Genomic DNA, 397,245 nt, shown 5'->3' with positions numbered 1-397,245 from the left:
CAGATGTGGAAGCCCGGTAACGGGTGGAGCTGACTGGTACTAATAGGCCGAGGGCTTGTCCTCAGTTGCTCGCGTCCACTGTGTTAGTTCTGAAGTAACGAACTCGCCTTGTCGGCTGGAGTTCAACTTCATAGTGTTTCGGTGGTCATAGCGTTAGGGAAACGCCCGGTTACATTCCGAACCCGGAAGCTAAGCCTTTCAGCGCCGATGGTACTGCAGGGGGGACCCTGTGGGAGAGTAGGACGCCGCCGAACAACCCGCCCTTTTAGCTCAGTCGGTAGAGCGTCTCCATGGTAAGGAGAAGGTCAACGGTTCGATTCCGTTAAAGGGCTCAGAGAAGAAGGCCCCCGCCATTGGCGGGGGCCTTTTTTGTTTTGTGCGTACGGGAGGGTGGCCGGTACGGCGAGAGTTCCGGGCCCCGCTGCCGGGGGCCCGGAACACGGACCGGCTAGTCGCCCGTACGCGGTTCCGGGACGCGGAAGGCGAGGATGGCCATGTCGTCCGAGGCCGGCTCCGCGGCGAAGCGTTCCACCGCACGCAGGACCCGCGAGGCGACCGCACCGGCCGTAAGGCCCGTACACGTGGACAGGACGTCGCTGAGACCGTCGTCGCCCAGCATGCGGGAGCCCTCGCGCCGTTCCGTCACGCCGTCCGTGACGCACAGCAGGACGTCGCCCGGGTCGAGGGTCAGGGTCTGCTCGTACAGGTCGAGGTCGTCGATCACGCCCAGCAGGGGCTGGGGATCCGCGGCCGGCAGGACCTGCCCGTCGGGGCGGAGCCGCAGCGGCAGCGGATGGCCCGCGCAGACCACCTTCATGAGGGCACCGCCCTCCGGCTGCGGATGCAGCTCGCCATAGAGGAGCGTCAGGAAGCGGCTGCGGGCGCCCTCGTCGAGGATCGCCGCGTTCAGCCGCTCCAGGACCGCGGGGCCGCCCAGGCCCTCCCGGGCCAGCAGGCGCAGCGCGTGGCGGGCCAGGCCGGTGACGGCCGCGGCCTCCGGGCCCGTACCGCAGACGTCGCCGATGGCGAAGCCGTAGGCGCCGTCACGGATCGGGAAGACGTCGTAGAAGTCGCCGCCCACCTCGTTGCCCTCGCCGGCGGCACGGTAGATGACCTCGACCTCCATGCCGGGGATGGCCGGGGAGCCGGGCGGCAGCAGGCTGCGCTGCAAGGAACGGCTGATGGCCGTGCGCTCCGAGTACAGGCGGGCGTTGTCCAGGGCCAGGGCGGCACGGCGGGAGAGGTCCTCGGCGAGTTCGAGGATCTCCTGGCGGAAGTGGTCCTGGTGGGGCTTGCCCAGGGTGAGCAGGCCGATGACGCGGTTCCGGGCGAGGAGCGGCAGGACCACGGTCTCGGCGTGGACCGCCGAGGCGGCGGCCTGCCAGGGACGGGCGCCGGTCTCGGTGACCGGGTCCGGGGGCTCCACCCGGGACAGCAGGGCCTTGAGGTCGTCGATGCGGTCCTCGTCCTCGTGGAGCACGTACGAGAGGTACGGCTCGGAGGCGGTGTCGGTGATGGTGTAGACGGCGCACCAGGTGGCCAGGGTAGGGACGGTCATCTGCGCCATCAGGGCCAGGGTCTGGTCCCGGTCCAGGGTGCCGGCCAGCAGGTCGGAAGCCTCCACGAGGAAGGACAGGGAGCCGCGGCGCAGCCGCTCCAGCTCGCCGAGCCGGGCCGACTCCACCGCGAGGGCGATCCGGTCGGCCGCGAACTGAAGGCGCAGGGCGTCGTCGTTCGCGTAGCGGCCGGGGATCTCGGCGGCGATGCCGAGGGAGCCCGTGAGGCGGCCCTCGACCTTCAGGGGGACGGTGACGACCGAGCGCATGCCGGTGGCGTCCAGCAGCGGCACCGCACCGGGGGTGGTGGTGATGTCGTCGTGTACGGCGGGCATGCGGGCGGAGCCGAAGCGGTTGGTGCCGGCCTCGACGGGGACCCGGGCGAAGCGCTGACGGGTGGAGGGAAGGCCGGTCGTGGCCCTGACCTCCAGTTCCGTCTCGTCGTCCGTGGCCAGGAGCAGGAAGGCGGAGTCGGCGTCGAGCATGTCGCGGGCGCGTTCCACGGTGCGCTGGAGCAGGCCGTCGAGGTCGTCGGGGGCCGGGGAGCCGATGAAGACCTCGAAGGGGTCGGCGGCGCGGGGCTCGGTGAAGCGGGCGTCGTCGGCGGGGACGCGGGTGGGGCTCTGCAGGATGGCGCGCTCGTCGTCGTGGACCAGGAGGCAGACGGTGGAGGGCTCGCCCTGTGCGTCGCGGACGCGCAGGTGGGAGGCGTAGACGGGGACGACCCGGCCGTCGGCGGCGCGGATGCCGTAGCTGCCCTCCCAGCGGGAGAGGCGGAGGGCTTCGGCGACGCCGGTGCCGGTGCCGGGGGTCTGGGGCCAGGCGGCGAGCTCGGACAGGGGGCGGCCGAGGGCCTTCTCCGCGGGGTAGCCGAAGACGGCCTCGGCGTCCTCGTTCCAGGAGGTGACGGCGCCGGCGGCGTCGAGCTGGAGGACGGCGACGCGGACCCGGGTGTCGGCGAGGGGCAGCAGCTGGTCGGGGACCACGGGCCCCGCGGAGCGGGTACCGACCGGCCGGTCCGGAAGGTCCAGGCGGAACCAGACGTGTTTGCGGGCGGCCGTGTACTCGACGCCCCAGCGGGTGGCGAGGGCGGCGCACAGCATCAGGCCGCGGCCGCTCTCGCGGTCCGGGTCGGCGTACAGCCGGGCGGGAGGGGTGAGGGGGAGCGCGCGGTCCGGGTACTGGTCGGCGACCTCGACCCGTACGCCGTCCTCGGAGCGCAGGCAGAGGACCTCGGCGCGGGTGCCGGCGTGGACCACGGCGTTGGTGACCAGTTCGCTGGTGAGGACCACGGCGTCGTCGACGATGTCGGCGAAGCCCCAGCCCTGCAGGGTGTCGCGGACGAACGTGCGGGCAGCCGCGACCGAGCGCCCTACGGGATCGAAGCTGGCAGCCGCCCTGGCCGTGATCACGGGACTCCTCTGACGCGGATGGACAGTCGGACGCCAGGTTACTTACCCCGCCCCGGGTGCGGGCGCCGTCGTACGGGATTCCACCCGCAGGATGCGGGCGGTGTGCGATGGTGCCGGAATGTTATGGCCGGGTTCGGCCAGGGTGAAACACTGGGAAGGCTTGAGGGGCCGGACACGTCCGGCGAGCAGAGGTCGACCCTTTCGGGAGGGACACGGTGGAGGCTGGCGTAGCGGCGCGACGGACGGGTTCGCGGCCGAAGGGCGGTCGGGCCCGGCGGGGCGGCACGACGGAAGTCGACACCGCCGCGCTGAACCGGCTGCTCGTCGCACTGGTCGCGATGCGGGACGGTAACTTCCGCAGGCGGCTGACGGTGTCCGGCGACGGGGTGATGGCGGAGATCGCCGCCGTCTACAACGAGGTGGCGGACCGCAACCTCCACCTCAGTGGTGAGCTGTCCCGGGTCCGGCGGATGGTCGGGCGCGAGGGGAAGCTGAGCGAGCGGCTGGAAACGGGTGCCTGTGAGGGTGCCTGGGCCGCCGCCATCGACGCGTCCAACCAGCTCGTGGAGGACCTCGCGCGGCCGGTGTCGGAGGTCGGGCGGGTGCTGTCGGCGGTGGCCGAGGGCGACCTGCAGCAGCGGATGGACCTGCGGACGCTGTCGCCGGACGGGGTGACCCACCCGCTGCGCGGGGAGTTCCTGAAGGTCGGGCGGACGGTCAACAACCTGGTCGACCAGCTGTCGGCGTTCACCGACGAGGTGACGCGGGTGGCGCTGGAGGTCGGTACCGAGGGCAAGCTGGGCGGGCAGGCCCAGGTGCGGGGGATGTCGGGTTCGTGGAAGGACCTGACCGACTCCGTCAACACCATGGCGTACCGGCTCACCGCTCAGGTGCGTGACATCGCGCTGGTGACGACGGCGGTGGCCAAGGGCGACCTGTCGCGCAAGGTCACGGTGCACGTGGCCGGTGAGATGCTCCAGCTGAAGAACACCGTGAACACGATGGTGGACCAGCTGTCGTCGTTCTCCTCCGAGGTGACCCGGGTGGCCCGGGAGGTCGGTACGGAGGGCGAGCTGGGTGGTCAGGCCGTGGTGCCCGGGGTGGCCGGGGTGTGGAAGGACCTGACCGACTCGGTCAACACCATGGCGGGGAACCTGACCGCGCAGGTGCGGGGGATCGCGCAGGTCACCACGGCGGTGGCGAACGGCGATCTGACGCAGAAGGTGACGGTGAGCGCGCGCGGTGAGGTCGCGCAGCTGGCCGAGACGATCAACCAGATGACGGACACGCTGCGGACCTTCGCCGACGAGGTGACGCGGGTGGCCAGCGAGGTCGGCGCGGAGGGCCTGCTGGGCGGTCAGGCGCAGGTGCCGGGTGCGGCGGGTACGTGGAAGGACCTGACCGACTCGGTGAACACGGTCTTCCGGAACCTGACCACGCAGGTGCGGGACATCGCGCAGGTGACGACTGCGGTGGCGAACGGTGACCTGTCGCAGAAGGTCACGGTGGACGTGGCCGGCGAGATGCTGGAGCTGAAGAACACCGTCAACACGATGGTGGACCAGCTGTCGGCGTTCGGTGCCGAGGTGACCCGGGTGGCCCGGGAGATCGGTGCCGAGGGCGAGCTGGGCGGGCAGGCGCACGTGCCGGGTGCGGCGGGCACGTGGAAGGACCTGACCGACTCGGTGAACACGGCGTTCCGGAACCTGACCGGTCAGGTGCGCAACATCGCGCAGGTGACGACGGCGGTGGCGAACGGTGACCTGTCGCAGAAGGTCACGGTGGACGTCTCCGGCGAGATGCTCCAGCTGAAGAACACCGTGAACACGATGGTGGACCAGCTGTCGTCGTTCGCCGACCAGGTGACCCGGATGGCCCGCGACGTGGGCACGGAGGGCCGGCTGGGCGGTCAGGCGCGGGTGGAGGGCGTGTCGGGGACCTGGAAGGAGCTCACCGACTCGGTGAACTTCATGGCCGGGAACCTGACCTCGCAGGTGCGGCAGATCGCGCAGGTGACCACGGCGGTGGCGCGGGGTGACCTGTCGCAGAAGATCGACGTGGACGCGCGCGGCGAGATCCTGGAGCTGAAGAACACCATCAACACGATGGTCGACCAGCTGTCGGCGTTCGCCGAGCAGGTGACGCGGGTGGCCCGGGACGTGGGTACGGAGGGCCGGCTGGGCGGTCAGGCGCAGGTGCCGGGGGTGTCGGGGACGTGGAAGGACCTCACCGACTCGGTGAACTTCATGGCGTCCAACCTCACCGGTCAGGTCCGCAACATCGCGCAGGTGGCGACGGCGGTGGCGCGGGGTGACCTGTCGCAGAAGATCGACGTGGACGCGCGCGGCGAGATCCTGGAGCTGAAGAACACCCTGAACACGATGGTCGACCAGCTCTCGAACTTCGCGGAGCAGGTGACGCGGGTGGCGCGCGAGGTGGGTACCGAGGGCATCCTCGGCGGGCAGGCGGAGGTGAAGGGTGTCTCCGGCACCTGGAAGGACCTCACCCAGTCCGTGAACTTCATGGCGAACAACCTGACCTCGCAGGTCCGCAACATCGCCGAGGTGACGACGGCGGTCGCGATGGGCGATCTGTCGAAGAAGATCACGGTGGATGCCAAGGGCGAGATCCTGGAGCTGGTCACCACGGTGAACACGATGGTGGACCAGCTGTCCTCGTTCGCGGACGAGGTGACGCGGGTGGCCCGTGAGGTGGGTTCGGAGGGCATCCTCGGCGGTCAGGCCCGGGTGCGGGGTGTCACCGGTACCTGGAAGGACCTGACCGACAACGTCAACACGATGGCCGGGAACCTGACGGCGCAGGTGCGGGGGATCGCGCAGGTGTCGGCGGCGGTCGCGGGCGGTGATCTGACGAAGAAGGTCACCGTCGAGGCGAAGGGCGAGGTCGCGGAGCTCGCCGACACGGTGAACACGATGGTGAAGACCCTGTCCTCGTTCGCGGACGAGGTGACGCGGGTGGCCCGTGAGGTGGGCACGGAGGGGATCCTGGGCGGTCAGGCGCACGTTCCGGGGGTGTCGGGGACGTGGAAGGACCTCACCGACTCGGTGAACTTCATGGCGTCCAACCTCACCGGTCAGGTGCGTCAGATCGCCATGGTCACGACCGCCATCGCCAAGGGCGACATGACCAAGAAGATCGACATCGACGCGCGCGGGGAGATCCTGGAGCTGAAGACCACCATCAACACGATGGTGGACCAGCTGTCGTCGTTCGCCGACCAGGTGACGCGGGTGGCCCGTGAGGTGGGTACCGAGGGCATCCTGGGCGGTCAGGCGCGGGTGCGGGACATCGACGGCACCTGGCGGGACCTGACCGAGTCGGTGAACGAGATGGCCGGGAACCTGACGCGGCAGGTGCGGGCGATCGCGGCGGTGGCGACCGCGGTGACCCGCGGTGACCTGAACCTGAAGATCGACGTGGATGCGGCCGGGGAGATCCAGGTCCTGCAGGACAACATCAACACGATGATCGCGAACCTGCGGGACACGACGCTGGCCAACAAGGAGCAGGACTGGCTCAAGGGCAACCTGGCGCGCATCTCCGGTCTGATGCAGGGGCGGCGGGACCTCGACGACGTGGCTTCGCTGATCATGAGCGAGCTGACGCCGGTGGTGTCGGCGCAGCACGGGGCGTTCTTCCTCGCGGTGCCGTCCGGAGGCAGTGCCAACGAGATCGGGGTGGGCGCCGACGGCTCGTACGAGCTGCGGATGCGCGGGAGCTACGCGTACGCGGGCGGTCAGATGCCGCAGTCGTTCCGGCCGGGCGAGGGGCTGATCGGGACCGTCGCCGAGGAGAAGCGGACGATGCTGGTGGAGAACACTCCGCCGGGCTACCTGAAGATCGCTTCGGGGCTGGGGGAGGCGCCGCCGGCGCACGTGATCGTGCTGCCGGTGCTGTTCGAGGGGAAGGTGCTGGGCGTGATCGAGCTGGCCTCGTTCCAGCCGTTCACGCAGATCCAGAAGGACTTCCTCAGCCAGATCGCCGAGATGATCGGTACGAGCGTCAACACGATCAGCGTGAACTCGCGGACCGAGGTGCTGCTGAAGCAGTCGCAGGAGATGACGGAGCAACTGCGCGAGCGGTCCGACGAGCTGGAGAACCGGCAGAAGGCCCTGCAGGCGGCCAACGCGGAACTGGAGGAGAAGGCCGAGCTGCTGGCCCAGCAGAACCGCGACATCGAGGTGAAGAACACCGAGATCGAGGAGGCCCGGCAGGTCCTGGAGGAGCGGGCCGAGCAACTCGCGGTGTCGATGCGGTACAAGTCCGAGTTCCTGGCGAACATGTCGCACGAGCTGCGGACGCCGCTGAACTCGCTGCTGATCCTGGCCAAGCTGCTGGCGGACAACGCGGACGGCAACCTGTCGCCGAAGCAGGTGGAGTTCGCCGAGACCATCCACGGCGCCGGCTCCGACCTGCTCCAGCTGATCAACGACATCCTGGACCTGTCGAAGGTCGAGGCGGGCAAGATGGACGTCTCGCCGACCCGGATCGCGCTGGTGCAGCTGGTGGACTACGTGGAGGCCACGTTCCGGCCGCTGACCGCGGAGAAGGGGCTGGACTTCTCGGTCCGGGTCTCGCCGGAGCTGCCGGCTACCCTGCACACCGACGAGCAGCGGCTGCTGCAGGTGCTGCGGAACCTTCTGTCGAACGCGGTGAAGTTCACCGACAACGGTGCGGTCGAGCTGGTGATCAGGCCGGCCGGGTCGGACGTGCCGCAGGCCATCCGGGAGCAGCTGCTGGAGGCCGGTTCGCTGCGGGAGGCGGACGGCGACCTGATCGCGTTCTCGGTCACCGACACCGGGATCGGCATCGCGGCCAGCAAGATGCTGGTGATCTTCGAGGCGTTCAAGCAGGCGGACGGGACGACGAGCCGGAAGTACGGCGGCACGGGTCTGGGCCTGTCGATCAGCCGGGAGATCGCCCGGCTGCTGGGCGGTGAGATCCACGCGGCCAGCGAGCCCGGCCGGGGTTCGACGTTCACGCTGTACCTGCCGCTGCACCCGAGCGAGCTGCCGCCGCAGGGGTACGCGCCGCCCGCGCCGGGTGGCCGCGGCGACGCGTACCGCCGGCAGGCGGACGAGCCGGCGCCGCTGCCGGCGGCGAGCCCGGTGCAGCCCGCGGCGCCGGTGGCGGCTCCGAGGGCGCTGCCCGCGGTGTCGGCGGGGCAGGAGCGGCCGGAGCGGGCCGGGGCGCAGGGGCAGGGCTCCTCGGCGCTGTTCCGGCGGCGCCGGAAGGCGGCGCTGGGGGAGGAGCGGATGCGTGGCGAGGTGCCCGGTCAGCCCACGGGCGAGGACTGGGAGGCCGGGGAGCTGCCGCCGGTCCCGCGGACGTACGACTTCCACGGCGAGAAGGTGCTGATCGTCGACGACGACGTCCGGAACGTGTTCGCGCTGACGTCGGTGCTGGAGCAGCACGGGCTGAACGTGCTGTACGCGGAGAACGGTCGCGAGGGCATCGAGGTGCTGGAGCAGCACGACGACGTGACGGTCGTGCTGATGGACATCATGATGCCGGAGATGGACGGGTACGCGACGACGGCGGCGATCCGGCGGATGCCGCAGTTCGAGGGACTCCCGATCATCGCCCTGACGGCGAAGGCGATGAAGGGGGACCGGGAGAAGGCGATCGACTCCGGGGCTTCCGACTACGTGACCAAGCCGGTGGACCCGGACTATCTGCTGTCGGTGATGGAACAGCACATGCGGGCCGGGTGAGGGCGGCCGGCCGGCGGCCGCGGGAGTCCGGGGAAACCCGGTCCCCGGCGGTCGCCGGAGCGGGAACTCCGGCTGCTCTCCTCACGTTTTCGCTACGTGCACAGTGACATCCTGGTGACAGGGTGTGGCGATCTCGGGACTGGGGCTACGATGACCGGCACAAGGACGGGCCGGGGAGGCCCCATGCCGGGGCGAGGAGGGCAGGGCATGGTGCAGAAGGCCAAGATCCTCCTGGTCGACGACCGGCCGGAGAATCTGCTGGCGCTGGAGGCCATCCTCTCCGCGCTCGATCAGACACTGGTCCGGGCGTCGTCGGGGGAGGAAGCGCTCAAGGCGCTGCTGACGGACGATTTCGCGGTCATCCTGCTGGACGTGCAGATGCCCGGGATGGACGGGTTCGAGACGGCCGCGCACATCAAGCGGCGGGAGCGGACCAGGGACATCCCGATCATCTTCCTGACCGCGATCAACCACGGTCCGCACCACACCTTCCGCGGCTACGCGGCGGGAGCGGTGGACTACATCTCCAAGCCCTTCGACCCGTGGGTGCTGCGGGCCAAGGTCTCGGTGTTCGTGGACCTCTACACGAAGAACTGCCAGCTGCGCGAGCAGGCCGGGTTGCTGCGCCTCCAGCTGGACGGCGGCACCCCGAACGGCTCGGACAGCAAGGAGGCGGCGGGCCTGCTCGCAGAGCTCTCCGCCCGGCTGGCCGCGGTCGAGGAGCAGGCCGAGGCGCTCACCAAGCAGCTCGGTGAGGAGTCGGCGGACGCCTCGGTGGTGGCGACCGCCGCCCATCTGGAACGCAAACTGACCGGCCTGCGGCGGGCGCTGGACGCGCTGGAGCCGGGCGCGGGCGGTACCGCGCCGGTTCTGCCGGTCCAGACCTGACCGTACGGGCGCGCCCCCGCCGGGGGTGCGCCCGGCCTGGCGGTACGTCAAAACGCGTACGCGCGGCCCGACACGAACGGGTGAAGGGGTGGGCACGCGTGTCCACCGGCGCGCTCACCGGTAACCTCGCCCCCATGGCCTCACGTACGTCCGGCAAGGGTTCCCAGAGCACAGCGGGCACCGCGAAGGCCCGCACCGGCCGTACGACGGCGCCGGCCAAGAAGGCTGCGCCCGCGCGCAAGCCCCCCGCCAAGAAGGCGGCGCCCGCCAGGCGCGCGCCGGCGAAGAAGACCGCCAAGGCGGCGCCCCCGCCGTCGGGCGGTGTGGTGCGGCTGGTGCGGGCGCTGTGGCTCGGTGTCGCCCACGCGGTAGGCGCGGTGTTCCGCGGCATGGGCCGGGGTGCGCGGAACCTGGACCCGGCGCACCGCAAGGACGGCGTCGCGCTGCTCCTGCTGGCCCTGGCGCTGATCGTGGCCGCGGGCACCTGGTCCAACCTCCAGGGGCCCGTCGGCACGCTGGTCAGGATGCTGGTCACCGGCGCCTTCGGGCGGCTGGACCTGCTCGTCCCGGTCCTCCTGGGGATCATGGCGGTACGTTTCATCCGCCACCCCGAGGAGGTCGACGCCAACGGCCGCATCGGCGTCGGGCTGTCCGCCCTGGTGGTGGGCGTGCTCGGGCAGGTGCACATCGCCTGCGGGGCCCCCGGCCGCGGCGAGGGCGAGGCCGCCATGCGGGACGCGGGCGGGCTGATCGGCTGGGCGGCCTCCAAGCCGCTGATCTTCACCATGGGCGCGCCGCTGGCGGTGCCCATGCTGGTGCTGCTGACCCTGTTCGGGCTGCTGGTGGTCACCGCCACCCCGGTCAACGCCATCCCGCAGCGGCTGCGGCGGCTCGGCATCCGGCTGGGTGTGATCCAGCCCGGGGAGTACGACGAACAGCCCGGCGAGGACGGGGCCGCGGGCCGGCACGACCCGGAGCGCTGGCGGGCCCGGAGCGGAGGCGGCCGGCCCGCCGGGGGCGGCCCGGCGGATCCGGGCGGTGCCGCCGAGGAGGAGGCCCTCGCCAAGCGGCGGCGCAGGCGGCGCGACCCGGTGCAGCCGCCGCTGGACCGCGAGATGGACGCCGTGGACGTGGCCGCGGCGGCCGCCGCCGCGCTCGACGGGGCGGTGCTGGGCGGCCTGCCTCCGTCCCCGCTGGTCGCGGACCTGACCCAGGGCATCTCAGGCGGCCGGGCCGGCTCCGCCGCCGGTACCGCCGCAGGTACCGAGCCGACGACGCCGGTGCCGGCGGCGCCGGTCCCGGCCCGCGAGGAGGAGCCCGCCGCACCGGGCGGTCCCGGCCGGCCGGGCGCGGCGACGTCCGGGGGTGCCGGCCCGTTCACGGTGCCCGACCTGACCAAGGCGCCGCCGGAGGCGGGCGAGCCGCTGCCGCCGCGGGCCGAACAGCTCCAGCTGCGCGGGGACATCACGTACGCGCTGCCCTCCCTCGACCTGCTGGAGCGGGGAGGTCCGGGCAAGACCCGCAGCGCCGCCAACGACGCCATCGTCCACTCGCTGCGCAACGTCTTCTCCGAGTTCAAGGTGGACGCCGACGTCACCGGGTTCACCCGGGGGCCGACGGTCACCCGCTACGAGGTGACGCTCGGCGCGGCGGTCAAGGTCGAGCGGATCACCGCGCTGACCAAGAACATCGCGTACGCGGTGGCCAGCCCCGACGTCCGGATCATCAGTCCGATCCCGGGGAAGTCGGCGGTCGGCATCGAGATCCCGAACACCGACCGCGAGATGGTGAACCTGGGCGACGTGCTGCGGCTGGCGGACTCCGCCGAGGACGACCACCCGATGCTGGTGGCGCTCGGCAAGGACGTCGAGGGCGGCTACGTCATGGCCAACCTGGCGAAGATGCCGCACGTGCTGGTGGCCGGCGCCACCGGTTCGGGCAAGTCGTCGTGCATCAACTGCCTGATCACCTCGATCATGGTCCGGGCCACCCCGGAGGACGTCCGGATGGTGCTGGTCGACCCCAAGCGGGTCGAGCTCACCGCGTACGAGGGCATCCCGCACCTGATCACGCCGATCATCACCAACCCCAAGCGGGCCGCCGAGGCGCTGCAGTGGGTGGTGCGGGAGATGGACCTCCGCTACGACGACCTGGCCGCGTTCGGGTACCGGCACATCGACGACTTCAACCAGGCCATCAGGGAGGGCAAGATCAAGCTGCCCGCGGGCAGCGAGCGCGAGCTCAACCCGTACCCCTACCTGCTGGTGATCGTGGACGAGCTGGCCGACCTGATGATGGTCGCGCCGCGGGACGTGGAGGACTCCATCGTCCGCATCACCCAGTTGGCCCGCGCCGCCGGCATCCACCTGGTGCTCGCCACCCAGCGGCCGTCGGTGGACGTGGTCACCGGTCTCATCAAGGCGAACGTGCCCTCGCGGCTGGCCTTCGCCACCTCCTCGCTCGCCGACAGCCGGGTCATCCTCGACCAGCCCGGTGCCGAGAAGCTCATCGGCAAGGGCGACGGGCTGTTCCTGCCGATGGGGGCCAACAAGCCGGTCCGCCTGCAGGGCGCCTTCGTCACGGAGGAGGAGGTCGGCAAGGTCGTCCAGCACTGCAAGGACCAGATGGCCCCGGTCTTCCGGGACGACGTGACGGTCGGCCAGAAGCAGAAGAAGGAGATCGACGAGGAGATCGGCGACGACCTCGACCTGCTGTGCCAGGCCGCCGAGCTGGTGGTCTCGACCCAGTTCGGGTCCACCTCGATGCTCCAGCGCAAGCTCCGGGTGGGCTTCGCCAAGGCCGGGCGGCTCATGGACCTGATGGAGTCCAGGGGCGTGGTCGGCCCGAGCGAGGGCTCGAAGGCGAGGGACGTTCTGGTGAAACCGGACGAGCTGGACGGCGTGCTCGCCGTCATCCGGGGGGAGTCTCACCCGTAAGGGGCAAGGGGGCAACCGTTTCCCCTCGCCGCGCGTCGAGTTGAGGGAGGAGGGGGGAGAACCGGCCGCCATACTGATGGCGTACGGAGACCCGCCCTCCGGTTGCTCCACCCTTTCGTCACCCCCCTAGACTGGACGTCCAGCAGGTGGCTACACGCTCGAAAGGCGCCCTCGTGTCCATCGGCAAATCCAACTCCCCCGAAGACGACCAGCCTTCGACCGCTGAAGAGCGGCCGGAAGCCGGCCCGTCCATCGGCCGGATTCTCCAGCAGGCCCGGATCGCCGCCGGGCTCACCGTCGACGAGGTCAGTTCCATCACCCGCGTGCGCAGCCCCATCGTGCACGGGATCGAGCAGGACGACTTCACCCGCTGCGGCGGCGATGTCTACGCCCGCGGCCACATCCGTACGATCGCCCGCGCGGTCGGCGCCGATCCCGATCCGCTGGTCGACAGCTATGACGCCGCGCACGGCGGCCGCCCGGCCCCGACCCCCGCCGCACCCCTGTTCGACGCGGAGCGGATCAGGCCCGAGCGGCAGCGTCCCAACTGGACCGCGGCCATGGTCGCGGCCATCGTCGCCGTGATCGGGTTCGTCGGCTTCACCGCCTTCGGCGGTGGCGGCGACGAGGGCAAGCGGCCCGTGGCGGAAGGTTCCGCCTCGCCGGGGGCCGTGCCCAAGCAGACCGGCAAGGTGATCACCCCGACCGCGCCGGCCCCGCTGGCCCCCAAGCCGCAGCGGCCGTCGAAGCCGGTCAGCCCGGAGCCCTCGGACAGCGCCATCGCGGCGGTGCCGAAGGACGTGGTGACGGTGGTCCTCACCGCCAACGACGGCGAGAGCTGGATCTCGGCGAAGGACTCCACCGGCCGGACGCTCTTCGACGGCATGGTCGAGATGGGCGACTCCAAGACCTTCACCGCGAAGGAGTCCATCGACCTGGTGCTCGGTGACGCCGGGGCCGTCCAGCTGTTCGTGAACGGCAAGGAGATCAAGGACGATTTCCAGCCGGGACAGGTCGAACGTCTCACCTACACCAAGGACGATCAGCGCCAGGATCAGCCGCAGGCGGGCTGAACAGGTCATTCCGGTTCCCCGGGGCGCGGCGCCACACATGCCGCCGACCTCGGGGATCTTGGTTTACCGGGCCTTGGGGCGGGGGGCGCCGTTCGGACAAAGTAGTCTTGAGTCCATGCCCGAACGCCGTACCGTCGCCCTTGTCACTCTTGGCTGCGCCCGTAACGAGGTGGACTCGGAGGAGCTCGCAGGCCGCTTGGCGGCGGATGGCTGGGAGCTCGTCGAGGACGCCGCCGAAGCGGACGTCGCCGTCGTCAACACCTGTGGCTTCGTCGAAGCCGCCAAGAAGGACTCCGTGGACGCCCTCCTTGAGGCGAACGACCTCAAGACCGCGGCTCGTGAGGGGGGCGGCCGCACGCAGGCCGTCGTCGCCGTCGGCTGCATGGCCGAGCGCTACGGCAAGGAGCTCGCCGAGGCCCTCCCGGAGGCCGACGGCGTCCTCGGCTTCGACGACTACGCCGACATCTCCAACCGGCTCCAGACCATCCTCAGCGGCGGCAGCGTGGAGGCCCACACCCCGCGCGACCGGCGCAAGCTGCTGCCGATCAGCCCCGCCGAGCGGCAGAACGCCGAGGTGGCCCTGCCCGGCCACGCCCAGGAGCCCGTTCCGGCCCCCGCCGACCTCCCCGAGGGCCTCGCGCCCGCCTCCGGCCCGCGCGCGCCGCTGCGCCGCCGCCTGGACACCAGCCCGGTCGCGTCCGTGAAGCTGGCCTCCGGCTGCGACCGCCGCTGCTCCTTCTGCGCCATCCCGTCCTTCCGCGGCTCCTTCATCTCCCGCCGTCCCTCCGACGTGCTGGGCGAGACCCGCTGGCTGGCCGAGCAGGGCGTCAAGGAGGTCATGCTGGTCTCCGAGAACAACACCTCGTACGGCAAGGACCTCGGTGACATCCGGCTGCTGGAGACCCTGCTGCCCGAGCTCGCCGCGGTCGACGGGATCGAGCGGGTCCGGGTCAGCTACCTCCAGCCGGCCGAGATGCGGCCCGGGCTGATCGACGTGCTGACCTCCACCCCCAAGGTGGTGCCGTACTTCGACCTGTCCTTCCAGCACTCCGCGCCGGACGTGCTGCGCGCCATGCGCCGCTTCGGCGACACCGACCGCTTCCTGGAGCTGCTGGACACCATCCGCTCCAAGGCCCCGCAGGCGGGTGTGCGGTCCAACTTCATCGTGGGCTTCCCCGGCGAGACCGAGTCCGACTTCGCCGAGCTGGAGCGTTTCCTCAACCACGCCCGCCTCGACGCCATCGGCGTGTTCGGCTACTCCGACGAGGAGGGCACCGAGGCCGTCACCTACGAGAACAAGCTCGACGACGACGTGATCGCCGAGCGGCTTGCCCACCTGCAGCGGCTGGCCGAGGAGCTCACCTCGCAGCGGGCCGAGGAGCGCGTCGGCGAGACCGTCGAGGTGCTCGTCGAATCGGTCGAGGCGGTGGACGAGGACGAGACCGGCGCCTACGGGCGCGCCGCTCACCAGGCGCCCGAGACCGACGGCCAGGTGGTCTTCACCGACAGCACCGGCCTGGTCCCCGGACGTATCGTCGTGGCGAAGGTGGTCGGAACGCTGGGCGTGGACCTGGTTGCCGAACCGCTGGAGCGGGTGGAGCGCGAGGAGGCGGCCGGATGACCGGAGTCCCGGCATCAGCGGCGGGCGGGACCAACCGCCGGCCCGGTTCGGCACCCGGCGGGAAGCTGGGCGCTGCGGCCGTGAACCAGGCCAGCCTGTGGAACATCGCCAACATCCTGACGATGGTCCGGCTGGTGCTGGTGCCGGGATTCGTGCTGCTCCTGCTGGCCGACGGCGGGTACGACCCGGTCTGGCGGGCCTGGGCATGGGCGGCCTTCGCCGTCGCCATGATCACCGACGTGTTCGACGGGCACCTGGCCCGGACGTACAACCTGGTCACGGACTTCGGGAAGATCGCCGACCCGATCGCCGACAAGGCGATCATGGGATCCGCGCTGGTCTGCCTGTCCTGGCTCGGTGAACTGCCCTGGTGGGTGACCGGGGTGATCCTCGGGCGGGAGCTCGGGATCACGCTGCTGCGCTTTTGGGTGATCCGCTACGGGGTGATCCCGGCCAGCCGCGGCGGCAAGCTGAAGACCCTGGCCCAGGGCACCGCCGTCGGCATGTACGTGCTGGCCCTGACCGGGCCGCTGGCCACCCTGCGGTTCTGGATGATGGCCGTCGCCGTCCTGCTGACGGTGATCACCGGTCTGGACTACGTACGTCAGGCCGTGGTGCTGCGCCGCCGGGGTATGACGGCGGAGCGGGCCGAGAGGTGACACATCCGGCGGGGGAGTCCACCGGCGCCGCGGGGGTGGCGGCGGAGGTGCTGCGGGCGCTCGCGGAGAGTGACGGAACCCTCGCGGTCGCGGAGTCGTTGACCGGGGGGATGGTGGCCGCCGAGCTCACCGCCGTCCCGGGAGCCTCCCGGAGTTTCCGCGGGTCGGTCACCGCGTACGCCACCGAGCTGAAGCACACCCTGCTCGGGGTGGACGCGGCGCTGCTCGCCGCGCACGGCGCGGTGAACGCCCAGGTGGCCGAGGAGATGGCCGCGGGGGTGCGGCGCGCGCTGGGTGCTTCGTGGGGGATCGCGACCACCGGAGTGGCCGGTCCGGACCCTCAGGACGGGCAGCCGGTGGGGACGGTCTTCGTGGCCGTGGCCGGCCCGTGGGCCCGGAAATCCGTCCGACTGCGGTTGAACGGCTCCCGTACGGAAATCCGTAGGGAGAGTGTACGGACAGTGCTCGAACTGCTATCAAGCGAACTCCGTGACAATGCGCGGAGGCAGGATACGGAACAGAACGGGGGGATTTGATGTTTGCAGCCCTGAGTGAACACGACATCGCTCCCCGCACGGCCGCGGCGCGAGGCGGTACGGTGGGGCGTGAAGGATGCGGCTACACGGTCAGAGGAGGGAGCCACCGATGATTCTGCTCCGTCGCCTGCTGGGTGACGTGCTGCGTCGGCAGCGCCAGCGCCAGGGCCGTACTCTGCGCGAAGTCTCCTCGTCCGCCCGAGTTTCGCTCGGCTATCTCTCCGAGGTGGAGCGGGGGCAGAAGGAGGCGTCCTCCGAGCTGCTCTCCGCGATCTGCGACGCGCTGGACGTACGGATGTCCGAGCTGATGCGCGAGGTCAGCGACGAGCTCTCGCTCGCCGAACTGGCGCAGTCGGCTGCGGCGAGCGACCCGGTGCCGGCGCCGGTTCGCCCGATGCTCGGCTCGGTGTCCGTGACCTCGGTCGCGGGCGGCCCGCCGGAGCGGGTGACCATCAAGGCACCCTCGGAAGCGGTGAACGTCGTAGCCGCGTGAGTGCGTGAGTGTGGCCGGGCCCCGGCCGGCACGGGCAGCGTCCGTGCCGGCCGGGGCTCCGTGCTGTCCGGGGACGTACGCGGCGTACGGTCCGCGCGGTGTGCCCGGCTCGTCTCGGCGTCTCTCGGCGCGTTCCGGGGGTGGGTGCGATCCGCAGGGCCGGGCCGCTGCGTTCTGGGTGCGCGGCAGACGGGCGTACGGGACGATGGGCGGGTCGGGTCACGCGCCCTGGGAGGCCCCCGTGCGGCTCTTGCTCATACCCCTGGCCCTGGCGGCCGGGGCGCTGTGGTGGTGGGCCGTGGTCCGGCTCACCCTGACTCCCGGCACTTCGGGGCCGGTGGAGGGCGCGGTGGCGGTCGGCGGCTGGGGCCTGAGCCTGCTGCCGGTCCACTGTGCCCGGCGGGCGCGCCCGGAAGGCGGCCGTGGTCCTCGCGGCCCGGGCAGCAGGATCACCAGGGCATCACGACGCCGCCGTTCGGCCGCAGGATCTGGCCCGTCATGAACGACGAGGCGTCCGAGGCGAGGTAGAGCACGGCCTGGGCGATGTCCTCGGCCTCACCGACCCGGCGCAGCGGGGCCATCCTCGTCATCACGGCCTCCGTCTGCTCCTGGACCTCGGGGGAGTGGCGGCCGGTCATGGGGGTGCGGACCCAGCCCGGGGCGACCGCGTTGACCCGGATGCCGTGCGGGCCGGCCTCGGCGGCCAGGGTCTTGGTCAGCTGGACCACGGCGGCCTTGGCGGCGCTGTAGCAGAGCAGGCCCGGGCCTGCGGTGTCCACGGCTCCCGAGGCCATGGTGATGATGGAGCCGGGGGTCCGGGCGGCGAGCATGGCCCGCGCCGACTCCTGGCAGGCGTAGAGCACCCCCTTGAAGTTCACCTCCATCACCCGGTCGAGGTCCTCGTCGAGGGTGTCCACCACGCTGCTGGTGTGCATGATCCCGGCGATGGCGGCGGTGATGTCGAGCCGGCCGGCGGCGGCCACGGCGGCCCTGACCGCGCCCCGGTCGGTGACGTCCAGGGGGTGCGCGTGGCCGGTCCCGCCCGCCTCGGTGATCAGGGCCACGGTCTCGGCGAGGCCCCGCTCGTCGCGGTCGGCGCAGTGCACCACGGCCCCGGCTTCGGCGAGGAGCCGGGCGGAGGCCCGGCCGATGCCGCTGGCGGCGCCCGTGATCAGCGCGGTGCGGCCGGTGAGGTCGTACGAGGCGATGGGCATGACCGGGACGGTACGACCGGACCTGACGGGGCGTCAACACTCGGGGAGGGTGGACACGGGAGGGGGACGGGGGTCAGGGGTTCGGGGGCGCGGCGGGGTCCCCGTACACGTGCCAGCGGGTCACCTTGCCGTCCCGGACGGTGGCGCTCCAGCGGGCGGGGCCCGCGAGCCGCGGGTCGGAGCACTCCGAACGCCCGGCGGCGGACACCACCCCGTGCTCGGCGGTGACGGAGTCGAAGACGTTGCGGTAGTCGGGGAAGGCGGTGAAGAAGCCGCGCCAGGCGTCGAGACAGGCCCGGCGGCCCGCCACGACGGTGCCGGCCGGGTCGACGAAGGTGTGGTCCTCGGACATGAGGGCGCCCAGCCCGGCGAGGTCGCGGGCCCCGATCATGGTGTTGAAGCGGCGCACCACGGCCGCCGGGTCCTCGCCGACGGGCCCGGCCTGGCAGTGGGGGCACCAGTACGTGGGGCGGTCGTCCTGGGGGGCCTCGCGGACCGGGGTCCGGCAGCGCAGGCAGGGCCGGCCGGCGCGCCCGTACACGAAGAGCCTGGGGCGGCCGGGGCGGTGCGGGCCGGTGGTGGTGCGGTGGCCGGCGGGGCCGGCGTTCGCGCGCAGCAGGCGGTGGGCCGCGCCGGGAAGACGGTCGAGGACGGAGTCGGGGAGCGCGCCGACGGTGGTCCAGGGCGTCACCCCGGCCATGAAGCACAGCTCGCACTTGTAGACGTTGCCGATGCCGGCCAGCTTGCGCTGGTCGAGCAGCGCCTCGCCGAGGGGGCGGTCCGGGTCGGCCCGGAGGTTGGCGGCGGCCCGTTCCTCGTCCCAGTCCGGACCGAGCAGGTCGGGGCCGAGGTGGCCGACGGCCCCGCCCTCGTCGGCGGTGCGGATCAGCTCCAGGACGGGCAGCCGGTAGCCGACGGCCGTGCGCGCGCCGGTGCCGAGGACGGCGCGGACCTCGTGGTCGGGGCCGCCTCGCCAGCGTTCACCGGCCGCGTAGACCTTCCAGGCGCCGTCCATCCGCATGTGACTGTGCACGGTGAGGCCGCCCTCGACCCGGGCGAGCAGGTGCTTGCCGCGCGGGACGACCTCCAGGACCGTCCGCCCGGTGAGGTCCGCCGCCGCGAACCGGGGCACCCGCAACTCCGCGCGGGTCAGCCGTTCACCGGCCAGGGCCGCGTGCAGCCGTGCGGCGGCTCGCCAGACGCTGTCTCCCTCGGGCATGCGTCCATTGTGGGCGGCGCGCGCCCGGAAGGGGGAGTGAAGGGGGCACCGGGGGGCGCGGGGGTGTGTGCTGGGAGTCACCCGGGCCACGACGGGAAGCGATCCGGGCCGGAACACTCGAAAGGACACCCATGAGCACCACCGCCAAGCGCCACATCTTCACCATGCTGGACGCGGACGGCGACGGGGTCATCTCCCGCAGCGAGTACCTCGCGCGGCCGGAACGCGCGGCGGCCGAGCTGGGGCGGGTCAGTGAGGACCCGCTCGTCTCCGTCGCCCGTTCGGCCCACGAGCAGGTCTTCGCGTCGATGGACGCGGACGGCGACGGAGCGGTGACCTTCGAGGAGTACGCGGCGTGGGCGGGTGCCGAGGCCTTCGACGAGGTCTGCCGGCAGGCGCTCGGGTCCCTGTTCGACCTGGCCGACGCCGACGCGGACGGCGCGCTGGACAAGGCCGAGTTCACCCGGCTGCGGGCGGCGCTCGGCAACCCCGCGGGCAACGCGGGCACGGCGTTCGACGTACTGGACACCGACGGCGACGGCCGCGTGGGCCGGGATGCCTACCTGGGCTCGATCCGCGCGTACGTCACCGGGGGCTCCTCGCCCATGGCGGACGCCCTGCACGCCCGTCGCGGGCCCGCCTGACCAGCCGATCGCGCGGCCGGCCGCCGGGACCGGGTCCGGGTACCCCCGGGCCGGTCCCGGCGGCCGGCCTTCGGCCACTCCGGCGATCCGGTCCCGGTGGTTCGCACCGCACCGGCGGGTCCGGCCCGCTTCACCGGCCGGGGTGGTCAGGCTCCTCCTGGGGTGGGGGAAGCAGCCGCAGGGGGAACGTGAGGAGACAGCCATGACGACCGCACAGCCCCCCACCCCCATGAGGATCGCCGTGCTCGGCACGGGATCCGGAGGCCGCGCGCATGCCGCGCGACTGCTCCAGCTCGGCCACCGGGTCGTCGTCGGCACCCGCGACTCCCAGGTCACCCTCGGCCGGACCGAACCCGACTTCATGGGAATCGAACCGTTCGGACAGTGGCTCGCCGACTACCCCGGCATCGAGCTCATGACCTTCGGGGAGGCCGCGGCCGAGGCCGACCTCGCCATCAACGGCATCGACGGCGCCAACGCCGTACGGGTGCTCGGCGGCATCGCCGACCAGCTGGCCGGCAAGACCCTCATGGACTACGCCGTCCCCTTCGTCTACAACCCCGAGCGGGCACACCCCTGGCCCACCCCGTGGGGGGTGATGCCCGCACTGGACCCCGTGGACTCCGACAGCCTGGGCGAACGCATCCAGCGGGCCCTCCCGGACACCAAGGTGGTCAAGGCCTGCGTCACCCAGGAGCAGGAGACCGCCGTGGACCCGGGCAGCGTCGGCGGCGGCGACCACACGATCTTCATCGCGGGGGAACACGCCGACGCCAAGGCACAGGTCACCGCCCTGCTGCGGTCCTACGGCTGGCGGGACGTCCTCGACCTCGGCCCGCTGGTCTCCTCCCGGGGCATGGAGATGTACACCCATATGCACAGCGCCATCCAGTTCGCGCTCGGCGGCGCCCGCTTCGGGATCAAGGTGGTCCGCTGAGGCCGGCCTCACCCCCTCAGGCGCAGGCCCCGCGGGGTGGCGTGGAAGCCCGCCGCCTCAAGGGCCGCCCCCAGCGGCGAGGTCAGTGCCGCGCCCGTGTTGATCCGCTCCACAGTCAGCGCGGGCAGCGTGCCCGCCCGGGAGGCGGTGACCAGCGCCCCCGTCGCCGCCTCCAGACGCGGATCGCCCGCCGGCGGCCAGGCCAGCAGGGTCCGGCCGCCCCGCTCCAGGTACAGCACCAGCTCACCGTCGACCAGCACCACCAGCGAACCCGCCTTCCGGCCCGGCTTGTGGGTGACCCCGCCCGGCGGCTCCGGCCAGGGCAGGGCCGCCCCGTACGCGTTCGCCGGATCGGCGGCCGCCAGCACCACCGCGGCCAGCGGCGGAGGGGTACGCTCCGCCGCCCGCAGCCGGTCCACCGCCCCGTCCATCGCGAACTGGGCCGCGCCCAGCCCCTCCACCACGTAGCCGCGGCGGGCCTGCCCGCTGTCCTCGAACGCCGACAGCACCCGGTAGACCGCGCTGAAACCGCCCTCCACGCCCTCGGCCTGGACCGCGCCGCGCGTCACCACCCCGTGCCGGTCCAGCAGGGTCCGGGCCAGCGCGTGCGCCCGGTGGGTGGGGTCGGGGGCGTGGAGGGGCAGCAGCGACCAGCGGCCGGCCACCGTGGGCGGGCCCGGCCGGGACGCCGACGCGCTCAGCGTGCCGTACCGGCCGCGCGGCACCGTCCGCTTCGCCCGGTGCGCCGTGGCACCGGCCGTACGGCCCGAGCCCAGCAGCGAACGCAGCGGGGCCAGCGTGTCGTTGGTCAGCCGCCCCGACCAGGCCAGCTCCCAGATCGCGTCCGACAGCTGCACGTCCGTGGCCTCCGGCCACTGCTGCCGCACGCTCTGCGCGATCTGCCGGAAGAACAGGCCGTACCCGCCCACGAGGGCGTCCAGCACCGCCTGGTGCAGCGGACCGGCCTCCAGCGGATGCGCGGGCGGCAGCAACAGCGGGGCCGCGTCGGCCAGGTACAGCGACACCCAGCCGTCCTTCCCCGGCAGCGAGCCCGCCCCCGCCCACACCACCTCGCCGGTGGTGGTCAGCTCGTCCAGCATGCCCGGCGCGTAACCCGCCACCCGTGAGGGCAGCACGATGCGCTCCAGCGCCGACGCCGGCACCGGGGCGCCCTGCAGCTGCTCGACCGCCCGGGCCAGGCCGTCGATCCCGCGCAGCGACCCGCCCAGGTGCTGCCACTGCGGCAGGAAGGTGGCCAGGGCCGTCGGCGGAACCGGCTCCAGCTCCTGGCGCAGCGCGGCCAGCGAGCGCCGCCGCAGCCGGCGCAGCACCGTCGCGTCGCACCACTCCTGGCCGATGCCCGCCGGATGGAACTCGCCCTGCACCACCCGGCCGGCCGCCGCCAGCCGGTGCAGCGCCCCGTCGGTGACGGCGGCGCCGAGACCGAACCGGGCGGCCGCCCCGGCCGTCGTGAACGGACCGTGCGTACGGGCGTACCGGGCCAGCAGGTCACCCAGCGGATCCTTGACCGGCTCGGTGAACGCTTCCGGAACCCCCACCGGCAGCGCCGTGCCCAGGGCGTCCCGCAGCCGGCCGGCGTCCTCGACCGCCGCCCAGTGGTCCGCCCCCGCGATCCGCACCCGGATCGCGCGGCGGGCCGCGGCCAGCTCCGCCGCCCAGCCCGGCTCCGCTCCACGCTCGGCCAGCTCCGCCTCCGTCAGCGGGCCGAGCAGCCGCAGCAGATCGGCCACCGACTCCGGGTCCTTGGCCCGCCGGTCCTCGGTCAGCCACTGCAGCTCCCGCTCCAGCTCCGCCAGCACCTCCGGGTCCAGCAGCTCCCGCAGCTCGGCCTGCCCCAGCAGCTCCGCGAGCAGCCGGGAGTCCAGCGACAGCGCCGCCGCCCGCCGCTCCGCCAGCGGCGAGTCCCCCTCGTACAGGAACTGGGCCACGTAACCGAACAGCAGGGAACGGGCGAACGGGGACGGCTCCGGGGTGGTCACCTCCACCAGGCGGACCCGGCGGGCCTCGATGTCGCCCATCAGCTCGGTCAGCCCCGGCACGTCGAACACGTCCTGCAGGCACTCCCGCACGGCCTCCAGCACGATCGGGAAGGACCCGAACTCGGAAGCCACCTGGAGCAGTTGCGCCGCCCGCTGCCGCTGCTGCCACAGCGGCGTCCGCTTGCCGGGATCGCGGCGCGGCAGCAGCAGGGCGCGGGCCGCGCACTCACGGAACCGGGAGGCGAACAGCGCCGATCCGCCCACCTGCTCGGTGACGATCCGGTCGACCTCCCCCTTGTCGAAGGCCACGTCGGCCGCGCCCAGCGGCGCCTGCTCGCCGTCGAACTCGAACGCCGGCGGCGCGGCCGGATCGAGGTCCAGCAGATCGGCCCCCGCGCCGAACCCCATCAGGTCCGCGTCGGGCAGCCGCAGCACGATCCCGTCGTCCGCGTGCATCACCTGCGCGTCCATGCCGAACCGCTCGGTGAGGCGGGCGCCGAGCGCCAGCGCCCACGGGGCGTGCACCTGCGCACCGAACGGGGAGTGCACCACCACCCGCCAGTCGCCCAGCTCGTCGCGGAACCGCTCGACCACGATGGTCCGGTCGTCCGGCACGTGCCCGCAGGCCTCGCGCTGCTCGGCCAGGTAGGACAACACGTTGTCCGCGGCCCAGGCGTCCAGGCCGGCCGCCACCAGCCGCAGCCGGGCGTCCTCCGCGGACAGGCCGCCCACCTCGCGCAGGAACGCGCCCAGCGCGCGCCCCAGTTCCAGCGGGCGGCCCAGCTGGTCGCCCTTCCAGAACGGCAGCCGGCCCGGCACGCCCGGCGCCGGCGACACCAGCACCCGGTCCCGCGTGATGTCCTCGATCCGCCACGAGGTGGTCCCCAGGGTGAACACGTCGCCCACCCGCGACTCGTACACCATCTCCTCGTCGAGCTCCCCGACCCGGCCGCCGCCCTTCTTCGGGTCGGCTCCGGCCAGGAACACCCCGAACAGGCCCCGGTCGGGGATGGTGCCGCCCGAGGTGACCGCGAGGCGCTGTGCCCCCGGCCGGCCCGTGACCGTACCCGCCACCCGGTCCCACACCACCCGGGGCCGCAACTCGGCGAAGGCGTCCGACGGGTAGCGCCCCGCCAGCATGTCCAGCACGGCGGTGAACGCCGACTCGGGCAGCGCGGCGAACGGCGCCGCCCGCCGGACCAGCGCGATCAGCTCGTCCACCTGCCAGGTGTCCATCGCCGTCATCGCCACCAGCTGCTGCGCCAGCACGTCCAGGGGGTTCGACGGGATGCGCAGGGACTCGATCGACCCGCTGCGCATCCGCTCGGTGACCACCGCCGCCTGCACCAGGTCCCCCCGGTACTTGGGGAACACCACCCCGGTCGACACCGCGCCGACCTGGTGCCCGGCCCGGCCCACCCGCTGGAGTCCGGACGCCACCGAGGGCGGCGACTCCACCTGCACCACCAGGTCCACCGCGCCCATGTCGATGCCCAGCTCCAGGCTGGACGTGGCCACCACGGCCGGCAGCCGCCCCGCCTTCAGGTCCTCCTCGACCAGCGCCCGCTGCTCCTTGGACACCGAGCCGTGGTGCGCCCGCGCGAGCAGTGGCGGAGCGCCCCCGGCGGCCCCCGACTGGGCCATGATCTCGGCCGGCGGCGGCGCCCCCTGCCCCAACTGCTCGCCGGTGGCCCGCTCGTACGCGATCTCGTTGAGCCGGTTGCACAGCCGCTCGGCCAGCCGCCGCGAGTTCGCGAACACGATCGTGGACCGGTGCGCCTGCACCAGGTCCGCGATCCGCTCCTCCACCTGCGGCCAGATCGACGGCTTGTCCCCGCCGTCCTGCCCCTCGGACGCGGGCGAACCGCCCAACTCGCCCATGTCTTGCACCGGGACGACCACCGACAGGTCGAACTCCTTGTCCGACGGCGGCTGGACGATCTCCACCTTGCCGCGCGGCGAGAGGTAGCGGGCCACCTCCTCCACCGGCCGCACCGTCGCCGACAGCCCGATCCGGCGGGCCGGACGCGGCAGCAGCTCGTCCAACCGCTCCAGCGACAGCGCCAGGTGCGCCCCCCGCTTGGTGCCCGCTACGGCGTGCACCTCGTCCAGGATCACCGTCTCCACCCCGGACAGCGCCTCCCGGGTGGCCGAGGTCAGCATCAGGAACAGGGACTCCGGGGTGGTGATCAGGATGTCCGGCGGACGGTTCGCCAGCGCCCGCCGCTCCGCCGCGGGGGTGTCCCCGGACCGGATGCCCACCCGGATCTCCGGCTCGGGCAGGCCCAGCCGCACCGACTCCTGCCGGATCCCCGTCAGCGGACTGCGCAGGTTCCGCTCCACGTCCACCGCCAGGGCCTTCAGCGGCGACACGTACAGCACCCGGCAGCGCCTGCGCGGCTCGGCGGGCGGCGGGGTGGACGCCAGCGAGTCCAGCGCGGCGAGGAACGCCGCCAGCGTCTTGCCCGACCCGGTCGGCGCCACCACCAGCACGTCCGAGCCCGCGCCGATCGCCCGCCAGGCGCCCTCCTGCGCCGAGGTGGGCGCCGGAAACGCCCCCGTGAACCAGGAGCGGGTCGCGGGGGAGAACGCATCGAGCGCGGTACCGGCCATGCCCCCATCGTGCACCGCCCCACCGACAACCGGCCGCCACCTGCGCGGACGCGTCCACCGGCGGCAGCGCAGAATGGGGGAATGGGGAAGGGCGACCGGAACGACCGGACCGACGGGGAGTGGGCGCGGCACTGGCAGTACCCCGAGCTGCCCGGCCTCGACCTGCTGCGCGCCCACTACGTCCGGCACACCTTCCCCCGGCACGCCCACGACGGCTACGTCATCGCCGCCGTCACCGGCGGCATCGAGGAGGTCGGGCTGCCCGGCGGCACCGAGCGGGCCGGCCCCGGCAGCGTGGTCCTGATCAACCCGGAGGTCGCGCACACCGCCCGGGCCGGCGTCCCCGAGGGATGGGCCTACGCCACCCTCTACCCGGCCCGCGACCTGGTCGCCGAGGTCGCCGCCGAGATCGCCACCCTGCGAGGCACCCCCGGGTTCGACACACCGATGACCATGGACGCGGAAGGCGCCCGCCTGGTCACCGAGGTCCACCGGGCCGCCGAACAGGGCAACGCCCTGGCCGCCGACAGCCTGCTGCGCACGGTGGTCGCCCGGATGCTCCGCCGGCACGGCGGTCCACTGCCCCGCAGGGCCGGGCGCGGCGCCGGCCGGGACACCGCCGAGCGGGCCCGCGCCCTGCTGGAGGACCGCCTCGCCGAGCCGCCGTCCCTGGAACAGCTCGCCGCCGAACTGGGCACCAGCCCCTTCGCCCTGCTCCGCGCCTTCCGCGACCGCTACGGCATGCCCCCGCACACCTGGCTCACCGACGCCCGGGTCCGCCGGGCCCGGCTGCTGCTGGAGACGGGCACCCCGCCCGCCGAGGCGGCGACAGCGGTGGGATTCACCGACCAGCCGCACCTGAACCGGCACTTCACCCGGATCGTGGGCGTCCCGCCCGGTGCGTACCGGCGGGAGCGGGCCACGGGCTGAACGCGCGGCCCGCAAGAACGTACAAGACCGGAGCGGGCGCCGCCGCATAGCGTCACCCGTGTGAACGAGCAGCAGACCGTGGACCCACGGAAGACACCGGACGCGGAGGGCACGACGGCACCGGCGGCCGCACCCGGCTCCGCCCCCGCCGACCCCACGACCACCGGCGCCGCCGCCAGGGACGGGCGGCGCGCGGTCCTGCGCGACTCCCTCGGGGTCGGCGTGGCCGTGGGACTGTCCGGCTTCGCGTTCGGCGTGACGGCCGCGGGGGCCGGGATCAGCGTGGCGCAGGCCTGCGTCCTGAGCCTGCTCGTGTTCACCGGCGCCTCCCAGTTCGCGCTGGTGGGCGCCCTCGCCGCGGGCGGCAACCCGTTCACCGCCGCCGCCGGCGCCTTCTTCCTCGGCACCCGCAACGCCTTCTACGGGCTCCGGCTCTCCCAGCTCCTCGCCCTGCCCCGCCCGGTCAGGCCGCTCGCCGCGCACTGGGTCATCGACGAGACCGCCGCCGTCGCCCTGGCCCAGAAGGACCGCACCGCCGCCCGGCTCGGCTTCACCGTCACCGGTCTCACCCTGTTCGTGCTGTGGAACCTCACCACGCTGCTCGGCGCCCTCGGCGCCGAGGCCATCGGCGACACGCGCGCCTGGGGCCTGGACGCCGCCGGCCCCGCCGTGTTCCTCGCCCTCCTCGCGCCCATGCTGCGCACCGGCACGGAGCGGGCGGTGGCCGCGCTGGCCCTCGTCCTCGGCCTGGGCTTCCTGCCGGTGCTGCCGGCCGGCGTCCCGGTCCTCGTCGCGGCCCTGGCCGCACCCGCCGTCCTCTTCCTGAAGGGGCGCAGCCCGAAGGGAGACCGTCCGTGAACGTCTGGATCGCCATCGGCGCCACCGTCGCCGGCTGCTACCTGCTCAAGCTCGCCGGGCTGCTCGTCCCCGCCGGAACCCTGGAGCGGCCGCTGGTGCAGCGGCTCGCCGCCCTGCTGCCGGTCGCCCTGCTGGCGGCGCTCACCGCCCAGCAGACCTTCAGCACGGGCTCCGCGCTGGTCGTCGACGCCCGGGCCGCGGGCCTGGCCGCCGCCGGGCTGGCGCTCGTGCTGCGCGCCCCGTTCCTCGTGGTGGTCGGCGCGGCCGTGGCGGTCACCGCCGGGGTGCGGGCACTGGGCGGCTGACGCCCCCGCCCGTACCGCCGACGGGCCGGCCGTACGCGCGCAGGGTCAGCAGCGCCTCCACCGTGGCGACCGGCCGCTGCTCCAGCGTGCTGCCCGGCGCCCAGGCCCGCCGGGGCACCGGCCAGCCGCCGTCGTCCTCCTGCCGGGACGCCAGGAAGTCCAGCGAACGGGACAGTTCCTCGGCGGTGAACCAGCCGCGCGCCAGCGACTCCGGGCGCCGCGCGAAGTCGTGCGGGAACAGCTGCTCGCCGGGCGCGACCCCGGGTGACACCGGGTGGTCCGCGTACCGCCCGGGGTCGAGCACGGCGAGGCCGTGGGCCCGCACCAGCCGCCCCAGCCGGTCGGCGGCCGCCGCCGCCCGGGGCCGGTCCGGGACGCCGTCCAGGAACGCCACCGCGGCCTGGACCTCGTACGGACGGGGTACGCGCATGGTCTCCACCCGCTCCCAGCAGAACTCGGTGGCCCGGAACAGCCACGCGTGCCAGACCTGGTTGCGGTGCAGCAGCCCGACCACCGGGCCGGTGGCCAGCAGCTCGCCCGGCGGATCGTCCGGCACCGGGTGGTACGGGGCCGACGGGTGGTCGCGCGGCGCCGGGACCACCACCGGAAGCGCTCCGTCCGGGGTCGAGACCCGGCTCAGCTGGCCGCACAGCCGCTCGACGCGCTGCCCGGAGCACCGGCCCAGGGAGTCCAGGATCCGCAGGGCGTAGCCGGCGTGCAGCGGCTGGCTGACCGGGCCGCGCAGGTCGGGGTCGAGGGCGAAGCCGAAGCCGCCGTCCTCGTTGAGGTACGGGCCGAGCGCCGCGTCCACCGGGTCGGCGCCTCCGCCGAGGAAGTGGAACGCGAAGCGCCGCTGCTCCAGCACGCGGGCGGTGAGCCAGACGAAGCGTTCGGCGCGGGCGAGCGGTGAACCGCCCGCACCCGCCGTGGCCCCCGTCTCCGGTGTCACCGGTGCGCCTGCTGTGTCCGCTGGGTCTGTGGTTCCGGCCATGGCCGCACCGTAGGTCGGCGCCCGGCCCCGGGTGACCCGAACCGCCGGGGTGCACTCTCCGGGGCGGGATACTGGTCCCATGCGGTTGACGATTTTCTGGGAACGGATGGCGGAGCACTTCGGCCCCGCCTACGCGGACTCCTTCGCGCGTGACCACGTGATGACGGAACTGGGCGGGCGGACGATCCACCAGGCGCTCGATGCCGGCTGGGAGACCAAGGACGTCTGGCGCGCGGTGTGCGCCGCCGTGGACATCCCCGCCCACCTGCGCTGAACCGACGCCCCGGCCGGGGCCGTACGCCGCCGGCCCGGCAGAACGCCGCACCGGTTTGGGAGACTGGCCCGGTGGCAGCCACAGACGAGACCACCCGACCGCCCGACCGGACCCCGGCCGAGCCCGGCGCCGCCGTACCGCCCCGGCCGCGTCCCGGCGACGACCGGGAACCACAGGCAACCGACCGGCAGGGCGGGGACCCGAGAACCACCGAACCCGCCGGTTCGGGCCGGGGCGGCCCCGGCCCGCGCGGGCGCACCGCGGTGGACCCCGGGGCGCGGATGCCGCGCTGGCTGCCCCGCGCCGTGGTGCTCGTCCTGGCCCTCTACGCCTGCTTCCAGCTGGGCAGCTGGGCCTTCCACCAGCTCATCGGTCTGATCGTCAACGTCCTGATCGCCTTCTTCCTCGCACTCGCGATCGAACCGGCCGTCTCCCGGATGTCTGCCCGGGGCATGCGCCGCGGACTGGCCACCTTCCTCGTCTTCCTCGCCGTCCTCGCCTTCGCCGTGGGCTTCGTGGTGCTGCTCGGGTCGATGCTGGCCGGGCAGATCATCCAGATCATCGAGGACTTCCCGCGGTACCTCGACGACGTGATCGGCTCGATCAACCGCACCTTCGACACCGAGCTGTCCCGGCTGGCGATCCAGGACAGCCTGCTGCGCTCCGACTGGCTCCAGAAGTACGTCCAGAACAGCGCGAGCGGGGTGCTCGACGTGTCCGCCACCGTGCTCGGCGGGCTGTTCAAACTGCTCACGATCGGCCTGTTCGCCTTCTACTTCGCGGCCGACGGACCGCGGCTGCGCCGCGCGCTGTGCTCCGTCCTGCCGCCCGCCAAGCAGTCGGAGGTCCTGCGGGCCTGGGAGATCGCGGTCACCAAGACCGGCGGCTACCTCTACTCCCGCGGGCTGATGGCGCTGATCTCCGGCATCGCCCACTACGTCCTCTTCGTGAGCCTGGACATGGACTACGCGCCCGCCCTGGCCGTGTGGGTGGGTCTGGTCTCGCAGTTCATCCCCACGATCGGCACCTATCTGGCCGGTGCGCTGCCGATGCTGATCGCCTTCACCGTCAACCCCTGGTACGCGCTCTACGTGCTGGGTTTCGTGGTGGTGTACCAGCAGTTCGAGAACTACATGCTCCAGCCGAAGCTGACGTCGAAGACGGTGGACATCCATCCGGCGGTGGCCTTCGGGTCCGTCATCGCGGGCACCGCCCTGCTCGGTGCCGTGGGCGCGCTGATCGCGATCCCGGCCGTGGCCACCCTGCAGGCCTTCCTAGGTGCCTACGTCAGGCGCTACGAGGTGACCGAGGAGGCTACGGGCGGGGGCCGGTCGTCCCGTCGCTCCCGTCTCCGAGGATGGAGGCCAGGGCCTCGGTGACGGCCGTCTCGGCCCGCGACTTGTCGGCGCCGAGCCCGCTGAGCACGCCTTCGCCGTGCTCCTGCTCCAGCAGGGCGAGCAGTATGTGCTCGGTGCCCACGTAGCCGTGGCCCAGTCTCAGGGCCTCGCGGAAGGTCAGTTCCAGGGCCTTCTTGGCGCCGGCGTCGAACGGGACCAGGTCGGGCACCTCCTCGACCGGGTCGGGCAGCCCGGCCGTCGCCGCGGCCCGTACGGCGTCCGCCTCGACGCCCTGGCCGCGCAGGACCGTGGCGGCCAGGCCCTCGGGCTCGGCGAGCAGGCCGAGCAGCAGGTGTTCGGTGCGGATCTCGGTGTTGCCGGCGGCCCGGGCCTCGTTCTGCGCGGTCACGACGACGTTGCGGGCGCGGGGGGTGAACTTGGCGAAGCCCTGCGCCATGTCGGTCTCGCCGTCCGGCTTGGGGACGAAGCGCTTCTGGGCGGCCTGGCGCGTCACGCCCATGCTGCGGCCGATGTCGGTCCAGGAGGCGCCGGAGCGGCGGGCCTGGTCGACGAAGTGGCCGATGAGGTGGTCGGCGATCTCCCCGAGGGCTTCGGCGGCGACGACGGCACCGCTGAGCTGCTGGAGGGCGTCGGGGGTGGTGTTCTTGATGGCCTCGATGAGCTCGTCGAGGCGTACCGGGTTGGTCATCCGTACGGGTTCCACGACAGGATTCGTCATGAGGCAACCCTAGGTTGACACCTGCGGGGGCGTCAACCTCGGGTTGTCACTTCTTTCGGGTGGTTCGACGGCCGGCGGAGACCAGGGCGCCGCCCGCGGTCAGGACCGGCGACGGGGCTTGCCCCGGCGGGCCGGCTTGGCGGCGGCGGCGGAACCGCCGCGCTGGCCGCGCGCGACGGGCTTGCCCGCGACGGACTTCTTGGCGGCGGTCTTCTTCGCCGCGGGCTTCTTCTGGGCGCGCTTCTGCTGCGCGGCGGCGTCCTGCCCGGCCGCCTCCGTCGACTGGCGGCCGCGGGAGCTGTTCACCGTCCGCCCGCGCACGATCCCGATGAAGTCCTCCACCATGCCGGTGGTCCGCTCCTCCGGCCAGGACAGTGCCACCTGGGACTGCGGCGCGTCCGTCACGGGCCGGTAGGTCAGGTCCCGGCGGTGGTGCAGACGGGCCAGCGACTGCGGCACGACGAGCACCCCGACACCCGCCGCGACCAGCTCGATCGCGTCCGCGGTGGTGGCCGGCCGCTCGATCGCGGGCCGCCCGGGGAGCTCCTCCCAGTCGAGGGTGTCGTCGAGCGGGTGGAACACGATCTCGTCGGCGAGGTCGCCGGTGGTCACCTCGTCCACGGCGGCCACCAGGTGGTCCTTGGGCACCACGACGACGGTCGTCTCGGTGTAGAGGGGGATCGCGCTGAAGTACGTCCGGTCGACCGGCAGGCGTACGAACCCGGCGTCGGCCTCCGAGTCGCGCAGCAGCCCGTCCGCCTCGGTGGCGGACACCTGGAGCAGGGTCAGCGGGATGTCGGGCATGCGCTCGTTCCAGATCCGCGCCCACTTGGCCGGGGTCACCCCCGGCACGTAGGCGAGCCGGAAAACAGCGGGGGGTACCTCCGAGCCAGTCACCCGGCCAGGTTACCGGGCGTGGTCGGGACCCGCGCACATGCTCGATACCCTTGACCCATGACGTCGCACCAGAACGCCCAGACCATGAAGCCCGCCACCGCGGCGAAGAAGCTGGGTGTGTACCTCGAGGCCACCCCCGCGGAGTTCCAGGAGGGTGTCGTCTCCCGCGACGAGCTGAACAAGCTCCAGTCGGACCCGCCGGAGTGGCTGCGCGAGCTGCGCCTCAACGGCCCGCACCCCCGCCCGGTGGTCGCGGCCAAGCTGGGCGTGTCGATCTCCGGCCTCGCCCGCGGCGGGATCACCGAGGCGCTCACCACCGAGCAGATCGAGGCGCTGAAGCAGGAGAGCCCGGAGTGGCTGCAGAAGGAGCGGGCGACGCAGGCGGAGGTCCGCAAGGAGGCCGCCCGCGTCAAGGAGAAGCGCGCCGAGCAGGCTGAGCGCGCGGCCGGCGCCCCGGACGCGCGTTCCTGACACCGGCACCGAGCCGACATCCGGCGGTGGTGGTGGAGGTCATGCCTCCGCCGCCACCGCCGTCATCGTTCCGAGAGCTCCGACGGGGCCTCCTGCACCACCCAGCCGTTGCCGTCCGGGTCCTCGAACGTCATGAACGCGTTCCAGGTGGCGCCCCTGCCCTCCTCCCACCCGGCCGCGCCGAGGTGCCGGACCGGGGAGACCTCCACGCCCCGCGCCAGCAGTTCCGCCCGGGCCTCCTCGATGTCCGTGACGCAGAGCTGGAGGCCCTGCAGGGCGCCCGGCGCCATCGTCCGCGTCCCCGGCGCCGGGGGCATGCCCTGCAGCAGGGCGATCGAGCACCTCGACCCGGGCGGTGTGAGCTGGATGACGCGCACGCCGGGGGCGACCTGGTCGTCGACGTCGACACCGAAGCCGGCCTTGCCGGCGTAGAACTCCTTCGCCCGGTCCAGGTCGGTGACGGGGACGGGGACGACTTCGAGCGTCCAGTTCATGGGCGGTCTCCTCGTGAACGCCGGCGGCTCCGGCCTGACGGACTCCCACCGTGGCCCACCAGGCCGTTCCGGCGCACGCCGAAACGCCCGCGCGTGGCGCGCTTGACAGGAAAATCGAACACGTATTCTGATGCTTGTCCACAGCCGAACCGGGCGTGCGGCGCGTTGTCAGTGGCAGGCGTTAGCGTCTTTGGCGTGAAGCGATCGACTCAAGCAAACCGGGTGGAACCCATGGCAGGCACCGACCGCGAGAAGGCGCTCGACGCCGCGCTCGCACAGATTGAACGGCAATTCGGCAAGGGCGCCGTGATGCGCCTCGGAGACCGGCCGAACGACCCCATCGAGGTCATCCCCACCGGGTCGACCGCTCTGGACATCGCCCTCGGCGTCGGCGGTCTGCCGCGCGGCCGTGTGGTCGAGATCTACGGCCCGGAGTCCTCGGGTAAGACGACCCTGACCCTGCACGCGGTGGCCAACGCGCAGAAGGCCGGCGGCACCGTCGCGTTCGTGGACGCCGAGCACGCGCTCGACCCCGAGTACGCCAAGGCCCTGGGCGTCGACACGGACAACCTCATCCTGTCCCAGCCGGACACCGGCGAGCAGGCGCTGGAGATCGTGGACATGCTGGTCCGCTCCGGTGCGCTCGACCTCATCGTCATCGACTCCGTCGCCGCGCTCGTGCCGCGTGCCGAGATCGAGGGCGAGATGGGCGACTCGCACGTCGGTCTCCAGGCCCGTCTGATGAGCCAGGCGCTCCGGAAGATCACCAGCGCGCTGAACCAGTCCAAGACCACCGCGATCTTCATCAACCAGCTCCGCGAGAAGATCGGCGTGATGTTCGGCTCCCCGGAGACCACGACCGGTGGCCGGGCCCTGAAGTTCTACGCCTCGGTGCGCATCGACATCCGCCGCATCGAGACCCTCAAGGACGGCACCGAGGCGGTCGGCAACCGCACCCGCTGCAAGGTCGTCAAGAACAAGGTCGCGCCGCCCTTCAAGCAGGCCGAGTTCGACATCCTCTACGGCCAGGGCATCAGCCGCGAGGGCGGCCTGATCGACATGGGCGTGGAGCACGGCTTCATCCGCAAGGCCGGCGCCTGGTACACGTACGAGGGCGACCAGCTCGGCCAGGGCAAGGAGAACGCCCGCAACTTCCTGAAGGACAACCCCGACCTCGCCAACGAGATCGAGCGGAAGATCAAGGAGAAGCTGGGCGTGGGGGTCCGCAAGGACGCCAAGACCGCCCAGCCCGCGGACGCCGCGGCCGCGGAGGGGGCCGCCGAGGACGCGGCCAAGGCCGTGCCCGCCCCGGCGTCGGCGTCGAAGGCCAAGACGGTCAAGGCCGCCGCGGCCAAGAGCTGACCGGTGCGGGAGTACGACGGGGACGGCGCCGACCGCTCGTCGAGGGCCGAGCGGGAGCTGCCGCCCCAGAGTCCCGAGGAGCAGGCGCGGGCGATCTGCCTGCGCCTGCTCACCGGGAGCCCGCGCACCCGCAGACAGCTCGCCGACGCCCTGCACAAGCGGGGGATCCCCGACGAGGTGTCGGAGGAGGTCCTCTCCCGCTTCGAGGAGGTCGGCCTGATCGACGACGCGGCGTTCGCCGGCGCCTGGGTCGAGTCCCGGCACCGGGGACGCGGCCTCGCGCGCCGGGCACTCGCCCGCGAGCTCCGCACCAAGGGCGTCGACGGAAGCCTGGTCGCCGAGGCCCTGGAACTGCTCGACTCCGACCAGGAGGAGGAGACCGCCCGCGAGCTGGTGGCCCGCAAGCTCCGCGGCACCCGCGGCCTCGACCGCGACAAACGCGTACGCCGCCTCGCCGGCATGCTCGCCCGGAAGGGGTATCCCGAGGGCATGGCCCTGCGGGTGGTCCGCCGCGCCCTGGAGGAAGAGGGCGAGGAAACCGAGGACCTGCCCTACGACCTGTGACCCGGCCCGTGGCCTCCACGGGCGGGCCGGGCGCGGCCGGCGGATCCCCTCCCACCGACCGCACCCCCGGGCGGCTGGACCACGGGCAGCCCGGCCGCCTTCCACGCCTGGAACCCGCCCACCAGATCGGTGGCCCGGTGCAGGCCGAGCTGGTGCAGGGACGCCGCCGCGAGGCTGGAGGCGTACCCCTCGTCGCACACCACCACCCAGCGCAGGTCGTGACCGGTCGCGGCGGGCGTGCGGTGGCTGCCCCAGGGGTCCAGCCGCCACTCCAGCTCGTTCCGCTCCACCACCAGGGCACCCGGGATCAGCCCGTCCCGTTCGCGCAGCGCCTGGTAGCGGATGTCGACCAGCAGGGCCTCGCCGGCCCCGGCCGCCGCGAACGCCTCCCTCGCCCCGATCCGCCGGTAGCCGCCGCGGATCCGTTCCAGGTGCGCGTCGATGCCGGTCGGGGCCGGCTGCTGCGCCGCGGTCACTGCCAGTCCGCCGGGCGCTCGACGTGCTCCAGGGTGAGCACGGGGCCGGTCCGCCCGTAGCGGCGGATCAGCGGCAGCGGCGGGTAGTAGGCGTGCACCGAGACGGCGTGCTCGGTCGTGGACTCGTTGAGCACCTCGTGGACGTGGTACTCGCCGAACGCCCGCCCCCTGCCCGGCTCCAGCGTGCGGCTGCGGTCGTGCCCCTCCGCCAGCACCAGGCTCTGCCAGCCCTCCGAGGGGAGCCGGACCGCGAGGGAGTGCTCGGTCAGCCGGCCGCGCGCGGTGGCGAAGGCGCCGCGGGACTCGGCGTGGTCGTGCCAGCCGGTGCCGGTGCCCGGCGGCCAGCCGATCAGCCAGGCCTCGCTGCCGCCCGGCCCGTCCAGCCGCACCCAGGTGCGGCCCTCCGGATCCAGCGGGAGCGAGGCGACCACCGCGGGGTCGGCGGCGGTGCGCAGGGCGAAGTCGAGGAGTTCGGCGGCGGTGGGGCCGGCGGCGTGCGCCAGGCGGGCAGGGGCGTACAAGGGTGCGGACATGGGGTGTGACCGTCCTGTGGGTTCGCGGAAGCGCGCGCCGGGGCGCGCGGGAAGTGAGGTGGGGGCGAATCAACAGGAGGGGCGACAGACGCAGCCCGCGTAGCGGAGCAGGTCCATGTGGACCCTCCGCCAGAGGAGTACGTCGGTGCCGGTCATGTCGGCGAGTGAACCACGGCCGGCGGCGGAGGGTCAATCGATCACTGGTTCGGCGCGGCCGGTTCGTCGGACGCCCGGGCGGCCGCCGCCGCGGCCGGAGCCGGGGCCCCGACCGGATCGCCGGCCGCAACCAGGGCCCCGGAAGCCCCGGAAGCCCCGGAAGATCCGGAAGATCCGGAAGATCCGGAAGTCCCCGAGCTCCCGGGCGCCCCGGCCCGTACCGCGTCGGCGGCCGCGTACAGTTCGGCGGGCCGGACCCCGGCGAAGGTCGCCGCCAGGTGCCCGTCCGGACGGACCATCAGCACAGTGTGCGCCGGCGCCCCCGGATACCCGTCCGCGACCAGCAGGTCGGCGCGCACCGGCAGTGCCGCCACCGCCGCGGCCAGCCGCGGCATCAGCCCTGCCTTCAGCCAGTGCTTGCGGTCCCACACCCCGGTGCCCGGGGCCACCAGCACGACCAGCAGCCGTCCCCTCCCCAGCAGGTCCCGCAGCGGTACGGTCGCCCCGTCCGGCGCGGTCACCGGCACGTTCGCCGCCGGGCCGCCCGGCTCCGTGGCCGTCGGCACCTCGCGCACCGCCACCGGCGGGCCGTACGAGGGGGCCGCGCCCAGCGGCCCGCCGCCCAGGTGCCCCTCGGCCAGCAGGAGTTCGTGGCTGCGCCCGGACCCGGGCAGGTAGCCGCGCAGGCCCCCGCCGCCGCGCAGCACGGCCATCGCCTGGTCGGCGGCCCGCAGCCGGGCGGCGACGGCGGTGCGCCGCTCGGCCGCGTAGCTGTCGAGCAGCTCCTCGGAACTGCCGTGGTGCCAGGCCAGGGCCAGCTTCCAGGCCAGGTTCTCGGCGTCCCGCAGCCCCTCCTCCACGCCCTGGGTGCCGAGGGCACCCAGCAGGTGGGCGGCGTCACCGGCCAGGAACACCCGGCCGTCCCGCCAGCGCTGCGCGAGCCGGTGGTGCAGGGTGTGCACGCCGGTGTCGATCAGGTCGTACGGGGGAGTGGTGCCCCCGCACCAGCCGGCCAGGGTGTCCCGGATCAGCTCGATCAGCACGTCCGGGGTGACCAGTTCGCCCCGCGGCGGCAGCAGCCAGTCCAGCCGCCACACCCCGTCGGGCAGCGGCCGCGCCGTCACCTCGGCCGCGGCCGCCGGGGGCGCGCGGTGCAGCAGCGCCTCGCCGGGCCAGGGCAGTTCCGTGCGCAGCGCCGCCACCGCGTGGCGTTCCACGGCGGTACGGCCGGGGAAGCGGACGCCGAGCAGCTTGCGCACGGTGGACCGGGCGCCGTCGCAGCCGACCAGGTGGCTGCCGCGCCACCAGGTGGTCTCGGCGCCCCGGGTGTGGACGGTGACCCCGTGCGCCTCCTGTTCCAGCGAGTCCACCCTGACGTCGGTGACCGTCGTGATCAGGGGGTGGGCGAGGGCGGCGGCGCGCAGACCGCGCACGAGGGCGTGCTGGGGCACGTGCAGAGGGGCCGGCCGGTCCTCGAAGGTCACCCGCCGGGTCTCCTGGCGGCGCCGCAGCGTCCGCCAGGCCGCGAAGTGCGCGCCCTCGTCGCGCGGGGTGCCGCAGCCCAGCCGGTGCACCATCGCGGCGGTGTCCTCGTGCAGCACGACCGTACGGGCCGGACGGGACTCCTCCTTGCCGGGGCCCTCGTCGAGCACGACGGAGGGTACGCCCGAGCCGGCCAGGGCCAGGGACAGGGAGAGTCCGACGGGCCCCGCGCCGACGACGATCACCGGGTCCATGGCGCGGCTCCCGATGTCCGGTATGTGATCACAGACCGTATGCAACCCACTGGAGGTGCGTGCGTCAAGTGACACCGGTACCGACGCGGGTGCGCGGTGCGCCGGAGCTGATCCGGCGCACCGCGCACGTGAGGTGATGCGGGGTCAGGAGCGACGCGGGGCGGGCGTCACTCCTTGGCGACCGCGTCCGCGCCGTCGCCCTGGGCGGGGATGAGGGGCGCTCCGGCGACGGCACCGTCCCCACCGGGCACGGTGGCGGCGCTCACGGCGGCCGCGTTCCCGCCGCCGCCCTTCTTGGCGCGGCGCAGGCGGCCCTCCAGCCACGAGGCGAAGCCGGTGAGGGCGAAGTTCAGCGCTACGTACAGCAGGCCGATCACGATCAGGGTCGGGATGGTGTTGCTGTAGTTGGCGGAGATCTGCCGGCTCGTGGAGAGCAGCTCGGCGAAGCCCAGGATGGCGCCCGCGATGGCGGTGTCCTTGAGGATGACGACGAGCTGGCTGATCAGGGCGGGCAGCATGGCCGTGACGGCCTGCGGGATCAGCACGTACGTCATGATCTGCGACTTGCGCATGCCGAGGGCCTTGGCGGCCTCGCCCTGCCCCTTGGGCAGCGAGAGGATGCCGGCCCGGACGATCTCGGCGATCACCGAGGCGTTGTAGAGCACCAGGCCGGTGATGCAGGCGTACAGCGGCCGGACCTCGGAGTCGATGTCGGTGAACCGCACGAACAGGGCGGACCCGAAGACCATCAGGATCAGCACCGGGATCGCGCGGAAGAACTCGACGACCGTGCCGACCGGAACACGTACCCAGGCGTGGTCGGAGAGCCGGCCGATGCCGAACAGCGCGCCCAGGGGCAGGGCGATCACCATGGCGATCAGGCCCGCCTTGAGGGTCTCGCCGAGGCCGGGCAGGAGGAAAGTCGTCCAGACCTCGCCCGTCAGGAACGGCGTCCACTTGTCGGCGTCGAGCTGCTTCTTGTCGGCCAGGGTGCCTATGACCCACCAGCCGGCCAGTGCCATCAGCACCAGGAAGACCACGGTGTAGACGACGTTGCGCGCCCTGGCCTTGGGGCCGGGGGTGTCGTACAGCACGGAGCTCATCGCTTCACCGCCACTCGCTTGGCCACCCAGCCCAGCAGCAGACCGGTCGGCAGGGTGAGCAGGACGAAGCCCATGGCGATGACGCCGAACACGGCGAACAGCGCCTGTGCTTCGTTCTCCATCATTTCCTTCATCAGCAGGGCCGCCTCGGCGACGCCGATGGCCGCCGCCACCGTGGTGTTCTTGGTGAGGGCGATAAGGACGTTGGCGAGCGGCGCGATGACCGCCCGGAAGGCCTGGGGGAGCACGATGAGCCGCAGCACCTGGGTGAAGCTCAGGCCCAGTGCGCGGGCCGCCTCGGCCTGGCCGACCGGCACGGTGTTGATGCCGGAACGCAGCGCTTCGCACACGAAGGTGCCGGTGTAGGCGGCGAAGCCGAGGACCGCCAGCCGGAAGCCGATGTCCTCGAAGCGCTCGGCGCCCATGGAGAACCCGAGCGTCTGGTTGAGCCCCAGCGAGCAGGCCACGATCAGCACGGTGAGCGGGGTGTTGCGTACGACGTTCACGTACGCGGTGCCGAAGGCCCGCATCAGCGGGACGGGGCTGACCCGCATCCCGGCGAGCAGGGTGCCCCAGACCAGGGACCCGATCGCCGAGTAGAGGGTGAGCTGGACCGTCACCCAGAAGGCGCCGAGCAGGTCGTACTGCCCGGACTCAAGAAAATCGAACACGATGTCCTGCGCTCTCCCCAGGATGGCCGGTGGGGCGCGCCGCCGCCCGAGGCAGGCGGGCGGCGACGCGCCTCACCGAGGAATCAGCTGCCTTCGGTGATCTGCGGCGCGGGCTCGTTCTTGTAGTTCGCCGGGCCGAAGTTGGCCGTCACGAACTTCTCCCAGGAGCCGTCCTGGACCATCTTCTTCAGCGCGGCGTTGATCTTGGTCTGGAGGTCCTTGTCGCCCTTCTTCAGACCGATGCCGTAGTTCTCGTTGCTCAGGCTCAGGCCGGCCAGCTTGAACTTGCCCTGGTTCTTCTCCTGCGCGGCGTAGCCGGCCAGGATGGAGTTGTCCGTGGTCAGGGCGTCGACGGCCTTGTTCTCCAGGCCCGTGAGGCACTCGGAGTAGCCGCCCATCTGCTGCAGGTTGGCCTTCGGGGCCAGCTTCTCCTTGACGTTCTGCGCCGAGGTGGAGCCGGTGACCGAGCAGAGCTTCTTGTCGTTCAGGTCCTCGGCCTTGGTGATGCCGGACTCGTCCGCGCGGACCAGCAGGTCCTGGTGGGCCAGGAAGTACGGGCCGGCGAAGTCGACCTTGGCCTTGCGCTTGTCGGTGATCGAGTAGCTGGCGACGACGAACTTCACGTCGCCGTTCTGGATCAGGTTCTCGCGCTCGGCGGAGACGGCCTGCTTGAACTCGATCTGGTCGGCGCTGTAGCCCAGCTCCTTGGCCACGTAGGTGGCCACGTCCACGTCGAAACCGGTGAACTTGCCGTCCGGGGTCTTCAGGCCCAGGCCGGGCTGGTCGTACTTGATGCCGACGACGATCTTGTCCTTCTTGTCGCCGGAGCCCGAAGAGCCCTTGTCGTTGCTGCCGCCGCCGCACGCGGTGGCGGTCAGGGCGAGAGTGACGGCGAGCGCCGCGGCCGCACCGGTCTTGAAGAGCTTCATAGTGAACTTCCCTCGGATGAGACGTTGTTGGACTACCACCGGATCAGTACCAGACCGGACGAGTCAGTGGTGCAGGATCTTCGACAGGAAGTCCTTGGCGCGGTCGCTGCGCGGATTGCTGAAGAACTGCTCGGGTGCGGCCTCTTCGACGATCTTGCCGTCGGCCATGAAGACGACCCGGTTCGCGGCGGAGCGGGCGAAGCCCATCTCGTGCGTGACCACGACCATCGTCATGCCGTCCGAGGCCAGCTGCTGCATGACCTCCAGCACCTCGTTGATCATCTCGGGGTCCAGCGCCGAGGTGGGCTCGTCGAAGAGCATCACCTTCGGCTCCATCGCCAGCGCGCGGGCGATGGCCACGCGCTGCTGCTGGCCGCCGGACAGCTGCGCCGGGTACTTGTCCGCCTGCGAGCCGACGCCCACCCGGTCCAGCAGCTCGCGGGCCTTCTTCTCGGCCGCCGGGTACGGGGTCTTGCGGACCTTCAGCTGGCCCAGCGTCACGTTCTCCAGCACCGTCTTGTGCGCGAAGAGGTTGAAGGACTGGAACACCATGCCGACGTCGGCCCGCAGCCGCGCCAACTCCTTGCCCTCGGAGGGAAGTTCCTTCCCGTCCAGCGTGATGGTGCCGGAATCGATGGTCTCCAGCCGGTTGATGGTCCGGCAGAGCGTGGACTTGCCCGACCCCGAAGGGCCGATCACCACGACGACCTCGCCGCGGGCGATGCTCAGGTTGATGTCCTGCAGCACGTGCAGTGCGCCGAAGTGCTTGTTGACGTTACTCAGTACGACCAGGTCGCCGCTCATCGGCTCTCCACGCTCCGTCCTCCTCGGTTGGGAGGACAGTAGGGGGACCGTGTGCACACCGTCATCACATCTGAGCGAGAATTGAGCATAACGATACGGCCTCCGCCCGATACGCTCCGTAGGCGTCCCCCGCCGTACGCGTACCGGGTGCATAACGGAAGACGCGCCGGGCGGGAACCCCCTTGACGTGGGAGTCTTCATCGGCGTGGATGCATGGTGGCCACACGACGGCCATACGCCCGACATACCGATCCGGAAGGGGGACGCATGAGACTGCTGCTCGTCGAGGACGACGACCACGTCGCCGCCGCCCTGTCCGCGATCCTCGCCCGGCACGGCTTCCAGGTCACCCACGCCCGCAACGGCGAGGAAGCCCTGCAGGCCCTGCTGCCGGCCGGGGCCCCGCCCTTCGGCGTGGTCCTGCTCGACCTCGGCCTGCCCGACCAGGACGGCTACGAGGTCTGCGGCAAGATCCGCAAGCGCACCACCACGCCCGTGATCATGGTGACCGCCCGCGGTGACGTGCGCTCCCGCATCCACGGCCTCAACATGGGAGCCGACGACTACGTCGTCAAGCCCTACGACACCGGCGAGCTCCTGGCCCGGATCCACGCCGTCGCCCGGCGCACCAGCACCGGCACCGGCTCCGGCGGCGGGACGGCCGGAGCGGACGACAAGGCCCGGACCGGCTCCGGCGGCGCCCCCGAGGTCGTCCGCCTCGGCCCGGTCGCCATCGAGCTGCCCACCCGCCGGGTCACCGTGGGCGGCACCGACGTACCGCTCACCCGCAAGGAGTTCGACCTGCTCGCGCTGCTCGCCCAGCGGCCCGGCGTGGTCTTCCGGCGCGAACAGATCATCAGCGAGGTGTGGCGCACCAGCTGGGAGGGCACCGGCCGCACCCTGGAAGTGCACGTCGCCTCGCTGCGCTCCAAACTGCGGATGCCCGCCCTGATCGAGACGGTCCGCGGCGTGGGCTACCGCCTCGTCGCCCCGCCGGCCACCGGAACGAACGGGCCCGCCGGCGGCCCCGCCGGCTCCACCGGGCCGGCCGGCCGGTAGCGGGCGGACCGTGCGCGCCCGGCTCCTCCCCCTGCTCTTCGTCCTGATGGCGGGCGTCCTGCTCGCGCTCGGCTTCCCGCTCGCCGTGAGCCTGGCCGCCGGGCAGCAGCAGCGGGTCGTCGTCGACCGCATCGACGACAGCGCCCGCTTCGCCGCCCTGGCCCAGTTCGTCGTGGACTCCGAGGGCTCCGGGGACAGGGGCGCCGACGAGCGCCGGGAGATCCTCCAGCTGGAACTCGCCCGCTACCAGGAGGTCTACGGGGTCCGGGTCGGCATCTTCTACCGCGACGGCCAGTCGATGGCCCGCGCCCCCGGCTGGTGGCAGCTGCCCGACACCGAAGACGGCCGGCGCGCGTTCAACGAGGCCCTGGCCGGGCGCCGCAGCCACGACCCCGCCCAGGTCTGGCCCTGGCAGACCGAGGGCAAACTGCTCGTCGCCTCCCCGGTGGTCCTCGACGGCGACGTGGTCGCCGTCGTCGTGACCGAGTCGCCCACCGACCAGATGCGTGCCGGCACCCTGCGCGGCTGGCTGCTGATCATCGGCGGTCTGTCCGCCGCCATGCTGGTCGCCTTCGGCGCGGCCCTCCGCCTCACGAGCTGGGTCCTCAAACCCGTCCGCACCCTGGACGCGGCCGCCCACGGCATCGCCACGGGCCGGATGAACTCCCGGGTCGCCGCCGCCGGCGGCCCGCCGGAACTCCGGCGGCTGGCCCGTTCGTTCAACGAGATGGCCGACAACGTGGAGGAGGTCCTGGAGCAGCAGCGGGCGTTCGTCGCAGACGCCTCCCACCAGCTGCGCAACCCGCTCGCCGCCCTGCTCCTGCGCATCGAGCTGCTCGCCCTCGAACTGCCCGAGGGCAACGAGGAGATCGCCTCGGTGCGGACCGAGGGCAAGCGCCTGGCCCAGGTCCTCGACGACCTGCTGGACCTGGCGCTGGCCGAGCACGCCTCCGCCGAGATCAGCCTGACCGACATCGGCGAGCTCACCGCCGAGCGGGTCGCCGCCTGGCGCCCGCTCGCCGAGGAGAAGGGCGTCGGCCTCACCCTGGCCGGCCGCTCCGCCGTCACCGGCTGGGCCGACCCCATCGCCCTGTCCAGCGCCCTCGACGCCGTCATCGACAACGCCCTGAAGTTCACGCCGGCCGGGGAGACCGTCGAGGTCGAGGCCGGCACCGCCGAGGACGGGCGGTCCGCCGTGATCGTGGTCGCCGACCACGGACCCGGCCTCACGGAGGAGGAGCTCGCCCGGATCGGCGACCGGTTCTGGCGCAGCGGCCGGCACCAGAACGTCAAGGGCTCCGGCCTCGGCCTGTCCATCTCCCGCGCCCTGCTGGCCGCGGGCGGCGGCTCCCTGTCGTACGAGACGAACCAGCCGCACGGCCTCCGCGTCACGGTCTCCGTCCCCCGCACCGCCCCCCACCCCGGGGAGTAGACCCCCGGCCCGCCGGGCACCAGGCGGGCTACCAGACGTACGCCGTACGCGCCGGGGCCGAGGCCGCGTACAGCTCGTCGACCGCCCTGACCTCCAGCGCCGCCGCCCGTTCCCGCCCGGCCCGCTCCAGGGCCGGTACGTACAGCGCCGTCCCGCAGGTACCGCCCAGGAAACGGCGCCCGCCGCCCGGCAGCACCCGGAACAGCTCGTAGTGCCGTACCGGCCCGGGCGCGGCCCGCCACGACAGCCGCAGCGCCGCCGCGCCCGCCTCCCCGCGGGCCGAGGCGTCCACCCGCAGCCCGCCCGGCGCGGCGGGCCCGGCCGGCTCCCCGTCGTACACCGCGACCGCGCCCAGCCGCCACCGCACCGGCGTACGCCCGAGCCCGGTCAGCCGGACCGCCAGCCCGTGCCCGGTCCTCCCGGCGAGCGGGAACAGCCGGATCCGGGAACGGCACCAGCCCCGCCCGGCCGCGGCCGTCACCGTGCCCAGCCACACGTACGGCACCGGCTCGCCGGGCGCGGCCGCCTCCCCGGTGGCCACCCCCGCCTCCACCACGACCGGACCCGCCTCGGAGCGGTGCACCAGCTCCAGCACGGTGGCCCGCGACAGCGGCAGCCGGGCGGCGTGCAGCCCGACCTCGACGGGGGCGGCCGGCCGGCCCTCGACCAGCAGACTGGACCCGCCGCGCCAGGCCGCCGAGAAGTCGAGGCCCACCGACGGCCGCTCACCCCGGGTCCGCACCACCCAGCGGCGGCCGGGCAGCCGGTCCTGCAGCCCCAGGTGGTTCCACGGCGCCCCGGAGACGGCCTCCCCGTCCTCGAACCAGTCCAGCCCGTGCCCGGTGTTGAACGCGCAGGCGAACGGCAGCGCGGTCACGGTGGACCGGTCCGCGACGGCCGTGGCCGGCGCCCGCCAGGTGCCGTCCGCCCCGGGGCGCGACGGGTCCAGCGAGGCACCGGTCCAGAACCGGTCGTCGGCGGCGTGGAAGGCGCCGGGGGAGCGGTCGGCGAGGTGGTTCCTGGTCCATTCCGGCCGGTACAGACCACAACTGACGACGTGCCGGGAGCCGTGGGGGAGGAGCTCGTCCCAGGGCACGGCCGTGTCCCAGCCGGCCGACTCCACGTCCACCCCGGCCCACAGCTCGTAGCGGCTGCGGCCGAGGCCGTCCGCCCGGTCTCCGGAGGGCCCAAGCCCCTCCGCCCCCGAACGCCACCGGAAGTCGACGAACACGCAGTCCGCGACCCGCCCCGCCCCGTCCTCGAAGAACTCCTGGTTGAGGTCGTTGAGCGCGCCCTGCCAGCCCACCGCGCCGGTGGAGTTCATGGCGTCGTACCAGGTGACGCGGAGCCCCCGGGCCGCGCCTGCGGTACGCAGCGCGCGCAGGAACTCCCGCATCCGCCCGGCGAGCCGGCTGTCCCCGCCGTCCGTCTCGGCGTTCACGAACCAGCCGTCGAACCCGTACGCGGCGGCCACCTCGGCCAGCCGCGCGGCCAGCGGGAAGCGGCCCGCGGCGTCCTGCTGGACCAGCTCCCGCGTCCAGTCCAGGTCACCGCCGTACGCCACCGGCGGCAGGAACACGTTGCCCAGGACCCGCACCCCGTTGCGGTGCGCGGCGTCCGTCACCGGCGCCGCCGGCGCGAGCACGACGCCCTCGCCGGCGGAACCGCCCCAGAACACCAGCTCGTCGACGTACGCCCAGTGGGTCGGCGCGTAGTGGTCGGCGGTCGGCGAACCCTGCGCGGGATGGCCGGCGGTGCTGCCGAAGGACACCAGGGCGGCGATCCGGGCCTGGCCGGCGCGGGCGGTGGCGTTGGCCGGCACGGGCGTGAACCGGTCCGCGAGCGGCACGGTGGAGGTGTTGTACGGCAGGTCGGGGTCGGAGGCCGCCGTCCACCGCTTGAGCGAGCGCCAGGTCACTCCCGGCGCCGGTGTGCCGGCCGGCAGCGAATCGGGGAACCAGTAGGAGGCGTACGGGGCGATGTCCGGCGGCGCGGATTCCACGGGGGCGGGGCGGACGGGCCGTGACACGGGGTCTCCTCTCGCTCAGCCGGCGTCGCCGACGCCGACCAGTTCCGTGATGCCGCGCGCGGCGAGGTGCGCGCGGTCGTCCGCGAGCTCCGCGAGGACCACCGCCGGGCGGACCCCGGCCCCCGCCAGCCGGAACCACGCCTCGAAGTAGGCGCCGCCCGGCGCGCACACCGAGCGGCGCCCGGCCGCCTCCGTCCCGCCCGCGTCCAGTACCAGACCGGTGGTGCGCGGCGCCGGGCGTACGGTCCGGCCCCGCCACGCGGCCGCGGCCTCCGCGACCGCGGCACCGGCCGGCTTGACCCGCCGGTCGTTGCCGAGCAGCCCCAGCCCGTACTCCAGCTCCGGGAAGTCGGCCAGCCCGCGGGAGACGTCGTGCGAACACCACCAGGTCACCCCCCACAGGTCCGCGCAGTCCAGCGCGTTCGCCAGGGTCGCAGCCGCGAACTCCGCGGCGTGCTCCGGCGGGATCAGCGGGGCCGGGGCGCCCACCTCCTGGAGCCAGACCGGGCGGCGCGGGTCCACGGCGTAGGCCTTGGACAGCTCGATGAGGTACGCCGCGTGGTACACGGTCGCCGTGCCGGAGCGGCCGTGCCGCTGGGCGGTGCCGTCGAACACCCAGGAGTGCACGACGGTCGCGGCGCCGAGCCGGGCCGCCTGCGCCACCGTGAACGGATGCCCGTCCCGGTACCAGGCCGCGTCGTACTCCCCGTGCACGTGGAACCGCCCCGGGGCGCCCGCCTCGCAGGCCGCCAGCATCCGCTCCAGCCACTGGCCGGCCTGCTCACGGGTGATCCGGTCCGGGTCGGGGTGCGGGTCGTCCGCGAACTGGTTGACCTCGTTCCCGACGGTCATCCCCAGGAAGTTCGGCCGGTCGGCGAGCGCGGACGCCAGGGTCCGCAGGTACTCCTCCTGCCCGGCGACGACCTCGGGGTCGGTGAAGAGGTTCCGCCGGTGCCAGGTCCGCGTCCACGCCGGCAGGAAGTCGAAGCCCGACAGGTGCCCCTGCAGGCCGTCCACGGCGACGTCCAGCCCGCGCCCGGCCGCCGCGTCCGCCACCGCCACCAGCTGTTCGACGGCGCGCGGCCGGATCAGGGTGCGGTTGGGCTGGAACAGCGGCCACAGCGGGAACACCCGTACGTGGTCCAGGCCCAGCGCGGCGATCGAGTCGAGGTCGGCCCCGACCTCACCGGGGTCGAAGTCCAGCCAGTGGTGGAACCAGCCCCGCGTGGGGGTGTAGTTGGCGCCGAACCGCGGCGGCCGGGGTACGGGATGATCGCCGTCCATGCGAAGTCCTGGGGTTCGGGGAACGCCCGGGGGTGACCCGGGCGCCGCGGGGATCCGCCGGTGCCCCAACCTGACGGGCGCCCGGGCGGACGGTCAACCCGGCCCGCGGCGACCGCGGCCGCCCGGTGCCCGGCCCGGCCGCGCGCCGACCTGCGGCGACTCCGGGCCACGGGGCGCACACCCGCGGTACGGCAGTTGGCCTGATGCCGTCCTGGGGCGGCCGGACCCGTACGGTCCGCTCCGGCCGGCCGCGGCCCCGTCGGCGGAGCGGCGCCGGCGGGGCCCATACTGAGCTCCGACCATCCCAGGAGGGCCACCGTGACCACCCCCGCCCCCGCTCCGGCCTCCGGCGTGCCGGCACCGCGCGACGACTCGGCCGGGCCCGCCGGCCTGACCGCCGCGATCGACATCGGCGGCACCAAGATCGCCGGCGCGCTGGTCCACCCCGACGGGACGATGACCGGCACCACCCGCCGGCCCACCCCCCGCGGAGTGGACGGCGACGGGGTCATGGCGGCCGTGGCCGAGGTCGTGGCGGACCTGGCCCGGGACCCGGCCTGGCCCGCGGTCCGCCGGTGCGGGATCGGCAGCGCCGGCCCGGTGGACGCCGTACGGGGCACGGTCAGCCCGGTGAACATCGCCGCCTGGCGGGACTACCCCGTACTGGCCCGCACCCGCGCCGCGCTGGCCGCCCACGGCGCCCCGGTCCCGGCCGTGCTGGTCGGCGACGGGGTGGCGATGACCGCGGCCGAGCACTGGCTGGGCGCCGCCCGGAACCACGCCGACGCCCTGTGCATGGTCGTGTCGACCGGCGTCGGCGGCGGGCTGGTCCTCGGCGGCCGCCTGCACCCGGGCCCCACCGGCAACGCCGGGCACATCGGCCACATCAGCGTGGACTTCGACGGCACGGAGTGCGTGTGCGGCGGCCGGGGCTGCGTGGAGGCCGTGGCCTCCGGAACCGCCATCGCCCGCTGGGCGCTCGCCCAGGGCTGGGACGGCCCCGACCGCACGGCGGCGGGCGTCGCGGCGGCCGCCCGGACCGGGGACCCCGTCGCCCTGGCCGCCTTCGACCGGGCGGGCCGGGCCCTGGCCGCGGCCATCGCCGCCACCGCGACCCTGGTCGAGACCGACATCGCGGTGATCGGCGGCGGCGTGGCCGCCGCGGGGGACACCCTCTTCGGCCCGGTCCGGGCCCACCTCGGGACGTACGCGACCCTGGGCTTCGTCGGCGGGCTCACGGTCGTCCCGGCGGCCCTGGGCAACGACGCCGGACTGATCGGCGCGGCCGCGGCGGCCGCGGAGCTGCTCGCGGGTTCCTGAGACCGCGGCCCGGAACCACGGCCCGCGGCCGGCCGGGACCCGCGGCTACGGCTTGACCGACCGGTAGTACCGGCGGGCACCCTCGTGCAGGTCCAGGGGGTCCGTGTAGATCGCCGTCCGCAGGTCCACCCGCTGGGCCGCGTGGACCTCCCGCCCGACGTCGTCCCGGCTGGAGATGACCGTCCGCGTGAACCGCTCGGTCAGGTCCGGGTCGGTCCGCTCCGTCGTCACCAGCAGGTTCGGGACCGCCACCGTCTCCACCGCCGTGCTGTTGCGCGACCGCCGGTACGCGTCCGGGGACATCACCGCCGCCCGGTAGTACCGCAGCCCCGGCGTGCCGCCGCCCTGGAGTTCCGGCAGCAGGTCGCCCAGCGGCACCAGCCGGATGTCGAACCGCTCCGACAGTTCCCGCACCGCGTTCGTGGGCAGGCCACCGGACCAGAAGAACGCGTCGATCCGGCCCGCCTCCAGCTCGGCCGGCATGGTGTCGATGCCGATCGACACCGGTGTGACGTCCCGCTGCGGGTCCAGCTTCGCCGCCGCCAGCAGCCGTTCCGAGATCAGCCGCACCCCGGACCCCGGCTGTCCCACCGCGACCTTCTTGCCGCGCAGGTCACGCGCGGACTGCACCGGCGAGTCCGCCGGCACCACCAGCTGCACGTAGTCGTCGTACAGCCGGGCCACTCCGCGCAGACCCTCCGCCCCCGGCTTGCCGTCCGCCCGGTACTTGGCCACCGCGTCCGCCGTGGCCACCGTGAAGTCCGCCTCGCCCGAGGCCACCCGCGCCAGGTTCTGCTGCGAACCCTCGCTCGGCAGCAGCCGCACGTCCACCCCGGGCAGGTCCCGGGCCAGCGCCTGCTCGAGCAGCTCGCCGTAGCGGTGGTACACGCCCGTACGGACGCCCGTGCTGAACGTGAGCGAGCCCTTCGGGTCCGAGGCGCCGAACGGCCACAGCCACCACAGCAGCAGACCCAGCACCACCACCCCGGCCGCCAGCCCGCGCAGCACGCGGCGGCGCCGGTGCGGCGACATCCGGGAGGCGAAGGGTGGTGCGGGGGGCATGCGCGCGATCCTGCCAGCCCCCGGCCTTCCTGTCACGGCCGGTCCGGGCGAGCACCCTCCCGGCACCACCTACCCTTGATGCATGACCAGCAGCGACCGGAGCCAGGCAGTGGGCGTGAACAAGAGTTATGAGATCCGCACCTACGGGTGTCAGATGAACGTGCACGACTCCGAGCGGCTCTCCGGTCTGCTGGAGGAAGCCGGCTACGTCCGCGCCCCCGAGGGCTCGAACGGTGACGCCGACGTGGTCGTCTTCAACACCTGCGCGGTCCGCGAGAACGCCGACAACAAGCTGTACGGCAACCTCGGCCGGCTCGCCCCGATGAAGACCAGGCGCCCCGGCATGCAGATCGCCGTCGGCGGCTGCCTCGCCCAGAAGGACCGGGACACCATCGTCACGAAGGCCCCCTGGGTCGACGTGGTCTTCGGCACGCACAACATCGGCAAGCTGCCGGTGCTGCTGGAGCGCGCCCGCGTCCAGGAGGAGGCGCAGGTCGAGATCGCCGAGTCGCTGGAGGCGTTCCCGTCCACCCTGCCGACCCGCCGCGAGTCCGCGTACGCCGCCTGGGTCTCCATCTCCGTCGGCTGCAACAACACCTGCACCTTCTGCATCGTCCCGGCGCTGCGCGGCAAGGAGGAGGACCGCCGTCCCGGCGACATCCTCGCCGAGGTCGAGGCCCTGGTCGCTGAGGGCGTCTCCGAGATCACCCTGCTCGGCCAGAACGTCAACGCCTACGGTTCCGACCTGGGCGACCGCGAGGCGTTCAGCAAGCTGCTGCGGGCCTGCGGCGAGATCGAGGGCCTGGAGCGGGTCCGCTTCACCTCCCCGCACCCGCGCGACTTCACCGACGACGTGATCGCGGCGATGGCCGAGACCCCGAACGTGATGCCGCAGCTGCACATGCCCCTGCAGTCCGGCTCCGACCCGGTCCTCAAGGCGATGCGCCGCTCGTACCGGCAGGAGCGCTTCCTCGGGATCATCGAGAAGGTGCGCGCCGCCATCCCGCACGCGGCCATCTCCACCGACATCATCGTGGGCTTCCCCGGCGAGACCGAGGAGGACTTCCAGCAGACCATGCACGTCGTGCGGGAGGCCCGGTTCGCCAACGCCTTCACCTTCCAGTACTCCAAGCGCCCCGGCACCCCGGCGGCCACCATGGAGGGGCAGGTGCCCAAGGAAGTCGTGCAGGACCGCTACATGCGCCTGGTCGCCCTCCAGGAGGAGATCTCCTGGGAGGAGAACAAGAAGCAGGTCGGCCGCACCCTGGAGGTCATGGTCGCGGAGGGCGAGGGCCGCAAGGACGGCGCCACCCACCGCCTCTCCGGCCGCGCGCCCGACAACCGCCTCGTGCACTTCACCAAGCCGGAGGCCGAGGTCCGGCCCGGCGACGTGGTCACGGTCGAGATCACCTACGCGGCCCCGCACCACCTGCTCGCCGAGGGCACCGTCCCCGCCGGCGCGGTGCGCCGCACCCGCGCCGGCGACGCCTGGGAGAAGCGCAACGCCGCCCCGGCCCAGCCGCAGGGCGTGATGCTGGGCATCCCGACCCTCGGCGCCCCGGCGCCCCTCCCCGCCGTCACCACCGGCTGCGGCACCTCCACGGCGGGCTGCTCGACCCCTGCCTGAGGCGTGGGTCCGGCTTGAGGCTGGCCCCGCTTGAGGCGTGGGCCACGCCTGAGCCGGGGCCGCGCCAGGCCCGGCCCGGCCCCGGCCCCGCCGCGCCGGGAACGCTACGCTGCGGATCATGCTCGTAGCCGCCGCCGTATGCCCCGCCCCGCCGCTGCTCGTCCCCGCCGTCGCCGCAGGCGCCGCCGAGGAGCTCGCGGACGCCCGTACCGCCTGCTCCGACGCCCTCGCCGTGCTCGCCGCCTCCCGGCCCGACCTGCTCGTCGTGGTCGGGGCGGCCGAGCGGGGCGGTGGCTACGACGAGGGCACCCCCGGGTCCTTCGCCGCGTTCGGGGTCGACCTCGACGTCACCCTGGGCAGCGCCACCGCCGAACGCACCGGGGAGGCCACCGGCGACACCCTCCCCGCCTCGCTCGCCGTCGGCGCCTGGCTGCTGGAGAAGGCCCGCTGGGCGGCCGCCCCCATCGCCGGAGTGGCCGTCGCCGACCGGCTCGAACCGCGGGCCTGCGCCGCGCTCGGCGCCGACCTCGGCGGCTCCGCCGACCGCGTCGCGATGCTGGTCCTCGGCGACGGAAGCGCCTGCCGCACCCTCAAGGCCCCCGGCTACCTCGACGAGCGGGCCGAGGCCTTCGACGCCGCCGCCGCCCGCGCCCTGGGCGCCGCCGACACCGCCGCCCTCGCCGACCTGGACGCCGGCCTGGCGCACGAACTCAAGGCCGCGGGCCGCGCCCCCTGGCAGGTGCTGGCAGGCGCCGCTGCCGGCGCGGGCCTCGCCGGACGGCTGCTCTTCGAGGCCGCCCCGTACGGCGTGGGCTACTTCGTCGCCGCCTGGTCCTGACCGCACCCGGCTCCCGACCCGCCACGGGGCCTCATTCACGGCACGCACGAAGGGGGCGCGGGGCCCGTTGCCCCGCGCCCCCTTCTCGTGGAACGCGTCAGGAGCCGGCGGGAGGGGTGGGGCCGCCTCCTTGGGCGTCCTTGTGGGCGATCTTCCCCAGGGCGTCCTTCGCCTTGCTCGTGCCCGTCTCGATCTTGTCCGCGTACTTGCCCTTGGTCTTGGAGTCCACGGCCTTGGCGACCTTGTCCAGTCCCTGACCGATCCGGCCTTCGTGCTGCTGCGCGAGGCCCCCCACCTTGTCCTTGGCCGGTGCGAGCTTGGCCTTGAGATTGTCCAGCAGGCCCATGGGTCACCTTCTCCTGGCGGTAGCTACGTACGGGCGCCCTCGCCGGCTCCGTTGTCCGCCGCCACCTCCGCGGACTGCTGCTTCGGGATCTCCGCAGCCTCCGCGGCGGGCGGCGCGGCCGCCGCCTCGGCGGGGGTCCCGGCCTCCGGCCCGGTCCCCGCATCCTCGGTCGGCGCTCCGTCCGCGACCTGCTCGGCCCCGTCCGTCGGGACCTCGCTCTTGCGGCGGAAGAACCGGTCAAAAACGCCCATGTCTACTCCCCTAACGTTACTCGTGCGGGTGAAGTTCCGCGCTGGTCGGACGGGTCGCGGCGACCCCGCGAGGCGACGCGTACCGGCCGGAACCACGCCAGGGCAACGACCGCCCGCACCGCACGTCACGTAACTCGTTCGGGTAGCCGTCTTCCGTGTTTGCGAGACTGTTCAGGTGAGAAGTGCAGCCCCCGCCCCGCGGGTCATCGCCGTCGTCGGACCCACCGCGGCCGGAAAGTCCGATCTGGGCGTCGCCCTGGCCCGCCATTTCGACGGTGAGGTCGTCAACGCCGACTCCATGCAGCTCTACCGGGGGATGGACATCGGCACCGCCAAACTGACGACCGAGGAGCGCGGTGGCGTCCCCCACCACCTGCTCGACATCTGGGACGTCACCGAGACCGCCAGCGTCGCCGAGTACCAGCGCCTCGCCCGCGCCGAGATCGACCGGCTGCTCGCCGAGGGCCGCACCCCCGTCCTGGTCGGCGGTTCCGGCCTGTACGTGCGCGGCGCCCTCGACGCCATGGAGTTCCCCGGCACCGACCCGGGGGTCCGCGCCCGCCTCGAGGAGGAGGCCGAACGGCTCGGCTCCGGCGCCCTGCACGCCCGCCTGGCCGCCGCCGACCCGGCCGCGGCCGCCGCGATCCTGCCCAGCAACGCCCGGCGCATCGTCCGCGCGCTGGAGGTCATCGAGATCACCGGCAAGCCGTTCACCGCCAACCTGCCCGGGCACGAGTCGGTCTACGACTGCGTGCAGATCGGCGTGGACGTCGGCCGCCCCGAGCTGGACGAACGCATCGCCCTGCGGGTGGACCGCATGTGGGAGGCCGGCCTGGTCGACGAGGTCCGCGCGCTGGAGGCGCAGGGGCTCCGCGAGGGCATCACCGCCTCCCGGGCGCTGGGCTACCAGCAGGTGCTGGCCGCCCTGGCGGGGGAGTGCACCGAGGAGGAGGCGCGCGCCGAAACCGTGCGCGCCACCAAACGCTTCGCGCGCCGGCAGGACTCCTGGTTCCGCCGTGACCCCCGGGTCCACTGGCTCAGCGGGGCCGCCGCGGACCGCGGGGAACTCGCCGGACTCGCCCGGTCGTTGGTCGAACGAGCGGTTACAGCCTGATCACGTGATGGCATCGGGACGCCCCGTGCGCCCGTCGCGGGGCCCGGGCCGTGCCATCATCAAATTCCGCCGGTGTAATCACCGGCGGTGGTGAACGGCGGCTTACAAGTCCGAGTGGGGAGGGCGCGTGGCGATGGAGGCCGGCCCTCGCGACACCGGGCGGGACGACACCCGGCGGGAAGCGGACCCGATGCTCCAGGACGGACTCGGCCTGCCCGCGGAACCCGCACGGCTGTCCCCGGACGGCCCGGACCCCGCCGAGGCCGAGGAGGCCGCCGGGCCCGCCGTCGAGGTCGAGATCCGCCCGCAGCGCCGGCTGCGCATCTGGCAGATCGCCCCGATCGTGATGCTGGCCGCAGCCGGTTCCCTGATGTTCGCCTTCCCGCTCGCCTTCGAGTTCGGGGACGGCGGCGCGGTCGTCGCCATGCTCGGCCTGCTGATCAGCTCCTGCGCCGGCGGCTGGGGCATGATGGCCGCCCGCCGGGTCGGCTACACCTGGCCGGGGCTGCCCGCCCGCGGGTCCGGGGTCCGCTCCGACTGGCGCGTGATCGCCCTCTACACCCTGGTCGCCCTGGCCGTGGTCGCGCTGGCCGTCTGGCGCGTCGCCCGGCTGCGCTGACCCGGCCGTCCGGACGGGGCCGCCGGGGCCGGTGGGGCCCGTGCGGCCGCGGGGGAGGCGCCCGTACCATGGGCCCGTGACCAGCCTCGCCTTCCTCAAGGGCCACGGGACCGAGAACGACTTCGTGATCCTCCCCGACCCGGACAACGCCCTCGACCTGTCGGCCGCCGCCGTCGCCAGGCTCTGCGACCGCCGCGCCGGTCTCGGCGGGGACGGCGTCCTGCACGTCGTGCGGTCCGCGGCGCACCCCGAGGCGAGGTCCATGGCGGACGAGGCCGAGTGGTTCATGGACTACCGCAACAGCGACGGCTCGATCGCCGAGATGTGCGGCAACGGCGTCCGCGTCTTCGCCCGCTACCTCCAGTACGCCGGCCACGTCGAGGCCGGTGACCTCGCCGTCGCCACCCGCGGCGGCGTCAAGCGGGTCCACCTGCACAAGACCGGGGACGTCACCGTCTCCATGGGCCGCGCCGTGCTCCCCGAGGAGCAGGCCACCGTCACCGTCGGCGCCCACAGCTGGCCCGCCCGCAACGTGAACATGGGCAACCCGCACGCGGTGGCCTTCGTCGACAGCCTCGACGACGCCGGCGACCTGCTCGCACCCCCGCCCTTCGCGCCCGCCGGGGTCTACCCCGACGGGGTCAACGTCGAGTTCGTCGTCGACCGCGGCCCCCGCCACGTCGCCATGCGCGTCCACGAGCGCGGCTCCGGCGAGACCCGCTCCTGCGGCACCGGCGCCTGCGCCGTGGCCGTCGCCGCCATCCGGCGCGACGGCGCCGACCCCTCCGTCACCGGCGAGCCGGTCGCGTACACCGTCGACCTGCCCGGCGGGACCCTGGTCATCACCGAGCTCCCCGACGGCACGGTGGAGATGACCGGACCGGCCGTCATCGTCGCCGCCGGAGAGTTCGACCCCGCCTGGATCACCGAAACGGCTTTCGCCTGAAGATTCCCTCTCATGGGTGATCCGTTTCACGCTCAGCGAGAGCCGGACTCCGCCACGTGGTGGGGTCGGTAGCATCAGGCACCGGCCCTGAGGGCTCACCCCACGCCCACCACCGCCGGTCGAAGCAGCCGGAGGTGCCCCATGAGTGCAGAGGCCACGAACCCCGACGCCCGCCCCGAGCTCGCCAGACGCGGCCGGACCAGGCTCGATCTGCGCAGGCTCGGGCGTGCCGCACTGCTCGGACCGGCCCCCCGCGACCGGCTCCCGGACGCCATCAGCCACGTCGCGGAGGCGCACCGCGCCCACCATCCGGACGCCGACCTGTCCGTCCTCCGCCGCGCCTACGTGCTCGCCGAGTCCTCCCACCGCGGGCAGATGCGCAAGAGCGGCGAGCCCTACATCACCCACCCCCTGGCCGTCACCCTGATCCTCGCCGAGCTCGGCGCCGAGACCACCACCCTGACGGCCTCCCTGCTGCACGACACCGTCGAGGACACCGACGTCACCCTCGACCAGGTGCGCGCCGAGTTCGGCGCCGAGGTCTGCTTCATCGTCGACGGCGTCACCAAGCTGGAGAAGGTCGACTACGGGGCCGCCGCCGAACCCGAGACCTTCCGCAAGATGCTCGTCGCCACCGGCAACGACGTCCGGGTCATGTCGATCAAACTCGCCGACCGCCTGCACAACATGCGCACCCTCGGCGTGATGCGCCCGGAGAAACAGGTCCGGATCGCCAAGGTCACCCGCGACGTGCTGATCCCGCTCGCCGAGCGCCTCGGCGTCCAGGCGCTCAAGACCGAACTCGAAGACCTCGTCTTCGCGATCCTCCACCCCGAGGAGTACGAGCGCACCCGCGCGCTCATCGCCGCCCACGCCGGCGAGAACGACCCGCTGCCCGCCATCGCCGAGTCCGTACGGACGGTCCTGCGCGAGGCGGGCATCGCCGCCGAGGTCGTGGTCCGGCCCCGCCACTTCGTCTCCGTCCACCGCATGAGCCTCAAACGCGGCGGACTGCGCGGCTCCGACTACGGCCGGCTGCTCGTCCTCGTCGCCGAGAACGCCGACTGCTACGGGGCGCTCGGGGAACTCCACACCTGCTTCACCCCGGTGGTCTCCGAGTTCAAGGACTTCATCGCGGTACCCAAGTTCAACCTGTACCAGTCCCTGCACACCGCCGTCGCCACGCCCGACGGCCAGGTCGCCGAGGTCATCGTCCGCACCCGCCAGATGCACCGGGTCGCCGAGGCCGGAGTCGTCGCCCTCGGCAACCCCTACGCCCTGCCCGAGACGGGCGCCGCCGGGGAGTCCGACGAGGAGCGGACCGACCCGACCCGGCCCGGCTGGCTGTCCCGGCTGCTCGACTGGCAGCAGTCCGCCCCCGACGCCGACACCTTCTGGACCTCCCTGCGCGCCGAACTCGCCCAGGACCGCGAGATCACCGTCTGCTGCGAGGAGACCGGCGGGGTCTCCCGCACCATCAGCCTCCCGGCCGGCGCCACCTGCGTGGACGCCGCCTACGCCCGGCACGGCGAAGCCGCCCACGGCTGCGTCGGCGCCCGCGTCAACGGACGGCTCACCTCCCTCGGCAGCCGGCTGGCCGACGGCGACACCGTCCAGCTGCTGCTCGCCCAGGACGCCTCCTCCGGACCCGCCCCCGACTGGCTCGACCACGCCCGTACCCCCGCCGCCCGGATCGCCATCAGCCGCTGGCTGGAAGCCCACCCCGACGGGGCGCGGACCGTCCCGGCGGCGCCGAGGGCCCCGCTCTCCGTGGTCGGCGCCCGCGGCGGCGGCGGCAACGCGGTCGCCGACCTGCCGGACGCGCCGGTCCGGCTCGCCGGGTGCTGTACCCCGGTGCCGCCCGACGCGATCGCCGGATTCGTGGTCCGGGGCGGCGCCGTCACCGTGCACCGCGTCCACTGTCCCGCCGTCGACCAGATGCGCTCCCTGGGCCGTACCTCAGTCGCCGTGAGGTGGCGCGCCACCGCCGACTGCCGGGTCACCCTGCGCGCCGAATCGTTCGGCCGCCCCCACCTGCTGGCCGACCTCACCGAAGCCATCTCCCGCGAGGGCGCCGACATCGTCTCCGCCACCGTGGACCCGCCGAACGAGCAGCGCGTCCGCCACATCTACACCCTCCAGCTGCCCGACGCGACCGTGCTCCCCGCCCTGATGCGCGCCATGCGCGACGTCCCCGGCGTCTACGACGTCCGCCGCGCCTGACGGCGGCCGTCCCGCGCGCCGGCCGCGCACCGGGAGCGGGGTCGCGGGCGGAGCCGACCCGTTCGGGTGGGCCCGCGGCCGCGGCCGCCGCGCCGCCCCGGCCCGCCGCGCCGCCCCTGGTATCGCGTAGGGGATGCGCCTCACCTCCCCCCGCCTGCGTGCCGTCCTGCTCGCCGCGGCCTCGCTCGGCCTCGTCGCCGCCGTACTGCCCCCGCCCCAGCCCCTCGGCATCGGCGACCGGCTCTTCCCCGAGCTGGGCAACCCCGGGTACGACGTGCTCACGTACGACCTGTCCTTCGCGTACCGGGACAACCGCACCCCGCTCGACGCGGTCACCGTCATCGAGGCCCGCACCGACCGCCCCCTCGACCGGGTCAACCTCGACTTCACCCACGGAACGGTCGCCTCCGCCCAGGTCAACGGCGCACCCGCACGGTTCGAGGCCGCCGGCGAGGACCTGGTCCTCACCCCCGCCCGGCCCCTCCCCGCCCACTCCCGCCTGCACATCACCGTCCGGCACACCAGCGACCCGCGCGGCCGCGGCGACGGCGGCTGGGTGCCCACCCGGGACGGCCTGGCCATGGCCAACCAGGCCGACGCCGCCCACCGCGTCTTCCCCTGCAACGACCACCCCGCCGACAAGGCCCTCTTCACCTTCCGGATCACCGCCCCGAACGGCACGACCGCCGTCGCCAACGGCCTCCCCGTCGCCCCGCCACGCCGGTCCGGCGTGGCCGTCACCACCTGGACGTACCGCACCGCCCACCCCATGGCCACCGAGCTCGCCCAGGTCTCCATCGGCGACTCCGCCGTGGTCCGCCGGACCGGCCCGCACGGCCTGCCGCTGCGCGACGTCGTGCCCGCCGCCGACCGCGAACGGCTCGAACCCTGGCTGCGGAAGACCCCCGAGCAGATGCGGTGGCTGGAGGAGCGCCTCGGCCGCTACCCCTTCGAGACGTACGGCGTCCTCGTCGCCCACGCGACCACCGGCTTCGAGCTGGAGACCCAAACCCTCTCCCTCTTCGAACGGGGCCTGTTCACGGGCGCCTCCTACCCCGCCTGGTACGTCGAGTCCGTCATGGTCCACGAACTCGCCCACCAGTGGTTCGGCGACAGCGTGACCCCCCGCACCTGGTCCGACCTGTGGCTCAACGAGGGCCACGCCACCTGGTACGAGGCCCTGTACGCCGACGGCCTCGGCAAGTACTCCCTGGAGCGCCGGATGCGCGAGGCCTACCAGCGCTCCGACCAGTGGCGGGCCGCCGGCGGGCCCCCCGCGGCCCCCAAGGGCCCCGAGCCGGGCAAGAAGATCAGCCTCTTCCGGCCCGTGGTGTACGACGGCTCCGCGCTGGTCCTCTACGCGCTGCGCCAGGAGATCGGCGCCCCCGCCTTCGAGCGCGTGCAGCGCCGCTGGGTCACCGAGTACGCGGACTCCGTGGCCGGCACCGAGGAGTTCGTACGGCTCGCCTCCGAGGAGGCGGGACGGGACCTGACCGCGTGGCTGCGGCCCTGGCTGTACGGGACGACCACCCCGCCGATGCCCGGGCATCCGGAATGGAGTGCCCCGAAAAGCGTGTGACGGCCGGGGAACGGGCATGCCACCATCGACGGGTACCCGCGGCCAGAGGGTCGACGGCACGGAAGACCTCCGGTGCCGGGAATCCCCCGGCGGTGTGACACGTTGTACCCGTAGCACATGCGTATCAGCATCCGTTTCGACGTAAGGATCCAATGACCTCCTCTTCTTCCCCTTCCCAGGACGCACAGAGCTTTACCGAGAGCCTTCGGGCCGATGCCCTGATGGAGGAGGACGTCGCCTGGAGCCATGAGATCGACGGGGAGCGGGACGGCGACCAGTTCGACCGCTCCGAGCGCGCGGCCCTGCGCCGCGTGGCAGGCCTCTCCACCGAGCTCGAGGACGTCACCGAGGTCGAGTACCGCCAGCTGCGCCTGGAGCGCGTCGTGCTGGTGGGCGTCTGGACCTCCGGGACCTCGCAGGACGCGGAGAACTCCCTGGCGGAACTCGCGGCACTCGCCGAGACGGCGGGTGCGCTCGTGCTCGACGGCGTGATCCAGCGCCGCGACAAGCCCGACCCGGCCACCTTCATCGGCTCCGGCAAGGCGCGGGAGCTGCGCGACATCGTCGTGGAGACCGGTGCGGACACCGTGGTCTGCGACGGCGAGCTCAGCCCCGGCCAGCTCATCGCCCTCGAAGACGTCGTCAAGGTCAAGGTGATCGACCGGACCGCCCTGATCCTCGACATCTTCGCCCAGCACGCGAAGTCCCGAGAGGGCAAGGCCCAGGTCGCCCTCGCGCAGATGCAGTACATGCTGCCGCGCCTGCGCGGCTGGGGTCAGTCGCTGTCCCGGCAGATGGGCGGCGGCAAGGGCGGCGGTCTCGCCACCCGAGGCCCCGGTGAGACCAAGATCGAGACCGACCGGCGACGGATCCGCGAGAAGATGGCGAAGATGCGCCGGGAGATCGCGGAGATGAAGACCGGCCGCGACCTCAAGCGACAGGAACGCAAGCGCAACAAGGTGCCGTCGGTGGCCATCGCCGGCTACACCAACGCCGGCAAGTCCTCCCTGCTCAACCGGCTCACGGGCGCGGGCGTGCTGGTCGAGAACGCGCTGTTCGCGACCCTCGACCCGACCGTGCGCCGGGCCGAGACCCCGACCGGCCGGGTCTACACCCTCGCCGACACCGTGGGCTTCGTCCGGCACCTGCCGCACCACCTCGTCGAGGCCTTCCGCTCCACCATGGAGGAGGTCGGCGACTCCGACCTCATCCTGCACATCGTGGACGGTTCGCACCCGGCCCCGGAGGAGCAGCTGGCCGCCGTGCGCGAGGTGATCCGTGACGTCGGCGCGGTCGACGTGCCGGAGATCGTCGTGATCAACAAGGCCGACGCGGCGGACCCGCTGGTCCTCCAGCGGCTGCTGCGGATCGAGAAGCACTCGATCGCGGTCTCGGCCCGCACCGGGCAGGGCATCGGCGAGCTCCTGGCGCTCATCGACGCCGAGCTGCCGCGGCCCGAGGTCGAGGTGGAGGCGCTCGTCCCGTACACCCGGGGCGCGCTCGTGGCGCGGGCGCACGCCGAGGGCGAGGTCCTCTCCGAGGAGCACACCCCGGAGGGCACCCTGCTCAAGGCGCGGGTCCACCAGGAACTGGCGGCGGAGCTCGCTCCGTACGTGCCGGTGGCCCACTGACGCGAAAGCCGCCGGGCCGGGTGGTTCCCGGACCGGCATGACAAGGGCCGTGGCCCCCCGCGAGTCGGGGGACCACGGCCCTTCGTCCTGTCGTCTCCGGTCTACCGGCGGTCGAACTTCTTGCTCACGGCGTCGAAGACGCCCTTCGCCTCCGGACCCAGACGGGGACCCGCCAGCCACGACGCCTTGGCCGGGCCGATCGAGGTGTTCGACACCAGGGCCGGCTTGCCGTCGGCGCCCGCGGCGACCCAGCCGCCGCCCGAGGAACCACCGGTCATGGTGCAGCCGATGCGGTACATCACCGGCTCGCCCTGGTTCAGCGAGAGCCGGCCCGGCCGGTCATTGCACTGGTAGGCCTTCTGGCCGTCGAACGGCGCCCCGGCCGGGTACCCGGTGGCGGTCATCTTGGAGATCTTCGGCACGGCCGGGGCGCTGAACTCCACCGGGAGCGCCGAACCGACCGTCTCCTCCAGCGACTTGCCCGTGCCCTTCTCCGGCGTCACGTGCAGCACCGCGAAGTCGTACGCGGCGCCGGCACCGCCCGTGGGACCACCGGTGGCGATCCACTGGTCCGAGGTCTGCGCCCAGTCGCTCCACCACACCCCGTACGGGGCGACCTGCTCCCGGCTCGCGCCCTTGAGCTGCGCCTGCGACTTGCCCGCGTTGTTGTAGGAGGGCACGAAGGCGATGTTGCGGTACCAGCCGCCCTTGGCGCCGGCGTGCACGCAGTGGCCCGCCGTCCACACCAGGTTGGACTTGCCCGGGTTCGCCGGATCCTTCACCACGGTGGCCGAGCAGACCATGGAACCCTCGGGCCCGTCGAAGAAGACCTTGCCGGCCTCGGGAACGCTCCGGTGGTACGGGGCGGCGACCGCCTTGGCCTGGACCGGCGCCGGTGCCGGGTCGGTGACCCCCTGGTCCTTGCCCAGGTCGGGGTCCACGACGGGCCGCTCCGGCTTGGGCCGGGCGTCACGCATGCGGTCCGGGTCCCAGAGGTCCTCGATGATCGGGTTGACGTAGTCCTCGGCCTCGCGCAGCCAGTCCTCCTTCTTCCAGTTCTTCCAGGCACCCCCCTTCCACTTGTCCAGGTCGATCCCGCGCTCCTTGAGCCTTTCCTTCCAGTCTTCCGGGATCTTGATGCCGTCCGGTCCGGACGGGCTGCTGGCCGCGACGGTCGGCTTGGCGTCGACGCCGGCCTCCTCGTCGCCCGGCCCGCAGGCCGCCGCGGTCAGCGCCAGGGCTGCCGCGCACAGTACGGCGGTGACCGGTCGCATCGGTCGCATGTCGTGAATCCCCCATGGTGGTTCGAGACGTTCGGGACGTGGAGTGCAACCCCCCACTATGCCGATGCCGTTGGGGACGGCACAGGGCGGGTCCGCGGTTCCGCCAAGGATCTTGTAACCACCCGTGATCCTGCGCGGACACCGTCGTTGGTACGTACGGGGGATGCGGGGACAGCGTTCTTGTTCGATGCGCAACCCATGCGCGAGCGATCCGTGCGGAGGACCGACAGACGTGGCCGCCTTGACCGAGCACGCCGCCAGCGGGGCATCCGGGCCCCCCGCCGCCGAGCCCGACCCGCCGAGGGTGCCGGAGCAGTCAGGGGCGGCCCGTGCCATCCTCCGGCGCCAGTCGGTGCGTGAATCAGCCGCCCGTACCTACGCCCGCTCGCTGCCGATCGTGCCGGTGCGGGCCCGGGGCCTGACCATCGAGGGCGCCGACGGGCGCCGTTACCTCGACTGTCTCTCCGGAGCCGGCACCCTCGCGCTCGGCCACAACCACCCCGTGGTGCTCGAAGCCATCCGCAGCGTGCTCGACTCCGGCGCCCCGCTGCACGTCCTGGACCTCGCCACCCCGGTCAAGGACGCCTTCACCACCGAACTCTTCGCCAACCTGCCTCCCGCCCTGGCCGAGCACGGCAGGGTGCAGTTCTGCGGGCCCGCCGGCACGGACGCGGTCGAGGCCGCCCTCAAGCTGGTCCGGACCGCGACCGGGCGCACCGGACTCCTCGCCTTCACCGGCGCCTACCACGGCATGACCGACGGGGCGCTCGCCGCCTCGGGCGGAGCCCGCGACAGCCGGGTGACCCGCCTGCCCTACCCGCAGGACTACCGCTGCCCCTTCGGAGTCGGCGGCCCCGAAGGCGCCCGCCTCGCCGCCGCCTGGACCGAGTCCCTCCTCGACGACCCGAAGGGCGGGATCCCGGCCCCCGCGGGGATGATCCTCGAAACGGTCCAGGGGGAGGGCGGAGTCCTCCCCGCCCCCGACGACTGGCTGCGCCGGATGCGGGAGATCACCGAGGCCCGCGGCATCCCGCTGATCGCCGACGAGGTCCAGACCGGCGTCGGCCGGACCGGCGCCTTCTGGGGCGTCGACCACGCCGGCGTGGTGCCCGACGTGATGGTGCTGTCCAAGGCGATCGGCGGCAGCCTCCCCCTCGCCGTCGTCGTCTACCGGGACGGCCTGGACGTGTGGGAACCGGGCGCGCACGCCGGCACCTTCCGCGGCAACCAGCTCGCCATGGCGGCCGGCGCCGCGACCCTGGCGTACGTCCGGCAGAACCGTCTCGCCGAACGCGCTGCCGAACTCGGCGAGCGCATGCTCGCGGCCCTGCACGGCCTCGCCACCGCCCACCCCTGCGTCGGCGACGTCCGCGGCCGCGGACTGATGATCGGCATCGAGCTCGTCGACCCCGAGAGCACGGACCGCACCGCCGATCCCGCCCTCGCCGCGGCGGTCCGTCAGGAGTGCCTGGAACGCGGCCTGATCGTCGAGCTCGGCGGCCGCCACTCCGCCGTCGTACGCCTCCTCCCCCCACTCACCCTGACCGACGAGCAGGCCTGTGCCGTCCTGGACCGGCTCGCCGACGCCGTAGCGGCCGCCGAACGCGCCCGGCGCCCCTGACCCAGCCCCCGAGGAACCTCTGGTGACATCCACACCCGACCCGAACAGGCCCGCCGGCACCCCCGAACCCCAGCCCTCCCCGGCGGCGACCGTCCCACGCCAGAAGGCCGCCGCAGCCGGTGCCCCGCCCGGCCCTGCCCCGGCGTCCCGCGGCACGGCCGACCCGCTGGACCACCCGGACCCCGCCGCCGCCGCGGAAGCGGCCTCGGTGGAGAACCTCCTGCGGTGCTGGGTGCGGGAGACCGGCCTGTCCCGGCCCCACGGCGACACCCTCCGCATCCCCCTGCCGGCGTCCGGATGCGCCCTGGCCGCGCCCGTCCGCCACTGGTCGCCCACGGGCTGGCACCGTTTCGGACCGGCCCGGATCGAAGGCACCCCCGCCACCGCCCCGGACGTGGACGCCGTCACCGCCGCCGCCCTCCTCGCCCGCGAAGCCGGACCCCGCACCGATGCCGTCGGCCGGGTCGCCGACTCCGTCCGCCACCTCACCTCCTTCGTCGCCGACCGCCGACGCCGCCCCGAACCCCCGGAGCCCGTGGCCGGCAACCTCTTCCTCACCGCCGAACAGTCCCTCCTGCTCGGCCACCCCCTCCAGCCCGACCCGAAGAGCCGCGAAGGACTCTCCGACGCCGAAGCCCGGCGCTACTCACCCGAACTCCACGGCTCCTTCCCCCTGCACTGGACCGCCGTCGACCCCGCCGTGCTCGCCACCGAATCCGCCTGGACCGAACGCGGCCGCCCCGTCACCGCGGCCCAGCTCCTCACCCGGCTCGCCCCGGGCCTCCCCCTCCCGGCCGGCACCACCCCCCTTCCCCTGCACCCCTGGCAGGCACGCGACCTCTTCCAGCGCCCCGCTGTCGCCGCCCTGCTCAACGCCGGCCTCCTGCACGACCTCGGCCCCCACGGGGACTCCTGGTACCCCACCTCCTCCGTACGGACGGTCCTGCGGCCCGGCGCACCCGCGATGCTCAAGCTCTCGCTGGCCCTGCGCATCACCAACTCCCGCCGCGAGAACCTGCGCAAGGAACTGCACCGCGGAGTCGAGGTCCACCGCCTGCTCCGCACCGGCCTCGCCGAGGAATGGCAGGCCTCGCACCCCTGCTTCGACATCGTCCGCGACCCCGCCTGGGTGGCCGTCGACGCCCCGGACGGCACCCCCGTCCCCGGCCTCGACGCCCTCCTCCGCCACAACCCCTTCCGCTCCGCCGACGACGCCCTCTGCGTCGCCGCGCTCGTCTCACCCCGGCCCTGGCCGGGCCGCACCACCATGCGCTCCCGGCTCGCCGACCTGGTCTCCCGGCTCGCCGCCCGCACCGGACGACCCACCGGTGCCGTCTCCGCCGAGTGGTTCCTCCGCTACCTCGACCACGTCGTCCTGCCCGTGCTGGCCTTCGACGCGATCGCCGGCATCGCCCTGGAAGCCCACCAGCAGAACACCCTGGTCCTGCTCGACCGCGACGGCTGGCCCGTCGGCGGCCGCTTCCGCGACAACCAGGGCTACTACTTCCGCGAATCCCACCGGGCCGCCCTCGATCGCCGACTCCCCGGCATCGGTACCGCCAGCGACACCTTCGTCTCCGACGCCGTCACCGACGAACGCTTCGCCTACTACCTGGGCATCAACAACGTCCTCGGCCTCATCGGCGCCTTCGGCTCCCAGGGCCTGGCCGACGAACGCCTCCTGATCGCCGCCTTCCGCCGCTTCCTGGGGAAGGCCGCCGACCTCGGCCCGCTCCCCGGCCGGCTGCTCGACTCGCCCACCCTGCGCTGCAAGGGCAACCTCCTCACCCGCCTCGGCGGCCTCGACGAGCTCGTCGGCCCGGTCGACACCCAGTCCGTCTACGTCACCATCGACAACCCCCTCCACACCAACTGACCCCACACGCCGGAAGAAGAGCGCCATGCCAACGATCGACGCCCGCCCGGCCGCGGGCGGTACCGTCCGCCTCCCGCTCAGCCCGGGACTGCTGCCCCGGCTCGCCGAGGCCGACCTGCTCGACAGCCCCGTCTCATGGGGCGAGGCCGGCACCCGGTTCGGCCGGTTCAGGCTCGAACCCGTGCGCCTGGAGAGGGACCTGGAGCTACTCACCCGGTGGATGAACGACCCGGCGGTGGACGCCTTCTGGGACCTCAGCGGACCCGACACCGTCACCGCCGCGCACCTGCGCCCACAACTGGACGGCGACAGCCGCAGCATCCCCTGTCTCGGCCTGCTCGACGGCACTCCCATGAGCTACTGGGAGATCTACCAGGCCGACCTCGACCCGCTCGCCCGGTACTACCCGGCACGCCCCCACGACACGGGTATCCACGTGCTCCTCGGAGACGCGGCGGACCGAGGCCGCGGCCTCGGCACCACGCTGCTGCGCGCGGTGGCCGACCTGGTGCTGGACAACCGTCCCCGCTGCACCCGTGTCGTCGCCGAACCGGACATCCGCAACACCCCCTCCGTCACTGCCTTCCTGAACTCCGGTTTCCGCCTGGCCGCGGAAATCGACCTGCCCGACAAGCGAGCCGCGCTGATGCTCAGGGAAAGGGCCCTCCGGACCCTTCTCTGAATCCCGGCCCCGCCGCTCGACCCGGCCCCGTCGACCAGAAGAACGCCGTGCAGTTCCGGCGAGTTCCCCATCACCGAGAAAGCCGTGAGGAATTCCGTGACGCCTGCCACTCCACCCGAACTCAACGGCACCACCTGGGAATCCGCCGAGCGCCGGCTACTCGCCAAAATGCTCGGCGAATTCGCATACGAAGAGATCATCACCCCAGTGCCGGCCCACGCCGCGGAGGGCGACGCCTGGAGCCTCACCCTGGACGACGGCAGCAGCCTCGGCTTCCGCGCCCGACGCCGCTCCTACGGCAGCTGGCAGGTCGACCCCACCACCCTCACCCTCACACCGCCCGGCACCGCACCCCACGCGCACCCCTCCGCCTTCACCGACCCCTTCGAGTTCCTCGTCCGCTCCCGCGGCCTCCTCGGTCTCGACGGCACCACGCTGGGCCACCTGGTCCGCGAGCTCAGCGCCACCCTGACCGCTGACGCCCGCATCGACCACACCGCACTCACAGCCGACCTGCTCGCCGACCTCGACTACGCCGCCCTCGAAGGCCACCAGACCGGACACCCCTGGCTGGTCCTGAACAAGGGCCGCCTCGGCCTCTCCGCCTCGGACACCGCCGCCTGGGCCCCCGAGGCGCGCGTCCGCCAGCGGCTGCCCTGGCTCGCCGCCCACACCTCCCTGGCCTCCTACCGCGGCACCGCCGCCCTGGACCACCCGGCCACCCTGTACGCCGCCGAGCTTGACCCCGCCACCCGCGCCCGCTTCGACCAGACGCTCCGGGACCGCGGCCTCGACCCCCGGGGATACCTCTACCTGCCCGTGCACCCCTGGCAGTGGGACGAGGTCGTGCTGCCGCTGTTCGCCCCCGCCCTCGCCTCGGGCGCCCTCGTACCGCTCCCCGAGGACCCCGACGTACGCATCCCGCAGCAGTCCATCCGGACCTTCCTCAACCTGACCCGCCCCGAGCGGCACAGCGTCAAACTGCCGCTGTCGGTCTTCAACACCCTCGTCTGGCGCGGCCTCCCCGAAGAGCTGGCCCTCGCCGCACCCGCCGTCACCTCCTGGATCCACTCCCTCCGCGACAACGACCCCTTCCTCCGCGACGAATGCCGGGTGATCCTCCTGGGCGAGGTGGCCTCCGTCACCGTCCGCCACCCCGTCTACACACGGCTCCCCGAGGTCCCCTACCAGTACAAGGAACTCCTCGGGGCGATCTGGCGGGAGCCGCTGACCGGCCGTCTCGACCCCGGCGAGCGTGCCCGCACCCTCGCCTGCCTGCTCCACACCGACCCGCGCGGCCGCTCCTTCACCGCCGAGCTGATCGCCCGGTCCGGTCTGACCCCCACCGACTGGCTGCGCCGGCTCTTCGCCGCCCTGCTGCCCCCGCTGCTCCACTTCCTCTACCGGTACGGCACCGTCTTCTCACCGCACGGCGAGAACGCCGTCGTGATCTTCGACGAGCAGGACGTGCCGGTCCGGCTCGCCCTCAAGGACTTCGTCGACGACGTCAACATCAGCGACGAACCGCTGCCCGAGCTCGCGGCCATGCCGGAGGAGGTCCGCGCCGTGCTGCTCACCGAGGCCGCCGACTTCCTTCCCCAGTTCATCCACTCCGGCCTCTTCGTCGGCGTCTTCCGATACCTGGCGGCCATCTGCGCGGACCGGCTCGACGTCCCGGAGAGCACCTTCTGGTCCCTCGTACGGGCGGAGATCCTCCGCCACCAGACCCGCTTCCCGGAGCTCAAGGAGCGCTACGAGCTGTTCGACCTGCTCACCGAGCGCATCGACCGGCTCTGCCTGAACCGGAACCGCCTCTACGAGGACGGCTACCGCGACCGGCCACACCGCCCGCACGCCGTCCGGCACGGCACCGTCCCCAATCCGCTGCACCAACTGTGAACCCGGCTGTCGGCGCGGCCGCGTAGGGTTGGGAGTGCTATGACGAAGCCCTCCCTCCCCGACCTGCTGCACGCCGCCGTCACCGCCGTCGGCGGTACGGAGCGCCCCGGCCAGGTCGCCATGGCCGAAGCGGTCGCCGAAGCCATCGACGACACCTCCCACCGGCTCATCCAGGCCGGCACCGGCACCGGAAAGTCACTCGGCTACCTGGTGCCGGCCCTCGCGCACGGTGAGCGGGTGGTGGTGGCCACGGCCACGCTCGCCCTCCAGCGCCAGCTGGTCGAGCGTGACCTGCCCCGCACGGTCGAGGCGCTGCACCCGCTGCTCCGCCGCCGGCCGCAGTTCGCCATGCTCAAGGGACGCTCGAACTACCTGTGCCTGCACCGGCTGCACGAGGGCGCGCCGCAGGACGAGGAGGAGGGCCTCTTCGACCAGTTCGAGGCGGCCGCCCCCACCAGCAAGCTGGGCAAGGACCTGCTCCGGCTGCGTGACTGGGCCGACGAGACCGAGACGGGGGACCGCGACGACCTCACGCCGGGCGTCTCCGACAAGGCCTGGTCCCAGGTGTCCGTGTCCTCCCGTGAGTGCCTGGGCGCCACCAAGTGCGCGTACGGCGCCGAGTGCTTCGCCGAGGCCGCCCGCGAGCGGGCCAAGCTGGCCGACGTGGTGGTCACCAACCACGCGCTGCTGGCCATCGACGCCATCGAGGGCGCCCCCGTCCTGCCGCAGCACGAGGTGCTGATCGTGGACGAGGCCCACGAGCTGGTCTCCCGGGTGACCGGCGTGGCCACCGGGGAGCTCACACCGGGCCAGGTCAACCGGGCCGTGAAGCGCTCGGCCAAGCTCGTCGACGAGAAGATCGCGGATAGCCTGCAGACTGCCGCCGAGGGCTTCGAACGGATCATGGAGCTGGCGCTGCCAGGCCGCCTGGAGGTGGTCCCCGAGGACCTGGGCTACGCCCTGCTCGCGCTCCGCGACGCCGCACGCAACGTGATCTCCGCGCTCGGTTCCACCCGCGACAAGTCGGTCCACGACGAGGACGCGGTCCGCAAGCAGGCCCTCGCCGCGGTGGAGAACATCCACGCGGTGGCCGAGCGGATCACCCTCGGCTCGGAGTTCGACGTGGTCTGGTTCGAGCGGCACGACCGCTTCGGCGCCACCCTGCGGGTCGCTCCGCTCTCGGTCTCCGGGCTCCTACGCGAGAAGCTCTTCGAGGACAGGTCCGTGGTGCTGACCTCGGCCACCCTGAAGCTCGGCGGCGACTTCAACGGGGTCGCGGGCTCGCTGGGGCTGTCACCGGAAGGGGTCGAGGGCGAGGACGCACCCGCATGGAAGGGCCTGGACGTCGGCTCGCCCTTCGACTACCCGAAGCAGGGCATCCTCTACGTGGCCCGCCACCTGGCCACGCCGGGCCGGGAGGGCACCCGGGGCGACATGATGGACGAGCTGGCCGAGCTGATCGAGGCGGCCGGCGGCCGTACGCTCGGGCTGTTCTCGTCCATGCGCGGGGCCAAGGCGGCCGCCGAGGAGCTGCGCGGCCGGCTGGACAACCCGATCCTGCTCCAGGGCGAGGAGACCCTCGGCGAGCTGATCAAGAACTTCGCGGCGGATCCGAGAACCTGCCTGTTCGGGACGCTGTCGCTGTGGCAGGGCGTGGACGTGCCGGGGCCGAGCTGCCAGCTGGTGGTCATGGACCGGATCCCGTTCCCCCGTCCTGACGACCCGCTGATGAGCGCCCGGCAGAAGTCGGTGGAGGAGCACGGGGGCAACGGCTTCATGGCCGTCGCCGCCACCCATGCCGCCCTGCTGATGGCGCAGGGCGCCGGCCGGCTGGTCCGCGCCTCCGGGGACCGTGGTGTGGTGGCGGTGCTGGACCCGCGGCTGGCCACGGCACGCTACGGCAGCTTCCTGAAGGCTTCGCTGCCGGACTTCTGGTACACCACGGACCGCAACCAGGTCCGCCGCTCCCTGGCCGCGATCGACGCCGCCGCCAAGGCGGACGGGAAGTAGCGCGGGCGCCGGTTCCGGCGGGCACGAGAGAACCCCGGGACCGGCGCAGTGGGTCCCGGGGTTCGTCTGGGGCAGCGGATCAGATCCGCCGCAGTACGGCGACCACCTTGCCGAGGATGGTGGCCTCGTCGCCGGGGATGGGCTGGTACGCGGCGTTGTGCGGCAGCAGCCAGACGTGGCCGTCCTCGCGCTTGAAGCGCTTGACGGTGGCTTCGCCGTCCAGCATGGCCGCGACGATGTCGCCGTTCTCCGCGACCGGCTGACGGCGGACGGTGACCCAGTCCCCGTCGCAGATCGCGGCTTCGATCATGGAGTCGCCGACGACCTTCAGGACGAAGAGCTCGCCGTCACCGACGAGCTGGCGGGGGAGCGGGAAGACGTCCTCGACGGACTCCTCCGCGAGGATGGGGCCGCCGGCGGCGATCCGGCCGACCAGCGGCACGTACGAGGCGGCGGGCTTGCCGGTGGTGTCCGTGGGCTGCGAGCTGGGCTGGTCCGAGCCGCGCACCTCGTAGGCGCGCGGGCGGTGCGGGTCGCGCCGCAGGAAGCCCTTCCGTTCGAGGGCCATCAGCTGGTGGGCGACCGAGGAGGTGCTGGAGAGTCCGACGGCCTGGCCGATCTCGCGCATCGACGGGGGGTAGCCGCGGCGCTGCACGGAGTCCCGGATGACCTCGATGACCCTCCGCTGCCGGTCCGTGAGGCCGGAGCTGTCGGCGCGGATGCCTGGGGGCCGGCCTGGCAGCGACCGAGCGGGGCGAACCGCGTCACCGTCGGGATTCAGGCTTGCGTCATTCATGGCATGCACCGGCTCGACTCGGCTCTGGGAGCGGTTCTGGGCAGTGATGGTTGCACTGTCTGCGGTGGTGGTCACGTCGGCGGCCCCTCTCGAACGGATTGTTCTCCCCTGGCTGGACAACGGTAGTTGCTTTCGAAAGGTTGCGCCAAACACACGTTCGAGTGAAAAAACGCAGATTGCTCTGCGTGATGGGAGTAGGAGGTGTATAGGCCGCGTATTCGGATGCCCGTCGGCCGCGGCGCCGAACGCGGGTTCGGGCCGGCGTCGCACGCCTACGGTACCCTTCCCGGTCGGACGGGAGCCTTCCGGGGTCGCTGCCCAGTCTGGCAGCCGGACGTCCGGAATCCGGTCACCGGACCCCGCGACACGCGGTAGGGACCCGTGTCCTGCGAAACACAAGATCTAGTGGTTGGATGGGCGAAGTCACCCAGCAGTTGTGCTCCCCGTGGCTTCTGAGGCTCACGGGATCGCATATGCTGGTGGCTGCTTCAGGAGCCCCCACGACAGCCCCGCGCTGTCCGGTCGGGATGCCCTGGGCCATCTAGTCGTGCCATGAGGGAGGGTGGAGTAAGCGTGCATTGCCCCTTCTGCAGGCACCCCGACAGCCGCGTCGTCGACAGCCGCACCACGGATGACGGCACGTCGATCCGCCGTCGCCGACAGTGTCCGGACTGTTCCCGCCGTTTCACGACGGTGGAGACCGCGTCACTGATGGTGATCAAGCGCAGCGGTGTCACGGAACCCTTCAGCCGTACCAAGGTCATCTCCGGCGTGCGCAAGGCGTGCCAGGGACGGCCCGTCACGGAGGACGCCCTCGCCAAGCTCGGCCAGCGGGTCGAGGAGGCGGTGCGTGCCACCGGTAGCGCCGAGCTGACCACCCACGACGTGGGCCTGGCCATCCTCGGTCCCCTGCAGGAGCTCGACCTCGTCGCGTACCTGCGCTTCGCGTCCGTCTACAGAGCATTCGACACGCTGGAAGACTTCGAGGCCGCCATCGCCGAACTGCGGCAGCGGCCTCCCCACGGAGAGTGTGGCCCCGCCGGGACCGGACCGGTTCCCGCGCCCGCCTCCGCCGCCGACTGACCGGGCGGCCCAAAGCGGCCGGTCAGTCCGCGCACAGAGCTACAGAAGATCAAGTCAGACCGTGCCACGAAATATTGCTGGCACATTAGGGCGTTTTTGCCCGCATATGGGAGGCGGCATGACAGAGACGGCGAGCGGCCCGGCACGTGGTTCCCGCGCCAAGGGAACCAAGGCGGCGGGCAAGGGCCTGCGCATCGAGCGCGTCCACACCACCCCCGGCGTGCACCCGTACGACGAGGTGACGTGGGAGCGCCGTGACGTCGTCATGACCAACTGGCGCGACGGCTCGGTCAACTTCGAGCAGCGCGGCGTGGAGTTCCCCGACTTCTGGTCGGTGAACGCGGTCAACATCGTCACCAGCAAGTACTTCCGCGGTGCGGTCGGCACCCCGCAGCGCGAAACCGGTCTCAAGCAGCTCATCGACCGCATCGTGAAGACCTACACGAAGGCGGGCGAGGACCACGGCTACTTCGCCTCCCCGGCCGACGCCGAGATCTTCGAGCACGAGCTGACCTACGCCCTGCTGCACCAGATCTTCAGCTTCAACTCCCCGGTCTGGTTCAACGTCGGCACGCCGCAGCCGCAGCAGGTCTCCGCCTGCTTCATCCTGTCCGTCGACGACTCCATGGAGTCGATCCTCGACTGGTACAAGGAAGAGGGCATGATCTTCAAGGGCGGCTCCGGCGCCGGCCTGAACCTCTCCCGCATCCGCTCCTCCAAGGAGCTCCTCTCCTCCGGCGGCAACGCCTCCGGTCCGGTCTCCTTCATGCGCGGCGCCGACGCGTCCGCAGGAACGATCAAGTCGGGCGGCGCCACCCGCCGTGCGGCCAAGATGGTCGTGCTCGACGTGGACCACCCGGACGTCGAGGACTTCATCGCCACCAAGGTGAAGGAGGAGGAGAAGATCCGCGCCCTGCGCGACGCGGGCTTCGACATGGACCTGGGCGGCGACGACATCACGTCCGTCCAGTACCAGAACGCCAACAACTCGGTCCGTGTGAACGACGAGTTCATGACGGCCGTCGAGAACGGCACCAAGTTCGGCCTGCGCGCCCGCATGACCGGTGAGGTCATCGAGGAGGTCGACGCCAAGGCGCTGTTCCGCAAGCTCGCCGAGGCCGCGTGGGCCTGCGCCGACCCGGGCATCCAGTACGACGGTGTGATCAACAACTGGCACACCTGCCCCGAGTCCGGCCGGATCACCGCGTCGAACCCGTGCAGCGAGTACATGCACCTGGACAACACGTCCTGCAACCTCGCCTCGCTGAACCTGATGAAGTTCCTCGACGACGACGGCAAGGGCAACCAGTCCTTCGACGTCGAGCGCTTCGCCAAGGTCGTCGAGCTCGTGATCACCGCGATGGACATCTCCATCTGCTTCGCGGACTTCCCGACCCAGAAGATCGGCGAGAACACCCGCGCCTTCCGCCAGCTGGGCATCGGCTACGCCAACCTCGGCGCCCTGCTGATGGCCACCGGCCACGCGTACGACTCCGACGGCGGCCGCGCCCTCGCCGCGTCCATCACCTCGCTGATGACCGGTACCGCGTACAAGCGCTCCGCCGAGCTGGCCGCCGTCGTCGGCCCGTACGACGGCTACGCCCGCAACGCCGAGCCGCACAAGCGCGTCATGAAGCAGCACGCCGACGCCAACGCCGTCGCCCCGCGCATGGACGACCTGGACACCCCGGTCTGGGCCGCGGCCACCGAGGCCTGGCAGGACGTCCTGCGCCTCGGCGAGAAGAACGGCTTCCGCAACTCCCAGGCCTCCGTCCTCGCCCCGACCGGCACCATCGGTCTGGCGATGTCCTGCGACACCACCGGTGTCGAGCCGGACCTGGCCCTGGTCAAGTTCAAGAAGCTCGTCGGCGGCGGCTCGATGCAGATCGTCAACGGCACCGTCCCGCAGGCCCTGCGCCGCCTGGGTTACCAGGAGGAGCAGATCGAGGCGATCGTCGCCCACATCGCCGAGCACGGCAACGTGATCGACGCGCCCGGCCTGAAGACCGAGCACTACGAGGTCTTCGACTGCGCGATGGGCGAGCGCTCCATCTCTCCGATGGGCCACGTCCGCATGATGGCCGCGATCCAGCCGTGGATCTCCGGCGCCATCTCCAAGACGGTCAACATGCCGGAGTCGGCGACCGTCGAGGAGGTCGAGGAGATCTACTTCGAGGCCTGGAAGCTCGGCGTCAAGGCCCTCGCGATCTACCGCGACAACTGCAAGGTCGGCCAGCCGCTCTCCGCGAAGAAGAAGGAGGCCGAGAAGGCCGAGGTCACCGCCAAGACGGAGGAGACCATCCGCGCGGCGGTGGAGAAGGTCATCGAGTACCGCCCGGTCCGCAAGCGCCTGCCGAAGGGCCGTCCGGGCATCACCACCTCCTTCACGGTCGGTGGCGCCGAGGGCTACATGACCGCCAACTCCTACCCGGACGACGGCCTGGGCGAGGTGTTCCTGAAGATGTCCAAGCAGGGTTCGACCCTCGCGGGCATGATGGACGCCTTCTCGATCGCCGTCTCGGTCGGCCTGCAGTACGGCGTGCCGCTGGAGACCTACGTCTCGAAGTTCACCAACATGCGCTTCGAGCCGGCCGGCATGACGGACGACCCGGACGTGCGGATGGCGCAGTCGATCGTCGACTACATCTTCCGCCGGCTGGCCCTGGACTTCCTCCCGTTCGAGACCCGCTCGGCACTCGGCATCCACACCGCCGAGGAGCGCCAGCGCCACCTGGAGACCGGCTCCTACGAGCCGCTCGACGAGGAGATCGACACCGAGTCCCTGGCCCAGTCGGCCCCGCTGGCGGCGGTGCCGGCCCCGGCCGCTCCGGTCACTCCGGTCGCCCCGGCTCCGAAGCAGGTGGCCCACACCAACGCGGAACTGGTGGAGATGCAGCTCGGTGTCTCCGCGGACGCCCCGCTCTGCTTCTCCTGCGGCACGAAGATGCAGCGCGCCGGCTCCTGCTACATCTGCGAGGGCTGCGGCTCGACCAGCGGCTGCAGCTGACCCGGGCGGAACGGCGGCGGGCGCGACGGCGCCCGGCGTAGTCCGCACCGGTGGCTGAGGCAGCTGAGGTAACCGGGCAGCGGCTCACGAAGGGGACCGACCGAGGTCGGTCCCCTTCGTCGTGCGCGGGGGCCGGCGGGCAGCCACGCCGGATCCCCCCGGCCGCGTCACGGCTCGTGCACCCGGGCCGCCCCCCGTGCTCCGGCCGGACCGCGCCAAGGGCTGACCGGCGCGGGTCCGGGCGCCGTACCATGGCGCGGTGCTGGTCAAGTGGATTCGCTGCACGGTGACGGATCGACGCGGGTTCGAACGCGGGCAGCGGAAATGGGCGGGGCTTCCCGGCGAACCGGGGTTCAGGGGGCAGGGCGGTGGCTGGAGCCGGGGAAGGCAGGGGGTCGCGCACGTCTTCGCGTTCTGGGAGAGCCGCGCGTTCTACGACTCCTTCATGGCCCGTTCGCACGACCGTCTGGCGGCCGCCCAGAACGGCACGTACACCGACGTCCGGGCCACCCTGTTCGATCACCGCTTCGACGTGAAGACCGGGTTCGAGCCGCGCTTCACCGACGCCGACGTGGTGCGGGTCGCGCACACCAGGGTGCGCGAGGGACGGGTCGACCACTTCGCGCTCATGCAGGAGAAGGTGTGGAACCCGGCCATGGCCGGCTCCCCGGGCATGCTGCGCGGGCTGTTCGGCGAGGCGCCGGGACGGGAGTTCCTCGTCCTGTCGATGTGGCGGTCGGCCGCCGAGCACGGCAAGTACCGGGAGGAGCGGGTCGAGCGGCTCTCGCTGCGCGCCCAGACCGAGGCCGACGTCGAGGCGCTCACCGGCGACGTCGTCGACCTGGAGCCTTCCTGGACGGTGTGAGGTGTGACGGGGCGAGGGATGTGATGATCATCCCGGCGTGCTGCGGTCGTCCGCCGACCGCGCCCGAACTAGTGTCGGAGCATGGTCCGACCACGACGCATCGTCCTTGTCCGGCACGGCGAGTCCGAGGGCAACCTCGACGACACGGTGTACGAGCGGGAGCCCGATCACGCCCTGCGGATGACCCCGGCCGGCCACCGGCAGGCGGTGGAAGCGGGGGAGCGGCTGCGCGAGCTCTTCGGCGACGAGCGGATCAGTGCCTACGTGTCCCCGTACCGCCGCACCCTGCAGACCTTCCGCGACCTCCGGCTCGACCCCACCCGGGTACGGATGCGGGAGGAGCCGCGGCTGCGCGAGCAGGACTGGGGGAACTGGCAGGAACGCGACGACGTGCGCATGCAGAAGGCCTACCGCGACGCCTACGGGCACTTCTTCTACCGCTTCGCACAGGGCGAGTCCGGCGCCGACGTCTACGACCGGGTCGGCTCCTTCCTGGAGAGCCTGCACCGCAGCTTCGAGGCCCCCGACCACCCGCCCAACGTGCTGCTGGTCACCCACGGCCTGACCATGCGGCTGTTCTGCATGCGCTGGTTCCACTGGTCGGTCGCAGAGTTCGAGTCCCTCTCCAACCCCGGGAACGGCGAGTTCCGGGTACTGGAGCTGGGGAAGGACGGACGCTACCGGCTGGACCGCCCGTTTGAGCGGTGGACCACACCCGAGCCTTATGACCTCGACGGCTAAAGTGGGCCGCGATGACCCCTCACTCCTCTCCCGACCGGCGCTACGAACGCGCCTTGGCCAGCCTGCGCGGACTGGCGGTGGGTGACGCCCTCGGCTCCCAGTTCTTCGTCCCCGCCAACTACCCCATGCTCAAGCGGCAGGAGCTCCCGCCCGGCCCCTGGCAGTGGACCGACGACACGGAGATGGCCTGCTCCGTGGTCGCCGTGCTCGCCGCGCACGGACGGATCGACCAGGACGCCCTCGCCGCCTCCTTCGCCGAACACCACGACTTCGACCGCGGCTACGGGCCCGCGGTCAACCGGATGCTGCGCCTGATCCGGGAGGGCGAGGACTGGCGCACCCTGGCCGCCGAGCTGTTCAACGGGCAGGGCTCCTGGGGGAACGGGGCCGCGATGCGGATCGCCCCGCTCGGCGCGTGGTACGCCGACGACCCCGAGCAGGCGACGCACCAGGCGGAGATCTCCGCCTACACCACGCACCAGCACCGGGAGGCGGTGTGCGGAGCGATGGCCGTGGCGGCCGCCGCCGCGCTGGCCGCGGATCCGGCCGGCCCGCCGACCCCGGAGGCGCTACTGGACGGGGTCGTCGCCCTGGTCCCGCGGAGCGCGGTGGGTGCCGGCCTGCGGAGGGCCCGGGACATGCTGGACTACGGCGACGCGACGACGGTGGCGGCCGTGCTCGGCTGCGGGCGCCGCACCAGCGCGCACGACACGGTGCCCTTCGCTCTGTGGTCCGCGGCACGCTCGCTGCGGGACTTCGAGGGCGCGTTCTGGACCACCGCCGGGGTGGGCGGGGACGTCGACACCACCTGCGCGATCGTCGGCGGGGTGCTGGGCGCGCGGACCGACGGCGGGGCTCCGGCCACCTGGCTGGCGCAGACGGAGGCGCTGCCGGCCTGGCTGCCCGAGCCCCGGGAGAAGTGACACTCGTGTGAGGTGACACGCTGGGTCCCGGGCGGGCACTCCGGCCACTCCTTCACGAATGCGACAACAGGGGTGCCGTCCGGCGAATCGGAACCTTCTCTTCCGCGGGTGGAGGGTCTCGCGACCCCCGCGATCGGAGGCCCCCGACCAGCATAATCACGGGAAGTGGCGGCGGGAGAAGGCTGTGCGAACGGCGGATGTGGCCGTCTCCACTGCCCTCCGGCACCCCCGGTGGGCGGTGTGCGGTCGCGAAGTCGGGAACATCGGCCGGTGAGCCGACGGCGAGCGGGGAGGGTCCGCGAAGCCCCGTGGGTGAGACGGAGCCGGGGCGGGGTGTCGCGGGGGGTCCCCAGCGGCGTAACCTTGCTGGCGCCATGCCGTACGAAGCACCCACCCACACCGTCGAACGCTCCCTCCGCGCAACCACCGGCGCCAAGGTCGTCGCCGGGGTCGACGAAGTCGGACGAGGGGCCTGGGCCGGCCCCGTGACCGTGTGCGCGGCGATCACCGGACTCCGCCGCCCGCCCGAGGGGCTCACCGACTCCAAGCTCCTCACCGCCAAGCGGCGGGACGAGCTGGCCGCAGTGCTGGAGGGCTGGGTCACCGCCCACGCGCTGGGCCACGCCTCCCCCGAGGAGATCGACGAACTCGGCATGACCGCCGCCCTCCGGCTGGCCGCCGGGCGCGCCCTGGACGCCCTCCCGGTCCGTCCGGACGCGGTGATCCTCGACGGCAAGCACGACTACCTCGGCGGGCCGTGGCGGGTCCGCACGGTGATCAAGGGCGACCAGTCCTGCATCGCGGTCGCCGCGGCCTCGGTCCTCGCAAAGGTCCGGCGCGACCGGATGATGGCCGAACTCGGCGAACCCGACGGCGACATCACCCCGTTCGCCTTCGCGGCGAACGCCGGATACCCGTCGCCCGTGCACCGGGCGGCACTTGAACAACTGGGGCCCACCGCGTACCACCGGCTCTCCTGGTCGTACATGGATGCGCTGCCCCAGTGGCGGCACCTCAAGAAGACCCGGCGCAGCGAGGAATCGCTGGATCTGGAAAACGGAGGCCAGCTCGGCTTCGATTTCTGATCGCGCCCACGTGCCACCCGCCGGTACGTTTCGTACCGGTGTTTGATAGACATCAACCCATGCCTCTCATCCCCGAGGAGCCTCAGATTCACGAGAGTGCCCAGGGTCCCCGCGTCACGCCGGCCGCGAGCCGCACCGCGCAGACCCCCCGTCCCGTACCTGGTCCGCGTCCCGCAGCCGTACCCCGGCCCGGGCGCCCCGGTCCCGCCCGGCCCGCGCCGCCCGTGCAGCGCGACACCACCGGACCCGTTCCCGCAGCCCCCTCGGTCTCCGCGGCGGTGCCGCAGATCCAGCTGATCCCGGCCTCGGCCGAGGGCGCCCTGGATGCCGCCGAGGAGGCGGTGGACCTCCTGCTCGACACCGGCCGCGCGCCGGGCGACATCCTGGTCCTGACCACCGGCGACCCGCACCCGTGGGCCGCGCACGAGCTGTCCTTCGGTGAGGCCGCGTACTGGGCGCAGCACGACGCCCGGGACGACGTCTTCTACGCCGACGCGACGCAGGCGGGACGGGCCCAGGCGCGTCCGGTCGTGGTCTTCGCGATCAACGGCGGTGCGCCGGAAGCCACCACCGAGTCCCTGCCGGTCGCGGTCCAGCGCGCCGGTGCGCTGCTGGTGGTGTGCGGCGAACCGCAGCAGATCAACTCCGTGCTGGGCGCGGGCGTCTGACGCCCCGTACCCGCGCGAGGGTGCGAGGGCGAGGGGCGGGGCGGGCCTACGGCCGGCCCCGCTGAAGCCCGCCCGCCTCCCGGCGGACGCCCCTCAGCGGGCGGCGGTACGGCGCAGCATCTCGGTCGCTCCGCCCCCCGTGCGCAGGGGCAGCGGAACCGGGTCCTTGGCGGTGTCGCCGAGCGGGAGCGGACGGGAGTCCGAAGCGGGGCTGCGGCCGCCGCGGCCCTCTCCGATCACCTGCCAGCCGTCCCGGGTGAGCGTGATGTACGCGCCGCAGCGCAGGCCGTGCAGGGTGCAGGCGTCACGCAGGCCCCACATCCAGGCGCCGTCCTCATCGGTCCACCGCCCGTCCCCCTCACGGCAGTAGAGCAGGATGGCGGTCCGGACCGGTGTGCGGCGGCGCAGGTCGTGCGGCAGCACCCGGCGCAACCGGGCCAGCAGGGCGTTCCGGTACTCCCAGCCGTCCGCCGAGGCCGTTCTCTGGGTGAAGGACGCGCTGGCCACGAGTCGGTCCTCGGGCCCGAGCACGGCTATCACCGCCACTCCGGGCACCGGGGCGTGCCGGGAGTGCAGCCCGCTGACCATCTCGCGTGGATTGCGGAGCAAGGGGACGTCGGCGGCGGTCCAGTCGGCCGGCTCCAGCAGTCGGCCGTGCCGGCTGGCCGAACCTCCGGCGGCTGCCAGAGACGGGTGCGCGGTCGGGGCGAATCCGAAGGCCACGGTCCTCCCTTCGGGTACACGCCCGCGAGCGGGCACGGCTGGGTGAAGGCGCGCCGCGGCGCGGCCGTGGAGAGTGCCGACGAGCCGAGCGGGAGCCCTCCAATTCTCGCGTGGCCCATCAGCGCGCGGCAACGAGCAATTGACGCAGCCGACCGGAATTGGACGGTATGCCGTTCATATCCTTGCCCTGCCGCGCCCTGGTTGACGCATTCGGCTAGGGCTGGACCGCGAGTACCAGCGGAAACACCTCCCGCGCGCCCGCTCGGCGAAGCTGACGGGCCGCCACGGCGAGGGTCCAGCCGCTCTCCGAACGGTCGTCGACGAGCAACACCGGACCCTGCGCCTCCGTCAGCTTCGCCGCCAATTCCGGTGGGACGGTCAAGGCCTGATGGAGTGCCCGGACCCGCTGTGCGCTGTTGGACGACGGAAGTCCGAAATCCGGGGCCTGGTCCGTGTAGGCGAGCGTGCCGAGCAGTGGCAGACGGCCGACCTCCGCGATCCGCGCGGCCAGGGTGCCGATCAACTGAGGCCTGCTTCGCGAGGGCAGTGCCACCACGCCCGCCGGCCGGGCCGGCGCGTCGGGCGCTCCGGAGGCCCAACCGCCCGGTCCCCTGGCCCAGTCGGCCAGCACGGACACCACCGCCTGCGCCACGTCGTCCGGGATCGGCTGGTCCGGTGCCTGGTCCGCCAGCATCGGGCGGAGCCGGTTGCCCCAGCCGATGTCCGACAGCCGCCCCAACGCGCGCCCGGTGGACGCCTGCTCGCCGGCCGGGATCCGGCCCTTGAGGTCGACGCCCACCGCGGCCAGACCCGTGGGCCACATGCGGCGCGGTTCCAGTTCCACGCCCGGCCGGGAAAGCTCCCCGCGGGCCGTGTCCAGCGCCGTCGTGGAGACGTCCGCCGTGAACCGGGCGCCCGCGCAGTTGTCGCAACGCCCGCAGGGAGCGGCGGACTCGTCGTCCAGCCTGCGCCGCAGGAACTCCATCCGGCATTCCGTGGTCGCCGCGTAGTCCCGCATCGCCTGCTGTTCCGCGGCCCGCTGGCGGCCCACCCAGGCGTACCGCTCGGTGTCGTACACCCACGGCTCGCCGGTCGCCGTCCAGCCGCCCTTCACCCGGTGGACCGCGCCGTCGACGTCGAGGACCTTGAGCATCGTCTCCAGGCGGGTCCGCCTGAGGTCGACCAGCGGCTCCAGGGCCGGCAGCGACAGCGGGCGGCCCGCCTGCGCGAGCACGTCCAGGGTCCGGCGGACCTGCTCCTCGGGCGGGAAGGCCACCGACGCGAAGTACTGCCAGATCGCCTCGTCCTCCCTGCCGGGCAGCAGCAGCACCTCGGCGTGCTTCACACCACGACCCGCCCGTCCCACCTGCTGGTAGTAGGCGATCGGTGAGGACGGCGACCCCAGGTGCACCACGAAGCCCAGGTCCGGCTTGTCGAAGCCCATGCCCAGCGCGGAGGTCGCCACCAGCGCCTTGACTCGGTTGGCCTGCAGGTCCTCCTCGGCCTGCAGCCGGTCCGCGTTCTCCGTCTTCCCGGTGTAAGAGGCCACCGTGTGCCCGCGGTGGCGCAGGTAGGCGGTGACCTCCTCGGCGGCGGCCACCGTCAGTGTGTAGATGATCCCCGAACCGGGGAGCTCACCCAGGTGGTCGGCGAGCCAGGCCAGCCGGTGGGCGGCGTCCGGCAGCGTCAGCACGGACAGGCTGAGGCTCTCCCGGTCCAGCGAGCCGCGCAGCACCAGGGCGTCACTGCCCGCCCCCGTGCCCAGCTGCTCGGCGACGTCCGCCGTCACCCGGGCGTTGGCGGTGGCGGTGGTCGCCAGCACCGGCACGCCGGGCGGAAGGTCCGCGAGCATGGTGCGCAGCCGCCGGTAGTCCGGGCGGAAGTCGTGGCCCCAGTCGGAGATGCAGTGTGCCTCGTCCACCACGAGCAGGCCCGTGGCGGCTGCCAGCTTCGGCAGCACCTGGTCGCGGAAGTCGGGGTTGTTCAGCCGTTCGGGGCTCACCAGCAGCACGTCGACCTCGCCGGCCGCCACCTCCGCCTGGATGGTCTCCCACTCCTCGGGGTTGGCCGAGTTGATGGTCCGGGCGTGGATCCCGGCCCTGGCGGCGGCTTCGACCTGGTTGCGCATGAGGGCCAGCAGGGGCGACACGATCACGGTCGGTCCGGATCCGGCGGCCCGGAGCAGGGAGGTGGCCACGAAGTACACGGCCGACTTGCCCCAGCCGGTCCGCTGCACCACCAGGGCCCGCCGCTTGTGGGCGACGAGCGCCTCGATGGCGAGCCACTGGTCCTCGCGCAGGCGGGCGGCGCCCGTCGCATCGCCCACGAGACGGGCGAGGACGGAATCGGCCGACGACCTCAGGTCTGCGTTCATGCCCCCATGCAACCCGATGCCGCCGACAACGCGCGAACGGCCGACGGCCTCTGTGGATGTTGAATGTCTAACTAATGCGCCGGGGAATGCGGGGACGCCCGGGTTATCCACAGGCGTTGCGAGTGGTCGGGGGCAGGCACGACCTTCGAGCCATGACGAAGAAGAACGAACCCATCAGCTCCCCCGCACCCGACTCGGGCGAGCAGATCACCCTGCGCAGCCCGGCCGAACTGGCCGACGCGCTGCCCTACATGGTCGGGTTCCACCCGACCGACTCCCTCGTGATGATCGCCGTCCACGGCGAGGCGGGCCGGTTCGGCGGCCGGCTCAGGCTGGGCATCCCCACGGCCCCCGACGAGTGGGAGGACACGGCCAGGGACGTGGCCGAGTGCCTCGTCCGCGGCAGCGAGCGGCGCGGCGCCAAGCCCGACGGCATTGTCCTGTTCCTCTGCCAGGACCCCGAGCCGGGGGAGAGCGCACAGCGGGTGATGACCCGGCTGCGGCCGCTGGCCCAGCGGATCAGGCTGGCCTGCGGCGCCCTCGACGTGCCGGTCATGGAAGCCCTGTGCATCTCCGACGGGCGGTACTGGAGCTACGTCTGCCCGGACAGCCGCTGCTGCCCGCCGGAGGGCAACCCCCTGGCCGCTCCCGGCACCTCGGTGATGGCAGCCGCCGCCACCTACGCGGGCCTCCACGTCAGGGGCACCCTCAGGGGCCTCCAGCGGCGTCTGGAACCACTGCGCGGACCGGCAGCCGAGGAACAGCTGGCCGCCCTCGACCGGGCCGCCGCAGCGCTGGTCCCCAGGATCCTCGAGGGCACCTCCCGGCAGGAGGTCGGCGCGGAGACCCTGGCCCTGGCCGGCACGCTCCTGCGCCGGATGGCCGGAGCCCCGCCCGCCGCGGGCGGAACCCCGGCCGACGAGTGGGACGACGCCCTGCTCGGGCACGACGAGGCGGCGGCGGTCATCCTCGGCCTGCAGGACCGGGAGGTCAGGGACATCGCCGCGGAATGGATGGAGGGCGAGGAGGCACCCCCGGCCCTGCGGCTGTGGCGGGCCCTGGCCCGCCGCTGCGTCGGCGCCTACCGGGAACACTCCGCGGCCCCGCTCACCCTGGCCGGCTGGGTGTCCTGGTCCACCGGAGACGAACCCACCGCCAGGATCGCCCTGACCCTGGCCCTCGACGTGGATCCCGAGTACCGCTTCGCCCAGCTGCTGCACCGCGCCTGCAACGAGGGCATCGACCCCGAAGGCCTGCGGGAGTGCCTGCGCGCCGAACGCCGCCGGCGCGAACCGCGCCGCAAGCGCGGCGCGCTGACCCGGCCGCCCGGCCGCCGAAAGCGCACGCCCCGGCCGGCCGGGCGGCACACCGCGGGGAGCGAGAAGTGAGGCGGGCCGCCGGCCCCCTCCGTCCCGCCCACGGGGTCCGCCCCGGGGCGGGACGGACCGACCCGCGCGGCGCACGTCATGGCACCCGCGGCCGGCGGCCGGAACCGCGTCGCGTGACCCGGGCGGGGGCGTTCGCGTTCAGCTGTGGGGCGGCGGACCGCGCAGCCCGGCCCGCGCACCGCACCCGCGTAGCCCACCGGAGCTCCCCCGAGGACGCAGGCACAGACAAGGCAGCCCGACACATGGCCCAACCCGCACCTCCCCCCCGCCGGCCCGAACTGCCGCCGGCGCACGCCGCCCTCATCTGTGTCGCCGCCCCCTGCCTGGTCATCTCCCCGGAACACGGCCAGCTGACCGGCCACGGCCTGGACGGGATCTACCGCTCGGGACGCCGGCTGCTGTCCCGGTGCCTGCTCCGCGTGGCGGGGCGCGACCCCGTGGCCGTCCAGGGCCGAAGCCTCGGCTCCGACCGGGCCGGATTCACCGCCACGGTGCGCACCGGCGCCGAGGCCGGCCCCGACCCGGACGTCGGCGTGGAACGTGTGCGGCACGCCGATGGCACCGAGCGGATCACCCTGCGCAACTTCACCGCCCGGACGCACCACCTGCCCGTCGAGGTGGCGCTGGGCACCGACCTGGCGGACCTGGCCGCCGTCGCCGCGGGCACGCCCGGCCCCGAACTGCCCGCCGGGGTGCACACCGCGGGGCTCCGCTGGACCGACGGCACCGCCCAGGCGGTGACCACCGCCGAGCCGGCCCCGGACGACGCGCTCGCCTCGGCGGGACTGCTGCGCTGGCAGCTGGAGCTGCCGCCGGGGGAGTCCCGCACCATCGAACTGCGCACGGTGCAGGAACGCACGTCGCGGGCCCCCGTCGGGCAGGTGGCCAATCCTCTGGGCGAGGCCCGGGCGGAGGGGGACGACCCCCGCACCGACAGCTGGTTCCGCACCAGCGTCCAGGACCTCGGCGCCCTGCTGCTGCGGGACCCCGCCACGCCCTCGGACGCCTTCGCGGCGGCCGGTGCGCCCTGGCGCCTGGGCCTCGCCCCGGCCGACTCCCTGTGGGCCGCAAGGATGGCCCTGCCGCTCGGCACGGGGCTGGCCGCGGCCACCTTGCGCATCCTCGCCCGGAGCCAGGAGGGCGGGCGCGGCCCGGAGGCGGGCCGGATCCCCGGCCCGTTGCGCGGGGCCGGACCACAGCTGCCGCCGGGCTGCACCGGCACCGAGGCGACCCTGGCGTTTCCCGTGGTCCTCGCCGAGGCCCGCCGCTGGGGACTCGGCGAACGGGAGGTCGCGGAGCTCCTGCCGGCGGCCGAGCGGTGTCTCGGCTGGCTCCGCTCCGCTGTGGGGAAGGACGGGTTCCTGGCCGACCCCGATCCCGGCCCCCGGCGGTGCGAAACCCAGGCCCACGCCCACCGGGCGGCACTGCTCGGCGCCGACCTGCTCTCGGAATGCGGCCGCCCCGGCGCCGATGAGTGGCGGGACTGGGCCGCGGAGCTGCGCGACCGGTTCCGGGAACGCTTCTGGACCGACGCCGACGGGCCGTCCGGCGGCCGCCCCGCCGCGGCCCTGCATCCCGACGGACGGCCGCTGCCCCGGCTCACCTCCAGCGCGGTGCACCTGCTCGACACCGGGCTGCTCGGTGGCGGCCGGCTCGCCCCCGGACTGCTCGACACCGTCCGTACCGAGCAGCTCGCCAGACTGCTCGGGGCGCCGGCGATGGACTCCGGATGGGGGCTGCGCAGCATGGCCCTGCGCGAGCCGGGCCACAACCCCTTCGGCCACCGCGCCGGGGCGATCAGGCCCCAGGAGACCGCCGTGGCGATCTCGGGCCTGGCCGCGGCCGGGTTCGAGAAGGAGGCCGCCGGCCTGCTCCGCGGACTGCTCGACGCCGCCCAGCACTTCGCGTACCGGCTGCCCGAGATGTACGCGGCCGAGCAGCGCACCGCGGGCAGCGCCCCGCTCCCGCACCCGGCCGCCTGCCGGCCCGCCGCGGTGGCGGCAGCGGCCGGGATCCAGGCCTTGACCGCGCTGGCCGGAATCAGGCCGGACGCCCCGGCGGGCACGGTCGCCCTGGCCCCCTTCGGCAGCGCCCCGCTCGGGGCGCTGCGCCTCTCCGGGCTCCGCGTGGGAGGCGAGCCGTTCGCGGTGCGCGTGAGCCGGCTCGGGCTGGGCATGGTGGAGGAGGCCGCCGATGCGCTGCAACTGGCCACGTAGGTGGAGGGTCATCGGCCTCCGGATCACCAAAGCGCTGTTTATCGTCAAGCAGACGACTATGATCGCGGCATGTCGCCCTACGACCCGTCGGCCTATCCGCCCTTCGCCGTCACCGTCGACCTGGTCGTGCTCACCGTACGCGGCCCCGCGCTCTGTGCGCTGGTGGTCAAACGAGGGGAGCAGCCGTTCCAGGGCCGGTGGGCGCTGCCCGGCGGTTTCGTGCGGGGCGACGAGGACCTGGCGGCGGCGGCAGCCCGGGAACTCTCCGAGGAGACCGGTCTGTGCGCCCACGACCCGGCCCACCCCGATGCCGGCAACGGGGCGCACTTGGAACAACTGGCCACGTACGGGGACCCGCAGCGGGACCCGCGGATGCGGGTCGTCAGCGTCGCGCACCTCGTCCTCGCCCCCGACCTGCCGGCACCGCGGGCCGGTGGTGACGCCAACAGCGCCCGCTGGGCCCCGGTCGACGAGCTCCTCGCGCCCGCTCCCGACGTGCTTCCGCTCGCCTTCGACCACGCGAAGATCCTCGCCGACGGTGTCGAACGGGCCCGCTCCAAGATCGAGTACTCCTCGCTCGCCACCGCGTTCTGCCCGCCCGAGTTCACCGTCGGCGAGCTCCGCAGGGTCTACGAGGCGGTCTGGGGCGTGGCGCTCGACCCGCGCAACTTCCACCGGAAGGTCACCGGCACCCCCGGCTTCCTGGTTCCGGCCGGCGGTACCACCACCCGTCAGGGCGGGCGGCCGGCCCAGCTGTTCAGGGCGGGCGGCGCGACCCTGCTGAACCCGCCGATGCTCCGACCGGAAGTCTGACGATCCGACACCGAACCGGACCGGTTGCGTAGTAAATCGGACATATCGCGTTATCTTGCTTGCGGTACTCACCCTGCCGCAGAGCGGTCTCACCCCCCGCGAGAGAAGCGATGCTCCAGGCCATCGGACTCACCAGTGCACCCCGCCGGGACCTTCCGCCCCGTGTGGACGACCTGACCTTCGAAGCCCATGCAGGTCGGGTGACAGCCCTCCTGGGCGAACCCGGCTCGGGCAAGACCACGACCATCCGCCTCATGCTCGAACTCGAGCCCGGACGCGGGGTCACCTACTTCCGCGGCCGCCCACTGCACCGGATCCCCCATCCGGGACGCGAAGTGGGAGTACTGCTCGGAGACGTCCCCGGACATCCCGCACGCACCGTCCGCAACCAGCTCCGGATGCTCTGCGCAGCCGCCGGGGTGCCCGCCTCCCGGGCGGACACCATGCTGGACATCGTCGGCATCGCAGGCCTGCGCGACCAGCGCCTCGGCTCCCTCTCGCTGGGCATGGACCGCCGGGTCGGGCTCGCGGCGGCCCTGCTCGCCGACCCGTGCACCCTGCTCCTCGACGAGCCGGCGGCCGGGCTCTCCCCCCGGGAACAGGCGTGGATGCACGGTTTGTTGCGCAACCACGCCGCACTCGGCGGAGCGGTGCTCTTCACCACGGACGACTCCAAGGAGGCCGCCCGCACCGCCGACCGGGTCGTCACCATCGCGGCCGGGCGGATGGTCGCCGACCAGGACGGGGCCGAATTCGCCCGGACCAGGCTGCGCCCCAGAGTGGCCGTGCGCAGCCCGCACGCGGCCCGGCTCGCCGACGTGCTCGGCCGTGAGGCGCGGGCCGCGCAGCGGCCGGTGGAGATCGTCGAGGAGAGCGGCAGCCGGCTCTCCGTGTACGGCAGCAGCTGCGCGGAGATCGGAGAGACGGCCTTCCGGAACGGTGTGCTCGTCCACCAGCTCGCCGACGAGACCGGGGACGCCGGCGCCCCCGTGCCCCCGCCACGGGCCCGGGCCGGCGAGGAGGGCGCGGCCCGGCAGGGGCCGGCCGTCCGACCCGGGCGGGCGGACTCGGGCCGGGCGCCCTCCCCCGTCCGCCGGGTGGGCGGTCCCCTCAGGCCGCTGCGATACGAGCTGCGGCGCGTCTTCGGCACCGCCACCCCGGCCCTGACCGCGGCCGTGGTGGTGGCGGTGTCGGTGCTGGTCGCCGTGCTGCTCGCCCGGGCCGGCGGGACCTCGCAGAACCGGCTGCTCGCCGCCTGGCCGCAGCTGCTGCCGCTGCCACCGGCCGCCCTGGGGGCCGGGCTGCTCGGAGCCCTCGCCTTCGGCGAGGAGTACCGCTATCCCGCGCTCGCCGCGGACCGCGGCACCGTGCCCCGCCGGCTAGGGCTGCTGGTGGCGAAGCTCGGGGTGTGCTCCGCCCTCGCCCTGCTCCTCGGCGGACTGGCGGTCACCGCCGACGCGGCCGTCCTCAAACTGGTCTTCGACCACGGTCCGCTGCGGGCCCCGGCGGAGTGGATCGTCCCGGCCGCGAGCTGGGCCGGGCTGCTCGTCGGCTGTGCCTGGGCCGGGGTGCTCGCCTCGGGGGTGTTCCGCTCGGCGTCGGCCGGGCTGGCCGCCGTGCTGGCGGTACCCGTGCTCGTCGTACCGCTGGTCCGCAAGGCGCTGGACGGGCCCTCGGCCTATCCCGTGACCGGGCTCGCCGCCCGGCTGCGGGGGCTGAGCTGGGCGCACTGGCCCCCCGAGGCGGACCGGCTGGTGCTCGGGGCGCTGCGGGTGATGGCCCAACCCGTCGGCACGGCCCTGCTGCTCTCGCTGACGGCGCTGCTCTGCGCCTACGCATGCACCGGACTGCGCGGGAGAGTCCGCTGGTGATCGGTTCCTTACGATAAGTCGTCAATTGCGCAGGGGGCGCTGATCACCCTTTCGTGTGCTTTTCACCAAAGACCTCAAGGGTCTTCCGAGCACGGCCGACAAAGGATTCGTGAGTACCCTTGCGCACGCCATGATGACCGCCGCCCGCCATGCCGACTCCGGCCTCGCCGGCCCGGGCGAACTCGACCGCTACCCCTACGCGGAGGCCCCAGGGACCGACCGCGTCGGCGCCCCCCACTGGGACGGGGCCGACGTCGAGCTGGGCCGCGTCGGCCGCCGTGCCGCGGGCAGCCGCGGCCGCGGCCTGCACGGCCAACTCGTCCAGCAGCTCGGACAGATGATCGTCTCCGGCGACCTGGGCGCGGACCGCCCGCTGGTCCCCGAGGAGATCGGCCAGCGTTTCGAGGTCTCCCGCACGGTGGTCCGCGAATCGCTGCGGGTCCTGGAGGCCAAGGGCCTCGTCAGCGCCCGCCCCAACGTCGGCACCCGGGTCCGCCCGGTCAGCGACTGGAACCTGCTCGACCCCGACATCATCGAGTGGCGGGCCTTCGGCCCCCAGCGCGAGGACCAGCGCCGCGAGCTCAACGAACTCCGCTGGACCATCGAACCGCTGGCCGCCCGGCTCGCCGCCGGCCACGGACGCCAGGACATCCAGCAGCGCCTCTCCGACATGGTCGAGATCATGGGCCACGCCCTCGCCCAGGGCGACGCGATCACCTTCGCCCGCGCCGACAACGAGTTCCACGCGCTGCTCATCCAGGTCGCCGGCAACCGCATGCTCGAGCACCTCTCGGGCATCGTGTCCTCCGCCCTCCAGGTCTCGGGCAGCGCGGTCACAGCGTGTGACCGTCCGAGCGAGACCTGCGTCTCCCACCACGCCCGGATCGTCGAGGCCCTCGCCTCGGGGGACGCGGTCGGAGCCGAGAACGCGATGCGCCAGCTGCTGACGGTGCATCCGGAGGTCGAGCGCGTCGTCCCCGCACCGCGCGAGCACTGACGGGAGGCGCGCTCATGTGCGCGGGGATAGGGCGGACCACCCCGTCGCCGGGCCCCGCGGGCCCGGCGACAGGACCGCCGGAACCCTCCCCTCCGCGGGGCGTGTGATTCGGGCCACGAATATTTGCGCGTAACACTCTGCGAGGTCGTGCGATGACCTAAGAGGTGATGGCCGACGGAAGGAAGACAGCAGCCGTTCCGGGTGCTGTGCAGCTCCCAGGCCCTGCCGCGCCGCCGGCCCATCCCCCGTCGGTGGTCGTCGGCTCCGGTCGAGCACCAGGCCGGGGTCGGAAGCCGTTTCCATCGTTCCGAGAGGTTGTTCGTGTCGGCCAGCACATCCCGTACGCTCCCGCCGGAGATCGCCGAGTCCGAGTCTGTGATGGCGCTCATCGAGCGGGGCAAGGCCGAGGGGCAGATCGCCGGCGATGACGTGCGTCGGGCCTTCGAGGCTGACCAGATTCCGCAAACCCAGTGGAAGAATGTTCTGCGCAGCCTCAACCAGATCCTTGAGGAAGAGGGTGTGACGCTGATGGTCAGTGCCTCGGAGTCACCCAAGCGCACCCGGAAGACCACCGCGGCGAAGGCGCCGGCCAAGCGCGCGGCCACGAAGACAGCCACGACCAGGACGACGGCGGGCAAGGCGGCAGCAGCCCCCGAGGACCGCCCCGCGGAGCCCGACACCGCCGACGCCGTCGAGGACGAACCAGGAACGGAGCCCGCGGCCGTCAAGAAGACCGCGGCGAAGAAGACGGCGGCCAAGAAGACAGCGACCGCGAAGAAGACCGCCGCCAAGAAGACGGCGGCGAAGAAGACCGCCGCGAAGACCCCCGACGAGCCGGCCGAGGAAGAACCCCTGGAAGAGGGTCCCGGCAAGGCCGAGGAGGAGGAGAGCGGCGAGGCCAAGGGATTCGTCCTGTCGGACGATGACGAGGACGACGCCCCCGCCCAGCAGGTCGCCGTCGCCGGCGCGACAGCCGACCCGGTCAAGGACTACCTCAAGCAGATCGGCAAGGTCCCGCTCCTCAACGCCGAGCAGGAGGTCGAGCTCGCCAAGCGCATCGAGGCGGGCCTGTTCGCCGAGGACAAGCTGGCCAACTCCGACAAGCTCGCGCCCAAGCTCAAGCGCGAGCTGGAGATCATCGCCGAGGACGGCCGCCGGGCCAAGAACCACCTGCTGGAGGCCAACCTCCGCCTCGTGGTCTCCCTCGCCAAGCGCTACACCGGCCGCGGCATGCTCTTCCTGGACCTCATCCAGGAGGGCAACCTGGGTCTGATCCGCGCCGTGGAGAAGTTCGACTACACCAAGGGCTACAAGTTCTCCACCTACGCGACCTGGTGGATCCGGCAGGCGATCACCCGCGCCATGGCCGACCAGGCCCGCACCATCCGCATCCCGGTGCACATGGTGGAAGTGATCAACAAGCTGGCGCGCGTCCAGCGCCAGATGCTCCAGGACCTCGGCCGCGAGCCCACCCCGGAGGAGCTGGCCAAGGAACTCGACATGACCCCCGAGAAGGTCATCGAGGTCCAGAAGTACGGCCGCGAGCCGATCTCCCTCCACACCCCGCTGGGAGAGGACGGCGACAGCGAGTTCGGTGACCTCATCGAGGACTCCGAGGCGGTCGTGCCGGCCGACGCGGTTTCCTTCACCCTCCTCCAGGAACAGCTGCACTCGGTGCTCGACACCCTCAGCGAGCGGGAGGCCGGTGTGGTCTCCATGCGCTTCGGGCTCACCGACGGCCAGCCTAAGACCCTGGACGAGATCGGCAAGGTCTACGGGGTCACCCGCGAGCGGATCCGTCAGATCGAGTCCAAGACCATGTCGAAGCTGCGCCACCCGTCGCGTTCCCAGGTGCTGCGCGACTACCTGGACTGACAGCGGACGGTGGCCGCGCGGGTGCGCGCGGCCACCCGGCATCCCACTCTGGGGTTAGTCACACACCCGGAGTCAGGAGGCCTGATGCGTCGTCCCTTCGCCCGCGTGCTGGCGGGCGCACTCACCCTGGCGGCAGGAGCCGCCGCCATACCTCTGGCCCAAGCCCCGTGGGCGGCCGCGGACGGAGTGGTGATCGGGGGGAAGCCGGTGAAGGTCACCGAGAGTCCGTGGGTGGTGGCCCTGTCCAGCCGTGACCGGTTCGGGCGTACGCGCGCGGGTCAGTTCTGCGGCGGTGTGATCGTCGGACCGACCACTGTGGTCACGGCGGCGCACTGTCTGGGCCGCCAGGTGCTCGGCGGCCCGGTGGAGTCCGTGCCCGACCTCCGGGTGATCACCGGCCGGACCGAGCTGAGGGCCGCCGAGGGCCGTGAGATAGCCGTACGCGCGGCCCGTGTGAACCCGGCGTACGATCCGGCGACCAATGCGGGCGACCTCGCCGTGCTGGAACTGCGGGAGGCGGTGCCGGCCCGGAACGTCCTGCCCCTGGCCGGGGAAGGGGACGCGGCCTACGAGCCCGGTACCGAGGCGACCGTGTACGGCTGGGGGGACACCAGCGGATTCGGTGACTACGCGTACGGCCTGCGTGCCGCCGGAGTGACCATCCTGCCGGACGAGACCTGCAAGGCGGCGTACCCGGGCGACGCCGACGGGCGCTTCGTCGCGGGGTCCATGGTGTGCGCCGGCCACCACGAGGGCGGCAAGGACGCCTGTCAGGGCGACAGCGGGGGGCCGCTGGTGGCCCGGGGCAAGCTCATCGGGGTCGTGTCCTGGGGCCGTGGCTGTGGCCGGGCGGACAGCCCCGGCGTCTACACGCGGATCGCCCCGCTGGCGGTTTTCGTCACCTCCGGGCGATGAACGAGGACGGGCGGCACTCCTGGGTTGCAGGGGTGCCGCCCGTCGACCGGCCTGGCCGGTCGTGGCTCGTCAAGATGCGAGGGTCAGCGGTCCTCGGATTCGGCGCTGGCCGGGGTGGCCGTCAGCCTGTCGGTCTCATCCTGTATTTCCGCGGCGATCTTCTTGAGTTCCGGCTCGAACTTGCGACCGTGGTGGGCGCAGAAGAGCAGTTCACCGCCGCTCATCAGGACGACGCGCAGATACGCCTGGGCGCCGCAACGGTCGCATCGGTCAGCGGCCGTCAGCGGGGTCGCGGGGGTCAGAACAGTAGTCACGTCGCCTCTTCTCTAGCTCGACGAGCTGTCGTACCAGGGTCAACATCCAACCAGGCCGAAAACGTTCCCGCTCGCGGCTTTTCCTCGAAACTTCCTTCCGAAGCTGGCCGGCTGCTGCCGGTTGGCGGCGAAGGAGCCGTATTGCGTTGCTTTACGGTTTCGCGGTGTTTGTCGTGCTCGTTACAGGTTGCAATCCTCCCGGCTGGTGTGCCGGTTGTTCATGAGGACGTGCCCGAACCCTAAATGGTTCATGCGCGGAAGGGAACGTGATGTTTGCTTCACCCCATCGGGGGATCGAACACCCGTGCGGTTCTGTACTAGGCTGATGAACCGCGAGGGTGGCGTTGCATCGGCTCTACCAGGCCTCGGTACCCTCTGACGGGCAACCGACCCACCCCCCGGTCCGACCGGACCGGAAAAGAAATTCAGCGAGGAGCGAACTGCGTGACCGCCGACACGTCCGTGCCTTCCAGCGCGCTGCTGACCGGAGCAGACCGGGACGGCTCCAACTACACCGCGCGGCACCTCCTCGTCCTCGAAGGCCTGGAAGCCGTCCGCAAGCGCCCCGGCATGTATATCGGGTCCACCGACAGCCGTGGCCTGATGCACTGCCTCTGGGAGATCATCGACAATTCCGTCGACGAGGCCCTGGGCGGCTTCTGCGACCACATCGAGGTCGTCCTCCACGACGACGGCTCGGTCGAGGTCCGGGACAACGGCCGCGGCATCCCGGTCGACGTGGAGCCGAAGACCGGCCTGTCCGGCGTCGAGGTCGTCATGACCAAGCTGCACGCCGGCGGCAAGTTCGGCGGCGGCTCGTACGCCGCCTCCGGCGGTCTGCACGGAGTCGGCGCTTCCGTGGTCAACGCCCTCTCCGCCCGCCTGGACGTCGAGGTCGACCGCAACAGCTCCACCCACGCCATCAGCTTCCGCCGCGGCGTCCCCGGGATCTTCACCGAGCAGGGGGCGGAAAGCCCCTTCGACCCCGGCAACGGCCTCCGCAAGGTCAAGCGGATCCCCAAGGGCCGGACCGGCACCAGGGTCCGCTACTGGGCCGACCGGCAGATCTTCCTCAAGGACGCCAAGCTCTCCCTGGAGACCCTCTACCAGCGCGCCCGGCAGACGGCCTTCCTCGTCCCCGGCCTGACGATCGTGGTCCGCGACGAGCGCGGCATCGACGGCGCCGGCAAGACCGAGGAGACGTTCCGCTTCGACGGCGGAATCAGCGAGTTCTGCGACTACCTGGCCCAGGACAAGGCCGTCTGCGACGTGCTCCGGCTGACCGGCCAGGGCACCTTCAAGGAGACCGTCCCGGTCCTGGACGACCGCGGCCACATGACCCCCACCGAGGTCACGCGCGAGCTCGGCGTGGACATCGCCCTGCGCTGGGGCACCGGGTACGAGACCGCGGTCAAGTCCTTCGTGAACATCATCGCCACCCCCAAGGGCGGCACCCACGTGTCCGGATTCGAGCGCTCGGTCACCAGGACGGTGAACGAGGTCCTCCGCTCCGCCAAGCTGCTGCGCGTCGCCGAGGACGACGTCGTCAAGGACGACGCCATGGAGGGCATGACCGCCGTCGTGACCGTCCGCCTGGCCGAGCCGCAGTTCGAGGGCCAGACCAAGGAGGTGCTCGGCACCTCGGCCGCCACCCGCATCGTCGGACAGGTGGTGGCCAAGGAGCTGAAGGCCTTCCTGACCTCCACCAAGCGGGACGACAAGCAGCAGGCCCGTGCCGTGATGGAGAAGATCGTCGCGGCCGCCCGGACGCGCATCGCCGCCCGCCAGCACAAGGAGGCGCAGCGCCGGAAGACCGCGCTGGAGTCCTCCTCGCTGCCGGCCAAACTGGCCGACTGCCGCAGCGACGACGTGGACCGCAGCGAGCTCTTCATCGTCGAGGGCGACTCCGCCCTGGGCACCGCCAAGCTCGCCCGCAACTCGGAGTTCCAGGCCCTGCTGCCCATCCGGGGCAAGATCCTCAACGTCCAGAAGTCCTCCGTCTCGGACATGCTGAAGAACACCGAGTGCGGTGCGATCATCCAGGTCATAGGGGCGGGCTCGGGCCGTACCTTCGACATCGACCAGGCCCGCTACGGCAAGGTCATCATGATGACCGACGCCGACGTCGACGGCTCCCACATCCGCACGCTGCTGCTCACCCTCTTCCAGCGGTACATGCGGCCGATGGTCGAGGCGGGCCGGGTCTTCGCCGCCGTGCCGCCGCTGCACCGGATCGAGCTGGTCCAGCCCAAGAAGGGCCAGGACAAGTACGTCTACACGTACTCGGACAACGAGCTGCGCCAGACCCTGCTGGAGTACCAGCGCAAGGGAATCCGCTACAAGGACTCGATCCAGCGCTACAAGGGCCTCGGCGAGATGGACGCCGACCAGCTCGCGGAGACCACCATGGACCCGCGTCACCGCACCCTGCGCCGGATCAACATCGGTGACCTGGAGGCCGCTGAGCAGGTGTTCGACCTGCTCATGGGCAATGAGGTGGCTCCGCGCAAGGAGTTCATCACCAGCTCGGCGGCCACCCTGGACCGCTCGCGCATCGACGCCTGACGGCTGCCGCGAGGCCGCTTCACCCCATCACCTGATGGGGTGAAGCGCACCGGTACACCAGTCCGGAAACCGTCCTTCCGCACATCCTTGGGGCACGCGGCCACTGCGGTCGCGGACAAGGAGAGTTCGGTGGACAAGCACGATCGTCGCGAAGCCGGAACGATCCGGTTCGACGACCCCTGGTACGACGCGCTGGCCGCCGGCTGGGGCGAGGGCGCGGCCGAGGAAGCGGAACGCCCAGATCCGACGCGCCCGGTCCCCGACGCGGCCGAGATCTACCGGGAGGTGCAGCGCAGCGCCGCCTTCCAGGAGGTCCGGGGTCGCTACCGCCGCTTCGTGGTCCCCGCCACCCTGGCCTTCCTGCTCTGGTACGTCGCCTACGTGGTCGCGGCCACCGCCGCACCGGAGCTGATGGCCCGGCCCGTGGTGGGCGCGGTCAACGTGGCCCTGCTGGCCGGGCTGGGACAGTTCCTGAGCACGTTCCTGCTGACCTGGGCCTACACCCGGCACGCCCGGCTGCGCCGGGACCGGGTCGCCCTCGACCTGCGCTGGACGGTCTTCGACCGGGAACGCAGCCGGGAGGCCGGCCGGTGACCACCGAGCACCAGACCCTCGCGCTGGTCCTGTTCAGCGCCTTCATCGCGGTCACCCTGGGCATCACCACCTGGGTCAGCCGCAACCGGCACGGCTCGCCGGAGGAGTTCTACGCCGGGGGAAGGCTGTTCTCCCCCATGGAGAACGGTTTCGCCATCGCGGGTGACTACATGTCCGCCGCCTCCTTCCTCGGCATCTCCGGGCTGATCGCCCTCTTCGGCTACGACGGGATGCTCTACTCCGTCGGCTTCCTGGTGGCCTGGCTGGTGGTGCTCTTCCTCGTGGCCGAACTGGTCCGCAACTGCGGCCGCTTCACCCTCGCCGACGTGGTCGCCGCCCGGATGCGCGAGCGCCCCGTGCGGATCGCCGCCGGAACCGCCTCCGTCACCGTCTCCGTGCTCTACCTGATCGCCCAGATGGTGGGCGCGGGCAGCCTGGTCGGTCTGCTCCTGGGGAGCGGCAGCGCGACCGCCCGCACCTGGACGGTGATCGGGGTGGGAGCGCTGATGGTGGTGTACGTGTCCTTCGGCGGGATGCGGGCCACCACCTGGATCCAGATCGTCAAGGCCGTGCTGCTGATGGGCGGCGCGATCACGCTGACCGTGCTGGTACTGCTGCGCTTCCACGGGGACTTCGACCAGCTGCTGCGCAGCGCCGCCGCGCGCAGCGGGCACGGCGCGGACTTCCTCGGCCCGGGCCTCCGGTACGGGGCGGACTGGACCTCGCGGTTCGACTTCATCAGCCTCGGCCTCGCCCTGGTCCTGGGTACCGCGGGCCTGCCGCACATCCTGTCCCGCTTCTACACCGTCCCCACCGCCCGCGCCGCCCGCCGCTCGGTGGTGTGGGCCATCGGGCTGATCGGCGGCTTCTACCTGATGACCATCGTGCTCGGGTTCGGTGCGGCCGCCCTGGTCGGGCCCGAGGCGGTACGTGCCTCCAACGCCTCCGGGAACACCGCCGTTCCCCTGCTCGCCGCCTTCCTGGGGGGCGGGGCCGACTCCACCGGCGGAGCGGTGCTGTTCGCCGTGGTGGCGGCCGTGGCCTTCGCGACCATCCTGGCGGTGGTCGCGGGGATCACCCTGGCCTCCTCCGCCTCCGTCGCGCACGACCTCTACGCCTCCTTCCGGCGCAGGGGCGCGAAACAGCGCAGCGAGGTGGCGGTGGCCCGGGCGGCGGCGGTGGGCATCGGCGCCGTGGCCATCGCCCTCGGGCTGCTCGCACAGGACCTCAACGTCGCCTTCCTGGTGGGCCTGGCCTTTGCCGTCGCGGCCTCCGCCAACCTTCCGGTGCTGATGTACTCGCTGTTCTGGCGCGGGTTCACCACCCGGGGGGCGGTGTGGTCGGTGTACGGCGGACTGGTTCCGGCGGTGCTGCTCGTGGTGTTCTCCCCGGTGGTCTCGGGGAGTCCCGAAGCCCTTTTCCCGGGGGTCGACTTCGCGCTGTTCCCGCTGCAGAACCCGGGCATCGTGTCGATCCCCCTCGGATTCCTGGCCGGCTGGCTGGGCACCGCCACCTCGGGCGAACGCGCCGACGAAGCCGCGTACGCCGAGACCGAGGTCCGCTCGCTGACCGGCGCCGGGGCGGTGTGAGTCCGCTTCCCGACCGGGCGGCGGTCAGACCGCCGGGCCGGCGGGGATCCAGGCGTAGCGGTGTTCCGGGCGGCCGGTCTCGCCGTAGCGCAGGGTGAGACGGACGCGGCCCGCCCGGTCGAGGAGTTTCAGGTACCGCTGGGCGGTCTGCCGGCTGATGCCGGCGCGGTCGGCGATCTCCTGGGTGGAGAGCGGACCGTCGGCGGAACGCAGTACCTGCCGGACCAGTTCGGCGGTGGTGGGGGAGTGGCCCTTGGGCAGGTGCACCTGGGTCGCCGCGCCGGCCAGGGCCCCGAAGATCCGGTCCACCTCGGCCTGTTCGGCCTCGCCACCCACGTCCAAGGTGCGGCGCAGGGCGCCGTACGCCTCCAGCTTGGCGCGCAGTCCGGCGAAGGTGAACGGTTTCACCAGGTACTGGAGGGCGCCGAGCCGCATGGCCGACTGGACGGTGGCCAGGTCACGGGCCGCCGTGACCATGATCACGTCGGTCTGGCGGCCGAGCTGGCGGAGCCGCCGCACCAGGTCCAGGCCGTTCCCGTCGGGCAGGTAGTGGTCCAGGAGCAGCAGGTCCACCGGGCGGCCGGACTCGACGAAGGCCAGTGCCCCGGCGGCGGAATGGGCCTGGGAAACCACTTCGAATCCGGGAACCTTCGCTACGTACGCCGCGTTGATCCTGGCAACACGCACGTCGTCGTCGACGACCAATACGTGGATCGGGGTCACGGCCGCGGGGGCCGTGCCCGCCGTCCCGGTCATCGCAGGGCCTCGGGAAGTACGACGGAGAACTCCGCCCCTCCGTCCGCTGCTTCACCGGCCCGGGCGCTGCCTCCCTGCCGCTCGGCGAGGCGGCGGACCAGCGCCAGACCGAGGCCGCGTTCGCGGTGCGCCCGGGGCTGCTTGGTGGACCAGCCCTCGGTGAAGATCTCCTCGTGCCGGCCGGCGGGCACACCGGGACCGCTGTCCCGCACCCGCAGAACGGCGGTGCGGCCCTCGGCACGCAACTCGACCTCCACGCGGGCTCCCGGGGAACCGGCCGAGGCGTCCAGGGCGTTGTCGACCAGGTTGCCGAGGATGGTGACCAGCCCTCCGGGGTCGACGAGGCGGTCGGGCAGCAGCGTGTCGGGGGCCAGCCGCAGCGAGACGCCCCGCTCGGCGGCCACCGTGGCCTTGCCGACGAGCAGGGCCGCCAGGAGGGGATCGCGCACCCTCTCGGTGACCTGTTCGGCAGTGGTGCGATGTACACCGGCCACTTCGGTGACGAACTCCACCGCGTCCTCGTACAGGCCGAGTTCCAGCAGACCGAGGAGAGTGTGGAGACGGTTGGCGTGCTCGTGGTCCTGGGCGCGCAGGGCGTCGATCAGGCCCCGGGTGGAGTCGAGTTCCCGGCCGAGGCGCTCCACCTCGGTACGGTCGCGGAGGGTGGCGACCGCACCGCCGTCCGCGGTGGGCATCCGGTTGGCCACCAGTACCCGGGGGCCCTGGACGGTGAGCAGGTCGTTCCCGGTGACCCGGCCGGCCAGGACGTCGGTGGTGCGGCCGGCCCCGAGCACCTCGTCCAGGGGGCGGCCGGCCAGCGAGGTCGGGTCGAGGCCGAGGAGGCGGGCCGCCTCGTCGTTGACCAGCCGGATCCGGTCGTGACGGTCGAGGGCGACCACGCCCTCGCGAATGGAGTGGAGCATGGCCTCGCGTTCGGCGAGCAGGCCCGCGATGTCGGAGAAGGCCAGGTCGCGGGTCTGCCGCTGGATCCGGCGGGAGATCGCGTAGGCGGCCAGTGCGCCGACCGCCAGGGCCCCGCCGGCATAGGCGAGCAGGCTGGGGATGGCGTCCAGGAGGCGGGCGCGGACGCTGTCGTACTCGATGCCGACGGAGACGGCACCGACGGGTTCGCCGTCCGCCGCGAGCAGGGGGACCTTGCCGCGCGCGGAGCGGCCGAGGGTTCCCTCGTCGATCTCCATCACCTCGTGGCCGGCCAGGACGTCGGTGGGGTCGGTGGAGACGTGCCGGCCGATCCGGTCGGGGCTGGGGTGGGAGCGCCGGATGCCGTCCCGGTCGAGCACCACCACGTACTCGGCGCCGGTGGCGCGCCGGATGCGTTCGGCGGCGGCCTGCACCGGGCTGTCGGGGGCGGGACGGGTGGCGAGCAGGCCCGCGGCCACGGAGGGGTCGGCGGCGGTGCTCTGGGCGATGGCGAGGGCGCGTCGCATCGCCTGGTCGTCGAGCTGGGCGCTGAGCGGTGCGAGGAACAGCCCGGTGGCCAGCACGGCGACCCCGGCCGCTATGGCCAGCTGGGTCAGCAGGATCTGGGAGACCGCCCGCCGGGGCAGTCGCAGGGCGCGCCGGGTGCTCATGTCCGGAAACGGTACGGGGCCGGTCGCCGGGTGGGAACCGGGGGCGTCGCCGGGGGGAGGGAGGGCCGGGAGCGTCGGCTTCACCGGCGATCGCGCCGCTGCCGCACGTGCGGGCCGTCGTAGGGGAGGCGCTGCCCGGGCGGGCCCCGGCCTGCGCCCGGTCCGGCCGGCTCGCCGGGCGGCGCGCGGCGCTCCCCGTGCTAGGGCGCCGCTGGATTCCGCCCCCCGTCTGCGGCATCGGCGCCGACCGGTGGGCGGTCGATGCGCTTACCACCCGTGCCGCCGTCCCCGTCCCGCTCACCGCACTCCGCCGGCGAACCGGGTCGCGGCCGGGCGCGCCCTGCAGCGCTGGTTGATCTCCGCCATCGACCACGCTTCGACGCCTCCACCGGCGCCGACGTCGCGGCCCTGCGGCAGCCGAGCGGGCTGGCTACGATCGACCGGGTGAACAGGCAGCCCATCCCCGTCGTCGTACTGGCCGGCTTTCTCGGCTCCGGCAAGACCACTCTCCTCAACCACCTGCTGAGGACCAGCAGGGGCACCCGGATCGGGGTGGTGGTCAACGACTTCGGCTCCATCGAGATCGACGCGATGAAGGTCGCCGGGCAGGTCGGCGACTCGATGGTCTCCCTCGGCGGAGGCTGCCTGTGCTGCGCCGTCGACGGCAGCGAGCTCGACACCTACCTGGACAAGCTCGCCCAGCCCCAGCACCGGATCGACGTGATCGTGATCGAGGCGAGCGGCCTGGCCGAGCCCCAGGAGATGATCCGCATGCTCGTCGCCAACGAGAACCCCGGCATCACCTACGGCGGCCTGGTGGAGGTCGTGGACGCGGCCGAGTTCGACTCCACCCGGACCCGGCACCCGGAGACGGACCGGCACCTCGCCGCGGCCGACCTGGTGGTCCTCAACAAGACCGACCGCGTCGACACCGCGGAGCGGTCCCGCATCGAAGGGCTGCTGGCGGAGCTGTGCCCGGGCCGGCCGGTCGTCGCGGCGGACCACGGCCGGATCGACCCGGAGCTGCTCTTCGACCGCAGGCCGTGGACCGAGACCAGGGGCCAGCTCTCCTTCGAGGACCTCCTCTCCGAGGCCGAGGCCGGAGCCGAAGCCGAAGGTGAAGCGGCCTGCGGGCACGTGCACGCGGCCTACCAGAGCACCGAGTTCGTCTCCGACCAGGCACTGAGCCCGCGCCGGTTCATCGACTTCCTCGACGCCCGTCCGCCCGGCCTCTACCGGATCAAGGGCTACGTCCACTTCGGGGTGCCCGGCCACCAGGAGAAGTACGAGATCCACGCCGTGGGACGGTTCCTGCGGTTCACCCCGCTCGGCTGGGAACGGTCCGAGCCGCGCCTGACCCGGCTGGTCCTGATCGGGTCCGGTACGGACACCCCGGCCCTGCTCGCCGGGCTCGACGCCTGCCGGGAGCCGGCCCCGCAGAACACCCCGCCCGAGGCCATGTGGGGCGTGCTCCGGTACGTCTGGCGGCCCGAGGCGGAATCCGGGCCCGAGGACCACGCCGAGCCCGGGGCGGAGCCCGTGCTCTGAGGCGGGTCCCGCGTCCGCTCAGGCCACCTCGACCCCGAAGTCGCCGAGCAGCTCCGCCAGGCCGCCCCGGTATCCCCTGCCGCCGATCACGAAGTTCCAGTCGCCGCCCGCCCGCCGCCGGAACGAGCCCAGCACCAGGGCCGTCTCGCCGGGCCGGCCGTCGGACACCTCGAGCCGGTCGAGCTCCCCGCCCGACGCGTCGAGCAGCCGGATCGCGGCGTCGGTGAAGCCCGCCAGGTCCGCGCCCGGGTCGGCCTCCGGGTCCACCGCGGCCACCAGCACCAGCCGGTCGGCGGCGGCCGGCAAGGCGCCGAAGTCCACTTCCAGGGCGGCCTTGTCGGGCGCCGGCCGCGGGCGGGTACGGACCGAGCCGTCGGGCGTCCGCGGGTTGTTGAAGAACACGAAGTGGTCCTCGTCCAGGACCCGGCCGCCCTCGCAGACCAGCGCGCACACGTCGAGGACGACCCGGCCGGCCCAGTTCATGCCCAGCACGTTGTGCGCGCCGGCAGGCCCCCGCTCCCCATTCCGCTCCCGCTCCGGCTCGCGCCGCGCGGGCCGCTGCCGCGGCACCGGCGCGCCCAGCCGGCCTCGCAGGCCGTGCCGGTGCAGCAGTTCGACCAGTTCGGGCCCGGACACCAGCTCCAGCGGCTTGCCCTCCGCGAAGGACCGCGACCCGGGGCCGAACGACGAGGTGGTGACCAGGACGCCCTTGTTGGCGCCGGCGTCCTGCACCGTCCCGTAGAGGTCCCGCACCGCCGTCGGCGGCACCGTGTTCCGGTACCGCTTGACCTGCACCACGATGCGCCCGCCCCGGATCGGCGCCGGGTCCACCGCCTCCACGTCCACGCCGCCGTCGCCGGACCGCCGCGTGGTCACCGCGTCCATGCCCATGGCCCGGAACAGTTCGGCGACCAGGCCCTCGAAGGCGAGCGGGTCCATCGTGAACAGGTCGGGCTCGTCCGCCCCGGGTTCCGGGACCTCCCCGATGACCAGGCCGTCCCCGTGGGTGACCACCTCGCCGCCCACGTCCGCCGGCGCCCGCTCGGGGCGCACGGAGGCCTGCTGGTCCGGCCGCGCCGACAGCCGGCCGCCGAGTCCCTCGACCAGGCAGTCCACCGGACTGACCTGCTCCAGCCGCAGCCCCGTGAAGGCCGCCCGGGCGGCCGTGACCGCGGCCAGCACGATGTCGGTCCGACGGCCCGTCACCGGGTCGTGGCCGTCGGTGAAACCGTTGACGACCACCGAGTCCAGCACACCGAACTCGTCGGCCGCGTACACCTCCCGCAGCACCAGCAGCACGCACTGCGCCAGTACCTCCCGGTAGAGCGCGCGGCGCTGCGTGACCGGCCGGGCCGTCTCCCGGTCCTCGTCGGCGGTGGCGACGTACCGTACGGCCTTGACCGCGGGCACCACGTCCACGCCCGGCAGCTCCCACTCCAGCACCAGCTGCCGCGCCATGCGGTCGTAGGCCGCGGACACCCGGCGGGGCAGTTCGCCGGGCCAGGCCGGCGAGGCGTACAGGGCGGCGGAGAAGTACTCGACGACGGTCTCCGGGTCGCCCGCGCGCAACGCTCCGGCGGTGTCCTGAGGCCGGCCTCCCGGCCCGCCGTGCCCGCCCTGCCTGCCGCGCCCGCCGGCCCGGGCGGTCGCCGGCCGTGCCACCAGCTCGCGCTGCCGCTCGGCCTCGGCGGCGCGGGCGGCCTGCCAGGCGCGCGTGTAGCGGGCGTGCGCCGCACGCTCCGACTCGCCGGGGCGGGGCCGGAAGTCCTCGATGCGCGGCAGCGGAACCGGCTGCCCGGGACCACCCGCGGGGAACGGGCCGGACGGACCGGCGCCCGGCACGGTGCTCAGCCGGAACGCCGGCGTACGGCAGCCCGCCGCCAGCAGCCCCCGCAGCGCGGCGACCCGCGCCTCCAGCTCCTCGGTCCGCCGCCGCGCCTCGCCCTCGCGGTACTGCCGGTACGCGGCCTGCTGCTCGCGCCGGCCGCGGGCCAGCTCCCGCTCGTGCTCCCGCTGCCGGCGCTCCGCCTCGCGCTCACGGGCCAGCCGCTCCCGCTGCTGACGGCGCTGCGCCTCGGCCCAGGCCCCGATCAGCCCGTTCGCCCGACGGCTGCTCATCAGTCGTTCTCCCCCCACCGGCGCCTACGGGAAAACCCTAGTCGGGCCGGCGGGGCACGCCGGTCAGAGCACCGGGCCCGCCACCACCGCCACCGGCTTCGGCAGGGCCGTGCCCGAGCCGTCGCGGCGCGGGTCCGGGTCCGGGAGGTCCACCGGGGTGCCGTTGGCGGCCGCCGCGCGGGCCGGGGTGCCGCCCGCCCAGGCCAGGGTGAGCACGTCCTCGCCCTTGAGGAAGCGCTGGCAGCGGACGCCGCCGGTGGCGCGGCCCTTGCGCGGGAACTGGTCGAACGGGGTGAGCTTGGCGGTGGCCACCGAATCGTCCAGGGTGCCGTGGGACCCGGCCACCGTGAAGACCACGGCCTCCCGGGACGGGTCCACCGCCGAGAAGTGGATCACCTTGGCGCCCTCGGACAGCTTGATGCCCGCCATGCCGCCCGCCGGGCGGCCCTGCGGACGGACCTGCCCCGCCGGATAGCGCAGCAGCTGGGCGTCGTCCGTGATGAAGACCAGGTCCTCCTCGCCGGTGCGCAGCTCCACCGCGCCGACGATCCGGTCGCCCTCCTTGAGGGTGATGACCTCCAACTCCTCCTTGTTGGCCGGGTAGTCGGGCACCACCCGCTTGACCACGCCCTGTTCGGTGCCCAGCGCCAGACCCTGCGAGTTGGCCTCGTCCAGCGAGGTCAGGCAGACCACCTTCTCGTCCGGGTGGAGGGAGGAGAGGAACTCGGTGATCGGGGCGCCGCCGGCCAGGTTGGGGGCGGCCGCCGTGTCCGGGAGCTGCGGCAGGTCGATGACGGACAGGCGCAGCAGCCGGCCGGCCGAGGTCACCGCGCCGACCTCGGCGCGGGCCGTGGCCAGCACCGAGGACACCAGGACGTCGTGCCGGGCGCGCTTGCCGTCGCCCTCCGGCAGCGGCTCGCCCGTCACCGTACGGGCCAGCAGGCCGGTCGAGGACAGCAGGACCCGGCACGGGTCGTCCGCGACCTCCAGCGGAACCGCCGCCACCGGCGCGCCCGCCGACTCCAGCAGCACCGTGCGCCGCTCGGTGCCGAACTTCTTCGCCACCGCGGCCAGCTCCGCGGAGACCAGCTTGCGGAGCTCGCCGTCGGACTCCAGGATCTTCGTCAGCTCGTCGATCTCGGCGTTCAGCCGGTCCTGCTCGGACTCCAGCTCCAGCCGGTCGAACTTGGTGAGCCGGCGCAGCGGGGTGTCCAGGATGTACTGCGTCTGGACCTCGCTCAGGGAGAAGCGCTCCATGAGCCGCGCCTTGGCCTGCGCCGAGTTCTCGCTCTCCCGGATCAGCGCGATGACCTCGTCGATGTCGACGAGCGCCACCAGGAGGCCCTCGACCAGGTGCAGGCGGTCGCGCCGCTTGCCCCGGCGGAACTCGCTGCGCCGGCGGACCACCTCGAAGCGGTGGTCGAGGTAGACCTCCAGCAGCTCCTTCAGGCCCAGCGTCAGCGGCTGGCCGTCGACCAGCGCCACGTTGTTGATGCCGAAGGACTCCTCCATCGGCGTCAGCTTGTACAGCTGCTCCAGCACGGCCTCCGGGTGGAAGCCGTTCTTGACCTCGATGACCAGGCGCAGGCCGTGCGCCCGGTCGGTGAGGTCCTTCACGTCCGCGACGCCCTGCAGCTTCTTCGCGCCGACCAGGTCCTTGATCTTCGCGATGACCTTCTCCGGACCCACCGTGAAGGGCAGTTCGGTGACCACCAGGCCCTTGCGGCGGGCGGTGACGTTCTCCACCGCCACGGTGGCCCGGATCTTGAAGGTGCCGCGACCGGTCGCGTAGGCGTCCTTGATCCCGGACAGGCCCACGATCCGGCCGCCGGTCGGCAGGTCCGGGCCCGGCACGAAGCGCATCAGCGCCTCGAGGTCGGCCTGCGGGTGGCGGATCAGGTGCCGGGCCGCGGCGATGACCTCGCCCAGGTTGTGCGGCGGCATGTTGGTCGCCATGCCCACCGCGATCCCGGAGGCGCCGTTGACCAGCAGGTTCGGGTACGCGGCGGGGAGCGCGACCGGCTCCCGCTCCTGGCCGTCGTAGTTCGGGGCGAAGTCGACGGTGTCCTCGTCGATCGACTCCGTCATCAGCGAGGTCGCGTCCGCCATCCGGCACTCGGTGTACCGCATCGCGGCGGGCGGGTCGTCGTTGCCCAGCGAACCGAAGTTGCCGTGGCCGTCGACCAGCGGCAGGCGCATCGAGAACGGCTGCGCCATGCGCACCAGGGCGTCGTAGATCGAGCTGTCGCCGTGCGGGTGCAGCTTGCCCATGACCTCGCCGACGACGCGGGCGCACTTGACATAGCCCCGGTCGGGCCGCAGCCCCATCTCGTTCATCTGGTAGACGATGCGACGGTGGACCGGCTTCATGCCGTCCCGGGCGTCGGGCAGCGCCCGGGAGTAGATCACCGAGTACGCGTACTCAAGGAAGGAGCCCTGCATTTCGTCGACGACGTCGATGTCGAGGATCTTCTCCTCGAACTCCTCCGGCGGCGGGGTCTTCGTGCTGCGGCGGGCCATCGCTGCGGCGCTCCTTACCAAGGTTCGGGCTGGGGCTGACGCGGACCATTGTGGCCCGGCGCTCTGACAACGCCGACCCCGACCCAGGACACCCAGGAGTGACCCGGGAACTTCCACGGGGCCCGACGCGCTTGCATACAGTGACAGGTCTGACGGAAATCCCAGCATCGCGATCGAAGGGACCACATGCCCATGGGTCACACGGCCACCGAGCAGACCGCCTCCGGCGGCCTGACAGCGACCGAGCACCGGCTGGCCAACGGCCTGCGCGTGGTGCTCTCCGAGGACCACCTGACCCCGGTGGCCGCGGTCTGCCTCTGGTACGACGTCGGTTCGCGCCACGAGGTCAAGGGGCGTACCGGCCTGGCTCACCTCTTCGAGCACCTGATGTTCCAGGGCTCGGCGAGCGTCCCCGGCAACGGGCACTTCGAGCTGGTCCAGGGCGCCGGCGGCTCCCTCAACGGCACCACCAGCTTCGAGCGCACCAACTACTTCGAGACCATGCCGGCCCACCAGCTGGAGCTCGCGCTCTGGCTGGAGGCCGACCGGATGGGCTCCCTGCTGGCCGCCCTGGACGAGGAGTCCATGGAGAACCAGCGCGACGTGGTCAAGAACGAGCGCCGCCAGCGCTACGACAACGTGCCGTACGGCACCGCCTTCGAGAAGCTGACCGCGCTGGCCTACCCCGACGGCCACCCGTACCACCACACCCCGATCGGCTCCATGGCCGACCTGGACGCGGCCTCGCTGGAGGACGCCCGCGCGTTCTTCCGCACGTACTACGCGCCCAACAACGCGGTCCTGTCGGTCGTCGGCGACATCGACCCCGAGCAGACCCTCGCCTGGATCGAGAAGTACTTCGGTTCGATCCCGGCCCACGACGGCAAGCAGCCGCCGCGCGACGGCACCCTGCCGGACGTCATCGGCGAGCAGCTGCGCGAGGAGATCGTGGAGGAGGTCCCGGCGCGCGCGCTGATGGCCGCCTACCGCCTGCCGCACGACGGCACCCGCGAGTGCGACGCCGCCGACGTGGCGCTGACCGTCCTCGGCGGCGGCGAGTCCTCCCGGCTGCACAACCGCCTGGTGCGCCGCGACCAGACGGCCGTCGCGGCCGGTTTCGGCCTGCTGCGGCTGGCCGGCGCCCCCTCCCTGGGCTGGCTGGACGTGAAGACCTCGGCCGGGGTCGAGGTGCCGGACATCGAGGCCGCGGTGGACGAGGAGCTGGCCCGGTTCGCGGCCGAGGGCCCGACGGCCGAGGAGATGGAGCGCGCCCAGGCACAGCTGGAGCGCGAGTGGCTGGACCGGCTGGGCACCGTGGCCGGCCGTGCCGACGAACTGTGCCGGTACGCGGTCCTGTTCGGGGACCCGCAGCTGGCGCTGACCGCCGTCGAGCGGGTGCTCGACGTCACCGCCGAGGAGGTGCAGGCCGTGGCCGCCGCCCGGCTGCGCCCCGACAACCGCGCGGTGCTGGTGTACGAGCCGCTGAACGCCGCCGGGAACGACGAGAACGAGAACGAGGGGGCGGAGCAGTGAGCGAGACCGCAGCCGTCACGATGACCTTCCACCCGCAGCCCCAGGCCGGCCAGGCCAAGCCGTGGGCCTTCCCGGCCCCGGAGCGCGGCACGCTGGCCAACGGCCTGACCGTGCTGCGGTGCCACCGTCCCGGCCAGCAGGTGGTGGCGGTCGAGATCGTCCTCGACGCCCCGCTGGACGCCGAGCCCGAGGGTCTGGACGGCGTGGCCACGATCATGGCGCGGGCGCTCTCCGAGGGCACCGACAAGCACTCGGCGGAGGAGTTCGCCGCCGAGCTGGAGCGTTGTGGGGCCACCCTCGACGCGCACGCCGACCACCCGGGCGTCCGGGTCTCCCTGGAGGTCCCGGCGTCCCGGCTGCCGAAGGCCCTCGGCCTGCTCGCCGAGGCCCTGCGGGCCCCCGCCTTCGCCGACAGCGAGGTGGACCGGCTGGTCCGCAACCGGCTCGACGAGATCCCGCACGAGCTGGCCAACCCGCAGCGCCGGGCCGCGAAGCAGCTGTCCAAGGAGCTGTTCCCGGCCGCCCTGCGGATGTCCCGGCCCCGCCAGGGCACCGAGGAGACCGTCGCCCGGATCGACTCCGCCGCCGTCCGCGCCTTCTACGAGGCCCACGTACGGCCCGCCACGGCGACCGCCGTGGTCGTCGGCGACTACACCGGGACCGACCTGGACGCGGTCCTCGCGGACACCCTGGGGACCTGGACCGGCGGTGCGGCCGCACCGCGCCCGGTTCCGCCCGTCACCGCCGACGACACCGGGCGCGTGGTCATCGTGGACCGGCCGGGCGCCGTCCAGACGCAGCTGCTGATCGGCCGGATCGGCCCGGACCGGCACGACCGGGTGTGGGCCGCCCAGGTGCTGGGCACCTACTGCCTCGGCGGCACCCTCACCTCGCGCCTGGACAAGGTGCTGCGCGAGGAGAAGGGCTACACCTACGGGGTGCGCGCCTTCGGGCAGGTCCTGCGCTCCACCGAGGAGGGCACCGGCGCCGCCATGCTGGCCATCAGCGGCTCGGTGGACACCCCGAACACCGGCCCGGCGCTGGAGGACCTCTGGAAGGTCCTCCGTACCCTCGCCGAGGGCGGACTCACCGACGCCGAACGGGACGTGGCGGTGCAGAACCTGGTGGGCGTGGCTCCGCTGAAGTTCGAGACGGCGGCCTCCGTCGCGGGCACCCTCGCCGACCAGGTCGAGCAGCGGCTCCCGGACGACTACCAGGCCCGGTTGTACGCGCGGCTGGCCGAAACCGGCACGGTGGAGGCCACTTCGGCGGTGGTCAGCGCCTTCCCCGTGGACCGGCTGGTCACGGTCCTGGTGGGTGACGCCTCACAGATCGAGGAGCCGGTCCGGGCGCTCGGCATCGGAGAGGTGACCGTGGTCGCCAACTGACCCCGGCGCAGCGCGTTTTGACGAAGGGCCCCGGTGGTTCGTCCACCGGGGCCGCTTTGTGCCGTCAATGTCCGCTTTGCTGGAGAGGTTTCCTGTATGCGGTGTGGCGTGGGTAACAAAAAGGCCTCTCTGTTTGGTGATTGACTGATGATCCGCCTAGCGTCGGTCCCGCTGTCCGTCAGCTGCAACAGCCGCACCCGCGGCACCGGACAGCGATCGCCGAGTCCCCGTCAGGCGCGAGCCTGGGGAGCCGGGGACCCACACAGTCCCTGGGGTGAATCGGACCGCCTCGCAAGAGGGGGCCCGTAGGAGACCTTCCTGCTCCGAACCCGTCAGCTAACCCGGTAGGCGAGAGGGAAGGAAAGGATCAGCCTCTCCATGGCGTTTGGCAGTCGTGCCGCCGGTAAGCACCGTGGCTCCAGCCGTCTGAGCAAGAAGACCGCCGGCATCGCCGGTATCGCCGCCCTGGCCACCACGGGCGTCGTCGGTTCCTTCGCCGCTCCGGCCTTCGCCGCCGACAACAACGACAACTCGGCCCAGGACACCGGCCTGAACGCCGTCGTCGTCGCGGACGACGTCGCCGGCGACATCGAGGACCAGGCCCAGGCCCAGCAGCACGCCGCCGACGCGGCCGCGGCCAAGGCCGCCGCCGAGGCCGAGGCGAAGCAGCGGGCCGCCGAGGCCAAGCGCATGGCCGAGGCCCGCGCCAAGGCCGAGCGCGAGGCCGCCGAGCGCGCCGCCCGCGAGGCCGAGCGCAAGCGCATGAACACCTTCGTCTCCCCGCTGGCCGACTCGTACGTCTCCACCTCGTACAAGGCCGGCGGCAGCATGTGGTCCTCCGGCAGCCACACCGGCATCGACTTCCACGCCGCCTCCGGCACCGTGGTCCGCGCCGTCGGCATGGGCACCGTCGTCGAGGCCGGCTACGGCGGCGCCTACGGCAACAACGTGGTCATCAAGCACGCGGACGGCACGTACACCCAGTACGCCCACATGTCCTCGCTGAGCGTCCGCGCCGGCCAGCAGGTCAGCGCCGGGCAGCAGATCGGGCTCTCCGGCTCCACCGGCAACTCCAGCGGCCCGCACCTCCACTTCGAGGCCCGCAGCGGCTCGGAGTACGGCTCGGACATCGACCCGATCGCCTACCTCCGCTCGCACGGCGTCACCGTCTGACCCGAGGCGACCCCCGCGCTCACGGGAAGACCCCGGCCCGGTTCCCACCGGCCGGGGTCTTCCCGTTCCCGCTCCCGTTCCTGCTCCCGTTCCCGCTCCCGGCCGATTCCCGACTCCGCTCGGAAATTGCGGCATTCTGCAATAGAGTCGGGACAATGGCACCGGTCATGAGGCGGAGGTCTGTCTTGCGTATTCCAGCGCGTGCGGTGTGCTCGGCAATCCGCGACGACATCGTGGGCGGGGTATTCCAGCCCGGCGCGAGACTCACCGAAGAAGTGCTGGCCCGGCGATACGGAGTTTCCCGCGTCCCGGTGCGCGAGGCGCTGCGCACGCTGGAGTCCGAGGGCTTCGTCACCACCCGGCGCCACGCCGGGGCGTGCGTGGCCGAGCCGACCGAGCAGGAGGCGGCCGACCTGCTGGAGCTGCGGGCGCTGCTCGAGCCGCTGGCGGCCTCCCGGGCGGCCCGGCGGCGTACGGACGGGCACCTGAAGGTACTGCGCGGCCTGGTCCGGCTGGGCCAGGGGCGGGCGCGGCAGGGGCAGGTCGAGGACCTGCGGGCCCTGGGCGGCTGGTTCCACGAGACGCTGGCCCAGGCCTCGGGCAGCCCCGGGCTGATCGCCCTGCTCGCCCAGCTCCGGCACAAGGTCGCCTGGATGTACACGGTGCAGGCGCCGGCCCGGCCGGTGGAGTCCTGGGCGGACCACGCGGCGATCGTGGACGCGCTGGCGCGCCGGGACGCCGAGCGGGCCCGGGCGCTGGCCGCGGCCCACGCGGAACGCGCGCTGGGGGCCCACCGGATCCGGGTGTGGCCGTCCGTGGCGGTGAGGGAACCGCAACGTGCCGTAAACACGGCGAGCGGCCGGCATTAACACGAGCCGTATACAAAGACCGGGGGAACCGCCCCGCGTTTCGAATTCGCGCGTTCGCGCGGCGGCGGGAAATGCGGAGCGCCTGTCCGGAATTCACCCCTGACCAATTCGGTCTGCTCGCGGGGCCGGGCCATTACGGAATTCGGCCAGCCGGGAGATTCACCCGGGACGGGCGGCGCGACGGAGCACCCGTGAAAACGACGGAAGCCGCGGCCCTGAAGGGGAGCCGCGGCTTCGCGTGCGTACCGGCGCCGAACCCGAAGGGGTCAGACGGTCTCGGGGAGCTCTTCGAGACCCTCGGCGACCAGCTTCGCCAGACGGTCGAGAGCGGCCTCCGCGCCCTCGGCCTCCGACGCGAGCACGATCTCCTCGCCACCCTGGGCACCCAGGCCCAGCACCGCGAGCATCGAACCCGCGTTGACCGGGTCCCCGCCCGCCTTGGCGATGGTCACCGGGACGCCGGAAGCGGTGGCCGCACGGACGAAGATCGAGGCGGGACGAGCGTGCAGGCCCTCGGCCCAGCCGACGTTGACGCGGCGCTCTGCCATGGTGATGCCCTTCAGGTTCTTACGGTTGTCTAGACCAGTCTCTCACGGCGTCCGGAATGCTCGGACCGACCTGCGCCCGGGATTCCCGGGCCGTTCGGCCTTTCATAGCTTGCACCGGTTTGTCCATGCCTGCCTAACGCGCCGCGCGCTCCCGCGACGGCGCGTTCCGGTCGTAAGATCACCCCATGACCCTCGCGTCGGACCCTTCGTACCCGGCCCACTGGGAGGCCGACGTCGTCCTCCGCGACGGCGGCACCGCCCGGATCCGGCCCATCACCCCCGAGGACGCCGGCCGCCTGGTCAGCTTCTACGAGCAGGTCTCGGACCAGTCGAAGTACTACCGGTTCTTCGCCCCCTACCCCCGGCTCTCCGACCGCGACGTCCACCGCTTCACGCACCACGACTACGTCGACCGCGTCGGCCTCGCCGCCACCGTCGGCGGGGAGTTCATCGCCACCGTCCGCTACGACCGCATCGGCCCCGACGGCCGCCCCGCGACCGGCCCCGCCGACCAGGCCGAGGTCGCCTTCCTCGTCCAGGACGCCCACCAGGGCCGTGGCGTGGCCTCGGCGCTCCTCGAACACATCGGCGCGGTCGCCCGCGAGCGCGGCATCCGCCGGTTCGTCGCCGAAGTGCTGCCCGCCAACACCAAGATGATCAAAGTGTTCAAGGACGTCGGCTACCAGCAGACCCGCAGCTTCGAGGACGGCTCCGTCCGCCTCACCCTCGACCTCGAACCCACCGCCGAGTCCCTCGCCGTGCAGCGAGCCCGGGAACAGCGAGCCGAGGCCCGCTCCGTGCAGCGGCTGCTCGCCCCCGGCTCGGTCGCGGTGATCGGAGTCAGCCGTTCCGGGGCCGGCGTGGGCTCCGCGGCCCTGCGCAACCTCCGTGACAGCGGCTTCCGCGGCCACCTCTACGCCGTCAACGAGGCCCTGCCGCCCGGCATCGCGGGCGACCTGCTGGAAGGCGTCCGCGCCTACCGCACCCTCGCCGAGATCGGCGCCCCCGTCGACCTCGCCGTCGTCGCGGTGCCCGCCGAACGCGTCCCCGACGTGGTCGCCGCCTGCGGCGAGCACGGCGTCCAGGGCCTGGTGGTGCTGTCCGCCGGCTACGGCGAGAGCGGCCCCGAAGGCCTGGAGCGCCAGCGCGAACTCGTCCGCCAGGCCCGCTCCTACGGCATGCGCATCATCGGCCCCAACGCCTACGGCGTGATCAACACCGCGCCCGGGGTCAGCCTCAACGCCTCCCTGACCCCCGCACCGGCCCCCGCCCGGGGCCGCATCGGCCTGTTCAGCCAGTCCGGGGCCATCGGGATCTCGCTGCTGTCCGGACTGCTGCGGCGCGGCGAAGGACTCTCCTCCTTCGTCTCCGCCGGCAACCGCGCCGACGTCTCCGGCAACGACATCCTCCAGTACTGGTACGAGGACCCCGACACCGACGTCGCGCTCATGTACCTCGAAACCCTCGGCAACCCGCGGAAGTTCACCCGGCTCGCCCGCCGCACCGCCGCCGTCAAGCCCGTCGTCGTCGCCCGGGGCGGCCGGCACAGCGGAGCCAGCCCCGCCGGACACGCCGTCCCCGGCACCCGGCTGCCCGACGCCACCGTCTCCGCGCTGCTCCGCCAGGCCGGGGTGATCCGCGTCGACACCGTCACCGAACTCGTCGACGCCGGGCTGCTGCTGGCGTCACAGCCGCTGCCCGCCGGCCCCCGGGTCGCCATCCTCGGCAACTCCGAGTCCCTCGGCGTCCTCACGTACGACGCCTGCCTCTGGGAGCGGCTGCGCCCGCACGCCCCGGTCGACCTCACCACGGAGGCCACCCCCGACGACTTCCGCGAGGCGCTCTCCCACGCCCTGGCCGACGACTCCAGCGACGCGGTCGTCGTCACCGCCATCCCCTCGGTCGAGGAGCCCGGCCTCGCCGACGAGCTGGCCGAAGCCCTCCGCGCGGCCGTCGCCGCAGTCCCCGCCGGCCGGCCCGCCAAACCCGTCCTCGTGGTCCACGTCGAGCTCGGAGAGCTGCCCCGGGCCCTCTCCGACGCCAACCCGGGCGCCACCCCCGGTACCGCGCCCGGGGACGAGCCCCGCACCGCGCCCGACCCGGCTCCCGGCACCGCGCCCGACCCGGCCACCGCCCGCGAGGCCGCCGCCCCGGCCACCGCCCGCGAGGCCGCCGCCCCGGGCCCCGGCACCGCCGCCGCCCGCCCCGCCCCGGTGCACCCCGTACGCATCCCCGCCTACCCCGCGGCCGAACGCGCCGCCCGCGCCCTCGGCCAGGCCACCCGCTACGCCCAGTGGCGCCGGGCCAACGCCGACGCCGGCCAGGTCCCCGAGTACGAGGACATCGACGAGACCGGCGCCGCCGCCCAGCTGGCCCGGCTCCTCGACACCGTCGAACCCGGCGGCGTCCGTGCCCTGCCGGACCCCGAGGCCCGCGCCCTGCTGGCCCGCTACGGCATCACCGTGCTGCCCACGCTGCCCGCCCCCACCCCCGACGAGGCCGCCGCGGCCGCCCGCCGCCTCGGCTATCCCGTCGCCCTCAAGACCACCGCCCCGCACCTGCGCCACCGCGCCGACCTGGGCGGCGTACGGCTCGACCTCGCGACCGAGGCCGACCTGCGGCGCTCCTACGACGAGCTCACCGAGTCCCTCGGCAAGCCCGCGGAGCTCCAGCCCGTGGTGCAGGCGATGGTCCCCCGCGGGGTCGACACCGTCGTCCGCTCCGTGATCGACCCCGCCGCCGGAGCCGTCCTCTCCTTCGGGCTCGCCGGGGTCGCCTCCGAACTGCTCGGGGACACCGCCCACCGGCTGGTCCCCAGCACCGCCCGGGACGTCGCCGAGCTGATCCGCAGCATCCGGACCGCGCCGCTCCTCTTCGGCTGGCGCGGCAGCGACCCGGTCGACACCCCCGCCCTGGAGGAGCTGCTGCTCCGGCTCTCCCGGCTGGTCGACGACCACCCCGAGGTCGTGGGCGTGGACCTGGAGCCGGTCGTGGTCGCCACCGAGGGGCTCTCCGTCCTGAGCGCCTCCGTCCGCATCGCCCACCCGCCGGCCCGCACCGACCTCGGCCCGCGCACCCTCCCCAGCTACTGAAGCGGCCCTCCGCGGGAACCGGACCGGCCGCCGACCGGCCCCCGACCGGCCCCCGGCCGGACCCGGACCGGACCCGCCCCGGCACAGACCGGGGGAGTCCGTACGGGCCGTAGGATGGACCCCATGGCGAAATCCGGTACGACGACCCAGGGGCTGCGCGCGGCGATCGAGCGCAGCGGCTACTACCCGGCCCTCGTGGCCGAGGCCGTGGAGGCCGCGGTGGGCGGTGAGCCGATCTCGTCGTACCTGGTGCACCAGGAGACCACCTTCGACTCCAACGAGGTGCGCCGCCACGTCACCGTGCTGGTCCTCACCGGCAACCGGTTCATCGTCAGCCACACCGACGAGCAGGCCGCCGACGCCGGCTCCCCGTCCCCGTACGCGACCACCTCCACCGAGTCGGTCAAGATCGGCGCGATCTCCTCGGTGGTGCTCAGCCGGGTCGTCGCCAACCCCGAGTCGTACACCCCGGGCACCCTGCCCCGCGAGGTCGTCCTCACCATCGGCTGGGGCGCGGTCTCCCGCATCGACCTGGAGCCCGCCGCCTGCGGCGACCCCAACTGCGACTCCGACCACGGCTACACCGGCAACTCCACCGCCGACGACCTCAGCCTGCGGGTCAGCGAGGCCGGCGACGGCCCCGAGGCCGTCCGCCAGACCCTCTCCTTCGCCCAGGCGCTCTCCGAGGCGACGGCCGCGGCCGGATCCGCCGGCGCACGCTGATGCCGTACTCCTCGCCGCAGGACAACTGGTACGAGCCGGAGCCGCTGGACCTGGCGGGCGCCCCCGTACCCGAGTACGGCCGCGGCTCCCTGGCCGACCTGCTCCCCACCCTCGCCGCCGGGCAGGGCGTCCCCGGCCTGGAGGCCACCCTTACCGAACTCGCCCCGGCCGACCGGAACTGCGTCTTCCTGATCGACGGCCTCGGCTGGCAGCAGATCCTCGACCACCCGGCCGAAGCGCCCTTCCTCACCTCCCTGCTCGGCAGTTCGCGCGGCGGCACCGGCCGCCCCATCACCGCCGGCTTCCCCTCCACCACCGCCACCTCGCTGGCCTCCGTCGGCACCGGCCTGCCGCCCGCCCGGCACGGCCTGCCCGGCTACGCGGTCCGCGACCCGGCCACCGGCCGGCTGATGAACCAGCTCCGCTGGCAGCCCTGGACCCGGCCCGAGGCCTGGCAGCCGTACCCGACCGTCTTCCAGCTCGCGGACGCCGCCGGAGTGGCCACCGCCCAGGTGTCCGCCCCCGCCTTCCAGACCACCCCGCTCACCAAGATCGCCCTCAGTGGCGGCACCTTCCACGGCCGGATGACCGGCGAGGAGCGGATGGACCTGGCCGCCGACCGGCTCGCCGCCGGGGACCGCTCGCTGGTCTACACGTACTACAGCGAGCTCGACGGCGCCGGACACCGCAACGGCGTGGATTCCGACGCCTGGCGCGGCCAGCTGATGTACGTGGACCGGCTGGTCCAGCGGCTCGCCGGACAGCTCCCGCCGCGCACCGCCCTGTACGTCACCGCCGACCACGGCATGGTCGACATCCCGTTCGACGAGGAGTCGCGGATCGACTTCGACGAGGACTGGGAGCTCGGCGCGGGCGTCGCCCTGCTGGGCGGCGAGGGCCGGGCCCGCCACGTGTACGCCGTCCCGGGCGCCGAGGCCGACGTGCTGACCGTCTGGCGCGAGGTGCTGGGCGACCGCTTCTGGGTCGCGAGCCGCGAAGAGGCGCTGGAGCGCGGCTGGTTCGGCACGCCCGGAACCTGCGACGAGCGGGTTCTGGGCCGGATCGGCGACGTGATCGCCGCCGCGCACGCCGACGTCGCCATCACCGCGTCCGTCAACGAGCCCAACGAGTCGGCGCTGACCGGCATGCACGGCTCGCTGACCCCGGCGGAGCAGCTGGTTCCGCTGCTCGAGATCCGTTCCTCCTGACCACCCCGGCCCCGCCGCGCCGCCCCTCCCCGCCCGAATGACCCGAAAGGTCCTGTACCTCCCATGCCCGAGCTGGTGTTCTTCTCCGGAACGATGGACTGCGGAAAGAGCACCCTCGCTCTGCAGATCACGCACAACCGGTCCGCGAGGGGCCTGCAGGGCGTGATCTTCACCCGCCAGGACCGGGCGGGCGAGGGCAAGCTCTCCTCCCGGCTCGGGCTCGTCACGGACGCCGTCGAGGTCACCGACGCCATGGACGTCTACGCCTACCTGGTCGGCGAGTTGTCCCGGGGCGGCAAGGCGGACTACGTGATCGTCGACGAGGCCCAGTTCCTGGCCCCCGAGCAGATCGACCAGCTCGCGCGGATCGTGGACGACCTCGGCATGGACGTCTTCGCGTTCGGCATCACCACCGACTTCCGCACCAAGCTCTTCCCCGGCTCGCAGCGGCTGATCGAGCTGGCCGACCGGATCGAGCAGCTCCAGGTCGAGGCCCTCTGCTGGTGCGGTGCCCGTGCCACCCACAACGCCCGCACGGTGGGCGGCGAGATGGTGGTCGAGGGCGAGCAGGTCGTCGTCGGCGACGTGAACCGCCCCGCGGAGGAGGTCGGCTACGAGGTCCTCTGCCGCCGCCACCACCGCCGCCGGATGACCTCCGCCGCCGCCCACGCCGGCGCGCTCTCCCCGGACGTCCTGCCCGTCAACCACGCCTGATTGCGCCGACCCGGCGGACCGGCGCCGCGCACCGCGTGGCCCCGCGGGCCGGGCGGCGCCCCCGGGCTACCGTCGGCGGATGGACGGTGACCGACGGGGGTGGCTCAGGTGCCTGCTCGCCGGGGCCGTGTTCGCCGTGTGCATGGCGGGCACCACCCTGCCGACCCCGCTCTACCCCCTCTACCAGCAGGAGTTCGGCTTCTCCGAACTGACCGTGACGGTGGTCTACGCCGTCTACGCGTTCGGCGTCATCGGGGTCCTGCTGCTGGCCGGCAACGCCTCCGACACGGTGGGCCGCAGGCCCGTACTGCTGGCCGGCCTCGCGTTCGCCGCGCTGAGCGCCGTCTGCTTCCTGATCGCGACCGGCCTGGGCTGGCTCTACGCCGGGCGCCTGCTGTCGGGGCTCTCCGCCGGCCTGTTCACCGGCGCCGCGACGGTGTACGTGCTGGAACTCGCCCCGCCCGGCGGCAGCGCCCGGGCCACCTTCGTGGCGACGGCCGCCAACATGGGCGGCCTGGGTTGCGGCCCGCTGCTCGCCGGCCTGCTCGCCGAGTACGCCCCCTGGCCGCTGCTCCTGCCGTTCGCCGTGCACCTCGCCCTGGTGGCCGCGGCCGCCGCCGTGGTGCTGTGGCTGCCCGAGACCGTACGGGAGCGCCGTCCGGTGACCGCCGTACGCCCGCGCCGGCCCGCGCTGCCCGCCCCGGTCCGGGCGGTGTTCGCGCCGGCGGCGACCGCCTCGTTCGCCGGCTTCGCGCTGTTCGGGGTGTTCACCTCGGTCAGCCCGGCGTTCCTCGCCCGGTCGCTGGACGTGGAGAACCACGCGGTCAGCGGGCTGGTCGTCGCCCTGGCCTTCTTCGCCTCCACCGCCGGTCAGCTCGCCGTCGACCGCGTCGGCCCCGAAAGGTCCCTGCCGCTGGGCTGCGCCGGTCTCCTCGCCGGTCTCGCGCTGCTCGCCGGCGCCCTGCTGTGGGACGAGCTGGCCCTGGTCGTCCTCAGCGCGCTGGTCGGCGGGGCCGGGCAGGGGCTGTCCTTCCGCGGGGCGCTCGCCTCGGTCGCCGGGGCGTCTCCGCCCGACCATCGCGCCGCGGTGGTCTCGGCCCTGTTCGTGGTGGCCTACACGGGCATCTCCGTGCCGGTGATCGGCGTGGGCCTGCTGGCCGATCCGATCGGCCTGGAGGGCGCCGGGCTGGTCTTCATCGCCTGTATGACCGTGCTGGTGCTGCTCGCCGCCGGGTACCTGCTGCGCCGCCCGGCTCCGCGCCGCTGACCTGCAGCGCCGCTGACCTGCTGCGATGCGGTCAGGCGTGCGGACGGGTGATCGTGAAGACCGCTCCCTCCGGGTCCCGGACCACGGCGGTCCGGGCGTGCGGTTCGTCGCGGGGCGGGCGGAGCACCGTACCGCCGAGATCGGCGACCAGGGCGGCGGCCCGGTCGGTGTCCGCGACCTGGAAGTGGGTCATCCAGTGCGCGCCCCGGTCCTTCGGGAGGTCGCGGCCCACCCCGTGGACCGCGGCGACCGGGCGGCCGGACAGGTGCAGGGTGAGGCGGTCGACGCCGGTGGAGTCCCCCCGAGCCTCCGCCCGGTGCCCGAAGACCGTCTGGTAGAACTTCTCGACCAGCGAGGTCTCCCGGGTGAACAGCTCGTTCCACACGGGGGTGCCGGGGACGCCGGTCAGCCGGGTGCCGATGTGGGACCCGGCCTGCCAGATGCCGAAGACCGCGCCGCCGGGGTCCGCGCAGATGGCCAGCCGTCCGGCGTCGGCGGCGTCCAGGGGTCCCACCGCCAGCGTGCCGCCGCACGACCGTACGGCCTCGGCCGTCTCGTCGGCGTCGTCGGTGGCGAGGTACGTGGTCCAGGTGACGGGAAGGTGGCGGTCCGGCGGCAGCTGCCCGATGCCGGCCACCTCCAGCCCGTCGACCAGCGCCCGGACGTACGGGCCGAGGGCCCCGGGCCCGGGTGCGTACTCCCAGCCGAACAGGGCGCCGTAGAACTCCTCGGTCGTACCGAGGCCGTGCACCATCAGGCTCACCCAGCACGGCGTGCCGGGGGCGCGCCGTGTCGCTGCCTCGGTCATGACGGGATCTCCTCCGCGGGCGCAGGTGGTGGGGCTGAGGCAGATGCTTCCACTCCGCGCGGCTTCCCGCGCCCCGACCGGCCGCCCTTTCACCGGGCACGGGAGAGATGGCCGAATCACTGCTGCCCGCCGGTGACGTCCGTGTTACGCGCGGGACGGCGGCGGGTGGAGGATGGCCACATGACTGCGATCGTTTCCGCCCCCGAACTGATGGCCGAGCTGGCCGGGCCCCGCCCGCCGGTGCTCCTGGACGTCCGCTGGCAGCTGGCCGGGCCCGGCCTGCGTCCCGAGTACGAGGCCGGGCACCTGCCCGGCGCGGTGTACGTCGACCTCGACCGGGAGCTCGCCGGCCCGCCGGGGGCGGGCGGCCGGCACCCGCTGCCCGACCCGGAGGCCTTCGGGGCCGTCATGCGCCGGGCCGGGGTCTCCTCGGCGGGCCCGGTGGTCGTGTACGACGGCGGTCTGGGCTGGGCGGCTGCCCGGGCGTGGTGGCTGCTGCGCTGGACGGGGCACGGGGACGTACGGGTGCTGGACGGCGGGCTCGCCGCGTGGGTCGCGGCGGGCGGGGGAGTGACGGTCGAGGAACCGCCGGTGGAGGAGGGTGATTTCAAGCCAAGCCCGGGGGCGATGGGGCTGCTGGACGCGGACGGGGCCGCCGCTCTGGCCCGCTCGGGGCTGCTGCTGGACGCGCGGGCGGGGGAGCGGTACCGGGGCGAGGTGGAGCCGATCGACCGGGTCGGCGGACACGTCCCGGGTGCGGTGTCGGCGCCGACGACGGGGAACGTGGGGCCGGACGGCCGGCTGCTGCCGGCGGCGGAGCTGCGGGCGCGCTTCGCCGGGCTCGGCGCGGACGGCGGCACGGAGGTCGGCGTGTACTGCGGGTCCGGGGTCTCCGGCGCGCAGCAGGTGCTGGCGCTGGAGGTGGCGGGGATCCCCGCCGCGCTGTACGCGGGCAGCTGGTCGGAGTGGTCGTCGGACCCCGCCCGGCCGGTGGCCACGGGCCCGGACCCGCAGTAGGCCTGCCCGGTGTCCGCCGTGCCGGCCCGCGTGGCGTTCGGGCGGCGCTGCGGGGGCGGGGCCGGGCCCGGGCGCAGGTGTGTCCTGCGCGGCCGGTGTGCGCCCCCGCACCGGTGTGCCCCTCCCGGATTCGCTCCGGGGCCCCATCCGCCCGGCAGCCGGGATCGCCGCGCGGCGGGTGCCCGGCCGAACGGTGGCCGTGGGCCGTGGGCCGTGGGCCGTGGGCCGTGGGCCGTGGGCCGCGGGCGGGGTGGTTACTCCTGCTTCTTGCGGCGGGTGCCGAAGACGATCTCGTCCCAGCTCGGGACCGCCGCGCGCCGGCCCGGCCGGACGCCGTCGGCCTCGGCCTGCCGGTCGGTGGTGCCGGTCAGTCGTTCGCGGTGGCCGGCGACCGTCCGCGGCATGAGGACGTCCGCGTACGCCGAGCCGGCCCCCGCCGACGCGGCGGGGGGAGCTGCGGCCTCCTCGGTCTCCTCCGGCTCGGACTCCACGCTGGCGGGGGTCCGGTCGGGGACGACGAGGTCGCCGCGGAAGCTCGGCACCGCCTCCAGCAGGCTGGTCAGCGAGTCCCGTTCCTCCTCCGGCTCGCCCGAGGCGGAGGCAGAGGCGGAGGCCGGGCCCGAAGCCGAGGCCACCGCCGGCAACTGGCGGTCCAGGGCGCGGTCCAGCGGCCGGTCGCGGGGCAGCCTGGCGATCCGCGGCACGAACGGGAACGTGGGCTCCGGGGCGGCCGGGAGGTCGTCCGACTCGCCGATCAGCGAGCGCGCCTCGTCGTCCACCGCCACGACCAGCCGGCGCGGCGGGTCGTACGTCCAGCTCGCCGAGTGCGGTTCGCCCGCCACCCGGTAGACCAGCAGCACCTCCCAGGTGCCGTCGTCGCGGCGCCAGGAGTCCCACTGCACGGTGTCCTTCTCGACCCCGCGGATCAGCAGCCGTTCCTGCACGGCCTCGCCGAGCTGCGGTCCGGTGTTCTCGCCGGGGCGGCGTACGGGGGTCTTCCGGGCTCGTTCGGCCATGAAGGCGCGCTCGGCCAGGACGGGTCCCTCGAAGCGGCGCACCCGGTCCACCGGGATGCCGGCGAGCTGCGCGACCTCCTCCGCGGAGGCACCGGCACGTATCCGCGCCTGGATGTCGCGGGGGCGGAGGTGGCTCTCCACCTCGATCTCGATCTGGTTCAGCCTGGCGCGGTCGTTGCGGACGGCCGCCCGCAGCCGCTCGTCGATCGGAAGCGTGTACTCCGTGCTGTCCGCAGCCTTGAGCACCAGTCGTGTGCCGTCATTCGAGACGGCCACGACACGCAGTTCGGGCATGGGGACCTCCCGGGTGGTGCCTGCCGACGTCACGTGCGTCGCTGCTTCCGCTAGTCGAGTGTGGCCTGCCCGGGTGCAGCCTGCCACAACCTTGCCGAGTTAAACCGGCGTGTCGGGCATGCGCCCTTGATCGACGTTATGGCACGGTTACCTGTTGGGCACGCACAGTGACGTCTCGGTCACTCTGCGCAGCAGGAGCCCGTGCGATAGCGCGGTTTCGCCGGTGTCGAGTGCCGCTTCTCCATCAACCGGCCCCCTCTCCCGGGGGCCGGACATCCGTGAGGGCGTACGGTCCCAGGGCTCGCCACAGTACTCCATTCGGGCCACCTGGGTGGACCGCCGCGCCGCCGAACTTGTCCGGCGCCAGGGGAGTTGGCTGCCCCGGTGCCCGTACGCCCCTTGGTGGGCGGGCGGTTCGGGGTGTCTTGGTTCACAGAATCCGCAGAAGTGGAACTATCCGTTTCGCCCATCTGTCAGTAACTGCTGTAAGCGGTGAAGCAGGGGTTGAGGATGGGTCAGCAGACATCGCGCGGAACGCGGTCGCAGCAGACGGACGGGAAGGACGGCAAGGACGGCAAGGACGGGCGGGACGCCGGAAAGCTCGACCTGAGCGTCGCCCAGGTGGCCGGCAGCTCCCTGGCCACCGTCGCCGCCGCACTGCTCGCCTCGAAGCTCGGCGTGTACGGGACGATCCTCGGCGCCGGCGTCGTCAGCGTCGTCGCCACCGCCGGGGGCCCGGTCATCCAGCACCTGTTCCGCCGCACCGGCGACAAGGTGCGGGAGACCGCCCGCCCCAGGGCCCGCCGGGTCCCGGCCGGCCCCGAACCGGCGGACCGGACCATGACGCTCCGGCACCAGACCCCGTCGGGGGCGGAGTACGGCACCGCCACCACCCACGGGACCCGGCTGCGGACCCGCCGGCGTACGGCGGTGGGCGCGGCCGTCGCCTTCGCCGTGGCCGTCGGCGGGATCGGCACGTACGAGGCGGTCGCGGGGACCGCAGTCAGCCGGGACGGCGGCACGATCTTCTCCGGCGGCACCCGCAAGGCGGACCGCGAGCGCCCCGCGCCCGAGCGGCCGGAGCCGGCCCCCGGCGGGGCCGGGCGGTCCGGCGGCGCCCCGCGGTCCCACCCCGCCCCGGATCCGTCCCGGTCCGCCGGGGACCGCGACCCCCGCGGCGACCGCGGCCCCTCGGAGTCCCCCGGGACCGGCGGCACCGGCGGGACGGGCTCTCCCGGCGGGACCGGCCCGGGCCCGACCCCGCCGACCACCTCGCCGACCGCGACCACTCCGCCCGCGCCGCCCGCCACGTCCACCCCGCCCGGCTCGGGCACCCCCGACCCGCGGCGCTCGCCGCAGGGCGGCGGGGGCACCGGAGCCGGGCCGGGCCCGTCGGCGGGCGCCGCCTCCTGAGCCGGACTCAGTCGCCCAGGACCCGCCGCAGGTAGTCGTTGGCGAAGAGCCGGTCCGGGTCCAGCCGGTCGCGGAGCGCGGTGAACTCGCCGAACCTCGGGTAGACCCCGGCGAGGTACTCGGCGTCCCGGGTGTGCACCTTGCCCCAGTGCGGCCGGCCCTCGTACGCGGTGAAGATGCGCTCGGCGGCGGTGAAGTAGGCCTGGTACGGCGTACCCCGGTACATGTGCACCGCGACGTAGGCGGTGTCCCGCCCGGACGCGGTCGACAGGACGATGTCGTCGGCCGGGGCGGTGCGGACCTCCACGGGGAAGCTGATCCGCAGGCCGGATCGGTCCACCACGGCCTTCAGCTCGCGCAGCGCCGGGACCACCCGCTCGCGCGGGAGGGCGTACTCCATCTCCACGAACCGCACCCGGCGGGGGCTGGTGAACACCTTGTACGGGATGTCCGTGTAGGTCCGGGCCGACAGGGCGCGGCTGGCGACCCGGGCGATGGCGGGTATGGCCGAGGGGACGGCCCGGCCCAGCGAGTTGACGGCCTGGAAGACGCCGTTGGACAGCAGCTCGTCCTCGACCCAGGCGCTGACCGGGCCGGGCGGGGCGGCCGGCCCGGCGCTGCGGTTGTTGCGCTTGGTGTTGCAGTTGCCGGTGTGCGGGAACCAGTAGAACTCGAAGTGCTCGTTCTCCGCGAAGTGCTCCTCGAACTCGGCGGTCACCCGGTCGAAGCGCATGGGCTCCTCACGGGCGGTCAGGAAGAACAGCGGTTCCACGGCGAAGGTGATCGAGGTGACCACGCCCAGCGCGCCGATCCCGATCCGCGCGGCCGCGAAGGCCGCGCGTTCCTCTTCGGTCCCCTCCGCCGAGCAGTTCAGCAGCCGGCCGTCCGCCGTGACCAGCTCCAGGGCGCGGATCTGGGCGGCGATCGAGGCGGAGTCGCGGCCGGTGCCGTGGGTGCCGGTGCCGGTGGCGCCGGAGACCGTCTGCTCCATGATGTCGCCCATGTTGGTGAGCGAGAGGCCCTGGGCGGCGAGGGCCCGGTTGAGGTCCTTCAGGACGGTGCCGGCGGCCACCTTCACGGTGCCCGCGGCCCGGTCGAGCTCCAGGATCCCGGCCAGCGCCTGCGGGCGGACCAGCACCCCGTCGGTGGCCGCGGCCGAGGTGAAGGAGTGGCCGGTGCCGACCGCCTTCACCCGCAGCCCCTCCTCGGCGGCCCGGCGGACCGCCTCCTGCAGTTCCCCCACCGTGGCCGGGGTGACCACCCTGGCCGGTGTGGCGGTGACGTTCCCCGCCCAGTTACGCCACGTGCTCCCGTACGTCGTTGCTGTCGCCGTTCCCATCGGTGGCCCGCTCCTCCCCTTGCGCCGGCCCGTTCAGCCGGCGGTAACCCGCGAACCCGACGACCGCCGCGGCGGTCCCCGCCGAGATGGAGACCACGTACCCGGCGCTCGCACCGGAGGCGTCGACCACCCAGCCGGTCACGGAGGAGCCCGCGGCGATGCCGACCGCGAGGCCGGTGCTGATCCACGTCATGCCCTCGGTCAGCTTCGCCGGTGGTACGTGCGCCTCGATCAGGGCCATCGTGGTGATCATCGTGGGAGCGATGGCGAGGCCCGAGACGAAGAGCGCCACGGCCAGAAACGGAAGGTTCCCGGCCAGTAGGAGGGGGATCATACTCACGGCCATCGCACAGATGCCCACCAACCAGCGGAGCTCGGCCTTCCCCTTGAAGTGCAGCAGGCCGAACACGACGCCGGCGAGGCAGGACCCGAAGGCCCAGAGGGCCAGCAGCAGGCCGCCGGTGGACTTGGAGCCCTGCTCCGCGGCGAAGGCCAGGGTGGCGACGTCGGTGGAGCCGAAGATGGCGCCGGTCGCCACGAAGGTGGCCACCAGGACCTGCAGGCCGGGGGAGGTCAGGGCCGAGGAGGTGTCCGTGTCCTTGTCGCGCGGGTGCGGCTCGGGCTCGGTGGACCGCAGGGCGGTCAGCCAGTACACGCCCACCAGCAGGCAGCCGGCCGCGACCAGCGGGCCGGCCTCCGGGAACCAGGCCGCGGAGAGGGTGGCGGCGGCCGGCGGGCCGAGGATGAAGCAGACCTCGTCCATCACGGACTCGAAGGAGTACGCGGTGTGCAGCTTGCGGGAGTCGTCCCGGAACAGGGCGGTCCACCGCGCGCGGACCATCGAGCCGACGCTGGGCACGCAGCCGATGACCACGGCGAACGGGAACAGGGTCCAGTCCGGCCAGCCGCCCGCCGCGGCGAGCAGCAGGCCGGCCACGGCGGCCACGGAGACCAGCGTGGCCGGACGCAGCACCCGGCGCTGGCCGTACTGGTCGACCAGCCGGGAGATCTGCGGGCCGACGGCGGCGGCCGAGAGGGCGATGGTGGCGGTGAGGCCGCCGCCCAGGGCGTAGCTGCCGCCGAGCTCGGTGACCATGGTCAGCACGCCGATGGCGACCATCGCGAGTGGCAGGCGGCCGATGAGGCCGGCCGCGCTGAAGCTCTTGGTGCCGGGGGCCGCGAATATCGCGCCGTAGGGACTGGGCAACTGGCCCTCCGTAAGGGACGTCTTAGGCCCATACAGGTTACGACCGTGGTGAAGGCCCCCGCACGGGAAAAACGGATCGAAAAAGTAAGGGTCACCTTATCTGTGGCCGGGTTAACGGGGGACGGCGGTGGGTGGCAGGATTCGAGACATGTCAGACCAGCTCGCGAACAGCCCGGCCGCCGGAGCCGCCCCGTACGACGCCCTGCTGCTGCTGTCCTTCGGCGGCCCCGAGGGACCCGACGACGTCGTGCCCTTCCTGGAGAACGTCACCCGCGGCCGCGGCATCCCGCGCGAGCGGCTGAAGGAGGTCGGCCGGCACTACTTCGGGTTCGGCGGCGTCAGCCCCATCAACGCGCAGAACCGCGAACTGCTCGACGCGCTCCGCAAGGACTTCGCCGAGCACGGTCTGGACCTGCCGGTGTACTGGGGCAACCGGAACTGGGCGCCGTACCTGGACGACGTGATGCGCGAGATGGCGGCCGACGGGCGCCGCCGCATCGCGGTCCTCGCGACCAGCGCCTACGCCTCGTACTCGGGCTGCCGCCAGTACCGCGAGAACCTGGCCGACGCGCTGGCCCTGCTGGAGGCCGAGGGCTTCGACCTGCCCCGGGTGGACAAGCTGCGGCACTACTTCAACCACCCCGGCTTCGTCGAGCCGATGACCGACGGCGTGCTCGCCTCGCTGGAGTCGCTTCCGGAGGACGTCCGCGACGGCGCCCGGCTGGTCTTCACCACCCATTCGATCCCGACCGCCGCCGCCGACACCTCCGGCCCGGTCGAGGACCACACGGAGGACGGCTTCGGCGGCGCCTACGTCAAGCAGCACCTGGACGTGGCGCAGGTCATCGTGGCCGAGGTCGCCCGGATCACCGGCGTCGACCGGCCCTGGGAGCTGGTCTACCAGTCCCGCAGCGGGGCCCCGCACGTCCCGTGGCTGGAGCCGGACATCTGCGACCGGCTGGAGGACCTGCACGAGGCCGGCGCCCCGGCCGTCGTGATGGTCCCGATCGGCTTCGTCTCGGACCACATGGAGGTCCTGTACGACCTGGACACGGAGGCCACCGCCAAGGCCGCCGAGCTGGGCCTGCCGATCCGGCGCTCGGCGACCGTCGGCGCGGACCCGCGGTTCGCGGCGGCGGTGCGCGACCTGCTCCTGGAGCGGGCCGCGGTCGAGCGCGGCGAGCCGGCGGAGCGGTGCTGGGTGGGCGCGCTGGGCGCCTCCCACGACGTGTGCGCGGTGGGCTGCTGCCCGGCGCGCGCGCCCCGGCCGGCCGCCGCCGGCGCGGACAGTCCCTACGCGTGAGGAGCGTTGCCCGGATGGCACTGACGGAGGCGTTGAAGGCGGAGCTGCTGGAGGTGGCCCTGGAGGCCGCCCGGCGGGCCGGCGAGCTGCTGCGGGACGGGCGGCCGTCGGACCTGTCGGTGGCGGCCACCAAGAGCAGTGCCGTCGACGTGGTGACCGAGATGGACATCGCGGCCGAGAAGCTGATCGCCGGGTTCCTCGCCGAGCGCCGGCCCGGCGACGGCCTGCTGGGCGAGGAGGGCGCCGAGACCGAGGGCACCACCGGCGTCCGCTGGGTCGTGGACCCGCTCGACGGCACCGTGAACTACCTCTACGGCCTACCCGCCTGGGCGGTGTCCATCGCGGCCGAGTACCGGGGCGAGACCGTCGTCGGCGTGGTGGAGGCCCCGCTGCGCCGCGAGACGTACCACGCGGTGCTCGGCCAGGGCGCCTGGCTGGGCGGCGCACGGCTGGCCTGCCGGGCCGCCGCGCCCCTGGACCAGGCGCTGGTGGCCACCGGCTTCGGGTACCTCCAGGCCAGGCGGGCGCACCAGGCGGAGGTCGCGGCGCGGGTCATCCCGCTGGTCCGGGACGTCCGGCGGGGCGGCTCGGCGGCGGTGGACCTGTGCGACGTGGCCTGCGGCCGGCTGGACGGGTACTACGAGCGGGGGCTCAACCCGTGGGACCTGGCCGCGGGGGAGCTGATCGCCCGCGAGGCCGGCGCCGTCACCGGCGGGCGGCCGGGCGAGCCCGCGTCGGGCGAGCTGACGATCGCCGCGACGCCCGCGGTCTTCGGCGCGCTGCAGCCGCTGCTGGAGGAGGCCGGGGCCTGGCACGACGGCACCGCCTGACGCGCGCACCAGGGCGCCCGCGCGTACGGCGTCCGGCCCGGCCGGACCGGGCCTGCGAAACACCGGGCCCCGCCCGCGCCCTTCCGGGGCGGGCGGGGCCCGGTCGTCGTGCCCGGCGGGGCCGGGTCAGGCGGCGTTGACCCGGACGCCGTGCTCCGCCGCGAGGCGGTGCAGGTCGTCCAGCTCGGCCTGTTCGACCTCGGCGAGGAAGTCGTCGCCCGTTGCCCGGGCCCGGCTCAGGTCCGACTGCGTGGTGTGGATGCGGTGGAGCAGGCCCGCGGTGAATGCGTCCATGGTGTTTGCGCCCCCTCTTCGTGGCACGGAGGTGTCCGGGAGGTAGGTGATCGGGATGGGATGTGCTGACGTCCTCCCCGCCACCCAGGGCGCAGAAACCTCCCGAGCCCTGGGAATCCCCGATTCCACGGTCCCGGGCCCCCGTACGTCGACTTACAGCCGGTTTACCGCCGAAACAGGCAGGATGGTTGGCGTAAACGACTCTGCCCGCCCGGGCACCTTGGGAAGGAAAAGACGTGCGCGTACTCGTCGTCGAGGACGAGCAGCTGCTCGCCGATGCGGTGGCCACCGGACTGCGCCGGGAGGCCATGGCCGTCGACGTCGTGTACGACGGCGCGGCCGCCCTGGAGCGCGTCGGCGTCAACGACTACGACGTGGTCGTCCTGGACCGCGACCTCCCGCTGGTCCACGGCGACGACGTCTGCCGGAAGATCGTCGAGCTGGGCATGCCCACCCGCGTGCTGATGCTGACCGCCTCCGGCGACGTGAGCGACCGGGTGGAGGGCCTGGAGCTCGGCGCGGACGACTACCTGCCAAAGCCCTTCGCCTTCACCGAGCTGACCGCCCGGGTGCGCGCGCTCGGCCGGCGCACCACCGTCGCGCTGCCGCCCGTGCTGGAACGGGCCGGCATCAAGCTGGACCCCAACCGCCGCGAGGTCTTCCGGGAGGGCCGGGAGGTGCAGCTGGCGCCCAAGGAGTTCGCGGTGCTGGAGGTGCTGATGCGCAGTGAGGGCACTGTGGTCTCCGCCGAGCAGCTGCTGGAGAAGGCGTGGGACGAGAACACCGACCCGTTCACCAACGTGGTGCGGGTGACCGTGATGACGCTGCGGCGCAAGCTGGGCGAACCGCCGGTCATCGTGACCGTCCCGGGCTCCGGATACCGGATCTGACGCGGATGGCCACGACTCCGGTGCCACCCGAGGCGCCGCCGAAACCGACCTGGGACCCCGGCCAGCCCGAGGGTCCCTTCCCTTGGCTGAGACCGACCATCCGGATAAGGCTCACGCTGCTCTACGGCGGCATGTTCCTGATCGCCGGGATCCTGCTGCTGTCGATCATCTACCTGCTGGCCGCTCAGACGATGCGGGTCGGCAGCCCGCCGCCGTTCAAGATCGTCGGCGGTCAGGACGTGACCGTCACCAGCAGCACCTGCCCGGCCGTCGACCTGGTCAAGACCGTCCGGGAGCTCAACGAGGCCGTCGCCGCCTGCATGGACGTCCAGCGCAGGCACGCCCTGGACGACCTGCTCAGCCGGTCCCTGATGGCCCTGCTCGGCCTGTCGATCATCGCCTTCGCCTTCGGTTACGCGATGGCCGGCCGGGTGCTCTCCCCGCTCGGGAAGATCACCCGGACCGCCCGCCGGGTGGTCGGCTCGGACCTGACCCGGCGGATCGAGCTGGACGGCCCGGACGACGAGCTCAAGGAGCTCGCCGACACCTTCGACGAGATGCTGGACCGGCTGGAGCGCGCCTTCACCGCCCAGCAGCGGTTCGTGGCCAACGCCTCGCACGAGCTGCGGACCCCGCTGGCGATCAACCGCACCCTGCTGGAGGTGCACCTGTCCGATCCCGGTGCGCCGGTGGAGCTCCAGCAGCTGGGCAAGACCCTGCTCGCCACCAACGAGCGCAGCGAACAGCTGGTCGAAGGCCTGCTGCTGCTCGCCCGCAGCGAGAACCAGATCGTCGAGCGCAAGCCGGTGGACCTGGCGGAGGTGGCCTCGCGCGCCATCGACCAGGCGCGGGGCGAGGCCGAGGCGAAGGGCGTGGAGATCCGCGGCGAGCGGGCGCCGGCGGTGGTCCAGGGCAACGGCGTGCTGCTGGAACGGATCGCCCTCAACCTGGTCCAGAACGCCGTGCGCTACAACGTGCCGGAGGACGGCTGGGTGGAGGTGACCACCGAGGTCGCGCACGGCCAGGCGGTGCTGATGGTCTCGAACACCGGGCCGGTGGTTCCCGCGTACGAGATCGACAACCTCTTCGAGCCCTTCAGACGCCTGCGTACGGAGCGGACGGGCAGTGACAAGGGTGTCGGCCTGGGGCTGTCCATCGCGCGCTCCGTGGCGCGCGCACACGGCGGCCGGATCCACGCCGAGCCGCGCGAGGGGGGTGGCCTGGTGATGCGCGTCACCCTGCCGATCTGATGGAGCCCCCTTGTTCGCTCCCGGCTGAAACGGGGCGCCCCAGTGGTGGCTGGAAGCTGTGTGATCGATCACATTTGCGAGTGCCCACCCCTGTACGTTCCGTCACCCCCGAGGTCCCGAAAGCCCGGGAAAGTCCGGGTTTCCGGGGCCCCGAACGGCGGAAAATAGACGGGGTGGCGCTTGTGCACTCCGGCACGCCGACCGTGTACGGTCCCGCTCGACATATCGGCCCATCGCTCCTTCAGGCGTGCGGCTGGGTGTCGATTGAGTAACAGACCTTGATGTGAGGCAAAATCTCCGCCTCAGGTCGGGCACAAGTCCGGCCTCTCGCGCGTTACGTGCGCTGAGACACCGCTAACACCCAGAGGGGGAGAGCGACAAATGGCAACGGACTACGACACCCCACGCAAGACCGACGACGATGTCGACAACGACAGCATCGAAGAGCTGAAGGCGCGCCGGAACGAGAAGTCGTCCTCGGCCGTGGACGTCGACGACTTCGACGCCGTCGAGGGCCTGGAGCTGCCGGGTGCGGACCTCTCCAACGAGGAGCTGGCCGTCCGGGTGCTGCCCAAGCAGGCCGACGAGTTCACCTGCATGAGCTGCTTCCTGGTGCACCACCGCAGCCAGCTGGCCCGCGAGAAGAACGGCCAGCCGATCTGCCGCGACTGCGACTGAGGCTGCAGGCCGTGACAGGCGCGACGCCGCCCCGCAAGCGGTTCTTCCGCAAGAAGGGTGACCAGGCGGAGACGTACGCGGAAGCCACGGGCCCGGCAACGGGCCACGGGTCCCCGACCGTGCCCGCCCTCCCGGACGGCAGCACGGCGGAGGTTCCGCACGACCCCGCGCTGCCCGAGGACCCGGAGGCCCGGCGGAAGCCGGCCGGGCGCCGGATCGAAGCCGTCCGGGCCGGCGTGCGCAAGGGTGGTGAGGGTGCCAGAGCCGTCGCCCTCTACATCACCGACCGCGTCATCGAGAACGCCCCGCGCGTTCCCGTACGGGACCTGGCGACGCTGCGCGCCCAGTTCCCGGGACTCGGCCCCGATCAGCTGGCCGACAAGCTGATCGCCGGCGCCGCAAACAGCAGCTCCACCGTGGGCGCGGGCATCGGCGCGGCCGCGATGCTCCCCGTACCGCCCGCCCTGCCCGCGGAGCTGGCGGCCGAGATCACCGGGGTCGCCGCGATCGAGCTCAAACTGATCGCCGAACTCCACGAGGTCTACGGCCTGCGCCCGCCCGGCAACCTCAAGGAGCGCAGCTTCGCCTACCTGACGGCGTGGACGGAGGAGCGGGGCGTCGACCTCACCAAGCCCACCACGCTCAACGCCGCCCTCGGCGGCCAGATGAAGCGGGAACTGCGCCAGCAGATCACCAAGCGGATGTTCCGGAACCTGCCGAACCTGATGCCGTTCATGGTGGGTGCGGCCGTGGGCGCGGTGATGAACCGCCGCGACACCAGGAAGCTCGCCGAGAAGATCCGCACCGACCTGCGCCGCCGCGCCGTGCCCTGGGACGCCCTGGAGGCCCTGCCGCCCCTGGAGCAGCCCGCCGACCCGCTCATCGCCCCGCGGCCGCCCAAGGGCCTGGAAGGGCCCGCCTGACCGGCGACCCCCAACCCCTGACCCCCAAGCCCCCGGCCCGCGACACGCGGCACGCCCCGGCGGCGGTCAGGCCGTGGCCGCCTGCTCCTTCGCCGCGCGCAGCGCCGCGGCCAGCGCCTCCGGCTCCCGCGAGGACAGGTACACGTACGGGGTCGGGTCGGCCGGGTCGGTGACCTCCACCCGCACCGCCGTCGGCACGTAGCTCCGCATCACCATGAACGCCCGGCTGTCCGCCTTGTACGTGCGCCAGGCGCGCGCCTCCTCCGCGTCCAGCACCTCGGGTTCGCCCAGCGCCGACACCGGGATCCGGGCGTCGCCGGCTGCCAGCGCACCGTTCACCACCCGCACCCGCGCGGACCCGTACGAGCTGACCAGCAGACCGGCCAGGGCCGTCCCGCCGACCAGTCCGGCCAGCAGCGGGAGGGTCCCGAGCGGCAGCATCATCAGGGCGCACGCCAGGCCGAGCAGTACGGAGATGCCCCACCAGGCGCGGGGGGCGGTCAGGCGTTCGTCGTGGTGCGCGGGGGAGAGCTGCATGACCACAAGCTTGGCACGGGGCGACCGGCGGGTAGCCGCGCGGGTAAGGTCTGCGCCTGTGAGTGGACGAATTCCAAGCCTGACGCCGCCGGCCGACGCCACGGCACCGGTCCGGCACCCCGACGCCCCGGCCCCCGGGGAGCTCCTCGGGGCGCACTACGACCACTGTTTCGGCTGCGGCGGCGGGCAGCCCCACGGGCTGCACCTGGAGGCCCGGGCCGGCGAGGGTGTCAGCGTCACCGCCGAGTTCACCGTCAGGCCCGCCCACCAGGGTGCCCCCGGCCTCGCCCACGGCGGCGTGCTGGCCACCGCCCTCGACGAGACCCTCGGCTCGCTGAACTGGCTGCTGCGGGTCATCGCGGTCACCGGACGGCTGGAGACCGACTACCTGCGGCCGGTCCCGGTCGACACCGTGCTGCACCTCTCCGCCGAGGTCACCGCCGTGGCCGGCCGGAAGATCTACTGCTCCGCCGTGGGCCGCATCGGTGGCCCGGACGGCCCCGTCGCCGTGCGCGCCGAGGCCCTCTTCATAGAGGTCAAGGTCGACCACTTCATCGACAACGGCCGGCCCGAGGAGATCCGGGCGGCCATGGCCGACCCGGACCAGGTCCGGCGCGCCCGCGCCTTCGAGGTGAACCCCTGATGTCCGTGAACCACGCCCCCGTCGACGTACTCATCCGCCGGATCGACCCGGAGGTGCCGATTCCGGCGTACGGTCATCCCGGCGACGCCGGCTGCGACCTGGTCACCACCGAGGCCGCGGAGCTCGCCCCCGGCGAGCGGACCGTGCTGCCCACCGGGATCTCCATCGCCCTGCCCGACGGCTACGCGGCCTTCGTGCACCCGCGTTCGGGGCTCGCTGCCCGGTGCGGGCTCGCGCTCGTGAATGCCCCGGGGACGGTGGATGCCGGGTACCGTGGGGAGATCAAGGTGATCGTGGTCAATCTCGACCCGCGCGACAGCGTCCGGTTCGAGCGCTTCGACCGCATTGCCCAGCTGGTTGTCCAGCGGGTCGAGAAGGTTCGCTTCCACGAGGTCGCGGAACTTCCCGGCTCGGCACGGGCCGAGGGGGGTTTCGGCTCCACCGGCGGTCATGCGGCTGTGGCCGGAAACGGCGCTGGTCAGCAGGGTGGGAATGGCTACGCTTCGGTCGTATCCGACCGGGAAGGACAGTGACGTGTTCGGACGTCGCAAGAAGAACAGCTCCGTCAAGGACGGTGGCGCGGCCGAGCGGGTCGCGGGCGGCGCCGGGGCGGAGGAGCGTGAGTACACCGAGGCCGACGAGCTCGCCACCACTGGCGGGCAGCGCCGGGTGAACCTGCCGCCGGCCCCCCGGCCGGACGGCCCGTGGGACGTCTCCGAGGTGCCCGGCGACCCGGCCGAGGGCCGCGTCGACCTCGGCGGCATCTTCGTACCGGGCGTCGAGGGCATGGAACTGCGGGTGGAGGTCGCCGGGGACGCGATCGTCGCCGCGACCGTCGTCCTGCGGGACAGCGCCGTGCAGCTCCAGGCCTTCGCCGCGCCCAAGAAGGAAGGCATCTGGGGTGAGGTCCGCGAGGAGATCGCCTCGGGCATCACCCAGCAGGGCGGCCTCATCGACGAGGTGGAGGGCCCGCTGGGCTGGGAGCTGCGCGCGCAGGTCCCGGTCCCGCTGCCGGACGGCAGCCGGGGCGCCCAGCTGGTGCGCTTCGTGGGCGTCGACGGTCCCCGCTGGTTCCTCCGCGGGGTGATCTCGGGTCAGGGCGCCGTGCAGCCGGAGTCGGCGGGCCTGCTGGAGGCGATCTTCCGCGACACCGTGGTCGTCCGTGGTGACGGCCCGATGGCCCCCCGCGACCCGATCGTCCTGAAGCTGCCGAACGACGCCCAGATGGTGCCGGACGGCGTGCAGACCGAGGACCAGGAGGGCTCCCGCTTCTCCGGCGGCATGGGCCAGCTGGAGCGCGGCCCGGAGATCACCGAGGTCCGCTGAGGCAGGGCGAGGCACGGCCGGGCCGCACTCCGATATGCCCGGAGTGCGGCCCGTCGGCACGCATGTACGAGAATGAGCGCATGCGACGCGGCAGCCTTCGGATCTATCTCGGTGCGGCGCCGGGGGTGGGCAAGACCTACGCGATGCTCGGCGAGGCCCACCGGAGAGTGGAGCGGGGCGCCGACGTCGTCGTCGGCTTCGTGGAGCACCACGGCCGGCCGCGGACCGAGGTGATGCTCCACGGGCTGGAGACGGTGCCCCGGCGGGAGCTCGAGTACCGGGGAGCCGCGTTCGCCGAGATGGACGTGGACGCCGTCCTCGCCCGCGGGCCGGCCGTGGCGCTGGTGGACGAGCTGGCCCACACCAACGTGCCCGGCTCCCGGAACGCCAAGCGGTGGCAGGACGTCGAGGAGCTGCTGCGGGCCGGCATCGACGTGATCTCCACCGTCAACATCCAGCACCTCGAGTCCCTCGGGGACGTGGTGGAGTCGATCACCGGAGTCCGGCAGCGGGAGACCGTCCCGGACGAGGTGGTGCGGCGGGCCGACCAGATCGAGCTGGTCGACATGTCGCCACAGGCGCTGCGGCGGCGGATGGCGCACGGCAACGTGTACACGGCGGACCGGGTGGACGCGGCCCTGTCCAACTACTTCCGCCCCGGCAACCTCACCGCCCTGCGGGAGCTGGCGCTGCTGTGGACGGCCGACCGGGCCGACGAGTACCTGCGCGAGTACCGGGGCGAGCACGGCATCCGCTCCACCTGGCAGGCACGGGAGCGGATCGTGGTGGGCCTCACCGGGGGCCCGGAGGGCCGGACCCTGATCCGGCGGGCCGCGCGGCTCGCGGAGAAGGGCGCCGGCGGCGAGGTCCTGGCCGTCTACGTGGCCGGCAGCGACGGACTGACCGCTGCCTCGCCCAAGGAGCTGGCCGTCCAGCGGACCCTGGTCGAGGACCTCGGCGGAACGTTTCACCATGTGATCGGGGACGACGTCCCCAGCGCCCTGCTGGAGTTCGCCCGCGGGGTCAACGCCACCCAGATCGTGCTCGGCTCCAGCCGCCGCAAGGCCTGGCAGTACGTCTTCGGGCCCGGCGTCGGCGCGACCGTCGCCCGGGAGTCCGGCCCCGACCTGGACGTGCACATCGTCACCCACGAGGAGGCCGCCCGCGGTCGGCGGCGCGGACTGCCGATGCTCCGCCCGGGCGCCCCGCTGGGCCGCGGCCGGACCCTCGCCGGCTGGGCGGTCGGCGTGGTCTGCCCCCTGCTGCTCGCCGTGCTCCTCGCCCACGTGGACGCCGACCCCGGCCTCGCCAACGAGATGCTGCTGTTCCTGGCGCTGACCGTGGCCGCCGCCCTGCTGGGCGGGCTGCTCCCGGCGCTGGCGTCGGCCTCGCTGGGCTCGCTGCTGCTGAACTACTACTTCGCCCCGCCGCTGTACCGGCTCACCATCTCCGACCCGAAGAACCTCGTGGCGATCGTGGTGTTCTTCTCCGTCGCCGTGTCCGTCGCCTCGGTCGTGGACCTGGCCGCCCGCCGCACCCACCAGGCCGCCCGGCTGCGCGCCGAGTCCGAGATCCTCTCCTTCCTCGCCGGCAGCGTCCTGCGCGGCGAGGACACCCCCGACGCCCTCCTCGAACGCGTCCGCGAAACCTTCACCATGGATTCCGCCGCGCTCCTGGAACGCGCCGGCGAACACGCGCCGTGGACCACGGCGGCCGCCGTCGGCCGGCCCGTCACCCGCCCCGAGGAGGCCGACGTCGACATGCCCGTCGGCGAGAACATGACCCTGGCCCTGTCCGGGCGGGTCCTGCCCGCCGAAGACCGCCGCGTGCTCGGCGCCTTCGCCGCCCAGGCGGCCGCCGCGCTCGACCGCCGGCGCCTCCTCGGCGAGGCCGAGGAAGCCCGCCGGCTCGCCGAGGGCAACCGCATCCGCACCGCCCTGCTGGCCGCCGTCAGCCACGACCTGCGCACCCCGCTCGCCGGGATCAAGGCCTCCGTCACCTCGCTGCGCTCGGAGGACGTCGAGTGGTCGGACGACGACCGGGCCGAGCTGCTGGCCGGCATCGAGGAGGGCGCCGACCGGCTGGCCGCGCTGATCGGCAACCTGCTGGACATGTCCCGCCTCAACACCGGCACCGTCGTGCCCCTGATCCGGGAGACCGACCTGGACGAGGTGGTGCCGATGGCGCTGGGCGGCGTACCGGAGGACAGCGTCCGGCTCGACATCCCGGAGACCCTCCCCATGGTCGCCGTCGACCGCGGCCTGCTGGAGCGGGCCGTCGCCAACATCGTCGAGAACGCCGTCAAGTACAGCCCCGGAGCCCGGCCCGTCCTCGTCACCGCCAGCGCCCACCACGACCGCGTCGAACTCCGCGTCGTCGACCGCGGCCCCGGAGTCCCCGACGAGGCCAAGGAACGCATATTCGAGCCGTTCCAGCGGCACGGCGACGCCCCGCGCGGCACCGGCGTGGGCCTCGGCCTCGCCGTCGCCCGCGGCTTCACCGAGGCCGTCGGCGGCACCCTCGCCGCCGAGGACACCCCCGGCGGGGGCCTCACCATGGTGTTCAGCCTGCGCGCCGCGGCCGTCGCGGCCGCTCCCGACATCCGAGAGAAAGCAGGACCCCGATGACCCGGGTGCTCGTGGTCGAGGACGAGCCGCAGATCGTCCGCGCCCTCGTGATCAACCTCAAGGCGCGCAGGTACGAGGTCGACGCGGCGCCCGACGGCGCGACCGCCCTGGAGATGGCGGCCGCCCGCCACCCCGACGTGGTCGTCCTCGACCTCGGCCTGCCCGACATGGACGGCGTCGAGGTGATCAGGGGCCTGCGGGGCTGGACCCGGGTCCCGATCGTGGTGCTCTCCGCCCGCCACAGCTCCGACGAGAAGGTCGAAGCCCTGGACGCCGGCGCCGACGACTACGTCACCAAACCCTTCGGCATGGACGAGCTCCTCGCGCGGCTGCGTGCCGCGGTGCGCCGCGCCGAGCCCGTCGGCAGCAGCGCAGGGGAGGAGGAGGTCCAGGTCCGGACCGCCGCGTTCACCGTCGACCTGGCCGCGAAGAAGGCCGTACGGGACGGCCGCGACGTACGCCTGACCCCGACCGAATGGCACCTGCTGGAGGTGCTGGTCCGCAACGGCGGCAAGCTGGTCAGCCAGAGGCAGCTGCTGCGCGAGGTGTGGGGCCCCTCGTACGGCACCGAGACCAACTACCTGCGGGTGTACATGGCGCAGCTGCGGCGCAAGCTGGAGACCGACCCCTCGCACCCCGTGCACTTCATCACGGAACCGGGCATGGGCTACCGCTTCGAGCGTTAGGAGCGCGCCGGTACGCTTCCTGTATGAGTGCTGAACCGCGTCCCGAGAAGCTCGCGAAACCGGCCCGGCCGGCGGGCCGGTTCCGCCGGATGATCGAGCGGCTGTCCTCCTCCCAGGAGGAGCTGCATTCGGCGGAGCTGCAGGAGGACGCAGAAGCCGCGGGATGCACGCGGATCTGCGACTGCCACGACCGGCAGATAGTCAAGGTGACCGGTACGCTGCGCACCGTCACCCTCCGGCCGCGCGCGGGAGTCCCCGCTCTGGAGGCCGAGCTGTTCGACGGCTCGGCCGCGCTGGACGTCGTCTGGCTCGGACGTCGCTCGATCGTGGGAATCGAACCCGGCCGCCGCATGATCGCCTCCGGGCGGATCTCGATGAGCCACGGCCGCCGCGTCCTCTTCAACCCCAGGTACGAACTCCGACCGCTCGGACAGGAGCACTAGCCGGTGAGCTCAGTGGACAGGCCGACCCCGCCCACCCCCGCGGCCGGGACCGAGGCCGACCAGAAGGCCGTCACGCAGGCGGCGCTGTTCGACGCCTTCGGCGGCGTGCGCGGCACCCTGGAGACGATGCTCCCCGGGCTGCTGTTCGTGATGATCTACACGGTCAACAAGGACGTGAAGATGTCCGCCATCGCGGCGGGCGCGGTCGCGGTGCTGCTGGTGATCGTGCGCCTGCTGCGCAGGGACACGGTCAAGCATGCCTTCAGCGGGGTCTTCGGCGTGGGCGTCGGCGTCGCCTTCGCCCTCTTCACCGGCAGCGCCAAGGGCTTCTACCTGCCCGGCATGATCTACGGCGCCTGCCTGGGCGCCGCCTTCACGATCTCCGCGCTGGCCGGGTTCCCGCTGCTCGGCGTGATCCTCGGCCCGGTGTTCAAGGAGAACCTCTCCTGGCGCACCCGCAACCCCGGCCGCAAGAAGGCCTACACCAAGGCCAGCCTGGCCTGGGGCATCATCTTCCTCGCCAAGTACGCGATCCTCTTCCCGCTGTACTGGTGGGGCGACGCCACCCAGCTGGGCTGGCTCCTCGTCGCGCTGAAGCTCCCGCCGATGGTGCTGGCGGTGTACTTCACCTGGGTGTTCCTGGCGAAGGCCCCGCCGCCGATCGACGTCTTCGCCGAGATGGAGGCGGAGGAGGAAGCGGAACGGGCCCGCAAGGCGGCCGCCGCGCAGAACCGCGAGGGCTGACCGCCCGGGTCACGCGGGGCTCGACGCCCGCACTCGCCCCTCGACGCCGCGACGCCGACGGGGGCCGGACAGCCGGCCCCCGTCGGCGTGACGCGTGTCAGCGGCGGGCCTGGAGGAGGTCCTCCAGCTGCTCCTCGCGGGCCTGGGCGGCCACGAACAGCAGCTCGTCGCCGGCCTCCAGGGTCTCCTCCGGGCTGGGCGTGAGCACCCGGTTGCCCCGGATGATCGTGACCAGCGAGGTGTCCTGGGGCCACTGGATGTCGCTGATCTGCGTACCCACCACCGAGGACTCGGGCGGCAGGGTCAGCTCGACCAGGTTGGCGTCGCCGTGGCTGAAGCGCAGCAGCCGGACCAGGTCGCCGACGCTCACCGCCTCCTCCACCAGCGCCGACATCAGGCGCGGCGTGGACACCGCCACGTCCACGCCCCAGGACTCGTTGAAGAGCCACTCGTTCTTCGGGTTGTTGACCCGGGCCACGACCCGGGGCACCCCGTACTCGGTCTTCGCGAGCAGCGAGACGACCAGGTTCACCTTGTCGTCGCCGGTGGCCGCGATGACCACGTTGCAGCGCTGCAGCGCCGCCTCGTCCAGCGAGGTGATCTCACAGGCGTCGGCCAGCAGCCACTCGGCCTGCGGCACGCGCTCCACCGAGATGGCGGTCGGCGCCTTGTCCACGAGCAGCACCTCGTGGCCGTTCTCCAGGAGCTCGCCCGCGATGGAGCGGCCCACCGCGCCGGCCCCGGCGATCGCGACCCTCATGCGTGTGCCTCCTCGGGACCGGCGGCGAACGCCGCCTCGACCTTCTCGATCTCGTCGACGCGCATCATCACGTGGACGAGGTCGCCCTCCTGCAGCACGGTCTGGGAGGTCGGCAGCATCGCCTCGCCCAGCCGGGTGAGGAACGCCACGCGGACGCCGGTCTCCTCCTGGAGCCGGCTGATCTTGTGCCCGATCCACGCCGGGGAGGTGTGCACCTCGGCGAGCTGCACCCCGCCGCTCGGGTCCCGCCACAGCGGCTCCGCACCGCTGGGCAGCAGCCGGCGCAGCATCTGGTCGGCGGTCCACCGCACGGTGGCCACGGTCGGGATGCCCAGGCGCTGGTAGACCTCGGCGCGCTTGGGGTCGTAGATGCGGGCGGCGACGTTCTCGACACCGAACATCTCACGGGCCACCCGCGCCGCGATGATGTTGGAATTGTCACCACTGGAGACGGCGGCGAACGCGCCCGCCTCCTCGATTCCGGCCTCCCGGAGGGTGTCCTGGTCGAAGCCGACACCGGTGACCCGGCGTCCGCCGAATCCCGCTCCCAGCCGCCGGAACGAGGTGGGGTCCTGGTCGATCACCGCGACCGTATGCCCCTGCTGCTCCAAGGTCTGCGCGAGGGCGGAGCCCACTCTTCCGCAGCCCATAATGACGATGTGCACGGCCGTCCTTCCGGCTGTCAGCGGCTGTTGATGGTTTCCAGCCTCACTCATGCTCAGGCTTCAGGGTCTCAGACCGGTCCCCACGCTACACACGGGCGGTCCCCGATGTTGCTCCCGCGACGCGCGAGGACGCGACCGGATGCGGCGGGACGCCGCACGATGCGGAATTGCGGTGGAGGTCGAGTGGCGATCGGCAGGTGGTTGGGCGGCGGTCTTTTCGAACGCTTACCATCCTCTCCGTGTCCAAACTGACCGACGTGCCCAAACGGATCCTGATCGGCCGGGCGCTGCGCAGCGACCGACTCGGGGAAACACTCCTCCCCAAGCGGATCGCCCTACCCGTCTTCGCCTCCGACCCCCTCTCCTCCGTCGCCTACGCACCGGGAGAGGTGCTGCTGGTCCTCTCGATCGCGGGCGTGTCGGCGTACCAGTTCAGCCCGTGGATCGCGGCCGCGGTCGTGGTGCTCATGTTCACCGTGGTCGCCTCCTACCGGCAGAACGTCCACGCGTACCCCAGCGGCGGCGGCGACTACGAGGTCGCCAACACCAACCTCGGGCCCAAGGCCGGTCTGACCGTCGCCAGCGCCCTGCTGGTCGACTACGTACTGACCGTCGCCGTGTCGATCTCCTCGGGCGTCGAGAACCTCGGCTCCGCCGTGCATTTCGTGATCGAGCACAAGGTGCTCAGCGCGGTGGTCATGATTCTCCTGCTCACACTGATGAACCTGCGCGGTGTGAAGGAATCGGGAAAGCTCTTCGCGATTCCGACCTACGTATTCGTCGTGGGCGTCTTCCTCATGATCGCGTGGGGGGCCTGGCGGGGAATCGTCCTCGACGAGAGCATGCCCGCCCCCACCGCCGATCTGGAGATCAAACCGGAACACGAGGGCATCGCCGGCATCGCGCTGGTGTTCCTGCTGCTCCGGGCCTTCTCCTCCGGCTGTGCCGCCCTCACCGGCGTCGAGGCCATCAGCAACGGCGTGCCCGCCTTCCGGAAGCCCAAGAGCCGCAACGCGGCGTCCACGCTGCTGCTCATGGGCGCCCTCGCCGTCACCATGTTCTGCGGCATCATCGGCCTGGCCATGGCCACCGACGTGCGGATGGCCGAGAACCCGGCCACCGACCTGCTGCGCGACGGCACCCCCGTCGGCCCCGACTACGTCCAGGACCCGGTCATCTCGCAGGTCGCCGAGGCCGTCTTCGGCCACGGCAGCATCCTGTTCATGGTGCTCGCCGCGGCCACCGCGCTCGTCCTGTTCCTCGCGGCCAACACCGCGTACAACGGCTTCCCGCTGCTCGGCTCGATCCTCGCGCAGGACCGCTACCTGCCGCGCCAGCTGCACACCCGCGGTGACCGGCTGGCCTTCTCCAACGGCATCGTGCTGCTGGCCGGCGCGGCCATCCTGCTGGTCTGGCTGTACGACGCCGACTCCACCAAGCTGATCCAGTTGTACATCGTCGGCGTGTTCGTCTCCTTCACGCTCAGCCAGATCGGCATGGTCCGGCACTGGAACCGCCATCTGAGGACCGAGCGGGACACGGCCGCGCGCCGCCGCATGATCCGCTCCCGGGCCATCAACGCCTTCGGCGCGACCTTCACCGGCCTGGTGCTCGTGGTCGTCCTCGCCACCAAGTTCACGCACGGCGCCTGGGTCGCCCTGCTCGGCATGGTGATCTTCTACGGGATCATGACGGCCATCCGGAAGCACTACGACCGCGTCTCCGCGGAGATCGCGGCCGCCGAGGGCCCCTCCGACGACAGCGTCCGGCCCTCCCGCGTCCACTCCATCGTCCTGGTCTCCAAGGTCCACAAGCCCACCCTGCGGGCCCTGGCCTTCGCCAAGCTCACCCGCTCGGACACCCTCGAAGCGCTCAGCATCAGCGTGGACCCCGCCGAGACGAAGGCCCTGCGGGCCGAGTGGGACCGGCGAGGGATCAACGTCCCGCTGAAGATCCTCGACTCCCCGTACCGCGAGATCACCCGCCCCGTCGTCGAGTACGTCAAGGGGCTGCGCAGCGAGAACCCGCGGGACGCCGTCAGCGTGTACATCCCCGAGTACGTCGTCGGCCGCTGGTACGAACACCTGCTGCACAACCAGAGCGCACTGCGCCTGAAGGGCAGGCTGCTGTTCACCCCGGGTGTGATGGTCACCTCGGTGCCCTACCAGCTGCAGTCCTCCGAGCTCGCCAAGAAGCGGGCGAAGAAGCGGCAGGACTGGAACGCGCCGGGCGCCGTCCGCCGCGGCCCGGTGGACACCCGCCAGCGGGAGAACAGCAAGTCGTAAGCGGCCCGCCCGGGCACGTAGACTGGTGGGTCGGTCCTCTACCGACCCACCAGTCACTTTTTCCGACTCCCCGGGAGCCTCCCCACCATGACCACGCAGCACGACGAGAAGCAGTCACTGGTCGGGGAGGAGTACGAGGTCGAGGTCGGCCCCGTCGCGCACGGCGGCCACTGCATCGCGCGCACCGCCGACGGGCGCGTGCTGTTCGTCCGCCACACCCTGCCCGGCGAGAAGGTCGTCGCCCGCGTCACCGAGGGCGAGTCGGACTCCCGCTTCCTGCGCGCCGACGCCGTACGGGTGCTGGACGCCTCCAAGGACCGCGTCGAGGCTCCCTGCCCCTACGCCGGTCCCGGCAAGTGCGGCGGCTGCGACTGGCAGCACGCCAAGCCCGGCGCCCAGCGCCGGCTCAAGGGCGAGGTCGTCGCCGAGCAGCTGATGCGGCTGGCGGGGCTCACCCCCGAGGAGGCCGGCTGGGACGGCACCGTCATGCCCGCCGAGGGCGACAAGCTGCCGGCCGGCCAGGTCCCGCAGTGGCGCACCCGGGTCCAGTACGCGGTCGACGAGGAGGGCCGCGCGGGCCTGCGCAAGCACCGCTCCCACGAGGTGCAGGTCATCGACCACTGCATGATCGCGGCCGAGGGCGTCTCGGAACTCGGCATCGAGAAGCGCGAGTGGCCGCAGATGGCCTCGGTCGAGGCCATCGCCGCGAGCGGCTCCCAGGACCGCCAGGTCGTCCTCACCCCGCGCCCCGGCGGCCGCCTCCCGCTCGTCGAGCTCGACAAGCCCGTCTCGGTCCTCCGCGTCGAGGAGAAGGACGGCGGCGTCCACCGCGTCCACGGCCGCCCCTTCGTCCGCGAGCGCTCCGACGGCCGCACGTACCGCGTCGGCATGGGCGGCTTCTGGCAGGTCCACCCGCAGGCCGCGGACACCCTGGTCAAGGCCGTCATGCAGGGCCTGATGCCGCGCAAGGGCGAGATGGCCCTCGACCTCTACTGCGGCGTCGGCATCTTCGCCGGCGCCCTCGCCGAACGCCTCGGCGAGACCGGCGCCGTCCTCGGCATCGAATCGGGCAAGCGCGCGGTGGAGGACGCCCGGCACAACCTGGCCGACTTCCCCCGGGTCCGCATCGAGCAGGGCAAGGTCGAGCAGGTCCTGCCCCGCACCCGCATCTCGGAATGCGACCTGATCGTCCTCGACCCCCCGCGCGCCGGCGCCGGCAAGGCCACGGTCCGCCACCTGGCCTCCCTCGCGGCCCGCCGCATCGCCTACGTGGCCTGCGACCCGGCCGCCCTGGCCCGCGACCTGGCCTACTTCCGCGAGGCGGGCTACAAGCCCCGCACCCTCCGTGCCTTCGACCTCTTCCCGATGACGCACCACGTCGAATGCGTCGCGATCCTGGAGCCGGTGAAGTAGGTATTCTGAGGGCGTTACCGGCAGCATCTTGATGCCCCCAGCTGCGGGGCGGAGGCCGCAGAAGCGCTGGTCGCCGACGGCACCTGGGACCGGATCCGGCGCGCGGTCTGGAGCTGCTGCCGGCCACTGGCCCTTCTGATCACACCGGGACAGTGGGGCGACGCACCCGAGTCACCGAAGCCCTCGCCCGGGTCGACGCCCCGCGTCCCGGCGGCGGACGCGGCAGAGTACGGGGCGGGACCGTGGTCCCCGGCCGCTCACACCCACTTCGGGCCTCATCCATGCACTTCGGCCTCGTACCCTCCGGGAAGGTGCGCAGCCAGATCATGCTAGCCGTCGACGGGGACTCGGGGAATCAGTGAGCGGAGCTTCATGCGGGTCTCCGGGTCCGTCGAGTAGACGACCGTTCCGATCATGCCGCGGGTCAGAAGCACCTTGTAGGTGTTGCGGATCAGCCGGTCGACGTCCTCGTCCGGCGTCGCCTTGGTGAAGGAGGGGTCCTTCGAGGCGGTGCGGTCGACCACCCAGCGGTCCGTCCGCCAGACCAGGTCAGGGCCCATGATCACGCCCGACCAGTCGTACTCGAAGCCCTGAGCGGTGTAGACACAGCCGACCTGGCCGAAGCCTGCGGGGTCAGTGGCCCACAGCGGAGCCGGCGGCGCGCCCAGAACGGATCGGTCGCCGTACAGGTTCCACGGCTTCGACCAGTCACCGATGGCCACGTCCGGGGGCAGCGTCGTCATCGACGGACTGATCTTCGTTGTCCACCTCCAGCAATATCCGGCGGTGAGCCGGGCGCCGTACCCCAGGGCACGTCTGTCGCCGAGGAAGCCCTCTAGTTCCTGCGGGCTGTCCACGGTCAGTAGTTGGACCTTGCCATCAGGCTCCCAGACGGCCGGCCCCTCGCCTTCGAGGCCCAGGAGACCGGTCACCCAACGCAGGTAGGCCTCGCTGCCTCCGCACCGGAACTGGCTGTCCAGCTCCACCAGCGTGAAGTCCACCTCCTGTTCGGCCGCGGCCTGCCTGATCTGCTGGACCGTTCCCATCTCGCCAGGACGCACCACCTGGTGCTGGTCGAGCAGGAACACCGGCACCCGGGCCGCGTCGATCAGTTCCGCCACCTGCGGACGTCCGGTACGCAGGGCGGCCTTGGTGTAGCGGTTGGCGGAGGTCTTGCGGAGCCGGTGGGCCTCGTCGCAGACGAGCACGTCGATGTCGTTGGGCTCGGCCTCCATGAAGCTGTTGAAGTAGCGGAACAGGCGCTGGACCTCGGGCTTGCGGGCGCCCGCTACCTTGCGCATGGTCTTCGTGAACGACTGCGATCCGGTGGCGTGGAGGGCGGGCACGCCGCGCCGGTACAGATCGCCGAGTACGGACAGGGCGATCACGCTCTTGCCGGATCCGGGCCCGCCGGTCACGACGACCACCTGCTTGCGGTTGGAGCGGTGGGCCTTGCGGACCGCCGCCATCACCGTCTCGTAGGCGAGTCGCTGCTCGTCCAGCAGCACGAACTGCTCCCGGTCACGGACTTCTTCGGCTGCCACGGACATCAGTTGCCTGGACGGTCGGACCCTGGCCTGCAGGAGGTCGTCGGCGGCGGCGGCGCCCGGCTTCGCGGCCAGCCGCGAGCGGAGGTAGTCGAGGAACGCACCGCGCTGGTCGGCGGTGTACATGCGACCGCGGTGGTCCTCTTCTACTTCGCGCAGTCCGGCGACCCTGACCTCGACCGCATTGTGCAGGAAGGCCACTCCGGTGACGGAGTCGGGGTTCCGCTCGAGGGCCCCGTTGAACGAGACGAGGTAGTCGCAGTAGCTCCGCACCTGCTCGATGGGGTTCAGCACGGGCTCGCCGTAGGAGGGCACGCTGCACCGGAACGGATCGTCGTCCACGGGTTGGGCCTCGGTCCACTGCTTGAGCTCGACGACGACGTAGGACGGCTCGCCGGAGACCGGATGCACCCCCGCCAGTACCACGTCCGCGCGCTTGCTCGTCAGCGGCAGCCCGTACTCCAGCAGCATCTCGACCTGACCGAGGCCGGCTTCGACCAGAGCGTGGGTGAGCGCGGGAATGCTCCGCTCCCAGGAGCGAACCTCCGCAGCGTGCGGCTTGTGGCCGTGCCTGTGCAGGAAGTTCTCGCTCAGCAGTTCCGCCAGCCGGCCTTCGAGGCGCGTGCGGTTGGCCAAGGACGCCGCGGACTCACGGAACAGCAAGAAATCGCCCCCAGGCAGCACGGAGTAGCTCGTGCGGGTGGGGGCATGTCCTTCAGTTCCACCTCAGGTGGAGCGGAAGCCCGGCGGGCCGCTGAGATTGTCCTTCACATCTTATGACAGTGCGTGATCAAGCAACCAGGGCGGAAAATCACGATCCGTATCGAGCCCCCAAGGTGGCTCACGGCATTCCGGAAGGGCGACGCAGTGGATCAGGCACGTCCGTGGCGGGTCGGCAGATGGCCGGATTAGCGCTCTTTCCCGGTGCGTGACGACTGCTCACGCTGGAGTCGAGGGGTAGGTCGAGGTCAGCGCCGAAGGGGGAGCCACCGTGACCGGATTGCTTTACGTTCCCGTCCTGCCCACCCGGCCGCATGCGGTGGACGCGTACTCCCGGCTCCGGCCGGAAGCGCAGAACGCATCGGCGCCCGTCTGGAACCTGCCGCCACGCCCCGGTCTCGCCCCGGCCGAACTCGCCGCGCAGGTCCGGAAGGACCTTGCGGCGGTATCCAGGGTACAGCGGTACCGTCCTGCATGGCTGGACGCACCGTTCGCGGGCGAGGACGAAACGTCCGTACTCGCCGAGCTGATGCCGGAGGCGAGCGCGTTCGCACTGCTGCGCCCGGTAACCGGGCCCGGAAGGCCTGAGGCGCAGCAGGCCGTGGCACTGGCGACCGCCCGGACCGCCGGTGACGGACTCGGCGTTCGCGTTCAGGTCCCGGGTGAGTGGGACGGTCGTACCAGCGGCGAGGTGCGCCACATCCTCGAGCGGTCCGACCCGGCGGTTCGGGTGGACCTCCTCCTCGACTTGGGCGCCGTACGCGCCGACAGGCCCGACGCGGGCAAGGAGGCCCTGCGAGCCCTGGACTCGCTCGTCCCCCTGGCGCCCTGGCGAACCGTCGCCGTGCTCAGTGGCGGATTTCCCCTCGTCACCGCCGACGACCTCGACGGCGGAATGTGCGAAGTGCCGCGGGCGGAAGGGCATGTGTGGCAAGAGATAGCTGCCGGAGCTCGCGCGTACCGAGGGATGCTCAGCTACGGTGACTACGGAATACAGCCTGCTGAAGCCATCGGCCTGCCCCCTCGCTCTGGTGGAGGTGGACCGTCCTGGGGCCTCCTGCGCTACACGCTCGACGGAGCGTTCGTGATCGGCCGGATGCTGGCGTCGGGCCATGACCGGGACGCACACAATCGTGCGATCGCCCGAGAGCTCCTTGCGCATCCGGGCTTCCGCGGCCCGGCTGCCAGCAGTGGGGAGAGCTGGCTGCGGGACTGCGCGCATGGGATCGGCAGAGGAGGAACGGGCAACTTCGGTACGTGGCTGTGGGTCGGAAACGTGCAGCACATGACCTACGCCGTGTGGCAGCGGTGACGTCGAGGATCCCTCTCTGCGGCGGGCGGCTGCGCGCGCAGCGCGTCCGATGCCCTCCCGCTCGGTCCCGTTCCGCACCCGGCCAGGGCTGCCGTGGGCAGGCGCTGCTGTTCTGCTCGCTGGAGTCGGTGCGCGAAGGCGTCTGATCAGGTGTGCCTGGCGTTCTCAGGCGGGCCGGGGGCTGATGGTGGGGTAAAGCCGACCATCAGGTCTCTACCTGGGCGTCATGACCTCGGGGGGTGGGCGCCGGTGGAATGGCGGGGTGTTGATTCATCGGGTTGTGGCTCATCGCTCCGTGTACCGGCGGCCGTTGTGGACGGCCGGCTGGGTCGTCGCCGCTGTGTGGGCGGCGGGGTTTCCGGTCGTGTCCACCCTGGAGACCCACCGGGTCTGGGGGGCCTGTGCCGCGTTCGGGTACCTGGTGGCGGCCGCCGTCGTCGGGCTGGGGCCGGACCGGGAGCGGACGCGGGCCGTCGCCGTGGGTGCGGCGGTGGCCGGGGCGGTCGTCGTGCCGCTGGGGTACCTGCTGGTGACCGGGCACGCGCAGAGCGAGGTCGAGGTCATCGAGCGCGCCGGGCGGCTGCTGGTGGAGCGGGCCACGCCCTACCTCGACGAGCCGCGGTCCGTCACCGAGGTCACGCCCTACCTCCCCGGCATGGCGCTGCTCGGGATACCCCGGGCCCTGCTCGGGGCGGACGATCCCGTCGTGCGGGTGCTCGGTGACGCCCGGCTGTGGTGTGCGGCGGTGCTGGTGGGGTGCCTGTGGGCCGGGCGCCGGGTCTTCGGGGCGGTGGGCGGTGCGGCCGGGCGGCTGCCTCACCGCACCGCCGCCGGCGCGCTGGTCGCCTCCCCGGTGGTCGCCCTGCCGCTCGCGGTGAGCGGCGTGGACCTGCCGCTCGCCGGTCTGCTGTGCCTCGCCCTCGTCCTCGCCGCCCGGCACCGCCCGGTGGCCGCCGGGCTCGCCCTGGCCGCGGCGTGCTCCCTGAAGTGGACCGCGTGGCCCGCCGTACCGGTCGCCATGGCCCTGCTCGCCCACCGGGACGGGCTCCGGGCGGCCGTCCGTGCCGGTCTCGTCGCGCTCGCCGGTACGGCCCTGGCCGTGCTGCCCGGCGTGCTCCTGTCCCCGCGGGCCATGGCCGAGCAGGTGCTCGCCTTCCCCACCGGGCGCGGTGAGTTCACCACTCCGGCGAGCAGCCCGATGCCCGGCCGGCTGCTCGCCGAGCTGGGGCCCGCGGGCTGGTACGCGGCGGTGGGGCTGCTCCTCGCCGGCGGGCTCGCGGTGGCGGTCTCCCTCGTCGTACGGCCGCCCCGCGACCTGGTCGCGGCCGCCGACCGGCTGGCCCTCGGCCTCTCCCTCGCCTTCCTGCTCGCCCCCGCCGGCCGCTTCGGCTACCTCGCCCTGCCCGTCCTGCTGGTGGTGTGGTCGCGGCTGGTACGGGCCGGAGCGCGCGGCCGCCCCGCCCCGGAGCGGCCGGACGGGCCGCCCGCGGTCCCGGCGCTGCCCGTGCCGGCCGGCGGTGTCCGGTGACGGCCCGCTCCGGAGGCGGGCGCCGCGGCGGGGTCCGGTCCGCCGCCGTCGCCGCCGCGCTGCGCTGGGGCGCCACCCGGCTGCCGTTCGTGGAGGACGAAGTCGCCGGACTGGCACCGCTGGTGAGGCCCGGCACCGTGTGCGTGGACGTCGGCGCCGAGTACGGGCTCTACACCTTGGGGCTGGCCGGCCTGACCGGCCCCTCCGGGCACGTCCACACCGTCCACCGGACCGCGCTGGGCGCCAGGCCCGGGCGGGGCGTCCTGAGCCTGCCGCGCCGCCGCGGCCTCCCCGTGCACGGCCGCGCGTACCTGACCGAGGGGGTCCGGGGGCCCGGCCCCAACGCGGAGTTCCGCACCGCCCGGCCGGTACCGGTGCCGGTCCGCACCCTGGACCAGCTCGCCGAGGCGGCCGGAGGAGGGGCCCCCATCGGCTTCGTCAAGGCGGACGTCGAGGGCGCCGAACTCGCCGTGCTGCGCGGCGGGGCGCGGACGCTGGCGCGCCACCGCCCCGCCCTGCTGCTGGAGGTGGAGGACCGCCACCTGGGCAAGTACGGAGCCCGGTCGGACGAGTTGCTGGAGCACCTCGCCGGCTACGGCTACCGGGCCCACGGCTGGCGGGGCGACCACTGGACCGAGGTCGACCGGATCACCCCGGAACGCCGCAACCACCTGTTCAGCAGCACCGTGCCGCATCCCCGCCGCCCCGCCGGCCACGACCGAGGACCCGCCGAATGACCACCCTGATCGTCACCAACGACTTCCCGCCCCGCCAGGGCGGCATCGAGACGTTCGTGCACGCCATGGCCACCCGGATGCCCGGCGACGACGTCGTGGTGTACACCTCCCACGAGCCCGGCGCGGCGGAGTACGACGCCACCCTGCCCTTCCGCGTCGTACGCGATCCGGCGCGGATGCTGCTGCCCACCCGGCGCGTCACCCGCCGCGCCCTGGGCATGGCGCGGGAACACGGCGCCGACCGGGTGTGGTTCGGGGCCGCGGCCCCCCTCGCCGCCATGGCCCCCGACCTGCGGCGCGGCGGGATCCGCCGCATGGTGGCCACCACCCACGGGCACGAGATCTGGTGGGCCCGCACACCGGGGGCCTCCCGGCTGCTGCGCCGGATCGGCGACCACGTCGACGTGGTCACGTACCTGGGCGAGTACACCCGGGCCCGGATCGCGCCCGCCCTCGGCCCGCGGGCCCGGCTGGAACGGCTGGTGCCGGGCGTCGACGCGGCGGCCTTCCGGCCCGCCGACGGCGGATCGGAGGCGGCCCGCCGGGTGCGCGAAAGGCACCGGCTGACCGGGCGCCGGGTGATCCTCTGCGTGTCCCGGCTGGTGCGGCGCAAGGGGCAGGACGTACTGGTCAAGGCGATGCCGGCGGTCCTGCGGAGCGTCCCCGACGCGGTGCTGGTGATCGTCGGGCAGGGCCCTGACGCGGCCCGGCTGCGCCGCCTCGCCGCCCGGTACGCCCCCGGCCGGGTGGTGTTCACCGGCGGGCTCGACCACGCCGCGACCGCCCCGTACTACGCGGCCGCCGACGTGTTCGCGATGCCGTGCCGGACCCGCAAGGCCGGGCTGGAGGCGGAGGGCCTGGGGATCGTGTTCCTGGAGGCGGCCGCCAGCGGCCTGCCGGTGGTCGCCGGCGACTCCGGCGGAGCCCCCGACACCGTCCTGGACGGGGTCACCGGCACCGTGGTCGACGGGCGTTCCCCCGCCGCGGTGGCCGAGGCCCTGACCGCGACCCTGACCTCGCCCGGGGAGCGGACCCTGCGCGGCGAGGCCGGCCGGCGCCGGGTGGAGCGCCACTGGTCCTGGGACGGATCGGCCGACCGGCTCAACGCCCTCCTGGACCCGGACCTGCCCCTGTCCGACGCCGGCCGGCAGCCGGCGGCCCGGACCTCCGACCCCGGCCGGGGCCCCCGCCCCGGCCGGGGGTGACGGACGGCCGGGGCGGGACCGTACCGCCCCGTTCCCCCCGGGGGCAGTGCACCCGCCCCGGCCGAACCGCCCCACCCGACCGAGCCGTTGGACCCGATTCGTCGTGTCCCGTCCAGCCGCGTCCCGTCCCCCCGGCCTGACACGGGGGCCGGTCCGTTACGCCTGTTGCCCCCGCAGGTGGGCCAGGACCGCCAGCACCCGCCGGTTGCCCTCGGCCGGGTCGAGGTCCAGCTTCATGAAGATGTTGCCGGCGTGCTTGACCACGGACGCCTCGGTGACCGTCAACCGCCTCGCGATCGACTGGTTGTTGAGGCCCTCCGCCATCAGCGCGAGCACCTCGCGCTCGCGCGGGGTGAGCCGGAGCAGCGGCTTGTCCGCGGCCTGGAGGAGCACCCGGATCACCTCCGGGTCGATCACGGTCTGCCCGCCGGCCACCCGGTCCAGCGCGTCCAGGAACTCGGACACCTCCCCGACCCGGTCCTTGAGCAGGTAGCCCAGGCCGCCGCCGTCCGACTGGCCGCCGCCGAACAGCTGGTTGGCGTAGGCCGTGGCGACGTACTGGGAGAGCACGAGGACCGGCAGCCCGGGATGCCGGGCCCGCAGTTCCAGCGCGGCGCGCAGCCCCTCGTCCCGGAACCCGGGCGGCATCCGCACGTCCGTGATGACCACGTCGGGGCGGTCCGCGTCCACGGCGCGGGCCAGCTCCCCGGCGTCGCCGACGGCGGCCACCACCTCGTGGCCCACCCGGGAGAGGAGTTCCACCAGTCCGGCGCGCAGCAGCACGGCGTCCTCGGCGAGCACTACGCGGAGCACGGCACCTCCACCCGCAGCTGGGTCGGTCCGCCGACGGGACTGATCACGATGAGCCTGCCTTTAAGAATCGCCACGCGGTCGGCCAATCCTTGCAAACCGGACCCGGCGGTCGGATCGGCCCCGCCCCGTCCGTCGTCGCTCACGACCAGGACGAGCTGCTCGCCCTCCAGCCGGCCGTGCACCACGACCTCGTCGGCGCCGCTGTACTTGGCCGCGTTGGCGAGCGCCTCCGTCACGGCGAAGTACGCCATGTTCTCCACCGGAGCGGGCAGCCGCGGGAGTTCGATGTCGACGGTGACCGGGATCGGGTTGCGCAGAGCGAGTTCGCTGACCGCTGCGGCCAGACCGTGGTCGGTGAGCACCTGCGGATGGATGCCCCGGACCAGGCTGCGCAGCTGCTCCAGCGCCTGCTTGGCCTCGCCCCGGGCCCGTGCGATCAGCGGCAGGGCGGGGGAGTCCTGTCCGCGCAGTTCCAGTTCGGCCAGACCCAGCGTCATGGTCAGTGCCACCAGTTCCTGTTGGGCGCCGTCGTGCAGGTCCCGTTCGATGCGCCGCCGCTCCGCCTCGAACGCGTCGACCAGCCGGGCCCGCGACCTGGTGAGCTCGATGACCCGGCTGCCGAGGTCCTCCTCGCGGGCGGAGAGCAGGAACTGCGCGGCCCGCACCTGGGCACCGGCCAGCAGCGCGCCGGCGTACGCGGCGAGCACCAGCCCCACCAGCCCCGCCAGGGTGCCCGGCAGCGCGGCGACCGGGTCGGAGATCGGCTGCCCGGGGACGAGCATCACCGTGTCGGGGGCGATGGCCCACACGATGACCGGTGTCACCAGCAGGATCGCGGACATGGAGAGCAGGGCGGTGAAGCCGATCCCGACCGCCGTGAACACCACGGCGAACAGCAGCGCGTACGCCAGCTCCCGCCAGGTGGCGCGTTCCCTGAGCCGGGTCCGCAGCCACGGCACGGCCCCGGTCCCCGGCAGCGACCCGTGCGGGTCGACCAGGGGGACGGGCTCCACCAGCCGCAGCCGGCGCCGCTCCAGGGCCGCGACGGGGATGCCGGTCACCGCCACCCCGGCCAGCACCACCAGCCCGATCCCGACCACCGACAGGCCGATCCCCGCGAACAGCAGCACGGACAGCACGGCGAACAGCAGCGCGCCCAGGACGGTGCCGCTGAGCAGGAAGGCCCAGGCGCGGAGCGGCCAGGGGGAGAGCAGGAAACGGACGGGACGCCGCCGTACGGCCGCCCAGACGGCGACGTTCATGACGGGGATTCCTCCAGGGGTCGACGGTGCCGCGGCGCCCGGCTGCCGGCCGGACCCGCAGGCACCGGACGGGCTCCGTCCCCCGACTCTAACCCCGGGCGGTAGGGAAGATCCCCGGTCCAGGAGGCGTTGGCCCAGGTGGGGCTCGCCGACCGGGCCGCCCGCCGCCCGGCCCAGCTGTCCGGCGACCAGCAGCAGCGGGTGGCGATCGCCCGCACCCTGGTGGCGGAGCCCGAGGTGGTGTTCGCCGACGGGCCGACCGGCTCCCTGGACCGGCAGACCGGCCGTCAGTCGTCTGCCTCGCGACCGCACCCTTCTGACCGCGCCGGGGCCCGCCGGGTCAGAGCCGGGATGCCTCGCTTCGCAGGATGCGCAGGCGGCGGTTCTCTTGACCTGTCTTGTGCAGGCCTGCTTCTCGATGACCCGCCACGTCGAGTGCGTGGGACCTGGAGCCGGTCGAGAAGGGCCGCTGACCGGCTGTTCCTCCGAGCGCAAGGGAGGCGCGGTTGACGCACGAGCGGCACCGTTGACGACTGTGTGTCACGCGCCATGGGCGGCTGCCGGACGAAGCCCGGCTGCTTGGTGGCGGGCCCCTCGAAGGGGTGGGAGTCCGGCTGCCGGGCAGCAGGCGGGGGGCGGTCACGGTGACGGCGTTCTCCGTGTCCTCGCCCGCCCGCTGTTCCCCGGCACCGACCCTTCACCGCCGGCCCTCTGCCGCAGCCGTCAGCGGGGCGAGCCCCCGCGGATCGACCTCGTCCGCAGCCGCCCCCCCCGGCGGTCGCCCCCCGTGTGCAGCACGGCCCCGCAGGATCGGCGCCGGGCACATTACGCCGTCACAATCCTTTCTCGCGACGCACGACGACAGCGGCACGGCGCGTGATCGACAACCGGTACTCCATGTCAATCTGGGCGGGCACACAGTGGCTTGGAGCCGGAGGTACGCCGCTCATGGCGGGGAACAACAACCCCACCGTCGCAGGACGACGGTTAGGAGCGGAGCTGCGCAGGCTCCGTGAGGACAGCGGCATGACCGGCACGCAGGTGGCGGCGCGGCTGTTGATCTCCCAGGCCAAGGTCAGTCACATGGAGACGGGCCGCCGTGCGGTCAGCCCGCGCGACGTGCGCGACCTCTGCATGCTCTACGGCGTCACCGACCAGAACACCGTCGACTCCTTGACGGCGCTCGCCAGGGAATCGAGCCGGCAGGGCTGGTGGCACTCCTACGGCGACATTCCGCACAGCGTCTACCTCGACCTGGAGGCGGTCGCCGACTCCGTCCGCGCCTACGCATGCATGGTGATCCCCGGTCTGCTGCAGACCCCCGCCTACGCCGCCACCGTGATCGAGGAAACGATCCCTCTCGTCACGGTCGGCCAGGCCGCCGCGCGACTGAAGGTGTGCCTTCGCCGTCAGCACCGGATCTACGACCCCGGCCGCCGGTTGCATCTGTGGGTCGTCCTCGACGAATCAGCCCTGAGGCGTGTCGTCGGCAGCCGGGAGGTCATGCGGGAACAACTGGAGCATCTGCACGCGCTCAGCGCCGAGCCGCACATCGCCGTGCAGGTCCTCCCTCACGGCGCGGGCGCTCACCCGGGCCTGACGGGGCAGTTCTCCATCCTGGAGTTCTCCGACAGCCTCGAGGCGGTGGTGTACCTGGAGCGGTTCACCAGCGGCCTCTGCCTGGCGAAGGCATCCGACGTCCGGCAGTACGGCATGTCGCACGCCCGGCTACGGGAGCTCGCCCTCGCCCCGGAGCAGAGCCGGCAATTCATCACCGACGTCATCAAGCTCTACGCATCCTGAGCCCCGAGGGCGACCCGCGGGGCGTACGGACGCCTCGGCACCGGCCCCGGGCCCGCTCGGGCCCGCTCACGGCCGGCTCGGCGGAGGTCACCGCTGGTGCTGCGCCCCGGGGCTTTTCGTCCCGGGCGACGCGCCCATGCCGCGGCGTTCTCGATTCGACCCGGTCGGCGTACGCCCGAGTCCCCATCGGGTCGGTTGCACGGACAGACGTGCGATGCCGCTTCGCGCGGACCGGCCGAAAATCCCCTATCCGGTGATGTTCCGGATGGCCTGAGGGCTAAGTCCGCATATTTTCATCACAGCCGGGAGCATGGAATTCTTTTATGCCCATCTCCTCTTCCGGGCCTTTTCCTGGGGCGGGTGCGCAAATTTTCCTGCGTAATATGCGGCCCTATCTGGAAGGCGTACCCGGTGATCGGTAGGTCCGGGACGCCACGGCCCCCGACAGGAAATGGCCTCTTGATGAAGCTGAGAACCCAAGCGGCTCGCCGCGCCCTGTCCGGCTGGCTGGCCTCGGGCGCCGCGGTAACGGCCGCCGCTGTGCTGGTCGCCGGACTGCCGACGCAGGCACTGGCCATCGCGACGCCCGTGCCTCTGGCCACAGCCGCCGCCTTTTCCGTTCTGGCCGGGCAGGGCGTCACCAACACCGGACCCTCCGTGATCGGTGACGACCTCGGGACGCACCCGAACGCGGCCATTTCGGGATTCCCGCCGGGCTTGGTGCTCGGCGCCGTGCACGCCGCGGACGCCGTAGCCCTTCAGGCGAAGGCCGACCTGGTGCAGGCGTACAACAACGCTGCGGGCCAGGCCACGGACTTCGCGCTGCCCGCGGGAATCGGCGGCGGTCAGACGCTGCTTCCGGGCGTCCACACCGCTGTCGCCGGTGTGGGACTCACGGGCGACCTGGTGCTGGACGCCGGTGGAGACCCCAACGCCGTCTGGGTCTTCCAGATCCCCGAAGCCCTGACGACGGCTTCCAACAGCCGGGTGCTCCTCACGAACGGCGCTTCTGCCTGCAACGTGTACTGGCAGATCGGGAGTTCGGCCACCCTCGGCACCAGCTCCACCTTCGTGGGCACCATCATGGCTCTGACCTCGATCAGCGTGACCACGGGGACGAACATCGAGGGCCGGGCACTGGCTCGTAACGGTGCCGTGACGCTCGACACCAACAGGATCTTCCTCGGCGGGTGCGCCACCGGGGGCACCACGACGGGCACCACGACGGGCACGACCACGGGCACGACCACGGGTACGACGACGACCGGCACGACCACCGGCACGACGACGGGTACGACTCTGGGCCTGATCGGCGGCGCCCTCATCGGCGGGCCCAGCGTCAACCTGGTGGGCGGCGGCACCTCGGGGAACATCGCGGGCAACACCGCCGGGAACACCGTGGGCAACACCGCCGGCAACACCACCGGTGGTCACACGTCGGGCAACACGGCCGGCAACACGACCGGGGGAGCCATCACCGGAGGGAACATCACCGGCGGCGGCAAGCCGGACCACGGCCGCCCGGATCACGGCCGCCCGGATCACGGCCGCCCGGATCACGGCCGCCCGGACCACGGCCGACCCGACCACGGCCGCCCGGACCACGGACACCACGACGGGCCCGGGAAGCCGGACCACGGCCGGCCGGATCACGGGCACCACGGCGAGCACGCTGACGAGCACTACGGCTACGCCGACAAGCCCGCGGGCCACGAGGACTGAGCAGCAGGCCACATCAAGACCGTTCACCGGATGACGGCGCGCGGCGGAGTGCTCAGCGAACCCGTCGTGCGCCGCCGGTGAAGAAGCAGAGATCCCAGGCGCCAGCAGCGCGTACGAGAAGGACAGGGTGGGCGGTGTCGATCGGAACCGAATCAGCGGCCTTGACGGAACCCCAGCAGTCCGGGTCCGCTCCGCCCCCCGTGCCGTCACCGCCTGACCGGGCGACCCCGCCAGACAGACGGACCGCGGGGGCTCGGGCACTGGGAGCAGGGCTGCAAACGGCTGTGGCGCTCTGCCTGGTGACCACGCTGGTCCACGTCGTCATGGTGTTCCTTCACGTGGCCCCGCCCAACCCCGTGTCGAAGCGGTACAACCCGCAGATCAACGGATGGGTGTACCCCTTCTTCGAACAGAACTGGCGGCTTTTCGCCCCGGACCCCGATTCCTTCAACCGGCAGATCCTGGCGAGAACCGCACGAACGGCCCCCGACGGATCGGTGAGAGTGAGCCCCTGGTTCGACCTGGCCGCCGTGGACAATTCGGCGGTCGAGCACAACGTGTTTCCGAGCCACACGGCTCAGAACCTTTTGCGCCGTGCCTGGAGCTCCTATGTCGAGACACACGGAGCAACCGACACGGCGCGTTCGGAAAGGGCCGTGATGCTGCAGAAGTATCTGCGTAATATCGCTGCGGACCGCTTTGCCGCCCGCCACGGGGGCGGCACGTTCGACTTCGTCCAGCTCCGGGTCGTCACGACGCCCATCGCTGCTCCCGGCACCCCTGCCGGGAACCGCCCGCCGGCACCCACGGAGAACCGGCTCCTGCCCTGGTGGAAGGTGACTCCCCATGGGAAATGAGCAGTGCCCCCCGCGTTCCCCCGCGGCTGCCGCACCCCCACTCCCGCCGCCGGGCCAGGGGAGTTCCTCCGTGGGTACCGTCCACCAGTGGGTCCTCTGCCGGCTGGTCGCCGCGTGGGCCCTCCTCACCTGCCGACCGGTGTCCCTGTACGCAGCCTCGGTGCTGCGCATCGGTTACGGGCTGCTCTACCTCGCTTTCCTGCTCCGCGAGTTCCCGCACCGTGGCGAGATCTGGGGCCCCGACTCCCCCTGGACGCCTGCGCTGGCGCACCAGCTCTTCGAGCAGACGGGCTGGAACAGCGTCCTCGCCCTGTCCGACAGCCCTGCCTACTTCGAGTTCTGTTACGCGACGGCCGTCGTCACGTCCGTCCTGTTCATCCTGGGGTGGCGGACCCGTGTCATGTCCGTCCTCTTCGCCGTCGTGGTGATCTCGTTCCATGCGCGAGCGATCTTCATGACGGACGGCGGCGACAACCTGATGCTGCTGATGGCCGTGTACCTCGCCTTCACCGCGTGTGGCCGGCGCTGGTCCCTGGACGCACGCCGCGACCGCCTCCAGTCGGCCCGTGCGGGCCACGCGCCGGAGCCGGTGCGGGGCTCCTGCGCGCAGCAACTCCGCGATGCCCGCACCACCTTGACCACGGTGGTGCACAACTGCGCCCTCATGGTCATCGCCGTGCAGGTCTGCTTCCTCTACGGGTCGGCAGGCCTGTACAAGATCCAGGGTTCCACCTGGGGCGGCGGCACCGCTCTCCACTACGCGCTGAACCTCGAACTGTTCCAGCCCTGGCCCACGCTCTCCCACCTCGTGGACCGTTTCCCGATGGTGATCGCCATGGCCGGCTACGTCACGGTGCTCGTACAGGTCGCCTTCCCGTTCGTGCTCTTCGGCCGGCTGAAGTACCCCGTTCTGGCCGTGCTGCTCGGGATGCACCTGGGTATCGCCGTACTCATGGGGCTGCCGCTCTTCTCCGGCGCGATGATCGTCGCGGACGCCGTGTTCCTGCCCGACCGCTTCTACACCTTCCTTCCCCGACTGTGGCGACGCGCGGCACGACGGACCGGCAGGCGGCGGGCGGCGCCCGACCGAGCGACAGTGCCGGCATCCGTACCCGCGCAGGGAAGGCCGAAGGCGCCCGTGCCGGAGCACGGGGTCGTCCGGGGAGCCGGGTAGAACGGCTCCGTTCGACGTGACGGTCGGGTGACGGACCTCCCGGAGCCGCCCCCAGGGCGCGCTCCGGGTGCGCGTCGTGCTCGGCCACAGGCGCGGCCGCGCGACCAGGCACGAGCCCGACCCCGACCGCCGGCCGGGCATCCACGTCGGCGGCTGAGGCAGGCGAAGACGGCGTGGCGCCGGAGCAGGTCGACGCTGCCGGCCGGCATCCAGCGGCGCCGGCTGCCTCGCCGCCCGCCATGAACGCGCCCGCTCGCCCGAACGGACCGTGGTGCTCGTCGCCGCCGACACCGGCCACCGCTACGTCGACACCGTCCACGCCCGGCACCGCGAGGCCCGGGCGATCGGCGACCTCGCCCCCCGCGGGGTCGCGGACCGGAGCGGGCAGGCGCTGCCGTGGTCCCGGATGCGCTGGGACCGCGCCGGGGCCCCGGCCCCGGCCCCGGCGGTGCCCTGACCCGGCGGCACGCCGCCCCGGCGCCGACCCGCTGCCGGGACGGGCGGGCGACGGCGCGGCCAACGGCGCCCGGGCCGCCCGCCCGCCCCGCCGTTGCGCGGACCTCCGCCCCCAGGGCGTACGAACCCGCCCTCCACCTGCCGTACCCCTGCCGGCCGGGTGCCGGGCCCTCCTCGGACCGCGCCGGGGACGCCCGCAAAGGGGGGGCGGATGCGCGCCCGGACGGGCCCGGGACGACCATGGGGGAGAGGGGTCGTATCCGGGCCGGCCGGTCCGGGCGGCGGTGGCGTGGGGTGGGGCCGCCCGGCTAAGGTTCCCCGGGCTGGCCGTCGGGTGGCAGGGCGGCACGGCAAGAGCGCAGGTGGGAGTGGTTGCGGAGATGGCGCGGCGAGGACACGCGGACGGGGGACGGGCCGACGTCTGGGACGAGGCAGAGGTCCCCGGTGCCGATCTGGCCCTCGCGGCCGAGAACGGGCTCACGGCCGCCTCCGGGTGGCTGCTGCGCGGCCGCGACGGAAGGCTGACCGCGTACGCGGGCTGCCCCGAGGGCCTGGTGCGCTGGACGGAGCCGGTCCCCGGCGCCGACGTCTGGGACGGGCCGGTGCTCTTCCCCGTGGACGGGGGCTGGACCGGGCGCTTCACGCTCACCCAGGACTTCCACGGCTTCGTCACCTTCGCCGGCACCCGGCTGAGGGAGGACGGCCGCCGCGAGTACGTCGTCGCCAGCCAGTACCAGACCGGCCGGCCGCTCAGCTCGTGGCGCGCGATCGGCTACCCGTTCCGCATGCCCACCGAGCCGGCCCCGCCCGAGGACCCCGTGGTCTTCTGCGACGGTGCGGGCATCCTGCACGTGGTCGCCGCCCGGTTCGGTGCGGGCGCCCGGCAGCGGACCCGGCGGGCCGACGGCAACTGGACCGCCTGGACGTCGTACCAGGGCAACTGGTCGCGCGGCTCCGTGGTCCCGATGGTCGCCTCGGACGGGCGCGCCGAGATGCTGGTCCCGTTCAAGGGCGGTGCCGTGCACTGGGGACAGCCCGAGCCCGGCGGCGCGCTGCGCTGGCGCGGCAAGCTGGAGGGCGAGGCGGTCGAGGGGACGTACAGCGGCTGCGAGACGGGCCCCGGGAGCATCACGTACTACTGGCGCCACCCCGCCGACGGCAGCGTCGTGGCCCACCGGCCGCTCCCCGCGTCGGCCGGCCGGGCCAACCCCCTGCTGCCCCTGGGCGGCGCCGGCGGCGTCGGCCCGGCGGCCGTGACCCGCACCCGAATAAACGGCTACGACTGCACCGTCCTGCTCCAGCGCGGCGCCGACGGCTGCCCCGAGGTCGCCGCCTACCCCACGGAGGGCGAGCAGTACGGCGCCTGGTGGGCCCCGGTGGGGGAGAGGTGCGCGGGCCTGCCGGCGATGACCCTGGACCACCTCGGCGCAGTGACGATCGCCATGCTCGACACGGAGGGCGGGCTGCTGATCGCCCGCCAGGACCTGGCGGACCCCGGACTGTCCTTCCACCCGTGGCGCCGCGCGGGGTGATGTTCTTCACCGTGCGGGCCGGGCGGCCCGCGCGGTTCGTGGCGGTTCGGTGGCTTTCGGCCCCCCCGGCCGCCGGGAGCCGGGAGGATTCGGCCCGCGCGCACGCTGGGCGGACGCTCCCTTTATCACAGACCCAATCTGTCCGCTTGGGTGGCGGTATACCGATTAGTTGCCTGCCATTGACCGACGATCTACTCTGCTCTGACCATGTGAAGGCCGAATAAGCCTGTGCTGTGGCTCGGCGGGGGTCGACACCGGCCGATGGTTGAGCGGATGATCGAGGAGTGTCGCGAGTGGCAGGTAGGCCCCGCCTGAGCGTCGTTGTGCCCTTTCAGGACGTCGAGATCTACCTCGAAGAGTGCCTGGAGTCCATAGCCAGGCAGACGTTCAAGGAGCTCGAGGTCATCCTGGTCGATGACGGCTCGACCGACTCCTCGACCGCGATCGCGGCCAAGTTCTGTCAGCGGGACCTGCGGTTCCGGCTCATACGCCAGCAGTCCATGGGACCCGGACATGCCCGGAATGTCGGGATCCGCGCCGCTCATCCCGAAGCGGAGTTCCTCGCATTCGTCGACGGTGACGACGTCATTCCGGAATACGCCTACGAGTTGCTGGTCCGCACGCTGGAAGACACCGGATCGGACTTCGTCTCCGGCAACGTGCAGATGATGAACTCCACCAAGAAGTGGCAGTCCCCCCTCCACAAGACGCCCATGGCGAAGAACCGGCGCGGCACCCACATCACCCGGTTCCCGGCCCTCATTTACGACCGGACCGTATGGAACAAGCTGTTCCGCCGGAGCTTCTGGGATTACCACTTCATCCAGTTCCCCGAGGGAGTCATGTATGAGGACTCCTGGGTCAACATGTTCGCGCACTTCCGCGCGGCCAAGGTGGACACCCTCACCGACATCGTCTACTTCTGGCGCCGGCGCGAGGGCGGTGCCGCCCCCTCCATCACCCAGCGGCACACCGAGTTCAGCAACCTCCAGGACCGCGTCGCCGCCGTGCGCTCGGTCAGCCAGTTCCTCGCCGGCCACCGCTCGAAGTCCTATTCCGACCACAAGCGGCAGTACGACCTCGCCTGCCTGAAGTCCGACCTGATGCTGCACCTGAAGGTGCTCCCGGACGCCGACGCCGAATACCACGACGCCTTCATGCAGTGGGCGAACGAATTCCTCGACGAGGCCGACGAGGACATCATCGACGAGCTCCCCGCCGACGCCCGGGTGAAGTGGCTCCTGGTCCGCGAGGGCCGGCTCAAGGAGCTCCTCGACGTCCTGGAGTTCGAGCGCAAGGGCGGCCCCATCCCCGTCCAGCGGCGCCTGCACCGCTACCTGAACTACCCCTACCTCGGCGACCGCTCGGTGGGTCTGGACAAGAGCGCCTTCCGGCTGGACAAGGAACTGTCCCTGCACGGCTCGCTCAGCGACGCGTACTGGGAGTCGGACACCACGCTGACCCTGGAGGGCTCCGCGTACGTCCGCTTCATCAACGTGCACAAACGGCACATGTCCATCAAGGCCCTCGCCATCCGGAACAAGAAGCAGAACCGGACGCTGGTCCAGAAGGCGAAGACCACCTACTACCCGCAGGCCACCGAGCACTCCCAGCAGAACCGCTACTGCTACGACTGGGCCGGCTTCCAGGTCCAGTTCGACGTGACCCGGCTCAAGCGCAAGGGCGAGTGGACCGAGGGCACCTGGGACGTGGCGGCCGGCGTGCTCAGCCGCGGCCTCTTCCGCTACAAGGGCATCGTCCGCGGCAGCGCCGGCAACGCGGCGAACCCGCCGTACCAGTATGTGGAGAAGAACACCCGCGTGGTGCCCCTCTTCCTCGACGGCAAGCTCAAGCTGCGCGTCGAGCGGGTCCGCTGCCGCATCACCTCCCACAAGGTGGTCGGCGACAACCTGGAGATCCGCGGCGTCTACCTCGGCCCGAAGATGCCCGAATGGGGCAAGTTCCGGGTCGCCAGCATGGGCGGCGCCGGCCGCCACGACTCCTGGGTCCACTTCCAGGAGGGCGGCGAGGGCTGGTACACCTTCGTCACCAAGGTCCCGCTCAAGGCCTTCGTCCCCGGCCACCGCATGGCCTCCGACGACGGCGTGCCGCTGACCTGGAACACCGGCAGCAACGGCTGGAAGACCACCTTCCACGTCGAGGGCCGCAAGGCGCCGATCTACCCCGTCCTCGCCGAGGACGCCCCGGACGGCCACTACCGCCTGCCCGCCTCCCTGCAGACCGAACGGGCCGACCGCGAGGTCTTCCTGCACCGCAACGGCTCCGGCTACGTCGTGCTGTTCGAGCGGGACACCCTCCCCATGGCCAGCTCCGCCACCTGGCGCGAGGACGGCTCGCTGGCCATCGTGGCCCGCTACACGGCCGAGGACACCCTCAACACCGCCGAGCTGGCCGCGGCCCACGTCGTCGTGCGCTCCCGCGCCCACGGCGCCGAGCGGGTCCTGCCCATCACCTGGCGCGGCGAGGAGTTCGGCTTCCTCCTCAAGCCCGCCGCCATGCGCACCCTCGCCGGCGAGATCCCGCTGGCGTCCGGCCGCTGGGACTTCTTCCTGCGGCGCCAGGACCCCTCCGCGGTCCCCGCCGAGGAGCGCGCCCCCGACCTCATGATCAAGATGCGTCAGGACATGATCCCGACGCTGCCCACCGACATGTGGCACGAGGAGCGCCGCTACGAGCTCCAGGCCGAGGCCTACGACCGGCTGTCGCTGCTCGTCCACTCGGCCATGCCGGACGAGGCCCGCGGCCCCTACCGGCAGAAGCTGCTGCGCACCGTCGCCTACCCGGCCGCGCGCCGCCGCCCGGTACGCCAGGCCGTGCTCTTCGACGCCTTCAAGGGCAGCCAGTACTCCGACAACCCGCGCGCGGTCCACGAGGAGATGGTCCGCCGGGGCGTGGACCTGGAACACCTGTGGGTGGTCAAGGACGACCAGGTGCAGGTCCCGCCGACCGCCCGCGCCGTCCGCATGTGGTCCCCCGAGTGGTACGACGCGCTCGCCCGGGCGAAGTACGTCGTCGCCAACAACCACCTCCCCGACTGGTTCCAGAAGCGCGAGGGCCAGATCGTCGTGCAGACCTGGCACGGCACCCCGCTCAAGCGCATCGGCCACGACATCGAGGCCGTGCACTTCGCCGACAAGCGCTACATGGAGCGGCTGGAGAAGGAGGTGCAGAACTGGGACATGCTGGTGTCCCCGAACAGCTTCAGCACCCCGATCCTCCAGCGGGCCTTCCAGTTCCCCAACGAGATGGTCGAGTGCGGCTACCCGCGCAACGACATCCTGCGCCAGGCCAACACCGGCCGGCGGGCGGAGGAGGTCCGGCGCCGGATCGGCCTGCCGCCGGGCAAGCGCGTCATCCTGTACGCGCCGACCTGGCGCGACGACCAGTACTACGCCCCGGGCAAGTACAAGCTCGACTTCCGCATCGACCTGGCCGCGGCCAAGGCGCAGCTGGGCCACGACCACGTCCTGCTGGTCCGCCGGCACCCCAACGTCGTCGACCCGGTGCCCGGCGCCGGCGACCGGTTCGTCTACGACGTGTCGGACTACCCCGACATGGCGGACCTCTCGCTCATCACCGACGTGATGATCACGGACTACTCCTCCCTGATGTTCGACTTCGTCAACACGGGGCGGCCCATCCTCTTCTTCACGTACGACCTGGACCACTACCGCGACACCCTGCGCGGCTTCTACTTCGACTTCGAGAAGTCCGCGCCGGGGCCGCTGCTGTACACCTCCGAAGACCTGGTCCACGCGATCCGGAACATCGACTACGTCCAGCACGGCTACGCCGCCCGGTACCGCTGGTTCCAGCAGGAGTTCTGCGACCTGGACGACGGCCTCGCCTCGGCGCGGCTCTCGGACCGCATCCTCATCGCGGGCGGCGACATGGACCCCTCCCAGGCCGTGGTGAGGCAGGCGCCGGCACGGACCGCCACGATCCAGGTCCCGGGACAGCCGGTGAGAGGAATGAACTCCGCTCATGTCTAAGCAGCCCCGAGCCGTCACCGGCGGCGTGGACACCTCCGGGCCGGTGCCGGTCGAGTACCGCTTCTCGCACGCGAAGAACGGCAACCGGCACCTGGTCGTGGTGTTCGCCAACCTGCACGCCCCCGAGGAGTGGGGCTGGCAGACCGGCATCCTCGACCCGCTGCGGAGCAACATCCTCTGGATCCGCGACAAGTTCGACGGCGCGAACAGCTACTACCTGTGCAAGGGAATGGACTTCTCCCTGGAGCAGGCGGTGGCCGGGGTGATCCACCGGGTCATGAACTCGCTGGGCCTCACCCCCGACCAGGTCACGATGTTCGGCAGCTCCAAGGGCGGCACCGCCGCGCTGTTCTACGGCCTGAGGTACGGCTTCCGGAACATCGTGTGCAGCGTCCCGCAGTTCCGCATCGGCACCTTCGTGCAGCGGGCCATGCCGGCCGCCGCCCGGATGATGATGGGCCAGGTGACCGAGGCCAACGTGCGGGTGCTCGACTCCGTCATGCCCGACATCGTCCGGTCCGCCGCGAACCGCTCCGCCCACATCTACCTGCTCACCTCGCCGCGCGACGAGCAGTACGGCGAACAGCTGGAGCCGTTCCTGCCGCTGTTCCAGGGCTACGAGAACTTCAACTTCGTCTACAACGAGTCCCCGCTGATCTCCGGCCACGCCAAGGTGACCCTGCGCAACGCGCCGATGATGCTGGGCCTGCTCAACCTGCTCGTCGAGGGCGTGGCCCCGCGGCTCGGGTCGGTGCGCACCGTTCCCGAGGCCCCGGAGCACGACACCTCCGGCATCGACGCCTACCTCCGGCAGACCGGCGGGACCGGGGCCGCCGGTCCCGCCCGGGCCGCGCGGCCCGCGGCGGGCGCGCAGACGGCGGGCGCACCGGCGGCGGGCGACGGCCCCCCGCCCGCCCCGCCGACCGTGACGGCGCCGGCCCCGGAGGCCCTCGTACCGGCCACCGGCATGCGCGTCACCGGGTTCGCCCCGGGCGCGGTGCGGGTCTCGTTCTGGGAGCGGGGCAAGTACCTCGGCTCCCCGCGGGTCGCCGCGGACGGCAGCTGGGCCTGGGAGCCGGACCGCCCGTGGACCCCGGGCCGGCACGTGGTCAAGTACCTCGCGGTCGACGCCGCCAACCGCTTCTCGGAGCGCAGCGAGCTGGCCTTCACGGTGGTGGAGCAGGGCGCCCACCAGCAGCAGGCCGCCCAGGCACCGGCCGCGCAGCAGTACGCGGCCGCGCCGGCCGGGCAGCAGTACGCGGCCGCGCCGGCCGGGCAGCAGTACCGGTCCGAGCCCGCCCCGCGGCTCCAGCACGTCCCGGCGGGGCCGCAGCTCCACCACGTGCCGCCCGGCCACCAGCCGCCGCAGCCGCCCGGCCACCACGTACAGCCCGGGGCCGGGTATCCGGCCGCAGCGGAGCCGGGCGCCCACCCGCAGGTGCCGACCAGGTGGTGAGCCGTGTCGTCTCCCGTCTGCCCATGCCCGGGAAGCGGGCGAGAGGAATGAAGTCCGCACATGTCCAAGCCCACTAAGAAGAGCGCGCGTCCCACGGTCACCGGCGTCGACACGTCCGGCCCGGTGCCCATCGAGTACCGGTTCTCGCACGCCAAGAACGGCAACCGGCACCTCGTCGTGGTCTTCGCCAACTTCAACGCCCCGGACGAGTACGGCTGGTCCAACGGCGTCCTCGACCAGCTGCGCGCCAACGTGCTGTGGATCCGCGACCTGTTCGACGGGGCGCAGAGCTACTACCTGTGCAAGGGGATGGACTTCTCCCTGGAGCAGTCGGTGGCCGGGGTGATCCACCGGGTCATGGCCTCCCTGGGCAGCACGCCGGACGACTGCACCATGCTGGGCAGCTCCAAGGGCGGCACGGCGGCGCTGTTCTTCGGCCTGAAGTACGGCTTCCGCAACATCGTCAGCAGCGTGCCCCAGTTCCACGTGGGCACGTACGTCAGCAGGCTGCCCAGGGCGCGCAAGCTGATGATGGGCGAGGTGACGCCGGACAAGATCCGGATCCTCGACCAGGTCGTACCGGACGTGGTGCGCGCCGGTAACCGGTCCGCCAACGTCTACCTGATCACCTCGCCCAGCGACGAGCAGTACAAGGAGCAGGTCGAACCCTTCGTCGGCCTGTTCCAGGGGTACGAGAACTTCAACTTCCTGTACAGCGTCTCGCCGCTGATCAAGAAGCACCCCGAGGTGACCCCGCGCTGCCTGCCGTTCATGATGGGCCTGCTCCAGCAGCTGGCCGAGGGGCTGGTGCCGCGGTTCGGCATGGTGAGCACCATCCCGGAGCGTCCGGAGGCGGACCGGTCCGGCATCGAGAGCTACCTGAAGCAGACCTCGAAGGTCACCCAGGAACTTCGCACGCCGACCGTGACCTACCCGGCGCCGGAGTCCCAGGTCCCGCCCCGGCTGCGGTTCACCGGCTTCGCGCCGGGCGCGGCCCGGGTCTCCTTCTGGGAGAAGGGCAAGTACGTGGGCTCCCCGACGCTCGCGGCGGACGGCAGCTGGACCTGGGATCCGGACCGCCAGTGGACCCCGGGCCGGCACGTGCTGCGGTACTTCTCCGCCGACTCGGCGGGCCGGTACTCGGAGCGCGGCGAGCTGGCGTTCACCGTGGTCGAGAACGCCTACCCGCCTCAGCAGCAGGCCGGGCCGCCGGCCCAGCCCGTGCCCGCCCAGCACGTACCGGCGCAGGGACAGTACGTGCCCGCGGGCCAGTACGTGCCGGCCGGCCAGTACGTCCCGCCGGGTCAGCACGTGCCGCCGGCCGGCCCGTACGCCCCGGCCGGCCCGGGGTACCCGGCGGACCATGGGTACCCGCCCGACCCGGGTTACCCGGCGGACCCGGGATACCCGGCGGACCCGGGATACCCGGCGGACCCGGGATACCCGGCGGACCCGGGTTACCCGGCCCCCGAGCCGGGTTACCCCTCCGACCCCGGTTACCCCTCCGACCCGGGCTACCCGCCGTACCGGGGGGCCGGAGGCCAGCAGCAGGTCCCGGCCCAGTGGTGAACCCCGTCATCTCCCTCCCCATGCCCGCGCAGCGGGCGAGAGGAACGAGCTCCGCAGATGTCCAAGCCCACTAAGAAGAGCAACCGCCCCACCGTCACCGGCATAGACAGCTCGGGACCGGTGCCGGTCGAGTACCGGTTCGCCCACGCGCGGAACGACAACCGGCACCTGGTGGTGGTCTTCGCGAACTACACGGCGCCGCAGGAGTACGGCTGGTCCACCGGCACCCTGGACCAGGTGCGCGCCAACATCCTGTGGATCCGCGACCTCTTCGACGGTGCGAACAGCTACTACCTGTGCAAGGGGATGGACTTCTCCCTGGAGCAGTCGGTGGCCGCGGTGATCCACCGCGTGATGAACTCGCTGGGGCTCACCCCCGAGCAGGTCACCATGTTCGGCAGCTCCAAGGGCGGCACCGCCGCGATGTTCTTCGGCCTGAAGTACGGCTTCGGGAACGTCGTCAGCAGCGTGCCCATGCTCCGCGTCGGCACCTCGGCCCGGGCCCGCGTGCCCGCCGCCGCCAAGCTGATGATGGGCGAGGTCAACGACGAGAACACGGCGATCATCGACCGGGTCCTGCCCGACACGATCCGCAACGGCAACCGGTCCACCAACATCTACCTGCTCTCCTCGCCCAACGACGAGCACTTCGCCGAGCAGCTGGAGCCGTACCTGCCGCTCTTCCAGGGCTACCCGAACTTCAACTTCATCTACAACGTCTCGCCGCTGATCACCCGTCACCCCGAGGTGACGCTGCGCTGCCTGCCGTTCATGGTCGGCCTGCTGCACCAGCTGGTCGAGGGCGTCACCCCCCGCTTCGGCTCGGCCACCACCCGGCCGGAGGAGCCCGGCCGGGACAAGTCGGGCATCGAGGGCTACCTCAAGCAGACCTCGCTGATCAACGACTCCGTCCCGCAGCCCATGGTGACCTACCCCGAGGCCAACGCCCGCGTCCCCGCCGCCGGCCTGGTGCTGTCCGGCGTCGCCCCGGGCGCGGTCCGGGTCAGCCTCTGGGAGAACGGCAAGCACATCGGCTCCGCGCCGGTGGCCGGCGACGGCACCTGGCGGTGGCAGCCGGAACGGCAGATGAGCATCGGCCGGCACGCCATCAGGCTGTTCTCCGCGGACGGCGCGAACCGCCAGTCCACGCGCGCGGAGGTGGTGTTCACCGCCATGAAGGAGGTCTTCGAGACGGTGACCCAGCCCGGCCAGGCGGCGGGGCAGCAGCTCACCCTGACGGTCACCACGCCCGGCCCGCACCAGCAGCTCCCCGGCCCCGTCGTGAACTTCGTCGGCTTCGCGCCCGGCGCCGTGCGCGTCGACTTCCAGGAGGCCGGGGTGGGGCTGGGCTCCTGCGCGGTGCGTCCGGACGGCTCGTGGATCTGGGAGCCCGGCTGGGCCTGGCACGACGGCCCGCACTCCGTGGAGGCCATCGCCGTCGACGCGGTGGGCAACTACTCGGCCTGGGTGTCCGTCCCCTTCACCACCCTGGGACCGCCCGCCGGCCCGCAGGGCGGCGGCCACGCCCCCTCCCACGGCTACGGGGTGCCCGCGCAGAACGGCGGCTTCTTCGACGCCCGGATGTGATCGCAGAACAGGACGGACGGCGCGAGGGGGACGGGGGCGGAGGGCTGGGGTGTCCGGGACGTAAAGCGTGATTTGCGGCGCGACCCCGTCCCACCGCCAAGCTCCTCGCGGGCGCCGTGAATCATGCAGTCCCGGACACCCCTGCCCGGAGCCCCCCGCCCCCCCCCCCCCCCCCCCCCCCCCCCCCCCCCCCCCCCCCCGCGCCCCCCCCCCCCCCCCGGCCCCCGCCCCCCGACCGGCCCCGCCCCCGGCGCCCGCCCCCGGGCCTCGACGCGACGGGCGTCAGCGCCCCCCGGCCGTGGAGATCTGCATCACCAGCGGCTGGTGATCCGAGTACCGGGTCTCGAAGGTGTCGCACCCGAGCCGCGGCATCGCCGTGAAGAGGTAGTCCAGCTTCACGCCGCCCTTGTGGGTGGGCCTGCCGGTCCGCTTCTCGCCCAGCTGGTCGCACTCCTGGTACACCGTGTACGCCTCGGCCGGCCAGATCCAGGCCGTGCTGCGGTCCACCGGCGGCTTGGAGTTGAAGTCGCCGCCGAACACCGTCCGCTTGTCGGAGGCCTCGACCAGCGTGCGCAGCTGGGAGCCGCGCATCTCCTGCTCCGGGCGGGCCGCGTTGGCGGGCAGCATCACGTGCGCGTTGCAGGCGCGGATCGCCAGCGCGGGCAGGTCGGCGCACATGAACGCGCGCTGGATGCCGGTGGCCGGCTGCTGGACGTCGATGACCTGCACGTTCTCCAGCGGGGAGGCGGCCAGCAGACCGATGCCCGCCTCGCCGCTGCCCTGCCCCTCGCACCGGACCGGGTTCCGCTCACCGCTCGTGGCCGCCTGGATGTACGGCTCGAAGGTGCTGTGCCAGTCCGGGCCCATGCGCTTCGCCGTGGCCCGCAGGTCGTCCGAGCACACCTCCTGGAGCAGCATCACGCGCACGCCGCGGTCCTCGGCCAGCTTGCGCAGCTGACGCGCCTTGTCCGTCGGGCTGCCGGTGCCCGGGCAGCCGCCCCAGCGGTCCGGTCCGCAGATGTTCCACGTGGCGACGGTCACACGTCCGGGCTCCTCACCGCGAGGGACCATGGCGGCGGGCTTGTCGCCGGAAGCGGACGTGCAGGCGGCCAGGGGCAGCAGTGCGAACACCGCCACCGCGCGGGCGAGCCGCCCGCGCACCCGCCGCTTCGTGGTTTCTCTCGGATAGCGCATTGGGACATCATTGAGCATGACGCGCCGCTTCCCCGCATCACGGTCCGTCAGCTCACCGCCGGTACCAGGATCGCCGTTCGCCGCCGCTCGTCGCCGTTCGTCGCAGGTCTGCCTTGCGGTAGGCGGGATTCGAGCGTATAGGCTGCCGTCGAAGCCTTGATCGACCGCAGCGGGGGACGCGCCGGATGCTGACGTACCAGGAAGTCATGACGACCGACTTCGCGGGCCTTCTGACCGCGGCGGACAAGTGGCAGTCCATGGCCGACGAGATACGCAAGGTCGAGGAACGCTACCGGGACAGCGTGCAGAAGATCCACATGGGCGGCACCTGGACCGGCGTCAGCGCCTCGGTCTCCGTGACGAACTTCGCCGCCACCCGGTACGAGTACCAGGCCGCGCAGACCCAGGCGAAGGCCACCGCCACCCTGCTGCGCAACGGCCACCAGCAGTTCTCCGAGCTGAAGAAGACGCTGGAGAACGCCAAGGCGGACGCCGTGAAGGCGGGCATGAAGGTCTCGGACGCGGGCGTCGTCACCTTCGACACGGAGAAGCTGAGCGCCGCCGAGAAGAACGCCATGCGGCACGACCCGGACTACATGGCCAGCGTCCGCAAGTCCGAGCAGTCCTGGAACGACTACATCAAGGAATGCGTCAAGGCGATCGACGAGGCCGACCAGGACCTGAAGAAGGACCTGGAGGCCGTGGTCGTCGACGGGCTGGGCGGCAAGGGTGACGGAACCCTCGGCACAGGCTTCAACGGCAACGCCGGCGCGGTCGCCGACGCCGACAACGCCCAGAAGCAGGACCGGATGGACCTCGCCTGGGCGAAGAAGCGGGACAACGAGACCCTCGACGACTGGCTGGAGCGCCTCCAGAAGGAGGGCATCACCCGGCTCTCGGGCAACGCCAAGCTCGCCGACCTGATCATGCAGGTCCAGAAGGGCACGATCACGGCCGGCATGTTCGCCACGGCGCTCACCGCCGTCGGCATGAACTCCTACAAGCTGCACAAGTACTTCAAGGACCTCAAGCTCGGCAACTTCCCGGCGCAGTTCAACTCGCCCAGCACCCTGGTGCCGCGCACCGTCAACTCCCGCCTGGCCGGGGCCGCGCCCGGCGGCCTGCTCAGCAAGCTGCCGCCCAACGTGGTGGGCGCCCTGACCGGCTCCGACGAGGCGGCCATGTGGGGCGGCAAGATGAAGCACGGCAAGTTCTTCATCCCGGTCGCCTCCGAGGCCAACCTGATCACCGTCGCCAAGCAGGGCGGCATGGGCAACGCGCTGAAGGCGGCCGGCTGGCTGCGCGGCGCGGGCGTGGTCGGCGGCGTGGCCGGTACCGCGTACGGCATCGCCAACCTCGCCACCTACGACACCGACATGATCAAGGCGAAGCCGGAGAAGTTCGCCAGCGACCTGACCGGCACGCTGTTCAGCGGTTCCATGACCGCCATGATGGTCGCGCCGAACCCGGTCACCGCCGGTCTGGCCGTCGGCACCGGCATCGCCTACGGCGCCTCCCTGGCCTGGGAGCACCGCGAGGCCATCGGCAACGCCTTCGAGAAGGCCGGGGACGGCCTCGTCAGCGGCGCGAAGAAGCTCGGCAGCGCGCTGAACCCGTTCGACTAGAGGCAGCAGAGTAGGCAGGCAGCAGATGCACATCCAGACCGCTCCGTTCACCCTGAACGCCTGGCAGGGCGGCGGGAAGGGCGAGCCCGCACGGCACGGCTTCCGCGGCACCTCGCCCGAGTGGGGCGAGATCACCGTCTCCTCGCTGCCGAGCCCCGCCGAGGACGTGTGCGCCGTACAGGTCCTCGGCGGCCACCTGCCGGAAGCCGTGTACGAGTCGCGCGGCATCCAGGTGGTGATCGCCGAACGCCCCACCCTCAACGGGGCCACCCTGCGCGTCGGCGGCGCCCACGCCTACCTGAAGCGGAACCGGTGGGCGGCCACCCACCGCGGCCGCGCCCTGCACCTGAAGCACGCCGGCGACCGCTACCGGCTGTGGGCCGTCAACCGGCGCTCCTACGTCCTGCACCGCGCCGCGGACAACGAGGACCGCGGGGTGACCGTCACCGTCCGCGAGGCCGGGTTCGGCAAGCGCAAGCGGGCCGAGGTGACGGTGGCGGGCCGCGCGGTGGGCGCCGACATCGCGCTCGCGGTGCTCTTCACCGGGGTCGACCGGTCCGCGCTCACCCGGCGCGGAGCGGTCCGTTCCGGCATCTCGCGGGTGTTCCACGTCGCCGCCGACAGCGCCCTCACCTGACCACCACCCGACCGACCACGAACCGAGCGAGTGACCGCATGCCTTCCTATGACCTTTCCCGGGGCCGTTTCCGCCTGAGCGACGAGCACATGATGGTGCTCATCGCGGAGGCGGCGGGCCAACCCGCCCCCGCCGAGCTGCTGCAGGCCCGCGAGCAGCTGCGGACCTGTGGTCTGATCACCGAGGAAGGGCTCCTCGCGCACGTCCTCCAGCCGGTGCTGGAGACGGTGATGGAGCCCTCGGTCGTCGTGTCGCTGGAGACCGCCGGGCGGCAGGGGAACCTGCACCACGGCCTGTTCATCGGCCGGGAGGGCGCCGTCTCCCACCACGCCTGGCCGGACACCGACGAGTCCGAGTACGCCATGGTCGAGCCCCGGACCGCCGTCTTCGTGCTGGCCGACCTCGTCAACCTCCAGCAGTCCCGGCCCGTGGAAGGGGCAGGCGGGGTGGTCGAGACCCGGCTGGGCACCGTCGAGGCCGGGGTCAACGCCCTCGTCGGCGTACCGTTCGCCGAGCTGGTGGACAACGAGCGCGCGTACATCCGCAAGGCCCTCGACGGCGCGGACGCCACCCTCGGCGACGAGCAGGCCGCCCTGCTCACCGAGCTGATCGCCGAGGTCCGGGCCAGCTGGCGGATGACCGCCGCCTGGCAGGCGCACGAGGACGGCCAGGACGGCGTCGCCGGCCGCGGCATCGCCGTCTGGGACTGCGGCCCGCTGGGCTACTGGCACCGCGAGCTGCCGGAGGAGCCGGTGGGCGAAGGCGACATCGGCCCGGACACCCCGACCCGGCTGGTGCGCATTCCCGCGAAGCGGGTGTGGGAGCTGATCGCCGGCCTGCTGCCCGAGGAGCACGAGCTCCGCGGGGCCTGACGACCGGCGGCCTCCCGGAGGGCTCAGCCCACCGGGAGGCCGGTGGGCTCCTTGATGCGCTTCATGATGATCTGCGAGTTCACCTCGGTCACCCCCGACAGCGCGGTGAGCTGTTCGATCCACAGCCGCTCGTACGCGCGCAGGTCGGCGACCGCGATCCGCAGCAGGCAGCCGGGGCTGCCGAACAGCCGGTAGGCCTCGATGACGTCCGGGATCTCCGTCAGCGCCGCCTCGAAGGCCTCGACCGACTCCCGGTCGCGGCGCACCTCCACCGACACCAGCACCTCGAAGCCGCGCCCGACGGCCTCCGGGTCGATCACCGCGCGGTAGCCCTGGATCACCCCGTCCTGCTCCAGCTGCCGCACACGGCGCATGCAGGGGGAGGGCGTCAGCCCCACCCGCTGGGCCAGCTCCTGGTTGCTGAGCCGCCCGTCCTTCTGGAGCTCACGCAAGATTTCGCGATCGATTGCGTCCATGACGCAATCATCCCCTACGCTCCCGGCGCCGACCTGCCGGAACTCGCAAGCACATTGCGCGCATAACTCCCTACCATGGCGCGTTGGGAAAGATTCGCGTGTACGTGCGAGGGGAAGGGCGGGACCAGGCGTGGGACGCATCGTCGTCATCAGTACCGGCGGCACCATAGCGAGCCGCTGGCAGGGATCGGGTTTCGCCGCGGACGCCGACGGCCGGGAGGTCGTGGCCACCGCGCCGCTGCCGGAGGACGTCACCGTCGAGGTCGTCGACCTGTTCAGCGTGAACAGCCCCCGGCTGACCACCGCCCACCAGCTCACCCTGCTCCGCACCGTCCACGAGGTGCTCGCCGACCCCGGTGTCCAGGGCGTCGTGGTCACCCACGGCACCGACACCCTGGAGGAGTCGGCCTTCCTCGTCGACCTGCACCACCACGACGAGCGCAGCGTCGTCTTCACCGGCGCCCAGCTGCCGATGGGCATCGAGGACGGCGACGGCCCCGGCAACCTCTACGACGCCCTGCTCGTCGCCGCCACCACCCGCGGCCTCGGCGTCCTGGTCTCCTTCGCCGGCCGGGTGCACGCCGCGCGCGGCACGGTCAAGACCCAGACGCTGGTCGCCGACGCGTTCGCCGACCCGTCGGGGGAGTGGGTCGGCAAGACCGGCTTCGGCAAGGTCACCGTGCTGCGGCAGCCGCAGCGCCCGCGGCCCCTCGCCCTGCCGGGCATGCCGGAAGCCCTGCCCCGCGTGGACATGGTCATGCACCACGCCGACGCCGACCCGCTGCTGTTCCGCGCGGCCGTCGACGCCGGCGCCCGGGGCATGGTGCTGGTCGCCACCGGCGCCGGCAACGCCACCCCGGAGTTCGTGGAGGCGGTCGCCGAAGCCACCGCCCGCGGGGTCCTGGTCGCCCTCACCACGCGGGTGCAGTCCGGCCCCGTCACCGAGATCTACACCCACGGCGGCGCGGTCGACCTGGTCGCCGCCGGCGCCGTCCCGACCGGCACCCTGCGCGCCGGCCAGTCCCGCATCGCCGTGCTCTCCGCCCTCCTCGCCTCCGACGACCGGGCGGAACAGGAGCGGATGCTCCGGCTGGCCCTCGGCGCGGGGGAGTCGAAACCGCTGGTCGGCGCGTAACTCCGGGCGGGGGAAGCGGCGTTCGGCACGTAGGATCGTCCCCGGGGCATCGGCTCGAAGCTCGCGGGGGGCGCGTACATGGAACCGGGGACCATCGGCATCAGGCTGGCGTCGAGCGTGCTCGGCCCACTGGTCCGGAAGCTCTTCGTCACCGAGGGCCCGGGCGCGGGCGTCGTCGACAAGCCGGTCCGGATCTCCGGGTACGTCTCCTTCCGGGGCGAGAAGCGGAGCCTGACCGAGGCGGACGTGCGCGGCCTCGCCGGGAAGATCGTCAAGCACGCCCTGCGGACCGGTGGCGAGCGGCCGATCGCCGGCGACGAGGAGCAGGCGGTCACCGACGCGCTGGCCACCACGCTGCACGCACTCGGCGACCTCAAGATCACCGACCTGGACGCGGTCCGGCTGGGCGCGCACGACTTCGCCCGCGCCCTGCGCCGCGCCGCCGAGGCGGCGACCGGCGACCCGACCCGCGAACTGAGCGCCGACGCCACGTACTTCCACGCGCGGCTGCTCGACTCGGCCTGCCTGCACATCCTCCACTTCTTCACCCAGCGCTCCACCTTCGTGGCCCACACCCTGGTCGAACAGACCCGCGCGGTCGCCGACCTCACGGCGAAGGTCGACGAACTGATCCGCCGCAACCCGCTGCCGGGGGCGGAGGACGCCGCGTTCGAACAGGAGTACCTGCGGCACGTCGCGAAGCGGCACGGCCGGCTGACGATCTACGGCATCGACCTCAACCGCAGCCCGGCCCGGTGGCCGCTGGACGTGGCGTACCTGAGCCTGGAGGCCACCTCGACGTCCCCGCCGTGGCCGCACTACGACGACCCGTGCGTACACCTGCCGGCATACGACGGGCCCCCCGACGCCGAGCCCGAGCCCGAGCCCGAGCCCGACGAGCAGCCCGCAGCTATGCCGGACGAGGTCGCCGAGCAGTTCTACGCCCCGGAACGCATCGAGGAGGAGCTGGAGCACCAGGAGTACCACCGCAGGCTCGACGAGTACTGGCAGCGGAACCGTCACTCACAACCCGCGGACGAGGTGCTCGCCGGCAGCCGCCGCGTGCTGCTGCGGGGTGAGGCCGGATCGGGCAAGACCACGCTGGTGCAGTGGCTGGCCGTGGGCACCACCGGGCAGGGCCCGGCCCCGGCCATGGCGTACCTGCACGACCGGATCCCGTTCGTGCTGACCCTCCGCACGATCATCCGCAACGGCGGCCGGCTGCCCGCGCCTAGGGACTTCCTCGCCGCCGTCGACTCCCCGCTCGCCGGTTCCCAGCCGGACGGCTGGGAGCGGCGCGTCCTCGCGGCCGGCCGCGGCCTGGTACTCATCGACGGCATCGACGAGGTCCCCGAGCGGGAGCGCGAGCGGACCCGCCGCTGGCTGCGGGACCTGATGGAGGCGTACGACGGGGACAACCGCTGGCTGGTGACCTCCCGCCCGTCCGCCGTGGGCGAGCGGTGGCTGGCGGAGGAGGGGTTCGACGAGCTCACCCTGTCCGCCATGGGTCCCGCCGAGGTCGCCACGTTCATCCGGCGCTGGCACACGGCCGCCCGGCCGGACGCCGAGGACCGGGCGGAGCTCGACGCGTACGAGCAGCAGCTGCTCACCGCCGTGCGGACCAAGCCCGACCTCGGCCGGCTGGCCACCAACCCGCTGATGTGCGGGCTGATCTGCGCCCTGCACCGGGACCGGCGCGGCTACCTGCCGCACGGCCGCAAGGACCTCTACGAGGCCGCGCTGTCCATGCTGCTGAGCCGCCGCGACCGTGAGCGCGACATCGAGGTCCCCGAACTCGGCGAGGACGCCCAGCTCGACCTGCTCCAGCGGCTCGCCTACTGGCTGATCAAGAACGGCCGTACCGAGCTGGACCGTTCACGGGCCGAGGACATCATCGGCCGGGCCCTTCCCGCCGTGCCCGAGCTGGCCGCCCTCGGCGACGCCACCGCCGTCTACGACCACTTCCTGTTGCGCAGCGGACTGCTGCGCGAACCCGCCCCGGACGCGGTCGACTTCGTCCACAAGACCTTCCAGGACTTCCTGGGGGCGCGCGCGGCAGTGGAGGAGGGCGACTTCGGCCTGCTGATCGGCCACGCGGCCGACGACCAGTGGGAGGACGTCATCCGCATGGCCGTCGCCCTCGCGAAGCCGCGTGAGCGGGCCGAGATCCTCCGCGGGCTGCTGGCCGCGGGGGACAAGTCCGCCGACCGGCGGACCCGGTCCCGGGTATACCTGCTGGCCGCGGCCTGCCTGGAGCAGGCCAGCGTGCTCGAACCGGCCGTGCGGGAAGCCGTGGAGCGCCGCACCGCCAGGCTCGTCCCGCCCAAGGACGAGGACGAGGCACGCGCCCTGGCCGAGGCCGGCCCGCTGGTCCTCGGGCTGCTGCCGGGCCCGAAGGGACTCGGCGACCACGACGCCTACCTGGTGACCGTCGCCGCCTCCCACGTGACGTCCGACGCCGCCCTGCCGTTCCTGGCGCAGTACGCCCGGCACCCCTTCCGCCCGGTCCGCTCCCAGCTCGTGTGGGCGTGGCCGCGCTTCGACCTCGCCGCCTACGCCGACGAGGTCATCGCCCGGCTGGACCCCGACGCGCTCCTGTACACCGTCCGGTCGGCGGAGCAGCTGGAACTCCTCCGGCGGCTTCCGGAGCGGCCCGCCCGCCTGGACGTCCGCGCCGGGGTCCCGCTCGAACGCCTCGCCTCCTACGCCGGCGAGACCGCGCTGAGCGACCTGATGCTCGCCCACCCCGAGGTCACCGACCTCGGGTTCCTGGCCTCACAGGGGACCCTGACGGAACTGGACGCACAGGACTGCCCCGGGCTCACGGACCTCTCGGCGATCGGAGGGCTGCCGATCGAGTTCCTGGCCATCGGCGGCACCCCCGACCTCCGCCGGCATCCGGTCGCGATGCTTCCGGCCCTGCGTTATCTCGCGGTCGCCTTCGCCTGGGGTGCGGACTGGGACGTCGAGGCGCTGCCCTCCGGCCCCCTGCTGCAGAACCTGCACCTGGAGTGCCCGGACCGGCCCCTGCGCGGGCTGGCCGGTCTGAGCGCCTTCCGAGAGCTCGAAGCCCTGCACCTCAGCCCCGGAGTCGGACCCTCCTCGGCGGAGGACTGGTCGGAGGTCGCCGCCCTGCCCCTGCTGAACCACCTGACCGTGACCGCGCACTCCTTCCTGAGCCTTCCCGCGGGAACGGTCCTGCCCTCGGTCTCCACCGTCGAGCTCCGGGGCCGCGGTTCCTACGACGCCCAGCTGACCCTGGACCGGGTGCGGGACTCCTGCCCCCGGCTTCAGAGGTTTGCCATGGCCGGGGCCCCGGGAGCCGTGGGCGATCTGGACCTGGCGGGGCTGGCGGAGGTGTCCGGGCTGCGGTCCCTCGTCCTGCCGGTGCCGCCGGAGCGCGTCCGCAACGCCGACGCCCTCCCGGCCGGGGTGCGGGTGCGCTACCCCTGACCGGGGGCCGGGCCGTGGTACGGGTGCGCTACGCCTGACCCGGGGCCGGGGCCGGGGCCTGACCCGGGGCCGGGCACGGTTCCCCGAACGCCGCCAGGATGCGGTCCGCCGCCGACGTCGCCGTGAGGCGGCCCGCCCGGACGTCCGCCTCCAGCTCCGGGGCGAGGCCCCGTACGCCCGGGTGGGCGTGCAGGCGTTCCAGCAGGGAGTCGCGGACCATCGACCACGTCCACTCCACCTGCTGGGCCGCCCGCTTCGCCGCCAGGCGCCCCGTGCCGGACAGCAGTTCGCGGTGGGCCTCCACGCGGGACCAGACCTCGGCCAGGCCGGTGGACTCGCGGGCGCTGCACGTCAGCACCGGCGGGGTCCAGGCCGCGTCGGCCGGGTGCATCAGCCGCAGGGCACCCGCGAGCTCCCGGGCCGCCGCCTTAGCGTCGCGTTCGTGCGGGCCGTCCGCCTTGTTGATCGCGAGGACGTCCGCCAGTTCCAGGACGCCCTTCTTGATGCCCTGGAGCTGGTCGCCGGTACGGGCCAGCGACAGCAGCAGGAAGGTGTCGACCATGCCGGCGACGGCCGTCTCCGACTGCCCCACCCCGACCGTCTCCACCAGGATCACGTCGTAGCCCGCCGCCTCCATCACGATCATGGATTCGCGGGTGGCCCGGGCGACCCCGCCCAGGGTGCCCGCCGACGGGGACGGGCGGACGAAGGCCGCCGGGTCGACGGCCAGCCGCTCCATCCTGGTCTTGTCGCCCAGGATGGAGCCGCCCGTACGGGTCGAGGACGGGTCCACGGCCAGCACCGCCACCCGGTGCCCCAGACCCGTCAGCATCGTGCCGAACGCGTCGATGAACGTGGACTTGCCCACGCCCGGGACCCCGCTGATCCCGATCCGGCGAGCGGCCCCCGCGTGCGGCAGCAGCTCCGTCAGCAGGCGCTGGGCGAGCGACCGGTGGTCGGCCCGGGTGGACTCGACGAGGGTGATGGCGCGCGCGATCTGCGCGCGCTTCCCGCCGAGCACGCCCTTGGCGTAGGCCTCGATGTCGATGCGAGGGGGCATGGACCGGTGCCGCCCGCCTACAGCTCGTGGCCGAGGTCCGCGGCGAGCCGCGTCACCAGGTCGTGCGCCGCGTCCGGGATGACCGTGCCCGGCGGGAACACCGCCGTCGCGCCCATCTCCAGGAGCGTCGGGACGTCGGCCGGCGGGATGACACCGCCCACCACGATCATGATGTCCTCGCGGCCCTCCTCCGCGAGCTGCTCCCGCAGCGCCGGGACGAGGGTCAGGTGGCCGGCCGCCAGCGACGACACGCCCACCACGTGGACGTCCGCCTCGACGGCCTGGCGGGCCACCTCCGCCGGGGTCTGGAACAGCGGGCCGACGTCGACGTCGAAGCCGAGGTCGGCGAAGGCGGTGGCGATCACCTTCTGGCCCCGGTCATGGCCGTCCTGGCCCATCTTGGCGACCAGGATGCGCGGACGGCGGCCCTCCGCCTCCTCGAACCGGTCCACCAGCGCGCGGGTGCGGTCCACCGACGGCGACTCCCCTGCCTCGTTGCGGTACACGCCGGAGATCGTACGGATCTGGCCGGCGTGCCGGCCGTACACCTTCTCCAGGGCGTCCGAGATCTCCCCGACCGTGGCCTTCGCCCGGGCCGCGACCACCGCCAGCGCCAGCAGGTTGCCGTCGCCCCGGTCGGCGGCGTTCGTCAGGGCGCGCAGCGCGTCCTGGGTGACCGCCTCGTCGCGCTCCTCGCGCAGCCGCCGCAGCTTGGCGATCTGCTGCGCCCGCACCGACGAGTTGTCGACCTTCAGGACCTCGATCGCCTCGTCGTTCTCCACGCGGTACTTGTTCACGCCGATCACCGGCTGCCGGCCGGAGTCGATCCGCGCCTGCGTACGGGCCGCGGCCTCCTCCACCCGCAGCTTGGGGATGCCCGCGTCGATGGCCTGCGCCATGCCGCCGGCCGCCTCGACCTCCTGGATGTGCTGCCAGGCCCGGCGCGCCAGGTCGTACGTCAGCTTCTCCACGTACGCGCTGCCGCCCCACGGGTCGATCACCCGGCAGGTGCCCGACTCCTGCTGGAGCAGCAGCTGGGTGTTGCGGGCGATGCGGGCGGAGAAGTCCGTCGGCAGGGCGAGCGCCTCGTCGAGGGCGTTGGTGTGCAGCGACTGCGTGTGGCCCTGCGTCGCCGCCATCGCCTCGATGCACGTGCGGGTGACGTTGTTGAAGACGTCCTGCGCGGTCAGCGACCAGCCCGAGGTCTGCGAATGGGTGCGCAGCGACAGCGACTTGGCGTTCTTCGGGTCGAACTGCCTCACCAGCTTCGCCCACAGCAGGCGGGCGGCGCGCAGCTTCGCGACCTCCATGAAGAAGTTCATGCCGATCGCCCAGAAGAACGACAGGCGCGGCGCGAACGCGTCCACGTCCAGCCCGGCGCCCCGTCCGGCCCGCAGGTACTCCACACCGTCCGCCAGGGTGTACGCCAGCTCCAGGTCGGCCGTCGCCCCCGCCTCCTGGATGTGGTACCCGGAGATGGAGATCGAGTTGTAGCGCGGCATGTGCTGCGAGGTGAAGGCGAAGATGTCGGAGATGATCCGCATCGACGGCTTCGGCGGGTAGATGTAGGTGTTGCGGACCATGAACTCCTTGAGGATGTCGTTCTGGATGGTCCCGGCGAGCTTGTCGGGGGAGACGCCCTGCTCCTCCGCCGCCACGATGTAGAGGGCGAGGACCGGCAGCACCGCGCCGTTCATCGTCATCGACACCGACATCCGGTCCAGCGGGATGCCGTCGAACAGCTGCCGCATGTCGTAGATGGAGTCGATGGCCACGCCCGCCATGCCGACGTCGCCCGTCACCCGCGGGTGGTCGCTGTCGTAGCCGCGGTGCGTGGGCAGGTCGAAGGCGACCGACAGGCCCTTCTGGCCGGCCGCAAGGTTGCGCCGGTAGAAGGCGTTGGACTCCTCGGCGGTGGAGAAGCCCGCGTACTGCCGGATCGTCCACGGCTGGTTGACGTACATCGTCGGGTACGGGCCGCGCAGGTACGGCGCCACGCCCGGGTACGTCGCCAGGAAGTCCAGGCCCTCCAGGTCCCGCCCGGTGTACAGCGGCTTCACGCCGATGCCCTCGGGGGTCTCCCACACCAGGTCGGAGGCGTCCGTGCCGGTGGCCTCCTTGACGGCCGCGCGCCACTGGTCCTCGGTCGCCCCGGCCGGAGCGGCCGGCCCGAGCGGCAGCTCGGAGAAATCGGGGATCTTCGTCGAGCTCACCGGGCGACTCCCATCCGGTCGAGTACGGAGGACAGCACGGCGACCGCGTCGCAGCCCGCGAAGACGTACTCGTCAACGGCGCCGTCGGCGGAGCCGGGACGCCCGGCCAGGAACACGGTCGTGGCGCCCGCGGCGCGCAGCGCCTCCGCGACGGGAGCGGCCTGCTCCGCGTACAGGGCGTCGCTGGAGCACAGCACGGCCATGGCCGCCCCGGAGGCGGCGAAGGCCGCGCCGGCCGTGTCCGGGTCCACCGACACCGGGTCGTGCACCGCTTCGATGCCGCCCGCCTGGAAGAGGTTCGCGGCGAAGGTGGCGCGGGCGGTGTGCGCGGCGGCCGGGCCCAGCGCGGCCAGGAAGATCCGCGGCCGGCTGCCGGTGGCGGCCAGGTGCGCGTCGGAGCGGGCGCGCAGCGCCTCGTACGCCTCGTCGCGGCGGACCCGCGGCAGCCCGCCCGAGGGAGCGGCCGGGGCCGGCTCCCGCTCGGGGAGCCGCTCGCCGAGGTTGGGGAACTCGCTGACCCCGGTGACCGGTTCGCGGCGCTTGGCCAGCGCCTTCGTGCGTTCGGCCCAGGTCGCGGCGAGGCGTTCGGCCACCTGGCCGGAGCGCAGGGCGGCCGGAAGACCGCCGGCCCGCTCCACGGTCTGGAAGAACTCCCAGGCGGCGTGCGCGAGTTCGTCGGTCAGTCGCTCCACGTACCAGGAGCCGCCGGCCGGGTCGACCACCCGGGCCAGGTGCGACTCCTCCAGCAGCACGGTGGAGGTGTTGCGGGCGATGCGGCGCGCGAAGGCGTCGGGCAGGCCCAGCTCGTGGTCGAAGGGCAGCACGGTGACCGAGTCCGCCCCGCCGACGCCGGCGGCCATGCAGGCCACGGTGGTGCGGAGCATGTTCACCCACGGGTCGCGCCGGGTCATCATCACCGGCGAGGTCACCGCGTGCTGCCGCTGCGCGCCCGCCTCCGGGGCCCCCGAGGCCTCGGCGATCCGGGCCCACAGCCGGCGTGCGGCGCGCAGCTTGGCGATGCTCAGGAACTGGTCGGCGGTGGCCGCGTAGCGGAACTCCAGCCGGCCCAGCGCCGCCTCGACGCCCAGCCCGCCGTCGGTGAGCGCACGCAGGTAGGCCACTCCGGTGGCCAGTGACAGGCCGAGCTCCTCGGCCGCCGAGCCGCCAGCCTCGTGGTAGGGCAGGGCGTCCACGGCGAGGGCCCGCAGCCCCGGCCAGCCGGCCGCGGTCTCCCGGGCCAGGTCCACCGCGGCGGCGAGGTCCAGCGCCTCACCCGTACGGGCCTCGTGCCCCAGCGGGTCGGCGCCCAGGCTGCCCCGCGCGTCCTGCGGGGCCACGCCGCGCTCGGCGTACAGGCGCAGCAGCTCGCGGGCGGCGCCGGCGTAATCGGCGCCGGCGTCGAGGGCGACGGGAGCCAGGTCCAGGTACACCCCGTCCAGGGCGCGGGCGAGGCCGGACACGGGGATGCCGCCGGGGCCCACGGCCAGCCAGAGCGAGGTGACCCCGTTCTCCAGGTCGGCGAGCGCGGCCGTGTTGAGCGCCGCGGGGTCGGTGTGCACGAGCCGCTGCCGTACGTCCCACCCGGTCGCGGAGTTCCCCGCGGCCCGGCTGCCCCGCACGTAGGGGGCGAAGCCGGGGAGACCGGTGTCGGGCGCGGCGGAGGTGGCCGCGGTGTACAGGGGGCGGGTGCGGAGCCCGTCCTGGAGCTGGGTGGACAACGCGTCTTCCGCGGCCGAGCCGACAGCTTCCTTGCCCGACTTGCGCAGTACGCCCTCTACCAGGCGCTGCCACTGCTCATGCGTCGCGTCAGGGAACTCGGCGGCCAGGGAGAGCCCGTCGTCAGGCAGGACCGTCATGGCTCGAATGCTAGGGGGGTCGCTCATGCGAGACCATAAGCACCGGATGTGATCTCCCCCTCTACGAAGTGAACGACCGCTCACCCCGAAGCCCCCGCTGCACCCCGTCCCACGCGCCCGTCCGGCCGCGCCGGCGTTCGAGGCGCGGGGCGGGGGAGGGGTGCTGGGCGGGGGTGGCTGGTTCTCGTATGTACGGGGCGTGGCGGAGCGTGGCCGCCGCGTTGCGCCGCCGTGAACTCCACCGGCCCCAAAGCCCCCCGCCGGGGCATCGCGGCCGCCCCGGCACCGGCGAGGAACCGCAGGTCAGCGCCCGTACGACCGGCCCGGTGCGAGCCGGTCAGGCCGCCGTCGGCGGGGCCGGCGCCGCCCTTGACCGGCCCAAGGGCCACTGACACGCTCCTGGCCATGTCCGCAACCGAGCGATTCGACCTGCGGCTCCACACCTCCGGCGGCACCCCCACCGTGCCGGCCGCGTGTCCGGGCCGCTGTCCGGCCCTTCCCCGCTCCGTCTGAGCGTTCCCCCGCACGGCCCCCTCACGGCCCCCGCACGGCCCGCCCGCTCACCCCGGGCGCGACCGGCGCCGCACCGCATGCCTCCGTCGAGGAATCCCGGCCCCCCATCCCGCCGCCGCCCGCGGCCGGAGCCGGGTTCCTCCGCCAGCCCACCCCTCCCCGAGGAGTCACCATGGCCACGGCCACCCAGCCCACCACCGACCCCACGACCACCCCCGTCACCGTGACCCGGATCGGCGGCCGGATCGGCGCCCTGATCGAGGGCGTCCGGCTCGGCGGGGACCTCGACGCCCCGACCGTCGGCCGGATCCGCGCCGCCCTGCTCGCCCACAAGGTCGTCTTCTTCCGCGGCCAGGACCACCTCGACGAGACCTCCCACGAGGCCTTCGCCGAGCTCCTCGGCGCACCCGTGGCCCACCCCACCGTGCCGTCCGCCGACGGCCGTTACGCCCTCGGCATCGACTCGGAGCACGGCGCCCGCGCCAACCAGTGGCACACCGACGTCACCTTCGTCCCGGCCTACCCCGCCTTCTCCATCCTGCGTGCCGTCACCGTCCCGGCGTACGGCGGCGACACGCTGTGGGCCAACACGGCCACCGCCTACGCCGAGCTGCCCGAGCCGCTCCGGGCGCTCGCCGACGGCCTGCGCGCCGTCCACTCCAACGAGTACGACTACGCGGCCCTCCGCCCCGACGCCCTGCCCGAGGCACTCGCCCAGTACCGCGAGGTCTTCACCTCCACCACGTTCCTGACCGAGCACCCGGTCGTCCGCATCCACCCCGAGACGGGTGAACCCGCCCTGCTGCTCGGCAGCTTCGTCCAGCGTCTGGCCGGCCTGACCGGCCGCGACAGCCGCGCCCTGGTCGACCTCTTCCAGCAGCACGTCGAGCGCCCCGAGAACACCGTCCGCTGGCAGTGGCAGCCGGGCGACGTGGCGATCTGGGACAACCGCGCCACCCAGCACTACGGCGTCGACGACTCCGGTGACCAGGAGCGCGTCCTGCGCCGGGTCACCGTCGACGGCGACGTCCCGGTGGGCGCCGACGGCCGTACGTCGGTCCTGCTCAGCCCGGCGGAGGTCCCCGCCCCCGGCTTCGGCATCGCCTCCGGCGCCTCCACGTCCTCCACCGCCAGCACCGCCGACGCCGCGCCCCCGACGGCCTGAGCACCCCCACCCCCGCCCGCCCGCCCCACCCCCCCGGAAAGGGAAACCGTGTCCCGCGTCCTCGCCCTCACCGGCAGCCCCTCCCTCCACTCCCGTACCGACGTCGTAGCCGACCACGCCCTCCGCCGCCTCGCCCACGCGGGCTTCGGCACGGGGCACCTCGCCGTGCGCGAACTGCCCGCCGCCGACCTGCTCGCCGCCCGCACCGGGCAGCCCGAGGTGCGCCGGGCCCTGGCCGCCGTGGCCGAGGCGGACGGGCTGGTCGTCGCCACCCCCGTCTACAAGGCCTCGTACACGGGCCTGCTCAAGGCCTTCCTGGACCTGCTCCCGCAGGACGGCCTGGCCGGCAAGACCGTGCTGCCGCTGGCCACCGGCGGGAGCCTCGCCCACGTCCTGACCCTGGACTACGCCCTGCGGCCGGTGCTGGCCGCGCTCGGCGCCCGGCACGTCACCGCGGGCCGGTTCGTCCTGGACTCCTTCGTGGAGCGCGGCGGCGGCCCCGACCGGCTCCGGCCCGAGGCCGAACTCGACCTGTACCAGGCGGTCGACGAGTTCGCCGGGGCCCTCCGGCAGGGCCCCGCCCCGGTCGTCGTCACGGCCGCCGCCCCCACCGTCGCCACGACCACCCCCTGACCCGTCCGCCGCCCCACCGCACGAACCGAGGGAACGACCACCATGCCCGCAGCACCCATCCTCCCCGGCACCACCCGGCGACAGTTCCTCACCCTGCTCGGCCTCTCGGCGGCCGCGGTGAGCTGCGGCACCGCCACCGCCGGCGGCGCCCGCCCGCCCGCCGACCAGGTGAAGACCCTCAAGTACCAGGGCTGGGTGGGCCAGGTCACCCTGCCCGAGCTCGCCGCCGACCTCGGCTACCTCGGCGACGTCCGGCTGGAGTGGGTCGGCAACACCATCAGCGGCCCGCAGGACATCCAGTCCGCCGCCACCGGACAGATCCACTTCGGCGGCGCCTTCAACGGCGCGGTCGTCAAACTCGCCGCCGGAAACGCCCCGATCAAGGCGGTCATCTCCTACTACGGCAGCGACCGCAACACGTTCAGCGGCTACTACGTCCTCCAGGACAGCCCGATCCGCTCGGCCCGCGACCTGATCGGCAAGAAGGTCGGCATGAACACCCTGGGGGCCCACTCCCAGGCCATGCTGGACATCTACCTCGGCCGCAACGGCCTGTCGAAGGCGGACGCCGCCAAGGTCGAGGCGCTGGTCGTCCCGCCGGTCAACACCGAACAGGCGCTGCGGCAGAAGCAGATCGACGTGGCGGTGCTGGGCGGCGTCCTGCGCGACAAGGCCCTGGCGAACGGCGGGATCCGCCCGCTGTTCAGCGACTTCGAGCTGCTGGGCGCGTTCAGCGCCGGCACGTACGTGTTCACCGACCGCTTCATCGAGGAGAACCCGGACACCGTCCGGACGTTCACCACCGGCGTGGCCAAGGCCATCGAGTGGTCCCGCACCACCCCGCGCGAGCAGGTCATCGCCCGGCATACCGAGATCGTCCGGAAGCGCGGGCGCAACGAGGACACCTCCACCCTCCGGTTCTGGCGCTCCTACGGCGTCGCCGAGACCGGGGGCCGGATCTCCGACAAGGAGTTCCAGCTGTGGATCGACTGGCTGGGCGACCGCGGCGAGGTCAGGAAGGACCGCCTCAAGGCGTCGGACCTCTACACCAACGAGTTCAACGCACACGGAAAGGCCTGACCCGCCATGGCGAAGATCGTCTTCGAGGGAGTGCGCAAGACCTTCCCGCACAAGGACCGGGGCGCCTTCACCGCGCTCGACGGCGTCGACCTGGAGATCGGCTCCGGTGAGTTCCTGGTGGTGGTCGGACCCAGCGGCTGCGGCAAGTCCACCCTGCTGGACCTGCTCGGCGGCCTGACCCGGCCCACCGAAGGGCGGATCCTGCTGGACGGCGATCCGGTCACCGGGCCGGGCCTGGACCGGGGCACCGTCTTCCAGCAGTACGCGCTGCTGCCCTGGCGGACCGCACAGGGCAACGTGGAGTTCGGCCTGGAGGCCACCGGCGTCCCGCGCCGGCGACGAGCCGCCCGGGCCCGGGAGTTCCTGGAGCTGGTGGGCCTCGCCGGTTTCGAGGACCGGCACCCCCACGAGCTGTCCGGCGGCATGCGGCAGCGGGTGGCCATCGCCCGCGCGCTGGCCTACGACCCCGACGTCCTCCTCATGGACGAGCCGTTCGCGGCGCTGGACGCGCAGACCCGCGAGGCCCTCCAGGGCGAGCTGCGCCGCATCTGGGAGACCACCGGCAAGACGGTCGTCTTCATCACGCACGGCATCGAGGAGGCCGTCTACCTGGGACAGCGGGTGGCCGTGATGACCTCCCGGCCGGGCCGGATCAAGGAAGTGGTGCCGGTCGCGCTCGACGGGCACACCGGAGACGTCCGCTCCAGCCCCGAGTTCGCCCGCTACCGGCACGAGATCTGGGACCTCCTCCACGACGAGGTGGCCCGCGCCCAGCAACTGGAGAAGGAGGCGGTCACGGCATGAGCACCGGAACCGACATCACCGCGATCGCGGCGGCCGGCGCCCCGGCGCCGCCGCAGGACCCCGCCCCAGCCGCCCCAGCCGCACCGGCCGCACCGGCCGCACCGGCCGCACCGGCCGCACCGGCCGCACCGGCCGCACCGGCCGCCCCGGCCGCCCCGGCCGCCCCGGCCGGGCCCGCCGCCGTACGCCCGCCGGCCCGGCCGCAGCCTCCGCGGCCCGCCGCGGTGCCGACCGCGTCCGCCGCACCCGCGCAGGCCGGCACGACCCCACCCGCACGGCCCACCCGCACCCCGGACGCCGCGGAGACCCCGGAGACCCGGGAGACCCCGGAGGCCGCGGGAGCCGCCCGGGGGCCGGTGCCGCGCGTGTTCCGGGCCGTCGCCCGCGCGGCCAGGGCCACCGCCCTGCGCACCGTGGCCGTCCTCGCCCTGCTCGCGCTCTGGGAGGCCGCGCCCCGGGCCGGCCTCGCCGACCCGACCTTCCTGCCGCCCTTCAGCGAGGTGCTCACCGCCTGGTGGGAGCTGCTCGCCGGCGGGCAGCTCGGCGAGCACGTACGGGCCAGCCTCACCCGTTCCTTCGGCGGCTTCGGCATCGCCGTCCTCGTCGCCGTCCCGCTCGGCCTGCTCATCGGCTGGTACCGGCCGGTCGCGGACCTGCTCGGGCCCCTGCTGGAGGTGTTCCGCAACACCGCGGCCCTCGCGCTGCTGCCCGTGTTCGTCCTGCTGCTGGGCATCGGCGAGACCTCGAAGGTGTCCATCGTGGTCTACGCCTGCGTCTGGCCGGTCCTGCTCAACACCATCAGCGCGGTCCGCAACGCCGACCCGACCCTGGTCCGGCTGGCCCGCTCGATGGACCTGTCCACGCCCCGGCTGTTCCAGAAGGTCATCCTCCCGGCGTCCGTCCCGGCCGTCTTCACGGGCGTCCGGCTGGCCGGTGCGGTCTCCATCCTGGTCCTGGTCGCCGCCGAGATGATCGGCGCCAAGGCCGGCCTCGGCTACCTGATCAACGCCTCGCAGTACAACTTCGCCATCCCGCAGATGTACGCGGGCATCATCACGATCTCCGCCATCGGCGTCGCCTTCAACCAGCTGCTCGTCACCGTCGAACGCCGCCTCAGCCTGTGGCGCGTCCCCGCCTCCGCCTAGGGAAAACCATGACCACGCAGACGCCCCGCACCCTGCGCCTCAACGCGTTCCTGATGAACGCCGGCCACCACGACGCCGCCTGGCGGCACCCCCGCAGCACCCCCGAGCGGATCACCGACCTGTCGTACTTCCAGGAGCTCGCCCGCATCGCCGAACGCGGGCGACTCGACTCGATCTTCTTCGCGGACGGCGTCGCCCTGTGGGGCAAGGCCCGCCACAACGCGCTCGGCGGATTCGAACCGCTCACCCTGCTCTCGGCGATCGCCGCGGTCACCGAGCACATCGGACTGATCGCGACCGTCTCGACCACCTTCAACGAGCCGTACAACCTGGCCCGCAAGTTCGCCTCGCTCGACCACATCAGCGGCGGGCGGGCCGGCTGGAACATCGTCACCTCCGGCACCGTCGACGAGGCCCGCAACTTCAACCGGGACGAGCACCTGGAGCACGCCGTCCGCTACGAGCGGGCCCGCGAGTTCGTCGACGTCGCCGTCAAGCTGTGGGACAGCTGGGAGGACGACGCGATCGTCCTGGACAGGGAAGCCGGCGTCTACGCCGACACCGGCAAGCTCCACCCCGTGGCCCACCGGGGCGCACACTTCAAGGTGGCCGGCCCGCTCAACGTGCCCCGCTCCCCGCAGGGCCGCCCGCTGCTGGTGCAGGCCGGCTCCTCCGAGGACGGCAAGGAGTTCGCCGCGCAGTACGCGGAGGCCGTGTTCACCGCGCAGCAGACCCTCGCCGACGGCCAGACCTTCTACAAGGACCTCAAGTCCCGGCTCGCCCGGTACGGCCGCGCCGAGGACGACCTGCTCGTCCTGCCCGGCATCGCCCCGGTCATCGGCTCCACCGAGGCCGAGGCCAGGCGGCTGGAGCAGGAGCTGACCGACCTCCAGGTACCCGAGTACGGGCTCGCCCAGCTGTCCGGCATGCTCGGCGTCGACCTGACCGGACTCCCGCTCGACGGCCCGCTGCCCGACCTCCCCGAGGAGCGGGACATCAACGGCAACAAGAGCCGCTTCACCCTCGTCGCCGAACTCGCCCGGCGCGAGGAACTCACCCTGCGCGAGCTGGTCGCCCGCCTCGGCGCGGGCCGCGGCCACCGCGTCTTCGCCGGCACCCCCGAGCAGATCGCCGACCAGCTCCAGGAGTGGTTCGAGCACGGCGCCGCCGACGGCTTCAACGTCATGGCGCCGGTCCTGCCCGGCGGCCTCGCCGACTTCGTCGACCAGGTCGTCCCGATCCTCCAGGCCCGCGGCCTGTTCCGCACCGAGTACTCCGGCCGCACCCTGCGCGAGCACTACGGGCTGCCCCGCCCGGCCAACCGGTGGGCCCGGCAACGGGAGACGGCGTGACGGGGCGGGCCCGGAGCCGGGCCACCGGCACGCACCCGCACGCCGACCTGCACGCCGACGTGCTCGTCGCCGGCGGGGGCCCGGCCGGGGCCTGGGCCGCCCTCATGGCCGCCCGGGCCGGGGCATCGGTGGTCCTCGCCGACAAGGGCTACTGCGGCACCAGCGGGGCGACGGCCGCCGCCGGCACCGGGGTCTGGTACGTACCGCCCGAGCCCGCCGCCCGCGAGGCCGCCATGGCCAGTCGCGAGGGCCTCGGCGGCTACCTGGCCGACCGGCGGTGGATGGCCCGGGTCCTGGACGAGACGCACGCCCGCATCGACGAACTGGCCACCCACGGCGGCTACCCCTTCCCCACCGGCCCCGACGGCAGGCCCCTCCGCAACGGCCTCCAGGGCCCCGAGTACATGCGGCGGATGCGGATCCTGATCCGCCGCGCCGGGGTCCGCGTCCTCGACCACAGTCCGGTCACCGAGCTGCTCACCGACACCGACGGGCACGTCGCCGGAGCGGCCGGCTACCGTCGCCAGGCCCACGAGTCCTACCGGGTGCGGGCGGGTGCGGTGGTCCTCGCCACCGGCGGCTGCGCCTTCCTCAGCGGCGCCCTGGGCACGAACACCGACACCGGCGACGGGGCGCTGTTCGCGGCCGAGGCCGGTGCCGAGCTCTCCGGCATGGAGTTCTCCAACGCGTACGGCATCGCCCCGGAGGGCACCTCGGTCACCAAGACCGCCTTCTACTCCTACGCCACCTTCTACCGGGAGGACGGGGAGGTCCTCCCGGGCGCCGCCAGTCAGGGTGGCCGGTCGGCCATCGCGCGGGAACTCCTCACCGGCGCCCGCGTCCTCGCCCGCCTCGACCGCGCCGACGAGCCGGCCCGGACCGCCATGAGGCGGGCCCAGCCCAACTTCTTCCTCACCTTCGACCGGCTCGGCATCGACCCGTTCGCCGAGCGGTTCGCCGTCACCCTGATCGCCGAGGGCACGGTGCGCGGCACCGGCGGCATCCGGATCGTGTCCGACGACTGCGCCACCGGCGTGCCCGGCCTGTACGCCGCCGGGGACGCGGCCACCCGGGAGGAGATCTGCGGCGGCTTCACCGGAGGCGGCAGCCACAACGCCGCCTGGGCCATCTCCTCGGGCAGCTGGGCGGGCCGCGGCGCGGCCCGGCACGCGCTGGCCCTCGCCTCCGGCCGGGCCGCGCACCGCAGGGTGGCCGGTGCCGGCGGGGCCGGGATCAGGCCGGCCGGCCGGCCCGGCAGGCCCGACGGGTACCGCGAGGCGGTCGCCCGGGTCCAGGCGCAGGTGCTGCCGTACGACCGCAACTACCTGCGCCACGGCGCGGTGCTGACCGGGGCGCTGCGCGAACTCGACGCGCTGTGGGGCGACGTGCGGGAGTCCCTGTACGCCGAGGGCGCCGACCTGGTCCGGGCCCGGCAGGCGGCGGCCATGACCGCCCACGCGCGCTGGATGTACGCGGCGGCGCTGGCCCGCCCCGAGACCAGGGGGATGGCGAAGCGGCTCGACCACCCGGAGCAGGACCCGCGCCTGCACCACCGCATCACGGTGGGCGGCCTGGACCGGGTCTGGACCCGCCCGGAGGCGGCCCGTGGGGAGGCTGCCCGCGGCGAGGCGGCCCGCGCGGAGGTGCCGGCGTGATCGAACTGGTTTCGGCGGAGCGCTGCATCGCCTGCGACAAGTGCGTCGAGGTCTGCCCGACGGACGTGTTCGAGCGCGGCCCGGACGGCATCCCCGTGCTCGCCCGGCAGGACGACTGCCAGACCTGCTTCCAGTGCGAGGCCAACTGTCCGGTGGACGCCCTCTTCGTGGCCCCGCAGACCCGGCCGCTGCCCGAGGACCCGGCCGTCCGGGACGAGCGGGCGCTGGCCCGCGCCGGCCTGCTGGGCGGCTACCGGCGGGAGATCGGCTGGGGTCACGGCCGGACGCCCGGTGCGCTGCGCGCGGTCGGGCCGCCGATGGGGCCGGCCGGGCAGCCCCTCACCTCTTGAACGGCGGGTGCCGCCGGAAGCCGGAACGCCCGGCCCCGGCGGCACCCGCACCCGTTCCGGGGCGGTCAGACGGTGAGGACGATCTTGCCGCGGGTCCGGCCGGAGGCGCTGAGCTCCCAGGCCTTCGCCGCCTCGGCGAGCGGCAGCGCGTGCGCGAGCTCGACGGTCAGCCGGCCGGTGTCGGCCAGGCCGGCGAGGAAGGTCAGGTCGGCGGTGTCGGCCCGTACCCACAGCTGGTGCGCGCCCTTGGCGCCCGCCTCGCGGTCGGCGATGGAGACGACCCGGTCGCGCCGCTTCACCAGCGACTGGAGGAGGTCGACGCCGTCGCCGTAGAAGTCGAGGCCGGCGTCGACGCCGTCGGGGGCGAGCGCGCGCAGCCGGTCGGCCAGGCCCTCGCCGTAGAGGACGGGTTCGGCGCCGAGCGAGCGGAGCCAGTCGTGGTTGTGCGCGCCGGCGGTACCGATGACCCGGGCGCCGAGGGCGACGGCGATCTGCACGCCCAGGGAGCCGGTGCCGCCCGCCGCCGAGTGGATCACCACGGTCTCGCCCTCCCGCACGCCCGCCCGCTTGAGCGACTGGTACGCCGTGAGGCCGGCCAGCGGGATGCCCGCGGCCTGCTCGAAGCTCAGGCTGCGGGGCTTGCGGGCGAGGGTGCGGACGGGTGCGGAGACCAGTTCGGCGTAGGTGCCGAGCTGGACCCACTCCTTGCGGACGTATCCGTAGACCTCGTCGCCGACGGCGTAGTCGAAGGTGTCCTCGCCGACCGCCTCGACCACGCCGGCCACGTCCCAGCCGGGTATGACCGGGTGGCGGACCTCCAGGATCGGATCGAGGTAGCCGGCGGCGAGCTTCCAGTCGACGGGGTTGACCCCGGCGGCCCTGACCCGGACGAGGACCTCGTCCGGGCCGACCTTGGGAGTCGGTGCGTCGTCAACCAGGCGGAGGGAGGCGGGAGTTCCGTATGCGTCGTACGTGATGGCCTTCATGGTGACGCTCAACCGGCGCCCGCGGCGGGCTATTCCGCCGTCAGGCGGGCAGGGTGTTGGGGTGCGACAGCCGGCGGGCGGCGCTGAGCAGGGCCTGGATGCGGGCGCCGGACTGGTCGACGTCGTCCAGGGGCGTGGGGAAGGCGAGCCGGACGTCCCGGTGGCCCTGGTGGTGCTCCAGCCGCAGGGTGATGCCGTAGCGGTCCATGGCGACGGGCAGGGCGCGGCGGACGGTGCCGGCGGTCGGTTGGGGCACGAGGCGCAGCAGCAGGGGGACGAGTTCGGGGTGGTCGTCGACGAGGTGGGTCAGCATGCCCGCCTCGTAGGGGGCGAGCGGGTCGGGCCATGCCTGGTCGAGTTCGTCGAGGCCGATGTACGAACGGCCCCGGTCGGTCTCCAGTACGGCGTGGGCGTACTCGACGCAGGTGCTCTCGGCGAGGTCCGCGGCGTAGGGGGTGAGGAGCCGGCCGCTGACGGTGACCCGGGCGCGGACCCGGTCCCGCACCGGGGTGGGCGCGATGTCGGTGAACTCCAGGCGGATGGCGGGGCGTCCGTCCGCGACGGGTTCGGGGCCGGCGGGGGCGGGGTGGAGGTGGAAGCGGCCGAGGACGTCGGAGCCGTCCATCTGGCGCACCTCGGTGCGCAGTCCGCCGGTGACCACGGTCATGGAATGGGCGGCCGCCAGGACCGACCGGACCCGCTCGGCGTCGGTGGGCCGTGCGGGGGTGCTGGCGGCAGGGGCGCCGGACATGCGCATGCGGATCTCTCCATCGTCCCGGAGGGGCTGGGGCTGGTTAGGTATGCCTAACCTAACTCATTCCCCTCCCGCTGAGAACAGCGCTCCTCCTTTCGTGTCGCTGTTGGGCTGAACGAGTGAAACGCGAGAGGATGGCCCGATGCACAAGAAGCGTGGGGTCGAGGTGGGCCGGTGAGCAGGTACGACGTCACCGACGAACAGTGGGAGGGGCTCGCGCAGGTCGTGCCCCTGCGCAGCCGCAACGAGTGGCCGTCGCGGGTGGACCACCGGACCATCCCCGCGGCGCAGGACCAGGCCGCGGCCGCGCAGCGCCGTTTCGTCGTGATCCGGGTCCAGGTCTTCGCGGACGCGCGCGAGGTCGCCGAGTACCTCATCGCGCAGATCCCCGTGCTGCTCGACCTGACCGGCGCGGACGGCGAAGTGGCCAAGCGGATCCTGGACTTCAGCAGCGGCGTGGTCTTCGGCCTGGGCAGCGGCATGCACCGGGTCGACCGCAACGTCTTCCTGCTCGCCCCGGTGGGCACCGAGGTGGAGGGCATCGCCGCGGCGGCCGTCCCCCGATCGTAGGAAGCCCCCGCCGACGTAACGGTTCACCGTGTCCGGGCCCGGCCCGCCGGGCCGTACCGTCCGCGGCATGGAAACCATCCAGGACCCGCGCACCCGCGACTGGCACACCACCCGGTTACCGTCCGCGCGCCCGGCCCCCGGGACCGGGCGCGCCCGCCTGCGGCCCGCCGTCACCGAGCTCCGGCTCTCCGCGTACGGACCGCACCGCGGCACGGTGCTCCCGCTGGGGCCGGTGACCGTGCTCGCCGGCCCCAGCGGGAGCGGCAAGTCCCGGGCCCTTCAGGCCTGCGCGGCGCTGGCCCGGCTCGGCGCCGGCGAGCCGCTGGACGAGGTGTTCGGCGACCCGGCCGCCTGCGTCCCCGACGGGGCGCGCCCCGACGCGCAGGCCCGCCGCGGGTTCCGGATCGGCGTCACCGTCGACGGCCCGCTCGGACCGGTCCGCCTCGACCTCGCCGTACAGGTCGAACCCCGCCTCCGCATCGCCGGCGAACGGCTCGCCCTGCGCGGCGAGGCACTGCTGACCACGGCCCTGCGCGACCCGGAGCGCAGCACCCTCCAGGCCGCCTGGTTCACCGGCGGCACCGAGGGCGTCGTCCGCGCCCCGCTGCCCGACGACCGACTCGGCACCGCCCTGCTGCCGCTGCGGGTGGCCGGCCGCACCGACGGCCAGCGGCAGGTCCTCGCCGCCGCCGAACAGGTGGTGGTCGCCCTGCGCGCGGTGTACCCCTGCGACCCGCACCCGGCCGGCATGCGCGAGCCCGCCGTCCCCGGCGCCGGCCGGCTGGCGGCCGACTACGCCAACCTGGCCGACGTACTGCGCCGGACCCGGCGCGAATGCGGCACCCGGCACGGCCTGCTCGTCGCCGCGGCCGTCGCCGGCTGCGCCGGACCGGTCACCGGCCTCACCACCCGGACCCGAACCGACGGGCGGGTCGTCGCCGAGCTCGTCCGGGCGGCCGGCGCGGCCACCCCGCTCGGCCGGCTCGGCGACGGGGAACTCCGCTTCCTCGCCCTCGCGCTGGTCCTGCTCACCGGCCCCGGCGTGCTCGCCGTCGACCCGGCCGCCGAACTGCCCGCCGCCCGGCAGACCCTGACGGTCCTCGTCGACGGCTTCGACCGGGCCGTGGACCGCCGGCAGACCGCGGAACTGCTGCGCCTGGCCGGGCTCTCCGGGGAACGCGGCCACCTGCGCCTGCTCGCGGCGGCCGGGGAGGCGGCGGCCGGCGCCCGCGGGCTGCCCGGGGTCACGGTGGTAGACCTGGGGGCATGAACGAGGAACAGGGACCGGGTCCCGGACGGCAACGGGAACGGGAACGGGAACAGGGACGGGGACGGGGCGGGGAAGAGCGGCTCGACCGGCTCCAGCGCAGGCTCGCCGAGTTCGCGGCGGTCCGCGGCTGGCAGCCCTACCACACGCCCAAGAACCTGGCGGTGGCGCTGAGCGTGGAGGCCGCCGAACTGGTGGAGATCTTCCAGTGGCTGACGCCGGAACAGTCGGCGCGGGTGATGGAGGCCCCGGAGACGGCGCACCGGGTGGCCGACGAGGTGGCCGACGTACTGGCGTACCTGCTGCAGTTCTGCGAGGTCCTCGGGGTGGACGTGCTCGACGCGCTGGCCGCGAAGATCGAGCGCAACGAGCTCCGCTTCCCGGTACCGGGCACTGAGCCGCCACATCGTCACTCTTCGGAGTGATGGCCTCCTCCACAACCGTCTTTCCTGTCCACATTTTCCGAATACCCCTGGCTTTACTGGCCCGTTGCCTTCACTCTGGGTAGTGATGGGAACGGGATGTCGTGCGGACGGGGGACGACATATGGATGCGGTACGGCTCATCGCGGCCGGCCGGCACGCGCTGGCACGGAGCGGGGCGGCGATGGACATCGTCGGCGAGGCCTGGCAGGCCCAGGCGCTCGCCCAGGGAATCGGCGGATGGCTGGCGGTCACGGGCCCGCCTGAGCTGAGAGCGGAGGCACGGGGGCTCGGCGAAGCGGGCGGCAGAGGCTGCGCCGTGCTCGACCGGGCGGCGGCGCGCGGCGAGGGCACGGTGCCGGACCAGCCGCCCAGAGCGGCCCGGCTGACGGAGGTGGCGGACCTGCGGCAGGCCCTGCTGGGGCTCCAGGCGCTGCTGGGCGAGGTCGGCATAGCCCTCGTCGGCGTGGCCTGCGCCACCGAGGACGACGGGCTGTACTGGCCCTGCATAGAGGCGATCGACGCGGCGGACGAGTCCAGCGACCGGGTCCGCGCCCTCCTGCGCCGGCTCGCGGTCCGCGACCGCGGCTCCGCCTCCGGAGTCGCCTGACGGACCGGTCCCGCCGCGCGGGGGCGGACGGGACCGGCGGGTCAGAAGCCGCGCAGGGGGGAGGGGGGCAGCTCCCCTTCGGGGCCGCCGGCGCCGGGCAGCACCTGCGGGCCGGCCGGGGCGGCGGGGGCCCGTTCCGCGGCGGAGGACTGGAGGTCGGCGTCGAGCTGGGAGAGGTCGGCGTTGAGCGCCGCCATGAGCTCCTCCATCTGCTGGAGGAGACCCTTCGGCGCGCCGGTGGACGTCGGTACCGCGGACTCCTGGCCGGTGTGCTCGGGCACGAAATCCTGGGACATGGCGGCGGCCTCCTCGGCCCGGGCCCTTCCGAGGGGGAAGGGAACGGTGGACGCACCGGCGAGAGGGCCGCCGGCGCGCGGGCCGGGCGGTCCGGCTCCGTCCGAGCCAACGATCCCCATCGTCCCTGGTCACTGGCGCGGACGCACCGGAGGCCCGACGTTGACGGAGATTCACCCGGGCGGGGCGGGCGGGGCAGGATGGAGGGCATGGATCTCCGCATCTTCACCGAGCCGCAGCAGGGCGCGAGCTACGAGACCCTGCTGGCGGTGGCCAAGGCCACCGAGGACCTCGGCTTCGACGCCTTCTTCCGCTCCGACCACTACCTCAAGATGGGCTCCGTGGACGGCCTGCCCGGCCCCACGGACGCCTGGATCACCCTCGCCGGACTGGCCCGCGAGACCGAGCGCATCCGCCTGGGCACCCTGATGACCGCCGGCACCTTCCGCCTCCCGGGCGTCCTCGCCATCCAGGTGGCGCAGGTCGACCAGATGTCCGGCGGCCGGATCGAACTCGGCATCGGCGCCGGCTGGTTCGAGGAGGAGCACAAGGCGTACGGGATCCCCTTCCCGGCCGAGCGGCTCGCCCGGCTGGAGGAACAGCTGGCCGTGATCACCGGCCTGTGGTCCACCGAACCCGGCCGCACCTTCGACTACCGGGGCGCCTACTACCGGCTGGAGGACTCACCCGCGCTGCCCAAGCCCGCCCAGGCCAGGATCCCGGTCCTGATCGGCGGGCACGGCGCGAAGCGCACCCCGCGGCTGGCCGCCCGGTACGCGGACGAGTTCAACATGCCGTTCGCCTCCGTCGCCGACACCGAGCGCCAGTTCGGCCGGGTCCGCGCGGCCGCCGAGGAGGCCGGCCGCGCCCCCGGGGACCTCGTCTACTCCAACGCCCTGGTCGTCTGCGTCGGCAAGGACGACGCGGAGGTGGCCCGCCGGGCCGCCGCCATCGGCCGCGACGTCGACGAGCTCAAGGCCAACGGACTGGCCGGCTCGCCCGCCGAGGTGGTCGAGAAGATCGGCGAGTACGCGGCCGTCGGGTCCTCCCGGATCTACCTCCAGGTGCTGGACCTCCACGACCTTGACCACCTGGACCTGATCTCCTCCCAGGTCATGTCCCAGCTCGGCTGAGGAGGCAAGGACCGATGACGCGCGCTCCCGGCCCGCTCGCCGCCGCCCTGGCCCGCCGCACCGTCCTGCTGGACGGCGGGCTCAGCAACCAGCTCGCCGACCAGGGCTGCGACCTGTCGGGCGGACTGTGGACGGGCCGGGTGCTCGCCGAGCACCCCGGCGAGGTCGAGGCCGCCCACACCGCCTACGCCCGGGCCGGCGCGGAGGTACTGACCACGGCGACGTACCAGCTGAACTACGAGGCGTGCGCCGCCCGCGGCCTCGACCGGGCCGCCACCGACGCCCTGCTGGCCCGCGGCGTGGAACTGGCCGCGCGGGCCGCCGGGGCCGCCGCCCACGAGGTGTGGGTGGCCGCCTCGGTCGGCCCGTACGGCGCGGCCCTCGCCGACGGCTCCGAATACCGCGGCCGGTACGGGCTCACCACGGCCGCGCTGACCGCCTGGCACCGCCCCCGGATCGAGGCGCTGGCGGCCGCCGGGCCCGACGTGCTCGCCCTGGAGACCCTCCCGGACACCGACGAGGCCGAGGCCCTGCTGGCCCTGCTCCCGGGAACCGGGACGCCCGCCTGGCTGTCCTACACCGTCGAGGGCGGCCGGACCCGGGCCGGCCAGCCCCTGGACGAGGCCTTCGCGCTGGCCGCCGAAGCGCCCGGCGTCGTCGCGGTCGGGGTGAACTGCTGCGACCCGGCGGACGTCCTGCCCGCCCTCGAGGCCGCTGCCCGCGTCACCGGCAAGCCCCTGCTCGCCTACCCCAACGACGGCTCCGTCTGGCAGGCCGCCGCCCAGACCTGGGAGCGCCCCGCCCGGCCGGTCCCCTGGCCCGTGGACTCCTGGCGCCGCGCCGGCGCCCGCCTCGTCGGCGGCTGCTGCCGGATCGGCCCGGCCCGTATCGCCGGACTCGCGGCGCGGTTCTGAAATCAGGTGACCCAGGGCGCGCGGGATCGTTCTTCCAGGGCAGCGGTGTGTACGTGAACCTCGGAAGGACGGAACGTCAGATATGAAGATGACCGCGCGCGGAAGCATTGCGGCGCTCATGACCTGTGTGGCCGCGGGGGCGGCGATCGGCCCGGCGGCGGCCGAGTCGGTCCCGGTGGGGGTGCCGCTGGACGCGGTGGAGACCGCGCTGGGGGTGGACGCCCCGCGCATGGGCACGGCCGTACCGGTCCCGCTCGTCGGCGCGCCCGAGGCCCCCGTGCACCACAAGGGCGACCTGCTGCCCACCCCGCTGCTGCCGGTCGTCCCGGTCGGCGCCGACCTGGGCCGGACCCTGGTCACCACGCCGGTGCCCAACCTGCTGGGCTCGGAGAAGACCGACGGCGAGGGCTCGGTGGAGTCCGCGACCACCCTGCTGGCCAAGGGCCCCGGTGCGGCCGTCGGCGCCCCGCTGACCATGCCGGACGGCTCCAACTTCGGCATCCCCAACGTGGTAGCGCCCGAGCTGGGCCTGATCACGCCGGAGCTGACGGGCGCTCCCTCGACGCTGCTGGGCCTGGCCACCCCGCGCTGACCGCGCACTTCGATAGCCGGTCGGAAGGCCGTCCGGTCTGCGACCGTGTACGGCATGGGATTCCATGTCGACTCCGAGACCGGGCGGCTCCGCCGCGTCATACTCCACCGGCCCGACCTGGAGCTGAAGCGGCTCACCCCGAGCAACAAGGACGCGTTGCTCTTCGACGACGTGCTGTGGGTGCGGCGCGCGCGCCAGGAACACGACGGGTTCGCCGACGTGCTCCGCGACCGGGGGGTCGCGGTCCACCTCTTCGGCGACCTGCTGCGCGAGACCCTGGACGTGCCGGAGGCCAGACACCTCGTCCTGGACCGGGTCTTCGACGAGAAGGAGTACGGCCCGCTCGCCACCGACCACCTCCGGTCCGTCTTCGAGCACCTGCCCTCGGCGGACCTGGCCGAGGCGCTCATCGGCGGCATGACCAAGCGGGAGTACCTGGAGCGGCACGCCGAGCCGGTCTCGGTGCTCTTCCACGCCCTGGAGCTGGACGGCTTCCTGCTCGGCCCGCTGCCCAACCACCTGTTCACCCGGGACACCTCCGCCTGGATCTACGACGGGGTCTCCATCAACGCCATGCGCTGGCCGGCCCGGCAGCGCGAGACCGTCCACTTCGAGGCGATCTACAAGCACCACCCGCTGTTCACCTCCTCCGGCGCCTTCCACTACTGGTCGCAGGGCCAGGCCGACTACCCGTCCACCATCGAGGGCGGCGACGTGCTGGTCATCGGCAACGGCGCGGTGCTGATCGGGATGAGCGAACGGACCACCCCGCAGGCGGTGGAGATGCTGGCGCGGGGCCTCTTCGCGGCCGGCTCGGCCCGGACCATCGTGGCGCTGGACATGCCCAAGCGGCGTGCCTTCATGCACCTGGACACCGTGATGACCATGGTGGACGGCGACACCTTCACCCAGTACGCGGGCCTGGGCATGCTCCGCTCCTACACCATCGAGCCCGGCGACGGCGGCCAGGAGCTGAAGGTGACCGACCATCCGCCGGAGCACATGCACCGGGCGATCGCGGCCGCCCTCGGCCTCGACTCCCTCCGGGTGCTGACGGCGACCCAGGACGTGCACTCGGCGGAGCGCGAGCAGTGGGACGACGGGTGCAACGTGCTGGCGGTCGAGCCCGGGGTGGTCATCGCCTACGAGCGCAACGTCACCACCAACACGCATCTGCGCAAGGAGGGGATAGAGGTGATCGAGATCCCCGGCAGCGAGCTGGGACGGGGACGCGGCGGTCCGCGCTGCATGAGCTGCCCGGTGGAACGGGACCCGGTCTGAGGGGTCCGGTCCGGGCGGGGCGTCGGGCGGGGCCGACCGGGTCCGGGTCACGGGGGTTCGAACCCGGGGGAACAGACTGAATAGCGATGCAGTGCATCGTATAGACTTCCAGCATCCCTGTCCGCGCGACCCAGGAGCGCCCCCATGGCCACCGACCTCGTCGGCCGCAGTTTCCTCAAGGAGCTCGACTTCACCGCCGCCGAGTTCCGCGGCCTGATCGACCTGGCCGCCGAGCTGAAGGCGGCCAAGAAGGCCGGCTCCGAGGTGCAGCGGCTGCGCGGCCGCAACATCGCGCTGATCTTCGAGAAGACCTCCACCCGCACCCGCTGCGCCTTCGAGGTCGCCGCCGCCGACCAGGGCGCCCACACCACCTACCTCGACCCCTCCGGCTCCCAGATGGGCCACAAGGAGTCGGTCAAGGACACCGCCCGGGTGCTCGGCCGGATGTTCGACGCCATCGAGTACCGCGGTGACAGCCAGGAGGCCGTGGAGGAGCTCGCCACCCACGCCGGCGTGCCCGTCTACAACGGCTTGACCGACGACTGGCACCCCACCCAGATGCTCGCCGACGTGCTCACCATGACCGAGCACTGCGACAAGCCGCTGGAGCGGATCTCCTTCGCCTACCTGGGCGACGCCCGCTTCAACATGGGCAACTCGTACCTGGTCACCGGCGCCCTGCTCGGGATGGACGTACGGATCGTGGCCCCCAAGGCCTACTGGCCGGCCGAGGCGGTGGTGGCCCGGGCCCGCGCCCTCGCCCTGGCGAGCGGGGCCCGGATCACCCTCACCGAGGAGGTCGCCGAAGGCGTCGCGGGGGCCGACTTCGTCGCCACCGACGTGTGGGTGTCCATGGGCGAGCCCAAGGAGGTCTGGGACGAGCGGATCGCCGCCCTGGCCGGATACGCCGTCACCATGGACGTACTGCGCGCCACCGGCAACCCGGACGTGCGCTTCCTGCACTGCCTGCCGGCCTTCCACGACCTGGGCACGGCCGTCGGCCGGGAGATCCACCAGCGGCACGGTCTGGACTGCCTGGAGGTCACGGACGAGGTCTTCGAGTCCGAGCACTCCGTGGTCTTCGACGAGGCGGAGAACCGGCTGCACACCATCAAGGCCGTGCTGGTCGCCACCCTCGCATAGTCATACGGCCGCCCGCGCGGCGAGGCTGAACCAGACGGCCTTCCCGCGGGCGGTGGGCCGGTGTCCGCAGGCGGAACTCAACGCGCGGATCAGCAGCAGCCCGCGCCCGTGCTCCTGCCAGGGGTCCGGGCAGGTCCGGGCCGTGCTCAGGTCGGGCGGCACCGGGTCGCCGTCGTGCACCTCGACCTGGCAGCCGTGCGCTCCCAGTTCCACCACCAGCTCGATGGGCACCTCCCGCGAGGTGTGCTCCACGGCGTTGGCGACGAGCTCCGCGGTGAGCAGCTCCGCCGTGTCGCTGTCGGCGGACGGCCCGTCGCTCTCGGCGAGGGCGGTGCGGACCAGGGCGCGGGCCATGGGCACCGCGACGGTGGCGTGCGGAAGGGTGACGCGCCATGCGGGGGCGGGATCGGGCACGGCGTGCGTCCTTTCCGTTCGGGGGGCGAGTGGTGGGGTGCGCGGAGCCGGAACTCCCGCTTTCAACCATACGGAGGGGGTACGGCGGGCCGTAGGGCACCCCGGCGTAACGGCGCGGGACCACGGGCTCCGGCCGCCGGGACGTTCGGACACATCCGGCTCCGGGCCGCCACCCGCCCATCGCGTGTTCGTGACGGCAGTCACCATTCGGTGATACGGTCCTCGGTGTGAGCCCCTTCACCGGTTCCGCCTCCGGCACGCAGCGGTGGCGCCACCTCCGGGTCACCCGGCAGGACGGCGTCGCCACCGTCACCCTCGACCGCCCCGAGAAGCTGAACGCGCTCACCTTCGGCGCCTACGCCGACCTGCGCGATCTGCTCGCCGAACTCTCCCGCGAACGCTCCGTGCGCGCCCTCGTCCTCGGGGGCGAGGGCCGCGGCTTCTGCTCCGGCGGAGACGTGGACGAGATCATCGGCGCCACCCTCGCCATGGACACCGCCCAGATCCTCGACTTCAACCGCATGACCGGCCAGGTCGTGCGCGCCCTGCGGGAATGCCCCTTCCCCGTCGTCGCCGCCGTCCACGGCGTCGCCGCGGGCGCCGGCGCGGTCCTCGCGCTCGCCGCCGACTTCCGCGTCGCCGACCCCACCGCCCGGTTCTCCTTCCTCTTCACCCGGGTCGGCCTCTCCGGCGGCGACATGGGCGCCGCCTACCTCCTGCCCCGCGTCGTCGGCCTCGGCCACGCCACCCGGCTGCTGATGCTCGGCGACCCCGTCCACGCCGCCGAAGCCGAACGGATCGGACTGGTCAGCGAGCTCGCCGAGGAGGGCAAGGCGCACGCCCGCGCCGCCGAACTCGCCGCCCGCCTCGCGGCCGGCCCCGCCCTCGCCCACGCCCAGACCAAGGCCCTGCTCACCGCCGAGCTGGACATGCCCCTGGCCGCCGCCGTGGAGATGGACGCGGCCACCCAGGCCCTGCTGATGCACGGCGAGGACTACGCCGAGTTCCACGCGGCCTTCACCGCGAAGCGCCCGCCCGACTGGCGGGGCAGGTAGCCGTGCGGGCCGCCGTCACCGGCGGGGGACCGGGCGGGCTGTACGCGGCCGCGCTCCTCGCCCGCCGCGGCCACGAGGTCACCCTGTGGGAACGCAACGCCCCCCACGACACCTTCGGCTTCGGCGTCGTCCTCTCCGACGAGACCCTCGGCGGCATCGAGAACGCCGACCCCGAGGTGTACGCCGCCCTGTCCGCCGAGTTCGTCCGCTGGGACGACATCGACGTCGTCCACCGCGGCCGGCTGCTCACCTCGGGGGGTCACGGCTTCGCCGCCCTCGGCCGGCGCCGCCTGCTGGAGGTCCTGCACGAACGCTGCGCCGGCCTCGGCGTGGACCTGCGACCGCGCCGCGAGGCCCCCGGCCCGGCCGCGCTGGCCGCCTCGTACGACCTGGTGGTGGCCGCCGACGGGGTGCACAGCGCCACCCGCGAGGCCCTCGCCGGACACTTCCGCCCCACCGTCACCACCGGCCGCTGCCGCTACATCTGGCTGGCCGCCGACTTCGCCTTCGACGCCTTCCGCTTCGAGATCGCCGAGACCGAGCACGGCGTCATGCAGCTCCACGCCTACCCCTACTCGGCCGACTCCTCCACCGTCATCGTGGAGATGCGCGAGGAGGTGTGGCGCGCCGCCGGGTTCGACCTGTGCGACGAGGCCGAGTCCGCCCACCGCTGCGCCAAGGTCTTCGGCGAGGCACTGCGCGGGCGCGCCCTGCGCGGCAACCGCTCGGCCTGGACCGCGTTCCGCACCGTCGTCAACGAACGCTGGTCCCACGGCAACACCGTGCTGATCGGCGACGCGGCGCACACCGCGCACTTCTCCATCGGTTCCGGCACCAAGCTGGCCGTCGAGGACGCCCTCGCGCTCGCGGACGCCGTCACCGCCGCCCCCGACGTGCCCACCGCCCTCGCCGCGTACGAGGAGGCCCGCCGGCCCGCCGTCGCCTCCACCCAGCGGGCCGCGGCGGCCAGCATGCGCTGGTTCGAGGAGATCGCCGGCTACACGGGCCAGCCGGCCCGGCAGTTCGCCTTCAACCTGCTCACCCGCAGCCGCCGGGTCACCCACGACAACCTGCGCCTGCGCGACCCCCGCTTCACCCGCACCGTCGAACGGGACTTCGGCTGCCCGGACGAGGCCACCCCGCCGATGTTCACCCCGTACCGGCTGCGCGGGCTGACCCTGCGCAACCGGGTCGTGGTCTCCCCGATGGACATGTACTCCGCCACCGACGGGGTGCCCGGCGACTTCCACCTCGTCCACCTCGGCGCACGCGCCCTCGGCGGGGCCGGCCTGGTCATGACCGAGATGGTCTGCGTCTCCGCCGAGGGCCGCATCACCCCCGGCTGCGCCGGCCTCTACACCGACGGACAGGCCGCCGCCTGGACCCGGATCGCGGACTTCGTCCACGCCTCCGCCCCCGGCACCGCGCTCGGCGTCCAGCTCGGCCACTCCGGCCGCAAGGGCTCCACCAAGGTCATGTGGGAGGGCATCGACGAACCCCTGCCGGAAGGAAACTGGCCGGTGGTGGCCGCCTCCCCCCTGCCCTACCGGGCCGGCGTCAACCAGACCCCGCACGCCCTCACGCGCCCCGGACTGGACCTCATCCGGGACCAGTTCACCGAGGCGGCTGCCCGGGCCGCGGCCTGCGGCTTCGACCTGCTCGAACTGCACTGCGCGCACGGCTACCTGCTCTCCGGCTTCCTGTCCCCCCTCACCAACCACCGCACGGACGCCTACGGGGGCACCCTGGAGGGCCGGCTCCGGTTCCCCCTGGAGGTGTTCGACGCGGTACGCGCGGTCTGGCCGGAGGACCGGCCGATGACGGTCCGCATCTCCGCGACGGATTGGGCCGAGGGCGGCACCAGCGGGGAGGACTCGGTGACGATCGCCGCCGCCTTCGCCGCGCACGGCGCCGACGCCATCGACGTCTCCACCGGCCAGGTCGTCCCCGACGAACGCCCCGAGTACGGCCGCTCGTACCAGACCCCGTACGCCGACCGGATCCGCAACGCCCTGGGCGTGCCCGTGATCGCGGTCGGCGCGATCTCCTCCTGGGACGACGTCAACTCACTGCTGCTGGCCGGCCGGGCCGACCTGTGCGCGCTGGCCCGGCCCCACCTGTACGACCCGCACTGGACCCTGCACGCGGCCGCCGACCAGGGCTACGAGGGTCCCGCGGCCCCCTGGCCGCCCCCGTACCGTGCGGGCAGCCGCAAGCCCCCGACCGGCAAGGGCTGACCCAGGCCCCCGCTCACGCCGTAACCACCACCGCCCGGTCCTCCACCGGGCGGTAGCCCAGCCGCTGGTACACGCCGTTGCTGGTGGGGTTGGCCAGGTCGGTGAAGAGCAGCACCTCCGCGGCGCCCGCCGCGCGCACCGCCCGGGTCGCGGCGGCCGTCACGCCTGCCGCGTAGCCGCGGCCGCGGAGCGCCGGCGGGGTGTACACCGGGTAGATCCGGGCGGTGCCGGCCAGGGGGCGCGAGAAGCCGGCCATCGCGACGGGGCGGCCGCCGTCCTCCCAGAGCAGCAGCCCGCCGTACGACACGCGGTCCAGGAGCGCGGCGTCGGGCGGTGGTGCGAGCTCGTCCGTCTCCGCGGCGAAGGCGGCGGACCACGTCCGCAGGAGCGGCAGGTCCGCGGTCGCGGCGGGGCGGGGCCGCCCCGCCGGGGCGGGCTCCGGCGGCACGAGCCCGTCCAGCCGGTACAGCCGCAGCTCCTCCTCGACCCGGGTCGGCCGCCCCCAGGCCGCGGCCAGCGCCGCCGCGTCCGCCCGCCGGGCGTTGAACCCGCCGACCGGGCCGGGCAGCGCCGCGACGTCCAGCGCGGCCACGGCTTCCGTGGGGAGCTCGCCCAGCAGGAGCGGGTGCGGCGGGGTGCACAACAGGGCCCCCGAGGCCGCCCCGTCCGCGTCCGTCCACCATCCGTAGAACGGCTCGCCGTCCCCGAAGGCGTGCGGTCCGCGGCGGCGCAGGGCGTCCGTGACGGTCAGCAGCAGGGTGTTGGTGACGGGCCGGGCCGCGAGGGCGGGCCCGGCGGCGCGCAGGTACGCGCCCAGATCACGCGTGAAGCTCCAGGTCATGCCCCACCCTCCCAACCCCCGGTCCCGACCCGCACCCCGTTTCCGCCGCGCCTCAATCGCCGGCGGGGCCGGGGTCCGCCCCGGGGTCGGGCCGGCACGGGGGTCACCAGTGGACGTGTTCGGCGCCGCGGGCGTGGAGGCGGTGGTGGAGTTCGCGGAACGCCGCCGCCGAGCGGTCGCCGGGCCAGTCGGAGGGGAGCAGGTCCCGGGGGAGGCCCGGGTCGGCGTAGGGGAGGCGGCGCCAGCTGTCCAGCGCGCGCAGGTAGGCGCCGTACGCCGCCTCCGGGGAGGGCTCCGGGCCCGCCCGGAGCTCCCGCAGCACCGGCCCGTGCAGGTCCAGGAAGGCCTCGTGCTGCTTGGCCAGCGAGGCCAGGTCCCACCACCGGGCCACCGCCTCCGCCGTCGCGGCGAAGCCCAGGTGGGTGCCGCGGAACAGCTCCACGTACGGGGTCAGCTGGAGCCGGTCCAGGGTGTGCCGGGTCTCCGTCTCCAGGTCGGCCGGGGCGATCCACACGCCCGGCGCGACCGTGCCGAAGCCGAGCCGGGCCAGCCGGGAGCGCAGCAGGTGCCGCTTGTGCCGCTCCTGCTCCGGCACGGAGAACGCGGCCAGCAGCCACGCCGGCTCCGTGCCCCCGGCCGGCGGGGCGGCGTAGATGCGGCGGTCGCCGTCCTCCAGGAGCTGCCGGGCCTCGTCGGACAGGTCGTACCCCGCCGAGCCGTCGGCCGCCCTCGCCGGCAGCAGGAAGCCGCGGCGTTTCAGCCGGGACACCGACGACCGCACCGACGGGGCGTCCACCCCGGCCGCCCCCAGCAGGCGGACCAGCGCGGACACCGGGACGGGGCCCTCGGCGGCGCGTCCGTAGGCGCCGTAGAAGGTGACGATCAGGGATCGCGGAGTGTGCTGCTCGGCCACGTGGTCACTCTAGATCGCGCAGGCGGAACCGCTGAAGTTTGCCGGTCGCCGTCCGGGGCAACGCGGGCAGGAAGACGAAGGTCCGCGGGCACTTGTGCGGGGCCAGTTCCGCCTTCATGAAGGCGCGCAGGGCCTCCTCGGTGACGGTAGCGCCCTCCCGGGTGACCGCGTACGCCACCACGACCTGGCCGCGGTGCTCGTCCGGCCGGCCCACCACCGCCGCCTCCAGGACGTCGGGGTGGCGCAGCAGCGCCTCCTCCACCTCCGGGCCCGCGATGTTGTACCCCGCCGAGATGATCATGTCGTCGGCGCGGGCGACGTAGCGGAAGTAGCCGTCGGCCTCCCGCACGTACGTGTCACCGGTGACGTTCCAGCCCCCGCGTACGTACTCGCCCTGCCGCGGGTCGGCCAGGTAGCGGCAGCCGACCGGCCCGCGGACCGCCAGCAGCCCGGGCTCGCCGTCCGGGACCGGGCGGCCGCCGGGGTCCACGACCCGGGCCTGCCAGCCCGGCACCTCGCGGCCGGTGGTGCCGGGGCGGATGTCCCCGTCGGCGGCCGAGATGAAGATGTGCAGCAGTTCGGTGGCGCCGATGCCGTTGATGATCCGCAGGCCGGTCCGCTCGTACCAGGCCCGCCAGGTCGCCGCCGGGAGGTTCTCGCCGGCCGAGACGCAGCGCCGCAGCGCGCCCAGGTCCGCGGCGGCCGGCCCGCCCGGCCCGTCGAGCGCGTCCAGCATGGCCCGGTAGGCGGTGGGGGCGGTGAACAGGACGGTCACGCGGTGCTCGGCCAGCGCGGGCAGCAGCTGCCGCGGGCCGGCCTGCTCCATCAGCAGCGCCGAGGCCCCGGCGCGCAGCGGGAAGACGACCAGCCCGCCGAGCCCGAACGTGAAGCCGAGCGGCGGGCTGCCGGCGAAGACGTCGTCCGGGCGGGGGCGCAGCACGTGGCGGGAGAAGGTGTCGGCGATGGCGAGGACGTCCCGGTGGAAGTGCATGCAGCCCTTGGGGCGCCCGGTGGTGCCCGAGGTGAAGGCGATCAGGGCCACGTCGTCGGCGGAGGTCCGCACCGGCTCGAAGCCGAGCCCGCGGTGCTTGTCCGCCAGCCGCAGCAGGTCGTCGGGCCCGTCGCCGCCGTACGGGGTGATGCGCAGGCCCGGCACCGCGGCGCGGGCCAGGTCCTCGAGGGCGCCGGCGTGGCACACGGCGTGCTGGACGCGGGCCAGCTCGCAGACGGTGGCCAGCTCGTGGGCGCGCTGCCGGTCGAGCACGGTCACGGCCACCGCGCCCGCCTTCATCACCGCCAGCCAGCAGGCGGCGAGCCAGGGCCCCGTGGGGCCCCGCAGCAGGACCCGGTTGCCGGGGACCACGCCCAGTTCGGCGGTGAGGGCGCGGGCGAGGGAGTCGACCCGCTCGCCGAGCTCGCCGTACGTCCAGACCTCGCCGTCGGCGGTACGGAAGGCCGGGCGGTCGGGGCCGAACCGGGCGGTGGTGGCGTCCAGCAGCTCGGCGCCGCAGTTCAGCCGGTCCGGATAGGCCAGTTCGGGCAACGGGAACACCAGCTCCGGCCATTCGTGCGGGGGTGGCAGGTGGTCGCGCGCGAAGGTGTCGACATGAGCGGAAGGCTGGAGCTCCAAGGCGGGTTCGCCCCCTTGCGGCGGTCCGGGCCCCGTTGTCCGGGACCGAGTGGGTGGAGCCGGCCGTGCGGTCGTGAAAGGAGCGTATCGTCTTGGTGACGGCAGTCAACTGGACGCGATAGACCGGGTCGACGATTGGGGCATCCGGATGGGTGGATTCGCGCTGGAGCCGGACCAGGAGAAGTGGTGCGAGCGGCTGCGGGCCCTGGCCGCGGACCGGCTCAGGCCGCTGGCGGAGGCGGGGGACCCGGGCCGGGTCAACCGGCCGCTCCTGGCCGAGCTCGGAGAACTGGGCCTGCTCGAGAAGGTGTTCGACGCCGGCGCGCTGGAGCTGTGCCTTCTGCGGGAGTCCCTGGCGTACGGCTGCACGGAGGCCGAGACGGCCCTCGCGCTCCAGGGGCTGGGCGCGCACCCGGTGCTGCGCGCCGGTACCCCGGCCCAGCGGGAGCGCTGGCTGCCGGCCGTACGGGCGGGCCGGGCGGTGGCGGCGTTCGCGCTGAGCGAGCCGGGGGCGGGGTCGGACGCGGCCGCGCTGGCGCTGCGGGCCGAGCCGGAGGGCGGCGGCTGGCGGCTGCACGGGGAGAAGCGGTGGATCTCCAACGCCCCGGAGGCCGACTTCTACACCGTCTTCGCCCGGACGGGGGAGGGCCCGGGATCGCGGGGGGTCACCGCCTTCCTGGTGCCGGCCGACCGCCCGGGGCTGTCCGGGGAGCCGCTGGAGATGCTCTCGCCGCACCCCATCGGCGCGCTGGCCTTCGAGGGGGTGCCGGTCGGCCCCGGGGACCTGCTGGGGGAGCCCGGCCGGGGCTTCCGGGTGGCGATGGACACCCTGAACCTGTTCCGGCCGAGCGTGGGCGCCTTCGCGGTGGGCATGGCGCGGGCCGCGCTGGACGCCACGCTGGCGCACACGGCGCGCCGGGAGGCCTTCGGCGGGGTGTTGGGCGACCTCCAGGCGGTGGCGCACCGGGTGGCCGACATGGCCACCCGTACCGAGGCCGCCCGCCTGCTGGTGTACGCGGCGGCCGGCGCGTACGACGGCGGCTCCGACGGGGTCCCGCGCCGGGCGGCGATGGCCAAGCTGCTGGCCACCGAGACGGCCCAGTACGTGGTGGACCAGGCCGTGCAGCTGCACGGCGCGGTCGCGCTGCGGCGCGGGCACCTGCTGGAGCACCTGTACCGGGAGGTCCGGGCCCCGCGCATCTACGAGGGTGCGAGCGAGGTCCAGCGCACGGTCATCGCCGGGGAGTTGTACCGGACGGGAGGGGTCGGATGAGCCTGGAGCGGATCAACCCGGAGGAGCTGTCGCCCCCCACGGGCTTCTCGCACGCCGTGGTGGCCTCCGGGTCGCGGCTGGTGGCCCTGGCCGGCCAGACCGCTCTGGACGGCGAGGGGGAGCTGGTGGGGACGACCCTGGTCGAGCAGTTCGAACAGGCTCTCGGCAACCTACTGGGGGCGCTCGCGGCGGCGGGCGGCACGCCGGACCGCCTGGTCCGGGTCACCGTCTATGCCGTGGACGTCGCGGACTACCGCCGGCACGCCGCCGAACTGGGTCGCGTGTGGCGGAAGTTGGCGGGCCGCGACTATCCGGCGATGGCCGTGCTGGGAATCGTCCGGCTGTGGGACGCCCAGGCGTTGGTGGAGCTCGACGGACTCGCCGTACTCGACTGAATGTTCGACCGGTTTTGACAGTCGACCGGCTCGGGGGGACGGTGGAAATGCCCCCTTAGGCACGAATCCGCCAACTATGTTCGGAGGTGCATGAACATGCGCCGTAGGATCGGTGCGGCAATCCTGGCAGGGGCCGCCGGGGTCACCCTCGGCCTCATGCCCATGAGCGGAGCTTCCGCCGCCGCGACCCCGCAGACCGTCCCGCAGACCCTCACCGGCGACGACTGGTGCGACCGCGGCTACGGCGGCGGCTGCGGTGGCCACGACCATGGCCGCTGGTACAACGACTGGGTCGGCTACGGAGGCTACAACCCGTACTGGAACGGGTACGGCGGCGGTGACGGCCACGGCCACGGCCACGGCCACGACCACGACGACGACTGGGGCGGCTACGGCGGCAACGGTCACTGGAAGGACTGGGGCCGCGGCGGTCACGGCGGCGGCGACCACGACGACGACTGGGGCGGCCGCGGCGGCCACGGTGGTCACGACGACGACTGGGGTGGCCACGGAGGCCACGGCCACTGGTGACGGACACCGGTCCTGACCGGCCACCGGCCGGCGGACCGCGCTCCTCGGGTGGTGGTCACCGGTCGCCCCTGGGCCACCGGCGACCACCGCCCGTCCGCGCGGAGGGCGGTCAGCCCTCCAGCAGAGCCCCCATCCACTCCTCGATCCCCGCCACCGTGCGGGGCAGGGCGCCCGACATCAGCCGGGCGCCTTCCGCCGTGATGACGAGGTCGTCCTCGATCCGGACGCCGATGCCCCGCAGTTCGGCGGGCAGGGTGAGGTCGTCCGGCTGGAGGTAGAGCCCGGGTTCCACGGTGAGGACCTGGCCCTCCTCCAGCACCCCGTCCAGGTAGGTCTCGGCGCGCGCCTTCGCGCAGTCGTGGACGTCCAGGCCGAGCATGTGGCCGCTGCTGCAGAGGGTGTAGCGGCGGTGCAGGTCGCCCTCGGCGTCCTTGAGCACCCCCCACTCGGCCAGGCCCTCGGCGATCACCCGCATGCCGGCCCGGTGGAAGTCCCGGAAGCTGGCCCCCGGGCGCAGCGCGGCGATCCCCGCCTCCTGCGCGGCCAGCACGAGTTCGTACACCTGGCGCTGCACGGCGGAGAAGCGGCCGGACAGCGGGAGGGTCCGGGTGATGTCGGCCGTGTAGAGGCTGTCGGTCTCCACGCCCGCGTCCAGCAGCAGCAGGTCGTCGCGGTCCAGCCTGCCGTCGTTGCGGATCCAGTGCAGCACGCAGGCGTGCGCGCCCGAGGCCGCGATGGTCTCGTAGCCGGTGCCGTTGCCCTCCGCGCGGGCGCGCAGCCCGAACACGCCCTCGATCCACCGCTCCCCGCGCGGGTGTTCCAGGGCGCGCGGCAGGGCCCGTACGACGTCCTCGAAGCCGGCCGTGGTGTGGTCCACGGCCAGTTGCAGCTGCTCCACCTCCCAGGCGTCCTTGACCAGGCGCAGTTCGGCGAGGGCGGCGGCGAGTTCCGTGTCCGTGGCGGCGTTCCGGCCGCCGGCAGCGCCCGGGTGTTCGCCCGGCCGGCCGCCCAGGTCGTCCAGGTGCGCGCAGCGGATGCCGGTGAGCCGCTCCGCCTCGGCGAGGTCCGGGCGGCGTCCGACCCAGAACTCCCCGTAGCGGCGGTCCCGGTAGAACTCCTCGTTGCCGTCGGCGCGCGGGGAGCGGGGCCGCAGGTAGAGCACGGCCTCGTGGCCGTGCGGCCCGGACGGCTCCAGCACGAGCACGTGCCCCACCTGGTCCTCGCCGGTCAGACCGGTGAGCCAGGCGTACGCGCTGTGCGGGCGGAAGCGGTGGTCGCAGTCGTTGGAGCGGACCTTCAGCTCCCCGGCCGGGACGATCAGCCGCTCACCGGGGAAGCGGGCCGAGAGGCGGGCGCGGCGGGCCGGGGTCGCGTCGTACGCGCCGGTCCGCGCGGAGGCGGGGAGCGGGGAGGGCGCCCAGCCGCCCGCCATGAAACGGGACAACTCGGCTGACACCGGCAGGTCGTGGCTGCCGATGTTGAGCTGGGAGGGACGGTCGGTCACAGGGGCTCCCCAAGAAGATGCGAACTGGTGGGCGCACAGGTCTTGTCAGTGCAATTTCACATTACTATGTTACAGCTCACACCGCGGCTCGTTAACTCCCGTCAAATGCCGTGTGAAGCAAGGCAGTTCACCACCCCCACCCCTCCCAACAGGAGTTCTTGGTGTCCATGCACAGAGCTGTCCGCTCTTCCTTCCTGGCCGGCGCCGTCGCCGTCACCCTCGTCGCCTCCGCCGGGCAGAGCGTGACCCAGGCCGCCGGTCCCGCCCCGGCGGTCCCCGCCACCTTCGCCTCCGGGGCGGAGGCCGCCCGCACGGCGGACGCCGGGCACGACGAGCGCGACGAGGTCCGCCGGCTCGCCACCGCCCCCGACGCGGGGCCCGCCCCGGCCCCCGCCCCCGGCGGCACCGGGGCCGGCGCCAAGGTGCCCGGCCCGGCCGAGAAGGCGCCCGGCACCGCCCAGCGCGCTCTCGCCCAGGCCGCGCCCGGCACCACCGCGGCGGGAGTCCCCTGCACCCTCGACGGGATCACGCGCCTGACCCCCGAGCAGTTCGCCGACTTCCTCGCCGACCCGGCCGTCCTCGCCGACGGCTGTCTGCGCGACCTCGTCTGGACGTGGGACGCGCGCCTGGTCCCGGTGATGTCGGACGGCCACGTCCAGGCCGTGTCCCGGCGGATATCCGGCCTGGCCGCGCAGCACGACGGCCGCAACTCCTCCCACCTCGAGGAGATGTTCACCTACCTGCACGCGGTGGCCTACCACGACTTCTCCCGCTCCGAGATCGACGTGACCGACGCGCCGACCGTCGACGCCATGCGCCGGGCCGTCGCCGACTTCGGCTCGGCCGCCCGCACCTTCGACGTCACCCCCTCCAACGCCCGGACGCTGCGCGAGGCCCTCTACGCCGCCAGCGCGCCCGGCCTGCGCCAGCACCAGCTCGGCCTGATCAAGAACGTACTGGCCACCATGGGCCCGGACCGGCCCGCCACCCACCGCGACCCGGTCTGGGCGGGCGCCGCCCTCGCCGGCCTCTCCGTCAACTACCTCGGCGTCTACCCCGGCAACCAGGACTCCGCCTACCACGCGGCCGTCGCCGCCGACCCGGCCTACCGTGCCGCCTTCAAGGCCTTCGCCGGCTGGACGCACCTGAAGGACTCCGCCAACGACTGGGTCGCCCGCGACGCGCTCTCCGAGTACGGGCGGTTCGGCCAGGTCCAGGGCCTGCGCGACGGCGTCGTCGCCGACATCGGCGGCATGCTCGCCCGGGTGAAGACCGACTGGGGCGCCGGCAGCCGGCCCTGGGCCGCCCTGGTGGGCTGGCTCAACTACTACGAGGCCTGCGCCCCGTACGGGGTCTGCAAGGAGGACATCGAGCGCGAGATCTTCCCGTACACGTACACCTACGACAACGGCGCCATCAAGGTCCGCACGGGCCTGCCCAAGGCCACCGTCGACAAGCTGTACTACGCGAGCAAGCAGGTCAAGGCCCAGTACTTCCGGGTGCTCGGCACCGACCAGCCGCTCGCCGGGGACCCCAACACCTCGCTCAACATCGTCCTGTACGCCTCGCGCGCCGACTACGAGAACTACCACCCGGTCCTGACCGGCATGGACACGAACAACGGCGGCATCTACATCGAGCGCGGGGCCACCTTCTACACCTACGAGCGGCGGGTGCCGCAGGACTCCTCCCTGACCCTGGAGGAGCTGTTCCGCCACGAGTACACCCACTACCTCAACGGCCGTTACGCCGTGCACGGCTTCTTCGGCGACGGCCCCTGGTACGAGGGCGACCGCACCACCGCCATGGACGAGGGCACCGCCGAGTTCTTCGACGGCGCCACCCGCGACAACGGCATCGCCGTACGCAAGTCCCTGGTCCGCAGCATCATCAACGACACCGCCGGCGGCGGACCGCGGATGAGCGTCGAGCAGATCATGAACGCCACCTACGACGGCGACGGCTTCCGCTTCTACTCCTACGCCGGCACCTTCTTCGAGTTCCTGTGGACCGAGAAGCCCTCGCTGCTCCGCGAGATGTACACGCACCTGCGCAACAACGACGTGGCGGCGTACGACGCCTGGCGCCACCGCACGGGTGCGGACACCTACCTCCAGCGGGCCTACGACCGCTTCCTGGACGCCCAGATCGCCAAGGTCGACCAGCTGTACGTGCCCAACACCACGTTCACCCCCGTCGACCAGCTGCGCGACTCGGCGCTGGCGTCGGTCAAGTCGAGCTTCGCGGCGGCCACGTACAACACGCCGGACTGCGTGGAGAACGGCGAACCGGGCAAGCGCCGGTTCACCTGTACCGGCCGGATCACCGCGAACCTGAAGAACTGGCGGAGCGAGGACCAGGTCTTCAAGGACATGTCCGAGACGGTCGACTACTTCATCCTCGACCGGGCGGGCGCGGCCTCGAACAACCTGGCCGACATGAACTGCTCCTTCGGGCCGGTGGAGATCTGGTCGAACAAGGTGGCCGGCAGCTCCTCGTACAGCTGCGAGGGCCCGCTGCGCGGGTGAGTCCGGGCCGGGTGGTGCCCGGGCCCCGGAGCGGGGTCTGGGCACCCTCAGAAGAATGTGACATATTACTGACGTGGACGTCGTGATCATCGGTGCGGGCGTGGTCGGAGCCGCCTGCGCCTACTACGCGAGCCGGGCCGGGCTTTCGGTCGCCGTGGTCGACCGCGGGCCGGTGGCCGGCGGCACCACCGGCGCGGGCGAGGGCAACCTGCTCGTCTCCGACAAGCAGGCCGGGCCGGAGCTCGACCTGGCCCTGCTGTCCGCCGGCCTCTGGCACGACCTGGCCGGCGTGCTCGACGAGGGCGTCGAGTACGAGCCCAAGGGCGGCCTCGTCGTAGCCCCCGACGAGCGCGCGCTCAAGGCCTTGCGCCAGTTCGCCGAAGGGCAGCGGGCGGCGGGCGTCGAGGCGCGGGAGGTCCCCGCGGACGCCCTGCCCGGCCTGGAGCCCCACCTGGCCCCCGGCCTGGCCGGCGGCTTCCACTACCCGCAGGACGCGCAGGTCCAGCCCGCCCAGGCGGCGGCACGGCTGCTCGCCGCGTCCGGCGCCGCGCGGTACCTCGGCGAGGAGGTCACCGGGATCCTCCGCGCACCCTCCGGCGCCGTACGCGGCGTGCGGACCACCCGCCGCGAACTGCCCGCGCCCGCCGTGGTCAACGCGGCGGGCACCTGGGGCGGCGCCGTCGCCGCCCTCGCGGGGACGGAGCTGCCGGTGATGCCCCGCCGCGGCTTCGTCCTGGTGACCGAACCCCTGCCGCGGGTGGTCCGGCACAAGGTCTACGCCGCCGACTACATCGCCGACGTGGCCAGCGGCTCCGCCGCGCTGCAGTCCTCGGCGGTGGTCGAGGGCACCCCGTCCGGCCCGGTGCTGATCGGTGCCACCCGCGAACGGGTCGGCTTCGACCGCTCCCTGTCCACCGAGGCGCTGCGCCGCCTCGCCGCGCAGGCGGCCGCGCTCTTCCCGGTCCTGGCCGGCGTACGGGTGCTGCGCGCCTACCACGGCTTCCGGCCGTACCTCCCCGACCACCTGCCGGCGATCGGCCCCGATCCCCGGGTTCCTGGACTGCTGCACGCCTGTGGGCACGAGGGCGCCGGGATCGGTCTCGCCCCCGCCACCGGCGCCCTGGTCGCGGCCGCCCTGACCGGCACCCGGCCGCCGCTGGACCCGGCGCCGTTCGACCCCGGACGGGACTTCGGCCGGGCCGCGGAAGGCGCCTGATGGGCCGCCGCGGCAGGGGCCCGACGGCCAGGCGCGGGCGGGGCCCGACGGCCCGCCGCCCGTACCGCCACCGGTACCGCCGCCCGCACCGCCACCCGCACGCGCACCGCCCGGAGGAGGGCCGCCGATGAACACCCCGCAGATCCCGTCGCACCGGGCCGCGCGCACACCGCGCGCACTGGTGGGCGGGACGCCCGAAGCCTCGTACGCCATCCGCTTCGACGGGCGGGAGATCCCGGCGGAGTCCGGCCAGAGCATCGCCGCCGCCCTGTGGGGGGCCGGGATCCTGGCCTGGCGCACCACCCGCGACGGGGGCGCCCCGCGCGGGGCGTTCTGCGGGATCGGCAGCTGCTACGACTGCCTCGTCACCGTCAACGGCAGCCCCAACCAGCGGGCCTGCCTGGTCCCGGCGAGGCCCGGGGACGACGTCACCACCCAGGAGGGAACCGGCCGTGCCGAACTCGCCGTCTGATCCGTCCCGTCACGACCTCGCGGTCATCGGCGCGGGACCGGCCGGGCTCGCGGCCGCCGTCACCGCCGCCGACCTCGGGCTGACCGTCGCCCTGCTGGACGCCGGCGACCGCCCGGGCGGGCAGTACTACCGCCACCCCGCGCCCGGCCTGGGCGCGGCCCGCCCCGAGGCCCTCCACCACGGCTGGCCGGCCTTCGCGGCGCGCGAGGCGCGGCTGCGGGCGCACGAGGGGGCGGGCCGGGTCGCGTACCTCCCCGGCCACCACGTCTGGACGGTCGTCCCGGCCACCGGCGGCGGCTGGACGCTGCACGCGGCCGTCGGCCCCGAGGAGACCCGCGGCACGGTCACGGCCACGGCGGTGCTGCTCGCCACCGGCGCCTACGAACGCCAACTGCCCTTCCCGGGCTGGACCCTTCCCGGGGTGGTGGGGGCCGGAGGGGCGCAGGCCATGCTCAAGGCCGGGCTGGTGCTGCCCGGCCGGCGGGTGGTGGTCGCCGGCAGCGGGCCGCTGCTCCTGGCCGTGGCGGGATCGCTGGCCGCGGCCGGGGCGCGGGTCCCGGCGGTGGTCGAGGCCGCGTCGTACCTCGCCTACGCGGGCCGGGTCCCGGCGCTGCTCCGCAACCCGGGCAAGCTGGCCGAGGGTGCGGTCTTCGGCGGGGCGTTGCTCCGGCACCAGGTCCGGCTGCTCACCCGGCACGCGGTCGTGGAGGCCCACGGCGACGACCGCGTCGAGGCCGTCACCGTGGCCCGGCTGGACCGCGACTGGCGGCCCGTCCCGGGCACCGGGCGCCGGATCCCGTGCGACGCACTGGCGGTGGGCCACGGCCTGGTCCCCCAGCTGGAGCTGGCCACCGGCCTGGGCTGCGAGACCCGCCTGGCGGCGGACGGGACGGTGGCGCTGGTCCTGGACGGCGAACAGCGGACGTCGGTGGCGGGGGTCTGGGCGGCGGGGGAGACGGGTGGCGTGGGCGGCGCGCAACTCGCCCTGACGGAGGGCGAACTGGCGGCCCGCTCCATCGCGACGGAGCTGGCGGCCCGCCCGCCGCAGGGGACACCGCGCAGCGGCGGCACCGTCCGCCTGGTGCGGCGGCGGGACCGGCTGCGGGCCTTCGCCGAAGCCATGGGCGCCGCCCACCGGCCCGGCCCCGGCTGGACCGGGTGGGTGACGGACGGCACCGACGTCTGCCGGTGCGAGGAGGTGCCCGCCGGACGGATCCGGGAGGCGGTCACCGCGCTCGGCGCCCAGGACCCCCGCACCGTGAAGCTGCTCACCCGCGCCGGCATGGGCTGGTGCCAGGGCCGCATGTGCGGCCAGGCCGTGGCCGCGCTGGCCGGCGCCGACCCGCAGCCCGAGCGGCGCCCGCTCTCCTGCCCCGTCCCGCTGGGCCGGCTGGCCGAACTTCCCCCGGCCGAGGGCTGATCCGGTCGGGCGGGGGCCTTGTGGCCCCCGCATGCCAGTCAGTAAAATGTCACACACCACACAAGGGAGTCACCTCATGCAACACGAACCCGCCCGCCGCCCCTGGCACGGCATCATGGTCGCCACCACCCTCCCCCTCCGCCCCGACCTCTCCGTCGACTTCGACGCCTACGCCGAGCACGTGGCCTGGCTCCTCGCCAACGGCTGCGACGGCGTCGTCCCCAACGGCTCCCTCGGCGAGTACCAGACCCTCACCGACGAGGAGCGCGCCCGCGTCGTCCGCACCGCCGTCGAGGCGGCCGGCGACGGAGCCCGGGTCATGCCGGGCGTCGCCGCCTACGGCAGCGCCGAGTCCCGCCGCTGGGCCGAGCAGGCCGCCGAGGCCGGCGCCGGCTCCGTCCTGCTGCTCCCGCCCAACGCCTTCCGGGCCGACGAGGCCGCCGTACGGGCCCACTACACCGAGGTCGCCGCCGCCGGCGTACCCGTCGTCGCGTACAACAACCCGTACGACACCCGGGTCGACCTCACCCCCGAACTGCTCGCCCGGCTCCACGCCGACGGCAGCATCGTCGCCGTCAAGGAGTTCAGCGGCGACGTCCGCCGGGCCTACGAGATCGCCGAGCTGGCCCCCGGCCTCGACCTGCTCATCGGCGCCGACGACGTCCTCCTGGAACTGGCCCTGGCCGGCGCCGTCGGCTGGATCGCCGGCTACCCCAACGCCCTGCCCGCCTCCTGCGCCACCCTCTACCGCGCGGCCGTCGACGGCGACCTCGCCACCGCGCTCCCGCTCTACAAGTCGCTGCACAGCCTGCTGCGCTGGGACTCAAAGACCGAGTTCGTCCAGGCCATCAAGCTCTCCATGGACCTGGCCGGCCGTCCCGGCGGCGCCACCCGCCCGCCCCGCTTCCCGCTCACCGGCGAGGTCGAGGCCGCCGTGCGCGCCGCCACCGAGAAGGCCCTCGCCGAGGGCCACCACTAGCAACCGGGGGGACCCCATGCGTACCCGTCACATCTTCCACGCGGTGGACTCGCACACCGAGGGCATGCCCACCCGGGTCATCACCGGGGGCGTCGGGGTGATCCCCGGCGCCACGATGGCCGACAAGCGGCTCCACTTCATCGAGCACATGGACCACCTGCGCACCCTGCTCATGTACGAGCCGCGCGGCCACTCGGCGATGAGCGGCGCCATCCTCCAGCCGCCCACCCGCCCCGACGCCGACTACGGCGTGCTCTACATCGAGGTCTCGGGCCTGCTTCCGATGTGCGGGCACGGGACCATCGGGGTCGCCACCGTCCTCGTCGAGACGGGCATGGTGCCGGCCGTCGAGCCGGTCACCACCGTCCGCCTCGACACCCCGGCCGGCCTGGTGAGCGTCGACGTCAAGGTCGAAGGCGGCGCGGCGGAGTCCGTCACGCTCACCAACGTCCCCGCCTTCTGCGTCGGCCTCGACCTCAAGGCCGAGGTCCCCGGCCACGGCACCGTCACCTACGACCTCGCCTACGGCGGCAACTTCTACGCCTTCGTCGAACTCGACTCCCTCGGCCTGCCCTTCGACCGGGCCCGCAAGGACGACCTGATCGCCGCCGGCCTCGCCGTCATGGACGCGATCAACGCCGGCCCGGACCGTCCCGTGCACCCCGAGGACCCGGCCATCTCCGGGGTCAAGCACGTCTACCTCGCCGCACCCGGCTCCGACGCCGTGCGCTCCCGGCACGCCATGGCCATCCACCCCGGCTGGTTCGACCGCTCGCCCTGCGGCACCGGCACCTCCGCCCGGATGGCCCAGCTGCACGCCCGCGGACTCCTGCCCCTGGACACCGACTTCGTCAACGAGTCGTTCATCGGCACCGAGTTCACCGGCCGGCTCGTCGGGGAGACCACCGTCGGCCAACTGCCCGCCGTGGTGCCGACCGTCACCGGCCGGGCCTGGATCACCGGCACCGCCCAGTACTTCCTCGACCCGTCCGACCCCTTCCCCGCCGGGTTCCTCCTGTGAGCCAGGCCCCGCTCCCGGCCTCCGTGCCGACCACCGACTACCACACCGCCGGCGAACCCTTCCGCATCGTCGACGTCACCGCCGCCGGGCTGCCGCCCGTCCCCGGCGACAGCGTCGCGGCGCGCTGCGCGACCGCCGTCGGCCCCGGCGGCTCCGGGACCGCGCCACGGCGAAGCGCCCTTGACGACGTACGGCGCCTGCTGGTCCAGGAGCCGCGCGGGCACGCCGGGATGTACGGCGGGTTCGTGGTCCCGCCCGACGACGACGGTGCCCACTTCGGGGTGCTGTTCTGGCACAAGGACGGGTACTCCACCGCCTGCGGCCACGGCACCATGGCGCTCGGCGCCTGGGCCGTGGACACCGGCCGGGTCCCCGCTCCCGACGACGGCGAGGCCCGGGTCCGCATCGACGTGCCGTCCGGGCGGGTCACCGCCACCGTGCACCGGGCCGGCGGCCGCACCACCGGGATCACCTTCCGCAACGTCCCGGCCCGGGTGGCCGCCCGGAAGGTGCCCGTCGCCACCTCGTCGGGGATCGCCGAGGTCGACATCGCCCACGCCGGCGCCTGCTACGCGTCGGTCCGGGCCCGCGACCTCGGGCTGTCGGTGGACCGGGCCGGGCTGGCCGCGCTGACCCGCGCCGGGCAGGAGGTCCGTACCGCCCTCGCCGACCACCCCGCCACCTGGCACCCGGACGGGCCGCTGCTGTCCGGCGTCTACGGGGTGGTCCTGTACGAGGAGCTTCCCGACACCCCCCTCGGCCCGCACCAGCGCAACGTCACCGTCTTCGCCGACGGCCAGATCGACCGCTCGCCCTGCGGATCGGGCACCTCCGCGCGGCTCGCCCTGCTCGCCGAGGACGGCCGGCTCGCGGCGGGCGAGGACCTGCTGCACGAGTCCGTCACCGGCACGGTCTTCACCGGCCGGATCCTGCCGGGCGGGGTCACCGAGGTCACCGGCACCGCCCACCGTACGGGCGAGCACCGCTTCGTGCTGGACCCCCACGACGCCCTGGGCACGGGGTTCCGCCTGTGACCGCCGCCGTACCCGGACCCGTACCCGTACCCGGACCTGGACCTGGACCCGGTACGCGGCCGGTGGTGCACGTCGGCGCGGAGGAGATCACCCGGCTCCTCCCGCCGGCGGCCGCCGCCGACGCGCTGGCCGCCGTCCTGCGCGAGGGGCTCGACCCCGAGCAATGCCCGCCGCGCACCGGGGTGGCGGTGCCCGGCGGCGAGCTGCTGCTGATGCCGGCCGCCTCGGAGGCGTACGCCGGGGTGAAGATCGCCGGTGTGGCCCCGGGCAACGCGGCCCGCGGCCTGCCCCGGATCACCGGCTCGTACCTGCTGCTCGACGGGCCCACCCTGCGGCCGCTGGCGCTGCTCGACGGGGCCGCCCTCACCGCCCTGCGGACCCCGGCCGTCTCCGCGCTCGCCGTACGGCACCTGACGCCGCATCACCGGCCGCTGCGGCTCGTCCTCTTCGGCACGGGCCCGCAGGCCTACGGCCACCTCGACGCGGTGCTCGCCGAACGGCGGGCGGCGGGGGCCGTGGTGGTGGGACGGGACCCGGGCCGGGCCGAGCGACTGGTGGCGTACGCCCGGGCGCGCGGGGTGCCGGCCCGTACGGGCGCGCCCGCGGACGTGGCCGGGGCCGACCTGGTGCTCTGCTGCACCACCGCCCGCCAACCCCTGTTCGACGGGCGGCTGGTGGCGAAGGGGGCCACGGTGGTGGCGGTCGGCTCGCACGAGCCGGACGCCCGGGAGACCGACACCGCACTGGTGCGCCGGTCGGCCGTGTACGTCGAATCCCGCGCGGCGGCCCTGCGGGAGGCGGGGGACCTGCTGGTGCCCGAGTCCGAAGGAGCCATCGGACCGGGGCACATCACGGGCACCCTGGCCGAACTCGTGCGGGAACCGGGGCCGGTCCGCCCGGCGCCGGGTTGTCCACAGCTCTTCAAGAGCGTGGGCATGGCCTGGGAAGATCTCGCCGTGGCGGTGGCCGTGTACCGCGCCACCGGGGCGGACAGCGAAACGTGACATTGTACGCTGTTCCTCTGCGATATCTCGGAGGAATGCGATGGGTGACCTGAAGCAGCACAGTCTCATCAAGGCGCAGGAGCGGCTTCGCGATCAGGTGGGTCACGCTCTCCGTGCCGCCCTGATAGCGGGCCAGCTGGAGCCCGGCCGGGTGTACTCGGCGCCCACCCTCGCCGCGGACCTCGGCGTCTCCGCCACCCCGGTGCGCGAGGCCATGCTGGACCTGGCCCGCGAGGGGCTGGTGGAGCCGGTGCGCAACAAGGGCTTCAGGATCACCGAGGTCAGTGAGCGCGACCTCGACCAGTACACCGAGCTGCGCACCCTGATCGAGGTGCCGACCATCGGCGTCGTCGCGCAGATCGCCCCGAGGGAGAAGCTGGAGGAACTGCGGCCCATCGCCGAGGAGATCGTCACCCAGGCCCGGGAGCACAACCTGATCGGCTACCTGGAGGCGGACCGCCGGTTCCACCTCACCCTGCTGGGCCTGGCCGGGAACGAACGGCTGGTGGAGACGGTGGGGGACCTGCGCAAGCGTTCCCGGCTGTACGGCCTGACCAGCCTGGACAAGGCCGGCCTGCTGGTGTCCTCGGCCGAGGAGCACCTGGAGCTGCTCGACCTGATGCTGGAGCGGGACACCCCGGGTGCGGAGGCGTGCATGCGCCGCCACCTGGGGCACGTCCGGTCGCTCTGGGCGCACTGACCTGCGGAGTCGGGGCCCGGACCTCGTGGGTCCGGGCCCCGACTCCTTTTCCCGGCAAGGGATTTGGACACGGCTGGATAACAACGTGACCACTCTCTTGTCAGTGCAATTTCACATTACTATGTTACCGGTCACATCGCAGAACGCGTCCTCACTGGAGTGACCCATGACCAAGCGCACCCAACTCGCCCTCGCCACCGCCCTGGTGGCCGCTCTCGCCGTCGGGGCCGCGGGTTGCTCCGGCAGCACCGGCACCGGCAAGGGCGGCCAGGGCGGCGGCGCCTCGAACCCGGCCGCCGCCAACGACGGCAAGGTCCTCGGCGGCACCCCGGTGAAGGGCGGAACCCTGACGATCCTGTCCAACCAGGACTTCTCCCACCTGGACCCGGCCCGCAACTGGACGATGCCGGCCATGGACTTCGGCACCCGGCTGCTCTACCGCACCCTGGTCACCTTCAAGGCCGAGCCCGGCAAGGCCGGCAGCGAACTGGTCCCCGACCTGGCCACCGACCTCGGCACCCCCTCCAACGGCGGCCGCACCTGGACCTTCACCCTCAAGGAGGGCCTGAAGTACGAGGACGGCACGCCCATCCGCGCCCAGGACGTCAAGTACAACGTCGAGCGCTCCTTCGCCCCCGACCTCACCGGCGGCCCCGACTACGCCGCCCAGTACCTGGCCGGCGCCGAGGGCTACAAGGGCCCCCTCCAGGGCAAGCACCTCGACTCGATCAAGACCCCCGACGACCGCACCATCGTCTTCGAACTCAAGCGCCCCGTCGCCGAGTTCTCCGCCACCGCCACCCTCCCCACCTTCGCCCCCGTCCCGCAGTCCCAGGAGAAGGGCACCCAGTACGACGCCCGCCCGTTCTCCTCCGGCCCCTACAAGATCGAGTCCTACGACCGGGACAAGAAGCTGGTCCTGGTGCGCAACGAGCACTGGGACGCCGGGACCGACCCCGTCCGCAAGGCCTACCCGGACCGGTTCGTCGTCGTCATGGGCCTCAAGGGCGGCCAGATCGACGACCGGCTCATCGCCAGCGAGGGCGCCGACGCCTCCGCCGTCGAGTACTCCGACATGCGGCCGGAGAGCGCCCCCAAGGTGCTGCCCAAGCCCGAGGTCAAGCAGCGGCTGCTCGCCGAGTCCCAGGGCTGCACCACCATGCTCCACCTCAACAACTCCCGCGCCCCGTTCGACGACGTCAAGGTCCGCCAGGCCGTCCAGTACGCCGTCGACAAGGAGGCCGTGGTCACCGCCGGCGGCGGCCCGGCCCTCAACGAGGTCGCCACCGCCTACCTCCCGCCCGCCCTCACCGGCGGCAAGCAGACCGACACCCTGAAGATCCCCGCGGCCGGCGACCCCGCCAAGGCCAAGGAACTCCTCAAGGCGGCCGGCAAGGAGAAGCTCAAGGTCTCCCTCGCCGTCTCCACCGGCGACAAGGGCGCCGCCGAGGCCATCCAGCAGGGCCTCGGCCGGGCCGGCATCGAGGTCGTCATCGACACCGTCGACCCCGGCGCCTACTACGACGTCATCGGCGACCTGTCCACCACCCCCGACATGACCTTCACCGGCTGGTGCCCCGACTACCCCTCCGGCTCCACCTGGATCCCGTTCGTCTTCGACGGCCGGACCGTCAAGGAGAAGGGCAACCAGGGCAACTACGCCCAGTTCAAGGACGAGGCCACCATCAAGCGGATCGACGAGATCAACGCGATGGCCGACGCCAAGCAGGCCAACCAGGCCTGGATCGACCTCGACGCCGAGATCATGAAGAAGGCCCCGTCCGTCCCGGTGCTCCTGGAGCGCAAGCCGCTGCTCGTCGGCACCAACATCGCCGGCGCCTTCGGACACCCCGTCTGGACCGGCCAGATCGACTACGCCACCGTCGGCCTCAAGGACCCGGCGAAGAGCCAGGGCTGAGCCGGAAGACGACCGGACCCCGACCCATGACCGCCACCGTTCCGGCCGCCGACCAGGCGGCCCCCGACGGCGCCCCGGCCACCGGCCTCCCGCCGGGCAGCAGCCCCTGGCAGCTCGCCCGGCGGGAGCTGGGCCGCCGCCCCGCCGTCCGCGTCAGCCTCGCCGTCGTCACCCTCTTCGTCCTGATGGCCCTCACCGCCCCCTGGCTGGGCGCGCTCGGCGGCTGGGCCCCCGACGAGTTCGACAAGACCGCCGTCGACCCCTACCTCGGCGGCCTCCCCATCGGCTCCTTCGGCGGCATCAGCGCCGACCACTGGCTCGGCGTCGAACCCGTCACCGGCCGCGACCTGTTCGCCCGCGTGGTGCACGGCGCCCAGGTCTCCCTCCTCATCGCCTTCGCCGCCACCGCCATCGTGGTCCTCGCCGGGACCGCCGCCGGGATCGCCGCCGGCTACTTCGGCGGCCGCACCGACGCCGTGCTCTCCCGCCTGATGGACCTCACCATGTCCTTCCCCTCGCTGATCTTCATGATCGCGATGCTGTCGGTGGCCAAGGACGTCAACCGGATCGTGCTGATGACCGCCGTCATCGGCCTGTTCGGCTGGCCCGGCGTCGCCCGCGTGGTCCGCGGCCAGACCCTCTCCCTCAAACACCGCGAGTACGTCGACGCCGCCCGCGTCGGCGGCTCCGGCCCCTGGCGGATCCTCACCCGCGAGGTGCTCCCGGGCGTCATGGGCCCGGTCATCGCCTACACCACCCTCCTCGTCCCCGGCATGATCAGCACCGAGGCCGCCCTCAGCTACCTCGGCGTGGGCGTCCGCCCGCCCACCCCCTCCTGGGGGCAGATGATCGCCGAGTCCGTGGCCTTCTACGAGACCGACCCCATGTACTTCGTGATCCCGAGCGCCTTCCTGTTCCTCGCCGTCCTCGCCTTCACCCTGCTCGGCGACGCCCTCCGCGACATCCTCGACCCCAGGGGCGGCCGCACATGATCCTCTACCTGGTCCGCAGGCTGCTCGCCCTGGCCGGCGTCCTGCTCGCCATCGCCGCCGTCACCTTCCTCATCTTCTACGTCCTGCCCGCCGACCCGGCGGCCGCCGCCTGCGGCAAGACCTGCACCCCCGAGCGGATCGCCGACGTCCGCGCCTACCTCGGCCTCGACCTGCCGCTGTGGCGCCAGTTCGCCGACTTCCTCACCGGCATCTTCACCGGCCGCACCCTCGGCACCGGCCAGTACGCCGTCCGCTGCGACTTCCCCTGCCTGGGCTACTCCTACGAGAACTCCCTGCCCGTCTGGGACCTGCTGATGGACCGCCTCCCGGTCTCCGCCTCCCTCGCCGTCGGCGCCGCCGCCCTCTGGCTGCTCCTCGGCCTCGGCGCCGGCGTCACCGCCGCCCTGCGCAAGGACACCGTCACCGACAAGGCCCTGATGGTCGGAGCCGTCGCCGCCGCCTCCCTCCCCGTCTACTTCACCTCCGTGATGCTCATCTACGGCGTCATCCGCATCGCGGGCCTGCTGCCCTACCCCACCTACCAGGCCTTCTCCGACGGCCCGATCGGCTGGGCCTCGAACCTGCTGCTGCCCTGGACCGCCCTCGCCCTGCTGTACGCGGCCATGTACGCCCGGCAGAGCCGCGGCTCCATGATCGAGGCGATGGCGGAGCCGTACATCCGCACCGCCCGCGCCAAGGGCATGCCCGAACGCACCGTCGTCGTCAAACACGGCCTGCGCTCCGGCATGACCCCGATCCTCACCATCTTCGGCATGGACCTCGGGGGCCTCCTCGCCGGAGCCGTCATCACCGAGTCCATCTTCGGACTCCCCGGCGTCGGCCGGCTGTTCTACGGCGCCCTCGTCAGCGCCGACCAGCCCGTGGTCCTCGGCGTCACCCTGCTCGCCGCCTTCTTCATCGTCGTCGCGAACCTCGCGGTCGACCTCCTGTACGCCGTCGTCGACCCGAGGGTGAGGTACTGATGGCACGGCTCCTCGAAGTACGCGACCTGGCCGTCACGTTCACCACCCCGCGCGGCAGCGTGCGCGCCGTCGACCGGATCGGCTTCACCGTCGAGGCGGGCCGCACCCTCGGAATCGTCGGCGAGTCCGGCTCCGGCAAGTCCGTCACCTCGCTCGCCGTGATGGGACTGCACCGGACCGGCGCCGAGGTCACCGGCTCCGTCACCCTGGACGGCCGCGAACTCACCGGCCTGCCGGAAAGGGAACTGTCCCGCCTCCGCGGCCGCCGCATGGCCATGATCTTCCAGGACCCGCTCTCCAGCCTGCACCCCTACTACACCGTGGGCGAGCAGATCGCCGAGCACTTCCGGGTCCACTTCAAGGCCGGCCGGGCCGCCGCCCGCAAACGGGCCGTCGACATGCTCGGCGAGGTCGGCATCCCCGAACCCGCCCGCCGCGCCGGGGAGTACCCGCACCAGTTCTCCGGCGGCATGCGCCAGCGCGCCATGATCGCCATGGCCCTGGCCTGCGAACCCGACCTGCTGATCGCCGACGAACCCACCACCGCCCTCGACGTCACCGTCCAGGCCCAGATCCTCGACCTCATCGCCCGACTCCAGCAGGAACGCGGCCTCGGCGTCGTCCTGATCACCCACGACCTCGGCGTGGTCGCCCGCGTCGCCCACGAGGTGCTCGTCATGTACGGCGGCCGTGCCGCCGAACAGGCCCCCGTCGACGACCTGTTCGCCGACCCGGCGCACCCCTACACCCGGGGCCTGCTGGACTCCCTGCCCCGCCTCGACGACCCCGACGACGGGCCGCTGCCCTCCATCCCCGGCTCCCCGCCCTCCCTGCGGGAACCCGCCCCCGGCTGCGCCTTCGCCCCGCGCTGCGCGGCGGCCGCCGCGGGCACCGAGACCGAACGGGCCCGCTGCACCGGGGAGCGGCCGGAACTCCGCCCCTACGGAACCGGCCCCCGATCCGCCGCCTGCCACTTCGCGGGCGGCCTCGACCGCGCGGAGGCCGCCCGGTGAACACCCTGCTCTCCGTACGCGACCTGACCATGACCTTCCCCGGCAGGCGGTCGGTGACCGGCCGGCGCGGCGCCCCCGTACGGGCCGTCGACGGGGTCTCCTTCGACCTCGCCGAGGGCCGCACGCTGGGCCTGGTCGGCGAGTCCGGCTGCGGCAAGTCCACCACCGGCCGCATGCTGGTCCGGCTCCTGGAACCCACCGCCGGCACCGTCACCTTCGACGGGCTGGACATCAGCCGGCTCCCGCAGAGCCGGCTGCGGCCGGTGCGCAAGGACATCCAGATGGTCTTCCAGGACCCGCACTCCTCGCTCAACCCCCGCCAGACCGTGGCCCGGATCATCTCCGACCCGCTGCTGGTCCAGGGCCACGGCGCAGCGGACGCCCGCCGCCGCGCCGCCGAGCTGATGGACCTGGTCGGGCTGATCCCCGAGCACATCGACCGCTACCCGCACGAGTTCTCCGGCGGCCAGGCCCAGCGCATCGGCATCGCCCGGGCGCTGGCGTGCAGCCCCCGGCTGATCGTGGCCGACGAACCGGTCTCCGCCCTCGACGTCTCGGTGCAGGCGCAGATCGTCAACCTCATGGAGCGGCTGCGCACCGAACTGGGCCTGGCCTACGTGTTCATCGCGCACGACCTGTCGGTGGTGAAGCGGGTCAGCGACCGGGTCGCCGTCATGTACCTCGGCCGGATCGTCGAGATCGGCGAGAAGAACGCCCTGTACGACGACCCCCAGCACCCCTACACCCGGGCCCTGCTGTCCGCGGTGCCGCTCCCCGACCCGGCCGCCGAGCGCCGCCGGGAGCGGATCACCCTGCTCGGCGACCCGCCCAGCCCGGCGGCGCCGCCGCCCGGCTGCACCTTCCACCCGCGCTGCCCCAAGGCCCAGGAGGTGTGCCGCACGGAGCGGCCGCTGCTCCAGGTGGTCCGGGGCCGCGAGGTGGCCTGCCACTTCCCCGGGGACTGACGGGGCCCCGCGGGAGAGCGGCGGGGGCCCCGGGGACGATGGCGTCCCCGGGGCCCTTCGCCGTACGTGCCGCCGGCGGCCCGGCGGCCCGGCGGCACGTACGGCCCGGCGGCCGGTGGTCATCGGCCGACCGTCAGCTCTCGGCGGTCAGCCGGGCAGGACCTCGCGGAGGAAGGCCAGCTCCTGCGCGGCGATCTTCTCGTGGACGCCGTCCGGGGTCATGTGGGTGACGCCGGGCAGCGCCAGAACCCGGTGCGGCCGGCCCGCGTCGGTCAGCGCCCGGGACAGCCGCAGGGTGTGCGAGGGGTGCACGTTGTCATCGGCCAGGCCGTGGATCAGCAGCAGGGGACGGCTCAGCCGCGGCGCGTCCGCGATCAGCGACTCGCGCGCGTAGACCTCGGGCTCCTCCGACGGAAGGCCGAGGTAGCGCTCGGTGTAGGCGGTGTCGTAGTGCCGGAAGTCGGTGGGCGGGGCGCCGGCGACCGCCGCGTGGAAGACGTCGGGGCGCCGCAGTACGGCCGCGGCGGCCAGGTAGCCGCCGTACGACCAGCCCTTGACGGCGACCCTGCCGAGGTCGAGTTCGGGGTGGCGGTCGCCGAGCTCCCGCAGGGCCGCCACCTGGTCGTGCAGGGTGACCGCGGAGAAGTCGCGGTACATGGCGTGGGTGAAGGCGGGCGAGACGTGAGGGGTGCCCCGGTTGTCCACGGTGACCACCGCGAAGCCCTGGTCGGCCCACCACTGGCGGTGCTGCCAGCGGCGCGGCTCGGCGGACACGTCCTGGTGGCCGGGCCCGCCGTACACGTGCAGCAGTACGGGCAGCCTGCGGCCGGGCACGTGCCCGCGGGGCAGCACCACCGCGCTGGGCAGCCGGTGTTCGGTGACCCGGGCCAGCAGCGGCCGCACCCGGTGGGGCAGCGGCTCGGACAGGTCCGCCGGGGCGTGCTCGCGGCCGTCGGCGGTGCGCAGGACGCGGCGGACGCCGTCCTCCCCGGCGGAGGTGAGCAGCAGGCTGCCACCGCCGGCCAGGACCGAGTGCACCCCGGGCCCGTCGGCCAGCGGGGTGGCCTTCCCGGTGTCCGGGTCCAGCAGCAGCACCTGCTGCTCGGAGGGGTCCCGCAGCCCCGCCTCGACCAGGAGCCCGCCCGCGTGCTCCCCGGCGACCCGGCGCACCTGCATGTCGTCGCCGGTCAGCGGGGTTCCGTCCAGGGCGAGGCCGCGGGCGCGTCCGCCGGGGGTGTCGACGGCGGTGAGCATCCGGCCGTCGGCCAGCCGCGCGGGGGTGCCGGGCAGCTGGTCGACCCAGTGGGGGTGGCTGGTGCGGGACAGTTCGCGGGTGGCGCCGGTGGCCGGGTCGGCGGAGAGCAGCAGCACGTTCCGCTGGAGCCGGTCCTGGACGGTCAGCAGGATCTCGCCGGGCCGCTCCCAGGCGGCGTCGGAGACGTAGGGGAACTCCGCGGCGTCCCACTCCAGCCGGACGCGGCCGGCGCCGGGCCCGAGGACCCACAGCTGGACGTCCGCGTTGGGGCCCCCGGCCTCGGGGTAGGCGAAGTCCTCGGCGGGCCGCTCGGGGTGCGCGGGGTCGGCGAACCAGCGGCGCTGCAGCCCCTCCTCGTCGACCCGGGCGGCCAGCAGCGCCTGCCCGTCGGGGGACCACCAGTGGCCGCGGGAGCGGCCGAGCTCCTCGGCGGCGGCGAACTCGGCGAGGCCCCAGCGGGCGCCGTCGGCGGGGGAGACCCTGCCGCCGGGAGTCACGTACAGGGCGTCGTCGGCCACGTAGGCGGTGCGGGTGCCGTCGGCGTCGGGGCGGGGGTCGACGGCGGGGCCGGCGGCCGGGAGCTCGCGGGGGGCCGTGCCGCCGTCGGCGTCGACCGCGTACAGCCGCCCGTGGAGGGCGAAGGCGGCGCGGCGGCCGTCGCCGGAGAGGGCGTACGAGCCGATGCCGGCGGCGGTCAGCCGGATCCGCTCGCGCAGCCGGCGCTCGGCGACGGGCAGTTCGCCGGGTTCGGGGCTCAGCAGGCGGGGGTCGGCGAGCAGGCGTTCGCCGCCGGTGGCGGTGTCGAGCACCCAGAGGCCGTCGAGGGGGTCGGTGGGGCCGGTGGAGCGCAGGAACCAGAGCAGCCGGCCGTCGTCACCGAAGGCGAAGGCGCGCGGGGCGCCGTAGGTGAACCGGCCGGTACGGGCGGACAGGGCGAGGAAGGGGTCGTCCTGGGCAGGGAGGGAGTCATCCATGGGCGTAGTGTGACATGTGAAATTTCACAGTGGAACGGGAGGGCGCCCGGCCAGGCGCCCGGTTCCCGGCGCCGCCCCCGCCCGGGTGGTGGCCCCCGAACGGGGGGTCTAGCGTCGGAGAGATGGACCGGAACCGGAACCGGAACGCGCGCCCGCCCACCGCGACGGCCGACGGGAAGACCGCCGACGGCGGAACGACCGGCAGCGGTGCGGCGGGCAGCGGTCCGGCGGCCGACGGCAGTCCGGCGGGCAGCGGTGCGGCCGGCGGGACGGCACCGCAGCGCGACGGCCTGCTGGCCCTGTGCGCCATCGCCTCGTGCCAGCTGATGGTCGTCCTGGACATCACCATCGTCAACATCGCCCTGCCCGACATCCAGCGGTCCCTGGGCTTCTCGACGCAGAGCCTGTCCTGGGTGGTCAACGCCTACACCCTCACCTTCGGCGGCCTGCTGCTCCTCGGCGGGCGTGCCGGCGACATCCTCGGCCGGCGGCGGGTGTTCGTCTTCGGCGTGCTCCTCTTCGGACTGGCCTCGCTGCTCGGCGGGTTCGCCCAGAACGCCGGCCAGCTGCTGGGCGCCCGCGCCCTCCAGGGCGTCGGCGGCGCCATCGCCTCACCTACCGCGCTCGCGCTGATCACCACCAACTTCCCCGAAGGGCCCGCCCGCAACCGGGCCTTCGGCGTGTTCGCGGCCGTATCCTCCGGCGGCGGGGCGATCGGCCTGCTGGCCGGCGGCATGCTCGTGGAATGGCTCGACTGGCGCTGGGTCCTGTTCGTCAACGTCCCGATCGCCGCGGCCATCGCACTCATGGCGGGCCGGGTGATCCGCGAGTCCGAACGCCACCCCGGCCACTTCGACCTCGCCGGCGCGCTCACCGGAACCCTCGGCATGGTGGCCCTGGTGTACGGGTTCATCCGGGCCTCCCAGGAGGGCTGGCGCGACCCGGTCACCCTGGGCTCCTTCACCGCCGCGGCCGCGCTGCTCGCCGTCTTCCTGCTCGTCGAGCGCCGCTCGCCGCAGCCGATCACGCCGCTGCGCATGTTCGCCGACCGCAACCGGGCCGGCACCTACCTGATCATGCTCTTCCTCGCCTGTGCGATCTTCGGCATGTTCTTCTTCCTCACGCTGTACGTGCAGGACGTGCTCGACTTCAGCCCGATCCAGGCCGGCCTGGCCTTCCTGCCGGTCAGCGTGGTCATCGCGGCCGCGGCCCAGGTCGTGTCCCGGCTGGTGCCGCGGACCGGTCCCAAGCCGCTCGCGGTGGTCGGCGCGCTGTGCGCCGCCGCGGGGCTGAGCTGGCTCACCCTGACCGACGTCCACTCCACCTACCTGGGCAGCATCCTGGGCCCGATGCTGCTCTTCGCCACCGGCATGGGCATGCAGTTCGTCTCCCTCACCCTGATGGCGCTGTCGAACGTCCCGGAACGCGAGTCGGGGGCCGCCTCCGGTCTGCTGAACACCACCCAGCAGGTGGGCGGTTCGCTCGGCCTGTCCATCCTCGTCACCACGTACGGCGCGGCCGTCCGAGACGAGGCGGCGCGGCAGGTCCCGGCCTTCCTCGCCACCGCCGGCCCCGAGCAGCGCGCCCTGTTCCTCCGCACCCGCCGGCTGCCCGACCCGTGGGCCGACCGGGTCCTCACCGCGGGGGTCACCACCGCCTTCGTGGTCGCCGCGGCCTTCACCCTGGCCGGCGCCCTGATCGCGGTGTTCGTCCTGCGGACCCGGCCGTCCGACCTGGCGCGCCTCCAGGGCGAAGCGGCGGACGCCCGCCCCTGACGAGCGAGCCGGCGGGGCCTCCGCCCCGCGCCCCGATCGCCGGCGAGGCCGAAGGCGCCGGGCCACAGCGCGAAGCGGGGGCCGCGCTTTCAGCCCGAGCGGCGTTTGAGCGGGCCCGGCGGGGGCTCCGCCCGGGCTCGTGGGGCGCTGCCCCACACCCCGCGCCTCAATCGCCGGCGAGGCTGATAGTGCCGGGCCACAGCGCGAAGCCGGGGCCGCACTCCAGCCCGAGCGGAGGCTGGCAGTGCCGGTCACGGCCCAAAGCTGGGCCGCGCTTCCAGCCCGAGCGGCGTTTGAGCGGGCCCGGCGGGGGCTCCGCCCGGCCACGTGGGGCGCTGCCCCACACCCCGCGCCTCAATCGCCGGCGAGGCTGAAGGTGCCGGGCCACAGCGCGAAGCCGGGGCCGCACTCCAGCCCGAGCGGCGTTTGAGCGGGCCGAACCGGGGCTCCGCCCGGGCACTGGGGCTCCGCCCCGCACCCCGCGAATCAAGCGCCGGCGAGGCTGAAGGTGCCGGGCCACCGCACGAGGCCGAGCCGCCCGGCCGGGAGTGTGGCCCGGACCGGGCCGTCGGGGCGCTGCAACGGCGGGAGCGGGCGGCACCGGGCCGTCGGGGTGCTACTTCGGCGGGAGCAGGCGGCAGCGGGCCGGGCCCGCCGCGCGGAGGGTGATGCCGGTGCTCACGGGCACCTCCCGGTCGACCGGCTCCAGGGAGTACTCCCGGAGCACCATCGCCAGCGCGATCACCGACTCCAGCATCGAGAAGTGCTGCCCGATGCAGGCGCGCGGGCCGCCCCCGAACGGGAACCAGGCGTAGCGCGGCCGCCCGGCCTCCGCCTCCGGCGTGAACCGCTCCGGGTCGAAACGGTCCGGGTCCGGCCAGTACCGGGGGTGCCGGTGCGTCACCCAGGGCGCGACGATCACGTCCGCGCCCGCCGGGACCAGGTGCCCGTCGACCGTGGTCGCGGCCACCGCCCGCCGCCCGATCACCGGCGCCGCCGGGTACAGCCGCATCGCCTCCTTCAGCACCTGCGTCAGGTACGGCAGCCGCTCCAGGTCCTCGGCCCCGGGCGTACGGTCGCCCACCACCCGGCGCACCTCCTCCCGCGCCCGCTCCTGCTCGGCGGGGTGCAGGGCCAGCAGGTGCAGGGCGAACGCCAGAGAGGTCGCCGTGGTCTCGTGCCCGGCCAGCAGGAAGATCAGCACCTGGTCGCGGAGCTCGCCGGCGTCGAAGGCCGGGTCCTCGCCGCCGCCCGCGGCCGCGAGCAGCCCCAGCAGGTCCTCGCCGGCTCCGCCCTCCCCGCCGCCCTCGTCCTTCCTCCGGCGGATGATCTCGTCGCACACCCCGTACAGCTCGTCCATGGCGGCCGCCGCCCGCCGGTTGCCCGGGGTCGGCCACGTGCGCGGGACGTTGGCGGGGGAGTAGCCGCGCCGCAGCACGTACTCGGTGATGACCGGGAAGCACCGGTCGACGACCTCGATGGTCGCCTCGACGTCCGTCCCGAACAGGATCCGGGCCACCGCGCGCAGCGCCAGCCCCATCATCTCCTCGGCCACGTCCACCACCCCGCCGGGCGCCGACCGCCACGCGTCGAGGGAGGCCTGCGTCTCGGCGGCCACCGCGCTCGCGTACGAGTCCACCCGGCGCCGGGTGAACAACGGCTGCACCAGCCGCCGCTGCCGCAGGTAGTCCTCGTCCTGGCTGGTCAGCAGCCCGTTGCCGAAGGAGTCCCGCACCTCCTGGTAGAAGGCGTTGTCCTTGCGGAAGTTCGCCGACTCCGAGGCGAGGACCTGCTGCGCCCCCTCCGCGGAGAACGCGCAGTACAGCTCGGCCCGCAAGCCGGGCGGGCCGGCGGTGATCCGTACGACGTCGCCCTCCTCGCGCCGGGCCCGGAGGAACGTCCCGAGCGAGTCGCCCTTCAGGTCGAGCATCGACCCGATCAGCGGCGCCCCCGACAGCTCCGGGGCCCTCGTGCCCGTGCCGCCGCCCCCGCCCACACCGGTTCCCGAACCCTGTGCAACCGCCACGACTTCCCCCTCATCCACGGTCCGTTACCGCGATTGTGCCGGTCAGCGGCGTTCGGGGCGAGTAAGCGACCGGCCGATCCGGCGGGGCCCCGGCCGGCTAACTGTCGCAGGCGATACCGTCGTTGTCCCGGTCCAGGTGCCGGCCGTAGCCGGGTTCCCCGCGGCGGATCGGCGCGGCTCCCGCGGCCCTGGCGTCGGCGCAGGTCCGGTAGTACTCGGCGCCCCCGGCCGGCGGTTCGGTGCTCGGCCGGGCCGGCGGCCGCACCGGCGGCTTCGCGGTGGGCTGCACCGGCGGCTTCACCGAGGGCTTGGCCGGCACCGGAGCCGGCACCCGGTCGGGCGTGGGCGTGGGCGTGGGCGTGGCCGTGGGCTGCGACAGCGCGCCCTGCCGCGCGGGACAGCCGGCTCCCGGCGCGACCAGCGCCAGTTCGGCGGCGGCACCGGCCGTGACGGCCTCGTCGGCGGCGGGCCGCTGGAAGCACACCAGCCAGGTCCCGTGCTCCGGCGGCAGCGTCACGTCCGCGTACGCGCTGCTCGCCGTGACCGGCCCGCCGGCGGTCGCCGCCCGTACGGCCGTCCCGGCCGCGGAGAAGTCCTGCCCCACCACGTCGGGCATCCGGGCCGGCGCGGCGGGCGGCGGTGCCACCGTCGCCGCGGCCGGCTTGCCCGACCCCGCCTCGGCCGGCCCGCCGCACCCGGCCACCAGCACCGCCACGGCCCCCGCCGCGACCGCCACGGCCGCCCTCTCACGCTGGAACACGACTCCGCCCCCTGCTTCACGCTCCGCCAGGACCGCCGACCCTATGCGCAATCACCGGCGCGGGGGACCCGTTCGCGTGAACGCGGCACACGCGGCAGGGGGTTCACCCCTCCCAGGTCTCGGGCCCCCCGCCCTCCCACCGGAACAGCCCCGGGTCCTCGATGTCGATCTCGTCCCATCCGGGCAGCTCGATGCGGCGCAGGAACTCGCGCAGGTCGCGCTCGCTGTGCGCCATGCCGAGGATCTCGCCGTCGACGTGCACCCGCCGACCGCCCTGCTCGTCGGGAGCATGAATCACGATGCGCGCGTCCATGCCCCCACCCTGCCCGCCCCACCGGCACCCCGCCCCCGCACGGGGCCGGCCGAGTGACGGCGGGCCGCCCGCCGGGCGCGAGGACTCAGCGGTGGAAGGTGATGTAGCCGTTGCCGTCGGCGTCGTCGGCGCTCTTGCTGTAGGCGTGGGTGTCGGCGTAGGCGCCGCCCGGCTTGAGCAGCTTCACGGTGTCCCTGTCGTTGTTCCAGATGAAGTTGCAGTTGTTGCGGTAGGCGACGTTGCCGGCGTCCGACTCGCTGCCGCGGCCGCCGCGCAGCCGCACGAAGTCGCCGGGCTCCAGGTAGTGGTTGGCGGTGAAGGTGTATCCGTTCCCCACGGCGTCCCGGACGGTGTAGCCCCGCAGATTGACGGTGCTGCCCGAGTAGTTCGCGATGACGACGTACTCGGCGCTGGTGTTGCCACTGGTGCAGCTGTTGTAGTCACGGCCGGGCGCGTCGTACTGGACACCGCTGATCTTCAGCGCGGAGGAGTACTCGGTGGCGTGCGCCGGAGCGGCGGCGACGGCTATCGCGGCGGCCGCGACGGCGAGGGCGGCGGTGTTCTTCTTCATACGGGTTCCCCCTGATCGGGTGTGCTGGGCGGGGCGAGTGCGCGGAATACCGCCGCGACGCGGTCCTGCGTACCGGCCGGCGAGGAGTCCGGCCCGGCGCGGTGGGGCTCAGTAGCCGTGGCGACGGTTGAGACTGCTCACGCTGCCGATGCCCGCCGTGAAGGAACAGCAGGACGCCGGCATACCGGGCTGCGGCTGGTACTGCTGCGCCTGCAACTGCTGCTGCTGGTCGTACGGTTGCCGAGGACTGGTCATCGATTGCCTTTCCGGCAAGGCGTGTCACTTCGTGGCGCGGCGCTCAAGATACACAGACTGTTGAGATCCGCCACCGAGCGGTACGCATGCTGAGACGGCACCGCGCAGTGCCGGCCACGGTCAGGCGACACCCCGACGGCGAGTGCGCCTGCCTCATGCACGAAGCCCCCGCGGGCCGGTGGTTCACCGGGGCGGGGGCTTCGGGGTGTGGTGCCGCGGGGCTAGATGTCGCGGAAGATCTCGATCTGGGCGCCGACCGAGTTGAGGCGTTCGGCGAGTTCCTCGTAGCCGCGGTTGATGACGTAGACGTTGCGGAGGACGGAGGTGCCCTCCGCGGCCATCATCGCCAGCAGGACCACCACGGCCGGGCGGAGGGCCGGCGGGCACATCATCTCGGCCGCGCGCCAGCGGGTGGGGCCTTCGACCAGGACGCGGTGGGGGTCCAGGAGCTGGAGGCGGCCACCGAGGCGGTTGAGGTCGGTGAGGTAGATCGCGCGGTTGTCGTAGACCCAGTCGTGGATCAGGGTCTGGCCCTGGGCCACGGCCGCGATGGCCGCGAAGAACGGGACGTTGTCGATGTTGAGCCCCGGGAACGGCATCGGGTGGATCTTGTCGATCGGGGCTTCGAGCTTGGACGGGCGGACCGTCAGGTCGACCAGGCGGGTACGGCCGTTGTCGGCGGTGTACTCGGCGGAGCGGTCGTGGTCCAGGCCCATCTCCTCCAGGACCGCGAGCTCGATCTCCATGAACTCGATCGGCACGCGGCGGATGGTGAGTTCGGACTCCGTGACCACCGCGGCGGCCAGCAGGCTCATGGCCTCGACCGGGTCCTCGGAGGGGGAGTAGTCCACGTCCACGTCGATGACCGGGACGCCGTGCACGGTGAGGGTGGTGGTGCCGATGCCCTCCACCTTCACGCCGAGGGCCTCCAGGAAGAAGCACAGGTCCTGGACCATGTAGTTGGAGGAGGCGTTGCGGATGACGGTGACGCCGTCGTGGCGGGCGGCGGCCAGCAGCGCGTTCTCGGTGACGGTGTCCCCGCGCTCGGTCAGCACGATGGGCCGGCCGGGGGACACCCCGGCGGCGACCTTGGCGTGGTAGAGGCCCTCGGTGGCGGTGATGTCCAGGCCGAAGCGGCGCAGGGCGATCATGTGGGGCTCGATGGTGCGGGTGCCGAGGTCGCAGCCGCCCGCGTACGGGAGACGGAAGTTGTCCATCCGGTGCAGCAGCGGGCCCAGGAACATGATGATGCTGCGGGTGCGGCGGGCGGCCTCGGCGTCGATGGCGTCCATGTCGAGCTCGGCCGGCGGCACGAGCTCCAGGTCCACGCCTTCGTTGATCCAGCGGGCGCGGACGCCGATGGAGCTCAGCACCTCCAGGAGGCGGTAGACCTCCTCGATCCGGGCGACCCGGCGCAGCACGGTGCGGCCCTTGTTGAGCAGCGTGGCGCACAGCAGTGCGACGCACGCGTTCTTGCTCGTCTTGACGTCGATGGCGCCGGACAGACGGCGGCCGCCGACCACCCTCAGGTGCATCGGTCCGGAATAGCCGAGAGCGACGATCTCGCTGTCGAGCGCTTCGCCGATCCGCGCGATCATCTCAAGGCTGATGTTCTGGTTGCCGCGCTCGATGCGGTTCACGGCGCTCTGGCTGGTGCCGAGGGCCTCGGCGAGTTGGCTCTGCGTCCAGCCGCGGTGTTGCCGGGCGTCACGGATGAGCCTACCGATGCGTACGAGGTAGTCGTCTGCCATGGATGCACCGTATCTCAGATATGAGATGGAGATCGCGTCGGGTGGGGCGGGCGGGTGTCACGCGGCGTCAACTGCACCAGGATGCGGAGTAAGTCGTTCCTGTCTTTATATTCCGCTGTGGGTGATTTGCTCAGAATTGGCGTGTGATTCCCCTGGTGTTCGAGAACGTTCCCTCGTTCGGGTGTTCCTGCGCGGCGGCGCGGGGCACCCCCGCCGGTTTCCGCGTTGTCCGGTCGGGCTCCGCCGGGCACTTCCCGTTCCCGGACGAACCGGAGCGAACCGAATCAATCCGACGAAACGAAACAGCGCAGAGGTGAGGCCCGATGACGCCCGAGGCACGGCCGGCCCGTCGGCGGCGGGTGAGGATCGCCACTCGCTGCCGCACGATCGTCCAGGACCCCGCCTTCGGACTCGCGGTGTTCCTGCTGATCCTGGCCAACGCCGCCGTCCTGGGCGTGGAGACGTACCGTGGTGTCGCCCTCGCCTACCGGCAGGAGCTCCTGGTGGTGGAACAGCTGTTCCTCGCGCTGTTCACCCTCGAGCTCCTCCTGCGCGCCGGCGCCTGCGCGGACCGGCCGAAGGAGTTCCTGAGGGACCCCTGGCACCTGTTCGACCTGGCCGTGCTGGTCTCCGCGTTCGTCCCGCTGGTGTGGGACGACAGCACCGTGCTGCGGCTGCTGCGGCTCGCCCGCGTGCTGCGCACGGCCCGGTTCCTGCCGCAGTTGCAGGTGATGCTGGTCGCCATGGGGCGCAGCCTGCCCGGGACGCTGAGCTTCGCCTTCATCGGCGGGCTGGTGCTGTACGTGTACGCCATGGTCGGCTGGATCTGCTTCTCCGAGGCCGACCCGGAGAAGTACGGCTCGCTCGGCCGGGCCGGGCTCACGCTGCTCCTGCTGACCACGCTCGACGGTCTGAGCGACGCCGTCCGCGAAGGGCTCGCCTTCTCCCGGTTCACCCTCCTCTACTACGCCTCGTACGCCCTCATCGCCTCCTTCCTCCTCGTCAACATGCTGATCGGGGTGGTCATCGGCTCGTTCGAGGAGGCGCGCGAGATCGAACGCGAGGAGCGGCGGAAGGCCAAGCAGAGCGGACCGCCGCCGGGCTTCCCGCAGGGGCCGGTCCCGGCCGGCCCGCCCGGAGCGGCGGACGCCTCCGCGGACGAGACCCGTGAACGGATCGCCCGCGCCCGGCGGGCCCTGGACGAACTGGAAGCCGTGCTCGACGGCGACCGCCTGGTCCCGGCGGGCCGCGGCGCGGAACGCTGACCGCCGGCGAAGTTCGGCGGCGGTCCCCCGCCCCCGCCCGGCCCGCCGGCCCCCGAGCCCGTCCCGGCCGGCCGTGCCGGCCCCCGACGCCCGGCACCGGACGCCACGCCGCGGGCCCGGCACGGCCCGAGGGAACCGGACCTAGTGCGAGGCGCAGCCGCAGGCCCGGTGGCGGCCGCCGTGGACCGCCGCGTACGTGGCGGGCCGCGGGCCCGCGGCCGCCCGGTCGAGCCGGCCGGCGGCCGCCCGGCCGGCCGCCGAGGCCGCGTCGTGGACCACCCGTCCGCCGACCAGGGTGAGCTCCACCCGGGTGCCGCTGACGTCCGCCAGCGGACAGCGGGTCACGTCCCGGTCCAGCAGCACCAGGTCGGCCGCCTTGCCCCGCTCCACCGTGCCGGTCGTCCCGTCCTGGCGCAGCTGCCACGCCGTGCCCACGGTGTGCATCCGCAGGGCCGAGGCCCGGCCGAGCCCCTCCAGTTCGCGGTAGAGCTCGCCCTCGCCGTGCGCGCCCTGCCGGTCCACCGCGGTCCGCACCTGGTTCCACACCTGCAGCGCGTCCACCGGCCAGTCCGAGCCGCCCGACAGCCGGGCCCCGGCCCGCTCCAGGCTGCGCGCGGGGTACATCCACCGGTGCCGGCGCGGGCCGATGTACGGGAGCAGCGCCTCCATCGTCCAGGTGTCCCGGGCCGCCCACTGCAACTGCATGCAGGCCGCCACCCCCAGCTCGGCGAAGCGCCGCAGGTCCGCCGGGTCGACCAGCTGGAGGTGGGCGACGGCGTTGCGCGCGTCGCGCTGCCCGGTGACCCGCCGGGCGTACGCGTACCCGTCCAGGGCGGTACGGACCGCCCGGTCGCCCAGCCCGTGCGCGTGCATCTGCCAGCCCGCCGCGTTGAACGCGGCGGTCAGCCGGCCGTACTCGGCGGCCGAGGCGTACAGCTCGCCCCGGTTCCCCGTCGGCCTGCCGGTGGCGCCGTCCAGGTACGGCTCCAGCAGCGCGGCCGTCTGCGCCGGGTACTCGATGACCCCGTCCAGGAACACCTTGACCATCCCGAGCCGGAGCCCCGGCACCCGCCCGAACTCCCGCCGCAGCCCCCGCGCGTACGCCAGTGCCGCGGCCGGGTCGCGGGTCTGCTCCACCTCCAGCCGCAGCGCCGGAACGATCCGCTGCGGCAGCCGGCCGGCCGCGGCGAGGTCCCGGTACAGCTCCAGCTCGTGCCGGCCGGTCAGCGCGTCCATCATCGTGGTGACGCCCGAGGCGGCCGCCTGCTCCAGCACCTTCGCGCAGGCCTCGACCAGCTCCGCGCGGGTCGGTGCCGGGACGTGGCGCCGGACCAGGTCCTGCGCGTCGTCCTTGAGGACGCCGGTGGGCTCGCCGTCCGGGCCCTTCACCACCTTGCCGCCCGGCGGGTCGGGGGTGGTGGCGGTGACTCCCGCGACGTCGAGGGCGCGCCGGTTGGCCCACAGGTTGTGCCCGTCGGCGCCGACCAGGACCACCGGACGGCGGGTCGGCAGGGCGTCCAGCATGGAGTGGTGCGGCACCGTGCCGGTGGGCAGCAGCCCGATCGGGTTCCAGTCCTCCACCACCAGCCAGCCGTCCGGCTCGGCACCGGCCCCGCCGGTGCCGGCGAGGAAGCCGCGCAGGATCTCCTGGAGTTCGGGCAGGGTGGTCTCCGCGCCCTCCAGCGAAGGCCGCAGGGACCGGTCGCCCGCGCCGAGCGGGTGCACGTGCCCGTCGTGGATGCCGCTCATCACCGTGTTGCCGCGCGCGTCGACCACCTCGGTGTCCCGCCCGACGTACCGGCGCAGCGCCGCGCCGCGGCCGGTGTCCAGGACGGTGCCGTCCCGGCCGACGGCCACCGCGTCGAGGGGGGGTCCGCCGTGCGTTCCGGTGAACACCCGGGCGTTGTGCAGCACCAGCGCGGCGGAACCCCGCCTCGCACCACTGCGCGCGGCACCCGCGGCGTCCGCGGCACGTGCCGTACCGGCGGCCGGGCCGCCGGCCAGACCGGCCGCGCCGACGGCGCCGGCCGCGGCGAGCAGGCCCCGCCGGGACAGGCGGGACAAGGGGGAGGAAGAGGTCATGAGCCACTCCAGGAGGACGAACCCGATGGGCGCCAGGGACCGTTGGCCGCCGCCGGCTGTGGCCAGGACGATCGGTGATTAACCCGTTAACCGGTACCCGCCGCCGGCCACGGATTCCGCAGCGCGCGGCCTGCCCACCGGCCCCCGCGGCTCCGTACGATGACCCGCGTGCCCGGACCGACCATCGCCGACGTCGCCCGCGCGGCCGAGGTGTCCACCGCCACCGTCTCGCACGCCCTCAACGGCACCGGACGGGTGGCCGAGGCCACCCGCCGCCGGGTCCGCGCCGTCGCGACCGCCCTCGGCTACGGCGGCGCCCCGGGCACCGGCCCGCGCACCCGCCCCCGGACCCGCACCCTGGGCCTGGCGGTCACCACCTTCGCCGGTTCCCCCTGGGACTACGTCGCCGTCCACTACTTCTCCCGCTGGCTGACGGCCGCCACGGCCGCCGCGCACGCCCGCGGGTACGCCCTCACCACCCTGCCCGCCGACCGCGGCGCGGAGGCCCTGTGGCACACCCTCGCGGTGGACGGGATGCTCCTGCTGGACAGCCCGGCCGGCGACCCGGTCCTGCGCGCCCTGCGCGCCCGCGGCATCCCCGTGGTCTTCGACGGCCGCCCCGCCGCGCCCCGCCCGGAGGACACCTGGGTGGACAACGACCACGCCGCGACCACCCGCGAGGTGCTGGACCACCTGGCCGCCTCCGGCGCCCGCCGCGTCGCACTGCACGGCGGCTACGGCGGCGAGCACTACACCCGGGCGGTGACCGAGGCGTACGAGGGCTGGTGCGCGGAACGCGGCCGCCCGCCCCTCCCCGTCCGCTTCGACCCGGACGACACCGGCGGGCACGCCTTCGACGCCCTGTTCTCCGGGTCCGCCGGGCCCTCCGGCGGCGCGGCGGCTGACGCCGTCTACTCCCTCTACGAACCGGGCGGCCGCCAGGCCCTGGCCGCCGCGGCCCGCCACGGGCTCCGGGTGCCGGAGGACCTGCTGCTGGTCTGCGCGAGCGAGGACCCGTGGTACGGGTCGGCGCCGGTCCCCGTGTCGACGGTGACGCTGCGCCCCGAGCCGGCCGCCCGGGCCGCGGTGGCCGCGCTGCTCGCCGTAGTGGAGGAGCCGCGGGCCGCGGTGCCGGGCCAGCGCACCGTACCGGCCGGCCTGCTGGTCCGGGCCTCGTCCCGCCGGCCGGGCTGACGGCGGTACGCCCGCGCGCATGGTGACGAACATCCACGCCCGTGCATGACCTTCGCGCGGCCATGTACTAGAGTTATCTCGACATCGAGATATCTGCCGAAGGCGAACCGCAGCCGCCCCGCTGGTAAGGGTTACCTAACTTAGCCCTACCTTAGCGGATTGGCCAGAGTGCCACGCGGCAGGATGCGGTAGAACGCGCGAATTCATGCATGAAGGAGACTGTCGTGTCGGCGAACAGCTTCGACGCCCGTAGCACGCTGCAGGTGGGCGACGAGTCGTACGAGATCTTCCGGCTGGACAAGGTGGAGGGCTCCGCCCGTCTGCCCTACAGCCTGAAGGTGCTGCTGGAGAACCTGCTCCGCACCGAGGACGGCGCCAACATCACCGCCGACCACATCCGTGCCCTCGGCGACTGGGACTCGCAGGCCCAGCCGAGCCAGGAGATCCAGTTCACGCCCGCCCGCGTGATCATGCAGGACTTCACCGGCGTCCCCTGCGTCGTGGACCTCGCCACCATGCGCGAGGCCGTGAAGGAGCTCGGCGGCGACCCGTCGAAGATCAACCCGCTGGCCCCGGCCGAGCTGGTCATCGACCACTCCGTCATCGCCGACAAGTTCGGCACCAAGGACGCCTTCACCCAGAACGTGGAGCTGGAGTACGGCCGCAACAAGGAGCGCTACCAGTTCCTGCGCTGGGGCCAGACCGCCTTCGACGAGTTCAAGGTCGTCCCGCCCGGCACCGGCATCGTCCACCAGGTGAACATCGAGCACCTGGCCCGCACGGTCATGGTCCGGAACGGCGTCGCCTACCCCGACACCCTGGTCGGCACCGACTCGCACACCACCATGGTCAACGGCCTCGGCGTCCTGGGCTGGGGCGTCGGCGGCATCGAGGCCGAGGCCGCCATGCTCGGCCAGCCGGTCTCCATGCTGATCCCGCGCGTCGTCGGCTTCAAGCTGACCGGCGAGCTGCCCACCGGCACCACCGCCACCGACCTGGTGCTGACCATCACCGAGATGCTGCGCAAGCACGGCGTCGTCGGCAAGTTCGTCGAGTTCTACGGTGAGGGCGTCGCCGCCACCTCCCTCGCGAACCGCGCCACCATCGGCAACATGTCGCCCGAGTTCGGCTCCACCGCCGCGATCTTCCCGATCGACGGCGAGACCCTGAACTACCTCAAGCTCACCGGCCGCTCCGCGCAGCAGGTCGCGCTCGTCGAGGCGTACGCCAAGGAGCAGGGCCTCTGGCTGGACCCGGCCGCCGAGCCGGACTTCTCCGAGAAGCTGGAGCTCGACCTCTCCACGGTCGTCCCGTCCATCGCCGGCCCGAAGCGCCCGCAGGACCGCATCGTCCTCGCCAACGCCGCCGAGCAGTTCGCCCAGGACGTCCGCAACTACGTGGACGACGTGGACGAGGCGGGCAAGGAGTCCTTCCCGGCCTCCGACGCCCCGGCGAACCACCCGAACGGCGCCCCGTCGAAGCCCACCCTGGTCACCATGGCCGACGGCTCCTCCTTCGAGATCGACCACGGCGCCGTCACCGTCGCCGCGATCACCTCCTGCACCAACACCTCGAACCCGTACGTCATGGTCGCCGCCGCCCTGGTGGCCAAGAAGGCGGTCGAGAAGGGCCTGACCCGCAAGCCGTGGGTCAAGACCACCCTGGCCCCGGGCTCCAAGGTCGTCACCGACTACTTCGACAAGGCCGGCCTGACGCCGTACCTGGACAAGATCGGCTTCAACCTGGTCGGCTACGGCTGCACCACCTGCATCGGCAACTCCGGTCCGCTGGACGAGGAGATCTCGAAGGCGATCAACGAGCACGACCTCGCGGTCACCTCGGTGCTCTCCGGCAACCGCAACTTCGAGGGCCGGATCAACCCCGACGTCAAGATGAACTACCTGGCCTCCCCGCCGCTGGTCGTCGCGTACGCCATCGCGGGCTCCATGAAGGTGGACATCACCAAGGACGCCATCGGCACCGACACCGAGGGCAACCCGGTCTTCCTGAAGGACATCTGGCCGACCGAGGCCGAGGTCAACGACGTCGTCGCCAACGCCATCGGCGAGGACATGTTCAACAAGTCCTACCAGGACGTCTTCGCGGGCGACGCCCAGTGGCAGGCGCTGCCGATCCCGACCGGCAACACCTTCGAGTGGGACCCGCAGTCCACCTACGTCCGCAAGCCCCCGTACTTCGAGGGCATGACCATGGAGACCACCCCGGTCTCCGACATCGCCGGCGCCCGCGTGCTGGCGAAGCTGGGCGACTCGGTCACCACCGACCACATCTCCCCGGCCGGTGCGATCAAGGCCGACACCCCGGCCGGCAAGTACCTCACCGAGCACGGCGTCGAGCGCCGCGACTTCAACTCGTACGGTTCCCGCCGCGGCAACCACGAGGTCATGATCCGCGGTACGTTCGCCAACATCCGCCTGCGCAACCAGATCGCGCCGGGCACCGAGGGCGGCTTCACCCGCGACTTCACCGTCGAGGGCGCCCCGGTCTCCTTCATCTACGACGCCTCCCAGAACTACCAGGCCGCCGGCATCCCGCTGGTCATCCTGGCGGGCAAGGAGTACGGCTCCGGCTCCTCCCGCGACTGGGCGGCCAAGGGCACCGCGCTGCTCGGCGTCAAGGCCGTCATCGCCGAGTCCTACGAGCGCATCCACCGCTCGAACCTGATCGGCATGGGCGTGCTCCCGCTGCAGTTCCCGGAGGGCGCCTCGGCCGCCTCCCTGGGCCTGACCGGCGAGGAGACCTTCTCCATCACCGGCGTGGAGGAGCTCAACGACGGCACCACCCCGCGGACCGTCAAGGTGACCACCGACTCCGGCGTGGAGTTCGACGCGGTCGTCCGCATCGACACCCCCGGCGAGGCGGACTACTACCGCAACGGCGGCATCATGCAGTACGTGCTGCGGAACCTCATCCGCGGCTGACACTGCCGACACTGCTGACGCGGCTTGCCGCGGCAGCGCGCCCAGCGGCACCAAAGGGCCGCATCCCCGTTAAGGGGGTGCGGCCCTTCCGCTTTTCGCGGCGGCGGTGCCGGATGACGGACAGGTCTCAACTCGGAAAAGCCCTCGGCCATTCTTGTGCCCGATCTTGCTGCCCCGAGCGGAAGTGGACTATACCTGTGCGCGTCCGGGTCACCGCACCACGAGCGGCCCCGGGCCGGGGGACGGCGGGGACCTGCGGGGATGCCCGCGGCGCGGCAACTGCCGTGGATTTCCTGCCTCCTTCACACTTCTGACGAAGGCGAGGACATGAGCATGGGATCCACTGGTGAGGGCCTCGGCCGTCGCGATCTGATCAAGCGCTCGGCGGCACTCGGACTGATCACGGTACCGACGATGAGCTTCCTGTCCGCCTGCGCCTCCGGCGGCGAGGACACCTCCACGAAGGGCCCGGACAAGGCCGCGGTCACCAAGGAGAACCCCTTCGGCGTGGCCAAGGGCGGCAAGCTGGACGTCGTCGTCTTCAAGGGCGGTTTCGGGGACGACTACGCCAAGGCGTGGGAGGCCGCCTTCGACAAGAAGTGGGGCACCTCCAGCTCCCACCTGGGCACCCAGGAGATCACCGGGAAGCTCCAGACCCGGTTCAACGGCGGCAACCCGCCGGACGTGGTCGACAACTCCGGCGCCCAGAAGATCAAGCTCGACGTGCTCTTCAAGGCCGGCCAGCTGGCCGACCTGACGCCGGTGCTGGAGGCGCCCTCGCTGGACGACCCCTCGAAGAAGGTCCGGGACATGCTGATCCCCGGCACCGTCGAACAGGGCATGCAGGGCGGCAAGTTCGTCGCCCTCAACTACGTCTACACGGTGTTCGGCTTCTGGTACTCCGGGAAGCTGTTCAAGGAGAAGGGCTGGACCCCGCCCAAGACCTGGGACGAGTTCCTGGCCGTCTGCGGCAAGGCCAAGGAGGCCGGTATCGGGGGACTGGCGCACCAGGGCAAGTACCCGTACTACATCAACGTCGTGATCATGGACCTGATCGCCAAGAAGGGCGGTCTGGAGGCCATGAAGGCGATCGACAACCTCCAGCCGAACGCCTTCGAGAACAACCCGGCCGCCCTGGAGGCCGTCGAGGCGGTGTACGAGGTGGTCGAGCGGGGCCTGCTGATGCCCGGCACCAACGGACTCACCCACACGGAGTCACAGACGGCCTGGAACCAGTACAAGGCGGCGTTCATCCCCTCCGGCTCCTGGCTGGAGAACGAGCAGCTGAAGCAGACCCCGGACGACTTCGACATGAAGTTCCTGCCGGTCCCGGTGCTGGCGGGCAGCAAGCTGCCCTTCGAGGCCATCCGCGCCGGCGCCGGCGAGCCCTTCATCGTGCCGGAGAAGGCCGCCAACAAGCCGGGCGGTCTGGAGTTCGTCCGTTCGATGCTGTCCCGCGAATGGTCGACCGTCTTCGCCCAGCAGGCGAACTCGCTCACGGTGGTCAAGGACGGCGTGGACCCGGGCGTCAAGCTGCGGCCCGGCACCCAGTCGGCGGTGGAGGCCGTCAAGGCGGCCGGAACCGGCACGTTCAACTACCTGTACCCCGACTGGTACAGCGAGATGGACACGGCGATCCAGGACGCGTCCAATGAGCTGATGGCCAAGCGCATCCAGCCCAAGGAGTGGATCAAGCGGTGCCAGGCCGCGGTGAACAAGGCGGCCCAGGACCCGAACGCCAAGAACAACCGCCGCAGCTGACACCGGCAGGGACGGACACCATGAGCCAAGTAGCCCAGAGCAGGGGACGCGCCGGATTCATCGCCGGATTCCTCTTCGCGCCCCTCGCGCTGTACCTGACCTTCGTCATCTGGCCCTACGTACAGACGTTCGGTTATTCGTTCACCGACTGGAGCGGCCAGTCGCCCGTCTTCGACTTCGTCGGAGTGGACAACTACACCGCCCTGATGAACGACGAGGTCTTCCGCGGCGCCCTCTGGAACAACCTGCTGCTCCTGGTGTTCGTCCCGGCCATCACCATCCTGCTGGCCCTGTTCTTCGCCTTCATGGTGAACGCGGGCGGCCGCGGCGGCGCCGGCGGCGTCCAGGGCGTACGCGGCTCCGGCTTCTACAAGATCGTCTACTTCTTCCCCCAGGTCCTGTCGCTGGCCATCCTCGCCGTGCTGTTCGGCGCCATCTACCGCAGCGACCAGGGCGGCCTGCTCAACGGTTTCCTCGTCCGCATCGGGCTGGTCGACCCCCAGCGGCCGGTCGAATGGCTCAACGAACCGAACCTGGTCCTGTGGTGCCTGCTGCTGGTCGTCGTCTGGCACGGCGTCGGCTTCTACCTGGTGCTGTTCTCCGCCGCCATGCAGTCCATCCCCAAGGACGTCTACGAGGCGGCCCTGCTCGACGGCGCGAAGCGCGGCCAGACCTTCTTCAAGGTCACCCTGCCCCTGCTGTGGGACTCCGTGCAGACCTCCGCGGTCTACCTGGGCATCGCCGCCATGGACATGTTCGTCCTCGTCTCCACGATGACCTCGGGCCAGTTCGGCGGCGGCCCGGACCACCACAGCGAGGTCATGGCCACCGTCCTGATGCGCAACTTCCTGTACTTCGGCAAGAGCGGCTACGCCTGCGCCATGGGCGTGGTCATGCTCGTCCTGACCATGATCCTCTCGATGATCACGCTGCGCGCCACCCGCCGCGAGCGCATCGAGTTCTGACAGCCCAGAGCGAGCGAGAGCGGGAGACGACCCACCATGACCACAGTCATCAAGGCTCCGGGCGAGGCCGCCGCCGAACGGGCGGGCGGCCGCCGCGGCCCCGGGGACGCGGAGGACCGCCGCTCCGAGGGCACGGTCCTGAACGTGTTCTCCCACGGCTTCCTGGCCGTGTGGGCCCTGCTGATCGTCCTGCCGCTGGTCTGGCTGGCGCTCGGCTCCTTCAAGACGGACGCCCAGATCGGCGGCTCCGCCCTCAGCTGGCCCTCGAACTGGAACCTCGACGCCTTCGGCCGCGCCTGGGACAAGGGCATCGGGGACTACTTCGCCAACACGGTCGCCGTGATGGCCTTCTCCGTCCCGCTCACCATGCTGCTCGGCTCGATGGCGGCGTACGTACTGGCCCGCTACCCCTTCCCGGGGAACCGGTTCCTCTACTACTTCTTCGTCAGCGGGGCGATGTTCCCGGTGTTCCTGGCCCTGGTGCCGCTGTTCTTCATGGTCAAGCGGTTCGACATGCTGAACACCTACCACGGCCTGATCCTGGTGTACGTCGCCTACTCGATGCCGTTCACCGTCTTCTTCATGCACGCCTTCTTCCGCACCCTGCCGACGGCGGTGCACGAGGCGGCGGTGATCGACGGGGCCTCCGACACCCGGATCTTCTTCCAGGTGATGCTCCCGATGGCCAAGCCCGGCCTGATCAGCGTCGGGATCTTCAACACGCTCGGCCAGTGGAACCAGTACATCCTGCCCTCGGTGCTGATGCAGCCGCAGACCGGATCGGACCCCGAGCGCTACCTGCTCACCCAGGGCCTGATCCAGCTCCAGCAGCAGCAGGGGTACGCGACCGACCTGCCGGTGCTGTTCGCCGGCGTGACGATCGCGATGATCCCCATGCTGGTGGTCTACCTCTCCTTCCAGCGGCAGATCCAGGCCGGCCTGACCTCGGCCACCCTCAAGTAGCCGCCGCCCGCCTACAGCCAGGTGCCGAAGCGGCGGACGTACCAGGTCTTCACGGCCTGCGTCAGGGCGCAGTACGCGAGGAGCACGCCGGCCAGCCACGGGAAATACGAGACCGGCAGCGGCACGAAGCCGAGGGCGGCCGCCAGCGGCGAGAACGGCAGCCACAGCCCGGTGAGCACGGCCGCCACCGTCGCCGCCATCACCGGCCAGGAGGCCCGGGACCCGATGAACGGCACCTTCCGCGTGCGGATCATGTGCACGACCAGGGTCTGGGAGAGCAGGCCCTCGACGAACCAGCCGGTCTGGAAGAGCGACTGCTCGGCGACGGTGTTCGCGGCGAACACGTGCCACATGATCACGAACATGGCGATGTCGAAGAGCGAGCTGATCGGCCCGATCGTCACCATGAACCGGCCGATGCCCCGGGCGTCCCAGTTCCGCGGCTCGCGCAGGTACTCCTCGTCCATCCGGTCCCACGGGGTGGCCAGCTGGGCGATGTCGTAGACCAGGTTCTGCACCAGCAGCATGATCGCGAGCATCGGCTGGAACGGGATGAACGCGCTCGCCACCAGCACCGAGAACACGTTGCCGAAGTTCGACGACGCGGTCATCTTCAGGTACTTGATCGTGTTGCCGAAGGTGGTCCGGCCCTGCACCACGCCCTGCTCCAGGACGGTCAGGTCCTTCTCCAGCAGGATGATGTCCGCGGACTCCTTGGCGATGTCCACCGCGGTGTCCACCGAGATGCCCACGTCGGCGTCCCGGAGCGCGGCGGCGTCGTTGATCCCGTCACCCAGGAAGCCCACCGTGTGCCCGCCGGCCCGGAGGGCCCGCACGATCCGTGCCTTCTGCACCGGGTTGACCTTGGCGAACACCGTCGTGCGGACGGCCAGCGCGCGCAGCTCCGCCTCGTCCAGCGCGTCCGTCTCGGGGCCGAGCACGACCTGCCCGACCTCGATGCCGACGTCCTGGCAGACCCGCGCCGCGACCAGGTCGTTGTCGCCGGTGACCACCTTGACCGCGATGCCCTTGGCGGCCAGGCCGCGCAGCGCGGCCGCCGCGGAGGCCTTCGGCGGGTCGAGGAAGGCCAGGAAGCCGACCAGGGTCAGGCGCTCCTCGTCCTCGACGGTGTACGTCCCGCGCGGCTCCTCCATGGTGCGGGTGGCGACGGCGAGTACCCGCAGGCCCTGCCGGCTGTGCTGCACGGCGGTCAGCGTGGCCCTCAGGCGCGCCGACTCGGTCAGCTCGACCCTGCGGCCGCCGTCGACCACGTGGGTGCACTGGTCGAGCACCTCCTCGACCGCCCCCTTGGTGATCATGACGTGCTCGGGGCGGCCGTCCCCGCCGTCCACGCCGTCGAGGTGGTTGCGGTTCAGGACCACGGACATCCGCCGCCGGACGAAGTCGAAGGGGATCTCGTCGACCATCGTGAACCGTGCGTCGACGACAACCTCCTCGGCCTCGTTCACGCGGTCGATGACCGCCTGGTCCATCAGGTTGCGCAGGCCGGTCTGGAAGTGCGCGTTGAGGTAGCCGTACTCCAGCACCTCGCCGTCGTCGTCTCCGCGCACGTCCAGGTAGCGGTCGAGGACGATGCGGTCCTCGGTGAGGGTGCCGGTCTTGTCGGTGCACAGGACGTCCATCGCGCCCAGGTTCTGGATGGCGTCGAGCCGCTTGACGACCACCTTGCGCCTGGACATGGCCACCGCGCCGCGGGCGAGGTTGGCCGAGACGACCATCGGCAGCATCTCCGGGGTCAGGCCCACCGCCACGGCGACGCCGAACAGGAACGCCTCGTCCCAGTCGCCCTTGGTCATGCCGTTGACGAGGAACACCACCGGCACCATCACCAGCATGAAGCGGATCAGCAGGAAGCTGACCCGGCGCACGCCGGTGTCGAAGTTGGTCTGCGGGCGCTCGCCCACCAGGGAGCCGGCCATGGAGCCGAAGTAGGTGTCCCCGCCGGTGGCGACGACCACTCCGGTGGCGGTGCCGGAGGTCACCGAGGTGCCCGTCAGCGCCAGGTTGCCGGCCTCCACGGGGTCGGTGGTCGCGCGCTGCCCCCCGTCGTCGGGCCCGGTGGTCCCTCCGGTGGGGCGAGGGGGAGTGTCGGCCTTGGCTACCGGCAGGGACTCGCCCGACAGTGCCGCCTGGCTGACCATCAGGTCCTTGGCGGTGAGCAGCCGCAGGTCGGCCGGGATCAGGTCGCCCGCCGCGAGCCTGACCACGTCGCCCGGCACCACCTGGGACATCGGCACCTCGGACGTTGCGGGCGCGGCGCCGGTCGTGGCGCGCCGCTGGACCGCGCAGGTGGTGGTGACGAGCTCCTTCAGGGCTTCGGCGGCCCGGCCGGAACGGTGTTCCTGCCAGAAGCGGAGCAGGCCGCTGACGGCCACCATGGTGGACAGGATGACCACACCCGGGTCGGCCGGGTCCTGCGCGTACATGACGGCGGCCAGGAAGACCAGGACCGCGATGAAGGGGTTGCAGAAGGCCTTGGCCAGCTGGACGGACCAGTGCGGGGTCCGCTCGCGGGCGACGGCGTTCGGGCCGTGCGCCTCCAGGCGGCGCGCGGCCTCGGCGTCGGTCAGGCCGTGCGGGGAGGTGTCGTGGTCCTGGAGGACCTTGACGGTGGGGCTCGCGCTGATGCCGGCGAGCCGCCCGGCGACGGCGCGGGTGCGGGCCTGGAGTTCGGCGGCCCGGCGCTCGCGCCGGGAGCGGCCCGGCGGTGCGAGCGGAGTGGGCGTACGGGGGGTGAGCATGGTCATGACGTGAACCTCCCTCTGGCGCGTCCGGGCAGCACGGAGCCGCGCGGTCACGCAGAGTGATCATGGATGCGCCGGGGCGGCCCGTTACGGTCGGCTCCCGCGGATCGGCATGGCTGTGTCGCAGGCCCGCGGGCATGCCGGAGCGCGTCCGGCCGCGTCAGGGCGTGCGGAAGGAAGGGAAAGGTGGAGCGGACGGCGTGCGGTCAGGATCGGCCGGCGGAGGCGCGGCGGGAACTTCGGTCGGGACTCATCCCGAACACCTCCTCGCGTCGCGCTGCCGTCTGGGGCGCCCGTCCGGCCGGGAAGGCCTCAGAAGGACGGCGCCTCAGCGACCGTAACACGAACCCGGACATTCCATCTCTCGTACTTCTGGCTGCTTCCTCTTGACGTCGGACATGGCAAACGCTCGACTTAGGGTTCACAAGTTGGAGAGATGGCAGGAGTGAGCAGTGGTCGAGACTCCGGGTTCGCAGTCGTCGTTGCACCGCGCGAACCTCGAACGGGTCGTACGGGCGGTACGGCTCGCCGGTTCGCTGACACAGGCGGAGATCGCCCGGACCACCGGACTCTCGGCGGCCACGGTCTCCAATATCGTCCGGGAGCTGAAGGACGGCGGGACCGTGGAGGTCACCCCGACCTCGGCCGGCGGGCGGCGGGCGAGGTCCGTCTCGCTCAGCGGGGACGCGGGCATCGTGATCGGCGTGGACTTCGGCCACACCCACCTGCGGGTGGCGGTCGGCAACCTGGCCCACCGGGTGCTGGCCGAGGAGGCCGAGCCGCTGGACGTGGACGCCTCCTGGACGGACGGGTTCGACCGGGCGGAAGTGCTGGTCGGGCGCCTGGTCGAGGAGATAGGCGTGGGCCGGGACAAGATCATCGGCGTGGGCCTGGGCGTGCCGGGCCCGATCGACGTGGAGTCCGGCACGCTGGGCTCGACCGCGATCCTGCCGGGCTGGGCCGGGATCAACCCGCGTGACGAGCTGTCCCGGCGCCTGGGCGTTCCGGTGTACGTGGACAACGACGCCAACCTCGGCGCCCTGGGCGAGCTGGTCTGGGGGAGCGGCCGCGGGGTCAAGGACCTGGCGTACATCAAGGTGGCCAGCGGCGTCGGCGCCGGCCTGGTCATCAACGGGCAGATCTACCGGGGCCCGGGTGGCACCGCGGGCGAGATCGGGCACATCACGCTGGACGAGTCCGGCCCGGTGTGCCGCTGCGGCAACCGCGGCTGCCTGGAGACCTTCGCCGCGGCCCGCTACGTGCTGCCGCTGCTCCAGGGCAGCCATGGCCCGGAGTTGACGATGGAACGGGTGGTCGAGCTGGCCCGGGACGGGGACCCCGGCTGCCGGCGCGTCATCACCGACGTGGGGCGGCACGTGGGCAGCGGCGTGGCCAGCCTGTGCAACCTCCTGAACCCGAGCCGGGTGGTGCTGGGCGGTTCCCTGGCCGAGGCGGGTGAACTCGTGCTGGCTCCCATCCGTGAATCCGTCGGGAGGTACGCGATCCCCAGCGCGGCCCGGCAGTTGTCCGTGCTGACGGGGTCGCTGGGCGGGCGGGCCGAGGTGCTGGGCGCGCTGGCCCTCGTCCTGAGCGAGATGGGTGATTCGACGCTTTTGCTCGGCCAGTTGGGCGCCGAGAGGGCTCCATCCGTGTTGTCTTCAGTTAGATAACGGATGGCACCGTTGTCATCTCGTTAAGGATTCACTCCTTGACGACAAACTTGCGGCCGGGGTTGACTCACATCCACCTCGGCCGCAGTGTTGCGGCCTCGTCAGGGAGGTTCAACCAATGAACTCGCGTATGCGTAGAGCCGCCGTAGCCGTCGCCGCCACCGCAATGGCCGCCTCGCTCGCCGCCTGTGGCAGCGCCAAGGAGGCCGGCGAGAAGCCGAAGGACTCCACGGCCGCCGCCGGAGACGCGATCAAGATCGGTCTGCTGCTTCCGGAGAACCAGACCGCGCGTTACGAGAAGTTCGACAAGCCGCTGATCGAGAAGAAGGTCGCCGAGCTCACCGGCGGCAAGGGCGAGGTCGTCTACGCCAACGCCAAGCAGGACGCCACGGCCCAGAACTCCCAGGTCGACACGATGATCACCAACAAGGTGAACGTCATCATCCTGGACGCGGTGGACGCCAAGGCCGTCGCCGGCGCCGTCAAGCGGGCCAAGGACGCCGGTATCCCGGTCGTCGCCTACGACCGCCTCGCCGAGGGCCCGATCGACGCCTACACCTCCTTCGACAACGAGGAGGTCGGCAAGGTCCAGGGCAAGGCCCTGCTGGAGGCGCTCGGCGACAAGGCCTCCTCCGGCCAGGTCGTCATGATGAACGGTTCGGTCACCGACCCGAACGCCGCGCTCTTCAAGAAGGGCGCGCACTCCGTGCTCGACGGCAAGGTGCAGGTCGGCAAGGAGTACGACACCGTCGAGTGGAAGCCCGAGAACGCCAACACCAACATGGCGGCGGCCATCTCGGCCCTCGGCAAGGACAAGATCGTCGGCGTGTACTCCGCCAACGACGGCATGGCCGGCGGCATCATCACCGCCCTCAAGGCCGCCGGCGTCTCCCCGCTGCCCCCCGTCACCGGCCAGGACGCCGAACTCGCGGGCGTGCAGCGCATCGTCGCCGGCGAGCAGTACATGAGCGTCTACAAGCCGTACGCGCCGGAGGCCGAGGCCGCCGCGAAGATGGCCGTCGCCCTCGCCAAGGGCGAGAAGCTCGACTCCGTCGCCACCTCCAAGGTGGACAGCGCCACCGCCAAGGGCGTCCCGTCCGTCCTGATCCCGGTCGTCTCGCTCACCAAGGCCAACATCAAGGACACCGTCGTCAAGGACGGCGTCTACACGGTCGACGAGATCTGCGCCGACAAGTACGCGGCCGCCTGCGCCGCCGCCGGCCTCAAGTAGCACGTCCGACCCGCCGCGGGCCCCCAGGGGCCCGCGCCCCCCTCGGCCGGCGCCCCGCCCCTCATACTCCCGCCATCCGCGGGGCGCCGGTGCAGAATCGTTAATGCAAGGCATCCCCGCCGGTCAGGCGGCGAAGGAGATGATTCACGTGTCCGCTGCGCCCGTGCTGGCGTTGCGAGGGGTCTCGAAGCGGTTCGGTGCCGTCCAGGCCCTCACCGACGTAGAACTCGAGATCCACTCAGGCGAGGTGGTCGCCCTCGTCGGCGACAACGGCGCCGGCAAGTCCACGCTGGTCAAGACGATCGCCGGCGTCCACCCCATCGATGACGGCGTCATCGAGTGGGAGGGCCGCCCGGTCTCGATCGGCAAGCCCCACGACGCCCAGAACCTCGGCATCGCCACCGTCTACCAGGACCTGGCGCTCTGCGACAACATCGATGTCGTCGGCAACCTCTTCCTGGGCCGCGAGCTCAAGCGCCGCGGCGTCCTCGACGAGGTGGAGATGGAGCGCCGCGCCCGCGAGCTGCTCACCACCCTCTCCATCCGCATCCCCAGCGTGCGGATCCCCATCGCCTCGCTCTCCGGCGGCCAGCGCCAGACCGTGGCGATCGCCCGCTCGATGCTCGGCGAGCCCAAGCTCGTCATCCTCGACGAGCCCACCGCCGCCCTCGGCGTGGAGCAGACCGCCCAGGTCCTCGACCTGGTCGAACGGCTGCGCGAGCGTGGCCACGCGGTCATCCTCATCAGCCACAACATGGCCGACGTCAAGGCCGTCGCCGACCGCGTCGCCGTCCTGCGGCTCGGCCGCAACAACGGCGTCTTCAAGGTCGCCGACACCTCGCAGGAAGAGATCATCTCCGCCATCACGGGCGCCACGGACAACGCCGTGACCCGCCGGGCGGCGCGCACCGGGGAGGCTCGCAAGTGAGCACCGAACACACGCCCGTCGGCTCCGAGGTGCCCGGTCCGGCCACCGTCGCGGACGAGATCCCCGTCGCCGCCGTACCCGCCGTCGACCCGCGGCTCCTGGTCCGCGAGGAGGGCCTGGCCGGCTACCTGCACGAGTTCAAGCGCAAGATGCGCGCCGGCGACCTGGGCTCCCTCCCGGTCGTCATCGGCCTGGCCGTCATCTGCGTGATCTTCCAGAGCCTGAACGCGAACTTCCTGTCCGCCGAGAACATCAACAACATCGCGGTCACGATGGTCGCCACCGGCATGATGGCCGTCGGCATCATCTTCGTGCTCCTGCTCGGCGAGATCGACCTGTCCGTCGGATCGGTGAGCGGCGTCTCCGGCGCGATCGTCGCCGTCCTCGCCGTCACCCACGGCATGAACGAATGGCTCGCCGTCCTCGTCGCCCTCGTCAGCGGCGCGCTGATCGGAGCCCTCCACGGCTTCTTCTTCGCCAAGATCGGCGCACCGGCCTTCGCCGTCACCCTTTCGGGCCTGCTGTTCTGGTCCGGTTTCATGCTCCAGCTGCTCGGCAGCAGCGGCACGATCAACCTCGACTCCGACGGGGTCGTCGGCAAGCTCACCACGTACTACTTCAGCGACGTGGCCGCGGCCTACGGGCTGGCCGTGGTCGCCGTGGGCGCGTACTTCGCGGGCTCCTTCCTGGACGCCAGGCGCCGCAGCGCCGCCGGGGTGCCCTCCCGGCCGCTGAGCGAGATCCTGCTGCGCAGCGGGCTGCTGGCCGTGATCGCCTTCGGCGCGGCCGCCGTCTTCAACCAGTACAAGGGCCTGCCGCTGGCGGTGCTGCTCTTCCTGGTCGTCCTGGTCGGTACCGACTTCCTGCTGCGCCGCACCGGCTTCGGCCGCAAGGTCTTCGCGCTCGGCGGCAGCGTCGAGGCCTCCCGCCGCGCGGGCATCAACGTGGCCGGCATCCGCATCGCGGTCTTCGCCATCGCCGGCACCTTCGCGGCCGTCGGCGGCCTGTTCTGGGCCTCCAAGATCGCGGCGGCGAACCAGAGCGCCGGCGCCGGCGACCTGCTGATGAACGTGATCGCGGCGGCCGTGATCGGCGGCACCAGCCTCTTCGGCGGCCGCGGCCGCACCTGGAACGCCCTCCTCGGTGTCATGGTCATCACGTCCATCCAGTACGGTCTCGCCCTGCAGGGCATCGCCACCCCGATCCAGTACATGATCACGGGCGCGGTCCTGCTGGCCACCGTGGTGATCGACTCGGTCACGCGCAAGACGCAGAAGACCGCGGGCCGCGCCTGACGCCCGGCCCTCCCGGTCCCATGTGCCCGGCTCCGCCACCCGGCGGGGCCGGGCACGTCCGTGCGGACGACCACCCGGACGAGGCGTGTGGACGGCCGGCCGGGGGCGCAGTCATGACAGGGACGTCACACACTCGGGACCGCCCGATGACGCACCGCTCCGGCGGAACATTAGACTCGGACGACCAGCAAGCAACTGCAAGGAGGCACGGGTGCTGCTGACCCGCATCAAGGGACCGCGCGATCTGGACCGGCTCAGCCCGGACCAGCTGAACCAGCTGGCGACGGAGATCAGGTCCTTCCTCGTCGACGCGGTCTCCAAGACCGGCGGGCACCTCGGCCCCAACCTCGGCGTCGTCGAACTGACCATCGCCCTGCACCGGGTCTTCGAGTCCCCGAAGGACAAGATCCTCTTCGACACCGGGCACCAGGCCTACGTGCACAAGCTGCTCACCGGCCGCCAGGACTTCACCGGCCTGCGCACCAAGGGCGGCCTCTCCGGCTACCCCTCGCGCGCCGAGTCCGACCACGATGTCATCGAGAACTCGCACGCCTCCACCGTGCTGGGCTGGGCCGACGGCTTCGCCAAGGCCAACCAGGTGCTCCGCCGCGAGGACCACCACGTCGCCGCCGTCATCGGCGACGGCGCCCTCACCGGCGGCATGGCCTGGGAGGCCCTCAACAACATCGCCGCCGCCAAGGACCGCCCGCTGGTCATCGTCGTCAACGACAACGAGCGCTCCTACGGGCCGACCATCGGCGGCCTCGCCGACCACCTGGCCACCCTGCGCACCACCGACGGCTACGAGCGCTTCCTGGCCCGCGGCAAGGACATCCTGGAGCGCACCCCGGTCGTCGGGAAGCCGCTGTACGAGACCCTGCACGGCGCCAAGAAGGGCCTGAAGGACTTCATCGCCCCCCAAGGCATGTTCGAGGACCTGGGCCTGAAGTACATCGGCCCCATCGACGGCCACGACATCGAGGCCCTGGAGTCCGCCCTCACCCGCGCCAAGCGGTTCAGCGGCCCGGTCATCGTCCACTGCCTCACCCAGAAGGGCCGCGGCTACACCCCGGCCCTGGAGCACGAGGCCGACCGCTTCCACGCCGTCGGCGTGATCCACCCGGACACCGGCCTGCCGGTCAAGACCGCCGCCGCCAGCTGGACCTCCGTCTTCGCCGACGAGATGGTCAGGATCGGCCACGAGCGCCCGGACGTCGTCGGCATCACCGCCGCCATGCTCCACCCGGTCGGCCTCAACAAGTTCGCCGAGGCCTTCCCGGACCGGATCTACGACGTCGGCATCGCCGAGCAGCACGGCGCCACCTCCGCCGCCGGCCTGGCCAGCGGCGGAGTCCACCCGGTCTTCGCCGTGTACGCCACCTTCCTCAACCGCGCCTTCGACCAGGTCCTCATGGACGTCGCCCTGCACAAGTGCGGGGTCACCTTCGTGCTCGACCGCGCGGGCGTCACCGGTGACGACGGCGCCTCCCACAACGGCATGTGGGACATGTCCATCCTCCAGGTGGTCCCGGGCCTGCGGCTCGCCGCCCCGCGCGACGCCGAGCAGCTCCGCGCCCAGCTGCGGGAGGCCGTCGAGGTCAAGGACGCCCCGACCGTGGTCCGCTTCTCCAAGGGCGTCGTCGGCCCGGCCGTCCCGGCCGTCGGCCGCATCGGCGGCATGGACCTGCTGCGCGAGCCCTCCCCCGAGGTCGACCGCCCCGACGTGCTCGTCGTCTCGGTCGGCGCGTTCGCCCCGATGTGCCTGGAGGTCGCCGACCTCCTCGACAAGCAGGGCATCTCCTCCACCGTGGTCGACCCGCGCTGGGTGAAGCCCGTGGACGAGGCGCTGGCCCCGCTCGCCGAGCGGCACCGCGTGGTCATCACCGTCGAGGACAACGGCCGCGCCGGCGGTGTCGGATCCGCCGTCTCGCAGGCCCTGCGGGACGCGGGCGTGGACGTGCCGCTGCGCGACTTCGGCATCCCGCAGAGGTTCCTCGACCACGCCCTCCGCAAGGAGATCCTGGCGGAGATCGGGCTGACCGCCCCGGACATCGCGCGGCAGGTCACGGGCCTGGTGGCGAAGCTGGACGGCCGCTACGAGGACGAGCCGGCGGCCACCGTGGACTGAGTCGCGGGCGCCGGCCGGAAGGCCGTCCTGTTGCAGGCTCCGGGCCGGGAGGATCATCCTTGAGTGGGTGATCCGCCCGGCCCGTTCGCGTGCCGGCGCCCCCTCACCGAGTGGGGGCCCCGTTCGGAGGTGTGCCCGTGCGTACGAGTCTGAACAGTCCCTTCCGTACGAAGTCGGTGGAGCAGTCCATCCGCGATACGGAAGAGCCCGAACACCAGTTGCGGAAGTCCCTGTCCGCCTGGGACCTCACGATCTTCGGCGTCGGCGTCATCATCGGCACCGGCATCTTCGTCCTCACGGGCATCGCGGCCCGCAACAACGCGGGACCCGCCACCGCCCTGTCCTTCGTGGCGGCGGGCGTGGTGTGCGCCCTCGCTGCCCTCTGCTACGCCGAGTTCGCGTCGACCGTCCCGGTCGCCGGGTCGGCCTACACCTTCAGCTACGCCTCCATCGGCGAGCTGCCCGCCTGGATCATCGGCTGGGACCTGGTGCTGGAGTTCGCCCTCGGCACCGCGGTGGTGGCGGTCGGCTGGTCCGGCTACGTGCGCCACCTGATGGAGACCAACCTGGGCTGGGAGATGCCCGTCGCGCTGTCCGGACCGGACGCCGGCGGCAGCTTCGACCTGCTGGCTTTCCTGCTGGTCCTGGCGCTGACCGCGGTGCTGGTCGTCGGCACCAAGCTCTCGGCCCGGATCACCGCGATCGTCGTCGCCATCAAGGTGACCGTGGTGCTCCTGGTGATCGTCGCGGGCCTGTTCTTCATCAAGGCCGACAACTACTCGCCGTTCGTCCCGCCGGCCCAGCCGCAGGCGGAGACGGTCAGCGGCTGGCACGCGCCGCTGGTCCAGCTGATGTTCGGCTACGAGCCCACCAACTTCGGTGTCATGGGCATCTTCACCGCGGCCGCGCTGGTGTTCTTCGCCTTCATCGGCTTCGACGTCGTGGCGACGGCCGCCGAGGAGACCAAGAACCCCCAGCGGGACATGCCGCGCGGCATCCTGGGCTCGCTGCTCATCTGCACCGTGCTCTACGTCGCGGTGACCCTGGTGGTCACCGGCATGCAGCACTACACGCAGATGTCGCCGACGGCCCCGCTCGCCGAGGCCTTCAAGTCGGTGGGCCAGCCGTTCTTCGCCGGCGCCATCAGTCTGGGTGCCGCCGTCGGCCTGATCACCGTCTCGATGATCCTGCTGCTCGGCCAGACCCGGGTGTTCTTCGCGATGAGCCGCGACGGCCTGCTGCCGCGCGTCTTCTCCGTCACCCACCCGAAGTACCGCACCCCGTACCGGGCGACCATCCTGCTCGGCGTGGCCATCGCCTTCCTGGCGGGGTTCACCAGCCTGGAGAAGCTCGCCGAACTGGTCAACATCGGCACCCTGTTCGCGTTCGTGGTGGTCGCGCTCGGCGTGATCATCCTGCGGCGCACCCGCCCGGACCTGCACCGCTCGTTCCGCACTCCGTGGGTGCCGGTGCTGCCGATCGTCTCGATCCTGGCCTCGCTGTGGCTGATGCTCAACCTGCCGGCCGACACCTGGCTCCGGTTCGGCATCTGGATGGCGATCGGGTTCGTCGTCTACTTCCTCTACAGCCGAGGGCACAGCCGGCTGGGCAAGGGCCTGGAACGGACGGAGGCCGGAGTGCCGAAGGCCCCGCCCCAGCCGCCCGCTCCGGGCGTCTGAGGCAGGGCCTTGGCGAAGGATCCGCACGTCCGACCGGCGCGGTCGCCGGCCGGGGGAGCTCCCGTCAGGAGCCGCCCTTGGCCGGCGACTTCTTCGCCGAGGCCGGGATCGCGGTGTCGTTGCGCAGCGCCTCCCAGAGCTGGGTGGACTGCGGCTCGGCGGCCACCACCCGGTTCGGGTCGGTCTTGTCGTACGCCACGGGGAGCATGATGGTCTCCATCGTCGCCGGGTCCACGCCCTTCATGCTCTGCGCGAAGTCCGCGAGCGAGGTGAGGGAGGCCAGCTCGGAGTCGGTGGTGAGGGACTTGGTGCCGGCGTCGGCCAGCTTGTACAGGCGGGCCGGGTTGCCGAAGGCGTCCTGCTTCTTGATCTCGGAGAGCATGGCCATCATGAACTGCTGCTGGAGACCGATGCGTCCGAGGTCGCTGCCGTCGCCGTAGCCGTAGCGGGTCCGGACGAACTTCAGCGAGTCCTCGCCGTTCAGGCGGTGCTCGCCGGCGTCCAGCTGGAGGCCGCCCTTGGAACCGTTGATCGGCTGGTCCAGCTTGACGGTGACCCCGCCGAGCGCGTCGACCAGGCCCTTGAAGCCGGCGAAGTCGACCTGGACGAAGTGGTCGACGCGGACGCCGGACAGCTTCTCCACGGTCTTGACCACGCAGGCCGGGCCGCCGACGCCGAGAACGCCGTTGATCATGGCGCGCTTCTGGCCGGGGACGGTCTTGCCGTCACCGTCCTTGCAGTCGGGCCGGGTGATGAGCGTGTCGCGCGGGATGCTGACCGCGGTGGCCTTGGCCCGGCCCTCGGGTATGTGCACCAGCATGGTGGTGTCGGAGCGGGCGCCGCTCACGTTGCCGTGGTCGAGGTCGCCGTTGGCGCCGGCCCGTGAGTCGGAGCCGATGACCAGGACGTTCCGGGCGCCGGTGGCCACCTTCTCCGGGCGGTCGTCGCCGATCGCCTGGTCCAGGTCGACGCTGTCGATGTTGCCGTTGAGGTGGCTGTACATCCACCAGCCGGCGCCGGCGCCGCCGAGCACGAGCAGGGCGACCACCAGACCGAAGATCTTCAGAGCGCGACGGCCGCGGGACCTGGTCCGGCGTACCCCCCGCCCTCCGGTCTTCCGACGGCTGCGTACGGCGGTCTCTTGGGTCATACTGCTCGAATCCTCGGGGCCCTGGGTCGGATGGCAGCCGGCACGACCGGCCGAATGCCGCTGAACTATAGGCAGATTTTCGCCTCGAACGGGAGATCGGCCGTCTCGCCGGGTGGTCAACGTCACACGCCGCAAAGGCGCGTGGCCGGTGCCGCACCACCCACGGGGGCGGTGCGGCACCGGCCTTCACGGCTGCGGAGCCGTCCGGATCAGACCGGGACGCTCGCCAGACCGGGGGCGAGGAACTTCTTGCCGTTCACCCGCTCCGAGACGCCCTCACGGTCCAGGTACGGGGTGATGCCGCCCAGGTGGAACGGCCAGCCCGCGCCGGTGATGAGGCAGAGGTCGATGTCCTGGGCCTCGGCCACGACACCCTCCTCCAGCATCAGACCGATCTCCTGCGCCACCGCGTCCAGGACGCGGGCCCGCACCTGCTCCTCGGTCAGGACGGTGTCGCCCTGCTTCAGGAGGGCGGCGACCTCCGGGTCCAGCTCCGGCTTGCCGGAGTCGTAGACGTAGAAGCCGCGCTTGCCGGCCTCGACGACCGCCTTCAGGTTGGGGGAGACCGTGAAGCGCTCCGGGAAGGCGCGGTTCAGGGTCTCGGAGACGTGCAGACCGATGGCCGGGCCGACCAGCTCCAGCAGCACCAGCGGGGACATCGGCAGGCCGAGCGGCTCGATCGCCTTCTCCGCCGTGACCACCGGGGTGCCCTCGTCGATGACGTTCTGGATCTCGCCCATGAAGCGGGTCAGGATGCGGTTCACGACGAACGCCGGGGCGTCCTTGGTGAGGACCGCGGTCTTCTTCAGCTTCTTGGCGACACCGAACGCGGTGGCCAGCGAGGCGTCGTCGGTCTTCTCGCCGCGGACGATCTCCAGCAGCGGGAGGATCGCGACCGGGTTGAAGAAGTGGAAGCCGACCACGCGCTCCGGGTGCTGGAGCTTGGAGGCCATCTCCGACACCGACAGCGAGGAGGTGTTGGTGGCGAGGATCGCGTGCGCCGGGGCGACCGCCTCGACCTCCGCGAACACCTTCTGCTTGACCGACATCTCCTCGAACACGGCCTCGATGATGAAGTCCGCGTCCGCGAAGCCCTCGGCCTTGTCCAGGACGCCGGTCACCAGGGCCTTGAGGCGGTTGGCCTTGTCCTGGTTGATCCGGCCCTTGCCGAGCAGCTTCTCGATCTCGGCGTGGACGTAGCCCACGCCCTTGTCCACGCGCTCCTGGTCGATGTCGGTGAGGACCACCGGCACCTCCAGGCGGCGCAGGAACAGCAGCGCCAGCTGCGAGGCCATCAGGCCCGCGCCGACCACGCCGACCTTGGTGACCGGGCGCGCCAGGTTCTTGTCCGGGGCGCCGGCCGGGCGCTTGGCGCGCTTCTGGACCAGGTTGAACGCGTAGATGCCGGAGCGCAGTTCGCCGCCCATGATGAGGTCGGCCAGGGCCTGGTCCTCGGCGTCGAAGCCGGCCTGCAGGTCACCGTCCTTGGCGGCGGCGATGATGTCCAGGGCGCGGTAGGCGGCCGGGGCCGCGCCGTGCACCTTGGAGTCGGCGACGAACCGGCCCTTGGCGACGGCCGCGTCCCAGGCCTCGCCGCGGTCGACCTCCGCGCGGACGACCTCGGTCTCGCCCTTGAGGACCTTGGCGGTCCACAGCAGGGACTGCTCCAGGAAGTCGGCGCCCTCGAAGATCGCGTCGGCGATGCCGAGCTCGAAGACCTGCTTGCCGCGCAGCTGCTTGTTCTGGTTGAGCGAGTTCTCGATGATCACCGAGACCGCGCGCTCGGCGCCGATCAGGTTCGGCAGGATGGCGCAGCCGCCCCAGCCGGGGACCAGGCCGAGGAAGACCTCGGGCAGCGAGAACGCCGGGATGGCCTTGGAGACGGTGCGGTAGGTGCAGTGCAGACCGACCTCGACACCGCCGCCCATCGCCGCGCCGTTGTAGTACGCGAAGGTCGGCACGGCCAGCGCGGACAGGCGCTTGAAGACGTCGTGGCCGCCCTTGCCGATGGCCAGGGCCTCCTCGTGCTTCTTCAGCAGCTCGACGCCCTTGAGGTCGGCGCCGACCGCGAAGATGAACGGCTTGCCGGTCAGGCCGACGCCGACGATCGAGCCGTCCGCGGCCTCCTGCTCGACCTGGTCGATCGCCGCGTTCAGGTTGGCGAGGGACTGCGGGCCGAAGGTGGTCGGCTTGGTGTGGTCGAAGCCGTTGTCCAGCGTGATCAGCGCGAAGCGCCCGGCGCCGAACGGCAGGTCGAGGTGGCGCACGTGCGCCTGGGTCACGACCTCGTCGGGGAACAGCTCGGCCGCGCCCTTGAGAAGCTCAGCGGTGGTGCTCACTTGTCGCCTCCGGCGTCCTTGTGGTGCGGGTTCTCCCAGATGACCGTGGCGCCCATGCCGAAGCCGACGCACATGGTGGTCAGGCCGTAACGGACGTGCGGCTGCTCCTCGAACTGGCGGGCCAGCTGCGTCATCAGGCGGACGCCGGAGGAGGCCAGCGGGTGGCCGAACGCGATGGCGCCGCCGTACTGGTTGACGCGGGCGTCGTCGTCGGCGATGCCGTAGTGCTCCAGGAAGGCGAGGACCTGGACGGCGAAGGCCTCGTTGATCTCGAACAGGCCGATGTCCTCGATGGACAGGCCGGCCTGGGCGAGGGCCTTCTCGGTGGCCGGGATCGGGCCGTAGCCCATCACCTCGGGCTCGACGCCGGCGAAGGCGTACGAGACCAGGCGCATCTTGACCGGCAGGCCGTTCTCGCGGGCGAAGTCCTCGGACGCGATCAGCGCGGCGGTGGCGCCGTCGTTGAGGCCCGCGGCGTTGCCGGCGGTGACGCGGCCGTGGACGCGGAAGGGCGTCTTCAGGCCGGTCAGGTTCTCGATCGTGGTCCCCGGACGCATCGGCTCGTCGGCGGTGACCAGGCCCCAGCCGGTCTCGCCGGCGTCCGGGTTGGTGCGGCGGACGGAGATCGGCACCAGGTCGGGCTGGATCTTGTTGTCCGCGTACGCCTTGGCGGCCTTCTCCTGCGAGCGCACGGCGTACTCGTCGGCGCGCTGCTTGGTGATGGCCGGGTAGCGGTCGTGCAGGTTCTCGGCGGTCATGCCCATGAAGAGGGCGGACTCGTCGACGAGCTTCTCGCTCACGAACCGCGGGTTCGGGTCCACGCCCTCGCCCATGGGGTGGCGGCCCATGTGCTCGACACCGCCGGCGACGGCGACGTCGTACGCACCGAAGGCCACGCCGCCGGCGACGGCGGTGACGGCGGTCAGCGCGCCCGCGCACATGCGGTCGATGGAGTAGCCGGGCACGGACTGCGGCAGCCCGGCCAGGATGCCCGCCGTCCGGCCCAGGGTCAGGCCCTGGTCGCCGATCTGCGTGGTGGCGGCGATCGCGACCTCGTCGATCTTCTTCGGGTCGAGGTCCGGGTTGCGGCGCAGCAGCTCCCGGATCGCCTTCACGACGAGGTCGTCGGCGCGGGTCTCGTGGTAGATGCCCTTCGGGCCCGCCTTGCCGAACGGGGTGCGGACGCCGTCGACGAAGACGACGTCCCTGACGGTACGAGGCACGTTGGCTCTCCTCCAGGTGCGGGATGGCACTGCTGCGCGGCGAGGCGGCCCAGACTCCTGAGCGCTCGCTCACCCGTCATGCTACTTGCGGGTAACTGATGTGCACACCCCCGGCCCGAACAGCGGCGAAGGTCACACCGCCGGCGCCCCCGTGGAGCCGGCTCGCGGGGTCGGACCCGGCCGGGCCGAGCCGGCCCGAGCGGCGTTTGAGGGGGCGGGGGTGCCGTGGGGCGCATGGCGAGCCGGGGGCGGGCTCGCAGCCCGAGCGGCGTTCGAGCGGGGTCGGGCGGAGCCGTTGCCGCGCGGGTAGCGCTTCGCTGGGGCATACGGGGCTCTGCCCCGTTCCCCGCGCCTCAATCGCCGGCGGGGCTGGGTGTGCCCCGCGGAGCCGGCTCGCGGGGCGGGACCCGGCCGGGCTGATCCGGCTCGAGCGGCGTTGCCCCGGCGTGCATGGCGGAGCCGGGGCCGGACCCGGCCCGGGGTCGGGTGGGGCCCCGGGGTCGGGGTCAGGTGGGGTTCGTGAGGGCGGTCAGGAGGGTGGGGGTGGCCTGTTCGATCTGCCAGGGGCGGGCGCCGTGCGCCGCCAGGGCCGCGGCGACCGAGTCCCCGGAGAGCACCGCCGGCGGCTCCCAGCACAGCCGCCGCACCGTGTCCGGCGTGACCAGGTTCTCCTGCGGCAGGTTCAGCCGCTCCGCCAGCGCGGACACGGCGGTGCGCGCCGCCGCGAGGCGGGCCGCGGCGGCCGGGTCCTTGTCGGCCCAGGACCGCGGCGGCGGCGGCCCCGAAGGCGCCGCCCCCGGCTGCGGCAGCTCCGCCTCCGGCAGGGCCCGCGCCCGGTCCACCGCGGCCATCCACTGCTCCAGCTGCCGCCGCCCCATCCGGGGCCCGTACCCCGGCAGCGCCGACAGCGCGTGCACGTTCGCCGGGACGGCCAGCGCCGCCTCGACGATCGCCGCGTCGCTCAGCACCTTGCCGGGCGAGACGTCCCGCCGCTGGGCGATCCGGTCCCGCGTCTCCCACAGCTCGCGCACGACCGCCATCTGGCGGCGCCGCCGCACCTTGTGCATGCCCGAGGTCCGCCGCCACGGGTCCTTGCGCGGCGCGGCCGGCGGCGCCGCGGCGATGGCCTCGAACTCCTGCCGGGCCCACTCCAGCTTGCCCTGCCGGTCCAGCTCCTTCTCCAGCGCGTCGCGCAGGTCGACCAGCAGCTCCACGTCCAGCGCGGCGTAGCGCAGCCACGGCTCCGGCAGCGGGCGGGTGGACCAGTCGACCGCCGAGTGCCCCTTCTCCAGGGCGTAGCCGAGCACGCTCTCGACCATGGCGCCCAGCCCCACCCGGGGGAACCCGGCCAGCCGGCCGGCCAGCTCGGTGTCGAAGAGGGTGGTGGGGACCATGCCTATTTCCCGCAGGCAGGGCAGGTCCTGGGTGGCGGCGTGGAGGATCCACTCGGTGCCGGACAGCGCCTCGCCGAGCCCGGACAGGTCCGGGCAGCCGACGGGGTCGATCAGCGCGGACCCGGCCCCCTCCCGGCGGAGCTGGACCAGGTAGGCGCGCTGGCCGTACCGGTAGCCGGAGGCGCGTTCGGCGTCGACGGCCACCGGCCCGGTGCCCGCGGCGAAGGCCGCGACGACCCGGGCGAGGGCCTCGTCGTCCGCGACCACCGGAGGGATCCCGTCGCGGGGTTCGAGCAAGGGGATCGGCAGCCCATCGGACGGAACAACGACGTCGTCCGGGGGGCCGCCCCCGGTGGTGGTGCGCAGGTGTGCTGCGGTCTCTTGGGCGTCGGTCACCGGTCAAGGGTATCCGTGTATGCGGCGCGCCCGTCGCCGGAACGTTCCGTCGACGGGCGCGCCACGTACACGGGGTGGAAACCCGCGCGACCCCCGGGTGTGCTTCCCGGGGGTCGCCCGGGGAGGTAACCGGGGGCCGCGGGCCGGCCCCGCCGGGGTCAGTGGATGATCCCGGTCCGGAGGGCCACCGCGACCATGCCGGCGCGGTCGCCGGTGCCCAGCTTGCGGGCGATCCGGGCCAGGTGGGACTTGACGGTCAGGGCGGACAGGCCCATCGAGACGCCGATGGCCTTGTTGGACTGGCCCTCGGCGACGAGGCGCAGGACCTCGACCTCGCGGCCGGAGAGCTCGCGGTAGCCGCCCGGGTGGCTCGGGGCACCCGGGGGGCGGCGGTGCATCCGGGCGGCGGCCGACCCGATGGGGGCGGCGCCGGGCCGGGTGGGCAGCCCGATGTTGGTACGCGTACCGGTGACGACGTAACCCTTCACACCGCCCGCGAGGGCGTTGCGGACCGCGCCGATGTCGTCGGCGGCCGACAGGGCCAGGCCGTTCGGCCAGCCTGCCGCCCGGGTCTCGGAGAGCAGGGTGAGACCGGAACCGTCGGGCAGGTGGACGTCGGCCACGCAGATGTCGCGCGGGCTGCCGACGCGGGGACGGGCCTCCGCGATGGACGACGCCTCGATCACGTCGCGCACACCGAGCGCCCACAGGTGGCGGGTCACGGTGGAACGCACACGGGGGTCGGCCACGACGACCATGGCGGTCGGCTTGTTCGGGCGGTAGGCGACCAGGCTTGCAGGCTGCTCAAGAAGAACGGACACCAGGCCTCCTGGGGGAGTGGTGGGACGGCCGGCTGGGGAAGAAGCCGGTGCGCACCGTGCGGATGGTCATTGACTCCTTCGGCACGTCACCCGCCCGGCTTTAGGGAATGATCACGATTTGGTGAGTAACAATTCGGGCAATTCGGACGCGCGATCGATCAGAGGGCGATCAGAAGCCCGCAAGGGCTGCCCCGTTTTGACACCTCGTCACCGGTTTGCGCCCCCTCGAACGGCCCTGCCGCGGGCCGCCGCGGGCCACCGCGACGCCCGCCGGTGCGGCCGTCCGGCCGCACCTCACGGGTGGTGCGGCCCGCGCCGCTGTGGCAGGGAGACCACGCCCGGATCCTGTGGCGCCACCGGCTCCAGTCCGGCGATCTGGCACAGCAGCTCGCACCAGGCCGACAGGTGCGCCGCCGTGTCCGGAGCCCCGCCCACCCCCTCCCGGGGCGTCCACGAGGCCCTGATCTCGATCTGCGTGGCCGGGCGCCGCTCCGCCAGCCCCCCGAAGTAGTGCGAGCTCGCCCGGGTCACCGTGCCGCTCGCCTCTCCGTACGACAGTCCCCGCGCCTCCAGCGCGCCGGTCAGCCAGGACCAGCACACCTCCGGCAGGAGCGGGTCCGCGGCCATCTCCGGCTCCAGCTCCGCCCGTACCAGCGTCACCAGCCGGAACGTCCCGTGCCAGGCCTCGTGCCCGGCCGGGTCGTGGAGCAGGATCAGCCGCCCGTCGGCGAGGTCCTCGTCCCCCGCGACGACCGCCGCCTCCAGCGCGTACGCGTACGGCGCGAGCCGCTGCGGCGGCCTGACCGGGTCGATCTCGATCCCCGGGCGCAGCCGCGCCTTCTTCAAGCCGTCGACCGCCCGCCGGAACGGGATCGGGACGGAGGTCTCCTTCGCGCTGTCCGTACCCTCGGCGCCATCTGAAAATCGTCCCTGAGCCGCAGCCATGCGGGGAAGACTAGGCGGAACGAGGCCCCGTTCAGCGCAGGGACACCCGGCACGGGTCGGCCACTTCTCCGTACGTGCGAAGATTTGGGTCGTGAGCACCGACGACCGCCCGACGGGCCAGCCGAGCCAGACGTACGATTCCGCCTTCCTGAAGGCGTGCCGGCGGGAGCCGGTCCCGCACACGCCGGTGTGGTTCATGCGGCAGGCCGGGCGCTCCCTCCCCGAGTACCGCAAGGTGCGCGAGGGCACCGCCATGCTGGAGTCCTGCATGCGGCCCGACCTGGTCACGGAGATCACGCTGCAGCCGGTGCGCCGCCACAAGGTGGACGCGGCGATCTTCTTCAGCGACATCGTGGTCCCGCTGAAGGCCATCGGCATCGACCTGGACATCAAGCCGGGCATCGGCCCGGTCGTCGCCCAGCCGATCCGCCGCCGCGAGGACCTCGCACAGCTGCGCGACCTGACTCCCGAGGACGTCCCGTACGTCACCGAGGCGATCGGCATGCTCACGGGTGAACTCGGCGGCACCCCGTTGATCGGCTTCGCCGGTGCGCCGTTCACCCTCGCGAGCTACCTGGTCGAGGGCGGTCCGTCCCGCAACCACGAGCACACCAAGGCGCTCATGTACGGCGACCCGCAGCTGTGGGCCGACCTGCTCGACCGCCTCGCCGAGATCACCTCGGCCTTCCTGAAGGTCCAGATCGAGGCCGGCGCCTCCGCGGTCCAGCTCTTCGACTCCTGGGTCGGCGCCCTCGCCCCGGCGGACTACCGCCGCTCGGTCATGCCCGCCTCCACCAAGGTCTTCGACTCCGTCGCCTCCTACGGCGTGCCGCGGATCCACTTCGGCGTGGGCACCGGCGAGCTGCTGGGCCTGATGGGCGAGGCCGGCGCGGACGTCGTGGGCGTCGACTGGCGGGTTCCGCTGGACGAGGCGGCGCGCCGGGTCGGCCCCGGCAAGGCGCTCCAGGGCAACCTGGACCCGGCGGTGCTCTTCTCCACCGAGGAGGCCGTCCGCGCCAAGACCGACGAGGTCCTCGCCGCGGCCTCCGGCCTGCCGGGACACGTCTTCAACCTGGGCCACGGCGTCCTGCCGACCACCGACCCGGACGCCCTGACCCGCCTGGTCGACTACGTCCACACCAGGACCGCGAAGGGCTGACCGCCCCCCACGTCGCGGCCGGCCGCTGTCCGCGGCCGGCCGCCGCCGAGGTTCCTAGATGCCCGCCGAGCGCAGGGCCGTGACCGCCTTGCGCGCCGCGACCAGGACCGGGTCCCAGACGGGTGAGAACGGCGGCGCGTACCCCAGGTCCAGGGCGACGAGCTGGTCCACGGTCATGCCGGCGGTCAGCGCCACGGCCGCCACGTCCACCCGCTTCGCGGAGCCCGCCCCGCCCACGATCTGCACCCCCAGCAGCCGCCCGGTGCGCCGCTCCGCCAGCATCTTCACCGTCATCTCCGCGGCGTCGGGGTAGTAGCCCGCCGTCTGCGTGGAGCGGATGGTGGCCGTCACGAACCGCAGGCCCACCGCCCGCGCGTCCTTCTCCCGCAGCCCGGTCCGCGCGATCTCCAGGTCGCAGACCTTGCTGACGGCCGTGCCCACCACCCCCGGGAACGTCGCGTAGCCGCCGCCCACCCCCGACCCGATCACCTGGCCGTGCTTGTTGGCGTGGGTGCCCAGCGGAACGTACCTGGTGCGGCCCGACACCAGGTCGAGCACCTCCACGCAGTCCCCGCCCGCCCAGACGTTCTCGTGGCCGCGCACCCGCATCGACAGGTCGGTCAGCAGCCCGCCCGAGTCGCCCAGCGGCAGCCCGGCGTCCCGGGCGAGTCCGGTGCGCGGCTCCACCCCGATGCCGAGGACCACCACGTCCGCCTCGTACTCCTCGCCCGACGAGGTGGTCACGGCCCGGGCCCGCCCGTCCGCGTCCGTCAGGACCGCGTCGACCTCCGCGCCGGCCACCGTACGGATGCCCATCGCGTTCATCGCGCCGTGCACGAGCCCGCCCATGTCCGGGTCGAGCGTCGACATCGGCTGCGCGCCCCGGTGCAGCACGGTCACCTCGAACCCGCGCAGCTTGAGGGCCTCCGCCATCTCCACGCCGATGTACCCGGCGCCCACCACCACCGCCCGGCGGCCCTCCACCCGTTCCAGGGTGTCCATCAGGCGCCGGCCGTCGTCGAGGGTCTGCACCCCGTGCACGCCCCGCGCGCCGATCCCGGGCAGTTTCGGCCGGACCGGCCGGGCCCCGGTGGCCAGCACCAGGTGGTCGAAGCCGGTCCAGGACTCCGTGCCGGTCTCCAGGTCCCGGGCCCGGACCCGCTGCCCCGCCAGGTCCAGCGCGGTCACCTCGGTGCGCATCCGCAGGTCGATGCCCCGGGCCCGGTGCTCCTCCGGGGTCCGGGCGACCAGCGCGTCCCGCTCGGCGACCAGCCCGCCGACCCAGTACGGGATGCCGCACGCCGAGTACGAGGTGAACCGGGAGCGCTCGAAGGCCGTGATCTCCAGCTGGTCGGGCCCCTTCAGCCGCCGCGCCTGCGACGCGGCGGACATGCCCGCCGCGTCGCCGCCCACCACGACCACTCGTTCCGCCGCCATCGTCCGTACCGCCCTCCGCCGCCTGCCTCGCCGTCAGCGGAACACGCTACGCACGAACGGCCGTTCAGCCGGTGATCCGGGACGCGGTGTCCGTCACCTCCGCCGGGTCCGCCCCCGCCGGGGAAGCCGCGGGCGCCTCCGGGGCCGGTCCGGCCGGACCGCGGCGCAGCCGCCGCACCACCCGCCACACCAGCACCAGCAGCGCGGCCGTCACGGCGAACGGCAGTACCGCGCCCACGGCCAGCGCCAACCAGCCCAGCGCGCCGGTGAACGCGTCCCAGCCGCCCCTCAGGGCGTCCAGGAAGCCGGGGTCCTCCTCCTGCCGCGAGCCCTCGCCCGGCTCCGACACCTCCAGCTCGATGGTGGCCAGGGAGGTCCGGTCCTTCAGCGCGGACTGCTGGGCCAGCAGGGACTCCAGCTCGGACTGCCGCTTGCTCAGCTCCCCTTCGAGCATGACCACGTCGCTCAGGGCGGTGGCCTTCTCCATCATGTCCCGCACCCGCGCCACGCTCGCCTGCTGCGACCGGACCCGGCTGTCGACGTCGACCACCCGCTCGGTCACGTCCTCCGCCCCGACCTTCCGGTGGAGCAGCTTCCCGCCGCCCTCCAGCTCGCCCAGCACCGCGTCGAACCGCTCGCCGGGCACCCGCAGCGTCACCGTCGAGGTGACCCGCCCGTCCCGGGAGCGGCGGGTGGACTCGCTGCCGACGTGACCGCCCGCCCCCTCGGCGGCCTTGCGGGCCGCCGCCAGCGCCCGCTGCGGGTCCTCCGCCTCGACGGAGAGCGTGGCCGTGCGGATGACGTGCTGCCGCAGCTGCACCGGCTGCCCGCTCGCCCCGGCGGCCGGGGCGGGCGCCGCCGCCTCCCCGGCGCCCGGAGCCCCCGCCTGGTCGCCGGCCCCCTGCCCGGCCGCGAACCCGCGCTCCGCGCTCATGGACTTGCCGTCGCCGCTGTCGCCGCTGCCGGAGCAGCCGGCCAGCAGCAGTGCCCCGCCGGCGGCGAGCGCCGCCGCGGCCAGGGGCCAACGGCTCCCGAACGCGGGCCTTCCGGTTCCGCGGGCGGCGGCTCCCCCGCCGGTGCCGTGCGCGTGCGTCCGCTCGTTCGTGTGCGTCATGTGGTTGTGACCCCCCGGGCCTCGGCCGACATCTCGCCGTTTCGACGTGACGTCCCCCTCCGCGGGTTTCACCGCCACGGTCCCGAGCCGGTCCCGAACCGGTCACGGTCCGGCATCGCCGAGCGGTCTGAGACGATGTGTCCATGCACGAAGCGGACATCAGTGCGGCCCCGGGCACCGGAGCGCCGGAGCCCCGCCACGTCGTCGTGGTCGGCGGCGGCATCGCCGGCCTCGCCGCGGCCCACCGGCTGCTCGAGGCCGGCGCCCGCGTGACCGTCCTGGAGGCCGGTCCCCGCCCGGGCGGCAAGCTGTACGCCGGCGAGCTCGCCGGACTCCCCGTCGACCTCGGCGCCGAGTCCCTGCTCGCCCGCCGCCCCGAGGCCGTCGGCCTCGCCCGCGCCGTCGGCCTCGGCGACGACCTCCAGGCACCCGCCACCGCCACCGCCCACCTGTGGACCCGCGGCGCCCTGCGGCCCATGCCGCGCGGCCACCTCATGGGCGTACCGGGGGACCTCGCCCCGCTCGCCGCCTCCGGCGTGCTCAGTGCGGCCGGCCTGGCCCGCATCGAGGCCGAGGCCCAGCTGCCGCCCACCGGCATCGGCGAGGACACCGAGGACCTCGCCGTGGGCGAGTTCGTCGCCGGACGCCTCGGCCGCGAGGTCGTCGACCGGCTGGTCGAACCCCTCCTCGGCGGCGTGTACGCGGGCGACGCCTACCGGATCTCCCTGCGCGCGGCCGTCCCCGCCCTGTACGACGCCCTGCGCGCCCACCCCTCGCTCACCGAGGCGGTCCGCTCCGTCCAGCGCGAGGCCGCCGAACGCACCCACACGATCGGCGCGGCCGCCGCCGGCCCGGTGTTCGCCGGGATCGCCGGCGGCATCGGCCGCCTCCCGCTCGCCGTCGCCCAAGCCTGCCGGGCCGCCGGCGCCCGCGTCCTCACCGGCACCCCGGTCCGCGAGCTGGTCCGCACCCCCGGCGGCTGGCGGGTCGCCACCGCCGACGGCGGCGCGTTCGACGCCGAAGCCGTGGTCCTCGCCACCCCCGCCGGGCCGGCCGCCGCCCTGCTGGCCCGTCACGCTCCCGCGGCCGCCGCCGAACTGGCCGGCGTGGAGTACGCCTCCATGGCGCTGGTCACCATGGCCTTCCGGCGGTCCGAGCTGCCCGCTGCCGTCGCCTCCGGCGGGGCCAGCGGGTTCCTCGTACCGTCCGTGGACGGCCGCACGATCAAGGCCTCTACCTTCTCCAGCAACAAGTGGGCCTGGGCCGGTGCCGACCCCGACCTGTTCCTGCTGCGCACCTCGGTGGGCCGGCACGGCGACGAGAAGGACCTGGAGCGCGAGGACGCCGAACTCGTCGACGTCTCCCTGCGCGACCTCGGCGCGGCCGTCGGCCTGACCGCCCGCCCCGTCGCCTCCACCGTCACCCGCTGGGACGGCGGACTCCCCCAGTACCCGGTCGGCCACCTGACCCGGGTGGCCCGCATCCGCGCCGCCGTCGCCGCCGTCCCCGGCCTCGCCGTGTGCGGGGCGCTGTACGACGGCGTGGGCGTCCCCGCCTGCGTGGCCAGCGCCCGCACCGCGGCCGACGCCGTGATCGGCACCCCTGGCGCGGAGCACCGATCCGGACACGGGACAATGGGCGCATGACTGCACCAGAGAAGATCCCCAACGCGGGGAAGAAGGCCAAGGACCTCAACGAGGTCATTCGCTACACCCTGTGGTCCGTCTTCAAGCTCAAGGACGTCCTCCCCGAAGACCGTGCCGGCTACGCCGACGAGGTGCAGGAGCTGTTCGACCAGCTGGCCGCCAAGGACATCACCGTCCGCGGCACGTACGACGTCTCCGGCCTGCGCGCCGACGCGGACGTCATGATCTGGTGGCACGCCGAGACCGCGGACGAGCTCCAGACCGCCTACAACCTGTTCCGCCGCACCAGGCTGGGCCGCGCCCTGGAGCCGGTGTGGTCGAACATGGCGCTGCACCGCCCCGCCGAGTTCAACAAGTCGCACATCCCGGCCTTCCTGGCCGACGAGGTCGCCCGCGACTACGTCAGCGTCTACCCGTTCGTGCGCTCCTACGACTGGTACCTGCTGCCGGACGAGGACCGCCGCCGCATGCTCGCCGACCACGGCAAGATGGCCCGCGGCTTCCCGGACGTCCGCGCCAACACCGTCGCCTCCTTCTCGCTCGGCGACTACGAGTGGCTGCTCGCCTTCGAGGCCGACGAGCTGTACCGGATCGTCGACCTGATGCGCCACCTGCGCGCCTCCGAGGCCCGCATGCACGTCCGTGAAGAGGTCCCCTTCTTCACCGGACGCCGCAAGTCCGTCGCCGACCTGGTGGCCGGACTCGCCTGATACCTCCCTGAGGGGGAAGGACCGGAGGAAGAGCGCCGCCGCGCGCCGCCTCCGGTGGATCGGGAGGCCCTGCCCCCGAAACGACGCAGCCGGAGACCCCGCCACCGGAAGTTCAGACAGCCGCAGCGACGGCTAGTCCAGCGACACCGGTGCGGGCTCCGGATGCGGCGCGCACTCCGCCCGCGGCCCGGGGGTCCGGCCGGTGAGCAGGTACCGCTCCACGTGCCGGTCCACGCAGGCGTTGCGGCCGCCCACCACCCCGTGCGCGCCCGAGCCCCGCTCCGTGACCAGAGCGGCCCTCGGGCCGAGCCGCCGCTGGAGCTCCAGGGCCCCCCGGTACGGGGTGGCCGCGTCCCGTTCCGCCGCGGCGATCAGGGTGGGCGGCAGGCCGCCCGCGCGGGGGCCGACGTCCACCGGGGTCTGCCGGTCCGTCACCGGCCAGTACGCGCAGGGCAGGTTGAGCCAGCCGTTCGCCCAGGTCGCGAACGGGGCCCTGCGGTCCAGCTCGGTGTGGTCCCGGTCCCAGACGCCGAAATCCGCCGGCCAGGGCGCGTCGTTGCACAGCACCGTGGTGTAGACGGCGACGGCGTTCTCCCGTTCGGCCGCCGCCTCCGGGTCCGGTGCGGCCAGCGCCACCAGGGGGGCCGGGTCCCCGTCCAGGAAGGCGGTCAGCGCCGCCGCGCGCTCCGGCCACACCTCGTCGTAGTACGCCGCCCGCAGGTACGCCGAGTGCAGCTCCGCGGTGCCCACCCGGCCGGCGGCCGGCCGTCGGGACACCTCGTGGCGGACCTCGTCCCAACGGGCCTGCACGGCGGCCGGGGTCGCGCCCAGCCGGTAGGTGGAGTGGTGCCGGGCCACCCAGGCGCGGAAGTCGTACCAGCGCCGCTCGAACGCCTCGGACTGGGCGAGGTTGGCCCCGTACCAGATCCGCGCGGGATCGGGGTCGACGGCCGAGTCGAACACCATGCGGCGGACGTGCCGCGGGTAGAGGGTGGCGTACACCGCGCCGAAGTAGGTGCCGTACGAGGCGCCGAAGAAGTTCAGCCGCGGCTCGCCGAGCGCGGCGCGCAGCACGTACAGGTCCCGGGCGTTGTTCGGGGTCGTGTAGTACGGCAGGGCGGGCCCGGCGCGGCGGGCGCAGCCCGCGGCGTAGGCGCGGGCTGCGGCGATCCGCTGCCGCTTGTGCGCGGCGGAGGGCCCGTCCGGCGGCAGTCCCGGGACCTCCGGGCCGGCGGTCGCCGGCCCGGCGCAGGACAGCGGGGCGGACCGGCCCACGCCGCGCGGGGCGTAGCCGACGAGGTCGTAGGCGGCGGCGACGCGCCGCCACTCGGGGAGCTCGGCGACCAGCGGGAAGTACATGCCGGAGGCGCCCGGCCCGCCCGGGTTGTGCACCAGGGCGCCCTGGCGGCGGCCGGTGGCGGGCACGCGGCTCACGGTCAGGGTGATCTGGGGGCCGTCCGGCCGGGCGTAGTCGAGGGGGACGCGGAGCAGGGCGCAGCGCACGGGCGCGGGCAGGCGTTCGACGGCCGGACAGGCGCGGAACTCCAACCCCCGCGCCCAGGCCCGCGCCGCCACCACCTCAGCCCCCCGAGCCTCCGGCACCCGCCGCGCAACCCGGGCCCCGGTTCCGGCCTCCGGCCCGGCCTCGGTCCCCGGCCCGGGCCCCGGCCCGGACGCCGCCGCGGGGGTCGGGCCGCCGCCCAGGGCCAGGGTGAGGGTCACCGCGGCGGCTGCGCGGGAGACGAGCGGCAACCGCATGCGGGCGGCCCCTTTCCCAGGGATGCGGTCGGTTCGTCAGATGAACCGACCGGGATGGTCGCACCGATCACACGGCGCGCGGCGCCCCATGTACAGCACCCGACCGGGGTGTCGCCCCCGATGCCCCCGTTCCGCCGCGCCCTCCAGCCCCGGTCGGCAGCCCACGCGGAGCCTCGGCCGGCCCCGCCGCTCGGGCTCGGGGTGCGGCCGGCGGCGGGTCCCGCGGGTCAGGAGCTGCTGCTGCACGAGGAGCTGGAGGAGCTGCTGCAGCTCGACGAGGAGCCGCAGCTCGAGGACGAGGCACAGCTCGACGAGGAGCCGCAGCTCGAGGACGAGGCACAGCTCGACGAGGAGCCGCAGCTCGAGGACGAGGCACAGCTCGACGACGAGCCGCCGGAGGCGCCGCCGCACCACACCGCCACCGCCTCCGCGTCGCCCCCGCCGTGCCGGGTGGTGCGGCCGGCGCCCGGTGTGGTGGCGCGCAGCAGCTGGGTGCGGAGCAGCGGGTCCGGGACCGCCCGGGCGCCGTCGAGGGACACGGCGACCCGCGGGTCACCGAGGTGCCCGTACGCCGCCCGGTACGCCTCCAGGGCCCGCCGACCCGCCCGGCAGGCCCGCCCGGACGTCAGCCCGACCAGGACCGCCGCCCAGCCGAGCCCAAGTACCAGCGCGGGCAGGGCGGCCAGCGCGGGCGCCGGGTCCACCGTGGCCAGGACAGCGGCCGGCGGCAGCGCCAGCAGGCACAGCAGCGCCTGGACACCGGCCCGGGCCCGGACGCGGGACAGCGCCACCGGGTCGGCCAGCAGGCCCCGCGCGAGCAGGCCCTCGCCGGTCTCCCGTACGGCGGGATGGGTCAGCAGGGCCGTCCGCAGCGGGGCCAGCGCGCTCGCGGGAGCGGCCGCGAACACCTCCAGCACCGCGCGTTCCACCGGGTCCGTGCCCCGGGCTCCGGTCCGGACCTGGACCACCCCGGGCCCGCCGATCATCATCCGCCCGTCGTAGCAGAGCGCGACCAGCGCGGCGTCCACGACCCGGCGGGGGCCGCCGGTCAGGAACGCCACCTCGGCGCCGTCGAGCACGGCCGGGCCGGCCGGCCCCGCCGCCCCGGCCGATCCTCGGGCGCGGGCCAGCGAACGCTGCAGGGCGAGGCCGGAGCCGACCACCGCGAGCCAGACGAGGACGGTGTAGACGATCATGCCGCCGCCCTCCCGAGAACCGGGCCGAACCGGCGCACCCAGCGCGCCAGCACCCCGGGCGCCGGGCCGCCGCCCCGTTCCCGCCACCAGCGGGTGAGGCGCCGCCGGGCGGCCGGGTCCTCGGGCAGGTCCCGCACGAGCAGGTGCTCGGCGAAGTCCAGGGCGTCGCGCCGGTAGCCGGCGGTCATCGGCCGGTGCCGGGCGTACCGCAGGAACGCCGTACGGTACGCCTCCCCGCCGCCCAGGATCCCGACCAGCTCCGGAGCCAGCCTCCGCACGACCGCGGCCCGCTTCGCGGTCAGCGCGCGCGCCTGCACCGCGACCCGCCGGCGGTCGAAGCCCTCCGGCACGGGCGTGCCGGCCACCAGCGCCGACAGCAGGGCGGTCTGCGCCACCCCGACCCGCCCCCGCGCCGCCGCGGTGTCCGCCGCCGGCTCCGGGCCGTCGCCGGCGCGTCGTACCGGCACCGCGGTGGCCGCCCGGCGCGGCCCGGGCCCGTCCAGCACCCCGCGTACCGCGTCGAGTTCGGCGGACAGCTCCGCCTCCGGCGGGAAGTCGTCGTCCCGTTCCAGCAGCACGCCGGGCGGGTCCACCCGCTCGCGCAGCGCCGCCAGTACGCCGAGGACCGCCTCCGGCACCGGGTGGGCGTGCGTGTCGTGCCACACGCCGTCCCGCAGCACACCGCCGGCCACGTGCACGTACGCCAGGGCCTCCAGCGGCAGCGCGTCCAGCACCTTGGCCGCGTCCTCGCCGCGGTTGACCTGGTTGGTGTGGAGGTTGGCCACGTCGACCAGCAGCCGCACCCCGGTGCGCTCCACCAGCTCCGACAGGAACTGCCCCTCCGTCAGCTCCTCGCCGGGCCAGCCCAGCAGCGCCGCGATGTTCTCCAGCGCCAGCGGCACGGGCAGCGACTCCTGGGCGATGCGGACGTTCTCGCACAGCACGTCCAGGGCGTCCCGGGTGCGCGGCACCGGCAGCAGGTGCCCGGCCTCCAGGGCCGGCGAGGAGCTGCGCACGAAGGCGATGTGCTCGGTGACCAGGGGCGCGCCCAGGGCCAGCGCCCGCTCGCCGAGCGCGGCGAGGCGGTCCGGGTCCGGGCGGTCGGCGCCGCCCAGCCCGAGGCCGACGCCGTGCGGGACCACGGTGACTCCCCGGGCGCGCAGTCGCAGCAGGGACTCGGGCAGGTGACCGGGGCAGACGTTCTCGGCGACCACCTCCACCCAGTCGAGCCCCGGCAGCCGCTCGACCGCCTCCGCGATCTCCGGCCGCCAGCCGATGCCCACCCCCAGGCGTGCCACGGGCTCCTCGCTCATGCCCCGTCCCCCTTTATGTGCGTCTTACAGGTCTGTGGGGGTCATGGCCCCGCCGGAGCGGCGCCAACCCCACGGGGACGCGGTTCAGAGCAACATTTGAGCTTCGCGGAGCGTTTCCGCAGGGCGGCGGTCCGGCAGCCGGGAGCCCGGCGGCCCGGCCCCGCCCGCCCCGCGGCGAGGTACTGCGACGCGAGGCAGCCGCCGGCCGCGGCGAGTTCCCCTCGGCGTGGAACGGCGCGTCCAGGACGGTCACGCCACGGGCGCCGCCGTGGGTGGCCTAGCCGAGGAGCCGGGCGCGCAGGGCCGGGTGGTCGGCGACCACCGTGCAGGAGCCGGGCGCGATCTCCGTGAAGCCGGCGTCGCGGACCACCGGCAGCCCGCTGCCGGTCAGCGCGGCCCACTCCTCCCGGCCGGCCGTACGCACGGCCATCCGGAAGCCGGAGTCCCGCCAGGCGGCCCGCTCCCCGGCCGACAGCTCCCACCAGGCGAGCTGGGCGCCGTGCCCGGCCTGGGCCATGGCCTTGCCCGCGGACATGTCCAGCTCCGGGCTCATCCACAGCACCGGCAGCCCCGGCCCGGGCGGCCCGGCCGGTTCCGGGTCGGACAGTTCGGTGCCCGACACCTGGAGCTTGGCCAGCTCCTTGGGCCAGCCGTCCAGCGGCACCGGCGGGAACACCCGCACCTCGGTGCCCTCGCCCTCCACCGTGATCCCGGGCAGGGCGGCCGCCTTGCGCCACTCCGCGCCGCGGGCCCGCCGCACCACCTTGCGGATCCGCGCGTCCTGCCAGTCCCGTACGGCCCGGGCCCACTCGCCCTCGCCCTCGGCGCGTTCGTCGGAGAGCAGCACCAGCACCGCCCGCGCGGCGGTCTCCAGCGCGTCGGTCCTGGCCGGCGGTCCGGCCTTCTCGATGCGGACCACGAGGGGGAGGACGAACTGCGGCGCTTCGTCGCGCGGGACCCGCTGCTGCTCGAACGGGCGGTTGTCGGTGTCGTAGCTGCTCACCGGCACAAGCATGCCAGGGTCGGATCCGGGACCGGTGCGGGCTCCGACCTCAGGAGGATGCCCCGGGCGCGGACGGAACGGGAGGATCGGGGCATGAAGAGCGACCTGTTTGCCGCCGACCACCTCGTCCGCCCCGCCACCGCACCCGGCATGACCCTGCAGAACGCCAAGTCCGTCCGGTACGTCGTGGACGGGGAGGTGCTGGCCCGCCAGGGATCGATGATCGCCTTCCGCGGTGAGCTCCGGTTCGAACGCAAGGGCCAGGGCATCGGCGGCATGCTCAAGCGGGCCGTCACCGGCGAGGGCCTGCCGCTGATGTCGGTGCGCGGCCGCGGCGAGGCCTGGTTCGCCCACCGGGCCGGCAACTGCTTCATCGTCGACCTCGAGGCGGGGGACGCCTTCACCGTGAACGGCCGCAACGTCCTGTGCTTCGACCCGACCCTGTCCTACGAGATCAGGACGGTGAAGGGCGCCGGCATGACCGGCGGCGGCCTCTTCAACAGCGTCTTCACCGGCACGGGCAAGCTCGCGCTGGTCTGCGACGGCGTCCCGGTCGTCATCCCGGTCACCCCGCAGGCACCGGTGTACGTGGACACCGACGCGGTGGTCGGCTGGAGCGCCCACCTGGAGACGGGCCTGAACCGTTCGCAGTCCGTGGGTTCCATGATGCGCGGCGGTTCCGGCGAGGCCGTGCAGCTGTGCCTCCGCGGCGAGGGCTTCGTCATCGTCCGCCCCAGCGAACTGACGGAAGCCCCGGCCGCCTGACCCGCCCTGCCGGGCTAGGTCCCGACCAGTTCGGAGACCTTGACGAAGCGGTAGCCCCGGGCGCGGAGTTCCGGGACGATCCTGCGGACGGCCTGTTCGGTGACCGGGGCGGCGCTGCGCGTGCAGTGCATGACCACCACCGAGCCGGGCCTGACTCCGGCCAGGACCTGTTCGGCCACCGTGTCCGGGTCCTTGGCGAAGGCGTCGCCGCTGACCACGTCCCACTGGACGGCGGTGATGCCCGACGTGGACAGGGCGCGCAGGGCGCGGTCGTCGTAGCAGCCGCCGGGGAAGCGGAAGTAGGGGACGGTGTTCACGGCGCCGGCCTTGCGGAAGGCGGCGAAGGCACGGTCCACGTCGGCCCGGGCGGCGGCGGGGTCCAGCGCGGGGAGCCCGTAGCAGGGGGAGGCGAAGGCGTGGTGGCTGTACGAGTGGTTCGCGATCTCGAACATCGGGTCGGTGCCGATGGCCTTCGCCTGGTCCGGGTACTCCTCGGCCCAGCGCCCGGTCATGAACACGGTGGAGGGCACCTTGAGCGTGCGCAGGGCGGTGATCAGCGAGGGGTTGTCGAAACGTTCCCCCTGGGCCGCGCGGGGCCCCTGATCGGCTGTCATGTCGGCGTCGAAGGTGAGCGCGACGGTCTTGTCGGTGCGCTGCCGGGCGCGCTCGAACACGGCGGTGAGGCCGCCGGGACCGGGGGCGATGGTCGGGGGCCTGGCGGGACCGGGCGCGGGGGCGGGGGTGCCCGCCGGGGAGACGGCGGGGGTGCCCGCGGGGCTCGCGGGGTTCGTACGGAGGGCCGCCCGGCCGCCGTCGGACGGGGCTGAGCCGCCCGCGCATCCCGCGAGGACGGCGCCGAGCACGGCGAGCGCCGCGGCGAGGCGTACGGAACGTACAGAGTTCGTCACGTACGCAAAATATATGACTATCGGGCAATCAGACGGGCGCGGCACTCCTCCACGTCGAAGTCACCCTCCGGGTAGCGGGGCGCCATGTCCTCCAGATGCCCCAGCAGCAGCCTGGCGACGGCCCAGTTGCGGTACCACTTCCGGTCCGCCGGCACCACGTACCACGGCGCGGCGTCCGTGGAACACCGCTCCAGGGCCAACTCGTACGCCTTCCGGTAGGCGGCCCACCTGGCCCGCTCCGCGAGGTCGGCCGGGCTGAACTTCCAGTGCTTGTCCGGGTCGTCCAGACGGGCCAGCAGACGGGCCCGCTGCTCCTCCCGGCCGATGTGGAGGAAGACCTTCACCACCGTCGTCCCCTCGTCCGCGAGGGTCCTCTCGAACCGGTTGATCTCCTCGTAGCGCCCGTCCAGCACGGGGCGCGGCACCAGGTCGTGCACCCGGGGAACGAGCACGTCCTCGTAGTGCGAGCGGTCGAAGATGCCGATCTCGCCGGGCAGCGGCAGCGCCCGGGCGACCCGCCACAGGAAGGGGTGGGCCTGCTCCCGCACGGTGGGTGCCCGGAAGGCCTTCACCCGGCAGCCGGCGGGGTTGAACGCGCCGGCCACGTGCTTGACCGTGCCGCCCTTGCCGCTGGTGTCCATGCCCTGGAGCACCAGGAGCAGGGAGCGGCGGTCCCCGCGGGTGCTGGCCGCGTACAGCCGCTCCTGCAGCCCGGCCAGCGTCGCCGCCAGCCGCGCGGTCCCGGCCAGGGCGGCCGCCTTGCCGCCCGGCCCGCCGGGGGTCGCCCCGGGGTCGTGGCGGCCGAGGTCCACCGGCTCCCCGGGCGGCACCCGCAGCAGCTCGCGCAGGTCCGTTCCGTTCGTCGGCTCCGGCACTGGGGTCCCCTTTCCCTCGGCTCCGGTCCGATCCTCCGCCGTTCGGGCCGGAACCGCGACCGGGGCCGGTGGCTCAACCGCCGGCGGGGCTGGTTCGCGCCGGGCGGAGCCGCGGTCGTGGGGGCCGGCTTCGGCGTCAGTGCCAGGGGCCGGTCACGGCGAACGTGGTGCCCGGGGCGTACGCGTTGACGAACATCGTCCGGCCGTCGGGGGAGAAGCACACCCCCGCGAACTCCCCCCACTCCGGGGCCGCCGCCGTCCCGGTGTCCTGCGCGTTCCGCGCCACCGGGTAGACCTCGCCGGTCCGGGCCACGCCGAACACGTACTGCTCACCGCCGCCGTCCTCGCACACCATCAGCCCGCCCCCGGGCGCCAGGCAGATGTTGTCCGGGGACTCGCCCGGCAGCCGGGAGTCGGTGGCCGGGCCGAAGACCACGGACAGGGTGAGCCGGTCGCGCCGCGGGTCGAGGAACCACACCTGGCCGAAGTGGTCCGCCGCCGCCCCCTCCCGGGCACGGGCGAAGCTGGACACGAAGTACACGCCCGTGCCGCTCCAGTAGCAGCCCTCCAGCTTCTGCGCGTGGGTGATCCCGCCGCGCCCGAAGTCCTGCTCCCGGACCGGGGTGCCGGCCGCCGAGGGGTCGGGCACGGGCACCCACTCCACCCCGAACGCGGCCCCCGGCTCGGTCACCGCCGCCAGGTCCGGCACGCCCGGCACCCGCATCGCCTCCAGCCGCCCGCCGGCCCGCAGCGAGCCGGTGCCGCCCAGCGGCCGGTGCGGCAGGAAGCGGTAGAACAGCCCGAAGGGCTTCACGAAGGCGTCCTCGGTCTCGTAGACGACCCCGAGGTACGGGTCCACCGCGACGGCCTCGTGGGCGAACCGGCCCAGCGCGGTCAGCGGTACCGCACCGGTGCGCCGCGGATCGCCCGGGTCCACCTCGAAGACGAAGCCGTGGTCCTCGGCGTAGCCGTTGGTGCCCGCCCTGTCCTCGGTCTCCTCACAGGTCAGCCAGGTCCCCCAAGGGGTGTGGCCGCCCGCGCAGTTGACGGCCGTCCCGGCGATGCCGACCCGTTCACCGGTCACCCCGCCCCGCGCGTCCAGGGAGAGCACCGTGCAGCCGCCCCGGGCGGCCGGGTCGTACGTGAGGCCCGGTACGGCGGGCACGGCGAGCGGCGCGGTGTGCCGGTTCTCGTGGTTGCGGACCAGCCGCAGCCGGCCCCCGCCCGCGTCCAGCACCCCCATGCCGTCGCAGTTGGCCGGAACCGTGCCCTCGCCGGAGCGCAGCGGCTCCCCGGCCCGGGACAGCACCCGGTAGCCGAAGCCCTCGGGGAGGTCCAGCAGGCCGTCCGGGTCGGGGCGCAGCAGCCCGTAACCGGCGCGGGCGGGAACGCGGTGGCCGGGCACGCCGGTCCCGCCGGTCCCCGCTCCGGCCACGGCCCCGCCGGGACCGAGGGGAGTCCCCGGGAACAGGGCGCCGAGCGCACCCGAGAAGGCCACCGAGGCCACCGCGGCACCCCGGGCCAGGATCTGACGTCGCGTCGCGGACATGCGCCCTGTCGTACCACGCGGCGGCACGGGCACCCCGTACCGCCGCGCTCGGCGCGAACCCGCGGGTCAGGCCAGCTTGGCGCTCAGGGTGATCGTCGTACCGGTCAGGGCCTGGCTGACCGGGCAGTTCTTCTTCGCGTCCTCGGCGGCGGCGACGAAGGCGTCGTTGTCCAGGCCCGGAACATCGCCCTCCACCGTCAGGTGGATGCCGGTGATGCCCTTGCCCGGCACGAAGGTCACGTCGGCACGGGTGTTCAGGCGGGTCGGCGGGTTGCCCGCCTTGGCCAGGCCGTTGGAGAAGGCCATGTTGAAGCAGCTGGAGTGCGCGGCGGCGATCAGCTCCTCCGGGCTGGTCCGCCCGTTGGCCTCTTCGTCGGTCCGGGCCGGCCAGGAGACCGCGAACTTCCCGAGGCCCGAGGAGTCGAGCGTGACCTCGCCCTTGCCCTCGAACAGATCGCCTTCCCAGACAGCGTGTGCATGACGCGTGGCGGCCATGATGGATCCCTTCGCATGGGTGGAATCGACCGGACGGCGGTCTCGGACGACCGCTCCGGCGCCCCAAACCTACTGCGAGACGAGGCCCTTCGCGTCCCGCGCCAGCGCGGTGAGCCGGGAGATGGCGCGGAAGTACTTCTTTCGGTAGCCGCCCGCCAGCATCTCCTCGCCGAACAGGCGGTCGAAGGGGACTCCGGAGGCGAGCACGGGTATCTCGCGGTCGTACAGACGGTCGGCGAGGACCACCAGCCGCAGCGCGGTGGACTGGTCCGGCACCGGCATCACGTCGGTGAGGCAGACCGCCGTCACGCCTTCGGTGAGCGCGCCGTAACGGCTGGGGTGCACCCGCGCCAGGTGGTCGAGCAGCCCGGGGAAGTCGTCGAGGCTGGCCCCGGGCGTGGCGTACGCGGCCTTCGTGACCTGCTCGTCGGAGTACGGGGGCGGGGCCTCGGGCAGGCCGCGGTGCCGGTAGTCCTCGCCGTCGATCCGCAGCGGGCGGAAGTGCGCGGACAGGCCCTGTATCTCGCGCAGGAAGTCCACCGCGGCGAACCGGCCCTCGCCGAGCTTGCCGGGCAGCGTGTTGGAGGTGGCGGCCAGCGCCACGCCCTGCTCCACCAGCTTGCCGAGCAGGGAGGAGACGAGGACGGTGTCGCCGGGGTCGTCCAGCTCGAACTCGTCGATGCACAGCAGCCGGTGCCCGCTCAGGGTCCGCACGGTCTGCTGGAAACCGAGGGCGCCGACCAGGTTCGTCAGCTCCACGAAGGTGCCGAACGCCTTCAGCGCGGGCTCGGCCGGAGTGGCGTGCCACAGGGACGCCAGCAGGTGCGTCTTGCCGACGCCGTAGCCGCCGTCGAGGTAGATCCCGCGGGGGCCTGCCTCCGGCTTCGGCGCCCGGGAGAACCAGCGCCGCTTGCCGGCTCCGGAGGCGTGCGCACCGCCGAGGCCCCCCGCGAAGCCGCTCAGCGCCTTGACCGCGGCGATCTGGCTGGGCTGGTTCGGGTCCGGGTTGTACGTGTCGAAACGCACCGAGTCGAACCGCGGGGGCGGCACCATCTCGGCCACCAGCCGCTCCGCCGGGACGTGGGGCTCGCGGGCGCAGAGCGCGAGCGGGCCCGTGCCGAGGAGGCCCGTCCCTCCGGGGACGGCTCCGGCTATGTGGCTCGCTCCGGCCGCGCCGCCGGACTGGCTGAGAGATGCAGACACAGCATTCAACTCTACGGCGTGGAAGACTGCCCCCCATGCGCCGCCTGTTCCCTGTGACCGATCAGACACCGCACGAGACCGACCACGAGTGGTCGCTCGACGACATCGCGGATGCGTACGCCTACCCTCCGCTGACCGGCGGCGCGCACTGGCTGCGCGCCAACATGGTCTCCACCCTGGACGGGGCCGCCCAGCACGAGGGCCGCTCCCAGCCCATCTCGGGCGAGACCGACATGCGGATCTTCGGCACCCTGCGGGCCCTGGCCGACGTGGTGGTGGTCGGGGCGGAAACGGTTCGCCAGGAGGGGTACCGCCCGGCCCGGGCCCGCGAGGCCTTCGCGGAGCGCCGCACGGCCGCCGGACAGGGCCCCGCCCCCGCCGTCGCGGTGGTCTCGGCCGGGCTGGACCTCGACTTCTCGCTGCCCCTGTTCAGCGCTCCGCTGGTACCGACCCTGCTGCTCACCGGGGCCGGCGCGCCCGCGGACCGGGTGGCCGAGGCCGCCGCGGCGGGCGTGCGGGTCGTCGTCGCGGGCGAGGGCGCCGGGGTGGACCCGCAGCGGGCGGTGCGCGAGCTGGCCGGCCTGGGCCTGGTGCGCCAGCTCACCGAGGGCGGGCCCCGGCTGCTCGGCCAGTTCGTGGCCGCCGGCGTCCTGGACGAGCTGTGCCTGACCGTGTCGCCGATGCTCACCGCGGGCACCGCGCAGCGGATCGCCGGGGGCCCCGGGATCAAGGTGCCGGAACGCCTGGAGCTGGCGTCGCTGCTGGAGGAGGCCGGGTTCCTGTTCAGCCGCTACCGTCGGTTCTGAGAGGCTGCGGAATTTATCGTTCCGCTTAGCTCCCGCTGGGCACTATTACCAGCGCGAGCCCCGTGCCACAGCGGGGCAGGATGGTTTCCGCAGGGGCCGCCGCGGCCCATGAAGGAGAGGGCGTCCGTGTTCACGAGCGTATTGATGATCGAGAAGCCTCTGACATCCGTAGACGTGGACTTCGTCACCACCCTGCACGGAGACGACCCGGTCTCCTTCTTCGTCCTCATGCAGCCCCGGGGCCGGCAGGACCGGCTGCTCCGCGCCATCGACGACGTGGCGCTCGGCGAGATCCCGGAGGCGATCCGGGAGGCCGACGAACCCGAGGGCACGGCGGCCCTGCCGCCCGCCGAGCAGGCCCTGGAGCACTCGCTGGCGGCCCTGCGCAAGCGGGGCGGACGGGCCGTGGGCCAGCTCGTCGAGGACCATCCCCTCGACAAGCTGAAGGCGGTGGTGGAGGAGACCGGCGCCGACGAGGTCATCGTCCTGACCGCCCCGCACTTCGTCGAGGAGTTCTTCCACCGCGACTGGGCCTCCCGCGCCCGCCACAAGGTGGGGGTACCCGTCCTCAAGCTCTTCGCCCACAACGAATAGCGGACCGCCGGCCCGCGCCGCCGGGATGTCACGGGCCCGGCACGGCCCGGGCACACCCCCGGTACGACCGGCGGCGCACCCCCGCGGAGCGCCGCCGGACGGCGCCCGAGCCACTAGGCTGGCGCCAGCCACAGCACGCCCTCGATCCTGGAGCAACCCGAATGACCTCGCCCGGCCTGCCGACCGCCATGGACCGACCCCACTTCATCGGTATCGGCGGGGCCGGCATGTCCGGGATCGCGAAGATCCTCGCCCAGCGCGGCGCCGAGGTCGCCGGCAGCGACGCCAAGGACTCCGCCACCGCCGAGGCCCTGCGGGCGCACGGCGCCCAGGTCCACATCGGCCACGCCGCCGGCCACCTCGCGGACGACGCCACCTGCGTGGTCGTCTCCAGCGCCATCCGCGCCGACAACCCGGAGCTGTCCCGCGCCGCCGAGCTCGGCGTGCCCGTGGTCCACCGCTCCGACGCCCTCGCGGCGCTGATGGACGGTCTTCGCCCGATCGCCGTCGCCGGCACCCACGGCAAGACCACCACCACCTCCATGCTGGCGGTGTCCCTCTCCGCGCTGGGCCTCGACCCCTCGTACGCCATCGGCGGCGACCTCGACGCGCCCGGCTCCAACGCCCACCACGGCGAGGGCGACATCTTCGTCGCCGAGGCGGACGAGAGCGACCGCAGCTTCCACAAGTACGCCCCGCAGGTCGCGATCGTGCTCAACGCCGAGCTCGACCACCACGCCAACTACGCGTCGATGGAGGAGATCCACGACTCCTTCGTGACCTTCGCGGGCCGCGTCGTGGCCGGCGGCACCCTCGTCGTCTCCGCCGACCAGGAGGGCGCGGTCGAGCTGACCCGCCGGGTCCGCGCCGCCCACCCCGGGCTCGCCGTGGTCACGTACGGCGAGTCCGAGCAGGCCGACGTACGCATCACCGACATCACCCCCCGCGGCCTGACCAGCGAGGTCACCGTGGTGCTGGACGGCAGCCCGCTGACCTTCGGCGTCTGTGTCCCCGGCCGCCACTACGCCCACAACGCGGTCGCCGCCCTCGCCGCCGGTGCCGCCCTGGGCATCCCGGCCCATGAGCTGGCCCCGGCCCTCGGCAAGTACACCGGCGTCAAGCGCCGTCTCCAGCTCAAGGGCGAGGCCGGCGGCGTGCAGGTCATCGACTCCTACGCCCACCACCCCACCGAGATGACCGCCGACCTGGAGGCCATCCGCGGCGCCGCCGGGGAGTCCCGGATCCTGGTCCTCTTCCAGCCCCACCTCTTCTCCCGCACCCAGGAGCTCGGCACCGAGATGGGCCAGGCCCTCGCCCTCGCCGACGCCTCCGTGGTCCTGGACATCTACCCGGCCCGCGAGGACCCGGTCCCCGGCGTCACCAGCGAGATCATCATCGCGGCCGCCCGCGCCGCCGGCGCCGACGTCACCGCCGCCCACGACAAGGCGGCGGCCCCGGCCCTGATCGCGGGAATGGCCAAGCCGGGCGACCTGGTTCTCACCATGGGCGCGGGCGACGTGACGGACCTGGGCCCGGAGATCCTGGCCAGCCTGTCGAACTGAGGAATCCCGCCATGGCGTACGAAGTCGAGAAGCCCGACGAGCAGTGGCAGGCGGAGCTCACGCCGTCCGAGTACCAGGTCCTGCGCCTGGCCGGCACCGAGCCCGCCTTCCGCGGCGAATACACCGAGACCAAGACGGTGGGCACCTACTCCTGCCGCGCCTGCGGAGCCGAACTCTTCCGCTCGGAGACCAAGTTCGACTCCCACTGCGGCTGGCCGTCCTTCTACGACCCCAAGGACACCGACGCGGTCGAGCTCCTCGCGGACACCTCGCACGGAATGGTCCGCACCGAGGTCCGCTGCGCCCGCTGCGGCTCCCACCTGGGCCACGTCTTCGAGGGCGAGGGCTACCCCACCCCCACCGACCAGCGTTACTGCATCAACTCCATCTCCCTTCGCCTGACCCCGGACGGCGAAGCCGGCTGATCCGGCCCGGCGGAACCCGGCTCCGGCCGGGCCCGGGGGAGGGACGCGTGCCCCCCGGGCCGCCGGACGCCGGGCCGCCTGGGCCGGGTCAGACCGGGGTGGGGGCCGGGCGCGGCAGGGCGGCGCGGTGTTCGGCCAGCATGTGGAGGAAGCCGCGGACGCGGGCGATGGCCCCCGGGTCGAGGTCGGCCGTCAGGACCTGCTCGCGGGCCGGCGTCGCGGCGCGGGCCAGCGGGGTGGAGTCCGGTGCGAACACCAGGCTGCCGCCCGCGCAGGGCCGGTCGGCCGGGCCGCCGACCGGGTTGACGAACACGCTGTAGACCGTGTTCTCCAGGGCGCGGGCCGCGAGGTACACCGCCGCCCGGTGCTCGTTGCCGGCGGCGTAGGCGCTCGGGCAGAGGTAGGCGTGGGCCCCCGCGAGCGCCGCCGACCTGGCGTGCTCCGGGAAGGACATGTCGTAGCAGACGCCCAGGCCGAGCCGCCAGCCGCCGACCTCGACCGCGGCCCCGCCGCGGCCCGGGGTGAACAGCCGGGCCTCGTCGGCGTGCCAGAGGTGCTGCTTGTCGTAGCGGACCAGGAGGGTGCCCGCGGGGTCTGCCACCAGCACCGAGTTGGTCAGCGCGCCGTCGGGGCGGCGCACGGCCGCGCCGGTGATCACGTGGATCCCGTCCCGGACGGCCGCGTCCCGCAGCGCGTCCAGCCGCGGGTCGTCCACGATCCCGGCCGCGTCGGCGGCGACCTCGCCGGCCCCCGCCGCGAGCGCGGCCAGGTCGTACCCGCCGACCTGGAGTTCCGGCAGTACGGCGACCCGCGCGCCCGCCGCGGCGGCCCGTCCCACCAGGCCCGCCGCGTGGACGGCGTTGCCCGCCACGTCACCCGGTACGGACTCGGCCTGGACCGCGGCCAGCCGCAGCGGGGTCGCGGGCAGGTGCGGGTCAGGGGACGGGTCACGGGCCGGGGACGGGGCCGGGGCCGGGGTCAGGGCGCTCACCGGCCGGCCCGGCGCAGCAGCCGCGCGTAGCCGGGCTTGGCACCGTCGCGGTCCACCCGCAGCCGGGCGCCCTCGGGAAGTGCCGCGGGGAGGGGCAGGTCGACCAGGAAGTCCCCGTACTCGCCGGACGGGTGCGCGCCCAGGTCCACCGAGGTGCCGTCGGGCGCCTCGAGGCTGAGCCGCCACAGGTCCTCGCCCTCGGCGGCGGGCCCGGTCGCCGCCACCCGCAGGGTGCCGTCGTCCTGGACCTCGGCGGCCGCCACCACCGCGGACCGCCGCACCGGCGCGCCCAGCGAGTGCATCGGGCCGTGCTTCACCAGGGGCCGGTGGCCGGAGCCGGCCTCGTGCACGGCGACCACCTCGCCGACGTACATCCGGTGCACGGGGAGGTCCAGGGTGTGGCGCAGCGCGCACTCCATGGAGACCAGCCCGCCCGACACCCACGGGGTGCCGGTGGCGGCCGGCTCGCCGAACGCCACGAGCTCGCTGCTCGTCTTGTCGATCTCCGAGAGGGAGAAGCTGCCGGCGAAATCGGCGAGCTCGGCCTGTTCCTCGGCGCACAGGGTCACCGAGAACTCCCCGGATTCCGCGAGGAGCGCACGCGAGTCCGAGCGCCCGGAGAGGACCACGGCGACATAAAGCGGCTCCTTGTTGACAAAGTAAGTCCACTCGGCCGACATGACGTTCACTCCGTGCGCATGGCGCACGGAGACCAGTCCGATCGTGCTGGTGAGATGCTTCCACAGCTGGGCGGGAATTTGTTGCGACATGACATACCTCTTTCTTTCCGACGGTTGACGTCGAGTTTTCATCTTGACCCCTGGCATTCCCGCCCGCTGAGTGATCTGAATCACAGGGGTGAATGCTTGCGTCTCCGGCCTTCCCGGCTCGTATGGTTATGCCACCGAGGCGGGGACGACCCGCCCAGCGGAAAGGGAAGTGGAGGTGACAGTCATGAAGAAGCCGGTCCGCCGCAACGTGCGAGTCAACAAGTGACCCTGAGGTCGCTTGGATACCCCGCGAAATGACGGGGCTGGAGGCCGGCCGGGACATCGTCTCAGGCCGGCCTCCCCATACCCTGAATTCGATATCGGCGACGAAGGAATGTGTGTGGAACTGACCGACCGCATCATGCGAATCATCTACGTCGAGGGTGCTGGGCTTCTCGCGTCGGACTCCTTCGGCCGCGTGCACCTGCTCGACGACGACCTGAACGTGATCCGCTCCTCCCCGCGGGTCCCCTCGGGGCGCCCCCTGTACGGCCTCACCGTGGCCGGCGGCTGGGTGATCGGCAAGGACCGGATGGGTGCCGTGCTCCGCTGGTCCCTGGACACGCTTGACCTGGTCAACCGCTTGGACCCGGCCACGGTGTGCGATCCGTCGACCCTCATCGAGGGCGAGGAACCCTCTCCGGTCAGTGCCCGCGGCATCGGCGTGTGGAACGGCCGGGTGTACGTCACCTCCGGCTACCACCACCAGATGCTCGTCCTGGACCTGGAGACCTTCGAGGTCCTCGACATCATTCCCAACCTGTGCGGCAGCAGCCCCATGGAATGGGCGAGCACCGACCACCCCACGCGCCACGCGATCTCCGACAAGGAAGGCAACCTGCGATTCGGCAGCTTCGACACCCTTGAATTCCCGGACCACGTCAAACTCGACGAAGGAAACATCCACAGGGTCCGCTACGATGCCCGACACGAACGTTTCTGGTGCACCCAGGACTTCGGTGAGGGTGAATCCGCCGACATCGCCAACGGTGTGGTCGTCGTCTCCATGTCCGGGGAGAAGGAGGGCGAGGTCCTCTTTGCCCGCGACGACGTCGAGTTCGTCATCTTCTCGCCGGAATACGACCGCGCCTATTCGGGCGGCTTCGACGGCGAACTGCATATCTTCGACAATTCCGAGCGCGAGCTGCGAATCGAGCGCACGGTCACCGGTTTCCCGCACCAGCTCAGCGACATCACGATCGCCCCGAACGGCGAGGTCTTCGTCCTCTGCCAGGACGGGGAAATCGTGAAGCTCGCGCCCGACGGCACGTTCCTGCGCGGCCTCGGATTCCGCCGCCAGGCCGTCTGGGACATCCAGTTCTCACTGGAGGACCCGGCCGTCCTCTACTGCGCCACCGATTCCGGAGTCGCCGTCGCCGAAGTACGCGAAGGCGCTGCCGGACCGGCGCTGCACATCACCGCCGACCACGTGAGCGGACACGGATTCACCCGCCGCGTCGCCCCCGTCGCCGGCGGCTGGATCGGCATCACCCGGGACGGGCACGTCTTCCGGCAGGCGTCGGACGGCGCCGTCGCCTGGAAGCGCACCCTGCCCTCCCTCCTGCACACCGTCTCCGTCTCGCCCGACGGCGCACGCGCCCTGGTCGCCACCAACGCCGGCGCGTACGAGCTCGACGCCCGCACCGGCGAGGAGCTCGGCGTCCTCGGCATCGAGGGGCTGCCGGTCTGGGGCTGTACCCACACCCCCGCCGGCGACCGCGTCATCGGCACTCGCAACGGCGTCCTCGCCGTCTTCCCGCCCGGCTCGGACCAGCCCTCCTGGCGCCTGGACCAGGGCGAGTACCCCAAGCGGATGTGGTACCAGGACGGCCTGCTGTACTACGCCGGCGAAGGCGGAGTCAAGGAGATCGAGATCGGCTCCGGAGTACGCCGCCGCTGGTACGAACTGCTCTCCAACACCTGCGAGAACGCGACCGTCGCCGACGGCCTGGTCTGCGCGAGCTCCTACGGCATGCAGGTCGCCGCCTATTCCTACGAGGGCGACGAGTTCCTCGGCTTCATGGAGGACCTGCCCGACTACCCCAAGGCCCTGACCACCATCCGCGACTCCCAGGGCCGCCCCCACCTCCTCGTCGGCTGCCGCACCGGTCTGCTCTCCCTCTACCGGCTCGACAAGCCCGCCGAGGAAGGCACCTTCGCCAAACTCCAGGACCGCTGGCTCCCCCGTCACCCCGCCCGCTACACGATCAGCACCGAACCGCGATGACCACCACAGCCACGGCGACCGCACCCGCCCCCTGGCGGGACCCACGGTTCCGGATCTTCGCCGCCGGCAACTTCGCCAACAACCTGGGCGAAGCGGCGTACAAGGTCGCGCTGCCGCTGTACGTCTACCACCTGACCGGCTCGCTGACCGCGATGTCGCTCATGGCCGCCCTCGCCCCGGCGATGCTGCTGCTGAGCCCCTGGCTGGGGGCGGCCTGCGACCGCTGGGGCCCCCGGGCCTTCGTGGTCCCCGGCCTGCTCGTGCAGCTCACCGGGGCGGTGGCGCTCAACCTGTACGCGCTGTCCGCCGAAGCGGGACAGGTCTCCACGGCCGTCCTCTTCCCCTTCGCCGCCCTGGTCCAACTGGGCGGCGAGATGTACCGGACGGGCTGGATCACCGGAGTGCCCGCGATGTTCCCGGAGAACGCCGCCCGCTCCCGGGCGGTGCTCTCCAGCCTCTTCGTCACCTCGAACATCGCCGGTCCGGTGCTGGTGGCCGCCGGCCTCGGACTCGTCGGCTACCTCGGCCTGCTCTGGTTCAACGCGGTGACCTTCCTGGCCCCCATCGCCGTCTGGCTCCTCGGCGTCCACCCGCCGCCGGTGGCCCGCGACGCGAAGTCCCCGGCCGGCCCGGGTTCCCGCCCGCACCTCGGCCGCGACATCGCCGACGGCTGGCGGATCATCAAGGCCGAACGACGCGTCCTGTACGTGCAGCTCACCGCCCTGCCGCTGCACTTCGTCAGCGGCATCGGGGTCCTGTCCTTCATGGTCTGGTACCTGCGCGACGAGTCCGGCATGTCCGCCGGCGCGGTCAGCACCGCGCAGGCGGTGGCCAACGTCGGCGCCCTCGCCGGCAGCGTCTACATCGCCGCCCGCGCCCAGGTCCAGCCCCGCACCATCCTCGCCCTGTCGGCCGCCGTCATGACGGCCGCCCTGTTCGCCATGGCGGTGTCACCCGGCGTCCTCTTCGTCGCCTGCATGGTGGCCTTCTTCACCATGCGCTCGGCGATGACCTCGGTCTCCGCCATGATCATCGTCAAGTACCTGCCGCCCACCGTCACCGGCCGGGCCGAGGGCCTCTTCAACCTCATCAGCGGGGCACCCCTGCTGGTCGCCCCCCTCGTCATCCCCCTCGTCCAGAACGGGTTCGGCAGCACCGCCGTCCTGCTCTTCCTCGCCGCCGTCGCCTGCCTGTCCCTGCTCTGCCTGGCCCGCTTCTGGCCGCACTGGAACACCGGCGACCCCGACCACGCCCACCACTCCGACGACCCCACCACCCCCACCGCAGGAAGCACCGACCAGACAGCACAAGGAGCGCAGCATGCGCACGATTGACCTGCCGTCCAATCCATCGGGCCACGCGGCGCCCCTCACCCACGTCTCCCTGAGCCCCGACGCCGGCCGCCTCGCGACCAGCTCGTACGACGGCACCGTGTGCATCTGGGACCTCGCCGACCCCACGGCCCCCGTCCTGACGGAGCGGCTCCGGCACCGCCGGCTGGTGAACGCCTCCGCCTGGAACCCGGCCGCCCCCAAGCTGCTCGCCACCGCCTCCGCCGACAAGACCGTCGCGGTCTGGCGCATCCGCGACGACGGCCCCGCCGACCTGATCAACGTGCTCGCACGGCACACCGACGACATCAACTCCGTGGCCTGGATGCCCGACGGCGAACGCCTCATCTGCGTCTCCGAGGACGGCCGCGCCACCCTGTGGGACGCCATGACCGGCGCCTTCCTCGGTGAGGTCGGCTCGCACGCCGCCCACTGCATGATGGTGTCCGTCAGCCCCGACGGGCTGGTCGCCACCGTCGGCGAGGACGGCATGGTCGCCGTCAGCGAGCCCGGCTCCGGCGAACCCCCGCGGGTACGGCACTACGAGGCCTCCGTCGAGGGCTGCGCCTGGTCCCACTCGGGACTGGTCCTGGCCGTCGCCCGGGACGACGGCACCGTCGTCCTGCTGGACCGCGAACTCGGCGAGATCCGGTCCGTCCCCGTCTCCCGGTCCGCCGCCCGGGCCGTGGCCTGGGCGGACGACGACGCCTCCTTCGTCGTCGGCGCGTACGACGGCTCGCTGCACTTCCTCGCGGCCGACGGCACCCTGCTGCACGAGGTCCGCGACCGCAGGGTGTGGCCCCGCTCGGTGTCGGTGGCCGGCCCGCTCGTCGCGGCGGGCAGCTTCTGGAGCGGCCCGCACCTGTTCGACCTGGCCACCGCCGTACCGGTCTCCGAACCCGCCACCCCCAACCACGGCCCGAACGCCCTGGCCGTCCAGGGCGAGGACCTGCTGGTGGGCTGCGACTCCGGCACCGTCCTCGCCGTCCGTCTCCACCCCGGCCACGGCCACGGGTCCGGCGGACGTCAGGTCGAGGAACTGCACCTCACCGACGGCCCGGTGCTCGCCCTCGCCGTCCTCGGCGACGCCGTCTACGCCGGCACCTACTCCGGTCACGTCCTGCGCTACGACCGGGGCGGCGGCCCCGGCCAGGGCACCGCCTCCAGCCTCCAGCTCGGCGCCCCCGTCCCCTCCCTCTGCGTGGACGGAGGCCGGCTCGTCGCCGGCACCTACGGCGGCGAGCTCATCGTCCTCGACCCAGTATCCCTGCGCGTGGTCGAAAGGCACGGGGCACACGACGGATCGGTCAAGTCCCTCGCCCCGCTGGGCAGCCGGGGCTTCCTCTCCGCCGCGACCGACCGCACCATCGCGGTGGGCGCCGGCCCCACCGGCCGGAGCACGCTCTGGGAGCACGGCAACCTGGTCAACGCCGTCGCCGCGCTCGGCGACGGGGTCGCGGCGAGCGCCTCCCGCGACCACACCGTCAAGGCCGGCCGGTTCCGCCCCGACGGCGACACCTGGCGCCTCACCGACGTGCAGACCCTGCTCGGGCCGGACGAGTCCGTCAAGTGCGTGGCCCTGCTCGGCGGTCCCGACGCCCCCGTCGTCCTGGCGGGCTCGTACGACTTCGGGCTCTACACCTGGACGGTGGACTGGGAGGACGGCGCGGGCACCCTCGCCTCCGGGCGGGTGCTCGCCGAGTTCGGCCAGGGCATGTCCTGCATGACCCCGCTGGACGGCGGGACCCGCGTCGCCGCGGCCAGCTGGGACGGCAGCATCGTCGTGGTGGGCCTGGACCCCGCGGACGGCACCGCCCGGATCGAGCAGACCATGCACGTCACCGAACTGGCGCCCGTCCGTTCCGGCGAGCCGGTGGCCGCGTCATGACCCGCACGACCGCCACCGCCACCGCCCCCGTCACCGTCGTGACCCCCGGCCCCGCGCCGGCCGGGGCCGTCACCGCACTCCCCGCCGCGCCCGCCCCGGCAGCCGCGTCCGCCCCGGCCGCCCCGGCCGCGGTCCGGGCCCGGGTAGGCGTCACGCTCTCCCGGGCCGGCGGCCGCCGCGCCGAAGTCGTCACCTTCGACGGACTGCTGGACGGCGGCGAACACCTCGCCGTCGTCGTACCACCGCCCGCCGACGGCCCGGCGCCGGCCCCGAGGCAATCCCGGTCCGCCGCCCCGCCCCTCGTCCGCCTCCACAGCGAGTGCATGACCGGGGACATCTTCGGATCCGCGCGCTGCGACTGCGGACCCCAGCTCGACGAGTCGCTGGACCGCATGTCCCGCGAGGGCGGCGTCCTGCTCTACCTCCGCCAGGAGGGGCGCGGCATCGGCCTGTACAACAAGCTCGACACGTACGTCCTCCAGGACGCCGGCAACGACACCTTCGCGGCCAACCGGCTCATCGGCCGCGACGAGGACGAACGCGACTACGCCTCCGCCGCCGCGATGCTCCACACCCTCGGCGTGCAGCGGATCCGCCTGCTCACCAACAACCCCGAGAAGGTACGGCAGTTGCGGGAGCACGGCATCGAGGTGGCGGCGGTCGTCCCCACCGGCGTCTACCCGACCTCGGAGAACGCCCGCTATCTGGAGGCCAAGGTCCGCCTCGGCGGACACAGCATCGGCATCGAGCAGCGGAGGCAGGCATGAAGCTGGACGAGGTGGCGCAGTCGCCGCACTTCCGCGAGCAGGCCCGGCTGGCGGAACCGCGGGACGTGCGCCCCGCGCCGCCGGACCTCCGGGACCTGCCGCTGCAGGACCCGGCCGCACTGGCCGCCGTGGTCGAGGACCCCGCCCGTCCGCTGCCGCTGCGGCTGGCGGCGGGCGGGGTGCTCGCCCTGACCGGCGACCCCCGGATCACCCCGGACGCGCCCGCCACCTGCCACGTCCCCGCGGCCACCCTGCGGATGGGACTGCCCGCGGACGCTGTGGCGGACGTCGTCGACGCCTGGCGGCACGTCGGCGTGGAGGAGTCCTGGATCGCCAAGGAGACCCCGGCGCGGCCGGTGGCGGTGGCGGAGTTCTGGATCGCCACCTATCCCGTCACCAACGGCGAGTACCGGGAGTTCCTGGCCGCGACGGGCCATCCGGAGCGGCCCTCCACGTGGTACCTCGGCGCGTACCCGTACGACCGCTCCAACCACCCCGTGGCCGGGGTCGCCCCTGAGTCCGCCGACGCGTACGCCGCCTGGCTGGCCGCCCGCACCGGCCACCCGTGGCGGCTGCCGTCCGAGGCGGAGTGGGAGCTGGCCGCCGCCGGCACCGACGGCCGGGAGTTCCCGTGGGGCGAGCACTTCGCCGCGGAGCTGGCCAACACGCGGGAGACGGGGGTCCACACGACCACGCCGGTGGGCGCGTTCCCGGGCGGCCGGTCGCCGTACGGGGTGCTGGACATGGCCGGCAACGTGGAGGAGTTCGTCGCCGACGACTACCAGCCGTACCCGGGCGGCCCGTTCGTGGCCGACCACCTCGTGGAGACGATGGGGGGCTACCGGGTGGCGCGCGGCGGGAGCTTCTCCCGGTTCGGCGACCTCACGCGTACGCGCCGCCGCCACGGGGCCTTCCCCGGCCCCCTCTACCCAGTCGGCTTCCGCCTCGCCACCTCCACCCCACCGCCCGCCTGACGCCGGGCGGGGCTCCGCCGCGGACCGGGGGCGCCGGCGCGGTCAGCCGGTGGTGACCGCGTCGTCGCAGGCGGGGCAGGCCAGGCCGGCGTAGCGCTCCGGGTACCAGGCCTCTCCCGGGGTGGTGGAGGGGCGGTGCGGGGAGGGCGTCATGGCGAAGGTGTCCTTCCCGCACAGGGTGCGCGGGCCCGGGCGGTCGGTGGTGCCCGGGGCGGCGGGCGCGGCGTGCACCCGCACCACCGCGGCCCCACCACCCGCGGAGGCGTGTGTCGGCTCGGGTTCGTACACCACGACGAGGGCGCTCATGCACCCCGAGGGTAGGGCCCGCCCCCGCTCCGCGGCGCGCGCACACGCGGGGCGGCCGCGGACCCCCGCTCCTTCCTCGCCCGCCCCGGGGAACGCGTAGGGTGTGGCCACGAACCACCGGGGAAGGGTGCGTGACCGGCAGTCAGCCGCGGGCGTCACCGGCGCTGCCGCAGTACCGCGACGACGGAGTGACCAGGCAGCTGTGTGCGGCGGTCCACCTGGACCAGGCCTTCGCGCGCGAGGTCGACCGGGAGCTGACCGGGGACGGGCTCGACGCCACCGGGCTGTCCCTCGGGGTGAACCTCGTCGCGCTGGTGCGCCACGCCCGCGCCGCCAACCTCCGCACCGACCGCCGCGACCGCCGGCTGGCCGCCCTGGTCCCGGCCTTCGCGGCCGCCGCGTCCCTCCTCGTGTACGGCGCGCTGAACGGCCCGCCCGGGCTGCCCGCGGCCGCCGCGGCCGTCCTGTTCGCCGTGCCGGCCGCGGTACCTCAGCCTGGTCCGGGCCGGCGAGGGCGGCCGGGTGGTCGTCTCCATGCACCTGCGGGCCCGACTGCACCACCCCAGCCTCACCTGGGAGGTCGCCGCCTACGCCATCCCGCCGGTCGCGGCCCGGTACGCCGCCGCCGTCTCCACCCTCCCCCTGGACGGGCCGGGCTGCTGGTGGAGCCTGGCCCGGTACGCCGGAGGCAACCTGTTCGACGGCCTGTTCGGCGCCCCCGGCCGGCTCCGCCGGCGGTCCCGGGACCGCCGCCGGCGGGCCCGCGCCCTGGAGCGGACCCGCCGCGAGATCGACCGCCGCCACCTGATGTACGACTACGGCGCCCGCGACAGCATCCGGGAACGGGTCTCCGACTGGCGGGAGCTCGGCCACTCCGAGCGCACCGACTCGCAGGACTTCCTCCAGCGGCTCCAGTCCGGGGTGCTGGCCGCCACCGAGCGGTTCCTCAAGGACCACAACGTCGACACCGGCTCCTACGACCAGGCCCAGCAGGTGATCAACAGCATCGCCTACACCTTCGGTGACGTGCACGGCCCGGCCGTCTTCGGCGACCACGGCCAGATCACCCAGCACGGCCCGGCCGGCGCCCCGGCCAGATCGAGGCCGCCGACACCCTCCGTGCCGAACTGGAACGGGCCGGCCGGGAACAGCGCCCCGCCGAACCCGGCCTGGTCCGCCGCTCCCTGGAGACCGTCACCCTCGGCCTGACCGCCGGCAGCGGCGGCCTCGCCCTGGCCCAGGAGATCGCCCGCCTGCTGGGCGGTTGAACCCCGCGCCCGCCGGGCGCCCCCCTTCAGCCGGCCCGTACGACGGCCTCCGCGCCGCTGCCGAAGTCCAGCCGCAGCCCGGCGCGCAGGGGCACCGTCTGGCCCGGTTCGATCCGCTGGGTCCCGCCGTCCGAGCGCGTGCCCGTCCACGCCGTCGCGGACCGGTTCGCCAGCCCGAACCGCCCCGGCCGCTGCGGGTGTTCGGCCAGCGCCGCCACCACCGTGCCGTCGCCGTAGTCGTGCCTCGTCGGCTCCGGTGCCAGGTGGTGCTCCTGCACCCGGGCCGTCCGGTGCAGCAGGATGTGCCGCTCGGTCCGCGGCGGGGGAGTGGTCAGCACCAGCCGCGGCGGCAGCACCAGCGCCCCGGCGCAGCCCCAGCAGGAGCCGGGCGTGCCGGTGCGCGGCTCGGTCATGTTCTGCCGGCCGCACCGGGCGCACTCCACCACCGAGTCGAGCACCGCCCGCAGCGCGTCCTGCCACTCGCCCTCCCGGACCCGGGCCGCGGGGTCCCGCAGCCCCTCCGTGAAGTTGCGGGTGAACAGCCGGTGCAGCAGCGGCGGGGTCGCGGCCCAGGTCGCCAGCACGGTGGAGTGTTCCACCGGGTCCGGCGCGTTCGACGCGTCCTCCGGGTCGAACACGAACAGCGGCCGCTTGCCGTACAGGGACCGCTCCGCCGCCTCGTCCAGGCAGTGGATCGCCAACTCCCGCTTCCCCTTGAGGGGGTGGTGGTTCATCAGGAACATGAACAGCAGCACCGACAGGGAGTGCAGGTCGCTCTGCGTCCCCGGGGACCGCCCGGGATCGCCGCGCACCAGCTCCGGCGCCATGAACTCCATGGTCCCCGAGATGCCGGCGCTGTCGCCCTCCACCACCGCGTTGTCGTTGTCGCAGACCAGCACGTCCCCGGTGTCCGGGTCGAAGAAGACGTTGCCCCAGGAGATGTCCCGGTAGGCGATGCCCTGCGAGTGCAGCGCCCGGTACGCCTCCACCGTGTACAGGCAGGCCGTCAGCAGTGCCCGTGGCGTGGTCCGCAGCCGGCGCCGGAACAGCATCGGCAGCCCCTTGAACCGGTCCGGCCGGATGTCCATCAGGTACCCGAACCCGCCCCGCCCGTCCGCCACGAAGTCCCGCGGCCACAGGAACCGGTCGTCGTCGAAGGCCCGCCCCACCAGCTGCCGGACGATGGCCTCCTGCTCCTCGGTCGCGCACTGCGGGTAGTACCACTTCAGCGCCCGCTCGCCGGCCGGTGTCCGTACCCGGTACACCTCGCCCTGCCCGCCGGCCCCCAGCAGCCCGCCGACCTCCACCCGGGCCCCGCCGTCCGCCGACAGCACGGCCCCGTTCTCCAGCATCCCGCTCATCATCACTCCGTCGGTTTCGTGTCCGCCGAGCCGCGGTACGGCGGGTTCCGCCGCGCGGCCACCAGCGTGGTGTCGTCCCCGGAGTGGCGGGAGGCCTCCGCCAGCCACTCCGGCAGCGCCGCCCGGACCTCCGCCGCCCCGGACTCCGCCAGCCGCTGGTCGAGGCCGGTGACGAAGGCGCTGAAGCCCTCGCCGGCGGCGAAGCTCTTCGACAGGCCGTCCGTGGACAGCGTGATCAGCCGCGGCGTACGGGACGGATCGGTGATCGGCGCCCAGTACGTGCGGACCAGCTGCCAGGCCTGCTGGGTGCTGCACAGGGACTCCGTCTCGTCGCCCAGCTCGGCCTCGCCGGGCGCCAGCGGCAGCCACAGCGCCCCGTCCTCCTCCACCACCGCCAGCTCCCCGTCACCGAGCTGCCAGGCGGCGAACAGCTCCGGGGTCAGCACCGCCCCGACCAGCGTGCTGCCGTACAGCCGCAGCTTCTCCGCGTCCGGCCGGGAGGCGTCACCGCACGGGAACCGCTCCCAGTGCCGCAGCGCCTTCCGCTGCCAGGCGCCGACCAGCCGCCGGGGCAGCGAGTCCTGCGCGTAGTGCATCAGCCAGCCCAGGCTGGGCCGTACCTCCCCGTCCCCCGCCGCCCGGGCGAGCCGGCCGAACTCGCGCGCCTTCTCGGCGAACACCTCCACCGCGTACTGGGCCCCGACGTGGCTGCGGGCGTGCGCGGCCGAGCCGTGCCCGTCCGCCACCGCCAGGACCAGCGGGTCCCCGGCCGTGCCCGTACCGGCGACCCGGCAGCGGTCCTGGTTGAGGGCCTTGTTCACGCCCCGCCGGGTGGCCTGCAGGGTGTCCCAGAGCGGACCCGCGGGCCCGTTCGCGTCACGCACCTCGCTCGCTCCGCTCACCACACGTCGTCATCGTCGTCGTCCATCACCGGCGGCGCGTACGGCGGCTGCTTGTGCAGCGTGTCCTGGTCGGAGGGCCCGGCCACCGGCCGCGAAGCCGCCTTCACCGCCGCCGTGGACGCCCACCGGATCGCCGCCGCCAGCTGCTTGGGGCTGTTCGCGTCCAGCGGCTTAAGCTCCGGGTTGCCGAGGAACTCCTGGAGCACGCCCCGGTCGGCGTCGCCGCCGACCGCGATGGCCACCCGTACGGCCTTCTGCCCCCAGGGGGTGGCGTCGACGGCCCGCAGCCCCGCCTTCCAGTCGTCCGTCGGCACCCCGTCGGACACCAGGGCCAGCACCGGCTTCAGCGCCCGCTCCGGCATCGGCGGGGTCTGCAGTTCACGCGCCACCACCGTCAGCGCCTCGCCCAGGTTCGTCATCCCGTCCACCTGCACGTCCTGCCAGGTGAAGGTCTCCACCGGCACCGGGTCCTTGTGGTGCCAGCGGGCCGTGGTCGAGAACGTCAGCGTGCGCAGCAGCAGTTGGGCGGCCGGATTGTCCTCGGCCACCGACCGCATCTCCGGGAGCGCCTCCCGGATCGCGTAGTTCAGCTGCCCGATCTTCTCGCCCTCCATCGAGTACGAGCAGTCCAGCAGCCAGATGAAGTGGACGGGCCGGTTGGCCATCGCCCCACCCGGAATGTCGTTCACCTGTTCTCCTCCCCTTCGTCCGGCCCTCTTCGGGCACTCCTTCCGGTCCCGCCGCGCGTGCCGCGCGGCCGGCCGGTCCTCCGGTCAGTCGCGGCCCGGCTCCAGCAGCAGCGGCCCGAAGACCACGCCCGCCAGGCCCACCACGGCCGCGAGCGCGGCGAGCACCAGGGCCGCCACGTACAGCCCCAGCAGCAGCCGCCGCCCCCGGGCGATCCGCGGGGTGACCACCGTCATCCGCCGTCTCCCTCCGCCGCGCGCGCCGTACGCGGCGCAGTCCCCGACTCCCGCGGTACGCCCCGCAGGCCGCTGCGGGCCAGCAGCCACAGCAGTGGCTCCGCCGCCCGCCGCTGCTCGCCCGGCAGCGGGGCCGTCCCGGTGGCCGCGTACGCGCTCACCGTCCAGTACCGGGCCGCTGCGAAACCGTGGCCGAGCTCCCGTACCAGCCCGTCCAGGCCGACCGCGCCCAGCCACTCCTCCGTACGGGCCCCCGGCACCGGAAGCGAGCCCAGCGTGTCGAGCACGTCCCGCTTGGTCACCACCACCGCCGCGCCCATCCGCCCCCGCTGCCCCTGCAACTCCCCGGCCAGCGCGGCGTACGTGTCCACCGGGCTGGTGTCCGCCGGCCGCGCGTCCTCCGCCCGGCGCCGGTCCGCGTCGTCCAGCCGCCGGCGTACCTCGCGCGCCGCCAGCACGTCGGCGACCAGCACCACCCCGTCGGCGTGCGCCAGGTACTGCTGCTGCCGCACCGTCCCGGCCTCGCGCATCGACTCGCCCATCGGGTCGTACAGGTACAGCAGCCGCCGCTGCCACCGGTTGCCCACCAGCAGCATCAGCGCCCGCGGCTGCCCGCCCTGCGTCTTGTGCGCCCAGCCCGTCCGCCGCAGCTGGAGGTCCAGCGCGTTGACGTCCTGCTGGTCGCCGGCCGTCGCGTACGCCACCGTCAGCCGGGACGAATGCGCCCAGGACCGCAGCCCCGCCACCATCGCCGCCAGCAGCATCGTCTTGCCCGCCGAGGTGGCGCCGACCAGCGGCACGTGCACCACCCGGGCCGTGCCCACGGCGGCCGGCAGCGACCGGTCGCAGTGCGGGCAGCGCGCCGCCAGCTTCCGCCGCCCCGTCACGGCCGTGGCCGGCAGTGCCCGGCCGCACCGGCAGACGTGCCGCCACGCCCCGAACCGGCCCGGCCGCAGCTCCCGGTGGGCGGCCCCGCAACCCGGGCACGGGTACACCGCCAGCCGGAACGGCCGGTAGCAGCCCGGATAGGGGCACTTCATCCGGACGCCCAGGGCCAGCTTCCACAGCCCGTCGGCGGCCCGCCCGGCCGGAATCCCCGCCAGCACGGGCAGCGCCACGAGCCCGAGCAGCAGCCAGAAGCACAGCATCACCACCGCCATCAGCGCCGTCGCCACCAGCGCGGACACCGCCGCCGCCAGGGCCACGCCGGGGGCCAGCAGCCGCAACAGGAGCCGGCTGCCCGGCGTGTTGCGGCGGTACCCGGTCACCGGGCCCTCCCCGCGCAGCATCCGCCTGACCCTGCGGTCGAGGAACTCCCAGCGCAGCAGGCCCCACAGCGCCCGTCCGGCCGCGTGCCACACCAGCAGCGCGTCCGTCCACACCTGACCGGTCCAGTAGGACGGCGCGGCGGGTTCCCCTCCCGGGGCCGGGCGTATCCGCGAGTCGGCGGTGCCCGGGGTGCGGGGGCGCAGGGCCAGGGCGCCGGCCATGACGGACCCCTGGAGGAACGTCCACAGGCAGTAGCAGAGGCAGAGCGGGAACCCGAGGACCACCAGCAGCCATAACGGAGTGAGCATCAGGGACGCCCTCCCCGGGCCCCGCCGTCCCCCGGCGGCCGCACCCCGCCCCACCGCAGCCCGTCCCCGCCCGCACGCCCCCCGAACCGGTCGCGCAGTCGGCCGAACGCCCCCGGGCGCTGCCAGGACCGGAAGTCCTGCGCCCAGCGTCCCCCGAACCGCTCCAAGTGCTCCTCCGTCTCCGCCAGTCCGGCCGGCGGCAACTGCCGCACCACCGGGCGCAGTACGTGTTCCAGCAGGTCCGTACGGGTCTCCTGCCAGCGCGGACCGGCCTGCGGCTGCGCGGACCACACCACGAAGCAGTCGGCCACGCAGCCGTTGCTGCCGCGCAGCCGGACGGCGTGCAGCGGCCCGCGGGCCTCCGCCCGGTACGCCGCCAGCAGTTCCGCGTCCTCGCTGTCCACCAGCGCCCGCAGCTCGCCCTCCGGCCGGTCCTCGGCCAGCAGGCGCCGGGCGACTTCGGTGAAGGCCCGGTCGCGCACCCCCGGCTGGAGTCCCTCACCGGCCGCCGCCCGCAGGTCCAGGGCCCGCCGCAGCCAGCCGCCGCCCGCCGTCCGCTGCCGCAGGTCCCGGGCCAGTTCCAGCAGCAGCAGCGCCGCCCGCGTCCCGGCCGGCAGCAGCTCCTGGAAGGCCCTCAGCAGCTCGTGCGCCAGCTCCGGCGCGTCCTCGTCGTCCACCGGCGCACCCAGCGCCGCAGCGGCCAGGGCCTCCCAGGTCCCGGCGGTCCGGTGCAGCGCCTTCCCGGTCTCGGCCAGCAGCAGCCGCGCCTCGCCCGCGGCGGGCGGGCCGCCGCCCCACACGAGCCGGACGGCGGTGCGCAGCACCAGCGGTTCGGCGTACGGGCTCACCCCGCCGGCGGTCATCAGCCGCTGCACGGCCCACACCCGGTCCCCGGCCGCCCGCAGCACCGCCGGGGCCTCGGCGCACATCCGCAGGTGGGGTACGGAGTCCCCGTCGGCCGGGCGCAGCGGTACGGCCGCGGACAGCCGGGCCGCGGCCACCGGATCACCGGCCGCGAGGGGGTCCAGCCGCTCCAGTAGCGCGGTGCGCAGCCCGGGCACCTCCTCCAGGGCGGCCCGCACGGCCCGGGTGTGGGTGCGCTCCGGGGCGGCGAGCAGGGCCCGCGCCAGGTGCCGGGCGAAGTCCGGCAGCAGGTCGGTGCAGTCGGCTCCGAGCAGGGCGGCGATCCGCAGCAGCCCGGCCCGGTCGGCGGGGTCCCGGCCGGCGTCCGCGATCCGGGCCCGCAGCCGCGGGCCGAGGGCACCGGCCAACCGCTGCCGGGCCTCCGTGCCGAGGGCGCCGGGCGACGGCAGCACCGCGGGGACCCGGCCCGATCCGGCCGCGGCCGACAGGACCACGGCGGTCAGGGGTTCGGTCACCGCCCGCGGTGCCCGACCGTCGAGTGCGGCCAGGAGTCGCCCGCAGGCCTCCGCCTCGTCCGGCCCGGGGGTGCGGCCGGGTGCGGCCAGCGCCCCGGCGAGCGCGGCCAGTCGTACGCCGTCCAGGGCGCCGGGGTGGTCGGCGGCCCAGTCCGCCGCGGCCGCCCGCCCGGCCGGCTCCAGGGCGACGCCGGCGGCCAGCGCCAGTGCGGCGAGCGGGCCGGCCGGGTCCGCGCCGGCGGGCCCACCGGCCGCGTACGCGTGGGCCGTGGCGAAGAGTTCGGGCCGCCGGGCCAGCCAGACCCGCGCGGCGGTGCCGGCCCACACGTCCGCCGTGGCGGGGGCGTCGGACGCCCCGGCCCCGCCTTCCGCGGCCCGTTCGCCGGCTGCCCCGCCTTCCGCGGCCCGTTCGCCGGCCCCGCCGCCGGCGCGGGTCCCGTCGTACAGCCGGTGGCGGTGCTCCTGGCCGGCCAGGGCCGGAGCGTCGGCGGGCAGCACCCCGACGAGCTGCTGCCGGGCCAGCTGCGGGCGGCGGGTGTACGTGGTGAACGTCAGCCGGTGCGCTTGCGGCGGCGGCAGCACGCCGGTCGCCAGCACCACCCAGTGGGCGATGGCCGTGGTGTCGGCCTCCACCAGCACGATCTGCGGGGCCGACGGGTCCGCGGCGAGCCGGCGCAGGTCGGCGAAGAACCCCGGCAGCAGGGCGGACCGCCGGGCGGCGAACGCGTAGAGCCCGTCGAGGTCCAGCAGGCCGGGCGCCGGCAGCGCGCCGAGCGGTTCGGGCGCCCCGCCGGGCGGGGTGGCGGCCGCCCACTCGGGGGACCGCCAGGCGCTGATCGGCAGCGGTCCGGCCTCCGCCGGGTCCGCACCGTCCGCGGGACCGGCCGGACCCGGCAGGTGCAGGGCGTGGGTGTGGAAGTTGCCCCACCGCCCGCTGTAGTCGGCACCCGTGTACACGGAGCGGGCCAGCAGCCGGCTGCCGTCGGACAGCAGGCTCAGGCTCAACGCCTCCGGGAAGGAACCGAGTTGCTCCTCGGTGGGGCGGGCGGGCGCGTCCCTGGGCGGCTCGTACCCGATCAGCTGCTCGGCCTCGCGCAACACCGTCGTGGGCAGGCCGGCGCTGACCGCGGTGAACCGGAAGCCGGAGCCGTCCGGCCCGGGCGGGGCGGAGGTGTAGTGCAGCTGGGCGTACCGCCGGGGCCTGCCGGTCATGCCGGGCCCCCCTTGCGCGCGGCCGGCACCAGCGCCGCGGCCCGGTTCCGCCGGGACCCGGTCGTCGGCAGCAGCCCGTCCAGGCCCAGCAGCCACAGCAGCGGGTCCTCCACGCGCAGCGGCTGCGGCCCCGACTTGGGCGCGTCGGACGGGGCGTGCGGGGGCGGCGGGGAGCCGAGGGCGGACAGCCCGAACAGCGACAGCCGGGCGAAGTCCCGGTCCAGCTGGCGGGTGAACGCCCCCGAGTCCCAGCCGTCCAGCAGCGACCGGACCTCCTCGTGCACGGCCAGCCGGTCCTCCTCGTCCACCACCCCGCCGGTGTGCGGGGCGTTGCGCAGCAGCGGCGAGTGCGGCTCCAGCAGCCCGGGCAGGGCGTCGGTCTTGGTCACCGCCACGGCCACCGGGGTGGTGACCCGGCCGTGCGCGCTGCCCCGGCCGTGCGTGCGCAGCTGCGCCGCGAGGTCGGCGGCTATCTGCGGGGCCGGCGTCTCCACCGCCGGGAGCGGCGTCTTTGGGCCGGCGGGCAGCTGGTCGCGGACCGCGCGCATCTGGAGCGGGTCCACCAGCAGGACGATCCCGTCGGCGGCCGCCAGGTAGCTCGTGTAGCGGTCCATCGCCTCCCTGCTGCGCAGGTCCTCCCCGGCCGCGTCGAAGAACACCAGCGCGGTGTGCCGGCTGCCGGTGCGGAACCTGCTGCGCAGCGGCAGGCTCAGCCGGTACAGCAGCGGGTCGTTGAACCCGAGCGCCGCCGGGCGGGTGGCCTCCGGCAGCCGCAGCCGGTCGTACAGGTCCTCGGCCATCTCGCGGTCCCGGCGCTGGGTCTCCCCGCCCATCGCGGTGATCGAGGCCCCGTAGGCCCGGCCCACCCGGTTGCGCAACTCGTTGACCAGGACGGACACATAGGTGCTCTTCCCGGACGCCTTGGGGCCGAGCAGGGCGATGATCCGGGTGTCCTGGTCGCAGTAGTCGCTGGGCAGGTCGCTGTGGCAGCGCGGGCAGACCCGGACCGGGGTGGCCGTCCCGCAGGCCGGGCAGTCGGCGCGGGAGCCGCGCTCGCGCAAGTGGGCCAGGCCGCGGGGCGCCGGGAAGACCGGCCCGCGCATCCGCTGCGCCGGGGACACGCTCGGACCCATGAACTCGGCCCACGCGTCGTCGCGTTCGGGTGCGCAGGGGGTGCCGCCACGCACTCCGGTGGCCGGCATCTGGCAGCGGAACGGCAGCCGGGAGGCCGGGGCCCGGTCGAAGCAGAAGGGGCAGACGACGGACGTCATGTCAGCGGACCACCAGGGTTGTCGGGGAAGGCTCGGCGAGCCGGACGGAGGCGGCCCGCTCGCCGAGCAGGAAACCGCGCAGGGCGTACGGGGCGGGCGGCCCCGGGAGGAGTTCGCGTTCCACGGCGCCGGCGAGGGCCAGCTCGGCCCCGCCGACCCGGCACACCGTGACCCCGTCGCCCGCGTCCCGGGGCCGCACCGGACGCGGACCCGTCCCGGGACGGGCGACCAGCGCGAAGTCCGGCAGGCCGGGACCGGGCCCGCCGCCCGGCGCGGCCAGCGTGACCCGGACCAGCGGCGCACCGCGCCGCAGCCGGCGCCGCCGGCCGGGCAGCACGTCGTACGAGATCAGCACCTCGGGCGGGAGCCACGCACCGGGCGTGCCGTCCGGGCCGGCCGGGACCACCACCACGGCCGTGGATTCGCGCGGTGCCGCGCACACGCCGATGCGCGCCGCCGAGGGACCGACGGGCAGTTCGAGGCCCTGCCGCAGGAACACGGCGCGGGCCACGGTCCGTTCGGTGCGGCGGCCGTCCTGCTCGGCGACCACCACCACCGTGCCCGCGCCCTCGGGCCAGTCGAAGCGGACCCGCACCAGGTCCGGCGGGACTCGGGTCAGGATGAGCCCGGACACCGGCGCGGGCGACTCCACCAGTACGCCCGGCCCGGCCACCGCCCGGTCGCCGAGCACCGCCACGGCGGTGACGCGGGTGAGGCTCCCGGGCGGGGGCACGGCCGGTCCGCCGCCGGCCGGCACCCACGGCAGCGGTGCGGGCAGTCCGGCGGTGCCGCGCAATCCCGTCCCCGGTTCCGGCGCCGGCTCCGGCCACTCCACCAGCCGGACCTCGGCCGCGTCCTCGGCGCCGGTCCAGCACAGCCGCACCCCGCCGTCGGACCGCGGTTCGGCGGAGAGGGTGCGGACGGGCGCGGGCCACGGGGGCAGGGCGACCGGCGTCTCGATGCCGGCGGAGCGGACCGCCGGCCGGCCGGGCGGCGCGTACCGGCAGCGCACCCGGAGCCGGTACGCGCCGGGCACCAGCCCTTCGGCACGGAACTCCGCGTCCCCGCCCGCCGGGAGGGAGCGCCGGTCGACGGCACCGCCGGGGTGCAGCAGGGCCACCTCGACGCCCACCGCGCCGTCCGGCAGCGTCCACCGGGCCTCGATCCGCCCCGGCCCGTCGGCCACGGCCAGCTCCCGGGCTTCGGGCGCGACCAGCAGCGGGGGCGACACCCGCCACGCCCGCGCCGGGCCGGCGTCCACGGCCACGTAGCGCACCTCACGGCCCAGCGGGGCCCGCCGGTCCAGCAGCGCCCCGGTTCCGTCCGGCCGCCCGGGCAGCGGCGTGACGGGAGCCCCGGACGGTTCGCCGCGGACCAGGCGGACCACCCGCCAGTCACCGCCGGCCGGCAGCCGCAGCCGGACCCCGCCGGCTCCCGGCTCGGCGGCCAGCACGTCGCCGGGCCCGGCGGTACGGACCAGACCGGCCGCGGCTCGGGGGCAGTCACCGGCCAGCCGGGCGGCCTCGGCGTAGGCGGCCCCGGCCGGGCCGGGCGCACCGTCCCGTTCGCGGCGCCGGGCGGTGTCCAGTGCCGCGTCGGCGGCCCGGACCCGGTCCGCGAGGCCGCGTAACCGGGCGGCCAGCAGCGGGTCCGCCCAGCCGTGCGCCGGGAGTGCGGCGGCCAGGGCGGCGGCGGTACGTACCCGGCCCGCACGCCACTCCTGCTCCAGGCGCTCGGCGGCCGCCCGCTGCTCCGGGCCGGGCCGCGGCTGCCGGGCGGCCGCGCCGGCCAGGGCCGGCGCCTCGGCGGGATCCACGCCCAGCGCGACCGCGGCTTCGGCCCGGCCGCCGTGCGGGTCGGCGTGCAGCAGCGCGGTCAGCTGGTAGAGCAGGACGCGCCGCAGTGCGGCCGGGTCCTCCCGCTGGAGGCGGGCCAGCCGGTCCGCGAGCTCGCGGCCGGTGCCACCGGCCGCCCGCCCGGCCGCGCGCAGGGCGTCCACGCCGACGTGCCGGGGCCGGTCGGCGCCGCCCGGGCCGACGGTGAACACCCCGTCCAGGACCCGTAAGCGGACGCCGCTGCGGGGCGGGGCGAGCAGCTCGCCGAGGTGGCGCAGGCCCAGCGCCCGCTGCCGGGCGAGGAGGGCCCCGTATCCGGGGACGAGCGGTGCGGCCGGCAGCCAGGGCAGGGCCTGCCGCGGGCCCAGCGCATGCCCGAATTCCCGCCCAGCCATCCGCCCCGGTCCCCCCGTGCCCCGCGCGCGGCGCACGCGTCCTCGCGTGCGCCGTCCACCCCGTGTACCGGACGCCGTCCGCGCGCGTCCGGGTGCGGCGCGCGCGCCGTGCCCGCGTACGGGAGGTCATTCCAGCAGATCCCCCGGCCGGGTGGGAGCGCAATCCGGCCATTGCACCGGCCCGTGCGGTTGCCTCCACGGTCCTCGAACCATGCATGACGTGCCGGTCGTTCGCCAGCTGTACGACGGGCCGTCATGCAAGTGCCGCCGCGTGGTACCGGACGGGCGCTGTCCTTGTGGCGCCCCTCCCCGCCACCCTCACCGCAGAGGTCGTCACCCCATGGCAGAAGTCAACCGTCGCCGGTTCCTCCAGATGGCAGGCGGTACCGCCGCCTTCGCGATGCTTTCGCAGAGCATCGCCCGGGCCGCCGCCATCCCGGCGCAGGGCGCCACCGGGACCATCCAGGACGTCGAGCACATCGTCGTACTGATGCAGGAGAACCGTTCCTTCGACCACTACTTCGGCACCATGAAGGGCGTCCGGGGCTTCGGCGACCCCCGCCCGGTCCTCCTGGACAACGGCAAGTCCGTCTTCCACCAGTCGAACGGGACCAAGGACGTCCTCCCGTTCCACCCGGACGCCGAGGACCTCGGCATGCAGTTCCTGGAAGGCCTCAACCACGACTGGGCCGGCGGCCACGCCGCGTACAACAACGGCAAGTACGACAAGTGGGTGCCCGCCAAGACCGCGAACACCATGGCGTACATGACGCGGAACGACATGCCGTTCCACTTCGCCCTCGCCGACGCCTTCACCGTCTGCGACGCCTACCACTGCAGCTTCATCGGCGCCACCGACCCCAACCGCTACTACATGTGGACCGGCTACACCGGCAACGACGGCGTCGGCGGCGGGCCGGTCCTCGGCAACCAGGAGCTCGGCTACGGCTGGAAGACCTACCCCGAGCGCCTGGAGGCGGCCGGCGTCTCCTGGAAGATCTACCAGGACATCGGTGACGGCCTGAACGCCGCCGGACACTGGGGCTGGATCAACGACGCCTTCCGCGGCAACTACGGTGACAACTCCCTGCTCTACTTCAACACCTACCGCAACGCCCAGCCCGGCAGCCCCCTTTACGAGAAGGCCCGCACCGGCACCAACGCCAAGGCCGGCGAAGGCCTTTTCGACCGGCTCCGCGCCGACGTGCGGGCCGGCACCCTGCCGGCGATCTCCTGGATCGCCGCGCCCGAGGCGTTCAGCGAACACTCCAACTGGCCGGTCAACTTCGGCGCCTGGTACATCTCCCAGGTCCTCGACGCCCTCACCTCCAACCCCGCCGTGTGGGCCAAGACCGCCTTCTTCATCACCTACGACGAGAACGACGGCTTCTTCGACCACGTCGTCCCGCCGTACCCGCCGGCCTCCGCGGCCTGGGGCCTGTCCACCGCCGACGTCAGCACCGAGCTGTACAAGGGCGGCGGCGGGTACGCGGCCGGCCCGTACGGCCTCGGGCCGCGCGTCCCGATGATCGTCGTGTCCCCCTGGAGCAAGGGCGGCTTCGTCTGCTCCGAGACCTTCGACCACACCTCGATCATCCGGTTCATGGAGAAGCGCTTCGGCGTCCACGAGCCCAACATCTCGCCCTGGCGGCGCGCCGTCTGCGGCGACCTGACCTCCGCCTTCGACTTCGCCACCAGCGACGCGGCCCCGGCGGCCCTGCCGTCGACCGACGCCTACCTCCCGCCGGACCACGACCGGCACCCCGACTACGTGCCCACCCCGCCCGCCACCGGCAGCCTGCCGCGGCAGGAAGCAGGCTCCAAGCCCTCCCGCGCCCTCGGCTACGCCCCCTACGTCGACGGCGCCCGCACCACCTCCACGGGCAAGTTCACCCTCACCTTCTCCTCAGGCCCCAAGCTCGGCGCCCACTTCCACATCACCTCCGGCAACCGCACGGACGGCCCCTGGCCCTACACCGTCGAAGCCGGCAAGACCCTGTCGGACACCTGGAGCACCTCCAGCGCCACCGGCAACACGATCGACCTCACCGTCTGGGGCCCCAACGGCTTCCTGCGCACCTTCCGCGGCCCGGCCAAGAAGGCCGGCCCCGAGGTCACCGCCCGCCACGACGGCACCACCGGCAACCTCGCCCTCACCCTCCGGAACACCGGCACCACCGCCGTCAACCTGACCGTCACCAACGCCTACGGCGGGACCTCCCAGACCCTCCGCGTGGCGGCCGGCGCCACCGCCGCCCACACGGTGGACCTGCGCACCACCGGGCGCTGGTACGACGTCAAGGTCGTCTCCGACCTCGACACCACCTTCCTGCGGCGGTTCGCCGGCCGGGTCGAGACGGGCGCGCCGAGCGTCTCCGACCCCGCCATCCGCACGGTCTGACCCCACCGCCCGACCCCGCCGGTCGACCCCGGCGGCCCGCAGGTCAGACGGCCCGTCAGGAGAAGGGCCGCGCCCGCCGCACCGACGCACGCGTCAACGCGGCGGGCGCGGCACCGCCGCACCGGGTGCCGGGCCGTGCGCGGCGGTGTGGAACGGGTCCGGCTGGGCAGGACACCCGTCGTCCGAGTCCGACCCCCCCGCCCCGCAGGGAGAACCCATGGGCATCGCCTACCGCCGCATCGGCCGCGGCCCGGTCCGCGTCATCGTGCTCCACGACTGGTTCGGGACCTCCGCCAACTGGGGATCCGTCCTGGACTACCTCGACCCCGAGCGGTTCAGCTACGCCTTCCTCGACTACCGCGGCTACGGCGACCGGATCGACGTACCCGGCAGCCACACCCTCCCCGAGATCGCCGACGACGTCCTCGCCCTCGCCGACCAGCTCGGCTGGGACACCTTCTCCCTGATCGGCCACTCCATGGGCGGAAAAGCGGCCCAGCAGGTACTCGTCCGGGCCCCCGGCCGGGTCCTCAAACTCGTGGGCCTCGCGCCCGTCCCCGCCGCCCCCTACGAGATGGACGAGCAGACCCTCGCGCTCTTCCAGGGCGCCGCCGGCTCGGCGGAGAACCGCCGGGCCATCCTCGACCTGGTCACCGGCAACCGGGCGAGCCGCCGCTGGCTGGACCGGATGGTCGCCCACTCCCTCGAGGTGTCCCGCCGCGAGGCCTTCGCCGGCTACCTGGAGAGCTGGCGGACCCTGGACCTGGCCGGCGCGGTCAAGGGCAACCCCGTCCCCGTGCTCGTCCTGGCCGGGGAGTACGACCTCGCGCTGACCGCCGACGTCATGCGGGAGACCTGGGCCGCCTGGTACCCGGACTGCCGCGTCCGCGTCCTCCCCGGCACCGGCCACTACCCGCCGCACGAGACCCCGGTCGCGTTCGTGACCGCCGTGGAGGGCTTCCTCCACTCCTGAGCGCCCCCGCCCCGGCGACCGGCCGGACACGGGTCCGCCCCCGCCGCCGATCAGGCGGGCCTCGGGGGCGGCCCGGTGTGGGGCCCCACGGGAGCGCCCCGGCCGTGCTTGGGTGGGCGGGTCCGTGATTCGGTTGGGGGGCGGGAAGGCGGTCCTTCGGTGGTGCGTGGAGGCAAGACGGCCTACAAGGGCACGTCGGTCGATGCGATCGTGCATCAGTACGACTATCTCGGTGACTTCTACCAGCTGATCCTCGGCGACCGGCTCGTGTACTCCTACGCGCTGTGGGAGCCGGGCGACACGCTGGAGCAGGCCCAGCTGCGCAAGCTCGACCACCACGCCGAGGCGGCGCGCGCCATCGGCGCGGAACGGGTGCTGGACGTCGGCTGCGGCTACGGCAGCATGGTCCACCGGCTGGTCGAGGAGCACGGCGTCAAGCGGGCCGTCGGCCTCAACATGAGCCCCAGCCAGTCCGCCTGGGCGCGCGAGCAGGACTGGCCGGGCTGCGAGATCCGGGTGGAGAACTGGTTCGACCACGAACCCGAGGCCCCCTACGACGCGATCATCGCGATCGAGGCCGTGGAGCACTTCGCCGGCAACACCCTGTGGCGGTCCACGCGGGTCGCCCGCTACCGGCAGTTCTTCCAGCGGAGCCACTCCTGGCTCCGGCCGGGCGGGCGGATGTCGATCCAGGCCAACGCCTGGGACGACCGGGGCTGGCTGCGCTCGCTGGTGCTGCCCTCCGGGGCCGCGCCGCGGCGCGGGCCCGACGCGGTGATCGGCGGGCTGCGGAACGTCTGGGAGGGCTGGCAGGCCTCCCGCAAGGTGTACCCGGAGACCTGCCTGCCCACGTTCGCCGAACTCAACGAGGCCTCCAGCGGGCTGTTCCGGATCGTCGCGGCCCGGAAGGACCCCGCCGACGGCGTGGCCACCGTACGGGCCTGGACGGAGCGGGCCGAGGCCCTCCGGGAACGCGGCGCCGAACTCGTCGGCCCGCAGACGGTGTCGGCCATCATCTCCGAGCAGCGGACGGCGCTCCGCTTCCTCCAGGAGGGGCGGTTCACCCTCCAGCGCATCGTCCTCGAACGCATCTGAGCGGGCCCGGGCCCCGGGCCGGCCCGCGGCGGCGAACGCGAAGAAGCCCGTGGGGGCACGAGGAAGACCTCGTGCCCCCACGGGACGGAAAGGGTGAGTGACGGGACTCGAACCCGCGGCCACCTGGACCACAACCAGGTGCTCTACCAGCTGAGCTACACCCACCGCGAAGGGCGGCGTACCGCCCGTTCGATGTGCACGCACAGCATAGCGGATCGGCGGAGGGACCCCGCGCCGGGGCGGCGGCGCCACCAGCCCGGCGGGACCCGCCCGGGTCACCCGCCCGCGGGAGTCACCGGGCCGCCGGGACGGACGCCGCCACCCGCGCGCGGGCGTGCGCCACGGCGGCGGCCGCGAAGGCGCGGACGAGCGGGTGCGGCCGGCTGCCGTCCCCGGACAGCTCGGGCTGGAACAGGGTGGCCAGGAAGAACGGGTGGCCGGGCAGCTCCGCGATCCGCACCCGGCCGTCCTCGTCGTGCCCGGAGAAGCGCAGGCCGTGCTCGGCGAGCAGCGGGAGCCGGCTGGCGTCGGGCCCGTAGTTGCAGTGGTAGCGCTCCAGGGAGCGCTCCGCGCCCAGCGCCCTCTCGGCGAGGGAGCCCGGTTCCAGCCGCACCAGCCCCTCGTGGCCGACGAGGGAACAGGCCAGCGGCGCGATCAGCGGGTCCGCCGCCGAGGGGTCGTTCTCCGCGTGCGCGGCACCGGCCAGCCCGCACACGCCCCGGGCGAACTCCAGCAGCGCGTGCTGGAACCCGCCGCAGGTGCCGAGGAAGGGGATGCCCTCCTCGCGGGCGGTGCGCACGGCGGCGAGGGCGCCCTCCTCGCTGGCGTACGGGCTGCCGGGCAGCACCCACACGGCGTCGAAGGCGGCGAGGGCGCCCGAGGCGGCCTCGGCCGCGGCGTCGCCGGTGGGGATCCAGTAGGCGTCGAGGACCAGCCCGTCCTGGACGGCGAGCGCGTCGAGCAGGAGCGGGACGCGGGTGTGGGAGGTGACGTGCGGGGAGCGGTCGCCGACGAGGGCGATCCTGGCCGTGGCCGGAGCGTTCGTGGTCATGCGCCCATCGTGTGCGGGCCCGTCCGTTCACGTCCAACGATCGTTTCTGCATCCCCGATAAGCAGCACTGATCACGCTCCGGGCGGGTCCCGCAGCACGGCGGCGAGCGCCGCCGCCGCGCCGGTGAGACCACCGGGGAACAGCAGCTCCGTACGGTGCACCAGGCGCGGGGCGGCCAGTGGCACGGCGACCCCCGCCCCCGCCGCCTCCGCGACCCGGCGGGGCAGCAGGACCAGGCCGTGTCCCGCGGCCGCCAGCGCGCACAGCGCCCGCACGTCCGTCCCCTCGTAGCGCAGCGAGGGCCGCGGCCCGGCCGAGCGGAGGGCGCCCCCCACACCGGACAGCGGCATCCCGGCGTCGGGGGCGTCGATCCAGCGCGCGTCGGCGAGGTCCTCCAGCCGCACCGACGCCCGGCGCGCGAACGGGTGGCCGGCGGGCAGCAGCACGGCCAGCTCCTCCTCGGCCACACCCGCCACGCCCAGCGGCGCCACGTCCGGCAGCCGCAGCGGATCGCTCGGCGCGGCCGGGCCGTCGACCAGCCCGAGGTCGCAGCCGCCGGTGGCGACGGCCGCCGGGACCTCCGCCCGGGGCAGCACCCGCAGGGTCACCCCGGCGGCGGGCAGCACCTCCAGCAGCCGCGGCCCCACCGCCAGCGGCGAGGCGGCCAGCACCAGCGTGTCCGGCGGCGCGGCCGCGAGCCGCGCGACGTCGGCCCGCGCCGCGTCCAGCCGCAGCAGCAGTGGCCCGGCGTGCTCCAGCAGGCGCACCCCGGCCGGCGTCGGGCCGACCGGCCGCCGGGTGAGCAGCCCGGTACGCAGGTCGGCCTCCAGTGCGGCGATGTGCTGGGAGACGGCGGACTGCGTGTAGCCGAGCTCGCGGGCGGCGGCGGAGAACGACCCGAGCCGGGAGACGGCCACGAAGGTCCGGAGCAGATGGGGATCCATCCCCCCAGCATGCGCGACCGGCGGGGCGGGATCCGCACCGCGGAAATGGCCGGAACTCGGCGCTCGCGCGGGCAACCGGACCGGCGCCGGCGGTGGTCTGGAGGGCGAGGGGGTGAGAAGGATGCGGGCAGGGCACCAGACGCACGACGGCCGGCCCGGCCGGCAGGACGACGAGGCCGAGTTCCAGTCCTTCGTCAGGGCGCGCTGGGCCCACCTGGTGCGCACCGCGTACCTGCTGACCGGCGACCCGCACGACGCCGAGGACCTCACCCAGACCGCGCTCGCCAAGGCCTACCGCTCCTGGCGGCGCGTCCTCGGCGCCGACAGCCCGGAGGCGTACGTGCGGCGGATGCTGGTCAGCTGCAACAACGACAGGTTCCGCAAGCGGCGGGTCGCCGAGCGGCTGACCGCGGTCCCGCCGGAGACCCTCTCGCCCGACCCCACCGCCGCCTGGGCCGACGAGCGGTACGCCCTGCTGGCCGCGCTCGCCACCCTGCCGGCCCGGCAGCGGGCGGTCGTGGTCCTGCGGTACTGGGAGGACCTCCCCGAGGCGGAGGTGGCGGCGGCCCTGGGCTGCTCCACGGGGACGGTGAAGAGCCAGGCTTCGAAGGCGCTGGCCAAGCTGCGCGCCTGCCCGGGCCTGGACCAGGTCGTCGAGGGCGCGCGGGCTCGGGCGGGGGCGGCCAGGTGACCGGGCCGGCCGGCGACGGGACCGGCGGCCACGTCCCGGTGCCCGTCCACGCCCCCGGAGGCGGCTGCCCCGGCGGCTTCGGCAGCGGCCCCGGCAGGCCCGGTGGCGGCGGACCCCGCGGCGGTGGATCCGGCGGCGGAGACGGTGGTGGCCCCGGTGGCGGAGACGGTGGCGGAGTCCGCGGCGGTCCGGGCTCCGGTGACCGGGGGGCCGACGGCGCCTTCGCCGCGCGGCTGCGCGAGCTCATGACCGAGGACGCGGCCGCCCTGCGCCCCGGCCAGGCACCGCTTCCGGCCATCCTCCGCCGGGGCCGCGCCGACCGGCGCCGCCGCCGGGCGGCGGTGACCGCGCTGCTCCTCGTCCTGGCCGGGGCACCGGCCGCCGGGATCACCGCGGTACTGCTCACCGCGGAGCCGGACGCCGGCCCGGCCGGCACCGTGGTGATGGGCACGCCGCCCCCGCCCGCCACCGGCACCGCGCAGGCCCCGCCCACCCCGCCGCCCGGCCCCGGACCGCCGCGCACCGAGGGGCAGTTGGCCGACGGGGTGACCTACGAGCAGGCCGCGGTGTGGCTCCGTGACTGCCTGCGGCAGGGGTCCCACCCGGACGCCGGCCGGCCCGAACGATTGCGGCTGCTGCTGGCCCACCGCGACGACACCGGGCCCGCCCCGGACGGGGTGGTCGAGCGGCACCGGCTGGTCGCGGTGTGGCCGGACCGGCCCGGCGAAGGGGTGCGCTGCGGGATCTCGGACGGCGTCGTCACCGAGTACGACCTGCTCGGGGAACAGCCGCCCGGGAATCCAGGCGGCCCTCCGGTGCACCGCAGCGCCGCCGCCGGCACCTGGTGGCTGCGGCCCGCCGGTGAGGGCGCCGGCCACCCCTACCGGTGGGCCGACTTCGGCACCGTCGGCCCGGACGTGGCCAGGGTGGAGGTGCGGTACGGCGACGTCAGCGTCGACGCGGTCCTCGACCACGGCTGGTACGCGGCGACGGCCCTGCAGGGCCGCGGCCCCGGAGCCGCCGCGGACGGCCCGTACGTCGAGGCGTACGACGCCTTCGGGCGGCGCCTGTACGCCTCCGGAACCCCCGGGGCTCCCGGGGCTCCTTAGACCGGTGGCGACCCGGGGGAACAGGGGACTCCCGGGCCGCCGCCCCACCCCTCGCGCGTCACGGCCCGAGGACGACCGCGGACCTCGGCGGCAGGTGTACCCGCCCGTCCGCGCCCGGGTGCTCCACCGGCTCCCACGCGGCCAGCACCCGGACCCCGTTGCGGCCCAGCGCGACCGTCACCGGTTCCGCCGACAGGTTCAGCGCCACCCGCACGTCCCCGCGGCGGAACGTCAGCCAGCGCCGCTCCTCGTCGTAGGCGACCCGGACCGCCCCCAGGTCCGGGTCGCGCAGGTCCGGCTGGGTGCGGCGGAGCGCGATCAGGGTGCGGTACCAGGCCAGCATCCGCTCGTGCGGGGCGCGGTCCGGCTCGGACCAGTCCAGGCAGGACCGGTCCCGGGTGGCCGGGTCCTGCGGGTCCGGGACGTCGGCGGCCGCCCAGCCGTGCGCGGCGAACTCCCGCCGCCGGCCGTCCCGTACGGCCTGGGCCAGCCGCGGGTCCGGGTGGTCGGTGAAGTACTGCCAGGGCGTGCCGGCGGCCCATTCCTCGCCCATGAACAGCATCGGCACGAACGGTCCGGTCAGCACCACCGCGGCCGCGCAGGCCAGCAGGCCGGGCGGCACCGTCTGGGAGAGCCGGTCGCCCAGGGCCCGGTTGCCGACCTGGTCGTGGGTCTGGGCGTAGCCGAGGAAACGGTGCGCGGGGGTGTGGCGGCGGTCCACCGGGCGGCCGTGGGTGCGGCCGCGGAAGGAGGACCAGGTGCCGTCGTGGAAGAACACCCGGGTCATGGTCTTGGCGAGCGCGGCCAGCGGTGCGGCCGCGAAGTCGCCGTAGTAGCCCTGGGATTCGCCGGTCACAGCGCAGTGCAGGGCGTGGTGGAAGTCGTCGTTCCACTGGGCGTGCAGGCCGAGGCCGCCGGGCCCGCCGGGCCCGCCCGGACCGCCCGCGGCGCGCGGTTCGGTGGTCCGCGGATCGCACCGGTCCGACTCGGCGATCAGGAACAGCGGACGGCCCGTCTCCCGCGCCAGCGCGTCCACCTCCGCCGACAGCTCCTCCAGGAACGGCAGCGCCCGGTCGTCGGCGAGCGCGTGCACCGCGTCCAGCCGCAGCCCGTCGATCCGGTAGTCCCGCAGCCAGGCCAGCGCGCTGCCGATCAGGTACGCGCGGACCTCGTCGGAGCCGGCCGCGTCGAGGTTCACGGCCGAGCCCCACGGGGTGTGGTGCGCGTCCGTGAAGTACGGTCCGAAGGCCGGGAGATGGTTGCCGGACGGGCCGAGGTGGTTGTGCACGACGTCCAGCACCACGCCCAGACCGTGCGCGTGCGCGGCCGCCACGAACCGGGCGAGGCCGGCCGGCCCGCCGTACGGCTCGTGCACCGCCCACGGGGCCACCCCGTCGTACCCCCAGCCGTGGCGGCCGGGGAACGGGCACACCGGCATCAGCTCGACGTGCGTGACGCCCAGCGAGACCAGGTGCCCCAGTCGTCCGGCGGCCGCGTCGAAGGTGCCCTCGGGGGTGAACGTGCCGAGGTGGAGCTCGTACAGGACGGCGTCCTGGAGCCGTACCGGAGGCCGCTCGGCCGGCGCCTCGAGCGAGCCGAACGCGGTGGCCGGGTCCAGTACGGCCGACAGCCCGTCCGGGCCGTCCGGCAGCCGGCGGCCGCGCGGGTCGGGGCGGACCTCCGGGCCGCCGTCGAGCAGGAACCCGTACCGGTCCCCTTCCTCCGCGGCCGCCTCGACCCGCCACCAGCCCTCCCGCCCCGGACCGGGGTGGCGCGCCATGGCCCGGTCGGTGCCGTTCAGTCGCAAGTCCACGCGCGCCGACTGCGGTGCCCACACCTCGAACTGCACGGATTCTCCGTCCCCTCGTCGCGAGCGGTGCCGGGGCCATCATCCCCGGCGCGGCCCGGGAGTTCTGGACACTCCGGGCCCGACGGGCCGACAATCACCCTGTGACGTCGAGTTTCGAGTTCCCCGTGTACCCCGGCAACACCGGGCTTCCCGGCCAGCGGCTGTCCGACGCCGAGCGGGACCGGGCACTCGGCCTGCTCCGGGAGGGCGCCGCCCAGGGCAAGCTGTCGCACGACACCTTCCTGCGCCGCATGGAACTCGCCCTGGTCGCCCGCCGCACCGAGGACCTGTACGCCCTGACCGCCGACCTGGCCGGCCGGGAGAGCCGCGAAAGCCCTTGGACCCGGCGGGTGTTGGGCTGGGTGGGGCAGGTCTCCGCGGTCTCGGTCGGCATCCGGCGCGCCTGGCAGGCGGAACGCCTCCCGAAGCTGCTGCTGCCGATGACGGGCGGCGAGACCCTCCGCATCGGCCGCGACCCGGGCAACGGCCTGCGCCTCAGCCACGAGACGGTCTCCCGCAGCCACGCCGAGCTCGCCCTCCGCGGCGGCACGTGGGTCCTGCGCGACCTGGGCTCCACCAACGGCACCACGGTCAACGGCCGCCGCGTCACCGGCTCCGCGGTGGTCCGCGAGGGCGACCAGGTCGGCTTCGGCCAGATGACCTTCCGCCTCTCCTCCCGCTGACCGCCCCCGGGTCCGGCCGCGGCGCGGCCGGGGTGGAGGATGGGGGGATGGAACGGAACGGGTCATTGGTGCGGGCCGCGCGGCCTGAGGACTTGCCGCGGCTGGTCGAGTTGATTCACGAGCACGTCGCCTACGAGAAGGCCGCCCCGCGGGCGGCCGGACTGGCCGAGCGGCTGGGGCCGCAGCTGTTCGCCCCCGACGCCCGGCTGTGGGCGCTGATCGCCGAGGACGCGGAGGGCACGGCCGTCGGGTACGCCGCCTGCTCCGCCGAGTACTCCTTCTGGGACGCCCGGCACTACCTGCACATGGACTGCCTGTACCTGGCGGAGGGCGCGCGGGGGCAGGGCCTCGGCCAGGACCTCGTGCGGGCCGTCGCCGAGCTCGCCCGCGAGGTAGGGGCGGAGCAGGTGCAGTGGCAGACCCCCGACTGGAACGAGGGCGCCATCCGGTTCTACGACCGGCTCGGCGCCACCGGCCTGCCCAAGCGCCGCTACAGCCTCCCCGTGGACGTGAGCCGGGCGTAGGCCGCCAGGACCGTGCGGGTCTGGTGTTCCACCTGGGTGGCCACCGGGACCCAGCGGGCCCCGAACCCGTCGGCGAACTCCTCGCACCAGCCGGAGACGAGCCGGTCCAGTGCCGGAGCCGCCGGGTGGCCGGCCGCACGCAGCACCCGCAGCAGCATCGCGGCGGCCCGCAGCGCCAGCCGCCGGCCGAACGCGTCGATGCTGCCGACGTACGCGGCGGTCGCCTCGGCCGGGGCCCCGGCCCCGGACCACTCCGCCGCGATCCGGGGGATCAGCGCCAGGGTCCAGTCGACGGAACGCAGCAGCGGCGCGGCCGCCGGCAGCTCCGCCAGCGCCGGGTGCGCGGCGCGGGCGGCGGCCAGCAGGTCGCACACCACGCCCGTGTCCCGCTCCAGCCGGGCCGCCGTCGACCGCAGGGCCCGCCGCGGATCGGGGTGCGGGGCAGGGTCGCCGACCAGGTCGCTCGCCCACATCGGCACCTCCACGATGGCGGTGGTGCCCGCGTACCGGTGGGCGTGGTACCAGGTGCTGAGCCGGGTGTCCTCCGGGTGGAAGAGACCCGTACCGTCCGTGCCCGGGCCGGGCATCACGTAGATGCCGGGCCCGGGCGACGGCCAGCCCGCCGCGTCGGAGGCCCCCGTCTCCACCGGGATGCGCAGCTCCGCCGCCGACTTGCCGAACGGCTCCGCGAGCCCCGGTATCTCGCGGGTCAGCTGCACCCAGCTGCCGCCGAGGTCCGTGCCGTGCAGCGAGACCTGGAGCAGCGGCCGCAGTTCGTCGATGAGCGCGGTCAGCGCCAGGGTCTCCGGCGGCAGCCGGTCCGGGGGCAGTAAAGAGGGCGCCCACTCGGGCTGTTCGGGCCCGGGAGGCCGGAAGAAGTGCCGGTGGTAGTCGAGCAGCGAGTACGGGCGCGGCGTACGGTGCAGGGCCGCCCCGTCGGGGTCGGCGCACAGCAGGAAGTGCCAGCCGCAGCCGTCGCGGGGGACCGGGTCGCGCAGGACCCGGCGGGCCAGCGCGAGGGCCGTCGGGCCGCCGACCGGCTCGTTGGCGTGCGCCCCGGCGACCACCAGCACGTTCCGCGCCGGCCGCGGCTGCCCGCCCGCGCCGACCGTCAGCAGCCACAGCGGCCGTCCGCCCCGCGACGTCCCGGCCCGGCGGAGCCGGGCCAGCCGCGGGTTCTCCTCGGCCAGGGCGCGGGCGGCCAGCGCCAGTTCGTCCGGGGTGGGGTAGCACATGTCTCGGAGGAGGGTCACGGTGGTGATCTGCCCGCCGCACGCCCCCGGTACTGCTGGACGGGGCCGCGGGTTATTCGCCCGTCGCCCCGTCGACCGCCTCGCGCAGCAGGTCGGCGTGCCCGTTGTGGCGGGCGTACTCCTCGATCATGTGGGTCAGGACGTACCGCAGCGAGATCTCCTCCCCGCGGAACCCCACCGTGTCGTCGAGCGAGCCGAACGAGGCCTCGATCGCCCGGGAGTCCGCGCAGGCTGCGTCCCAGGCCGCGAACGATGCCTCCACGTCGGCGTCCGCCACGAGGAACTCCCCGTGGACGCCGTCGACGGCCGGCCACAGCGGCTCGCCCGCGTCGCCCTTCAGGACCGTCAGGAACCAGCCCCGCTCCACCGCCGCGGCGTGCCGGACCAGACCGAGCAGGGTCAGCCCGGAGGTCGGCACCGGCCGCCGCTTCAGCTCCTCGCCGGTCAGACCCTCGCACTTCATGGCCAGGGTGGCGCGCTGGTAGTCGAGGAAGGAGGTGAGGGAGGCCCGGTCGGCGGCCACCTTGGACGGGGTCGTGCGCGGTCGTCTGGTCATCGGGTGATCATGCCAGGGAGCCGTCCGGGGTCCGGGCCCGGCGCCTGGTCCGGGGACCGGCCCGGGGACCGGTCCGGGTCCGGGTCCGGGTCACGGGGCCTGGTCCGGGCCCGGGGCCGGGTCCGCGTCCTGCCGGAGCAGCACCGACACCGGGTGGTCGCCCAGCAGGCGGCCCAGCGGGACCGGGCCCGGGCCGGGTGGCGCCGGCGCGTGGGGCAGCAGCGGGCGCCAGTCGCCCGGGGGGAGGTCCAGGACGGTGTCCCGCCAGCCGCCGCCGTCCGCCAGCCGCAGCGCCAGCCGGGTCACCGCCACCAGCAGCGCGCCGCCCCGCAGGAAGGCCACGCAGTGGTCCGCCGCCGGGCCCCGGGCGACGAGCGGGGCGTAGCCGCGGAACAGGGCCGGCCGGTCCCGGCGGAGCCGCAGCAGCGCGGCGGTGAGGGCCAGCTTCTCCTCCGACAGGCCGCGCGGCGCACCACCCCCGTCCAGGTGGGCGAGCGCGGCCGGATGGAAGCGGGCCGGCCGCCGGTTGTCCGGGTCGACCAGGGCCCGGTACTCGGCCTCGCAGCCCTGGTACACCTCCGGCACCCCGGGCATGGCCAGCTGGAGCGCGGCCATGCCCAGCGTGTTGGCCCGCACGGCCGGGGCCAGCGCGGCCAGCCCCGGTACGGGACCCGGCGCCCCGGAGCCGGGGCCCGCCTCCGCCGGTGCCTCCGTCAGTGGCTCCGCCGGTGGTGCCGCCGGCGGATCCGCGGGCGGGATCGTCACCGGGCCGGGGGCCGCCGCCTGGGCGCGGACGGCGTCCTCGTACGAGGGGTCCGGGTCGGTCCAACTCGTCCGCAGCGCAGCCTCCTTCGCCGCCTTCAGCAGCGCGTCCGCCAGCCGCTGCGGCCCGTCCGGCACCGCCCCCAGCCCGAGCGCGCTCTGCGCGGCGACCCACGCGAGCTGCGGGTCGGCCGGACCGCCCGGCACCCGCAGCGCGTCCGGCCGCTCCGACAGGGCCGCGATCCGGGCCCGCACGTCCGCGCTGCGCTTGGTGTCGTGCGTCGACAGCACCGTCCCCGAGGCCGGCCAGTCCCGCTCCAGCCGGGCGGCGTACGCGTGGAACTCCGCCGGGGTCACCGCCGGCCGGCCGGGATCGCCGCCCACCTCGGTCGCCGACAGCAGCGGCGCGTACCGGTAGAACGCCCGGTCCTCCAGCGACTTGGCGCGCAACGCCGCCGAGGTCTGCGCGAACCGGGCCGCGAAGGCCGGGTCCGACGCCGTCAGCGCCCGTACGGCGGCCAGCGCGCCGGGGTCCGCACCGGCCCGGGCGGCACCCGCCTCGGCCGCCGCCCACGCGGCAGTGTCCCCCTCGCCGGGGTAGGGCCGGTACACGGGGAAGTGGACCAGCAGCTCGACGACCGCGTCGGCGAGGCCGGGCCCGGCCCGCCCGGTCAGCAGCGCCAGTTCCGCCGCCAGGTCCACCGTCAGCACCGACCGCGCGCAGTCCTCCGCCGTGCTCTCCCAGTCCGCCGAGCCGGTGACCTCCCGGTACCGGGCGGCCAGCCGGTCCGCACCGGCCGGGTCCACGAACAGGCCGTCCAGCCAGTACAGCGCGTCGTACCCCGTGGTGCCCGCCACCGGCCAGTCCGCCGGCAGCACCTCGTGACGCCCGAGGATCTTCTCCACCACCACCCAGCAGTCCTCTCCCGCCGCCGCGCGCAGCCGCCGCAGGTACTCCGCCGGGTCGGCCAGGCCGTCGACGTGGTCGATGCGCAGCCCCTCCACCACCCCGTCGCGGACGAGTTCGAGCACCTTCTCGTGGGTGGCGGCGAACACCTCCGGCTCCTCCACCCGGACCCCGATCAGGTCCGAAATGGTGAAGAAACGACGGTAGTTGAGCGAGGTGCGGGCCTGCCGCCAGTGGGCCGGCCGGTACCACTGCGCGGCCAGCAGCTCGGGCAGCGGCAGTCCCGCGGTGCCCTCGCGCAGCGGGAACTCGTGCTCCCCGTACCGCAGGGTCTCCCCGGCCTGCCCGTCCTCCACCGCGAGCCGCCGCACGTCCAGCGGCTCCGCCAGCACCGGCAGCAGCACGCGGCCGCCGTCCGCCGCCCAGTCGATGTCGAACCAGCGCGCGTACCGCGACCCGGGGCCGTCCCGCAGCACCTCCCACAGCGGGCGGTTGAGCCGCAGCGGTACCGGCACGGCCATGTGGTTGGGCACGATGTCCAGCACCAGACCCAGCCCGTGCCGACGGGCCGTCAGGGACAGCGCCCGCAGCCCCCGCTCACCGCCCAGCTCCTCGCGCACCCGGCCGTGGTCCACCACGTCGTAGCCGTGCGCGGAATCCGGCCGGGCCTGGAGCGCGGGCGACAGGTGCAGGTGCGAGACCCCCAGCGAAGCCAGGTACGGTACGGTCCTCTCGGCCGCCGCGAAGGGGAACTCCGGGCACAACTGGAGCCGGTAGGTGGAGCCCGGCCCCCTCCGCAGCGTGGGGCCGGAACCTGGACGCGGGATCGAGTACTGCTCGGTCATGAGAACGTACGTACCCAGTCGGCAGGATTCCGTGCCATTGCCCACTGCATCCGGGTGACTGCACTCCGTTAGCGTGCGGTGAGTGCTGCGAACCGTCCACACATACCGTCAAGTCATCGCCCTGACCGGGCCGCTCCTGCCCGTCGTCTCCTTCCTCGCCCGACTGCCCGTCGCCATGGCCCAGTTCGGCAGCGTGCTGCTGGTCGCCGAGACCAGCGGCTCCCTCGCCACGGCCGGCGTCGTCGGCGGCACCCTGTCCGCCGGACAGGTGATCTGCGGGCCCGTCCTCGGCCGGCTCGCCGACCGGCACGGGCAGCGGCCCGTCGTCCTCGCCGCGGCCGCCGTCAACGCCCTCGCCACCGCCGCGCTGGTCGCCGGCGCCCTCACCGGCCTCGACACCTTCCCGCTGGCCGCCATAGGCGCCGTCACCGGCGCTTCCGTCCCGCTGATCGGACCGCTCGCGCGGACCCGTTCGGTGGCCCTCGCGCACCGCGCCGACTCCGACGAGGGGGTCGTCGGAGCCGTGCACTCGCTCGAAGGGACCCTGGACGAGGTGTCGTTCGTCATCGGCCCCGCCGTCGTCGGCCTGGCCGCGCTGCTCGCCCACCCCGCCGTCGCCCTCGGCGTGGCGGCCGCCCTGGTCGCCGCCTTCGGCACCGCCTACGCCCTGCACCCCACCGCGTCCGTCACGGCGGGGTCACCCGCGCCGGCCCGGGCGAAGGACGCCGCGCCCCGCCGCCGCCCCGCCGGGGTCGTGTACTCCGTACGGGCCTCCCTGGCCCTGCAGGGCGCCATGTTCGGCGGCTGCCAGGCCGGCATCGCGGCGCTCACGGACCGGCTCGGGGTCCCGGGCCAGGCCGGCCTCGTCTACGCGGCCATGGGCGTGGTCAGCGCCGTCGTCGGCCTGGCCCTGGGGGCGCTGCCGGCCCGGTTCGGGCTGCGGCTGCGCTGGCGGGCCGCCACCGGCGCCGCCCTGCTGCTGTCCGTGCCGCTGCTGTTCACCGGCGGCCTGTGGGGCCTGTACGCCGTCGTCACCGTCCTCGGAGCCGCCTACGCACCCCACCTGATCACCGCGTTCTCGCTGACCGAACGCCACGTGGAGCCGGCACGGCTCGCCGAGGCGATGGCCTTCGCCGCCAGCTCGCTGGTGGCCGGGCAGGCGCTGGCGCTGGCCCTGTCCGGCCGTCTCGCCGAGCGGTACGGACCGGCCGGTGCCTTCGCGGTGGCGGTGGCCGCCGCCGGAGCCGCCTTCGCCCTGGCCCTGCTCACCCGCGTCCCGGCCGGCCGCACCCACACGGTGACCGCGTTCATCCCGGCGCAGCAGACCGCCTCGCCCGCCGCGCCGCCCGCCGGCACCGGCGCCTCGCCCGCCGCGCCGCCCGCCGGCACCGGGACTGGCACCGGCACCGGCACCGGGCCCGCGTCGGGTGCCCCGACCGGCACCGGCTCCGCCGCCGGGGACCCCGGGGGCGCCTACGCCGGCCGCTGAAGCACCACCAGACTGCGACCCGTCAGCGTCACCCGGTCCCCGGCCGCGAACTGCGGCCCGGTACCGGGTGGCCTCACCTCCGCCCGTGCCGTGTCCACCACCAACCGCCACTGGTCGCCGTGCCCGGCCGGCAGGCTGAACTCCTGCGGGTCCGGGCCCGCGTTGAACATCAGGAGGAACGAGTCGTCGGTGATCCGCTCGCCCCGGCTGCCCGGCTCGGAGATCGCTTCCCCGTTCAGGAACACCGTCAGCGCGCGGGTGTTCTGCGACTGCCAGTCCCGCGCCCGCATCTCCTCACCGCCCGGGGTGAACCAGGCGATGTCCGACAGCTCGTCGTGGGTGCCCTCCACCGGCCGGCCGTGGAAGAACCGGCGCCGCCGGAACACCGGATGATCCCGGCGCAGCCACACCATCCGCCGCGTGAACTCCAGCAGCTCCGGCGGCGGCTTCCCCGGATCCGGCCACTCCACCCACGACAGCTCGTTGTCCTGGCAGTACGCGTTGTTGTTGCCGCCCTGGGTGCGGGCGAACTCGTCGCCGTGGCTGAGCATCGGCACCCCCTGCGACAGCATCAGCGTGGCGATGAAGTTCCGCATCTGCCGGCCCCGCAGCTCCAGGACCTCCGGATCGTTCGTCGGGCCCTCCACCCCGCAGTTCCACGACCGGTTGTGGCTCTCACCGTCCCGGTTGCCCTCCCGGTTGGCCTCGTTGTGCTTCTCGTTGTACGACACCAGGTCGTGCAGGGTGAACCCGTCGTGGCAGGTCGCGAAGTTGATCGAGGCCAGCGGGCGCCGCCCGTCGTCCTGGTAGAGGTCCGAGGAACCGGTCAGCCGGCCCGCGAACTCCGCCAGGGTGCGCGGCTGACCCCGCCACAGGTCCCGCACGGTGTCCCGGTACTTGCCGTTCCACTCCGTCCACAGCGGCGGGAAGTTCCCCACCTGGTAGCCGCCCTCACCCAGGTCCCACGGCTCCGCGATCAGCTTCACCTGGCTGACCACCGGATCCTGCTGCACCAGGTCGAAGAACGACGACAGCCGGTCGACCTCGTGGAACTGCCGGGCCAGCGTCGCAGCCAGGTCGAACCGGAAGCCGTCCACGTGCATCTCGGTCACCCAGTACCGCAGCGAGTCCATGATCAGCTGCAGTACGTGCGGGGAGCGCATCAGCAGCGAGTTCCCCGTGCCCGTCGTGTCCGTGTAGTACCGGGGATCGTCCGCAAGCCGGTAGTACGAGGCGTTGTCCAGGCCCCGGAACGACAGCGTCGGCCCGAGGTGGTTGCCCTCCGCCGTGTGGTTGTAGACCACGTCGAGGATCACTTCGATCCCCGCCTCGTGCAGCGCCCGCACCGCCGACTTGAACTCCAGCACCTGCTGGCCGCGGTCACCCGAGGCGTAGCCGTTGTGCGGGGCGAAGAAGCCGATGGTGTTGTAGCCCCAGTAGTTGCTCAGCCCGTCGTCGACCAGCCGGTGGTCGTTGACGAACTGGTGCACCGGCATCAGCTCCAGCGCCGTCACCCCCAGCTTGGCCAAGTGACCGATGACCGCGGGATGGGCCAGCGCCCCGTAGGTGCCGCGCAGCTCGTCCGGCAGGTCCGGGTGCCGCATCGTGAGCCCCTTCACGTGCGCCTCGTACAGCACCGTCTCGTGGTACTCGTGGCGCGGCGGCCGGTCGTTGGCCCAGTCGAAGTAGGGGTTCACCACCACCGAGCTCATGGTGCGCGGGGCCGAGTCCAGGTCGTTGCGCGAGTCCGGGCGGCCGAAGTGGTACCCGTACACCTCCTCCCCCCACGACACGGACCCGGAGATGGCACGCGCGTACGGGTCGAGCAGCAGCTTCGCCGCGTTGCAGCGCATCCCGCGCTCCGGCTCGTACGGGCCGTGCACGCGGAACCCGTACCGCTGGCCCGGCATCACCCCGGGCAGGTAGGCGTGGCGGACGAACGCGTCGGTCTCGCGCAGTTCCACCGCGGTCTCCGAACCGTCCTCGTGGAGCAGGCACAGTTCGATGCGTCGGGCGGCCTCGGAGTAGACCGCGAAGTTGGTACCGGCGCCGTCGTACGTCGCGCCGAGGGGATACGCCTGTCCGGGCCAGACCTGCATAGGTAACGACTCTTCCACTCCTGATCCGGCATCGGTTGGTCTCCAGCCAGATCTTCCCCGAAAGGGGGGCTCCTTGTGCGAAGTCGGCGCGGGCCTACCGGGTGACGCCGTCCACCTGATATGCGGGTGAGCGGACTGTCGGGGAATCCGATGATGGGTCAACAGGCGCTCGTCACAAGGGCCATCCGGCTGCAGGGGGGTGCGTGCGCGGAGTACCCTTCCTTGATCACTGGAGGGGTGGCGGAAGGCGGTGCACGGGTGAGCTCGGGAGGTCTGGAGCTGCCCCCTGGTGACGGCGGTCACGAGGGCGGTCCGGCGGCGGACGGGGGCGGCGGGACGGCCCCGGCGGGCGGCCTGCCGGCCGGCGCGGTGTCCCTCGCCGGTCCGGAGGACCCCGGCGGCGCGGTCCGCACCGGGGCCGAACTGGACTGGGGCGCGGACGCCTGGAGCGAGGTCCGCACCCGGGCCCAGCGGGCGGGCCGTGCGTACATCTGGCTGAACCTCGTGGAGCAGCGGCTGCGGGCGGTCGTCGGCGGCGTGCTCCGCCCGATCTACGAACCGGTGCACGGCGAGGACGACTGGGTGGTCGCCGCGGCCGGCCCGGCCGGGCAGGAGTGGGTCCACCGGGCGGTCGCGGTCCGGGAGGTCAGCCGCCGCAAGGGCTACCTGCTCGACCCGGCGGACGACAACGTGCTGTCGTTCCTGACGTTGCCCCAGCTACGGGAGCTGATGGTCCAGCACTGGCCCTGCTTCGAGCCGTACTTCGACGACCGGCGCGACATCGAACTGGCCCTGGACGAGCTGGAGGTCACCCGCAACGTGGTCTCCCGCAACCGGGCCCTGTCGCAGGCCGTGCTGGGGCAGGCGGAGCGGGCCTCGGCGCGGCTGCTGGAGGTGCTGGGCGGCGGCGCCGGCGGCCCCTCGGCCGACCGGCTGCCCATCGACGCGGTCGAGGACCTGGTCGGGGACCGGTACGCCGACGTGGTCTCCGTCCACCCCGACCGGGTCCGGCTCCAGCGGCTGCTGCCGGCCGAGGACCTGTTCGGCGGGGCCCGCCGCCTCGACGCCATCGGCATAGGCCTGAACCTCCTCGTACAGAACTACTCGGGCCGGAGGCTGGTCCGGCTGGTGGATGCGGGGTGCCGGGTGCGGCTGCTGTTCCTGAACCCGGCGAGCAGCGCGGTCAAGCGTCGCGAGCGGGAGCTGGGGCTGCGGAAGGGCGAGCTCAGCCGGTCCGTGGAGATGAACATCCTGCACGTCCGCCGGGTCCGGGCCGGGCTGCGCGACCCGTCCGGCTTCGCCATCCACGTCTTCGACGAGACGCCGCGGTTCACCGCGTACCTGGTGGAGGGCGAGTCCTCGGGCATCGCCGTCGTCCAGTCGTACCTGCGGCGGGCCCGCGGCATGGAGGCGCCGGTGCTCGTGCTCCGCGGCGGGGGGCGCGGGGCGCCCGCGTCCAAGGACACCGACCACGGCCTCTTCCCCACGTACCGGGAGGAGTTCGAGTCGGTCTGGGAGGACTCCCGGCCGGTGTCCTGACGCCCGGTGCCGGCGCTGTCAGTGGGCCGTGGCAGGCTGAAGGCCGTACTGATCGGTATCGGGGGAGGCTCGCCATGGGGGAGTGGCACGGGGGAACACTGGTCGGTTTCGACCTGGAGACGACGGGCACGGAGCCGGCGGAGTCGCGGATCGTGACGGCCGCGCTGGTCGAGGTGGCGGCCGGGGAGGTCCGGTCCCGGCGCGGCTGGCTGGCCGACCCGGGCACGGCCATCCCGGAACAGGCGGCCGCGATCCACGGGATCAGCACGGAGCGGGCGGCGGCGGAGGGCCGGCCGGCGGCGGAGGTCGCCGAGGAGGTCGCGGCGGCGCTCGTCGCGCACTGGCGGGCGGGGGCCGTGGTGGTCGCGTACAACGCGGCCTTCGACCTCACGCTGCTCAGCGCGGAACTCGCCCGGTACGGCCTGCCCTCGCTGGCCGACCGGCTCGGCGGCGCCGAGACCGGCCCCGTGGTCGACCCCCTCACGATCGACCGGGCGGTCGACCGCTACCGGCGCGGCAAGCGCACGCTGGAGGCCGTCTGCGGGGTGTACGGGGTCACCCTGGACGGCGCGCACGAGGCGGGTGCGGACGCGCTGGCGGCGGTGCAGGTCGCCCGCGCGATAGCCGCCCGGCACCGGGGGGTGGCGGAGCTCACCCCGTCGGCGCTGCACGCCGAGCAGACCCGCTGGTACGCCCACTGGGCCCGCGACTTCCAGTCCTACCTCCGCCGCCAGGGCACCCCGGACGCCCACATCGACCCGTCCTGGCCCCTCCGCACCGCGGTCCCGACCCCCGCCCGCTGACCCGCCGCCCGGGCTGCATGCGCGGCCCGGCTCCGCCAGCTGCCCGGGGCCCGGGCTGGGCCCGCTCAATCGCCGCTCGGGCTGGATGGTTCGGCCCCGGCTTCGTCGGTGCCCCCGGCGGCTCCGCCCGGTCCCGCTCAAGCGCCGCTCGGGCTGAATGGGCCAGCCTGGGTTTGGCCCTGCGGGCCGATGCCGGGTGGGGAAATCCAGCCCCTCCGGCGTTTGAGGAGCCGGGTCCGGGGCGACGGCGGCGCACCGCCCGGCACGGCTACGGGGCACGGCTGAAGGAGCGGCGGTAGGCGCGGGGCGGGACGCCGCGGCGGCGGACGAACTGGGCGCGCAGGACGGCCGCACTGCCGAAGCCGGTGAGGCGGGCGACCTCCTCGACCGGGAGTCCGGTGGTCTCCAGGAGTTCCTCGGCGCGGTTCAGGCGCAGGCCGAGCAGCCAGGCGTGCGGGGTGGTGCCGGTCGCGGCGGCGAAGCGCCGGGCGAAGGACCGGCGGCTCATCAGGGCCCGCCGGGCCAGTTCGGCGACGGGCAGCGGCTCGTGGAGGTTCTCGCGGGCCCAGGCGAGCACGTCCGCCAGCCGGTCGTCCTGGCAGTCCTCGGGTGCGGGTGTGGCCAGGTACTGGGCCTGTCCGCCGTCGCGGTGCGAGGGCAGCACCAGGTCGCGGGCGATGGCGTTGGCCGTCGTCGCGCCGTGCTCCCGCCGCAACAGGTGCAGGCAGAGGTCGAAGCCGGCCGCGGCACCCGCCCCGGTGATGACGGGGCCCTGGTCGACGTACAGCGCGTCGGGCTCCACCGTCACGTCCGGGTGGCGGTCAGCCAGCAGGGCGGCGAACCGCCAGTGCGTGGTGGCCCGGCGCCCGTCGAGCAGCCCGGCGGCGGCGAGCGCGAAGGCGCCGACACAGTGCCCCGCGACCAGCGCCCCGCGCCCGTGCGCCGCGGTCAGCGCGTCGAGCACGGCGGGCCGCGGCCGCGTACGGAAGTCCGCCCAGGGCAGGGCGATGACCAGGTCGGCGTCGGCCAGCCGGTCCAGGCCGTGCTCGGCCACGAGCGGGAGTCCCACGTCGGTGCGGACCCGCCCCGGCCGGTCCGTGCAGAGGGCGAAGTCGAAGGCCGGCAGACCCTGATCCCGTGGGGCGAACACCTCGGACACGATGCCGGCCGCCAGCATCCCGACGCCCTGCGGGGCGTACGCGGCGACGGTCACGAAGGGCGGTAGCGGCATGCGGGGAGTCTGACACGGCTTCACCCGGTGGCACGAATCCCGCGATCGGTGGCAGAAGGGCCACTCGTGGCATACCGCGGCCCGCGGAAGACTTCAGGGCATGACAGACGCCCCCGCCGGCCGCAGCGCCGAGTACACGATCCTGACCACCGGCTACACCCTCTCCACCGGCCCGGGGGTCGCCGCCACCGTCTCCTACGTACGGGACGGGGACCGCCACGTGATAGTCGACCCGGGCATGGTCGCCGGCCGCGACCGGATCCTCGGCCCGCTGGCCCGGCTCGGGCTCGGCCCTGACGACATCACCGACGTCGTGCTCAGTCACCACCACCCGGACAACACGATGAACGTCGGCCTCTTCGGCCACGCACGCGTCCACGACCACAAGGCCGTCTACGAGAACGACCAGTGGACCGACCGCGACGCGGAGGGGTACGAACTCGCCCCGTCACTGCGGCTGATCCGCACCCCGGGGCACAGTCGCGAGGACATCACGCTGCTGGCCGGCACGGAGACGGAGGTCGTGGCGTTCGTGGGCGACCTGTGGTGGCGACCGAACGGCCCGGTGGACGACCCGGTCGCACCCGACCACGCGGTGCTGAAGTCCTCCCGGCTGCGCGTACTGACCGCCGCGGACGTCATCGTCCCCGGCCACGGCCCCGCGTTCCCGGCGGACGACACCGCCCCGCGCTAGACCGCGGCCCCCAGCCACCGCTGCGCGGCTCGGCCCCGCCGGGGCCCGCCCAAGCGCCGCTCGGGCTGGAGTGGCTCGCCGGGTTTGGCCCTGCGGGCCGGTGCGGGCGGGGAATTCAGCCCCTCCGGCGTTTGAGGAGCGGGGTGCGGGGCGGAGCCCCGTGTGGTCGGGCGGAGCGATGGGTGCCCGGCTTGGCTCCGCCCGGGCCCGCTCAATCGCCGCTCGGGCTTGGTGGGGCGCGGTGGGGTGTGGCCCTGCGGGCCGGTGCGGGCGGGGCACTCCAGCCCCTCCGGCGTTTGAGGAGCGGGGTGCGGGGCGGAGCCCTGTGTGCCCGAGCGGAGCGTTGGCTGCGCGGCTCGGCTCCGCCGGTGCCCGCTCAATCGCCGCTCGGGCTTGGAGTGCGGCCCGGCTCCGTCGTGTGCTCCGGGGCTTCGCCCGGGCCCGCTCAATCGCCGCTCGGGCTGGATGGCGCGGCCGGGCTGCGACATGTGCCCCGGCCCGGGCTGGGCTCGGTCAAGCGCCGCTCTGGGCGGGCGGGGCGTCAGCGGGGTGAGGGCCAGGTCCAGGTGAGGACGTGGTGGTCGGGGAGCGCCGACCAGCGCGCCGCGGCCGCGTCCAGCGGCGCCGTGGTGCGGGCGACCTGCTCCGGGGTGAGGGGCGGGCTCCCCACGCCCCGGCCCTCCGTGGACAGCCCCCGCCACACCCGGTACGCCCAGTTCACCGACAGCTCGGCGGCCAGCACCGCGTCGCCGCCGCGCCGCAGCACCTTCAGCCCGGAGCGGCGGTGGCGGCCCGGTTCGACGAGTTCGAAGCCCTGGAACGTCGCGCCCCGCTCCACCGCGCCCCAGAACCCGTCCTCGATGCCGAGCGCGGTCTCGACGACCGCGTGCACGAGGTCGTGCGGCATGGTGGGGCCGGTGGGCTGCGCGGGCAGCCGGACGTCCGGGCCCTTGCGGCCGCGGACCAGGATCTCGTGCCGGTCGCCAGGCAGCTTGTGGAACAGCATCTCCATCCGCCCGAGGGTAGGCGCCGTCCGCCCCGACCCCCACCGGATTTCCGCCACCGCTCAGAACGGGTGCCAGCGGACCTCGGTCGCGCCCTCGCGCAGCGACGCGACCCGGCGCGCGAACTCCGCGCGGGCCGCCGGGTTGCCCGGGGCGTGCTGGGCCACCCAGGCGCAGCTCGCGGTCTCGCGGGCGCCGCGCAGGACCGCGCAGCCGGCCCAGTCGCGGACGTCCGAACCGTACGCCGTCACGAACGCGTCGTACGCCTCGTGCGCCCGCTCCGGCGGCCCGTACCGGTCCCGGGACAGGGCCATCACCACCAGGTCGTGTTCCCGCAGGTCGGCCGAGAAGGTCTCCAGGTCCACCAGGACCGGGCCGTCCGGGCCCACGTGCACGTTGCGCGGCAGCGCGTCGCCGTGGATCGGCCCCGGCGGCAGGTACGGGACCAGCGCCGCGGCCTCGGCGGCGTACGCGTCGCGGCGGGCCCGCAGGTACGCCGCGTCGGCCGGGTCCACCGCGTCCCCGGCCAGCCGCAGCCAGCGTTCCACCCCGCCCAGCAGGTCCCGGGCCGGCAGCTCGAACGGCGGGGCCGGCAGCTCGTGCACGGCACGCAGCAGAGCGGCGAGGTCCGCCGGCCCGGCCGGCCGGACCGCGTCCGGCAGCCGGTGCCACACGGTGACGGGGTGCCCCAGGGCCTGCCGCGGCACCGCCTCCGCCGGGCGGACCGCCGGAACGCCGGCCTCCGCGAGCCACCCGGCGATCCGCAGCTCGCGTTCCGCGCGGGGCAGGAGCTCCGCGGACCGGCCGACCTTCACCACCAGGTCGTCGACGGCGAACACCGCGTTCTCGCCGAGTGCGAGCAGCCCCGCCCCGGTCACCGTGCCGAGGCCCGCCGCCTCCATCACCGCCCTGGCCCGCGCCTCGTCCATGCTCCGTGCCGCCCGATCCCTGTGCCTGATGTTGGTGCGCTTGTCGTGCCCGGTCGTCCGGTCGTCCGGCCCGTCCGGTCGTCCGGTGCGTGCGGTCGTCATGCGCGTGCGGTCGTCCGGTCCGTCCGGTCGCGCCGTCGCCCGTCGTCCGGTGCGCGCCCCAGTCTCGCACCGCCCCGCCCGCGGGGCCCGGTCAGGTCCGCCCGGCCGGCAGGGTGCGGCAGTCCTCCCGGGCGGCGGGGGAGAGCAGCGGCCGCAGGCGGGTGAACAGGGCGGACAGGCCGGGGCCGTACCGGGCGCGGAACGTGGGGTCCGTGTCGGCGAGGTCGAGTTCGTTGGCCGCGGTCAGTTCGGCGAAGTCACGGCGAGCCTGCGCCCCCGGCACGTGGCGACGGCCCGTGAACCGGTCGGTGAACGGCCCGTCGGCCCGGTCGAGCGCCGGGTACGTGGCCCGGCGGTCGCACGACGCGTAGAGGTACACCAGGGCCTCGGCCTCGGCCCCGATCGTCGCGGCCAGCCGGGGGCGGCGCTCCGGCGGCAGCAGCGCCGCCGGGAAGCCGTCCGTGCCGTAGAACGCGTGGCACAGCCCGGCGAGTTGCAGTGCGGGCCGGGCCTCCCAGCGCGCGAGCCGGCTCCGTACGCGCTCCAGGTGCGCCAGGAGGGTTCCGCCGGGGTGGGGCAGGGACTCCGCGCCGGAGCGGCGCAGCAGGGCGACCGCCCGGTCGAGCGCCGCGGACATCGCTGCTTCGGCCGCAGCCGCAGCCGCCGCGTCGTCGTCGGAGGCAGACATGGGTGCCGGTCCCGTCCTTCCGGTGGGGCGGGCAGGAGGAGGTGGTCGGCACCCGTCCGGTGTGCCCGCGCCCGGTCCGGATCCGGGCGGCGGGCGCCGAACGGGTTGCCGCCGTGGGCCCTGTCACGATCCTCCCGCCGCCCCGGTCCCCGGTCAATCCTTCGGTTTCCTTGCCAACCCCCAAGCCCTAGCTTGGGGTTCATGACCCTGGACGACCTCCGCGTGTTCGTAGCCGTGTGCCGGGCGGGAAGCCTCAGCGCCGTGGCCCGGGAGCTGGACCGTACGCAGTCCGCCGTCAGCCAGCACGTGCGGCGGCTGGAGCGGGAGACCGGCGTGGACCTGCTCGAACGCCGGCCGCGCGGGGTGGTGCCCACCGAGGCGGGGCGCGTGCTGTACGAGGCGGCCGCCGACGGCCTCGCCGGTATCGACGGCGCGCTGCGCCGGCTCGGCGAACTCGCGGCCGGCGAGGGCGGATCGGTGCGCGTCACCACTGGCGGTACGACGGTGCGCCACTTCATGGCCGAGGCCATCGCCGTGTTCCGGGGGCGCCACCCGGGCGTGAGTCTGGAGTTCCGCACCGAGACCTCGGGCCGCGGCTGTTTCGAGGCCCTCCGGGCGGGCGGCGTGGACCTGGCCTGGATCACCCTCGGGCGGCCGGTGCCGGGCTTCGAGCAACGGCCGGTGGTGGAGCTGCCGTGGGTGCTGGCGGTGCCCGCCGGCGACCCGCTCGCCGCACGGAACCGCATCGACGCCGCGGACCTCGCGGACGTCCGGCTCGTCGGGCTGCCGCCGAACTCCGTCTCCGGCGCCCATCTGGACGCCGCCCTCGCGGACCTCGGGGTCCGGGCCGGGTCGGACACCAGCGTCGCCGACTGGGACACCGCGCTGCTGCTGGCCGAGCTCGGTCTCGGCCACGCCGTCGTACCGGCCGTCCCGGGGCTGTCCGGGCTGTCGCCGGGGCTGCCGGGGCTGGCGGCGGCGGGGGGCGGCTCGCTGCGGCTGGTCCCGGTCCCGGCGCTGCCCCCGCTGCCGGTCGGGTGGGCCGTACGGCGCTGGGAGGCGCTGACCCCGCCGGCCCGGGCCTTCGCCGAGACGGTCGCGGAGACGGTCGCCGAAACGGTAGCCGGGACGGTCGCCGGGGGCGGAGGGGGAGGCGCGTAGCCGGTCCTGGTGTCCCGCGGAGCGTTCGCGCCTCGCCGGTCCGTTCGGGAATCGTGGTTGCACGAGACGTCTCGTCTCGTTTAGGGTCGGTGCATGACCTCAGCCAAGCCCTCCCACATCGCCATGTTCTCCATCGCCGCCCACGGCCACGTGAATCCCAGCATCGAGGTGATCCGGGAGCTCGTCGCCCGCGGACACCGCGTCAGCTACGCCGTCCCCGCCTCCTTCGCCGAGAAGGTCGCCCAGGCCGGCGCCACCCCCGTCGTCTACACGTCCACCCTGCCCACCGACGACGACCCCGAGGCGTGGGGCACCGAACTCATCGACAACATCGAGCCCTTCCTCCACGACGCCGTCCAGGCCCTCCCGCAGCTCGCCGCCGCCTTCGAGGACGACCGCCCCGACCTGGTCATCCACGACATCACCGCCTACCCGGCACCCGTCCTCGCCCACCGCTGGGGCGTCCCCGCCGTCTCGCTCTCACCCAACCTGGTCGCCTGGGAGGGGTACGAGACGGAGGTCGCCGAGCCGATGTTCGCCGAGCTGAAGGGCACCGAGCGGGGCAAGGCCTACTTCGCCCGCTTCCAGGCCTGGCTGGACGAGAACGGACTCGACACCGACCCCGACCGCTTCGCCCGCCCCCGCCGCAGCGTCGTCCTCATCCCCGAGGCGCTCCAGCCCAACGCCGACCGCGTCGACCGCTCCGTCCACACCTTCGTCGGCGCCTGCCAGGGCGAACGCGCCGAACAGGGCCACTGGCAGCGCCCCGCCGCAGCCGAGGGCAAGAAGGTGGTCCTGGTCTCGCTCGGCTCCGCCTTCACCAAGCAGCCCGCCTTCTACCGCGCCTGCCTGGACGCCTTCGCCGGTCTCCCCGACTGGCACCTCGTCCTGCAGATCGGCAAGTTCACCGACGAGGCCGAGCTCGGCGAGGTCCCCGCCAACGCCGAGGTGCACCGCTGGGTCCCGCAGCTGGACATCCTCCGCCAGGCCGACGCGTTCATCACCCACGCCGGCGCCGGCGGCAGCCAGGAGGGCCTCGCCACCGGCACCCCGATGGTGGCCGTGCCCCAGGCCGTCGACCAGTTCGGCAACGCCGACATGCTCGCCTCCCTGGGCGTGGCCCGGCACCTGCCGATGGAGGAGGCCACCGCGGACACGCTCCGCGAAGCCGTCCTCGCGCTGGTGTCCGACCCCGCGGTCGCCGCCCGCGCCACCGCGATCCGGCGGCAGATGGCCGCCGAGGGGGGCACGAAGCGGGCCGCCGACCTCATCGAGGCCGAACTGTCCCAGCCCGCGCCTAGGGTTCGGGCATGACGACCAGGACGAAGAAGTACGCCGCGCTGCTGCGCGGGATCAACGTCGGCGGGTCCAGGAAGGTGCCCATGGCCGACCTGCGGACCGTACTGGAGGAGCTCGGCCACTCCGGCGTACGGACCTACCTCCAGAGCGGCAACGCCGTCTTCGAGACGGCGGAACGGGACCCGGCCGCCCTGGCCCGGGAGCTGGAGCGGGCCATCGAGACCCGCTTCGGCTTCCGGGTGGCCTGCCTCGTGGCCGACGGCGACTACCTCCGCGCGGTCGCCGACGCCTGCCCCTTCCCGGCCGCCGAGCTCCAGGGCAAGCAGCTGCACGCCACCTTCCTGTCCGAGCAGCCGGCCGGGGACCGCTTCGCCCACATCGACCGGGACGCCTTCCTCCCCGAGGAGTTCCGCGTCGGCGACAAGGTCCTCTACCTCTACGCACCCGAAGGCCTCGGCCGCTCCAAGCTCGCCGAAGCCCTGGCCCGCCCGGCCGTCACCAAGGGGATCGACGCGACCACCCGCAACTGGAACACCGTCGTCAAACTCGTGGAACTCACCGCCGGTTAATTCGGATGTGCGGGCGGCGGCCGGTTGTTAGCTTCTCCGTGTGCCGAAGCTGAATCAGATCATCGCAGTGGAGAAGGGCGTCAAGTCCAAGTCCCTCCAGGAGCTCTCGCAGGCCCACCACGACGTCCAGAAGCCCGCCCTGCTCGCCGGGATCGCCCGGACGTACCAGCCCAAGGACGAGGAGGGCGAGCAGCTGCCGCCCGAGTCCACCCGGGTCCAGGTGAAGGCCGAGGACGTGCTCCGGGACATGGCCGGGACGCTCACGCGGCTGTTCGACGTGACGGCCACCAAGGACTGGGCCAACCGCACCGCGGCCGCGGACGTCGTCGTCGACGGCACCGTCCTCCTCGCCCAGGTGCCCGTGCCCTACCTGCTCTTCCTGGAGAAGCAGCTCACCGACCTGCACGCCTTCGTACGGAAGCTGCCGGTACTGGACGCCGCCGAGGCATGGAGCCCCGACCCCTCCACCGACTGCTGGAAGACCGACCCGGTGCGCACGATCCGCACCAAGAAGGTCCCGCGCAACCACGTGAAGGCGGAGGCCACGGACAAGCACCCGGCCCAGGTGGAGGTGTACTACGAGGACGTGCCGGTGGGGTACTGGACCACGGTGAAGTTCTCCGGCGCCCTGCCCGCCCGGCGGGTCAACGAACTCGTCGACCGGGTCGAACGCCTCCAGCAGGCCGTCAAGTTCGCCCGCGAGGAGGCCAACGCCGCGGAAGTCACCGACCAGCGCGTCGGCGACGCCGTGTTCGGCTACCTGTTCCGATAGGACGGGAGCCCCGAGAACGCCCTCCTGGAGCGGAGGGTGCGCGCGACGAGCGCGCAAAAAGCTGAAACTGACTGTTGAAGCTGACGAGGGGCACGGAACCGTGCCCCGCCAATCTCAGATTCTCGCTCCAGTCTCAGCATTCGCCGCCGAACGCCGGACCGACCGAGCGTGGACGACCATCGACGGATGGGGGTTCAAGTCCCCTCTGCGCCTCTCCCATGGCGCGGTAGTTCAAAGGCAGAACACGTCGATCTCAGAATGATCCGCGCTCTTCAACGCCGCCGGCGTGCGCAAATGGGTGGCACACAGGAGCCCGGGAGCGCGGTAGCTCCCGGGCTCCGCCACGCCGCCCCGCGGACGGTGCCGGCCACGGAGTGTGTCAGGCTCGGGCCATGCGTTACCTCATCATCGGCGCCGGCGCGGTCGGCGCCACCATCGGCGGCCGGCTCGCGGAGACCGGCCACGACGTCGTCCTGGCCGCAAGGGGCGCCCACGCCGCCGCCCTGCGGGCCGACGGCCTCCGGCTCACCACCTCCGACGGCACCCGCACCCACCGCCTGCCGGTCGTCACCGACCCCGCCGAACCCGGCGAGCTGCGCCCCGACGACGTCCTCGTGCTCGGCGTCAAGACGCAGGACGCGATCGCCGCCCTCGACGCCTGGGGCGCGGCGGAGGTCGCCGGCGGCGGCACGGCCGCGCAGCGGCTGCCGGTCTTCTGCCTGCAGAACGGCGTCGAGGCCGAACGGCTGGCGCTGCGCCGCTTCGCGAAGGTGTACGGGGTGTGCGTCTGGCTGCCGTCGACGTACCTGGAGCCGGGCGTGGTGTCCGCACTGTGCGCGCCGCTGACCGGCATCCTGCACGTCGGCCTCGCCGCCGGGGGCACGGACGCGCGGGCCGAGGCGGTCGCCGCGGACCTGGCGAAGTCCGGGTTCGAGGCCCCCGTGGTCCCGGACGTGATGCGCTGGAAGTACGCGAAGCTGCTCGGCAACCTGGGCAACGCCATCCAGGCGACCACCGGCCCGGAACCCGGGCCCGCGAAGGCGGCCCTGCTGCTCCGCGCCATCCGCGAGGCCAGGGCCGCCTACGCCGCCGCCGGCATCGCGTACGCCTCGGAGACGGAGCAGTCCGCGGCCCGGGACGGCAAGGTCGACCAGCCGGCGGGCGTCCGGGGCGGATCGTCCTGGCAGAGCCTGGCACGCGGCACGGGCTCCATCGAGGCGGACTACCTGAACGGTGAGATCTGCCTGCTGGGCCGGACGCACGGAGTGCCGACCCCGGTCAACGAAGTGCTCCGGCACGCGGCGAACATCTTCGCCCGCGAGTCCCTCCCGCCGGGCGCGATGTCCATCGAGGACCTCACCGCCCTCGCCGACGAGGCGACCTCCCGCGCCTAGCGGATCCGCGCTGACCCGCTGACCCGACCCCACGGCCGGCGCGCCGGGTTCCCGGACCGGCCGTCAGGCGGACAGCGCGGCGGCGAGGCGGGGCGCGAGGGCCTCGTCATGGCGGGCGAGGAGGAGGCGGGCCAGCTCCGGGGCCGGTCCCAGGACGTCCGCGAGGACGTCCGCGCCGGCCTCCGCGGCACCCGCCGCGATACGGTCCGGCAGCCGCCCCGGGGCGATGACGTACGGCGCGACGACGATCCGGCGGACGCCCTCCGCGCGGAGGGCGCGGACCGCCGAGGCGACGTCCGGCAAGGCGGCGGAGGCGAACGCAGGCCGCACGGCGCACCAACCGGTGTGCCGCCACTCCCGCGCGATTTCAGCGATCACTGCGATCGCCTCCGGGTCGGAGGAACCGGCGGACGCGAGCACCACGCCGGTGGAGGAGCGGTCGGACGGGCGCAGCCCGGCCTCCCGCAGCCGCCGCTCCAGGGCGGCGAGCAGGAGCGGGGACGGGCCGAGGACCTCCGTCACCCGCACCGACAGGCCCGGCAACCGGGCGCCGGCCTCGGCCAGCACCGCCGGGATGTCGGCCTTCGCGTGGAACGCGCGGGTGAGGAGGAGGGGCAGGGCCACGACCTCCCGCACGCCGTCGGCGTGGAGCGAGGACAGCACCTGGGGCACCGACGGCGCGTTGAAGTCCAGGTACGCCGTCTCCACCCGCAGCTCCGGCCGCAGCGCCCGCACCCGCCGGGTCAGGGCGTGCACGGTCGCGGCGTGCCGCGGGTCGCGGCTGCCGTGGGCGATGACGAGCAGCGTACGCATGTCAGGCCTTCACCAGCAGGCCGCGGTTGCGGAGCATCCGGCGTTCCAGTGGGCTGAAGACGAGGAGGTCGATGGCGATGCCGACGACGAGGATGAGGGCGATGGCGAGGAAGACGCCGGGGAGGTCGATGTTGTTGCGGCCGTTTTCGAGGAGTTGGCCGAGGCCGAGGCCGAGGTCGGGGGAGGAGGCGATGATCTCGGCGGCCATGAGGGAGCGCCAGGAGAAGGCCCAGCCCTGCTTGAGGCCGGCGACGTAGCCGGGGAGGGCGGCGGGCATGACGATGTGCCGGATGCCGCGGAGGCCGGTGGCGCCGAGGGTGCGTCCGGCGCGGAGGAAGAGGGGTGGGACCTGGTCGACGCCGGAGACGAGTCCGTTGGCGATGGAGGGTACGGCGCCGAGGAGGATGACGGTGAACATCATGGCGTCGTTGAGGCCGAACCAGAGGACGGCCGGGGGGACCCAGGCGACGGAGGGCAGGGACTGCAGGCCGGAGAGGATGGGGCCGATCGCGGCCCGCACGAACTTCACCCGGGCCACCAGCAGGCCCAGCGGGGTGCCGATGGCCAGGGCGAGGAGGAAGCCGAGGAGGCCGCGGGAGACGGAGGTCCAGATGACTTCGAACAGGGTGCCCTGCAGCCACATCTGGGCGAGGCTGTCCCAGACCGCGGAGGGCGCGGGGAGTTTGGCTTCGTCGACGGTGCCGGTGGTGACGAGGGTCTGCCAGAGGGCGAGGACGAGGGTGACGGCGACGGCCGGCGGGAGGACCTTCTTGACGAGGGTCTCGCGGAGGGGGGTACGGCGGATCTCGACGGCGTCGAGCGCGTCGAGCCCGGCCTCCAGACCCGCGAGGTCGTCCGTCTTCGCCTTCGTGTCAGTGCTTGCCATGGCGGCGGATCTCCCCACGCAGGTGTTCAGTGATCTCGAGGGACAGTTCGGCGACGTCGGCGTTCTCGATGCGGCGCGGCTGGGGGATGCCGACGGTCCATTCCTTGGCCACCCGGCCGGGGCGGGAGGAGAGCAGCACGACGCGTTGGGCTAGGCGCACGGCTTCGCGGACGTTGTGGGTGACGAAGAGGACCGACAGCCCCGTCTCTTCCCAGATGCGGGTCAGTTCGCCGTGCAGCACGTCGCGGGTGATGGCGTCGAGGGCGGCGAACGGCTCGTCCATCAGCAGCAGCCGGCTGTCCTGGGCCAGCGCCCGGGCCAGTGCCACGCGTTGCCGCATGCCGCCGGACAGTTCGTGGACCCGCTTGCCGTACGCGCCGCCGAGCCGGACCAGCTCCAGGAGGCGCTCCGCCTCCGCCTTGCGCTCGGACTTTTCCACCCCGCGCAGCCGCAGGGCCAGCTCGATGTTCTTGCCGGCGGTGAGCCAGGGGAAGAGGGCGTGTTCCTGGAACATCAGGGCGGGGCGGCCGGAGGTCTTGATGGACCCCTGGGTCGGCCGGTCGAGGCCCGCGACCAGATTGAGCAGGGTCGACTTGCCGCAGCCGGAGGCCCCCAGGATGGTGACGAACTCTCCGGGTGCGACATCGAGGCTGATGTCGTCCAGGACGAGTTGTGTGCCGGCCGGGCCGGTGAAGGACTTCGAGACGTGCTCGATGCGGGCGGCGTGCGTCGCCGCCGTCGCGGTGTCCTCGGCAGCCTTGGCGAGTGTGGTGGCCATGGTCGTCACCTCCTGGGTTCGGGTTCGTTACGGGGGCTCTACCGGGCGCCGAGGCCGGCGTCGCCGACCTCCGGCTTGCCCGCGGCCTTGAGGACCTTGTTCAGCAGCGTCAGGTCGTAGATGCCGGTCAGATCCGGCTGCTCGATCAGTTCGGCCGCGACCGCGTGCTCGGCCTGGGCCTTCAGCGTGGTGGCGAGCGGATCGTCGGTGAGCGCGATGCTCGGCCAGGCCGGATCGATGACCGAAGCCGACAGCCCCTTGCCGGTCTCCGCCTTCAGCGCCGCGTTCGCGGACGCCTTGGCCTCGTCCGGGTTGGCGTTGATCCACTCGTTGGTCTTGACCGTGCCCCTGAGGACGGCCTCGACGACGTCCGGGTGCTCCTCGAGGAACTTCTGCGACACGATCACGTTCGTGATCACGAACTTCTTGCCGGGCCACAGGTCGGTCTCGTCGAGCAGGACCTTCGCGCCCTCCGTGACCAGCTTCGACGCCGTCGGCTCCGGCACCCACGCACCGTCCACCGAGCCCGACGCGAAGGCGTCCGGCACGATCTTGTTGTCCGTGCGGACCACGGACACGTCGCCCTTGCCGGACTCCGGGTCGACCTGCCAGCCCTTCTCCGCGATCCAGTTCAGGAAGGCGACGTCCTGCGTGTTGCCCTTCTGGGGGGTCGCGATCCGCTTGCCCCTGACGTCGTCCAGGGTCTTGATCCTGTCCGGGTTCACCACCAGCTTCACCCCGCCCGAAGCGGAGCCGGAGATGATCCGCAGGTTCTTGCCCTTGGACTTCACGTACGCGTTGATCGCCGGCGACGGGCCGATGAAGCCGATGTCGAGCGAGCCGCCGTTGAGGGCCTCGATCTCCGACGGACCGGCGTTGAACGCCTGCGGCCTGATCTTCGTGCCGCCCAGCTCCTTCGCGATCAGCCCCTCCTGGAGGCCGACCAGCGCCGTGGCGTGCGTCAGGTTCGGGAAGTAGCCGATGCGGACGGTGTCCACGGACAGCTTCCTGCCGGTCGCGGCGACGTGGGAGCGCTCGTCCACCTTCGCCTGCGAGCCGTAACCGCACGAGGCGAGGACGCCGAGCAGGAACGGCAGGGCAGCGGCGACGGCGAGGCCGCGCAGCGGGTTCTTCCTGGCGTTACGGGTGACGGGCACGGGAGAGCTTCCTCTCATGACGCGCCGTCAACTCGTCGGGCGCGTCTTCATCTGTGGAGCGGGGGCGGGAACGACTGGCAGGGGGCGGGAGTGACGGCGCGCGGGCGGGATACCGGCGGCCGTCCGCTCATCGCGCACACCACGCACACCACGCACATCGCGCCACCCCGCCCCGACCGCTGCCGAGGACGCCCCCTCCCACACGGCCGCCCTCCTTCGCGAAGGTGGAGTACACGTCGGCCGTCACGTCAGAAGGCCCAGCCCTCGTCGTCCTGCACCTCTGCGGTGCCGGCCTTCGACGCGAACGACTCGCCCGCCATCCCGGCCGCCAGGGTGGTCCCGTCCGCCGGGTCGATCAGCAGGAACGAACCGGTGCGCCGCGAGTCGGCGTACGCGTCGAGCGCCAGCGGCTCGGCGGTGCGGACGACCACCCGGCCGATGTCGTTGGCCACCAGCCGCCCCGGGCTGGGGTGCTGGGACAGGTCGTCCAGGGTGAGCTTGGACGGGATGTCCTTGACGATCGCCTTGACCGTGCGCGTGGTGTGCTTCAGCAGCACCCGGGCACCCACCGTCAGCGGCTGGTCGGCCACGTGGCAGACCGTCGCCTCGACGTCCTGGGTGGTGGCCGGCGCGCTCGCGGCCGGCGCGATCAGGTCGCCGCGCGAGATGTCGATGTCGTCGGCCAGGCGCAGGGTCACCGACTGCGGTGCCCAGGCGATGTCCACCGACTCGCCCAGCGCGTCGATGCCCTCGATCACCGAGGCCCTTCCCGACGGCAGCACGGTCACGGCCTCGCCGACACGCAGCACGCCGGAGGCGATCTGACCCGCGTAGCCGCGGTAGTCGGGGTGCTCGGCGGTCTGCGGCCGGATCACGTACTGCACCGGGAAGCGGGCCGGGCAGGCCGTCAGGTCGTGGCTGACCGGGACGGTCTCCAGGTGCTCCAGCACCGTCGGGCCGCCGTACCAGTCCATGTTGGCGGAGGGCTCCACGACGTTGTCGCCGGCCAGCGCCGAGATCGGGATCGCGGTGATCTCGGGGACGCCCAGCTCGGAGGCGTACGTGGTGAACTCCTCGGCGATCGCCGCGAAGACGGACTCCTCGTACCCGACGAGGTCCATCTTGTTGACGGCGAGGACCACGTGCGGGACCCGCAGCAGCGCGGCCACGGCCGCGTGCCGCCGGGTCTGCTCGACCACGCCGTTGCGGGCGTCGACCAGGACCACGGCCAGCTCGGCGGTGGAGGCGCCGGTGACCATGTTCCGGGTGTACTGCACGTGCCCGGGGGTGTCGGCCAGGATGAACCGGCGGCGGGCCGTCGCGAAGTAGCGGTAGGCCACGTCGATGGTGATGCCCTGCTCCCGCTCGGCCCGCAGGCCGTCGGTGAGGAGGGCCAGGTCAGGGGCGTCCTGACCGCGGTCGGCGGACACGCGCTCCACGGCCTCCAGCTGGTCCTCCAGGACCGACTTGGAGTCGTGCAGCAGGCGGCCCACCAGGGTGGACTTGCCGTCGTCGACGGAGCCGGCGGTCGCGAAGCGCAGCAGCGTGGTGGTGCTGAGCTGCTCGGTGGCGGTGCTGGTCATGTCTAGAAGTACCCTTCGCGCTTGCGGTCTTCCATCGCGGCCTCGGACAGCTTGTCGTCGGCGCGGGTCGCGCCCCGCTCGGTGAGACGGGACACGGCGATCTCGGCGATCACGGCGTCGAGCGTGGTCGCGTCGGAGTCCACCGCACCGGTGCAGGACATGTCGCCGACCGTGCGGTAGCGGATGAGCCGCGTCTCGACGGTCTCGTGCTCCTTCGGGCCGCCCCACTCGCCGGCCGTCAGCCACATGCCGTTGCGGGCGAACACCTCGCGCTCGTGCGCGAAGTAGATCTCCGGCAGCTCGATGCCCTCGCGGGCGATGTACTGCCAGACGTCCAGCTCGGTCCAGTTGGACAGCGGGAACACGCGGACGTGCTCGCCGGGCGCGTGCCGGCCGTTGTAGAGCTGCCACAGCTCCGGGCGCTGGCGGCGCGGGTCCCACTGGGAGAACTCGTCGCGCAGCGAGAACACCCGCTCCTTGGCGCGGGCCTTCTCCTCGTCGCGGCGGCCGCCGCCGAAGACGGCGTCGAAGCGGTGCTGCTGGATGGCCTCGGTCAGCGGGACGGTCTGCAGCGGGTTGCGGGTGCCGTCCGGGCGCTCGCGCAGCTTGCCGGCGTCGATGTACTCCTGGACGGAGGCCACGTGCAGGCGCAGGCCGTGCCGGGCGACCGTGCGGTCGCGGTACTCGATGACCTCGGGGAAGTTGTGCCCGGTGTCCACGTGCAGCAGCGAGAACGGCACCGGCGCGGGGGCGAACGCCTTCAGCGCCAGGTGCAGCATGACGATGGAGTCCTTGCCGCCGGAGAACAGGATCACCGGCTTCTCGAACTCGCCCGCCACCTCCCGGAAGATGTGCACCGCCTCGGACTCCAGGGAGTCCAGGTGCGACAGCGCGTACGGGGCGTCCGCGTCGGCTTCGGTGTGCAGGTGTGCGGCCGTGGTCATGCCAGACCCCTCTCGGTGAGCAGCGCGTGCAGGGAGTCGGCCGACTCCTGCACGGACTGGGTGTGCGACTCGATACGGAGGTCCGGGGACTCCGGGGCCTCGTACGGGTCGTCGACCCCGGTCAGCCCGGAGATCTCGCCCGCGGCCTGCTTGGCGTACAGGCCCTTCACATCGCGCTCGGAGCACACCTCGACCGGGGTGGCCACGTGCACTTCCAGGTAGGTGGTGCCGGCGGCGGAGTGCCGCTTCGCGACCGCCTCACGGCTGTCGGCGAACGGCGCGATGACCGGCACGAGCGCCTTGACGCCGTTGCTGGCGAGCAGTTCGGCGACGAAGCCGATCCGCTGCACGTTGGTGTGGCGGTCCTCGCGGGTGAAGCCCAGTCCGGCGGAGAGGAACTCGCGGATCTCGTCGCCGTCGAGGACCTCCACCCGGTGGCCCTCGCCGCGCAGCCGGTCGGCCAGCGCGTAGGCGATGGTGGTCTTGCCCGCGCTGGGCAGACCGGTCAGCCACACGGTGGCTCCCTGGCCGGTCACGCTCATCCCGTTCTCTTTCCCGTTCGGTTCCGTGGTGTTGGTCATCAGCCGTGCAGTCCGCACTCGGTCTTGGCCCGGCCGGCCCAGCGGCCGGCCCGCGCGTCCTCGCCCTCCGCGACGCGGCGGGTGCAGGGGGCACAGCCGACGGAGGCGTAGCCGTCCGTCAGCAGCGGGTTGGTGAGCACGCCGTGCTCGGCGACGTACGCGTCCACGTCGTCCTGCGTCCACCGGGCGATGGGGGAGACCTTCACCTTCCGCCGCTTCTCGTCCCAGCCGACGACCGGGGTGTTCGCCCGGGTCGGGGACTCGTCGCGGCGCAGGCCGGTCGCCCACGCGTCGTACGCGGTCAGACCCTCCTCCAGCGGCCTGACCTTGCGCAGCGCGCAGCACAGGTCCGGGTCGCGGTCGTGCAGCTTCGGCCCGTACTCGGCGTCCTGCTCGGCGACCGTCAGGCGGGGGGTGAGGGTGATGACGTTGACGTCCATCACGGCCTCGACCGCGTCGCGGGTGCCGATGGTCTCCTCGAAGTGGTAGCCCGTGTCGAGGAAGACCACGTCCACGCCGGGGAAGACGCGGGAGGCCAGGTGGGCGACGACCGCGTCCTCCATGGAGGAGGTCACGCAGAACGACCTGCCGAAGGTCTCGGCCGCCCAGGTGAGGATCTCCGGGGCGGAGGCGTCCTCCAGGTCGCGGCCCGCTCGCTCGGCCAGGGCCTTGAGGTCGCGCGTGTCCTGATGCGTCGTCATATGACTTCCCCTCCCGTGGAGTCCGCCCGGAGTCCGCGGGCCAGCAGCCCGAGGTACTTCAGCTGGAAGGCCCGGTTGCAGGACCTGCACTCCCAGGCGCCGTGGCCCTGCTCGTTGGGGAACAGGTCCTCGTCGCCGCAGTACGGGCAGTAGAACGGGGCGGCGCGCTCGCTCACGACAGGGCCTCGTCACTGGCGCGGCCGACCCAGGCGGCGAAACGCTCGCCGTCCTCACGCTCGGCCTCGAAGCGCTTGACGACGCGCTCGACGTAGTCGGGCAGTCCGTCCTTGGTGACCTTCAGGCCACGGACCTTGCGGCCGAAGCCGGCCTCCAGGCCCAGGGCGCCGCCCAGGTGCACCTGGTAGCCCTCCACCTGGTTGCCGTCGTCGTCGAGGACCAGCTGGCCCTTGAGACCGATGTCCGCCACCTGGATACGGGCGCAGGCGTTCGGGCAGCCGTTGATGTTGATGGTGAGGGGCTGGTCGAAGTCCGGCAGCCGGCGCTCCAGCTCCTCGATGAGGGTCTGCCCGCGGTGCTTGGTCTCGACGATGGCCAGCTTGCAGAACTCGATGCCGGTGCAGGCCATGGTGCCGCGCCGGAAAGGCGAGGGATCGACGCGCAGGTCGAGCGCCTCCAGGGCGGTGACCGCGGAGTCGAGCTGCGCCTCCTCGACGTCCAGCAGGATCATCTTCTGGTCGGCGGTGGTGCGGAGCCGGCCGGAGCCGTGCTGTTCGGCCAGCTCGGCGATCTTGGTGAGGGTGGCGCCGTCGACGCGGCCCACGCGGGGCGCGAAGCCGATGTAGAAGCGGCCGTCCCGCTGCCGGTGCACGCCCATGTGGTCGCGCCACTGGCCGGTGGGCTCCTGCGGGGCGGGGCCGTCGGTCAGCTTCCGCTTCAGGTACTCGTCCTCCAGGACCTGGCGGAACTTCTCCGCGCCCCAGTCGGCGACGAGGAACTTCAGGCGGGCGCGGGTGCGCAGGCGGCGGTAGCCGTAGTCGCGGAAGATCGAGATGACGCCCTCGTAGACGTCCGGCACCTCGTCGAGGGAGACCCAGGTGCCCAGGCGGACGCCCAGCTTGGGGTTGGTGGAGAGGCCGCCGCCGACCCAGACGTCGAAGCCGGGGCCGTGCTCGGGGTGCTCCACGCCGACGAAGGCGATGTCGTTGATCTCGTGCGCCACGTCGAGCAGCGGCGAGCCGGAGACGGCGGACTTGAACTTGCGGGGCAGGTTCGAGAAGTCCTTGTTGCCGACGATCCGGCGGTAGATCTCGTCGATCGCCGGGGTGCCGTCGATGATCTCGTCCTCGGCGATGCCGGCGACGGGGGAGCCGAGGATGACGCGCGGGGTGTCGCCGCAGGCCTCGGTGGTGGACAGGCCGACGGCCTCCAGGCGGCGCCAGATCTCCGGGACGTCCTCGATCCGGATCCAGTGGTACTGCACGTTCTGCCGGTCGGTGATGTCGGCGGTGCCGCGGGCGAACTCCTCGGAGATCTCGCCGATGACGCGGAGCTGCTCGGTGGTCAGCCGGCCGCCGTCGATGCGGACGCGCAGCATGAAGTACTTGTCGTCCAGCTCCTCCGGCTCCAGGATCGCGGTCTTGCCGCCGTCGATCCCGGGCTTGCGCTGGGTGTACAGGCCCCACCAGCGCATGCGGCCGCGGAGGTCGTTGGGGTCGATGGAGTCGAAGCCGGTCTTCGAGTAGATCGTCTCAATGCGTGTCCGCACATTGAGACCGTCGTCGTCCTTCTTGAACTGCTCGTTGCCGTTGAGGGGGGTGTGGTGACCAACGGCCCACTGACCCTCGCCGCGGTGACGGCCGGTCTTGCGGCGCGCGGCAGCGGGCGCGGCTGCGGGCTTTTCGGGGGTGGCGGCCATGGCGGTACGTCCTTCTTCGGCGGCTCAAGGCAAGGGCGGGTGACCTGCGGAAACGGGCGCAGGTGTGGCTGAACGGGCCCGTTGCCTGTGGGCAGGACCGATTCGGCTTCTGGGGTTCGACGCGTCCGCTACGGCGGGGACGGCGAGCGAATGTGCGGCGGTGCTGGTTCCGTCAGCTCGCCGGACAGATGGCGCTGGACATGCGGCCGAGGTCGACGTGCCGCCGACTCACCAAGGCAATTCCAGGTCCATTCATGGGGGGAAGCGTGGCACGGGTGTCTTGGAGGAGTCCACTAGTGTCCACGATCCGGACCGATCCGTCCCGAATCCCGGACACCTGTGTCCCGCGTCACGCCGCCGCCGGCCCCGGCCGGGGGCGCGCGCCGCCCGCACCGCGCGGGGGCGGCCCCGTCAGGGGCGCCGGGGCGCTGCCGCTGCCCGGGGGCGTCCCGGTGTGCCCACTCTCCCCCGGACTCCGCCCGGGGGTACCCCCACCCGCCCTGCGGGACGACTGCCCACACGGGCGGGCGGGGCGGGTCAGGCGCCGGGCCAGGGGCCGGGCGTGGGGGTCAGGGGCTTCTGTTCCGTCGTGGTGTCGAAGAGCTTGAAGCCCCGCCGCTCGTAGTTCGCCATCGCCGTCGGCCCGTCCTGGCTGCACGTGTGCAGCCACACCCGCCGCGTCGGCTCCCGGTCCGGCCACCGGGACGCCAGGTCCCAGGCCCGCCGGACACCCTCCGTGAGCAGCCACCCTCCGATCCGCCGGCCCCGGAAGTCCGGCAGGAGCCCGAAGTAGACGATCTCCACGACCCCGTCCGGCTGCGGGTCGAACTCCACGTACCCCGCCGGCGTGCCCCGGTCGTACGCCACCCACGTCTCCACCCCGGGCCGCTCCAGCTGCGCCACCCACTCCGCGCGGGTCAGCCCCAGCCGGTCCGTCCAGTGGATGTCGCCGCCCACCGACGCGTACAAGAACCGGCTGAACTCCGGTGACGGCACCTCCGCCCGCATGATCACGACCTCGTCGCCCGGCGGCGCCGCCGCCGGGACCAGGTCCTCGGGCGAGGTCATCTCCAGGGACCAGGTGGTCAGCGTGAAGGTGGCCGGCTGCGTCGGCACAGGCACGGGCACGGGCACCGGCACAGGCGGCGCGGCCGGGCCGGGGGGCGTCGTGGGCTCGCTCATGCGTTCAGGGAACCATGCCCGGCGCCCCGCCCCCCACGCGGGCCCGCACCACCGCCGGCGCGGTGGAGTGCGGCAGCAGCTCCCGCGGGTCGGCCGGCCGGATCAGCTCGACCTCCACGTCCTCCGTGAACCGGTACGGCCGGTGCGCCAGCACACCCGCCAGCGTCCGCCGCACCCGCGACATCTCCGCCCGCACCGTCACCGTCCGGGTCGGATCCCCGAACAGCTCCTCCGCCAGCTCCGCCGCGGACCGCCCCCGTGGACTCTCCGCCAGCAGGAACAGCAGCTCCGCGTGGCGCGGGCTGAGCTCCGTGGACCAGCTGCCGGCCGCCCCGTACACCGTCGCCGACCAGCTCCGCGAGCGGCTCAGGTCCAGCACCACCCGGCTCGCCGCCGCCCCCGTACGGGCCTCCTCGATCCGCAGCAGCCAGCCGCCGGGCAGCGGCTCCGCCACGCAGTCGCCCAGCTGCGCGATCCACGTCCGCCCCGGCCCGAACGACTTCGGCAGCGGGATCCGGTCGGCCGGCACCAGCCCGGTGACCGCCGCCACCCAGCCGTGCGGATCCACCGCCAGCGCCCGCCCCGGCAGCCGCGCCAGCAGCGGCGCGGCCACCGCCCGCAGCCGCTCCAGCGACTCCAGGTGCCGCACCCGCAGCTCCCGCTCGGCGAGCTTGGCCACCGCGTTCACCCAGGCCAGCGTCGCCGGGTGCATGGTGGCCAGCGGCCCGCTGACGTCCACCACGCCCAGCAGCCGCCCGTCGCGCGGGTCGTGCACGGGCGCGCCCGCGCAGGTCCAGTCGTGGTGCGAGGAGACGAAGTGCTCCGCCGAGAACACCTGCACCGGCCGCCGGGTCACCAGCGCCGTACCGACCCCGTTGGTGCCGACCACGCCCTCGCCCCAGTCGGCGCCCACCTCGAACCCCAGCCGGTCCGCCTTCCGCAGGATCGACGACGCCCCCTCCCGCCACAGCAGCCGGCCGTCCGCGTCGGCGACGACCATGATGTGCAGGGCCCCGTCCAGCGCCGGCAGCAGCCCCTCGCGCAGCACCGGCAGCAGCTCCCGCAGCGGCGACCCCTGCCGCCGCTGCTCCGTCTCCGCACAGGACAGCATCCGCGAGCGGGCGTCCCGGTCCGGGTGCACCCCGCCCGCCAGCATCCGCCGCCACGACTCGGCGATCTCCGGTCGCGGCGCGGCCGGCGGCCGGTCCCCGGCCAGCGCCGCCGCCCGTACGCCCTTGAGCAGACGCGCGGCCTCACGCGTGTCCATGGCCGAGAGCCGCGCCAAATCAACTGCGGTGTTGGCCACCGAGCCTCCCCGTCTGACTGACGTACCGCCGGAGCCGTCCGGTTCCCCGGCCGCGCCGCCTCGCCGCCGGCGCAGCCCCGGCCGGTTCCGGGAAGTGCAGGACCTACAGGTTGCAACGGTATGCAACTGTGGCCAAGAGCCGATCGGCCGACCGAAACTGTGCGCACCGCCGCCATGGCGGCGGGCAGCTCCTCCTCGGGGGCTTTCGAAGGAGCCAGGGATGGCGCCGAGTCGGCGCGGCGCCACCCCTGGCTCCCGAAACGGGCCCGGATCCGGGCTCGGCGGGGTTGGGGACCCCCTAGCCCGCGATCCGTGCCCGTTCCACCACCGCACGCAGGTCGAGCCCGTGCGGCAGCGTCCCGAAGGCCGCCCCCCAGTCACCGCCCAGCCGGGACGCGCAGAAGGCGTCCGCGACCGCCGGCGGGGCCCACCGCACCAGTAGCGACCCCTGGAGCACCAGGGCCATCCGCTCCACCAGGCGGCGGGCCCGCGCCTGTACGCCCTCCAGGTCGGCCAGCTCCGTCAGCAGGTCCTTGACCGCCGCGTCCAGCCGGTGGTCCGCGCCGCGCGCCAGACCCACCTCGGTCAGGAACGCGTTCAGCGCCTGCGGCTCCCGCTGCAGGGCCCGCAGCACGTCCAGGGCCTGCACGTTCCCCGACCCCTCCCAGATGGAGTTGAGCGGGGACTCCCGCAGCAGCCGCGGCAGCCCCGACTCCTCGACGTATCCGTTTCCGCCGAGGCACTCCAGGGCCTCGGCGACGGCGGGCGTACAGCGCTTGGTCACCCAGTACTTCGCGGCGGGCACCGCCAGGCGCAGGAACGCCCGCTCCTGTTCGTCACCGTGGTCCTGGACGGCGTCGTACGCGGCCGCCAGGCGCATGGTCAGCACCGTCGCCGCCTCCGACTCCAGCGCCAGGTCGGCCAGCACGTTCCGCATCAGCGGCTGCTCGACCAGCCGGGCCCCGAACGCCGACCGGTGCTCGGCGTGGTGCACCGCCTGGGTGAGCGCCTGCCGGACCAGCGCCGCCGAGCCGTTCACGCAGTCCAGTCGGGTCGCCGCGACCATCTCGATGATGGTCCGCACCCCCCGCCCCTCCTCGCCGACCAGCCGGGCCCAGGTCCCGTCGAACTCCACCTCGCTCGACGCGTTCGACCGGTTGCCCAGCTTGTCCTTCAGGCGCTGGATCGCGAACGCGTTCCGGGTGCCGTCCGCCAGCACCCGCGGTACCAGGAAGCAGCTCAGCCCGCCCGGTGCCTGCGCCAGCACGAGGAACCCGTCCGACATCGGGGCCGAGCAGAACCACTTGTGCCCGGTCAGCGCGTACTCGCCGGAGCCGGAGCCGCCCAGCGGCCGTGCGGCCGTCGTGTTGGCCCGGACGTCGCTGCCGCCCTGCTTCTCGGTCATCCCCATGCCGAAGAGCACGCCGGCCTTCTCCGCCGCCGGGCGCAGCCCCTCCTCGTACGCGTGCGAGGTCAGCCGGGGCTCCCACTCGGCCGCCAGCTCGGGGTCGGTCCGCAGCGCCGGGACCGCCGCGTGGGTCATCGACACCGGGCAGCCGTGCCCGGCCTCGGCCTGCGACCAGACGAAGAACCCGGCGGCCCTCCGCACGTGGCCGCCGGGCCGCCCCCAGGCGTCGGTCAGACCCGACGACACCGCCTTCCCGAGGAGCCGGTGCCAGGCCGGGTGGAACTCCACCTCGTCGATCCTGTTTCCGAATCGGTCGTGCGTCCGCAGCTTCGGCGGGTTCTCGTTCGCCTGCGCGGCCCACTCCTGGGCCTGCGCCGAACCGGCGGCGAGCCCGAGAACGCCGAGCTCCTGCCGTGCTTCCTCCAGCAGTCCGGGGGCGAGGTGCCGCTCCACGGCCTCGGTGAGGGCCCGGTCGCCGCCGTAGACGTCATGTCCCACGAGGGGCGGGGCCTGGTTGCTGACTGTGTGGGTGGTGGCTGCCATGCCGATACGGTAAGTACGTGCAGCCAGCAGATGAAACACCCGAGCGGCTCCCTGGGCGGCTCCACCGGGCCCGCGCGCTCTACCGCAACGTCTCGAAGCGCAAGATGGCCTGGCTGCTGCTGAAGGACACCGTCAATTCGTGCATCGAGTACCGCATCCTCGGGCTCGCCGCCGAGGCGGCCTTCTTCACGCTGCTGTCGCTGCCGCCGCTCTTCCTCGGCCTGCTCGGCCTGCTCGGCTACGTGGACGACTGGACCGACACCAGGACCGTGGCCAGCATCGAGGAGAACATCCTCAACGCGGTCGGCACGGTCCTGTCCGACCGGGGCGTCAACGACATCGCCAGACCCCTGCTCGACGACGTCACCAGCCGGGGCCGGCCCGACATCATCTCGCTCGGCTTCGCCTTCGCCCTGTGGTCCGGGTCGCGCGCGGTCAACGTCTTCATCGACACCATCACCGTCATGTACGGCCTCGACGGGCACCGGGGCATCGTCAAGACCCGGCTGCTGGCCTTCCTCCTGTACGTCATCGCGCTGCTGATCGGGGCGGTCGTACTGCCGCTGATGGTGGTGGGGCCGGACGCGGTGATCCGCCTGGTGCCCTGGGGCACCGAGGTCATCGCGGTGCTGTACTGGCCGACGGTCACCCTGCTGTCCATCGCCTTCCTCACGACCTTGTACCACGTGTCGGTGCCGGTGCGTTCGCCGTGGATCGAGGACGTACCGGGGGCGCTGGTGGCCCTGGCCATGTGGGTGCTCGGCTCGTTCCTGCTGCGCATCTACCTCACCAACACGGTCGAGGGCCCGACCATCTACGGCTCGCTGGCCGCGCCGGTGGCCGTGCTGCTGTGGATCGGCATCTCCGCCTTCGCGGTCCTGGTCGGCGCCGCCGTGAACGCCGCGATCGACCGTGTCTGGCCTTCGGTGGCCACCGCGGCGGCGCGCGAGGCGAACGAGCGTGCCCGGGAGGCCGAGGCGGCCCAGCTGATCGCCCGCGCGGCGGCCTGGCGTGCCCTCGCGGAGGGCGAGTCGGAGGACGACGAGGACGCCGGCATGCCGTCCGAGTTCCCCGAGCGCTGGTCCAACTTCCTCCCGCCGGACGACTACACGGCCCGGCTTCGCAAGGAACGCCACCCGCACTGACGGGTGGGTGGGGCGGACTACGGACGCGGGACGGACAGCACCGTGAAGGTCTGGGCGTTGTTGCCCGGGACCGGGTCGCCGGCGACACCGACGGTGGCGTGGACGGCACCGGGGCCGGGGCCCTTCACCGAGACCAGCACCGGCAGTTGCCCCTTCGCGCCCTTGGGCAGGGTGCCGCCGGTGCAGCGGAACCCGCTGCCGGCCGCGGAGCACTGGAAGCCGATGAACGTGCCGGACTCGGGAGGCCGGCGCAGCGTCAGCGAGCCGGAGAGCTGGACGTCCATGGTGACGCCCTTCACGTCGGCGCCGGTGTTGGTGTAGTGGATCCAGTAGTTGCGGTTGGTACCCGCCGGAGGGTTGGCCTCTCCCTGGATGCTGACGACGGAGACGTCGCCGGGGGCGGTGGGGGAGTCCTTGGGTTCGGCGCAGACCTCGTTGGACTCGTAGCGGGCGCTGAAGACGTTGTCGGCGTTGTTCTCGACCGTCGACACGCGGGCGCAGTACTTGATGCCGGGCGTGATGCCGGCGTTGACCATGCGCACCGAGGTCCTGTTCACGCCGGGGACGGGACCGCTCAGGGGCACCTTGCGCACGGTGGCGCCCGGGCCCTGGGGGGTGAGCACGATCTCGTGGCTCACGTCCCCGGGGTCGGTGTCGCGGAAGGTCACCGTGACGTTGGGGGCGTCCAGCTCCAGGCTGATCAGCTGCGCGGCGGGAGCCGGCGAGGCGAGCGTGAGCACCAGGCCGAGGGACGCGGCCCCACCGATCGAGGTGCGCCATATCCACCGAAGGCGCGTTCTGTGTGTCATGGCGGTTCCGATTCTCGGCGCCGGACGGGTTTGGTCCGATTGTCCGTCCGTGCCTCGGGGACCGCGACTCGCGCCCATCGGCGCAGGTCAGGGTTTGATCACATCCTGTCGCCGGCTGTCCCGCAATGTCCGGCTCCTCCTGTTCGCCGGTCCCAGGAACCGATTCCGGTTCAGTAACTTCGCTGGTTCCATCCTCGTACAAAGGTTTGAGCCAGATGAGAGAACGCTCGCGGACCCGGCTCGCCCGGGTCGCGACGGCCGTGGCCATGGTCATGACCGTGACCCTGCTGGAAGGGGGGGTGTCGACGGCCGCACCGGCCGCCGTCCCGGAGACCCCCGCCGCCCCCGCACCGAAGAAGAAGGGCCCCGGCCCCGCCGAGGCCGCCGACGCACCCTCCGCCTTCCTGATGGCCCGGCTGCAGAACCGGCGCATCGAGATCACCGGCGAGCGCACCGAGTCCACCACCACCTACGCCGAACCGGGCGGCACCACCTCCGTGGTCTCCTACACCGGCCCCGTCCGGGTCAAGGACCAGGCGGGCCGCTGGCAGACCGTGGACACCAGCCTCGTCGACGCCGGCGAGGTCGTCCGCCCCAGGCAGGCGGCCGCCGGCGTGGCCCTCTCCGACGGCGGCTCGGGCGAGCCCCTCGTCGAGGTCGAGCGCGGCAGGCACTCCCTCGGCATCGGCTGGCAGGGCACCCTGCCCGAGCCCGAGCTCAAGGGCTCCACCGCCACCTACCGCAAGGCCGTCGCGGGCGGCGGCGACCTGGTGGTCACCGCCCTGAAGGAAGGTTTCTCCCACTCGGTCGTCCTGCACGAGGCCCCCAAGGCCCCCGTCGAGTACCGGATACCGGTCGAGGCCACCGGCCTCAAGCTGACCGAGACCGACAACCAGCGGATGCGCTGGGAGGACGCCAAGGGCAAGGCGCAGGCCACCGCCCCCGCCCCCGTCATGTGGGACTCCTCCTACGACCGGGCCTCCGGCGACGCCGAACACATCGCCCCCGTCGACGTCACCGTCGAGCAGGACAAGGGCGGCAAGGGCCAGGTGCTGGTCCTCAAGCCCAGCATGGAGTTCCTCACCGACCCGGCGCTGACCTACCCGGTCACCATCGACCCGACCGACTCCCTGATGGGCCCGGTCACCGACACCTGGATCCAGTACGACGACTACCTGACCTCGCAGCGCGGCTCGACCGAGCTCAAGGCGGGCACGTACAACGGCGCGGAGAAGGCCCGCTCGTTCCTCCAGTTCAACGTCGACAAGTACAAGGGCAAGCAGATCCTGGACACGGACCTGCGCCTGTACTCGTACTACTCCTCCACCTGCTCGACCGCGAACTCGGGCAACCAGGTCCGCCGGATCACCGCGGCCTGGGACCCGTCCGCCATCACCTGGTCCAACCAGCCGGCCACCACCACCGCGGGCGCCGTCACCTCCACCGCCGCCAAGGGCTACAACTCCACCTGCCCGGCCGGACACGTCTCCTGGGACGTCGACGCGATCGTCCAGGCCTGGGCCGACGGCCAGCCCAACCACGGCGTCCGCATAGCCGCCGTGGACGAGGCCGACGCCCTGACCTGGCGCCGCTACCACTCGGCCAACCAGACCGACGGCTCCCACAACGCGGCGTACGAGCCGTCGCTGACCGTCAGCCACAACACGAAGCCGGGCGCGGCCACCCCCGTGTCCCCGCTCTCGGGCGCGTCCACCAACGACACCACGCCCACGCTGACCGCCAAGGCCACCGACCCCGACGGCAGCACCGTCCAGCTCAGCTACGAGATCTGGACCCCCACCGGCACCGCCGCCCTGCAGACCGGCAAGTCCGCGTTCACCGCCTCCGGCGCCAACGCCCCCTGGACCCCGGCCACCGCCCTCGCCCCCGGCAGCTACAAGTGGCGCGCCGGCGTGTACGACGGCAACACCTGGAACGGCACCTGGTCGGCCTGGCAGAACTTCACCGTCGACACCGCCAAGCCGGCGAACACGGCCGTCTCGTCCGCCGCCTTCCCGGCCGGCGCCTGGTCCGGCACCCCCGACGCGGCCGGCAACTTCTCCGGCACCTTCACCTTCACCCCGCCCACCAGCGACGTGAAGGACGTCCAGTACAAGCTGGACTCCGGCGCCTGGACCACCGTGGCCACCACCGGCGCCCCGGTCAACGCCACGCTGACCTTCAGGGCCGGCCCGCACACCGTCACCGCGCACACCCGTGACGCGGCCGGCAACGTCTCCGCCGACACCGTCCACGCCTTCTCCGCCGGCAAGGGCGCCGCCCTGACCGCACCCGGCGAAGGCGAGCGCCCGGCCCGCCGCACCGGCCTGATGGCCCAGGGCGACACCTCGTACACCGGGGTCCGCTACCAGTACCGCCGCGGCGAGACCGACACCTGGAAGGACGTCCCCGTCGCGGACGTCCGGACGAACTCCACCGGCACCGCGCCGAGCGCCTGGCCCGTCGCCGTCAGCGGCGGCAAGCCGGCCCCCCTGACCTGGGACATCACCACCACCCTGGCCGAGGACGGCCCCGTGGACGTGCGCGCGGTGTTCTCCACCGGCTCCGCCACCGAGGCCTCGCCCGCGGTCAGCGTGACCGTGGACCGCGCCGCCGGCGCCTCCCCCGAGCTGCCCGTCGGCCCCGGTTCCGTCAACGGCCTCACCGGTGACTTCACCCTGGACGCGACCGACGCCTCCGGCGCGGGCACCACGGTGACCCGTACCGCCTACTCCCGCGGCGACCACCCGGAGGACGACGGCCAGGTCAAGATCTTCGGCCCCGAGTGGGTCTCCGGCGTCTACGCCGAGATCACCCGGTCCTCCTACACCGGCCTCCGCAAGACCTCCCCGACCTCGGTCGAGGTCGTCCTCGCCGACGGCGCGATCGGCTTCACCGCCACCTCCGGCGGCGGCTGGAAGCCCGAGGAGGGTGCCGAGCACCTCACCCTCACCGGGGCGCTCACCGGCTCCTTCACCCTGAAGGACGACGAGGGCGTCACCACCGTCTTCGCCAAGGTCGACCCGGCCGCCGAGAGCTGGCAGGTGGCCTCCACCGCCCTGCCCACCGACAACTCCACCACCCGCGTGGTCTCGGAGAAGGTCACCGTCGGCACCAAGGTCCTCGCCCGGCCCCGGTACCTCATCGCGCCGAGCACCGCGGCGACCCCCGAGGCCTGCGAGGCGAACGCCGCCACCGCCGGCTGCGAGCGCCTGGAGTTCGTCTACGCGACGGCCACCACCGCCACCGGCTGGTCCACCGCCGCCGACTTCGGCGACTTCGCCGGCCAGGTCAAGGAGATCCGGCACTGGTCCACCGCTCCGGGGGCGACCGCCGCCACCGCGCGGACCGTGTCGGTGTACCGCTACGACAAGGACGGCCGGCTGCGCCAGCAGTGGGACCCCCGCCTGTCCCAGGCCACGCAGGTGCAGTACTCGTACGACTCGGCGAACCGCGTCTTCTGGATGATGCCGGGCACCGAGCTGCCGTGGACCTTCACCTACGGCAAGGCCGGCGACGCGGCCACCGCCGGTGAGGGCATGCTCCTGAAGGCCTCCCGCCCGTCCCTCAAGCAGGGCTCGAAGACGGAGACCGACGGCGGCACCATCGCCACCTCGCTGGTGTACGACGTCCCGCTGACCGGCACCAAGGCCCCCCACCGGATGGGTCCGGCGGACGTGGCGGCCTGGGGCCAGACCGACGCCCCGACCGACGCCACCGCCGTCTTCCCGCCGGACGCGGTACCCGCCGCGCACGACGGCGAAGCGCTGACCGCGGCCGCCTACAAGCGGGCCACGGTCAGCTACGTCAACGCCTCCGGCCGCGAGGTCAACACCGCGACCCCCGGCGGCCGCGTCTCCACCACCGGCTACAACGCCGACGGCGCCGTCGTCTTCGCGCTCACCCCCGCCAACCGCGACCTGGCCCTGGCCACGGGCGGCGCGGGCCTGGAGCGGCTGGCCCGCCTGGGCATCGACGGCGCGGGCACGGCCGAGCGCGCCGCGCTCCTGGCCGACACGGCCGAGTACAGCGCCGACGGGCTGCGCGAGCTGCACTCGTACGGGCCGCTGCACCTGGTCGAGCTCCAGCAGGGTGCCGCGGACCTGCCCGCGGGCAGCGAGGTCCCCGCACGACGGCACACGGCCAGCCTGTACGACGAGGCCCGCCCCGCCGGCGCCGCGGTCAGCGGCCGCGCCACCACGGTCACGGTCGGCGCCGCGGTCCCGGGACGCCCCGGCGACCTCGACACCCGAGTCACGAAGACCACCTACGACTGGGCCAAGGGCCTGCCCCTGACCACCGCCGAGGACCCGGCCGGCCTCAACCTCGTCACCAGCACCGCCTACGACGCCCAGGGCCGCGTCACCTCGACCGTCCAGCCGAAGGGCGGGGCCGCCGGCACCCGGATCACCTCGTACTACACGGCGGGCGGGACCGGCGCCTGCGCCGGCCGCCCCGAATGGGCCGACCTGGTCTGCTCGGTGGGCCCGGCCGACGCCTCCGCCGGCACCACCTCGGTGTACGAGTACGACGCGTCCGGCCAGGTCGCCAAGACCACGGAGAAGGCGGGCACCCACACCCGCACCACCACCGTCACCCGTGACGACGCGGGGCGGGTCACCCGCACCGCCGTCACCGGAGGCCTGGGCACCGCCGTCCCCGAGACCGTCCGGACCTACGACCCGGTCAGCGGGAAGCCGGCCACCGTCGCCTCGGGCGGCAGGACGGTCTCCTACTCCTACGACGCCCTCGGCCGCCTCGTCGGCTACGACGACGGCGCCGGCAACGTCACCACCACCGAGTTCGACCCGCTGGGCCGGGCCGTGAAGGTGTCCGACTCCGCGCCCTCGACCGTGACGTACGCGTACGACACGGACAAGGAGCCGAGGGGCCTGCCCACGGCCATGACCGACTCGGTCGCCGGCACCTTCGGCGCCTCCTACGACGCCTCGGGCGAGGTGTCCGGCGAGACGCTGCCGGGCGGCTACACCCTCACCACCGTCAAGGACGAGACCGGCTTCACCACCTCCCGGGTCTACACCCGGGACGCGGACGGCACCGCCGTCCTCACCGACGTCGCCGTCCCCACGGTGCACGGCCAGACCAGCTCCGGCACCCGCACCGCGGGCACCGGCAACGGCCAGGCCTTCGGCTACGACCGCACGGGCCGCCTCACCGACGTCCGGGAGGCCGGGGCGTACGGCGACCAGCACCGCGCGTACACGTTCGACGCCAACGCCAACCGCACCAAGCTGGTCTCCACCCGCGACGAGGACGGCACCGGCACCCCGGTCCAGAGCACGACCGACTACGCGTACGACGCCGCGGACCGGCTCACCGGCACCGGCATCACGTACGACGCGTTCGGCCGCACGCTCACCAAGCCGGGCAGCACGTTCGGCTACTACGCCAACGACCTGGTCCGCTCGCAGACCGCGGGCGACCGCCGGCAGACCTGGGAGCTGGACGCCCAGGGCCGCCTCGCCGCCTGGACCACCGACACCCTCGACGGGCAGGGCGCCGTCCTGGCCTCGGTCGGGTCGGTGCACCACTACCGGGACGCCTCCGACAGCCCGTCGTGGACGGTGGAGGACACCGCCGCGAACGTGCGGACCCGCAACGTCGCCTCGCTCTCGGGCGAACTGGCCGCGGTCACCGGGACCACCGGTGACGTCGTCCTCCAGTTCACCGACCTGCACGGCGACGCGGGCGTCGCGATGCCGCTGGACCCGCAGAAGCCGCTGTCGGTGGCCGACACGGACGAGTACGGCAACGTCCGGGCCGGGACCGCGTCCGCGCGGTACAACTGGCTCGCCGCCTACCAGCGCGGCTCCGGCACGCCGGCCGGCGTCGTCCTGATGGGCGTGCGCCAGTACGACCCGGCCACCGGCCGGTTCCTGTCCGTCGACCCCGTGTACGGCGGCAACGCCAACGCGTACGAGTACTGCACGGCGGACAGCGTCAACTGCACCGACCTGAGCGGCGAGTACGGCAGCAACCGCTGGGGCTGCGGCGGGTTCGTGGACCGGCCGCACCGGTCGCACACGGTCAACAACCGGGTGAACGTCCACGCCGACCTCAAGTGCAAGGCCAAGGTGCCCAGCTTCTCGATCCGGGTGTCGCTCTACCGGTCGCGCTGGTACGGATGGGAGAAGATCGGAACCACCGGCTACGAGTCGGGCAACAAGAAGTACAAGGCGCGCGCCGTCGCCAACTGGGGCCCGAAGGGCGCCTGCCACTACTACATGGGCGTGGGTGAGTTCATGATCGCCAGCGGGCCGAACGGCACGGGCAGCAAGATCCGCTCGACCGTGCGCAACTACGACGAGCGCTACCTGTTCGGCAAGACGGAAATGTGCATCGGCTGATCGACTGATCCGATGCCCCGTCCCCGAGTCGTCTGCGTCCTCGACTGGCACGGTGAGCCGCCCTACGGCCTCACCGCGGTCGGGGTCGCGGCCGACCGGCTGGCCGCGGCCGAGGCCCTCGCCTCGGCCGCGCTGGCCGGCCTCGTCCCGCCCCCGACCTGGGAAGGGGCCGATCCCGCACTGCGCAAACGCGTGGTGCGGGCCTGCCGGCCGATCCCGACCGAGGGGCTGTGGCACGTCTCGGACGACCGTCCGGCGGTGCCGCCGGACCGGTCCCACGAGGACTGCCTCCACCAACTCGCCACCGAGTGGCCCCACGCGGCCCTGCCCCCGACCCCGCCGGCCCACCCGTCGCCCGGCGGCCCGGCCGTGCCTGGCGAGTCGGCCTTGCCGGGGCTGACCGCGCTGGCGCGGCTGACGGCGCTGGTGTGCCGGATGCCGCCGGGTGTGGACCTGGCCGCCGAGGAAGACCTCCTCGACATCTACGACACCTACACCGTGGGCGGCCTCACCCCGCCGCCCTGACCCGCCGCCCCCGCCCGACCCCGTCGGCCCGGGGGCGGCCCCGTTCCCCAGCGCGCCGCCTGCGCGGCTCTGGCTCCGCCGGTGCCCGCTCAAGCGCCGCTCGGGCTTGAAGTGCGGCCCGGCTGCGACGGGTGCCCCGGGGGCTCCGCCCAGGCCCGCTCAATCGCCGCTCCGGCTTGGTGGGCTCGGCGGGGCATGGCCCTGCGGGCCGGCTCCGGGCGGCCACTTCCAGCCCCTCCGGCGTTTGAGGAGCGGGGTTCGGGGCGGAGCCCCGTGTGCCCGAGCGGAGCCGGCTGCGCGGCTCTGGCTCCGCCGGGGCCCGCTCAATCGCCGCTCGGGCTTGAAGTGCGGCCCGGGTTCATCCGGCACCCCGGGGCTCCGGCTGGGCCCGCTCAAGCGCCGCTCGGGCTTGGTGGGCTCGACGGGGTGTGGCCCTGTGGGCCGGTTCCGGCGGGGAAAACCAGCCCCTCCGGCGATTGAGGAGCGGGGTACGGGGCGGAGCCCCGACAGAATGGGTGCGTGCGCGTACTCATCGTCACCGCCGGCTCCTGGGGCGACGTGGCCCCCTACACCGGCCTGGCCACCCGCCTGGCCGCCGCCGGCCACGACGTGGCCGTGGCCACCCACACCCGGTTCGCCGCCCGCATCGCCGCCCACCGCCTGACGTTCCGTCCGCTGCCCCTCGACCCCCGCGAAGAGCTCGCCTCCGGCGCCGGCCAAGGTCTGGCGAGGGCCGGCAACCCGGCCCTCGCCATGACCCGCGCCGTACGCCTGGCCCGCACCTTCGCGCCCCGGCTCACCCGCGGCGTCGAGGACGCCGTCCGCGGCGGCGCCGACGTGCTGCTCGCCTCCGCCCTCGCCGACCCCGTCTGCGCCACCCTCGGCGAGGCCCTCCGCATCCCCTGCATCGGCGTCTACCTCCAACCCCTCACCCCCACCGGCGACTTCCCGCCCCTCGTCAGCGGCGCCCGCTCCTACGGCCGGCCCGCCAACCGGCTGGCCGGGCACGCCGTATGGGCCGCCACCGAACAGCTCTTCGCCCCCGCCGTCCGCGAACTCCGCCGCGAACTCGGGCTGCCGCCCCGCCGTACCCTCCTCCCGCGCGACCGCACCGTGCTCCACGGCTTCAGCCAGTCCGTCGTCCCCCGGCCGGCGGACTGGCCCGCCGGACACCGCATCACCGGCTACTGGTGGCCCGAACACAGCCCCCACTGGCAGCCGGACCCCCGCCTCGCGGCCTTCCTCGACGACGGCCCGCCGCCCGTCCTCGCCGGCTTCGGCAGCTTCGTCGAAGCCGACTCCGCCCGCCTCTCCGCGCTGCTGGTCCGGGCCTGCCGGCTAGCCCGCGTCCGGCTGGTCCTCCAGTCCGGCTGGAGCGGACTCCACGCCACCGGCGACGACGTCCTCACCATCGGCGAAGCCCCGCACCCCTGGGTGTTCCCGCGCACCGCCGCCGTCATCCACCACTGCGGTGCCGGCACCAGCGCCGCCGGGCTGCGGGCCGGCGTGCCCGCCGTGCCCGTGCCCGTCCAGCTCGACCAGCACTTCTGGGCCGCCCGCCTGCACCGCCTCGGCGTCGCCCCGCGCCCCCTGCGCTACCAGCGCCTGACCGCCGCGGACCTCGCCGGCGCGATCCGCACCGCCGTCGCCATCCCCGCGGCCCGGCCCCGCGCCGTCGCCGCGGCCCTCGCCGCCGAGGACGGCACGGCACCGGTCCTCGCCGCCCTGGCCCGCCTCGGCTGAAGGCCGGACGGAAAAACAATTGGCGCGGCCCGCGGGGGCCGCGTTACGGTGCAGCCACGACGAACGAGCCGTAGTCGTACGCAGCCGTAGGACCGACCGGAGGTGAGCATTGATGACTGCCGTCGAGCTGGGCACCACCGCCAGCACTCCGAAGACCATCGATCTCATCCCCGTGGTCACCGGCCGACACTGACGCTCCGTCTCCTCGCGCGCCGCGCCGTGCGCACGCGCACCCACGCCGGGACCACCCTTGTGAAGGGTCCCCCTTGACTTCCTCCGCTCACCCGCTCCACCCGCTCCACTCGTCCGCGCTGACCACCCTGGGCTGGGACGACGACTGGGCCGCCGCCTTCGCCCCGTACGCCGAGCTGGGCCTCGTGCCGGGCCGCGTCGTACGCGTCGACCGCGGCCAGTGCGACGTCCTCACCGAGGAGGGCACGGTCCGCGCCGACACGGCCTTCGTCACCCCGCACGACCCGCTTCGGGTCATCTGCACCGGCGACTGGGCCGCCGTCGACCCCGCCGGGGTCGGCGACCCCCGGTACGTGCGCGACTACCTGCCGCGCCGCACCGCGTTCGTACGCTCCACCTCCTCCAAGCGTTCCGACGGCCAGATCCTCGCCGCGAACGTCGACCACGCCGTCGTCGCGGTCTCCCTGGCCACCGACCCCGACCTCGGCCGGATCGAACGGTTCCTGGCGCTGGCCTGGGAGTCCGGCGCGCAGCCGGTGGTGGTGCTGACCAAGGCCGACCTGGTCCCGGACCCGGTCACCCTCTCCCACCTCGTCCACGACGTGGAGTCCAGCGCGCCGGGCGTACCGGTGCTCACGGTTTCCTCGCTGACCGGCGAGGGCATGGACGTCCTGGCCGCGGTCGTCGGCAACGGCACGACGGTCCTGCTCGGGATCTCCGGCGCGGGCAAGTCCACGCTGGCGAACGCGCTGCTGGGCGCGGACGTGATGGACGTGCAGGCGATCCGCGACGTGGACGGCAAGGGCCGCCACACCACGACCACCCGCAACCTGCTGGCGCTGCCCGGCGGTGGCGTACTGATCGACACGCCCGGGCTGCGGGGCGTGGGGCTGTTCGACGCCGGGTCGGGCGTCGAGCAGGTCTTCTCGGAGATCGAGGAGTACGCCGAGCAGTGCCGCTTCCACGACTGCGCGCACGAGGCCGAGCCGGGGTGCGCGGTGCGCGACGCGGTCGAGCGGGGTGAGCTGGCGGAGCGGCGGCTGGAGAGCTACCGCAAGCTGCTCCGGGAGAACCAGCGGATCGTCGCGAAGACCGATGCGCGGTTGCGGGCGGATCTGCGACGGGACTGGCGTCTGCGGTCGGCGGAGGGCCGCGCCAACTACGCCGCGAAGCGGGGCGGCACGGGCCGCGGCTGGGGCTGACCCCCGCCACTACCCGGCACCCGCTGCGGGCACCCCCGCTCCTCCGGCGCCTGAGGAGCGGGGGTCCGGCGGGATCCCCCCACGCCCGAGCGGCGCGTCACCTCCGCGGCCACGGCTCCGCCGGGGCCCGCTCAATCGCCGCTCGGGCTTGGGGTGCGGCCGGGCTTCGCCGCCTGGTCGGGACCCAGGCTGGGCCCTGGGGCGGGGCCACGGTCCGGCGCGTGCCCGGCGGCTGCGCCCCGGCCCCGGTCAGCGGGCGCGGTGGCGGGCCCGCGGGAGACCCAGCCGCGTTCGTAGGCCTGCCAGCCCAGCTGGAGGCGGGTCGTGACGCCCGCGAGCTCCATCAGGTGCTTCACGCGCCGCTGCACCGTCCGCAACCCCAGATCCAGGTGCTTCGCCACACTCGCGTCCGTCATGCCCGCCAGCAGCAGGGACAGCACCTCCAGGTCCGTCTCGTCCGGACCGGCCCCCGCCTCCCCGACCGCACCCCCCGCGCCCAGCCGCAGCGGCAGCGCCTCCCGCCACACCGCCTCGAACAGGCCGAGCAGGGAATCCAGCAGACCCGAGGCGTGCACCACCAGCGCCGCCGGCTCCGCGTTCCGTCCGGTCAGCGGGACCATCGCCAGCGACCGGTCCGCGATCACCAGCTTGGTGGGGACCCGCGGCACCACCCGCAGCAGCTCGCCCCGCCCCAGCGCGCCCTGCGCCTGCCGCAGCCCGTCCGGGTCGGTCAGGACGTCCCGTTCGACGACCACGCGGTAACCGACCCCGCTGCCCGCCACCCGGTCCTGCGGGCGGCCGGTGACCAGCGCGCACACCTCCTCCGCCGCGCCCAGCTGGAGCTGGGCGAAGCGGTGGGCGACCGCGCTCGCGCCCGTCACCACCTCCAGCAGGTCGTGCACCGCCGGCTCCGCCGCCTCCGCCCGGTACTCCTCCGCCAGCAGCGACGCCGCAAGCTCCGCCTGCTCCAGCTCGTGCCGCTGCTGGGTGAGGAGCGCCCCCAGCGCCACCCCCGGCGGTGCCGCCACCCATCGGCCGGGGCGGGCCGAGGACTGCGCGGCCAGCCCGTGCCGCTCCAGGTGCCGAAGCGCCCGCTCGGTCTGCGGTACCGGCAGGGTCAGCCGGTGCGCCAGGTCCGGCACCTCCGCGGCACCCATCGCCACCAGCGCCCGGTAAGCCGACTCCTGGCCCTCGTCCAGGCCTATCGCACCCAGCAACCCGTCCACCCCACCTCTCGACCCCTAGCCGCGCGCCTGGCGGAAAGCGGCCACGGCGCGAACCCGCCGCGCACATCATCACCGCACCACCCGCCCCTCTGCCAAGGCGTCGCCACCGCAGCACCGGCATCCGCCGGCCGGCAACCGTCCGCGCGGCCACTTCGCCACACCTCGGCCCGCGCCGGACGGCACCCCCCTCACCCGGACGGCGGCACCGCCGTACGACGTGCGCGGCCGGCGGCGTCACGCGCGGCGCGACGGCCGCCCGCGCTGCGCCGTACGGGTGGGTGGGTGACACCCATCGGCATGGAGTTGACGGTGTGTCGCGGCGGCGGCACGGGACTTCGGCGGATCGAGAGGTTAGTACCCATATGTCCATCCGGGTGCCTCCCCGCTGGTTCGGCCGGGCGGCGGACCCTGGAAAACAGTCGAAGGGAAACGCATGAAGCTGCGCCTTGTCCTCGCCTGCTCCTCAGCGGTGGCAGGTCTCGGACTGTGTGCCACGGCCGCCCCGGTCCTGGCCGCGCCGGCCCGATCCGTACCGCTGAACGTGACCGTGCCGTGCGGCACCACCGGCACGACCGAGCTCATCCAGGCCATCAACGACGCGAACGCCAATCCCGACGGCGGGACGATCCGGCTGGCCGAGCGGTGCACCTACGCGTTCTCGACCAACATCGGCCAGAACGCCCTGCCCGTCATCGACCGCCCCATCACCATCAAGGGCGAGGACTCCACCCTGATCCGCTCCGACACCAGCCCCGACTTCCGGCTGCTGGAGGTTTCCTCGACCGGGCAGCTCACCCTGAAGAACCTCACCGTGGCCAACGGGCACGCGAACGGGGACGGCGGCGCGGTCCTCAACCGGGGCATCCTGCGCGTGGAGAAGAGCACGCTGGCCGGCAACCGGGCCAACGACGACGGCGGTGCCGTCTACAACGACGGCGGCAACGTCAAGCTCAGCGACAGCTACGTGCAGACCAACTACGCCTCCGACGACGGCGGCGGCCTCGCCAACAGCGAGAACGGGTCCCTCACCCTCCTCAAGACCGTCGTGGCCGGGAACCAGGCGGACGACGACGGCGGCGGCATCCACAACGAGGGCCGACTGGTCGTCAACTCCAGCCACATCGAGAACAACTCGGCGCGGGAGGGCAACGGCGGCGGCCTGTACACCGAGGGCCAGTCGACCATCAAGGAGACCAAGTTCGTCGAGAACTGGGCCGGTGAGTCGGGCGGCGGCATCAACCAGGAGCCGGACGGCGTCCTGGAGGTCTTCGGCAGCGAGTTCTACCACAACAAGGCCGGCGCGGACGGCGGTGCCCTGCACAACGCCGGTGACGCCACCCTGAACAAGACCAAGATCTTCAAGAACCAGGCCGGCGACGACGGCGGCGGCATCAACAACGAGGTGGAGACCGGCGGTGACACCCCGGTGCTCACCCTCAAGCACGTGGTGATCAAGGAGAACCGGGCCGCCGACCAGGGCGGCGGCGTCCGCAACGAGACGGGCGGCATCGTCGAGAACGTCAAGAGCGAGATCGTCAAGAACCTGCCGACGAACTGCGCGGGCGACGTGCCGGGCTGCTACACCAAGGACGAGGAGAAGACCCGCACCCCGTGACGCCGCGCCGCTCGCAGGTCTGAGCGGTTCGCCGGCACACCAGTACGAGACGCCGGTCCCCGCCGCCCCGCAAGGGGTGCGGGGGCCGGCGTCTTTCCGCACGCACGGGCGTAATCCGCGCGATCGGGGTTTCCGGCCGACCCGAGCGGCCGACAATGGCAGGCATGAGTCAGCAGGGGGACGCGGACCCGCAGGACTGGTGGAACAAACTCTACGAAGCCCCGCCGGACCCACCGCCACCACCGCGATCGCCGGACCCGCAGGACCTGCAGGAACCGCAGGAACCGCAGGAACCGCGGGACCCGCGGGCCGCCCCGGTGTCCGGCCTCGTCCCGGGGCCGCGCGCGGCCGCGGACGACGTGGTGGACACGCTGGAGTCCCGCTTCGGTTCGGCCTGGGCCGTGGTCACCGGCACCCCGCAGCCACCCCCGGCCCCCGACGAGCCCGCCCCGGAGCCGGTGGCCGACGCCGAGCCGGAGCCGAAGCAGGAGCCCGAGCCGGAACCGAAGCCGGAACCGGGTCCCGAACCGGAGCCGGTGCGGGGCTCCGAACCGGCTCCCGAACCGGCTCCCGAACCGGCTTCCGCGCCGGAGCCCGGACCAGCCGTTGGTCCCGAACCGGCGCCGGCGCCAGCGTCGGCGCCCGAACCCGAGGGCCCGCCGGCGGCCCGCCCCGGGCCCGCCACCGCCGCCACCGGGTACGCCCTCGGCGAGGTCGCCATACCGCCCGCACGCCCCGAGGACCCCCGCACCGCGGCCGGGCCGCGGGGTTCCGCGACGGCGGACCCGCGGCCCGAGGTCACCCACCTCGGCGACCGGCCGCCCACCTACGCCGCCGAACCCGGAGCCCTGCCCGTCACCGAACCCGCCGGCGTCCCCGACCTCGTCCCCGACACCGTGCTCGACGGCGCCCGCTACGGCGGCACCACCCTGCGGGCCGTCTCCGTACGGGGCGACTCCGCCCGCTACCGCGGCGAGGCCCGCCGGGACTTCCTGCTCACCGCCCGCTTCGGGACCGGCGACGACTCGCTCGTACTCGTGGCCCTGGCCGGCGGGGACCGGGCGGCGGCCGGAGCGCGCGAGGCCGCCGCCGAGCTCTGCCAGTGGGTCGGCGCCGCCGTGGGCCGCAGCCAGGGCCGGCTCGGCGAGGACATCCGGGCGGGACGGCGCGACGCCCTCCGTTCCGGGCTCCAGCGCCTCACCGACCGCGGCTACGGCAGGCTGCGCGCCCGCGCCGCCGAACTCGGCCGCGAGGAGCAGGCGTACACGGCCGGACTGCGCTGCCTGCTCCTGCCCATCGACCCCGAATGCCGCACCCGGATCCTCTTCGGCAGCGGCCCCGGCGGCGTGTTCCGCTTGCGCACCGGCCGCTGGGAGGACCTGGAGACACCCGCCCAGGGCGGCTTCCGCTTCCGGGCCTCCGTGGCCCGGCCCGGGGACGCCCTGCTGCTCTGCACCGGAGGCCTCGCCGACCCCCTGCGCGAGGAACCGCTGCTCCCCGCCGAGCTCGCCACCCGCTGGTCGGGCCGCGCCGCCTCGCCGCCGGGCCTCGCCGCCTTCCTGGCCGACACCCAGCTGCGCGTCAAGGGCTACGCCGACGACCGTACGGCGGCCGTGCTCTGGGAGGCGTGACCGGACCGGCCGTGGGTTGATGGGAGGCGGTGGCAACAGCAGGCCGAACGGAAGGAGCGCCCCCGTCATGGGCAAGCAGACCGTCGCGGAGCAGTTCATCGACATCCTGGTGCGCGCCGGCGTGCGCCGTGTGTACGGGGTCGTCGGCGACAGCCTCAACCCCGTCGTCGACGCGATCCGCCGGACGGGTGGGATCGACTGGATCCAGGTCCGGCACGAGGAGACCGCCGCCTTCGCGGCCGGAGCCGAGGCACAGGTCACCGGCAGGCTCGCCGCCTGCGCCGGCTCCTGCGGCCCCGGGAACCTGCACCTGATCAACGGGCTCTACGACGCCCACCGCTCCATGGCCCCGGTCCTCGCCCTCGCCTCCCACATCCCCTCGGGCGAGATCGGCCTGGGCTACTTCCAGGAGACCCACCCCGACCAGCTGTTCCGCGAGTGCAGCCACTACTGCGAACTGATCTCCAACCCGGCCCAGATGCCCCGGCTGCTGCAGACCGCCGTCCAGCACGCCGTCGGCCGCAGCGGGGTCAGCGTCGTGGCCCTGCCCGGTGACATCGCCGCCCAGCCCGCCCCCGAGAAGGCGGTGGAGCACGCCCTGGTCACCGACCGCCCCACCGTCCGGCCCGGCGAGGCCGAGATCGAGAAGCTGGTGCGGATGGTGGACGAGGCCCGCCGGGTCACCCTCTTCTGCGGCAGCGGCACCGCCGGTGCGCACGCCGAGGTGATGGAGTTCGCCGGGCGGGTCAAGGCCCCCGTCGGCCACGCCCTCCGCGGCAAGGAGTGGATCCAGTACGACAACCCGTACGACGTCGGCATGAGCGGGCTGCTCGGCTACGGCGCCGCCTACGAGGCCACCCACGAGTGCGACCTGTTGATGCTGCTCGGCACCGACTTCCCCTACAACGCCTTCCTGCCCGACGACGTGAAGATCGTCCAGGTGGACATCCGGCCCGAGCACCTGGGGCGCCGCTCGCAGCTCGACCTGGCCGTCTGGGGCGACGTACGGGAGACGCTGCGGGCGCTCAACGCCCGGGTACGGCCCAAGTCCGACCGGCGGTTCCTGGACCGGATGCTGAAGAAGCACGCCGACTCCCTGGAGTCGGTGGTCAGGGCCTACACCCGCAAGGTGGAGAAGCACACCCCCGTCCACCCCGAGTTCGTGGCCTCCGTGCTCGACGAACTCGCCGACGAGGACGCCGTCTTCACCGTCGACACGGGCATGTGCAACGTGTGGGCCGCGCGGTACCTTTCGCCGAACGGCAAACGCCGGATCATCGGCTCCTTCAGCCACGGGTCCATGGCCAACGCACTGCCGCAGGCGATCGGCGCGCAGTTCACCGACCGCGGCCGTCAAGTGGTCTCGATGTCGGGTGACGGCGGTTTCTCGATGCTGATGGGAGATTTCCTCACCCTGGTGCAGTACGACCTGCCCGTCAAAGTGGTCCTTTTCAACAACTCGTCGCTCGGCATGGTCGAACTGGAAATGCTGGTTTCCGGCCTGCCCTCCTACGGGACGACGAACCGCAATCCGGATTTCGCCGCGGTCGCCCGCGCGGCCGGCGCGTACGGGGTCCGGGTGGAGAAGCCCAAGCAGCTCAGAGGGGCCCTGAAGGACGCGTTCCAGCACCGTGGACCCGCTTTGGTGGACGTGGTGACCGACCCCAACGCCCTGTCCATTCCGCCGAAGATCCGTGCCGAGATGGTGACCGGCTTCGCACTTTCCGCCAGCAAGATCGTGCTGGACGGCGGTGTCGGCCGCATGCTCCAGATGGCGCGATCCAACCTGCGCAACGTCCCGCGTCCGTAACCCCGTTACAGGTTCGCAGGAGTGCCACTCCGCCCGGCGGGCATGCATCCCGTAGACCAGTTCGAAGTCGTGCCTGAACACGATACGGGAGGGACGTCGCCGTGCGGGTGGGGGCGAAGACCGAGATCACACGGACGGTGCGCCGCGCGGATCTGAAGGCGGTGGGCGAGGTGCGCAGGGCCCTGCGGGACCTGTTGCGGCACCGCTGCCGCGCCGACACCGCGGAAGTGGCCGAGCTGCTCACCACCGAACTGGTGACCAACGCGCTGGTCCACACCGATCAGGGGGCGGAGGTCGGCATCCGGCTGGACGACGCCCGACTGCGGGTGGAGGTCCGGGACTCCGCCGACAAGCGGCCCAGGCCGTACGTACCGATCGCCGACGACGGTACGCACGGCCGGGGGCTGTTGCTGGTGCAGGCGCTCGCCGACGCGTGGGGCGTGGACCCGCTGGCCGACGGCAAGGTGGTCTGGTTCGAGCTGGACGGGAAGCCGCCGGGGGAGTCCGGACGGCCGTGACCACCCCGCCGATCAACCGAACTGCTGCTCGAGGTCTTTGAGTTTGCGCTCCAGTGAGTCGAGCCGGGGGAGGGTCTGGGTGTCGTCCTCGGCCGTGAGGTCCACCATGCGGGACTCACTCGCCTCGGTTCCCTGAACGGCCTGCAGGGAGGGCCGGCGCCGTACGGGCAGCTGTCCTGCTTCCGCTATGGCGGGCTCCGCGCCGACCGGCGCGGAGCCCGTACCGGGGGCGAGGCCCGGGACCTCGACCTGCCGGCCGCGGGGCCGGGGGAGGCCGAAGGCCCGGTGCTGACGCCCGATCGCCTTGATGTGGGCGCGTTCCCGGCGCTGCTGCTCGCGCCTGCGGAGCCGCTCCTGCTCCTTCTCCCGCTTGTCCTCCCGTACTTCGTCCACCGCCTCGTCGAGGGTGCGGACCCCCTCCAGCAGCATCAGCGACCAGGCGCCGAAGGTCTCGCGGGGCGCCCGCAGCCAGCGGACGATCCGGATCTGCGGCAGCGGACGCGGTACCAGTCCCTGCTCGCGGAGCGCGGCCCGGCGGGTCTGCTTGAGCGCCCGGTCGAACAGCACGGCCGCGGAGAGCGACATCCCGGCGAAGAACTGGGGGGCGCCGGCGTGCCCCAGACCCCGGGGCGCGTGCACCCAGTTGAACCAGGCGGCCGCTCCCGCGAAGGTCCACACCAGCAGCCGGGAGCCGAGGGCCGCGTCGCCGTGGCTGGCCTCGCGGACGGCGAGGACCGAGCAGAACATGGCGGCGCCGTCGAGCCCGAACGGCACCAGGTACTCCCAGCCGCCGGACAGGTTGAGGTTCTGCCGGCCGAAGCCGACCAGCCCGTGGAAGGACAGCGCGGCGGCCACCGCGGCGCAGCAGAACAGCAGCACGTACGAGGCGGTGCCGTAGATGGCCTCCTTGCGCCGTCGGCGTTCCTCGCTGCGCTCCCAGCTGTCGTCGGCCGTGGCCTTCTCGCCTTCGCGCTTGCCCCGGGCCAGCACCGCCACCGCCGCAAGCACGCCCAGGATCAGCAGGCTGACGGGCAGCAGCCAGTCCAGCGATATGTCGGTCAGTCTCATCCGGTGTCCCTTGCCTGAAGACTCGTCGCGTGTGCGGCTTTCGGCGGCCATAGTGGCGTAGCCGGTCGGGCCCGCACGCGGGTTTCCGGGCAAGAGGACACAGACGGGGTGCGCGGCCCTCCGGATAGGGTGTTGTGGTTCGAACTCCCCTTCCCTTCTGCGGAATCGAGTTCGAATACGGTCACCCCCGGGGGTGGTTCAGGACGCGTGGGCCGCCGTCATCCGGGTGATGCGCTCCGCGTCGCAGGTCCGGGGGCAGGTGACGCAGGTGTCCTCGGGGCGGATGGTGTAGAAGAAGCAGCAGCCGGCCCGGTCGCGGGTGACGAGGCCGGTGCCGTCCGGTCCGGTCAGGGTGCGGAAGCCGCTCGTACCCGTGTAGGGGGCGGTCCCGCCCGGCAGCAGCAGGCCGAGTTCGGCGATGGCGCGGGCCTCCTCGCCGAGCAGGTCGCCGACGTACCAGAGGCTTTCGGCCACGTCGTCGGTCACCATGCCCCACAGGGCGCGGCGGCCGCGCCGCATCCGGGGGGCGAAGCCCTCGACCACGGGTTCCAGGTGCGCGGCCAGGGCGGCCCGCACCTCGGCGCGCAGCGCCTCCTCGTCCGGGATGACGTGGGCGCCGGGGAGGCCCGCGGCGGGGTCGCCGGGCAGGCAGGCGAACTCCGCGACGTGGACGGCCATCCGGCCGAGCGTGCGGTGGTAGGCCACCTGGGCGGGGGGCAGGTACGGGACCCGCCGGTGCAGGAACCAGGGCACGGTGAACAGCAGGCAGGCCGGCCAGGCGTACCGGTGCAGGCCGAAGCCCGCGACCACGTCGGGCCGGGCCTGCCGGCCGTAGTCCCGCAGCACCTGGGCGTGGTCCCAGGCGAGGAAGGCGTCCACGGCGGCACCGCCCGCCGCGAGCTGGTCCGCGCCGACCCACCCCACACCGCGAGGGGCGGGTTCGTGCGCGGACCTTTCGAGGACGCGGAGTCCGGAGTGGACCTCGGCCAGGCGGGCGTACGCCTCCGCCACCGGAGAGCCGGCCGGGGCGGACGGGGCGACGTTGAGCAGGGCCGGGACGGTCATGGACGGACCACCGAATCACACGATCGTTAACAGGTAAGGCTTACCTTACCTGATCTCCGTAGGGGCTGGCCAGCGGCCGAGGTCTGTTTTCCGCCACCGGTTCACCTATTCTTCGGAGGACATCCCGAAGCTGCCAGGAGGACCGAGTGCACGACGCGGTGATCCCGGCACAGGGGGGTACCGGCGGACGGAAGGTATTCCGCCATTCGGTGCGCGGACAGGTGCTCGAGGCGTTGCGGGCGGCGCTGGTCGACGGCGAGCTCGTACCGGGCGAGATCTACTCCGGGCCGGCCCTGGGCGAACGCTTCGGGGTGTCCGCGACCCCCGTCCGCGAGGCGATGGCCCAGCTCGCCCTGGAGGGCGCGGTGGAGTGCCTGCCCAACCGGGGGTTCCGGGTGCTCTCCCGGACGGCACGGGAGCTGGCCGAGCTGGCGGAGGTGCGGGCGCTGCTGGAGGTGCCGGTGATGCTGCGGCTGGCGCGGACCGTGCCGCCGGAGACCTGGGAGTCCCTGCGGCCCGCGGCGGCCGCGACGAGCGCGGCGGCCGCGGCGGGGGACGTCCCGGGGTACGCCGACGCCGACCGGGCCTTCCACCGGGCCGTCCTGTCGCTCACGGGCAACGGTCAGCTGGTCCAGGTGGCGGAGGACCTGCACCGGCGCTCCCAGTGGCCCCTGGCGAACGCGCCGCGGGTGCGGCGGGCGGACCTGGTGGCGGACGCGGCGGAGCACTCGGCGCTGCTGGAGGCGCTGGTCGCGGGCGAGCTCTCCGCGGTCGAGTCCCTGGTCCGCGAACACTTCACCGGCGCCACCGCCCCCCACTGAACGGGGCCCCGCCCCGGCGGCCCAAGCCCCCGGGGCCCCGCCCGGCCCCGCCGGGAGCCCCGGGGCTCCGCCCGGGCCCGCTCAATCGCCGCTCGGGCTGGGAGTCGCCCCGCCGGGGGTGTGGCCCGTGCGGGCCGGTGCCGGGCGGGCACTTCCAGCCCCTCCGGCGTTGAGCAGCGGGGTGCGGGGCGGAGCCCCGGGTGGTCGGCCGGAGCGTGGGGTGCGCGGCTCGGCTCCGCCCGGCCTCGCGGGCTCAGGCCGCCGGGGTGGGGTGGAGCTGGTCGGCCAGCCACGTGGGGATGCCGCCCAGGAGGTGGAAGAGGCGGCGCGCCTCGGCGCGGAGGCGGGAGGCCTCGGGCTCCGGTTCCGCTTCCGCGAGGGCCGCCAGCGCCGGCGCCGTCCCGACCAGGAACCCCAGCTCCTCCCGGATGCGCAGGGACTCCGCGAAGCCGTGCCGCGCCTCGGCGAGCTCGCCGTCGCGCAGTGCCAGCCCGGCCAGGTGCCGCCAGGTGAAGGACTGGAGCAGGGTGTCGCCCTGGGCCGCGGCCCCGGCGTGCGCCCGCCGGTACGCCGGCCTCGCCGACTCCGGCGCGTCCGCGAGGTGCTCGGCCACCAGCCCCCGCCGGAAGTCCAGCAGTGGCCGCCGGCGTGAGGCCGGCGAGAGCAGGGCCGCGGCCCGGCCCAGGGCCGAGCGGGCCTCGTCGGCCCTGTCCCGTACCCCCAGCACGGTCGCCGCGTACGCCAGCTGCCCCCGCTCGCACGCGGCCGCGCCCCGCGCGTCGTCGTCCTGGGCGACCGCCTCGGCGGTGCGCAGCGCCTCCTCCGCCTCGGCCCACCCGACCCCGGTGAACAGGCACCGTTCGACCAGCAGGGCGGTGCGCTGGACCGCGGCGTCCGGATCGGCCGCGTGCGGGATCAGCAGCGCTGCCGCGTCGGTCCAACAACCGCGCGAACGCAGCCGCCATATCGCCCGCTGGAGGGGGTCGTCTCCCCCGGTAGTTCCGGCACCCGACATGGCGGTGTCCGCCACATTGCCCTCCCCAAGCAATCGCGCAGCACGTCATTTGAGCCCTGGGGCGAAATGACAGCACGGATCTGCTGGATCGGCCAAGGGGTCGGGTGAACTCTTTCACAAAGTTCGGACATGCCATCAGACGGGTGCCGCCGGCCCGCCCCCGCGCGTTTCTTCAGCTCATCCGCAGTGCCAGGAAGAAGTCCAGCTTGTCCTCCAGCCGGGACAGGTCCCGCGCGGTCAACTGCTCGATTCGCCCGACCCGGTAACGCAGCGTGTTGACGTGCAGGTGCAACCGCGTCGCGCAGCGCGTCCACGAGCCGTCGCAGTCCAGGAAGGCCTCCAGCGTCGGGATGAGCTCCGCCCGGTGCCGCCGGTCGTAGTCCCGCAGCGGGTCCAGCAGCCGGGCCGTGAAGGCCCTGCGTACGTCGTCCGGGACGAACGGCAGCAGCAGCACGTGCGACGCCAGCTCGTGGTGGCCGGCAGCGCAGACCCGCCCCGGGCGGGCCGCGGCGACCCGGCGGGCGTGCCGGGCCTCCTCCAGGGCGCCCCGCAGGCCCTCCGCGGAGTGCACGGCGGCGCTCACGCCCAGGGTGAGCCGCCCGTCGTCGGCCAGGCCCGCCGCCAGCGGCTCCCGCACGGAGGCGAGCAGCGCGTCGGCGTGCAGGGCCGACTCGGGGCCGCCGTCCTCCCCGCCGTCGCCCGCCAGCGCGGGCAGCGGGACCAGCGCGATGGCCTCGTCGCCGGCGTGGGCCACGGCGATGCGGTCCGAGGGCTCCGGCCCGGACACGGACGGGTCGACGAGGATCTCCTCCAGCAGGGACTGGGCGACCGGGCCGCCGGGGATGTCCCCGCCCTCCCAGTCCACCCGGGCCACCACGACCTGCCAGTGCGGCGCGGAGCCCAGGCCGGGCAGCAGCACCGGGGCAGCGACCCGCAGGCGGGCGGCGATCTCGGCGGGCGCGGCACCCGTCTGGACCAGTTCCAGGACTTCCTGCGCGAGCCGCCGGCGCACCGTGCGCGCCGCGTCCCGCCGGTCCCGTTCCACGGCGATCAGCTGGGTGACGCCCTGCAGCAGGTCCAGCCGCTCGGCGGGCCAGTCCCCGGCGTCCGCCTCCACGGCGAGGAGCCAGTCGGACAGCACGCTCTCGCGGACGTCACGGGCGCCGGGACCTGCGGCGCGTCCCGCGCCCCTGATCGGGAAGAGGGAGTAGGTAATACCCTGAATGGAGATCCGGTGCGGCCCCCTGCGGCCCGTCCGGACGGCCGCCAGGTGCTCGCTGGCGAGAGTCGCGCAGACGCCGGGCGCCAGCGGCTCGCCCGCCCCGGCGATCTGCCGGCCGGTGGGGGAGAGGACCCAGGCGCGCAGATCGAGGTCGGTGGTGAGCAGATCCAGCACCACGTCCGGGCCACCGCCCGCGGGGCCCGAGGTCATCAGCCGGCGGTGGCGGTCCACGACGGCCGCGAGGTCCCCGGCACGCTCTCCGGAGACCTGCCGGACGACGTACTCCGTGATCGTGGCGAATGCAACGCTCTCGTTCACGGCGAACAGCGGGAGGCGGTTTCTCAGACACGCCTGGACGAGATCGTCGGGGATGGATCCGAGCTCCGCCTCACCCGCCGCCAGGCCCGCCACGCCCGCGCTCGCGAGGATTCGTACGAACGGCTCGGAGTCGGCCGAATTTCGCCTCCAGGCGAGGCCCGTCAGGACAAGTTCCCCTCCGGAGAGGTATCGGCTGGGATCTCTCAGGTCCGTGGTCATGACTCCGCGGACCGTCCGGTCGAGTTCTTCCTCGACGCCCAGCAGCCGCAGCCCCAGCGCCTCGGTTTCCAGCAGTGCGCGCAGCCGCATGATGTCGCCGCCGATCTGTCTCGATGTTGCCGTTGGAAATCGGGCAGGTCGTCGCATCCTGCCTTTCATACGAATCTACAAGACGAGGGAGGTCGCCAGCCAACCGCTTCATGGTTTCGGTGACTGCACCCGGGGGACGCGCGGCTTGTGTACTGGCTCCACACCGCGTTAACAGCACGTGAACGACCAGTCGAGGGCCCTTCGGCCTCCTGGCTTGAAGTGAACGACCCGATTAGTAAGAAGAGAGCCGCACATGGACTTCCTTCGCCCCGCCAGCTGGGAGGAGGCGCTCGCCGCTAAGGCCGAGTTCCCCACAGCTGTGCCGATTGCGGGTGGCACCGACATCATGGTCGAGATCAATTTCGACCACCGCCGTCCGGAGTACCTCCTCGACCTCAACCGCATCGAGCTGCTGCGGGAGTGGGAGGTTGGCGAGGAGGTCACCAAGCTGGGCGCCTCCGTCCCGTACACGCAGATCATGGAGAACCTGCGCGGCACGCTGCCGGGTCTCGCGCTCGCCTCGCACACGGTCGCGTCCCCGCAGATCCGCAACCGCGGCGGTGTCGGCGGCAACCTCGGTTGCGCCTCCCCCGCGGGTGACTCCCACCCCGCCCTGCTCGCCGCGGGCGCCGAGGTCGAGGTGGAGTCGGTACGCGGCTCCCGCCTGATCCCGATCGACGAGTTCTACACCGGTGTCAAGCGCAACGCGCTCGCCGCCGACGAGCTCATCAAGACGGTCCACATCAAGAACGCCACGGGCCCGCAGCAGTACTCCAAGGTCGGCACCCGCAACGCGATGGTCATCGCGGTCTGCGGCTTCGGCCTGGCGCTGCACCCCGAGACCCGCACCGTGCGTACGGGCATCGCTTCGGCCGCCCCCACCCCGATCCGGGCGAAGGCCGCCGAGGAGTTCCTGAACGCCGCGCTGGAAGAGGGCGGTTTCTGGGACAACGGCAAGGTCATCACCCCGTCGATCGCAAAGCAGTTCGGTGAGCTCGCCTCCGGCGCGTGCAACCCGATCGACGACGTCCGTGGCACGGCGAAGTACCGCCGTCACGCGGTTGGCATTCTCGCTCGCCGCCAGCTCGTCTGGACCTGGGAGCAGTACCGCGGCACGAACGGCCGCTCGCTTGAAGGGGCTGCGTAACCATGCGCGTCAATTTCACTGTCAACGGTCGTCCGCAGGAAGCCGACGACGTCTGGGAGGGCGAGTCCCTCCTCTACGTCCTGCGTGAGCGCCTGGGCCTGCCCGGCTCCAAGAACGCGTGCGAGCAGGGCGAGTGCGGTTCCTGCACCGTCCGTCTCGACGGCGTGCCGGTCTGTTCCTGTCTGGTCGCCGCCGGCCAGGTCGAGGGCCGCGACGTCGTGACCGTCGAGGGCCTGGCCGACTTCGCCAAGCAGCGCGAACAGCACGGCCACGGCGGTGCCTGCGGCACCGGCGGCGGCTGCGGCAGCAAGGGCGTGTCCACCGACGAGGCCAAGCAGTGGTCCGCCAAGGGCACCGACTCCCAGACCGGCGAGGGCGTGGAGCTCTCCAACATCCAGCAGGCGTTCATCGACGCCGGCGCCGTCCAGTGCGGTTTCTGCACCCCGGGTCTGCTCGTGCAGGCCGACGCGCTCCTGGAGGAGAACCCGTCCCCGTCCGACCAGGACATCCGTGAGGCCCTGTCCGGCAACCTCTGCCGCTGCACGGGCTACGAGAAGATCCTCGACGCGGTCCGCCTGGCGGCCGCCCGTCAGGGAGAGGCGGTCTGATCATGGCCAACACCCGCACCGCGCCCTCCGGTACGCCGACCAAGGTCACCCAGAAGCACAACAAGGGCGGCATCGGCGAGTCCACGCTCCGCCCGGACGGCACCCTGAAGGTCACCGGCGAGTTCGCGTACTCCTCGGACATGTGGCACGAGGACATGCTGTGGGGCCAGACCCTGCGCAGCCCCGTCGCCCACGCCGAGATCGAGAACATCGACATCTCCGAGGCACTCGCCATGCCCGGCGTGTACTCCGTGCTCACCTACGCGGACCTGCCGGCCGAGATGAAGAACTACGGCCTGGAGATCCAGGACACCCCCGTGCTGGCCAACGGCCGGGTACGTCACCACGGTGAGCCGATCGCCCTCGTGGCGGCCGACCACCCGGAGACCGCCCGCCGCGCCGCCGCCAAGATCAAGATCGACTTCAAGGAGCTCCCGCTCGTCACCGACGAGGCGTCCGCGCTCGCCGAGGACGCGGTCCTGCTCCACCCGGGCCGCGACGACCACCACGCCGGTCACGTCCCGCACCCGAACATCGTGCACCGCCAGCCGATCATCCGCGGCAACGCGGACGAGGCCGCCAAGAAGGCCGACGTCATCGTCACCGGCGAGTACACCTTCGGCATGCAGGACCAGGCCTTCCTCGGCCCCGAGTCCGGCCTGGCCGTTCCCGGCGAGGACGGCGGCGTCGACCTGTACGTCGCCACCCAGTGGCTGCACTCGGACCTCAAGCAGATCGCCCCGGTCCTCGGCCTGCCCGAGGAGAAGGTCCGCATGACGCTGTCCGGCGTCGGCGGTGCCTTCGGCGGCCGCGAGGACATCTCGATGCAGATCCACGCGTGCCTGCTGGCCCTCGCGACCAACAAGCCGGTCAAGATGGTCTACAACCGGTTCGAGTCCTTCTTCGGCCACGTGCACCGTCACCCGGCGAAGCTCTGGTACGAGCACGGCGCCACCAAGGACGGCAAGATCACGCACATGAAGTGCCGGATCGTGCTCGACGGCGGCGCGTACGCCTCGGCCTCCCCGGCCGTCGTCGGCAACGCGTCCTCCCTCTCGGTGGGCCCGTACGTCATCGACGACGTGGACATCGAGGCCATCGCCCTCTACACGAACAACCCGCCGTGTGGCGCGATGCGCGGCTTCGGCGCCGTCCAGGCCTGCTTCGCCTACGAGGCCCAGATGGACAAGCTCGCGGCGAAGCTGGGCATGGACCCGGTCGAGTTCCGCCAGCTGAACGCCATGGAGCAGGGCACGATCATGCCGACCGGCCAGGTCGTGGACTCGCCGGCCCCGGTCGCCGAGCTGCTGCGCCGGGTCAAGGAGCGCCCGCTCCCGCCGGAGCGCCAGTGGGAGTCCGCCGGCGAGGGCGCGGACGTCCGCGCGCTGCCGGGCGGCCTGTCGAACACCACCCACGGTGAGGGCGTCGTCCGCGGGGTCGGCTACGCGGTCGGCATCAAGAACGTCGGCTTCTCCGAGGGCTTCGACGACTACTCCACCGCCCGCGTGCGCCTGGAGGTCATCAACGGCGAGCCCGTCGCGATGGTCCACACGGCCATGGCGGAGGTCGGCCAGGGCGGTGTCACCGTGCACGCCCAGATCGCCCGCACGGAGCTCGGCGTCACCCAGGTGACCATCCACCCGGCCGACACGCAGGTCGGTTCCGCCGGTTCCACGTCCGCCTCCCGGCAGACGTACATGACCGGTGGCGCGGTGAAGAACACCTGTGAGGCCGTCCGCGAGAAGCTGCTGGAGATCGGCCGCCGCAAGAACGGCTCCTACCACCCGGCGTGGGCCCATGCGGAGCTGGTCCTGGAGGGCGGCAAGGTCGTCACCGACGGCGGGGAGGTGCTCGCGGACATCGCCGACATCCTGGAGGACGAGGCGATCGACATCGAGCTGGAGTTCCGCCACCGTCCGACCGAGGCCTTCGACCTGGTCACCGGCCAGGGCAACGGCCACGTCCAGTACACCTTCGCCGCCCACCGCGCGGTGGTCGAGGTGGACACCGAGCTCGGCCTGGTCAAGGTCGTCGAGCTGGCGACCGCCCAGGACGTCGGCAAGGCGCTGAACATGCTCTCCGTCGTCGGCCAGATCCAGGGTGGCACCACCCAGGGACTCGGCGTGGCGGTCATGGAGGAGATCATCGTCGACCCGAAGACCGCGAAGGTGCGCAACCCCTCCTTCACGGACTACCTGATCCCGACCATCCTCGACACCCCGACCATCCCGGTCGACGTCCTGGAGCTCGCGGACCCGAACGCCCCGTACGGCCTGCGCGGTCTCGGCGAGGCCCCGACCCTGTCGTCCACCCCGGCCGTCCTCGCGGCGATCCGGCAGGCGACCGGTCTGGAGCTGAACAAGACCCCGATCCGTCCCGAGGCGCTGACCGGGACCCTGTAGGGATCCGAAGCTCTCCGGGCGGTGTGACCGGGAACGTCACACTTCACGTCACACCGCCCGGAGTACGAACGCAACACCGGCAACACCGCAGTACCAGCAACACCAGAAGTGCCAGCAGTACCAGCAGTACCAGCAGTACTCGAACGCTTCGTCTCGGGCCGTCCCCCGGGTCGTGCGGCCAACGCAAGTCCCAAATCCCGCAGTCCCCCTATCTGCCCCCCATGCGGGTGCCCCTTTGAACCTTGGGAGTTAGGCACCATGACCCAGTCGTCTGTGGAGCCCAAGACCACCGCCGAGGACGCAGCCGAAGGCTCGCGTCCCCCGGCCGGCAAGTCCTGGCTCGACCGGTACTTTCACATAACCCACAGAGGATCCAACGTCGGCAACGAGGTTCGTGGCGGTATCACGACCTTCATGGCCATGGCGTACATCCTGCTGCTCAACCCTCTGATCCTCTCGGGTAAGGATGTCGCCGGCGACACTCTGAGCCAGAAGGCACTCATCACGGCCACCGCGTTCGCGGCCGCCGTGACCACGCTCCTCATGGGCTTCATAGGCAAGGTGCCGCTCGCCCTGGCGGCCGGACTCTCCGTCTCCGGTGTCCTCGCCTCGCAGGTCGTCCCCAGCATGACGTGGGGCCAGGCCATGGCGATGTGCGTCATGTACGGCGTCGTGATCTGTCTCCTGGTCGTCACCGGCCTGCGCGAGATGATCATGAACGCGATCCCCCTGGCGCTCAAGCACGCGATCACCATGGGCATCGGCCTCTTCGTCGCGCTGATCGGCCTGAACAAGGCCGGCTTCGTGCACGAGAACCCCGCGCCCGGTGGCGGCCCCGTCACCCTCGGCCCGGCCGGTGAGCTGGCCGGCTGGCCCGTCGTCCTCTTCTGCCTCACCCTGCTGGCCATCTTCATGCTCCAGGCCCGCAAGGTCCCCGGCGCCATCCTGATCGGCATCGTCGCCGGCACCGTGGTCGCCGCCGTCCTCAACGCCGTGGTGAAGATCGACCCGAAGGCCTGGGCGAGCGGCCCGCCGGAGCTGAGCGGCTCCGCGGTCTCCATGCCGGACTTCTCGCTCTTCGGCAAGGTCGAGTTCGGCGGCTGGGGCGAGGTCGGCGCGATGACCGTCGGCATGATCGTCTTCACCCTGGTGCTCGCCGGCTTCTTCGACGCGATGGCCACCATCATCGGTGTCGGCACCGAGGCCAAGCTGGCCGACGACAAGGGCCGCATGCCGGGCCTGTCCAAGGCCCTGTTCGTCGACGGTGCCGGCGGTGCCATCGGCGGTGTCGCGGGTGGCGGTGGCCAGACCGTGTTCGTCGAGTCCGCCACCGGTGTCGGCGAGGGCGCCCGCACGGGCCTCGCCTCCGTGGTGACCGGCCTCTTCTTCGCCGCCTGCATCTTCTTCACCCCGATCACCCAGATCGTTCCGGGTGAGGTCGCCGCCGCCGCCCTCGTGGTCATCGGCGCGATGATGATGCAGAACGCCCGCCACGTGGACTGGGCCGACATGGCCACCGCGGTCCCGGTCTTCCTGACCGTCGTGATCATGCCCTTCACCTTCCAGATCACGGCCGGTGTCGCCGCCGGTGTGATCTCCCACGTCGCGATCAAGGTCGCGCAGGGCAAGGCCCGCGAGGTCGGCGCCTTCATGTGGGGCCTGTTCGCGATCTTCCTGGTGTTCTTCGCGCTCAACCCGATCGAGGGCTGGCTCGGCGTCCACTGAGCCTGAACCGCAACGCGTGATCCCTCCGCGCATCCGATACTGAAACCGACCTTCCGAGGAGGCCGACATGCTGGACATCGCCGAAGAGCTGAACCGGTGGGTCGAGCAGGGACGCGACTTCGCCGTCGCCACCGTGGTGGCGATCAGCGGCAGCGCTCCCCGGCAGCCCGGAGCCGCCCTCGCCGTGGACGGCGAGGGGACGGCCATCGGCTCGGTCTCCGGCGGATGCGTGGAGGGTGCCGTGTACGAGCTGTGCCGGCAGGCCATCGAGGACGGCCGCACCGTCCTGGAGCGCTTCGGCTACAGCGACGACGACGCCTTCGCGGTCGGCCTGACCTGCGGCGGCATCATCGACATCCTGGTCACCCCGGTCCTCGCCGGCTCCCCCGAGCGGGAGGTCTTCGAGGCCGCCATAGCCGCCGCGGCGGCCGGCGCGCCAGCCGCGGTGGCCCGGATCGCGGCCGGCCCCGAGGAGCTTCTGGGCCGTGCCGTGCTCGTCCGTACCGAAGGCCCGCACCAGGGCGGCTTCGGCGGACACCCCGAGCTGGACCGGACCGTCGCCGAGGAGGCACGCGCCCTGCTCGACGCCGGCCGGACCGGTGTCCTGGAGATCGGCGCCGACGGCCGGCTCTGCGGAGAGCCGCTGAAGGTGCTGGTCGAGTCCAGCGTCCCGGCCCCACGCATGATCGTCTTCGGTGCCATCGACTTCGCCTCCGCCCTCGTGCGGATCGGCAAGTTCCTCGGCTACCACGTCACCCTGTGCGACGCCCGCCCGGTGTTCGCCACCAAGGCCCGCTTCCCCGAGGCCGACGAGGTCGTCGTCGAATGGCCCCACCGCTACCTGGAGTCCACCGAGGTGGACGGCCGGACCGTGCTGTGCGTCCTCACCCACGACGCCAAGTTCGACGTCCCGCTCCTCCGGACCGCCCTGCGCCTGCCCGTCGCCTACGTCGGCGCCATGGGCTCCCGCAAGACGCACGAGGACCGCAACAAGAGGCTGCGCGAGGTGGGCGTCACAGAGCTGGAACTCGCCCGGCTGCGTTCCCCGATCGGCCTCGACCTCGGCGCCCGCACCCCGGAGGAGACCGCGCTGTCCATCGCCGCCGAGATCGTCGCCAACCGGCGCGGCGGCAGCGGGATCGCGCTCACCGGAGCGCACACCCCGATCCACCGCGACGGCACCGAGCAGGTGGCCGGGCGGATCGGTGTCGTCGCCTGAGCGACGGCTCCCGGAAAGCCCTCGACCACAGGGGCGTGAGGCCGCGGGCCTTGCGCCCTTCTCTTCCGCCCTCTATTTTACCCGCCGGTAACACTCCTTCCCTCCAACGGAGTTGACCGGATGTTGCGAAGCCCCCTGCGTGCCGCGTGCGTGCTGGCCGCGACCGCCCTGTTCACCGCCCTGACACCGGCCGCCGCCGAGACCCCCGCCGCGCAGCCGCGCGAGGTGCTGTTCGTCGGCAACAACTGGGAGGGCACGGCCGACGTGCTGGCCTCCACCGGGGACATGGCCCGGATCGGCCGGATCAACGTGATCCCCGACAAGGAGGAGCGGCTGCGGGAGATCTACCTCAACCCCGTCAAGCTGGCCTTCTTCCTCGGCATCCGTACCACCGCCGGTGAGGGCCACGACCAGTTCACCGACGACATGTACTCCACCCCGGACGGTTCCGCGGTGGTCGTCTCCCGCCCCTCCTTCGCCGACGTGGTCTCCATCGACCTGGCCTCCGGCCGGATCAACTGGCGCTTCCCGGTGTCCGGCTACCGCGCCGACCACATGGCCGTCTCACCCGACGGCACCCGCGTCGCGGTCTCCGCCTCCACCTCCAACACCGTGCACGTCCTGGACATCGTCTCCGGCCGGCAGGTCGGGTCCTTCCGCACCGGAGACAAACCCCACGAGAACACCTTCTCCCGCGACGGCCGGCTGCTCTGGAACGCCTCCATCGGCGAGGTCAACACCGACCTGGACGCCCCGTGGCTGGACTGGACGAAGGGCGACCGCAAGATCACCGTGGTGGACGCGCGGACCTTCGAGACCGTCCGGGTGATCGACATGCGCGAACGCCTCGACGCCTTCGGCCGCTCCGACCTGTCCGACTCGATCCGGCCGAACGCCTTCAGCCCCGACGAGTCGAAGCTGTACTTCCAGGTGTCGTTCTTCAACGGCTTCCTGGAGTACGACATCGCCACCGACCGGATCACCCGGCTCAAGACGCTCCCCGAGAACCCGGCCACCAGCAAGAAGCGCACCGACTGGGTCAACGACTCCCGCCACCACGGCATGTCCATGAGCCCTGACGGCAGCAAGCTCTGCATCGCGGGAACCATGGACGACTACGCCACCGTGGTGGACCGGGCCACCCTCGCCGAGGGCCCGCTCGTCCCCGTCGACAAGCCCTACTGGGCCGCCGTCAACGGGGACGGCACCGCCTGCGTGGTCTCCGAGAGCGGCAGCGACCGGGTCACCGCGATCGACTTCGCCACCGGCGCCAAACGCGTCTCCGTCCCCGTCGGCGACCATCCCCAGCGCGTCCGCCTCGGCCACGTCCCGGCCGGCTGGACCGGCCCGGCAGCGCGCTGACCCGTCCCCGGCTGGCCCGTCCCCGCACGCCCCCTACCCCCGTCCGGCGCCGGCCCAGCGGCGCAGGGCCTCCGTGGCCCTGGCCGCGTCGGCCGGCGGCAGGGCGCGTATGGACAGGTGGTGGTTGGCCCGCGGCACGGTGAAGGCGAACGAGTCACGCGTCCCCTTCCCCAGACGGAACGGCTCCGCCACCGCCACGTCGTTCTCGCCGTTGACGAACATCAGCGCGCGGCCGTCGCGGCGGACCCAGCGGTCGACGTCCGCCATCGCCCCGCGCCGGAACCGCAGGGGGACGTCCCGCGGCACGTAGGAGCGGACTTCCTGGACGCCCGGGTACCGCAGCAGCCCGGCCAGGTGCGGGGCGGCGAAGGCCGGATACCCGAGCTCGGTGCCCAACTGGTGGAAGTACGCGGTGAACGCCTTCAGGGTGGGGTCGGCGTACACCTCGAGCCGGGTCACCCGGTCCACCCAGGCGTACAGGGCGTCGTCCGTGGCGGTCGCCGCCGGAACGCCCGCGCAGCCGCCCGTCGGCTGGTGCATCCAGAACATCAACGGCAGCCGCAGCACCGCCAGTTCGAAGGCGCGGTCCACACCGCCGATGATCTCGAAACCGACCCCCTTCGTCCCGGCCCAGTGGGCGTAACGCGCGGTCATCGCCGCCCGGCGCTCCAGGGCCTCGCGCTGGACGGCCTTCAGGGCGGCACGGCACTCCGGGGTGCCGACCCGCTCCAGAGCCGCGTCGTAGGCACTGTCGTCCCGGTCGTCGGTGTTGTTGGGTGCGGCGTACGCCACCGTGCCGGCCACGTCGTCCGGGTAGAAGCGGCGGTGGTAGACGGCGGTCATGCCGCCCTTGCTGCCCCCGGTGGAGATCCACGCACCCCCGTACAGCCCCCTGAGGGCCGAGACGAGGCGGTGGTGGTCGCTCGCGGCCTGCCATATCGTCAGCGCGGACCAGTCGTCCCCGGCAGGCCGGGACGTGCCGAAGAAGCGCTGCTCCACGGTGATCTGGTTGGCGTCCAGCAACTCGGTCGGCTCGGTCGGGCGCTGCGGCGAGGACCCCAGGTCGTAGCCGCTGGAGTACAGGACCATGGGGCGCGCAGTGGACTTGTGCAACAGCGTCAGCCGCTGCTCGAACGAGGCCCCGCCGGGCCGCCGGTGGTCGACCGGCTGACGGTAGGCCAGGTCCAGGACGATCTGCCCCGGGGCCGGCGCCGGGCGTTCTCCCGTCACCCGCAACCCTGGGACGGCCGCTATCCGGGCCAGGACGTCCTCCGCGGGCGTCCGCCCCTGGGCCCCGCCCTCCGCCGCGGCCGGGCCCGGCGGAACCCCCTGGGCCACGGCCGGGCCCGACAGCCCGGTCACCGTCAGGACCCCGGTCAGCAGCGGCGCGAACAGCATGTGCTTCAACGTCTGTTTCATGCTTCAAGACAACCGCGGGACCGGGCACCGCCGGATCCCCCGAGCGAGGAGAACGCCTCCCCCGCGCGGGGGAGGACAACGGTGGCCGCCGTGTGCTGGGATGTGCCCCGTCCCGCCGTCCGCCGCGTCCTCACCCGCTGCCCGCTGCCCGCTGCCCGCCGCGAGCCGCCCGCCGCCGTCAGGAAGGGTGTGCCGCCAGGGACGGCGGCGTCGCCGCCGACCGGCCGAAGGCCTCCGACCACGAGCCCGGGGTCAGGCCCGTGGGCCGGGGGTGGAGGTCCTCGTCGCGGTAGCGGCGGACCTTGAGGTGCCAGTGGTGGATCCCCGCCAGCCAGTCCTCCAGCTCCCCGACGTACGCGTCGACCGCCGCCCGCGCCTCCGCGGCCAGGCCGAGGTCCTCGTAGAGCACCGGCAGCTGGTCGTCCCGGATGTGCTCGAACTCCTCGGTGCGCTGCCGCATCAGGTCCGCCACGATGCGGAACGCCTGCGGGTAGCCGATGTCGAAGAAGTTCTGGGTGACCAGGACGTGGTTGTGCACCTCGCCCTCCACCTCGATCTCCTTCTGGTACGAGAAGAGGTCGTTCATCAGGCAGGCCGTGTCGGCGGCCGCGTTCTCCAGCGAGCGGAGCACCCCGTGCGAGTGGAGCGCGGGCGGCACGCCGCGCCCGTCGTGGCCCAGCCGCGCCAGGAACATCGTCATGGTCGAGCCGAAGGTCAGCCGCCGCATCTCCGCGTAGTCCACCGGGTCGGGGATCCGGTTGGCCGTGGTGTTGTCGATCTCCCAGACCCAGCTCTGGAGCATCTCCACCACCGTGGCCCGGAAATCGGCCCGGACCCCGCCGCTCATGCCGGCGACGGTCCGCGCCCACAGGTCCTTCAGGCCCCGCTCCAGTGCGGTGACCGGCTCCGGGGCGTCCGCGGGGTCGACCGGGATCATGGAGACCAGGCGGGCGGTGGCGGCGCGCGCCGCGTCAGGAGCCTTCCCGCACCCGAAGACCCGCGGGTAGTAGTCGTCCCCGTAGGTCCCCCAGGCCAGCCACTGGGCGCTCAGGGCCAGTGCCTCGGGGGTGGCGTCCGGGTCGAGCCCCGCCGAGCACAGCGCGAGGTCGAAGCCCACCAGCTTGCTCTCGGTCCAGACGTCCGAGCCGGGGTCTCCGGGCTGCGGCTCCAGCATGCCCATCCGCCGGCACCAGGCGACCAGCTCGCGGCGTGCCCCGTCGAGGTGCGGGTTCAGGCGCAGGGGGAAGGGGAGGTGGAAGTCGGGCAGCAGCGACGGGCCCACCTTCCGGAAGGGGACGTGCGTGAAGCTGCGCCTGCGCAGGTCCACGGCCCGGCTCGGGAACAGGGAGCGGACGTCCAGCGCGGCGGTACCGGGCCCGGACGGCATGAACGGCAGGGTCAGCGCCGCTGTCGGGCGGGCCTCCTCGTTCATGTAGCGGCTGGAGACCATGTGCCACTCGTGGCCGCCGGACTGCCAGTCCTGGAGCCCCTTGGCGTACGCCAGGACGGCGGCCAGCTCGTCCGGGGACAGCCCCTGCTCGGCGGCGAGGCCGGGCACCTCGACGAGCGCGGTGTGCTCGAACTGCTGGAGCCGTGAGGTCAGCAGGTCGTTGGAGAGGTCCGCGGCCTCCTGGGTGGAGCAGCCCAGGAAGGTCTCCAGCACCAGGACGGCGTTGGACAGCTCACCCTCGTCCTCGACCTCCCGACGGTAGGAGAAGAGGTCGTTGCGGATGTGCACGGCGTCGGAGAACGAGTCGCGCAGGACCGCCAGCGGCCGCGAGCGCGCCACCCGGGCCGGGACCTCGGCCGCCACGTACTCGACCAGGCCCGCCGACCAGGGGGCGCCGCCGACCTTGCGGCGCATCTCGATGTACTCGAGCGGGTTGGGCACCCGGCCGATGCCGATGTTGGCCAGCTCCCACATGGACTCGTCGAGCAGGTTGCGGGTGCTCTCGGAGAACCGTTCCCGCCAGTCCGCGGACATCGCCGGGACCGTCCGCGCCCACAGGTCCGCCAGGCCCGCCTCGACGGGGTTGACCGGCTCGGGGAACCCGTCGGCCGGGTCCATCGGCATGAACGCGGCGAGCCGGTCGAGGTAGGCCCTGGCTCCGGCCCGGTCCCCGGTCCGCTTGAAGGTCTCCAGGAAGTGGTCGTCGAAGAAGAAGACCCACACGTACCAGTCGGTGACGAGGCTCAGCGTCTCGGCGTCGCAGTCCGGGTGGGTGTAGGAGCACAGCAGGGCGTAGTCGTGCGAGTCGAGGTCGGCCTCCTCCCAGACCCCCGAGCCCTCCAGCATCCCGAAGGCCCGGGCCCACTGTTTGGTGTGGGCGCGCGCCTGGAGGAGGTGGGGGTTCAGGCGCGCCGGATACGGCACGTAGAACTCCGGCAGTCGAAAGGGCTGGGACACGGCGGGCAAAGCCTTTCTCCTCAAGCGGCGCGGGCCCGGCGACGGCCGGATCCCGGACGAGATCAGCACGGCCCTACCCTGCGGGGGACGGGATAAGGGGGAGTTCACCGCATCAGGTGACGAACGGCCCGTTCCGCGGCTTCCCGGGCCCCCGGGGGGCTACGGCCGCGGCCCCCGGCTCCGGTCCGGGTGCGCCGGCCCCGGTGCGCGCGTCCGCCGACCGCCACCGGTGCTGCGGCGACCGGGACCGGCCCGCTCCAGCGGCCCGCTAGGGTGTGCGGGAAACGTCCGCACGACATCCGAGGAGCAGCCGTGAGCGAGCCGGCGTCCATCGCCCAGCAGCAGGAGATCGCCCGGGAGCTGGAGGTCGCCGAGACCTTCGACGCCGAACGCGAGATCGAGCGCCGGGTGGCCTTCCTCACCGAGCGGCTCACCGCCACCGGCCTGCGCTCCCTGGTCCTCGGCATCAGCGGCGGCGTGGACTCCACCACCGCCGGCCGCCTCTGCCAGCTCGCCGTCGAGCGGGCGCGGGCCGCGGGTCACCAGGCCGAGTTCTACGCGATGCGGCTGCCGTACGGTGTGCAGGCCGACGAGAAGGACGCCCAGCTCGCCCTCGGCTTCATCCGCGCCGACCACGTCCTGACCGTCGACGTGAAGCCGGCCTCCGACGCGGCGCTGGAGGCGACGGTGGCCGCCGGGCTGGTCTTCCGCGACGCCCACCACCAGGACTTCGTGCACGGCAACATCAAGGCCCGCCAGCGCATGATCGCCCAGTACGCGGTGGCCGGTGCGCGTGACGGCCTGGTCGTCGGCACCGACCACGCGGCGGAGGCGGTCTCCGGCTTCTTCACGAAGTTCGGCGACGGCGCCGCCGACGTCGTCCCGCTCACCGGCCTCACCAAGCGGCGGGTCCGCGCTTGCGCCGACGCGCTGGGTGCCCCTGCGGAGCTGGTGTGGAAGACCCCGACGGCCGACCTGGAGACGCTGGACCCGGGCAAGGCCGACGAGGACGCGCTGGGCGTCACCTATGACGACATCGACGACTTCCTGGAGGGCAAGCCGGTCGACGGGCGGGTGTGGGAGATCATCGCCCGCCGGTACCGGGCGACGGCGCACAAGCGGGAGCTGCCGATCGCGCCGTGACGCTCCGCCGGGCCAGGTCTGCGCTGCGCGGCTTCGGCTCCGCCGGGTCCCGCTCGAGCGCCGCTCGGGCCGGGTGGGCGGGTGGGTCCCCGGCGGCGTTCACGCGCGGGTGAGGGCCGGGGTGGCGGCGCCGGCCTTGTCGATCAGTACGTCGAGCAGTGCGAGCAGGCAGTCGCGGACGCTGTCGCGGGAGCGGGCGTCGAGCATCAGGACGGGCGTGCGGGGGTCGCGCAGGCGCAGCGCCGCGGCGATCTCCGCGGCCGTGTAGGGCTGCTCCCCGTGGAAGCAGTTGGCGCCCACCACGAACGGCAGTCCGCGGCTCTCGAAGAAGTCCACCGCCGCGAAGCTGCGGTCCAGCCGCCGCGTGTCGACCAGCACCACCGCCCCCAGGGCCCCGTTCAGCAGGTCGTCCCACATGAACCAGAAGCGTTCCTGGCCCGGCGTGCCGAACAGGTAGAGGACGACCCCGGCGTCGGTGAGGGTGATCCGGCCGAAGTCCATCGCCACCGTGGTCACGGCCTTCGACTCGATGCCGTCGAGGTCGTCCACGCCGATCCCGGCGGCCGTCAGCCGTTCCTCCGTGCGCAGCGGCTCGATCTCGGAGACCGACTCGACCAGGGTCGTCTTGCCGACTCCGAATCCGCCGGCGATGAGGATCTTGACGGGGGCTGCTTCATATCCGGGCAAGGTTGTCCCTGATTCTCATGAGCGTGTGGACGTTGGTGGTCTCGCCGCCCGACAGGGGCGGCCGGTGCCGGATCAGCCCGCGGTCCGCGAGTTCGCCGAGCAGCAGGGTCGCCGGGGTGAGGCGGATGTGCATCCGCGCCGCGATCTCGGCGACCGCCAGGCCGCCCGGCTCCGCGCACATGGCGAGGACGGTCCGCCACTCGGTGGGCAGGCCCCCGTACGCGTCCTCGCCGACCGCCGTCGTGATGGTGGTGTCCATGGTGAGCACCGTCCGCGGCGCGGCCGTGCGGCCGTCGGTGAGGGCGTACAGCCGGGTCCGCCGGCGGCCGCGCGGCGGCGGGGCGTCCGGCCCCGCCGCGCCGGGCTGCGGTTCCTCGGGCATCAGGAGTTCGGCGCCTGGGCGCGCCCGGGCGTGCCCAGCCACTCGCCGAGCGCCTGGGCGGTCCGTACGGCCTCGCCGCCGAGCTCTCCCAGCCGGGCCTTGCGGGAGGTCACCACGATGAGGGTGCTGCCCTCGCCGCAGCCGACGATGCACAGGTACCGGTCGTCCATCTCGACCAGCTGGCGGATCACCCGGCCGCCCTCGACCTCCCTGGATATCGCCTTCATCGTGGCCGCGATGCCGGAGGCCGCGGCGGCCATGCGTTCGGCCTGGTCCCGGTCGAGCAGGTAGGCGCTGAGCTTGATCCCGTCGTTGGACAGGAGCACGGCTCCCTGGATGCCCGCGATCCTGCTGAGGTTGTTGTCCAGGACGCTGTAGATCACGTCGTCGGATGCCGCGGTGTTCGGTGTCGTCGTCATGGCTGATCCTGTCGGAGCTCTTCTTCCACTGTCTGGGTGCCCTGCTCGTAGTCCGCCCAGGCGTCGGCCACCTCTTCCGGGGTCGCGGCGTCCCGGGCGGGCGCCGCTTCCGGCGCGCGGGGTGCGCGGAGCTGCGTGGCCATGTGGGTCTGGGGGACGCGTTCGGGGAGGGCGGGTCGGGTGCCCGTCACCGTCTCCGTCCCCAGCCCCGTCCCTGTCTCCGCCTCCGTCTCCGTCTCCGTCGCCGGGGTCGGTGCCGGGGTCGCGGCCGGTTCCGGTTCCGGTTCCGGTACGGGCTTGGCCGCCGCGGGCGCGTTGGAGTGCAGGACCAGCTCCGGCCTGCGTTCGGCCGGGGCCTGCCGTACGGGGGCGGGGGCCGGGGCCGGCGCCGGGGCCGGGGCCGCCGGGGTGGTCAGCAGGTCCCTCGGGAGGACCACCACCGCGGCGGTGCCCCCGTACACGGAGCGGCGCAGCGTGACCGAGGCGCCGAGCTGGTCGGCGAGGTGCCCGACCACGAAGAGGCCCAGCCGGTGCGCGTTCTCGGCGAGCACCGAGTACGGCGGGGCCGAGTGCAGGCGGGCGTT

Annotated in this window: 322 protein-coding genes, 2 tRNA genes, 1 rRNA gene, 4 pseudogenes and 1 riboswitch (1 of these 330 running past the window's edge); of the genes and pseudogenes, 197 read left to right on the top strand and 132 right to left on the bottom strand. The window is 73.4% G+C overall.

The window, feature by feature from the left end; translation table 11 throughout:
* Window positions 1-137: 137 nt before the first annotated feature.
* Window positions 138-254: ribosomal RNA gene (gene rrf / locus ACFY61_RS04885) — 5S ribosomal RNA — on the top strand.
* A gap of 5 nt (window positions 255-259) precedes the next feature.
* Window positions 260-332: transfer RNA gene (locus ACFY61_RS04880), tRNA-Thr, on the top strand.
* Between the two features lie 116 nt (window positions 333-448).
* Here the strand turns inward: ACFY61_RS04880 and ACFY61_RS04875 are convergent.
* Window positions 449-2,968: a SpoIIE family protein phosphatase gene (locus ACFY61_RS04875; RefSeq protein WP_389466981.1), complete on the bottom strand. Its 2,520-nt coding sequence runs from the start codon at window positions 2,966-2,968 to the stop codon at window positions 449-451.
* Window positions 2,969-3,183: 215 nt separating this feature from the next.
* Here ACFY61_RS04875 and ACFY61_RS04870 point away from each other — a divergent pair, with 215 nt between their 5' ends.
* The 9 genes from ACFY61_RS04870 to ACFY61_RS04830 all read left to right on the top strand — a co-directional run bounded on the left by ACFY61_RS04870 (window position 3,184) and on the right by ACFY61_RS04830 (window position 17,411).
* A complete protein-coding gene (locus ACFY61_RS04870) occupies window positions 3,184-8,703 on the top strand; it encodes a HAMP domain-containing protein (protein ID WP_389466978.1) in 5,520 nt (1,839 codons plus the stop codon).
* Between the two features lie 207 nt (window positions 8,704-8,910).
* A complete protein-coding gene (locus ACFY61_RS04865; RefSeq protein ID WP_389466976.1) occupies window positions 8,911-9,591 on the top strand; it encodes a two-component system response regulator in 681 nt (226 codons plus the stop codon).
* 134 nt (window positions 9,592-9,725) lie between these two features.
* Entirely contained in the window at window positions 9,726-12,527 is a 2,802-nt protein-coding gene (locus ACFY61_RS04860; protein ID WP_389466973.1) for a DNA translocase FtsK, read from the top strand.
* A gap of 173 nt (window positions 12,528-12,700) precedes the next feature.
* Window positions 12,701-13,600, top strand: coding sequence for a helix-turn-helix domain-containing protein (locus ACFY61_RS04855; RefSeq protein ID WP_389466971.1), 900 nt, complete (start codon window positions 12,701-12,703; stop codon window positions 13,598-13,600).
* 115 nt (window positions 13,601-13,715) lie between these two features.
* Entirely contained in the window at window positions 13,716-15,221 is a 1,506-nt protein-coding gene (gene rimO / locus ACFY61_RS04850; protein WP_389466968.1) for a 30S ribosomal protein S12 methylthiotransferase RimO, read from the top strand.
* Window positions 15,218-15,880, top strand: a complete 663-nt coding sequence (gene pgsA, locus ACFY61_RS04845) for a CDP-diacylglycerol--glycerol-3-phosphate 3-phosphatidyltransferase (protein WP_389466965.1) — start codon at window positions 15,218-15,220, stop codon at window positions 15,878-15,880. Before rimO ends, pgsA begins: the two co-directional genes overlap by 4 nt.
* Complete coding sequence (locus tag ACFY61_RS04840) at window positions 15,877-16,416, top strand: CinA family protein (protein WP_389466962.1); 540 nt, start codon at window positions 15,877-15,879, stop codon at window positions 16,414-16,416. The genes pgsA and ACFY61_RS04840 overlap by 4 nt, the downstream gene beginning before the upstream one ends.
* A gap of 109 nt (window positions 16,417-16,525) precedes the next feature.
* On the top strand, window positions 16,526-16,909 hold the full coding sequence (locus ACFY61_RS04835) for a helix-turn-helix domain-containing protein (RefSeq protein ID WP_389466959.1): 384 nt from the start codon (window positions 16,526-16,528) through the stop codon (window positions 16,907-16,909).
* Window positions 16,910-17,114: 205 nt separating this feature from the next.
* Window positions 17,115-17,411 carry a hypothetical protein gene (locus ACFY61_RS04830; RefSeq protein ID WP_389466957.1) on the top strand — a complete coding sequence of 99 codons (297 nt, stop codon included), beginning with the start codon at window positions 17,115-17,117 and terminating at the stop codon, window positions 17,409-17,411.
* On the opposite strand, the gene ACFY61_RS04825 is transcribed toward ACFY61_RS04830, so the two are convergent.
* The 3 genes and pseudogenes from ACFY61_RS04825 to ACFY61_RS04815 all read right to left on the bottom strand — a co-directional run.
* Window positions 17,359-18,123 (bottom strand): SDR family NAD(P)-dependent oxidoreductase, encoded by a 765-nt coding sequence (locus ACFY61_RS04825; protein ID WP_389466955.1) that lies wholly within the window; start codon window positions 18,121-18,123, stop codon window positions 17,359-17,361. The two genes, ACFY61_RS04830 and ACFY61_RS04825, sit on opposite strands and share 53 nt — an antisense overlap.
* Before the next feature lie 73 nt (window positions 18,124-18,196).
* A pseudogene (locus ACFY61_RS04820) lies at window positions 18,197-18,478 on the bottom strand (nuclear transport factor 2 family protein); the annotation flags it as partial.
* 77 nt (window positions 18,479-18,555) lie between these two features.
* Window positions 18,556-19,342: pseudogene (locus tag ACFY61_RS04815) on the bottom strand (Fpg/Nei family DNA glycosylase); the annotation flags it as partial.
* A 131-nt stretch (window positions 19,343-19,473) separates the two neighbouring features.
* On the opposite strand from ACFY61_RS04815, the gene ACFY61_RS04810 reads away from it, so the two are divergent.
* Window positions 19,474-19,986 (top strand): EF-hand domain-containing protein, encoded by a 513-nt coding sequence (locus tag ACFY61_RS04810; protein WP_389466952.1) that lies wholly within the window; start codon window positions 19,474-19,476, stop codon window positions 19,984-19,986.
* Window positions 19,987-20,215: 229 nt separating this feature from the next.
* Window positions 20,216-20,923: an NADPH-dependent F420 reductase gene (locus tag ACFY61_RS04805; RefSeq protein ID WP_389467039.1), complete on the top strand. Its 708-nt coding sequence runs from the start codon at window positions 20,216-20,218 to the stop codon at window positions 20,921-20,923.
* A gap of 8 nt (window positions 20,924-20,931) precedes the next feature.
* Here ACFY61_RS04805 and ACFY61_RS04800 read toward each other — a convergent pair whose 3' ends face one another.
* Complete coding sequence (locus tag ACFY61_RS04800) at window positions 20,932-25,536, bottom strand: DEAD/DEAH box helicase (protein ID WP_389466949.1); 4,605 nt, start codon at window positions 25,534-25,536, stop codon at window positions 20,932-20,934.
* 81 nt (window positions 25,537-25,617) lie between these two features.
* On the opposite strand from ACFY61_RS04800, the gene ACFY61_RS04795 reads away from it, so the two are divergent.
* Genes ACFY61_RS04795 through ACFY61_RS04785 form a run of 3 tightly spaced genes read left to right on the top strand, consistent with a single transcriptional unit; the run spans window position 25,618 to window position 27,629 of the window.
* Window positions 25,618-26,466: a helix-turn-helix domain-containing protein gene (locus ACFY61_RS04795; protein WP_389466946.1), complete on the top strand. Its 849-nt coding sequence runs from the start codon at window positions 25,618-25,620 to the stop codon at window positions 26,464-26,466.
* 60 nt (window positions 26,467-26,526) lie between these two features.
* On the top strand, window positions 26,527-27,324 hold the full coding sequence (locus ACFY61_RS04790) for an AzlC family ABC transporter permease (protein WP_389466943.1): 798 nt from the start codon (window positions 26,527-26,529) through the stop codon (window positions 27,322-27,324).
* Window positions 27,321-27,629: an AzlD domain-containing protein gene (locus ACFY61_RS04785; RefSeq protein ID WP_389466940.1), complete on the top strand. Its 309-nt coding sequence runs from the start codon at window positions 27,321-27,323 to the stop codon at window positions 27,627-27,629. The genes ACFY61_RS04790 and ACFY61_RS04785 overlap by 4 nt, the downstream gene beginning before the upstream one ends.
* On the opposite strand, the gene ACFY61_RS04780 is transcribed toward ACFY61_RS04785, so the two are convergent.
* Entirely contained in the window at window positions 27,598-28,620 is a 1,023-nt protein-coding gene (locus ACFY61_RS04780) for a hypothetical protein (RefSeq protein WP_389466938.1), read from the bottom strand. The genes ACFY61_RS04785 and ACFY61_RS04780 overlap by 32 nt on opposite strands.
* Before the next feature lie 79 nt (window positions 28,621-28,699).
* Here ACFY61_RS04780 and ACFY61_RS04775 point away from each other — a divergent pair, with 79 nt between their 5' ends.
* Together ACFY61_RS04775 and ACFY61_RS04770 are read left to right on the top strand one after the other, a co-directional pair.
* Window positions 28,700-28,894, top strand: a complete 195-nt coding sequence (locus tag ACFY61_RS04775; RefSeq protein WP_389466936.1) for a DUF3046 domain-containing protein — start codon at window positions 28,700-28,702, stop codon at window positions 28,892-28,894.
* A gap of 281 nt (window positions 28,895-29,175) precedes the next feature.
* Window positions 29,176-30,273, top strand: a complete 1,098-nt coding sequence (locus ACFY61_RS04770; protein WP_389467037.1) for an AI-2E family transporter — start codon at window positions 29,176-29,178, stop codon at window positions 30,271-30,273.
* Here ACFY61_RS04770 and ACFY61_RS04765 read toward each other — a convergent pair.
* Complete coding sequence (locus ACFY61_RS04765) at window positions 30,209-30,970, bottom strand: Clp protease N-terminal domain-containing protein (RefSeq protein WP_389466934.1); 762 nt, start codon at window positions 30,968-30,970, stop codon at window positions 30,209-30,211. The genes ACFY61_RS04770 and ACFY61_RS04765 overlap by 65 nt on opposite strands.
* A gap of 99 nt (window positions 30,971-31,069) precedes the next feature.
* Window positions 31,070-31,867, bottom strand: a complete 798-nt coding sequence (locus ACFY61_RS04760) for a LysR family transcriptional regulator substrate-binding protein (RefSeq protein WP_389466932.1) — start codon at window positions 31,865-31,867, stop codon at window positions 31,070-31,072.
* Between the two features lie 57 nt (window positions 31,868-31,924).
* Between ACFY61_RS04760 and ACFY61_RS04755 the strand changes: the two genes are divergently transcribed.
* On the top strand, window positions 31,925-32,338 hold the full coding sequence (locus ACFY61_RS04755; RefSeq protein ID WP_389466929.1) for a DUF5997 family protein: 414 nt from the start codon (window positions 31,925-31,927) through the stop codon (window positions 32,336-32,338).
* 62 nt (window positions 32,339-32,400) lie between these two features.
* Here ACFY61_RS04755 and ACFY61_RS04750 read toward each other — a convergent pair whose 3' ends face one another.
* Window positions 32,401-32,832, bottom strand: a complete 432-nt coding sequence (locus ACFY61_RS04750) for a VOC family protein (protein WP_389466928.1) — start codon at window positions 32,830-32,832, stop codon at window positions 32,401-32,403.
* A 231-nt stretch (window positions 32,833-33,063) separates the two neighbouring features.
* Here ACFY61_RS04750 and recA point away from each other — a divergent pair, with 231 nt between their 5' ends.
* A complete protein-coding gene (recA, locus tag ACFY61_RS04745; RefSeq protein ID WP_389466926.1) occupies window positions 33,064-34,194 on the top strand; it encodes a recombinase RecA in 1,131 nt (376 codons plus the stop codon).
* A gap of 3 nt (window positions 34,195-34,197) precedes the next feature.
* Complete coding sequence (gene recX, locus ACFY61_RS04740; RefSeq protein ID WP_389466922.1) at window positions 34,198-34,758, top strand: recombination regulator RecX; 561 nt, start codon at window positions 34,198-34,200, stop codon at window positions 34,756-34,758.
* Window positions 34,759-34,838: 80 nt separating this feature from the next.
* On the opposite strand, the pseudogene ACFY61_RS04735 reads toward recX, so the two are convergent.
* The 8 genes and pseudogenes from ACFY61_RS04735 to ACFY61_RS04700 all read right to left on the bottom strand — a co-directional run.
* Window positions 34,839-35,234 (bottom strand): annotated as a pseudogene (locus tag ACFY61_RS04735) (rhodanese-like domain-containing protein); the annotation flags it as partial.
* Window positions 35,231-35,767, bottom strand: a complete 537-nt coding sequence (locus ACFY61_RS04730) for a cysteine dioxygenase (RefSeq protein WP_389466919.1) — start codon at window positions 35,765-35,767, stop codon at window positions 35,231-35,233. The pseudogene ACFY61_RS04735 and the gene ACFY61_RS04730, both read right to left, overlap by 4 nt.
* Before the next feature lie 69 nt (window positions 35,768-35,836).
* A complete protein-coding gene (locus tag ACFY61_RS04725; RefSeq protein ID WP_389467036.1) occupies window positions 35,837-35,923 on the bottom strand; it encodes a putative leader peptide in 87 nt (28 codons plus the stop codon).
* Between the two features lie 41 nt (window positions 35,924-35,964).
* Window positions 35,965-37,659 carry an FAD-dependent monooxygenase gene (locus ACFY61_RS04720; protein WP_389466917.1) on the bottom strand — a complete coding sequence of 565 codons (1,695 nt, stop codon included), beginning with the start codon at window positions 37,657-37,659 and terminating at the stop codon, window positions 35,965-35,967.
* A gap of 167 nt (window positions 37,660-37,826) precedes the next feature.
* Complete coding sequence (locus ACFY61_RS04715; RefSeq protein WP_389466915.1) at window positions 37,827-38,762, bottom strand: amino acid ABC transporter permease; 936 nt, start codon at window positions 38,760-38,762, stop codon at window positions 37,827-37,829.
* Window positions 38,759-39,433: an amino acid ABC transporter permease gene (locus tag ACFY61_RS04710; RefSeq protein WP_389466913.1), complete on the bottom strand. Its 675-nt coding sequence runs from the start codon at window positions 39,431-39,433 to the stop codon at window positions 38,759-38,761. Before ACFY61_RS04710 ends, ACFY61_RS04715 begins: the two co-directional genes overlap by 4 nt.
* 83 nt (window positions 39,434-39,516) lie before the next feature.
* Window positions 39,517-40,362 (bottom strand): glutamate ABC transporter substrate-binding protein, encoded by an 846-nt coding sequence (locus ACFY61_RS04705; RefSeq protein ID WP_389466911.1) that lies wholly within the window; start codon window positions 40,360-40,362, stop codon window positions 39,517-39,519.
* Window positions 40,363-40,425: 63 nt separating this feature from the next.
* A complete protein-coding gene (locus tag ACFY61_RS04700) occupies window positions 40,426-41,166 on the bottom strand; it encodes an amino acid ABC transporter ATP-binding protein (protein WP_389466909.1) in 741 nt (246 codons plus the stop codon).
* A 267-nt stretch (window positions 41,167-41,433) separates the two neighbouring features.
* On the opposite strand from ACFY61_RS04700, the gene ACFY61_RS04695 reads away from it, so the two are divergent.
* Both ACFY61_RS04695 and ACFY61_RS04690 read left to right on the top strand, forming a co-directional pair.
* Window positions 41,434-42,225 carry a response regulator transcription factor gene (locus ACFY61_RS04695; RefSeq protein ID WP_389466907.1) on the top strand — a complete coding sequence of 264 codons (792 nt, stop codon included), beginning with the start codon at window positions 41,434-41,436 and terminating at the stop codon, window positions 42,223-42,225.
* A gap of 10 nt (window positions 42,226-42,235) precedes the next feature.
* Window positions 42,236-43,657: an ATP-binding protein gene (locus ACFY61_RS04690; protein WP_389466905.1), complete on the top strand. Its 1,422-nt coding sequence runs from the start codon at window positions 42,236-42,238 to the stop codon at window positions 43,655-43,657.
* A gap of 28 nt (window positions 43,658-43,685) precedes the next feature.
* On the opposite strand, the gene ACFY61_RS04685 is transcribed toward ACFY61_RS04690, so the two are convergent.
* Both ACFY61_RS04685 and ACFY61_RS04680 read right to left on the bottom strand, forming a co-directional pair.
* Window positions 43,686-45,686, bottom strand: a complete 2,001-nt coding sequence (locus tag ACFY61_RS04685; protein ID WP_389466903.1) for an endo-beta-N-acetylglucosaminidase — start codon at window positions 45,684-45,686, stop codon at window positions 43,686-43,688.
* 15 nt (window positions 45,687-45,701) lie between these two features.
* Window positions 45,702-46,970, bottom strand: coding sequence for a glycosyl hydrolase (locus ACFY61_RS04680; RefSeq protein ID WP_389466902.1), 1,269 nt, complete (start codon window positions 46,968-46,970; stop codon window positions 45,702-45,704).
* 351 nt (window positions 46,971-47,321) lie between these two features.
* Between ACFY61_RS04680 and ACFY61_RS04675 the strand changes: the two genes are divergently transcribed.
* Window positions 47,322-48,290 (top strand): ROK family protein, encoded by a 969-nt coding sequence (locus ACFY61_RS04675; protein ID WP_389467033.1) that lies wholly within the window; start codon window positions 47,322-47,324, stop codon window positions 48,288-48,290.
* A 45-nt stretch (window positions 48,291-48,335) separates the two neighbouring features.
* Here ACFY61_RS04675 and ACFY61_RS04670 read toward each other — a convergent pair whose 3' ends face one another.
* Window positions 48,336-49,352: a TAXI family TRAP transporter solute-binding subunit gene (locus ACFY61_RS04670; protein ID WP_389466900.1), complete on the bottom strand. Its 1,017-nt coding sequence runs from the start codon at window positions 49,350-49,352 to the stop codon at window positions 48,336-48,338.
* A gap of 82 nt (window positions 49,353-49,434) precedes the next feature.
* Here ACFY61_RS04670 and miaB point away from each other — a divergent pair, with 82 nt between their 5' ends.
* Window positions 49,435-50,979: a tRNA (N6-isopentenyl adenosine(37)-C2)-methylthiotransferase MiaB gene (gene miaB / locus ACFY61_RS04665; RefSeq protein ID WP_389466899.1), complete on the top strand. Its 1,545-nt coding sequence runs from the start codon at window positions 49,435-49,437 to the stop codon at window positions 50,977-50,979.
* A gap of 118 nt (window positions 50,980-51,097) precedes the next feature.
* The gene (locus ACFY61_RS04660; protein ID WP_389466896.1) at window positions 51,098-51,817 is read left to right on the top strand and encodes a hypothetical protein; all 720 of its coding nucleotides are present in this window, start codon (window positions 51,098-51,100) and stop codon (window positions 51,815-51,817) included.
* Window positions 51,818-51,914: 97 nt separating this feature from the next.
* Here ACFY61_RS04660 and ACFY61_RS04655 read toward each other — a convergent pair whose 3' ends face one another.
* Window positions 51,915-52,163: an antitoxin gene (locus ACFY61_RS04655; protein WP_389466893.1), complete on the bottom strand. Its 249-nt coding sequence runs from the start codon at window positions 52,161-52,163 to the stop codon at window positions 51,915-51,917.
* A gap of 23 nt (window positions 52,164-52,186) precedes the next feature.
* Window positions 52,187-52,414, bottom strand: coding sequence for a hypothetical protein (locus ACFY61_RS04650; protein WP_389466891.1), 228 nt, complete (start codon window positions 52,412-52,414; stop codon window positions 52,187-52,189).
* Between the two features lie 175 nt (window positions 52,415-52,589).
* Here ACFY61_RS04650 and miaA point away from each other — a divergent pair, with 175 nt between their 5' ends.
* The 6 genes from miaA to hflX all read left to right on the top strand — a co-directional run bounded on the left by miaA (window position 52,590) and on the right by hflX (window position 60,526).
* Entirely contained in the window at window positions 52,590-53,528 is a 939-nt protein-coding gene (gene miaA, locus ACFY61_RS04645) for a tRNA (adenosine(37)-N6)-dimethylallyltransferase MiaA (RefSeq protein ID WP_389466889.1), read from the top strand.
* A gap of 133 nt (window positions 53,529-53,661) precedes the next feature.
* Window positions 53,662-54,147, top strand: coding sequence for a hypothetical protein (locus ACFY61_RS04640; protein WP_389467030.1), 486 nt, complete (start codon window positions 53,662-53,664; stop codon window positions 54,145-54,147).
* 76 nt (window positions 54,148-54,223) lie between these two features.
* Window positions 54,224-55,093, top strand: coding sequence for a diaminopimelate epimerase (dapF, locus tag ACFY61_RS04635; RefSeq protein WP_389466888.1), 870 nt, complete (start codon window positions 54,224-54,226; stop codon window positions 55,091-55,093).
* A gap of 141 nt (window positions 55,094-55,234) precedes the next feature.
* Window positions 55,235-57,316 carry a RelA/SpoT family protein gene (locus ACFY61_RS04630; RefSeq protein WP_389466886.1) on the top strand — a complete coding sequence of 694 codons (2,082 nt, stop codon included), beginning with the start codon at window positions 55,235-55,237 and terminating at the stop codon, window positions 57,314-57,316.
* A 133-nt stretch (window positions 57,317-57,449) separates the two neighbouring features.
* Window positions 57,450-58,895 carry a M1 family metallopeptidase gene (locus ACFY61_RS04625; RefSeq protein WP_389466884.1) on the top strand — a complete coding sequence of 482 codons (1,446 nt, stop codon included), beginning with the start codon at window positions 57,450-57,452 and terminating at the stop codon, window positions 58,893-58,895.
* A gap of 152 nt (window positions 58,896-59,047) precedes the next feature.
* Entirely contained in the window at window positions 59,048-60,526 is a 1,479-nt protein-coding gene (gene hflX, locus ACFY61_RS04620) for a GTPase HflX (RefSeq protein WP_389466882.1), read from the top strand.
* A gap of 101 nt (window positions 60,527-60,627) precedes the next feature.
* On the opposite strand, the gene ACFY61_RS04615 is transcribed toward hflX, so the two are convergent.
* Window positions 60,628-61,809, bottom strand: coding sequence for a trypsin-like serine peptidase (locus ACFY61_RS04615; RefSeq protein WP_389466880.1), 1,182 nt, complete (start codon window positions 61,807-61,809; stop codon window positions 60,628-60,630).
* Window positions 61,810-61,972: 163 nt separating this feature from the next.
* On the opposite strand from ACFY61_RS04615, the gene ACFY61_RS04610 reads away from it, so the two are divergent.
* The 5 genes from ACFY61_RS04610 to ACFY61_RS04590 all read left to right on the top strand — a co-directional run bounded on the left by ACFY61_RS04610 (window position 61,973) and on the right by ACFY61_RS04590 (window position 69,897).
* Entirely contained in the window at window positions 61,973-63,430 is a 1,458-nt protein-coding gene (locus ACFY61_RS04610; RefSeq protein ID WP_389467029.1) for a diaminobutyrate--2-oxoglutarate transaminase family protein, read from the top strand.
* A gap of 22 nt (window positions 63,431-63,452) precedes the next feature.
* A complete protein-coding gene (locus tag ACFY61_RS04605) occupies window positions 63,453-65,306 on the top strand; it encodes an IucA/IucC family protein (RefSeq protein WP_389466878.1) in 1,854 nt (617 codons plus the stop codon).
* Between the two features lie 25 nt (window positions 65,307-65,331).
* Window positions 65,332-65,988, top strand: a complete 657-nt coding sequence (locus tag ACFY61_RS04600; RefSeq protein WP_389466876.1) for a GNAT family N-acetyltransferase — start codon at window positions 65,332-65,334, stop codon at window positions 65,986-65,988.
* Between the two features lie 69 nt (window positions 65,989-66,057).
* Window positions 66,058-67,887 (top strand): IucA/IucC family protein, encoded by a 1,830-nt coding sequence (locus ACFY61_RS04595; protein ID WP_389467026.1) that lies wholly within the window; start codon window positions 66,058-66,060, stop codon window positions 67,885-67,887.
* A 39-nt stretch (window positions 67,888-67,926) separates the two neighbouring features.
* Complete coding sequence (locus ACFY61_RS04590) at window positions 67,927-69,897, top strand: ATP-dependent DNA helicase (RefSeq protein ID WP_389466873.1); 1,971 nt, start codon at window positions 67,927-67,929, stop codon at window positions 69,895-69,897.
* Between the two features lie 79 nt (window positions 69,898-69,976).
* Here ACFY61_RS04590 and lexA read toward each other — a convergent pair whose 3' ends face one another.
* Entirely contained in the window at window positions 69,977-70,768 is a 792-nt protein-coding gene (lexA, locus tag ACFY61_RS04585; protein WP_389466871.1) for a transcriptional repressor LexA, read from the bottom strand.
* A gap of 498 nt (window positions 70,769-71,266) precedes the next feature.
* Here lexA and nrdR point away from each other — a divergent pair, with 498 nt between their 5' ends.
* From nrdR to ACFY61_RS04550, 7 genes are all read left to right on the top strand, one after another.
* A complete protein-coding gene (gene nrdR / locus ACFY61_RS04580) occupies window positions 71,267-71,776 on the top strand; it encodes a transcriptional regulator NrdR (protein WP_389466868.1) in 510 nt (169 codons plus the stop codon).
* Between the two features lie 118 nt (window positions 71,777-71,894).
* The gene (locus tag ACFY61_RS04575; protein ID WP_389466866.1) at window positions 71,895-74,783 is read left to right on the top strand and encodes a vitamin B12-dependent ribonucleotide reductase; all 2,889 of its coding nucleotides are present in this window, start codon (window positions 71,895-71,897) and stop codon (window positions 74,781-74,783) included.
* Between the two features lie 259 nt (window positions 74,784-75,042).
* Window positions 75,043-75,648 (top strand): YdbC family protein, encoded by a 606-nt coding sequence (locus ACFY61_RS04570; RefSeq protein ID WP_389466863.1) that lies wholly within the window; start codon window positions 75,043-75,045, stop codon window positions 75,646-75,648.
* An 81-nt stretch (window positions 75,649-75,729) separates the two neighbouring features.
* Window positions 75,730-76,389, top strand: a complete 660-nt coding sequence (locus ACFY61_RS04565) for a histidine phosphatase family protein (protein WP_389466861.1) — start codon at window positions 75,730-75,732, stop codon at window positions 76,387-76,389.
* Window positions 76,390-76,400: 11 nt separating this feature from the next.
* On the top strand, window positions 76,401-77,312 hold the full coding sequence (locus tag ACFY61_RS04560) for an ADP-ribosylglycohydrolase family protein (protein ID WP_389466859.1): 912 nt from the start codon (window positions 76,401-76,403) through the stop codon (window positions 77,310-77,312).
* A gap of 374 nt (window positions 77,313-77,686) precedes the next feature.
* Window positions 77,687-78,397 (top strand): ribonuclease HII, encoded by a 711-nt coding sequence (locus ACFY61_RS04555; RefSeq protein ID WP_389466857.1) that lies wholly within the window; start codon window positions 77,687-77,689, stop codon window positions 78,395-78,397.
* Window positions 78,398-78,456: 59 nt separating this feature from the next.
* Window positions 78,457-79,065, top strand: a complete 609-nt coding sequence (locus ACFY61_RS04550; RefSeq protein WP_389466855.1) for a hypothetical protein — start codon at window positions 78,457-78,459, stop codon at window positions 79,063-79,065.
* Window positions 79,066-79,158: 93 nt separating this feature from the next.
* Here the strand turns inward: ACFY61_RS04550 and ACFY61_RS04545 are convergent, their stop codons facing one another.
* The gene (locus tag ACFY61_RS04545; protein ID WP_389466853.1) at window positions 79,159-79,788 is read right to left on the bottom strand and encodes a hypothetical protein; all 630 of its coding nucleotides are present in this window, start codon (window positions 79,786-79,788) and stop codon (window positions 79,159-79,161) included.
* Between the two features lie 214 nt (window positions 79,789-80,002).
* A complete protein-coding gene (locus tag ACFY61_RS04540; RefSeq protein ID WP_389466852.1) occupies window positions 80,003-82,162 on the bottom strand; it encodes a RecQ family ATP-dependent DNA helicase in 2,160 nt (719 codons plus the stop codon).
* 152 nt (window positions 82,163-82,314) lie between these two features.
* On the opposite strand from ACFY61_RS04540, the gene ACFY61_RS04535 reads away from it, so the two are divergent.
* The 7 genes from ACFY61_RS04535 (at window position 82,315) to ACFY61_RS04505 (ending at window position 92,237) form a co-directional block, all read left to right on the top strand.
* On the top strand, window positions 82,315-83,550 hold the full coding sequence (locus tag ACFY61_RS04535) for a DUF4192 domain-containing protein (protein ID WP_389466849.1): 1,236 nt from the start codon (window positions 82,315-82,317) through the stop codon (window positions 83,548-83,550).
* Between the two features lie 242 nt (window positions 83,551-83,792).
* Window positions 83,793-85,766 carry a glycogen debranching N-terminal domain-containing protein gene (locus ACFY61_RS04530; RefSeq protein ID WP_389466846.1) on the top strand — a complete coding sequence of 658 codons (1,974 nt, stop codon included), beginning with the start codon at window positions 83,793-83,795 and terminating at the stop codon, window positions 85,764-85,766.
* A gap of 69 nt (window positions 85,767-85,835) precedes the next feature.
* Entirely contained in the window at window positions 85,836-86,579 is a 744-nt protein-coding gene (locus tag ACFY61_RS04525; RefSeq protein WP_389466844.1) for an NUDIX domain-containing protein, read from the top strand.
* Between the two features lie 110 nt (window positions 86,580-86,689).
* Window positions 86,690-88,450: an ATP-binding cassette domain-containing protein gene (locus tag ACFY61_RS04520; RefSeq protein ID WP_389466843.1), complete on the top strand. Its 1,761-nt coding sequence runs from the start codon at window positions 86,690-86,692 to the stop codon at window positions 88,448-88,450.
* Between the two features lie 55 nt (window positions 88,451-88,505).
* A complete protein-coding gene (locus ACFY61_RS04515) occupies window positions 88,506-89,447 on the top strand; it encodes a FadR/GntR family transcriptional regulator (RefSeq protein ID WP_389466840.1) in 942 nt (313 codons plus the stop codon).
* A gap of 315 nt (window positions 89,448-89,762) precedes the next feature.
* Window positions 89,763-91,322: an RNA polymerase sigma factor gene (locus ACFY61_RS04510; RefSeq protein WP_389466838.1), complete on the top strand. Its 1,560-nt coding sequence runs from the start codon at window positions 89,763-89,765 to the stop codon at window positions 91,320-91,322.
* A gap of 84 nt (window positions 91,323-91,406) precedes the next feature.
* Window positions 91,407-92,237: a S1 family peptidase gene (locus ACFY61_RS04505; RefSeq protein ID WP_389466835.1), complete on the top strand. Its 831-nt coding sequence runs from the start codon at window positions 91,407-91,409 to the stop codon at window positions 92,235-92,237.
* Between the two features lie 83 nt (window positions 92,238-92,320).
* Here ACFY61_RS04505 and ACFY61_RS04500 read toward each other — a convergent pair whose 3' ends face one another.
* The gene (locus ACFY61_RS04500) at window positions 92,321-92,551 is read right to left on the bottom strand and encodes a hypothetical protein (RefSeq protein WP_389466833.1); all 231 of its coding nucleotides are present in this window, start codon (window positions 92,549-92,551) and stop codon (window positions 92,321-92,323) included.
* Window positions 92,552-92,995: 444 nt separating this feature from the next.
* On the opposite strand from ACFY61_RS04500, the gene ACFY61_RS04495 reads away from it, so the two are divergent.
* The 3 genes from ACFY61_RS04495 (at window position 92,996) to ACFY61_RS04485 (ending at window position 97,299) form a co-directional block, all read left to right on the top strand.
* Complete coding sequence (locus ACFY61_RS04495; protein WP_389466830.1) at window positions 92,996-95,116, top strand: type IIA DNA topoisomerase subunit B; 2,121 nt, start codon at window positions 92,996-92,998, stop codon at window positions 95,114-95,116.
* Between the two features lie 129 nt (window positions 95,117-95,245).
* On the top strand, window positions 95,246-95,710 hold the full coding sequence (locus ACFY61_RS04490) for a DUF485 domain-containing protein (protein WP_389466828.1): 465 nt from the start codon (window positions 95,246-95,248) through the stop codon (window positions 95,708-95,710).
* On the top strand, window positions 95,707-97,299 hold the full coding sequence (locus ACFY61_RS04485; protein WP_389466825.1) for a cation acetate symporter: 1,593 nt from the start codon (window positions 95,707-95,709) through the stop codon (window positions 97,297-97,299). Before ACFY61_RS04490 ends, ACFY61_RS04485 begins: the two co-directional genes overlap by 4 nt.
* Before the next feature lie 24 nt (window positions 97,300-97,323).
* Here the strand turns inward: ACFY61_RS04485 and ACFY61_RS04480 are convergent, their stop codons facing one another.
* Entirely contained in the window at window positions 97,324-98,055 is a 732-nt protein-coding gene (locus tag ACFY61_RS04480; RefSeq protein ID WP_389466822.1) for a response regulator, read from the bottom strand.
* Window positions 98,052-99,647, bottom strand: coding sequence for an ATP-binding protein (locus ACFY61_RS04475; protein WP_389466820.1), 1,596 nt, complete (start codon window positions 99,645-99,647; stop codon window positions 98,052-98,054). Before ACFY61_RS04475 ends, ACFY61_RS04480 begins: the two co-directional genes overlap by 4 nt.
* A 444-nt stretch (window positions 99,648-100,091) precedes the next feature.
* Between ACFY61_RS04475 and ACFY61_RS04470 the strand changes: the two genes are divergently transcribed.
* Complete coding sequence (locus ACFY61_RS04470; RefSeq protein ID WP_389466817.1) at window positions 100,092-101,195, top strand: CobW family GTP-binding protein; 1,104 nt, start codon at window positions 100,092-100,094, stop codon at window positions 101,193-101,195.
* Window positions 101,196-101,213: 18 nt separating this feature from the next.
* Here the strand turns inward: ACFY61_RS04470 and ACFY61_RS04465 are convergent, their stop codons facing one another.
* Together ACFY61_RS04465 and ACFY61_RS04460 are read right to left on the bottom strand one after the other, a co-directional pair.
* On the bottom strand, window positions 101,214-103,313 hold the full coding sequence (locus ACFY61_RS04465) for a restriction endonuclease (protein ID WP_389466816.1): 2,100 nt from the start codon (window positions 103,311-103,313) through the stop codon (window positions 101,214-101,216).
* Between the two features lie 63 nt (window positions 103,314-103,376).
* Complete coding sequence (locus ACFY61_RS04460) at window positions 103,377-105,833, bottom strand: DNA topoisomerase (ATP-hydrolyzing) subunit A (protein ID WP_389466814.1); 2,457 nt, start codon at window positions 105,831-105,833, stop codon at window positions 103,377-103,379.
* Window positions 105,834-106,025: 192 nt separating this feature from the next.
* On the opposite strand from ACFY61_RS04460, the gene ACFY61_RS04455 reads away from it, so the two are divergent.
* The 4 genes from ACFY61_RS04455 to ACFY61_RS04440 all read left to right on the top strand — a co-directional run bounded on the left by ACFY61_RS04455 (window position 106,026) and on the right by ACFY61_RS04440 (window position 110,796).
* Complete coding sequence (locus ACFY61_RS04455; RefSeq protein WP_389466811.1) at window positions 106,026-107,366, top strand: M16 family metallopeptidase; 1,341 nt, start codon at window positions 106,026-106,028, stop codon at window positions 107,364-107,366.
* Window positions 107,367-107,386: 20 nt separating this feature from the next.
* Window positions 107,387-108,754 carry a M16 family metallopeptidase gene (locus ACFY61_RS04450; protein WP_389467023.1) on the top strand — a complete coding sequence of 456 codons (1,368 nt, stop codon included), beginning with the start codon at window positions 107,387-107,389 and terminating at the stop codon, window positions 108,752-108,754.
* A gap of 207 nt (window positions 108,755-108,961) precedes the next feature.
* Window positions 108,962-109,120, top strand: a riboswitch (cyclic di-AMP (ydaO/yuaA leader).
* Window positions 109,121-109,132: 12 nt separating this feature from the next.
* On the top strand, window positions 109,133-109,927 hold the full coding sequence (locus ACFY61_RS04445; RefSeq protein ID WP_389466808.1) for a M23 family metallopeptidase: 795 nt from the start codon (window positions 109,133-109,135) through the stop codon (window positions 109,925-109,927).
* Between the two features lie 185 nt (window positions 109,928-110,112).
* Window positions 110,113-110,796 carry a GntR family transcriptional regulator gene (locus tag ACFY61_RS04440; protein WP_389466806.1) on the top strand — a complete coding sequence of 228 codons (684 nt, stop codon included), beginning with the start codon at window positions 110,113-110,115 and terminating at the stop codon, window positions 110,794-110,796.
* Window positions 110,797-111,062: 266 nt separating this feature from the next.
* Here the strand turns inward: ACFY61_RS04440 and ACFY61_RS04435 are convergent, their stop codons facing one another.
* Window positions 111,063-111,344: an HPr family phosphocarrier protein gene (locus ACFY61_RS04435; protein WP_389466805.1), complete on the bottom strand. Its 282-nt coding sequence runs from the start codon at window positions 111,342-111,344 to the stop codon at window positions 111,063-111,065.
* 185 nt (window positions 111,345-111,529) lie between these two features.
* Here ACFY61_RS04435 and ACFY61_RS04430 point away from each other — a divergent pair, with 185 nt between their 5' ends.
* From ACFY61_RS04430 to ACFY61_RS04410, 5 genes are all read left to right on the top strand, one after another.
* Window positions 111,530-114,436, top strand: a complete 2,907-nt coding sequence (locus ACFY61_RS04430) for a GNAT family N-acetyltransferase (protein ID WP_389466803.1) — start codon at window positions 111,530-111,532, stop codon at window positions 114,434-114,436.
* A gap of 114 nt (window positions 114,437-114,550) precedes the next feature.
* Complete coding sequence (locus tag ACFY61_RS04425) at window positions 114,551-115,159, top strand: DUF5998 family protein (RefSeq protein ID WP_389466801.1); 609 nt, start codon at window positions 114,551-114,553, stop codon at window positions 115,157-115,159.
* Complete coding sequence (locus ACFY61_RS04420) at window positions 115,159-116,367, top strand: alkaline phosphatase family protein (RefSeq protein WP_389466798.1); 1,209 nt, start codon at window positions 115,159-115,161, stop codon at window positions 116,365-116,367. The genes ACFY61_RS04425 and ACFY61_RS04420 overlap by 1 nt, the downstream gene beginning before the upstream one ends.
* A gap of 63 nt (window positions 116,368-116,430) precedes the next feature.
* Entirely contained in the window at window positions 116,431-117,081 is a 651-nt protein-coding gene (locus tag ACFY61_RS04415; RefSeq protein WP_389466796.1) for a thymidine kinase, read from the top strand.
* A gap of 79 nt (window positions 117,082-117,160) precedes the next feature.
* Complete coding sequence (locus ACFY61_RS04410; protein ID WP_389466794.1) at window positions 117,161-118,348, top strand: MFS transporter; 1,188 nt, start codon at window positions 117,161-117,163, stop codon at window positions 118,346-118,348.
* A 31-nt stretch (window positions 118,349-118,379) separates the two neighbouring features.
* Here ACFY61_RS04410 and ACFY61_RS04405 read toward each other — a convergent pair whose 3' ends face one another.
* A complete protein-coding gene (locus tag ACFY61_RS04405; protein WP_389466791.1) occupies window positions 118,380-119,156 on the bottom strand; it encodes a VOC family protein in 777 nt (258 codons plus the stop codon).
* A 180-nt stretch (window positions 119,157-119,336) separates the two neighbouring features.
* Between ACFY61_RS04405 and ACFY61_RS04400 the strand changes: the two genes are divergently transcribed.
* Window positions 119,337-120,173 carry a sulfurtransferase gene (locus ACFY61_RS04400; RefSeq protein ID WP_389466788.1) on the top strand — a complete coding sequence of 279 codons (837 nt, stop codon included), beginning with the start codon at window positions 119,337-119,339 and terminating at the stop codon, window positions 120,171-120,173.
* Window positions 120,174-120,427: 254 nt separating this feature from the next.
* Here the strand turns inward: ACFY61_RS04400 and sepH are convergent, their stop codons facing one another.
* Window positions 120,428-121,516 (bottom strand): septation protein SepH, encoded by a 1,089-nt coding sequence (gene sepH / locus ACFY61_RS04395; protein WP_389466786.1) that lies wholly within the window; start codon window positions 121,514-121,516, stop codon window positions 120,428-120,430.
* A gap of 477 nt (window positions 121,517-121,993) precedes the next feature.
* On the opposite strand from sepH, the gene ACFY61_RS04390 reads away from it, so the two are divergent.
* Window positions 121,994-122,896 carry a hypothetical protein gene (locus tag ACFY61_RS04390; protein WP_389466784.1) on the top strand — a complete coding sequence of 301 codons (903 nt, stop codon included), beginning with the start codon at window positions 121,994-121,996 and terminating at the stop codon, window positions 122,894-122,896.
* A 7-nt stretch (window positions 122,897-122,903) separates the two neighbouring features.
* On the opposite strand, the gene ACFY61_RS04385 is transcribed toward ACFY61_RS04390, so the two are convergent.
* Together ACFY61_RS04385 and ACFY61_RS04380 are read right to left on the bottom strand one after the other, a co-directional pair.
* On the bottom strand, window positions 122,904-124,235 hold the full coding sequence (locus ACFY61_RS04385) for a D-arabinono-1,4-lactone oxidase (RefSeq protein WP_389466781.1): 1,332 nt from the start codon (window positions 124,233-124,235) through the stop codon (window positions 122,904-122,906).
* Window positions 124,192-125,442 carry an MFS transporter gene (locus ACFY61_RS04380; protein ID WP_389466778.1) on the bottom strand — a complete coding sequence of 417 codons (1,251 nt, stop codon included), beginning with the start codon at window positions 125,440-125,442 and terminating at the stop codon, window positions 124,192-124,194. The genes ACFY61_RS04385 and ACFY61_RS04380 overlap by 44 nt, the downstream gene beginning before the upstream one ends.
* 148 nt (window positions 125,443-125,590) lie before the next feature.
* On the opposite strand from ACFY61_RS04380, the gene ACFY61_RS04375 reads away from it, so the two are divergent.
* Together ACFY61_RS04375 and ACFY61_RS04370 are read left to right on the top strand one after the other, a co-directional pair.
* On the top strand, window positions 125,591-126,745 hold the full coding sequence (locus tag ACFY61_RS04375) for a ferrochelatase (protein WP_389466776.1): 1,155 nt from the start codon (window positions 125,591-125,593) through the stop codon (window positions 126,743-126,745).
* A 14-nt stretch (window positions 126,746-126,759) separates the two neighbouring features.
* The gene (locus tag ACFY61_RS04370; RefSeq protein ID WP_389466774.1) at window positions 126,760-127,575 is read left to right on the top strand and encodes an inositol monophosphatase family protein; all 816 of its coding nucleotides are present in this window, start codon (window positions 126,760-126,762) and stop codon (window positions 127,573-127,575) included.
* 126 nt (window positions 127,576-127,701) lie between these two features.
* On the opposite strand, the gene ACFY61_RS04365 is transcribed toward ACFY61_RS04370, so the two are convergent.
* Window positions 127,702-127,869, bottom strand: a complete 168-nt coding sequence (locus ACFY61_RS04365; RefSeq protein ID WP_389466772.1) for a hypothetical protein — start codon at window positions 127,867-127,869, stop codon at window positions 127,702-127,704.
* Between the two features lie 236 nt (window positions 127,870-128,105).
* On the opposite strand from ACFY61_RS04365, the gene ACFY61_RS04360 reads away from it, so the two are divergent.
* The 4 genes from ACFY61_RS04360 to ACFY61_RS04345 all read left to right on the top strand — a co-directional run bounded on the left by ACFY61_RS04360 (window position 128,106) and on the right by ACFY61_RS04345 (window position 131,610).
* Window positions 128,106-128,759, top strand: coding sequence for a response regulator transcription factor (locus tag ACFY61_RS04360; RefSeq protein WP_030036265.1), 654 nt, complete (start codon window positions 128,106-128,108; stop codon window positions 128,757-128,759).
* A gap of 5 nt (window positions 128,760-128,764) precedes the next feature.
* Window positions 128,765-130,009 carry a sensor histidine kinase gene (locus ACFY61_RS04355; RefSeq protein WP_389466770.1) on the top strand — a complete coding sequence of 415 codons (1,245 nt, stop codon included), beginning with the start codon at window positions 128,765-128,767 and terminating at the stop codon, window positions 130,007-130,009.
* Between the two features lie 381 nt (window positions 130,010-130,390).
* Entirely contained in the window at window positions 130,391-130,687 is a 297-nt protein-coding gene (locus tag ACFY61_RS04350) for a DUF4193 domain-containing protein (protein ID WP_150206939.1), read from the top strand.
* A gap of 11 nt (window positions 130,688-130,698) precedes the next feature.
* The gene (locus ACFY61_RS04345; protein WP_389466768.1) at window positions 130,699-131,610 is read left to right on the top strand and encodes a hypothetical protein; all 912 of its coding nucleotides are present in this window, start codon (window positions 130,699-130,701) and stop codon (window positions 131,608-131,610) included.
* Window positions 131,611-131,676: 66 nt separating this feature from the next.
* On the opposite strand, the gene ACFY61_RS04340 is transcribed toward ACFY61_RS04345, so the two are convergent.
* The gene (locus tag ACFY61_RS04340; RefSeq protein WP_389466765.1) at window positions 131,677-132,147 is read right to left on the bottom strand and encodes a DUF3093 domain-containing protein; all 471 of its coding nucleotides are present in this window, start codon (window positions 132,145-132,147) and stop codon (window positions 131,677-131,679) included.
* Window positions 132,148-132,205: 58 nt separating this feature from the next.
* On the opposite strand from ACFY61_RS04340, the gene ACFY61_RS04335 reads away from it, so the two are divergent.
* The 7 genes from ACFY61_RS04335 (at window position 132,206) to ACFY61_RS04305 (ending at window position 138,616) form a co-directional block, all read left to right on the top strand.
* Window positions 132,206-132,790: a PaaI family thioesterase gene (locus tag ACFY61_RS04335; protein WP_389466764.1), complete on the top strand. Its 585-nt coding sequence runs from the start codon at window positions 132,206-132,208 to the stop codon at window positions 132,788-132,790.
* Window positions 132,790-133,323 carry a dUTP diphosphatase gene (gene dut, locus ACFY61_RS04330; protein WP_389466762.1) on the top strand — a complete coding sequence of 178 codons (534 nt, stop codon included), beginning with the start codon at window positions 132,790-132,792 and terminating at the stop codon, window positions 133,321-133,323. The genes ACFY61_RS04335 and dut overlap by 1 nt, the downstream gene beginning before the upstream one ends.
* A 1-nt stretch (window position 133,324) precedes the next feature.
* The gene (locus ACFY61_RS04325; RefSeq protein ID WP_389466760.1) at window positions 133,325-134,116 is read left to right on the top strand and encodes a DUF3710 domain-containing protein; all 792 of its coding nucleotides are present in this window, start codon (window positions 133,325-133,327) and stop codon (window positions 134,114-134,116) included.
* 80 nt (window positions 134,117-134,196) lie between these two features.
* Entirely contained in the window at window positions 134,197-136,743 is a 2,547-nt protein-coding gene (locus ACFY61_RS04320) for an ATP-binding protein (protein ID WP_389466758.1), read from the top strand.
* Window positions 136,740-137,429 carry a response regulator gene (locus tag ACFY61_RS04315; protein WP_389466755.1) on the top strand — a complete coding sequence of 230 codons (690 nt, stop codon included), beginning with the start codon at window positions 136,740-136,742 and terminating at the stop codon, window positions 137,427-137,429. Before ACFY61_RS04320 ends, ACFY61_RS04315 begins: the two co-directional genes overlap by 4 nt.
* 23 nt (window positions 137,430-137,452) lie before the next feature.
* On the top strand, window positions 137,453-137,872 hold the full coding sequence (locus tag ACFY61_RS04310; RefSeq protein WP_389466753.1) for an OB-fold nucleic acid binding domain-containing protein: 420 nt from the start codon (window positions 137,453-137,455) through the stop codon (window positions 137,870-137,872).
* A gap of 3 nt (window positions 137,873-137,875) precedes the next feature.
* On the top strand, window positions 137,876-138,616 hold the full coding sequence (locus tag ACFY61_RS04305; protein ID WP_389466751.1) for a DUF3159 domain-containing protein: 741 nt from the start codon (window positions 137,876-137,878) through the stop codon (window positions 138,614-138,616).
* A gap of 97 nt (window positions 138,617-138,713) precedes the next feature.
* Here ACFY61_RS04305 and ACFY61_RS04300 read toward each other — a convergent pair whose 3' ends face one another.
* A complete protein-coding gene (locus tag ACFY61_RS04300; protein ID WP_389466749.1) occupies window positions 138,714-139,376 on the bottom strand; it encodes a potassium channel family protein in 663 nt (220 codons plus the stop codon).
* The gene (locus tag ACFY61_RS04295; RefSeq protein ID WP_389466747.1) at window positions 139,373-140,041 is read right to left on the bottom strand and encodes a potassium channel family protein; all 669 of its coding nucleotides are present in this window, start codon (window positions 140,039-140,041) and stop codon (window positions 139,373-139,375) included. Before ACFY61_RS04295 ends, ACFY61_RS04300 begins: the two co-directional genes overlap by 4 nt.
* A 239-nt stretch (window positions 140,042-140,280) precedes the next feature.
* Between ACFY61_RS04295 and ACFY61_RS04290 the strand changes: the two genes are divergently transcribed.
* On the top strand, window positions 140,281-142,326 hold the full coding sequence (locus ACFY61_RS04290) for an APC family permease (protein WP_389466746.1): 2,046 nt from the start codon (window positions 140,281-140,283) through the stop codon (window positions 142,324-142,326).
* 87 nt (window positions 142,327-142,413) lie between these two features.
* The gene (locus ACFY61_RS04285) at window positions 142,414-143,739 is read left to right on the top strand and encodes a class I SAM-dependent RNA methyltransferase (protein ID WP_389466744.1); all 1,326 of its coding nucleotides are present in this window, start codon (window positions 142,414-142,416) and stop codon (window positions 143,737-143,739) included.
* A 329-nt stretch (window positions 143,740-144,068) separates the two neighbouring features.
* On the opposite strand, the gene ACFY61_RS04280 is transcribed toward ACFY61_RS04285, so the two are convergent.
* The gene (locus ACFY61_RS04280) at window positions 144,069-145,949 is read right to left on the bottom strand and encodes a DNA/RNA helicase domain-containing protein (protein ID WP_389466741.1); all 1,881 of its coding nucleotides are present in this window, start codon (window positions 145,947-145,949) and stop codon (window positions 144,069-144,071) included.
* 328 nt (window positions 145,950-146,277) lie between these two features.
* On the opposite strand from ACFY61_RS04280, the gene ACFY61_RS04275 reads away from it, so the two are divergent.
* The 4 genes from ACFY61_RS04275 to ACFY61_RS04260 all read left to right on the top strand — a co-directional run bounded on the left by ACFY61_RS04275 (window position 146,278) and on the right by ACFY61_RS04260 (window position 150,788).
* Complete coding sequence (locus ACFY61_RS04275; RefSeq protein ID WP_389466738.1) at window positions 146,278-147,318, top strand: beta family protein; 1,041 nt, start codon at window positions 146,278-146,280, stop codon at window positions 147,316-147,318.
* Window positions 147,319-147,682: 364 nt separating this feature from the next.
* The gene (locus tag ACFY61_RS04270) at window positions 147,683-148,846 is read left to right on the top strand and encodes a glycosyltransferase 87 family protein (RefSeq protein WP_389466735.1); all 1,164 of its coding nucleotides are present in this window, start codon (window positions 147,683-147,685) and stop codon (window positions 148,844-148,846) included.
* Window positions 148,843-149,583 carry an FkbM family methyltransferase gene (locus ACFY61_RS04265; RefSeq protein ID WP_389466732.1) on the top strand — a complete coding sequence of 247 codons (741 nt, stop codon included), beginning with the start codon at window positions 148,843-148,845 and terminating at the stop codon, window positions 149,581-149,583. The genes ACFY61_RS04270 and ACFY61_RS04265 overlap by 4 nt, the downstream gene beginning before the upstream one ends.
* Window positions 149,580-150,788, top strand: coding sequence for a glycosyltransferase family 4 protein (locus ACFY61_RS04260; protein WP_389466730.1), 1,209 nt, complete (start codon window positions 149,580-149,582; stop codon window positions 150,786-150,788). Before ACFY61_RS04265 ends, ACFY61_RS04260 begins: the two co-directional genes overlap by 4 nt.
* A 156-nt stretch (window positions 150,789-150,944) precedes the next feature.
* On the opposite strand, the gene ACFY61_RS04255 is transcribed toward ACFY61_RS04260, so the two are convergent.
* The gene (locus ACFY61_RS04255) at window positions 150,945-151,601 is read right to left on the bottom strand and encodes a response regulator (RefSeq protein WP_389466727.1); all 657 of its coding nucleotides are present in this window, start codon (window positions 151,599-151,601) and stop codon (window positions 150,945-150,947) included.
* Complete coding sequence (locus ACFY61_RS04250; RefSeq protein ID WP_389466724.1) at window positions 151,589-152,863, bottom strand: sensor histidine kinase; 1,275 nt, start codon at window positions 152,861-152,863, stop codon at window positions 151,589-151,591. Before ACFY61_RS04250 ends, ACFY61_RS04255 begins: the two co-directional genes overlap by 13 nt.
* A 108-nt stretch (window positions 152,864-152,971) precedes the next feature.
* Between ACFY61_RS04250 and ACFY61_RS04245 the strand changes: the two are divergent.
* The 11 genes and pseudogenes from ACFY61_RS04245 to ACFY61_RS04195 all read left to right on the top strand — a co-directional run.
* Window positions 152,972-153,193: pseudogene (locus ACFY61_RS04245) on the top strand (ATP-binding cassette domain-containing protein); the annotation flags it as partial.
* Window positions 153,194-153,811: 618 nt separating this feature from the next.
* Window positions 153,812-154,666 carry a helix-turn-helix domain-containing protein gene (locus ACFY61_RS04240; protein WP_389466721.1) on the top strand — a complete coding sequence of 285 codons (855 nt, stop codon included), beginning with the start codon at window positions 153,812-153,814 and terminating at the stop codon, window positions 154,664-154,666.
* Between the two features lie 462 nt (window positions 154,667-155,128).
* Window positions 155,129-156,388, top strand: a complete 1,260-nt coding sequence (locus ACFY61_RS04235; protein WP_389466719.1) for an ice-binding family protein — start codon at window positions 155,129-155,131, stop codon at window positions 156,386-156,388.
* A gap of 200 nt (window positions 156,389-156,588) precedes the next feature.
* The gene (locus ACFY61_RS04230; RefSeq protein WP_389467020.1) at window positions 156,589-157,245 is read left to right on the top strand and encodes a DUF5819 family protein; all 657 of its coding nucleotides are present in this window, start codon (window positions 156,589-156,591) and stop codon (window positions 157,243-157,245) included.
* Window positions 157,235-158,419 carry an HTTM domain-containing protein gene (locus ACFY61_RS04225; protein WP_389466716.1) on the top strand — a complete coding sequence of 395 codons (1,185 nt, stop codon included), beginning with the start codon at window positions 157,235-157,237 and terminating at the stop codon, window positions 158,417-158,419. Before ACFY61_RS04230 ends, ACFY61_RS04225 begins: the two co-directional genes overlap by 11 nt.
* Window positions 158,420-158,687: 268 nt before the next feature.
* Window positions 158,688-158,876 carry a hypothetical protein gene (locus tag ACFY61_RS04220; RefSeq protein WP_389466714.1) on the top strand — a complete coding sequence of 63 codons (189 nt, stop codon included), beginning with the start codon at window positions 158,688-158,690 and terminating at the stop codon, window positions 158,874-158,876.
* Window positions 158,877-159,255: 379 nt separating this feature from the next.
* Window positions 159,256-160,407 carry a hypothetical protein gene (locus tag ACFY61_RS04215; protein WP_389466711.1) on the top strand — a complete coding sequence of 384 codons (1,152 nt, stop codon included), beginning with the start codon at window positions 159,256-159,258 and terminating at the stop codon, window positions 160,405-160,407.
* Between the two features lie 323 nt (window positions 160,408-160,730).
* The gene (locus ACFY61_RS04210) at window positions 160,731-164,420 is read left to right on the top strand and encodes a CDP-glycerol glycerophosphotransferase family protein (RefSeq protein WP_389466709.1); all 3,690 of its coding nucleotides are present in this window, start codon (window positions 160,731-160,733) and stop codon (window positions 164,418-164,420) included.
* The gene (locus tag ACFY61_RS04205) at window positions 164,413-165,876 is read left to right on the top strand and encodes a hypothetical protein (protein WP_389466708.1); all 1,464 of its coding nucleotides are present in this window, start codon (window positions 164,413-164,415) and stop codon (window positions 165,874-165,876) included. Before ACFY61_RS04210 ends, ACFY61_RS04205 begins: the two co-directional genes overlap by 8 nt.
* Before the next feature lie 60 nt (window positions 165,877-165,936).
* The gene (locus ACFY61_RS04200) at window positions 165,937-167,445 is read left to right on the top strand and encodes a hypothetical protein (protein WP_389466705.1); all 1,509 of its coding nucleotides are present in this window, start codon (window positions 165,937-165,939) and stop codon (window positions 167,443-167,445) included.
* A 57-nt stretch (window positions 167,446-167,502) separates the two neighbouring features.
* Window positions 167,503-169,032 carry a hypothetical protein gene (locus ACFY61_RS04195; protein WP_389466703.1) on the top strand — a complete coding sequence of 510 codons (1,530 nt, stop codon included), beginning with the start codon at window positions 167,503-167,505 and terminating at the stop codon, window positions 169,030-169,032.
* A 282-nt stretch (window positions 169,033-169,314) separates the two neighbouring features.
* Here the strand turns inward: ACFY61_RS04195 and ACFY61_RS04190 are convergent, their stop codons facing one another.
* Entirely contained in the window at window positions 169,315-170,226 is a 912-nt protein-coding gene (locus tag ACFY61_RS04190) for an endonuclease/exonuclease/phosphatase family protein (RefSeq protein WP_389466701.1), read from the bottom strand.
* 206 nt (window positions 170,227-170,432) lie between these two features.
* Between ACFY61_RS04190 and ACFY61_RS04185 the strand changes: the two genes are divergently transcribed.
* Genes ACFY61_RS04185 through ACFY61_RS04175 form a run of 3 tightly spaced genes read left to right on the top strand, consistent with a single transcriptional unit; the run spans window position 170,433 to window position 173,360 of the window.
* The gene (locus ACFY61_RS04185) at window positions 170,433-171,851 is read left to right on the top strand and encodes a hypothetical protein (protein WP_389466699.1); all 1,419 of its coding nucleotides are present in this window, start codon (window positions 170,433-170,435) and stop codon (window positions 171,849-171,851) included.
* 25 nt (window positions 171,852-171,876) lie between these two features.
* Window positions 171,877-172,488, top strand: a complete 612-nt coding sequence (locus tag ACFY61_RS04180) for a hypothetical protein (protein WP_389466697.1) — start codon at window positions 171,877-171,879, stop codon at window positions 172,486-172,488.
* Window positions 172,489-172,526: 38 nt separating this feature from the next.
* Complete coding sequence (locus tag ACFY61_RS04175; RefSeq protein WP_389466695.1) at window positions 172,527-173,360, top strand: histidine kinase; 834 nt, start codon at window positions 172,527-172,529, stop codon at window positions 173,358-173,360.
* Between the two features lie 23 nt (window positions 173,361-173,383).
* Here the strand turns inward: ACFY61_RS04175 and ACFY61_RS04170 are convergent, their stop codons facing one another.
* Window positions 173,384-173,836 (bottom strand): Lrp/AsnC family transcriptional regulator, encoded by a 453-nt coding sequence (locus tag ACFY61_RS04170; protein ID WP_389466693.1) that lies wholly within the window; start codon window positions 173,834-173,836, stop codon window positions 173,384-173,386.
* Between the two features lie 130 nt (window positions 173,837-173,966).
* Between ACFY61_RS04170 and ACFY61_RS04165 the strand changes: the two genes are divergently transcribed.
* Both ACFY61_RS04165 and ACFY61_RS04160 read left to right on the top strand, forming a co-directional pair.
* The gene (locus ACFY61_RS04165; RefSeq protein ID WP_389466690.1) at window positions 173,967-174,971 is read left to right on the top strand and encodes an asparaginase; all 1,005 of its coding nucleotides are present in this window, start codon (window positions 173,967-173,969) and stop codon (window positions 174,969-174,971) included.
* A gap of 78 nt (window positions 174,972-175,049) precedes the next feature.
* Window positions 175,050-178,424, top strand: coding sequence for an NACHT domain-containing protein (locus tag ACFY61_RS04160; protein WP_389466687.1), 3,375 nt, complete (start codon window positions 175,050-175,052; stop codon window positions 178,422-178,424).
* 28 nt (window positions 178,425-178,452) lie between these two features.
* Here ACFY61_RS04160 and meaB read toward each other — a convergent pair whose 3' ends face one another.
* From meaB to mutA, 3 genes are read right to left on the bottom strand one after another with little or no spacing between them, the layout of a single operon-like run.
* Complete coding sequence (meaB, locus tag ACFY61_RS04155) at window positions 178,453-179,484, bottom strand: methylmalonyl Co-A mutase-associated GTPase MeaB (RefSeq protein WP_389466684.1); 1,032 nt, start codon at window positions 179,482-179,484, stop codon at window positions 178,453-178,455.
* 17 nt (window positions 179,485-179,501) lie between these two features.
* Complete coding sequence (gene scpA / locus ACFY61_RS04150; protein ID WP_389466681.1) at window positions 179,502-181,697, bottom strand: methylmalonyl-CoA mutase; 2,196 nt, start codon at window positions 181,695-181,697, stop codon at window positions 179,502-179,504.
* The gene (mutA, locus tag ACFY61_RS04145) at window positions 181,694-183,553 is read right to left on the bottom strand and encodes a methylmalonyl-CoA mutase small subunit (RefSeq protein WP_389466678.1); all 1,860 of its coding nucleotides are present in this window, start codon (window positions 183,551-183,553) and stop codon (window positions 181,694-181,696) included. The genes scpA and mutA overlap by 4 nt, the downstream gene beginning before the upstream one ends.
* Window positions 183,554-184,238: 685 nt before the next feature.
* On the opposite strand from mutA, the gene ACFY61_RS04140 reads away from it, so the two are divergent.
* Genes ACFY61_RS04140 through ACFY61_RS04105 form a run of 8 tightly spaced genes read left to right on the top strand, consistent with a single transcriptional unit; the run spans window position 184,239 to window position 192,250 of the window.
* A complete protein-coding gene (locus ACFY61_RS04140; protein WP_389466676.1) occupies window positions 184,239-185,231 on the top strand; it encodes a TauD/TfdA dioxygenase family protein in 993 nt (330 codons plus the stop codon).
* A gap of 48 nt (window positions 185,232-185,279) precedes the next feature.
* The gene (ssuE, locus tag ACFY61_RS04135; protein WP_389466673.1) at window positions 185,280-185,864 is read left to right on the top strand and encodes an NADPH-dependent FMN reductase; all 585 of its coding nucleotides are present in this window, start codon (window positions 185,280-185,282) and stop codon (window positions 185,862-185,864) included.
* Between the two features lie 42 nt (window positions 185,865-185,906).
* Window positions 185,907-186,944: an ABC transporter substrate-binding protein gene (locus ACFY61_RS04130; protein ID WP_389466670.1), complete on the top strand. Its 1,038-nt coding sequence runs from the start codon at window positions 185,907-185,909 to the stop codon at window positions 186,942-186,944.
* Between the two features lie 6 nt (window positions 186,945-186,950).
* A complete protein-coding gene (locus tag ACFY61_RS04125) occupies window positions 186,951-187,748 on the top strand; it encodes an ABC transporter ATP-binding protein (RefSeq protein ID WP_389466668.1) in 798 nt (265 codons plus the stop codon).
* Window positions 187,745-188,893, top strand: a complete 1,149-nt coding sequence (locus ACFY61_RS04120) for an ABC transporter permease (RefSeq protein WP_389466665.1) — start codon at window positions 187,745-187,747, stop codon at window positions 188,891-188,893. The genes ACFY61_RS04125 and ACFY61_RS04120 overlap by 4 nt, the downstream gene beginning before the upstream one ends.
* 8 nt (window positions 188,894-188,901) lie before the next feature.
* Complete coding sequence (locus ACFY61_RS04115) at window positions 188,902-190,245, top strand: LLM class flavin-dependent oxidoreductase (protein ID WP_389466663.1); 1,344 nt, start codon at window positions 188,902-188,904, stop codon at window positions 190,243-190,245.
* Complete coding sequence (locus ACFY61_RS04110; protein ID WP_389466660.1) at window positions 190,242-191,900, top strand: FAD-dependent oxidoreductase; 1,659 nt, start codon at window positions 190,242-190,244, stop codon at window positions 191,898-191,900. The genes ACFY61_RS04115 and ACFY61_RS04110 overlap by 4 nt, the downstream gene beginning before the upstream one ends.
* Window positions 191,897-192,250 carry a ferredoxin family protein gene (locus ACFY61_RS04105; RefSeq protein ID WP_389466658.1) on the top strand — a complete coding sequence of 118 codons (354 nt, stop codon included), beginning with the start codon at window positions 191,897-191,899 and terminating at the stop codon, window positions 192,248-192,250. Before ACFY61_RS04110 ends, ACFY61_RS04105 begins: the two co-directional genes overlap by 4 nt.
* A 65-nt stretch (window positions 192,251-192,315) precedes the next feature.
* On the opposite strand, the gene ACFY61_RS04100 is transcribed toward ACFY61_RS04105, so the two are convergent.
* Both ACFY61_RS04100 and ACFY61_RS04095 read right to left on the bottom strand, forming a co-directional pair.
* On the bottom strand, window positions 192,316-193,236 hold the full coding sequence (locus ACFY61_RS04100; RefSeq protein WP_389466656.1) for an NADP-dependent oxidoreductase: 921 nt from the start codon (window positions 193,234-193,236) through the stop codon (window positions 192,316-192,318).
* Window positions 193,237-193,276: 40 nt separating this feature from the next.
* Entirely contained in the window at window positions 193,277-193,993 is a 717-nt protein-coding gene (locus ACFY61_RS04095; RefSeq protein ID WP_389466653.1) for a DUF2470 domain-containing protein, read from the bottom strand.
* A gap of 171 nt (window positions 193,994-194,164) precedes the next feature.
* Between ACFY61_RS04095 and ACFY61_RS04090 the strand changes: the two genes are divergently transcribed.
* The 4 genes from ACFY61_RS04090 (at window position 194,165) to ACFY61_RS04075 (ending at window position 196,859) form a co-directional block, all read left to right on the top strand.
* On the top strand, window positions 194,165-194,560 hold the full coding sequence (locus tag ACFY61_RS04090; RefSeq protein WP_389466652.1) for a cell division protein SepF: 396 nt from the start codon (window positions 194,165-194,167) through the stop codon (window positions 194,558-194,560).
* A 67-nt stretch (window positions 194,561-194,627) separates the two neighbouring features.
* Complete coding sequence (locus ACFY61_RS04085) at window positions 194,628-195,830, top strand: AAA family ATPase (RefSeq protein ID WP_389466649.1); 1,203 nt, start codon at window positions 194,628-194,630, stop codon at window positions 195,828-195,830.
* The gene (locus ACFY61_RS04080) at window positions 195,827-196,252 is read left to right on the top strand and encodes a nucleotide pyrophosphohydrolase (protein WP_389466647.1); all 426 of its coding nucleotides are present in this window, start codon (window positions 195,827-195,829) and stop codon (window positions 196,250-196,252) included. Before ACFY61_RS04085 ends, ACFY61_RS04080 begins: the two co-directional genes overlap by 4 nt.
* A gap of 121 nt (window positions 196,253-196,373) precedes the next feature.
* Complete coding sequence (locus ACFY61_RS04075) at window positions 196,374-196,859, top strand: DUF6099 family protein (RefSeq protein ID WP_389466645.1); 486 nt, start codon at window positions 196,374-196,376, stop codon at window positions 196,857-196,859.
* 41 nt (window positions 196,860-196,900) lie between these two features.
* On the opposite strand, the gene ACFY61_RS04070 is transcribed toward ACFY61_RS04075, so the two are convergent.
* Window positions 196,901-197,155 (bottom strand): hypothetical protein, encoded by a 255-nt coding sequence (locus ACFY61_RS04070; protein WP_389466643.1) that lies wholly within the window; start codon window positions 197,153-197,155, stop codon window positions 196,901-196,903.
* Window positions 197,156-197,362: 207 nt separating this feature from the next.
* Between ACFY61_RS04070 and ACFY61_RS04065 the strand changes: the two genes are divergently transcribed.
* The 5 genes from ACFY61_RS04065 (at window position 197,363) to argF (ending at window position 202,216) form a co-directional block, all read left to right on the top strand.
* Complete coding sequence (locus tag ACFY61_RS04065; RefSeq protein WP_389466641.1) at window positions 197,363-198,286, top strand: LLM class F420-dependent oxidoreductase; 924 nt, start codon at window positions 197,363-197,365, stop codon at window positions 198,284-198,286.
* A gap of 14 nt (window positions 198,287-198,300) precedes the next feature.
* Window positions 198,301-199,200, top strand: a complete 900-nt coding sequence (gene mmuM / locus ACFY61_RS04060) for a homocysteine S-methyltransferase (RefSeq protein ID WP_389466640.1) — start codon at window positions 198,301-198,303, stop codon at window positions 199,198-199,200.
* Between the two features lie 88 nt (window positions 199,201-199,288).
* Window positions 199,289-199,792 (top strand): hypothetical protein, encoded by a 504-nt coding sequence (locus ACFY61_RS04055; RefSeq protein ID WP_389466639.1) that lies wholly within the window; start codon window positions 199,289-199,291, stop codon window positions 199,790-199,792.
* 54 nt (window positions 199,793-199,846) lie between these two features.
* The gene (locus ACFY61_RS04050; protein WP_389466637.1) at window positions 199,847-201,073 is read left to right on the top strand and encodes an arginine deiminase; all 1,227 of its coding nucleotides are present in this window, start codon (window positions 199,847-199,849) and stop codon (window positions 201,071-201,073) included.
* Between the two features lie 144 nt (window positions 201,074-201,217).
* Window positions 201,218-202,216, top strand: a complete 999-nt coding sequence (argF, locus tag ACFY61_RS04045) for an ornithine carbamoyltransferase (protein ID WP_389466635.1) — start codon at window positions 201,218-201,220, stop codon at window positions 202,214-202,216.
* Here the strand turns inward: argF and ACFY61_RS04040 are convergent, their stop codons facing one another.
* Window positions 202,217-202,570 carry an ATP-binding protein gene (locus ACFY61_RS04040; RefSeq protein ID WP_389467017.1) on the bottom strand — a complete coding sequence of 118 codons (354 nt, stop codon included), beginning with the start codon at window positions 202,568-202,570 and terminating at the stop codon, window positions 202,217-202,219. It abuts the gene before it with no gap.
* A gap of 287 nt (window positions 202,571-202,857) precedes the next feature.
* On the opposite strand from ACFY61_RS04040, the gene ACFY61_RS04035 reads away from it, so the two are divergent.
* Both ACFY61_RS04035 and ACFY61_RS04030 read left to right on the top strand, forming a co-directional pair.
* Window positions 202,858-203,685, top strand: coding sequence for an enoyl-CoA hydratase family protein (locus tag ACFY61_RS04035; RefSeq protein WP_389466633.1), 828 nt, complete (start codon window positions 202,858-202,860; stop codon window positions 203,683-203,685).
* 2 nt (window positions 203,686-203,687) lie between these two features.
* Window positions 203,688-205,922: a bifunctional salicylyl-CoA 5-hydroxylase/oxidoreductase gene (locus ACFY61_RS04030; RefSeq protein ID WP_389466632.1), complete on the top strand. Its 2,235-nt coding sequence runs from the start codon at window positions 203,688-203,690 to the stop codon at window positions 205,920-205,922.
* A 13-nt stretch (window positions 205,923-205,935) separates the two neighbouring features.
* Here the strand turns inward: ACFY61_RS04030 and ACFY61_RS04025 are convergent, their stop codons facing one another.
* The 3 genes from ACFY61_RS04025 to ACFY61_RS04015 form a co-directional block, all read right to left on the bottom strand.
* Window positions 205,936-206,763: a GNAT family N-acetyltransferase gene (locus ACFY61_RS04025; RefSeq protein WP_389466630.1), complete on the bottom strand. Its 828-nt coding sequence runs from the start codon at window positions 206,761-206,763 to the stop codon at window positions 205,936-205,938.
* Window positions 206,764-206,866: 103 nt separating this feature from the next.
* Complete coding sequence (locus ACFY61_RS04020; protein WP_389466628.1) at window positions 206,867-207,676, bottom strand: PaaX family transcriptional regulator C-terminal domain-containing protein; 810 nt, start codon at window positions 207,674-207,676, stop codon at window positions 206,867-206,869.
* A 4-nt stretch (window positions 207,677-207,680) separates the two neighbouring features.
* Window positions 207,681-209,306, bottom strand: a complete 1,626-nt coding sequence (locus tag ACFY61_RS04015; RefSeq protein WP_389466626.1) for an AMP-binding protein — start codon at window positions 209,304-209,306, stop codon at window positions 207,681-207,683.
* A 148-nt stretch (window positions 209,307-209,454) separates the two neighbouring features.
* Between ACFY61_RS04015 and ACFY61_RS04010 the strand changes: the two genes are divergently transcribed.
* The 3 genes from ACFY61_RS04010 to ACFY61_RS04000 all read left to right on the top strand — a co-directional run bounded on the left by ACFY61_RS04010 (window position 209,455) and on the right by ACFY61_RS04000 (window position 211,505).
* Window positions 209,455-210,579, top strand: a complete 1,125-nt coding sequence (locus ACFY61_RS04010; RefSeq protein WP_389466623.1) for an acyl-CoA dehydrogenase family protein — start codon at window positions 209,455-209,457, stop codon at window positions 210,577-210,579.
* Window positions 210,576-210,974 carry a RidA family protein gene (locus ACFY61_RS04005; RefSeq protein WP_389466621.1) on the top strand — a complete coding sequence of 133 codons (399 nt, stop codon included), beginning with the start codon at window positions 210,576-210,578 and terminating at the stop codon, window positions 210,972-210,974. The genes ACFY61_RS04010 and ACFY61_RS04005 overlap by 4 nt, the downstream gene beginning before the upstream one ends.
* 162 nt (window positions 210,975-211,136) lie before the next feature.
* Complete coding sequence (locus tag ACFY61_RS04000; RefSeq protein WP_389466619.1) at window positions 211,137-211,505, top strand: hypothetical protein; 369 nt, start codon at window positions 211,137-211,139, stop codon at window positions 211,503-211,505.
* Between the two features lie 109 nt (window positions 211,506-211,614).
* On the opposite strand, the gene ACFY61_RS03995 is transcribed toward ACFY61_RS04000, so the two are convergent.
* Entirely contained in the window at window positions 211,615-213,009 is a 1,395-nt protein-coding gene (locus ACFY61_RS03995; RefSeq protein WP_389466618.1) for an aminopeptidase P family protein, read from the bottom strand.
* Between the two features lie 161 nt (window positions 213,010-213,170).
* Between ACFY61_RS03995 and ACFY61_RS03990 the strand changes: the two genes are divergently transcribed.
* The 14 genes from ACFY61_RS03990 (at window position 213,171) to ACFY61_RS03925 (ending at window position 229,254) form a co-directional block, all read left to right on the top strand.
* Window positions 213,171-215,537 carry a collagenase gene (locus tag ACFY61_RS03990; RefSeq protein ID WP_389466616.1) on the top strand — a complete coding sequence of 789 codons (2,367 nt, stop codon included), beginning with the start codon at window positions 213,171-213,173 and terminating at the stop codon, window positions 215,535-215,537.
* Window positions 215,538-215,610: 73 nt separating this feature from the next.
* Entirely contained in the window at window positions 215,611-216,753 is a 1,143-nt protein-coding gene (locus tag ACFY61_RS03985; protein WP_389466613.1) for an NAD(P)/FAD-dependent oxidoreductase, read from the top strand.
* A gap of 127 nt (window positions 216,754-216,880) precedes the next feature.
* Entirely contained in the window at window positions 216,881-217,225 is a 345-nt protein-coding gene (locus tag ACFY61_RS03980) for a (2Fe-2S)-binding protein (protein WP_389466611.1), read from the top strand.
* The gene (locus ACFY61_RS03975; RefSeq protein ID WP_389466609.1) at window positions 217,206-218,645 is read left to right on the top strand and encodes an NAD(P)/FAD-dependent oxidoreductase; all 1,440 of its coding nucleotides are present in this window, start codon (window positions 217,206-217,208) and stop codon (window positions 218,643-218,645) included. Before ACFY61_RS03980 ends, ACFY61_RS03975 begins: the two co-directional genes overlap by 20 nt.
* Window positions 218,646-218,721: 76 nt before the next feature.
* Window positions 218,722-219,624, top strand: coding sequence for a dihydrodipicolinate synthase family protein (locus ACFY61_RS03970; protein WP_389466606.1), 903 nt, complete (start codon window positions 218,722-218,724; stop codon window positions 219,622-219,624).
* A 16-nt stretch (window positions 219,625-219,640) separates the two neighbouring features.
* Entirely contained in the window at window positions 219,641-220,645 is a 1,005-nt protein-coding gene (locus tag ACFY61_RS03965) for a proline racemase family protein (protein ID WP_389466603.1), read from the top strand.
* On the top strand, window positions 220,642-221,679 hold the full coding sequence (locus ACFY61_RS03960) for a proline racemase family protein (RefSeq protein ID WP_389466601.1): 1,038 nt from the start codon (window positions 220,642-220,644) through the stop codon (window positions 221,677-221,679). Before ACFY61_RS03965 ends, ACFY61_RS03960 begins: the two co-directional genes overlap by 4 nt.
* Window positions 221,680-221,744: 65 nt before the next feature.
* Window positions 221,745-222,683: an ornithine cyclodeaminase family protein gene (locus ACFY61_RS03955; RefSeq protein ID WP_389466600.1), complete on the top strand. Its 939-nt coding sequence runs from the start codon at window positions 221,745-221,747 to the stop codon at window positions 222,681-222,683.
* Between the two features lie 40 nt (window positions 222,684-222,723).
* Window positions 222,724-223,383 (top strand): GntR family transcriptional regulator, encoded by a 660-nt coding sequence (locus tag ACFY61_RS03950; RefSeq protein WP_389466597.1) that lies wholly within the window; start codon window positions 222,724-222,726, stop codon window positions 223,381-223,383.
* Between the two features lie 166 nt (window positions 223,384-223,549).
* Window positions 223,550-225,301, top strand: a complete 1,752-nt coding sequence (locus tag ACFY61_RS03945) for an ABC transporter substrate-binding protein (RefSeq protein ID WP_389466594.1) — start codon at window positions 223,550-223,552, stop codon at window positions 225,299-225,301.
* 26 nt (window positions 225,302-225,327) lie between these two features.
* Window positions 225,328-226,293: an ABC transporter permease gene (locus tag ACFY61_RS03940; RefSeq protein ID WP_389466592.1), complete on the top strand. Its 966-nt coding sequence runs from the start codon at window positions 225,328-225,330 to the stop codon at window positions 226,291-226,293.
* Window positions 226,290-227,276 (top strand): ABC transporter permease, encoded by a 987-nt coding sequence (locus tag ACFY61_RS03935; RefSeq protein ID WP_389466589.1) that lies wholly within the window; start codon window positions 226,290-226,292, stop codon window positions 227,274-227,276. Before ACFY61_RS03940 ends, ACFY61_RS03935 begins: the two co-directional genes overlap by 4 nt.
* Window positions 227,276-228,289: an ABC transporter ATP-binding protein gene (locus ACFY61_RS03930; protein WP_389466587.1), complete on the top strand. Its 1,014-nt coding sequence runs from the start codon at window positions 227,276-227,278 to the stop codon at window positions 228,287-228,289. Before ACFY61_RS03935 ends, ACFY61_RS03930 begins: the two co-directional genes overlap by 1 nt.
* Window positions 228,290-228,318: 29 nt before the next feature.
* Complete coding sequence (locus ACFY61_RS03925; RefSeq protein ID WP_389467015.1) at window positions 228,319-229,254, top strand: ABC transporter ATP-binding protein; 936 nt, start codon at window positions 228,319-228,321, stop codon at window positions 229,252-229,254.
* 147 nt (window positions 229,255-229,401) lie between these two features.
* Here the strand turns inward: ACFY61_RS03925 and ACFY61_RS03920 are convergent, their stop codons facing one another.
* Window positions 229,402-231,483: a prolyl oligopeptidase family serine peptidase gene (locus ACFY61_RS03920; protein WP_389466584.1), complete on the bottom strand. Its 2,082-nt coding sequence runs from the start codon at window positions 231,481-231,483 to the stop codon at window positions 229,402-229,404.
* A gap of 122 nt (window positions 231,484-231,605) precedes the next feature.
* Here ACFY61_RS03920 and ACFY61_RS03915 point away from each other — a divergent pair, with 122 nt between their 5' ends.
* Entirely contained in the window at window positions 231,606-233,258 is a 1,653-nt protein-coding gene (locus tag ACFY61_RS03915; RefSeq protein WP_389466582.1) for an MFS transporter, read from the top strand.
* Between the two features lie 616 nt (window positions 233,259-233,874).
* On the opposite strand, the gene ACFY61_RS03910 is transcribed toward ACFY61_RS03915, so the two are convergent.
* The 6 genes from ACFY61_RS03910 to ACFY61_RS03885 all read right to left on the bottom strand — a co-directional run bounded on the left by ACFY61_RS03910 (window position 233,875) and on the right by ACFY61_RS03885 (window position 238,934).
* Entirely contained in the window at window positions 233,875-235,284 is a 1,410-nt protein-coding gene (locus tag ACFY61_RS03910; protein WP_389466579.1) for a cytochrome P450, read from the bottom strand.
* A 97-nt stretch (window positions 235,285-235,381) separates the two neighbouring features.
* Complete coding sequence (locus tag ACFY61_RS03905) at window positions 235,382-236,044, bottom strand: excalibur calcium-binding domain-containing protein (RefSeq protein WP_389466576.1); 663 nt, start codon at window positions 236,042-236,044, stop codon at window positions 235,382-235,384.
* 103 nt (window positions 236,045-236,147) lie between these two features.
* A complete protein-coding gene (locus ACFY61_RS03900; RefSeq protein WP_389466574.1) occupies window positions 236,148-236,357 on the bottom strand; it encodes a hypothetical protein in 210 nt (69 codons plus the stop codon).
* 85 nt (window positions 236,358-236,442) lie between these two features.
* Entirely contained in the window at window positions 236,443-236,928 is a 486-nt protein-coding gene (locus ACFY61_RS03895; protein WP_389466573.1) for a lamin tail domain-containing protein, read from the bottom strand.
* Between the two features lie 108 nt (window positions 236,929-237,036).
* Window positions 237,037-237,183, bottom strand: coding sequence for a hypothetical protein (locus ACFY61_RS03890; RefSeq protein ID WP_389466570.1), 147 nt, complete (start codon window positions 237,181-237,183; stop codon window positions 237,037-237,039).
* 221 nt (window positions 237,184-237,404) lie between these two features.
* Window positions 237,405-238,934, bottom strand: coding sequence for a helix-turn-helix domain-containing protein (locus tag ACFY61_RS03885; protein WP_389466569.1), 1,530 nt, complete (start codon window positions 238,932-238,934; stop codon window positions 237,405-237,407).
* Window positions 238,935-239,257: 323 nt separating this feature from the next.
* On the opposite strand from ACFY61_RS03885, the gene ACFY61_RS03880 reads away from it, so the two are divergent.
* The gene (locus ACFY61_RS03880; RefSeq protein ID WP_389466566.1) at window positions 239,258-240,199 is read left to right on the top strand and encodes an ion transporter; all 942 of its coding nucleotides are present in this window, start codon (window positions 239,258-239,260) and stop codon (window positions 240,197-240,199) included.
* A gap of 141 nt (window positions 240,200-240,340) precedes the next feature.
* Here ACFY61_RS03880 and ACFY61_RS03875 read toward each other — a convergent pair whose 3' ends face one another.
* On the bottom strand, window positions 240,341-242,281 hold the full coding sequence (locus tag ACFY61_RS03875) for an amidohydrolase (protein WP_389466565.1): 1,941 nt from the start codon (window positions 242,279-242,281) through the stop codon (window positions 240,341-240,343).
* A 159-nt stretch (window positions 242,282-242,440) separates the two neighbouring features.
* Between ACFY61_RS03875 and ACFY61_RS03870 the strand changes: the two genes are divergently transcribed.
* The 5 genes from ACFY61_RS03870 (at window position 242,441) to ACFY61_RS03850 (ending at window position 250,106) form a co-directional block, all read left to right on the top strand.
* Window positions 242,441-243,475: a LacI family DNA-binding transcriptional regulator gene (locus tag ACFY61_RS03870; protein ID WP_389466563.1), complete on the top strand. Its 1,035-nt coding sequence runs from the start codon at window positions 242,441-242,443 to the stop codon at window positions 243,473-243,475.
* Window positions 243,476-243,699: 224 nt separating this feature from the next.
* On the top strand, window positions 243,700-246,417 hold the full coding sequence (acnA, locus tag ACFY61_RS03865; RefSeq protein WP_389467012.1) for an aconitate hydratase AcnA: 2,718 nt from the start codon (window positions 243,700-243,702) through the stop codon (window positions 246,415-246,417).
* A 333-nt stretch (window positions 246,418-246,750) separates the two neighbouring features.
* A complete protein-coding gene (gene ngcE, locus ACFY61_RS03860) occupies window positions 246,751-248,178 on the top strand; it encodes an N-acetylglucosamine/diacetylchitobiose ABC transporter substrate-binding protein (protein ID WP_389466561.1) in 1,428 nt (475 codons plus the stop codon).
* Between the two features lie 20 nt (window positions 248,179-248,198).
* Window positions 248,199-249,143, top strand: coding sequence for a carbohydrate ABC transporter permease (locus ACFY61_RS03855; RefSeq protein WP_389466559.1), 945 nt, complete (start codon window positions 248,199-248,201; stop codon window positions 249,141-249,143).
* A 36-nt stretch (window positions 249,144-249,179) separates the two neighbouring features.
* A complete protein-coding gene (locus tag ACFY61_RS03850; protein ID WP_389466556.1) occupies window positions 249,180-250,106 on the top strand; it encodes a carbohydrate ABC transporter permease in 927 nt (308 codons plus the stop codon).
* A gap of 11 nt (window positions 250,107-250,117) precedes the next feature.
* Here ACFY61_RS03850 and mgtA read toward each other — a convergent pair whose 3' ends face one another.
* The gene (gene mgtA / locus ACFY61_RS03845; protein ID WP_389466554.1) at window positions 250,118-252,874 is read right to left on the bottom strand and encodes a magnesium-translocating P-type ATPase; all 2,757 of its coding nucleotides are present in this window, start codon (window positions 252,872-252,874) and stop codon (window positions 250,118-250,120) included.
* Between the two features lie 449 nt (window positions 252,875-253,323).
* On the opposite strand from mgtA, the gene ACFY61_RS03840 reads away from it, so the two are divergent.
* The 6 genes from ACFY61_RS03840 to ACFY61_RS03815 all read left to right on the top strand — a co-directional run bounded on the left by ACFY61_RS03840 (window position 253,324) and on the right by ACFY61_RS03815 (window position 261,802).
* Window positions 253,324-254,541, top strand: coding sequence for an ROK family transcriptional regulator (locus tag ACFY61_RS03840; RefSeq protein WP_389466553.1), 1,218 nt, complete (start codon window positions 253,324-253,326; stop codon window positions 254,539-254,541).
* A 118-nt stretch (window positions 254,542-254,659) separates the two neighbouring features.
* Window positions 254,660-255,772, top strand: a complete 1,113-nt coding sequence (locus tag ACFY61_RS03835; RefSeq protein ID WP_389466552.1) for a sugar ABC transporter substrate-binding protein — start codon at window positions 254,660-254,662, stop codon at window positions 255,770-255,772.
* A gap of 139 nt (window positions 255,773-255,911) precedes the next feature.
* Window positions 255,912-256,700, top strand: coding sequence for an ATP-binding cassette domain-containing protein (locus tag ACFY61_RS03830; protein WP_389466551.1), 789 nt, complete (start codon window positions 255,912-255,914; stop codon window positions 256,698-256,700).
* On the top strand, window positions 256,697-257,995 hold the full coding sequence (locus ACFY61_RS03825; RefSeq protein ID WP_389466550.1) for a sugar ABC transporter permease: 1,299 nt from the start codon (window positions 256,697-256,699) through the stop codon (window positions 257,993-257,995). The genes ACFY61_RS03830 and ACFY61_RS03825 overlap by 4 nt, the downstream gene beginning before the upstream one ends.
* Before the next feature lie 211 nt (window positions 257,996-258,206).
* Complete coding sequence (gene dxs, locus ACFY61_RS03820; RefSeq protein ID WP_389466548.1) at window positions 258,207-260,123, top strand: 1-deoxy-D-xylulose-5-phosphate synthase; 1,917 nt, start codon at window positions 258,207-258,209, stop codon at window positions 260,121-260,123.
* Window positions 260,124-260,260: 137 nt separating this feature from the next.
* Complete coding sequence (locus ACFY61_RS03815) at window positions 260,261-261,802, top strand: amino acid permease (RefSeq protein WP_389466546.1); 1,542 nt, start codon at window positions 260,261-260,263, stop codon at window positions 261,800-261,802.
* Window positions 261,803-261,866: 64 nt separating this feature from the next.
* On the opposite strand, the gene ACFY61_RS03810 is transcribed toward ACFY61_RS03815, so the two are convergent.
* From ACFY61_RS03810 to ACFY61_RS03785, 6 genes are all read right to left on the bottom strand, one after another.
* Window positions 261,867-262,952 (bottom strand): LCP family protein, encoded by a 1,086-nt coding sequence (locus ACFY61_RS03810; protein WP_389466545.1) that lies wholly within the window; start codon window positions 262,950-262,952, stop codon window positions 261,867-261,869.
* Window positions 262,953-263,161: 209 nt separating this feature from the next.
* The gene (locus ACFY61_RS03805) at window positions 263,162-265,291 is read right to left on the bottom strand and encodes a 3-hydroxyacyl-CoA dehydrogenase NAD-binding domain-containing protein (RefSeq protein WP_389466544.1); all 2,130 of its coding nucleotides are present in this window, start codon (window positions 265,289-265,291) and stop codon (window positions 263,162-263,164) included.
* Window positions 265,288-266,514 (bottom strand): thiolase family protein, encoded by a 1,227-nt coding sequence (locus ACFY61_RS03800; RefSeq protein ID WP_389466543.1) that lies wholly within the window; start codon window positions 266,512-266,514, stop codon window positions 265,288-265,290. Before ACFY61_RS03800 ends, ACFY61_RS03805 begins: the two co-directional genes overlap by 4 nt.
* A 506-nt stretch (window positions 266,515-267,020) precedes the next feature.
* The gene (locus tag ACFY61_RS03795) at window positions 267,021-268,304 is read right to left on the bottom strand and encodes an HRDC domain-containing protein (RefSeq protein ID WP_389466541.1); all 1,284 of its coding nucleotides are present in this window, start codon (window positions 268,302-268,304) and stop codon (window positions 267,021-267,023) included.
* 158 nt (window positions 268,305-268,462) lie between these two features.
* Window positions 268,463-269,125, bottom strand: coding sequence for a response regulator transcription factor (locus ACFY61_RS03790; RefSeq protein WP_030202492.1), 663 nt, complete (start codon window positions 269,123-269,125; stop codon window positions 268,463-268,465).
* A gap of 294 nt (window positions 269,126-269,419) precedes the next feature.
* A complete protein-coding gene (locus ACFY61_RS03785; protein WP_389466538.1) occupies window positions 269,420-270,070 on the bottom strand; it encodes a DUF3000 domain-containing protein in 651 nt (216 codons plus the stop codon).
* A 91-nt stretch (window positions 270,071-270,161) separates the two neighbouring features.
* Here ACFY61_RS03785 and hemE point away from each other — a divergent pair, with 91 nt between their 5' ends.
* Window positions 270,162-271,229 carry a uroporphyrinogen decarboxylase gene (gene hemE, locus ACFY61_RS03780; RefSeq protein ID WP_389466536.1) on the top strand — a complete coding sequence of 356 codons (1,068 nt, stop codon included), beginning with the start codon at window positions 270,162-270,164 and terminating at the stop codon, window positions 271,227-271,229.
* A gap of 54 nt (window positions 271,230-271,283) precedes the next feature.
* Here the strand turns inward: hemE and ACFY61_RS03775 are convergent, their stop codons facing one another.
* Window positions 271,284-272,666 carry an FAD-dependent oxidoreductase gene (locus tag ACFY61_RS03775; RefSeq protein ID WP_389466533.1) on the bottom strand — a complete coding sequence of 461 codons (1,383 nt, stop codon included), beginning with the start codon at window positions 272,664-272,666 and terminating at the stop codon, window positions 271,284-271,286.
* Between the two features lie 64 nt (window positions 272,667-272,730).
* A complete protein-coding gene (locus tag ACFY61_RS03770) occupies window positions 272,731-273,780 on the bottom strand; it encodes a DUF4349 domain-containing protein (RefSeq protein ID WP_389466531.1) in 1,050 nt (349 codons plus the stop codon).
* 143 nt (window positions 273,781-273,923) lie between these two features.
* Here ACFY61_RS03770 and hemG point away from each other — a divergent pair, with 143 nt between their 5' ends.
* Both hemG and hemQ read left to right on the top strand, forming a co-directional pair.
* A complete protein-coding gene (hemG, locus tag ACFY61_RS03765; protein WP_389466529.1) occupies window positions 273,924-275,426 on the top strand; it encodes a protoporphyrinogen oxidase in 1,503 nt (500 codons plus the stop codon).
* Complete coding sequence (hemQ, locus tag ACFY61_RS03760; RefSeq protein ID WP_366861245.1) at window positions 275,423-276,136, top strand: hydrogen peroxide-dependent heme synthase; 714 nt, start codon at window positions 275,423-275,425, stop codon at window positions 276,134-276,136. Before hemG ends, hemQ begins: the two co-directional genes overlap by 4 nt.
* A 132-nt stretch (window positions 276,137-276,268) precedes the next feature.
* Here the strand turns inward: hemQ and ACFY61_RS03755 are convergent, their stop codons facing one another.
* The 4 genes from ACFY61_RS03755 to ACFY61_RS03740 form a co-directional block, all read right to left on the bottom strand.
* On the bottom strand, window positions 276,269-277,894 hold the full coding sequence (locus ACFY61_RS03755) for an alpha/beta hydrolase (protein ID WP_389466526.1): 1,626 nt from the start codon (window positions 277,892-277,894) through the stop codon (window positions 276,269-276,271).
* Between the two features lie 227 nt (window positions 277,895-278,121).
* A complete protein-coding gene (locus ACFY61_RS03750) occupies window positions 278,122-279,090 on the bottom strand; it encodes a TIGR04222 domain-containing membrane protein (protein WP_389466525.1) in 969 nt (322 codons plus the stop codon).
* Window positions 279,087-280,403 (bottom strand): DUF692 domain-containing protein, encoded by a 1,317-nt coding sequence (locus ACFY61_RS03745; RefSeq protein ID WP_389466522.1) that lies wholly within the window; start codon window positions 280,401-280,403, stop codon window positions 279,087-279,089. Before ACFY61_RS03745 ends, ACFY61_RS03750 begins: the two co-directional genes overlap by 4 nt.
* Before the next feature lie 277 nt (window positions 280,404-280,680).
* A complete protein-coding gene (locus ACFY61_RS03740; RefSeq protein WP_389466520.1) occupies window positions 280,681-281,418 on the bottom strand; it encodes an aminoacyl-tRNA hydrolase in 738 nt (245 codons plus the stop codon).
* 81 nt (window positions 281,419-281,499) lie between these two features.
* Between ACFY61_RS03740 and ACFY61_RS03735 the strand changes: the two genes are divergently transcribed.
* A complete protein-coding gene (locus ACFY61_RS03735) occupies window positions 281,500-282,171 on the top strand; it encodes an AIM24 family protein (protein ID WP_389466518.1) in 672 nt (223 codons plus the stop codon).
* Window positions 282,172-282,185: 14 nt separating this feature from the next.
* Here the strand turns inward: ACFY61_RS03735 and ACFY61_RS03730 are convergent, their stop codons facing one another.
* The 5 genes from ACFY61_RS03730 to zapE form a co-directional block, all read right to left on the bottom strand.
* The gene (locus ACFY61_RS03730) at window positions 282,186-283,079 is read right to left on the bottom strand and encodes a polysaccharide deacetylase family protein (RefSeq protein WP_389466515.1); all 894 of its coding nucleotides are present in this window, start codon (window positions 283,077-283,079) and stop codon (window positions 282,186-282,188) included.
* Between the two features lie 17 nt (window positions 283,080-283,096).
* Window positions 283,097-283,954, bottom strand: coding sequence for a PPK2 family polyphosphate kinase (locus ACFY61_RS03725; protein WP_389466512.1), 858 nt, complete (start codon window positions 283,952-283,954; stop codon window positions 283,097-283,099).
* Window positions 283,955-284,090: 136 nt separating this feature from the next.
* Window positions 284,091-285,503: an alkaline phosphatase PhoX gene (locus ACFY61_RS03720; protein WP_389466510.1), complete on the bottom strand. Its 1,413-nt coding sequence runs from the start codon at window positions 285,501-285,503 to the stop codon at window positions 284,091-284,093.
* Window positions 285,504-285,569: 66 nt separating this feature from the next.
* Window positions 285,570-285,998, bottom strand: a complete 429-nt coding sequence (locus tag ACFY61_RS03715) for an OsmC family protein (protein ID WP_389466509.1) — start codon at window positions 285,996-285,998, stop codon at window positions 285,570-285,572.
* A gap of 69 nt (window positions 285,999-286,067) precedes the next feature.
* Window positions 286,068-287,153: a cell division protein ZapE gene (zapE, locus tag ACFY61_RS03710; protein ID WP_389467010.1), complete on the bottom strand. Its 1,086-nt coding sequence runs from the start codon at window positions 287,151-287,153 to the stop codon at window positions 286,068-286,070.
* 83 nt (window positions 287,154-287,236) lie between these two features.
* On the opposite strand from zapE, the gene ACFY61_RS03705 reads away from it, so the two are divergent.
* The 4 genes from ACFY61_RS03705 to msrB all read left to right on the top strand — a co-directional run bounded on the left by ACFY61_RS03705 (window position 287,237) and on the right by msrB (window position 290,588).
* Window positions 287,237-288,007 carry a pyrimidine reductase family protein gene (locus tag ACFY61_RS03705; protein WP_389466506.1) on the top strand — a complete coding sequence of 257 codons (771 nt, stop codon included), beginning with the start codon at window positions 287,237-287,239 and terminating at the stop codon, window positions 288,005-288,007.
* A 126-nt stretch (window positions 288,008-288,133) separates the two neighbouring features.
* The gene (locus ACFY61_RS03700; RefSeq protein ID WP_389466504.1) at window positions 288,134-288,601 is read left to right on the top strand and encodes an indole-3-glycerol phosphate synthase; all 468 of its coding nucleotides are present in this window, start codon (window positions 288,134-288,136) and stop codon (window positions 288,599-288,601) included.
* Between the two features lie 161 nt (window positions 288,602-288,762).
* Window positions 288,763-290,163, top strand: coding sequence for a UDP-N-acetylmuramate--L-alanine ligase (murC, locus tag ACFY61_RS03695; protein WP_389466502.1), 1,401 nt, complete (start codon window positions 288,763-288,765; stop codon window positions 290,161-290,163).
* A gap of 11 nt (window positions 290,164-290,174) precedes the next feature.
* The gene (gene msrB, locus ACFY61_RS03690) at window positions 290,175-290,588 is read left to right on the top strand and encodes a peptide-methionine (R)-S-oxide reductase MsrB (RefSeq protein ID WP_389466500.1); all 414 of its coding nucleotides are present in this window, start codon (window positions 290,175-290,177) and stop codon (window positions 290,586-290,588) included.
* Between the two features lie 88 nt (window positions 290,589-290,676).
* Here the strand turns inward: msrB and ACFY61_RS03685 are convergent, their stop codons facing one another.
* Together ACFY61_RS03685 and ACFY61_RS03680 are read right to left on the bottom strand one after the other, a co-directional pair.
* Window positions 290,677-291,579, bottom strand: a complete 903-nt coding sequence (locus ACFY61_RS03685; RefSeq protein ID WP_389466498.1) for a carbon-nitrogen hydrolase family protein — start codon at window positions 291,577-291,579, stop codon at window positions 290,677-290,679.
* Complete coding sequence (locus ACFY61_RS03680) at window positions 291,576-292,349, bottom strand: flavin reductase family protein (RefSeq protein ID WP_389466495.1); 774 nt, start codon at window positions 292,347-292,349, stop codon at window positions 291,576-291,578. Before ACFY61_RS03680 ends, ACFY61_RS03685 begins: the two co-directional genes overlap by 4 nt.
* Window positions 292,350-292,689: 340 nt before the next feature.
* Between ACFY61_RS03680 and ACFY61_RS03675 the strand changes: the two genes are divergently transcribed.
* From ACFY61_RS03675 to ACFY61_RS03655, 5 genes are read left to right on the top strand one after another with little or no spacing between them, the layout of a single operon-like run.
* Window positions 292,690-294,576, top strand: coding sequence for a WD40 repeat domain-containing protein (locus tag ACFY61_RS03675; RefSeq protein ID WP_389466494.1), 1,887 nt, complete (start codon window positions 292,690-292,692; stop codon window positions 294,574-294,576).
* Window positions 294,573-295,910 carry an MFS transporter gene (locus tag ACFY61_RS03670; RefSeq protein WP_389466491.1) on the top strand — a complete coding sequence of 446 codons (1,338 nt, stop codon included), beginning with the start codon at window positions 294,573-294,575 and terminating at the stop codon, window positions 295,908-295,910. The genes ACFY61_RS03675 and ACFY61_RS03670 overlap by 4 nt, the downstream gene beginning before the upstream one ends.
* Window positions 295,897-297,795, top strand: coding sequence for a WD40 repeat domain-containing protein (locus tag ACFY61_RS03665; protein ID WP_389466488.1), 1,899 nt, complete (start codon window positions 295,897-295,899; stop codon window positions 297,793-297,795). The genes ACFY61_RS03670 and ACFY61_RS03665 overlap by 14 nt, the downstream gene beginning before the upstream one ends.
* Window positions 297,792-298,562 carry a GTP cyclohydrolase II gene (ribA, locus tag ACFY61_RS03660; protein ID WP_389466485.1) on the top strand — a complete coding sequence of 257 codons (771 nt, stop codon included), beginning with the start codon at window positions 297,792-297,794 and terminating at the stop codon, window positions 298,560-298,562. The genes ACFY61_RS03665 and ribA overlap by 4 nt, the downstream gene beginning before the upstream one ends.
* Window positions 298,559-299,536: a formylglycine-generating enzyme family protein gene (locus ACFY61_RS03655; protein WP_389466482.1), complete on the top strand. Its 978-nt coding sequence runs from the start codon at window positions 298,559-298,561 to the stop codon at window positions 299,534-299,536. The genes ribA and ACFY61_RS03655 overlap by 4 nt, the downstream gene beginning before the upstream one ends.
* 42 nt (window positions 299,537-299,578) lie before the next feature.
* Here the strand turns inward: ACFY61_RS03655 and ACFY61_RS03650 are convergent, their stop codons facing one another.
* Both ACFY61_RS03650 and ACFY61_RS03645 read right to left on the bottom strand, forming a co-directional pair.
* A complete protein-coding gene (locus ACFY61_RS03650) occupies window positions 299,579-299,842 on the bottom strand; it encodes a hypothetical protein (protein WP_389466479.1) in 264 nt (87 codons plus the stop codon).
* A gap of 155 nt (window positions 299,843-299,997) precedes the next feature.
* Window positions 299,998-300,378, bottom strand: a complete 381-nt coding sequence (locus tag ACFY61_RS03645) for a hypothetical protein (protein ID WP_389466476.1) — start codon at window positions 300,376-300,378, stop codon at window positions 299,998-300,000.
* On the opposite strand from ACFY61_RS03645, the gene ACFY61_RS03640 reads away from it, so the two are divergent.
* The gene (locus ACFY61_RS03640) at window positions 300,365-301,051 is read left to right on the top strand and encodes a hypothetical protein (protein ID WP_389466473.1); all 687 of its coding nucleotides are present in this window, start codon (window positions 300,365-300,367) and stop codon (window positions 301,049-301,051) included. The genes ACFY61_RS03645 and ACFY61_RS03640 overlap by 14 nt on opposite strands.
* Before the next feature lie 85 nt (window positions 301,052-301,136).
* On the opposite strand, the gene ACFY61_RS03635 is transcribed toward ACFY61_RS03640, so the two are convergent.
* The 8 genes from ACFY61_RS03635 to ACFY61_RS03600 form a co-directional block, all read right to left on the bottom strand.
* Window positions 301,137-302,471: a protein kinase gene (locus ACFY61_RS03635; protein ID WP_389466471.1), complete on the bottom strand. Its 1,335-nt coding sequence runs from the start codon at window positions 302,469-302,471 to the stop codon at window positions 301,137-301,139.
* 2 nt (window positions 302,472-302,473) lie between these two features.
* Complete coding sequence (locus ACFY61_RS03630; protein WP_389466469.1) at window positions 302,474-303,355, bottom strand: protein phosphatase 2C domain-containing protein; 882 nt, start codon at window positions 303,353-303,355, stop codon at window positions 302,474-302,476.
* A gap of 14 nt (window positions 303,356-303,369) precedes the next feature.
* Entirely contained in the window at window positions 303,370-304,038 is a 669-nt protein-coding gene (locus ACFY61_RS03625; RefSeq protein WP_389467008.1) for a tellurium resistance protein, read from the bottom strand.
* Between the two features lie 108 nt (window positions 304,039-304,146).
* Complete coding sequence (locus tag ACFY61_RS03620) at window positions 304,147-304,296, bottom strand: hypothetical protein (RefSeq protein WP_389466467.1); 150 nt, start codon at window positions 304,294-304,296, stop codon at window positions 304,147-304,149.
* Entirely contained in the window at window positions 304,293-305,873 is a 1,581-nt protein-coding gene (locus ACFY61_RS03615; protein WP_389466464.1) for a hypothetical protein, read from the bottom strand. The genes ACFY61_RS03620 and ACFY61_RS03615 overlap by 4 nt, the downstream gene beginning before the upstream one ends.
* Entirely contained in the window at window positions 305,873-308,464 is a 2,592-nt protein-coding gene (locus ACFY61_RS03610) for a GTPase-associated protein 1-related protein (protein ID WP_389466461.1), read from the bottom strand. Before ACFY61_RS03610 ends, ACFY61_RS03615 begins: the two co-directional genes overlap by 1 nt.
* Window positions 308,461-309,735: a hypothetical protein gene (locus ACFY61_RS03605; protein ID WP_389466459.1), complete on the bottom strand. Its 1,275-nt coding sequence runs from the start codon at window positions 309,733-309,735 to the stop codon at window positions 308,461-308,463. Before ACFY61_RS03605 ends, ACFY61_RS03610 begins: the two co-directional genes overlap by 4 nt.
* 1 nt (window position 309,736) lies before the next feature.
* Window positions 309,737-311,965: a hypothetical protein gene (locus tag ACFY61_RS03600; protein ID WP_389466457.1), complete on the bottom strand. Its 2,229-nt coding sequence runs from the start codon at window positions 311,963-311,965 to the stop codon at window positions 309,737-309,739.
* A gap of 340 nt (window positions 311,966-312,305) precedes the next feature.
* Here ACFY61_RS03600 and ACFY61_RS03595 point away from each other — a divergent pair, with 340 nt between their 5' ends.
* The 3 genes from ACFY61_RS03595 (at window position 312,306) to ACFY61_RS03585 (ending at window position 316,434) form a co-directional block, all read left to right on the top strand.
* Window positions 312,306-314,366, top strand: coding sequence for a phosphocholine-specific phospholipase C (locus ACFY61_RS03595; protein WP_389466454.1), 2,061 nt, complete (start codon window positions 312,306-312,308; stop codon window positions 314,364-314,366).
* Between the two features lie 217 nt (window positions 314,367-314,583).
* A complete protein-coding gene (locus ACFY61_RS03590; protein WP_389466452.1) occupies window positions 314,584-315,339 on the top strand; it encodes an alpha/beta fold hydrolase in 756 nt (251 codons plus the stop codon).
* 75 nt (window positions 315,340-315,414) lie between these two features.
* On the top strand, window positions 315,415-316,434 hold the full coding sequence (locus ACFY61_RS03585) for an SAM-dependent methyltransferase (RefSeq protein ID WP_389466449.1): 1,020 nt from the start codon (window positions 315,415-315,417) through the stop codon (window positions 316,432-316,434).
* 92 nt (window positions 316,435-316,526) lie between these two features.
* Here ACFY61_RS03585 and ACFY61_RS03580 read toward each other — a convergent pair.
* The 3 genes from ACFY61_RS03580 to ACFY61_RS03570 form a co-directional block, all read right to left on the bottom strand.
* Window positions 316,527-316,599, bottom strand: a tRNA-His gene (locus tag ACFY61_RS03580).
* A 127-nt stretch (window positions 316,600-316,726) separates the two neighbouring features.
* The gene (locus ACFY61_RS03575; protein WP_389466447.1) at window positions 316,727-317,485 is read right to left on the bottom strand and encodes a hypothetical protein; all 759 of its coding nucleotides are present in this window, start codon (window positions 317,483-317,485) and stop codon (window positions 316,727-316,729) included.
* A 71-nt stretch (window positions 317,486-317,556) separates the two neighbouring features.
* A complete protein-coding gene (locus tag ACFY61_RS03570; RefSeq protein WP_389466444.1) occupies window positions 317,557-318,429 on the bottom strand; it encodes a LysR family transcriptional regulator in 873 nt (290 codons plus the stop codon).
* 121 nt (window positions 318,430-318,550) lie between these two features.
* Here ACFY61_RS03570 and ACFY61_RS03565 point away from each other — a divergent pair, with 121 nt between their 5' ends.
* Together ACFY61_RS03565 and ACFY61_RS03560 are read left to right on the top strand one after the other, a co-directional pair.
* Window positions 318,551-319,120, top strand: coding sequence for a SigE family RNA polymerase sigma factor (locus tag ACFY61_RS03565; RefSeq protein ID WP_389466442.1), 570 nt, complete (start codon window positions 318,551-318,553; stop codon window positions 319,118-319,120).
* A complete protein-coding gene (locus ACFY61_RS03560; protein ID WP_389466439.1) occupies window positions 319,117-320,229 on the top strand; it encodes a hypothetical protein in 1,113 nt (370 codons plus the stop codon). Before ACFY61_RS03565 ends, ACFY61_RS03560 begins: the two co-directional genes overlap by 4 nt.
* Before the next feature lie 58 nt (window positions 320,230-320,287).
* On the opposite strand, the gene treZ is transcribed toward ACFY61_RS03560, so the two are convergent.
* Window positions 320,288-322,078 (bottom strand): malto-oligosyltrehalose trehalohydrolase, encoded by a 1,791-nt coding sequence (gene treZ, locus ACFY61_RS03555; protein WP_389466437.1) that lies wholly within the window; start codon window positions 322,076-322,078, stop codon window positions 320,288-320,290.
* Window positions 322,079-322,179: 101 nt separating this feature from the next.
* Between treZ and ACFY61_RS03550 the strand changes: the two genes are divergently transcribed.
* On the top strand, window positions 322,180-322,761 hold the full coding sequence (locus tag ACFY61_RS03550; RefSeq protein WP_389466435.1) for an FHA domain-containing protein: 582 nt from the start codon (window positions 322,180-322,182) through the stop codon (window positions 322,759-322,761).
* 47 nt (window positions 322,762-322,808) lie between these two features.
* Window positions 322,809-323,285 (top strand): GNAT family N-acetyltransferase, encoded by a 477-nt coding sequence (locus tag ACFY61_RS03545; protein WP_389466433.1) that lies wholly within the window; start codon window positions 322,809-322,811, stop codon window positions 323,283-323,285.
* On the opposite strand, the gene ACFY61_RS03540 is transcribed toward ACFY61_RS03545, so the two are convergent.
* The 3 genes from ACFY61_RS03540 to treY all read right to left on the bottom strand — a co-directional run bounded on the left by ACFY61_RS03540 (window position 323,252) and on the right by treY (window position 327,608).
* Window positions 323,252-324,538: a M14 family zinc carboxypeptidase gene (locus ACFY61_RS03540; protein ID WP_389466431.1), complete on the bottom strand. Its 1,287-nt coding sequence runs from the start codon at window positions 324,536-324,538 to the stop codon at window positions 323,252-323,254. The genes ACFY61_RS03545 and ACFY61_RS03540 overlap by 34 nt on opposite strands.
* Before the next feature lie 52 nt (window positions 324,539-324,590).
* Window positions 324,591-325,094 (bottom strand): DinB family protein, encoded by a 504-nt coding sequence (locus ACFY61_RS03535; RefSeq protein ID WP_389466429.1) that lies wholly within the window; start codon window positions 325,092-325,094, stop codon window positions 324,591-324,593.
* 90 nt (window positions 325,095-325,184) lie between these two features.
* Window positions 325,185-327,608, bottom strand: coding sequence for a malto-oligosyltrehalose synthase (gene treY, locus ACFY61_RS03530; protein WP_389466427.1), 2,424 nt, complete (start codon window positions 327,606-327,608; stop codon window positions 325,185-325,187).
* 82 nt (window positions 327,609-327,690) lie between these two features.
* Between treY and ACFY61_RS03525 the strand changes: the two genes are divergently transcribed.
* The gene (locus tag ACFY61_RS03525) at window positions 327,691-329,097 is read left to right on the top strand and encodes an MFS transporter (protein WP_389466425.1); all 1,407 of its coding nucleotides are present in this window, start codon (window positions 327,691-327,693) and stop codon (window positions 329,095-329,097) included.
* Here the strand turns inward: ACFY61_RS03525 and glgX are convergent.
* Window positions 329,082-331,196, bottom strand: a complete 2,115-nt coding sequence (glgX, locus tag ACFY61_RS03520) for a glycogen debranching protein GlgX (protein ID WP_389466423.1) — start codon at window positions 331,194-331,196, stop codon at window positions 329,082-329,084. The two genes, ACFY61_RS03525 and glgX, sit on opposite strands and share 16 nt — an antisense overlap.
* 258 nt (window positions 331,197-331,454) lie before the next feature.
* On the opposite strand from glgX, the gene ACFY61_RS03515 reads away from it, so the two are divergent.
* Window positions 331,455-332,735 carry an SAV2148 family HEPN domain-containing protein gene (locus ACFY61_RS03515; RefSeq protein WP_389466421.1) on the top strand — a complete coding sequence of 427 codons (1,281 nt, stop codon included), beginning with the start codon at window positions 331,455-331,457 and terminating at the stop codon, window positions 332,733-332,735.
* Between the two features lie 74 nt (window positions 332,736-332,809).
* Window positions 332,810-333,538: a 3'-5' exonuclease gene (locus ACFY61_RS03510; RefSeq protein ID WP_389466419.1), complete on the top strand. Its 729-nt coding sequence runs from the start codon at window positions 332,810-332,812 to the stop codon at window positions 333,536-333,538.
* 268 nt (window positions 333,539-333,806) lie between these two features.
* On the opposite strand, the gene ACFY61_RS03505 is transcribed toward ACFY61_RS03510, so the two are convergent.
* Window positions 333,807-334,769 carry a GlxA family transcriptional regulator gene (locus ACFY61_RS03505; protein WP_389466416.1) on the bottom strand — a complete coding sequence of 321 codons (963 nt, stop codon included), beginning with the start codon at window positions 334,767-334,769 and terminating at the stop codon, window positions 333,807-333,809.
* A 100-nt stretch (window positions 334,770-334,869) separates the two neighbouring features.
* Here ACFY61_RS03505 and ACFY61_RS03500 point away from each other — a divergent pair, with 100 nt between their 5' ends.
* Window positions 334,870-335,463 (top strand): MBL fold metallo-hydrolase, encoded by a 594-nt coding sequence (locus ACFY61_RS03500; protein WP_389466414.1) that lies wholly within the window; start codon window positions 334,870-334,872, stop codon window positions 335,461-335,463.
* A gap of 541 nt (window positions 335,464-336,004) precedes the next feature.
* Here the strand turns inward: ACFY61_RS03500 and ACFY61_RS03495 are convergent.
* From ACFY61_RS03495 to ACFY61_RS03485, 3 genes are all read right to left on the bottom strand, one after another.
* On the bottom strand, window positions 336,005-336,475 hold the full coding sequence (locus ACFY61_RS03495) for a hypothetical protein (RefSeq protein ID WP_389466411.1): 471 nt from the start codon (window positions 336,473-336,475) through the stop codon (window positions 336,005-336,007).
* 54 nt (window positions 336,476-336,529) lie between these two features.
* The gene (locus tag ACFY61_RS03490) at window positions 336,530-337,396 is read right to left on the bottom strand and encodes a phosphotransferase enzyme family protein (protein WP_389467007.1); all 867 of its coding nucleotides are present in this window, start codon (window positions 337,394-337,396) and stop codon (window positions 336,530-336,532) included.
* A gap of 193 nt (window positions 337,397-337,589) precedes the next feature.
* Window positions 337,590-338,135, bottom strand: coding sequence for a DUF6817 domain-containing protein (locus ACFY61_RS03485; protein WP_389467005.1), 546 nt, complete (start codon window positions 338,133-338,135; stop codon window positions 337,590-337,592).
* A 252-nt stretch (window positions 338,136-338,387) separates the two neighbouring features.
* Here ACFY61_RS03485 and ACFY61_RS03480 point away from each other — a divergent pair, with 252 nt between their 5' ends.
* The 5 genes from ACFY61_RS03480 (at window position 338,388) to ACFY61_RS03460 (ending at window position 343,381) form a co-directional block, all read left to right on the top strand.
* Entirely contained in the window at window positions 338,388-339,347 is a 960-nt protein-coding gene (locus ACFY61_RS03480) for a LysR family transcriptional regulator (protein ID WP_389466409.1), read from the top strand.
* Window positions 339,348-339,440: 93 nt separating this feature from the next.
* Entirely contained in the window at window positions 339,441-340,661 is a 1,221-nt protein-coding gene (gene mgt / locus ACFY61_RS03475) for a macrolide-inactivating glycosyltransferase (protein WP_389466406.1), read from the top strand.
* Window positions 340,658-341,215 (top strand): DUF1697 domain-containing protein, encoded by a 558-nt coding sequence (locus tag ACFY61_RS03470; protein ID WP_389466403.1) that lies wholly within the window; start codon window positions 340,658-340,660, stop codon window positions 341,213-341,215. The genes mgt and ACFY61_RS03470 overlap by 4 nt, the downstream gene beginning before the upstream one ends.
* A 40-nt stretch (window positions 341,216-341,255) precedes the next feature.
* Complete coding sequence (locus ACFY61_RS03465; RefSeq protein ID WP_389466401.1) at window positions 341,256-341,987, top strand: hypothetical protein; 732 nt, start codon at window positions 341,256-341,258, stop codon at window positions 341,985-341,987.
* Between the two features lie 392 nt (window positions 341,988-342,379).
* Complete coding sequence (locus tag ACFY61_RS03460) at window positions 342,380-343,381, top strand: ketopantoate reductase family protein (protein WP_389466398.1); 1,002 nt, start codon at window positions 342,380-342,382, stop codon at window positions 343,379-343,381.
* 63 nt (window positions 343,382-343,444) lie between these two features.
* Here ACFY61_RS03460 and ACFY61_RS03455 read toward each other — a convergent pair whose 3' ends face one another.
* From ACFY61_RS03455 to ACFY61_RS03390, 14 genes are all read right to left on the bottom strand, one after another.
* Window positions 343,445-344,194: a sirohydrochlorin chelatase gene (locus ACFY61_RS03455; protein WP_389466397.1), complete on the bottom strand. Its 750-nt coding sequence runs from the start codon at window positions 344,192-344,194 to the stop codon at window positions 343,445-343,447.
* 1 nt (window position 344,195) lies between these two features.
* Entirely contained in the window at window positions 344,196-345,080 is an 885-nt protein-coding gene (locus tag ACFY61_RS03450) for an ABC transporter permease (RefSeq protein WP_389466395.1), read from the bottom strand.
* Window positions 345,067-345,858, bottom strand: coding sequence for an ABC transporter ATP-binding protein (locus ACFY61_RS03445; protein WP_389466393.1), 792 nt, complete (start codon window positions 345,856-345,858; stop codon window positions 345,067-345,069). Before ACFY61_RS03445 ends, ACFY61_RS03450 begins: the two co-directional genes overlap by 14 nt.
* Window positions 345,859-345,896: 38 nt before the next feature.
* Window positions 345,897-347,033 carry an aliphatic sulfonate ABC transporter substrate-binding protein gene (locus ACFY61_RS03440; protein WP_389466390.1) on the bottom strand — a complete coding sequence of 379 codons (1,137 nt, stop codon included), beginning with the start codon at window positions 347,031-347,033 and terminating at the stop codon, window positions 345,897-345,899.
* Between the two features lie 230 nt (window positions 347,034-347,263).
* A complete protein-coding gene (locus tag ACFY61_RS03435) occupies window positions 347,264-348,598 on the bottom strand; it encodes a sulfate adenylyltransferase subunit 1 (protein ID WP_389466388.1) in 1,335 nt (444 codons plus the stop codon).
* Between the two features lie 2 nt (window positions 348,599-348,600).
* Window positions 348,601-349,542 (bottom strand): sulfate adenylyltransferase subunit CysD, encoded by a 942-nt coding sequence (gene cysD, locus ACFY61_RS03430; RefSeq protein WP_389466385.1) that lies wholly within the window; start codon window positions 349,540-349,542, stop codon window positions 348,601-348,603.
* Window positions 349,539-350,084 carry an adenylyl-sulfate kinase gene (gene cysC / locus ACFY61_RS03425; RefSeq protein WP_389466382.1) on the bottom strand — a complete coding sequence of 182 codons (546 nt, stop codon included), beginning with the start codon at window positions 350,082-350,084 and terminating at the stop codon, window positions 349,539-349,541. The genes cysD and cysC overlap by 4 nt, the downstream gene beginning before the upstream one ends.
* A 38-nt stretch (window positions 350,085-350,122) precedes the next feature.
* Window positions 350,123-350,824, bottom strand: coding sequence for a phosphoadenylyl-sulfate reductase (locus ACFY61_RS03420; protein ID WP_389466379.1), 702 nt, complete (start codon window positions 350,822-350,824; stop codon window positions 350,123-350,125).
* A complete protein-coding gene (locus ACFY61_RS03415; RefSeq protein WP_389466376.1) occupies window positions 350,821-351,000 on the bottom strand; it encodes a hypothetical protein in 180 nt (59 codons plus the stop codon). The genes ACFY61_RS03420 and ACFY61_RS03415 overlap by 4 nt, the downstream gene beginning before the upstream one ends.
* Complete coding sequence (locus tag ACFY61_RS03410; RefSeq protein WP_389466373.1) at window positions 350,997-352,700, bottom strand: nitrite/sulfite reductase; 1,704 nt, start codon at window positions 352,698-352,700, stop codon at window positions 350,997-350,999. Before ACFY61_RS03410 ends, ACFY61_RS03415 begins: the two co-directional genes overlap by 4 nt.
* 172 nt (window positions 352,701-352,872) lie before the next feature.
* Window positions 352,873-352,956 (bottom strand): putative leader peptide, encoded by an 84-nt coding sequence (locus ACFY61_RS03405; protein ID WP_389467004.1) that lies wholly within the window; start codon window positions 352,954-352,956, stop codon window positions 352,873-352,875.
* Window positions 352,957-353,237: 281 nt separating this feature from the next.
* The gene (locus ACFY61_RS03400) at window positions 353,238-353,768 is read right to left on the bottom strand and encodes a GNAT family N-acetyltransferase (protein WP_389467002.1); all 531 of its coding nucleotides are present in this window, start codon (window positions 353,766-353,768) and stop codon (window positions 353,238-353,240) included.
* 118 nt (window positions 353,769-353,886) lie between these two features.
* Complete coding sequence (locus ACFY61_RS03395; protein ID WP_389466370.1) at window positions 353,887-355,149, bottom strand: GAF domain-containing protein; 1,263 nt, start codon at window positions 355,147-355,149, stop codon at window positions 353,887-353,889.
* Window positions 355,150-355,486: 337 nt separating this feature from the next.
* Window positions 355,487-357,139: an acyl-CoA dehydrogenase family protein gene (locus ACFY61_RS03390; RefSeq protein ID WP_389466367.1), complete on the bottom strand. Its 1,653-nt coding sequence runs from the start codon at window positions 357,137-357,139 to the stop codon at window positions 355,487-355,489.
* 17 nt (window positions 357,140-357,156) lie between these two features.
* Between ACFY61_RS03390 and ACFY61_RS03385 the strand changes: the two genes are divergently transcribed.
* The gene (locus ACFY61_RS03385) at window positions 357,157-358,284 is read left to right on the top strand and encodes a YihY/virulence factor BrkB family protein (protein WP_389466365.1); all 1,128 of its coding nucleotides are present in this window, start codon (window positions 357,157-357,159) and stop codon (window positions 358,282-358,284) included.
* 17 nt (window positions 358,285-358,301) lie between these two features.
* On the opposite strand, the gene ACFY61_RS03380 is transcribed toward ACFY61_RS03385, so the two are convergent.
* A complete protein-coding gene (locus tag ACFY61_RS03380) occupies window positions 358,302-359,093 on the bottom strand; it encodes a hypothetical protein (protein ID WP_389466362.1) in 792 nt (263 codons plus the stop codon).
* A gap of 215 nt (window positions 359,094-359,308) precedes the next feature.
* Between ACFY61_RS03380 and ACFY61_RS03375 the strand changes: the two genes are divergently transcribed.
* The 4 genes from ACFY61_RS03375 to rsgA all read left to right on the top strand — a co-directional run bounded on the left by ACFY61_RS03375 (window position 359,309) and on the right by rsgA (window position 369,123).
* Complete coding sequence (locus tag ACFY61_RS03375; RefSeq protein WP_389466361.1) at window positions 359,309-365,461, top strand: DNRLRE domain-containing protein; 6,153 nt, start codon at window positions 359,309-359,311, stop codon at window positions 365,459-365,461.
* Window positions 365,462-365,473: 12 nt separating this feature from the next.
* Window positions 365,474-365,986, top strand: a complete 513-nt coding sequence (locus ACFY61_RS03370) for a hypothetical protein (protein ID WP_389466358.1) — start codon at window positions 365,474-365,476, stop codon at window positions 365,984-365,986.
* Between the two features lie 519 nt (window positions 365,987-366,505).
* The gene (locus tag ACFY61_RS03365) at window positions 366,506-367,729 is read left to right on the top strand and encodes a glycosyltransferase (protein ID WP_389466356.1); all 1,224 of its coding nucleotides are present in this window, start codon (window positions 366,506-366,508) and stop codon (window positions 367,727-367,729) included.
* A 266-nt stretch (window positions 367,730-367,995) separates the two neighbouring features.
* A complete protein-coding gene (gene rsgA / locus ACFY61_RS03360; protein WP_389466353.1) occupies window positions 367,996-369,123 on the top strand; it encodes a ribosome small subunit-dependent GTPase A in 1,128 nt (375 codons plus the stop codon).
* Between the two features lie 131 nt (window positions 369,124-369,254).
* On the opposite strand, the gene ACFY61_RS03355 is transcribed toward rsgA, so the two are convergent.
* Window positions 369,255-370,340 (bottom strand): helix-turn-helix domain-containing protein, encoded by a 1,086-nt coding sequence (locus ACFY61_RS03355; RefSeq protein ID WP_389467000.1) that lies wholly within the window; start codon window positions 370,338-370,340, stop codon window positions 369,255-369,257.
* Window positions 370,341-370,782: 442 nt separating this feature from the next.
* On the opposite strand from ACFY61_RS03355, the gene ACFY61_RS03350 reads away from it, so the two are divergent.
* From ACFY61_RS03350 to ACFY61_RS03335, 4 genes are all read left to right on the top strand, one after another.
* The gene (locus tag ACFY61_RS03350) at window positions 370,783-371,964 is read left to right on the top strand and encodes a hypothetical protein (RefSeq protein WP_389466350.1); all 1,182 of its coding nucleotides are present in this window, start codon (window positions 370,783-370,785) and stop codon (window positions 371,962-371,964) included.
* 164 nt (window positions 371,965-372,128) lie between these two features.
* Window positions 372,129-373,595: a protein phosphatase 2C domain-containing protein gene (locus ACFY61_RS03345; RefSeq protein ID WP_389466347.1), complete on the top strand. Its 1,467-nt coding sequence runs from the start codon at window positions 372,129-372,131 to the stop codon at window positions 373,593-373,595.
* A gap of 67 nt (window positions 373,596-373,662) precedes the next feature.
* Window positions 373,663-375,405, top strand: coding sequence for a pyruvate dehydrogenase (locus ACFY61_RS03340; protein ID WP_389466345.1), 1,743 nt, complete (start codon window positions 373,663-373,665; stop codon window positions 375,403-375,405).
* Window positions 375,406-375,542: 137 nt separating this feature from the next.
* The gene (locus ACFY61_RS03335) at window positions 375,543-375,923 is read left to right on the top strand and encodes an ATP-binding protein (RefSeq protein WP_389466343.1); all 381 of its coding nucleotides are present in this window, start codon (window positions 375,543-375,545) and stop codon (window positions 375,921-375,923) included.
* 12 nt (window positions 375,924-375,935) lie between these two features.
* On the opposite strand, the gene ACFY61_RS03330 is transcribed toward ACFY61_RS03335, so the two are convergent.
* Together ACFY61_RS03330 and ACFY61_RS03325 are read right to left on the bottom strand one after the other, a co-directional pair.
* On the bottom strand, window positions 375,936-376,991 hold the full coding sequence (locus ACFY61_RS03330) for a DUF2637 domain-containing protein (RefSeq protein WP_389466341.1): 1,056 nt from the start codon (window positions 376,989-376,991) through the stop codon (window positions 375,936-375,938).
* Window positions 376,992-377,189: 198 nt separating this feature from the next.
* Window positions 377,190-378,056 (bottom strand): (2Fe-2S)-binding protein, encoded by an 867-nt coding sequence (locus ACFY61_RS03325; RefSeq protein ID WP_389466339.1) that lies wholly within the window; start codon window positions 378,054-378,056, stop codon window positions 377,190-377,192.
* A gap of 146 nt (window positions 378,057-378,202) precedes the next feature.
* Here ACFY61_RS03325 and ACFY61_RS03320 point away from each other — a divergent pair, with 146 nt between their 5' ends.
* Complete coding sequence (locus ACFY61_RS03320; protein WP_389466337.1) at window positions 378,203-378,877, top strand: GntR family transcriptional regulator; 675 nt, start codon at window positions 378,203-378,205, stop codon at window positions 378,875-378,877.
* Between the two features lie 253 nt (window positions 378,878-379,130).
* On the opposite strand, the gene ACFY61_RS03315 is transcribed toward ACFY61_RS03320, so the two are convergent.
* Both ACFY61_RS03315 and ACFY61_RS03310 read right to left on the bottom strand, forming a co-directional pair.
* Complete coding sequence (locus ACFY61_RS03315; protein WP_389466998.1) at window positions 379,131-379,892, bottom strand: hypothetical protein; 762 nt, start codon at window positions 379,890-379,892, stop codon at window positions 379,131-379,133.
* 172 nt (window positions 379,893-380,064) lie between these two features.
* A complete protein-coding gene (locus ACFY61_RS03310) occupies window positions 380,065-381,741 on the bottom strand; it encodes a PucR family transcriptional regulator (protein ID WP_389466334.1) in 1,677 nt (558 codons plus the stop codon).
* Window positions 381,742-381,994: 253 nt separating this feature from the next.
* On the opposite strand from ACFY61_RS03310, the gene ACFY61_RS03305 reads away from it, so the two are divergent.
* The 6 genes from ACFY61_RS03305 to ACFY61_RS03280 all read left to right on the top strand — a co-directional run bounded on the left by ACFY61_RS03305 (window position 381,995) and on the right by ACFY61_RS03280 (window position 390,204).
* Complete coding sequence (locus ACFY61_RS03305) at window positions 381,995-382,888, top strand: FAD binding domain-containing protein (RefSeq protein ID WP_389466331.1); 894 nt, start codon at window positions 381,995-381,997, stop codon at window positions 382,886-382,888.
* A gap of 2 nt (window positions 382,889-382,890) precedes the next feature.
* Window positions 382,891-383,496 (top strand): (2Fe-2S)-binding protein, encoded by a 606-nt coding sequence (locus ACFY61_RS03300; RefSeq protein WP_389466328.1) that lies wholly within the window; start codon window positions 382,891-382,893, stop codon window positions 383,494-383,496.
* Window positions 383,497-383,498: 2 nt separating this feature from the next.
* Window positions 383,499-385,898, top strand: a complete 2,400-nt coding sequence (pucD, locus tag ACFY61_RS03295) for a xanthine dehydrogenase subunit D (RefSeq protein WP_389466325.1) — start codon at window positions 383,499-383,501, stop codon at window positions 385,896-385,898.
* Between the two features lie 258 nt (window positions 385,899-386,156).
* Window positions 386,157-387,623 carry an NCS2 family permease gene (locus ACFY61_RS03290; RefSeq protein ID WP_389466323.1) on the top strand — a complete coding sequence of 489 codons (1,467 nt, stop codon included), beginning with the start codon at window positions 386,157-386,159 and terminating at the stop codon, window positions 387,621-387,623.
* A 67-nt stretch (window positions 387,624-387,690) separates the two neighbouring features.
* The gene (locus tag ACFY61_RS03285; protein WP_389466321.1) at window positions 387,691-388,842 is read left to right on the top strand and encodes an XdhC family protein; all 1,152 of its coding nucleotides are present in this window, start codon (window positions 387,691-387,693) and stop codon (window positions 388,840-388,842) included.
* Window positions 388,843-388,962: 120 nt separating this feature from the next.
* Complete coding sequence (locus ACFY61_RS03280) at window positions 388,963-390,204, top strand: YncE family protein (protein WP_389466319.1); 1,242 nt, start codon at window positions 388,963-388,965, stop codon at window positions 390,202-390,204.
* A 33-nt stretch (window positions 390,205-390,237) separates the two neighbouring features.
* Here ACFY61_RS03280 and ACFY61_RS03275 read toward each other — a convergent pair whose 3' ends face one another.
* On the bottom strand, window positions 390,238-391,623 hold the full coding sequence (locus tag ACFY61_RS03275) for a S28 family serine protease (RefSeq protein WP_389466316.1): 1,386 nt from the start codon (window positions 391,621-391,623) through the stop codon (window positions 390,238-390,240).
* A 178-nt stretch (window positions 391,624-391,801) separates the two neighbouring features.
* Complete coding sequence (locus ACFY61_RS03270) at window positions 391,802-394,030, bottom strand: germacradienol/geosmin synthase (RefSeq protein WP_389466313.1); 2,229 nt, start codon at window positions 394,028-394,030, stop codon at window positions 391,802-391,804.
* Window positions 394,031-394,342: 312 nt separating this feature from the next.
* Between ACFY61_RS03270 and nadE the strand changes: the two genes are divergently transcribed.
* Entirely contained in the window at window positions 394,343-395,173 is an 831-nt protein-coding gene (nadE, locus tag ACFY61_RS03265) for an ammonia-dependent NAD(+) synthetase (protein WP_389466310.1), read from the top strand.
* Between the two features lie 99 nt (window positions 395,174-395,272).
* Here nadE and ACFY61_RS03260 read toward each other — a convergent pair whose 3' ends face one another.
* The 4 genes in view from ACFY61_RS03260 to ACFY61_RS03245 are tightly spaced (each overlapping or abutting the next) and all read right to left on the bottom strand, a layout consistent with a single transcriptional unit that may run on beyond the window.
* Window positions 395,273-395,860, bottom strand: coding sequence for an ATP/GTP-binding protein (locus ACFY61_RS03260; RefSeq protein ID WP_389466308.1), 588 nt, complete (start codon window positions 395,858-395,860; stop codon window positions 395,273-395,275).
* Window positions 395,847-396,242 (bottom strand): DUF742 domain-containing protein, encoded by a 396-nt coding sequence (locus ACFY61_RS03255; RefSeq protein WP_389466305.1) that lies wholly within the window; start codon window positions 396,240-396,242, stop codon window positions 395,847-395,849. Before ACFY61_RS03255 ends, ACFY61_RS03260 begins: the two co-directional genes overlap by 14 nt.
* The gene (locus ACFY61_RS03250; protein WP_389466303.1) at window positions 396,242-396,661 is read right to left on the bottom strand and encodes a roadblock/LC7 domain-containing protein; all 420 of its coding nucleotides are present in this window, start codon (window positions 396,659-396,661) and stop codon (window positions 396,242-396,244) included. Before ACFY61_RS03250 ends, ACFY61_RS03255 begins: the two co-directional genes overlap by 1 nt.
* Window positions 396,658-397,245, bottom strand: the 3' end of a protein-coding gene (locus ACFY61_RS03245) for a nitrate- and nitrite sensing domain-containing protein (protein ID WP_389466301.1). 1,767 nt of this gene lie beyond the right edge of the window; only the last 588 of its 2,355 coding nucleotides appear in the window; the start codon falls outside the window, past its right edge — the gene reads right to left on this strand; it ends in the stop codon at window positions 396,658-396,660. The genes ACFY61_RS03250 and ACFY61_RS03245 overlap by 4 nt, the downstream gene beginning before the upstream one ends.

The sequence above is a fragment of the Streptomyces sp. NPDC012888 genome (assembly GCF_042900645.1).
Taxonomy (GTDB): domain Bacteria; phylum Actinomycetota; class Actinomycetes; order Streptomycetales; family Streptomycetaceae; genus Streptomyces.
Note: the sequence above shows the minus strand (reverse complement) of the source record. Positions and strands in the feature narration are given on the sequence as shown.

Coding starts and splice junctions, on each gene's coding strand:
- meaB (WP_389466684.1), bottom strand. CDS start 179,484: ATGCCCCCTCGCATCGACATCGAGGCCTACGCCAAGGGCGTGCTCGGC.
- ACFY61_RS03400 (WP_389467002.1), bottom strand. CDS start 353,768: ATGACCTCGCCCGAGGACCTGGTCCCGGCGGCGGCGCCGCCGGGCGAC.
- ACFY61_RS03655 (WP_389466482.1), top strand. CDS start 298,559: ATGAAGCTGGACGAGGTGGCGCAGTCGCCGCACTTCCGCGAGCAGGCC.
- ACFY61_RS04795 (WP_389466946.1), top strand. CDS start 25,618: ATGGGGAAGGGCGACCGGAACGACCGGACCGACGGGGAGTGGGCGCGG.
- ACFY61_RS04765 (WP_389466934.1), bottom strand. CDS start 30,970: ATGACGAATCCTGTCGTGGAACCCGTACGGATGACCAACCCGGTACGC.
- ACFY61_RS04185 (WP_389466699.1), top strand. CDS start 170,433: ATGACGACCGACTTCGCGGGCCTTCTGACCGCGGCGGACAAGTGGCAG.
- ACFY61_RS03755 (WP_389466526.1), bottom strand. CDS start 277,894: ATGCGGTTGCCGCTCGTCTCCCGCGCAGCCGCCGCGGTGACCCTCACC.
- ACFY61_RS03380 (WP_389466362.1), bottom strand. CDS start 359,093: ATGACACACAGAACGCGCCTTCGGTGGATATGGCGCACCTCGATCGGT.
- ACFY61_RS04615 (WP_389466880.1), bottom strand. CDS start 61,809: ATGCGACCGATGCGACCGGTCACCGCCGTACTGTGCGCGGCAGCCCTG.
- ACFY61_RS04475 (WP_389466820.1), bottom strand. CDS start 99,647: ATGAGCACCCGGCGCGCCCTGCGACTGCCCCGGCGGGCGGTCTCCCAG.
- ACFY61_RS03855 (WP_389466559.1), top strand. CDS start 248,199: ATGAGCCAAGTAGCCCAGAGCAGGGGACGCGCCGGATTCATCGCCGGA.
- ACFY61_RS03395 (WP_389466370.1), bottom strand. CDS start 355,149: ATGGACACGCGTGAGGCCGCGCGTCTGCTCAAGGGCGTACGGGCGGCG.
- ACFY61_RS04025 (WP_389466630.1), bottom strand. CDS start 206,763: ATGACCTGGAGCTTCACGCGTGATCTGGGCGCGTACCTGCGCGCCGCC.
- ACFY61_RS04140 (WP_389466676.1), top strand. CDS start 184,239: ATGGCCACGGCCACCCAGCCCACCACCGACCCCACGACCACCCCCGTC.
- glgX (WP_389466423.1), bottom strand. CDS start 331,196: ATGCAGGTCTGGCCCGGACAGGCGTATCCCCTCGGCGCGACGTACGAC.
- ACFY61_RS04565 (WP_389466861.1), top strand. CDS start 75,730: ATGGTCCGACCACGACGCATCGTCCTTGTCCGGCACGGCGAGTCCGAG.
- ACFY61_RS03680 (WP_389466495.1), bottom strand. CDS start 292,349: ATGTCGCAACAAATTCCCGCCCAGCTGTGGAAGCATCTCACCAGCACG.
- ACFY61_RS03250 (WP_389466303.1), bottom strand. CDS start 396,661: ATGACGACGACACCGAACACCGCGGCATCCGACGACGTGATCTACAGC.
- ACFY61_RS04250 (WP_389466724.1), bottom strand. CDS start 152,863: ATGAACGTCGCCGTCTGGGCGGCCGTACGGCGGCGTCCCGTCCGTTTC.
- ACFY61_RS04385 (WP_389466781.1), bottom strand. CDS start 124,235: ATGGGAACGGCGACAGCAACGACGTACGGGAGCACGTGGCGTAACTGG.
- ACFY61_RS03715 (WP_389466509.1), bottom strand. CDS start 285,998: ATGGCCGCCACGCGTCATGCACACGCTGTCTGGGAAGGCGATCTGTTC.
- ACFY61_RS04400 (WP_389466788.1), top strand. CDS start 119,337: ATGACTGCGATCGTTTCCGCCCCCGAACTGATGGCCGAGCTGGCCGGG.
- ACFY61_RS03535 (WP_389466429.1), bottom strand. CDS start 325,094: ATGACCAGACGACCGCGCACGACCCCGTCCAAGGTGGCCGCCGACCGG.
- ACFY61_RS03370 (WP_389466358.1), top strand. CDS start 365,474: ATGCCCCGTCCCCGAGTCGTCTGCGTCCTCGACTGGCACGGTGAGCCG.
- ACFY61_RS03565 (WP_389466442.1), top strand. CDS start 318,551: ATGCGGGCAGGGCACCAGACGCACGACGGCCGGCCCGGCCGGCAGGAC.
- ACFY61_RS04660 (WP_389466896.1), top strand. CDS start 51,098: ATGCTCGTAGCCGCCGCCGTATGCCCCGCCCCGCCGCTGCTCGTCCCC.
- ACFY61_RS03280 (WP_389466319.1), top strand. CDS start 388,963: ATGTTGCGAAGCCCCCTGCGTGCCGCGTGCGTGCTGGCCGCGACCGCC.
- ACFY61_RS03940 (WP_389466592.1), top strand. CDS start 225,328: ATGACCGCCACCGTTCCGGCCGCCGACCAGGCGGCCCCCGACGGCGCC.
- ACFY61_RS04425 (WP_389466801.1), top strand. CDS start 114,551: ATGGACCCCATGGCGAAATCCGGTACGACGACCCAGGGGCTGCGCGCG.
- ACFY61_RS03635 (WP_389466471.1), bottom strand. CDS start 302,471: ATGAGCGGGATGCTGGAGAACGGGGCCGTGCTGTCGGCGGACGGCGGG.
- ACFY61_RS03645 (WP_389466476.1), bottom strand. CDS start 300,378: ATGGAGACGACCACCCGGCCGCCCTCGCCGGCCCGGACCAGGCTGAGG.
- ACFY61_RS03785 (WP_389466538.1), bottom strand. CDS start 270,070: ATGGCTGCGGCTCAGGGACGATTTTCAGATGGCGCCGAGGGTACGGAC.
- ACFY61_RS04800 (WP_389466949.1), bottom strand. CDS start 25,536: ATGGCCGGTACCGCGCTCGATGCGTTCTCCCCCGCGACCCGCTCCTGG.
- mutA (WP_389466678.1), bottom strand. CDS start 183,553: ATGACGGTCCTGCCTGACGACGGGCTCTCCCTGGCCGCCGAGTTCCCT.
- ACFY61_RS03575 (WP_389466447.1), bottom strand. CDS start 317,485: ATGACCACGAACGCTCCGGCCACGGCCAGGATCGCCCTCGTCGGCGAC.
- ACFY61_RS03890 (WP_389466570.1), bottom strand. CDS start 237,183: ATGACCAGTCCTCGGCAACCGTACGACCAGCAGCAGCAGTTGCAGGCG.
- ACFY61_RS04835 (WP_389466959.1), top strand. CDS start 16,526: ATGATTCTGCTCCGTCGCCTGCTGGGTGACGTGCTGCGTCGGCAGCGC.
- ACFY61_RS03915 (WP_389466582.1), top strand. CDS start 231,606: ATGGACCGGAACCGGAACCGGAACGCGCGCCCGCCCACCGCGACGGCC.
- ACFY61_RS03480 (WP_389466409.1), top strand. CDS start 338,388: ATGACCCTGGACGACCTCCGCGTGTTCGTAGCCGTGTGCCGGGCGGGA.
- ACFY61_RS04865 (WP_389466976.1), top strand. CDS start 8,911: ATGGTGCAGAAGGCCAAGATCCTCCTGGTCGACGACCGGCCGGAGAAT.
- ACFY61_RS04445 (WP_389466808.1), top strand. CDS start 109,133: ATGGCGTTTGGCAGTCGTGCCGCCGGTAAGCACCGTGGCTCCAGCCGT.
- dut (WP_389466762.1), top strand. CDS start 132,790: ATGTCCGTGAACCACGCCCCCGTCGACGTACTCATCCGCCGGATCGAC.
- ACFY61_RS03605 (WP_389466459.1), bottom strand. CDS start 309,735: ATGACGTCCGTCGTCTGCCCCTTCTGCTTCGACCGGGCCCCGGCCTCC.
- ACFY61_RS04670 (WP_389466900.1), bottom strand. CDS start 49,352: ATGCCCCCCGCACCACCCTTCGCCTCCCGGATGTCGCCGCACCGGCGC.
- ACFY61_RS04480 (WP_389466822.1), bottom strand. CDS start 98,055: ATGACCGGGACGGCGGGCACGGCCCCCGCGGCCGTGACCCCGATCCAC.
- ACFY61_RS04355 (WP_389466770.1), top strand. CDS start 128,765: ATGGCCACGACTCCGGTGCCACCCGAGGCGCCGCCGAAACCGACCTGG.
- ACFY61_RS04430 (WP_389466803.1), top strand. CDS start 111,530: ATGACCCTCGCGTCGGACCCTTCGTACCCGGCCCACTGGGAGGCCGAC.
- mgt (WP_389466406.1), top strand. CDS start 339,441: ATGACCTCAGCCAAGCCCTCCCACATCGCCATGTTCTCCATCGCCGCC.
- ACFY61_RS04320 (WP_389466758.1), top strand. CDS start 134,197: ATGCGACGCGGCAGCCTTCGGATCTATCTCGGTGCGGCGCCGGGGGTG.
- ACFY61_RS04610 (WP_389467029.1), top strand. CDS start 61,973: ATGCGGGGACAGCGTTCTTGTTCGATGCGCAACCCATGCGCGAGCGAT.
- ACFY61_RS03930 (WP_389466587.1), top strand. CDS start 227,276: ATGGCACGGCTCCTCGAAGTACGCGACCTGGCCGTCACGTTCACCACC.
- ACFY61_RS03485 (WP_389467005.1), bottom strand. CDS start 338,135: ATGTCCGCGGCGCTCGACCGGGCGGTCGCCCTGCTGCGCCGCTCCGGC.
- ACFY61_RS03275 (WP_389466316.1), bottom strand. CDS start 391,623: ATGAAACAGACGTTGAAGCACATGCTGTTCGCGCCGCTGCTGACCGGG.
- ACFY61_RS04575 (WP_389466866.1), top strand. CDS start 71,895: ATGACAGAGACGGCGAGCGGCCCGGCACGTGGTTCCCGCGCCAAGGGA.
- ACFY61_RS03450 (WP_389466395.1), bottom strand. CDS start 345,080: ATGGCAAGCACTGACACGAAGGCGAAGACGGACGACCTCGCGGGTCTG.
- ACFY61_RS03875 (WP_389466565.1), bottom strand. CDS start 242,281: ATGACCTCTTCCTCCCCCTTGTCCCGCCTGTCCCGGCGGGGCCTGCTC.
- ACFY61_RS03345 (WP_389466347.1), top strand. CDS start 372,129: ATGAGTCAGCAGGGGGACGCGGACCCGCAGGACTGGTGGAACAAACTC.
- ACFY61_RS03920 (WP_389466584.1), bottom strand. CDS start 231,483: ATGGATGACTCCCTCCCTGCCCAGGACGACCCCTTCCTCGCCCTGTCC.
- ACFY61_RS03925 (WP_389467015.1), top strand. CDS start 228,319: ATGACCTTCCCCGGCAGGCGGTCGGTGACCGGCCGGCGCGGCGCCCCC.
- ACFY61_RS04120 (WP_389466665.1), top strand. CDS start 187,745: ATGAGCACCGGAACCGACATCACCGCGATCGCGGCGGCCGGCGCCCCG.
- ngcE (WP_389466561.1), top strand. CDS start 246,751: ATGGGATCCACTGGTGAGGGCCTCGGCCGTCGCGATCTGATCAAGCGC.
- ACFY61_RS03310 (WP_389466334.1), bottom strand. CDS start 381,741: ATGCGGCTGCGCGCACTGCTGGAAACCGAGGCGCTGGGGCTGCGGCTG.
- ACFY61_RS03665 (WP_389466488.1), top strand. CDS start 295,897: ATGCGCACGATTGACCTGCCGTCCAATCCATCGGGCCACGCGGCGCCC.
- pucD (WP_389466325.1), top strand. CDS start 383,499: ATGGCCAACACCCGCACCGCGCCCTCCGGTACGCCGACCAAGGTCACC.
- hflX (WP_389466882.1), top strand. CDS start 59,048: ATGACCTCCTCTTCTTCCCCTTCCCAGGACGCACAGAGCTTTACCGAG.
- ACFY61_RS04215 (WP_389466711.1), top strand. CDS start 159,256: ATGGCGCGGCGAGGACACGCGGACGGGGGACGGGCCGACGTCTGGGAC.
- ribA (WP_389466485.1), top strand. CDS start 297,792: ATGACCCGCACGACCGCCACCGCCACCGCCCCCGTCACCGTCGTGACC.
- mgtA (WP_389466554.1), bottom strand. CDS start 252,874: ATGACCATGCTCACCCCCCGTACGCCCACTCCGCTCGCACCGCCGGGC.
- ACFY61_RS04730 (WP_389466919.1), bottom strand. CDS start 35,767: ATGTCCGCACCCTTGTACGCCCCTGCCCGCCTGGCGCACGCCGCCGGC.
- ACFY61_RS03470 (WP_389466403.1), top strand. CDS start 340,658: ATGACGACCAGGACGAAGAAGTACGCCGCGCTGCTGCGCGGGATCAAC.
- ACFY61_RS04160 (WP_389466687.1), top strand. CDS start 175,050: ATGGAACCGGGGACCATCGGCATCAGGCTGGCGTCGAGCGTGCTCGGC.
- ACFY61_RS03375 (WP_389466361.1), top strand. CDS start 359,309: ATGAGAGAACGCTCGCGGACCCGGCTCGCCCGGGTCGCGACGGCCGTG.
- ACFY61_RS04540 (WP_389466852.1), bottom strand. CDS start 82,162: ATGAACGCAGACCTGAGGTCGTCGGCCGATTCCGTCCTCGCCCGTCTC.
- ACFY61_RS04130 (WP_389466670.1), top strand. CDS start 185,907: ATGCCCGCAGCACCCATCCTCCCCGGCACCACCCGGCGACAGTTCCTC.
- ACFY61_RS03980 (WP_389466611.1), top strand. CDS start 216,881: ATGAACACCCCGCAGATCCCGTCGCACCGGGCCGCGCGCACACCGCGC.
- ACFY61_RS03505 (WP_389466416.1), bottom strand. CDS start 334,769: ATGCCGCTACCGCCCTTCGTGACCGTCGCCGCGTACGCCCCGCAGGGC.
- ACFY61_RS03350 (WP_389466350.1), top strand. CDS start 370,783: ATGAAGCTGCGCCTTGTCCTCGCCTGCTCCTCAGCGGTGGCAGGTCTC.
- ACFY61_RS04175 (WP_389466695.1), top strand. CDS start 172,527: ATGCCTTCCTATGACCTTTCCCGGGGCCGTTTCCGCCTGAGCGACGAG.
- ACFY61_RS03325 (WP_389466339.1), bottom strand. CDS start 378,056: ATGACCGTCCCGGCCCTGCTCAACGTCGCCCCGTCCGCCCCGGCCGGC.
- ACFY61_RS04390 (WP_389466784.1), top strand. CDS start 121,994: ATGGGTCAGCAGACATCGCGCGGAACGCGGTCGCAGCAGACGGACGGG.
- hemQ (WP_366861245.1), top strand. CDS start 275,423: ATGACTGCACCAGAGAAGATCCCCAACGCGGGGAAGAAGGCCAAGGAC.
- ACFY61_RS03705 (WP_389466506.1), top strand. CDS start 287,237: ATGCGCCGCCTGTTCCCTGTGACCGATCAGACACCGCACGAGACCGAC.
- rimO (WP_389466968.1), top strand. CDS start 13,716: ATGCCCGAACGCCGTACCGTCGCCCTTGTCACTCTTGGCTGCGCCCGT.
- ACFY61_RS03490 (WP_389467007.1), bottom strand. CDS start 337,396: ATGGACGAGGCGCGGGCCAGGGCGGTGATGGAGGCGGCGGGCCTCGGC.
- ACFY61_RS04410 (WP_389466794.1), top strand. CDS start 117,161: ATGGACGGTGACCGACGGGGGTGGCTCAGGTGCCTGCTCGCCGGGGCC.
- ACFY61_RS04300 (WP_389466749.1), bottom strand. CDS start 139,376: ATGAGGGTCGCGATCGCCGGGGCCGGCGCGGTGGGCCGCTCCATCGCG.
- ACFY61_RS04830 (WP_389466957.1), top strand. CDS start 17,115: ATGGGCGGGTCGGGTCACGCGCCCTGGGAGGCCCCCGTGCGGCTCTTG.
- ACFY61_RS03650 (WP_389466479.1), bottom strand. CDS start 299,842: ATGAGCGCCCTCGTCGTGGTGTACGAACCCGAGCCGACACACGCCTCC.
- ACFY61_RS04435 (WP_389466805.1), bottom strand. CDS start 111,344: ATGGCAGAGCGCCGCGTCAACGTCGGCTGGGCCGAGGGCCTGCACGCT.
- ACFY61_RS04555 (WP_389466857.1), top strand. CDS start 77,687: ATGCCGTACGAAGCACCCACCCACACCGTCGAACGCTCCCTCCGCGCA.
- ACFY61_RS04535 (WP_389466849.1), top strand. CDS start 82,315: ATGACGAAGAAGAACGAACCCATCAGCTCCCCCGCACCCGACTCGGGC.
- ACFY61_RS04590 (WP_389466873.1), top strand. CDS start 67,927: ATGACGAAGCCCTCCCTCCCCGACCTGCTGCACGCCGCCGTCACCGCC.
- ACFY61_RS03330 (WP_389466341.1), bottom strand. CDS start 376,991: ATGAGACTGACCGACATATCGCTGGACTGGCTGCTGCCCGTCAGCCTG.
- ACFY61_RS03390 (WP_389466367.1), bottom strand. CDS start 357,139: ATGGCAGCCACCACCCACACAGTCAGCAACCAGGCCCCGCCCCTCGTG.
- ACFY61_RS04055 (WP_389466639.1), top strand. CDS start 199,289: ATGACCGCGCGCGGAAGCATTGCGGCGCTCATGACCTGTGTGGCCGCG.
- argF (WP_389466635.1), top strand. CDS start 201,218: ATGGCCACCGACCTCGTCGGCCGCAGTTTCCTCAAGGAGCTCGACTTC.
- ACFY61_RS03625 (WP_389467008.1), bottom strand. CDS start 304,038: ATGGCCAACCGGCCCGTCCACTTCATCTGGCTGCTGGACTGCTCGTAC.
- ACFY61_RS04520 (WP_389466843.1), top strand. CDS start 86,690: ATGCTCCAGGCCATCGGACTCACCAGTGCACCCCGCCGGGACCTTCCG.
- ACFY61_RS04860 (WP_389466973.1), top strand. CDS start 9,726: ATGGCCTCACGTACGTCCGGCAAGGGTTCCCAGAGCACAGCGGGCACC.
- ACFY61_RS04200 (WP_389466705.1), top strand. CDS start 165,937: ATGTCCAAGCCCACTAAGAAGAGCGCGCGTCCCACGGTCACCGGCGTC.
- ACFY61_RS03895 (WP_389466573.1), bottom strand. CDS start 236,928: ATGAAGAAGAACACCGCCGCCCTCGCCGTCGCGGCCGCCGCGATAGCC.
- ACFY61_RS04225 (WP_389466716.1), top strand. CDS start 157,235: ATGGGAAATGAGCAGTGCCCCCCGCGTTCCCCCGCGGCTGCCGCACCC.
- ACFY61_RS04720 (WP_389466917.1), bottom strand. CDS start 37,659: ATGGACCCGGTGATCGTCGTCGGCGCGGGGCCCGTCGGACTCTCCCTG.
- ACFY61_RS04655 (WP_389466893.1), bottom strand. CDS start 52,163: ATGGGCCTGCTGGACAATCTCAAGGCCAAGCTCGCACCGGCCAAGGAC.
- ACFY61_RS04725 (WP_389467036.1), bottom strand. CDS start 35,923: ATGACCGGCACCGACGTACTCCTCTGGCGGAGGGTCCACATGGACCTG.
- ACFY61_RS04065 (WP_389466641.1), top strand. CDS start 197,363: ATGGATCTCCGCATCTTCACCGAGCCGCAGCAGGGCGCGAGCTACGAG.
- ACFY61_RS04310 (WP_389466753.1), top strand. CDS start 137,453: ATGAGTGCTGAACCGCGTCCCGAGAAGCTCGCGAAACCGGCCCGGCCG.
- ACFY61_RS03300 (WP_389466328.1), top strand. CDS start 382,891: ATGCGCGTCAATTTCACTGTCAACGGTCGTCCGCAGGAAGCCGACGAC.
- ACFY61_RS03455 (WP_389466397.1), bottom strand. CDS start 344,194: ATGCGTACGCTGCTCGTCATCGCCCACGGCAGCCGCGACCCGCGGCAC.
- miaB (WP_389466899.1), top strand. CDS start 49,435: ATGACCAGCAGCGACCGGAGCCAGGCAGTGGGCGTGAACAAGAGTTAT.
- ACFY61_RS03340 (WP_389466345.1), top strand. CDS start 373,663: ATGGGCAAGCAGACCGTCGCGGAGCAGTTCATCGACATCCTGGTGCGC.
- ACFY61_RS04825 (WP_389466955.1), bottom strand. CDS start 18,123: ATGCCCATCGCCTCGTACGACCTCACCGGCCGCACCGCGCTGATCACG.
- ACFY61_RS04260 (WP_389466730.1), top strand. CDS start 149,580: ATGACCACCCTGATCGTCACCAACGACTTCCCGCCCCGCCAGGGCGGC.
- ACFY61_RS04240 (WP_389466721.1), top strand. CDS start 153,812: ATGGCGGGGAACAACAACCCCACCGTCGCAGGACGACGGTTAGGAGCG.
- ACFY61_RS03315 (WP_389466998.1), bottom strand. CDS start 379,892: ATGTCGGGTGCCGGAACTACCGGGGGAGACGACCCCCTCCAGCGGGCG.
- ACFY61_RS04350 (WP_150206939.1), top strand. CDS start 130,391: ATGGCAACGGACTACGACACCCCACGCAAGACCGACGACGATGTCGAC.
- ACFY61_RS03420 (WP_389466379.1), bottom strand. CDS start 350,824: ATGACGACGCATCAGGACACGCGCGACCTCAAGGCCCTGGCCGAGCGA.
- ACFY61_RS04080 (WP_389466647.1), top strand. CDS start 195,827: ATGAACGAGGAACAGGGACCGGGTCCCGGACGGCAACGGGAACGGGAA.
- ACFY61_RS04180 (WP_389466697.1), top strand. CDS start 171,877: ATGCACATCCAGACCGCTCCGTTCACCCTGAACGCCTGGCAGGGCGGC.
- ACFY61_RS03870 (WP_389466563.1), top strand. CDS start 242,441: ATGACCCGCGTGCCCGGACCGACCATCGCCGACGTCGCCCGCGCGGCC.
- ACFY61_RS03445 (WP_389466393.1), bottom strand. CDS start 345,858: ATGGCCACCACACTCGCCAAGGCTGCCGAGGACACCGCGACGGCGGCG.
- ACFY61_RS03435 (WP_389466388.1), bottom strand. CDS start 348,598: ATGACCAGCACCGCCACCGAGCAGCTCAGCACCACCACGCTGCTGCGC.
- ACFY61_RS04405 (WP_389466791.1), bottom strand. CDS start 119,156: ATGACCGAGGCAGCGACACGGCGCGCCCCCGGCACGCCGTGCTGGGTG.
- ACFY61_RS03945 (WP_389466594.1), top strand. CDS start 223,550: ATGACCAAGCGCACCCAACTCGCCCTCGCCACCGCCCTGGTGGCCGCT.
- ACFY61_RS04630 (WP_389466886.1), top strand. CDS start 55,235: ATGAGTGCAGAGGCCACGAACCCCGACGCCCGCCCCGAGCTCGCCAGA.
- ACFY61_RS04420 (WP_389466798.1), top strand. CDS start 115,159: ATGCCGTACTCCTCGCCGCAGGACAACTGGTACGAGCCGGAGCCGCTG.
- ACFY61_RS04315 (WP_389466755.1), top strand. CDS start 136,740: ATGACCCGGGTGCTCGTGGTCGAGGACGAGCCGCAGATCGTCCGCGCC.
- ACFY61_RS04085 (WP_389466649.1), top strand. CDS start 194,628: ATGGAAACCATCCAGGACCCGCGCACCCGCGACTGGCACACCACCCGG.
- ACFY61_RS03595 (WP_389466454.1), top strand. CDS start 312,306: ATGGCAGAAGTCAACCGTCGCCGGTTCCTCCAGATGGCAGGCGGTACC.
- ACFY61_RS03735 (WP_389466518.1), top strand. CDS start 281,500: ATGAAGAGCGACCTGTTTGCCGCCGACCACCTCGTCCGCCCCGCCACC.
- ACFY61_RS04190 (WP_389466701.1), bottom strand. CDS start 170,226: ATGCGCTATCCGAGAGAAACCACGAAGCGGCGGGTGCGCGGGCGGCTC.
- ACFY61_RS04285 (WP_389466744.1), top strand. CDS start 142,414: ATGACCACGCAGCACGACGAGAAGCAGTCACTGGTCGGGGAGGAGTAC.
- ACFY61_RS04460 (WP_389466814.1), bottom strand. CDS start 105,833: ATGGCCCGCCGCAGCACGAAGACCCCGCCGCCGGAGGAGTTCGAGGAG.
- ACFY61_RS04775 (WP_389466936.1), top strand. CDS start 28,700: ATGCGGTTGACGATTTTCTGGGAACGGATGGCGGAGCACTTCGGCCCC.
- ACFY61_RS03410 (WP_389466373.1), bottom strand. CDS start 352,700: ATGGCCGCCACCCCCGAAAAGCCCGCAGCCGCGCCCGCTGCCGCGCGC.
- ACFY61_RS04810 (WP_389466952.1), top strand. CDS start 19,474: ATGAGCACCACCGCCAAGCGCCACATCTTCACCATGCTGGACGCGGAC.
- ACFY61_RS03405 (WP_389467004.1), bottom strand. CDS start 352,956: ATGAATGGACCTGGAATTGCCTTGGTGAGTCGGCGGCACGTCGACCTC.
- ACFY61_RS03670 (WP_389466491.1), top strand. CDS start 294,573: ATGACCACCACAGCCACGGCGACCGCACCCGCCCCCTGGCGGGACCCA.
- ACFY61_RS04340 (WP_389466765.1), bottom strand. CDS start 132,147: ATGCAGCTCTCCCCCGCGCACCACGACGAACGCCTGACCGCCCCCCGC.
- ACFY61_RS04705 (WP_389466911.1), bottom strand. CDS start 40,362: ATGAAGCTCTTCAAGACCGGTGCGGCCGCGGCGCTCGCCGTCACTCTC.
- ACFY61_RS04125 (WP_389466668.1), top strand. CDS start 186,951: ATGGCGAAGATCGTCTTCGAGGGAGTGCGCAAGACCTTCCCGCACAAG.
- ACFY61_RS04550 (WP_389466855.1), top strand. CDS start 78,457: ATGCCTCTCATCCCCGAGGAGCCTCAGATTCACGAGAGTGCCCAGGGT.
- ACFY61_RS03850 (WP_389466556.1), top strand. CDS start 249,180: ATGACCACAGTCATCAAGGCTCCGGGCGAGGCCGCCGCCGAACGGGCG.
- ACFY61_RS03545 (WP_389466433.1), top strand. CDS start 322,809: ATGGAACGGAACGGGTCATTGGTGCGGGCCGCGCGGCCTGAGGACTTG.
- ACFY61_RS04640 (WP_389467030.1), top strand. CDS start 53,662: ATGGAGGCCGGCCCTCGCGACACCGGGCGGGACGACACCCGGCGGGAA.
- ACFY61_RS04695 (WP_389466907.1), top strand. CDS start 41,434: ATGAGACTGCTGCTCGTCGAGGACGACGACCACGTCGCCGCCGCCCTG.
- ACFY61_RS03510 (WP_389466419.1), top strand. CDS start 332,810: ATGGGGGAGTGGCACGGGGGAACACTGGTCGGTTTCGACCTGGAGACG.
- ACFY61_RS03740 (WP_389466520.1), bottom strand. CDS start 281,418: ATGCTTGTGCCGGTGAGCAGCTACGACACCGACAACCGCCCGTTCGAG.
- ACFY61_RS04650 (WP_389466891.1), bottom strand. CDS start 52,414: ATGGGCGTTTTTGACCGGTTCTTCCGCCGCAAGAGCGAGGTCCCGACG.
- ACFY61_RS04780 (WP_389466938.1), bottom strand. CDS start 28,620: ATGGCCGGAACCACAGACCCAGCGGACACAGCAGGCGCACCGGTGACA.
- ACFY61_RS04450 (WP_389467023.1), top strand. CDS start 107,387: ATGACCTTCCACCCGCAGCCCCAGGCCGGCCAGGCCAAGCCGTGGGCC.
- ACFY61_RS04755 (WP_389466929.1), top strand. CDS start 31,925: ATGACGTCGCACCAGAACGCCCAGACCATGAAGCCCGCCACCGCGGCG.
- treY (WP_389466427.1), bottom strand. CDS start 327,608: ATGACCGAGCAGTACTCGATCCCGCGTCCAGGTTCCGGCCCCACGCTG.
- recA (WP_389466926.1), top strand. CDS start 33,064: ATGGCAGGCACCGACCGCGAGAAGGCGCTCGACGCCGCGCTCGCACAG.
- ACFY61_RS03600 (WP_389466457.1), bottom strand. CDS start 311,965: ATGGCTGGGCGGGAATTCGGGCATGCGCTGGGCCCGCGGCAGGCCCTG.
- ACFY61_RS04005 (WP_389466621.1), top strand. CDS start 210,576: ATGAGCCTGGAGCGGATCAACCCGGAGGAGCTGTCGCCCCCCACGGGC.
- ACFY61_RS03900 (WP_389466574.1), bottom strand. CDS start 236,357: ATGGACGCGCGCATCGTGATTCATGCTCCCGACGAGCAGGGCGGTCGG.
- ACFY61_RS04075 (WP_389466645.1), top strand. CDS start 196,374: ATGGATGCGGTACGGCTCATCGCGGCCGGCCGGCACGCGCTGGCACGG.
- ACFY61_RS03935 (WP_389466589.1), top strand. CDS start 226,290: ATGATCCTCTACCTGGTCCGCAGGCTGCTCGCCCTGGCCGGCGTCCTG.
- ACFY61_RS04070 (WP_389466643.1), bottom strand. CDS start 197,155: ATGTCCCAGGATTTCGTGCCCGAGCACACCGGCCAGGAGTCCGCGGTA.
- ACFY61_RS04050 (WP_389466637.1), top strand. CDS start 199,847: ATGGGATTCCATGTCGACTCCGAGACCGGGCGGCTCCGCCGCGTCATA.
- ACFY61_RS03835 (WP_389466552.1), top strand. CDS start 254,660: ATGAACTCGCGTATGCGTAGAGCCGCCGTAGCCGTCGCCGCCACCGCA.
- ACFY61_RS04600 (WP_389466876.1), top strand. CDS start 65,332: ATGCCAACGATCGACGCCCGCCCGGCCGCGGGCGGTACCGTCCGCCTC.
- msrB (WP_389466500.1), top strand. CDS start 290,175: ATGGCGTACGAAGTCGAGAAGCCCGACGAGCAGTGGCAGGCGGAGCTC.
- ACFY61_RS03500 (WP_389466414.1), top strand. CDS start 334,870: ATGACAGACGCCCCCGCCGGCCGCAGCGCCGAGTACACGATCCTGACC.
- ACFY61_RS04235 (WP_389466719.1), top strand. CDS start 155,129: ATGAAGCTGAGAACCCAAGCGGCTCGCCGCGCCCTGTCCGGCTGGCTG.
- ACFY61_RS03460 (WP_389466398.1), top strand. CDS start 342,380: ATGCGTTACCTCATCATCGGCGCCGGCGCGGTCGGCGCCACCATCGGC.
- ACFY61_RS04680 (WP_389466902.1), bottom strand. CDS start 46,970: ATGGACGGCGATCATCCCGTACCCCGGCCGCCGCGGTTCGGCGCCAAC.
- ACFY61_RS03770 (WP_389466531.1), bottom strand. CDS start 273,780: ATGACGCACACGAACGAGCGGACGCACGCGCACGGCACCGGCGGGGGA.
- ACFY61_RS03830 (WP_389466551.1), top strand. CDS start 255,912: ATGATTCACGTGTCCGCTGCGCCCGTGCTGGCGTTGCGAGGGGTCTCG.
- mmuM (WP_389466640.1), top strand. CDS start 198,301: ATGACGCGCGCTCCCGGCCCGCTCGCCGCCGCCCTGGCCCGCCGCACC.
- ACFY61_RS04365 (WP_389466772.1), bottom strand. CDS start 127,869: ATGGACGCATTCACCGCGGGCCTGCTCCACCGCATCCACACCACGCAG.
- ACFY61_RS03615 (WP_389466464.1), bottom strand. CDS start 305,873: ATGCTCACTCCGTTATGGCTGCTGGTGGTCCTCGGGTTCCCGCTCTGC.
- ACFY61_RS04805 (WP_389467039.1), top strand. CDS start 20,216: ATGAGGATCGCCGTGCTCGGCACGGGATCCGGAGGCCGCGCGCATGCC.
- ACFY61_RS03590 (WP_389466452.1), top strand. CDS start 314,584: ATGGGCATCGCCTACCGCCGCATCGGCCGCGGCCCGGTCCGCGTCATC.
- ACFY61_RS04040 (WP_389467017.1), bottom strand. CDS start 202,570: ATGGCCCGCGCCCTGGTCCGCACCGCCCTCGCCGAGAGCGACGGGCCG.
- ACFY61_RS03810 (WP_389466545.1), bottom strand. CDS start 262,952: ATGACCCAAGAGACCGCCGTACGCAGCCGTCGGAAGACCGGAGGGCGG.
- ACFY61_RS04415 (WP_389466796.1), top strand. CDS start 116,431: ATGCCCGAGCTGGTGTTCTTCTCCGGAACGATGGACTGCGGAAAGAGC.
- ACFY61_RS03970 (WP_389466606.1), top strand. CDS start 218,722: ATGCAACACGAACCCGCCCGCCGCCCCTGGCACGGCATCATGGTCGCC.
- ACFY61_RS04770 (WP_389467037.1), top strand. CDS start 29,176: ATGCCGCGCTGGCTGCCCCGCGCCGTGGTGCTCGTCCTGGCCCTCTAC.
- ACFY61_RS03440 (WP_389466390.1), bottom strand. CDS start 347,033: ATGAGAGGAAGCTCTCCCGTGCCCGTCACCCGTAACGCCAGGAAGAAC.
- ACFY61_RS03750 (WP_389466525.1), bottom strand. CDS start 279,090: ATGATCGTCTACACCGTCCTCGTCTGGCTCGCGGTGGTCGGCTCCGGC.
- cysC (WP_389466382.1), bottom strand. CDS start 350,084: ATGAGCGTGACCGGCCAGGGAGCCACCGTGTGGCTGACCGGTCTGCCC.
- ACFY61_RS04750 (WP_389466928.1), bottom strand. CDS start 32,832: ATGAACTGGACGCTCGAAGTCGTCCCCGTCCCCGTCACCGACCTGGAC.
- ACFY61_RS04525 (WP_389466844.1), top strand. CDS start 85,836: ATGTCGCCCTACGACCCGTCGGCCTATCCGCCCTTCGCCGTCACCGTC.
- ACFY61_RS03290 (WP_389466323.1), top strand. CDS start 386,157: ATGACCCAGTCGTCTGTGGAGCCCAAGACCACCGCCGAGGACGCAGCC.
- ACFY61_RS04530 (WP_389466846.1), top strand. CDS start 83,793: ATGGCCCAACCCGCACCTCCCCCCCGCCGGCCCGAACTGCCGCCGGCG.
- ACFY61_RS04195 (WP_389466703.1), top strand. CDS start 167,503: ATGTCCAAGCCCACTAAGAAGAGCAACCGCCCCACCGTCACCGGCATA.
- ACFY61_RS03255 (WP_389466305.1), bottom strand. CDS start 396,242: ATGCCCGAGGAACCGCAGCCCGGCGCGGCGGGGCCGGACGCCCCGCCG.
- ACFY61_RS03965 (WP_389466603.1), top strand. CDS start 219,641: ATGCGTACCCGTCACATCTTCCACGCGGTGGACTCGCACACCGAGGGC.
- ACFY61_RS03495 (WP_389466411.1), bottom strand. CDS start 336,475: ATGGAGATGCTGTTCCACAAGCTGCCTGGCGACCGGCACGAGATCCTG.
- ACFY61_RS04370 (WP_389466774.1), top strand. CDS start 126,760: ATGGCACTGACGGAGGCGTTGAAGGCGGAGCTGCTGGAGGTGGCCCTG.
- ACFY61_RS04465 (WP_389466816.1), bottom strand. CDS start 103,313: ATGAGCAGCCGTCGGGCGAACGGGCTGATCGGGGCCTGGGCCGAGGCG.
- ACFY61_RS03775 (WP_389466533.1), bottom strand. CDS start 272,666: ATGGCGGCGGAACGAGTGGTCGTGGTGGGCGGCGACGCGGCGGGCATG.
- ACFY61_RS03285 (WP_389466321.1), top strand. CDS start 387,691: ATGCTGGACATCGCCGAAGAGCTGAACCGGTGGGTCGAGCAGGGACGC.
- ACFY61_RS03620 (WP_389466467.1), bottom strand. CDS start 304,296: ATGACGGTGGTCACCCCGCGGATCGCCCGGGGGCGGCGGCTGCTGCTG.
- ACFY61_RS04455 (WP_389466811.1), top strand. CDS start 106,026: ATGGGTCACACGGCCACCGAGCAGACCGCCTCCGGCGGCCTGACAGCG.
- ACFY61_RS03745 (WP_389466522.1), bottom strand. CDS start 280,403: ATGAGCGAGGAGCCCGTGGCACGCCTGGGGGTGGGCATCGGCTGGCGG.
- murC (WP_389466502.1), top strand. CDS start 288,763: ATGACCTCGCCCGGCCTGCCGACCGCCATGGACCGACCCCACTTCATC.
- ACFY61_RS04100 (WP_389466656.1), bottom strand. CDS start 193,236: ATGAAGGCCATCACGTACGACGCATACGGAACTCCCGCCTCCCTCCGC.
- ACFY61_RS04095 (WP_389466653.1), bottom strand. CDS start 193,993: ATGCGCATGTCCGGCGCCCCTGCCGCCAGCACCCCCGCACGGCCCACC.
- ACFY61_RS04115 (WP_389466663.1), top strand. CDS start 188,902: ATGACCACGCAGACGCCCCGCACCCTGCGCCTCAACGCGTTCCTGATG.
- ACFY61_RS03885 (WP_389466569.1), bottom strand. CDS start 238,934: ATGGCAGACGACTACCTCGTACGCATCGGTAGGCTCATCCGTGACGCC.
- ACFY61_RS04205 (WP_389466708.1), top strand. CDS start 164,413: ATGTCTAAGCAGCCCCGAGCCGTCACCGGCGGCGTGGACACCTCCGGG.
- ACFY61_RS04625 (WP_389466884.1), top strand. CDS start 57,450: ATGCGCCTCACCTCCCCCCGCCTGCGTGCCGTCCTGCTCGCCGCGGCC.
- ACFY61_RS04010 (WP_389466623.1), top strand. CDS start 209,455: ATGGGTGGATTCGCGCTGGAGCCGGACCAGGAGAAGTGGTGCGAGCGG.
- ACFY61_RS04000 (WP_389466619.1), top strand. CDS start 211,137: ATGAGCGGAGCTTCCGCCGCCGCGACCCCGCAGACCGTCCCGCAGACC.
- ACFY61_RS04700 (WP_389466909.1), bottom strand. CDS start 41,166: ATGAGCGGCGACCTGGTCGTACTGAGTAACGTCAACAAGCACTTCGGC.
- ACFY61_RS04715 (WP_389466915.1), bottom strand. CDS start 38,762: ATGAGCTCCGTGCTGTACGACACCCCCGGCCCCAAGGCCAGGGCGCGC.
- ACFY61_RS03305 (WP_389466331.1), top strand. CDS start 381,995: ATGGACTTCCTTCGCCCCGCCAGCTGGGAGGAGGCGCTCGCCGCTAAG.
- ACFY61_RS03950 (WP_389466597.1), top strand. CDS start 222,724: ATGGGTGACCTGAAGCAGCACAGTCTCATCAAGGCGCAGGAGCGGCTT.
- pgsA (WP_389466965.1), top strand. CDS start 15,218: ATGACCGGAGTCCCGGCATCAGCGGCGGGCGGGACCAACCGCCGGCCC.
- ACFY61_RS04560 (WP_389466859.1), top strand. CDS start 76,401: ATGACCCCTCACTCCTCTCCCGACCGGCGCTACGAACGCGCCTTGGCC.
- ACFY61_RS03720 (WP_389466510.1), bottom strand. CDS start 285,503: ATGTCCGCGACGCGACGTCAGATCCTGGCCCGGGGTGCCGCGGTGGCC.
- hemG (WP_389466529.1), top strand. CDS start 273,924: ATGCACGAAGCGGACATCAGTGCGGCCCCGGGCACCGGAGCGCCGGAG.
- ACFY61_RS04375 (WP_389466776.1), top strand. CDS start 125,591: ATGTCAGACCAGCTCGCGAACAGCCCGGCCGCCGGAGCCGCCCCGTAC.
- ACFY61_RS03610 (WP_389466461.1), bottom strand. CDS start 308,464: ATGACCGGCAGGCCCCGGCGGTACGCCCAGCTGCACTACACCTCCGCC.
- ACFY61_RS03880 (WP_389466566.1), top strand. CDS start 239,258: ATGACGCCCGAGGCACGGCCGGCCCGTCGGCGGCGGGTGAGGATCGCC.
- ACFY61_RS04505 (WP_389466835.1), top strand. CDS start 91,407: ATGCGTCGTCCCTTCGCCCGCGTGCTGGCGGGCGCACTCACCCTGGCG.
- cysD (WP_389466385.1), bottom strand. CDS start 349,542: ATGACCACGGCCGCACACCTGCACACCGAAGCCGACGCGGACGCCCCG.
- ACFY61_RS04170 (WP_389466693.1), bottom strand. CDS start 173,836: ATGGACGCAATCGATCGCGAAATCTTGCGTGAGCTCCAGAAGGACGGG.
- ACFY61_RS03570 (WP_389466444.1), bottom strand. CDS start 318,429: ATGGATCCCCATCTGCTCCGGACCTTCGTGGCCGTCTCCCGGCTCGGG.